Source organism: Spiroplasma endosymbiont of Villa modesta (assembly GCF_964030925.1).
Lineage (GTDB): Bacteria > Bacillota_I > Bacilli_A > Mycoplasmatales > VBWQ01 > Spiroplasma_E.
The window spans coordinates 1,614,799-1,970,454 of record NZ_OZ034992.1; the positions used below are offsets into that span (position 1 = coordinate 1,614,799).

Annotated in this window: 472 protein-coding genes, 13 tRNA genes, 3 rRNA genes, 1 other RNA gene, 3 pseudogenes and 1 riboswitch (1 of these 493 only partly in view); of the genes and pseudogenes, 141 read left to right on the forward strand and 351 right to left on the reverse strand. The window is 23.3% G+C overall.

The annotated features are described in order from the left end of the window. From AAHM89_RS10285 to AAHM89_RS10350, 14 genes are all read right to left on the reverse strand, one after another. A protein-coding gene (locus AAHM89_RS10285) for an RNA methyltransferase (protein WP_338959038.1) crosses the window boundary here: on the reverse strand, window positions 1–108 show its beginning. The gene continues 672 nt to the left of window position 1, outside the view; only the first 108 of its 780 coding nucleotides appear in the window; the start codon lies at window positions 106–108; its stop codon lies off the left edge, out of view. Further along, entirely contained in the window at window positions 86–793 is a 708-nt protein-coding gene (locus tag AAHM89_RS10290) for a M48 family metallopeptidase (RefSeq protein ID WP_338975911.1), read from the reverse strand. The genes AAHM89_RS10285 and AAHM89_RS10290 overlap by 23 nt, the downstream gene beginning before the upstream one ends. Window positions 794–828: 35 nt before the next feature. After that, entirely contained in the window at window positions 829–1,332 is a 504-nt protein-coding gene (locus tag AAHM89_RS10295; protein ID WP_252320316.1) for a dUTP diphosphatase, read from the reverse strand. 31 nt (window positions 1,333–1,363) lie between these two features. Then, window positions 1,364–2,224 carry a YwaF family protein gene (locus AAHM89_RS10300; RefSeq protein WP_252320318.1) on the reverse strand — a complete coding sequence of 287 codons (861 nt, stop codon included), beginning with the start codon at window positions 2,222–2,224 and terminating at the stop codon, window positions 1,364–1,366. Between the two features lie 235 nt (window positions 2,225–2,459). Continuing rightward, a complete protein-coding gene (gene rplT / locus AAHM89_RS10305) occupies window positions 2,460–2,819 on the reverse strand; it encodes a 50S ribosomal protein L20 (RefSeq protein ID WP_342266290.1) in 360 nt (119 codons plus the stop codon). Between the two features lie 16 nt (window positions 2,820–2,835). After that, window positions 2,836–3,024, reverse strand: a complete 189-nt coding sequence (rpmI, locus tag AAHM89_RS10310; RefSeq protein ID WP_342266291.1) for a 50S ribosomal protein L35 — start codon at window positions 3,022–3,024, stop codon at window positions 2,836–2,838. A 16-nt stretch (window positions 3,025–3,040) separates the two neighbouring features. Next, complete coding sequence (infC, locus tag AAHM89_RS10315; protein ID WP_342266292.1) at window positions 3,041–3,583, reverse strand: translation initiation factor IF-3; 543 nt, start codon at window positions 3,581–3,583, stop codon at window positions 3,041–3,043. Window positions 3,584–4,532: 949 nt separating this feature from the next. Next, window positions 4,533–4,745 carry a transposase gene (locus tag AAHM89_RS10320; RefSeq protein WP_342266293.1) on the reverse strand — a complete coding sequence of 71 codons (213 nt, stop codon included), beginning with the start codon at window positions 4,743–4,745 and terminating at the stop codon, window positions 4,533–4,535. A gap of 23 nt (window positions 4,746–4,768) precedes the next feature. After that, window positions 4,769–5,191 carry a transposase family protein gene (locus tag AAHM89_RS10325; RefSeq protein ID WP_339045912.1) on the reverse strand — a complete coding sequence of 141 codons (423 nt, stop codon included), beginning with the start codon at window positions 5,189–5,191 and terminating at the stop codon, window positions 4,769–4,771. Window positions 5,192–5,274: 83 nt separating this feature from the next. Beyond that, on the reverse strand, window positions 5,275–5,766 hold the full coding sequence (locus AAHM89_RS10330) for a hypothetical protein (protein ID WP_342266294.1): 492 nt from the start codon (window positions 5,764–5,766) through the stop codon (window positions 5,275–5,277). After that, window positions 5,735–6,157 carry a hypothetical protein gene (locus tag AAHM89_RS10335; protein ID WP_342266295.1) on the reverse strand — a complete coding sequence of 141 codons (423 nt, stop codon included), beginning with the start codon at window positions 6,155–6,157 and terminating at the stop codon, window positions 5,735–5,737. The genes AAHM89_RS10330 and AAHM89_RS10335 overlap by 32 nt, the downstream gene beginning before the upstream one ends. Before the next feature lie 254 nt (window positions 6,158–6,411). After that, window positions 6,412–7,515, reverse strand: coding sequence for a DNA alkylation repair protein (locus AAHM89_RS10340; protein WP_342266296.1), 1,104 nt, complete (start codon window positions 7,513–7,515; stop codon window positions 6,412–6,414). Between the two features lie 279 nt (window positions 7,516–7,794). Next, the gene (locus tag AAHM89_RS10345) at window positions 7,795–8,202 is read right to left on the reverse strand and encodes a transposase family protein (RefSeq protein WP_339045908.1); all 408 of its coding nucleotides are present in this window, start codon (window positions 8,200–8,202) and stop codon (window positions 7,795–7,797) included. Window positions 8,203–8,225: 23 nt separating this feature from the next. Beyond that, entirely contained in the window at window positions 8,226–8,648 is a 423-nt protein-coding gene (locus AAHM89_RS10350) for a transposase family protein (protein WP_339045912.1), read from the reverse strand. 310 nt (window positions 8,649–8,958) lie between these two features. On the opposite strand from AAHM89_RS10350, the gene AAHM89_RS10355 reads away from it, so the two are divergent. Further along, window positions 8,959–9,129 (forward strand): hypothetical protein, encoded by a 171-nt coding sequence (locus AAHM89_RS10355; protein ID WP_342266297.1) that lies wholly within the window; start codon window positions 8,959–8,961, stop codon window positions 9,127–9,129. A gap of 200 nt (window positions 9,130–9,329) precedes the next feature. On the opposite strand, the gene AAHM89_RS10360 is transcribed toward AAHM89_RS10355, so the two are convergent. From AAHM89_RS10360 to AAHM89_RS10450, 19 genes are all read right to left on the reverse strand, one after another. Further along, window positions 9,330–9,737 (reverse strand): transposase family protein, encoded by a 408-nt coding sequence (locus AAHM89_RS10360; RefSeq protein ID WP_339045908.1) that lies wholly within the window; start codon window positions 9,735–9,737, stop codon window positions 9,330–9,332. A gap of 7 nt (window positions 9,738–9,744) precedes the next feature. Next, the gene (locus AAHM89_RS10365; protein ID WP_339046404.1) at window positions 9,745–10,182 is read right to left on the reverse strand and encodes a transposase family protein; all 438 of its coding nucleotides are present in this window, start codon (window positions 10,180–10,182) and stop codon (window positions 9,745–9,747) included. Window positions 10,183–10,473: 291 nt separating this feature from the next. Further along, window positions 10,474–10,580: ribosomal RNA gene (gene rrf / locus AAHM89_RS10370) — 5S ribosomal RNA — on the reverse strand. 82 nt (window positions 10,581–10,662) lie between these two features. Next, window positions 10,663–13,600: ribosomal RNA gene (locus tag AAHM89_RS10375) — 23S ribosomal RNA — on the reverse strand. Window positions 13,601–13,792: 192 nt separating this feature from the next. Then, window positions 13,793–15,314 (reverse strand): 16S ribosomal RNA (locus AAHM89_RS10380). Together the 16S, 23S and 5S rRNA genes form the textbook arrangement of a ribosomal RNA operon. Window positions 15,315–15,623: 309 nt before the next feature. Continuing rightward, the gene (gene thrS, locus AAHM89_RS10385; protein WP_342266298.1) at window positions 15,624–17,558 is read right to left on the reverse strand and encodes a threonine--tRNA ligase; all 1,935 of its coding nucleotides are present in this window, start codon (window positions 17,556–17,558) and stop codon (window positions 15,624–15,626) included. Window positions 17,559–17,601: 43 nt separating this feature from the next. Then, window positions 17,602–19,008, reverse strand: coding sequence for a pyruvate kinase (gene pyk, locus AAHM89_RS10390; RefSeq protein ID WP_342266299.1), 1,407 nt, complete (start codon window positions 19,006–19,008; stop codon window positions 17,602–17,604). Between the two features lie 18 nt (window positions 19,009–19,026). Further along, window positions 19,027–20,079: an ATP-dependent 6-phosphofructokinase gene (locus AAHM89_RS10395; protein WP_252319488.1), complete on the reverse strand. Its 1,053-nt coding sequence runs from the start codon at window positions 20,077–20,079 to the stop codon at window positions 19,027–19,029. 106 nt (window positions 20,080–20,185) lie between these two features. After that, entirely contained in the window at window positions 20,186–21,490 is a 1,305-nt protein-coding gene (gene eno, locus AAHM89_RS10400) for a phosphopyruvate hydratase (RefSeq protein ID WP_342266300.1), read from the reverse strand. A gap of 119 nt (window positions 21,491–21,609) precedes the next feature. After that, complete coding sequence (locus AAHM89_RS10405) at window positions 21,610–23,949, reverse strand: hypothetical protein (RefSeq protein WP_342266301.1); 2,340 nt, start codon at window positions 23,947–23,949, stop codon at window positions 21,610–21,612. A 29-nt stretch (window positions 23,950–23,978) separates the two neighbouring features. Next, on the reverse strand, window positions 23,979–24,905 hold the full coding sequence (locus AAHM89_RS10410; RefSeq protein ID WP_342266302.1) for a hypothetical protein: 927 nt from the start codon (window positions 24,903–24,905) through the stop codon (window positions 23,979–23,981). A 191-nt stretch (window positions 24,906–25,096) separates the two neighbouring features. After that, on the reverse strand, window positions 25,097–26,632 hold the full coding sequence (gene gpmI, locus AAHM89_RS10415; RefSeq protein ID WP_342266303.1) for a 2,3-bisphosphoglycerate-independent phosphoglycerate mutase: 1,536 nt from the start codon (window positions 26,630–26,632) through the stop codon (window positions 25,097–25,099). Between the two features lie 17 nt (window positions 26,633–26,649). Next, window positions 26,650–28,026 (reverse strand): hypothetical protein, encoded by a 1,377-nt coding sequence (locus AAHM89_RS10420; protein ID WP_342266304.1) that lies wholly within the window; start codon window positions 28,024–28,026, stop codon window positions 26,650–26,652. 41 nt (window positions 28,027–28,067) lie between these two features. Next, window positions 28,068–28,817, reverse strand: coding sequence for a triose-phosphate isomerase (gene tpiA, locus AAHM89_RS10425; protein WP_342266305.1), 750 nt, complete (start codon window positions 28,815–28,817; stop codon window positions 28,068–28,070). 16 nt (window positions 28,818–28,833) lie between these two features. Then, window positions 28,834–29,583, reverse strand: coding sequence for a glucosamine-6-phosphate deaminase (nagB, locus tag AAHM89_RS10430; RefSeq protein WP_252319509.1), 750 nt, complete (start codon window positions 29,581–29,583; stop codon window positions 28,834–28,836). A gap of 27 nt (window positions 29,584–29,610) precedes the next feature. Further along, window positions 29,611–30,804, reverse strand: a complete 1,194-nt coding sequence (gene nagA, locus AAHM89_RS10435) for an N-acetylglucosamine-6-phosphate deacetylase (protein WP_342266306.1) — start codon at window positions 30,802–30,804, stop codon at window positions 29,611–29,613. 132 nt (window positions 30,805–30,936) lie between these two features. Then, window positions 30,937–31,012, reverse strand: a tRNA-Phe gene (locus tag AAHM89_RS10440). A 95-nt stretch (window positions 31,013–31,107) separates the two neighbouring features. Next, window positions 31,108–31,533 (reverse strand): hypothetical protein, encoded by a 426-nt coding sequence (locus AAHM89_RS10445; protein ID WP_342266307.1) that lies wholly within the window; start codon window positions 31,531–31,533, stop codon window positions 31,108–31,110. Further along, complete coding sequence (locus AAHM89_RS10450) at window positions 31,494–31,823, reverse strand: hypothetical protein (protein ID WP_342266308.1); 330 nt, start codon at window positions 31,821–31,823, stop codon at window positions 31,494–31,496. The genes AAHM89_RS10445 and AAHM89_RS10450 overlap by 40 nt, the downstream gene beginning before the upstream one ends. Before the next feature lie 430 nt (window positions 31,824–32,253). On the opposite strand from AAHM89_RS10450, the gene AAHM89_RS10455 reads away from it, so the two are divergent. The 3 genes from AAHM89_RS10455 (at window position 32,254) to AAHM89_RS10465 (ending at window position 33,879) form a co-directional block, all read left to right on the forward strand. Then, complete coding sequence (locus AAHM89_RS10455; RefSeq protein WP_342266309.1) at window positions 32,254–32,676, forward strand: transposase family protein; 423 nt, start codon at window positions 32,254–32,256, stop codon at window positions 32,674–32,676. A gap of 23 nt (window positions 32,677–32,699) precedes the next feature. Then, on the forward strand, window positions 32,700–33,107 hold the full coding sequence (locus AAHM89_RS10460) for a transposase family protein (protein ID WP_339045908.1): 408 nt from the start codon (window positions 32,700–32,702) through the stop codon (window positions 33,105–33,107). Window positions 33,108–33,303: 196 nt separating this feature from the next. Then, window positions 33,304–33,879: an ankyrin repeat domain-containing protein gene (locus tag AAHM89_RS10465; protein ID WP_342266310.1), complete on the forward strand. Its 576-nt coding sequence runs from the start codon at window positions 33,304–33,306 to the stop codon at window positions 33,877–33,879. Between the two features lie 23 nt (window positions 33,880–33,902). On the opposite strand, the gene AAHM89_RS10470 is transcribed toward AAHM89_RS10465, so the two are convergent. The 18 genes from AAHM89_RS10470 to AAHM89_RS10555 all read right to left on the reverse strand — a co-directional run bounded on the left by AAHM89_RS10470 (window position 33,903) and on the right by AAHM89_RS10555 (window position 47,257). Beyond that, the gene (locus AAHM89_RS10470; protein WP_342266311.1) at window positions 33,903–34,355 is read right to left on the reverse strand and encodes a hypothetical protein; all 453 of its coding nucleotides are present in this window, start codon (window positions 34,353–34,355) and stop codon (window positions 33,903–33,905) included. Between the two features lie 368 nt (window positions 34,356–34,723). Further along, the gene (locus AAHM89_RS10475) at window positions 34,724–35,299 is read right to left on the reverse strand and encodes an HNH endonuclease (protein WP_342267303.1); all 576 of its coding nucleotides are present in this window, start codon (window positions 35,297–35,299) and stop codon (window positions 34,724–34,726) included. Continuing rightward, the gene (locus tag AAHM89_RS10480) at window positions 35,296–35,694 is read right to left on the reverse strand and encodes a hypothetical protein (RefSeq protein ID WP_342266312.1); all 399 of its coding nucleotides are present in this window, start codon (window positions 35,692–35,694) and stop codon (window positions 35,296–35,298) included. The genes AAHM89_RS10475 and AAHM89_RS10480 overlap by 4 nt, the downstream gene beginning before the upstream one ends. Next, a complete protein-coding gene (locus AAHM89_RS10485; protein ID WP_342267304.1) occupies window positions 35,676–36,044 on the reverse strand; it encodes a DNA cytosine methyltransferase in 369 nt (122 codons plus the stop codon). Before AAHM89_RS10485 ends, AAHM89_RS10480 begins: the two co-directional genes overlap by 19 nt. After that, on the reverse strand, window positions 36,005–36,151 hold the full coding sequence (locus AAHM89_RS10490) for a hypothetical protein (RefSeq protein ID WP_342266313.1): 147 nt from the start codon (window positions 36,149–36,151) through the stop codon (window positions 36,005–36,007). Before AAHM89_RS10490 ends, AAHM89_RS10485 begins: the two co-directional genes overlap by 40 nt. 68 nt (window positions 36,152–36,219) lie before the next feature. Further along, window positions 36,220–36,789 (reverse strand): DNA (cytosine-5-)-methyltransferase, encoded by a 570-nt coding sequence (locus tag AAHM89_RS10495; RefSeq protein WP_342266314.1) that lies wholly within the window; start codon window positions 36,787–36,789, stop codon window positions 36,220–36,222. A 283-nt stretch (window positions 36,790–37,072) separates the two neighbouring features. Continuing rightward, window positions 37,073–37,492 carry a transposase family protein gene (locus tag AAHM89_RS10500; protein WP_342266315.1) on the reverse strand — a complete coding sequence of 140 codons (420 nt, stop codon included), beginning with the start codon at window positions 37,490–37,492 and terminating at the stop codon, window positions 37,073–37,075. Window positions 37,493–37,515: 23 nt separating this feature from the next. Continuing rightward, window positions 37,516–37,731 carry a hypothetical protein gene (locus AAHM89_RS10505; RefSeq protein WP_339047170.1) on the reverse strand — a complete coding sequence of 72 codons (216 nt, stop codon included), beginning with the start codon at window positions 37,729–37,731 and terminating at the stop codon, window positions 37,516–37,518. Beyond that, entirely contained in the window at window positions 37,721–37,939 is a 219-nt protein-coding gene (locus AAHM89_RS10510; RefSeq protein WP_339046964.1) for a hypothetical protein, read from the reverse strand. Before AAHM89_RS10510 ends, AAHM89_RS10505 begins: the two co-directional genes overlap by 11 nt. A gap of 134 nt (window positions 37,940–38,073) precedes the next feature. After that, a complete protein-coding gene (locus tag AAHM89_RS10515; RefSeq protein WP_342266316.1) occupies window positions 38,074–39,561 on the reverse strand; it encodes a VWA domain-containing protein in 1,488 nt (495 codons plus the stop codon). Between the two features lie 14 nt (window positions 39,562–39,575). Continuing rightward, window positions 39,576–41,153: an AAA family ATPase gene (locus tag AAHM89_RS10520; RefSeq protein WP_342266317.1), complete on the reverse strand. Its 1,578-nt coding sequence runs from the start codon at window positions 41,151–41,153 to the stop codon at window positions 39,576–39,578. Window positions 41,154–41,176: 23 nt separating this feature from the next. Further along, a complete protein-coding gene (locus AAHM89_RS10525; RefSeq protein WP_342266318.1) occupies window positions 41,177–41,797 on the reverse strand; it encodes a hypothetical protein in 621 nt (206 codons plus the stop codon). Between the two features lie 278 nt (window positions 41,798–42,075). Then, window positions 42,076–42,537, reverse strand: a complete 462-nt coding sequence (locus tag AAHM89_RS10530) for a hypothetical protein (RefSeq protein ID WP_338957920.1) — start codon at window positions 42,535–42,537, stop codon at window positions 42,076–42,078. Between the two features lie 234 nt (window positions 42,538–42,771). Next, on the reverse strand, window positions 42,772–44,397 hold the full coding sequence (locus AAHM89_RS10535; RefSeq protein ID WP_342266319.1) for a hypothetical protein: 1,626 nt from the start codon (window positions 44,395–44,397) through the stop codon (window positions 42,772–42,774). Window positions 44,398–44,419: 22 nt separating this feature from the next. After that, the gene (locus AAHM89_RS10540; protein WP_338974048.1) at window positions 44,420–45,031 is read right to left on the reverse strand and encodes a hypothetical protein; all 612 of its coding nucleotides are present in this window, start codon (window positions 45,029–45,031) and stop codon (window positions 44,420–44,422) included. A 241-nt stretch (window positions 45,032–45,272) separates the two neighbouring features. Next, window positions 45,273–45,680 (reverse strand): transposase family protein, encoded by a 408-nt coding sequence (locus AAHM89_RS10545; RefSeq protein WP_339045908.1) that lies wholly within the window; start codon window positions 45,678–45,680, stop codon window positions 45,273–45,275. A 23-nt stretch (window positions 45,681–45,703) separates the two neighbouring features. Continuing rightward, entirely contained in the window at window positions 45,704–46,126 is a 423-nt protein-coding gene (locus AAHM89_RS10550) for a transposase family protein (RefSeq protein WP_339045912.1), read from the reverse strand. A 507-nt stretch (window positions 46,127–46,633) separates the two neighbouring features. Continuing rightward, window positions 46,634–47,257: a DDE-type integrase/transposase/recombinase gene (locus AAHM89_RS10555; RefSeq protein WP_342265927.1), complete on the reverse strand. Its 624-nt coding sequence runs from the start codon at window positions 47,255–47,257 to the stop codon at window positions 46,634–46,636. A 112-nt stretch (window positions 47,258–47,369) separates the two neighbouring features. Between AAHM89_RS10555 and AAHM89_RS10560 the strand changes: the two genes are divergently transcribed. Next, complete coding sequence (locus AAHM89_RS10560) at window positions 47,370–47,792, forward strand: transposase family protein (RefSeq protein WP_339045912.1); 423 nt, start codon at window positions 47,370–47,372, stop codon at window positions 47,790–47,792. 23 nt (window positions 47,793–47,815) lie between these two features. Then, window positions 47,816–48,223 (forward strand): transposase family protein, encoded by a 408-nt coding sequence (locus AAHM89_RS10565; RefSeq protein ID WP_342266320.1) that lies wholly within the window; start codon window positions 47,816–47,818, stop codon window positions 48,221–48,223. A gap of 283 nt (window positions 48,224–48,506) precedes the next feature. On the opposite strand, the gene AAHM89_RS10570 is transcribed toward AAHM89_RS10565, so the two are convergent. The 23 genes from AAHM89_RS10570 to smpB form a co-directional block, all read right to left on the reverse strand. Next, complete coding sequence (locus tag AAHM89_RS10570; protein WP_342265776.1) at window positions 48,507–49,484, reverse strand: IS3 family transposase; 978 nt, start codon at window positions 49,482–49,484, stop codon at window positions 48,507–48,509. 135 nt (window positions 49,485–49,619) lie between these two features. After that, window positions 49,620–50,228, reverse strand: a complete 609-nt coding sequence (locus tag AAHM89_RS10575; RefSeq protein WP_342266321.1) for a hypothetical protein — start codon at window positions 50,226–50,228, stop codon at window positions 49,620–49,622. Window positions 50,229–50,623: 395 nt separating this feature from the next. Next, a tRNA-Asp gene (locus AAHM89_RS10580) sits at window positions 50,624–50,699 on the reverse strand. Window position 50,700: 1 nt separating this feature from the next. Then, window positions 50,701–50,775: transfer RNA gene (locus AAHM89_RS10585), tRNA-Met, on the reverse strand. Window positions 50,776–50,796: 21 nt separating this feature from the next. After that, window positions 50,797–50,886, reverse strand: a tRNA-Ser gene (locus tag AAHM89_RS10590). 13 nt (window positions 50,887–50,899) lie between these two features. After that, window positions 50,900–50,976 (reverse strand) — tRNA-Ile (locus tag AAHM89_RS10595). A 7-nt stretch (window positions 50,977–50,983) separates the two neighbouring features. Continuing rightward, window positions 50,984–51,060 (reverse strand) — tRNA-Met (locus AAHM89_RS10600). Window positions 51,061–51,092: 32 nt separating this feature from the next. Then, a tRNA-Ala gene (locus AAHM89_RS10605) sits at window positions 51,093–51,168 on the reverse strand. 11 nt (window positions 51,169–51,179) lie between these two features. Continuing rightward, window positions 51,180–51,256, reverse strand: a tRNA-Pro gene (locus AAHM89_RS10610). 1 nt (window position 51,257) lies between these two features. After that, window positions 51,258–51,334: transfer RNA gene (locus AAHM89_RS10615), tRNA-Arg, on the reverse strand. Window positions 51,335–51,441: 107 nt separating this feature from the next. Continuing rightward, window positions 51,442–51,517: transfer RNA gene (locus tag AAHM89_RS10620), tRNA-Cys, on the reverse strand. 346 nt (window positions 51,518–51,863) lie between these two features. Beyond that, entirely contained in the window at window positions 51,864–52,271 is a 408-nt protein-coding gene (locus AAHM89_RS10625) for a transposase family protein (protein WP_339045908.1), read from the reverse strand. A gap of 23 nt (window positions 52,272–52,294) precedes the next feature. Further along, window positions 52,295–52,510, reverse strand: coding sequence for a hypothetical protein (locus tag AAHM89_RS10630; protein ID WP_339047170.1), 216 nt, complete (start codon window positions 52,508–52,510; stop codon window positions 52,295–52,297). Then, window positions 52,500–52,718, reverse strand: coding sequence for a hypothetical protein (locus tag AAHM89_RS10635; protein WP_339046964.1), 219 nt, complete (start codon window positions 52,716–52,718; stop codon window positions 52,500–52,502). The genes AAHM89_RS10630 and AAHM89_RS10635 overlap by 11 nt, the downstream gene beginning before the upstream one ends. 158 nt (window positions 52,719–52,876) lie before the next feature. Next, window positions 52,877–53,292, reverse strand: a transfer-messenger RNA (tmRNA) gene (gene ssrA / locus AAHM89_RS10640). Between the two features lie 57 nt (window positions 53,293–53,349). Further along, window positions 53,350–53,742, reverse strand: coding sequence for a BspA family leucine-rich repeat surface protein (locus AAHM89_RS10645; protein ID WP_342266322.1), 393 nt, complete (start codon window positions 53,740–53,742; stop codon window positions 53,350–53,352). Between the two features lie 221 nt (window positions 53,743–53,963). Next, window positions 53,964–54,119, reverse strand: coding sequence for an MspA/MspB/MIB-like signal-anchor domain-contatining protein (locus AAHM89_RS10650; RefSeq protein ID WP_342266323.1), 156 nt, complete (start codon window positions 54,117–54,119; stop codon window positions 53,964–53,966). Window positions 54,120–54,204: 85 nt separating this feature from the next. Next, the gene (locus AAHM89_RS10655; RefSeq protein WP_342266324.1) at window positions 54,205–54,474 is read right to left on the reverse strand and encodes a hypothetical protein; all 270 of its coding nucleotides are present in this window, start codon (window positions 54,472–54,474) and stop codon (window positions 54,205–54,207) included. A 210-nt stretch (window positions 54,475–54,684) separates the two neighbouring features. After that, on the reverse strand, window positions 54,685–55,092 hold the full coding sequence (locus tag AAHM89_RS10660) for a transposase family protein (protein ID WP_339045908.1): 408 nt from the start codon (window positions 55,090–55,092) through the stop codon (window positions 54,685–54,687). 7 nt (window positions 55,093–55,099) lie between these two features. Next, window positions 55,100–55,537 (reverse strand): transposase family protein, encoded by a 438-nt coding sequence (locus tag AAHM89_RS10665; RefSeq protein WP_339046404.1) that lies wholly within the window; start codon window positions 55,535–55,537, stop codon window positions 55,100–55,102. Window positions 55,538–55,637: 100 nt separating this feature from the next. Then, window positions 55,638–56,300, reverse strand: coding sequence for a hypothetical protein (locus tag AAHM89_RS10670; RefSeq protein ID WP_342266325.1), 663 nt, complete (start codon window positions 56,298–56,300; stop codon window positions 55,638–55,640). A 91-nt stretch (window positions 56,301–56,391) separates the two neighbouring features. Continuing rightward, a complete protein-coding gene (locus AAHM89_RS10675) occupies window positions 56,392–56,664 on the reverse strand; it encodes a hypothetical protein (protein ID WP_342266326.1) in 273 nt (90 codons plus the stop codon). Between the two features lie 27 nt (window positions 56,665–56,691). Next, entirely contained in the window at window positions 56,692–57,123 is a 432-nt protein-coding gene (smpB, locus tag AAHM89_RS10680; protein WP_252320720.1) for an SsrA-binding protein, read from the reverse strand. A 276-nt stretch (window positions 57,124–57,399) separates the two neighbouring features. Here smpB and AAHM89_RS10685 point away from each other — a divergent pair, with 276 nt between their 5' ends. Then, a complete protein-coding gene (locus tag AAHM89_RS10685; RefSeq protein WP_174480342.1) occupies window positions 57,400–57,792 on the forward strand; it encodes a hypothetical protein in 393 nt (130 codons plus the stop codon). Between the two features lie 93 nt (window positions 57,793–57,885). Further along, a complete protein-coding gene (locus AAHM89_RS10690; RefSeq protein WP_342266327.1) occupies window positions 57,886–58,149 on the forward strand; it encodes a hypothetical protein in 264 nt (87 codons plus the stop codon). On the opposite strand, the gene AAHM89_RS10695 is transcribed toward AAHM89_RS10690, so the two are convergent. The 7 genes from AAHM89_RS10695 to AAHM89_RS10725 all read right to left on the reverse strand — a co-directional run bounded on the left by AAHM89_RS10695 (window position 58,150) and on the right by AAHM89_RS10725 (window position 63,564). Beyond that, the gene (locus AAHM89_RS10695; protein WP_342266328.1) at window positions 58,150–58,764 is read right to left on the reverse strand and encodes a hypothetical protein; all 615 of its coding nucleotides are present in this window, start codon (window positions 58,762–58,764) and stop codon (window positions 58,150–58,152) included. Further along, window positions 58,737–61,013 carry a ribonuclease R gene (gene rnr, locus AAHM89_RS10700; RefSeq protein ID WP_342266329.1) on the reverse strand — a complete coding sequence of 759 codons (2,277 nt, stop codon included), beginning with the start codon at window positions 61,011–61,013 and terminating at the stop codon, window positions 58,737–58,739. The genes AAHM89_RS10695 and rnr overlap by 28 nt, the downstream gene beginning before the upstream one ends. A 106-nt stretch (window positions 61,014–61,119) precedes the next feature. Further along, entirely contained in the window at window positions 61,120–61,383 is a 264-nt protein-coding gene (gene secG / locus AAHM89_RS10705; protein ID WP_174480339.1) for a preprotein translocase subunit SecG, read from the reverse strand. Between the two features lie 170 nt (window positions 61,384–61,553). Beyond that, window positions 61,554–61,820, reverse strand: a complete 267-nt coding sequence (locus AAHM89_RS10710; RefSeq protein ID WP_342266330.1) for a hypothetical protein — start codon at window positions 61,818–61,820, stop codon at window positions 61,554–61,556. A gap of 14 nt (window positions 61,821–61,834) precedes the next feature. Continuing rightward, the gene (locus tag AAHM89_RS10715; protein WP_342266331.1) at window positions 61,835–62,008 is read right to left on the reverse strand and encodes a hypothetical protein; all 174 of its coding nucleotides are present in this window, start codon (window positions 62,006–62,008) and stop codon (window positions 61,835–61,837) included. A 3-nt stretch (window positions 62,009–62,011) separates the two neighbouring features. Continuing rightward, a complete protein-coding gene (locus AAHM89_RS10720) occupies window positions 62,012–63,100 on the reverse strand; it encodes a hypothetical protein (protein ID WP_342266332.1) in 1,089 nt (362 codons plus the stop codon). Between the two features lie 173 nt (window positions 63,101–63,273). Then, on the reverse strand, window positions 63,274–63,564 hold the full coding sequence (locus tag AAHM89_RS10725) for a hypothetical protein (protein WP_342266333.1): 291 nt from the start codon (window positions 63,562–63,564) through the stop codon (window positions 63,274–63,276). A gap of 643 nt (window positions 63,565–64,207) precedes the next feature. Here AAHM89_RS10725 and AAHM89_RS10730 point away from each other — a divergent pair. Next, on the forward strand, window positions 64,208–65,089 hold the full coding sequence (locus AAHM89_RS10730) for a DegV family protein (RefSeq protein ID WP_338958025.1): 882 nt from the start codon (window positions 64,208–64,210) through the stop codon (window positions 65,087–65,089). Between the two features lie 50 nt (window positions 65,090–65,139). Here AAHM89_RS10730 and AAHM89_RS10735 read toward each other — a convergent pair. From AAHM89_RS10735 to AAHM89_RS10825, 19 genes are all read right to left on the reverse strand, one after another. After that, window positions 65,140–65,214, reverse strand: a tRNA-Trp gene (locus AAHM89_RS10735). Window positions 65,215–65,273: 59 nt separating this feature from the next. Then, window positions 65,274–65,735, reverse strand: a complete 462-nt coding sequence (locus tag AAHM89_RS10740; protein WP_252319930.1) for a Fur family transcriptional regulator — start codon at window positions 65,733–65,735, stop codon at window positions 65,274–65,276. Between the two features lie 35 nt (window positions 65,736–65,770). Further along, complete coding sequence (locus AAHM89_RS10745) at window positions 65,771–66,019, reverse strand: acyl carrier protein (protein ID WP_342266334.1); 249 nt, start codon at window positions 66,017–66,019, stop codon at window positions 65,771–65,773. 60 nt (window positions 66,020–66,079) lie between these two features. After that, window positions 66,080–66,553, reverse strand: coding sequence for a hypothetical protein (locus tag AAHM89_RS10750; protein WP_342266335.1), 474 nt, complete (start codon window positions 66,551–66,553; stop codon window positions 66,080–66,082). 203 nt (window positions 66,554–66,756) lie between these two features. Next, complete coding sequence (locus AAHM89_RS10755; protein ID WP_339045908.1) at window positions 66,757–67,164, reverse strand: transposase family protein; 408 nt, start codon at window positions 67,162–67,164, stop codon at window positions 66,757–66,759. 23 nt (window positions 67,165–67,187) lie between these two features. Continuing rightward, complete coding sequence (locus tag AAHM89_RS10760) at window positions 67,188–67,610, reverse strand: transposase family protein (protein ID WP_339045912.1); 423 nt, start codon at window positions 67,608–67,610, stop codon at window positions 67,188–67,190. Between the two features lie 105 nt (window positions 67,611–67,715). Beyond that, window positions 67,716–68,036 (reverse strand): hypothetical protein, encoded by a 321-nt coding sequence (locus AAHM89_RS10765; RefSeq protein ID WP_342266336.1) that lies wholly within the window; start codon window positions 68,034–68,036, stop codon window positions 67,716–67,718. A 34-nt stretch (window positions 68,037–68,070) separates the two neighbouring features. Continuing rightward, window positions 68,071–69,117, reverse strand: a complete 1,047-nt coding sequence (locus AAHM89_RS10770; protein WP_342266337.1) for a hypothetical protein — start codon at window positions 69,115–69,117, stop codon at window positions 68,071–68,073. Window positions 69,118–69,126: 9 nt separating this feature from the next. Beyond that, window positions 69,127–69,483 (reverse strand): MG284/MPN403 family protein, encoded by a 357-nt coding sequence (locus AAHM89_RS10775; protein ID WP_342266338.1) that lies wholly within the window; start codon window positions 69,481–69,483, stop codon window positions 69,127–69,129. A 75-nt stretch (window positions 69,484–69,558) separates the two neighbouring features. Continuing rightward, window positions 69,559–71,010: a proline--tRNA ligase gene (gene proS, locus AAHM89_RS10780; protein ID WP_342266339.1), complete on the reverse strand. Its 1,452-nt coding sequence runs from the start codon at window positions 71,008–71,010 to the stop codon at window positions 69,559–69,561. Between the two features lie 6 nt (window positions 71,011–71,016). Then, the gene (locus tag AAHM89_RS10785; RefSeq protein WP_252319918.1) at window positions 71,017–72,801 is read right to left on the reverse strand and encodes a hypothetical protein; all 1,785 of its coding nucleotides are present in this window, start codon (window positions 72,799–72,801) and stop codon (window positions 71,017–71,019) included. A gap of 14 nt (window positions 72,802–72,815) precedes the next feature. Continuing rightward, a complete protein-coding gene (locus AAHM89_RS10790) occupies window positions 72,816–73,517 on the reverse strand; it encodes an acetyltransferase (RefSeq protein ID WP_252319916.1) in 702 nt (233 codons plus the stop codon). 50 nt (window positions 73,518–73,567) lie between these two features. Next, window positions 73,568–75,091 carry a cardiolipin synthase gene (gene cls, locus AAHM89_RS10795; RefSeq protein ID WP_342266340.1) on the reverse strand — a complete coding sequence of 508 codons (1,524 nt, stop codon included), beginning with the start codon at window positions 75,089–75,091 and terminating at the stop codon, window positions 73,568–73,570. A 100-nt stretch (window positions 75,092–75,191) separates the two neighbouring features. Next, window positions 75,192–75,282: transfer RNA gene (locus AAHM89_RS10800), tRNA-Ser, on the reverse strand. A gap of 189 nt (window positions 75,283–75,471) precedes the next feature. Further along, a complete protein-coding gene (gene nrdE / locus AAHM89_RS10805) occupies window positions 75,472–78,078 on the reverse strand; it encodes a class 1b ribonucleoside-diphosphate reductase subunit alpha (protein WP_342266341.1) in 2,607 nt (868 codons plus the stop codon). A gap of 18 nt (window positions 78,079–78,096) precedes the next feature. Continuing rightward, window positions 78,097–79,116 (reverse strand): class 1b ribonucleoside-diphosphate reductase subunit beta, encoded by a 1,020-nt coding sequence (nrdF, locus tag AAHM89_RS10810; protein ID WP_342266342.1) that lies wholly within the window; start codon window positions 79,114–79,116, stop codon window positions 78,097–78,099. A 156-nt stretch (window positions 79,117–79,272) separates the two neighbouring features. Further along, window positions 79,273–79,438, reverse strand: a riboswitch (cobalamin riboswitch). Window positions 79,439–79,627: 189 nt separating this feature from the next. Next, window positions 79,628–80,221, reverse strand: a complete 594-nt coding sequence (coaE, locus tag AAHM89_RS10815) for a dephospho-CoA kinase (RefSeq protein ID WP_342266343.1) — start codon at window positions 80,219–80,221, stop codon at window positions 79,628–79,630. Window positions 80,222–80,231: 10 nt separating this feature from the next. Continuing rightward, on the reverse strand, window positions 80,232–81,170 hold the full coding sequence (gene tsaD / locus AAHM89_RS10820) for a tRNA (adenosine(37)-N6)-threonylcarbamoyltransferase complex transferase subunit TsaD (RefSeq protein WP_338958057.1): 939 nt from the start codon (window positions 81,168–81,170) through the stop codon (window positions 80,232–80,234). Then, window positions 81,145–81,972, reverse strand: coding sequence for a purine-nucleoside phosphorylase (locus AAHM89_RS10825; RefSeq protein ID WP_342266344.1), 828 nt, complete (start codon window positions 81,970–81,972; stop codon window positions 81,145–81,147). The genes tsaD and AAHM89_RS10825 overlap by 26 nt, the downstream gene beginning before the upstream one ends. A gap of 286 nt (window positions 81,973–82,258) precedes the next feature. Here AAHM89_RS10825 and AAHM89_RS10830 point away from each other — a divergent pair, with 286 nt between their 5' ends. The 3 genes from AAHM89_RS10830 to AAHM89_RS10840 all read left to right on the forward strand — a co-directional run bounded on the left by AAHM89_RS10830 (window position 82,259) and on the right by AAHM89_RS10840 (window position 83,387). Then, a complete protein-coding gene (locus AAHM89_RS10830; RefSeq protein ID WP_338958062.1) occupies window positions 82,259–82,780 on the forward strand; it encodes a hypothetical protein in 522 nt (173 codons plus the stop codon). 322 nt (window positions 82,781–83,102) lie between these two features. Beyond that, window positions 83,103–83,225, forward strand: a complete 123-nt coding sequence (locus tag AAHM89_RS10835) for a hypothetical protein (RefSeq protein ID WP_342266345.1) — start codon at window positions 83,103–83,105, stop codon at window positions 83,223–83,225. A gap of 30 nt (window positions 83,226–83,255) precedes the next feature. Further along, complete coding sequence (locus tag AAHM89_RS10840) at window positions 83,256–83,387, forward strand: BspA family leucine-rich repeat surface protein (protein ID WP_342266346.1); 132 nt, start codon at window positions 83,256–83,258, stop codon at window positions 83,385–83,387. Window positions 83,388–83,500: 113 nt separating this feature from the next. Here AAHM89_RS10840 and AAHM89_RS10845 read toward each other — a convergent pair whose 3' ends face one another. The 4 genes from AAHM89_RS10845 to AAHM89_RS10860 form a co-directional block, all read right to left on the reverse strand. After that, window positions 83,501–84,364, reverse strand: a complete 864-nt coding sequence (locus AAHM89_RS10845) for an ABC transporter permease (RefSeq protein ID WP_342266347.1) — start codon at window positions 84,362–84,364, stop codon at window positions 83,501–83,503. Continuing rightward, window positions 84,357–85,262, reverse strand: coding sequence for an ABC transporter ATP-binding protein (locus AAHM89_RS10850; protein ID WP_342266348.1), 906 nt, complete (start codon window positions 85,260–85,262; stop codon window positions 84,357–84,359). The genes AAHM89_RS10845 and AAHM89_RS10850 overlap by 8 nt, the downstream gene beginning before the upstream one ends. A gap of 110 nt (window positions 85,263–85,372) precedes the next feature. Beyond that, a complete protein-coding gene (locus tag AAHM89_RS10855; RefSeq protein ID WP_342266349.1) occupies window positions 85,373–86,143 on the reverse strand; it encodes a hypothetical protein in 771 nt (256 codons plus the stop codon). A gap of 9 nt (window positions 86,144–86,152) precedes the next feature. After that, the gene (locus AAHM89_RS10860; protein ID WP_342266350.1) at window positions 86,153–86,566 is read right to left on the reverse strand and encodes a hypothetical protein; all 414 of its coding nucleotides are present in this window, start codon (window positions 86,564–86,566) and stop codon (window positions 86,153–86,155) included. Window positions 86,567–86,701: 135 nt separating this feature from the next. On the opposite strand from AAHM89_RS10860, the gene AAHM89_RS10865 reads away from it, so the two are divergent. Beyond that, window positions 86,702–87,679, forward strand: a complete 978-nt coding sequence (locus AAHM89_RS10865) for an IS3 family transposase (RefSeq protein ID WP_342265776.1) — start codon at window positions 86,702–86,704, stop codon at window positions 87,677–87,679. Here AAHM89_RS10865 and AAHM89_RS10870 read toward each other — a convergent pair. From AAHM89_RS10870 to AAHM89_RS10900, 7 genes are all read right to left on the reverse strand, one after another. Then, complete coding sequence (locus AAHM89_RS10870; RefSeq protein WP_342266351.1) at window positions 87,676–88,338, reverse strand: hypothetical protein; 663 nt, start codon at window positions 88,336–88,338, stop codon at window positions 87,676–87,678. The genes AAHM89_RS10865 and AAHM89_RS10870 overlap by 4 nt on opposite strands. Before the next feature lie 2 nt (window positions 88,339–88,340). Then, complete coding sequence (locus AAHM89_RS10875) at window positions 88,341–88,532, reverse strand: hypothetical protein (RefSeq protein ID WP_342266352.1); 192 nt, start codon at window positions 88,530–88,532, stop codon at window positions 88,341–88,343. 209 nt (window positions 88,533–88,741) lie between these two features. Further along, the gene (locus AAHM89_RS10880) at window positions 88,742–89,110 is read right to left on the reverse strand and encodes a hypothetical protein (protein ID WP_338956929.1); all 369 of its coding nucleotides are present in this window, start codon (window positions 89,108–89,110) and stop codon (window positions 88,742–88,744) included. A 12-nt stretch (window positions 89,111–89,122) separates the two neighbouring features. Continuing rightward, window positions 89,123–89,383: a hypothetical protein gene (locus AAHM89_RS10885; protein WP_342266353.1), complete on the reverse strand. Its 261-nt coding sequence runs from the start codon at window positions 89,381–89,383 to the stop codon at window positions 89,123–89,125. A 34-nt stretch (window positions 89,384–89,417) separates the two neighbouring features. Further along, complete coding sequence (locus AAHM89_RS10890) at window positions 89,418–89,618, reverse strand: hypothetical protein (RefSeq protein WP_338956925.1); 201 nt, start codon at window positions 89,616–89,618, stop codon at window positions 89,418–89,420. 1 nt (window position 89,619) lies between these two features. Next, on the reverse strand, window positions 89,620–89,808 hold the full coding sequence (locus AAHM89_RS10895; RefSeq protein WP_338973732.1) for a hypothetical protein: 189 nt from the start codon (window positions 89,806–89,808) through the stop codon (window positions 89,620–89,622). Then, window positions 89,808–89,933: a hypothetical protein gene (locus AAHM89_RS10900; protein ID WP_339039527.1), complete on the reverse strand. Its 126-nt coding sequence runs from the start codon at window positions 89,931–89,933 to the stop codon at window positions 89,808–89,810. The genes AAHM89_RS10895 and AAHM89_RS10900 overlap by 1 nt, the downstream gene beginning before the upstream one ends. Before the next feature lie 490 nt (window positions 89,934–90,423). On the opposite strand from AAHM89_RS10900, the gene AAHM89_RS10905 reads away from it, so the two are divergent. Next, entirely contained in the window at window positions 90,424–91,167 is a 744-nt protein-coding gene (locus AAHM89_RS10905; protein WP_342266354.1) for a DDE-type integrase/transposase/recombinase, read from the forward strand. A 335-nt stretch (window positions 91,168–91,502) separates the two neighbouring features. Here the strand turns inward: AAHM89_RS10905 and AAHM89_RS10910 are convergent, their stop codons facing one another. The 3 genes from AAHM89_RS10910 to AAHM89_RS10920 form a co-directional block, all read right to left on the reverse strand. After that, a complete protein-coding gene (locus AAHM89_RS10910; RefSeq protein ID WP_342266355.1) occupies window positions 91,503–92,369 on the reverse strand; it encodes a hypothetical protein in 867 nt (288 codons plus the stop codon). A 216-nt stretch (window positions 92,370–92,585) separates the two neighbouring features. Then, the gene (locus AAHM89_RS10915) at window positions 92,586–92,789 is read right to left on the reverse strand and encodes a hypothetical protein (protein WP_342266356.1); all 204 of its coding nucleotides are present in this window, start codon (window positions 92,787–92,789) and stop codon (window positions 92,586–92,588) included. Window positions 92,790–92,845: 56 nt separating this feature from the next. Next, the gene (locus AAHM89_RS10920) at window positions 92,846–93,121 is read right to left on the reverse strand and encodes a hypothetical protein (protein ID WP_342266357.1); all 276 of its coding nucleotides are present in this window, start codon (window positions 93,119–93,121) and stop codon (window positions 92,846–92,848) included. A gap of 403 nt (window positions 93,122–93,524) precedes the next feature. Between AAHM89_RS10920 and AAHM89_RS10925 the strand changes: the two genes are divergently transcribed. Further along, on the forward strand, window positions 93,525–93,947 hold the full coding sequence (locus tag AAHM89_RS10925) for a transposase family protein (protein WP_339045912.1): 423 nt from the start codon (window positions 93,525–93,527) through the stop codon (window positions 93,945–93,947). Window positions 93,948–93,970: 23 nt separating this feature from the next. After that, on the forward strand, window positions 93,971–94,378 hold the full coding sequence (locus AAHM89_RS10930; protein WP_342266358.1) for a transposase family protein: 408 nt from the start codon (window positions 93,971–93,973) through the stop codon (window positions 94,376–94,378). Window positions 94,379–94,564: 186 nt separating this feature from the next. Here the strand turns inward: AAHM89_RS10930 and AAHM89_RS10935 are convergent, their stop codons facing one another. The 11 genes from AAHM89_RS10935 to AAHM89_RS10985 form a co-directional block, all read right to left on the reverse strand. After that, the gene (locus AAHM89_RS10935) at window positions 94,565–95,023 is read right to left on the reverse strand and encodes a hypothetical protein (RefSeq protein ID WP_342266359.1); all 459 of its coding nucleotides are present in this window, start codon (window positions 95,021–95,023) and stop codon (window positions 94,565–94,567) included. Between the two features lie 54 nt (window positions 95,024–95,077). After that, the gene (locus AAHM89_RS10940) at window positions 95,078–95,359 is read right to left on the reverse strand and encodes a rolling circle replication-associated protein (RefSeq protein WP_342266360.1); all 282 of its coding nucleotides are present in this window, start codon (window positions 95,357–95,359) and stop codon (window positions 95,078–95,080) included. Window positions 95,360–95,680: 321 nt separating this feature from the next. Then, window positions 95,681–97,066 carry an MFS transporter gene (locus tag AAHM89_RS10945; protein WP_342266361.1) on the reverse strand — a complete coding sequence of 462 codons (1,386 nt, stop codon included), beginning with the start codon at window positions 97,064–97,066 and terminating at the stop codon, window positions 95,681–95,683. A 62-nt stretch (window positions 97,067–97,128) separates the two neighbouring features. Further along, complete coding sequence (locus AAHM89_RS10950) at window positions 97,129–97,857, reverse strand: glycerophosphodiester phosphodiesterase family protein (RefSeq protein ID WP_342266362.1); 729 nt, start codon at window positions 97,855–97,857, stop codon at window positions 97,129–97,131. Between the two features lie 151 nt (window positions 97,858–98,008). Continuing rightward, on the reverse strand, window positions 98,009–98,623 hold the full coding sequence (locus AAHM89_RS10955) for a hypothetical protein (protein ID WP_342266363.1): 615 nt from the start codon (window positions 98,621–98,623) through the stop codon (window positions 98,009–98,011). Between the two features lie 146 nt (window positions 98,624–98,769). Next, complete coding sequence (locus AAHM89_RS10960) at window positions 98,770–99,690, reverse strand: ABC transporter permease (RefSeq protein WP_252319468.1); 921 nt, start codon at window positions 99,688–99,690, stop codon at window positions 98,770–98,772. Then, the gene (locus tag AAHM89_RS10965) at window positions 99,690–102,500 is read right to left on the reverse strand and encodes an ABC transporter permease subunit (RefSeq protein ID WP_342266364.1); all 2,811 of its coding nucleotides are present in this window, start codon (window positions 102,498–102,500) and stop codon (window positions 99,690–99,692) included. Before AAHM89_RS10965 ends, AAHM89_RS10960 begins: the two co-directional genes overlap by 1 nt. Next, on the reverse strand, window positions 102,493–104,073 hold the full coding sequence (locus tag AAHM89_RS10970; RefSeq protein ID WP_342266365.1) for an ABC transporter ATP-binding protein: 1,581 nt from the start codon (window positions 104,071–104,073) through the stop codon (window positions 102,493–102,495). Before AAHM89_RS10970 ends, AAHM89_RS10965 begins: the two co-directional genes overlap by 8 nt. A gap of 17 nt (window positions 104,074–104,090) precedes the next feature. Continuing rightward, entirely contained in the window at window positions 104,091–105,398 is a 1,308-nt protein-coding gene (locus AAHM89_RS10975; RefSeq protein ID WP_342266366.1) for a BMP family ABC transporter substrate-binding protein, read from the reverse strand. 333 nt (window positions 105,399–105,731) lie between these two features. Beyond that, window positions 105,732–107,078, reverse strand: coding sequence for a BMP family ABC transporter substrate-binding protein (locus tag AAHM89_RS10980; protein ID WP_342266367.1), 1,347 nt, complete (start codon window positions 107,076–107,078; stop codon window positions 105,732–105,734). Window positions 107,079–107,142: 64 nt separating this feature from the next. Further along, the gene (locus tag AAHM89_RS10985; protein ID WP_338958114.1) at window positions 107,143–107,514 is read right to left on the reverse strand and encodes a helix-turn-helix transcriptional regulator; all 372 of its coding nucleotides are present in this window, start codon (window positions 107,512–107,514) and stop codon (window positions 107,143–107,145) included. 119 nt (window positions 107,515–107,633) lie between these two features. Here AAHM89_RS10985 and AAHM89_RS10990 point away from each other — a divergent pair, with 119 nt between their 5' ends. After that, window positions 107,634–108,146, forward strand: a complete 513-nt coding sequence (locus AAHM89_RS10990; RefSeq protein ID WP_252320146.1) for a hypothetical protein — start codon at window positions 107,634–107,636, stop codon at window positions 108,144–108,146. A 173-nt stretch (window positions 108,147–108,319) separates the two neighbouring features. Next, entirely contained in the window at window positions 108,320–109,297 is a 978-nt protein-coding gene (locus AAHM89_RS10995) for an IS3 family transposase (protein ID WP_342265776.1), read from the forward strand. Here AAHM89_RS10995 and AAHM89_RS11000 read toward each other — a convergent pair. Further along, window positions 109,294–109,656, reverse strand: a complete 363-nt coding sequence (locus AAHM89_RS11000) for a hypothetical protein (protein ID WP_342266368.1) — start codon at window positions 109,654–109,656, stop codon at window positions 109,294–109,296. The two genes, AAHM89_RS10995 and AAHM89_RS11000, sit on opposite strands and share 4 nt — an antisense overlap. 352 nt (window positions 109,657–110,008) lie before the next feature. On the opposite strand from AAHM89_RS11000, the gene AAHM89_RS11005 reads away from it, so the two are divergent. The 3 genes from AAHM89_RS11005 to AAHM89_RS11015 all read left to right on the forward strand — a co-directional run bounded on the left by AAHM89_RS11005 (window position 110,009) and on the right by AAHM89_RS11015 (window position 112,603). Further along, window positions 110,009–110,431 (forward strand): transposase family protein, encoded by a 423-nt coding sequence (locus AAHM89_RS11005; protein WP_342266309.1) that lies wholly within the window; start codon window positions 110,009–110,011, stop codon window positions 110,429–110,431. A gap of 23 nt (window positions 110,432–110,454) precedes the next feature. Then, window positions 110,455–110,862, forward strand: coding sequence for a transposase family protein (locus AAHM89_RS11010; RefSeq protein ID WP_339045908.1), 408 nt, complete (start codon window positions 110,455–110,457; stop codon window positions 110,860–110,862). Window positions 110,863–111,253: 391 nt separating this feature from the next. Next, on the forward strand, window positions 111,254–112,603 hold the full coding sequence (locus tag AAHM89_RS11015; protein WP_342266369.1) for a hypothetical protein: 1,350 nt from the start codon (window positions 111,254–111,256) through the stop codon (window positions 112,601–112,603). On the opposite strand, the gene AAHM89_RS11020 is transcribed toward AAHM89_RS11015, so the two are convergent. Together AAHM89_RS11020 and AAHM89_RS11025 are read right to left on the reverse strand one after the other, a co-directional pair. Then, window positions 112,600–112,791: a hypothetical protein gene (locus AAHM89_RS11020; RefSeq protein ID WP_342266370.1), complete on the reverse strand. Its 192-nt coding sequence runs from the start codon at window positions 112,789–112,791 to the stop codon at window positions 112,600–112,602. The two genes, AAHM89_RS11015 and AAHM89_RS11020, sit on opposite strands and share 4 nt — an antisense overlap. Window positions 112,792–112,901: 110 nt before the next feature. After that, on the reverse strand, window positions 112,902–113,102 hold the full coding sequence (locus tag AAHM89_RS11025) for a hypothetical protein (RefSeq protein WP_338960314.1): 201 nt from the start codon (window positions 113,100–113,102) through the stop codon (window positions 112,902–112,904). 298 nt (window positions 113,103–113,400) lie between these two features. On the opposite strand from AAHM89_RS11025, the gene AAHM89_RS11030 reads away from it, so the two are divergent. Beyond that, window positions 113,401–114,216, forward strand: coding sequence for an Mbov_0401 family ICE element transposase-like protein (locus AAHM89_RS11030; protein ID WP_342266371.1), 816 nt, complete (start codon window positions 113,401–113,403; stop codon window positions 114,214–114,216). A gap of 183 nt (window positions 114,217–114,399) precedes the next feature. Here the strand turns inward: AAHM89_RS11030 and AAHM89_RS11035 are convergent, their stop codons facing one another. From AAHM89_RS11035 to AAHM89_RS11045, 3 genes are read right to left on the reverse strand one after another with little or no spacing between them, the layout of a single operon-like run. Beyond that, window positions 114,400–114,807 (reverse strand): transposase family protein, encoded by a 408-nt coding sequence (locus tag AAHM89_RS11035; protein WP_339045908.1) that lies wholly within the window; start codon window positions 114,805–114,807, stop codon window positions 114,400–114,402. 23 nt (window positions 114,808–114,830) lie between these two features. Further along, window positions 114,831–115,028 (reverse strand): hypothetical protein, encoded by a 198-nt coding sequence (locus AAHM89_RS11040; RefSeq protein ID WP_342266372.1) that lies wholly within the window; start codon window positions 115,026–115,028, stop codon window positions 114,831–114,833. Then, window positions 114,989–115,252, reverse strand: a complete 264-nt coding sequence (locus AAHM89_RS11045) for a hypothetical protein (RefSeq protein ID WP_342266373.1) — start codon at window positions 115,250–115,252, stop codon at window positions 114,989–114,991. Before AAHM89_RS11045 ends, AAHM89_RS11040 begins: the two co-directional genes overlap by 40 nt. Before the next feature lie 480 nt (window positions 115,253–115,732). On the opposite strand from AAHM89_RS11045, the gene AAHM89_RS11050 reads away from it, so the two are divergent. The 13 genes from AAHM89_RS11050 (at window position 115,733) to AAHM89_RS11110 (ending at window position 120,061) form a co-directional block, all read left to right on the forward strand. After that, window positions 115,733–115,945, forward strand: a complete 213-nt coding sequence (locus AAHM89_RS11050; RefSeq protein WP_174480025.1) for a hypothetical protein — start codon at window positions 115,733–115,735, stop codon at window positions 115,943–115,945. A gap of 18 nt (window positions 115,946–115,963) precedes the next feature. Next, on the forward strand, window positions 115,964–116,098 hold the full coding sequence (locus AAHM89_RS11055; RefSeq protein ID WP_342265887.1) for a hypothetical protein: 135 nt from the start codon (window positions 115,964–115,966) through the stop codon (window positions 116,096–116,098). Then, a complete protein-coding gene (locus AAHM89_RS11060) occupies window positions 116,088–116,315 on the forward strand; it encodes a hypothetical protein (RefSeq protein ID WP_342265888.1) in 228 nt (75 codons plus the stop codon). The genes AAHM89_RS11055 and AAHM89_RS11060 overlap by 11 nt, the downstream gene beginning before the upstream one ends. Continuing rightward, window positions 116,308–116,961 (forward strand): PD-(D/E)XK nuclease family protein, encoded by a 654-nt coding sequence (locus AAHM89_RS11065; protein WP_342265889.1) that lies wholly within the window; start codon window positions 116,308–116,310, stop codon window positions 116,959–116,961. The genes AAHM89_RS11060 and AAHM89_RS11065 overlap by 8 nt, the downstream gene beginning before the upstream one ends. After that, window positions 116,951–117,175, forward strand: coding sequence for a hypothetical protein (locus AAHM89_RS11070; protein WP_174480767.1), 225 nt, complete (start codon window positions 116,951–116,953; stop codon window positions 117,173–117,175). The genes AAHM89_RS11065 and AAHM89_RS11070 overlap by 11 nt, the downstream gene beginning before the upstream one ends. Next, window positions 117,168–117,359 (forward strand): hypothetical protein, encoded by a 192-nt coding sequence (locus AAHM89_RS11075; protein WP_338977522.1) that lies wholly within the window; start codon window positions 117,168–117,170, stop codon window positions 117,357–117,359. The genes AAHM89_RS11070 and AAHM89_RS11075 overlap by 8 nt, the downstream gene beginning before the upstream one ends. A 9-nt stretch (window positions 117,360–117,368) precedes the next feature. Next, complete coding sequence (locus tag AAHM89_RS11080) at window positions 117,369–117,512, forward strand: hypothetical protein (protein ID WP_342265890.1); 144 nt, start codon at window positions 117,369–117,371, stop codon at window positions 117,510–117,512. After that, complete coding sequence (locus AAHM89_RS11085) at window positions 117,505–118,329, forward strand: RecT family recombinase (protein WP_342265891.1); 825 nt, start codon at window positions 117,505–117,507, stop codon at window positions 118,327–118,329. Before AAHM89_RS11080 ends, AAHM89_RS11085 begins: the two co-directional genes overlap by 8 nt. Before the next feature lie 15 nt (window positions 118,330–118,344). After that, complete coding sequence (locus AAHM89_RS11090; RefSeq protein ID WP_342266086.1) at window positions 118,345–118,527, forward strand: hypothetical protein; 183 nt, start codon at window positions 118,345–118,347, stop codon at window positions 118,525–118,527. Window positions 118,528–118,590: 63 nt separating this feature from the next. Beyond that, the gene (locus AAHM89_RS11095) at window positions 118,591–118,731 is read left to right on the forward strand and encodes a hypothetical protein (protein WP_342266087.1); all 141 of its coding nucleotides are present in this window, start codon (window positions 118,591–118,593) and stop codon (window positions 118,729–118,731) included. Between the two features lie 70 nt (window positions 118,732–118,801). Further along, window positions 118,802–118,957 (forward strand): hypothetical protein, encoded by a 156-nt coding sequence (locus AAHM89_RS11100; protein ID WP_342266088.1) that lies wholly within the window; start codon window positions 118,802–118,804, stop codon window positions 118,955–118,957. A 14-nt stretch (window positions 118,958–118,971) separates the two neighbouring features. Then, on the forward strand, window positions 118,972–119,229 hold the full coding sequence (locus AAHM89_RS11105; protein WP_342266089.1) for a hypothetical protein: 258 nt from the start codon (window positions 118,972–118,974) through the stop codon (window positions 119,227–119,229). A gap of 4 nt (window positions 119,230–119,233) precedes the next feature. Further along, on the forward strand, window positions 119,234–120,061 hold the full coding sequence (locus tag AAHM89_RS11110; protein WP_342266090.1) for a hypothetical protein: 828 nt from the start codon (window positions 119,234–119,236) through the stop codon (window positions 120,059–120,061). A 37-nt stretch (window positions 120,062–120,098) separates the two neighbouring features. On the opposite strand, the gene AAHM89_RS11115 is transcribed toward AAHM89_RS11110, so the two are convergent. The 12 genes from AAHM89_RS11115 to AAHM89_RS11170 form a co-directional block, all read right to left on the reverse strand. Further along, entirely contained in the window at window positions 120,099–120,305 is a 207-nt protein-coding gene (locus tag AAHM89_RS11115) for a hypothetical protein (protein ID WP_342265895.1), read from the reverse strand. 17 nt (window positions 120,306–120,322) lie between these two features. After that, on the reverse strand, window positions 120,323–120,445 hold the full coding sequence (locus AAHM89_RS11120; RefSeq protein WP_338973392.1) for a hypothetical protein: 123 nt from the start codon (window positions 120,443–120,445) through the stop codon (window positions 120,323–120,325). Window positions 120,446–120,449: 4 nt separating this feature from the next. Then, window positions 120,450–122,183 carry a hypothetical protein gene (locus AAHM89_RS11125; RefSeq protein WP_342266374.1) on the reverse strand — a complete coding sequence of 578 codons (1,734 nt, stop codon included), beginning with the start codon at window positions 122,181–122,183 and terminating at the stop codon, window positions 120,450–120,452. Next, complete coding sequence (locus AAHM89_RS11130) at window positions 122,167–122,949, reverse strand: hypothetical protein (RefSeq protein ID WP_342266375.1); 783 nt, start codon at window positions 122,947–122,949, stop codon at window positions 122,167–122,169. The genes AAHM89_RS11125 and AAHM89_RS11130 overlap by 17 nt, the downstream gene beginning before the upstream one ends. Before the next feature lie 5 nt (window positions 122,950–122,954). Further along, complete coding sequence (locus AAHM89_RS11135) at window positions 122,955–124,145, reverse strand: hypothetical protein (RefSeq protein WP_342266376.1); 1,191 nt, start codon at window positions 124,143–124,145, stop codon at window positions 122,955–122,957. Window positions 124,146–124,147: 2 nt separating this feature from the next. Next, window positions 124,148–124,354, reverse strand: coding sequence for a hypothetical protein (locus AAHM89_RS11140; protein WP_342265899.1), 207 nt, complete (start codon window positions 124,352–124,354; stop codon window positions 124,148–124,150). Window positions 124,355–124,356: 2 nt separating this feature from the next. Continuing rightward, window positions 124,357–124,839, reverse strand: a complete 483-nt coding sequence (locus AAHM89_RS11145; RefSeq protein ID WP_342266377.1) for a hypothetical protein — start codon at window positions 124,837–124,839, stop codon at window positions 124,357–124,359. A 16-nt stretch (window positions 124,840–124,855) separates the two neighbouring features. Further along, window positions 124,856–127,675, reverse strand: a complete 2,820-nt coding sequence (locus tag AAHM89_RS11150; protein ID WP_342266378.1) for a hypothetical protein — start codon at window positions 127,673–127,675, stop codon at window positions 124,856–124,858. Then, on the reverse strand, window positions 127,644–128,951 hold the full coding sequence (locus AAHM89_RS11155) for a phage portal protein (RefSeq protein WP_342266379.1): 1,308 nt from the start codon (window positions 128,949–128,951) through the stop codon (window positions 127,644–127,646). The genes AAHM89_RS11150 and AAHM89_RS11155 overlap by 32 nt, the downstream gene beginning before the upstream one ends. Window positions 128,952–128,954: 3 nt before the next feature. Continuing rightward, window positions 128,955–130,307, reverse strand: a complete 1,353-nt coding sequence (locus AAHM89_RS11160) for a phage terminase large subunit (RefSeq protein ID WP_342266380.1) — start codon at window positions 130,305–130,307, stop codon at window positions 128,955–128,957. Continuing rightward, complete coding sequence (locus AAHM89_RS11165; RefSeq protein WP_342266381.1) at window positions 130,301–130,696, reverse strand: terminase small subunit; 396 nt, start codon at window positions 130,694–130,696, stop codon at window positions 130,301–130,303. The genes AAHM89_RS11160 and AAHM89_RS11165 overlap by 7 nt, the downstream gene beginning before the upstream one ends. A gap of 159 nt (window positions 130,697–130,855) precedes the next feature. After that, window positions 130,856–131,020 (reverse strand): hypothetical protein, encoded by a 165-nt coding sequence (locus AAHM89_RS11170; protein WP_342266382.1) that lies wholly within the window; start codon window positions 131,018–131,020, stop codon window positions 130,856–130,858. A gap of 220 nt (window positions 131,021–131,240) precedes the next feature. Here AAHM89_RS11170 and AAHM89_RS11175 point away from each other — a divergent pair, with 220 nt between their 5' ends. From AAHM89_RS11175 to AAHM89_RS11190, 4 genes are all read left to right on the forward strand, one after another. Further along, a complete protein-coding gene (locus AAHM89_RS11175) occupies window positions 131,241–132,416 on the forward strand; it encodes an Mbov_0401 family ICE element transposase-like protein (RefSeq protein WP_342266383.1) in 1,176 nt (391 codons plus the stop codon). A gap of 204 nt (window positions 132,417–132,620) precedes the next feature. Further along, on the forward strand, window positions 132,621–132,941 hold the full coding sequence (locus AAHM89_RS11180; RefSeq protein WP_342266070.1) for a hypothetical protein: 321 nt from the start codon (window positions 132,621–132,623) through the stop codon (window positions 132,939–132,941). Window positions 132,942–133,234: 293 nt separating this feature from the next. Beyond that, window positions 133,235–134,131 carry an HAD family acid phosphatase gene (locus tag AAHM89_RS11185; RefSeq protein ID WP_342266384.1) on the forward strand — a complete coding sequence of 299 codons (897 nt, stop codon included), beginning with the start codon at window positions 133,235–133,237 and terminating at the stop codon, window positions 134,129–134,131. A gap of 249 nt (window positions 134,132–134,380) precedes the next feature. Beyond that, entirely contained in the window at window positions 134,381–134,566 is a 186-nt protein-coding gene (locus AAHM89_RS11190) for a hypothetical protein (RefSeq protein ID WP_342266385.1), read from the forward strand. 61 nt (window positions 134,567–134,627) lie between these two features. Here AAHM89_RS11190 and AAHM89_RS11195 read toward each other — a convergent pair whose 3' ends face one another. The 9 genes from AAHM89_RS11195 to AAHM89_RS11235 form a co-directional block, all read right to left on the reverse strand. Further along, entirely contained in the window at window positions 134,628–135,164 is a 537-nt protein-coding gene (locus AAHM89_RS11195; protein WP_338958122.1) for a DUF402 domain-containing protein, read from the reverse strand. A 156-nt stretch (window positions 135,165–135,320) separates the two neighbouring features. Next, a tRNA-His gene (locus AAHM89_RS11200) sits at window positions 135,321–135,397 on the reverse strand. Window positions 135,398–136,099: 702 nt separating this feature from the next. Next, window positions 136,100–136,507: a transposase family protein gene (locus AAHM89_RS11205; RefSeq protein ID WP_339045908.1), complete on the reverse strand. Its 408-nt coding sequence runs from the start codon at window positions 136,505–136,507 to the stop codon at window positions 136,100–136,102. Window positions 136,508–136,530: 23 nt separating this feature from the next. Further along, on the reverse strand, window positions 136,531–136,791 hold the full coding sequence (locus tag AAHM89_RS11210; RefSeq protein ID WP_339047158.1) for a hypothetical protein: 261 nt from the start codon (window positions 136,789–136,791) through the stop codon (window positions 136,531–136,533). 22 nt (window positions 136,792–136,813) lie between these two features. Then, window positions 136,814–136,954 (reverse strand): hypothetical protein, encoded by a 141-nt coding sequence (locus AAHM89_RS11215; protein WP_342266386.1) that lies wholly within the window; start codon window positions 136,952–136,954, stop codon window positions 136,814–136,816. A 100-nt stretch (window positions 136,955–137,054) separates the two neighbouring features. Next, complete coding sequence (locus AAHM89_RS11220) at window positions 137,055–137,192, reverse strand: hypothetical protein (protein WP_342266387.1); 138 nt, start codon at window positions 137,190–137,192, stop codon at window positions 137,055–137,057. Window positions 137,193–137,356: 164 nt separating this feature from the next. Continuing rightward, on the reverse strand, window positions 137,357–138,205 hold the full coding sequence (locus tag AAHM89_RS11225; RefSeq protein ID WP_281748540.1) for an energy-coupling factor transporter transmembrane component T family protein: 849 nt from the start codon (window positions 138,203–138,205) through the stop codon (window positions 137,357–137,359). Window positions 138,206–138,218: 13 nt separating this feature from the next. Further along, on the reverse strand, window positions 138,219–139,097 hold the full coding sequence (locus AAHM89_RS11230) for an energy-coupling factor transporter ATPase (RefSeq protein WP_281748539.1): 879 nt from the start codon (window positions 139,095–139,097) through the stop codon (window positions 138,219–138,221). After that, window positions 139,073–139,915: an energy-coupling factor transporter ATPase gene (locus tag AAHM89_RS11235; protein WP_342266388.1), complete on the reverse strand. Its 843-nt coding sequence runs from the start codon at window positions 139,913–139,915 to the stop codon at window positions 139,073–139,075. Before AAHM89_RS11235 ends, AAHM89_RS11230 begins: the two co-directional genes overlap by 25 nt. A gap of 300 nt (window positions 139,916–140,215) precedes the next feature. Between AAHM89_RS11235 and AAHM89_RS11240 the strand changes: the two genes are divergently transcribed. From AAHM89_RS11240 to AAHM89_RS11265, 6 genes are all read left to right on the forward strand, one after another. Next, the gene (locus AAHM89_RS11240; protein WP_339046964.1) at window positions 140,216–140,434 is read left to right on the forward strand and encodes a hypothetical protein; all 219 of its coding nucleotides are present in this window, start codon (window positions 140,216–140,218) and stop codon (window positions 140,432–140,434) included. After that, a complete protein-coding gene (locus AAHM89_RS11245; protein ID WP_342266256.1) occupies window positions 140,424–140,639 on the forward strand; it encodes a hypothetical protein in 216 nt (71 codons plus the stop codon). Before AAHM89_RS11240 ends, AAHM89_RS11245 begins: the two co-directional genes overlap by 11 nt. A 23-nt stretch (window positions 140,640–140,662) precedes the next feature. Further along, window positions 140,663–141,070: a transposase family protein gene (locus AAHM89_RS11250; protein ID WP_342266389.1), complete on the forward strand. Its 408-nt coding sequence runs from the start codon at window positions 140,663–140,665 to the stop codon at window positions 141,068–141,070. 231 nt (window positions 141,071–141,301) lie between these two features. After that, a complete protein-coding gene (locus AAHM89_RS11255; protein WP_342266390.1) occupies window positions 141,302–141,487 on the forward strand; it encodes a hypothetical protein in 186 nt (61 codons plus the stop codon). Between the two features lie 116 nt (window positions 141,488–141,603). After that, window positions 141,604–142,581, forward strand: a complete 978-nt coding sequence (locus AAHM89_RS11260) for an IS3 family transposase (RefSeq protein ID WP_342265776.1) — start codon at window positions 141,604–141,606, stop codon at window positions 142,579–142,581. Between the two features lie 97 nt (window positions 142,582–142,678). Beyond that, window positions 142,679–142,957, forward strand: a complete 279-nt coding sequence (locus AAHM89_RS11265) for a DDE-type integrase/transposase/recombinase (protein ID WP_342266391.1) — start codon at window positions 142,679–142,681, stop codon at window positions 142,955–142,957. 173 nt (window positions 142,958–143,130) lie between these two features. On the opposite strand, the gene AAHM89_RS11270 is transcribed toward AAHM89_RS11265, so the two are convergent. From AAHM89_RS11270 to AAHM89_RS11445, 36 genes and pseudogenes are all read right to left on the reverse strand, one after another. Continuing rightward, the gene (locus AAHM89_RS11270; protein ID WP_342266392.1) at window positions 143,131–143,538 is read right to left on the reverse strand and encodes a transposase; all 408 of its coding nucleotides are present in this window, start codon (window positions 143,536–143,538) and stop codon (window positions 143,131–143,133) included. A gap of 23 nt (window positions 143,539–143,561) precedes the next feature. Continuing rightward, a complete protein-coding gene (locus AAHM89_RS11275) occupies window positions 143,562–143,984 on the reverse strand; it encodes a transposase family protein (protein ID WP_339045912.1) in 423 nt (140 codons plus the stop codon). 327 nt (window positions 143,985–144,311) lie between these two features. Then, window positions 144,312–145,115 carry an ankyrin repeat domain-containing protein gene (locus tag AAHM89_RS11280; RefSeq protein WP_342266393.1) on the reverse strand — a complete coding sequence of 268 codons (804 nt, stop codon included), beginning with the start codon at window positions 145,113–145,115 and terminating at the stop codon, window positions 144,312–144,314. 399 nt (window positions 145,116–145,514) lie between these two features. Further along, the gene (locus AAHM89_RS11285) at window positions 145,515–146,033 is read right to left on the reverse strand and encodes a M60 family metallopeptidase (RefSeq protein ID WP_342266394.1); all 519 of its coding nucleotides are present in this window, start codon (window positions 146,031–146,033) and stop codon (window positions 145,515–145,517) included. A gap of 108 nt (window positions 146,034–146,141) precedes the next feature. Next, window positions 146,142–146,507: a 50S ribosomal protein L17 gene (gene rplQ / locus AAHM89_RS11290; protein WP_252319218.1), complete on the reverse strand. Its 366-nt coding sequence runs from the start codon at window positions 146,505–146,507 to the stop codon at window positions 146,142–146,144. An 18-nt stretch (window positions 146,508–146,525) separates the two neighbouring features. Further along, entirely contained in the window at window positions 146,526–147,494 is a 969-nt protein-coding gene (locus tag AAHM89_RS11295; protein WP_342266395.1) for a DNA-directed RNA polymerase subunit alpha, read from the reverse strand. 18 nt (window positions 147,495–147,512) lie between these two features. Then, window positions 147,513–147,905, reverse strand: coding sequence for a 30S ribosomal protein S11 (rpsK, locus tag AAHM89_RS11300; protein WP_252319229.1), 393 nt, complete (start codon window positions 147,903–147,905; stop codon window positions 147,513–147,515). Window positions 147,906–147,922: 17 nt separating this feature from the next. Beyond that, window positions 147,923–148,321 carry a 30S ribosomal protein S13 gene (rpsM, locus tag AAHM89_RS11305; protein ID WP_174480910.1) on the reverse strand — a complete coding sequence of 133 codons (399 nt, stop codon included), beginning with the start codon at window positions 148,319–148,321 and terminating at the stop codon, window positions 147,923–147,925. Window positions 148,322–148,345: 24 nt separating this feature from the next. Continuing rightward, window positions 148,346–148,459 (reverse strand): 50S ribosomal protein L36, encoded by a 114-nt coding sequence (rpmJ, locus tag AAHM89_RS11310; protein ID WP_174480911.1) that lies wholly within the window; start codon window positions 148,457–148,459, stop codon window positions 148,346–148,348. A gap of 21 nt (window positions 148,460–148,480) precedes the next feature. Then, window positions 148,481–148,801: a translation initiation factor IF-1 gene (gene infA / locus AAHM89_RS12825; protein ID WP_348774424.1), complete on the reverse strand. Its 321-nt coding sequence runs from the start codon at window positions 148,799–148,801 to the stop codon at window positions 148,481–148,483. Further along, a complete protein-coding gene (gene map / locus AAHM89_RS11320; protein ID WP_342266396.1) occupies window positions 148,801–149,583 on the reverse strand; it encodes a type I methionyl aminopeptidase in 783 nt (260 codons plus the stop codon). Before map ends, infA begins: the two co-directional genes overlap by 1 nt. Continuing rightward, window positions 149,576–150,241: an adenylate kinase gene (locus AAHM89_RS11325; protein WP_286642010.1), complete on the reverse strand. Its 666-nt coding sequence runs from the start codon at window positions 150,239–150,241 to the stop codon at window positions 149,576–149,578. Before AAHM89_RS11325 ends, map begins: the two co-directional genes overlap by 8 nt. 9 nt (window positions 150,242–150,250) lie before the next feature. Then, complete coding sequence (gene secY, locus AAHM89_RS11330) at window positions 150,251–151,609, reverse strand: preprotein translocase subunit SecY (RefSeq protein ID WP_342266397.1); 1,359 nt, start codon at window positions 151,607–151,609, stop codon at window positions 150,251–150,253. After that, on the reverse strand, window positions 151,610–152,053 hold the full coding sequence (gene rplO, locus AAHM89_RS11335; RefSeq protein WP_342266398.1) for a 50S ribosomal protein L15: 444 nt from the start codon (window positions 152,051–152,053) through the stop codon (window positions 151,610–151,612). Window positions 152,054–152,062: 9 nt separating this feature from the next. Beyond that, complete coding sequence (gene rpsE / locus AAHM89_RS11340) at window positions 152,063–152,767, reverse strand: 30S ribosomal protein S5 (RefSeq protein WP_338988156.1); 705 nt, start codon at window positions 152,765–152,767, stop codon at window positions 152,063–152,065. Between the two features lie 18 nt (window positions 152,768–152,785). After that, window positions 152,786–153,136, reverse strand: a complete 351-nt coding sequence (gene rplR, locus AAHM89_RS11345) for a 50S ribosomal protein L18 (protein WP_174480918.1) — start codon at window positions 153,134–153,136, stop codon at window positions 152,786–152,788. 30 nt (window positions 153,137–153,166) lie between these two features. Further along, entirely contained in the window at window positions 153,167–153,721 is a 555-nt protein-coding gene (rplF, locus tag AAHM89_RS11350; RefSeq protein WP_252319239.1) for a 50S ribosomal protein L6, read from the reverse strand. A gap of 12 nt (window positions 153,722–153,733) precedes the next feature. After that, complete coding sequence (rpsH, locus tag AAHM89_RS11355) at window positions 153,734–154,138, reverse strand: 30S ribosomal protein S8 (RefSeq protein ID WP_174480920.1); 405 nt, start codon at window positions 154,136–154,138, stop codon at window positions 153,734–153,736. A 13-nt stretch (window positions 154,139–154,151) separates the two neighbouring features. Beyond that, window positions 154,152–154,337, reverse strand: a complete 186-nt coding sequence (locus tag AAHM89_RS11360) for a type Z 30S ribosomal protein S14 (protein WP_174480921.1) — start codon at window positions 154,335–154,337, stop codon at window positions 154,152–154,154. A gap of 1 nt (window position 154,338) precedes the next feature. Beyond that, window positions 154,339–154,896: a 50S ribosomal protein L5 gene (gene rplE, locus AAHM89_RS11365; RefSeq protein WP_338958174.1), complete on the reverse strand. Its 558-nt coding sequence runs from the start codon at window positions 154,894–154,896 to the stop codon at window positions 154,339–154,341. Window positions 154,897–154,917: 21 nt separating this feature from the next. Then, entirely contained in the window at window positions 154,918–155,265 is a 348-nt protein-coding gene (rplX, locus tag AAHM89_RS11370) for a 50S ribosomal protein L24 (RefSeq protein ID WP_252319242.1), read from the reverse strand. Window positions 155,266–155,278: 13 nt separating this feature from the next. Further along, window positions 155,279–155,647: a 50S ribosomal protein L14 gene (gene rplN / locus AAHM89_RS11375; protein WP_174480924.1), complete on the reverse strand. Its 369-nt coding sequence runs from the start codon at window positions 155,645–155,647 to the stop codon at window positions 155,279–155,281. A 21-nt stretch (window positions 155,648–155,668) separates the two neighbouring features. Continuing rightward, window positions 155,669–155,947 (reverse strand): 30S ribosomal protein S17, encoded by a 279-nt coding sequence (gene rpsQ, locus AAHM89_RS11380; protein WP_174480925.1) that lies wholly within the window; start codon window positions 155,945–155,947, stop codon window positions 155,669–155,671. Next, complete coding sequence (gene rpmC / locus AAHM89_RS11385; RefSeq protein ID WP_342266399.1) at window positions 155,947–156,441, reverse strand: 50S ribosomal protein L29; 495 nt, start codon at window positions 156,439–156,441, stop codon at window positions 155,947–155,949. Before rpmC ends, rpsQ begins: the two co-directional genes overlap by 1 nt. After that, the gene (rplP, locus tag AAHM89_RS11390; RefSeq protein WP_281748520.1) at window positions 156,422–156,907 is read right to left on the reverse strand and encodes a 50S ribosomal protein L16; all 486 of its coding nucleotides are present in this window, start codon (window positions 156,905–156,907) and stop codon (window positions 156,422–156,424) included. The genes rpmC and rplP overlap by 20 nt, the downstream gene beginning before the upstream one ends. Window position 156,908: 1 nt before the next feature. Continuing rightward, a complete protein-coding gene (gene rpsC, locus AAHM89_RS11395; protein WP_252319246.1) occupies window positions 156,909–157,652 on the reverse strand; it encodes a 30S ribosomal protein S3 in 744 nt (247 codons plus the stop codon). A gap of 16 nt (window positions 157,653–157,668) precedes the next feature. Further along, the gene (gene rplV, locus AAHM89_RS11400; protein ID WP_174480929.1) at window positions 157,669–158,001 is read right to left on the reverse strand and encodes a 50S ribosomal protein L22; all 333 of its coding nucleotides are present in this window, start codon (window positions 157,999–158,001) and stop codon (window positions 157,669–157,671) included. Window positions 158,002–158,013: 12 nt separating this feature from the next. After that, entirely contained in the window at window positions 158,014–158,286 is a 273-nt protein-coding gene (gene rpsS / locus AAHM89_RS11405) for a 30S ribosomal protein S19 (RefSeq protein WP_174480930.1), read from the reverse strand. A 14-nt stretch (window positions 158,287–158,300) separates the two neighbouring features. Further along, window positions 158,301–159,164 (reverse strand): 50S ribosomal protein L2, encoded by an 864-nt coding sequence (gene rplB / locus AAHM89_RS11410; RefSeq protein ID WP_252319248.1) that lies wholly within the window; start codon window positions 159,162–159,164, stop codon window positions 158,301–158,303. Window positions 159,165–159,188: 24 nt separating this feature from the next. Next, window positions 159,189–159,482 (reverse strand): 50S ribosomal protein L23, encoded by a 294-nt coding sequence (rplW, locus tag AAHM89_RS11415; RefSeq protein ID WP_252319250.1) that lies wholly within the window; start codon window positions 159,480–159,482, stop codon window positions 159,189–159,191. Between the two features lies 1 nt (window position 159,483). Continuing rightward, on the reverse strand, window positions 159,484–160,113 hold the full coding sequence (gene rplD / locus AAHM89_RS11420) for a 50S ribosomal protein L4 (RefSeq protein ID WP_281748516.1): 630 nt from the start codon (window positions 160,111–160,113) through the stop codon (window positions 159,484–159,486). Between the two features lie 23 nt (window positions 160,114–160,136). After that, a complete protein-coding gene (rplC, locus tag AAHM89_RS11425) occupies window positions 160,137–160,829 on the reverse strand; it encodes a 50S ribosomal protein L3 (RefSeq protein ID WP_342266400.1) in 693 nt (230 codons plus the stop codon). A 115-nt stretch (window positions 160,830–160,944) separates the two neighbouring features. Then, a pseudogene (rpsJ, locus tag AAHM89_RS11430) lies at window positions 160,945–161,247 on the reverse strand (30S ribosomal protein S10); the annotation flags it as partial. Between the two features lie 483 nt (window positions 161,248–161,730). Next, entirely contained in the window at window positions 161,731–162,060 is a 330-nt protein-coding gene (locus tag AAHM89_RS11435) for a transposase family protein (protein WP_342266401.1), read from the reverse strand. Between the two features lie 45 nt (window positions 162,061–162,105). Beyond that, window positions 162,106–163,083 carry an IS3 family transposase gene (locus AAHM89_RS11440; RefSeq protein ID WP_342265776.1) on the reverse strand — a complete coding sequence of 326 codons (978 nt, stop codon included), beginning with the start codon at window positions 163,081–163,083 and terminating at the stop codon, window positions 162,106–162,108. A 100-nt stretch (window positions 163,084–163,183) separates the two neighbouring features. Beyond that, window positions 163,184–163,576 carry a transposase family protein gene (locus AAHM89_RS11445; RefSeq protein WP_342266402.1) on the reverse strand — a complete coding sequence of 131 codons (393 nt, stop codon included), beginning with the start codon at window positions 163,574–163,576 and terminating at the stop codon, window positions 163,184–163,186. A gap of 67 nt (window positions 163,577–163,643) precedes the next feature. On the opposite strand from AAHM89_RS11445, the gene AAHM89_RS11450 reads away from it, so the two are divergent. Beyond that, on the forward strand, window positions 163,644–164,111 hold the full coding sequence (locus AAHM89_RS11450) for a hypothetical protein (protein ID WP_342266403.1): 468 nt from the start codon (window positions 163,644–163,646) through the stop codon (window positions 164,109–164,111). 29 nt (window positions 164,112–164,140) lie between these two features. On the opposite strand, the gene AAHM89_RS11455 is transcribed toward AAHM89_RS11450, so the two are convergent. Beyond that, window positions 164,141–165,535, reverse strand: coding sequence for a peptidase M17 (locus AAHM89_RS11455; protein WP_342266404.1), 1,395 nt, complete (start codon window positions 165,533–165,535; stop codon window positions 164,141–164,143). Window positions 165,536–165,680: 145 nt separating this feature from the next. Here AAHM89_RS11455 and pepF point away from each other — a divergent pair, with 145 nt between their 5' ends. Together pepF and AAHM89_RS11465 are read left to right on the forward strand one after the other, a co-directional pair. Continuing rightward, window positions 165,681–167,519, forward strand: a complete 1,839-nt coding sequence (gene pepF, locus AAHM89_RS11460; protein ID WP_342266405.1) for an oligoendopeptidase F — start codon at window positions 165,681–165,683, stop codon at window positions 167,517–167,519. Window positions 167,520–167,648: 129 nt separating this feature from the next. Next, on the forward strand, window positions 167,649–168,638 hold the full coding sequence (locus AAHM89_RS11465) for a GMP reductase (protein WP_342266406.1): 990 nt from the start codon (window positions 167,649–167,651) through the stop codon (window positions 168,636–168,638). Between the two features lie 494 nt (window positions 168,639–169,132). On the opposite strand, the gene AAHM89_RS11470 is transcribed toward AAHM89_RS11465, so the two are convergent. Further along, window positions 169,133–169,540, reverse strand: coding sequence for a transposase family protein (locus AAHM89_RS11470; RefSeq protein ID WP_342266407.1), 408 nt, complete (start codon window positions 169,538–169,540; stop codon window positions 169,133–169,135). Between the two features lie 23 nt (window positions 169,541–169,563). Continuing rightward, a complete protein-coding gene (locus tag AAHM89_RS11475; protein WP_342266408.1) occupies window positions 169,564–169,986 on the reverse strand; it encodes a transposase family protein in 423 nt (140 codons plus the stop codon). 270 nt (window positions 169,987–170,256) lie between these two features. On the opposite strand from AAHM89_RS11475, the gene AAHM89_RS11480 reads away from it, so the two are divergent. Next, window positions 170,257–171,651: a hypothetical protein gene (locus tag AAHM89_RS11480; RefSeq protein ID WP_342266409.1), complete on the forward strand. Its 1,395-nt coding sequence runs from the start codon at window positions 170,257–170,259 to the stop codon at window positions 171,649–171,651. A 92-nt stretch (window positions 171,652–171,743) separates the two neighbouring features. Here the strand turns inward: AAHM89_RS11480 and AAHM89_RS11485 are convergent, their stop codons facing one another. Next, window positions 171,744–172,985, reverse strand: coding sequence for a hypothetical protein (locus AAHM89_RS11485; protein WP_342266410.1), 1,242 nt, complete (start codon window positions 172,983–172,985; stop codon window positions 171,744–171,746). A 291-nt stretch (window positions 172,986–173,276) separates the two neighbouring features. Here AAHM89_RS11485 and AAHM89_RS11490 point away from each other — a divergent pair, with 291 nt between their 5' ends. After that, window positions 173,277–174,911 (forward strand): DEAD/DEAH box helicase, encoded by a 1,635-nt coding sequence (locus AAHM89_RS11490; RefSeq protein ID WP_342266411.1) that lies wholly within the window; start codon window positions 173,277–173,279, stop codon window positions 174,909–174,911. 11 nt (window positions 174,912–174,922) lie between these two features. Here the strand turns inward: AAHM89_RS11490 and AAHM89_RS11495 are convergent, their stop codons facing one another. The 3 genes from AAHM89_RS11495 to AAHM89_RS11505 all read right to left on the reverse strand — a co-directional run bounded on the left by AAHM89_RS11495 (window position 174,923) and on the right by AAHM89_RS11505 (window position 177,081). Then, window positions 174,923–175,309 (reverse strand): hypothetical protein, encoded by a 387-nt coding sequence (locus AAHM89_RS11495; RefSeq protein ID WP_342266412.1) that lies wholly within the window; start codon window positions 175,307–175,309, stop codon window positions 174,923–174,925. Window positions 175,310–175,332: 23 nt separating this feature from the next. Then, window positions 175,333–175,953, reverse strand: a complete 621-nt coding sequence (locus AAHM89_RS11500; protein WP_342266413.1) for a ribonuclease H family protein — start codon at window positions 175,951–175,953, stop codon at window positions 175,333–175,335. A gap of 159 nt (window positions 175,954–176,112) precedes the next feature. Further along, window positions 176,113–177,081, reverse strand: a complete 969-nt coding sequence (locus AAHM89_RS11505; protein ID WP_342266414.1) for a BspA family leucine-rich repeat surface protein — start codon at window positions 177,079–177,081, stop codon at window positions 176,113–176,115. Between the two features lie 779 nt (window positions 177,082–177,860). On the opposite strand from AAHM89_RS11505, the gene AAHM89_RS11510 reads away from it, so the two are divergent. Beyond that, window positions 177,861–178,859 carry a hypothetical protein gene (locus AAHM89_RS11510; RefSeq protein WP_342266415.1) on the forward strand — a complete coding sequence of 333 codons (999 nt, stop codon included), beginning with the start codon at window positions 177,861–177,863 and terminating at the stop codon, window positions 178,857–178,859. A 57-nt stretch (window positions 178,860–178,916) separates the two neighbouring features. On the opposite strand, the gene secA is transcribed toward AAHM89_RS11510, so the two are convergent. From secA to AAHM89_RS11545, 7 genes are all read right to left on the reverse strand, one after another. Continuing rightward, window positions 178,917–181,301 (reverse strand): preprotein translocase subunit SecA, encoded by a 2,385-nt coding sequence (secA, locus tag AAHM89_RS11515; RefSeq protein ID WP_339039201.1) that lies wholly within the window; start codon window positions 181,299–181,301, stop codon window positions 178,917–178,919. 428 nt (window positions 181,302–181,729) lie between these two features. Beyond that, window positions 181,730–182,509 (reverse strand): hypothetical protein, encoded by a 780-nt coding sequence (locus AAHM89_RS11520; RefSeq protein ID WP_342266416.1) that lies wholly within the window; start codon window positions 182,507–182,509, stop codon window positions 181,730–181,732. Between the two features lie 127 nt (window positions 182,510–182,636). Then, window positions 182,637–183,614, reverse strand: a complete 978-nt coding sequence (locus tag AAHM89_RS11525) for an IS3 family transposase (RefSeq protein ID WP_342265776.1) — start codon at window positions 183,612–183,614, stop codon at window positions 182,637–182,639. 100 nt (window positions 183,615–183,714) lie between these two features. Next, complete coding sequence (locus tag AAHM89_RS11530; protein ID WP_342266417.1) at window positions 183,715–184,650, reverse strand: hypothetical protein; 936 nt, start codon at window positions 184,648–184,650, stop codon at window positions 183,715–183,717. Between the two features lie 158 nt (window positions 184,651–184,808). After that, a complete protein-coding gene (locus tag AAHM89_RS11535; protein WP_342266418.1) occupies window positions 184,809–185,489 on the reverse strand; it encodes a DNA alkylation repair protein in 681 nt (226 codons plus the stop codon). A gap of 28 nt (window positions 185,490–185,517) precedes the next feature. After that, on the reverse strand, window positions 185,518–186,234 hold the full coding sequence (locus AAHM89_RS11540) for a hypothetical protein (protein ID WP_342266419.1): 717 nt from the start codon (window positions 186,232–186,234) through the stop codon (window positions 185,518–185,520). A 103-nt stretch (window positions 186,235–186,337) separates the two neighbouring features. Further along, the gene (locus AAHM89_RS11545) at window positions 186,338–188,395 is read right to left on the reverse strand and encodes a PTS transporter subunit EIIC (RefSeq protein ID WP_342266420.1); all 2,058 of its coding nucleotides are present in this window, start codon (window positions 188,393–188,395) and stop codon (window positions 186,338–186,340) included. A 343-nt stretch (window positions 188,396–188,738) separates the two neighbouring features. Here AAHM89_RS11545 and AAHM89_RS11550 point away from each other — a divergent pair, with 343 nt between their 5' ends. Beyond that, on the forward strand, window positions 188,739–189,716 hold the full coding sequence (locus tag AAHM89_RS11550; protein WP_342265776.1) for an IS3 family transposase: 978 nt from the start codon (window positions 188,739–188,741) through the stop codon (window positions 189,714–189,716). A gap of 124 nt (window positions 189,717–189,840) precedes the next feature. On the opposite strand, the gene AAHM89_RS11555 is transcribed toward AAHM89_RS11550, so the two are convergent. The 11 genes from AAHM89_RS11555 to upp all read right to left on the reverse strand — a co-directional run bounded on the left by AAHM89_RS11555 (window position 189,841) and on the right by upp (window position 197,768). Further along, window positions 189,841–190,071, reverse strand: coding sequence for a hypothetical protein (locus AAHM89_RS11555; RefSeq protein ID WP_174480957.1), 231 nt, complete (start codon window positions 190,069–190,071; stop codon window positions 189,841–189,843). 5 nt (window positions 190,072–190,076) lie between these two features. Continuing rightward, window positions 190,077–190,394, reverse strand: a complete 318-nt coding sequence (locus tag AAHM89_RS11560; protein WP_342266421.1) for a F0F1 ATP synthase subunit epsilon — start codon at window positions 190,392–190,394, stop codon at window positions 190,077–190,079. A 14-nt stretch (window positions 190,395–190,408) separates the two neighbouring features. Continuing rightward, window positions 190,409–191,971: a F0F1 ATP synthase subunit beta gene (gene atpD / locus AAHM89_RS11565; protein WP_342266422.1), complete on the reverse strand. Its 1,563-nt coding sequence runs from the start codon at window positions 191,969–191,971 to the stop codon at window positions 190,409–190,411. A gap of 17 nt (window positions 191,972–191,988) precedes the next feature. Continuing rightward, entirely contained in the window at window positions 191,989–192,840 is an 852-nt protein-coding gene (atpG, locus tag AAHM89_RS11570; protein ID WP_338958301.1) for an ATP synthase F1 subunit gamma, read from the reverse strand. Between the two features lie 27 nt (window positions 192,841–192,867). Continuing rightward, the gene (gene atpA / locus AAHM89_RS11575) at window positions 192,868–194,451 is read right to left on the reverse strand and encodes a F0F1 ATP synthase subunit alpha (protein WP_342266423.1); all 1,584 of its coding nucleotides are present in this window, start codon (window positions 194,449–194,451) and stop codon (window positions 192,868–192,870) included. Between the two features lie 11 nt (window positions 194,452–194,462). Then, window positions 194,463–195,005, reverse strand: a complete 543-nt coding sequence (locus tag AAHM89_RS11580) for a F0F1 ATP synthase subunit delta (RefSeq protein WP_252319360.1) — start codon at window positions 195,003–195,005, stop codon at window positions 194,463–194,465. A gap of 12 nt (window positions 195,006–195,017) precedes the next feature. Continuing rightward, window positions 195,018–195,545 carry a F0F1 ATP synthase subunit B gene (gene atpF / locus AAHM89_RS11585; RefSeq protein WP_342218515.1) on the reverse strand — a complete coding sequence of 176 codons (528 nt, stop codon included), beginning with the start codon at window positions 195,543–195,545 and terminating at the stop codon, window positions 195,018–195,020. Window positions 195,546–195,577: 32 nt separating this feature from the next. Continuing rightward, the gene (gene atpE / locus AAHM89_RS11590; RefSeq protein WP_281749185.1) at window positions 195,578–195,871 is read right to left on the reverse strand and encodes an ATP synthase F0 subunit C; all 294 of its coding nucleotides are present in this window, start codon (window positions 195,869–195,871) and stop codon (window positions 195,578–195,580) included. Window positions 195,872–195,897: 26 nt separating this feature from the next. Further along, window positions 195,898–196,704 carry a F0F1 ATP synthase subunit A gene (locus tag AAHM89_RS11595; protein ID WP_342266424.1) on the reverse strand — a complete coding sequence of 269 codons (807 nt, stop codon included), beginning with the start codon at window positions 196,702–196,704 and terminating at the stop codon, window positions 195,898–195,900. After that, entirely contained in the window at window positions 196,705–196,857 is a 153-nt protein-coding gene (locus AAHM89_RS11600) for a hypothetical protein (protein ID WP_338975744.1), read from the reverse strand. It abuts the gene before it with no gap. 257 nt (window positions 196,858–197,114) lie between these two features. Then, window positions 197,115–197,768, reverse strand: coding sequence for a uracil phosphoribosyltransferase (upp, locus tag AAHM89_RS11605; protein ID WP_425289653.1), 654 nt, complete (start codon window positions 197,766–197,768; stop codon window positions 197,115–197,117). 440 nt (window positions 197,769–198,208) lie between these two features. On the opposite strand from upp, the gene AAHM89_RS11610 reads away from it, so the two are divergent. After that, window positions 198,209–198,616, forward strand: coding sequence for a hypothetical protein (locus AAHM89_RS11610; RefSeq protein ID WP_342266425.1), 408 nt, complete (start codon window positions 198,209–198,211; stop codon window positions 198,614–198,616). 70 nt (window positions 198,617–198,686) lie between these two features. On the opposite strand, the gene AAHM89_RS11615 is transcribed toward AAHM89_RS11610, so the two are convergent. The 6 genes from AAHM89_RS11615 to AAHM89_RS11640 all read right to left on the reverse strand — a co-directional run bounded on the left by AAHM89_RS11615 (window position 198,687) and on the right by AAHM89_RS11640 (window position 201,651). After that, window positions 198,687–198,959 carry a hypothetical protein gene (locus tag AAHM89_RS11615; RefSeq protein ID WP_342266426.1) on the reverse strand — a complete coding sequence of 91 codons (273 nt, stop codon included), beginning with the start codon at window positions 198,957–198,959 and terminating at the stop codon, window positions 198,687–198,689. Between the two features lie 76 nt (window positions 198,960–199,035). Further along, complete coding sequence (locus AAHM89_RS11620; protein ID WP_342266427.1) at window positions 199,036–199,281, reverse strand: hypothetical protein; 246 nt, start codon at window positions 199,279–199,281, stop codon at window positions 199,036–199,038. A gap of 82 nt (window positions 199,282–199,363) precedes the next feature. After that, window positions 199,364–199,774, reverse strand: coding sequence for a hypothetical protein (locus AAHM89_RS11625; protein WP_342266428.1), 411 nt, complete (start codon window positions 199,772–199,774; stop codon window positions 199,364–199,366). A gap of 20 nt (window positions 199,775–199,794) precedes the next feature. Further along, window positions 199,795–200,061, reverse strand: coding sequence for a hypothetical protein (locus tag AAHM89_RS11630; RefSeq protein WP_342266429.1), 267 nt, complete (start codon window positions 200,059–200,061; stop codon window positions 199,795–199,797). 399 nt (window positions 200,062–200,460) lie between these two features. After that, window positions 200,461–201,069, reverse strand: a complete 609-nt coding sequence (locus AAHM89_RS11635) for a hypothetical protein (protein ID WP_342266430.1) — start codon at window positions 201,067–201,069, stop codon at window positions 200,461–200,463. A gap of 36 nt (window positions 201,070–201,105) precedes the next feature. Next, entirely contained in the window at window positions 201,106–201,651 is a 546-nt protein-coding gene (locus tag AAHM89_RS11640) for an L-threonylcarbamoyladenylate synthase (RefSeq protein WP_252319343.1), read from the reverse strand. Window positions 201,652–201,891: 240 nt separating this feature from the next. Between AAHM89_RS11640 and AAHM89_RS11645 the strand changes: the two genes are divergently transcribed. Then, a complete protein-coding gene (locus AAHM89_RS11645; RefSeq protein ID WP_252319341.1) occupies window positions 201,892–202,182 on the forward strand; it encodes a hypothetical protein in 291 nt (96 codons plus the stop codon). 1,192 nt (window positions 202,183–203,374) lie between these two features. Here the strand turns inward: AAHM89_RS11645 and AAHM89_RS11650 are convergent. The 4 genes from AAHM89_RS11650 to AAHM89_RS11665 all read right to left on the reverse strand — a co-directional run bounded on the left by AAHM89_RS11650 (window position 203,375) and on the right by AAHM89_RS11665 (window position 205,033). Next, window positions 203,375–203,782 (reverse strand): transposase family protein, encoded by a 408-nt coding sequence (locus tag AAHM89_RS11650; protein ID WP_339045908.1) that lies wholly within the window; start codon window positions 203,780–203,782, stop codon window positions 203,375–203,377. Between the two features lie 23 nt (window positions 203,783–203,805). Continuing rightward, window positions 203,806–204,228 carry a transposase family protein gene (locus AAHM89_RS11655; protein WP_339045912.1) on the reverse strand — a complete coding sequence of 141 codons (423 nt, stop codon included), beginning with the start codon at window positions 204,226–204,228 and terminating at the stop codon, window positions 203,806–203,808. Window positions 204,229–204,311: 83 nt separating this feature from the next. Beyond that, entirely contained in the window at window positions 204,312–204,839 is a 528-nt protein-coding gene (locus tag AAHM89_RS11660; protein ID WP_342266431.1) for a hypothetical protein, read from the reverse strand. Window positions 204,840–204,886: 47 nt separating this feature from the next. Beyond that, on the reverse strand, window positions 204,887–205,033 hold the full coding sequence (locus AAHM89_RS11665; protein ID WP_342266432.1) for a hypothetical protein: 147 nt from the start codon (window positions 205,031–205,033) through the stop codon (window positions 204,887–204,889). 96 nt (window positions 205,034–205,129) lie between these two features. Between AAHM89_RS11665 and AAHM89_RS11670 the strand changes: the two genes are divergently transcribed. Together AAHM89_RS11670 and AAHM89_RS11675 are read left to right on the forward strand one after the other, a co-directional pair. Further along, window positions 205,130–205,552, forward strand: a complete 423-nt coding sequence (locus tag AAHM89_RS11670; RefSeq protein WP_339045912.1) for a transposase family protein — start codon at window positions 205,130–205,132, stop codon at window positions 205,550–205,552. Between the two features lie 23 nt (window positions 205,553–205,575). Next, window positions 205,576–205,983: a transposase family protein gene (locus AAHM89_RS11675; protein WP_339045908.1), complete on the forward strand. Its 408-nt coding sequence runs from the start codon at window positions 205,576–205,578 to the stop codon at window positions 205,981–205,983. 707 nt (window positions 205,984–206,690) lie between these two features. Here the strand turns inward: AAHM89_RS11675 and prmC are convergent. From prmC to rpmE, 7 genes are all read right to left on the reverse strand, one after another. Then, complete coding sequence (prmC, locus tag AAHM89_RS11680) at window positions 206,691–207,530, reverse strand: peptide chain release factor N(5)-glutamine methyltransferase (RefSeq protein WP_342266433.1); 840 nt, start codon at window positions 207,528–207,530, stop codon at window positions 206,691–206,693. A 26-nt stretch (window positions 207,531–207,556) separates the two neighbouring features. Further along, window positions 207,557–207,958 carry a hypothetical protein gene (locus AAHM89_RS11685; RefSeq protein ID WP_342266434.1) on the reverse strand — a complete coding sequence of 134 codons (402 nt, stop codon included), beginning with the start codon at window positions 207,956–207,958 and terminating at the stop codon, window positions 207,557–207,559. Between the two features lie 17 nt (window positions 207,959–207,975). After that, on the reverse strand, window positions 207,976–209,073 hold the full coding sequence (prfA, locus tag AAHM89_RS11690; RefSeq protein WP_342266435.1) for a peptide chain release factor 1: 1,098 nt from the start codon (window positions 209,071–209,073) through the stop codon (window positions 207,976–207,978). Between the two features lie 15 nt (window positions 209,074–209,088). After that, complete coding sequence (locus AAHM89_RS11695; RefSeq protein ID WP_338988100.1) at window positions 209,089–209,679, reverse strand: thymidine kinase; 591 nt, start codon at window positions 209,677–209,679, stop codon at window positions 209,089–209,091. Between the two features lie 24 nt (window positions 209,680–209,703). Then, window positions 209,704–210,729, reverse strand: a complete 1,026-nt coding sequence (locus AAHM89_RS11700; protein WP_342266436.1) for a bifunctional oligoribonuclease/PAP phosphatase NrnA — start codon at window positions 210,727–210,729, stop codon at window positions 209,704–209,706. A 14-nt stretch (window positions 210,730–210,743) separates the two neighbouring features. Then, window positions 210,744–212,714 carry a hypothetical protein gene (locus tag AAHM89_RS11705; RefSeq protein WP_342266437.1) on the reverse strand — a complete coding sequence of 657 codons (1,971 nt, stop codon included), beginning with the start codon at window positions 212,712–212,714 and terminating at the stop codon, window positions 210,744–210,746. 178 nt (window positions 212,715–212,892) lie between these two features. Further along, window positions 212,893–213,222, reverse strand: coding sequence for a 50S ribosomal protein L31 (gene rpmE / locus AAHM89_RS12830; protein ID WP_368862541.1), 330 nt, complete (start codon window positions 213,220–213,222; stop codon window positions 212,893–212,895). 379 nt (window positions 213,223–213,601) lie between these two features. Between rpmE and AAHM89_RS11715 the strand changes: the two genes are divergently transcribed. From AAHM89_RS11715 to AAHM89_RS11740, 6 genes are all read left to right on the forward strand, one after another. Further along, window positions 213,602–213,820: a hypothetical protein gene (locus AAHM89_RS11715; protein ID WP_339046964.1), complete on the forward strand. Its 219-nt coding sequence runs from the start codon at window positions 213,602–213,604 to the stop codon at window positions 213,818–213,820. Further along, window positions 213,810–214,025, forward strand: a complete 216-nt coding sequence (locus AAHM89_RS11720; RefSeq protein ID WP_339047170.1) for a hypothetical protein — start codon at window positions 213,810–213,812, stop codon at window positions 214,023–214,025. The genes AAHM89_RS11715 and AAHM89_RS11720 overlap by 11 nt, the downstream gene beginning before the upstream one ends. A 23-nt stretch (window positions 214,026–214,048) precedes the next feature. After that, the gene (locus tag AAHM89_RS11725) at window positions 214,049–214,456 is read left to right on the forward strand and encodes a transposase family protein (protein ID WP_339045908.1); all 408 of its coding nucleotides are present in this window, start codon (window positions 214,049–214,051) and stop codon (window positions 214,454–214,456) included. A 196-nt stretch (window positions 214,457–214,652) separates the two neighbouring features. Beyond that, window positions 214,653–214,877 (forward strand): hypothetical protein, encoded by a 225-nt coding sequence (locus AAHM89_RS11730; protein WP_342266438.1) that lies wholly within the window; start codon window positions 214,653–214,655, stop codon window positions 214,875–214,877. A 94-nt stretch (window positions 214,878–214,971) separates the two neighbouring features. After that, on the forward strand, window positions 214,972–215,250 hold the full coding sequence (locus tag AAHM89_RS11735) for a hypothetical protein (RefSeq protein WP_342266439.1): 279 nt from the start codon (window positions 214,972–214,974) through the stop codon (window positions 215,248–215,250). Window positions 215,251–215,657: 407 nt separating this feature from the next. Then, window positions 215,658–216,092 (forward strand): hypothetical protein, encoded by a 435-nt coding sequence (locus tag AAHM89_RS11740; protein WP_342266440.1) that lies wholly within the window; start codon window positions 215,658–215,660, stop codon window positions 216,090–216,092. Here the strand turns inward: AAHM89_RS11740 and AAHM89_RS11745 are convergent, their stop codons facing one another. Continuing rightward, window positions 216,093–217,214, reverse strand: coding sequence for an Mbov_0401 family ICE element transposase-like protein (locus tag AAHM89_RS11745; RefSeq protein WP_342266441.1), 1,122 nt, complete (start codon window positions 217,212–217,214; stop codon window positions 216,093–216,095). Between the two features lie 283 nt (window positions 217,215–217,497). On the opposite strand from AAHM89_RS11745, the gene AAHM89_RS11750 reads away from it, so the two are divergent. The 5 genes from AAHM89_RS11750 to AAHM89_RS11770 all read left to right on the forward strand — a co-directional run bounded on the left by AAHM89_RS11750 (window position 217,498) and on the right by AAHM89_RS11770 (window position 220,261). Continuing rightward, window positions 217,498–217,920, forward strand: a complete 423-nt coding sequence (locus AAHM89_RS11750) for a transposase family protein (protein ID WP_339045912.1) — start codon at window positions 217,498–217,500, stop codon at window positions 217,918–217,920. A gap of 23 nt (window positions 217,921–217,943) precedes the next feature. Then, window positions 217,944–218,351: a transposase family protein gene (locus AAHM89_RS11755; protein WP_339045908.1), complete on the forward strand. Its 408-nt coding sequence runs from the start codon at window positions 217,944–217,946 to the stop codon at window positions 218,349–218,351. Between the two features lie 325 nt (window positions 218,352–218,676). Continuing rightward, complete coding sequence (locus AAHM89_RS11760) at window positions 218,677–218,976, forward strand: hypothetical protein (protein WP_342266442.1); 300 nt, start codon at window positions 218,677–218,679, stop codon at window positions 218,974–218,976. 59 nt (window positions 218,977–219,035) lie between these two features. Then, entirely contained in the window at window positions 219,036–219,485 is a 450-nt protein-coding gene (locus AAHM89_RS11765; protein WP_342266443.1) for a hypothetical protein, read from the forward strand. Window positions 219,486–219,547: 62 nt separating this feature from the next. Then, window positions 219,548–220,261 (forward strand): hypothetical protein, encoded by a 714-nt coding sequence (locus tag AAHM89_RS11770; RefSeq protein WP_342266444.1) that lies wholly within the window; start codon window positions 219,548–219,550, stop codon window positions 220,259–220,261. Between the two features lie 19 nt (window positions 220,262–220,280). Here the strand turns inward: AAHM89_RS11770 and AAHM89_RS11775 are convergent, their stop codons facing one another. The 4 genes from AAHM89_RS11775 to AAHM89_RS11790 form a co-directional block, all read right to left on the reverse strand. Further along, complete coding sequence (locus AAHM89_RS11775; RefSeq protein WP_342266445.1) at window positions 220,281–221,528, reverse strand: hypothetical protein; 1,248 nt, start codon at window positions 221,526–221,528, stop codon at window positions 220,281–220,283. Window positions 221,529–221,556: 28 nt separating this feature from the next. Beyond that, the gene (locus AAHM89_RS11780; RefSeq protein ID WP_342266446.1) at window positions 221,557–222,294 is read right to left on the reverse strand and encodes a hypothetical protein; all 738 of its coding nucleotides are present in this window, start codon (window positions 222,292–222,294) and stop codon (window positions 221,557–221,559) included. Further along, entirely contained in the window at window positions 222,245–222,880 is a 636-nt protein-coding gene (locus tag AAHM89_RS11785) for a hypothetical protein (RefSeq protein WP_342266447.1), read from the reverse strand. The genes AAHM89_RS11780 and AAHM89_RS11785 overlap by 50 nt, the downstream gene beginning before the upstream one ends. Window positions 222,881–223,122: 242 nt before the next feature. Then, window positions 223,123–224,100 carry an IS3 family transposase gene (locus AAHM89_RS11790; protein ID WP_342266448.1) on the reverse strand — a complete coding sequence of 326 codons (978 nt, stop codon included), beginning with the start codon at window positions 224,098–224,100 and terminating at the stop codon, window positions 223,123–223,125. A 104-nt stretch (window positions 224,101–224,204) separates the two neighbouring features. Between AAHM89_RS11790 and AAHM89_RS11795 the strand changes: the two genes are divergently transcribed. Together AAHM89_RS11795 and AAHM89_RS11800 are read left to right on the forward strand one after the other, a co-directional pair. Then, a complete protein-coding gene (locus AAHM89_RS11795; RefSeq protein WP_342266449.1) occupies window positions 224,205–224,978 on the forward strand; it encodes a hypothetical protein in 774 nt (257 codons plus the stop codon). An 87-nt stretch (window positions 224,979–225,065) separates the two neighbouring features. Then, complete coding sequence (locus AAHM89_RS11800) at window positions 225,066–226,043, forward strand: IS3 family transposase (RefSeq protein WP_342266448.1); 978 nt, start codon at window positions 225,066–225,068, stop codon at window positions 226,041–226,043. A gap of 4 nt (window positions 226,044–226,047) precedes the next feature. On the opposite strand, the gene AAHM89_RS11805 is transcribed toward AAHM89_RS11800, so the two are convergent. The 7 genes from AAHM89_RS11805 to AAHM89_RS11835 all read right to left on the reverse strand — a co-directional run bounded on the left by AAHM89_RS11805 (window position 226,048) and on the right by AAHM89_RS11835 (window position 228,008). Beyond that, window positions 226,048–226,311 (reverse strand): hypothetical protein, encoded by a 264-nt coding sequence (locus AAHM89_RS11805; protein WP_342266450.1) that lies wholly within the window; start codon window positions 226,309–226,311, stop codon window positions 226,048–226,050. After that, window positions 226,304–226,432, reverse strand: coding sequence for a hypothetical protein (locus tag AAHM89_RS11810; RefSeq protein WP_255495922.1), 129 nt, complete (start codon window positions 226,430–226,432; stop codon window positions 226,304–226,306). The genes AAHM89_RS11805 and AAHM89_RS11810 overlap by 8 nt, the downstream gene beginning before the upstream one ends. 9 nt (window positions 226,433–226,441) lie before the next feature. After that, window positions 226,442–226,633: a hypothetical protein gene (locus AAHM89_RS11815; RefSeq protein WP_342266451.1), complete on the reverse strand. Its 192-nt coding sequence runs from the start codon at window positions 226,631–226,633 to the stop codon at window positions 226,442–226,444. A 95-nt stretch (window positions 226,634–226,728) separates the two neighbouring features. Next, window positions 226,729–227,019 (reverse strand): hypothetical protein, encoded by a 291-nt coding sequence (locus tag AAHM89_RS11820; protein WP_338977523.1) that lies wholly within the window; start codon window positions 227,017–227,019, stop codon window positions 226,729–226,731. Then, a complete protein-coding gene (locus AAHM89_RS11825) occupies window positions 227,012–227,662 on the reverse strand; it encodes a PD-(D/E)XK nuclease family protein (RefSeq protein ID WP_342266452.1) in 651 nt (216 codons plus the stop codon). The genes AAHM89_RS11820 and AAHM89_RS11825 overlap by 8 nt, the downstream gene beginning before the upstream one ends. Continuing rightward, window positions 227,655–227,777, reverse strand: coding sequence for a hypothetical protein (locus tag AAHM89_RS11830; protein ID WP_342266453.1), 123 nt, complete (start codon window positions 227,775–227,777; stop codon window positions 227,655–227,657). Before AAHM89_RS11830 ends, AAHM89_RS11825 begins: the two co-directional genes overlap by 8 nt. An 18-nt stretch (window positions 227,778–227,795) precedes the next feature. Further along, on the reverse strand, window positions 227,796–228,008 hold the full coding sequence (locus tag AAHM89_RS11835; RefSeq protein ID WP_174480025.1) for a hypothetical protein: 213 nt from the start codon (window positions 228,006–228,008) through the stop codon (window positions 227,796–227,798). 582 nt (window positions 228,009–228,590) lie between these two features. On the opposite strand from AAHM89_RS11835, the gene AAHM89_RS11840 reads away from it, so the two are divergent. Next, on the forward strand, window positions 228,591–228,800 hold the full coding sequence (locus tag AAHM89_RS11840) for a hypothetical protein (protein WP_342266454.1): 210 nt from the start codon (window positions 228,591–228,593) through the stop codon (window positions 228,798–228,800). A gap of 64 nt (window positions 228,801–228,864) precedes the next feature. Here AAHM89_RS11840 and AAHM89_RS11845 read toward each other — a convergent pair whose 3' ends face one another. Beyond that, window positions 228,865–229,002 (reverse strand): hypothetical protein, encoded by a 138-nt coding sequence (locus tag AAHM89_RS11845; RefSeq protein WP_342266455.1) that lies wholly within the window; start codon window positions 229,000–229,002, stop codon window positions 228,865–228,867. A 315-nt stretch (window positions 229,003–229,317) separates the two neighbouring features. Here AAHM89_RS11845 and AAHM89_RS11850 point away from each other — a divergent pair, with 315 nt between their 5' ends. Together AAHM89_RS11850 and AAHM89_RS11855 are read left to right on the forward strand one after the other, a co-directional pair. Continuing rightward, entirely contained in the window at window positions 229,318–229,791 is a 474-nt protein-coding gene (locus AAHM89_RS11850) for a restriction endonuclease subunit S (RefSeq protein WP_342266456.1), read from the forward strand. A 265-nt stretch (window positions 229,792–230,056) separates the two neighbouring features. Beyond that, the gene (locus tag AAHM89_RS11855; protein WP_342266457.1) at window positions 230,057–230,371 is read left to right on the forward strand and encodes an HU family DNA-binding protein; all 315 of its coding nucleotides are present in this window, start codon (window positions 230,057–230,059) and stop codon (window positions 230,369–230,371) included. 259 nt (window positions 230,372–230,630) lie between these two features. On the opposite strand, the gene AAHM89_RS11860 is transcribed toward AAHM89_RS11855, so the two are convergent. The 3 genes from AAHM89_RS11860 to AAHM89_RS11870 form a co-directional block, all read right to left on the reverse strand. Continuing rightward, complete coding sequence (locus AAHM89_RS11860) at window positions 230,631–230,780, reverse strand: hypothetical protein (RefSeq protein ID WP_342266458.1); 150 nt, start codon at window positions 230,778–230,780, stop codon at window positions 230,631–230,633. Between the two features lie 22 nt (window positions 230,781–230,802). Next, on the reverse strand, window positions 230,803–232,068 hold the full coding sequence (locus tag AAHM89_RS11865) for a hypothetical protein (RefSeq protein ID WP_342266459.1): 1,266 nt from the start codon (window positions 232,066–232,068) through the stop codon (window positions 230,803–230,805). Between the two features lie 115 nt (window positions 232,069–232,183). Then, window positions 232,184–232,426: a hypothetical protein gene (locus tag AAHM89_RS11870; protein WP_342266460.1), complete on the reverse strand. Its 243-nt coding sequence runs from the start codon at window positions 232,424–232,426 to the stop codon at window positions 232,184–232,186. Window positions 232,427–233,003: 577 nt separating this feature from the next. Here AAHM89_RS11870 and AAHM89_RS11875 point away from each other — a divergent pair. The 6 genes from AAHM89_RS11875 to AAHM89_RS11900 all read left to right on the forward strand — a co-directional run bounded on the left by AAHM89_RS11875 (window position 233,004) and on the right by AAHM89_RS11900 (window position 234,642). Beyond that, window positions 233,004–233,492, forward strand: a complete 489-nt coding sequence (locus AAHM89_RS11875; protein ID WP_338978672.1) for a hypothetical protein — start codon at window positions 233,004–233,006, stop codon at window positions 233,490–233,492. Between the two features lie 134 nt (window positions 233,493–233,626). After that, entirely contained in the window at window positions 233,627–233,749 is a 123-nt protein-coding gene (locus AAHM89_RS11880; protein ID WP_342266461.1) for a hypothetical protein, read from the forward strand. Then, complete coding sequence (locus tag AAHM89_RS11885) at window positions 233,739–233,921, forward strand: hypothetical protein (protein WP_342265954.1); 183 nt, start codon at window positions 233,739–233,741, stop codon at window positions 233,919–233,921. The genes AAHM89_RS11880 and AAHM89_RS11885 overlap by 11 nt, the downstream gene beginning before the upstream one ends. 4 nt (window positions 233,922–233,925) lie before the next feature. Beyond that, complete coding sequence (locus tag AAHM89_RS11890) at window positions 233,926–234,048, forward strand: hypothetical protein (protein WP_342266462.1); 123 nt, start codon at window positions 233,926–233,928, stop codon at window positions 234,046–234,048. Between the two features lie 2 nt (window positions 234,049–234,050). After that, window positions 234,051–234,227, forward strand: coding sequence for a hypothetical protein (locus AAHM89_RS11895; RefSeq protein ID WP_199188879.1), 177 nt, complete (start codon window positions 234,051–234,053; stop codon window positions 234,225–234,227). Further along, window positions 234,202–234,642, forward strand: a complete 441-nt coding sequence (locus AAHM89_RS11900; RefSeq protein ID WP_342266463.1) for a hypothetical protein — start codon at window positions 234,202–234,204, stop codon at window positions 234,640–234,642. The genes AAHM89_RS11895 and AAHM89_RS11900 overlap by 26 nt, the downstream gene beginning before the upstream one ends. Before the next feature lie 189 nt (window positions 234,643–234,831). On the opposite strand, the gene AAHM89_RS11905 is transcribed toward AAHM89_RS11900, so the two are convergent. Then, on the reverse strand, window positions 234,832–236,007 hold the full coding sequence (locus tag AAHM89_RS11905) for an Mbov_0401 family ICE element transposase-like protein (RefSeq protein WP_342265906.1): 1,176 nt from the start codon (window positions 236,005–236,007) through the stop codon (window positions 234,832–234,834). A 220-nt stretch (window positions 236,008–236,227) separates the two neighbouring features. Between AAHM89_RS11905 and AAHM89_RS11910 the strand changes: the two genes are divergently transcribed. The 12 genes from AAHM89_RS11910 (at window position 236,228) to AAHM89_RS11965 (ending at window position 247,374) form a co-directional block, all read left to right on the forward strand. After that, window positions 236,228–236,545 carry a hypothetical protein gene (locus AAHM89_RS11910; protein WP_342266464.1) on the forward strand — a complete coding sequence of 106 codons (318 nt, stop codon included), beginning with the start codon at window positions 236,228–236,230 and terminating at the stop codon, window positions 236,543–236,545. A gap of 162 nt (window positions 236,546–236,707) precedes the next feature. Further along, window positions 236,708–237,103 (forward strand): terminase small subunit, encoded by a 396-nt coding sequence (locus AAHM89_RS11915; protein ID WP_174480004.1) that lies wholly within the window; start codon window positions 236,708–236,710, stop codon window positions 237,101–237,103. After that, window positions 237,097–238,449 (forward strand): phage terminase large subunit, encoded by a 1,353-nt coding sequence (locus tag AAHM89_RS11920; protein ID WP_342266465.1) that lies wholly within the window; start codon window positions 237,097–237,099, stop codon window positions 238,447–238,449. Before AAHM89_RS11915 ends, AAHM89_RS11920 begins: the two co-directional genes overlap by 7 nt. A gap of 3 nt (window positions 238,450–238,452) precedes the next feature. After that, window positions 238,453–239,760 (forward strand): hypothetical protein, encoded by a 1,308-nt coding sequence (locus AAHM89_RS11925; RefSeq protein WP_342266466.1) that lies wholly within the window; start codon window positions 238,453–238,455, stop codon window positions 239,758–239,760. After that, window positions 239,729–242,581 (forward strand): hypothetical protein, encoded by a 2,853-nt coding sequence (locus AAHM89_RS11930; RefSeq protein ID WP_342266467.1) that lies wholly within the window; start codon window positions 239,729–239,731, stop codon window positions 242,579–242,581. Before AAHM89_RS11925 ends, AAHM89_RS11930 begins: the two co-directional genes overlap by 32 nt. Window positions 242,582–242,597: 16 nt before the next feature. After that, a complete protein-coding gene (locus AAHM89_RS11935) occupies window positions 242,598–243,110 on the forward strand; it encodes a hypothetical protein (RefSeq protein ID WP_342266468.1) in 513 nt (170 codons plus the stop codon). A gap of 2 nt (window positions 243,111–243,112) precedes the next feature. Next, window positions 243,113–243,319, forward strand: coding sequence for a hypothetical protein (locus AAHM89_RS11940; RefSeq protein WP_342265899.1), 207 nt, complete (start codon window positions 243,113–243,115; stop codon window positions 243,317–243,319). A gap of 2 nt (window positions 243,320–243,321) precedes the next feature. Beyond that, window positions 243,322–244,512, forward strand: a complete 1,191-nt coding sequence (locus AAHM89_RS11945; protein ID WP_342265898.1) for a hypothetical protein — start codon at window positions 243,322–243,324, stop codon at window positions 244,510–244,512. Window positions 244,513–244,517: 5 nt separating this feature from the next. After that, entirely contained in the window at window positions 244,518–245,297 is a 780-nt protein-coding gene (locus AAHM89_RS11950; RefSeq protein ID WP_342266469.1) for a hypothetical protein, read from the forward strand. Beyond that, entirely contained in the window at window positions 245,281–247,023 is a 1,743-nt protein-coding gene (locus tag AAHM89_RS11955) for a hypothetical protein (protein WP_342266470.1), read from the forward strand. Before AAHM89_RS11950 ends, AAHM89_RS11955 begins: the two co-directional genes overlap by 17 nt. Before the next feature lie 4 nt (window positions 247,024–247,027). Continuing rightward, entirely contained in the window at window positions 247,028–247,150 is a 123-nt protein-coding gene (locus AAHM89_RS11960) for a hypothetical protein (protein ID WP_255495924.1), read from the forward strand. A 17-nt stretch (window positions 247,151–247,167) separates the two neighbouring features. After that, window positions 247,168–247,374 carry a hypothetical protein gene (locus AAHM89_RS11965; RefSeq protein WP_342265895.1) on the forward strand — a complete coding sequence of 69 codons (207 nt, stop codon included), beginning with the start codon at window positions 247,168–247,170 and terminating at the stop codon, window positions 247,372–247,374. Between the two features lie 37 nt (window positions 247,375–247,411). On the opposite strand, the gene AAHM89_RS11970 is transcribed toward AAHM89_RS11965, so the two are convergent. The 13 genes from AAHM89_RS11970 to AAHM89_RS12030 all read right to left on the reverse strand — a co-directional run bounded on the left by AAHM89_RS11970 (window position 247,412) and on the right by AAHM89_RS12030 (window position 251,740). Further along, on the reverse strand, window positions 247,412–248,239 hold the full coding sequence (locus tag AAHM89_RS11970) for a hypothetical protein (protein ID WP_342266090.1): 828 nt from the start codon (window positions 248,237–248,239) through the stop codon (window positions 247,412–247,414). Between the two features lie 4 nt (window positions 248,240–248,243). Then, window positions 248,244–248,501 carry a hypothetical protein gene (locus AAHM89_RS11975; protein WP_342266089.1) on the reverse strand — a complete coding sequence of 86 codons (258 nt, stop codon included), beginning with the start codon at window positions 248,499–248,501 and terminating at the stop codon, window positions 248,244–248,246. Window positions 248,502–248,515: 14 nt separating this feature from the next. Then, the gene (locus AAHM89_RS11980; RefSeq protein WP_342266088.1) at window positions 248,516–248,671 is read right to left on the reverse strand and encodes a hypothetical protein; all 156 of its coding nucleotides are present in this window, start codon (window positions 248,669–248,671) and stop codon (window positions 248,516–248,518) included. Between the two features lie 70 nt (window positions 248,672–248,741). After that, the gene (locus tag AAHM89_RS11985; protein WP_342266087.1) at window positions 248,742–248,882 is read right to left on the reverse strand and encodes a hypothetical protein; all 141 of its coding nucleotides are present in this window, start codon (window positions 248,880–248,882) and stop codon (window positions 248,742–248,744) included. A gap of 63 nt (window positions 248,883–248,945) precedes the next feature. Continuing rightward, entirely contained in the window at window positions 248,946–249,128 is a 183-nt protein-coding gene (locus AAHM89_RS11990; protein WP_342266086.1) for a hypothetical protein, read from the reverse strand. 15 nt (window positions 249,129–249,143) lie between these two features. Continuing rightward, entirely contained in the window at window positions 249,144–249,968 is an 825-nt protein-coding gene (locus AAHM89_RS11995; protein ID WP_342265891.1) for a RecT family recombinase, read from the reverse strand. After that, window positions 249,961–250,104, reverse strand: a complete 144-nt coding sequence (locus AAHM89_RS12000) for a hypothetical protein (protein ID WP_342265890.1) — start codon at window positions 250,102–250,104, stop codon at window positions 249,961–249,963. Before AAHM89_RS12000 ends, AAHM89_RS11995 begins: the two co-directional genes overlap by 8 nt. A 9-nt stretch (window positions 250,105–250,113) precedes the next feature. Next, window positions 250,114–250,305, reverse strand: coding sequence for a hypothetical protein (locus tag AAHM89_RS12005; RefSeq protein ID WP_338977522.1), 192 nt, complete (start codon window positions 250,303–250,305; stop codon window positions 250,114–250,116). After that, window positions 250,298–250,522: a hypothetical protein gene (locus AAHM89_RS12010; RefSeq protein WP_174480767.1), complete on the reverse strand. Its 225-nt coding sequence runs from the start codon at window positions 250,520–250,522 to the stop codon at window positions 250,298–250,300. The genes AAHM89_RS12005 and AAHM89_RS12010 overlap by 8 nt, the downstream gene beginning before the upstream one ends. Continuing rightward, complete coding sequence (locus AAHM89_RS12015; protein ID WP_342265889.1) at window positions 250,512–251,165, reverse strand: PD-(D/E)XK nuclease family protein; 654 nt, start codon at window positions 251,163–251,165, stop codon at window positions 250,512–250,514. The genes AAHM89_RS12010 and AAHM89_RS12015 overlap by 11 nt, the downstream gene beginning before the upstream one ends. Continuing rightward, window positions 251,158–251,385: a hypothetical protein gene (locus AAHM89_RS12020; protein WP_342265888.1), complete on the reverse strand. Its 228-nt coding sequence runs from the start codon at window positions 251,383–251,385 to the stop codon at window positions 251,158–251,160. The genes AAHM89_RS12015 and AAHM89_RS12020 overlap by 8 nt, the downstream gene beginning before the upstream one ends. Then, the gene (locus AAHM89_RS12025; protein ID WP_342265887.1) at window positions 251,375–251,509 is read right to left on the reverse strand and encodes a hypothetical protein; all 135 of its coding nucleotides are present in this window, start codon (window positions 251,507–251,509) and stop codon (window positions 251,375–251,377) included. Before AAHM89_RS12025 ends, AAHM89_RS12020 begins: the two co-directional genes overlap by 11 nt. A gap of 18 nt (window positions 251,510–251,527) precedes the next feature. Next, window positions 251,528–251,740 carry a hypothetical protein gene (locus tag AAHM89_RS12030; protein ID WP_174480025.1) on the reverse strand — a complete coding sequence of 71 codons (213 nt, stop codon included), beginning with the start codon at window positions 251,738–251,740 and terminating at the stop codon, window positions 251,528–251,530. Between the two features lie 484 nt (window positions 251,741–252,224). On the opposite strand from AAHM89_RS12030, the gene AAHM89_RS12035 reads away from it, so the two are divergent. The 10 genes from AAHM89_RS12035 to AAHM89_RS12080 all read left to right on the forward strand — a co-directional run bounded on the left by AAHM89_RS12035 (window position 252,225) and on the right by AAHM89_RS12080 (window position 255,940). Beyond that, the gene (locus AAHM89_RS12035) at window positions 252,225–252,647 is read left to right on the forward strand and encodes a transposase family protein (protein ID WP_339045912.1); all 423 of its coding nucleotides are present in this window, start codon (window positions 252,225–252,227) and stop codon (window positions 252,645–252,647) included. Between the two features lie 23 nt (window positions 252,648–252,670). Continuing rightward, a complete protein-coding gene (locus AAHM89_RS12040; RefSeq protein ID WP_339045908.1) occupies window positions 252,671–253,078 on the forward strand; it encodes a transposase family protein in 408 nt (135 codons plus the stop codon). Between the two features lie 195 nt (window positions 253,079–253,273). Beyond that, complete coding sequence (locus tag AAHM89_RS12045; RefSeq protein WP_342266471.1) at window positions 253,274–253,489, forward strand: hypothetical protein; 216 nt, start codon at window positions 253,274–253,276, stop codon at window positions 253,487–253,489. Window position 253,490: 1 nt separating this feature from the next. After that, window positions 253,491–254,297 carry a recombinase RecT gene (locus AAHM89_RS12050; protein ID WP_342266472.1) on the forward strand — a complete coding sequence of 269 codons (807 nt, stop codon included), beginning with the start codon at window positions 253,491–253,493 and terminating at the stop codon, window positions 254,295–254,297. 181 nt (window positions 254,298–254,478) lie between these two features. Continuing rightward, the gene (locus tag AAHM89_RS12055) at window positions 254,479–254,631 is read left to right on the forward strand and encodes a hypothetical protein (RefSeq protein WP_342266473.1); all 153 of its coding nucleotides are present in this window, start codon (window positions 254,479–254,481) and stop codon (window positions 254,629–254,631) included. Further along, on the forward strand, window positions 254,624–254,791 hold the full coding sequence (locus tag AAHM89_RS12060) for a hypothetical protein (protein WP_342266474.1): 168 nt from the start codon (window positions 254,624–254,626) through the stop codon (window positions 254,789–254,791). The genes AAHM89_RS12055 and AAHM89_RS12060 overlap by 8 nt, the downstream gene beginning before the upstream one ends. Further along, window positions 254,784–255,017, forward strand: a complete 234-nt coding sequence (locus tag AAHM89_RS12065) for a hypothetical protein (protein ID WP_342266475.1) — start codon at window positions 254,784–254,786, stop codon at window positions 255,015–255,017. Before AAHM89_RS12060 ends, AAHM89_RS12065 begins: the two co-directional genes overlap by 8 nt. Beyond that, window positions 255,007–255,561 (forward strand): hypothetical protein, encoded by a 555-nt coding sequence (locus tag AAHM89_RS12070; protein WP_342266476.1) that lies wholly within the window; start codon window positions 255,007–255,009, stop codon window positions 255,559–255,561. The genes AAHM89_RS12065 and AAHM89_RS12070 overlap by 11 nt, the downstream gene beginning before the upstream one ends. After that, on the forward strand, window positions 255,561–255,746 hold the full coding sequence (locus AAHM89_RS12075) for a hypothetical protein (protein WP_342266477.1): 186 nt from the start codon (window positions 255,561–255,563) through the stop codon (window positions 255,744–255,746). Before AAHM89_RS12070 ends, AAHM89_RS12075 begins: the two co-directional genes overlap by 1 nt. Further along, on the forward strand, window positions 255,746–255,940 hold the full coding sequence (locus tag AAHM89_RS12080; protein WP_342266478.1) for a hypothetical protein: 195 nt from the start codon (window positions 255,746–255,748) through the stop codon (window positions 255,938–255,940). The genes AAHM89_RS12075 and AAHM89_RS12080 overlap by 1 nt, the downstream gene beginning before the upstream one ends. Before the next feature lie 357 nt (window positions 255,941–256,297). Here the strand turns inward: AAHM89_RS12080 and AAHM89_RS12085 are convergent, their stop codons facing one another. From AAHM89_RS12085 to AAHM89_RS12100, 4 genes are all read right to left on the reverse strand, one after another. Continuing rightward, window positions 256,298–256,651 (reverse strand): hypothetical protein, encoded by a 354-nt coding sequence (locus AAHM89_RS12085; protein ID WP_342266479.1) that lies wholly within the window; start codon window positions 256,649–256,651, stop codon window positions 256,298–256,300. A gap of 44 nt (window positions 256,652–256,695) precedes the next feature. Beyond that, window positions 256,696–257,787 carry a hypothetical protein gene (locus AAHM89_RS12090; RefSeq protein WP_342266480.1) on the reverse strand — a complete coding sequence of 364 codons (1,092 nt, stop codon included), beginning with the start codon at window positions 257,785–257,787 and terminating at the stop codon, window positions 256,696–256,698. A 196-nt stretch (window positions 257,788–257,983) separates the two neighbouring features. Continuing rightward, window positions 257,984–258,391 carry a transposase family protein gene (locus tag AAHM89_RS12095; protein WP_339045908.1) on the reverse strand — a complete coding sequence of 136 codons (408 nt, stop codon included), beginning with the start codon at window positions 258,389–258,391 and terminating at the stop codon, window positions 257,984–257,986. 23 nt (window positions 258,392–258,414) lie between these two features. Beyond that, entirely contained in the window at window positions 258,415–258,837 is a 423-nt protein-coding gene (locus AAHM89_RS12100) for a transposase family protein (protein WP_339045912.1), read from the reverse strand. Between the two features lie 96 nt (window positions 258,838–258,933). On the opposite strand from AAHM89_RS12100, the gene AAHM89_RS12105 reads away from it, so the two are divergent. Beyond that, entirely contained in the window at window positions 258,934–259,278 is a 345-nt protein-coding gene (locus tag AAHM89_RS12105; RefSeq protein ID WP_342266481.1) for a hypothetical protein, read from the forward strand. Window positions 259,279–259,351: 73 nt separating this feature from the next. On the opposite strand, the gene AAHM89_RS12110 is transcribed toward AAHM89_RS12105, so the two are convergent. The 4 genes from AAHM89_RS12110 to AAHM89_RS12125 all read right to left on the reverse strand — a co-directional run bounded on the left by AAHM89_RS12110 (window position 259,352) and on the right by AAHM89_RS12125 (window position 263,022). After that, complete coding sequence (locus AAHM89_RS12110; RefSeq protein WP_342266482.1) at window positions 259,352–259,546, reverse strand: hypothetical protein; 195 nt, start codon at window positions 259,544–259,546, stop codon at window positions 259,352–259,354. A 244-nt stretch (window positions 259,547–259,790) separates the two neighbouring features. After that, complete coding sequence (locus AAHM89_RS12115; RefSeq protein ID WP_342266483.1) at window positions 259,791–260,216, reverse strand: hypothetical protein; 426 nt, start codon at window positions 260,214–260,216, stop codon at window positions 259,791–259,793. Window positions 260,217–260,614: 398 nt separating this feature from the next. Continuing rightward, window positions 260,615–261,502, reverse strand: a complete 888-nt coding sequence (locus AAHM89_RS12120; protein ID WP_342266484.1) for a lipoprotein — start codon at window positions 261,500–261,502, stop codon at window positions 260,615–260,617. Window positions 261,503–261,903: 401 nt separating this feature from the next. Continuing rightward, window positions 261,904–263,022: an Mbov_0401 family ICE element transposase-like protein gene (locus AAHM89_RS12125; protein WP_342266485.1), complete on the reverse strand. Its 1,119-nt coding sequence runs from the start codon at window positions 263,020–263,022 to the stop codon at window positions 261,904–261,906. A 294-nt stretch (window positions 263,023–263,316) separates the two neighbouring features. Here AAHM89_RS12125 and AAHM89_RS12130 point away from each other — a divergent pair, with 294 nt between their 5' ends. Next, complete coding sequence (locus AAHM89_RS12130) at window positions 263,317–263,616, forward strand: hypothetical protein (protein WP_342218296.1); 300 nt, start codon at window positions 263,317–263,319, stop codon at window positions 263,614–263,616. Window positions 263,617–263,634: 18 nt separating this feature from the next. Further along, a complete protein-coding gene (locus AAHM89_RS12135) occupies window positions 263,635–263,916 on the forward strand; it encodes a hypothetical protein (RefSeq protein WP_342266486.1) in 282 nt (93 codons plus the stop codon). Here the strand turns inward: AAHM89_RS12135 and AAHM89_RS12140 are convergent, their stop codons facing one another. The 20 genes from AAHM89_RS12140 to AAHM89_RS12235 form a co-directional block, all read right to left on the reverse strand. Beyond that, window positions 263,917–265,944 (reverse strand): hypothetical protein, encoded by a 2,028-nt coding sequence (locus AAHM89_RS12140; protein WP_342266487.1) that lies wholly within the window; start codon window positions 265,942–265,944, stop codon window positions 263,917–263,919. Then, window positions 265,895–267,136 (reverse strand): hypothetical protein, encoded by a 1,242-nt coding sequence (locus AAHM89_RS12145; protein WP_342266488.1) that lies wholly within the window; start codon window positions 267,134–267,136, stop codon window positions 265,895–265,897. Before AAHM89_RS12145 ends, AAHM89_RS12140 begins: the two co-directional genes overlap by 50 nt. Before the next feature lie 17 nt (window positions 267,137–267,153). Continuing rightward, window positions 267,154–267,276 carry a hypothetical protein gene (locus AAHM89_RS12150; protein WP_255495889.1) on the reverse strand — a complete coding sequence of 41 codons (123 nt, stop codon included), beginning with the start codon at window positions 267,274–267,276 and terminating at the stop codon, window positions 267,154–267,156. A gap of 4 nt (window positions 267,277–267,280) precedes the next feature. Then, window positions 267,281–269,806, reverse strand: a complete 2,526-nt coding sequence (locus AAHM89_RS12155; RefSeq protein WP_342266489.1) for a hypothetical protein — start codon at window positions 269,804–269,806, stop codon at window positions 267,281–267,283. A gap of 3 nt (window positions 269,807–269,809) precedes the next feature. Then, entirely contained in the window at window positions 269,810–271,528 is a 1,719-nt protein-coding gene (locus AAHM89_RS12160; protein ID WP_342266490.1) for a hypothetical protein, read from the reverse strand. A 15-nt stretch (window positions 271,529–271,543) separates the two neighbouring features. Continuing rightward, window positions 271,544–272,728, reverse strand: coding sequence for a hypothetical protein (locus tag AAHM89_RS12165; protein WP_342266491.1), 1,185 nt, complete (start codon window positions 272,726–272,728; stop codon window positions 271,544–271,546). 18 nt (window positions 272,729–272,746) lie between these two features. Continuing rightward, entirely contained in the window at window positions 272,747–273,121 is a 375-nt protein-coding gene (locus AAHM89_RS12170; RefSeq protein WP_342266492.1) for a hypothetical protein, read from the reverse strand. Window positions 273,122–273,138: 17 nt separating this feature from the next. After that, entirely contained in the window at window positions 273,139–273,324 is a 186-nt protein-coding gene (locus tag AAHM89_RS12175; protein WP_281748210.1) for a hypothetical protein, read from the reverse strand. A gap of 1 nt (window position 273,325) precedes the next feature. Next, window positions 273,326–273,514, reverse strand: coding sequence for a hypothetical protein (locus AAHM89_RS12180; protein WP_174481134.1), 189 nt, complete (start codon window positions 273,512–273,514; stop codon window positions 273,326–273,328). Window positions 273,515–273,548: 34 nt separating this feature from the next. After that, window positions 273,549–273,707 carry a hypothetical protein gene (locus AAHM89_RS12185; protein ID WP_342266493.1) on the reverse strand — a complete coding sequence of 53 codons (159 nt, stop codon included), beginning with the start codon at window positions 273,705–273,707 and terminating at the stop codon, window positions 273,549–273,551. Window positions 273,708–273,723: 16 nt separating this feature from the next. Then, the gene (locus tag AAHM89_RS12190; RefSeq protein ID WP_342266494.1) at window positions 273,724–274,548 is read right to left on the reverse strand and encodes a hypothetical protein; all 825 of its coding nucleotides are present in this window, start codon (window positions 274,546–274,548) and stop codon (window positions 273,724–273,726) included. An 11-nt stretch (window positions 274,549–274,559) separates the two neighbouring features. After that, a complete protein-coding gene (locus AAHM89_RS12195) occupies window positions 274,560–274,796 on the reverse strand; it encodes a hypothetical protein (RefSeq protein ID WP_174480108.1) in 237 nt (78 codons plus the stop codon). Further along, on the reverse strand, window positions 274,796–274,957 hold the full coding sequence (locus AAHM89_RS12200) for a hypothetical protein (RefSeq protein WP_338978831.1): 162 nt from the start codon (window positions 274,955–274,957) through the stop codon (window positions 274,796–274,798). Before AAHM89_RS12200 ends, AAHM89_RS12195 begins: the two co-directional genes overlap by 1 nt. Window positions 274,958–274,960: 3 nt before the next feature. Beyond that, entirely contained in the window at window positions 274,961–275,254 is a 294-nt protein-coding gene (locus AAHM89_RS12205; RefSeq protein ID WP_342265856.1) for a hypothetical protein, read from the reverse strand. A gap of 2 nt (window positions 275,255–275,256) precedes the next feature. Then, entirely contained in the window at window positions 275,257–275,721 is a 465-nt protein-coding gene (locus AAHM89_RS12210) for a hypothetical protein (protein WP_338978835.1), read from the reverse strand. After that, window positions 275,721–275,849 (reverse strand): hypothetical protein, encoded by a 129-nt coding sequence (locus AAHM89_RS12215; RefSeq protein ID WP_342265855.1) that lies wholly within the window; start codon window positions 275,847–275,849, stop codon window positions 275,721–275,723. The genes AAHM89_RS12210 and AAHM89_RS12215 overlap by 1 nt, the downstream gene beginning before the upstream one ends. A 168-nt stretch (window positions 275,850–276,017) precedes the next feature. After that, the gene (locus AAHM89_RS12220; RefSeq protein ID WP_342266495.1) at window positions 276,018–276,269 is read right to left on the reverse strand and encodes a hypothetical protein; all 252 of its coding nucleotides are present in this window, start codon (window positions 276,267–276,269) and stop codon (window positions 276,018–276,020) included. Between the two features lie 831 nt (window positions 276,270–277,100). Continuing rightward, a complete protein-coding gene (locus AAHM89_RS12225) occupies window positions 277,101–277,262 on the reverse strand; it encodes a hypothetical protein (protein WP_342266496.1) in 162 nt (53 codons plus the stop codon). Between the two features lie 382 nt (window positions 277,263–277,644). Continuing rightward, on the reverse strand, window positions 277,645–278,007 hold the full coding sequence (locus tag AAHM89_RS12230) for an IS3 family transposase (protein ID WP_342266497.1): 363 nt from the start codon (window positions 278,005–278,007) through the stop codon (window positions 277,645–277,647). 86 nt (window positions 278,008–278,093) lie between these two features. Continuing rightward, window positions 278,094–278,573, reverse strand: coding sequence for a hypothetical protein (locus AAHM89_RS12235; protein WP_342266498.1), 480 nt, complete (start codon window positions 278,571–278,573; stop codon window positions 278,094–278,096). 400 nt (window positions 278,574–278,973) lie between these two features. Between AAHM89_RS12235 and AAHM89_RS12240 the strand changes: the two genes are divergently transcribed. After that, window positions 278,974–279,396, forward strand: a complete 423-nt coding sequence (locus AAHM89_RS12240; protein ID WP_339045912.1) for a transposase family protein — start codon at window positions 278,974–278,976, stop codon at window positions 279,394–279,396. Between the two features lie 23 nt (window positions 279,397–279,419). After that, a complete protein-coding gene (locus tag AAHM89_RS12245; protein WP_342266499.1) occupies window positions 279,420–279,695 on the forward strand; it encodes a transposase in 276 nt (91 codons plus the stop codon). Between the two features lie 140 nt (window positions 279,696–279,835). On the opposite strand, the gene AAHM89_RS12250 is transcribed toward AAHM89_RS12245, so the two are convergent. Continuing rightward, window positions 279,836–281,023, reverse strand: a complete 1,188-nt coding sequence (locus AAHM89_RS12250) for an Mbov_0401 family ICE element transposase-like protein (protein ID WP_342266500.1) — start codon at window positions 281,021–281,023, stop codon at window positions 279,836–279,838. Window positions 281,024–281,121: 98 nt separating this feature from the next. Between AAHM89_RS12250 and AAHM89_RS12255 the strand changes: the two genes are divergently transcribed. From AAHM89_RS12255 to AAHM89_RS12315, 13 genes are all read left to right on the forward strand, one after another. Beyond that, window positions 281,122–281,502 carry a hypothetical protein gene (locus AAHM89_RS12255; RefSeq protein WP_342266046.1) on the forward strand — a complete coding sequence of 127 codons (381 nt, stop codon included), beginning with the start codon at window positions 281,122–281,124 and terminating at the stop codon, window positions 281,500–281,502. 147 nt (window positions 281,503–281,649) lie between these two features. Then, window positions 281,650–282,183 (forward strand): hypothetical protein, encoded by a 534-nt coding sequence (locus AAHM89_RS12260; RefSeq protein ID WP_342265976.1) that lies wholly within the window; start codon window positions 281,650–281,652, stop codon window positions 282,181–282,183. Window positions 282,184–282,197: 14 nt separating this feature from the next. Continuing rightward, window positions 282,198–283,514 (forward strand): hypothetical protein, encoded by a 1,317-nt coding sequence (locus AAHM89_RS12265; protein WP_342266045.1) that lies wholly within the window; start codon window positions 282,198–282,200, stop codon window positions 283,512–283,514. 2 nt (window positions 283,515–283,516) lie between these two features. Beyond that, on the forward strand, window positions 283,517–283,810 hold the full coding sequence (locus tag AAHM89_RS12270) for a hypothetical protein (RefSeq protein ID WP_342265973.1): 294 nt from the start codon (window positions 283,517–283,519) through the stop codon (window positions 283,808–283,810). Then, window positions 283,773–284,609: a hypothetical protein gene (locus tag AAHM89_RS12275; RefSeq protein WP_342266501.1), complete on the forward strand. Its 837-nt coding sequence runs from the start codon at window positions 283,773–283,775 to the stop codon at window positions 284,607–284,609. Before AAHM89_RS12270 ends, AAHM89_RS12275 begins: the two co-directional genes overlap by 38 nt. Then, window positions 284,609–285,520 (forward strand): hypothetical protein, encoded by a 912-nt coding sequence (locus AAHM89_RS12280; protein WP_342265971.1) that lies wholly within the window; start codon window positions 284,609–284,611, stop codon window positions 285,518–285,520. The genes AAHM89_RS12275 and AAHM89_RS12280 overlap by 1 nt, the downstream gene beginning before the upstream one ends. A gap of 8 nt (window positions 285,521–285,528) precedes the next feature. Continuing rightward, window positions 285,529–286,008, forward strand: coding sequence for a hypothetical protein (locus AAHM89_RS12285; protein ID WP_342265970.1), 480 nt, complete (start codon window positions 285,529–285,531; stop codon window positions 286,006–286,008). Between the two features lie 3 nt (window positions 286,009–286,011). Further along, window positions 286,012–286,362 carry a hypothetical protein gene (locus AAHM89_RS12290; protein WP_342265969.1) on the forward strand — a complete coding sequence of 117 codons (351 nt, stop codon included), beginning with the start codon at window positions 286,012–286,014 and terminating at the stop codon, window positions 286,360–286,362. Between the two features lie 43 nt (window positions 286,363–286,405). After that, on the forward strand, window positions 286,406–288,073 hold the full coding sequence (locus AAHM89_RS12295) for a hypothetical protein (RefSeq protein ID WP_342266502.1): 1,668 nt from the start codon (window positions 286,406–286,408) through the stop codon (window positions 288,071–288,073). A 4-nt stretch (window positions 288,074–288,077) separates the two neighbouring features. Next, window positions 288,078–289,538 (forward strand): phage terminase large subunit, encoded by a 1,461-nt coding sequence (locus AAHM89_RS12300; protein WP_342265967.1) that lies wholly within the window; start codon window positions 288,078–288,080, stop codon window positions 289,536–289,538. 11 nt (window positions 289,539–289,549) lie between these two features. Continuing rightward, window positions 289,550–290,911 (forward strand): hypothetical protein, encoded by a 1,362-nt coding sequence (locus AAHM89_RS12305; protein WP_342265966.1) that lies wholly within the window; start codon window positions 289,550–289,552, stop codon window positions 290,909–290,911. Further along, on the forward strand, window positions 290,841–293,762 hold the full coding sequence (locus AAHM89_RS12310; protein WP_342266503.1) for a hypothetical protein: 2,922 nt from the start codon (window positions 290,841–290,843) through the stop codon (window positions 293,760–293,762). Before AAHM89_RS12305 ends, AAHM89_RS12310 begins: the two co-directional genes overlap by 71 nt. A gap of 211 nt (window positions 293,763–293,973) precedes the next feature. After that, complete coding sequence (locus AAHM89_RS12315) at window positions 293,974–294,138, forward strand: hypothetical protein (protein ID WP_342266504.1); 165 nt, start codon at window positions 293,974–293,976, stop codon at window positions 294,136–294,138. A 72-nt stretch (window positions 294,139–294,210) separates the two neighbouring features. Here the strand turns inward: AAHM89_RS12315 and AAHM89_RS12320 are convergent, their stop codons facing one another. The 15 genes from AAHM89_RS12320 to AAHM89_RS12390 form a co-directional block, all read right to left on the reverse strand. Then, window positions 294,211–295,065, reverse strand: a complete 855-nt coding sequence (locus tag AAHM89_RS12320; RefSeq protein ID WP_342265964.1) for a DUF3800 domain-containing protein — start codon at window positions 295,063–295,065, stop codon at window positions 294,211–294,213. 145 nt (window positions 295,066–295,210) lie between these two features. After that, window positions 295,211–295,477 (reverse strand): hypothetical protein, encoded by a 267-nt coding sequence (locus tag AAHM89_RS12325; protein ID WP_342266505.1) that lies wholly within the window; start codon window positions 295,475–295,477, stop codon window positions 295,211–295,213. A 3-nt stretch (window positions 295,478–295,480) separates the two neighbouring features. Beyond that, a complete protein-coding gene (locus AAHM89_RS12330) occupies window positions 295,481–295,765 on the reverse strand; it encodes a hypothetical protein (protein ID WP_342265962.1) in 285 nt (94 codons plus the stop codon). Between the two features lie 3 nt (window positions 295,766–295,768). Continuing rightward, window positions 295,769–295,951, reverse strand: coding sequence for a hypothetical protein (locus AAHM89_RS12335; RefSeq protein WP_339047164.1), 183 nt, complete (start codon window positions 295,949–295,951; stop codon window positions 295,769–295,771). After that, window positions 295,951–296,121, reverse strand: a complete 171-nt coding sequence (locus AAHM89_RS12340) for a hypothetical protein (RefSeq protein ID WP_342265961.1) — start codon at window positions 296,119–296,121, stop codon at window positions 295,951–295,953. The genes AAHM89_RS12335 and AAHM89_RS12340 overlap by 1 nt, the downstream gene beginning before the upstream one ends. After that, window positions 296,121–296,282 (reverse strand): hypothetical protein, encoded by a 162-nt coding sequence (locus AAHM89_RS12345; RefSeq protein WP_342266041.1) that lies wholly within the window; start codon window positions 296,280–296,282, stop codon window positions 296,121–296,123. The genes AAHM89_RS12340 and AAHM89_RS12345 overlap by 1 nt, the downstream gene beginning before the upstream one ends. Beyond that, entirely contained in the window at window positions 296,282–296,872 is a 591-nt protein-coding gene (locus tag AAHM89_RS12350) for a hypothetical protein (protein WP_342266506.1), read from the reverse strand. The genes AAHM89_RS12345 and AAHM89_RS12350 overlap by 1 nt, the downstream gene beginning before the upstream one ends. Window positions 296,873–296,874: 2 nt before the next feature. Further along, entirely contained in the window at window positions 296,875–297,153 is a 279-nt protein-coding gene (locus AAHM89_RS12355) for a hypothetical protein (RefSeq protein ID WP_342265959.1), read from the reverse strand. Then, a complete protein-coding gene (locus tag AAHM89_RS12360) occupies window positions 297,146–297,313 on the reverse strand; it encodes a hypothetical protein (protein ID WP_342265958.1) in 168 nt (55 codons plus the stop codon). The genes AAHM89_RS12355 and AAHM89_RS12360 overlap by 8 nt, the downstream gene beginning before the upstream one ends. Before the next feature lie 104 nt (window positions 297,314–297,417). Further along, entirely contained in the window at window positions 297,418–298,188 is a 771-nt protein-coding gene (locus AAHM89_RS12365) for an ERF family protein (RefSeq protein ID WP_342265957.1), read from the reverse strand. Then, on the reverse strand, window positions 298,188–298,367 hold the full coding sequence (locus tag AAHM89_RS12370) for a hypothetical protein (protein ID WP_342265956.1): 180 nt from the start codon (window positions 298,365–298,367) through the stop codon (window positions 298,188–298,190). The genes AAHM89_RS12365 and AAHM89_RS12370 overlap by 1 nt, the downstream gene beginning before the upstream one ends. A 15-nt stretch (window positions 298,368–298,382) precedes the next feature. Continuing rightward, entirely contained in the window at window positions 298,383–298,592 is a 210-nt protein-coding gene (locus AAHM89_RS12375; protein WP_342265955.1) for a hypothetical protein, read from the reverse strand. 2 nt (window positions 298,593–298,594) lie between these two features. Beyond that, window positions 298,595–298,777 carry a hypothetical protein gene (locus AAHM89_RS12380; RefSeq protein WP_342265954.1) on the reverse strand — a complete coding sequence of 61 codons (183 nt, stop codon included), beginning with the start codon at window positions 298,775–298,777 and terminating at the stop codon, window positions 298,595–298,597. After that, window positions 298,767–298,925: a hypothetical protein gene (locus AAHM89_RS12385; protein WP_342265953.1), complete on the reverse strand. Its 159-nt coding sequence runs from the start codon at window positions 298,923–298,925 to the stop codon at window positions 298,767–298,769. The genes AAHM89_RS12380 and AAHM89_RS12385 overlap by 11 nt, the downstream gene beginning before the upstream one ends. A gap of 134 nt (window positions 298,926–299,059) precedes the next feature. Beyond that, a complete protein-coding gene (locus tag AAHM89_RS12390; protein WP_342265952.1) occupies window positions 299,060–299,551 on the reverse strand; it encodes a hypothetical protein in 492 nt (163 codons plus the stop codon). 473 nt (window positions 299,552–300,024) lie between these two features. On the opposite strand from AAHM89_RS12390, the gene AAHM89_RS12395 reads away from it, so the two are divergent. Then, window positions 300,025–300,222 (forward strand): transposase family protein, encoded by a 198-nt coding sequence (locus AAHM89_RS12395; protein ID WP_342266507.1) that lies wholly within the window; start codon window positions 300,025–300,027, stop codon window positions 300,220–300,222. A gap of 183 nt (window positions 300,223–300,405) precedes the next feature. Here AAHM89_RS12395 and AAHM89_RS12400 read toward each other — a convergent pair whose 3' ends face one another. Further along, window positions 300,406–301,140: a hypothetical protein gene (locus AAHM89_RS12400; RefSeq protein ID WP_342266508.1), complete on the reverse strand. Its 735-nt coding sequence runs from the start codon at window positions 301,138–301,140 to the stop codon at window positions 300,406–300,408. A 2-nt stretch (window positions 301,141–301,142) separates the two neighbouring features. Beyond that, window positions 301,143–301,388, reverse strand: a pseudogene (locus AAHM89_RS12405) (DNA cytosine methyltransferase); the annotation flags it as partial. A 124-nt stretch (window positions 301,389–301,512) separates the two neighbouring features. On the opposite strand from AAHM89_RS12405, the gene AAHM89_RS12410 reads away from it, so the two are divergent. The 3 genes from AAHM89_RS12410 to AAHM89_RS12420 all read left to right on the forward strand — a co-directional run bounded on the left by AAHM89_RS12410 (window position 301,513) and on the right by AAHM89_RS12420 (window position 304,347). After that, a complete protein-coding gene (locus AAHM89_RS12410) occupies window positions 301,513–302,490 on the forward strand; it encodes an IS3 family transposase (RefSeq protein ID WP_342265776.1) in 978 nt (325 codons plus the stop codon). Between the two features lie 292 nt (window positions 302,491–302,782). Continuing rightward, complete coding sequence (locus AAHM89_RS12415) at window positions 302,783–303,172, forward strand: hypothetical protein (RefSeq protein WP_342266510.1); 390 nt, start codon at window positions 302,783–302,785, stop codon at window positions 303,170–303,172. 113 nt (window positions 303,173–303,285) lie between these two features. Continuing rightward, window positions 303,286–304,347, forward strand: a complete 1,062-nt coding sequence (locus tag AAHM89_RS12420) for a hypothetical protein (RefSeq protein WP_342266511.1) — start codon at window positions 303,286–303,288, stop codon at window positions 304,345–304,347. Between the two features lie 82 nt (window positions 304,348–304,429). Here the strand turns inward: AAHM89_RS12420 and dnaB are convergent, their stop codons facing one another. The 7 genes from dnaB to AAHM89_RS12455 form a co-directional block, all read right to left on the reverse strand. Beyond that, a complete protein-coding gene (dnaB, locus tag AAHM89_RS12425; protein WP_252320077.1) occupies window positions 304,430–305,770 on the reverse strand; it encodes a replicative DNA helicase in 1,341 nt (446 codons plus the stop codon). A gap of 2 nt (window positions 305,771–305,772) precedes the next feature. Then, entirely contained in the window at window positions 305,773–306,216 is a 444-nt protein-coding gene (rplI, locus tag AAHM89_RS12430) for a 50S ribosomal protein L9 (protein WP_342266512.1), read from the reverse strand. Between the two features lie 31 nt (window positions 306,217–306,247). Then, complete coding sequence (locus AAHM89_RS12435) at window positions 306,248–308,245, reverse strand: DHH family phosphoesterase (protein WP_252320081.1); 1,998 nt, start codon at window positions 308,243–308,245, stop codon at window positions 306,248–306,250. A gap of 188 nt (window positions 308,246–308,433) precedes the next feature. Next, a complete protein-coding gene (rpsR, locus tag AAHM89_RS12440; protein WP_174481285.1) occupies window positions 308,434–308,664 on the reverse strand; it encodes a 30S ribosomal protein S18 in 231 nt (76 codons plus the stop codon). 12 nt (window positions 308,665–308,676) lie between these two features. Then, window positions 308,677–309,180, reverse strand: coding sequence for a single-stranded DNA-binding protein (locus AAHM89_RS12445; protein ID WP_342266513.1), 504 nt, complete (start codon window positions 309,178–309,180; stop codon window positions 308,677–308,679). Between the two features lie 30 nt (window positions 309,181–309,210). Beyond that, window positions 309,211–309,738 (reverse strand): 30S ribosomal protein S6, encoded by a 528-nt coding sequence (gene rpsF / locus AAHM89_RS12450; RefSeq protein ID WP_174481287.1) that lies wholly within the window; start codon window positions 309,736–309,738, stop codon window positions 309,211–309,213. A 196-nt stretch (window positions 309,739–309,934) separates the two neighbouring features. After that, the gene (locus AAHM89_RS12455; RefSeq protein ID WP_252320085.1) at window positions 309,935–310,534 is read right to left on the reverse strand and encodes a deoxynucleoside kinase; all 600 of its coding nucleotides are present in this window, start codon (window positions 310,532–310,534) and stop codon (window positions 309,935–309,937) included. Window positions 310,535–310,982: 448 nt separating this feature from the next. Between AAHM89_RS12455 and AAHM89_RS12460 the strand changes: the two genes are divergently transcribed. The 3 genes from AAHM89_RS12460 to AAHM89_RS12470 all read left to right on the forward strand — a co-directional run bounded on the left by AAHM89_RS12460 (window position 310,983) and on the right by AAHM89_RS12470 (window position 314,840). After that, window positions 310,983–311,207 carry a hypothetical protein gene (locus AAHM89_RS12460; RefSeq protein ID WP_342266514.1) on the forward strand — a complete coding sequence of 75 codons (225 nt, stop codon included), beginning with the start codon at window positions 310,983–310,985 and terminating at the stop codon, window positions 311,205–311,207. A gap of 224 nt (window positions 311,208–311,431) precedes the next feature. Next, window positions 311,432–311,899: a hypothetical protein gene (locus tag AAHM89_RS12465; protein WP_342266515.1), complete on the forward strand. Its 468-nt coding sequence runs from the start codon at window positions 311,432–311,434 to the stop codon at window positions 311,897–311,899. A gap of 409 nt (window positions 311,900–312,308) precedes the next feature. After that, the gene (locus AAHM89_RS12470; RefSeq protein WP_342266516.1) at window positions 312,309–314,840 is read left to right on the forward strand and encodes a vitamin B12-dependent ribonucleotide reductase; all 2,532 of its coding nucleotides are present in this window, start codon (window positions 312,309–312,311) and stop codon (window positions 314,838–314,840) included. Window positions 314,841–314,959: 119 nt separating this feature from the next. Here the strand turns inward: AAHM89_RS12470 and AAHM89_RS12475 are convergent, their stop codons facing one another. The 3 genes from AAHM89_RS12475 to AAHM89_RS12485 all read right to left on the reverse strand — a co-directional run bounded on the left by AAHM89_RS12475 (window position 314,960) and on the right by AAHM89_RS12485 (window position 316,316). Beyond that, complete coding sequence (locus AAHM89_RS12475) at window positions 314,960–315,361, reverse strand: hypothetical protein (RefSeq protein WP_342266517.1); 402 nt, start codon at window positions 315,359–315,361, stop codon at window positions 314,960–314,962. Between the two features lie 153 nt (window positions 315,362–315,514). Beyond that, entirely contained in the window at window positions 315,515–315,964 is a 450-nt protein-coding gene (locus AAHM89_RS12480; RefSeq protein ID WP_342266518.1) for a hypothetical protein, read from the reverse strand. Between the two features lie 127 nt (window positions 315,965–316,091). Continuing rightward, window positions 316,092–316,316: a hypothetical protein gene (locus AAHM89_RS12485; RefSeq protein ID WP_342266519.1), complete on the reverse strand. Its 225-nt coding sequence runs from the start codon at window positions 316,314–316,316 to the stop codon at window positions 316,092–316,094. Between the two features lie 334 nt (window positions 316,317–316,650). Here AAHM89_RS12485 and AAHM89_RS12490 point away from each other — a divergent pair, with 334 nt between their 5' ends. Beyond that, window positions 316,651–317,073 (forward strand): transposase family protein, encoded by a 423-nt coding sequence (locus AAHM89_RS12490; RefSeq protein WP_339045912.1) that lies wholly within the window; start codon window positions 316,651–316,653, stop codon window positions 317,071–317,073. A gap of 23 nt (window positions 317,074–317,096) precedes the next feature. Further along, the gene (locus AAHM89_RS12495) at window positions 317,097–317,276 is read left to right on the forward strand and encodes a hypothetical protein (RefSeq protein WP_342266520.1); all 180 of its coding nucleotides are present in this window, start codon (window positions 317,097–317,099) and stop codon (window positions 317,274–317,276) included. 27 nt (window positions 317,277–317,303) lie between these two features. Here AAHM89_RS12495 and AAHM89_RS12500 read toward each other — a convergent pair whose 3' ends face one another. After that, window positions 317,304–318,281, reverse strand: coding sequence for an IS3 family transposase (locus AAHM89_RS12500; RefSeq protein ID WP_342265776.1), 978 nt, complete (start codon window positions 318,279–318,281; stop codon window positions 317,304–317,306). Window positions 318,282–318,385: 104 nt separating this feature from the next. Between AAHM89_RS12500 and AAHM89_RS12505 the strand changes: the two genes are divergently transcribed. The 4 genes and pseudogenes from AAHM89_RS12505 (at window position 318,386) to AAHM89_RS12520 (ending at window position 321,083) form a co-directional block, all read left to right on the forward strand. After that, window positions 318,386–318,637, forward strand: a complete 252-nt coding sequence (locus AAHM89_RS12505) for a transposase family protein (protein ID WP_342266521.1) — start codon at window positions 318,386–318,388, stop codon at window positions 318,635–318,637. Between the two features lie 203 nt (window positions 318,638–318,840). Further along, window positions 318,841–319,500: pseudogene (locus tag AAHM89_RS12510) on the forward strand (ISNCY family transposase); the annotation flags it as partial. 105 nt (window positions 319,501–319,605) lie between these two features. Beyond that, window positions 319,606–320,031 (forward strand): transposase family protein, encoded by a 426-nt coding sequence (locus AAHM89_RS12515; RefSeq protein ID WP_342266523.1) that lies wholly within the window; start codon window positions 319,606–319,608, stop codon window positions 320,029–320,031. Window positions 320,032–320,105: 74 nt separating this feature from the next. After that, a complete protein-coding gene (locus tag AAHM89_RS12520; RefSeq protein ID WP_342265776.1) occupies window positions 320,106–321,083 on the forward strand; it encodes an IS3 family transposase in 978 nt (325 codons plus the stop codon). On the opposite strand, the gene AAHM89_RS12525 is transcribed toward AAHM89_RS12520, so the two are convergent. Further along, window positions 321,080–321,280, reverse strand: coding sequence for a hypothetical protein (locus AAHM89_RS12525; protein WP_342266524.1), 201 nt, complete (start codon window positions 321,278–321,280; stop codon window positions 321,080–321,082). The genes AAHM89_RS12520 and AAHM89_RS12525 overlap by 4 nt on opposite strands. A 575-nt stretch (window positions 321,281–321,855) precedes the next feature. Here AAHM89_RS12525 and AAHM89_RS12530 point away from each other — a divergent pair. Continuing rightward, window positions 321,856–322,743, forward strand: a complete 888-nt coding sequence (locus tag AAHM89_RS12530) for an SGNH/GDSL hydrolase family protein (RefSeq protein WP_342266525.1) — start codon at window positions 321,856–321,858, stop codon at window positions 322,741–322,743. Between the two features lie 111 nt (window positions 322,744–322,854). Further along, on the forward strand, window positions 322,855–323,376 hold the full coding sequence (locus tag AAHM89_RS12535; protein WP_174481292.1) for a ferritin-like domain-containing protein: 522 nt from the start codon (window positions 322,855–322,857) through the stop codon (window positions 323,374–323,376). A gap of 562 nt (window positions 323,377–323,938) precedes the next feature. Here the strand turns inward: AAHM89_RS12535 and metG are convergent. The 5 genes from metG to AAHM89_RS12560 form a co-directional block, all read right to left on the reverse strand. Then, on the reverse strand, window positions 323,939–325,522 hold the full coding sequence (gene metG, locus AAHM89_RS12540) for a methionine--tRNA ligase (RefSeq protein WP_338987870.1): 1,584 nt from the start codon (window positions 325,520–325,522) through the stop codon (window positions 323,939–323,941). A gap of 100 nt (window positions 325,523–325,622) precedes the next feature. Further along, window positions 325,623–325,943 carry a hypothetical protein gene (locus AAHM89_RS12545; protein ID WP_342266526.1) on the reverse strand — a complete coding sequence of 107 codons (321 nt, stop codon included), beginning with the start codon at window positions 325,941–325,943 and terminating at the stop codon, window positions 325,623–325,625. 120 nt (window positions 325,944–326,063) lie between these two features. After that, window positions 326,064–326,378 (reverse strand): hypothetical protein, encoded by a 315-nt coding sequence (locus tag AAHM89_RS12550; protein WP_342266527.1) that lies wholly within the window; start codon window positions 326,376–326,378, stop codon window positions 326,064–326,066. 137 nt (window positions 326,379–326,515) lie between these two features. Continuing rightward, on the reverse strand, window positions 326,516–327,817 hold the full coding sequence (gene purB / locus AAHM89_RS12555; protein ID WP_342266528.1) for an adenylosuccinate lyase: 1,302 nt from the start codon (window positions 327,815–327,817) through the stop codon (window positions 326,516–326,518). Window positions 327,818–327,819: 2 nt separating this feature from the next. Next, a complete protein-coding gene (locus AAHM89_RS12560; RefSeq protein ID WP_342266529.1) occupies window positions 327,820–329,382 on the reverse strand; it encodes an adenylosuccinate synthase in 1,563 nt (520 codons plus the stop codon). Between the two features lie 120 nt (window positions 329,383–329,502). Between AAHM89_RS12560 and AAHM89_RS12565 the strand changes: the two genes are divergently transcribed. Further along, window positions 329,503–329,760 carry a hypothetical protein gene (locus tag AAHM89_RS12565; RefSeq protein ID WP_252320612.1) on the forward strand — a complete coding sequence of 86 codons (258 nt, stop codon included), beginning with the start codon at window positions 329,503–329,505 and terminating at the stop codon, window positions 329,758–329,760. Window positions 329,761–329,779: 19 nt separating this feature from the next. Here AAHM89_RS12565 and pth read toward each other — a convergent pair whose 3' ends face one another. The 3 genes from pth to rsmA all read right to left on the reverse strand — a co-directional run bounded on the left by pth (window position 329,780) and on the right by rsmA (window position 332,481). After that, window positions 329,780–330,343 carry an aminoacyl-tRNA hydrolase gene (gene pth, locus AAHM89_RS12570; RefSeq protein WP_342266530.1) on the reverse strand — a complete coding sequence of 188 codons (564 nt, stop codon included), beginning with the start codon at window positions 330,341–330,343 and terminating at the stop codon, window positions 329,780–329,782. A gap of 21 nt (window positions 330,344–330,364) precedes the next feature. Continuing rightward, window positions 330,365–331,372 (reverse strand): ribose-phosphate pyrophosphokinase, encoded by a 1,008-nt coding sequence (locus AAHM89_RS12575; RefSeq protein WP_342266531.1) that lies wholly within the window; start codon window positions 331,370–331,372, stop codon window positions 330,365–330,367. A gap of 263 nt (window positions 331,373–331,635) precedes the next feature. Next, window positions 331,636–332,481, reverse strand: a complete 846-nt coding sequence (gene rsmA, locus AAHM89_RS12580; RefSeq protein WP_342266532.1) for a 16S rRNA (adenine(1518)-N(6)/adenine(1519)-N(6))-dimethyltransferase RsmA — start codon at window positions 332,479–332,481, stop codon at window positions 331,636–331,638. Between the two features lie 174 nt (window positions 332,482–332,655). Here rsmA and AAHM89_RS12585 point away from each other — a divergent pair, with 174 nt between their 5' ends. The 3 genes from AAHM89_RS12585 (at window position 332,656) to AAHM89_RS12595 (ending at window position 335,948) form a co-directional block, all read left to right on the forward strand. Further along, window positions 332,656–333,795 carry a rod shape-determining protein gene (locus tag AAHM89_RS12585; RefSeq protein WP_338958423.1) on the forward strand — a complete coding sequence of 380 codons (1,140 nt, stop codon included), beginning with the start codon at window positions 332,656–332,658 and terminating at the stop codon, window positions 333,793–333,795. 30 nt (window positions 333,796–333,825) lie between these two features. After that, a complete protein-coding gene (locus tag AAHM89_RS12590; RefSeq protein ID WP_342266533.1) occupies window positions 333,826–335,064 on the forward strand; it encodes a rod shape-determining protein in 1,239 nt (412 codons plus the stop codon). Between the two features lie 491 nt (window positions 335,065–335,555). Beyond that, a complete protein-coding gene (locus tag AAHM89_RS12595) occupies window positions 335,556–335,948 on the forward strand; it encodes a hypothetical protein (RefSeq protein ID WP_342266534.1) in 393 nt (130 codons plus the stop codon). Here AAHM89_RS12595 and AAHM89_RS12600 read toward each other — a convergent pair. Then, complete coding sequence (locus tag AAHM89_RS12600; protein WP_342265776.1) at window positions 335,945–336,922, reverse strand: IS3 family transposase; 978 nt, start codon at window positions 336,920–336,922, stop codon at window positions 335,945–335,947. The two genes, AAHM89_RS12595 and AAHM89_RS12600, sit on opposite strands and share 4 nt — an antisense overlap. Before the next feature lie 111 nt (window positions 336,923–337,033). Between AAHM89_RS12600 and AAHM89_RS12605 the strand changes: the two genes are divergently transcribed. Next, a complete protein-coding gene (locus AAHM89_RS12605) occupies window positions 337,034–337,261 on the forward strand; it encodes a hypothetical protein (protein WP_342266535.1) in 228 nt (75 codons plus the stop codon). Between the two features lie 234 nt (window positions 337,262–337,495). On the opposite strand, the gene AAHM89_RS12610 is transcribed toward AAHM89_RS12605, so the two are convergent. Next, window positions 337,496–338,626, reverse strand: a complete 1,131-nt coding sequence (locus AAHM89_RS12610) for an Mbov_0401 family ICE element transposase-like protein (RefSeq protein WP_342266264.1) — start codon at window positions 338,624–338,626, stop codon at window positions 337,496–337,498. Between the two features lie 287 nt (window positions 338,627–338,913). On the opposite strand from AAHM89_RS12610, the gene AAHM89_RS12615 reads away from it, so the two are divergent. Together AAHM89_RS12615 and AAHM89_RS12620 are read left to right on the forward strand one after the other, a co-directional pair. Continuing rightward, complete coding sequence (locus AAHM89_RS12615) at window positions 338,914–339,813, forward strand: NUDIX hydrolase (protein WP_342266536.1); 900 nt, start codon at window positions 338,914–338,916, stop codon at window positions 339,811–339,813. A gap of 171 nt (window positions 339,814–339,984) precedes the next feature. Beyond that, a complete protein-coding gene (locus tag AAHM89_RS12620) occupies window positions 339,985–340,167 on the forward strand; it encodes a hypothetical protein (protein ID WP_342266262.1) in 183 nt (60 codons plus the stop codon). Here the strand turns inward: AAHM89_RS12620 and AAHM89_RS12625 are convergent, their stop codons facing one another. The 12 genes from AAHM89_RS12625 to AAHM89_RS12680 all read right to left on the reverse strand — a co-directional run bounded on the left by AAHM89_RS12625 (window position 340,168) and on the right by AAHM89_RS12680 (window position 346,303). Next, window positions 340,168–342,204, reverse strand: a complete 2,037-nt coding sequence (locus tag AAHM89_RS12625; RefSeq protein ID WP_342266537.1) for a hypothetical protein — start codon at window positions 342,202–342,204, stop codon at window positions 340,168–340,170. Beyond that, on the reverse strand, window positions 342,155–342,790 hold the full coding sequence (locus AAHM89_RS12630; protein ID WP_342266538.1) for a hypothetical protein: 636 nt from the start codon (window positions 342,788–342,790) through the stop codon (window positions 342,155–342,157). Before AAHM89_RS12630 ends, AAHM89_RS12625 begins: the two co-directional genes overlap by 50 nt. 35 nt (window positions 342,791–342,825) lie before the next feature. Continuing rightward, complete coding sequence (locus AAHM89_RS12635; protein ID WP_281748210.1) at window positions 342,826–343,011, reverse strand: hypothetical protein; 186 nt, start codon at window positions 343,009–343,011, stop codon at window positions 342,826–342,828. Window position 343,012: 1 nt separating this feature from the next. Next, complete coding sequence (locus AAHM89_RS12640; RefSeq protein WP_174481134.1) at window positions 343,013–343,201, reverse strand: hypothetical protein; 189 nt, start codon at window positions 343,199–343,201, stop codon at window positions 343,013–343,015. Window positions 343,202–343,235: 34 nt separating this feature from the next. Further along, window positions 343,236–343,394, reverse strand: a complete 159-nt coding sequence (locus tag AAHM89_RS12645; RefSeq protein ID WP_342266539.1) for a hypothetical protein — start codon at window positions 343,392–343,394, stop codon at window positions 343,236–343,238. 16 nt (window positions 343,395–343,410) lie between these two features. Beyond that, window positions 343,411–344,235, reverse strand: a complete 825-nt coding sequence (locus AAHM89_RS12650; RefSeq protein ID WP_342266540.1) for a hypothetical protein — start codon at window positions 344,233–344,235, stop codon at window positions 343,411–343,413. A gap of 11 nt (window positions 344,236–344,246) precedes the next feature. Further along, a complete protein-coding gene (locus tag AAHM89_RS12655) occupies window positions 344,247–344,483 on the reverse strand; it encodes a hypothetical protein (protein ID WP_174480108.1) in 237 nt (78 codons plus the stop codon). Between the two features lie 164 nt (window positions 344,484–344,647). After that, window positions 344,648–344,941, reverse strand: a complete 294-nt coding sequence (locus AAHM89_RS12660) for a hypothetical protein (protein ID WP_342265829.1) — start codon at window positions 344,939–344,941, stop codon at window positions 344,648–344,650. Window positions 344,942–344,943: 2 nt separating this feature from the next. Continuing rightward, window positions 344,944–345,408: a hypothetical protein gene (locus AAHM89_RS12665; RefSeq protein ID WP_342266541.1), complete on the reverse strand. Its 465-nt coding sequence runs from the start codon at window positions 345,406–345,408 to the stop codon at window positions 344,944–344,946. Window positions 345,409–345,410: 2 nt separating this feature from the next. Beyond that, a complete protein-coding gene (locus AAHM89_RS12670) occupies window positions 345,411–345,611 on the reverse strand; it encodes a hypothetical protein (protein WP_342265861.1) in 201 nt (66 codons plus the stop codon). After that, window positions 345,604–345,882 (reverse strand): hypothetical protein, encoded by a 279-nt coding sequence (locus tag AAHM89_RS12675; RefSeq protein ID WP_342266542.1) that lies wholly within the window; start codon window positions 345,880–345,882, stop codon window positions 345,604–345,606. The genes AAHM89_RS12670 and AAHM89_RS12675 overlap by 8 nt, the downstream gene beginning before the upstream one ends. 169 nt (window positions 345,883–346,051) lie before the next feature. Beyond that, window positions 346,052–346,303 (reverse strand): hypothetical protein, encoded by a 252-nt coding sequence (locus AAHM89_RS12680; protein ID WP_342265863.1) that lies wholly within the window; start codon window positions 346,301–346,303, stop codon window positions 346,052–346,054. Between the two features lie 847 nt (window positions 346,304–347,150). Between AAHM89_RS12680 and AAHM89_RS12685 the strand changes: the two genes are divergently transcribed. Continuing rightward, window positions 347,151–347,504, forward strand: coding sequence for a hypothetical protein (locus AAHM89_RS12685; RefSeq protein WP_342266543.1), 354 nt, complete (start codon window positions 347,151–347,153; stop codon window positions 347,502–347,504). 18 nt (window positions 347,505–347,522) lie between these two features. On the opposite strand, the gene AAHM89_RS12690 is transcribed toward AAHM89_RS12685, so the two are convergent. The 11 genes from AAHM89_RS12690 to rpmH all read right to left on the reverse strand — a co-directional run bounded on the left by AAHM89_RS12690 (window position 347,523) and on the right by rpmH (window position 355,391). Then, window positions 347,523–347,651, reverse strand: a complete 129-nt coding sequence (locus tag AAHM89_RS12690; protein WP_338958431.1) for a hypothetical protein — start codon at window positions 347,649–347,651, stop codon at window positions 347,523–347,525. Between the two features lie 142 nt (window positions 347,652–347,793). Further along, a complete protein-coding gene (locus AAHM89_RS12695; RefSeq protein ID WP_338958434.1) occupies window positions 347,794–348,114 on the reverse strand; it encodes a hypothetical protein in 321 nt (106 codons plus the stop codon). A gap of 519 nt (window positions 348,115–348,633) precedes the next feature. Continuing rightward, the gene (locus AAHM89_RS12700) at window positions 348,634–349,233 is read right to left on the reverse strand and encodes a hypothetical protein (RefSeq protein ID WP_342266544.1); all 600 of its coding nucleotides are present in this window, start codon (window positions 349,231–349,233) and stop codon (window positions 348,634–348,636) included. A 68-nt stretch (window positions 349,234–349,301) separates the two neighbouring features. Next, on the reverse strand, window positions 349,302–350,051 hold the full coding sequence (locus AAHM89_RS12705; protein ID WP_342266545.1) for a lipoprotein: 750 nt from the start codon (window positions 350,049–350,051) through the stop codon (window positions 349,302–349,304). A 204-nt stretch (window positions 350,052–350,255) separates the two neighbouring features. Next, on the reverse strand, window positions 350,256–350,819 hold the full coding sequence (locus AAHM89_RS12710) for a DJ-1 family glyoxalase III (RefSeq protein WP_342266546.1): 564 nt from the start codon (window positions 350,817–350,819) through the stop codon (window positions 350,256–350,258). Next, entirely contained in the window at window positions 350,812–351,657 is an 846-nt protein-coding gene (locus tag AAHM89_RS12715) for a TatD family hydrolase (RefSeq protein ID WP_342266547.1), read from the reverse strand. Before AAHM89_RS12715 ends, AAHM89_RS12710 begins: the two co-directional genes overlap by 8 nt. A gap of 17 nt (window positions 351,658–351,674) precedes the next feature. After that, window positions 351,675–353,030, reverse strand: coding sequence for a tRNA uridine-5-carboxymethylaminomethyl(34) synthesis GTPase MnmE (mnmE, locus tag AAHM89_RS12720; RefSeq protein WP_252319038.1), 1,356 nt, complete (start codon window positions 353,028–353,030; stop codon window positions 351,675–351,677). A gap of 50 nt (window positions 353,031–353,080) precedes the next feature. Next, window positions 353,081–353,674 carry a protein jag gene (locus tag AAHM89_RS12725; protein ID WP_342266548.1) on the reverse strand — a complete coding sequence of 198 codons (594 nt, stop codon included), beginning with the start codon at window positions 353,672–353,674 and terminating at the stop codon, window positions 353,081–353,083. A 26-nt stretch (window positions 353,675–353,700) separates the two neighbouring features. Then, window positions 353,701–354,882 (reverse strand): membrane protein insertase YidC, encoded by a 1,182-nt coding sequence (gene yidC / locus AAHM89_RS12730; RefSeq protein ID WP_342266549.1) that lies wholly within the window; start codon window positions 354,880–354,882, stop codon window positions 353,701–353,703. Window positions 354,883–354,895: 13 nt separating this feature from the next. Then, window positions 354,896–355,225: a ribonuclease P protein component gene (gene rnpA, locus AAHM89_RS12735; protein ID WP_174481422.1), complete on the reverse strand. Its 330-nt coding sequence runs from the start codon at window positions 355,223–355,225 to the stop codon at window positions 354,896–354,898. A gap of 31 nt (window positions 355,226–355,256) precedes the next feature. Further along, window positions 355,257–355,391, reverse strand: coding sequence for a 50S ribosomal protein L34 (gene rpmH / locus AAHM89_RS12740; RefSeq protein WP_174481423.1), 135 nt, complete (start codon window positions 355,389–355,391; stop codon window positions 355,257–355,259). Window positions 355,392–355,656: the final 265 nt, after the last annotated feature.

The window sequence follows — 355,656 nt, forward strand, 5'->3', positions numbered from 1 at the left end:
ATGTTCTCCTTCAATTAAAAACTTTTTTTTAACATTGCGATGTTTTCTTTCATGTAATAAAACTAATTCTTGAATTATTGGATTTTTAAGTGAGGTTATTTGTTTCATCCATAACTCCTTGTTTTAATATTTTTTGACAATCTTGAAAATCTGGACAATATTGAGCAACAAAATTTCAAAATGTTTTTTTATGATGAGCATGAATTATATGCGTTAACTCATGAATTATAACATAATCAATTACAGCATAATCAAAATGAATTAATTTATAATTAAGTGTAATGATTTTAGTATTTGGTTGACAAACACCTCATTTATTTAACATCGAACGAATTTTTAGTACTGAAAACTCAATATTCATAATTTCTGATCAATATTGTAAGCGACTCATAAAAATATTTTTTGACTCTTCTTTTAAAAATTTTTGAATTTTAATTAATATTTGCTTATCATCTTGAATATTTGTGCATACTACCAAATTATTAAATTCAAAATAAATAATGGTTTTTTTTGAATGATACTTAGTAATTAATTTATATTTTTTACTTAAAAAATAAAGATAACTGTCATTATTATTAATAACAATATTAGGTTTTAATATAGTTTTCTTTTTTAAAATTTTAGGTAAACTTTTTAAAATGAAATCTTCAATTAATTTTTCTTGCATAAAAAATGGAGCACTAATAATAATTTGATCGTTGCGCACTTTTAAATACATATGTTTTTGTTGTTTATATGTAATAATGTACTCTCATTTTGTATTATTATAATTGAAAATTTTAACATTAGTCATTTTAATCTCCTAAATAAAACGATCACTTATTTCCATTAATAATTTTGTGATTGTCGTAAATGATTTATTTCATTTTTATAAATATAACAAGAAATAATATCTTCACTATTAAAATTACATTTTTTACCAATTGTAAAATAAATATTTAATAATTCAAAAAAATCATTACTTGATTTTGATTTAAAAAGAGTTGTAACAAAAGCAAATAAATCAATGAATGCAAGATTAAGATCTTGATAATTTGTTTTTTCTGAAAAACTAAAATTTTGAAAATCAATATTAAGGCTATTACCGATACTAAGAATAAAATGAAGACTATCAATATATTCTTCAAGCATTACTGATTTTTCACTACTTGGTTTTGAACTTCAATATTTAAAACATCTTTGTTCATTTGCAAATTCACCTAATTCAACTAAAAGTGCTAAAAATCTAGAATTTAATGTTTTAATATCGCTAACACCACGATTAATAATTATTTTTTTATCTAACTCATTTTGAAGCTGGATAATTGTTGAAAATTGTTTTGAATTTAACATAATTAACTCACTTTCTTTTTTTAATTATTAATTAAGATTTCATTATTTTTTTATCTTTTAAATTTAATTTTTTATAAAATTTTGTAATTAATGATTTTTTATCTTTATAAATAGGATTAATTTTTGTTCCTTTTTCTAAATAAAAAGGAGATAAAGTTTTTATAATAAAAATATATGTTAAAACTAGTAATGAAATACCAACAACAGACATAAATGTAAAACGTAAAATTGGTAACCACACTGAAGTGTCTAATACTTTTTTACCAAAACTTGCTGTATAACCAGCATTACCAATAAATAAGTAATTAGTACCAAAAGAAGTATTAAAAATAAAAACACCACTACCAAATAAAGTTAAATATAATATACTTTTTTTGATATATATTTTGTCATATTCAATATGACCATATAAATATAAAAGTAAATAAGAAAAAAGAATAATAATATGAATAAAATAATAATTTCAATAAAGAAAATGTTGTGGACCAAAAACTCATTTTGTTTTATCTGGTAATAAAAATGCCAAAATAACAGGACCAATTAAAGGAAAAGTAATATTAAATAAACTTTTATTAGGAATAATTAATAGTATACCACTAGTAATATTTAATACCGAACATAATTGAAAAGGAAAATAATCATACCATTGATAATTATCACCATTCAATCCATGAACAATATAAAAACTAATATATAAAAGTATTTGAAAAATACCTAAACTACATTTAAAACTATAGCACTTACTTAAATTAGCATAAAACCTTTTAAAAATAAATAAACTAATTATCAAGAATAATGATATAGATAAGCCAATTCAATAATACATACCAAATAAAGGATTAATAACTGCTTGTGGATTACCATCAAAAAATCCAAGAAAAACAAATTGCATAATGGCCCCCTCTTTTTTTAAATTTCTTTCTTATTTTTATACTAAGAAGCGAATTTATTTTTTAATTTTACCATTAAATATATTATAAAATAAAGTTTGTGATAAAAAAATATTCTTTGAAATTTATATTAAATACATTTCTAAAACTTATCATAATTTTATATAAATTAAAAACACTTGAAATAAATTAAATTTATTATAAGTGTTTTTAATTTATATAAAATTTTGCAATTAATTATTTTGCTAAAGCAGATTTTGATGCCAAAACTAATTTTTCAAATTCTTCTGGTTGATTAATTGATAACTCAGACAATATTTTACGATTAAGATTAATATTAACTTTATTTAAGCCATCAATAAAACGTGAATATGATAAATCATAATTACGAACAGCTGCATTAATTCTTTGAATTCATAACTTGCGAAACTCACGTTTACAATTTTTACGATCACGATAAGCATATGCTAATGAGTTCATTACTTGTTCATTTGCTGTACGATATAAACTATGTTTTGCTCCATAATATCCTTTTGCTGCTTTTAGTATTTTTTTACGGCGATGATTAGTTGTATAACCGCCTTTAACTCTAGCCATTTATTTTGTCACCTTCCTAAATTAAATCTTTTAAACGCTTATAGTCAGAAGCAGATACTTCACTTCACCCACGTAATTGACGTTTTTGTTTTGTTGTTTTATTTTGAGCTAAGTGAGAAACAAAAGCACCACTACGTATTCATTTACCACTTCCTGTTACTTTAATTCTTTTTTTTAAAGCTTTTTTTGTTTTCATTTTTGGCATATTTTACCTCCTATTGTTAATTTTCTTGATTTTTCTTTTTTGGAAAAAGATAAATAGTTTGTATATTTTTTTCTTTTTTATCAAAGTTTTTATCATAAATACAAATATCTTCTAATTCTTTATAAAATTTTGTAATTACTTCAAATCCTGCTTCAGGATTATGTAATTCACGACCACGATATTTTAATGTAACTTTTACTTTGTTACCATTACTTAGAAATTTACGAGCCTTATTTGCCTTTGTTTTAATGTCATTGTTATCAATAACAACACTTAGTCGAATTTCTTTTTCTTCAACAATTGTTAATTTTTGTGCTTTTTTAACTTCTTTTTCCTTTTTTTGTTGTTCAAAACGATATGTATCAAATTTAAACATTTTACAAACAGGTGGTTTAGCATTTGGTGATATACATAATAGGTCATATCCTAAATCTTCTACTTTTTTTAAAGCATCATTTTTTTTCATTAAACCATAATTAGTACCATCATTACCAATTAATAAAAATTCATAAAAGGGAATATTACTATTTCATAAATTATCATTATTTTTAAAAGCCATACATACCTCCTTTAATTTGCATAAATAAAAGTGTGCTAAAACGCACACTCACCACTACAAAACTTTATTTTAAAAATAAAAATTTAAAGCATTGAACCTATAACAACTTAGCTATCAGGTGAGCGTAAAAACTACTTTCTTTATGTCAAGTATTATTATATTAGATTTTTAATAAATTACAAGATTTTTTTAATATGTTAATACATAAATTTAAATAAAAATAAAAAAACTTACTATATAATTAGCCAGCAAGTCTTTTATTTTTATTAATTTTAATACTAATTACTTATATATAACCTATCTTTTATTAAAATTTTTAACTGTATATAAGATTCCTTGCGATCCAGCAGCATAAATTGAATCATCTGGACCAACTGCTAAAGCAAAAATATGATCATCAGTATTTTTTATTCCAGATAATTCAGAACATAAATCTGTACCTTCTATTTTTTTATATACTTTATTGGAGTCAATACCAACAAATAAATTATTATCTCTATCAATGACTAAACGTTTAACCTCGTGGTTTGGATTTGTTTCTAAGATTACCTCATATATTCCATTCTTTGGACATATTCCGTAATTAAATTTAATTAATTGTCAATAAAATTGTTTTAAAACTATTTAGTGTTATTGAATATAGAAATAAATATTTTTTGAAAAAATAGTTTAAAAAATGAGTTTACATTTTAAACAAAAAATTGTTAATAATATTTTTATATTACTCGATAAAAATTTAAATTTTAAAAAAATATTTTTAATATTTTTTTATTTTAATGGTTTTATTTTATTAAAAATTTCACAAAGTAAGTTAAATCTTAAGTACATAAGTCTAAATTTAGATTTTCTACATTTATTTACTAAAATTTTGAATCTTTTCAATCAAGCAAAGACATGTTCAACTTTAATTCTAATTTTAGATACAATCTTATTGTATTTTCTTTCTTGTTTAGTTAATTTTTTTAATTGGTATTATTGTATTTTTATAAATATTTTGTATACCTTGATATCCTAAATCACCAATAATTATTGTTTTTTCTGAAAATTCAAGATTTGAATTTTTTAATATTTGAAAATCATGCACTTTACCATTATCAGCAAAAATATCAACAATTTTTTTATTAAAAAAATCATATACAATTTGAAATTTTATAGAATACATTCAACTTTTACCAGAAAAATATTCTAACTGTAGTTTTTTTTAGTTGGTCTTTCAATTTCAATCTCAGTTGAATCAATTAAATAAAATTGAAATTCATTTGAATTTTCTTGTTTTTTATCAATTTTTAATTTATATCTTTCTTTTAAAAATTGGTAATCTTTGTGGTTACTAAGTTTATTTTCTACTCAAGTAATATTTCGAAAACAACTTGATGGGCTCATTTTAGATTTAATACTCATTTGAAAAAAAGTATAATATTCTTTTCAGTATAATAAAGTCATCATTAATCTTTCTTCTACTGAAAGTTTATTTTTTCGACCTTTATTTTTTTCTAATTTTTCTATTTCAATTAATTTTTCTAACATTTCATTAAAATGAAAACGTTTTATACCAAAATATCTGTAAAATTCTTCATTTTTTAATTTTTTTAAATTTTCAAAAATCATTTTTATCAACACTTTTCTAAATTTATTGTTAATAACAAAATTATAAAATAAATTTTAAAATTATTAATTGACTTTTAAAAAATTTAATTACGGAATATGTCTTTTATCTTATAAAGACGACCATTTCAAGAACCAGCAAAAACAGTATTATCCTTGTCAACTACTAAACTATCAATTTTATGTCCAACGTTTATTTGTTGAAATATTCCAAAAGTTTGACTTATTTTATCAGTTTTATAAATTATTCCACGATCATCATCACCAGCAAAAACAGAACCATCTTCACCTATTGCTAAACTATTAATATGATCACCATTTGTTCCTTGCATTAAACTGGTGCTTCCATTTTTACTGATTTTGCATACACCAGTATCACTACCAACATAAACGGTTTCAGTATTTTTATCAAATGTTAAAGCTCAAATTCAGTTTTTTGGTCCTGGTATTATAATTTTTTCAAAACTACGTACACCATCGTTCTTATAAACAAAACCATTATCACTACCAACATAAACATTATCTTCATTATCAATTACTAAGGCTCTAACTGCCCAATATCCTTCTAATCCTGCCAATAAAATCTAATCCTGTTGGAGTAATCTTATAAACCTTATCTTCTTGTGCTCTAAAAATATTACCTTGTGAATCAACACCTAAAGCATAAATGTTTCCATTTGTTAATTTTTGAGAAACAAAATTAGTAATACTATAATACAAATTAACTGTTCCTATATAATCACCTTTGCCAATAATTGTAGCAATACTAGTATCTTGTCTTTTAATATCAAAATCATTAATAGTTAATGATTTAATTGCATGATTTGCTTCAATAATACCTATTAGTAAACTCATTTTAGATGGTGCTAAATCCTTACCACTATTAATAAGTCCTAAATTATTATTTACTATTATATCTGCTAAGTTAATTGCACTATGTTTATTTTCTAAACGTTTTTTATTTTGCATATAATTAGTTGTAATATTAGTTTTTTCCTCAATTCTGCTTAATAAATTAGTTAAATTTCCTGTGGTTGTTGCAAGTGTTAAAACACTTAATGTTTTTATTTTTTTTCATAAAGACCCCCTTTTTGATACTAATAATAGTTTTTTACACTATACAATATATATTAAATCTTTTAAAATAAAAAACAAATCTTTTAATTTTCCAATTTTGTAATCTAATAAAATCGATATTTAGGTTAATCAAATAATTAGTTACACTATCTAATAGCCAATATCTTAAAATCTAATGTATCTCAATCAGTACCATTCACAATAAGTGTAATTGAATGAATTCCTGGGTAATGTTTCCTTGTACTTATATCTGCAAAACAATGTTTTTTTGCGTAAAATTTCTTCATATTTTCCTTTAAATATATCTCTGATATTTGGAATATTTTACGATTCCGTTTACCACTCGCTTTCACATAATCAATACCATATTCTAATCGTACCTTGATTGCTTTTTTTGTCTCAATCTTAAAAGAAAAAGTCATATTTTCTCCAATAGAAACAAATTCAGCACCTAAAGCAAAATCAATCACATTTACACAATCAATATTGGTAAAACCAAAGATTTTCATTACCTCCATATTGCCTTTTTTCAAAAGGGTCCTACAACCGTGCTTTACAATCCAATCAGACTGATTGTTTTTACCATATCATTCCTTTGCAATTTTTGTAACCAAGTCAGGATGTGTTTTAGAAATATCATTTAGATTATTTGCTACACTTTTACGAACATAAAAAGACGGATCGGCTTTTAATTGTTCTAAAATTTTAAGGATTGGATATGGATTTTTTTTGAAATTTGTTAATACTTGTCCTCATGGTAATTGGGGACGACAACCTTCACTAGCAAGTCGTCGCACATGCTCATTATCATGCTTAGATCAAACAAGCATTTGCTGCATCATACGCTTTTCATGTTTTATAATAAATTGTCTCACTGCAAATTCAGAAGATGAAAATTGTGTATACCTTTCTAATGCAGCTATTGACAAATCCCAATGATGTTCATTTTGTCCATAGATTTCAACAAAATCTGGAAAATACATTAGTGAAAAATCATTAAATCCTACAGGATAAAGATCAATGATCTTATCAATGATAGCAAGTGCCTGTTCATAACTGGTTGGTAAATATCTTCCTAAATTAATAGCAATTTTCCTCATACGGGCTTTCAATTCTAACTTATCTCATGTTTCATCTATAATGTCATTGATAAACTCATCAATTTTAAATAAAGGGTATATGGTTCTAATAGTTACAGCCAGATCTTGGAGTGACTGGTAATTATACCTATTTTTTAATAATTTTGGCATACTATTTTCCTTTTAATTTTTATTAATAAAAAATTATTAATAATATTTTATCATTGTTTTTCCTTCTTTTTTATATAGGACATATTCCGTAATTAAATTTAATTAATTGTCAATAAAATTGTTTTAAAACTATTTAGTGTTATTGAATATAGAAATAAATATTTTTTGAAAAAATAGTTTAAAAAATGAGTTTACATTTTAAACAAAAAATTGTTAATAATATTTTTATATTAACTCGATAAAAATTTAAATTTTAAAAAAATATTTTTAATATTTTTTTTATTTTAATGGTTTTATTTTATTAAAAATTTCACAAAGTAAGTTAAATCTTAAGTACATAAGTCTAAATTTAGATTTTCTACATTTATTTACTAAAATTTTGAATCTTTTCAATCAAGCAAAGACATGTTCAACTTTAATTCTAATTTTAGATACAATCTTATTGTATTTTCTTTCTTGTTTAGTTAATTTTTTATTTTTAGTTCTTTTAATTGGTATTATTGTATTTTTATAAATATTTTGTATACCTTGATATCCTAAATCACCAATAATTATTGTTTTTTCTGAAAATTCAAGATTTGAATTTTTTAATATTTGAAAATCATGCACTTTACCATTATCAGCAAAAATATCAACAATTTTTTTATTAAAAAAATCATATACAATTTGAAATTTTATAGAATACATTCAACTTTTACCAGAAAAATATTCTAACTGTAGTTTTTTTTAGTTGGTCTTTCAATTTCAATCTCAGTTGAATCAATTAAATAAAATTGAAATTCATTTGAATTTTCTTGTTTTTTATCAATTTTTAATTTATATCTTTCTTTTAAAAATTGGTAATCTTTGTGGTTACTAAGTTTATTTTCTACTCAAGTAATATTTCGAAAACAACTTGATGGGCTCATTTTAGATTTAATACTCATTTGAAAAAAAGTATAATATTCTTTTCAGTATAATAAAGTCATCATTAATCTTTCTTCTACTGAAAGTTTATTTTTTCGACCTTTATTTTTTTCTAATTTTTCTATTTCAATTAATTTTTCTAACATTTCATTAAAATGAAAACGTTTTATACCAAAATATCTGTAAAATTCTTCATTTTTTAATTTTTTTAAATTTTCAAAAATCATTTTTATCAACACTTTTCTAAATTTATTGTTAATAACAAAATTATAAAATAAATTTTAAAATTATTAATTAATTGACTTTTAAAAAATTTAATTATGGAATATGTCTATATAAAAAACCAATGAAAAAATAATTAATATCAATTTCCTTTACATTAATATTTGTTACATTTCTTATGATAAAGCATCAAGATTATTTTTAATTTAATATTATTTTAATATCAATAATAAAGGTAATCTTTAAAATAATATATTTTATAGTTAAAATGTTAAAATTATTATTATTAATATTTTTAGTTTAAAGGAGAATAATATGCAAACAAAACGTTTAATTAAAAGTTTAATTAATAATTTTTTATTTATTATTAATGCTATTTTATGAATTTTTAATATTAGATCCGTTGGTGAAATCGTCACCGGAATTAATGTTGGATCAAATCGTAAAGAAAAACTAATCTATGGACTTTGCAGTTTACTACAATAGACATATTCCGTAATTAAATTTAATTAATTGTCAATAAAATTGTTTTAAAACAATTTAGTGTTATTGAATATAGAAATAAATATTTTTTGAAAAAATAGTTTAAAAAATGAGTTTACATTTTAAACAAAAAATTGTTAATAATATTTTTATATTAACTCGATAAAAATTTAAATTTTAAAAAAATATTTTTAATATTTTTTTTATTTTAATGGTTTTATTTTATTAAAAATTTCACAAAGTAAGTTAAATCTTAAGTACATAAGTCTAAATTTAGATTTTCTACATTTATTTACTAAAATTTTGAATCTTTTCAATCAAGCAAAGACATGTTCAACTTTAATTCTAATTTTAGATACAATCTTATTGTATTTTCTTTCTTGTTTAGTTAATTTTTTATTTTTAGTTCTTTTAATTGGTATTATTGTATTTTTATAAATATTTTGTATACCTTGATATCCTAAATCACCAATAATTATTGTTTTTTCTGAAAATTCAAGATTTGAATTTTTTAATATTTGAAAATCATGCACTTTACCATTATCAGCAAAAATATCAACAATTTTTTTATTAAAAAAATCATATACAATTTGAAATTTTATAGAATACATTCAACTTTTACCAGAAAAATATTCTAACTGTAGTTTTTTTAGTTGGTCTTTCAATTTCAATCTCAGTTGAATCAATTAAATAAAATTGAAATTCATTTGAATTTTCTTGTTTTTTATCAATTTTTAATTTATATCTTTCTTTTAAAAATTGGTAATCTTTGTGGTTACTAAGTTTATTTTCTACTCAAGTAATATTTCGAAAACAACTTGATGGGCTCATTTTAGATTTAATACTCATTTGAAAAAAAGTATAATATTCTTTTCAGTATAATAAAGTCATCATTAATCTTTCTTCTACTGAAAGTTTATTTTTTCGACCTTTATTTTTTTCTAATTTTTCTATTTCAATTAATTTTTCTAACATTTCATTAAAATGAAAACGTTTTATACCAAAATATCTGTAAAATTCTTCATTTTTTAATTTTTTTAAATTTTCAAAAATCATTTTTATCAACACTTTTCTAAATTTATTGTTAATAACAAAATTATAAAATAAATTTTAAAATTATTAATTGACTTTTAAAAAATTTAATTACGGAATATGTCTTTTATATAACTTATATATCATTAATTGGATTTATTATTACTATTTATTGATGAATAAAAAATGATTTATCAATAGCAGAGCGTATAAGTGGTTTAAAACAATCATAAATTAAAAATAAAATTTTTTACTTATTTTAATGTAAAAATTAAAAAAATCTTAATTTTTACATTAAGATTAACAATAAAAAAAATTTGGCATCGTGCTATTTTCCCATTGCTGGTATTTTCGCCGCTGGAGTGCTTAACTGCTGTGTTCGAGATGGGAACAGGTGTGACCACTCCGCCATGGACACCAAATAGTTTAGCAATTGCTCCCTAAAAACTAGAAACAGACATCTTTAAATTTGATTACTTTTGATTTGCAATAGAGAATATATTCTTCAATAAATCCTCGATCTATTAGTATCAGTAAGCTGAACATATCACTATGCTTACACACCTGACCTATCAACCTTGTAGTATTCAAGGGATCTTACTTCTTTCGAATGAGAAATCTCATCTTGGAACTGACTTCGCGCTTAGATGCTTTCAGCGCTTATTCATGCCCTACATAGCTACCCAGCTGTGCCACTGGCGTGACAACTGGTGCACCAGAGGTAGGTCCATTCCGGTCCTCTCGTACTAGGAACAGCTTTCCTCAAATTTCTTGCGCCCACGACAGATAGGGACCAAACTGTCTCACGACGTTCTGAACCCAGCTCGCGTACCGCTTTAATGGGCGAACAGCCCAACCCTTGGAAGCGACTACACCTCCAGGATGCGATGAGCCGACATCGAGGTGCCAAACCTCCCCGTCTATATGAACTATTGGGAGAGATTAGCCTGTTATCCCCGGGGTAACTTTTATCCGTTGAGCGACGGCCTTTCCACACAGCACCGCCGGATCACTAAGCCCAACTTTCGTTCCTGCTCGACTTGTATGTCTCGCAGTCAAGCACCCTTTTACCTTTGCGCTCTACATATGATTTCCATTCATATTGAGGGTACCTTTGGGCGCCTCCGTTACTTTTTAGGAGGCGACCGCCCCAGTCAAACTACCCACCAGACACTGTCCTTAGACCAGATTATGGTCTCAAGTTAGAATTTCAATATAGCAAGGGTGGTATCCCAATGGTGACTCCATGCCTACTAGCGTCTGCATATCAACGTCTCCCACCTATGCTGTACAAACTACACCAAAATTCAATATCAAGTTGTAGTAAAGCTCCACGGGGTCTTTCCGTCTAATCGCGGGTAACCTGCATCTTCACAGGTACTAAGATTTCACCGAGTCTATAGCCGAGACAGCGTCCGGATCGTTACGCCTTTCGTGCGGGTCAGAACTTACCTGACAAGGAATTTCGCTACCTTAGGACCGTTATAGTTACGGCCGCCGTTCACTGGGGCTTCAGTTCAAAGCTTCGCTTACGCTAACAAATCTCTTTAACCTTCCAGCACTGGGCAGGCGTCACCCCCTATACATCGTCTTACGACTTAGCAGAGAGCTGTGTTTTTGCTAAACAGTCGCCCGGACCTCTTCACTGCGACTCATATTGCTATGAGCTCCCCTTCTCGCTAACTTACGGGGTTATTTTGCAGAGTTCCTTAGCTATAGTTATCTCGCTTGCCTTAGGATATTTTCCTTGACCACGTGTGTCCGTTCTCGGTACAGGCACCATGGTGATGTCTTTAGAAACTTTTCTTGGAAGTATGGCATCAAATGCTTCGTTACTAAGCGAACCGTTCACTCCCCATCGTACTTCAAGGTTAACGCTGTGCGGATTTGCCTACACAACCCTCTTTGTACTTAGCCCAGCACTACCAATCACTGGGACATTTTAGCCTTCTCCGTCATTCCATCAGTCACCATGGTGGTACAGGAATATCAACCTGTTATCCATCGACTACGCCTTTCGGCCTCGCCTTAGGTCCTGACTAACCCTGGGTGGACGAACCTAGCCCAGGAAACCTTGGTCAATCGGCATGAAGGATTCTCACCTTCAATCGTTACTCACGCCGGCATTCTCACTTCTAAACGCTCCACTAGTCCTTCCGGTCTAACTTCGTCGCAGATTAGAACGCTCCCCTACCGCCCACAATATATGTAAACATATATATAGACCCATAGCTTCGGTACAATGCTTAGCCCCGGTACATTTTCCGCGCAGAATCATTCGACTAGTGAGCTGTTACGCACTCTTTAAAGGATGACTGCTTCTAAGCCAACCTCCTAGCTGTCTGAACAATTCCACATCGTTTTCCACTTAGCATTGATTTGGGGACCTTAGCTGATGATCTGGGCTGTTTCCCTCACGTCCATGGACCTTATCACCCATAGACTGACTGCCAGATATGTAACAATGGCATTCGCAGTTTAATTGCATTCAGTACCCCGAGGTGGGGCCATCATACATTCAGAGCTTTACCTCCATTGCACTAATTCTGACGCTAGTCCTAAAACTATATCGGGGAGAACCAGCTATCTCCAGGTTCGATTGGAATTTCACCGCTAGCCACAAGTCATCCACGGTCTTTTCAACGAACGTTGGTTCGGTCCTCCATTAACTGTTACATTAACTTCAACCTGCTCATGGCTAGATCACCTGGTTTCGGGTCTACGACCACATACTAAACGCCCTATTCAGGCTCGCTTTCACTTCGGCTCCGTCTTTTCAACTTAACCTTGCATGTAATCATAACTCGCCGGCTCATTCTACAAAAGGCACGCCGTCACCCATTAACGGGCTCCGACTTGTTGTAAGCATATGGTTTCAGAAACTATTTCACTCCCCACTCGGGGTACTTTTCACCTTTCCCTCACGGTACTGGTTCACTATCGGTAATTGGTTAGTATTTAGCCTTACGCAGTGGTCTGCGCAAATTCCGACAAGGTTCCACGTGCCTCGCCGTACTCAGGATACTGTCAAGAGATTTATACATTTCGCATACTGGGCTTTCACCATCTATGGCGTTGCTTCCCAACAACTTCTGCTATATATAAATTTTGTAACTCTTCATAGGTCGAACCTAATAGACAGTCCTATAACCCCAGTCTGACGACTGGTTTAGGCTGCTCCCTTTTCGCTCGCCGCTACTAAGGGAATCGCATTCGCTTTCTTTTCCTCTAGGTACTAAGATGTTTCAATTCTCTAGGTATCACTCTGCACAACTATGAATTCATTGTACAGTACTATCTGATTAAAGATAGTGGGTTTCCCCATTCGGACATCTCCGGATCAAAGCTTATTTCCAGCTCCCCGAAGCTTATCGCAGGTAATCGCGTCCTTCATCGTCTTCCAATTCCAAGGCATCCACCATACGCTCTTAATAATTTATTTTTAGAATATCCTATTGCAAGATAAAAATTATCTTATTTTTTTAAAAGATGTCTATTATCCAGTTTTTAAAGAACAATTGCTCAGAGAAAACAATCCCTGAAAACTAAACAGAACAAAAAGAAGTAATCCAATAAATCATCCATCTATTTTTTCTTGTTGTCTTGGTTTCTTATTAGAAACTAAACTCCATAGAAAGGAGGTGATCCATCCCCACCTTCCGGTAGGGATACCTTGTTACGACTTAACCCCAATCATCAACCCTGCCTTTGGCAGCTCCCTCCTTACGGTTAGGACACCGACTTCTGGCATTGCCAACTCTCGTGGTTTGACGGGCGGTGTGTACAAGACCCGAGAACGTATTCACCGCGACATTGCTGATTCGCGATTACTAGCGATTCCGACTTCATGAAGTCGAGTTGCAGACTTCAATCCGGACTGAGACTGACTTTTTGAGATTTGCTTGACCTCGCGGTTTAGCGACTCTTTGTATCAGCCATTGTAGCACGTGTGTAGCCCAGGTCATAAGGGGCATGATGATTTGACGTCGTCCCCACCTTCCTCTAGCTTACACTAGCAGTCTCCTTAGAGTCCCCAACTTAATGCTGGCAACTAAGGACAAGGGTTGCGTTCGTTGCTGAACTTAACCAAACATCTCACGACACGAACTGACGACAACCATGCACCACCTGTATCCTTGTTAACCTCTACTATATCTCTATAGCTTCGCAAGGTATGTCAAGACCTGGTAAGGTTCTTCGCGTTGCTTCGAATTAAACCACATGCTCCACCGCTTGTGCGGGTCCCCGTCAATTCCTTTGAGTTTCACTCTTGCGAGCATACTACTCAGGCGGAGTACTTAATGCGTTAGCTACAGCACTGCCTCATGGCAACACTTAGTACTCATCGTTTACGGCGTGGACTACTAGGGTATCTAATCCTATTTGCTCCCCACGCTTTCGTGCCACAACGTCAGTAATAGGCCAGTTAGCCGCCTTCGCCACTGGTGTTCCTTCATATATCTACGCATTCCACCGCTACACATGAAATTCCACTAACCTCTCCTATACTCTAGTAATGTAGTTTCCAAGGCGGTTAGGGGTTGAGCCCCTAAATTTAACCTCAGACTTGCAAAACCGTCTACGCACGCTTTACGCCCAATAAATCCGGATAACGCTTGCCACCTATGTATTACCGCGGCTGCTGGCACATAGTTAGCCGTGGCTTTCTGGTAAGGTATGGTCGATACTAAAATCATTTCCTATTCTAGCACTTCTTCCCTTACAACAGACCTTTACAATCCGAAGACCTTCATCAGTCACGCGTCATTGCTCCATCAGGCTTTCGCCCATTGTGAAAAATTCCCTACTGCTGCCTTCCGTAGAAGTTTGGGCCGTGTCTCAGTCCCAATGTGGCCGTTCATCCTCTCAGATCGGCTACGCATCGTTACCTTGGTAAGCCATTACCTTACCAACTAGTTAATGCGCCGCATCCCCAACAATTAGCGAAGCAAATGCTCCTTTCATTATTTATTATTGCAAATAAATAACATATGCGGTATTAGCTGTCGTTTCCAACAGTTATTCCCCACTAAATGGTAGGTTAGATACGTGTTACTCACCCGTTCGCCACTAAAGTATTGCTACTTTCGTTCGACTTGCATGTATTAGGCATGCCGCCAGCGTTAATCCTGAGCCAGGATCAAACTCTCAATAAAATTGTTTTTGTTAAAAGATGATGTCTGACTTATTTAATTTTTAATAAAAAATTGACGGATTAATTCTTGTTCTATTTAGTTTTCAAAGATCGTTTTTTCTAGTTTGTAACCCATTTATTTTCGGGCACAATAAGTATCTTACAGAAAACAAAACCCAATGTCAATGAAAATAATACTAAAAATATAAATATTTTTTTCGTATAAAAAATGGTTTAAATTTTACTAAGTATATTAGTAAAATTAAATTGCTTAATTAACTAAAAAACCATTTAAGAATTAGAACCTTAAATGGTTTTTTAATTTTTATAATTATATTTTATTATCAACTTGTTTTGTTAATAATTTTAAAAATTCTGATAAAGTAACAATTTTACTTTCTTTTTGACCATACTGACGATAACTTAAATTATTATTTTCTATTTCCTTATCACCAATAATAATTTGATAAGGAATTTTTTGAGTTTGTGTTTCAACAATACGTTTGCCAATAGTTCCACTGCTAATAATTTCAGTTCGTAAATTATGTTGTTTACAAGTTTGCAATAATTTATTAGCATATTCTAAGGTTTTTTCTTTTTCATTTATTGGTAAAATTGCAATTTGCCTTGGTGCTAATCATAGTGGAAAAACACCTTTATTTTGTTCTAATAATGTGGCAATAAAACGTTCATATGTACCAATTAATCCTCGATGAACAATAACTGGATTTATTTCATTATTATTTTCATCAATATAAGTTAAATTAAACTTTTTCGGTAATAAGAAATCGAATTGAATAGTAGATATTGTAATTTCATGACCTAATGCTGTTTTAATTTGAACATCAAATTTTGGTCCATAAAAAGCAGCCTCACCAATCATTGGTTTATACTCTAATTGTAATTTATCTAATACTTCACGTAATGCTGTTTCTGCTTGATTTCACATTTTATCATCATTAAAATATTTTTCTTTATCAGCAGGATCTCGTAAAGATAATGATAAATAATCAATTTTAATATTTAAAGTTTTTAAAACCTCAGCAATTAACTGATAACAACGTTTAAACTCTGTTTTCATTTGATCAAATCTAACAAAAATATGAGAATCAGTTAATTCCATACTTCTTACTCGTTCTAAACCAGTTAAAGCCCCACTTGCTTCATAACGATATAATAAAGCATGTTCACTTAAACGCAAAGGCAAATCTTTATAACTACGAAGAGCACTTTTATAAATCATACAGTGATGAGGACAAGTCATTGGTCTTAATACCAATTGTTCTTCTTCTTTTTTAATTGGAGTAAACATATTTTCACGATAATGATCTCAATGACCACTTTTTTTATATAATTCAACAGAACCTAAAACTGGTGTCGCTACTTCTTGATAATCTCACATAAATTCTTGTTTTCTCAAATATTCCTGCAAAACTTTTTTAATAACCATACCATTTGGTAAAAATATAGGTAATCCTTTACCACAATCATCATTAAAAGTAAAAATACTTAATTCTTTACCTAGTTTACGATGATCACGATTTTTTTGTTCTTCAAGTTCATTAAGTTTATCTACTAATTTTACTTTTGAATAATCACAAATTCCAGAAATGCGCTGTAATTGTTTATTTTTATCATTTCCTAATCAATATGCACCAGTAATACTTAATAATTTAAAATCTTTTATTGATGAAGAATTATTAATAGCAACACCCGATGCTACTACTAAAGTCTTATTATCAACTAAATAAGAGCATTTTAATCCATTAACATGATTTAATTTAATATATTCTAAAGCAAAAGGATTGTCTTTATGAGTTTTTAAAGATTCTTCTTTAGTTTGACAAACTCTTTTAATTTCAATATTTTTTATTAAAATTTCACGCATTTTCTCTTCAATTTTAATTAATTCATCATTAGAAAGTCGTTTTTCATAATCAAAATCTAAATAAAAACCATTATCATTAGTATTAGCAATCGTAATTAACGCTTGTGGATACATTAATTTAATAGTATGAGCTAAAATCATAGCACATCCATAATTTAAAATAGTTCATCCTAAAGCATCATCTTTTTTAATAAACTTGATTTCAGCATCTTCTTTAATTTCTCAATATAAATCTTTTAATTGTCCATTCAGAGTAAAAGCAATAATTGAAGAATCTATATTTTCATTTTCCTGTTTTAATAATTGATAACCAGTAATTGGATTTTCAATATTATAAGTCATCGTTTTGCCATTTAATTTAATTACATTAATTTTCATGTTTTACCTAATTCCTTTTCTAATTTACCTCAGTAGTACTAGGTTATTTAACAATAAAAGTTGTAAAAGGATTAGTATTATTATTAATATCTACTACTAATACTTTTGATTTAGTAGGGATTATATAAGTGCTACTAATGCTTTTAACTAATTGCGAAGAATTACTTAATTCTACTGGAATTCCTTCAGTTGCTAAAAAAGTATAAATTCCAAAGTTTATTGCAAATTTATTATAATCAATAACATTATTAACAATAGGAATTATATAAACTGGCAAATGAGCATTAGCAATAGTTCTAATATAATTACTATCTTGACTATTAGTAATTAAATATTGTGGTTTTTCTTCAATAATTTTTTTAATAGTTTTAGTAACTAATTGATCTTTTGTATGCAATAAATCAGTAGCAATTTTACTCTGTTCTTGATGACTTTCAGCATCAACAAGAATTTTACTCATTGTTGCAATTGATAACACAGGATAGTTACCATTAGCAGATTCACCCGATAACATTGTACATGTTGCTCCCCAATCCATAGCAACCCAAACATCAGTAACTTCAGCACGTGTTGGATGAGGGTTATCTATCATTGAATCTAGCATTTGCGTAGCAACAATTATTGGTTTGTTAACAGTACGACATTTTTTAATTCATTCACGTTCTAAAAAAGGAACTTTTTCAAAAGGAATTTCAACTCCTAAATCACCACGAGCAACCATAATAGCATCTGATTCTTTTAAAATTTCATCAAAATTATTAACTGCTAATTGTGATTCAATTTTAGCAATGATTTGAATATGTTTACCATCATTATCATCTAAAACTTTGCGGATTTCTTTAATATCAGCTGCTGAACAAACAAATGATGCAGCAACATAATCTACTTTTTGCTGACAACCAAAAATTAAATCTGCTCTATCTTTTTCAGAAATAAAAGGTAAAGACAATTTAACATTTGGAATATTAATAGCACGACGATCTTTAATAGTATGTGTATTTAAAGCTTGACAAATAACAGTATGGTCTTTAACCGCTGTAACCTTTAATGTTAATTTACCATCATCTACTAGTAAATTATCATTAACTTTAATATCCTTTGCTAAATTACCATAATTTACAGAAAACTTATCCGCAGTACCAATAATCTCTTTATTATCAATTATCGTAATAATTTCATTTTTTTTGATTTCTACACTACCCTTTGTAAAGGTATGTGTTCTAACTTCCGGACCTCTAGTATCTAACATAATAGCAACTGGTACATTTAATTGTTTAGATACTTCTCTAATCATTAAAACCCTTGCTAAATGTTCATCATGAGTACCATGAGAAAAATTTAAACGCCCACAAATTGAGCCATTTTCTATTAGTTGTTTAATAACATCAGCAGAATTTGAAGCAGGTCCTAAAGTAGTTACACATTTAGTTCTTTTTATAATTGATATCAAATTATTCACCTCTTTTTATTAAGTATTTTTTTTAAAAATAACTCCTGACAAACGTAAAATTTTATTAGCAACGTTATTTTTATTTATTGAAGGTGTGTTTAATGCATCTTGAATTTCAATAGCTACTAATTTATTATCTTGTAATCCAATACAAATACTAGATTTATTACTATTTGCAAATCTTTCAGCAGCAAAAATACCCATCATTGTTGCTAAATAACGATCAAATGCACTTGGTGTTCCCCCACGTTGAATTTGACCCAATATTACTGCTCTTGTTTCACAATCAGTATCCTTTTCAATGATTTTAGCTATTTTATTAACATCATATTGACGTTCAGTTACTACTATTACTAATGAACGACGTTGTTTTTTAGTGTACAACTGTTTAATAATATCAATCAATGACTGTTCTCCAATTCCTAAATCTTTAGTTGCAACTAAATCACAATTTGCAGCAGCAGCACTGTGAAGAGCAAGGTCACCACAATTACGACCCATTACTTCAACAATCATAATTCTTCCGTGAGAATTAGCAGTTTGACGAATTTTATCAAGATTTTCAACAATTGTATTAAGAGCGGTATCAAAACCAATAGTAAACTCACTTGAACTAATATCATTATCAATAGTACCTGGAATACCCACACATTGAATAGCTGCTTCATTACTTAATTTTTGCAAACCATTATATGTGCCATCACCACCAATAGCAATTAAACCTTCAATTTTTTTAGATTTTAAAATTTCAATACATTTTTTACGAGTTTCTTCTTGCTCAAATTCTCTAAAACGAGCAGACCCAATGATTGTTCCCCCCATCTCAGTTCCTAGATCAATTAAATTTGCTCAATTGTTATCAATAACGTGAATGTCATTTGTCATTATTCCTTTATAACCATTTTTTATTAAAACTAATTCAAATGGTCTTTTATCAGCAGTAGCAATTTTACTATTTTCATGATTTATACCACGAAAAGTCTTATATACTGCATTAATAACATTATTCATACCTGGTGAATCACCACCAGAAGTTAAGATTCCAATTCTTCTTTTATTTAATTCTTGCATATTTAGTCATCCTCTCTTCTAATTACATTATTTTAGTGATAATTATTATAATTTGTTTAAAATTAAAAAGGATATCAGTAAATTTAACCATAAAATATGATTTTAATTAATTAATATTATAAAATACATCGTCACCTAAAAATTTAGCTTGATCTGCTAAATCGGCTTCAATTGTTAATAAACGATTATATTTTGCAACACGATCAGTTCTTGACATTGAACCTGTTTTAATTTGTCCAGTATTAAAAGCTACTGCTAAGTCAGCAATCGTTGTATCTTCAGTTTCCCCAGAACGATGAGATACTACTGCTGTTCACCCAGCTTTTTGACACATTTCAATAGCCTCCATAGTTTCAGTTAATGTTCCAATTTGATTTAGTTTAATTAATACTGAATTAGCAACGTTTTTAATAATTCCTTCTTTAATAATTTTTGGATTAGTAACGAATAAATCATCACCAACAACTTGGAATTTACCTTCTGATTTTTCTAATAATAATTTAAATCCTTCTCAATCACCTTCAGCCAAACCATCTTCAATTGAAATAATTGGATATTTTTTAGTTAAATCAACTAAATAATCTACTAGTTGCGCTGAAGTTAATAATTTTTCAGTATTTTTACTTTTACCATCTTTATTGCCAAAAACATATTTACCATTTTGATAAATCTCTGATGATGCACAGTCCATAGCAATTTTTATATCTTTATTTGGAGTGTAACCCGCTTTTTTAATAGCTTCGACAATTAAATCTAATGCTTCTTCAGTTGATTTTAAATTAGGAGCAAAACCACCTTCATCACCAACTGCAGTAACTAAACCCTTACCTTTTAAAATACTTTTTAAAGCATGAAAAGTTTCAGCAGCCATTTGGATTGCCTTTGAAAATGTTTTAGCACCAACTGGCATTATTAAAAATTCTTGAAAATCAATATTATTATCAGCATGAGCACCACCATTAATTACATTTAACATTGGGACTGGCAACTGACAAGCATTAGTACCACCTAAGTATGTATATAAGGGCACATATAATTCATCAGCGGCAGCTTTAGCAACTGCTAATGATACCCCTAAAATAGCATTGGCACCTAATTTTGTTTTATTTTCTGTTCCATCTAACTTAATCATTGTTTGATCAATTAATCTTTGATTAGTAACTTCCAAACCAATAATGGCTTCGGCAATATTTTCATTAATATTTTTAATAGCTTTCATAACACCAAGTCCACCATAAACTTTAGTATCTTTGTCTCGTAGTTCTAAAGCTTCTCTAGTACCTGTTGAAGCACCTGATGGCACTAAAGCAATCCCGTATCCACCATCTTCAGTTCAACATTCAACTTGAATAGTTGGATTTCCTCTTGAGTCTATTACTTGTAGTGCTCTAATATCAATAATGCAAGACATATTTGTTAATTCCTTCTTTCTTTAATATTTCACTAATTATTATACAGAAAAAAATATTGTTTAGAATCAAAAAAGCACAAATATTTTTTATTTGTGCTTCTAAAATAATGATGATTTAATTACATTTGTTGTTGTTGTGAATGTTGAGTTGTACTACTTGGTGATGATGTATCATTAACTTTAGCAGCAGTATCACTATTTCATGGTTTTGGAGTTACTCCATCATCCTCTGGTATTAAACTTTCAGGATTATTAAGAGCAGTAATTATTGCTTTCATTAATTCATCAGTTTCAATCGTTTTTTGATTAAAATTATTACCATTAGATAAATCTTTTCTGTTAATAGTTACATTTTGTTTTACTTCATCTCTATAAAAGATATAACTTATACTTTTAAAATTATCATCTTTATCAAAAGTTAAAGAAAAATCAACTTCATTTTTAGTTAAATATGATAATGCACGAATTTGTTTAGGACTAAGTTTCACTTCTGCTTTTAATGGAATTCCAAGTTCATCATTACATAAAACATAACATTTTCCATTAAAAATATTAAAATTAAAAGTTTTAATATTTTTTGAAAATAAGTTTGATTTTAAATCAGGTATTGGTCTTACTGTTCTTGTTTCTGATACTCTTACTTTTGCTTTCTGATTTATGATACTAAGTTGTTCTTTATCTTCATCACTTAACTTATTAGAGCAATTTACTTTTTTATTATTTTCATCAAAATAATATGCTCTTAAAAATTTTCCATCATACTTATTAAATAAAATAACAGTATTTGCATTATTATTTTTATCTATTAAATTTTTCAAAATATCATTTTCATCTTTTTCTAATTTTAATTTTTTATCCAATGTTTGCTCATCAGTTGTTATGTTTAAATCTCATAATTCTCTACTATCATCTCATTTTAAATTAATAACATTTTTAACGATAACTGGAGATAATTTTGTAGCTGATGGTTTTGGTGATATTACCTGTTCAGCAGCAGCTCTTGCCACTTTAACTTGTGATCCATTTTCTCCACAGTGAATACCCTTTAATCCATTAGGAAATAAATTATTATTTGCAAAACTTTTTCTTAACTCTAATAAAGAAAGTGTTCCAATACATTGTAGTTGATTTTGATCAGCAATAACTACTCATTTTTCTACTAAATTATTACTTGGGTTTTTTGCAAAGTATACTTTTTGATACTTACCAGCAACTTCTATATCATTTCATATTTTTTTATTATCCCGAGAAAGTTCTTGTTCAAAAGTTACATTTTCTGGATCTGATTTAGCATCTGATATTTTTATTTTACCATCTTCTATTACTAAACTATACAAACCTTCTATGCTATTATTTTGTAATGTTTCAGTGATATTATTTGTAATCGGTAAAAGTTCAGGTAAATCTTCTGGTAATACTTCTGGTGCAATAACTAAAAAACGCATAGCAACTAAATCAATTTCTTCTTGTTCTTCTTTAACAACAGATGCTAATCCAATATTAATTGTTGGTTCTATAGTAAATCCTAATTGTGGAGGAGTACTTAATGCTTTTAAATCATCAAATTGCTGGTCGGTTAAAGATTTAACTTTATGTGCTTGATATTTTATATTATCATATAATCATCCTAGAACAGGTTTTTTTGTTATTTTATAGGTTTCTCAAAAAATTTCTCCATTTTCGTTAATCTTTTTATTTAAATAAAAAATATCATTATCAGTAATACTTTGAGCAGTTGTTGAGATTATAAAAGTATCATTTGGATCAGTAACATTTTTAATAAAAATTTCATTTCCTTGACGATAAATAAAATAGTCTTTTTCAACATTCACTAAGTTTAAATGTTTTTTAAAATCTTCGATCATTGTACTATTTGAAGAATAATCATTAATTTTATACTGTTCCACATCTCAAACCGGGTTTGATTGTTCAAATGGATTTCGCAACTGTGGAGTATCTAATAAATTTTTAATCTTTTGATTAATTAAAACATCATTTTCTTTAAACAGTCCAGAATTTATAAAAATTTCATTAAATTTTAATAAATTTATACTTCCTAATAATCCTAATTCAGGTCTTATTTCACCTTCAGATTCATCAAATAAAATTTTATATACTTTAATTTTAGTATTGTCAGTTTCATCCTCAACGAAAACTAATTGGTCTTTTTTAAATATACTTTGATCATTTTGAATTAATGATTCATCACTAATAAATATAGTATTAACTAATGAACCACTATCAACAACAAATTTTCCATCTTGATTTAAACTAACTATTTTTTTTACTTTTAATGGATTAATATTGAAAGAAGAATTCTTCAAAATATTAAGTGTATTCTTTTTTGAATATAGGTCATCCTCTACTTCAATAGCAATATCTTCAACATCACTTATTTCTGATTGATATATACTTCTCATAATGTTTGTAAATCATTTAAAATTTTCCATTAGTGGCATTTTTATATTTTCTCCTTTAATTATTACATTTATGGTGTTGGTGTAGATAAAACTGACTTAACATTTTGTTCTACTGGTTTTGATGGTGCTTCAGTACCATTAATTTCCTTTGCAAGAAAAGAATTATTACTTTGTACTTCTTTTTTAGGTGCAACAGAATTATTTTGTGAATGTTGTGAATGTAAAGAAGAGGCTGTACTAATTACTCTTTCAAGAGTATCAATTAATTTTTCATCAATTTTTATATCTTTCCTCTTATGAGTCTGGTTATCAATAATATATGCAAACAAAATCTTTCCATTTTTATCAACTTCAATATTTATACTACCATTACGAGGACATTTTTTGGCTACAAAGTTTTTAAATTCCTTAGCATCATTTACATCTACAGGAACAATTGTTTTGTTTTTATTATCAATAAATAAATAACACGTTCCATTTTCAGCAAATGATAATTTCATAGGCTCTTCAGATCTTTTTATAATATTAACATTAAGATCATCTAACTCTTCTTTATATTCTTCATTATTTAAATTATTGGATTCTGATTGAGTTTTTAATAATAATGCCGGTAATTCTTTTTTACCTAAATATTCAAGAATAATCTTATCATTTTCTTTTTTAGTTCGATATAAATGTACTAGAGAACTATCTAATTTTTCTTTTACTATTACTAGTTGTTGTAATTGATCACTATTAATTGCTAAAGCTGGTTGTTGAATAATACTAACATTTTCATCATTAGTATTTTTTACTAAACGTCCCTTTTCATCTACATATACAAGTTCAATAATATATTCTTTTAAACTACTATCTAATTGTGTTTTTATATCATCAATCTTAACTTCCAAACTATTTAAAGTTATATTGGGTGATGATTCATCTTTTTTAGAACTTAATGATTTTTGTAGAAAGTCATTAAGTTCTCAATATTCTACTGTTTCTGATAATTGCATACTTTACCTCCATAATTTTTAATAAATGTATAGATTTCTAAAATAATATAGGAACTAAATATAATAAACCCCTTATATTTATTTAAAAAAATAAAAGGGGAAACACTATATTTAATTCATATGCCTATATTTTAATACTTTTATATTCTTAAAACAAGCACTTATCAATAAAAAGAAAAATCAATATATTTTTATTTAATAATTAAAGACTCACTGGTCATAACAGTTGGTTTAACTAAGCCCAAAACGTCTAATAGCGTTGGAGCAATATTTGCTAAGCAACCACCTGATTTTAATTTTAATCCTGTTTTACAAATAATAAATGGTACTGGTTGCGATGTATGTTTTTTATTAGGATTACCCTCTTTATCAATCATGATTTCAGCATTACCATGATCAGCAGTAATCATTAAAATACCATTCACTTGTTTTATTGCTTGATACAATTTTCCAATACATTCATCAATAACATCAATCGCATCAATGGCAGCATTTAAAACACCAGTATGACCAACCATATCAGGATTAGCAAAATTTAAAACCATAACATCATATATGTTTTTAGAAATTTCACTTTCTAAACGAGTAGTAATTTCGCGAGCACTCATTTCTGGTTTTAAGTCATAAGTTGCTACTTTTGGTGAAGGAATTAAAATTCTTGTTGATAGTGGATATTCAACATCAACACCACCATCAAAAAAATAAGTTACGTGTGCATATTTTTCAGTTTCAGCAATTCGTAATTGATGATATTGATTTTTACTTAATCATTCCCCTAAAGCATCAAGCATTGATATAGGTGGAAAAATAACACCTTGTGGTTTAACACTTTTAGCATATTCCATCATTGAAATAAAAAAAGTATTTTTTAATGTTGGTATTTTCATACTAATATTAAAATCATATTTATTATTTGTTAATGCTGATGCTAATTGAATTGCACGATCAGGACGGAAATTAGCAAAAATAATGCTATCGTTATTCTTAATATTACCATTATTAATTTCAGAATTATAAGCAGGCATAATAAATTCATCATTACGACCAGCACTATATTCTGCATTAACATAAGCAATAGGATCAATAAATGAAGCACCTTCATGATTAACTATTACATCATATGCTATTTTTAAACGATCTCAACGTTTATCGCGATCCATAGCATAATATCTTCCTGAAATAGTAGCAAGCATACCAATGCCTAATTGTTTCATAGTTTTTAATAACTGTTCAATATAAATTTTAGAAATATCAGCTTTTGTATCACGACCATCTAAAATAGCATGAACATAAACATTCTTAAAATTTTGTTGTTTAGCAATTTCTAATAATGCTAAAATATGATTAATATGAGCATGTACTCCACCATCACTTAGTAAACCAATAATATGAACATTACTATTATTCTTTTTGGCATGATTAATTGCTGACAATATTGTTTCATTTTTAAAAAATGTTTTATCATTTATTGACTTATTAATTAATGTTAATGACTGATAAATTACTCTACCGGCACCAATTTGTAAATGTCCAACTTCAGAGTTGCCCATTTGTCCTTCTGGTAAACCAACTGCAAGGCCAGAAGCTGAAACTTCAGTATGCGGATAAGTTTTTAATAAATAATCCAAATTAGGTTTTGTTGCAGAACTAATAGCATTAGTTGAACTAGATTTTGCAATACCAAAACCATCTAAAATACATAGTAATATTGGTTGTTTTGTTTTCATAAATTTCACCTCATTTTTTATTTAATAACTTGTAACTGATGTTTAAAATTATCAGATTTAAAAATAGTAATCATTTTAGTAATAAAATCAGTAATACATTGATAATGAACAGTACTCAAAATAACAATATCTTTTTTAAAAACTATTTTAATAGATTGCTTTTTAGTAATTTTAGTAATTATTGTTTTTAAATCACAAATTGATTTTAAATCTTCACTTAATAAAATAACCATACTAGGATTATCACTAATATTATTAGAAAGAAATAAAATAGTATTACTACTATTAGCTAATAAATTGTGTCCTTTAATTTCCATTAAATTATAATCTAATAAATCATTATTAAAAGAATAATGAGTAATTTTCAAATTATCAATGACTTCTGAATAATAACCATAAGCAAAAGTCTGTGATAAATTTTCTAATATATCTTGAGATACTATCCGCCATTTTGAAAATGACTTCAATAGTTCTTTATGAATTTTTTGTAATTGTCATAAATCTTGATAATTAGTAATATTAGTTATCGGTGCTATTGGTTGAATATTTTCGGGCTGATTAATTGCTCTAATTTTTTTATTAATAGCATTAATAGCAATAATGATTGGTTTTTTAGCATTAATAAAAAAGTTTTCAATTCGTTGTTTATTACCTGCTATTAATGTTATTTTTCGCTGATCTTTATTAGTTTTAATAGCAACAACTGCTATTTTTTGCAAATTAATAATTTCTTGTAATTCAACTTCATTAAATTTTTTTAAATAACTATATTCTTTTTTATTTTGCAAAAAAATTAACTGTTCTAATGATAATTTTTGTTCTAATAAAGAATTAATGATAAATTCACTTTGCAATATTTGTTTTCTATTTATCTTTAAATTATTAAGAGCAACAATAAAATTTTGTTCAGTAATAGAAATAGAACTAAAATTAGAAGTTTTATAATTTAATTGTTTCATCAAACTATTTGTAAATAATTTAGCACCAATTTTATTATTAACTAATGATTGATGATGACTTTCATTGATAGTTAAATACAATGGAATATCGTTAATAACGATTGGTCCACTATTAACCTTAACTAAATGAATATAAGTATTAGGAATAAGAGTATTATTAACATCAATTACTTCACCAGTAAAATATTCATTAGTAATAATACCTTTGTCACTAACAATACTATCACTACTAGGAGCAAAAATAGTTTTAGTACAAATAATAAAGCCAATTTGTTCTAATTGATTAGTGTCTTCACCATTTTTACTAAACAATGCTAAAATTTCTGACTTATTCCTAAAAGCATTGACAAAAGTGGTTGCCGGAAAGGCACGATGTTTAATTTTTTTTGTTAGTTTTGTTCACATACTTTTAATTTGTATCTTTGATAATTCCATGTTTAGTTAACTCCTTATTTTTATTAGTAATTTAAATAGAGTTAAATTAGTAAATCAAAAAAAGATTGTGGTACTAATGAAGCACCTCCAACTAATGCACCATCAATGTCGGGTTCAGAAAGTATTAATTTAATATTATCGGGTTTTACTGAACCACCATACTGAATACGTACTTGTTCTGCAACATTTTTATTATATAATTCACTAATAAATTCACGAATCATTTTACAAACCGTTTGGGCTTGTTGAGCTGTTGCTGTTTTACCAGTACCAATTGCTCATATTGGCTCATAGGCAATTACTAACTTAGCAATATTTTCTGCTTTAATATTTTTTAATGCTAACTTAATTTGATTTTTAATTACTTCATTAGTTTCTTTATTTTCATATTGGTTTAAAGTTTCACCACAACATAAAATTGGTATAATATTAGCATTAAATAGTGAATGTATTTTTTTATTTATTGTTTCATCTACTTCATTAAAATACATTCTGCGTTCACAATGACCAATAATAACATGACTAACCATCATATCTTTTAGCATCTTAATTGAAATTTCACCAGTATATGCACCTTCGGTTTCATAATGACAATTTTGAGCCGCAATAATTAAAGCAGAAGTTTTATTCATTTTTAGTAAGGGTAAATTAGTAAAACTAGCTGCTATTCCATAATCATATTTAATATTTTTAGTTTTTATTAATTTATTAAATTCATTTAAAAAAAATTGAGTTTCTTCTATATTTTTATACATTTTTCAATTTCCAATAATAATCTTTTTACGTTCCATTTGTTTCTCCTTTAAGTTAATTTTTTTTTGATATAGTTGGTTTTAATAATGCTGCTGCTTCTTCATCAATAATAATTGTAACATCATCATGATTTTGTAAAAAAGTACATGGATAATTCGGAGAAACTTTACCTTCAACTAACTCTCGAATAGCTTGTGCTTTATTAGTTCCTGTAGCAATTAAAACAATCAATTTAGCTTGTAAAATAGTATGAATGCCCATCGTAACAGCTTTGGTTGGTACATCTTCAACTTTAGAAAAAAATCTTTTATTAGCTTCAATTGTTTCTTTAGTTAAATTAACAACATGTGTTTTACTACTTGCAAGAGTACCTGGTTCATTAAAAGCAATATGACCATTAGTACCTAAGCCCAATATTTGTAAATCAATTGGTCCTTTTTCTTTTAATAATTTTTCATATTCTTCCACATTTTGGTCTAAATCACCAATACCTTTAGGAACATACGTATTTTTTAAATTAAGACTTTTAATATGATTAAATAATTGATGATTCATAAAATAACGATAACTTTTTACATGATCTGGAGTTAAACCAACATATTCGTCTAAATTAAATGTTACAACTTTTGATCAATCTCTTTTGTTATTTTTTGCATCTGCTATTAATAAATTATATGTTTCAATTGGACTACTTCCTGTTGCTAATCCTAAAATAGCATTTGGTTTAACTTTAATAATATCAATAATAATTTTACTTAATAATTGAGCAACCTCAGTTTTATCTTTTAAAATAATTAATTTCATAATTTAAAAACCCCTTACATTACTTACTTATTCTTGTTGATACGCAATTTTTCCTTCGCATATTGTTAAAAAAATATCATTATTCTTAGTTAATACAATAATATCTGCTAATTTACCAATAACAATATCACCCGTTTTATTTGCAATTCCTACTTGTTTAGCACTATTATAAGAGGCCATTTTGATGCAATCTTGTCAATTATTATTAGTAATTTTTAATAAATTTTTAAAACCAGCAATCATTGTTGCAATGCTGCCTGCTAATTTTCCGGTTGCTTCAACAGTAACCTTATTATTACTTTTAATGACAGGTAATGGTCCCAATAAATACTTACCATCAGGTTGTCCCTTTGCACTCATGGCATCAGTAATCATACAAATTCCATCGGCACCTTTAATTTTATATGTTATTGCTAAAATATCAATATCAACATGAATTCCATCACAAATTAACTCAGTAACTAATTGATCATAATATAATGATGCTGGAACAACACCAGGATCGCGATGATTATAGGGGCTCATTGCATTATAAAGATGGGTAATATGCGTTAAACCATATTCAACAGTTTTAGTTATTTCTTTAAAAGTAGCATTACTATGACCAACACTAGGAATAATATTATTTTTAATTAATGAAAAAATAAAATTTGAATTTTTATTATTTAAATTAGGATCTATCTCAGGAGCATAAACAATAAATTTTAAATTTTTGTTACTAATTATATTTCAAGATTTTACTAAATTAAGATCAGGAACATGAAGTAATGACGGAGTATGTGCTCCTTTTTGTAATTCTGAGATAAAAGGTCCTTCTAAATATGCACCAATAATTCGTGCCTTGTTACCTTTATTTTCTGTTTTCATATACTTAGCAAATACTGAAAGAATATTATCAATTTCTTTTTTACTGGCAGTAACTGTTGCATAACAAAACTTTGTTACTCCCTCTTTTGGAACTAATTTTGCAAAATTATTAATTGATTCAATGGTACCATCCATTAAACTATAGCCATAACCTCCATGTACATGTAAATCAATAAAACCAGGTATTATTGTTTGATTATGACATTCAATAACCTGAGCATCTTGAAATTCATAATTATACTTTCCTTCATTAATTTGGAAAATTAAATTATCTTTAATTACTAAAAAACCATTATTTATTATTTTCTTAATGCTAATTATTTTCGCATTATTTAAAACTAAAATTTTAGACACTAATACCCTTCTTTCTAGAATTATTAATTGTTTAAAATTGCTAATGACACTATTATACCTAAAATTTTAACTTAAACCTAAATCTAAGAAAAATAATTAAAAAAAAGGCTTAATTGCCTATATTTTAAATAATGGTGGCTCGAAGCGGATTCGAACCACTGACACTTCGCTCTTCAGGCGAATGCTCTACCAACTGAGCTACCGAGCCGTTACCTATACAATAATAGCATATAAAAGTAAAAAATAACAAGGGGTTAAAACTTATTTTTTAATTTATTTAAATATATATTTATTTTTTACTAATTATCTTCTAATTACATATCTTCTTCAACAAGGTTTTTCAGTTTTTGGCGTTAAGTGATTTGAGTCTCTTCTAATTTCTTCTTTTCAATTATTATTTGATAAATCAGTAGACCCATTTTCTTTAGCAATATTTGCTTGTAAAAATATATTATTACCAATAATATTTAATGATTCACTTCTTTGAAATTCATGATCACTACATACATCATTTACTAAACTTTTGACAATCTCACATAATTTTTTACAAGTATCTAATATCAATTTATATTTTTCTTTACCTTTTCATTTTTCAATTAATGATTCACAATTTTTAATAAATTTATCCTGTCATTCTTTAAACTCTTCGGAATTAATTGTCTTAGTTAAATCACCATCACAATAATAAGTTAATATTTCTTTTCAAACATTACGTCATACTTTTCTCATATTATTATGAGGAGTTTTAACTTTCAATTTTTTAATCAAAAATCAAAATCTTGAATTTTATTTCTTCTTCAACAATTTAATAATGCAGTAATAATTGGAATTACTAATTGTTTATTATTTATTTTTTCTATTATTTCTTGTTTTTTATTTTCAAGATCTTCTAATCTAGTTATACGTTCTTTTTCTAATTCTTGTAAAATATTAAAATACTCTTGATATTCTCTCATTGCTCGTGAATATATTATTAATTTAATTATTACTTCTCATTTGTTTATAAGTTTAATATCCATTTTAATCATTCTTTCCATTAGTTCAAATATATATCTTATAACCCACTATTTAATCCGATAATTTATTTATGTTTTATAAAATTCAATATCTATAATTTTAATAATTTATTTTATTAATAACTTATGCTACAACTGTTTGTTTAGGAGAATGAAAGTTAATATTCATATCAATATTAATACTTTCACCAAAACTATCACTTCATTCACTAATACCACTTTCAGAAACAAGACATGTATCAGAATCTAATTGAGATGATAAATCATTATCATCATTAATAACTTTAATTTCGTATTTTTTTTAAAGTTCAATATTTTTTAAAACATCTTTAGACATATTCCGTAATTATTTTTTTGAAAAATCAAGTAATAATTTTAAAATTTATTTTATAATTTTGTTATTAACAATAAATTTAGAAAAGTGTTGATAAAAATGATTTTTGAAAATTTAAAAAAATTAAAAAATGAAGAATTTTACAGATATTTTGGTATAAAACGTTTTCATTTTAATGAAATGTTAGAAAAATTAATTGAAATAGAAAAATTAGAAAAAAATAAAGGTCGAAAAAATAAACTTTCAGTAGAAGAAAGATTAATGATGACTTTATTATACTGAAAAGAATATTATACTTTTTTTCAAATGAGTATTAAATCTAAAATGAGCCCATCAAGTTGTTTTCGAAATATTACTTGAGTAGAAAATAAACTTAGTAACCACAAAGATTACCAATTTTTAAAAGAAAGATATAAATTAAAAATTGATAAAAAACAAGAAAATTCAAATGAATTTCAATTTTATTTAATTGATTCAACTAAGATTGAAATTGAAAGACCAACTAAAAAAAACTACAGTTAGAATATTTTTCTGGTAAAAGTTGAATGTATTCTATAAAATTTCAAATTGTATATGATTTTTTTAATAAAAAAATTGTTGATATTTTTGCTGATAATGGTAAAGTGCATGATTTTCAAATATTAAAAAATTCAAATCTTGAATTTTCAGAAAAAACAATAATTATTGGTGATTTAGGATATCAAGGTATACAAAATATTTATAAAAATACAATAATACCAATTAAAAGAACTAAAAATAAAAAATTAACTAAACAAGAAAGAAAATACAATAAGATTGTATCTAAAATTAGAATTAAAGTTGAACATGTCTTTGCTTGATTGAAAAGATTCAAAATTTTAGTAAATAAATGTAGAAAATCTAAATTTAGACTTATGTACTTAAGATTTAACTTACTTTGTGAAATTTTTAATAAAATAAAACCATTAAAATAAAAAAAATATTAAAAATATTTTTTTAAAATTTAAATTTTTATCGAGTTAATATAAAAATATTATTAACAATTTTTTGTTTAAAATGTAAACTCATTTTTTAAACTATTTTTTCAAAAAATATTTATTTCTATATTCAATAACACTAAATAGTTTTAAAACAATTTTATTGACAATTAATTAAATTTAATTACGGAATATGTCTTTAGAAAAAATTAAACTTTTATTACTAAATAATGCTAATGTCAACTATACAAATTCAGATATTTTTACTTATACTTATAGAATCAAAGAAAATTATTTTCAAAAAAATATAAAAATTGGTAGTGGTAATAGCGCTTTAACAAAAGCCGCCAAAAAAGGATATTTAAATATAATTAAATTTTTAGTTGAAAACGATGCCGATGTTAACCATATAATTAATTATAATAAAGAAAGTGCTTTAACACGAGCTGCTCAAAATAATCACTTAGATGTTATTAAATTTTTAGTAGAAAATAACGCTGATATTAATCATACAAATCAAAATGGTAAAACTGCCTTAATTCTAATTGCTGATAATAATAATATAGAGGGAGTTAAGTTTCTAATAGAAAATGGTGCTAAAATTGAATGTATAGATAATTTTTGAGAATCAATAAATAAAGTGAATCTAGAAGTGAAAGAATATTTACAATCATGAATTTTAAACTCAAGTAAAAATGAAAAAAATTTACCTAACTCTAGTAATCAATCAACAACAAATATCAAAAAACAAAGTTTGCTAATGATCTAATTAAAAATCTAAAATAACTTTTATTATTTCTTACCTTTAATATTTCTAACTTCTTTTAATTGTTTTTTTAACATTTTTAATTGTAATTGTAAATCTTCATATGATGGTAAATCATCACTTTTAATTTCTTCTTGTTTGTTTTTACTATAATCATTACTTTTTTTTGATAACTGTGGAGGATTAACTCATAAATTTTTTAAGCCATATCAAAAAATAGTAAGTAAACTTAAACCAATACCTGCTCAAGGAATTGTTCATAAATCTTTAAAAGGAATAGTTTGAAAATTTCTAATATTAAAGTAATTAAAAAGTACTAATACAAAAAGTATCAATACTAAGGTTATTAATAACATGTGTATAGCAAAAACTGATCTTGAAAAAGGTTTTTTAATAAAAATTAATGGTATTAAATAAGTTAAATTAAAAATCAATAATGTTCCAAAAGTATATAAAGAAACTATACTATCACTAGTCATTAATTGTTTATAAAAACTACTAGTAATTGGTTCTTTATTAACGATTAAAGTAATAATAATAGCAATATTGTTTTTTAATGGAACACCTCAATTAAATAATGGAAAAATTGATAAACTAATTGTTACTGTTAAAACACTAATAATAACTAATGTTTTGCTTAAAATTAAATTATTTTTTTCATATTATCCATCTCTCATTATCAGTTTACTTTTTCACTCTAATAATATTTTATCATTATTAAAGCAAAAAAATAACTATCAAAATTAAGATTAAGATTTATTTTTAGTTTTAGCTAAATTTATCATAAGAAAATTATAAACAAATCCCTATTAAAATTCATAACATAAAAAAGTTCTAACAAATATATTTAGCCTAATAATAAAAATCCATTAATATACCTAAATATTTTTTCCCTGTGATATTTTATATATTCTTTTTGTTCATTATTAAATCTTAACTGTTTATTTTTAATAATTTTTTTAAGCTTATACACATCATTATTTGGTAATAAATCAGAAAATATAATATAACCATTAATATCAAATGTAATTAATCCACGATCAAAAAGTTTATCAAATATAGCACTAAGTAATAAAACATTATTTAAATCTATTTTTTCTTTCTCTTCAGAAAAAAACCAAGGTTTTATATGTGATGCTATTAATAATTCATTATATTCCAATTCTGTGATTTGACATACACTGTATTTTTTAATTATTTTTTTTCTTAATTCATCTTGACCTTTTCTTGCTGTTACTATTCTTTTATTTGAATTTTTCCTTAGTTCATTTTGTTGTTTAAATAAAATACTATTCTTTATTAAAGAAAAATCTAAACCAAATGAAATAAAAACGTGATTATCTTTCGTTTTTTTTATTTCTAAAAAAGTTTCAAAAGGTATTGCAATATAAAATATTATTTTACTAAAAATAGGAATTTCTAAGGCATATCTATTTTTACTAAATGGGTCATAATATACTCTTCATTAAAATTATCATTTTCTAATAACATACTATTATATTTACTATAAAACATATTAATCATTTCGTTAATTTTTTTAATATCAGGACTTTTAAAATCATGACTAGTTTTTAAAATTGTTACTCATCTAATTCTTAAAGATTCAATAAAATTTTCTAAATTGTGTAATGAAAAATAAATATTTCCCTTAATCTCTTTACCAAATATTTCTAAAAATTGATTTTCTGAAAATTTTATTTTAGCTTGACCATTAGTTCTAGAGATTTTATGTTTATTATTAGCACAAAAATATTCATTAGATAAAGTAATTACCTTGTTTAATATGATATCATTACTACTTATAACAATATTTCCCATGATTTATTTCCTTTTTTTTCTTTTATAGAAGTATCAATGTTAGAACTTTCTAATGAAAATAATATTTCTTTTAATAAATGTTCAAAAACATTTACTACAATACTATTACCAGATTGTCTATAAATCTGAGTATTAGAAACTACTATTTTAAAAGAATCAGGAAAACCCATTAATCTTAAACACTCCTTTGGCGTTAATCTTCTTATCCTATCAGTATCATAATTAACATAATTGTCAGTACTTGCATAATGATATTTAAAAGAAGAACTTAAGATTGTTTTTGCTATTTGAGGATTTGCCTTACCTTTTTTTAAAACTGTATTTTTTGTAACTTTTCTGACAAAATAAATTTTTTAATATACCCTTCTGAAACAAAATCACCAATAAAATTTGACTGTTGATTTCTAACTTGACAAAGCATTATTTCACCATTAACTTGTGTTATCTTCTTTTTCATTCTTTCTTCATTTAAAACGTATTTTTTAGCTTTTTCTGATATTTCTTGTTCATCTAAAAATACTTTTTCTAAAAAAAACTCATTTTATATTTTAATTCAATAGGTTTTGGAAATTTAAAATCAGTTTCATTTAAAAATCCAACAACAAAAAGTCGATTTCTACTTTGTGGAATACCATAATCTTTAGCATTTAAGAGTTTATAGTGAATATTATAACCCGTTTCTTTAAATTTTTGTTCAATTATTTTTCAAGTCTGACCTTTATTATTTGTTAGTAACCCTTTAACATTTTCAAAAATAAAAACTTTGGGTTTTATTTCATTTACAAGTCTAATAAATTCAAAAATTAATAAACCTCTAGTATCTTCCAACCCTTTTTGAAAACCAATCGAACTAAAACTTTGACATGGAGAACCACCTACAAATATATCAACTTTATTTTTAAACTTACTACCATCAATATTATATACATCATCATATCATTGATTATCATTTATTTTATAATTTGCAAAGTATGTTTCTTTAACATATTTATCATTATCACAAGCAAATAATATTTCATGTTCAATATCCATTTTTTTAAGCGCTTGTTCAAATGAACCAATACCACTAAAAGAGGTTGCTACTTTTAATTTCATATTCTTACCTCCATTAATTTATATTCAAAAAGAATTATAACAAAATAAACTTATATTTTAGTTTATTTTTATTTTTTATAATATTTATATTTTAGACATATTCCGTAATTAAATTTAATTAATTGTCAATAAAATTGTTTTAAAACTATTTAGTGTTATTGAATATAGAAATAAATATTTTTTGAAAAAATAGTTTAAAAAATGAGTTTACATTTTAAACAAAAAATTGTTAATAATATTTTTATATTAACTCGATAAAAATTTAAATTTTAAAAAAATATTTTTAATATTTTTTTTGTTTTAATGGTTTTATTTTATTAAAAATTTCACAAAGTAAGTTAAATCTTAAGTACATAAGTCTAAATTTAGATTTTCTACATTTATTTACTAAAATTTTGAATCTTTTCAATCAAGCAAAGACATGTTCAACTTTAATTCTAATTTTAGATACAATCTTATTGTATTTTCTTTCTTGTTTAGTTAATTTTTTATTTTTAGTTCTTTTAATTGGTATTATTGTATTTTTATAAATATTTTGTATACCTTGATATCCTAAATCACCAATAATTATTGTTTTTTCTGAAAATTCAAGATTTGAATTTTTTAATATTTGAAAATCATGCACTTTACCATTATCAGCAAAAATATCAACAATTTTTTTAATAAAAAAATCATATACAATTTGAAATTTTATAGAATACATTCAACTTTTACCAGAAAAATATTCTAACTGTAGTTTTTTTTAGTTGGTCTTTCAATTTCAATCTCAGTTGAATCAATTAAATAAAATTGAAATTCATTTGAATTTTCTTGTTTTTTATCAATTTTTAATTTATATCTTTCTTTTAAAAATTGGTAATCTTTGTGGTTACTAAGTTTATTTTCTACTCAAGTAATATTTCGAAAACAACTTGATGGGCTCATTTTAGATTTAATACTCATTTGAAAAAAAAGTATAATATTCTTTTCAGTATAATAAAGTCATCATTAATCTTTCTTCTACTGAAAGTTTATTTTTTCGACCTTTATTTTTTTCTAATTTTTCTATTTCAATTAATTTTTCTAACATTTCATTAAAATGAAAACGTTTTATACCAAAATATCTGTAAAATTCTTCATTTTTTAATTTTTTTAAATTTTCAAAAATCATTTTTATCAACACTTTTCTAAATTTATTGCTAATAACAAAATTATAAAATAAATTTTAAAATTATTAATTGACTTTTAAAAAATTTAATTACGGAATATGTCTTTTATATAAAAATTATTTTTAAACGAAATGCATTATTTTATTTTTTTAGTTTTAGCTAAATTTAATGCAATTTTTCGCGCAGCAAATGGATCGCGAGGATCATAATGTCAATAATTAGTAAAATATTTTTTAAAATTATTAGACAATGTTGAAGAAGCAATATTAATAGCATGAAAGCGATTAGCTTTTGCTTTTAGTTGCAACATTAAATTAATATTATTTTTAGTAATATTAGCAGATAAAAAATCAGAAACTACCAATAAGTCTGCATTATGATATGTTTTAGATTGCATAATTTTTAAAGCATGACTAATAGCTGGATTAATATTAGTATGTCCTTTAAAACTATGACCTAAAAAATGAATTAGATTGGGAATTGATGAAACTAAATTAGATAAATCATAAGTTTCAAATTTACCAGAAAAATTGATCATATAGCATGGTCTTTTTTCTTGTAAAGCAATTTTACTAATAGCAAGCGCAATTGATTTTGCAATAATTTCTGGACTATGACTCATCGATTTAGATGTATCAATGCATAAGATAAAAGGGCCTTCACTTTCGGGAATTGGTACTTCTACAACTTCTTCAACAAGATGTTCAGTGGCAACTAAATCCATTGATTCAAACTCTGTAATTGCTAACTTTTCTTCAACAAATTTTTTATAAAAAATAGCATTTAACTCTGGAATAGCAAGATTAACTAATTCTAATGGTAATAAATGTTCTAAAACTTTACCCTCGGTAATTCCTACTATTTCTTCAGGCCATTTTCCTAATGGCTTTAATTGATATTCAATTTGTACTTTTTGATGAACCTGCTTTTCTGTTAAACCCGAAATTCCTTTTCAACGACCAAGTAGTCTAGCAATTTCAATAATAGCTGGATTCTTATTTAAAATTTCACCATATTGTATAATAGTATTTAAATTAATTTTTTTAAAATCATTTAAATCTCCTTCTCAAAATCGTCCAAAAAAATTTCAAGCAAAACCAACTATATGTCTTACTTCATTAATAATTTTAATATTATTACTTCACATTGTTAAATATTTTTGACGCATTTGCATAGTTTCAAATAATTTATAATTTACAATTCTTTGAACAATTAAACTTTCTCAATGTCTTATAAAATTATCAAAAGTTAATTTACTATTAAGTTTACGATCCTTAAATTTTTCTTGAAAATAATGAAAATAATTAATCATTGGTGAATCAAGAATTTTTGCCCTAGTGTAAATTTCTTGTCAATTATTTTTTAATCTATCAATACCATTAATCATAACTCAGAAATATAATCGTAATTCTCTTTTAATGATGGGACTAATAACAATATTTTTACTTTTTTCTAAAACTTCATTTAAATAAAAATGACTAATTTGTTGATCAAATTCTGGAGCTAATCAAGCAAAATTTTTTTTAAATCAAGTAAAACTACTTAAATTTGTTTCTGATAAAGACATTTTTTTCAATTTAGTTTCTAAAATTTGTGAAACATGGGATTCAATTAATTGTTCCATAATAATCACCTATCTTAATTAATATCAGAATTATTATTAGTATCATTAACATTTGGAATAGTTATTGGTGAATCTTCAGTTAGTGATTCTGATGAAAGAGTCGTTTCGGTTTCTGCTTCTGGTATTTGTGAAATTTTATCAAAAAATGCCATTTCTAATAGTGATTTAAATTGTTCATCAAAAAATATAGAATCGGTTTTACTTAAACGATGATATTCTTGTTCAAAATGTACTTTTAATTCATTAATTTGTTGCTTTAAATCTTTCATTTGACTATTAATATTTCCAAATTGTGATTTACTATCAGTATTAGTTAATTCAACTTGAATTATAGAATTATTTGTAATATTTATTAATTCACTAGAATTCTTTAATTGCAACTCAAACTTCTGATTACCTTCCATTTTACTTAAACTTTTACCATAAAATAATTGAATATTATGACTCTTTTTATTACGTCGTAATAATAACTGAAAATCCTTTCTACTAATAAAACAAATTGGAAACTCATCACTATGTCATAATAAACGATAATATATGCCTTTAATTTGTTCAGAAAATGGATTGGAGTAAATAGATGGTTGATTTTGACTATCTTTAATGTTTTCGGCATTATTACTTAATGTTTCCAACTCACTTTCCAGTTCAATCTGATTTTGTTTCAATGTGTAAGTTAAATCTTCACAATATGCTTCATTGAAAAGTTTTGTATACTCTTTTTCTTGATCTTCATTATCTCAAATACAGTAAGGAATAATCAATAAATCAGGCTTATCAGTAGTTGTTCTACCATTATAATAAGCTGAAGCTTTTATTAATTTAGCAATTTTTTTTCATCTTCGATCGGAAATGTAAGCTTTACCATTAGTTGCTTCTGTTAAAATTTTACGAAAACGAGAAATAAAATTTAATGTTTCTTTGCTTAAAGTAACAGTAGTTTCCAATTCTTTTAATCACTTTTCATATTCAGAAGTTTTAATTTGTAATTCAAGTGGAACTTTTACTTCTAAACTAGTAATACTTTCTAACATATCATTAAAATTTTCTTCATTAGTTAAACCATAAACTATCATTCTAATAATAAAACGATCAAATAAAGCTTCTAAACCTTTACCACTTTCTGGTAACTCATTAGAAGCTGAAATTAATAGTTTTAATGGTACTTTGATATCAACACCACCATTACGAAAGATTTTTTCATTAATAATAGTTAGTAATGTATTTTGAATTGAAGGGCCTGCTTTTCAAATTTCATCCAAAAAAGCAATATCAACAGCAGGCAAATATTGATCAATAATTCTTACATAGTTACCTTTTAATAAATCTTTGATTGAGATTGGTCCAAAAATTTCTTCTGGAGTAGAAAAACGATTCATTAAATATTCAAAATTTCGCCCATCATGGAGCGCATATTTAATTCGTCGTGAAATTAATGATTTAGCAATTCCTGGTAATCCTAATAAAAATATTGATTCTCCTGATAATAACGCCAAAATAGCAAGTTTAAAAACAGTTTCTTTTTCATAAACATCAGCGCTAATTACTTTAATTAATTGTTCAATTCGCTTAGAAAGTAAACTATCTGTACTCATTTATATTCTCCTTTACTTATTATTTATTCGACACTTAATTCTCTTCTTACATCATCACTTTTAACAATTAATAAACAAGCAGCAATTAATCATAAAACAGTTATTAGTAAAACAATAATCATAAATATTGGAACTTCTCCAGAAACAGTTTCATTTACTAATCCATTAACCACTAACAAAATTGTACAAAATACTTCTAAAACTATAAAATAAGCAATTGCTAAAATAATATAAACAATTGATCATCCAAACATAGCACTAGCAGTGCGACCAATCGCTACTGGTAAATAAAATATAAAATTAAATCCCAGAGTTATAATTAAAAATATATAAATTATATAAGTTGGGTTCATGTTACTACCTTTATTACTCAAAATTTGATTAACCAAATTGTTAGCTAAAAAATAAGAAAAAATTAAATGAAAACATGAAACTGTAAGTAACAAAATACGAGCAATATTTTCCATTTTTGAACTTCAATACATTCTTTTAAATTTAATACTATCACTTAATAACGGATTATAAGTAGTAAAACGTTGTTCTTCAATATCTTTAAATGATGGATTATCATTATTTGGTTTGATAATACTATTATCAACATTTGACAATGGAGTATTTTTTAAGTCATCTTTTTTTTCTTCCATATATCTAACACCCCTTATTTTTTATTTATATTATAACTTATTTTAGGTATTAAAACTTAATAATAGTATTTGATATAAATCAAAATTATAAGTGTTTAATTTTACAAAATTATCAAATTTAAATTTATTTTTTTAAAATATAATATGGCAAAATTAAAAACAAAAAAATAATTTTTAAATAAATAAGAAATTATAAATCATTATAAATCATTATATAAAATAAAACATTTTGTTGATTCACTAAAAATAATACTTAATATATTTTAAAAACAAAATACCTAATGAACATAATAACTGTTAATTATTTCACATTTTTGGATTGCATCTCAAAAATTATTATTTTTTATTTTTACTTTTAAACCAATAATTAAAAAAGTTAATGCAATAGTAAAAAATCCAAAAATTGGAGTTAAAATTATACAAAAAATAACTCCAATTTGTAATTGAACTCAATCATAATAACCATCATAATTATGAACTACTGATGAACATATATTTTCTGCAGAATGATTTAAAATATAATTTACACTCATATAATTTAATAAACTAAATCCATTTGTTATTTCTATTGTTATTTCTATAATAAGTCTTTTTTCTTTATATAATTTAAGATGTTCAAAAAAACTTTTATTAAAATTAGAAAAACCAATTAACATTAAACCAATTACCATAATTAAAATAGTTAAAATAAATAAAAATAAGGTTACTAATTTTAATTTTTTATACTTTTGCAATATCATTTATAATTTTCCTTTCAAAATAAAAACCCATTTGCTTTTATCTCAACAAACAATGGGTTAAAAACTACTATATTATTTATATTTTTTATACACAAGAATAATAACAAATTTATATTAATTTTACAATTAATAACCTATATAATTAAAACAATTTTATATAAGTAGTATGAATATTAAATTATAGTTATCAAAATTTAACCCATTTTCATAAAATCAATACTTATTTTTAAGTATTTAAATTCACTTTACTTTAAAAGTAAAATTAAAACTATGGGGCTTGGGAACATAGTCACTGCTTATCAAATCTTTTCCAATATGAAATCTAATTTTTTTAATATCATTAGTCTTAATAATATCAGTTGCCTTTAATGATAAATTATCACCATCAATATCTAAAAAACTAAAAGCACTTAACTCATTAATTTGCACCTTTAAAGCTTTAACAAAATATCCTTTAAAAGTAGCAAGTGATTTAATAACAAGATTTCAATTAATATTTGGATCAACCGTCGAATCAGGATAATCTAATAAGAAAAAAGTAGAATTATTTTTTGCAAATTGATACATTTCTTGTCAATATTTATTTTCTAAAAAAGTTTCTAAATCACCAATATTAATATAATCATTAACATTAATATTTTCAATACTATTATTTATTGAATTTGAAAAGCCAAAATAATAACTCAATTCCTTATATTTAAAATGATTACCACTATTATCACTAGTCAATAATACATGTGGAGGACTATATTTTATTAATGATTCATCACTATCTACTGCTTCTTGTACCATACTAAAAGGAACAAAATCAATAGGATTAACTTTAAGATAATCAATAACCTCTTCAATACTTGTTGGTTTTAAATCAATGAAATCATAAACAACATTTGGATTAGAAACATATGTTATATAAAAAGGTTTTAATGGAAAATTTGAAGAATATGAATAAAGATTAACATATTCTTTGGAACTATTCACAGCATTACCAACATAATTTAATTCGGGATTATGAACTAATTCGAAATATGGTTTAATAGTAGCTACATCATTAAAATCAATATCTGCTAAAGGAATTGTTGATATTATTGGATAAAGATGAGTATCACTAGCAAATTCTTCTTTATAATCATTAATAAATTTATTAATTTCATCTTCGATTGTTTTATAAATAACAGTATTATCAATTTTATCCGCATAATAAAAATTAGTTGGTAAATAACCATGTGTTCATTGTTCTTGCAAATAATCACTACCATTTGGAAATTTTCCTGAAATATGTTTACTAAATTTTCCTTCAAATTGATTAAACATCATAAATTTTTCATAAAATTTAGCAGTATTTTTAATTAATGCAATTACTGGTATTTTAAATTCAATAAATGAAGATTGTAACTTTAATTTTAAATCAAATTTAGTAACACCATCAGTTTGAATTAAACTCTTATCTAATTCATCATTACTATTGGGTTTATAAAAAGTGAAATCATAATTAGTAATATTAGTTGGAAAAAAACTATCTCATCAAGATTCTTTTATTAATAAATCAAAAACTTGTTTTTTTGATTCTTCTTCAAAAAATGGCAAACGTAAATTTTTATTACTACTATCAATTGGAACATCATTCATATCAACAATAATTGATTCTTCTGGAATATTTTGTTTAAAATCACCAATATTAAAAGCACTCTGCATAGCAAGAGCAATAAAAAAGGTGCTAATTGCTAAACCAATTATCATAATTAAAGAAATAGTTATTGTCAGAAAAGTTTTTTTTACTTTTACTGGTTCTACTTTACCAGTAACGTATTTAGTAATATTATTTAGTTTTCTTCAATAATCATTATCTTTCTTTTTAGCCATATATTATTCACCTAAATTTCCATTATCTAAAACTTAATTCATACATTTTAATAATACTTTTAATTAAATATTTTTTATTTTCAATAGTATTTAATCATCAATGCAAAATAGCAATTCATCATAATAAGAGTGCTATAACCGCGAAAATCAATACTGTGATTCGATAAGGACTGTCACTATAAGAAAACATAAAAAAACTAATACCAATAATTATTAAATTAACAATAGAACCAAATATTAAAAAAAATAAACAACTTAAACCAATACCTCTAATAGTTTTAGATAAAAAAACGGGTAAAATCATAATTAAAATTATAAAAGCAAATAAAACAGTAACTAACATTGCTACTACTTTTAATATTGCACTTTGAAAAACTGGTGCTGATGGTATACCAGGAAGATTAGCAACCAATTGACCAAAACCAATGCCATTAAAAAAAATCAAACCAATTCAAAAAATTTGAATAATTAAAATAAATATTCGCGAAAAACCATCACCAAGACTAGTAAAGTAAACTCTTGTTAAATTTAAATCTAATAATGAAGGTAAAGGAGTTTCCTTTAATTTCTTTAACTCTTTTTGACCAATAAGATTACTTGTAGTTAAAAATTGTTTATCTAATGATTTATCCATATCTTTCACCCATCCTATAAAATAATTATAATGCATTTTGGACATATTCCGTAATTAAATTTAATTAATTGTCAATAAAATTGTTTTAAAACTATTTAGTGTTATTGAATATAGAAATAAATATTTTTTGAAAAAATAGTTTAAAAAATGAGTTTACATTTTAAACAAAAAATTGTTAATAATATTTTTATATTAACTCGATAAAAATTTAAATTTTAAAAAAATATTTTTAATATTTTTTTTATTTTAATGGTTTTATTTTATTAAAAATTTCACAAAGTAAGTTAAATCTTAAGTACATAAGTCTAAATTTAGATTTTCTACATTTATTTACTAAAATTTTGAATCTTTTCAATCAAGCAAAGACATGTTCAACTTTAATTCTAATTTTAGATACAATCTTATTGTATTTTCTTTCTTGTTTAGTTAATTTTTTATTTTTAGTTCTTTTAATTGGTATTATTGTATTTTTATAAATATTTTGTATACCTTGATATCCTAAATCACCAATAATTATTGTTTTTTCTGAAAATTCAAGATTTGAATTTTTTAATATTTGAAAATCATGCACTTTACCATTATCAGCAAAAATATCAACAATTTTTTTATTAAAAAAATCATATACAATTTGAAATTTTATAGAATACATTCAACTTTTACCAGAAAAATATTCTAACTGTAGTTTTTTTTAGTTGGTCTTTCAATTTCAATCTCAGTTGAATCAATTAAATAAAATTGAAATTCATTTGAATTTTCTTGTTTTTTATCAATTTTTAATTTATATCTTTCTTTTAAAAATTGGTAATCTTTGTGGTTACTAAGTTTATTTTCTACTCAAGTAATATTTCGAAAACAACTTGATGGGCTCATTTTAGATTTAATACTCATTTGAAAAAAAGTATAATATTCTTTTCAGTATAATAAAGTCATCATTAATCTTTCTTCTACTGAAAGTTTATTTTTTCGACCTTTATTTTTTTCTAATTTTTCTATTTCAATTAATTTTTCTAACATTTCATTAAAATGAAAACGTTTTATACCAAAATATCTGTAAAATTCTTCATTTTTTAATTTTTTTAAATTTTCAAAAATCATTTTTATCAACACTTTTCTAAATTTATTGTTAATAACAAAATTATAAAATAAATTTTAAAATTATTAATTGACTTTTAAAAAATTTAATTACGGAATATGTCTTTAGTAAAATCTCGAATCTGACTTGGTGTAAATCATGAAAATTGTTGTAAAGTAAATGCTTGAATTTGTTCTTTTGTGAAATGTGGTATTTGTTTGGCTGTAAATATTTGAAGTTGTTCTTCTGTAAAAGATTGAATCTGACTTGGTGTAAATCATGAAATTTGGTTTTTAGTAAAATCTCGAATCTGACTTGGTGTAAATCATGAAATTTGGTCAAATGCAAAAGAATCAATGTCTGCACGACTGAATATTTGAATTTGTTCTTTGGTAAAAGATTGAATTTGTTCAACTGTAAATTTTTCTATTTGTTCAATTGTAAATGCTTGTATTTGTTCAACTGTAAATGCTTGAATTTGTTCTTCGGTGGTTGGCCCTTAATTACTGGACCATTTTTGATATAAAATTCTAAATTTTAATTTGTAAAATTGGTGGTTTTAGAAATTTAGAATGTATTCTTTCATAATTATAAAACATAACATATTGATTTACATCATTTATAGCTTCATTGATGGATAAATATTGATTTGATCCTTTAGGTAGTCATTCTTGAGATAAATGAGAAAATCAGTTTTCAGATAATACATTACCACCAATATCATAAGGTTGTTTTTTGCTTAAAATTATTTGTTTATCCTCTGCTCATTTTGTGATATCCTGACAATAAAATTCGTTGGCGTTATCTGAATGTAAAATAACATTTTTTACTTGATTTCAAGAAAATTGTTTGTTGATTTTTTCAAGAGCAGGAAGAATTAAATCCTGATATGATTTATTAGGAGCAATATTATAACTAACAACATTATTTGAATAAAAATCAATAATTACAAAAAGATATAATCATCCTTCTTTAGTATTTATTTGTTTAGTGTCCATTGATCAAATTTGATTTGAAGAGGTTGTACTTTTATAATCTTTGTTTACTTTATCCATTGTAGGTATTCACTTATTTGGATTTTTTTTGTTTTTAGGATAGTTATTTTTAGTTTGTTTTAATCCTTGAATATTGTGTTCTTTCATAATTTTTCGCATTTGTTTTATTAGACATATTCCGTAATTAAATTTTTTAAAAGTCAATTAATAATTTTAAAATTTATTTTATAATTTTGTTATTAACAATAAATTTAGAAAAGTGTTGATAAAAATGATTTTTGAAAATTTAAAAAAATTAAAAAATGAAGAATTTTACAGATATTTTGGTATAAAACGTTTTCATTTTAATGAAATGTTAGAAAAATTAATTGAAATAGAAAAATTAGAAAAAAATAAAGGTCGAAAAAATAAACTTTCAGTAGAAGAAAGATTAATGATGACTTTATTATACTGAAAAGAATATTATACTTTTTTTCAAATGAGTATTAAATCTAAAATGAGCCCATCAAGTTGTTTTCGAAATATTACTTGAGTAGAAAATAAACTTAGTAACCACAAAGATTACCAATTTTTAAAAGAAAGATATAAATTAAAAATTGATAAAAAACAAGAAAATTCAAATGAATTTCAATTTTATTTAATTGATTCAACTGAGATTGAAATTGAAAGACCAACTAAAAAAAACTACAGTTAGAATATTTTTCTGGTAAAAGTTGAATGTATTCTATAAAATTTCAAATTGTATATGATTTTTTTAATAAAAAAATTGTTGATATTTTTGCTGATAATGGTAAAGTGCATGATTTTCAAATATTAAAAAATTCAAATCTTGAATTTTCAGAAAAAACAATAATTATTGGTGATTTAGGATATCAAGGTATACAAAATATTTATAAAAATACAATAATACCAATTAAAAGAACTAAAAATAAAAAATTAACTAAACAAGAAAGAAAATACAATAAGATTGTATCTAAAATTAGAATTAAAATTGAACATGTCTTTGCTTGATTGAAAAGATTCAAAATTTTAGTAAATAAATGTAGAAAATCTAAATTTAGACTTATGTACTTAAGATTTAACTTACTTTGTGAAATTTTTAATAAAATAAAACCATTAAAATAAAAAAAATATTAAAAATATTTTTTTAAAATTTAAATTTTTATCGAGTTAATATAAAAATATTATTAACAATTTTTTGTTTAAAATGTAAACTCATTTTTTAAACTATTTTTTCAAAAAATATTTATTTCTATATTCAATAACACTAAATAGTTTTAAAACAATTTTATTGACAATTAATTAAATTTAATTACGGAATATGTCTATTGATAATTCTATATTTAAAATGATATTTTTTTCTTGGGTGGTTGGCCCTTAATTACTGGACCATTTTTGATATAAAATTCTAAATTTTAATTTGTAAAATTGGTGGTTTTAGAAATTTAGAATGTATTCTTTCATAATTATAAAACATAACATATTGATTTACATCATTTATAGCTTCATTGATGGATAAATATTGATTTGATCCTTTAGGTAGTCATTCTTGAGATAAATGAGAAAATCAGTTTTCAGATAATACATTACCACCAATATCATAAGGTTGTTTTTTGCTTAAAATTATTTGTTTATCCTCTGCTCATTTTGTGATATCCTGACAATAAAATTCGTTGGCGTTATCTGAATGTAAAATAACATTTTTTACTTGATTTCAAGAAAATTGTTTGTTGATTTTTTCAAGAGCAGGAAGAATTAAATCCTGATATGATTTATTAGGAGCAATATTATAACTAACAACATTATTTGAATAAAAATCAATAATTACAAAAAGATATAATCATCCTTCTTTAGTATTTATTTGTTTAGTGTCCATTGATCAAATTTGATTTGAAGAGGTTGTACTTTTATAATCTTTGTTTACTTTATCCATTGTAGGTATTCACTTATTTGGATTTTTTTTGTTTTTAGGATAGTTATTTTTAGTTTGTTTTAATCCTTGAATATTGTGTTCTTTCATAATTTTTCGCATTTGTTTTATTGATAATTCTATATTTAAAATGATATTTTTTTCTTGTTTTAATCACTCTTTAAAAGCTGAAAAAATTCTTAAATATCCATAAATTCTGCCTTTTCTTGTAGAATGAAATTCGATTAAAAGTTGGCATATTTTTTGATATTTATGATTGCATTTAATAATATGATTTTCTTCTTTTTTAATAGGTTTTTGTTTATTTTTTAAAAAGTAATATGTTGATCTGTTTAATTGAAGATATTGACATAGGTTTCTAATTGAATATTGATTTTTACAATCATCAATAATTTTAATTTTTTCTTTGATATTTAATTTGTTAATTACTAATGCTATTTGTTTAATTTTATCCATTAATAAAAATCCTTTCAGGTTAAAATTAGTGTTAATTATATAACACAATTGTTTTTAGAATACATTCAGGTTTTTTAAATTAATGGTCTAGTAAAAAGGGCTAAGTGGCAAGTGGCAAGTGGCTTCTGTAAAAGATTAAATTTGTTCTGGTTTAAATTTTGGTATTTGTTCGTTTGTGAAATATGGTATTTGTTCTTCTGTAAAAAATTGAATTTGTTCTGGTTCAAATTTTGGTATTTGTTCGTTTGTGAATGCTTGAATTTGCATTTTAGTAAAATTTGTAATCTGACTTGGTATAAATCATAAAATTTGGTCAGATGTAAATAATCTAATCTGTCATGGTGCAAACGCTCGAATTTGTTCTAATGATAATGATTGAATTTCCTTTTCTGTTAATGATTTAATTTTCTGACTAGTATACATTTCTAAATTCGAACGAGTCGAACGTTTTTTTCTATTTAAACTTAATGAAGTTACTTTTATTGGTTTTAATGTAAATGTTTGAAATTGTTCTCTTTGAATTATTTTTTTGATTCTTTTATTCTTAAACTTTAAAACTTGTGCTGGTGTAAAGGCTGCAAGTTGTTTTTTAGTAAATCATGAATTCTGCTCTTTAGTAAATCATGAAACTTGTTGTAAAGTAAATACTTGAATTTGTTTTTTATTAAACATTTTAATGTGTTTTTGTGTTAATAATTGTAATTGTTCTGCCATTAGTAATTGTAGTTGTTCTTTAGAACTCATTTCAATATTATATAAAAATTTAATGATAATATATTTTTTAAAATTGGTTCATTGATACCATTTTCTAATGTTAATGCATTATTCGCTGGTATCAATGTCTCAACATTATTGCTACTTACGATACTTGAAGATGAGTTATTAAAGATTAATAAATTATTTAGCATATTTTCGCTCCTTTTTAAAAATTAAAAACTATTATTTAATAATAGTTAAATTTAAATAAAATTATACTTATTATTTAAACTATACGTGTATTTTAATATTCTTAATTTACTTAATCAATCAAAAACTTTCTTCCATAATGAGTAAAATAATTATTCATTATACCAATAAAAAAAGAGTAAGACCTTTTACTTACTCTCTAAATTAATACTGCTTATGTTTTATTTTCTAAATGGCGGTCTTGACGGGGATCGAACCCGCGATCTCCTCCGTGACAGGGAGGCGTATTAACCACTTTACCACAAGACCGTGGTTGCGGAGACTGGATTTGAACCAATGATCTTCGGATTATGAGCCCGACGGGATACCACTTCCCCACTCCGCGATGTATAAAATTTAATAATAATGGAGGAGGCTGAGGGATTCGAACCCTCGAGCACTTGCGCACTGACAGTTTTCAAGACTGTTCCCTTCAACCGGACTTGGGTAAGCCTCCGAGTATTTAAGTATGGTGGACCCTATCGGATTCGAACCAATGCTCGCCCGGTTATGAGCCGGGAGCTTTAACCAACTAAGCTAAGGGTCCTAGACTATGGTAGCGGGGATGGGACTCAAACCCATGGCCTCTCGGGTATGAACCGAACGCTCTAATCAACTGAGCTACCTCGCCAGTTTTAGTTTAAATGTTTAACCGATATATAATGGTGGACCCTATCGGGATCGAACCGACCACCTCCTGCGTGCAAGGCAGGCGCTCTACCAAATGAGCTAAGGGCCCTTATTTAATAATGGTCGGGAAGACAGGATTCGAACCTGCGACCTCTCGGTCCCAAACCGAGCGCTCTACCAAGCTGAGCCACATCCCGATGGTGCGCCTGGCAGGACTTGAACCCACAACCTTTTGATCCGTAGTCAAACGATCTATCCAATTGATCTACAGGCGCATTTAATTACTAAAATTTATAGTAACTCATTAAATCATTAAACCTAATCAATTATAACTTATTAAAAGTAATATTTACAAGTATATTTGCAAATATTATTAATATTTTGGAGGAGCCGATCGGATTCGAACCGACGATCAAAGTTTTGCAGACTTATGCCTTAAACCACTTGGCCACGGCTCCAAATATAATTAAAAAAATTTAAAGACTTTTCAATATTACCAAGACTAGTTACTATTTGCAACTTGTTTTACAATATTATTCATAAAATATTTAAATATTTTTTTATTATTTATTTCACTAGTTAAAATTTTATAAAGGTACTTAGGACATATTCCGTAATTAAATTTAATTAATTGTCAATAAAATTGTTTTAAAACTATTTAGTGTTATTGAATATAGAAATAAATATTTTTTGAAAAAATAGTTTAAAAAATGAGTTTACATTTTAAACAAAAAATTGTTAATAATATTTTTATATTAACTCGATAAAAATTTAAATTTTAAAAAAATATTTTTAATATTTTTTTTATTTTAATGGTTTTATTTTATTAAAAATTTCACAAAGTAAGTTAAATCTTAAGTACATAAGTCTAAATTTAGATTTTCTACATTTATTTACTAAAATTTTGAATCTTTTCAATCAAGCAAAGACATGTTCAACTTTAATTCTAATTTTAGATACAATCTTATTGTATTTTCTTTCTTGTTTAGTTAATTTTTTATTTTTAGTTCTTTTAATTGGTATTATTGTATTTTTATAAATATTTTGTATACCTTGATATCCTAAATCACCAATAATTATTGTTTTTTCTGAAAATTCAAGATTTGAATTTTTTAATATTTGAAAATCATGCACTTTACCATTATCAGCAAAAATATCAACAATTTTTTTATTAAAAAAATCATATACAATTTGAAATTTTATAGAATACATTCAACTTTTACCAGAAAAATATTCTAACTGTAGTTTTTTTTAGTTGGTCTTTCAATTTCAATCTCAGTTGAATCAATTAAATAAAATTGAAATTCATTTGAATTTTCTTGTTTTTTATCAATTTTTAATTTATATCTTTCTTTTAAAAATTGGTAATCTTTGTGGTTACTAAGTTTATTTTCTACTCAAGTAATATTTCGAAAACAACTTGATGGGCTCATTTTAGATTTAATACTCATTTGAAAAAAAAGTATAATATTCTTTTCAGTATAATAAAGTCATCATTAATCTTTCTTCTACTGAAAGTTTATTTTTTCGACCTTTATTTTTTTCTAATTTTTCTATTTCAATTAATTTTTCTAACATTTCATTAAAATGAAAACGTTTTATACCAAAATATCTGTAAAATTCTTCATTTTTTAATTTTTTTAAATTTTCAAAAATCATTTTTATCAACACTTTTCTAAATTTATTGTTAATAACAAAATTATAAAATAAATTTTAAAATTATTAATTGACTTTTAAAAAATTTAATTACGGAATATGTCTTTATAATTAATTATTAAATTAAATAATAAAAAAAGCACAATTGTGCATTTAATTTATGGTGGAGATGGCGGGGATCGAACCCGCGTCCAAAAGTTAACTGACTAACTGTATCTACAGTTTAGTATAATTTAGAAAAATCACTATTTAATAATAAATTATACGAAATTATGAATAGCTAGTTAATGGAAATTCGAAAAAATTTATTAACATCATTTTTTCTAGTTTATCCTATGATACGTTACTAATAATGATAAACTTGCTATTAGTAACGGTAGTATTTACTTCTTAAGTAATTAAGCAGGTAAAACTGCTTGATTTCCTAAACCAAATCCAAAGTTGTTTAACTTTGTTGTGAATCAGTTAGGTACTACGGTTTTAGTTTGTTTTCCGGTTATGAAACCTCGTAGTATTATGGTCTACCAAACCACTGCCACAATTAGTTGTTCACTCCTGTCGAAACCAGAACATCCCCGCTAATATTATACATTACTTTCTACTATAAAGCAATTTTTGGTTTTCTTAAAAATTACTAATAATTCTTTCATGCACCGGCAAACATAGAATGCATAGTTATTACATTTGAAACATCTCAACCCGAAATATCTTGATTAAATTTTCTTGCACCAGCAAACATACCATGCATATCTGTCACTTTATTTACATTTCAACTTGAAATATTTTGATCAAAAGCATGTGCATTAAAAAACATACCTCTCATAATTTTTACTTTTTCTACTCTTCAAACTGAAATATTCTGATTAAATGAAGTTGCATATGCAAACATATCACTCATATCTGTAACATTTGAAACATCTCAACCCGAAATATCTTGATCAAATGATGAAGCACTTTGAAACATCTGTTTTGTACTTGTTATTTCTGATGGTAACTGATCTGGCACTTTTTGAATTGTTTTTGGCATTTTAACAGCTTGAATTTCTCCAATTTTATTTTCATAAAATCCAATTTGAACAATTTCAATAGTTTTTATATCTGATAAGTCTATTTTACTAGTTGTTTGCTCTTCTCCATTACTATCAACGTAAATTGTATCTTGTTGTTGTATTATTGTATATTTATATATATTTATAACGATTTGATTGTCTATTTGAATTTGGTGGTTTAGGTAATAAAATCTTTGGATTAGATTGTGATTTTATTTTTTTCTTTTTCATTTTCTTCCTCGTTTTTTGCTTCTATATCAAAAGTATACAAAATACCAGCAGTGGCTCCACCAACTAAAGTAGTACCACCAACAATTGCAGTAATAATTTTCTTTTTTTTACTTTTTTCAGACATAAAAAAACCTCTCTTAAATTCTTATTTTTTTATAATATCATGACCATATTTTATATAATTTTATGTAGTAAAGTATTTAATATACTTAAATTTTATTTCAATTGTGATTTGTTAAAACATGATGCTTTTCTGTCACTCAATAATTTGAAGAAAATAACGTAATAAATATTAAACTAATAACAGTTAATAACGCAATAATATTACCAATATAAAACATTATTTCATTATTTAAAGTAATTAAATTATAATTAATAAAACTATCGAGTAAATCAACACTACAAGTTAAAATAGCTATACATGATGCATAAATTCCTGTGATAGGCATTAATTGTCGATAATTTCAATCTAAAACCAAACTATATAGGACATATTCCGTAATTAAATTTAATTAATTGTCAATAAAATTGTTTTAAAACTATTTAGTGTTATTGAATATAGAAATAAATATTTTTTGAAAAAATAGTTTAAAAAATGAGTTTACATTTTAAACAAAAAATTGTTAATAATATTTTTATATTAACTCGATAAAAATTTAAATTTTAAAAAAATATTTTTAATATTTTTTTTATTTTAATGGTTTTATTTTATTAAAAATTTCACAAAGTAAGTTAAATCTTAAGTACATAAGTCTAAATTTAGATTTTCTACATTTATTTACTAAAATTTTGAATCTTTTCAATCAAGCAAAGACATGTTCAACTTTAATTCTAATTTTAGATACAATCTTATTGTATTTTCTTTCTTGTTTAGTTAATTTTTTATTTTTAGTTCTTTTAATTGGTATTATTGTATTTTTATAAATATTTTGTATACCTTGATATCCTAAATCACCAATAATTATTGTTTTTTCTGAAAATTCAAGATTTGAATTTTTTAATATTTGAAAATCATGCACTTTACCATTATCAGCAAAAATATCAACAATTTTTTTATTAAAAAAATCATATACAATTTGAAATTTTATAGAATACATTCAACTTTTACCAGAAAAATATTCTAACTGTAGTTTTTTTAGTTGGTCTTTCAATTTCAATCTCAGTTGAATCAATTAAATAAAATTGAAATTCATTTGAATTTTCTTGTTTTTTATCAATTTTTAATTTATATCTTTCTTTTAAAAATTGGTAATCTTTGTGGTTACTAAGTTTATTTTCTACTCAAGTAATATTTCGAAAACAACTTGATGGGCTCATTTTAGATTTAATACTCATTTGAAAAAAAGTATAATATTCTTTTCAGTATAATAAAGTCATCATTAATCTTTCTTCTACTGAAAGTTTATTTTTTCGACCTTTATTTTTTTCTAATTTTTCTATTTCAATTAATTTTTCTAACATTTCATTAAAATGAAAACGTTTTATACCAAAATATCTGTAAAATTCTTCATTTTTTAATTTTTTTAAATTTTCAAAAATCATTTTTATCAACACTTTTCTAAATTTATTGTTAATAACAAAATTATAAAATAAATTTTAAAATTATTAATTGACTTTTAAAAAATTTAATTACGGAATATGTCTATATAACAAAACTGCAAATGCCAAAAGCAATATTGGATAAAATTTGTGAAATCAAAACTGCGTAAATATTAATAGTTACTAAACTAATCATAATACTTACTATATAGATTCCAAAACCAAAATATAAAGCAATATTAGCACTGAAAAAATAATATAATCATCATCCCAATAAAAAAACACCAATTACTTGTGGCAAAGTAGTAAATAAAGTTTTATAAACATGCCATCTTTGATCAATATTACTTATTTTATAATTAAAAAATTGAGAATTCATTAAATAATAAATTAAATAAATAGTTAATCCAAAGATAATTAAAATTATTATTTTTCATTGAGAAAAAGTTTTAATTTTTTTTAAAACCATTTCATCATGCATACCCATATTTTTTGGATCTTCTCGCAAAAGAAAAGACATGAAAAAAGTCAAAATGAAAAAACACAAAGCAGCAATAATAAAATAACTGATTTTTGAAATTGTAATAGTTGAAATATTAAGCGTAAGCATATTAATTGGTATAATAATTAAACTTGCCAATAATCCCGGAACAATAAGTATAGTAAAAGTTAAAAAAGCATGTGATTTTACAAAATATTGTTCATTGAACATTAATTCATGAACTCCCAATGATGCAGTACTCATTCCTAACGCAATATTTAACAAAATCAAAGATCAAAAATTTGGTACAATTAAAACTAAACAGCAAGTAACCAAAAGTCAACTATGCATTCATCAAATATACAACTTTCTTTTTTTAAATTTTGCAGTAAAAAGTAGTTGGTATAGCAAAAATAATTACAGTAAGCGAAATAATCACTGTAATACTAATTGCTTCAGTTACTAAATTAGTTAATGATAAAACTAAAAAATTATTAATAACTTTTAAACTATTAATACCAAGATAAAGAAAAAAATAATAACTAATAAATAATCATTGCCACTTATTTATCTTTTGCTTAAAAAGAAAAAATAAATAAAAACTTGTAAATAAACAAAAGATTATTAAGAAAGGTAATCATATTATCATAGTTTTTTTCCTTTCTTAATTAAATTATTATTTTTTGATTTGTCTTACTGCATCACGATTTTTAATGGTCTCTCTTTTATCATAATTTTTTTTACCACGAGCCAATGCTATTTCTAACTTTGCTCTACTTTTACTATTTAAATATATCATTGTTGGAACAACAGTTAAGTTTTTTTGCTTTTGTTCTTGTTGAATTTTTTTAATTTCACGAGCATTTAAAAGTAATTTTCTTTTTCTTAATGGATCAAGTATATAACTAGTAGTAAATTTATAAGTAGTAATGTTCATATTAATAATATAAGCTTCATTATTACTAAAAGTTACATAACTATCCTGTAAAGATACATTACCTAAACGAATTGATTTAATTTCAGAACCAGTCAAAACAATTCCCACTTCTAATTTTTCTAATAATTCATAATTAAAGTACGCTTTTTTATTTTTTGCAATTATTTTCATTGTTTCCACCATTATTTTCATAAACTTTATAATTAGATTATATAATAATAATTTCATAAATACTGAAATACTTACTTAAATTTGTTTTTTATTAAGAACATGCTATAATCTAATGAAGGTTAGATTAATCAATAGTTTTTCTAGCAATGATTAATGTAAAATTAAACATAAAATTAATATTTGTTGTATAGCGACCCAAGAAATAGATTTTATATTTGTTTTACGAGTTTTTGTTAATTTTATATATTAATAAACAACTGAAAGGAGTCTAAGGACATGGCAGGAGAGTTAAATACTAAACCAACAGCAGTAAAAAATAGTCAATTTTATCAAGGCGATTTGGGTTTTGATAAAAATAATAATGATAAAGTAATTATTTATAAGATTTTAACTGGTAAAAAACTTGAGGTTTGCAAAATTATTATTGATGAACAAAATCATATTTTAAAAATTTCTACGAAAACGGAAATTATTAATGAAGATGAATTTGAAATTTACACATTTGCTTTAGAAGCAGATACTGCTGATTTTATTTTAAAACTTATTGCTAAAAATCAAATTAATGCTGAAATTAATTATGCATTTATAAATAATATTGAAGATTCTTATAATATATCTGAATCAGACTCATTAGAAGAAAAAAAGAAAAAAATTAGGAAACTCTTTTAACTATTTATAAATTTCTTCTCAATTATAAACTGAACCATAACACAAAGCTTTAATTTTAAAATCATTGTTATTATTGATAATTTCTAAAATAGTTTGGGCAATAAAATTATTATTGATGAACAAAATCATATTTTAAAAATTTCTACGAAAACGGAAATTATTAATGAAGATGAATTTGAAATTTACACATTTGCTTTAGAAGCAGATACTGCTGATTTTATTTTAAAACTTATTGCTAAAAATCAAATTAATGCTGAAATTAATTATGCATTTATAAATAATATTGAAGATTCTTATAATATATCTGAATCAGACTCATTAGAAGAAAAAAAGAAAAAAATTAGGAAACTCTTTTAACTATTTATAAATTTCTTCTCAATTATAAACTGAACCATAACACAAAGCTTTAATTTTAAAATCATTGTTATTATTGATAATTTCTAAAATAGTTTGGGCAATAGAAATCCCTGAGGCAACTATATCATCAATAATAATAATGTTTTTTTTATTAAAAAAATTAATATATTTAGGTAATAAATGAATTTTATTAGTAATTTCCATTTGTCTTTCGCTAACTTTTAATTTATTTTCTCAAAATTTACGGTAGTTATCAACTTGGAAAATATTATTAATAAATAATATCTCATAATTTAATTTTTTTTTAATAATTTTAACTAATTCAATTATTACTAATTCTAAACTACTAACTGAAGTAGGTTTTTTTGGCATCATAATAAAATAATCTAAATTTTCAAACAAATTAAATTTTTGACCAACTTCAAATAAATTAGTTGCTAATCTTATTACAGTATCTTGTTCAATATTTACTTGCTTAATTAAGTTATAATCTTCATTAACTCATAATAAATCCGGATATTGTTTTAAGCCTGGCGATTTAAAATAATTATAATAATAGCATTCAATGTTAAGATTGCTTTGTTGAATTAATCTTTTTTGCCCTTGTATTTTCATTTTTTTACTCCATTTTTCTTTTCACTTTTATTTTTTTTAACTTTACCATTTAGTTTTATCTTTTTTCTATATTTAAAATTATTTGCTTTATACATTTTTGATGATTGATTATTATTATTTTTATCACGGTTTTTATTTTGCTGACCATTTTCTTCTAAAATAAAATCAATAGTTCTAGCAACTTTATTTGCACTTTTAACAAGAACACTGACCTTTTGACCAAGAGCATACTGTTTTCGTTTTCTTTCACCAAACAAAATCATTGCTTTTTCATTAAAAATATAATAATCATCAGTCATGTCTGCAATTCTAATTAAACCTTCAATTGTATTATCTAACTCAACAAATAATCCAAAGCCAGTTACACTAGAAATTATACCTTCAAATTTATGACCAATAAATTGCATCATGTATTCTGTTTTTTTCATTTGATCTACAGCTCGTTCACACTCTAATGCTTTTAATTCCATATTACTAGATTGCTCAGCAGCTCAATTAGTAAAACTTTGATATTTCTCAATTATTTTAGCATTTATTTCTCTTTTAACTATATATTGGTGCAATAAACGATGAACTATTAAATCAGGATAACGTCTAATTGGCGAAGTAAAATGTGTATAATAATCACTAGCAAGTCCAAAATGGCCAATACATTTATTAGTATACTGTGCTTTTTCCATACTTCTTAATAATAAAGTTGATAAAACTTGAAATGTTGGTAATTGTTTTAAAGAATTTAATAATAATTGTAAATCTTTTGAACTAATATTTGTGATTTTTGGATTTAATTTAATGCCCATTAATTTCAGAATTGTAACCATTTGATGCATTTTTTTAGAACGAGGATGTTCATGAACACGATAAATAAAAGGTAATTTCATATCAAATACAGTTTTAGCAACTACTTCATTAGCTCTAATCATAAAACTTTCAATTAATTTTTCAGCGATATCACGAGTTCTTAAAATAATATCAGTTACTTCTCCATTGTCATTAATAATTGTTTTTGCTTCATTAATTTCAAAATCAATTACTCCAGCATCTTGTTTAAACTTTCATAAAATTTGGTGCAATTCTTTTGCTTTTAGTAACATTTCTCAAATTTGTGGATGTGTTTTAATAAAATTTGGATTTTTACCATTATATCCATCATTTACTTCATCATAATTCATTCTTCTTGCTGATTTCATAAATGCCTGATAAATTTTATGTTTTACTGTTAAACCATTCTTATCAATCTCCATATCACAAACCATACATAAACGTTCTACTTGTTCATTTAAAGAACAAATACCATTTGATAACTGCGTTGGTAACATAGGAATAACACGATCTGCCAAGTAAACAGATGTACCGCGAGTAAATGCCTCTTCATCTAAAGGACTATTTTCTGTTACATAATGACTAACATCAGCAATAGCTACAATTAAACGATAATTACCATTAGCTAGTTTAGTAACACAAATAGCATCATCAAAATCTTTAGAATCTTTACCATCAATTGTAACTAATAACTCTTTAGTCAAATCAATACGACCAATTTTATCTGATTCTAAAACTGTTAATGGCACCTTATCTGTTGCTGCTAATGTTTCAACATCAAATTGTGCTTTAATGCCAATTTCATAAATAACAGCTAAAATATCAACACCAGGATCATTAATATTACCCAATATTTTAGTAATAGTAACATTAAAAATATTCTGTTCAAAATTTTTAATTTTTGCAACAACAATATTATTTTCTAACGCTTTATCAGGATTTAAAATATTAACTTCATACTGTTGTAACTTTGCATTTTGAATTAATAATGTTTTTACTTTCGTATCTGCATTAACAATAACAGTACCAACAAGAAGATTAGTATCACGTTTAATAATTTTTAATACTACAGCCTCATCATTCTGATTATTAATTTTCACTAACTTACATAATACTTCATCATTATTTAACGCATTATTTATGTTTTTTATATTAACGTAATATTCTTCTTCACTATTTAATAATTTAACAAATCCAAATCCTTTTTTAGTAATTTGAATTTTGCCAATAAATAAATTATTATTTTTTAGCATATAAAATTGTTGTTCTTTATTTTCCAAAATAATTTCACTATTTTTCAATTCTTCTAAATCAGCAATAAGTTCTTGCTGTTGATGATGATTAGTAATATTAAGTTTCACTGTTAAATCAACCGTTGATAAAGGTGTAATACTATTTTGTAACTCATTAATAATCTCTTGCTTCATTTCAATCAATCCCAACTTTATCCTAATTATATAATTAATTATAATCTATCTTTTAAAATTTATAAAAAGGCACATTTTAGTGTGCCTTTTTATAAAATAATTATCATTAATTTATAACTCCAATAGTATTAATAAGAATTCTTACTATTATTGCCATAGTAAATAACGATATACCTAATACTAAAGTGGCAATAGAAAATAACTTACTTCAACCACGTTCTTTAGTACTAGCAAATAATTCTTGATTACCCCCACTTAAAGCACCAAGTCCATTATGATTTTTTTTACCTTGTAATAAACCTAAAATTACTAATAATATAGCGATAATTAAGGCAATAATTTCAAAAGCAAAAATAATGTTTTGACTCATTTTGTCACTTCCACTTCTTTATAATATTATTAATTTTACACTTAATTTTACTAAAAATAAAAAAATTTTCATAATTATTATTATGACTTATTCCAAAATTAAAATTTTAATTATGAAATAAGCCTAATATGTTATGTTTTATAATTCTTTTATAGGAAAATTTATTAACTTTATTCTGGTTCAATTTCTAAGTAATTTCCAACAGCATTTGTTACAATCTTTCATCCATGTTGATTGGTCATCATATAAAAAATGTTTATTTCTGAAAAATTATTATACATAACTTTAACCAAAGTTTTTAAATTACTATCACTTAAACTATTTGCTAAGGTTCCTATCAATTGTGGAAATTTAGTAATTTCACTTAAAATTTTTTTTTCAAAAAGTTGATAGTCATCTTTATTATCTTGATAAATTTCTGCTAATTTTATTCACATATCATTACTAATACCTAATTTAATTTTATTTTACTTGATTCTGTATATTGTGGAGTTTTATTGTCTAAAGGTATGTAATATTTTTCTATTTTATTATATTGATTATGGGAATTGATATCAGCATTATGAGCATGCGATCAATTATACACTAAATATGCTATTCCACCAACTATAATTACTCCACCCACAACTTATCCAATAGGTCCTCCTTCAATCATAACAGATGCACCACCTTCAACAACCTCTTCGCCAATAGCAATCGCACCTTCTTCACCAACCTCTAATAAAGGCACTGCTTCTTCTGTTTCAACTACTGTTGTAGCTTGTGGAGAACTTATTCATTTAACAACTTTATATGCAGGTGGAATACTCATAGTTGTGGTAGTGGCTAGACCTTTTAATAAATATTCATTTTTATTAGGTGTTATAAAAACGATTCCATATTTATGCAATTCAACAATTTTTTCAAATTGTGTTCAACTAGCATCAGTAAAATGTTGTCCATAAATTTCTGTTAGTTTTTTTCTTACATTATTTTTACTTTCTGTAGATGTGGTGTGATAAATATCTAATAATTTTTGATCAATAATTTGTGTTTTTAAAATATCACACTTTGGTTTCTGATTTATTCTAGAGCCTGTACTTTGATTACTTTGTTGATTTCTATTTCTAGAACTAGTTCCAATGTTAAAAGATTGTTCAGATGTTGATGGCAAAACAGCGCTTCCACCTGCTGAAGGTGAAGGGGTTGTTGTTGTAGTGGTGTGCAAATTACTTGGTCTATAATTTGATATATCTTCAAGTGTAGTAAAAGTAACACTAAAATCACAATCATAAATAATATTCAAATTTTCTGTAAATATTATACTGTTTGGACGAAACATATGTGATAGCGGAATTATTAATGTAGTTGAAGTTAAAAATGGAGAGAAATCTATACCCGACACAAAGTCGAAATGAAAAACTAAATCAGGATTTAATTCTCATAACCTTTCCATAATAGTACTCGGATCATTACGTCTAATTTGTCCTAAATTAGTATTTCTAAGTAAAGTCGATAATCTTACGCTTTGTTCATTAATAGTAACAGTTACATTTAAATCACTATCAAAAACAATATGAGGATTATTCTGTTGAAAATCATAAACATTTTCTGATAAAATTTGAAAATTATTTATGCCTATAGGATGTCTATTTGTAAAACTAGGATAACGTAAATGCAAATCGGGATTTAAAAAATTTAATCTCTCTATTATTGTTAATGGTGCATTATCTAACAATTCTCCTAACTCAGTTCTAATAAGAATACTTGATAATGTTAATCTTCTAGGTGTAAAGTTAATAGTAAAATTTAAATTTTTTGGAATATTTCTTGCGGGATTTTGATCGTAAATGTTAATACCAGCATGCACTGTTGCATTAATATTTGTAATGTTTTCAAATTCAATATTTTCTAAAAATCTTCTCTAGATAAAATTGGATGATTAATTTCTCTTAATCTTTGAATAATATGTTGTTTATCATTCGCTTCAATTTGACCAATATTAATTGTTGTCATTGTTTTTTGTAAACTTGGTGGAGTTTGCCTTTTAACTCTTTTTTTTGTAGAATTTACTCTTTCATCTTTTTCTTCTAATTCATTTTCTGTTTCAGTTTCTATTTTAGTTAAAGTACCACTTTCAGCAGGAATACCACTAGTTAATGCAGTTGATGCAATAATTGTTTTAATAATTTTCTTTTTCATAATATAACCCTCTCTTTAAATCTCTAAATTTTTCATAATGTAATCATTTTATATGATTTATGAAATAAAACAGATTTGATATAAAAATATCGGGGTTTTAGAAATTTAAAATATATTCTTTGATAATTAGAAAAACACAACATATTGATTTACATCATTAATATTTTCATCAATATTTCAATATTGATTTGAGTTTTTAAGTGGTCATTCATTTATTTGGATTTTTTTATTTTTATTACTTAATGAGTTTTATTTTTTTGACTTATTTATATAAATTTTTCTTGATTTTTAAAAAAGTAATATGCTGATAGTTTTGATTTAATATATTTTGTTAGATATCTAATTGAAAAATATTTTTTCCGTCTTTAATAATTTTTAATTTTGAAAAAATATTTAACTTATTAATAAAATCCTTTCATGTCAAAATTAGTGTTAATTATATAACACAATTGTTTTTAGAATACATTCAGTTTTTTAAAATTAATGTTCTAATAAAAAATCTAAGAAACAAGAATCAACCATTCCAAAAACAACATATTAACTATTTTATATATCTTTCAACGATGAAAGTCCATTTTTAAGTAAAAAATATATGTTATAATTTAATAAATAAGTAAAAAATATTATAGTTAGGGTGAGAAAATTGAAAAAAAAAATTGGTATTGTCGCTGATTCCTCTTCAGGATTTTCAATTAAAGATTTAAAAGAAATGAATATTGGATTTTGTCCATTATTAATCACTTTTAGTGATGATACAACTATTACTGATGACCCTAACATTCTAGAGGATGAAGAATTCTATAATAGAATAGTTCATAAAAAACAATCTGCCAAAACTTCGCAAACACCACTTGGTCAAATGAGTATAATTTGAGAAGATGCTTTAACTAAATTTGAAAAGATTATTTTTATTCCTTTATCAAAGGGGTTATCGGGTCAATATAACACTGCTACTATGTTATCAAAAGAATCTAATTTTAAAGATAAAGTTTTTGTTTTTGATAGTAATGGTGTTTCAGTTATTAACTGACTATTAGTTAAAAAAGCATATCAAATGTCACTTAACGAAAAAAATAATGTTAATGATATTATAGAAGCACTAAAATTAATAAGAGATAACTATATAGCATTTATTTTACCTTATGATTTAAATTATTTAGTTCGTGGTGGTAGAATTTCAAAATCAGCAGCAGCCTTAGCTACTATGTTAAAAATAACTCCAATTTTATCTTTTGACGGAACCATTGATAAATTTGATAAAACAAGAACATGAGATAAAGCTATTAAAAATACTCTTAAAGAAATTAATAAAAGTAAAAAAATAGAAAGCATTACTCTCTTTTACATTATTCATGCTTTTGCTGAGGCAAAAGAAATAGAAAAAATTACAAAATTTGTTAAAGATTATGGCATTAAAAACGTCAAAACTATTAATTTAGCAAACGTAATTTGTGCTCATACAGGAATTGGAACCTTCAGTTTTGTTGCTTTTAATTTAGATAAAGATAAGTTACCAAAATTATAATAATAAAAAATTCACTTTTATGAGAAACATTTAAAAGTGATTTTTAATAATGGCAGGGGTGGCAGGACTCGAACCCACAACACTCGGATCTGAAGGCCGATGTTCTACCATTGAACTACACCCCTAAAATATTTAATTTAAATAGTACATGTTCAATTTTACGCGAAAGAAGTTTTAAGTTCAATTAAAATTTCATTTTTTTTATTTTTAATTCACATTTATCACAAATTCCATGAATTTCTAACTTATAATGTGAAAAATAAAAATTATTTTTAGTTGCTAATTTTTCAAGTTTTTCTTCTTGTAATGGTGAAATTTGTTGTTTATCTTCGAAAGAGGCATGAATAATTTTATTACAAAAATTACAAATAATATGAACGGTATTTTCTGATAGTTCATAAATTATTTGTTTTCCTTCAAAAACATTAGCATGAATAATATGTTCTGTCATTAATAAATCAATAGTATTATAAATACTCATAATATTAATATTATCATTACCTTCTTTTGTTAAAAAACTAATAATATCATTAATACTAACATGTTGCTTAAGCGTTAATACTTTAATAACTGCTTTACGAACATCAGTTAAACGATAGTCTTTATCTTTCAACTTTTGGATAATATTTTCAAAATTTTTATTCATACTAATCTCCTGATAAAATATAATATTACTTTTTTTTATTTTTTTTCAATTGCTACTAATCTTTCAATTTCATTTATTAAATCTTGAACTGTTTTTGTTTGTAAATCCAGTAATTTATTATCATTAATTTTTACATTATGTTTTTCTTCTATTTTAATAACAATCATTACTAATTTAAGAGAGTCAATTTTTACATCTTTAAATTTAGTTTTGGGTGTAATTTTTTCTTTAATTTCTGGATAATCTTTTTTAATAATTTGATGAATTTCACTTAAAATATCCATAAATTCACTCCTAATTTAAATCATTTTTATTAATAGTTATACTTAGTATAACATAGAGCATTAAATTTTATTTGTTATTTTAAAATATCATTCTAAATAATCTAGTTTTAAATTAATATTATATTCAACTCATACAGCATTATTTAAAATATTAAAATGAAAAATAAAATTATTAATTTTTCATTGTGGAAATGTTTTAATAATTAACTTTAAAAATATGTATTGAAATAAATCTTGATTAAATTGTATTTTATATATAATCTGTGACTGATTTGCTAAGATAGTACTATTTTTATCTAAAATAATTGTAATACTTTCATTTAATTTTTTAATATCAATAGCTTCTACAACTATGTCTGGATTTAAATTTTCTTTTTTATCATCTACGGTCTCTAATTCTACATCATATTCTTTTACCATTTCATTTAAATTTTTATTAGTTGAAAAATTTTTGATAATAAAAAATAACATAATACTTAATGTAATAGTGATAGTAATAAGTAAAATGCTAATTTGTAACCTACGTATAAACATTGGACATATTCCGTAATTAAATTTAATTAATTGTCAATAAAATTGTTTTAAAACTATTTAGTGTTATTGAATATAGAAATAAATATTTTTTGAAAAAATAGTTTAAAAAATGAGTTTACATTTTAAACAAAAAATTGTTAATAATATTTTTATATTAACTCGATAAAAATTTAAATTTTAAAAAAATATTTTTAATATTTTTTTTATTTTAATGGTTTTATTTTATTAAAAATTTCACAAAGTAAGTTAAATCTTAAGTACATAAGTCTAAATTTAGATTTTCTACATTTATTTACTAAAATTTTGAATCTTTTCAATCAAGCAAAGACATGTTCAACTTTAATTCTAATTTTAGATACAATCTTATTGTATTTTCTTTCTTGTTTAGTTAATTTTTTATTTTTAGTTCTTTTAATTGGTATTATTGTATTTTTATAAATATTTTGTATACCTTGATATCCTAAATCACCAATAATTATTGTTTTTTCTGAAAATTCAAGATTTGAATTTTTTAATATTTGAAAATCATGCACTTTACCATTATCAGCAAAAATATCAACAATTTTTTTATTAAAAAAATCATATACAATTTGAAATTTTATAGAATACATTCAACTTTTACCAGAAAAATATTCTAACTGTAGTTTTTTTTAGTTGGTCTTTCAATTTCAATCTCAGTTGAATCAATTAAATAAAATTGAAATTCATTTGAATTTTCTTGTTTTTTATCAATTTTTAATTTATATCTTTCTTTTAAAAATTGGTAATCTTTGTGGTTACTAAGTTTATTTTCTACTCAAGTAATATTTCGAAAACAACTTGATGGGCTCATTTTAGATTTAATACTCATTTGAAAAAAAGTATAATATTCTTTTCAGTATAATAAAGTCATCATTAATCTTTCTTCTACTGAAAGTTTATTTTTTCGACCTTTATTTTTTTCTAATTTTTCTATTTCAATTAATTTTTCTAACATTTCATTAAAATGAAAACGTTTTATACCAAAATATCTGTAAAATTCTTCATTTTTTAATTTTTTTAAATTTTCAAAAATCATTTTTATCAACACTTTTCTAAATTTATTGTTAATAACAAAATTATAAAATAAATTTTAAAATTATTAATTGACTTTTAAAAAATTTAATTACGGAATATGTCTATTTTATACCTTTATTTGACTATGAATTAAATACTTATAATCAATAAAACTAAAGTTATCACTACTATAAAATTTTAATATTTCATTGTAAGTTAAACTAAAATTAGTGGTTGTCACTCAATTTTCACTATTATTTCTTATTAATTTTTTAATAAAAATAGAATGATATGGACCACCAATAATTGGTTCACTACTTTCTTCAATAAATTTTAAATTAATATCATATTTAAAAAAGGTTTGAAAATTAAATGGAATATTTATATTAAAGTGAAAACATTCAAATCTTGGTAAATCAAATTGATTTTTTCCTATTTCATCATTCAATACTATTTTATTTACAATGCTATTATAAATAGTACTATAAAATTCTAAATACTAAATAATATTCATCAATATTTTTTTTATTACGTAATAAAAAAGCTGGTATTTTATTATTTTGATAAAATTTTGATAGATTTTCATTAATATTTAATGATGTATTTTGTTGTAAATCAAAATTATTATTAAATATTAATATTTTACGTAATATTGTTTCTTTATCATCATAATAATAATCTTTTACTTTTGGAAAATGTGATACTAGATAACGTTTTATTCTTATTGGCACTATATTTGCAGTATTAATATTATTACCAGAAAACTTAAAAACCTCATCTAATCTTGATTTTCCACCAACTATCATGTTCTTCATGATCTTTTTAGAAAAAATATGATAAAATCCTTTATCAGAGAAATTTATCGTTAAAATAATGGGATTTTTAATTTCCAAATTAAAATTTGTTGTAATAAACATTTTTGGTTTAATTTGTAATTGATACTGTGGATTACTATTAAAGTAAAAACTAAGTGTTCCATAATTATGTTTATTATTAATATGACGAACTTGCTTTAAATTACTAGGTTTTTTACAATTAAAACTATAATTTAAAATATTTATATTATCTTTTTTAATTGCTATTGCTGGTAAAATTATCTTATAAGTTTTCATAACCATATGTAAAAAAGAAATATCAGCATATGGACCAAGTTTATTATTTTCAAGTAATTCTAAATATGAAAAAGTAAGAAATACTCACTTAATTGATTTAGATATCACAAGTTGTCCACTTGCCTGCTTAATATTACTATAATTCAAATCATATTGAAACGTTACATCGTCAAGTAATCCTTCACTTGGTTCTTTGTTAATATCAAAATCACAACTATATGCTTCTACAATTTGAAGTTCAATATAATAATAACTGCTTTTTTGCAAAGTTTGGATTGGAAAACCAACCACTGTAAATCTTGGAATTAAAAATAATTCTTTTTCATAAATGGGGCTGTTTTTTACATCACTCGTTAAATTCATCTTTTGTTCTAAAAAACTACGCGAATTCAATAAATCAATGCTATTAATATTCATTTTATATCCTTAAATTAAATATAAGTATAAAAAACGCTTAATAGTCGTTTTTTCTAATTTTTCATATTCTTTGATATTATAATATTTTTTTCATCAATTTTTATTTGATTTAACTAAGAACGTTCTAACAATATAACTATATTCATTTTTTGGTAATAATGCTAAAACTGTATCAACAATTTGCACATGTTTCTCATAATTTTTTAAATCTTTATTTATCGCTATCTTATTAGCATAGTGAACACTATCCTCTTTCAAAACATAATTTTCTTTAAAATTATTATTTGCTAATGTTAATTTTGCTTGTTCATATTTAACAAAAATAGCAGCAATTAGTTGCTTATCAGCACTTATTTGTTCTTTCATTATTATCACCTCAATAATAATGAAAGAACAAATAATTATCTTTCCTCTATTTTATTTCTATTTAACTGACTAATTTTAATATGATCTTGCAAAATAAGTTCAGACACTATTAGGAGTTTGACACTTAAAACAATTACTTGGTTTTTTATACGGTTCTAAAGGAATACAACGTGATGTTGTACCAGTTAAACTTTTAATTTCTTCTTCACACTTTATTTGATCACAAAAAGGTACAATAAAGAAACCTTTATGAATTTTAACTAATTTATGATATTCATTGAAATCTGTTAACTCTTTTAAACTTGTATTTAATTTTTTTTGTGAATTATTAAATAAATCTTTATTTAATTTATTTAATTGATTAATAATAGTTGTTACTAATAGTTTTTCATTATTAATTTCAACATCAATAGTATCTAAATTATGACGTAAAATTAATTTAATTACTTGGTTTTCAATTTCTTGCTCACCAATTGCAATAGTAATTGGAATACCTTTAATTTGACTTTCACTTTTCTTATAAGAAAAACTTTTATTATCTTCATTTATTAATACTCGGAAATGAGAACTTAAAATTTTAAATATTCTTTCAACAATTATTTTAACTTTATCACTTTTAGGTGATAAAGTTAAAAGCATAATCTGATGCGGTGCAATTGTAGATGGCAATACTAAACCCAGATCATCGCTATGCGCCATAATTAAAGCACCAATTAATCTTGTCGATACACCTCATGATGTTTGATATCCTAATTCTTGTTTATTGTCTTTATTACTAAATTTAATATTAAATACCTTTGTGAACTCTTGACCAAAATAATGACTAGTACCAACTTGTAATGCTTGTCCATCTTGCATCATAGTTTCAATTGTATATGTCATTTTTGCCCCAGCAAAACGTTCGTGAATTGTTTTTGCACCAACAATAACTTTAATTGCTAATTGTTTTTCAACAAAATCAGCATACAACTTAATCATTTTTAATGTAAAGTTTTTTGCTTCTTCATCGTTATTATGCATTGTATGTCCTTCTTGTCATAAAAATTCACTAGTTCTTAAAAATGGTTTTGTATTTTTTTCTCATCTAACAACATTACATCATTGATTATATAATAATGGTAATTGTTTATATGAACTAATTATTTTTGAAAAATGACGACAAAATAAAACTTCTGAAGTAGGACGAATAATTAGTTCCTCTGATAATTGATTATTTCCAACTTTAGTTACAGTTGCACATTCTGGTGCAAAACCCTCAATATGATCTTTTTCAACTTGAAATGCTTTTTGACTAATTAAAAGTGGTAACATTACATTTTCAATATTTAAAATTTTAAATCTTTGATTTAATAAATGTTGAATATTTTCTCAAATTGCATATCCGCGAGGACGAAAAATAATGGTACCGGCTGCTGAACCATTTTCTGCACCATAATCACAAAGTTCTGCTTGCTTAATAACATCAGTATATCATTTGGCAAAATCAATCTCTCTTGCTGTAATATTTTTATTCTTTGCATTATTCATAATGATCTATTCACCTTTCGTTGATTGACTTTTATGTCACTTCCAATAATTTGGGTAATTTAAAGCATCTAGCACTTTATTTGCTTGTTCTGATTCTAATACTTTTCCTAGTAAATAGTCAACCTTTAATCCTTTTAAAACAATAATTTCAGGAACGTTAATAATACCACGAGCTAAAATATTTTTAATACCTAAAATTCTTAAATAATGCAAACAAATAATAACATCAATATATTTACTAAAACTAAAAGTAACTTGTTCTAATAAATTAGAAGTTAAAACTACATAATCAGGCTTAAAATGATTAATTAATTTAAAATTATCAATATGACGTAAATCATGAGTAAAAGAAATTTTTATCTTATTACTACGAATAGTTTTAATAATTGAATCATACTTATTCCAACTATTAATTTCACCAATATCTTGAAAATCAAAAATTAAATCACAATTTTCAAAAAGATTTTTTCTCTTATTAACAAGAGCAATTAACTTTGTTAAAATAGTTTTATCTTGTAACTCAATTAAACTAACAGGAAGAATAAGGTTTTTTTCTTGTTTTAATTTCGCAAATTTTTCAAATGTTTGAATAAATAAAGGCTCATTTACTTTTCATCACAATCCTGAATCTTGAATATTACGCATCAAAACAATAAACGAAACATAATAAGAATTTTTAACAAAATTTCATCAAGCATAGTAACAATTTGGCTCATTTGAATTATCACTTTTATATACTGGTCTAATACTAACACTTAATAGTTTTTCCATTTGTTCTGATTGTAGAAGTGAATAATGATTATAATCGGGATAATTTAAAATATCATTTGTCTTCAATTTGATTTCAATTAAGTCTCTACTTTGTACTACTTCTAATTGATTCTTATCAATAATTTTATTATATAATATATAGACATTTGAAGCATCAGTTTTTACTGAAGCATAAACACATAATATTTGACTTTGAATCTGCAAATAACTACTTTTTTCTACTAAATTACGTTTAATATAACTATTTATTTTTTTTTGGAATCGATATAAATTTATTTTCTTATTTCTAGAATAAATTAAAAACTGACCATCATAATATTTACAAATAATAGTATTATCTAATCCTAAAGTTATTTTACTATAATATGAAATTAATAATTCCATTCGTTCAATATTATTAACAGTTAAAATATTTTCTAATGCTAAATAATTCTTTATTTTTATTAAAATCATATATTCAAATTGACTATTTATTTTTTTATTATATTTTTTTTGACTAAAATTATCTAAAATAGTTTGTACAAAAACTGACTTTACCACTGTTAACTCATTTTGTTGTAAAATAATTGCTTGTGAAATAGCAAAACGATTATAACGAATATTACTTTGCATTTGACCATACAAAACTTTATTATTATTATCAAAATAATCAATTGATAAATCATAAACAATAACTTTACTTCCTAATTGAAAGGAAACCGAAAAATGACACGGCTCAAATGGAACTTTATTCACTAATAAATCTTGAATAAAAATTTCAATTTTTACTTTAGTTTTACGATTCATCATTGATTTAAATACAAACAATGAAATTCGTTTTTTACGATTTAAAACTTCTAAGCGTTCAGAAAAAGTAATGATTTCATTTTTTAAATCAATTTTCAATGGAACTAAACTTAACAAATCACCATGGATAACATTATAATATTGATTATTACGATGATTTAAACGTATAAATAAAATAATTATTATTGTCATAAAAGGAATTAAAGCAATAATTACAATTGCAGATCAACGCATAATTTTACCTCCATTTAATCAGAGCCTAAAGTAATATTACCATTATTTCCTTGGAAAAGTTTTAACTTTAGTCTTTGATTATCAATATATAATTTAGCTAAACGAAACATTTTGCGATCTTTAACCAAAATTCAATCAATAGCTTCAACAGGAATTGTTTCGTATATTTGAACACGATTAGTATCAACATTTAAACCTCAATCTTTAGTAGTGCTTTGAAATAGTTTATGAATATCAACAGAAATAATAGCTATTTTATTAACATCAACATTTTGCTCTGCACATCACTTTCAAAAAAAATGACGTGTTGAATTACCTAACTCTAATTCTAAATAAGTAGCATGTTCTAAATAAGTTCAAACAATATATTCTTGCTTTGGCAATAATTTAATTTGTGAAGAAGGTTTAATTCCTTGTTCTAATATTAAAGTAATATTACTAACATCAGTATAAAAAAATAAGTTAAAAATATTTTTATTTTCTAAATGTTTAATAATTTGAATAGTTGATCTTCTTCTAAAATTTAAAAAAATATTATTACGTTTTTTATTATTCGTTGAAGTAGAAGATTTATTAGATTTTTTTTGTTTTTTAAACCTATTAAAAAAAGGAGTTTTTTTTTCATTGTCTTCTGATAATTTAGAAATATCCAAATTAGGTTGATTTTCATCACTAAAATATTCTTTAATTTTTTTAATTCGTCGACTTCAACCCATAAATTATGACCACCTTATTATTAATATTTACCTAATTATACTAAATTTTTTTAAAATAATGGTGCTAAAATTCTAAGCAATAATAAAAATACACCCCGATAGGTAAAACTACGATGTAGTAGTGGATTACTAATAATTAAACTAGAATGAATAAAATCTTTTTCAAATGAAGCAGATAAATCACTATTTGTTTTACTATCATAAACAATTACTAAAGTTTGATGATCTGAATAAAGACTACGATAATCAAGATTAGTTGAACCAATAATAGTAATATCATCATCAAAAATACCAGACTTAGAATGGTTAAAAACATTATTATATTCGTAAATTTTAACACCTGACTCAATCAATGAATCATAATAAGTTCTTGACATGTCTAATGATAAAAATTTATCAGTAATTCCGGGTAATGATAATCTAACATCAACACCAGAATAAGCACTATTACGCAATGCAGTAATTAAATCGCTAGTTGGAATTAAATAAGGAGTACTAATTCAAACTCGCTTTTTAGCATTACTAATAAATTTAATAAATAAATCTTTTTGAATTGTTTCTTTAGTAATAGGTCCATCATCAATTACTTGAACAATAATATTATTTTTAATTTTTATTTCAGATTTTTCAGCACTAATATCAAGAATATTACCAGTAATAAAATGCCAATCTTGTCTAAATATTAAATCAATTGATTTAACAGCTTCCCCAACAATTCTAATTTGGGTATCTCTTCAAAAACCATACTTTGCAGAAAGATAAATATAGTTATCTGCTAAGTTAACTCCACCAGCATAACCAATATTCCCATCAATAATAATATCTTTACGATGATTACGAAAATTATAATTTCCTGTCATAAATGGTAATCTAACTGGTGAAAATTTATAAATAATAATTCCCATTTTTTTCATTTTTCATATTTTATATTTTGATAAACTAAAATATGAACCAACAGCATCATAAATCATATAAACTTTAACTCCTGCTTCAATCCTTGCTTTTAAAACATTAATAATTACTTCTAATAGTTCCCCTTCACCAAGAATAAAATAATTAATAAAAATATAACTTTTTGCTTGTTTTAAATCTTCAATTAATTTAACAAATTTATTAGGACCATTATTTAAAATTTGAACATCAGTATTATTATAAAATGGTCGATGAGAAATTCTTGTTGTATAGTTAAATAAAGATAAAGTATCTTCACTCAAAGTTATTTTTTTTGATTCTAAAATTGAATTAGCAAAAGTTCAATCTTCTTGGGTATAAAAATAACTATTTGTTTTTAAATAAGCTTTTTGTTTTCGTCGATAACGATAAGGACGACCAAAAGTTCAATATAAAAAAATACCGATGATTGGCAAACATAAGGTAACCATAATTCATGATAGTTTTGCATCTTGCATACGATTGGTAATGAAAATAATAATACCAGTTAAAATAGTTAAAGTAATAATTATCATCAAAATAATTCATGAATATTTAATATAATTAAATATAACAAAAACTATTGTTGCAATCAAAGCAATATATAAGATTAATGATAAAAGTAAGTTTACTCGTTTACGCATGATTTCTCCTTAATATAAAGAGTTCTTTATTAAATTATATCTAATTATTAATAAATTTATTATTTAAAAGTAAAAAAAGCAATTAATGCTTTTTAAATAATGGCGGAATGGGAGAGATTCGAACTCTCGCGACAGTTTCCCGTCCTAACTGATTAGCAATCAGTCCTCTTCAGCCTCTTGAGTACCACTCCAAAGTTATAATAATTATTTTTTTTACAATTATTATTATAACTTTAATTTTAAAATTTACTATGTATTTTTTAATTTTTTTTAAAAATCCTATATTCCAAAATAAAATTTCACTATTTTTTAAATTAAATAAATAATATATTACTAAATTTGTTACAAATTTATTTTTTTACTTGAAACTACTATTTAATTTATACAACACAAACATTGCATTGATAATTTTCACTATCCTCTAAAACCTCTTGACGAATACGAACATAATAAATTGATGAACAACCTTTTTTAAAGGCTCTAATATAAGCTTTATTTAAATCACGAGTTGTCGCTTTATCAGTAATAAATAAAGTTAAAGAAATTGCTTGATCAACGTGCTGTTGTGCAGCTGCTACAATATCAATAATTGGATTAGGACCTAATTCATATCCACCTTCAGTGTAATATGATAAATTATTATCATCAATCTTATAAGCAGGAACATAAACACGACCTAATTTCCCTTCTTTTCGTACCTCAACAGGAGCGACTACCGGTTGTAGACTTGGTGTACACGAAGATAAATAACTAATTGAACCAGTGGGTGCTACTGCCATTAAATGTGAATTAGCCAATCCCGTTTCTTTAATTTTTATTACTAATTCTTTCCATTGCTTCTGAGTTGGAATCATAATGTTATATTTTGTAAATAATTCTTGTATTTTTTTTGTTTCAGGAGTTCATTTATCTGACTGACATTTTATATATTTATCAAAATATGAACCATCAGCAAATTTTGAATTTTTAAATCCACCAAAGCTTCCAAATTTTAATGCTAATTTATTTGAAGCACTAAAAGCATGATAAGCCATAACATAAAAGAAAATATTAGTAAAATCAATTGCTTCTTTTGAATCATAAAAAATATGATTTGTTGCTAAAAATCCATGTAAATTCATAGCACCTAAACCCAAAGCATGATTTTTTTTATTTCCATATGCAACTGACGGAGCACTAGAAAAATCACTACTTCTTGATACGTGGTCTAATGAATGAATTGCTTGAAAAATAACCTCACCAAATTCACTTCCACTTTCCATTACTTTTGCAATATTAATACTTCCTAAATTACAACTAATATCTTCACCAATTTCTTTAAAACTTAAATCACTATTAAATTCACTAGCTGTACTTACTTGAATAATTTCACTGCACAAATTACTCATAACAATTCTACCGGGATGAGCATTATTTTTATTTACTGTATCATCAAATAATAAATAAGGATATCCACTTTCAAAATGTAATTCAGCAATCATTTGAAATAATTTGCGAGCACTAATAAAATTTTTACTAATTTCAGGGTTTTTTAACATATTATAATACTCTTTAGTAATAGAAATATCTGTCATTGCTTTACCATAAACTTTTGCAATATCATAAGGACTAAAAAGTGCCATCTGTTCATTGTTTTTTGCTAATTCAAAAGTAATATCAGGAATAACTACTCCTAAAGACATTGATTTAATACGAATTTTTTCATCTGCATTTTCACGCTTTGAATCTAAAAATAACATAATATCTGGATGATGAACATTTAAATAAACTGCCCCAGCACCTTGTCTTTGACCTAGTTGATTAGCATATGAAAATGAATCTTCAAGAATTTTCATAACTGGGATAACACCTGTTGCTTGATTTTTAATATTTTTAATTGGAGCTCCAAATTCTCTTAAATTTGTTAAACACAAAGCAACTCCACCACCACGTTTTGATAACTGTAATGAAGTAGTAATAGCGCGAGCAATTGATTCCATGTTATCTTCAATTCGTAAAAGATAACATGAAGTGTATTCACCTCTTTGTTTTTTCCCTGCATTTAAAAATGTGGGAGTAGCTGGTTGAAATCTACCAGACATAATTTGTCTTAAAATTTTACTAGCATGTTCAATATTACCATCAGCGAAAAATAAACTATTCATAACAACTCTATCTTCATAATTTTCTAAATATTGTTTACCATTAAAACTTTTTAAAGCATAAGAATTATAAAATTTTAAAATACCCATAAAACTCGTAAACTGATAATTAAAACTGTATGCTTCATTTGTTAATCGTTCAATTTCCGTAATTGAATATTTATTAATTATTGTTTCATCATAATATTGATTTTTTACTAAATATTCTATTCTTTCTTTAACGGTTTTAAAAAGCAATAAATTTGGTTTAATATGATTTTTCATATAAGATTGTGCTGCTTGCAAATCAAATTGTGCATTATTAGTAGTTTTTGCTCTAGCATTTAAAGTAACATATTCATCACTTTCTAAAGTTCCAGATAAAGTATTTATTTCATTGGTATTTTTTTTATTTTTATCTCAAAAATCTACTAATATATTTTTTATTGTTGATACATCATTATTAGTTCCTAATAATTCAAATTGAAATAATAGTGGGACATTTAATTTTTTTGAAAGAATTGGCCCAGCAATTGCAAAAGTATCACCAAAATTAGTATTCCCCGACGCAATAACACCACGACAAAAATTACGATTTTGCTTATTATTTAAAAATTTAATTACCTGTTTAGGAACCGCCCCTTCTTTAATATCACCACCCCCACTATATGTTGGTGTTATTAACACATAATCTTTATCAACTAAAATTTCCTCTTGTAAATCGTGAGGAATTCTTGAATTTAAAACCTCTAATTTTTGAATAAAACGATGAGTATTATTTGACAAAGAAGAAAAATAAACAACATGAATTTTTCCCTCTGGCTTTAATATTTTTTGGTTTGAAACTTTTACAACATCATTATGCATTTTTTTTCTCCTTTAAAATTAAAATTCTCAATCTTCATCTTGCGTTTCTACAGTAATGCCCATTACATAAGATGAACCATTACCTGAAAAGAAATCGTGATTTTCATCAGCTCGAGCTGATAATTGATTAAAAATTTCTGCCTTAATTCTTGTTTGTTCTTCACTAAAAGGTGAATCATATCCTAAATTTTGTAAAAACTTACCAGCATTATATAAACTAAACTTAATAGCATCTTCAGCTAAATTAAATTCTTGATATAATTCTGTTAAATATTGCTTTTCTAAATCAATTAATTTAAACAATAAATCAAATACAAATTTTTTCATTTCTTCTTGTTTTTCTTTTGGTAACTTTTCAACTTTTCTTTGATATTTATAGCCACTATAATAATTATGAATAACTTTATCACGTAAAATTAATCTAATAATATCTGAAGTATTAGGTAATTTACTACGAGCAGATAAATAAAATGGTAAATAAAAACCACCATATAATAAAAAACCTGGCATTAAAGCGGCAGCTACTTTGGATTTTAAAGGATCATCACTTGTATAATAAGGAATTAGTGCACGTGCTCTGGCTTGTAAACTTTCATTATTAATTACTCATTCATGAGCAGATTCAATCTGCTCACTAGAACATAAAGTTGAAAAAATTGTTCCGTATGATCGAGCATGAACTGCTACCATAAAAGCAAAATTTGTGTAAATAACTTGTTCATGATCAGTTAAAGAATTAGGTATTTGTGCGATATCACCAACTGTTGCCTGAATTGTATCTAATAAAGTTAAACCTGTAAATGTTCTTGTTATTAACTCTTGTCATTTTGGATTTAATGTTTTTCAAGAAGTTAAGTCATTAGAAACAGGAATTTTTTCTGGTAACCAAAAATTTTGAGTAATACGGTTTCAAACCTCTAAATCTTTTTCATCATTGATTACATTTCAATTTACAGACCGCATTTTTCCATTAAAATTTTTCATAATATATTCTAATGGTGACTGTGATTGTTGAAAATATTTGTTATCTTTTGCCATTTATTATTACTCCTCTACTTAATTACACAACTAAAACATCCCCTATATTATATAAAGGATGTTGTCATTATTAAAAATTACTTTATTAAAATTACAAATATTAAAAAATAAAAGTAATTATTAAAAATAATCATTAATTCACACCCAGGAATATAATATTACTTAAAAAATTAGACCGGTCTACTGGCTTAGCTTCATTTTACTTGTTACCCTTCTGAAAGTTTTATCTTCAATGGTTTTGTAACGTTCATCAACATCACAGTTGCTGGGGCAGCAAAGAATTCTCATCTTTTTCCCGAACATCTAAAGTTCCTTGTTATTTAGTTGTATAAATATTCTACTACAAGAAAAACAATTTTGGTAATTTATAAATACATTACTATGTATTTTTTTAACCTCAACTATTTTAAAATTATTCTTAATTTTTTTATTATGAAAATTTTCATTTTAATATACAAAAATAATTTAATATATTTTACTATTGTTTTTTAAAGTAAAAAAACATTAATCTCTATACTTTATTTGTTAATAATTTTTTTTCAACTTTTTGTAATTGTTTAATAAAATCATTAATAGTACCGTTATTTTTAACAATAAAATCAATATCTTTATTTAAAATTAAATATTTTTTTTGTTGATTTAATAATGAAATAACTTGTAAATCATTAACATTATCACGTTCTTTTATTCGTTGGATTTTTTTATCTTCCTCAGCCTCAATTAAAAGAATTTTATCAACTAATAAATTTAAATTTGCATTAAATAATACTGCACAATCAATAACAATTAATTCTTGGTGTATTTTATTACGAATAATATCTTCTTCAACAATTTTTATCATTTTTGGTCAAATAATATTTTCTAATTTACGTAAAATATGAGGGTGTTGAAATGCTTCATACCGTAATTTTATTTTATTAATTGTTTTATCATTATTAATAAAAGTATCACCGAATTCATTAATTAATGCTTTTTTTGTTTCTTTTAGTGTATAAATATGTTTAACAACTTTATCAACAAAAATAACATACGCACCTTTATTTTGAAAAAAATTTGTAGCAGTTGTCTTACCTACTCCCGCTTCACCAATAATACCAATAATCATGAGTTCACCCTTACTTATGTTCAATTTGATAACTTGCAAGAATACCAATCATTGCTGCATTATCAGTACAGTATTCTAATTTTGGAACAATTATTTTTAAATTTGGATATTTAATTTTTAAATCTAATACTGCTAATCTTAATTGCTGATTAGCACTAACTCCTCCTGCTAAAACTAAAGTTTTTGGATTATGTTTTTTTAATGCTAATTCAATTTTATTAATCAATACTTGAATAACTGTTGTTTGAAAAGAAGTTGCAAAATTATTAAATTGTAACTTACCTTTTTCTTTATTTATCAAATTAGCACAGGCTGATTTTAAACCACTAAAACTAAAATCTAAACTATTATCATTTTTAGGTAATGGCAATTTATAAGTTGGCTTTCCCAATTTAGCACTTCGTTCAATTTCAGGACCACCCGGATATTTTAAACCTAACATTCTTGCAACTTTATCATAACATTCACCAACAGCATCATCTAATGTTTGACCAAGTATAGTGAAATTTAAATGTTCATTTGCCAACATCAACTGTGTATGACCACCACTAACTAATAAACCAAGTACTGGAAATTCTCATTCATTATTAATTAAAGAAGCATACAAATGTCCATACAAATGATTACACGGAAGCAATGGCTTTTCTAAATAAGCAGCAATAGTTTCTGCTATAATTTTACCTACGTGTAAACAACTAGCCAGACCAGGAGTATTAGTATAAGCAACAAAATCAATATCCATAATTGAAATGTTAGATTTTTCAATTGCTGTTTGTAAGACAGTAGCAATATTTTCACTATGAGCTCGTGCTGCTAATTCTGGAACAACACCACCATATTGTTGATGAAGCTTAATTTGTGAAGCAATAATATTACTTAAAACCTTTTTATCTTTAATAACAGCAACACTAGTTTCATCACAACTAGTTTCTATCGCTAAGATTATCATCAATATCCTCTTCTTTATAATAAGCAACTGCTGATTCTAAAGCTAAAATCATCATTTTTTTAAAACTAGTTTCGCGTAATGCTGCTGAAATTGATTCACCGGTAATAAAAGAATCAGAAATTGTTAATAAACAAGCCGCATTTTTTTCTAAATGTTTTGCATTAGCAAATAAGGCAAAAGATTCCATTTCTACTGCTAAGCATTTACTAATTAAAGGATTAGTTTTATAATCATTATCATTAATACGATAAAATACATCACTTGAATGAATTAAACCCGATCTTAAATTTATTTTTTCACTTACTATATACGAAGAATTTTCATTTTTTTGCTGATCAAATTCATTATCAATTTTTTGTGCCACTTTATTAATAATTTTGCTAATATTACCAACAGATTCAATTTGATTTTCATCAATATTAGCAGCATATTTAGCGAAAGTAGATTCACTATATACTTTAGCAGTATTAATAATATCATAAACTTTAACATCTTTTTGATATGAACCAGCGCTACCAACACGAATAATACAGTCAACATCATAAAATTTAAATAACTCATATGAATATATACCAATTGAAGGCATACCCATACCACTAGCAGCAATAGTAATATTATATCCTTTATATTTTCCAGTAAACATTAACATATTACGAACATTATTTACTTGTTTTCAATCTTGTAAAAAATTAGAAGCAATAAATTGAGCACGTAATGGATCACCTGGCATAATTACTACTTTTGCAATTTGATCACGAGCAGCTTTGATATGAGCTGTTGGAATTTTTTCTTTATTTTCCATATATTCTCCTTTTTTTAAATAATAATAGTTATTATAATATATTGTTAATTTAGTAACAACATTAATATTTTTAATGACTAGTTTTTTATTTTAAAAATTAAATTTAATTTTATAACTTTTCATACTAATTAAAGAAAATAAAAAATATTCTAAAAAAAGTTTAATCAACACCTTTTTTAGTTTTTTAGTATAATTTATTAAAACTAAATAATGTTTAGTTTATAAAAAACTCATTACTTTATTTTAAAGTAAATGAGTTTTTATTTTAAAAAGGTGGGAAACATAAATGTTTAAAAATTTAACTAAAGGAAATAAAAAAGAAATAGAAGAATGCCAAAGAAAAATGAAAAGTTCTTCTGAAAATCGGAAATATTTACAACAAAAAATATATTTTGAATGAGAAAAATTAGATCAAATAAATTGAAGAACAGAAGCAGAACGAGTAATTGAAACAAATGATACTATAAGACCATTAGAACAAAAATTGCGAAAAGAAGAAAAAATATGAATAAATAATTATAAACAAATAGAAGTAATAAAAAATAGACCATATTGTCAAGAAGAAAGAAAACAACGAGAAGCATTAAAAAGTCAAGAATTTGAAAAATTAAAGCATGTACGTATGAATGAACCATCTGTTTATCATGATGGAACTTTTGGTATACTTTTTGATACAGTTTTAAAAACTGGTGAAAAGTTAAAAAGTTCATGGAATGAAACTAATAAAATCAAAATTAATGAAACACCTAGTTGTTCTCATTGAGAAAGAAGGGCAAATAGCAATCCATATAGTTCTCCATTTAAATAAATTTTTATATTTAAAAATAACTAATTTCATTAATGAAATTAGTTATTTTTTATTTCTATCATAAACTAAACACTTATTGAATTTATTTTTAAACAACTTAAATTATAATTAACTTCTTAAACTTAAGAAGTTATTAGGGAAAACAAAAAAAGGAGATCTTAATGAAAACATTAATCAAAACATTAAGTGTTTTAACACTTGCAACAACCACAGGTAATTTAACTAGTTTATTCAAAAAATAATATTATAACTAATTATATTGAAAATAAAACACAACAAGACACAATTTATATTGATAAAAACGGAAAACAAATAACAACTAATGAAAAAAGATTTATTAAAGATAAATAGTAAAGAAATTAGTCAAATTGGATTTTTTAAAAATATATCAGGAGAAATTCAAGTTGTTAATATGCCAAGAACAATTGAAAAAATACCTAATTAATTACCACCAGAAATAACTTCTTTGAGAAAAATGTTCATAGAAGACAAATCATTTAATCAAGATATTTCAAAATGAAATGTAAATAAAGTAACAAGTTATGAAAAATTTGCTATTGGTTCACAAATTGATAATTCTAATAAATTACCAAAATTTAAAAACTAAAATCAAAAATTTTAATAAAAAGGTAATATCTTATTGACATTAAATAAATAAAAATATCTTTAAAACTTTAAAGATATTTTTATTAAACTCATTTATTAAACAATATTATCAATTTACAAAGATAAATCTTTTTTAATAAGAAAATAATTTCCTAATGGAAATAAACCAAAAGGTACTATTAACATTATTGGATATTGTCAAGCAAAATCTAATGCTCTAATAGAAAAAAGCGGTGCTTTTGCTACTTCTGTAACACCAGGAGCGGGTGTTATATTTGGAATATCACCAAACTTAAATGGAGAATTAAATAAAGAAGCAATTGTCATATATTTAAAATATTTAAGGTACTCAAGTCCAGGCATAGAAGAGAATAATGTCATTGTTTGAAACAAAATAAATACTGTTGAAATACATGTTGCTACTGAAAGAGAAATAACTAACTTATTAAAGTAACTAATAAAAGTTCAATTAATTGATGCTCAAAGTAAAGCCAATAATATTAAACCCAAATTATATAAAACAAGATATCCAAATTCTTGAAGTTTAAAATCTTGAAATCTAATTGGAAAAATAATTAATTGAAAAACAAAAACTGAACCATATAATATTAATATTGAAGAAAGCAAAACAAAAAGTTTTGAATTTAAAATAGTTTTTCTAGACATTGGCATTGTTAATCATGAAGCTAAATAACCTTTATCAATTTCTTTAGAAACCAAAATATGATTTAAAATTAAACTAAAAGAAAAAATTAATATTAACCCCAGAATACCAAAAAAAACAAAATTAAGATAATTCATGCCACCTAATCCACCTAAACCTGATACTCCATGTTCTTCACCAATTAATGTCATAGTTGGAGCAAGATAATCTTGTGTTAAAATGGGAGCTATTAAAATACATAAAATTATAAAAAATAATATTAATGGAATTTTAATATTTTTAAATTGTGATTTAACAAATCTAAAATTAATCATTAAAATTTACCTCATCCTTATAAAATTTAATAAAATATTCTTCTAAACTAAATGGTAATTCTTTAAAATTATCAACTTTATAAAGTGATAATTCTTTTAAAAACTTATCAACATTAGTACTTAAAACATTCAGTTTAATAACTTTTGTTATATTATTTTTTTCAATAATATCTCATTTTTTATTTAAGAAATCATTATAATCTTTCACTGTTGAAAATTTAATTTCATAATTTTTCTTAGCAGAATTTTGTATTTCCTTAATTGATATTTCAGAAATTATTTTCCCTTTTTTAATAACAGCAACTTTATCACATATATTTTCAATTTCGCCAAAAATATGGGAACTCATAAATATTGTTGCACCTTCATTTTTAGAATTTCTAATTAAAGTATTAAACCTTTCTTGCATTAAAGGATCTAAACCTGAAGTTGGTTCATCTAAAACCAAAACTTTTGGTTTATGCATAAAAGCTGAAATAATCGCTACTTTTTGTTTCATACCCTTAGACATTTTTTTAATTTTTCTTTTTGCATCAAGTTCAAAATAATTAATTAATTTTTCAACATATGCCCAAGAAATATTTTTTCTAATATTAGCTACTGTCTTTAAATAAGCAATTCCTGACATATAATCAGGCAATGTTACTTCACCAGCTAAATAGCCAAGAAATTCCATAATTTTTGCCGATTCTTTTCAATAATCATAATCTAAAATCTTTGCAAAGCCAGTATCAGATTTAATAAAACCTATCATTTGTCTAATAACAGTAGTTTTTCCAGCACCATTAGGGCCAATAAAACCATAAACTTTACCTTTGTTGATTGAAAGATTAATATCAAAACAACCAATATTTGGAGAATATTCTTTAGTTAAATTTTTTAATTGAATTATATTCATATTTTCCTCCAAACTAAACTAATTCAAGTATATAGGGACTACGGTCCCTCGCCACTACGTGGCTCACCCAAATTATAGTCCCAGTGAACCTACTGGGACTATAATCATTTTTATTTATCTTTATTTTTAGGTTTATCTTTTTTCTTTAAAATATTATCCAATTTATCCAAACCAGCAGACTTAATATCACTATAAGTCATATCAATACTACTTGCTTCTTTAAGGTATTTCTTAGGTGACAATTCACTTTTAAGTTCATGCACATAATGTAAAGCACGTGAATTATACCTTTTTAACCAGTGTCTAGGAAAAAATAAAGTCATAGCCATTGCTTCACCACTATAACTTGGAGGCATAATACCTCTTTTAATCATTACACGCATTCTTTTAACTTGAACTATATATTCTACTTTTTCTCTTGCTTGTACTGGTATTCTATTAGGGTGTTGTTCAATCAAATACATTGTACCATTAAACATGTGACCTATTAACTTACAAAATTGTCCTAAACTTTCTTGTTGATTTTTAAACTGTACTCCTAAATCATTAGAATTTATTTTTAATGCTAATTCATCTAAAATTATTAAATCTTGTTCCTCAAAAGCATAATTACTTGCTAACTGATTAAAAGTAAAAACATCGTTATAATTAACCAAATAAGAATAACCAGTCTTTAACTTAATAGGGAAAGGACTAACTACTCGTTTCTTATGAGTTTGTGCTAAACAACAAGCAAGGGCAGATTTGCCAGTTCTTGGAGGTGCTGAAATAATATAACTACCAACTCGTTTTAAAATTTTAACATTACGAATAGTTATAAGAATGGGATAAATAATTATAATCAAACCTATAACTAATAACACATAACCATATCAAGGCATAATAAACTCCTAACCTATAATTAAACTAATTGCTCTAACAAATAATCATAAAGGTATAATATTTTCTATTCCACTAACAATATCAACATTTAAAGCAGTACTAATCGTATCTGAAAAAATATGTCGTAATAAACTATCTGTTGTAAAAAGAAATTGTCTTAATGGTTCAACTGGTAAAACTTTACCAACAACACCATAAAGTACTCATCTAAAAGCATTACGTAAATGTCCAAAGACATCATATCAACTTGGTCTTTCATATTCGGGATTAAAAGGACTATTTGGTGGCACTGGCGTTATATTTTCACTTGAAAAAATATTAACTTGACCAAGATTTAACTGTGGTGACATATAAGAATATGAATCACCGTGAACGTCAAAAAATACTGTTAAATGTTTTAAATTTGGTACACGAATAGGCAAAGTAACAAAATTATATAAATCTTGTTGCCACTTAGCCCTTTTTACTAGACCATTAATTTAAAAAACCTGAATGTATTCTAAAAACAATTGTGTTATATAATTAACACTAATTTTAACCTGAAAGGATTTTTATTAATGGATAAAATTAAACAAATAGCATTAGTAATTAACAAATTAAATATCAAAGAAAAAATTAAAATTATTGATGATTGTAAAAATCAATATTCAATTAGAAACCTATGTCAATATCTTCAATTAAACAGATCAACATATTACTTTTTAAAAAATAAACAAAAACCTATTAAAAAAGAAGAAAATCATATTATTAAATGCAATCATAAATATCAAAAAATATGCCAACTTTTAATCGAATTTCATTCTACAAGAAAAGGCAGAATTTATGGATATTTAAGAATTTTTTCAGCTTTTAAAGAGTGATTAAAACAAGAAAAAAATATCATTTTAAATATAGAATTATCAATAAAACAAATGCGAAAAATTATGAAAGAACACAATATTCAAGGATTAAAACAAACTAAAAATAACTATCCTAAAAACAAAAAAAATCCAAATAAGTGAATACCTACAATGGATAAAGTAAACAAAGATTATAAAAGTACAACCTCTTCAAATCAAATTTGATCAATGGACACTAAACAAATAAATACTAAAGAAGGATGATTATATCTTTTTGTAATTATTGATTTTTATTCAAATAATGTTGTTAGTTATAATATTGCTCCTAATAAATCATATCAGGATTTAATTCTTCCTGCTCTTGAAAAAATCAACAAACAATTTTCTTGAAATCAAGTAAAAAATGTTATTTTACATTCAGATAACGCCAACGAATTTTATTGTCAGGATATCACAAAATGAGCAGAGGATAAACAAATAATTTTAAGCAAAAAACAACCTTATGATATTGGTGGTAATGTATTATCTGAAAACTGATTTTCTCATTTATCTCAAGAATGACTACCTAAAGGATCAAATCAATATTTATCCATCAATGAAGCTATAAATGATGTAAATCAATATGTTATGTTTTATAATTATGAAAGAATACATTCTAAATTTCTAAAACCACCAATTTTACAAATTAAAATTTAGAATTTTATATCAAAAATGGTCCAGTAATTAAGGGCCAACCACCGTTGATAAATATCATTATCCACTTTACCTTTAAAAACATACTTTGTATTACCAACATAATCTAAAAAACTAAAAGTAAAATTAGCAGTAAAAGTTTTAAAACGTTCATATTCAAAATAAAACATAAATCCTTGAATATAAAAACTCAAAGGTTTATCAATTTCAAAATTTAACTGTGTTTGAAAATTTATAACTCTCCTATCGTTATTAACAAAATTCAAATGATTAGTATTCTTTTCTGAAACATAATTATGATTAAACATAATACGTGAAAATTCATCCAATTGTTTTCTATTAAAAGTATAAACGCCAGACCCCATATTTATCTGTTGTTTTGGAACACCAACTGTATCACTATAATAAGAACATATATAAGTACCCTGATTACCAATATATTCACCACTAACTAATTTTAAATCCGGTTGGTCAATGTCAAAATAAGCAGAATTTCATGGTATTGTTGCTCAATCATCAAAATTATGATACTTAACATGTTTAACCATTTCTTTTGTAATATCATAATTAACAACATTATGGTCATTTGAAGCAATTAAACTAGTTGGTGCTTGAACAGAAGTATTTACAACAAAAAACAATTTAGCAAATTTAAATCACATAATTATTTACCAAACAAACATCTTAAAACTCATCATAAACCATAAAATATAATAAATCCAATAAAAAACTGCGTTCCATAAACTACTAAATTTCATAAAATAGTAGTAAATTGGTTAACTGGACTTCCTATAAACATAGTTCAATAATCAACTATACATTGATGTATTTTATTGTAAATATCTCAAACACTCATACTTAACACCTACCCAAACAATGACCTAAAAATAAATTTAATACTACGATAAATAAAATTAAAAAATACACCTAATACCAACCAAAAAGTCAAATTAAACAAAATATAAACTTCATCAGTAATATTAGTTTGATTTAAAAATATACCAATATCATTACTAGAAAATATAAAAATTAAATGCAATATACTATTCACAAAATCACTCATAATTAATTACCAACTCCTCAACCACTAGATGTTCCAGTAAATTTATTACCACCAGCACCACCTTTAAACTTACCTTGTTTTTTATTTTTTTCTTTTAATTTATCAATACGTTTACTATGAACCTTAGCAATTTTTTTACCAACAAATTTTGAACTACCTTTAATATTTCTATAACTTTGCTTTACAGTCCCCGATGTAGAAACTGGCTGAATGTCAATATTTAAAAAAACTGACATAGCAAACTTTATTAAAAGAATAAAAACAACAAAAGTCCCCAAATTAAAACCTAAATCTGCCATTGGTAAATTTCAAAATTTCATAAAAATTTGACCAAATAGTTCTAAAACTTTTGAAATAAAAGCAACACCCATAATAAACTACTCCTATATTATTTTTAATAATTTTAAAATTAATGAAAAAGTAAAAAGTACTAAAATAATTGCTAACAATGGTGCTGGCATTGAAACTATTTGTTGTGAACTATCAACAAAAATAAAACTTTTAATAACCAAAGACAAATTATGTAAACCAGAAAAATCAGTAATATAACTTTGCAAAATATTTTGCACAATATTATTTAAAGAAGGCAAAAGTTTACCTAATAAAGGAAAAACAAAAATTATTGCAAAAAATAATTTAATCATAACTATTACCTCCTAAAAACAATTTTAATTTTTTCTATCTAAATCCACGAATAATATGTCCAATAAATTCTTTAATAAATACTAAGACCATCATAAATATTGGAATTAATACCGGTCAATTTGTCATTATAGAATCACCCGCAAATACTCAGTTAAAAACATAACTAAAAGATTCTAATAATTTTTGGCCAATACCTCCAATCATTTCTATTAAAGCACTTAATCCTTTTGGCATACTAATCACCTCCCTCCTCTAACTCTTTTCTTGCTCTTTCTTTACGCTTTTGTTCTTTACAATATCAACAATCTGGGTCAACTATATTGTGTTTTCTATGTTTAAATTTTCAAACTAACTTTTTAATAGTACCTTTAAAAGCCCAAGAAGTACCAAGCACAGCAATTATCACAACTATTCATTTAACCATTATTTTCTACCTCCTAAAAAACTATCAAAACTCATATTTTCATATAATCTCTGTTCAAAATTTCTTTTTGCCTTTTTCTTATGCAACTTTTGTCTTGGCATATTTTTTCATTTATCTTTTTTCATAAAATTAATTCACTCCTTATAAAATAAATGTTCTTATAGTTTTATTTTGTTCATTATTTCTTACATTTTCATTATTAATTTCTAATAATTTACTTTGAAATTCTAATGTTTGTTTTAATTCTTTTACTTGATTATTTAAATTTTCAAATTTTCTTTCTAATTTTTGTTTTTCATATCTTTTTCTTTCAACTTTTAAATCATTTTTTTAATTAATTTATTTTCTTTTTTCTTAAACACTCAGTTTGTTATTTTATTTTTAATATTATTTCATGGAATACTAACATAACCTATAACAATACCAATTAAGATAGATACTGGTTTAATTGCAACAATTCCTAAAACTATAATGCTAGGAATTAATCCTAAAAATATACTAAATGTGCCACTTAGCCCTTTTTACTAGACCATTAATTTAAAAAACCTGAATGTATTCTAAAAACAATTGTGTTATATAATTAACACTAATTTTAACCTGAAAGGATTTTTATTAATGGATAAAATTAAACAAATAGCATTAGTAATTAACAAATTAAATATCAAAGAAAAAATTAAAATTATTGATGATTGTAAAAATCAATATTCAATTAGAAACCTATGTCAATATCTTCAATTAAACAGATCAACATATTACTTTTTAAAAAATAAACAAAAACCTATTAAAAAAGAAGAAAATCATATTATTAAATGCAATCATAAATATCAAAAAATATGCCAACTTTTAATCGAATTTCATTCTACAAGAAAAGGCAGAATTTATGGATATTTAAGAATTTTTTCAACTTTTAAAGAGTGATTAAAACAAGAAAAAAATATCATTTTAAATATAGAATTATCAATAAAACAAATGCGAAAAATTATGAAAGAACACAATATTCAAGGATTAAAACAAACTAAAAATAACTATCCTAAAAACAAAAAAAATCCAAATAAGTGAATACCTACAATGGATAAAGTAAACAAAGATTATAAAAGTACAACCTCTTCAAATCAAATTTGATCAATGGACACTAAACAAATAAATACTAAAGAAGGATGATTATATCTTTTTGTAATTATTGATTTTTATTCAAATAATGTTGTTAGTTATAATATTGCTCCTAATAAATCATATCAGGATTTAATTCTTCCTGCTCTTGAAAAAATCAACAAACAATTTTCTTGAAATCAAGTAAAAAATGTTATTTTACATTCAGATAACGCCAACGAATTTTATTGTCAGGATATCACAAAATAAGCAGAGGATAAACAAATAATTTTAAGCAAAAAACAACCTTATGATATTGGTGGTAATGTATTATCTGAAAACTGATTTTCTCATTTATCTCAAGAATGACTACCTAAAGGATCAAATCAATATTTATCCATCAATGAAGCTATAAATGATGTAAATCAATATGTTATGTTTTATAATTATGAAAGAATACATTCTAAATTTCTAAAACCACCAATTTTACAAATTAAAATTTAGAATTTTATATCAAAAATGGTCCAGTAATTAAGGGCCAACCACCTGTAATACATCCAGTTAATGCCATAAATTTTAAAATTCATCACATATATATTTTCAATTTAAACACCACCTAATGTATAAGCATAAGAATAATCCCAGTTTAAACTTGCTCTATCTAAATTAATCTCAGACATACTATCATCATTTAAATCAACATCAACCATACCGTCATCTATACTTTGATAATCATTAACACTACCATTAATTAATCTTGCTCTTTCATGTGTAAATACTTCTTGTAATTCTGTATTATTATTATTTGTATTTCCTAACGGTAATAATAAAGTATTAATAATCTCACTTGCTCCGGCAATAATTGTAGGAATAGCAAAATAATTATTAAAATTATTATTAATACCCATAGCAACACCACTACTAATCAAACATCCACCAGTACCCATATTTGCTATCTTTCTTATATTTTGAAATCTATTAGGGATTAACTCAGTTAAACCACTAATAAGATTTGAAATACCATAAGCATTTAATGAAATATAAGTATCTCAATCTACAAATGGAACATCAATTATCGGTTTAACAGTTGTAAATGGTGGATACGTTGGTTTAGGTGGTTCAGTAGGACATGGTGGTCAAAAACAAGGTTCATCTCTTAATAAAGAAACTGACTTATCTACATACTGAACAAATTTAGCATAATTTATTAAACCAATTGTTCCTAAACCTAAAAATATCTTTTTATAACTATTAATAACTTTATTTCTAGTAGTTAGTCTTTGATTAATATTCCATATATCAATTCCTAACTTTTTACTAAATAACAAAAAATTAATAGAACCTAAAATTGGGTTTTTTAAATATTGACCATAATAAGCACTAACTCCTACCATAGCACTTAATGGACTTAATCCAGTTCTTAAAATTTTAGTTAAAGTATAATTACTAGTTTGTTCTAACTCATTAGGCATAAATAAAACTCCTTACTTTATATACTAATAAGGAACTTATTTATGAATTATAATCTAATCCATTGGGGCTTAATGAAAATATATAATCCATATATAAGCCCCTTATTTAATTTTTACTTATTTCTTTTATTCTTTTTTCTTATTCATTCCATTTCATTAGCAACTCTGTAACACATTTCACAACCATATACTCATTCATAAGTTCAATCACTACATTTATGTCTCATAATTTAACTTACTTTCTTGCTGTCTCATTGCCTTACTTAAAGCAATATCTAATATACAATTTGGACAATAATATTTTCTAGTATATAAGTTTTGCAAAACTCTTTTAGGACAAATAACTTGGTCACAAAGTTTACACATATAAATCGCTAAATGAAATGCTTGTTCACATGAACAATTATCATTATTAGCCATAATTTAATTAACTCCTAATCTATAATAATTATTTAAAATTACCCTTTTATAAATAACTATTTTCAATTAGAAAGTTTTTTAATATTACCGCTTAAATCAAGTTCAAGTAAATAAAAATTACCAACTTTTAAATCAACAGTAGATAAGCAATTATTAAAATCACTAGCAAATTCCGGATTATATCATTTATCACGTGTTTGACCAGTTGGCACGCTTGTTTGTTTATTTATTTCTACAAACTTCAAAACATCAAACTTTAATGTTTGACCTTTATTATTTTTATCGGGAATAATACGCCCTTTTTCAATATTAACTAACTGTACTTTAAACACAAAAAAATACTTAACCTCCGTAATTCATTAAATTAAAAATTTAATAAGTTAAGCATAGTAGGGTAAACCTATACTTACAAAATTATTATAACATAAAAAATAAAAATACAATAAAAAAAACGAACACTAGTAAGAATTACGGTAATTACTAGTATTCATTAACCATTATATATATATATATATACATATACAAGTAAAAATATAGAAAAACTAGTTTTTTCTAATGTAAAACTTTTTTCTTAAAATCTATTTTTTCAACTTTATTACCAAAAATTTTCTCTGCCCAAGTCAAAACATCTTTAGACATATTCCGTAATTAAATTTTTTAAAAGTCAATTAATAATTTTAAAATTTATTTTATAATTTTGTTATTAACAATAAATTTAGAAAAGTGTTGATAAAAATGATTTTTGAAAATTTAAAAAAATTAAAAAATGAAGAATTTTACAGATATTTTGGTATAAAACGTTTTCATTTTAATGAAATGTTAGAAAAATTAATTGAAATAGAAAAATTAGAAAAAAATAAAGGTCGAAAAAATAAACTTTCAGTAGAAGAAAGATTAATGATGACTTTATTATACTGAAAAGAATATTATACTTTTTTTCAAATGAGTATTAAATCTAAAATGAGCCCATCAAGTTGTTTTCGAAATATTACTTGAGTAGAAAATAAACTTAGTAACCACAAAGATTACCAATTTTTAAAAGAAAGATATAAATTAAAAATTGATAAAAAACAAGAAAATTCAAATGAATTTCAATTTTATTTAATTGATTCAACTGAGATTGAAATTGAAAGACCAACTAAAAAAAACTACAGTTAGAATATTTTTCTGGTAAAAGTTGAATGTATTCTATAAAATTTCAAATTGTATATGTTTTTTTTAATAAAAAAATTATTGATATTTTTGCTGATAATGGTAAAGTGCATGATTTTCAAATATTAAAAAATTCAAATCTTGAATTTTCAGAAAAAACAATAATTATTGGTGATTTAGGATATCAAGGTATACAAAATATTTATAAAAATACAATAATACCAATTAAAAGAACTAAAAATAAAAAATTAACTAAACAAGAAAGAAAATACAATAAGATTGTATCTAAAATTAGAATTAAAGTTGAACATGTCTTTGCTTGATTGAAAAGATTCAAAATTTTAGTAAATAAATGTAGAAAATCTAAATTTAGACTTATGTACTTAAGATTTAACTTACTTTGTGAAATTTTTAATAAAATAAAACCATTAAAATAAAAAAATATTAAAAATATTTTTTTAAAATTTAAATTTTTATCGAGTTAATATAAAAATATTATTAACAATTTTTTGTTTAAAATGTAAACTCATTTTTTAAACTATTTTTTCAAAAAATATTTATTTCTATATTCAATAACACTAAATAGTTTTAAAACAATTTTATTGACAATTAATTAAATTTAATTACGGAATATGTCCTTTATCTTTTTGAATTAAGTAACCTATTTCACTAGTCCGTAAATAATGCTTATGGGACAAAGCACTTAAATATACATATCTTTCGTAATCTTCATATTCTTTAAAATAATCATTTACAACAATACTTTCAATAATACCACCAATCATAACAGTATCACCACTACTATCTCTTTGAGTTTTAAAATAAAATACATTTGTAGCATTAAAACTTGCTTTAATTATATCTCCAATTGTCAATTTCTTAATACCACGAACCACAATAGGATTTTTACAATTACGACTAAAAGCATAAGCCTTTACACCTACATCTGTTTGATTTATAGATTTAACATCATCTATTGCTTTTGTAACATATTTTCCTAAATATTTAATAACAAATTCATTTGTACCTTTTTTAACTACTTTTAAATCATTAAAACCGTAAGTTCATCATTCTGCTAACATACTTTTATGTATCTTTCTATTAAAAATTATATGAAAATGAATAGCACCACGAGATTAATATTCATAAACATAAAAATATTTTAATTCTCCTAAATGTTCAAAACGTTTAGGGTCATTTCATCATTTCTTTAATTTAATAAAAAATAAACGAATATCTTTTTTTGCTTTTTTAATATCTTGTATATTATCTTTATAAGTTAAAGTAACAAAACTCAACATTTTACTATCATAAAAATTATGTAATGCTTTTTGAATTAAATTAGTTTTAGTACGAACAGTATTATTTCTTAACTTTTGTTTATTACCAAGAATAACATTTACCTTTTTTATTTCCAATATTATTTAAAAATGAAATAGGTAAAACTACATTTTTAACATAACAAGCATAAAAAATCTTTTTAACATAAAAAATCTTGCTGAATATCCATATATAAAACTCCGTAATTCTAGTTTTTAAAACTAATTCTATATATTTTAATAACAAACAAATCTTAACATAAAAAATTATAAAAGCAAACATAAACAAAAACGATACTTAATTTATTATAAACCAAAAAGAAGAAAATATAAATAATGGTATGTTTCTTTTTATAAAAGAATCTTTAATATACTATTTTCAAGTTTTATAAAATATTATCATTTAATTAAATTAAATAATTAAACGTTTCCTAACTCACGAAAACGAAATGAAGTTTTATTTAGTTTCTTTAACTCTCGTTTATTTAAAATATAAATAATTATTCCGGCAATTAAACCAACTAAAACACAAACGATAGCAATAATTAATAAAATTTGAATTCCCTGCAATGAATAATTTCGATGACCATCAACCACATAAGAATTATTTGGCAATTTTCCAATGGCTGAAGCAACATAATTAAATCAAGCATCTGGAGTAAAAGCAATTCAAGAAATTAATGATATTGTACTAGCATAACTATTTTTTTCCATTGGTAATTCTCCAACTTGAACAAATCTTAACGTCAATAATGCTCAACCTACACAACCAATAAACATAAAAAGTAAACACATTATAACTTGAAATAAAATTTGAACTGCTTTTGATGAATGTAAAAATCAAGCATTACCTCAACCAGGGATAACTACATATAAAGAACATGCAATCATTCCAACTAATAATAAAAATATTAAACCCAAAACGTAAGACTTTCACTTATCAGCTCAACGACCAATTGGACTAGCAACTAAAAATCTTAAACCATATGAACGAATTCCACCAATAATAGTTACTACACCAACAGTAACACCAACTTCTGTTAAAGCATCTTTCATATAATATGCAAAAGTAGACTGGAACATGTACATTCCAAAAACAAAAATACCACAAAGTCAAACTCGCAAAAATTTCATTGGTTGAAATAGTGAAATTATTTTTTCTTTTCAAATAATTTCTGTTTCTTCACGTTTTTTATTAGGAATAAATATTCAAACTAATAATGCCATTATAAGTACCATACCACAAATAAAATAAGCAAAAACTAAAAATGGTATTTTTGTAATAAAATCATTTTGACCATACTGATTTTGTAAATTTTTAGTTAAAATTGTTATTCCTGTTGCAATTCCAGCAATAAAAATTAAACCAAATAATCCCAAAACTGTGCCTTCAAGACCATAAGCAACACCTTGTTGTTCTTTTGTTACATTCTGTGATACTAATTTTCAAAGTGGTGCTCAAAAAAGTCCGGCAATCGAAATACCCCATATTGTATAAATAATATACAATTGAATCATTCGTATATTTTTATCCATATTAAGTTGAATTATTAATGTTCATCATAAACCACATAATCCAGTTATTATAAGTGACACTATCATTATTTTTTTTGCACTAAAACGATCAGTAAGTCAACCGCCTGGAATTCTAGAAATAAGAGCAACAAAACCATAAATAGCAACAACAAAATCAAACTCATCTTGATTTAAATTAATATACTGATTAAAGTTAGGAATAATATATCGTAAATAAAGTACTCCACTAAAAACAAATAAATCAGATAAAGCTAAAATGCTAATAATCAAAATAGTTTTATTATCCAAGTCGTGCGTAAAACTTTTTCAACATTTACTTAAAAATATCTTCATTATTTATTTTTCTGCTTTCATAATAATTTAGGATTATCACTAATATAGCCAGCTACTTGATTACCATAGATTTCATTTATCTTCACAGCTTCTTCATCACTCTTAAATGTTCATATATTTAACGGTTTTTTTAATTTTTTTAACTTACTAATCATTTCAAAATCTAAAACTACGGAAATTGAAGGATGCAAATAATCAAAGTTTTTAATATACCTTTCATTAAAATCATTTTTATTTTCAAATAAATAACCTTTTTTCATAGGATATTTAATTCTTTTAACAATTTCGTTTAATAACTGGTGATTAAATGAAGAAACAATAATTTCAGCTTTACTTTTTTTTTCTAATTTTTTAATTTCTGAAAAAATAACCATTAATTGATTTGAGGTATATTTACGATTAATTTCTTCTTTAATTTCAACATTAATCATTTGATAATTTTTACTTAATTTTTCAATAAAATCATTAAATAATGGTGGAATTCATTCTTTATTATTTTTAAAAAATTCCAAATTAATAATTTCTTCATATAATAAACTACTAACCTCACTTTTATTATTGGCAATTCTTTCAAATGTATCATCATGAAAAATAATTACTTTATTATCTTTTGTTAATCGAATATCAAACTCTACTGCTTGGCAAATTTTCAAAGCATTTTGGAAATCAATGATTCGATTTTCACCTTCTGTAGAACGAAATCCACGATGTGCCACTAATAATGCCATAAAATAAACACCCCCAATATTCCTATACCTAATTATTTTACACTAGACTTGTTTTGTAATTAAAAAAGTACTTTGTGTTTCCCAAAAATTCAACTATAAAATTTTATTTTTTTAAGTTTAAGTAAAAATTAACAATTAAAAATAAATTTAATTAAGGAATAAGTGTCGTTACTGAATTATAATCATAAATATCACTATCTAAATTACTTACAAATAGAATACTATTATTTCATTCAAAGTTTTGTTCTGCTATTTTTTCACTAAGTAACAATTGTTCAATAGATTTATCTAATAAATTTAATTGATCTAATTCTAAATTATTTAATACATCTTTTATAACTCGTTCACCACACATATCATCAAAAATTAAATTAGATGACAAATTTTCACTACTTAGTACCGAACTTTGTTCTTCATTAGCCATATATTCAAATTCTATTTCCTCTAACAACTTATCTACTTCTGTTTCTTGTGTTTCTGAATAAAGTTGTGATTCTAAAACATCTCATGCAATATTTTTTATTTGTTCACTACACATATCATCACAATTAAAACTGCTTAAATCAAAATTTTGTTTTAAAGTAGAAACATGACTAGATTGCAATTCTATTTGTTTTTGCTTTTTTTCTTTATTGCGTTGATATCTTTTTTTATCATATTCTCGTTTTTTTTCTTTTACTTCAGGTCTTTGTTTATATTCTTGTCTTTTTTCTTTATTTTTTTGAAATAAATAAGGTACATTAATAACTATACTTTCATTATCCATATGTTTTGCTCCTCCTATAAACATAATTAATTAAATTTAATTTAAACTTTTACCACATTTTTTCTATCTATCAAAAATTATATTTATTTTTTTTGATAAATAAAACTGTATTATTGCAATTTCTTTCAAATTCTTAATAACTAATTTTATCGTTTAGATTTATTGAAAGCAATACCCAATGCTTTTGGTGTTTTACTTCATTTTGATGTAAACACTAAAACTAATAAAGATGTTACAAAAGGCAATATATTCCATATATCAGAATTACTTGATATTCATTGAGGAATATTTGGTAAAAACGTAATTCTGGCACCTGTTGTTTCAACAATAGCAAATAAGGCAGCACCAATTGTAATCAACGGTACTCTTCATTGTCCAAAAATTAAAATAGCTAAAGCAATAAAACCATTTCCACTAACTGTCCCACGAAAAGTTTGACTAGCATACATTGGAAAAATACCACCAGCAATTCCTGCTAAAAAACCAGATAATAATACAGCAACATATCGTTGTTTAATAACATTAATTCCTGCAGCATCAACCGCATTGGGATTTTCACCAGTCGCAACATGATGTAATCCTCATTTAGTATATTTTAGAATAATAGCAATACTTACTAAAACTATAATCGCTAAAAATAAATATAAATTAAAAAATTCATTATTACCAATTTTTGGTAATTGATAAATATTTGTTAATGAAATAAAACCATTATTCCCTGGTAACTGAACAACAAAAACTGCAATTGCTGCTGCTAAAATATTAATTGCAACGCCAGAAATAATTTGATCAGATTTTAAAGTAACTGATGCAAAAGCATGGAAACAAGCAAATCCCATTCCCGCTAATCCAGCTACTAATAAAGCAACAATTTGTGATCAATTACCTCAATTAACACCTATATTTTTTCCAAATGAAGAAAAAGCAAGTGCACCAATTGTCATCATTCCTTCAATACCAATATTAACAACACCAGCACGTTCTGAAATTAATCCAGATAATGCACCAAGTACTAAAACAACAAAAATTAAACTAGAATGTTCAAGAATTATTTTGAGTGCTTCCATTAACTTTTTCCTCCTGTTCTTTCGGTTTTTATTTTCATAATTGCTTGTTGTTCATTTTTAAAGATATCAGTAAATTTATTAATAAAAGTTGTTTTTTCAATTTCCGCTTTTTTAGTAAATTGTTTAGTTAATATATTAATATTACTATTAATTGGGATAATTTGACTTTTTAATTGCTGTTTGTCAATTTTATAATTTTTAATTAAGTCTTTAACATTATTTTTATAATTAGTTTGAAGTTGATGTTTTGCTAAAATTAATTGTTTTTTTATTTTTTTATCGTCAGTGTTAATTGTTTGATTTTTTAATGACTTTAATTCATCACTTAATTCTTGTTTCAATTTATTAATTTCTCGATAAAGATTTAATTTTAAATCTTTTACTCTTGACTTATCTAATATTGCTTTTTGTTTTTTTAATAATACTATTTCTCGAAGTAAATCTTGCTTATAGTTATAAACATTATTTTCATATTTCATTTTTTCATTAATATACATATTTAAACTTTCACCATAAATCGTTTTTATTTCTTGTTGAAAATTATTTCAATTACCAATTTTACCTTTTTTTCAAATTGCATTATATTGTTTATATATATAATGATTTAAAGCTTTATTTTCTTGGAAAAATTGTGCTCAATTAACACCAACTTTATCATTTTTATTACTAATAACTGCTTGTAACTGTAAGTTGATATCACTATTAACTTTATTAATTTCTTGTGAAAGATTTTGTTTTAAATTTTTAAGTACTGACTTATCATCTCATAGTATTTTATTATATTTTCCTTTTAATTGTTCTTTATCAATTTTATATTTTTTAATTAATTCCTTAGTTTCAATTTTATAAGTAATTTGAAGTTGACATTTTTTTAAAATTAATTGTTCTTTTAATTTTTTAACATTAGTTTTAACTAATTCATTTTTTAATGACTTTAATTGATCACTTAATTCTTGTTTCAATTTATTAATTTCTTGTGAAAGATTTTGTTTTAAATTTTTAAGTACTGACTTATCATCTCATAGTATTTTATTATATTTTCCTTTTAATTGTTCTTTATCAATTTTATATTTTTTAATTAATTCCTTAGTTTCAATTTTATAAGTAATTTGAAGTTGACATTTTTTTAAAATTAATTGTTCTTTTAATTTTTTATCATTAGTTTTAACTAATTCATTTTTTAATGACTTTAATTGATCACTTAATTCTTGTTTCAATTTATTAATTTCTTGTGAAAGATTTTGTTTTAAATTTTTAAGTACTGACTTATCATCTCATAGTATTTTATTATATTTTCCTTTTAATTGTTCTTTATCAATTTTATATTTTTTAATTAATTCCTTAGTTTCAATTTTATAAGTAATTTGAAGTTGACATTTTTTTAAAATTAATTGTTCTTTTAATTTTTTAACATTAGTTTTAACTAATTCATTTTTTAATGACTTTAATTGATCACTTAATTCTTGTTTCAATTTATTAATTTCTTGTGAAAGATTTTGTTTTAAATTTTTAACTTTTGACTCATAATCTGATAATGACTTATTATATTCTATCTTTAAGTGATTAATTTTATTATTTTTTTCTTTAATTAAATCTGATTTTAACTTATTATATTGTCTCTTTATTTTAAAATTTTCAATAAAATGATAGTACATCTTGGCAATAAAACTATTTGTAACTTTTCGTTTTTCTCCATCAAAGGCTATATTTAAATAACGAATTAAAAATTTAATTGGCTGTAAACGAGATAATAAAACTGCACAAGCAGCTGAATAAATAATAACACCAAAAATAATATCACCAGTTGCTGTTGGTAATGTTAATACTGAACCAATTGAACCACCACTCTTAATTAAGCCCCAAAGAAAAGCAGAACCCACAACACCTATTGGATTAATTTGACCAACTAAGGCAACAGCTATACTATCAAAACCAATAGTTGGTAAATCATCAGTTAAAAAACTAATTGAAGGATTTTTGGCAATATAATAAATAACAGCCATTACTCCTGCTAATGCTCCTGAAATAACAAATGATGTTATGCAATAATGTTTATGATTAATACCACTATAAACCGCAGCAAATGGATTTAAACCTACTGTTCGAATTTTATAACCTAAAGTTGTTTTTTTCAATAAGAATCAAACTGTTATTATTAAAATAATAGAAATTAATAATGGTAGTATACAATTATAACCATTAATACTCATACTCATACTATCATGAATAGTTGCTGATGTTCCATGATCAGCATCATATAAATCTTTATTGATTTTAAATAGTCATTTTACTAAATATCAAATTGTTCAATTTAATAAAATAGAAGTAACAACCTCATGAACATTAAAAAAAACTTTTAATAACACTGTTACCAACGCCACCAATATTGCTGCTAATACTCCAGCAAAAAGCGCGCTAATTATAGCTAATGGTTGTGATAAGTCATAACGGACACCAATTGCGATAACAACAGCTCCTGCTGCTAACATTTGACCCGCAACTCCAATATTAAACATTCCTGAGCGGAAAGAAATAACTAGTGCTAATCCTGCTACAATATAAATTGCTCATCAAACTAAAGTATTATCTCAATTATTAGCTGGCCAACTTGTAAAAGCATATGTTAATAACAACTGAAAATAAGTAAAAGCATTTTGACCTGAACCAATTATAACAAAACAAGCAATAATTAATCCAAAAATAATGGCAAAAATTGAACCCTTAAATTTAGTAAGACTACTATTCATTTCTTTTGAACCAAGATATAAACGACTTCGTCGTTTTAAAAATCATGTTTTTTGTTTAAACATTATCTTCATTTCCTTCCATTAACATTTTTTGTCCCGCCATCATTAATCCTAATTGTTCACGAGTAACATTTTTAGCACTAACATTACCAGTAATTTTACCAGCATGTAAAACAACAATTCGATCTGCTAATGACATAACTTCTGATAATTCATAAGAAATTAATAATACTGCATTACCTTCATTTTTTTCATCAAGAATACGACTATGAATATATTCAATAGCACCAATATCCAAGCCACGTGTTGGCTGAGCAACAACTAAAATTTTATGTTTTCTTGTTAATTCTCTACCAACAACCGCTTTTTGTTGATTACCACCTGACAAACCTCTAACTAAAGCAAAACCACTTTTACTACCACGAACATCATAATTATTAATAATATTTTGTGCATAAGATTGAATAGCTTTACTGCGAATCAAACCATGCTTAGAAAAAGGATATTCGCTAATATTTTGTAAAATCATATTATCAATAACATTATAATCTAAAACAAGTCCATATTTATGACGATCTTCAGGAATATGACTTAAACCACTTTTATATAAACTTTGAATTGAACTGTGTTTCATATTCTTATTACCAAAAAAAATATCACCTTTTTCTGGCTTAATCAAACCAGTAATTGCTGAAATTAATTCAGTTTGACCATTACCTTCAATACCAGCAATAGCCACAATTTCTCGTGACTTAACTTCTAAACTAAAATCAGAAAGACCCATTATTGATTTCCTATTACCAATTTTATGAACAAATAAATTATCAATTTTTAATAATACTGGCCCTAATACAACATTACCTTGATTTCTAATATCAACTAAATCTCTACCAACCATCAAAGTAGCAATTTCTTCTTTAGTTTTACTCTTAGATTCAAAAGTTTCAATAACTTTACCTAAACGAATTACTGTAACATTATCAGCAACTTGTTTAACCTCTTCTAATTTATGACTAATAAAAATAATAGTTTTACCATCACGTCTAAGTTCTTCAATAATTGTTAATAAACTAGTAATTTCTTGTGGTGTTAAAACCGCGGTTGGTTCATCAAGTACAATAATACTAGCACCACGATAAAGAACTTTTAAAATTTCAACACGTTGTTGCATACCAACACTAGCATTCTCAATTTTTAAATTAAGTTTAATGTCTAATTTATATTTTTTTGAAATTTCTAAAATTTTAGATTTAGCTTTTTTATAATTAATTCACTGTCATTTATGAACTGGTTCACTACCTAAAATAATATTTTGTAAAATAGTGAAGTTATCAACTAATTTAAAATGTTGATGTACCATTCCAATACCTAATTCGCCTGCTCTAATTGGTCCTGATATTACTACTTCTTTACCATTAATTTTAATAATACCTTTTGTTGGTTGATATAGTCCAAATAAGATTGACATTAGTGTCGATTTACCTGCACCATTCTCGCCAACCAAAGCGTGAATTTCTCCTTTTTTAATTTTAATAGAAATATTATTGTTAGCAATAATAGTATCTAAAAAAACTTTAGTAATACCTTCCATTTCAACAGCATATTGTAAGTTCTGTTTTTCAATATTTACTTGCATTTTATCACCCCTCTTAATTATTTAAATGGATCATATTCTTTTTTAATACCATTAATTCAATAATGATCTTTTAAATTGAGTACTTTTTGTCATCCAGCAGAAATTTTATCTAATCAATTAGTAGTTTCTGTCATTAATGGTGTGTAAATATCTTTATCACCATCTTTAATTGCTTTATTTGGTGCTATTCCAGTAAAATTAGGTCCACCTCTGTATGGTGCATCATCAATAAATGTTTGATCGGCAGTTGGATCAGTTGGATGCTCTGGATTCTGATCAGTTTTACCAACTGATTTTCAGAGCATAAGTTTAATTGAACTAATTAAATCTTTTTCTGCAGAAGTAATAAACCTATCTGCAGATTGTGGGTATTGAAGTTGTTGATCTGTATCAACACCAATAATTTTACCTTGACCAGATTTTTTTAATGATGATAAAGTATCTTCGGTTTGTGGTCCTGCTACCGGAAAAATAATATTAGTTTTTTGTCGAGCAAGATCATCATTAATTGCTTGTGAACCTTTTGAACCTTGAGTAAAATCACCACTAAATTGAGTACCTGAAGTTATAAATTTAATATTTGGTAATGATTCTTTAAAATCTGAATTTAAAATTTTAACTCATGATATTAATTTTTCTTCATCTTCTTTATTTTTAAATTTATTATTAAAAAACTGTATGGCTCAATAATAACCATACATATAATTAGTAACTGCTGGAATATCAAGTCCACCATAGGTTGACATTTTTAAATTATCAAGTCCACCATATTGATTAGCATGAGCAGTTAACCATATTGCCCCTGCCAATCCGGCTAAAAAGCCTGATTGTTCTGCTTTGTAAAGTAAACCAACCAATTGCTTATTAGATTTTGGTACTTCTTTATTTGGAGTATCACCATCAATAAAAATAAATTTCACTTTATGTTTTAAAATAGTATTTTGTGCTTTAACCAAAGCATTATGATGTAAAAATCCTGAAGCAATAATTACTTTACTGTTTATGAAAACGGCTTTATTATATGATGTCATTAAATCATCAGTATTAGTTAATTGGGGATTATCTCAAGAAACCTCAACTCTTTTATTTTTATATTGAGGATCAACATAATCACTATGTGTTCAATCATTAAACTCTTGTTTAAACTTGAGGGCAGCATTATATGATGATTCATTAAAAGAAGCATCATTAATAGTATGTCCATCAGTTACAACAGTTATTCGATAAATATTTGGATCATTAAACTGACTATTGCAAGCAATGATTGGTAATATCATTATTACTGACAATGATATTGCACTAAATACAGTAAAAATTTTACGCATACTATTATATTCCTCCTACAATTATATATAAATATTTATATAAAAAAAATATAAAAAAAGAAAGCAAAAACATTGCTTTCTTAATTCAATTATTCAAAATAAAATAAAACTGTGTATAAATAAATTTTGAAAATAAATGGGTGGGAATAACTTACTATTAAAAAATACAGTATATATGTATTTAATATTAATTATTTTCTTATTTTCACAATTAACTCTAAACACTAGTTTCTCCTTTTAATGGCATAACTACCATTATATAAGATAATAAAACTTATTCTTTAAAAATTCAAGAATAATTATAATTTTTTTAAAATATATAGTAAAGTTTTATTAAAACTGTGGTTTATACTTTTCAACACTTTCATCAACATAATTTTTTCAAGCATTTTCTCACTTATCACGAGTAGAATCATTAGCTAAATCAGCAACTAATTTATTATAAGCATCAGTTACTTTTTGTGCTAAATGTCAATAATCATTACTATCAATAATTAAGTTATTATAAATAACACTAATAGAATCATTATTAGCAATTCCAAGATATTGCTGACCACCTAATGCTGGTTGTGGTATGCTACCATCAAAGTATTGTTCACCATTAATAGGTTTAATACCATCCTCATTATAATCTAAATTAAAAGAATGTCATAATCAAGTATTAACTGACTTATGAATTCCTTTTAAAGCTGATGTAATAAAAATATCTTTAGCATAACTATATTGAACACTTTGATCAACATCGACACCAATAATTTTTGCTTTGCTATTAGTAGTAGAGTTTTTAACAGCTGATACTAAATCAATTGTTTGTGCTCCTGCAACAGGCATTACAATATCATCTTTATATCCATCAATTAATTGTGAAGTTATCGCTTTTGATGATTTTGTACCAGATTCAAAACTACCTGTAAATTGTTTAGCAATTTTATCAAAATGAATATCAAATTTATTAGTTCATTTTTCATTTTTTTCCTTACCCTCTTTAATTCTAATGGCATTAGTCATTTCCAATAAATTATCATTGCTATTACGATATTTATTAAAATAATATACACCTCAATAATAACCCATCATATAACTAACAATAGTATCAGCTGGTAAACCACCAAAAGTTGACATTTTTAAACCATTATCATCATATGTTTCATGATTAGCAGCTAATCATATTGCTCCTGCTAATCCTGATAAAAACCCTGATTGTTCTGCTGAATAACTTAAACACGCTACATCAACTGGCTTTTCTAATTTAGCATCAACTAAAATAAAACGAACACCTAACTTTTTATATTGATTTTGAATAGCTGGTGTTAATGCACCAAGATGATTAAAGCCAACAACAATAATTGTTTTAGCACCAGCAAATGTTGCTAAATTATAATTATTTTGTAAAGTTGAAACGGTACTATCTCGTGAAATAATTCAACACGTTTTCATTTTTTTATTTTTTCAAACTTCATTACCGGGTAAATTACTAATCATAATACGATTATCATTAAATGTTTTAGTAAACTCTTTTGAACCTTCTAATACTTGCTGATTAAAAGCTTTATCGAATAAATCACCACCATCAGTAATTATTCAAATATCACCAACACTAGGAATACTACATCCAATTAATCCTACTGATGAACTATTTATTAACAAAGTAATAATTAATAATTTTAAAAAATATTTCATAAATTTCTCCTATAAATAAAAAAATGTACTACAGTAAAAATATTAATATTTATTTACAATTTTTTTATACTTTATTTTTACCATATTTTTCATCAAAATTAATAATTCCTCTATTATATGCATCAAGAATAATTCGCGCACAATGAACAGGATTATATAAAATATTAGTTTTTAATTGTGAATTAGCCATTAACAGTTTAATAAATAGTTCAAAATCATTTTCTTTTAATACAAAATCATGCGTAAAACCTTTTATATCATTCATATCTACTAATAATGCTAAAAGAATTTTATGAATTATTCCTCATGAAGAATTTTTAGCATTACTCTCAATTCTACTAATTGTTGCTTGACGAACACCTACTAATTTCCCCAAATATGCTTGCGTTCAACCAAGTCTTAGACGTATACGCCTAATTTCTACTTCAATTGCCATTTTATTTCTCTCTCTAATTTTAGTTATTCCCAAACTTATTATGTTATGAAAAATTATAAAAAGATAAATTTTATTCTATATTTGCATAAAATATACTAAAATTAATATGGTGATACAAAATGGAAAATGAATTAATTAAATACTGAACAAAAAAAAGTTTTTTTTATGTTAGCATTTTGTGATTAATTGTTCAAATTATATTTATAATAATAGGTTCAATTTTAATAAATACTACTAGTGAAAAAATAATTAATATTTTATTAATAGTTGGCATAAATAGTTTAATTCTATTAATTTTGTTTGCTTTTTCTATTAATCATTATACTTATGAAACAGTTTATCAAATTAAAGTCAAAGGTAGTACTTTTCAAACTAAATTTTATCGTTATCTAATTATTCTATTTAGTTTTGGTTGATTAATTTTTTTCATTTTAAATGCATTATTTATGTTAGTTGAAACTGCCGTTTTTAAAAGCAAACTTGATTATTTTAATACTTTAAACGATCATTGATGAATTTTACTTATTGTAACAATATTTAACGTTTTAATTATTAGCATACATCGACAATTAATGCATTATACATTAACAAATTTACAATTACCATGAAGTAAATACATAAATAACAAATAGTAGATTATATCTACTTTTTCTTTGCATCTCATAAATTTATAATATTTTTTGCACTAATTAAACCGCCACTTAGCCCTTTTTACTAGACCATTAATTTAAAAAACCTGAATGTATTCTAAAAACAATTGTGTTATATAATTAACACTAATTTTAACCTGAAAGGATTTTTATTAATGGATAAAATTAAACAAATAGCATTAGTAATTAACAAATTAAATATCAAAGAAAAAATTAAAATTATTGATGATTGTAAAAATCAATATTCAATTAGAAACCTATGTCAATATCTTCAATTAAACAGATCAACATATTACTTTTTAAAAAATAAACAAAAACCTATTAAAAAAGAAGAAAATCATATTATTAAATGCAATCATAAATATCAAAAAATATGCCAACTTTTAATCGAATTTCATTCTACAAGAAAAGGCAGAATTTATGGATATTTAAGAATTTTTTCAGCTTTTAAAGAGTGATTAAAACAAGAAAAAAATATCATTTTAAATATAGAATTATCAATAAAACAAATGCGAAAAATTATGAAAGAACACAATATTCAAGGATTAAAACAAACTAAAAATAACTATCCTAAAAACAAAAAAAATCCAAATAAGTGAATACCTACAATGGATAAAGTAAACAAAGATTATAAAAGTACAACCTCTTCAAATCAAATTTGATCAATGGACACTAAACAAATAAATACTAAAGAAGGATGATTATATCTTTTTGTAATTATTGATTTTTATTCAAATAATGTTGTTAGTTATAATATTGCTCCTAATAAATCATATCAGGATTTAATTCTTCCTGCTCTTGAAAAAATCAACAAACAATTTTCTTGAAATCAAGTAAAAAATGTTATTTTACATTCAGATAACGCCAACGAATTTTATTGTCAGGATATCACAAAATGAGCAGAGGATAAACAAATAATTTTAAGCAAAAAACAACCTTATGATATTGGTGGTAATGTATTATCTGAAAACTGATTTTCTCATTTATCTCAAGAATGACTACCTAAAGGATCAAATCAATATTTATCCATCAATGAAGCTATAAATGATGTAAATCAATATGTTATGTTTTATAATTATGAAAGAATACATTCTAAATTTCTAAAACCACCAATTTTACAAATTAAAATTTAGAATTTTATATCAAAAATGGTCCAGTAATTAAGGGCCAACCACCCTAATACTAAAGTTATTACTCCATTGCCAAGACTGGCAATACTAACAATAATTAATAGTAATAATGTAACACCAATTGTACCAACTCCAATTACTAAACCAAGAATATAACCAATTCTTTGTTCAAATGCTTTTCTTGAATTTATCATAACTAAAATAAATATAAGAATACCATAAGTTGTTAGACAAGCTATCAATATAATTCATCCTAATCATTGAATAGTACTTAATCCAGAATCAAAAACTTCTTGTAATCATTCTCCAAACTTCCATAATAATTCATAAGAACTTTCCATTAATCCTTTTAAAGAAATCATAATTATAGAAATAACCATTACCGGCATTAATGTTGTCAAAAGTAGATAAATACCAATGTTAGATAATGTTTTTGAAAATTTTAACATCCTTTTACCTCTTTATAATTATTATTTCGCAATATTTCTAGTAAACAATTCGTACTTTATTTTTAACATCTTATGCAAAAAAAATTTAAAATCTATAAACAATAATTTTATTTATCAATCATTTTTAAATTAAATTTTCAATTAAATTATCTAATATATCAAAAGACATATTCCGTAATTAAATTTTTTAAAAGTCAATTAATAATTTTAAAATTTATTTTATAATTTTGTTATTAACAATAAATTTAGAAAAGTGTTGATAAAAATGATTTTTGAAAATTTAAAAAAATTAAAAAATGAAGAATTTTACAGATATTTTGGTATAAAACGTTTTCATTTTAATGAAATGTTAGAAAAATTAATTGAAATAGAAAAATTAGAAAAAAATAAAGGTCGAAAAAATAAACTTTCAGTAGAAGAAAGATTAATGATGACTTTATTATACTGAAAAGAATATTATACTTTTTTTCAAATGAGTATTAAATCTAAAATGAGCCCATCAAGTTGTTTTCGAAATATTACTTGAGTAGAAAATAAACTTAGTAACCACAAAGATTACCAATTTTTAAAAGAAAGATATAAATTAAAAATTGATAAAAAACAAGAAAATTCAAATGAATTTCAATTTTATTTAATTGATTCAACTAAGATTGAAATTGAAAGACCAACTAAAAAAAACTACAGTTAGAATATTTTTCTGGTAAAAGTTGAATGTATTCTATAAAATTTCAAATTGTATATGATTTTTTTAATAAAAAAATTGTTGATATTTTTGCTGATAATGGTAAAGTGCATGATTTTCAAATATTAAAAAATTCAAATCTTGAATTTTCAGAAAAAACAATAATTATTGGTGATTTAGGATATCAAGGTATACAAAATATTTATAAAAATACAATAATACCAATTAAAAGAACTAAAAATAAAAAATTAACTAAACAAGAAAGAAAATACAATAAGATTGTATCTAAAATTAGAATTAAAGTTGAACATGTCTTTGCTTGATTGAAAAGATTCAAAATTTTAGTAAATAAATGTAGAAAATCTAAATTTAGACTTATGTACTTAAGATTTAACTTACTTTGTGAAATTTTTAATAAAATAAAACCATTAAAATAAAAAAAATATTAAAAATATTTTTTTAAAATTTAAATTTTTATCGAGTTAATATAAAAATATTATTAACAATTTTTTGTTTAAAATGTAAACTCATTTTTTAAACTATTTTTTCAAAAAATATTTATTTCTATATTCAATAACACTAAATAGTTTTAAAACAATTTTATTGACAATTAATTAAATTTAATTACGGAATATGTCCAAAATATAAATCATTAATAATTATTCACAACCTTATCAAAATCCAAAAACAAGAAGTACTAAAAGTATTACTATTATTAAAATTAAAGATTTTAAAACAAGAGATGGTTATCCAATTATTATTAAATTACAAAAACCATTAGACAAAGATACCAAAGTAATTGGTTTAAAAATTAAAGCGCCTAGAAGCATGATTTTTGGGAATATAAAGGTACTTGGTGAAGTTGACAATATGGAAGTATACCCAAAGTTATTTGTTAAAGATAAGATAGCATTTCCGCTGTTATCAATGCCTATTGAAACTCAACCAAAAGTTAGAATATTACAACAGTGATTTAGTGAACAAATATTACCTTGAAATCTTGCAAAACAATTTATAGGACAAGAAAAATCAGTTTTAGATTTAATTGCTATTGGTGGGGGTAAAGAAACAAGAAAAGAAATTATTAATAATGCAAGAGTAACTAATGCTAAAATTGGTTATGATGTTACTAAAAATTTAAAAGTATGACCATTATCCGATGAAATAGAATTAAAAGATAAAAAATTAGAATCATGATTTTTAGTAGATAACTATAATTTATTTATTTCTACAACTAATAAATTTCATGATGTTGAATTAGAAATAAAAGATAGACCACCAATTGATAGTTTACAAAAAGTATTATTAGATATGCTAACTTATACATATAGTTATAATAGAAATTTTGATGGTGCAAGTTTAAACCCAAATCAATTAAATGATTTAGATAGATTACGTAGTAAATTTGAAGGACAAAAACCAAGTGATGTTATTACTAATTTATTTAAACAATGAGAATTAGATTATCCTAACTATACAAATTTACCACAAGTTAAAATATTAAAACAAATAGTTATAATGTTATCAAAAAATATTTATTCAACCATGTCTATTAATAATAATTTAAATGATGACTATAAATTATTATTGCCTTATTATTTTGAATTAAAATCAAATCCTATACATTCCACTCCTGATAAAGTTTGAGAATTTAAAGATGTAAAAGTAGTATTAAAATCTGCATATTTTGATTTTACGGATATAAATAATATTAAATTAAAAAACAATGACATTAGTCAAAATGAATTATTCAAATTAGATGATAACCAATTTAATTGATTATCCATAACTAATGAACTAGAAAGCAATAATATTCCTTCATTAATTCCTGCTGATTGAACGCTTGGTAATGGAGAATATGGTAAATATTTTACAAGATTAATTATTGATAAAGTTAAAATTGAAAATGCTTTAAATTTATATGGTTCAAATAAATCACAATTATTTTCAAAACTAGAATTTTATAAAGAAATATTGCAAATTGTTAACAATAATGAATTTGAATTACAAATTGAAAATCCGATTAATAACTTAAATCGGATTGAAATTAGTGGTATATTTGGTGCTGGTAATTATGAATTAATTTTAATAACTGATAAACAAGAAATAAACTTACAAAATATTAATTTATTTGATAAATATAATGAAAATATTTCTTATATAAATTTAGAGATTTAATCTTTAAAATATCCCTTGGGATAAGTACCATCTCATTTGAAGTCACTACTTCCACTAGCTGGTTTATTAGCAAAATATAAATATATATCATAATTATTTTTATGTTCTCAAATTGTAGTGTCTCCAAAAACTCATTCATGATTTGGTTTTAAAAATTTATTAAGTTTATTACTTTCATGGATAAGCACCCCCCATGATTAATCCAATTATTGCTAAAAATAATGCTAAAATTGATGTTATTTTATAAAAATTTGTTTTTATTCATGTTTTCATATTAAATTACTCCTTACTTATATTTTTATAAAATTGTACAACGTTTTGAACAACATTTACTTTTTTTGATATTTTGTTTTTGTTTATTGTTTTTTATTTTTTTATCTTCTACTACTTCATTTAAATTTATATGTTCTCATACTTCTTCATTATAAGTGATTGATTGTCTAACTCCGTTTATATTATCTACATATCATGTTGTTGTATTATTTTTAGATGTTTTCATATTAAATTACTCCTTTTTTCCTTGATTTTACTTATAAATTGTACTTAATTTATATTATTTTTACAATATTCCTTTTAAACACAAAATAACGCCTAAATTAAAGACATTTATTTTATGAGACCTATAGACCTATACTATTAATTATATTGAAATTGTTTATTATATTTTAAATATGAAAGTTGTTTTTTTATTTAATTTTAAATTACACTTATATATTTATATAATAAACAAGTAAATTAATATTTTAAATTATTTACAATAAATTTTGATTTTTTTAAAATAGTTAGGAGAAGTAAATTTGAATTTTAATTATAAATGAAATTTTACAGAACAAAATGCAAAAATTGATAAATTAGTTTTAAAACATATAACAAATAAATGAGAAAAAATAGATTGAAGAATAAAAAATACAAGAGATAAAAAGAAATATAAAATTGTTGATTATCAATATCGAATGAGAAAAACTATACATGGATTAGTAACTTATAAAAGAAGAATTTATGAATACTTTGATGAAAAATTGCAAAAATGAGTTCGTATTTGTTTAGTTGATGAAATACTAGAACTGCCAAAATATAAAAGAATAGGTGAAGATATTGAACAAACTATTATTGAATATTTTGCTGATGGAAAAAGATACAGAGATATTTGAGATATTATAAAAAAAGCAAATATTAGTCTTAGTTCTATTCATAGAGTTTTTAAAAATTTAGAAGTAATTGAAGCAAATCCAGTAAAAGTAAAGTTAGAAAAAAATCAGCCTATTTTTGTTGCTATTGATGATGGTCACCGAAAATTTTGAAATTTTAAACGTAAAGGTACAAAACATTCTATGCGATTAATAGTAACATATACAGATAATATTAATCATAAAGTACAAAATAAAAGAGTAAAGGCAATTATAAGACCAACAAAAACAGCAATTGGCGTTAAAAAAACTGCTGAATTTGTTAAAGAACATTGTCAAAAATTTTATGAAAACATTGAACAAGCAAAAATTATTATTTGTGGTGATAGTGCAGGATGAATTAAAGATGTTGCTGATTATTTAGGTGCACAGTTTGTTTTAGATAAATTCCATTTAATTAGAACATTGGACATATTCCGTAATTAAATTTAATTAATTGTCAATAAAATTGTTTTAAAACTATTTAGTGTTATTGAATATAGAAATAAATATTTTTTGAAAAAATAGTTTAAAAAATGAGTTTACATTTTAAACAAAAAATTGTTAATAATATTTTTATATTAACTCGATAAAAATTTAAATTTTAAAAAAATATTTTTAATATTTTTTTTATTTTAATGGTTTTATTTTATTAAAAATTTCACAAAGTAAGTTAAATCTTAAGTACATAAGTCTAAATTTAGATTTTCTACATTTATTTACTAAAATTTTGAATCTTTTCAATCAAGCAAAGACATGTTCAACTTTAATTCTAATTTTAGATACAATCTTATTGTATTTTCTTTCTTGTTTAGTTAATTTTTTATTTTTAGTTCTTTTAATTGGTATTATTGTATTTTTATAAATATTTTGTATACCTTGATATCCTAAATCACCAATAATTATTGTTTTTTCTGAAAATTCAAGATTTGAATTTTTTAATATTTGAAAATCATGCACTTTACCATTATCAGCAAAAATATCAACAATTTTTTTATTAAAAAAATCATATACAATTTGAAATTTTATAGAATACATTCAACTTTTACCAGAAAAATATTCTAACTGTAGTTTTTTTTAGTTGGTCTTTCAATTTCAATCTCAGTTGAATCAATTAAATAAAATTGAAATTCATTTGAATTTTCTTGTTTTTTATCAATTTTTAATTTATATCTTTCTTTTAAAAATTGGTAATCTTTGTGGTTACTAAGTTTATTTTCTACTCAAGTAATATTTCGAAAACAACTTGATGGACTCATTTTAGATTTAATACTCATTTGAAAAAAGTATAATATTCTTTTCAGTATAATAAAGTCATCATTAATCTTTCTTCTACTGAAAGTTTATTTTTTCGACCTTTATTTTTTTCTAATTTTTCTATTTCAATTAATTTTTCTAACATTTCATTAAAATGAAAACGTTTTATACCAAAATATCTGTAAAATTCTTCATTTTTTAATTTTTTTAAATTTTCAAAAATCATTTTTATCAACACTTTTCTAAATTTATTGTTAATAACAAAATTATAAAATAAATTTTAAAATTATTAATTGACTTTTAAAAAATTTAATTACGGAATATGTCTATTATATCGGGCGCATCACTTTAACCCTTAGATTCATAATTGGATAACAAAGAACGATATAACTATCGTTCTTTTTTTGTTAAAAGATTAAAACTTAATAAAACTGTCGTAGAAGTCTAATAGTGAGTACTTTATGTAAATACTTCTATATCAGAATAAAAGAGCATTTAATGTTAAGCAAGTTAAAATGTTACACTGTATCGCTTAATGTAATTATAGATTAATTTGAATAGCCTTATGATGGCTCAGTAAAGAACCCATTAATCTAATTAATAATTACATTTGTATTATGTAAGAAAATAGGGGGTTTTATATATAAATACATACCTCATTAACAATATCATAACACAATAACAAAAATAAAGGAGAAAAATAAATATGTCATACATTTATTTAGTAAAATACAAAGTTAATTATACAGATGAAACAAAATATAAAGTTTTTTGTACTTTTATAGATGCTAATAATTTTCATAGAAATTATAAACATCATTTATTAGAAAATGCTTTTATTACACATTATGAAATATTAGTATTGGAAGTTTATATTTCAAAAGAAGAATCAGACATGATAAATAAAAAACTTAATTAATGAAAGGAAAAAATATTTATGGAATATAGAGAATATAGAATGGTTGGTTCTTGTGATAATTGTAGAAAAAAATCTTCTTTTGGTAATAGATTATGTAATAAATGTTTTTGAATATTAATAGGTAGAAAGGAAAGTTATAAATATGAAAATTAATGGTAAAGAATATGATGGTTTTAAATTTGTTAATAGTTTTTATAGAGATAGATATAAAGAATGTAAAGAAAAAAATATCTCAGATGATTTAATAAATTATGGAATGTTAAAAATATTAGAAAAACTTATTAAAGAAGAAAAAGATATTGATTATGCATTAAAAATTATTGAAGGTTGATATGCTTTTTTAGAAGCCAAACGTGATGGATATGCCTAAATTAATTTTTAAAAAAGAAACACATCAATATTTTTTAGAAGATAAAGAATTAATTTCAGTTTCTAGAATTATTGATAATTATTTAGGTTTTGGATATAGTCATATAGCACCAGAAGTATTAAAAAATGCTTCAGTTCGTGGTAAATGAGTTCATAAACTTAATGAATTATATTTACAAAATATTAATCAAGAAAATATTATTAATAATTTATTAAAAAAATTAAAACCAGTAACTAATAATATAAATTATTCTTATTGTAAAAAATCACTTATTTTTTTAAAAGAAAAATTTAAAGATAAAAATAATTATGAATTTATTATTGAAAAACCTATTACTGATACTTTAGTTGCAGGAACACCAGATTTAGTTTATTTAGATAAAAAAGAAAATAAATATTATTTAGTTGATTATAAAACATATGCTTGTATTGATGAAGATAAATTCAAAAGAATTAAATTACAATTAACTGCTTATTATTGTATGTTACTTGAAAATGGCATAACTCCATCTTATAAAACTTATGTTTATTTAACTAATAAAAATACTCAACAAGAATTAGAAATTGAAATATCAAATGAATTAATAAATGAATGATTTAAAGCAAAAATAAAATATTTTAAAGGAGAAGATAAAAATGGAATATAAATTGGAATATTGTAAAAATAAAAAATGTAATTTTAATGAATTATTAGTTAAAAATCTTAATGCTAGAATTGAATTTTTAGAATATCAAATTGAAGAAATTAATTTAAATCAATTAAATTTATGAGAATTAGATGTTTTAAGAGGTCAAATTAAAGAATTAAATATTTTGAAAAATAATATTAAAGAATGATTAAGAAGAAATAAAAATGATTAATGAAAAAACAATTAAAGAAAAAACTATTTATTCTTGTAATTCAATTGAATTTGATAAGTTACCTAAAAAATTAGATAGTAATCTAAATAATTGAATTGAGATTAATAGTCATTTAATAGTTAATCCTAGTAAAAATATTGAAATACATTTAGATAATAGATTTAAAACAATTAAAAAATGATAGGAGAAAATTATGGATAAGAAAAGTTCTGGTAAGAAAAGTTCTGGTATGGATAAATCAATTTTAATTTTATTAAAACATATAGGAAAAATTAATAAAAAATTAGATGAAATTTTAGAATTATTAAATAAAAAAGGAGAAGAAAATAATGAGTAATAATAGTAAAAATGAATTAAAAATTCCTAATTTTATTAAAAGTAATAAAGAAGAATTATTAAAATTTAGAAATTATTATGAAATGATTAGAAATTCTAGTAAAGATTTAAGAAATATGAATCAACAAAGTTTATTTAATGCTTTATTTAATTTATACAAATTAAATCTTTCAATTAATCCTATTAAAAAAGAATTAGCATTAATTCCTTATGGTGATGAATTACAAGTTCAAATTCAAGAAGATGGTTGATTAACATTATTACAAAGAACTGGATTAGTAGTTGATTTTCAAAGAGAAAAAATAACAACTGCACATAAATTTAATCAAGAAAATAATAAATGAGAAATAAATCCAGCATTAATTTTTGAAAGAAAAACTATTAATACAATTGGTTATTATTGTTATATTTCACTTTTAGATAAAAATGGAAAAATTAATAATTTTTATAAAGGAATGACTGTTGAAGAATGTCAAGAATGAAGAAAAAAATTTAGTAAAACTAAGCGTGAAGATAGTCCTTGAAATACTAGTTTTGACCAAATGGCATTAAAAACAGTTGTAAAAGCATTAATTCGTGAAATTAATAAAACACCAATTATAGTATTAAATAATCAAGATGATATTAATTTAGCACTTCAATTAGACCAAAGTGTAGTAATTGATGAAGAAACAATTGCTTATAAAGATAATACTGGTGATGAAGTTAAAATTATTAATTCAAATAATAATATTGATAATACTGATATAAATTCTACTTTATCTAAATTAAAAGAATTAGAAAAAGAAGAAGAAATAATAGAAAATTTTGAAGTTTAATAAGGAGAATAAATAATGGAAATTACTACTGAAGATATTATTGATGAATATAAAAACGAATATAAACAAAAATTAATTATTTGATTAAATAAACAAATTAGTATTTGTTTATGTGATTCTTTAAAAGAAGCAGGTAAACTTACTGCTTATTATAAAGTACTTGAATTTATAGAAAATGGAGAATTTGATAATGAATAAATGTGAACATGAAGATGTAAGTATTGAATTAATATTTAGATTAAAATTAGGAGATTTTGAATAATGAATAAAGAAAAATTACTTAAATATTTAAAAAATTTATTTATGGAAACTGATAATTGGGAAAAACAAATAATTATTTCAATGAATTTAATAATACGTCAAGAACTTATTAAAAAAATAGAAAATGGAGACTTTGATTAATGAATAAAGATAATTTAAAACCATGCAAACATTATATATATTATAACGTAGAATATTATTATTTTGGAGAATGTGATATGTGTGATGAAGAAAAGGATGTGAAATAATGACTAAATGAGATTTAGCAAAATGATTAATGGAACAATGATTAGAAGCCAGAAAAAATAATGATAAAGAATATATGCGAATAATACAAGATAGTTTTAATGAATTTGATTGAGAATAAAAGGATGTGAAATAATGAGAAATATTAGAACTGAATGATTTTATAATGAAAAAAGTCCAAAAGAAATAAAATGTCCAACAGTTGGATTATTAAAAAATAAAGAAGATGCTTTATGTTATTTATTAGCATTAAATTTATATCCAAAATTATATCCACAAGATATTTTTTATTCATGAATATTAGAAAATAATCAAACTGGATATTTAATTATAGTTGGTAATAATAGAGATACAGTAGGAAATATGCAATTTAAATTTATAAAAGGAGAATAAAAAAATGCCAAATACAGAAAACCAAAACTCAAATTATACTTTATTAAAATTAATAAGAACTGGAATATCACCATTATCAGCAATGATAGGTACCAGTGCTTATTATGGGCAATTAATAGGAAATCCTATTCTAGGTAGTATAAATGCTTTATTATTTTCAAAAAAATTAGGAATTGATATATGAAATTTAAATCAAATGCCAAGTTCAAAAACTAAATTATTAAATAGTTCTAAAAAAATAGCATTAGGATTAGGAACAATTGGCTTAGCAAATTATGCTAAATTTACTAATTCTTCAATTAACCCTAATCCAACTGAAAGTCCAATAACTACTACTACTATTGACCCATTTCCACCAGATTTGAGACAAAACATAATTTTTATGGGACAAAATAGTGAATTTATGGGACAAATGGATTGAGATACTTATATTTCATTAAATGCTTATGGTATATCAAATCTTATTAATGGAATTCTAGAATTAATACCTAATAAATTTGAAGCAATAAGAAAAATATGTAATATGGCAACTGGTGGTTGTTTGATTAGTAGTGGTGTTGCTATGGGGATAAATAATGATTTTAATAATGCTTATGCAGTACCTACCATAATTGCTGGTGCAAGTGAAATAATCCATAATTTACTTCCAATAGAAACAAATCATAGTAGAGAAATGCAAGAAACTTCATTTACAAATGAAACTGCAAGATTAATTAATGATAATAGATTTACTATTAATAGTGAAACAAGTAGTCAATATGGAACTAATATGAGTGATGTAATTTTAGATAATGCTTCATTAAATTGAGATTATAATCACATGAGTTTATAAATAAGTAAAAATGCCTATTAAAGGCATTTTTTTATTATTAATAAATACTTTTTACTTCTGGTTGTTTATTAATAGAATTTAATTTAGTTTGTAATTTATTAATTTTATTTTGTTTTTTAAGTGCTTTTTTATTAGGGTCTGTTAAAGATTTACCAAAAGCAATAAATGCTTTTCCTAATTTAATTAAAACATAACCCCCATTAATACATAAATTAGCAACTATAATAATTGTTGTAGTATCCATATTAAATCACCACCTTTCTAAAATATTTGATTAATTTTTAATACAATTTTTACAATAATAAATATAATTAAACCAGCAGTTGCAGAAGATAATAAAACTCCAATTAAACCTAAAATAATCTTTATAATTTTAAAAAACATAATATTATTCCTGTAATTCTTCTAATTTTAAAAGTTGTCCAAATGTAAAAGGATATGGAACAGTAGTCATGAATATACTATTTTGATTTACTTGTAATCACGTATATGAACCATCTGTATATATAAAACTATCTAAATATTCTGTATTATTATTTCCACTATATATAAATTCTTTATATATTCATGAATATTCTGTTTTATCATTAGTAGCACAATAATTGTAATAAATACGATATATTTTATTTTTAATAAAATTAAATTGAATAGTTTTATTATCTTTTTTTGTTCCTACTTCTTTTCATTGTGGAATACTTGGACTTGGTGTTGGAGTATTTGGTAATTCAATATCTCAATAATTTTCTTCTATTTCATTAGTTTCTAAACTTCTTGAATTAATTTTTAATTTTGGTGTAACATCAACTTTAACTGTATTTTGTAATTCTTCTAATGAAAAAATATTTGCATATTTTTCATTTCCACCTTCTAAAATTAATTGTCATTTATTAATATCTAATAATTGTAAATATAAAATACCTTCTTCATTATTAATTAAACCTTTTGTAAGAAATATTTTAATTCCATGATTTCCACCTAAATAATTACCTGTTTTAAATTCTACTGTTATTCTTGTATTTACTTGATGAAATGGTGGAGATTCCCATGTAATAATTACTCTATAAAGAGTATTAAAAGCAAGATTAAAATCACCATATTTACGATTATTTATACTTTTACCTATTATTTTTCAATTTTCTTTATCTTGTTTTTTATTTATTTCATTAATAGCACCAACAATATTTTTATTATTAGTTTCTAATCTTCCATAAGTATTATTAAGCAATAATGAGATAGCAAGAGAACTATTTGAACTATCATTTATTCATAATTGGTCTCTATCATCTTTATATGTAAAATATCCTTTCATAAAAACAGATTTTTTATAATAATTAGTTAAATCTGGTATTTTATTATCAACATATTCTTTGTTAGTTGCATCAGTTTCAAAAGTAGGTGTTCCAACATCAATAATTCTTTTATTATTAGCAATAATACCTTTATCATCTTTTAATTTAACAAAATTAATATTATCTTTATCAACTTCTCATAATGAATCAATATTACTATCAACATGAATTTTTAATTTAGGTATAGTATCACTAACATTATCTATTTTTATACCAGTACCTTCAATTAAACTCATTTTTTGTAAAAATGTTTTATTACCAGAATCTCAAGTAATTAGTTTAGTATCACTTTCATCAAAAATACTAGGAGTATTAAAATTATCTGTATTACATGAAATAGGATTATTAATTGCTTTTCTTGGAGTATGTAAATTTGCTTGTTGTAATAAATTATATACTTCCATTAAAACATAATCTGGTTCACTTGGTGGACTAATACTACTTGATAAACCATTACCACTAATTGAAACACTACTTCTTATAAATGCCATTCCAACAGTTAAATAATATATAGTCATTCTTGCGGTTGCTCTTTTAACTAATTGTTTTTGAGTAGTATTAAGATTATCAAATCCAGTTTGTTCAATTAAATTACCAGTAATAGTATTAATTCTTTCACTTGATATAGCAATTGCCATAATAGTAAAATCAGTTTTAGTATTATCAGTAGTAGTTTGGTCAGCATCTGGTATAAAACCATATATAGTTTTTAAATCATCTTTTGTAATATAATTTAAATTTACATTTCAATCAATATTATTTTTGTTTTCCATAATTTTTAAACCTTTCATATCCATGTACTGCTTGTGATTTATTAACTACACCAATAACTGATTTATATTTCTTTTGTTGAATTACTTTTTTACCTATATTTTTAGAATTCCTACGTGCTAAATATTCTTTATCTTCTTTATCTAATCCACCATGATAATATTGCCTTATAAGTATTGAATTAGCCCCAGTACCATAAGCACCAGTTGCTTTACACATATCAATTCACATTTCTTTTGATATCATAAAGTAATCATATGATTTACTTAAATTAGTTCTATATGTTAATGTAGCAATACCATAAGTACTAGACTGTTGTTGTATTACTGGAGTTCATATACCACCTGCTAATGCACTACTAGAAAGATTTACATAAACTCCAATCATACTGTCATAATCTTCTTGTGTTAAAGAATTCATTATTATTTCTTTACCTTTATCCATTAATGACTTACCATTTAAATATTGTTTTTGAATATGTTGTAATTTTGCAATATTATTATTAGTAATATGTGTCATTATTTTTTTATGAATTACTGGTAAATTTGTTAATTTTTGTAAAACTTGTTGAAATTCTGATAATTCTTTTTGTGATTTACCTTGTCCTAAAATTTTTGACATTAATTGATTTTTTAATATTCCTGCTGGATTTTTTAAAAAACTATTAAATAATGAATTACTTTTTTTAAATTTTTCTATATATTCAGCAGTTTGTATATCAGTAACAGCAGTTTCTAATATTATTCTTAATAATAATATAATAGGCATTTAAATTACTTCTTTGTAAAAGTTACTTGTAAAGAACCATCATATAAAGTTTTACCTTCAACATTAGCACTTGTTGCTGTTAAATCTGAAAAATTAGCATTACCTTTTCGATAATTAGGATTTTTAGCAATAACTGCTTTTTCTACTTCATCTGCAGTTGGTGTTGCACCAGCCATAGTAATAGCACCTAAATTAGTAAATTCAATTGCTGTTGCAATATCTATACTTGAAGTAACTGTAAATCCTTTAACTAAATCTGGTCTTAATGCTTTACCTTCTGAAACTAAAAACTTATGAAAGTTTTTAATATTACCATTAGTTTGTAAAATAAATGTATTATCAAGACCACGATTAAAAGGAAATGCTAATGCTTCTTTATGCACTAATACAGCATCACAACCCCTAAAGTCAAATCCTTCTTGTTTATCAATAACTCCAGCTGGATAATTTCTTCCTAATCATGGACATTCTATAATTTTAATACCACCAATTTCTAATACTTTACCACTAGCTAATGCTTCACTAGAACTTTCACTACCTAAATTAGCATTTGCTAATAAAACTAACGGTTTAAAAAAACTAGATACTCATAATGTATAATCTTCTTCATTTGTACCAATATATTCATCAGTAATTCTTGCTTTTAAAGTTGCTAATGTAGTTGAGATTTTTAATCATAATAATGCTCTATAATCATCTGTTTTAGGATTAGTTGGTAATGTAATATTAATAATGCCATTTTCGTTTGCTGTTTTAACTGCTAATTGAAGTAATTTAGCAACTAAATATACTTCTACTGATTTTGCTTTTGCATCAATTCAACCAGAAACATAACTATCACCCATAGTAATTCCACCATCTTCAAATTTAGCACCTAATCTTTTTAAATCTAATGTTTCAATTTCATAATTAATTTCTTTTGATTTATTTAAAAGAATTTGTTCTGTTCTAATTGCTGTTACATCATTTTCACCAGCACCACGTTTATAATCTTGTGTAATATTACGTTTTGTAACATCATAAATAGCAGTACCAGCATCTAATTGTTCTCTATTCTCTACTGTTGCATTAATTAATGCAACTCTTTTTGATAATAAAACTTTTAAATTTTTAAGATATTTAACTGATAAATCTGCTTTACCACTAGGTGTACTAGGGTCATTAATTGTTGTTGATTGTGTTGTAATAATTGCCATATTTATTCTCCTTTAATTTGTTTTAAATCATTTAATACTTGTTTTTCAAAATTAAGTATTTTTTCTAAACAATTGATACTTTTTTCATATCCTTTAATACTTTCTAAAGTATTTATTATTTCTATACGAGTACTTCTAGTAATATTAAAAATATCAGGATAATCACTTTGAATATTTTCATATTTTTTATTAAATTCTTTAATAGTCATATTTAACCTACCATTCCTAATTTACTAGTATCTACATCTTCTTTTTTATTTTCTTTAAATTTATCTTTTACATCTAAAGAATTACTAATATTTGTATCTTTATTTTTATTAAATAAATGTGGAAAATCTTTATTTAATAATGATAATTCTTCTTCAATATCATCTTTATCTCCAAGATATCTTTTTAATAAATTAATATTTTCTTGTGATAAATCATATTTTTTATAACTTTCTGAATGTCTAATTTCTCTATCTTTATCAGTTTTTTCTTTATATAAAGCATTATATTTTTCTTCTAATTCTTTATATTTATCTTCTAAAGTTGGTTCTTTAGACTCTTCTTTTTCGGGCTCTTTTTTATCCTCAGATTCAGATTCTTTTTCAGTATTTTCTTCTGATTTTACTTCTTCTTTAGTTTCTTCTTGTTCATCTTTTTCTTTTTCTTCCATACTATTACCTTCTTTCATTTCATTTTCATTTAACATAATTACCACCACCTTTCTAAGTTGAACTTTTTGGATTAATTACCAATGATGTAGTTTGTAAGTTTCAATTGGCATTAGTTTTAATATGAGGTAATCCCATGCTAAATGTAAAAGTTACAATAAATTGATATCTTAGTACTATATATTTATCAAAACTAATATAAGCCACTATTTTAAATCAAATTGATGAAGCAATTGTATTTTCTCGACTTAAATTATCATTTGTTCATAATAAATCATTAACATAAGTGCTATTAATATTATCTGTTGCTTTTAAAGTTGCTGATTGACGAGGATATTTATCGTGGGATTTTTTTTCATTAATAATATTAAATGTTCAATTATCTGTAGCATCATTATGATTCCCAGAATTATTATCATAATAATTAACATGTGATTCAAATTGTGAATTATTTTCATTAATATCTTTTAATTCACTTAAATTAATTTTTATAGGTGTAAACCAATTTTTTGAATTTGTTACTGTTTCATAAATTGCGTTCATATTAAAATTAAAATTAAATGTTATACTTTCATAATCTTCTTTAAATTTATCAAAACTATCATAACCATAATCTTGATATGAAAATAATATTGCTTTACCATAACCACTTAATTCATCATTTATATCAGGTCTCATCTGATAAGGATAATTTGGTCTTATATCATATGAACCTTTAATACTATTATTAATGCCATATTGACTTTGATTACTTAAATCAATAAATATAGGATGTGCTCTTTCTATTAATGGTGGAGGTTGTATTGCTTGTGGATAATTAAATGGTTGGTCAAATTTAAAAGTATTATTTGCTAAAATAAATGTATTTTGAATTAATCTACTATTATTACTTGCTTTACCTACTGTTTGATAAGTACCACTTCAAATACTAAAATTATCATTAACAGCACCACTTCTATTATCTGGCATTGAATAAAATGTTATTTTAAAATTACTTTTTCCTACAACTTTAATATCAATCATATCAATTGCTCATTTTAATATATTAGTATTAGTAAATTTAGGTTCATTTAATAATGGAATTAAACTATTTTCTTTTGGTAATAACGAAATTGTATCTTTGCCACCAGCACCATTTAATTGACCTAAATTTACACTATCATAAATTCCTTGTGAAGAAATACTTCCATCATTAATGTTAAAATTTTGTAAATTAATCCTATCTGTTAAATTAAATGTAAATGATGTCATATGACTTGCTGAACCTAATCCTGCTTGAATTGAATCTGGTGTATCATTTCTAAACATATCAAGTGGTATAGGACTACCACTAGGTGGTGTTGAATATAGTAATTTTGTATAAAAAGTATATAATTCAGCAGATATTAAACCATTTATGTAATTAAATTGTGGAATTAACAAGTTACTACTTAACTTTGCTCCAATATCTAATCCACCAACAAAAGCATTCATAAATGACCCGAATATAGGTATAGTATTAAGATTAATTTTAATTGTTTCTCTTATTGTTAAAGGTATTTCACTAATAGGATTATAAATAAAATAATGTAAAGCATTTATAGTATTTAATTGCTTAAATTTATTATTATTCATATTATAATGAGTATTACCAATAAATTTTTTATTATTTTTATTATAATATTGAAAATATGGATTACCAGCAGTTGCATAATTATAATCTTCTATTTCAGCACCATTTAAAAAATTATTATCTCAATAATTTACTAATCTATTTGATACATCAACTTTATTAGTATTTTTAGTTTTTTCTAAATTAGTAAGTAAATGACCTTCATAATGTTGAGTTGCACCATCATCATATAATGGTAGTACTTCTTTTCTTCATTCTGTATAACCATCCATAGTTGATTGTCCTTGAACAGTTAAAACATAATTAGTTTCTGGTAATGCTTGAAAACTTACTGGGTCATAAGTTGAACATTGATATTGTCATGGAAATAATAATTTACTTGGATATTGTCTATATTTATGTTGTTTAGTATTTTCAGGATTATTATCAATATCTCTACCTCATAATGCTATTGAAATAGGTTTTACTGAACCATAAAAAGATATTTGACAATGTGTTACTGGTAATGGAGTTAAATAATTATCATCTAAAATAATATTATTATTTTCATCTAATGCTGGTAATGCTACTGGGTCAGCAGGTGCACCTAATTGTACATATTGATTAATTGCTAATCCACTATGTGCTAATTTATCATTTAATGAACTAAAAGTACATTGAATATATGCAAGTTCTTTATTTTCATTATTATAAGTTTTACTAGCAACTTCAAGAATATATCATTGTCTATCAACTTTAATAGATTTATCAGTATTTATAACTTTATTAATTTCTGGAATCATATATAACTTATATAAATTTGAAACAATATTATTAATAAAATTAAAATTCTTTTTTTCATTTGGAATATTAATAACTACATTTTTAATTGCTTGTTCTTGAATAAAAGCATTATTTGCTGGAGTTGCTGAATAAGTAATACCTAATTGGTCACTTAAAATATTTCCATAAAATACATCACCAACTTGTAATTGTTTATATGCTTCATCTGGATTATCTTTATTTTGAATAGGATAATAAGAATGGTCTCAAACTGCTTGTATTGCTTCTCTACCAGTAAAGATTTTACTAAATGAAGTATAATCATTAGGAATACTAGTTGGTGGTTTATAACCGGTTTCTGTTGAATTTATAGCACCTAAAATAATAGTAAAAGGACATACACGAAATTGTAAATCTTTATTTTGTGTAAAATCTTTTTCAATTTCACCAGTTGATTTTCAAACTGTTTTAATTAATTGATGATTTATTTTCGGTATCATTTTTAGTTTCTCCATCAATATCTTTTACTAATTTATTATCAAAATCAATTTCTTCTTTTCTCATTCTTCTATTTTCTTCAAGAATGTTCATTGCTTCTTCTTCACTAACACCTTCTTCTTGCACAAGAATACGTTTTCTATTAGTTAAATCTAATGCTAATTTTCTCTCATTAATTTCTAATGATTTTAATCTATCTATAATAGTATTTTCTTTAATTTCAAATGTTCATTTAGATTTATCACCATCTAATCCCATTAATATAAAACATCTTTGAAATATTTCATTTCAATCACTTTGATTTAAAGTTCTTTTAATTCTTGTAGTTTCCATATCTCTTGAATTAGTAATTAATACTTCTGCTTCAGTTTTTTGACTAGTAGTATCATTTACTGGACTATATCCACTACCTTCAAATGCTTTATCAATAATAAATTGTATAAATTCTGCATATTTATCTAATATTGGACTACCTTGTAAAATAGCAATTGGTGGTGTTCCACTAGTACTTCCTAAACTTCTTAAATTTGCTTGTAAAATAAACTTACCTATTAATTTTTTTAAATCAAAAGCAGTTTTAGATTTATTTATCTCTTGTTCAGTAATATCTAAAAATACACGAGTAACATTATATTCAAGTTCATGTTCAATTGATTCAAATGTTTTATTTAATAATTTTTGTAATTTTTTAATTGGAGTCATATCTGGATAATAATCACCAATAACTCCACCAAAGAAATTCTTTTTAGGTAAATTTTGCATAAATTTAACTGGAATAATACCTAAATTATGATTTTCTATTAAAGGTAATTGTAAATCTTTACTTATTTTTTCTTGTAAACCATCTAAAGTAATAAAATCACTAGTAAAATATCTAATTATTTGATTTTGAGTATATGTTGTTTTAACATAAATACTTTGGTCATCATATTGTAACCTTGACCATGTTGATGCACTATATTCAGTTTCTAATACTCTTGCTACTCTTGATTGAGCATATGGTTGAGCAAAATTTAATGAAATTCTACCAGTTTTACTTCTATCAATTTGAACAATACTATAACCATAACCAGATTTAATATGACAATCTTGATAAAATAATGAATCAAAATTATTTCATTCTTTTAATTTTTCAATTGCTCTTTTATAATCATCATCTTCACTTGTTAAAGTATAACCATTACCTCATAGTAATTTTGAAGCATGATTTGCTATAATTTCTTGAAGATTTATCATACATCACTTAGGAGTTAATATTTCAGTATTATGATTATTCATATGTTATTTCCTTTCAAAATAAGGATTTATATTTGCACTTAAATTTCTAATATATGGTTCTATAGCATAATCAAATGCATCTCGTAAATGGTCATTACCTGCTAATGGTATTTGTTTAATACTTTTAGGGTCTCATACAGCCAATCTAAACTCATCTAATAATGCTTGTGCATTCATACTAATATTTAAGCGTTCTGATGCCATTAAAGCGACATTTTTACCTATTCTAAACTCTAACCTTAACTTCACACAATCTTTAAAATATAATCATGAATTAACTTGATATTTAATTGCTGTATCATTTAACATTTCAATAAATGTATAATTACTAAAATCACAATATACAGTTAAACCATATTCATATAACAAATTATTTTCTTTTGCTAATTTGATATAAAATTCAACTACTAATCTTGCTAATTGTTTATTATCATAACGAATTAATTTATTCTCTATTTTTAAACAATCAATAACATTAACAAATTTAAAATTATAATCAAAACCTATTAATACACATGCTAAAGCATCATCTTTAAACCCATAATCTAATCCAGCACTAAATCTATAACTTGGTTGTAATAATCTACTAATCTTATGAATAAGATGTGAATATATTCCACCAGATTCATAACCTACTAAACCATGACTTCTTACTCTTGCAGATATTGGGTCTAATTTTTCTATTTCTAATAATTGATGCTTATCACTATCTTTTAAATGAGTATTTAATTTTCAATTTTGATAATGATAAATAGTATTATCAATAATAGTAAATTGTTCATATTCATTAATAATTTGTTTTTCATTTTGTGGACAAGCATTTATAGTTTTTTTAATAAATTCATTTAAAATACTTCAAGGATTACAACTTTCAATTTCTAATAATTGATTTGCACCACGAATTGCATCTTTTAAATCTTGATAATCATTTTCAGTAATTTCATATCTTTCATCACTTCATATAATTACATAATCATATAAATAATTACTTGCTAATCCAGTTAATTTAACATTACTATTATCTTGTGAATGTAAATATTTACAAGTTATTTTACTACCATTAAATTCAATAGTTTTTTTAGTTTCACTAATAATAAAATTAATACTAGGATAGGTTGCTCTAATAATTTGCTTTAATTCTTGTCAACTATCATTTAATTGTTTTGACATATTACGAATTAAATAAGCATGAATATTAATATTTTCTAACATTAATAAAATACCTAAGAATTCAATATCACTAAATGTTTTACCAGATTTACGACTACCTAATTGTTTAATTTTATTAATATTTAAAGGTTGTTTTAAATACATTCTTTTAGCAATATCTAATAAATAACCAAAATTACTTAACATTTATTCTTACCTTTATTTTCTAAACTAATTGCTATAGGGGCTGTATTATCACTACTTTTTATATCAATTTTTGTAGATAAATGATATTCTTTCACAAATGCTCTTTCTAAATATCATGCAGTATTATTTGCATTTGCTTTTAAATATCTTTGTGTATTAATATGGCGTATTTGTAAATATGCTCAATTAATTTGTTGTAAAAAAGTATTTCTCTTTTTTTGTTTTCAACTATAAAGAGTATTTTCTGTAATATCTAAATAAACTAACATACCAACTTTAGTCGGCACTTCTTCAGTTTTTTTACATTCCTTAAAATATTCTTCTAATTTTTCTCTTAATGCTTTTGCATCATTAAAAATTGTTCTTATTTTTATTTTTTCTTCTTGCACATAAAAATCTCCTTTCATATGCTTTAAAAAACGAAAAATTATGATATAATTAATATAATCTTTAAGTTAAACATCTCAAACTAACTTATTAACTTTATTAATTACTTCATATATTCTTTTATTTAATTTTTATAATATAATTATAACAAAAAATAGCATTTATAGTGCTATTTTTTTATTTTTTCTTCTTTTATTTTTGATTTTTTTTATTAAATAATCTATTAAACATCACATAATACCTAGTCCTATTACACCTACACCTATTAATAATCATTTAGGGTCTTGACCATGATGTTCAATATTTGTTAAGTACTGTCCTAGCATTTTTTATTTTCCTTTTCTATTTATATTTTTCTTTATTGTACATTATTTTATTAAAAAAGAAAAGATAACTAATAAAAGTTATCTTTTAAACGTAAATAGAATTTGCAGTTTATTTTATCGTTCTTTAATATTATACTCTAAAACCAAACATTTTTCAACAATATTTTAATAAATTTGATACAATGCTTGGAGTTAAATGTAATGGAAAGGTGTTAAAAAAATGTTTAGTTTTAAAGAATTTCTAAAATCTGAAATCACTAATATTTTAGCAAAATATTTTCAAAAAATCCATGATTATGATGAATATTTTTTTCTAAATAGAGATAAAAATCAATATAAAGTTGCTTGAACATGTAATAGAACAGTAAATACTCCAATTGGAATGGATACTTTTAGACAAAGAGTTTATTGAGATAAAATTAATAAAAAAACTTATTATCCAATTTATGAAGAATTTGGTATTAAAAAAAGAGCAAGAATTACTAATGATTTATATTTTGATATATTAGATAATTTAATTGAAAATTTAATAAGTAAAAAAGGTTATTTTAATATTCAATCAGAATTTAAATATACTTCTTTTTCTAAAAATCTTATTTCAAGAATTTTTAAAAATGCAAAAATTGAAAAATGAATACCAGAACAAAAATTTAAAGTATTAGATAATGAAAAATTAAATATATGTGCAGATGATGCTTTTGTTACTTGTTGAGATGAAAATGGTTTAAAACAACAATATTGTTGTAGACTTTTAACTTATAATTTAGGAAGAAAAGAAATTTATTCATATAGAAATAAATTAGATAAAAAAATAACTTCATTTATGTTATTTAAAACTGGTAATGGTTTAAATCAACATGAATTATATCAATTTACAACACAAACTATTCTTAATCATTATGATATTAATTTAAATATATTAGGTGTTCAATGAGATTATCATAATTATAATTTAGTTGTTGCTGGTGATGGTGCATTGTGAATTAAAGCAATGGCAAGTTGATTGGGATGTTATTATATTTTAGATAAGTTTCATGCTTTAAATTATTTATGAAAATTTTTTGTTGGAGTTCGTGGTAAGAAAAAAGAAACTCATGATTGAACTAAATATATTGAAGGTGCTACTACTTTTTCAAGTGGTGATTGTAATGAATTACTTTCTTTTTTAAAATCTAATGTTAATGAAAAAACTTATAATTATTTTAAAAATAATGCTCATGGTATTGTAAATCAAAATGCTTCTTGAAATATTGGTTGTAGTGCTGAAAGTGATGTTTATCATTTTTTAAAATCTTTAACTAATGGAGCAAAAATATATAATTATCAAACATTAAATAATATGTTAATTGCAAAAGCAAATTATTTAAACACTAGAAGTTATCTTAATAGTACTTAATAAGTTAAAATTTTATATTTTTAAAACCTAATTTTAAGATTAGGATTTTTGTGTTATTTAAATGTAATTTTGAAATTATATTTTTTAATATTTTTAAAATTTATGATATAATTTAATTAACAAATCATAGAATTTGCAGTTATATTGTTAATGTTACTCATAATTCTAAGGGTTAATCTCATACGTCCATTATATCTTGGTATAATGGCGGGAAATAAAGGAAAATATTTAAAAGAATATAATTACTGTAAAAATTTAATTAATAATGGTCAATATGAACAATTAATTGATTATTTATATAAAGAATTAGATAATCATAAAAAATTAAAGAAAAAATATTTTAAAAATAATAAACAAGGTATTGAAAATCAAGGTGCAAAATGAAATATTGGTTGCTTTACTGAAACTAATATTTGACATGTTTTAAAAGAAATGCTTGGTAATAGAACTTATAATATTTCAATTTATATTAAAATGGTTATTTTTAAATGTAATAAGATAAATACAGAGATACAATTATTATAAATTAAAATTTAACTTTTTTTTAAAAATCAAAATAGAATAAAACTTATTAAATGTGTTTTAATAAGAATTTTTGTTGTGTATAAATATTAAATTTATTTTTTAATTTTTTAGTAATTTTTAAAAATAAGTATTTTAGTTGCATTTAAGTTAAAAAAATTATATTATTTAAATACAATTTCATAAAAATCCAAATTATTTCTTGTCTAACATAATAATAAGACTATATGAATTAATTTATTCCGGATTTTTGACAATCTCTCGCCAAAAATGATAAAGAAGATAAAAATTACACTGTGCATTATAATGAATCAAAAATTGAAGCTAATAAATATGTACCTATTGTTATTACTGATTTGGATGAAACATTCATAAATAATATTGGTTTTTCAATTTATAAATTTTTTAATCCAAAAATGAAAGATATGGATTATGAATTTAAAAAATGAGTTGATCATCAAGTCAATTTTGAAGAACAACTTTATAATGGAGTTTTAGAATTTGTTAAACATGTATGAAAAAGTGGTGGTATTGTTTTATTTGATTCAAATCGTTTTCAAGGCGAAAATATCAAGTATGGAGATGAAGCAATACCAACTAAAAAACTACTAGAAAATAATTATTATCCAAAGGCATTTCTTGATAGTTATGTTTGATGAATGCAAGGAGTAACTAAATATAATTCAAGTAATTATAAAGATTTAATATCAAAAGAAAATCGTTTTAATTATATTAATAATAACAATTTTAAATTATCATCAAAAGATAAAAATAGTATGCAAATAAAAAATTGAGAAAATGATTTAGTACCAATAAAAAATGTACCATCACATATTGTAATGAGATTGGGTGATAACATTAATGATTTTCATTCTAATTTAACTAATTCAGAATTAATTGATAAAATATCATTAAAAAATGAATTAATAAATAATAAAAATTTTAATAACTTAATTGGTAAAGTGGGAGATGAATTTTGATTTACAAAAAATGAAAATGGAGAAATAATAGAACATTATTGAAAAGAAAATGAAAAAAATAGTTTAATTGATAGTGATCTAAAAAACCTTGGTTTTGTAAAAGAAATTAAACTAGAAGAAGGAAAAATTAGTTGAAAAGAAACTTATGTACTGGTTGGCGGTAATGATGTATATGGTAATTTTATGAGATTTAGAAAAAAAATATGGTTCTAATTTAGATAATTGATTAAATTTACTAAAACATTATTTCAAAAAATATGAAAATATATGAAAATAATTTACAAAGTTAATATATTTGATATATATGTTTATTAATTGTAAATTTTCAAAAAGATGTTAAAAATAACTATAAACTAAATATTGTTTTTAACCTATTTACTTTGAGAAACAAAGTAAATAGGTTTTTATTTTTAAAAGGAGTAAAAAATGAATAAAGAAATTGAATAAGAATTAAAAAACTTAATGTTTAAAGAAATAAAAAAATTAAAAACATATGCTATTAATTATCATAATTACAAAAAGAAAATACAATTTAATGATATAGATATTCAAAATATAAATAATAGTATTGAAGATAAAAGTAAAAAAAGTAATATAAACAGTATTATGAGAGAACATAATTATGCAAAAACATTACCTATTTTATAAAAAAATTTAATTTAGTTATAAAAAGTTTTAATATCAAAAATAGTAAGAACATATGTTCTTACTATTTTTGTAAACTTTGGTCTTGATAACTTTTTCAATAATTTAAAATTACATCATCATTAAATAAATTAATTTCATTTTTCTTAATTCCTTTTTTTAATTTATTTATATTTTGTCATAATATATTTTGTAAAGGTATTGGATACTTTCATATTCGACGATTAGTTTTAAATTCTTTCAAATCTAACAGTTTATAAGAACGATTAGGAAATACTTTAACATCTAAATCATAATCAATGTATTTAACTGTTTGCGAATCTAAAATAAAAGGACTGGCAATATTACAATAATAATGAACACCATCATTACGAATCATACAAATAATATTGTATCAATCATTTTTAAAAAATAACCAAATTGCTGGATCAACGGTTGTTCATTTACGACCATTAATTTCAGTAATTGTTACATTTTCATTTACTAAAACTAAATATTTTTCAGTATCTTCTAAAACAATTGAATTATTTCAACTACGATATAAATCGCCATTATGCTTATATGCATGAATTGAAAGTATTTGCCCTTCTTTAAGGTACATATACATTTAAACCTCAACTTTCTGCAAATCATAAAACATAATAATTATACCATTATTTATTTAGTAAATAAAAAGCGAAAATAAATTTATAATAATATTTATTTAAAAAAGAAAAAACTCCAAAAAGGAGTAGTAAAAAAACATAATTTTATTAAATGGGGCGACTGACGGGATTCGAACCCGCGAATGTCAGTTCCACAAACTGATGCGCTAGACCGCTACGCCACAGTCGCCATATTAGTTTCTATAAGTAAAACCGTTAAATATTATACAATAAATTTATGATTTTTTAATATTTTTTTTCATAAAACTACAAAAATAATCATCTAATTTTCGTATATAACAGTAATACTAATAAAAAACAATGTTACTATTAACAATTAGAACACAATTTAAAATTAATAATTAATCATAATAATTGATTTAAATACTCTTAATACCTTTTCTATGTGTGTATATCCTAATACACTTTTAAGCCATACTATATTTAGAAATTAGAAAGTTTACTAATTAAAACACTAGTCACAGTAATAGCTTTGTAATAGTGTTCCTATTGAAAATATTTTATTTAATAAAAATGAAAATAAAGAGAAAACTCTTGTAAAATTAACATATTTTATATCATAACAAATCAACACGATTGAAAAATTATCACAAATAATAATGGTATTTCTTTGAAATCAAACAAAAATAAATAATTATTCTAAAATAAGAAATATTACTAGTATTCTTAGGACATATTCCGTAATTAAATTTAATTAATTGTCAATAAAATTGTTTTAAAACTATTTAGTGTTATTGAATATAGAAATAAACATTTTTTGAAAAAATAGTTTAAAAAATGAGTTTACATTTTAAACAAAAAATTGTTAATAATATTTTTATATTAACTCGATAAAAATTTAAATTTTAAAAAAATATTTTTAATATTTTTTTTATTTTAATGGTTTTATTTTATTAAAAATTTCACAAAGTAAGTTAAATCTTAAGTACATAAGTCTAAATTTAGATTTTCTACATTTATTTACTAAAATTTTGAATCTTTTCAATCAAGCAAAGACATGTTCAACTTTAATTCTAATTTTAGATACAATCTTATTGTATTTTCTTTCTTGTTTAGTTAATTTTTTATTTTTAGTTCTTTTAATTGGTATTATTGTATTTTTATAAATATTTTGTATACCTTGATATCCTAAATCACCAATAATTATTGTTTTTTCTGAAAATTCAAGATTTGAATTTTTTAATATTTGAAAATCATGCACTTTACCATTATCAGCAAAAATATCAACAATTTTTTTATTAAAAAAATCATATACAATTTGAAATTTTATAGAATACATTCAACTTTTACCAGAAAAATATTCTAACTGTAGTTTTTTTTAGTTGGTCTTTCAATTTCAATCTCAGTTGAATCAATTAAATAAAATTGAAATTCATTTGAATTTTCTTGTTTTTTATCAATTTTTAATTTATATCTTTCTTTTAAAAATTGGTAATCTTTGTGGTTACTAAGTTTATTTTCTACTCAAGTAATATTTCGAAAACAACTTGATGGGCTCATTTTAGATTTAATACTCATTTGAAAAAAAGTATAATATTCTTTTCAGTATAATAAAGTCATCATTAATCTTTCTTCTACTGAAAGTTTATTTTTTCGACCTTTTATTTTTTTCTAATTTTTCTATTTCAATTAATTTTTCTAACATTTCATTAAAATGAAAACGTTTTATACCAAAATATCTGTAAAATTCTTCATTTTTTAATTTTTTTAAATTTTCAAAAATCATTTTTATCAACACTTTTCTAAATTTATTGTTAATAACAAAATTATAAAATAAATTTTAAAATTATTAATTGACTTTTAAAAAATTTAATTACAGAATATGTCTATTCTTCTTGTAAATTTTTTGCCTTTTCTAATTTTCTTTCTTCTTCATTTTGTTTTATTCTTTCTTGGATTTCTTTTTCAATACGTTTCTGATTTTCTTCAAAATCTCTTCTTTCAAATTTTCATTCTCTAGACATACTTAATTTCTCCTCTTTTAAAAAAATAAAAAACCCCATATACTTTAAAATAAGACAACGGGTTAAAAACTATATTAAGTTTATAAAATTATTATACTTAAGAAAAATATAATTACAAATATTTTCTAAATATATAAATAAAAATTTAATTATTTTTTTATATATTATTGTGAATAATAATCATCAATAAATGGAATTCTTCAAAATATTTCTGGATGATAAGTATAAGATATAAGAAATGCTAACAATCCTACACCAATAATAAAGAAAAATATATCTTTAAAATCAATATGGTATTGACGAAAACGTGTTCTTTTACCTTGCGGATCATAACCCCTTGAATCCATAGCGTATGCTAAATCTTCTGCTTTTTGAAATGAAGAAACTAATAAGGGAATAATTAATGATACTAACGATTTAACTTTTTCTTTAAAATGACCATTCTTTAAATCTACACCACGTGATGCTTGCGCTTTTAAAATTCTGCCCGCTTCATCTAATAATGTAGGAATTGAACGAAGAGCAATAGAAATAATCATTGAAATAATATGTACTGGAAATTTAATTAATTTTAGTGGTAACATTAAATCTTCTAATGCTAATGTTAAATCTAATGGTTGAGTTGTGGTTGTTAAAATTGTTGTAATTAAAATCATTAAATAAATTCTAAGAGCAATATAAATACTAACAAATATAGCTTTATACGATACTTTAATACCATGCCAACGTCAAATCATTCCAACATTAGGGCCATCAGTTAAAAAACAGTTAATTATAAATAAAATAAATGCCATAAATAAAATGGGGCGCATTAATTTTAATAACATCATAAAAGGTAATTTTGCACAAAAGAAAATTGTTATGACAGTAAAACCAATAAGAGCGTAACCTTCAAAACCAGTATGAAAAAAAAGTGAAGCAATTAAACAAATTAAAACTAGTAATTTAATTCTTGGATCTACACGATGAATGATTGAATTTAAAGGTAAATAACGACCAAAACTAACTTTCATTATTTATTACTCCTTACTTTTTATTGCTATTTTTTTTGGATAATATTTTTGACAACTGGTCAATTAATTCTGAATCACTTCTAGCAGTAATTTTTGATGTATCAAATCCTGCTGCTTCTAATTTATATAAAAAACTATAAATTTTTGGTGGTTCAATTCCGGTTTCGGTAATTAATTTTTTATCTCTAAAAATAGTAATTGGATCTGCTTTTTTATAAATCTGTGTATTATGTAATACAATAACTTCATCAGCAACCATTAGTACATGATTCATATTATGAGTTACTAAAATAATAGTTTTATTTTCTTTATGATTTAAATCATAAAATAAATTAATTAATTCTTTTTCACCATCGGGATCAAGTCCTGCTGTTGGTTCATCTAAAATTAAAGTATGACCTTGTAATGCCAAAATACCAGCAATAGCAACTCTTCGTTTTTGACCACCAGACAAATCAAATGGACTTCTTGATAAGTATGTTTCGTCTAATCCAACCAAATTAATATATTTTTTTGCTAACTCTCGTGCTTTATCTTTTTTCTCACCAAAATTAACTGGTCCAAACATAATATCTCGTTCAATAGTTTCTTCAAATAACTGATATTCGGGAAATTGAAAAACTAAACCAATTTGTTTACGTATTTTTTTAATATCACGAATTTTTTTTTGATTAGCCTTAATAATAAAATCATTAATAGCAACTGAACCTGCCATTGGAACTAATAAACCATTAATATGTTGAATCATAGTTGATTTACCACTACCAGTTTCACCAATAATAGCAACTATTTTTTGTTCAACAATTTCAATAGTAATATCTTTTAATGCTTGATATTGATAAGGAGTTTTTGGAGAATAAGTATAACTTACTTCTTTGAATTTAATTGACATAAGCTAGAAATCAGCTCCTCTTCACTTAATGTTTCATTAATATTAATTCCCTTATTTTTTAAACCTAACGATACTTTTAAAACAAAAGGAATATCTAAATAAATACTTTGTAAAAACTCTCATTCTTTTAATATTTCAGATGGAGTTCCATAACGAACTAATTTACCTTTATTCATAACAATAATTTTATCGGCATTAATAATTTCATCCATATCATGAGTAATAGAAATAATAGTTTTATTGCGTTGTTCTTGTAATTTTAACATAATTTCTTTAACTTCTCGTTTACCTTTTGGATCAAGCATACTAGTTGCCTCATCAAAAATAATAATATCAGGTTCTAAAGCTAAAACTGAAGCAATAGCTACACGTTGTTTTTGACCACCAGATAATCATAGTGGTTCATGATCTAAATATTTTTCCATACCCACTGCCCTAGAAACTCTGTCAATAATTGCTGGCATATCACTGGGCTCAACTAAATGATTTTCCAAGCCAAAAGCAATATCATCACGAACAGTTGAACCTATAAATTGGTTATCAGGATTTTGAAAAACAATACCTAAGTGACGACGTAATTGTTTAATGTTTTTATTAGTAATTGTTTCACCAAATAATTGAATTGTACCTTTTTGTTTGTGTAAAACACCAATAATAATTTTTGAAAGTGTTGACTTACCACTACCATTATGACCAATTATAGTAATATATTCACCATGATTAATATCAAAACTAACATTATCAACAGCGTTATTGTATTCTGGTTTATAACGAAATTCAACATTTTTTAAACTTAATGAAATTTTAGATTTACTCATATTACTTCTAACTCCATTTTAAATATTATGCTAGTAAAATTATAACAGTAATTTTATATATATCAATTTATAATTTATAAAAATTATAAAAAAAGAAAAAAATGAACAATATCTGTTCAAAATTGAAGTAAAATTATTGTTCATTTTCTAATAAAATTTAGTTTATAAATTAAAGTTATATAAATTTCTATTCTAGACATATTCCGTAATTAAATTTTTTAAAAGTCAATTAATTAATAATTTTAAAATTTATTTTATAATTTTGTTATTAACAATAAATTTAGAAAAGTGTTGATAAAAATGATTTTTGAAAATTTAAAAAAATTAAAAAATGAAGAATTTTACAGATATTTTGGTATAAAACGTTTTCATTTTAATGAAATGTTAGAAAAATTAATTGAAATAGAAAAATTAGAAAAAAATAAAGGTCGAAAAAATAAACTTTCAGTAGAAGAAAGATTAATGATGACTTTATTATACTGAAAAGAATATTATACTTTTTTTTCAAATGAGTATTAAATCTAAAATGAGCCCATCAAGTTGTTTTCGAAATATTACTTGAGTAGAAAATAAACTTAGTAACCACAAAGATTACCAATTTTTAAAAGAAAGATATAAATTAAAAATTGATAAAAAACAAGAAAATTCAAATGAATTTCAATTTTATTTAATTGATTCAACTGAGATTGAAATTGGAAGACCAACTAAAAAAAACTACAGTTAGAATATTTTTCTGGTAAAAGTTGAATGTATTCTATAAAATTTCAAATTGTATATGATTTTTTTAATAAAAAAATTGTTGATATTTTTGCTGATAATGGTAAAGTGCATGATTTTCAAATATTAAAAAATTCAAATCTTGAATTTTCAGAAAAAACAATAATTATTGGTGATTTAGGATATCAAGGTATACAAAATATTTATAAAAATATAATAATACCAATTAAAAGAACTAAAAATAAAAAATTAACTAAACAAGAAAGAAAATACAATAAGATTGTATCTAAAATTAGAATTAAAGTTGAATATGTCTTTGCTTGATTGAAAAGATTCAAAATTTTAGTAAATAAATGTAGAAAATCTAAATTTAGACTTATGTACTTAAGATTTAACTTACTTTGTGAAATTTTTAATAAAATAAAACCATTAAAATAAAAAAAATATTAAAAATATTTTTTTAAAATTTAAATTTTTATCGAGTTAATATAAAAATATTATTAACAATTTTTTGTTTAAAATGTAAACTCATTTTTTAAACTATTTTTTCAAAAAATATTTATTTCTATATTCAATAACACTAAATAGTTTTAAAACAATTTTATTGACAATTAATTAAATTTAATTACGGAATATGTCCACTGAAAAGAATATTATACTTTTTTTCAAATGAGTATTAAATCTAAAATGAGCCCATCAAGTTGTTTTCGAAATATTACTTGAGTAGAAAATAAACTTAGTAACCACAAAGATTACCAATTTTTAAAAGAAAGATATAAATTAAAAATTGATAAAAAACAAGAAAATTCAAATGAATTTCAATTTTATTTAATTGATTCAACTGAGGCCACTTAGGCCACTTGCCACTTAGCCCTTTTTACTAGACCATTAATTTAAAAAACCTGAATGTATTCTAAAAACAATTGTGTTATATAATTAACACTAATTTTAACCTGAAAGGATTTTTATTAATGGATAAAATTAAACAAATAGCATTAGTAATTAACAAATTAAATATCAAAGAAAAAATTAAAATTATTGATGATTGTAAAAATCAATATTCAATTAGAAACCTATGTCAATATCTTCAATTAAACAGATCAACATATTACTTTTTAAAAAATAAACAAAAACCTATTAAAAAAGAAGAAAATCATATTATTAAATGCAATCATAAATATCAAAAAATATGCCAACTTTTAATCGAATTTCATTCTACAAGAAAAGGCAGAATTTATGGATATTTAAGAATTTTTTCAGCTTTTAAAGAGTGATTAAAACAAGAAAAAAATATCATTTTAAATATAGAATTATCAATAAAACAAATGCGAAAAATTATGAAAGAACACAATATTCAAGGATTAAAACAAACTAAAAATAACTATCCTAAAAACAAAAAAAATCCAAATAAGTGAATACCTACAATGGATAAAGTAAACAAAGATTATAAAAGTACAACCTCTTCAAATCAAATTTGATCAATGGACACTAAACAAATAAATACTAAAGAAGGATGATTATATCTTTTTGTAATTATTGATTTTTATTCAAATAATGTTGTTAGTTATAATATTGCTCCTAATAAATCATATCAGGATTTAATTCTTCCTGCTCTTGAAAAAATCAACAAACAATTTTCTTGAAATCAAGTAAAAAATGTTATTTTACATTCAGATAACGCCAACGAATTTTATTGTCAGGATATCACAAAATGAGCAGAGGATAAACAAATAATTTTAAGCAAAAAACAACCTTATGATATTGGTGGTAATGTATTATCTGAAAACTGATTTTCTCATTTATCTCAAGAATGACTACCTAAAGGATCAAATCAATATTTATCCATCAATGAAGCTATAAATGATGTAAATCAATATGTTATGTTTTATAATTATGAAAGAATACATTCTAAATTTCTAAAACCACCAATTTTACAAATTAAAATTTAGAATTTTATATCAAAAATGGTCCAGTAATTAAGGACCAACCACCGATAAAGTAAACAAAGATTATAAAAGTACAACCTCTTCAAATCAAATTTGATCAATGGACACTAAACAAATAAATACTAAAGAAGGATGATTATATCTTTTTGTAATTATTGATTTTTATTCAAATAATGTTGTTAGTTATAATATTGCTCCTAATAAATCATATCAGGATTTAATTCTTCCTGCTCTTGAAAAAATCAACAAACAATTTTCTTGAAATCAAGTAAAAAATGTTATTTTACATTCAGATAACGCCAACGAATTTTATTGTCAGGATATCACAAAATGAGCAGAGGATAAACAAAGGACATATTCCGTAATTAAATTTAATTAATTGTCAATAAAATTGTTTTAAAACTATTTAGTGTTATTGAATATAGAAATAAATATTTTTTGAAAAAATAGTTTAAAAAATGAGTTTACATTTTAAACAAAAAATTGTTAATAATATTTTTATATTAACTCGATAAAAATTTAAATTTTAAAAAAATATTTTTAATATTTTTTTTATTTTAATGGTTTTATTTTATTAAAAATTTCACAAAGTAAGTTAAATCTTAAGTACATAAGTCTAAATTTAGATTTTCTACATTTATTTACTAAAATTTTGAATCTTTTCAATCAAGCAAAGACATGTTCAATTTTAATTCTAATTTTAGATACAATCTTATTGTATTTTCTTTCTTGTTTAGTTAATTTTTTATTTTTAGTTCTTTTAATTGGTATTATTATATTTTTATAAATATTTTGTATACCTTGATATCCTAAATCACCAATAATTATTGTTTTTTCTGAAAATTCAAGATTTGAATTTTTTAATATTTGAAAATCATGCACTTTACCATTATCAGCAAAAATATCAACAATTTTTTTATTAAAAAAATCATATACAATTTGAAATTTTATAGAATACATTCAACTTTTACCAGAAAAATATTCTAACTGTAGTTTTTTTTAGTTGGTCTTTCAATTTCAATCTCAGTTGAATCAATTAAATAAAATTGAAATTCATTTGAATTTTCTTGTTTTTTATCAATTTTTAATTTATATCTTTCTTTTAAAAATTGGTAATCTTTGTGGTTACTAAGTTTATTTTCTACTCAAGTAATATTTCGAAAACAACTTGATGGGCTCATTTTAGATTTAATACTCATTTGAAAAAAAGTATAATATTCTTTTCAGTATAATAAAGTCATCATTAATCTTTCTTCTACTGAAAGTTTATTTTTTCGACCTTTATTTTTTTCTAATTTTTCTATTTCAATTAATTTTTCTAACATTTCATTAAAATGAAAACGTTTTATACCAAAATATCTGTAAAATTCTTCATTTTTTAATTTTTTTAAATTTTCAAAAATCATTTTTATCAACACTTTTCTAAATTTATTGTTAATAACAAAATTATAAAATAAATTTTAAAATTATTAATTGACTTTTAAAAAATTTAATTACGGAATATGTCTAAATAATTTTAAGCAAAAAACAACCTTATGATATTGGTGGTAATGTATTATCTGAAAACTGATTTTCTCATTTATCTCAAGAATGACTACCTAAAGGATCAAATCAATATTTATCCATCAATGAAGCTATAAATGATGTAAATCAATATGTTATGTTTTATAATTATGAAAGAATACATTCTAAATTTCTAAAACCACCAATTTTACAAATTAAAATTTAGAATTTTATATCAAAAATGGTCCAGTAATTAAGGGCCAACCACCGTTAGGATCTAATGATTTTCATATTTCATTATTAGTAAACAATAAATTAACATTAGAATTATTAATTAAAAATTCAATAACTTCATTATCAAATTCACCATATTTGATAAAACGTTTGGCAGCATATTCGAAAGCACATTCAATAGGTGTTTTTCCTTTTTTATTTTTATTATTAATTAATTCTTTATTAATTGATAATAAATATTTTAAAATATCAATTTGACCATTATTTGCAGCAATATGAAAAAGATTACTCTCATTATCAATTATTTCTTCTAAACTAATAATATTAGTTAATAATTTTATACCTTTGATATTTCCTTCTTCAATTAATTTTTTTGCTAATGCAAAACTTAATTTACTTTTAAATAAAATTGAATTATTAACTTTAAATAAATTTACTAATTGTTCCTTTTCATCATTCATAATAAGAAAATTAGCACATTTATAACTAATATTAATATCATATTTATTTACTATTATATTTTCTAATTCTTCTAAAAGCAATTCTATCTTTTTTAATTCTGAAGAATCTTTTAAACTATCTCCATCTTTTTCATATTCATAGTTAATTAATCTTTCTTTTATTATTTCAAGATTATCTTGTAATTTTAATTTTATCTCTTCTATAATTTTAAAACTTTCTAGTTCTTTAAAAGATTCATCAATAAGTTGATAAGTATTAATTTTTTCTTGAAATAATTTTTTTACATTTTTAATAAATATCTCTATATCTAAATTATTAATATTTTCTATAGATATCATCTTTCATTTTCTCCTTTTTATTCAAATCAAAAGTAAAACTTAATAAACATAAAAGAAACTAATATAGATAAAATATCCATATTAGTACTAAACATTTATTAAAAAATGAATTAATAATATCATAAAGGTTTTCTAACTTTATATAATTTTAAAAAATATATAAAAAACTAAATTTTATTATATAAAAAATAAAACCAAAAAAATCAAAATTACTATGTCATAAAAATAGAATTTACTATTAATAGCAAATTCTATTTTTATTTTTTTTAACTTATATTATTTTTTAATTAGTTTATCATCACTATTAAATTAATAATTGCTCGATATTGTGTTAAGTCCTGTCCCATTCCTTCTAATAATATACTATTTGCAAAATTTAATTTCACTGGAATTTGATATTTATACTTCTTGCACTGGTTGATAACTTCGCAATTCATGTTCAACAATAGTATCATCATCATAATGACCATCAAAGATATTATTTCAAATCTCTTTTGTTAACTTTGGATATTTACTTACAATGTTTTCAGTATCTTCATCAGCTTTAATTCCTCATTTAGCAAAGAATGGAATTAGATTTCGATTAGCTATTTTTGAAGTCATTTGAATAAAAAATTGTTTTTTTAATTCATTATCAGTTGGTAATAACTTATTATCTAATAATCGACAAGTTTGATTTAAAGTTGAATAAAATCATTTTCCAAAGGCCTGATCTAATTGTCAAAACATACCTATTTTAACAAAAAGTGATTGTTTATCAAAATTTTTATCAGCATTTGAATTTAAAATAAATTCTTTAATATCTTTATCAGCATGTGATTTAATTAAGTTATTTTGAAATCCAAATTCTCTTTCAACTCAAAGCGCACTAATATTTACTGTAACTATAATAAAAATACCATAAAAAATATTTATCAATAATTGTATTAAAAAATACAATTTTATTTAAAATTGTCAACATATAAAAAAGAGAAAACATAAAAATGCTTTACTCTTTCCAAAATTTTCTTGCTTTAATATTTTTAATTAAACAAAAGTAATTAATACCATTGGTGCATTATCACCAGTTCTATTATCTACTTTAATTAACTTTGTATATCCACCTTTACGGTCTTTATATCTTTCAGCAATATTACCAAATAATGTTGGAATAACACCATCCTTTGGATGCTCTTTAGTTGTAATTTTACGCAATTTAGCAATTGCCATTCTTCTTGAATGCAAATCACCACGTTTAGCTAACGTTACTAAAGGTTCAATAAATGTTTGTAATCTTTTTGCTCTTTTTTCTAACAAAACTAATTTTCCATGAACAATTAATTCACTTGCTAAATTACGGATTTCAGCATCTACTTTAGCACTATTTCTTCCGATATCGTTAATATATGACATTTTTTCTTATCCTCCTTCTTAGTTTTTAATAGAAAACTCTAAATTATGTTTTGATACACAATCTTCAATTTCTTTAATTGATTTTGAACCTAAATGTTTAATTTGTTTAATTTCATCTAAACTTTTAGTTACAATATCACCCAAAGTTTTATAACCATCACGTTTTAAACAATTGTATGAACGAACAGTTAAATTCAATTCTTCTAAGGCTTTGTTTAAATCATTATTTTCTTGCTCATTAGTAATTGAAATAACTTCAAAGTTTTTAACATTATCATCTAAATTAACAAAAAACTCAATATGACTCATTAAAATTTTAGCTGCCATTGCAATAGCTGATGCTGCTTTAACTGAACCATTAGTTTGTACACCAAGAATTAATTTTTCATATTCAATACCCTTTAATGTTTTAGTTACAGGTTCAATTTTATAATCAACTTTTTCAACAGGTGAAAAGTTTGAATCAATAGCAATAATGCCTGAACTATTAGCAATTTCTTTTTTATTTTCCTCAAATGAAGAATAACCACGAGATTTCTTTACCATTAATTCCATTTCAAAAAGAACATTTCTTGAAGTTGTTCGAGCAATAATTAATTCTGGATTAACTACTCTAACATCAGTTGGACAAATAATATCTCCGGCAGTAATATCTTGTTCACCAGTAATACTAATTTTTAAATTAGCAATTTTTTCGTCCTTTTGAATATCACCATCAAAAGCTAAAACTAAGTTCTTAACATTTAAAATTATTTCAGAAACATTTTCAATTACACCTTTAACTGCAGTAAATTCATGAGATACACCACTTATTCTAATTGCATATACAGAAATACCTGGTACTGAAGATAATAATGTTCTTCTTAAGGCATTAGCTAAAGTTGTTCCATAACCACGTTCTAATTGACTCACAATAAATTCACTGTAATTAATAGCACTATTTTCACTGTTTAAACTAAATTTTGGTTTTAAAAATTGTTGTTCCATGTTTTATTTTCACCTACTTTATTTTCTTGGTTTTTTTGGTGGACGACAACCATTATGAGGGATTGGTGTCACATCATTTAAATCTTTGATTTCAAAACCTACTGCTTGTAAACTACGAATTGATGGTTCTCTTCCTGGTCCTGTTCCATTAACAAAAACACTTAAAATTTTAACTCCGTGTTCCATAGCAGTTTTACCTGCAGCTTCAGCTGCTAACTGTGCTGAGTGAGGAGTTGATTTACGAGTTCCTTTGAAACCTACTGCTCCAGCACTTGATCAAGCAATAACATTACCATTAAGATCAGTAATAGTAACAATAGTATTATTAAAACTTGCTTTAATAAATGCTTTTGCTTTAATAAAATTAGGATTAACTTTAATTTTTTTCTTTACTGTTGTTTTTATATTCATTATTTTTTTCCTCCTAATTAACTTGCTTTTTTCTTGTTAGCAACCGTTTTACGTGGTCCCTTGCAAGTTCTTGCATTAGTTTTTGTTGATTGTCCTCTGGCTGGTAATCCTTTACGATGACGAATACCACGATAACATCCAATTTCCATTAATCTCTTAATGTTTAAAGACACTTCACGTCTTAATTCACCTTCAGTTTTATATTTCTTTTCAATTAATTGACTAATTGAACTTAATTCTTTTTCTGTTAATTCATTAATTTTTTTAGTTTCTTCAATTTTTAGTTCTTTTAATATTTCTGAAGATTTGCTGCGACCAATTCCATAAATTCTTGTTAAACCAATTACTGTATGTTGATTTCCAGGAATATTTACTTGCGCAATTCTTCGACTTGCATTATTAGTATTTGATGTCATATTTATTTTTCCTCCTTAATATTTCTATCCTTGACGTTGCTTATGTTTAGGATTTTCACAAATGATTACATTACGTTTTTTACGTTTGATTGGTTGACATTTGTCACAAATTTTTTTAACTGATGCTTGTACTTTCATCATTTTCCTCCTGTTAAACTATTAGTTTTCTTTGTTTTCATCATCTTTATTTATCGGTAAATGTGTAGTAGCCATTCTGTTACGAAAAGTAATTCGTCCTTCAGTTAAATTATAAGTTGATAATTCAACTTTTACATGATCACCTTTGATAATTTTAATTTTATGTGTTTGCATACGACCAGATGGTCTTACAATAGGAGTAAAGTCATATTCATTCAACTTTACTTTAAATCTAGCATTAGGTAAGACTTCTATTACTATACCTTCACATTCAATAGTACTATCATTAGTTTTTTTTACTTTTTGAACTTTGGGTTTAACTACTTGTTTTGGTTTAGCCATTAATTACATTCCTCATTATTTTTTTGATTTTCATTAAGTATTGTTAGTACTTCACATCCATCATTAGTTACTAGGATAGTGTGTTCAAAGTGAGCAGTTTGCTGTTTATCAGCAGCAACTACTGTTCACTTATCACTTAAAACCAGAATTTTATCAGTTGTTGTTTGAACCATTGGTTCAATACAAATTGTCATTCCTGACTGCAATTTTATTCCAGTGTTGGGCTTACCAACATTAGGAATAGCTGGGTCTTCGTGGAGTTTTTTACCAATACCATGCCCAGTATATGATGTTGGTAAATAAAAGCCTTCGCTTTCTACATAAGTTTGAATGGCGTTACTAATATCACCAATTCTAACTCCTGGTGCAATAATTGCTATTGCTTTATTTAATGATTCTTTAGTCACATTAATAAGTTTTGCTTGTTCTGGTGTTGGTTTCCCACCAACACACATTGTAAAGGCAGCATCTGCATGATAACCATTAACAGCAGCACCAGCATCAATTTTCACAATATCATTCATTTTAAAAGGTCTATCATTAGGAATGCCATGAATTAATTGTTCATTAACTGAAACACAAATTGTGGCAGGAAACCCATGATAATTTAAAAAAGAAGGTACAGCATTATTTTCTTTAATAATTTGTGCTGCCACTTTATCAAGTATTTTACCCGTTATCCCAACTTTTATTATCTTTGCTAACTCTTTATGAATAAGTGCTACAACTTGACTAGCGGCTTTGATATTTTGAATTTCACTTTGACTTTTAATGCTAACCATTATTTTTATTTCCTTTTAATGATGATAAATATGATTTAATTTGTTTTTTAATATCACTATTATCTTGGTTGGCATCCACTGTTCTTAACAGTCCACGTTCTTGATAAGAATCTACCAATGGTGCCGTTGCTACTTTGTAAGTTTTTAAACGATTGATAATTGTCTTTTCATCACTATCATCAATTCGCTTAATTAATTTTACCCCATCATTATCACAAATACCAGTAATCTTTGGTGGTAGGAAATTAAGATTATAAATTGCTTTACATTGAGGACAAGTAACTCTTGAAGACAAACGTTTAATAACTGTTTCTTCATTAATATCTAGATACAATACCATTGAAAGCGTTTCATTCAAACTTGTTAATACTTTGTCTAATGATGCTACTTGTGAGATTGTTCTTGGATAACCATCAAGAATAAAATTATGTTTAATATTTTTTAAAGTATTACTAATAATCTCATTTGTAATCTCATCAGGAACATATTGACCCTTATTAACATAAGTTTGAGCTTTTTTACCTACTGGTGATTGTTTTGTGATTTCATCACGAAACAAATCACCAGTTGATAAATGCATTAAATTATATTGTTCTTTCAGAAACTGTGACTGTGTTCCTTTCCCTGATCCTGGTGGACCTAAAATAATTAAATTCATCGTTACCCCCTAAGACCATAAGTGTTCTTTAACATCTTTGTTGTCCTTATAATTTAAGAATGAATGTTGAGTAATTCGTCCCTTAATTTGTTTTGTTGTATCTAATGCTACTCCAATCATAATTATTAATCCAGTTCCACCAACTGCTAATGAAGAAGGTAGATTAGTAAATTTAGAAATCAAAAATGGAGTTACTGCAACAGCAGTTAAGAAAAAGGAACCAATCGTACTTAAACGATTTAACATTCTTTTAATATAAATTTCTGTTTCCTTTCCTGACTGAACGCCAGGAATATAAGTTCCTGATTTTTGAAAATTCTTAGCCATTTGTTCGGGATTAATTTGCACTTGTGCATATAAGAAAGTAAACATAATCGTCATTATAGCAAAAATACTAATTCCCGGCCACGACTGTAAAGATAAATAATTTCTAGCAAAATTAGCAAAACCACTATTTTGATCAACAATTTGTGCCACTGTCATTGGAGCAGTAATTAGTGCCGAAGAAAAAATAACAGGAATTACTCCGGCTGAGTTAACTTTTAAAGGTAAATAAGAACTTTTATCACCCTTTAAAGTTAAACCACTACCAGTTTGTTGAATTGGTAAGTGTCGCTCTGATTCACTAAAGAATACAACAACAAGAATAATCAGTAGGAAGGCTGCAAAATAAAGAGCAAATTTTAAAGCCCCTTGAAAAATAACACCATTATTAGTATCTGGTCCTACTCAATACTTAAAAGTTGAAGCTAAGTTAAATGGTAAATTAGCAGCAATTCCACCAAAAATAATTAGTGAAATTCCATTACCAATACCACGATTAGTAATCTGATCAGCCATTCATAATGATAACATTGTCCCTGCTAGTAAAATAGCCGGAATTAATACATAATAGAAAACTTCTGGTCCGGCTGCTCCCGATCCCGAACTTCAATCAACACTAATAATATGTTGAGATTGTAAGCCAAAGATAGTGGCAAAACCTTGCATAATAGCAAAGGGAACAGTTAATACTCGATTCATTAACTCTAATTTTTTCTTACCTTTTTCGCCTGATTTAGCCCATCTTGTTAAAGTAGGAACAACATCAGTTGATAATAACTGCACAATAATTGATGCAGTAATGTAAGGTGAGACTCCAAGTGCAAAAACAGAAAATCTGCTAATAGCACCACCACCTAACATTGAAATTAAATTAAAGAATTCAATACCACTACTATTACTGCTACTTAAATCTTCATTCAAAGTTACTCCTGGAACTGTAATAAATGCTCCAACACGAAAGATAAATAAAATAAAAATGGTAAATAAAATTCTAATTATAACTTCTTTATACTTTTTTATTAATTCACGGGTTGTTGTAAACACTTAGATCACCTGCGCTTTTCCTCCGGCTTGTTCAATAGCAGTAATTGCTGATTTTGAAAATTTATGAGCTTTAATTGTTTTTGGTGTTGTTAATTTACCTTTACCAAGAACTTTAATACCATCTTTTTTACTTCTAATCAATTTTAATTGAAATAAAAGTTCAGGTGTTATTTCATGCTCTTTAATTAAATCAATTTGTTCTAAGTTAATAATACTATAATTGGTTGTAGTAAAGTTAGTAAACCCTCGTTTTGAAATACGACGGTACAGTGGTGTTTGTCCTCCTTCAAATCCGGGTCTTGTTCCACCACCGGTACGGGCATTTTGTCCTTTTGTCCCTTTACCAGCCGTTTTACCATTTCCAGATGAAGTTCCTCTACCTAAACGTTTAATGTCTTTACGAGAACCTGGTGTTGGTTTTAAGTTATGTAATGTTGTTTCCATAATCCACCTCTAACCATTACTACGCTTAGTAGTAAGATTTTTATTTTTTATAAAATATTCTGCTGGTTTAACATTGCCAAGACCTGCAATTGTTGCTCTAGCTAAATTAATTTTATTTCTAGATCTAAATGCTTTTGAATAAATATTATGAATACCAGCTAATTCTAAAATATCACGAGCAGATCCACCAGCTTTAATTCCGATTCCTTCTTTAGCTGGTTTTAATAAAATTTCACTTCCACAATATTTACCTTTAACTTCATGAACAATAGAATTATTGTTTTTAGTTATCGTAATTGTTGTTAAATTTTTGTGAGCAGCTTCAATTGCCTTTTTAATTGCATCAGGAACTTCATTGGCTTTAGATATACCAAAACCAACTACTCCTTTACCATTACCAATAGCAACAGCAGCAGAGAAACGCAATCTTCTTCCCCCAGTTGTTACTTTGTTAATTTTTCTGATTCAAATCACTTTTTCAATAAATTCACTTGGAGTTTTTGGTTTACGTTCAAAATTTTTACGTGGTTCACGAACTTTATTTTCTTTTTTATCGTGGCTATTTCTTGGTTGTGATGAATTAGTATGTCTAATTTTATTTTCATTACCAGCAGGATTTTTTACTTCTGCTTTAACAGAAGGTTTTGCTACTGATTTTTGAACTTCAGTATTTTCTTTATCATCAATAATTGTTTTTTTATTTTCTAAACTCATACTTTTAATTCTCCTTTTTTAGAATTCTAATCCAGCACTACGCGCCGCTTCTGCGAATGCTTTCACTTTACCATGATATAAATATCCACCACGATCAAAAACCACTTTTTTAATTTTTTTCTTAATAGCTAAATTAGCAATTGTTTCTCCAAGTTTAGTAGCAGCATCTATATTGCTTTTTGATGCTAAATCTTTAAATGTTAATGTTGATACACCAATAATTGTATTTGAAGCAGTATCGTCAATAATTTGAGCATAAAAACTATTATTAGATTTAAAGATATTTAAGCGTGGTCTTTCACTAGTACCCATAATTTTACTACGAATACGATAATGACGAACTTTACGAGCTTGTTGTTTATTAATCATTTTCTATTCTCCTTAAGTGCCAGTATAAGATTATTTACCTTTACCAGCAGCTTTTCCTTCCTTACGACGAATGTGTTCATTTTTATATTTAATTCCTTTACCTTTATATGGTTCTGGTTTACGGAATTTACGAATTTTGGCTGCAACTTCTCCAATTAATTGTTTATCAATACCACTAATTTGTAATACTGTTGGTTTAGGAGCAACAATGGTAATTCCTTGCGGAATTTCAAACTTAATAGGATGAGAATATCCTAATGTTAAATTTAAGATATTAGCTTGAACAGCAGCACGATATCCAACACCATTTATTTCTAATTCTTTCATGAAACCTGTTGATACACCAACTAACATTCCATTAATTAATGAATTAGTTGTTCCGTGAAGTTGTTTATTTTTTTTGTTATCATCAGGTCTTGTTGTAGTAATTGTTTTTTTCTCTTCATCAACGTTAATTTTAATAACATTTGGTAATAGTTTTTTTAAAGAACCTTTTGCTCCTGTAACAGTTAACAAGTTACTTGCATCTAGCGTTATTGAAGTATTTACTGGAATGGTAAGGATACGGTTACCAATACGTGACATATAGTTTCCTCCTTATCATACATAAGCAAGAACTTCGCCACCAAGACCAAGTTTTTTTGCTTGTTTATTTGTCATAATACCTTTTGATGTAGAAATGATTGCAATTCCATAACCATTTAACACACTTGGTAAGTCTTCACATTTTGCATACATTCTTAATCCTGGTTTAGATATTCTTTTTAAACCAAGAATTGGACTTTTACCAGTATGAACTAATAAAAGTTCTAATTTAGGTTTGCTAGGATTTTCTTTAGTAACACGATATTTTTCAATATAACCATTTTTTTGCAAGATATCAGCTATCTTAACTAGTTGTTTTGAAGAAGGTACACTAACTACTCGATGTTTACTGCTATCCGCAGCGCTAATAGCATTACGAATAACTGTTAAAATATTACTTATTGGATCTGTCATCATAATTATATACCTCCTATCATGATGCTTTTCTAATACCAGGAATTTGTCCTTGGTATACTAAACCGCGAAAACAAATACGGCATAACATAAATTTACGAATAACCGCATGAGGACGGCCACACTTTTGACAGCGTGTATATGCTTGCGTACTAAACTTTGATTTACGGGCTTGTCTTACTTTTAATGAAGTTTTTGCCATCTTATGCCACCTGCTTTCCTTGTTTTTTAAACGGTAATCCTATTTTTTTTAATAACAATAATGCTGTTGCATTATTTGATGTTGTGGTAATAATTGAGATTTCCATACCACGAACTTTATCTACTTCTTCATAATTAATTTCAGGGAAAATAATTTGTTCTTTAATACCAACAGTGTAATTACCATTTTGATCAAATGCTTTAGCTGATAAACCTTGAAAATCACGAATTCTTGGTAAAGAAATTGAGATAAATTTATCAAGGAAATCATACATTTTTTCGCCACGTAATGTAACTTTACAACCAATTGGCATTCCTGCTCTTAATTTAAAGCCGGCAATTGATTTTTTTGCTTTAGTGATAATTGGTTTTTGACCAGTAATTTTTGATAATTCAGATACTGATTTATCAATGGCTTTTGGATTACTACTTGCATCTCCAACGCCAATATTAATAACAACTTTTTCAATTTTGGGTACTTGCATTATTGATGTAAAATTTAATTCTTTTTGCAATTGGGGAATAATAGTTTTATTATATTTTTCTTGTAAACGATTCATTTTTATGCTGTTACTCCTTTATTATCGTAATTCTGTTTCAGATCTTCGTGCAATACGAATTTTTTTGCCATCTTTATCAATTTTGTACCCAATTTTTGTTACTTTTTTATCTTTTTTACCATCAAGGATCATTACATTAGAAATGTGAACACTAGTTTTTACTTCCACAATTCCACCTTCTTGATCATTTTGGGTAGGTTTTTTATTTTTCTTAGCAGTAATACCTTCAATAATAACACGATTTTTTTCACGAAGTACTTGGATAATTGGTCCGGTATGACCTTTATGCTTTCCTGCAATGATTTTAATTTGGTCGCCTCTTTTTAATTTAGTATCAAGACTAATAACTGGTTTCTTTTTGCTTGCCATTTATTTCATCCTCCTAAACAATTTCTTCTGCTAAAGAAGCAATTTTATTATAACCACGCTCTTTAACTTCACGAGCCAAGACACCAAATACTCTAGTACCACGTGGCGTTTTATCTTCTTTAATAATTACTACTGCATTATCATCAAATTTTACACAAGAACCATCATTACGTTTTACACCAAATTTACTACGTACGACAACTGCTTTAACAACTTGTCCTTTTTTCATTGCACTATTAGGTGTTACTGATTTTGCTGAACAAACAACAATATCACCGATTTTAGCAAATTTTTTAGTACTACCACCCAAAACTCTAATAACCATAACTTCTTTAATACCAGTGTTGTCAGCCACATTGGCTCACGATAGATTTTGTAACATCTTTCTTATCCTCCTGGTTAATTAAGCTTTTTTATTTGTTTTAGATTCAATAATCTTTAACAAACGGAAGCGTTTTAGAGCTGAAAGTGGACGAGTTGAAATGATTTCAACCTTGTCACCAATTTTAGCTTGGTTAGTTTCATCATGGGCATGATACTTTTTAGTTGACTTAAAACTTTTATGGTACATTGGATGTCGTTTTGAAGTTTCAACAACAACAGTAATTGTTTTATCATTTTTGTCAGAACTTACAATTCCAACAAAAGTTTTACGTTGTTTGCTTGGAATAATATTTGTCATTATTCTTTGTCCTCCTTAGCTGGTGTCACAGTTTTCTTAACTGTAGGTTTTTTAGATGGTTTTTCTACTTTAGTAGTAGTAACTTTTTTAACTTCTTTGTTTGATGATTTTGCTTTAGTTGTTTTTTCAGTAACTTCTTTTTTAGCAATTTTATCTGATTTTTTAATAACTTCTGATTTAGTTATTGTTTTAACTTTAATATCTTTTTTATCATCAACTTTAGCAACTTTTTTAGTTTTTTTGCTTTCTTTATTTTCTTCTGGTAATACCATTTTATTAATATGTAATGGTTTGATTTTTTCACCATTATTAATTCTGATAGTTAATTCAGTTTTAATACGAGCAATATCCTTACGAAGATTATTTATCATATGCGGAGTTTCTAGTTTACCTAACGAACTTTGAATTCGTAAAGCAAACAATTGCGCACGAAGAGTTTCTTCATGTTGTTGTAATTCTAAAGTTGATTTATTTTTAATTACTTGCATTTCCATTTGCTTCACCCAATTCTGTTGTTAAATTTTTAGCAACCTTTACTTCTTCTGTTGGTTTTATTTCTCTAGTAACAATTTTACATTTGATTGGCAACTTGTGCATTGCAAGACGCAATGCTTCACGTGCTGTTGCTTCATTAGGATATGATACTTCAAACATAACTGTTTTTGCTTTTACTACTGAAACTCAATGATCAATTGAACCTTTTCCTGATCCCATACGTACTTCCGCTGGTTTTCTAGTAATTGGTAAATGTGGAAAGATTCTAATTCAAACTTTTCCACCACGTTTCATGTAACGTGTCATTGCTACTCTGGCTGCTTCAATTTGTCTTTCAGTAATGTAAGAACCTTCTTCAGCACGAAGTCCGTAAGTTCCAAAAGCAACTGTTTTACAACCTTTTGCAGTTCCTTCATAACTTAAACGGTGGACGCAAGAGTGTTTATATCTCTTAGGTATAGCCATCTTACTTTACCTCCTTACGTGGTTGTTGTGAGTAATTATTTCGGCGATTGTTATTATTTCTTTGATTATATTTTGAAATAATTTCAGGTTGAGTTGAGTCAGTTCCTGATAAAATTTCACCTTTATATACTCAAACTTTAATACCAATTTGACCAAAAGTTGTTTTTGCCTCAGCAGTAGCATAATCAATATTACTACGTAATGTTGCTAAAGGAACACTACTTTCTGAATAACCTTCAACACGTGCCATATCCGCTTCACCAAGTCTTCCTGAAACACGAGTTTTAATTCCCTTTGCTCCAGCACGAAGTGCTTTACGAATTGCTAATTTTTGTGTTGTACGATGTGACATACGATTGCTTATTTGTTGTGCTAATGTATTAGCAATTGTTTGCGCATCAATATCAGGATTTTTAATTTCAACAACATTAATTCTAATACCTATTTTACGATTTTTAATTGTTTTACGAACTAGTGTTGTTAATACTTCAATGTTTGAACCGCCTTGCCCTAAAACTGAACCAACACGAACACAGTGGATAAATAAGGTAATTTGTGATTTAGTTCTTTCAATTTCAATTTTAGAAACACCAGAAGTTTTTAAATGTGCAAATAGTGCTTTTCTAATTTTGTGGTCTTCTAAAATTCATTTTGCTAAATCTTCGTTACTAGTTGCATATCAACGTGATTGTCAATCTTTATTGATACCATATCTTAATCCATTTGGACTAACTTTGTGACCCATATTACTTATTTACCTCCTAATTATCGCTAACCACGATAGTGATTTTGCTTGTTCTTTTTAAGATTTGATATGCTCTACCATGAGCACGGGGCATAAATCTTTTCATAGTTGGACCTTCATTTACAAATATTTCCTTAATACGTAATTTGTTGGCTTCCATTCCATAGTTATTAGCAGCATTAGCAACTGCTGAATTAATTAATTTTATAATTGGCTGTGCTGCGCGTTTTTTTTCATGAGCTAGAATTACTAGAGCTTTGGCAACAGCATTATCACGAACTAAATCGGCTACTAAACGCACTTTTCTTGGACTAATGCGTAATTTATCTAAATGAGCTTTTGCTTCCATAATTTCTATCTCCTAACGCTTTTTCTTGTCAGAACCGTGACCACCAAACTTACGTGTGGGTGCGAATTCTCCTAATTTATGACCAACCATATCTTCTGTTACATATACAGGTAAATGTGTTTTGCCATTATGTACACCGAATGTATGTCCAACAAATTGTGGGAAAATTGTTGAACGACGAGATCAAGTTTGAATAATTTTTTTTGATTTATTTTTATTTTGAGTTTCCACTTTGTTTAATAAATGACTATCAGCAAAGGGTCCTTTTTTTAAAGATCTTGACATATATTACTTTCCTCCTACTTTGTTGCATTTCTTCTTCGTACAATTAATTTATTTGATGCTTTTTTACTATCACGAGTTTTTAAACCTAATGCTTTTTTACCTCATGGTGTTACTGGAGCTTTTCTTCCGATTGGAGCTTTACCTTCTCCTCCACCATGTGGGTGATCATTTGGATTCATAACACTACCACGAACAGTAGGTCTAATTCCTTTTCAACGATTTCTTCCCGCTTTACCAATGTTTACTAAGTTATGATCATCATTTCCAACTGTACCAATTGTAGCTCGACAATTACTTAATACTTTTCTAACTTCACCTGATGTTAATTTTAATAATGTATACTTAGCTGTTTCATCACGACCAAGAATTTGAACACTACCACCAGCACTCCGTGCCATTTGTCCACCTTTACCTGGTTTTAATTCAACATTATGAACAACTGTTCCTTGTGGAATCTGTGATAATGGTAAACAGTTACCAACAGTAATATCAATTTTAACAGTATCACTGTTTTCACCACTTAATAACTTATCTCCTACTTTGATTCCTTTTGGTGCTAAGATATAACGCTTTTCACCATCAAGATAAGAAATAAGACAAATGTTAGCATTACGATTTGGATCGTATTCAATTGTTTTAACTGTTCCAACTACATTGTCTTTGTTACGTTTAAAATCAATAATACGGTATTTAACCTTATGACCATTACCTTGATGTCTTACTGTAATTTTACCTTGATTATTTCTACCAGCTTGTTTAACTAAATTTACTAATAAAGATTTTTCAGGGCTATTACCAATAGTTAAGTTCTGTTTGTAATCCAGAACGGTCATATTACGTCTTCCTGCAGTAGTGGGATTAATTTTTCTAATTGCCATTGTTTTTTTCTCCTTCCAATCTCATTAGCTTTGTTCTTCAGAACTAAACAAACTTAATTGTTCACCAGGAGCTAATTTAATAAGAGCTTTTTTTACTGCCGATGTTTTTCCAACAAATCTACCAACAGTTTTAGTTTTTGGTTTACTATTAATAATATTAACGTCTGCTACTTTAACTTCAAAAATCTGTTCAAAGGCTTTTTTAACGTGACTTTTATTAGCTTTACGGTTAACAGTAAATGTATAGATACCTTCAGCCATTTGTTTATAAGTTTTCTCAGTTAATACTGGTTTTACTATAACTTCACTTAAATGCATATTAAATTAAAGCCTCCTCAACGATTTTAATTGCCTCAGTAGTAAACAATACTTTTTTAGCATTTAATAAATCGTAAATATTAATACTATTAGCAGCGATTGTTGTTGTTCTAGGTAAATTACGACCTGATTTAATAACTGTTTCTTTATTGCTTATTCCTGAAACAATTAGTGTTTTATTGTTTGCTAATTCTAAAACTTTTAAAGTTTCTAACATAATTTTAGTTGAAGGTTTTTCAAAGTTTAATTCATCAATTACAACTATGTTTTTATTTTGGAATTTGGCAGCCAATGCTGATTTTATTGCCAATCTTCTTACTTTTTTTGGTAATCCAATTAAATAATTACGATCAGTATTTGGTCCAAAAACAATCCCCCCACCTTTTCATTGTGGTGAACGAATTGAGCCTTGACGCGCATTCCCTGTTCCTTTTTGTTTTCATGGTTTTCTACCACCGCCAGCAACTTCAGCACGACTTTTAACAGCGTGTGTTCCTTGACGTTTTGTAGCATTATAACTTAATAAACTATCAAACTGCGCTTGCTTGTGGGGTTCAATTCCTCAAATTTTTTCGTTTAAAGTTAATTCGCTAACTTTTGTTCCAGCGTTGTTAACAACATTAATTTTCATTTTGCTATCCTCCATAATTAACTTTATTGACCATCAGTAACTTCGGTTGTAGTATTTTGATTTCTAACAACTAATGATACTGGGGTTTTGAGAATTGGTTTTTTAACTGCTTGTTTAATAACAAGAAAGCCTTGTTTTGGTCCTGGAACTGAACCTTTTACTAAAAGATAATTATTTTTTTTATCTACTTTAATAACTTCTAAGTTAGCAACACTACGTTTAACATTTCCCATTTGCCCTGGCATTGGTTGTGATTTAAACACACGGTTAGCATTAATAGAACCTGTTGAACCCATTTGACGATGTAAACCTGATCCATGACCCATTGGACCACGTGATTGATTATGACGTTTAATACGTCCTGTAAATCCTTTACCTTTAGAAGTTCCTTGGACATCAACGAATTCACCTGCTGTGAATACGTCAGCAACATTAATAAGATCTTTATGATTAAATCCGTTCATGTTACGAATTTCTTTCACGAAGCGCTTAGGTTGACTGTCGGCTTTTTTAAAGTGTCCGATTGTTGGTTTGTTTGATAAAGTAACGCGAAGATCGAACGTTGCAAGTTGTAAACTACTATATTTGTCTTTTACATTTGTTTTAACTTGACTTACTACATTTGGTTGTACTTCGATAATTGTTACTGGAACTAGTTGTCCGTTGTTTAAGAAAACTTGTGACATTCCTAGTTTCTTACCTAAGATTCCTTTCATAATTTCCTCCTTGGAATATGTTGTAAATAATTAATATTTATCGATTTTAATAATTTTTTTTATTAATCTTTTTTGATACTTGATTTAAAGTTGATTTTTTTTCATCTTTAGATTCGATTATCAAAGAGATACTAACACTATTAGGGATAGTAAGTCCACTTAGAGCATTTAAAGATTTTGGTGATAATTGAGCAACAATAATTCTTTTGTGAGTTCTCTTTTCAAATTGTTCACGTGAATCTTTATGTTTATGCGGTGAACGAAGAATAGTGAAAATTTCTTTATGAGTTGGTAATGGGATTGGCCCTACCACTTCAGCACCTTCTTTTTTTAACACATCTTTAATTTTCTGTGCTATTTGGTCAATAGCTGAGTGATCATAACTTTCTAAACGAATTTTTACTTTGTCTCCTATGATTGCCATTGGCTATATCCTCCTTAGAACGATTTTTAATAAAATAAAGAACAAAACATGTGATATAATGACAACTGATATCAGTGTATCAGAATTTATACATAACAATCACGCCTTGTAAGTATAACATAGTGTAATGGTAAAAGGGAATAGCAAAATACAAAAAAACAAAAAAAATAATGGGTTTTTTGTTCATAATCTTTTAACTATTAATTTAGTTGTAAAAAATAAAGATTTTTATTAAAAAAATAATAAAATACCGTTATTTTTTTATTATTTTCTTAGGACATATTCCGTAATTAAATTTAATTAATTGTCAATAAAATTGTTTTAAAACTATTTAGTGTTATTGAATATAGAAATAAACATTTTTTGAAAAAATAGTTTAAAAAATGAGTTTACATTTTAAACAAAAAATTGTTAATAATATTTTTATATTAACTCGATAAAAATTTAAATTTTAAAAAAATATTTTTAATATTTTTTTTATTTTAATGGTTTTATTTTATTAAAAATTTCACAAAGTAAGTTAAATCTTAAGTACATAAGTCTAAATTTAGATTTTCTACATTTATTTACTAAAATTTTGAATCTTTTCAATCAAGCAAAGACATGTTCAACTTTAATTCTAATTTTAGATACAATCTTATTGTATTTTCTTTCTTGTTTAGTTAATTTTTTATTTTTAGTTCTTTTAATTGGTATTATTGTATTTTTATAAATATTTTGTATACCTTGATATCCTAAATCACCAATAATTATTGTTTTTTCTGAAAATTCAAGATTTGAATTTTTTAATATTTGAAAATCATGCACTTGGTGGTTGGCCCTTAATTACTGGACCATTTTTGATATAAAATTCTAAATTTTAATTTGTAAAATTGGTGGTTTTAGAAATTTAGAATGTATTCTTTCATAATTATAAAACATAACATATTGATTTACATCATTTATAGCTTCATTGATGGATAAATATTGATTTGATCCTTTAGGTAGTCATTCTTGAGATAAATGAGAAAATCAGTTTTCAGATAATACATTACCACCAATATCATAAGGTTGTTTTTTGCTTAAAATTATTTGTTTATCCTCTGCTCATTTTGTGATATCCTGACAATAAAATTCGTTGGCGTTATCTGAATGTAAAATAACATTTTTTACTTGATTTCAAGAAAATTGTTTGTTGATTTTTTCAAGAGCAGGAAGAATTAAATCCTGATATGATTTATTAGGAGCAATATTATAACTAACAACATTATTTGAATAAAAATCAATAATTACAAAAAGATATAATCATCCTTCTTTAGTATTTATTTGTTTAGTGTCCATTGATCAAATTTGATTTGAAGAGGTTGTACTTTTATAATCTTTGTTTACTTTATCCATTGTAGGTATTCACTTATTTGGATTTTTTTTGTTTTTAGGATAGTTATTTTTAGTTTGTTTTAATCCTTGAATATTGTGTTCTTTCATAATTTTTCGCATTTGTTTTATTGATAATTCTATATTTAAAATGATATTTTTTTCTTGTTTTAATCACTCTTTAAAAGCTGAAAAAATTCTTAAATATCCATAAATTCTGCCTTTTCTTGTAGAATGAAATTCGATTAAAAGTTGGCATATTTTTTGATATTTATGATTGCATTTAATAATATGATTTTCTTCTTTTTTAATAGGTTTTTGTTTATTTTTTAAAAAGTAATATGTTGATCTGTTTAATTGAAGATATTGACATAGGTTTCTAATTGAATATTGATTTTTACAATCATCAATAATTTTAATTTTTTCTTTGATATTTAATTTGTTAATTACTAATGCTATTTGTTTAATTTTATCCATTAATAAAAATCCTTTCAGGTTAAAATTAGTGTTAATTATATAACACAATTGTTTTTAGAATACATTCAGGTTTTTTAAATTAATGGTCTAGTAAAAAGGGCTAAGTGGCCTCAGTTGAATCAATTAAATAAAATTGAAATTCATTTGAATTTTCTTGTTTTTTATCAATTTTTAATTTATATCTTTCTTTTAAAAATTGGTAATCTTTGTGGTTACTAAGTTTATTTTCTACTCAAGTAATATTTCGAAAACAACTTGATGGGCTCATTTTAGATTTAATACTCATTTGAAAAAAAGTATAATATTCTTTTCAGTATAATAAAGTCATCATTAATCTTTCTTCTACTGAAAGTTTATTTTTTCGACCTTTATTTTTTTCTAATTTTTCTATTTCAATTAATTTTTCTAACATTTCATTAAAATGAAAACGTTTTATACCAAAATATCTGTAAAATTCTTCATTTTTTAATTTTTTTAAATTTTCAAAAATCATTTTTATCAACACTTTTCTAAATTTATTGTTAATAACAAAATTATAAAATAAATTTTAAAATTATTAATTGACTTTTAAAAAATTTAATTACGGAATATGTCTTATAAAAGATTTAAAACTACTAATAACTAAAGAAAATATAATAGTTGCAATAATAGCCCAAATTGGTTTTTCATTTAAACTTAATATTACTGATTTTTGTTGAGAAAAATTTAAAAATACATATACTTGTCAAGCATTAAGTTATATATGTAATTTTCCTAAAAAATATTATCAGTCTATTTACTCAAACAATTCAATTTTCCAATTAAATTCAAATATTACTGAAGAAAATTTAGAAAAATTAGTCAAAAATTATTATGAAAAATTTGATAAAAATATTAAAATCTTAGAAAAAATAAATATTAAATTAAATGATACTATTGATACAAGTAATCGATTAAATATTAATAAAATTAATAATTCTCAACTACCACCATTATTAAAAACACTACAAAAAATAGAATCAAATATTATTTCAATACCAATTAACTAAAAATATTGTTAAATAACTTTTTTATAACTTTATTTACTTGTACTATAATTTTTCATATATTGAACTAATGTTTTAATTAATACACCCATACCACGATCATTTTTATAAGCAGTTCCCGCAATATCTAAATGTAAAAATGGTTTATCTTCACTAAATTCTTTTAAAAATGCAGCAGCATTTGATGAACCACCATATGGATCTTTAGAAAGATTACTTAAATCAGCTATTTTAGATGAACGCATATTTAAAATATTTTGTTGATGAATTGGCATTCTTCAAATTTCTTCATTAGTTTGTTGTGATGATAAATCAAAATCATTAAATAATTTATCATCAGTAGAAAAAGCACCAGTCATATAACTACCTAATGCAACTAGCATTGCACCAGTTAAAGTTGATAATTCAATAATACGATTTGCTTTTCCTTTACGTAAAGCATATGTCATACCATCTGCTAATACCAACCTTCCTTCGGCATCGGTATTATTAATTTCTACAGTTTTACCATTCATTGAAGTAAAGACTGTTTCTACTAAAGTAGCATGACTACCAATCTTATTTTCTGTTAAACAAGCAACAGCAACAAAGTTTATTTTTAATTGTAATTTAGCAGCAGCAATGGCAGCATTACATACACTAGCTGCACCCGACATATCAAATTTCATACCTTTCATTGCTGAAGAAGGTTTTAGTGAATAACCACCACTATCAAAAGTAATTCCTTTACCAACTAATCCTAAAATATCATCGGCATGCTGTGGATCACCTTTATATTCTAAAACAACAACACGAGCATCAAAATTACTTCCAGCATTAACTGCTAATAATAAATTCATATTTAGTTCTGTTATTTCTTTTTGCCCTAAAACCTTTACTGATAAATTTTTAATACCTTTTGCTGCATCTTGAATTTTTTTTGCAAAAACTTCGGGATATAACAAATTAGGTGGCATATCTTGCAAATTACGTGCTAAATTAATACTTTCTCCTTGAATTTCGATTTGTTGTTGTGAAGTATAGTTAGGGAATTTTGCTGTTGAAACAACATTATATTTAACTTTTTTTTCTTCATTGTTTTTACTTTTTAAAGTATATTCTTTAAAAGTACCGAATCATAATGCTTCATATATAGTTTGTAAAAGTATACTTTCATCTAAATTACTCGTAACAAAAGATTTGACATCAATATCCAAATCTTGACTATTATTACTACTAAAATTTACAAAAAAATTATAAACATCATTACGAGTTAAGCCCTTACTATCACCTAAATATAGGTAATAAGTTTTATCTTCAGAAATTAATGTTAATTTATTTTTTTCTTTAGCAATCAATTCATGAGGAACTTTATCAGCAAATACCGCTGTTAATTTTAATTTTAATTCAAGTTTACTACTAACATTAAGTAGAATATTTTTATCCATATTTTCACTCCTAAATGGTAATATTAAAATAATTACAATATATCTGAATTAATATTTTCGAAAATTACAACAAAAATAGATAAGTTAAACAATATTATTGTATTATTATTGTATTGTAATATTACCATAGAATGGAGCAAAAACTATGAAGCGTTCTGAATTAAATGAAAAAGATAAAAAAAAGTACTGCTGAGATTTTAATCATTTATTTATTAATAATGACTCTTGAAAAAAAGCTTTACCTGAGTTTGATAAATTTGCCAATCAACTTTTAACTTTTAAAGGAAAATTAAATAATATTGATAACTTTAAAAAATATTTAGCAATTAGCAAAGAAATATCAATGTTAGGGTCTAAAGTTGTGCAATATTTACATTATGGAGATTTAGATCAAACTAACTTAGAATTGCAACAATTATCTAGTTTATTTGCGACTCAACAAAGTAAGTTATCGGAAAAGTTAGCATGAATTGAACCAGAAATCAAAACTATTGGTTTACAAACTATTAAAAACTGAATTAATAATGACCCCTCATTAATGATATATAAACATGATATGGAAGTTTTCTTTAAATTTGAAAAATTTATTTTAAGTGAGCACGATGAAACTTTACTAAGCAAAGTTAGCAAATCAAGAAGTGCTGCTGGTGGTTTATATGATAGTTTGGTTTATGCTGATAAACAAAAAACAATGTTTAATTATCAAAATAAAGAACAAGAATTAACACAAACTTTATATTTAGATATTTTAGAAAATAGTAATCCAGTAAAAGATCAACAATTAAGAATTGATATTTCAAAAAAATTTTATGAAGATATTAAAAATAAAAAACATTCATTAGCACAAGTTTATGAAAGCATTTTAGAAGTAGCTGTTGAAGAAATAAAAATTCGTAACAACGATAAAGAAAAAGATAGTAAAAAACATTTAACTACTTTAGAATATAGTTTATTAAGTGATGATGTACCATTAATACTATATGAAAATTTAATAAAAACAGGACAGAAACACGCTATTTTAGTAGAAGAATTTTATAATTTAAAACGTAAATTTTTTAAATTTAAAAAATTTTATAGTACCGATACTAGTTTAAAAATGACAACAATACCAACCAAAAAATTCAGTGTTGAAGAAGGTATTAATTCAGTCAAAGAAATTTTAAGTATCTTAGGTGATGAATATTTAGAGCAATTAAACTTAGCATTATTACCAGGTAGAATTGACTATTATGAAGACATAAATAAACGAACTGGTGCTTATTCAACGGGTGGTAATGGCGTAGAACCCATTATTTTAATGAATTGAGATGATACTATTAATTCACTTAATACACTAGCTCATGAATTAGGTCATTCTGTTCACACCCTATTTTCAGAAAAATATCAAAAATATCCAAATGCTGACTATCCAATTATTTTAGCTGAAGTTGCTTCAACAGTTAATGAACATCTAGCCTTTGATTATTTATATAATAAAGCGTCAAATAATCAAGAACGCATTTACTTACTACAAACTCATATTGAAACTGTAATTGGTACTTTTTTTCGTCAAATTCAATTTGCTGAATTTGAATGAGAAGCACATAAATTAGTAGAAAAAGAAGTGCCATTAAACGCCGATATTTTGGCTGATTTATTTGAAAATACAGCTAATAAATATGGACAAAAAGCATTAGATAAATACGAAGAAAAAGCAAAAGGATACTCATGACCACGAATTCTTCATTTTTTCCACTCACCTTATTATGTTTATAAATATGCTACTTCAATTACCGTTTCTTATAAACTTTATGAAGATGTTAAAAACGGCAAAAAAGAAAATTTACTTAACTTTTTAAAAGCCGGTGGCAGCAAATATCCATTAGATATTTTAAAAGATGCGGGTGTTGATTTAACACAAATTGATGTTTATAACCCATTAATTACTAATTTAAAGAAAATGATTAATCAATTATCAGACTTAATTAATAATAAAGATAATTAAATTGCAAAAAAATAATATATAATACTAATGGTGTTTTAGTCCTTTAGCATTTTATTTAAAACGTTATAAAATAATATGTACATATTTTGACTATTACAATTAGTAAAGACTAAGGAGAATAAATAAAAAATGAATGTGAAATTTGATTTTGAAGATATAAATCTAATTGCAAATAAAGGAATAGTTAAATCACGAAAAGAATGTGATACCAGTGTTAAACTAAATGGTTTTACTTTTAAAATTCCAATTATTCCAGCAAATATGAGTGCTGTCATTAACCAAGAATTATGTATTTGATTGGCTAAAAATAATTACTTTTATGTAATGCACCGTTTTAATATCGATCAAATTAAATTTATTAAAAGTATGCATGAACAAAAGTTATATGCTTCAATTAGCATTGGTGTTAAAAAAGAGGATAAAGAGTTACTTGAACAATTAATCAAACTGAATCTAATTCCGGAATTTATTACTATTGATATTGCTCATGGTCATAGTAATGCTATGGAAGAAATGATTAAATTTATAAAAACTACTTTTGCTAAAACAAATACTAAACCTTTTATTATTGCTGGTAACGTTATGACAAAAACCGCTGTTAAAGATTTAGAAAAATGAGGCGCTGATGCAATTAAATTTGGTGTTGGTCCAGGAAAAGCTTGTATTACTAAACTAAAAACTGGATTTGGTACAGGTGGTTGACAATTAAATGCTTTACAAGATGTTGCCAATAGCACCACTAAACCATTAATTGCAGATGGTGGTATTAGATGTAATGGTGATATTGCTAAAGCAATAGCTTTTGGTGCCAGTATGATTATGGCAGGAAGTATTTTAGCGGGTTATGATGAATCACCTGGCAAAATTGTTACAATAAATGGTCAATCTTACAAAGAATATTTTGGCTCAGCAAGTATTTTTAACAAAGCGGAAGCAAAAAATATTGAAGGTAAAAAAATACTTGTTCCATATAAAGGTTCAATTGCTGATACTTATAAAGAAATGGAAGAAGATTTACAATCTGCTATTTCTTATGCTGGTGGTAAAGATTTATCTGCATTAACAAAATGTGATTATGTTATTGTTAAAGGTACTATTAATAATGGTGATGATCGTTAATAACTTTTAATTTTTCTTTAAAAACAATTCTGGGTACCCAGAATTGTTTTTTATTAAAATAGAAGCAAATCAAACTGCCTATGATGATAATTGAATTCACAGTGATAATTGTTTAATGATATTAAAGAATCTAATAATTAAATTATTTTTAATATTTAAACTACTTTGTCTAAAACTTTTTTTCTGATTTTTCTGCCATTTTCTCTCTCCTTTATTATCATTTATAGTGAGCAAAGGCTTTATTAGCTTCTTCCATATTTTTTGCTTTTTAGTTTATATTCAATTATATTTTGGACATATTCCGTAATTAAATTTAATTAATTGTCAATAAAATTGTTTTAAAACTATTTAGTGTTATTGAATATAGAAATAAATATTTTTTGAAAAAATAGTTTAAAAAATGAGTTTACATTTTAAACAAAAAATTGTTAATAATATTTTTATATTAACTCGATAAAAATTTAAATTTTTAAAAAATATTTTTAATATTTTTTTTATTTTAATGGTTTTATTTTATTAAAAATTTCACAAAGTAAGTTAAATCTTAAGTACATAAGTCTAAATTTAGATTTTCTACATTTATTTACTAAAATTTTGAATCTTTTCAATCAAGCAAAGACATGTTCAACTTTAATTCTAATTTTAGATACAATCTTATTGTATTTTCTTTCTTGTTTAGTTAATTTTTTATTTTTAGTTCTTTTAATTGGTATTATTGTATTTTTATAAATATTTTGTATACCTTGATATCCTAAATCACCAATAATTATTGTTTTTTCTGAAAATTCAAGATTTGAATTTTTTAATATTTGAAAATCATGCACTTTACCATTATCAGCAAAAATATCAACAATTTTTTTATTAAAAAAAACATATACAATTTGAAATTTTATAGAATACATTCAACTTTTACCAGAAAAATATTCTAACTGTAGTTTTTTTTAGTTGGTCTTTCAATTTCAATCTCAGTTGAATCAATTAAATAAAATTGAAATTCATTTGAATTTTCTTGTTTTTTATCAATTTTTAATTTATATCTTTCTTTTAAAAATTGGTAATCTTTGTGGTTACTAAGTTTATTTTCTACTCAAGTAATATTTCGAAAACAACTTGATGGGCTCATTTTAGATTTAATACTCATTTGAAAAAAAGTATAATATTCTTTTCAGTATAATAAAGTCATCATTAATCTTTCTACTACTGAAAGTTTATTTTTTCGACCTTTATTTTTTTCTAATTTTTCTATTTCAATTAATTTTTCTAACATTTCATTAAAATGAAAACGTTTTATACCAAAATATCTGTAAAATTCTTCATTTTTTAATTTTTTTAAATTTTCAAAAATCATTTTTATCAACACTTTTCTAAATTTATTGTTAATAACAAAATTATAAAATAAATTTTAAAATTATTAATTGACTTTTAAAAAATTTAATTACGGAATATGTCTTATTAATAAAAAATAAATTAAATAAACTTTATTTAAAATACTAGATAAAAATATATTGTGAAATACGTTTTATTTCTTTATAATAAATATAAAAATTAATATAAGTTTTTTAATCCATTTACTTTCATTTCAAAGTAAATGGTTTTTTATTTTGAAAGGGATGAAAAGATGATTAATACAGAAAAATTACCTTTATTAGAAACAAGTGCACATATTAATTATAATGGAATTAATAATTCACATATATCAATAAATCATAATGATTCATCTAGTACTGAAAGTATTATAACTTTAGATGATGATCAAATAACAAATGGAAGAGAAAATAATAATTTAAACAATTTATTATTTGATGGTGATTCAGTAAATACTATTGTTAATTTTAGCAATGATTGAAGGGATACTGATGATCGTTATGGTGGAAAAACACAAAAAAGATTAGATATTAATGGTAATTGAGAATATAATACGAAATTTATAACAGGTGATGTTTTAAATGAAAAAATAGCAAATATTAATAATCAATTATATTTAATGAAAGAAATTATATTAAATGATGGTGCAGTTATTTTAGAATTATCAAATTTAAATGAAAATAAAAAAATTGAAACAAAATATAAAATATACAATAATGAAGAAGAAAGAGAATACAATAATAATTTAAATGACTTGGATTTAACTACTTTTTTACCAATAAATAAAGAAAAACCTAATTTTTTTAAAAAATTTTTAAGTTCAAAATATATGTTTTTACCTAATACAATTTTTTTAAATTTTGCTTTCGGATCAGTATTATTATTTGAAGCTAAAAATTATTTTCATAAAGAAAAGTTACCTGAAAATCTTTATCATAATTTTTGAGATGTATTAATGAGTGGTATTAGTGGTGTTATAGTAATGAATTTATCTTATTTAAATTACAAACTTATTTCTTTAAAAAATAAATGAAAATACTTATCCTTTTCTTTAGTAATTGGTGGTATTAGTATTTGAGATCAATTTTTATATTTACATGTTAGTGAAGAAAATTTCAACTTCATCTCTTTTATAGAAAGAATAAGTATCTTTTTTACTAGTATTTTAATTGAAGAATTAATTTTTGATAAAATTGCTCAACCTTGCATTGAAAAATTATGACAAAATTTAAAAAATCAAAACTTTTCAAAAATTATTAAATATGGTAGTACTGTTAGTATGCTTCTTTTTGTATCAATTTTTAAAAATATATTAACTGGTCTTTATGGCGAAGAAAAAGAAATAAATTTAGAAAATATTAAAAAAGCACTTCCACTAACACTATTGACAGTAATTCTTGAAAATACTCTTACTTCTTTTTCTTTTTCTTATTTTGATTGATTTTGAACAAAAATTTCAATTGCAAAAGAAATAGCAACCAATAGTATAAAAGGAATAGAAAGATTTGCTAATCAACAAGCACAAAATTATAGTTTTAAAAAATTAATAAAACAATTTAATTTTCAACCATTTAATGCAAACTTAATAAATGAAAGCGAACCGATAGATCATCCAGATTCAAATCAACCATCTATCCAAGTTATGTAAAAGTAAAGTCATTAACTCCTCTTTTGATGAAATATAAAAAAAACACATTTTAGTTAAAAATATTAACTGAAAAAAATACATTATGTAATATATTAAAACGAAGAAGTAAACCCCCTATCATCGTTATATCCAATTTCATTGAAACAGCGATTAGGATCCATTTCATTTCAAGATACAGCATGTCTAGATGTTGAAGGTTGAGATTGCATAGTTGCTTGATTTCTTAATCCAGAAATCTTTTGTTTAATTTCATATAATTTTGCCTTTTTTTGTTGTTTAATTTCATTGCTTCTATTATTATTAAAACGACCACAACTAATAATAACTCAAAATTTATTAGAAAAATTTCGCCCTCCCTTATCTGTTTCTAATTTTTGGATTTCTTTTTCTAATTTTTCTAATTGAGCTTGATATTGATTTAACGTTAATTCATATTTATATTTTTGAAATTGTTTATTCAATCAAATAAAAGGAGATTTTAATAATATTTTTATTTGTGTTTTTATACTTTGTGAATTATAAATTTGTCTTACTGCTGCAAGACAACCATTAATTTCAATATTTTTTTTATTTATACTAAAATTTAATTTTGCAATTTTTTTATCTATTTTTGCAATATCTAAATTTTTTCTACTCATACTACGATTTAAATCACAAATATTTTCCATCTTCAATTTTAATCTTATTTTTAATCTTGCATCTAAAACCTCTTTTTCTGATTTTAGATTTGGACATAATCATCAATTTTCTTGTTTTATTGAAAAAAATTTATTTGCTATTTCAAGTTCATTTCTAGCAATTTTACAAAATATTCTTTTTGTTTTGTATGTTCTTCTTTCTAACTTAACAGTTAATCTTGCTGTTTTTAATTTTAACTTTGATAAAATTAATTTTTTATTTAAATCATGAGCATTAAAATTTTCAATTTGCTGTTCTATATTTGTTCCTTCAACTTCCAATACTCTTATTTCACTATCTAATTTCTCTTCTCGTATCATTTCTTTGGATATCTCTTCATCTAATGCCACTATGTTTTCTTTTCATTTTCTTATCATATATGTTGTTTGTAATTGTTTATTTGGTAATTGATTTTTTAATTTTAATATTTCTTCTCTATTTTTTTCTATTTGTTTTTGTATTTCATAAAGTTCATTAATATTTATAATCTTGTCTATTTTTTTAATTTGTTCAAAATGTTTTTTTCTTTCTTTTTCTAATTTTTGTTTTTTAATCTTTAAAACTATTATTTTGTTTTGTTTTGTTTTTATTACACTATCTATTTTTTTGATTTCTTCTTTAAAAATTTTTGATTCCTTTCTAATTGTTTCTATCACTAACTTCTTCCTTTCTTTTTTATTTAATATAAAAAAAATCATTACTTTCTTAAAAAAATAATAGATTGAAAACTATATTTAGTTTTTCTTTTACATTGTATATAAATATAATAAATTTACATGATATATACATTAATACTATTTTCTATATACAATTCAATAACTTATAATTCTTTTAAAAATAAATTATTAATAATCTAATATTTACTAACAAAAATAAATTATTTTTTAATTTATATTAATTTTATTATAATATTTAATATCATATACAAACACTAAAGTAGGTTAATAATGTTAGAAATCATAAGTTTTAATAATGAACATATTACAATTAAAGTGAAAAAAAATAAAAAAGAAATTTTAAATGCACTAGGTATTATTGATATCAATAATACTAATGAATTTAAAATATTTAATACTCCGTTTGCTCTTGAAATACTACTTAAATATACAAATAATAATGATAAATTAAAAAAAATATATGAACACTCACTAATATCATGAAAAAAAATCCAACAACAAAAAAACTTAAATGATTATCCAGGTAATCCTAAACTAAGACATTATCAACGTGTTGATGTTGCAATTTTAAAAGCAAATAAAAGATTTGGCTTATTTAATGAAATGCGTACTGGGAAAACACCAACTATTTTAACAGCATTATCAGAAATGAAAACTAATAAAATATTATTTGTTGTTCCTAAGTCAACTATTTTATTAACATGGGTTCCTGAAATTAAAAAATGAACTACCTATAATTGTATTACTATTAAAGATGATATTACTAAAGTGCGAACAGAAAAATATAATCAATTTAAAAATAGTAATAATTGTATTTTAGTAGTTTCTAAAAACACTTTTAAAAATGATATAAAAAATAAATTATTAACTAAATTTGATTTTACATTAGTTATTGATGAAGCACATTTTTTAAGAAACTATAAAACTGCACAAAGTTCAACAATTTTGGAAGTTGCAAATAAAGTATCATCAGTTTATTGTTTAACTGGTACCCCTGCCAATAATCATCCTAGTGATATTTTTGGTATATTAAAAATTATTGATAATAAACTATATAAAAATATTGATTATTGAGATTTTGTTGCTCGTTATTTTGGAATAATTAGAAAACGTATTACCAATTTTGTAACCATTAATATACCAAAACCAAATGTTAAAGCACAACTAGCAGCAGAATTTGATTATTTAGTTAAAAAAATATCAATTATGCGCAAACAAATTGATGTACGTAATGAAATGCCAAAAATTATTAAAAATGATTTAATTTTAACTATGCCCAAAGCACAAACCGCAATTTATTATGATACTCTTGAAACTATGAAACAAGAGTTATTTTATAATAAAAAATCTAAAATAACTTTTTTACAAATATTTATGAAATTAAGAACTATTTGTTCAACACCTATTAATGAGGGAATGAAAGAATTAGGAGCAAAATTTAATTGACTACTAGACTACTTACATGATAATGAAAATGATTCAATTATTATTTATAGTAGTTTTAGTGATAAAGGAATTAACATTTTAAGTAACATTTTAGATAAACATAAATTAAATCATCAATTAATTACTGGTAAAGTAAATCATGAACAAAGGCTTAAAGCTATTAGTGATTTTCAAAGTAAAAAAGTTAAAATTATTTTATGTAATATTAAATCTACTAATGTTGGTATCACATTAGATAAAGGTGATGTTATGATTTTTCTAGATCGTGAATTAAACCCAACCGAAAATGAGCAAGCTGAAAGTCGCTTTTTTCCAACTCAATTAAACGATAATAAAACTAGAGAAATTATTAATTTATATTGTGCTAATACTATCGATTTAAAAATTAGAGACATCCTTAATAATAAAATTGATATTAATAAAATAATTAATGATCAAGGTATTAAATTTTTTGAATAATTTTATTATATTTAATAAACTAAACGAGGATTAAAAACAAGATCTGCATTATTATTAGGAATGAATTGTTCATCATTAATTTCAAGAATATATTCTTGCAATAAAGGCGCAAATTCGTTTGAAGATTGAAAAGAATGAGTGTTATCAATGATTTGTTGACTTTCAAAAAATTCTCTATAATCATCATTATCTTCTTCATCATTTAAACAACAAAAAAGACCTGAAATAAAACCAAAAAGAGCACCAGTAAAACATCCTGAAAGCACTGTTATAGCTGAAGTAATATCAAATTCAAGAATATTTTGTTCTCTTTTTTGATATAGATCAGAAAGAGTAAACAAACTACCTCCAATAATATTTCCTAAACAAGTTGATAATATTATTTTTTTATTAATCATGTTATTTACCACCTTTTTAACATTTAAATTATTGGTTTAGACATTTTTTTTAAATTAAATGCTTTTCAAGCAAGAGCATCTGCTTCATCATTATATATATTACCACTATGACCTTTAACTCATTTAAAATAAACATTAACATCTTTTGCTATTTTATCATAAAATGCTTTATATGCCTTTGTTTCTACTTTAGTAGTTTTTCATTCACCAGTACATCATTTACTAATTCCAACATAATCATGACAAATTAAAATTGATTTTATATTATTTTCCAAAGCTAACTGCATTGCCTTTTGTGCACCCATTATTTCTCCAGCAACATTTCTTAATTTTGCTCAATTTTCATCATCAAATTTTTCATAAAATATATCTTTTTTGCCATTATTTAAGAAAACAAGTCCATAAGAAAATTGATTAATTTCTGCTTTAAAACTACCATCAGTATATGCTATTACTTCATATTTATACTGATTTTCAGATTTTACTTGAATTTTATCATCTAAATAATCTTGACCTTCTTTTTTAGTTGCAAATTTTTTATACTGAGCACCAGCATAACCTCTAATTTGTGTTTCACATTCATTCCAGTTTTCAAATATTCCAATGACTCTACCTTTTTTTACTGCATAAAATTTACTTGCCATAATTATGACTCCTCTATTGTTTATTTTAATTTTACAATAATATTAAATTTTATCTAATTAAAATTACAACTAAAAGCAAAAATATTGCTAATGCTAATTAGCAAGTGACTTTACTAATTAAATAAAATGGCACAAAAAAATATTTATTATTTTAAAATTTTAATTTTTAAATTTGGGTCATTTTTTAGGATCATTTTCAAATCCTGAATTTTTAGCAAATCATCCATATCATAATACTTCATTTACATTTCACTTTGATAAGTCTTTATTAAATAAAGAAGCTTTATAAAACATATAACCCATATCCACCACTTTTGAAGTATCTCACTTCGAAATATCTTGATTAAATGCCACTGCTCCAGCAAACATACAACGCATGCTTGTAACATCATTTACAATTCATTTTGAAATATCTTGATTAAATGATAAACAATTTCGAAACATATTATTCATATTTGTTACATTATTATCATAGAGTAAATTTGTAATATTACCATTAAATAACGAAGCACCATAAAACATTGAACTCATATCTTTCACATTAATGATATTTCAAGATAAATTTTGATTAAATGATAAAGCACCATAAAACATTGCATGCATAGTTGTTACATTAACTACATCTCAGTTTGAAATATCTTGATTAATTTTTTTTGCTCCAGCAAACATTGAACTCATATTTGTTACGTGTGCAATATTTCAACTTGATAGATTTTGATTAAATGATGAAGCATTACTAAACATATAACTCATATCTACTACATTTGATGTATTTCATTTTGAAATATCTTGATTAAATGCTCTTGCATCCATAAACATATTTTTCAAAGATCTAATTTCTGATGGTAAATGATCAGATACTTTTTCTATTATTACTGGGATTTTAACAACTTGAATTATTGCTTCTCGATTTTGAAAAAATCCAATTTGAATAACTTCTTTGCTATTTATATTTGATAAATCTACTTCACTCGTTTTCACTTGTTTTCCATCTTTGTCAATGTAAATTGTATCTTGCTGAATTTTATTATCTAAAAATTGAATTTTTTGTGAACTTGTATTTAAGATAACATTAGTTAAATTACCCGTAATTGCTAAAATACTTAATGTTGTTAATAATGATTTCATAATTAATCACCCTCCAAGTTTTCTCCAATAACTTCTTAAAATTTAAGAAGATAAATATATTTTAGTATTTTTAAAAAAAATAAATAAACAATAAGTTATAAAAAAACAAAGCATTACAATTATCTTTAAATTTAAATTAAATAAAAAGTTATCAATGTACTTGCAAAATGTTCACCGATAACTAAACTATTTTTAAATTGAAACTATTTTTTATTATTAAATTAATAAATAAAATAAAATACCGGCACTAATGATATTGCAATTAATAATGATAAATATTTTTTCATAAATTAATCCTCCTCAATTTTTACCAATAACTTCTTAAGTTTAAGAAGATAAACATATTTTACATACTTTTAATTACTTTTTAACACTTTTTTCATAAAATTGAATACTAATAACTTATTAACTAAATCTATTGCACTATTTAAAATAATATAAATTTTAATATATAAAACACTTAAAATATAAAAAAATAATTAATAAAATGATAAAACAGAAATCATGTAAAATGTATAATATAAATTTAAAGGGGGTTAATTAGATTATCCCAATTATTACAACTAAATGCTATATTTCATCATGTGAGAAAGAATATACATTTGACTCTTTATATCGTGATAAATTTATATATTACAGTGGTAAATGTTATCAACAAGCATTCAATAATACAGTAACAAAATATACACAAAAATAATAAGTTAGTTTTGGAGAGATATTATGAAAAAAGAAAAATTAATAGAATTGATTAACAATAAAATATTATAAGGTTTTTAAAAATGAAAAAAAAGATATTTAAAGAAACTGTTGATGATAATTATTCAACAAAGAAAAGTATTAACTATTATAATAATTGAATGATTATAATTTTTTCATGATTAACAAGTGTAACTTTACTAATTAGTTGAGTTTTATGAATTATTTTCTTTAAAGGAGAAACTACTGATTTATTAATCCTTATTGATAATTTAATCACTAAGAAATTTTTTAAATTCAATTTAACTTTTCCAACTCTGACAATTGCAGTATTGGGTTTTGGTTTCATAATTTTAGGTGTTGTTGCCTTTCCTTTTATTTTTTTAAAAAATAATGATTTTATTTCCTTAATATTAACTAGAATTATGTTATGAATATCATTATTTTTTATTATTGGATCAATTTTATTTTTTTCCTTTGGTGGATATGTTGCTTTTTATAAATTTGCTTCTACGATAACTATTCGGAAAAAACTATTTTTCATTATTCCATGAGGATTAGAATTTTTTTATTTTATAGTTTTAATAATTTCTTGTATATGCTTTATTAAAAAAAGTAGAAAAAAGAAATATATGTCACTAGAAGCAAAAGCACTATATTCACAAAATGAAATTAATCAAAACATAACTTCTTCAACAAATAATGAAGAAGAAGAAACAATATGAACACCACAACAAATTGAAGAAGTATGAAATAAAGGAGAAATTATTAATAATTTTAATCCACAATTATACCGTCGAGATTATGCGGGTGCCTTAATGTTTTGACATAATTTTATTGCACAACCGAAGCTTAATGATCCAATTGAAAGTTTAAATTGAACTATTGTTTATGAACGCCCCACCACAGCAGATGGAACTAATTATATTAAAAATTTAGTACCCATGAATAATAATAATGCTGTTACTAAAGGTAATAATTTCCCCCATTGAACAACTTCAGTCACTTATGACAGTAAAAAAAATAAAAACATATTTAAAAAGAAGTCATGAAAACATAAAGAAAAAAATCAAATAGAATAAAAAAACATATTTAAAAAACTAAGTATTAAAATACTTAGTTTTTTAAATAAAGATTAATTATCCAATTTTAGTTTTAGTTTCAACATTACTTGCTAATACTGTATCCAATACATCTTGACCACCACGGACCTGATGTTGTTCTGGATCAATGCTATGTAACATAATAATAACTTGATGAGCAACATTGATTTTCATACGATTAAATAATTTTGAAGCTTCCTCAATATAAGCTTGTAAGGGATTTAACTGCGCATAACCACGCAAATGGATTCCTGCACGCAGTTTACTTAAAGCATCAATGTGATTAGTTCAATATTGATCAAAAGTTTGTAAAATAACACTATTTTCAATTTGTTTTATAATAACATCATTTAATTTTTCTCTTTTTTCAAGATAAAAATTATAAGATTTTTCAACAATTAAATCAATATTTTCTTCAGTACTTAATCGATTTAACTTTTCTGCTATTAAATCATTAGGCTTAATTAATTTATTTTCAATACCTTTAACTAATTCATCATAATCAATAAACTGTTCTCTACCAACAACTTTATTAAAAATATTTAGTAAATCACGTGCTACTGTTCTGTGCATATTTTTGATTAAATCTAATAAATCATCAGCAAGTAAAATATTATCACGTTGATGATATGTAGCTTCACGATGCTGAGCAATAACATTATCATAATCTAATAAGTTTTTTCTTGCATCAAAATTCATACCTTCAATTTTTTGTTGTGCTCTAGTAATTGATCTAGTTAACATTTTTGATCTAATATAGTCTTCACCTAAACTTGCAAAAGCTTTTTTTAATTTTTCACCACCAAAACGTAACATCAAATCATCTTCAATCGAAACATAAAATCGTGAAAATCCAGGATCACCTTGTCTTCCGGCTCTTCCACGTAATTGATTATCAATTCTTCGTGCTTCGTTTCTTTCAGTACCTAATACAGCAAGGCCACCAAGCTCAATAACACCCTTACCAAGTTTAATATCAGTTCCACGTCCTGCCATATTAGTTGCTAAAGTAATTGATCCTTTTTCACCAGCTCTAGCAATAATATCAGCTTCACGAGCATGATTTTTAGCATTTAAAATCTCATGCTTAATTCCTTCCAAAGTTAACATATTAGCAATTCGTTCTGATACATCAACATTAGCAGTACCAATCAAAATTGGTTGTCCTTTAGTATGTCGTTCTTTAACTTCTGCAATTAAAGATTTAAATTTAGCATTTAATGAAGCAAAAACATGATCGGGTTTATCTTCTCGAATAATTGGTTTATTAGTAGGAATCTTAATTACTCTCATATTATAAATTTTTACAAATTCTTCTTCTTCGGTTTTAGCAGTTCCTGTCATACCACTTAATTTATTATATAAACGGAAAAAGTTTTGATAAGTAATAGTAGCTACTGTTGTTGTTTCTTGTTGAATTGTAACATTTTCTTTAGCCTGTAAAGCTTGATGAAGTCCATCACTATATACTCTACCAGGCATTAATCTACCAGTAAACTGATCAACTAGCACAATTTCACCATCTTTAACAACATATTCTACATCTAATTTGAAAACATGATTAGCACGAAGTGCATTTTGAATATGATGAAATAATTCCGAGTTATCAATATCAAATAAATTTTTTAAATTAAACTGTTTTTGAGCTTTATTAACACCCGTTACTGTTAATGCAATTTGACGTGATTCTCAATCAATTTTATAATCTTCAGGTATTAAAGTTTTTGCAAAAACATCTGATGCTTGATATAAAGGAGTACGATTTTTTGAACCACCAGAAATAATTAAAGGTGTTCTTGATTCATCAATTAAAACAGAGTCCGCCTCATCAATGATAGCATAATTAAGCTGACGTTGAACTTTTTCTGGATAAACCTTAACCATATTATCACGCAAATAATCAAAGCCTAATTCCGAATTAGTTGTATATGTAACATCTTTTAAATACGCTTCACGTTTTTGATTAGTAGAATGATCACGAAGACTAACGCCAATAGTAATTCCCAAAAATTCTAAAATTGGTCGATTTAATTCAGCATCTCTTGCCGCCAAATATTCATTAACAGTAATAACATGAACACCTTTACTACTTAAAGCATTTAGATAAATTGGCATCACAGCAGTTAAAGTTTTTCCTTCACCAGTTCGCATTTCAGCAACATCACCATTATGAAGAACAATACCACCAATTAATTGAACAGGATATGGATGTAATCCACTAATTCTTCGTGCTGCTTCTCTAATTGTCGCAAAAGCTTCAACTAAAATATCATCTAAAGTCTCACCTTCTGCCAATCTGGTTCTGAATTCAACTGTTTTATTTGCTAATTCTTCATCTTTAATTTTTCTCATTGTTTCATCAAGGCTAATTATTGCCTTAACTTGTTTATTAATTTTTCGTAAAATTTTACGATCTCACATAAAGTAAATCACCATTTTTTTCTTTATTATTACTTATACTTTTTATTACTTGTAAAGTAATAAAATCTTTATTATTTTAACATAAAAAAACTTAGAAAACTTAGTACCCAAAAAAAATTGTATTTATATTATATTTTTTTCTTTCTCTTCGAAGTTAGAAAAAATAATTTACTATAATTATTTTAATTACTATAAAAAACTTGATTATTATATGATTTAATATTACTTTTATTAAAAGATTCCTTGTTAATTTCTGATTTTGTAAGTTCAATAAAATTAATTTTAGATTCTAACATTTTATTTAAACTATTTTCATTAAAATTATCTTCTTCTTTTTTTAATTTGATTTTTTTTCTAAGTTGATTTTTATTTTTTTTAAAAATATAAAATAAACTAAATATTGAAGTTGTTGTGAAAAAAACTAATAACTAAAAATCAAATTTTTTTAAACTTCATTGATTACTTTTTTTTCTAATTTTCTCTTCTACAAAAATTTGATTTTCTTTAATTATTAATGAACTAGTTTTTAGTTTATTAATAATTGGAATTCTTATTACTTTAAAAAATTTACGTTGGTCAGCTCTAAACCATTGAATTTGCATATCTGTAAAAAATGGAATTTGCAACGGCAAAAATGATGCAATTTGTTGTTCAGTAAATGATGAAATCTGAATATTTATGAAAGATGAAATTTGCTCCCCTGTAAAAACTTCAATTTGTGATGACCAAAATGATTTAATTTGTTTTGCTATAAATTTTGGAATCTGTTCTTTTGTAAATGAACTAATTTGTAATGGTGTAAAAGATTGAATTTGTTCTAATGTAAATTCTGGTATTTGTTCTGCTGTAAAATATGGAATTTGTTCTGGTGTAAAAGATTGAATTTGTAATAGTGTAAATCAACGAATTTGTTCTAATGTAAATGAAGCAATTTGTACTTTTGTCAATGATTGAATCTGTTCTTTTGTCAACGATTGAATTTGTCATGACCAAAATGAAGAAATTTGTGTTTTTGTAAAATGTAAAATTTGTGATGATGTAAATGAACGAATTTGTTCTATTGTAAAAAATGAAATTTGTTCTGTTGTAAAAAGAGGAATTTGTTCTGATGTAAAAAGTGGAATTTGTAATGACATAAATGACTCAATTTGTGTTTTTGTAAATTTTGAAATTCGTAATAATGTAAATGATTTAATTTGTATAGGCAAAAATGATCTAATTTGTATAGGTGTCAATGCTTGAATTTGTCATGACCAAAAAGACTGAATTTGAATTGATGTCAATGGGTGGTTGGTGGTTGGCCCTTAATTACTGGACCATTTTTGATATAAAATTCTAAATTTTAATTTGTAAAATTGGTGGTTTTAGAAATTTAGAATGTATTCTTTCATAATTATAAAACATAACATATTGATTTACATCATTTATAGCTTCATTGATGGATAAATATTGATTTGATCCTTTAGGTAGTCATTCTTGAGATAAATGAGAAAATCAGTTTTCAGATAATACATTACCACCAATATCATAAGGTTGTTTTTTGCTTAAAATTATTTGTTTATCCTCTGCTCATTTTGTGATATCCTGACAATAAAATTCGTTGGCGTTATCTGAATGTAAAATAACATTTTTTACTTGATTTCAAGAAAATTGTTTGTTGATTTTTTCAAGAGCAGGAAGAATTAAATCCTGATATGATTTATTAGGAGCAATATTATAACTAACAACATTATTTGAATAAAAATCAATAATTACAAAAAGATATAATCATCCTTCTTTAGTATTTATTTGTTTAGTGTCCATTGATCAAATTTGATTTGAAGAGGTTGTACTTTTATAATCTTTGTTTACTTTATCCATTGTAGGTATTCACTTATTTGGATTTTTTTTGTTTTTAGGATAGTTATTTTTAGTTTGTTTTAATCCTTGAATATTGTGTTCTTTCATAATTTTTCGCATTTGTTTTATTGATAATTCTATATTTAAAATGATATTTTTTTCTTGTTTTAATCACTCTTTAAAAGCTGAAAAAATTCTTAAATATCCATAAATTCTGCCTTTTCTTGTAGAATGAAATTCGATTAAAAGTTGGCATATTTTTTGATATTTATGATTGCATTTAATAATATGATTTTCTTCTTTTTTAATAGGTTTTTGTTTATTTTTTAAAAAGTAATATGTTGATCTGTTTAATTGAAGATATTGACATAGGTTTCTAATTGAATATTGATTTTTACAATCATCAATAATTTTAATTTTTTCTTTGATATTTAATTTGTTAATTACTAATGCTATTTGTTTAATTTTATCCATTAATAAAAATCCTTTCAGGTTAAAATTAGTGTTAATTATATAACACAATTGTTTTTAGAATACATTCAGGTTTTTTAAATTAATGGTCTAGTAAAAAGGGCTAAGTGGCAAGTGGCAAGTGGCATGCTTGAATCTGATGTTCTGTAAAAACTGAAATTTGATCTTTTGTTAAGGACTGAATTTGTCATGGCATAAATGATGGAATTTGAATAAATGTAAAATATGGAATTTGTGTAACATTAAATGACCTAATTTGTATAGGTGTCAATGCTTGAATCTGAATAGGAGTAAACGCCTTGATTTGATTTTCTGTAAATGATACAACTTGTTCTCTTGTCAATGACTGAATTTGTGATAACGTAAAAGATTGAATTTGTTCTGCTGTAAATGATACAACTTGTTCAATTATTGATGAATTATTTTTTTGTTTATTAAAAGTTGAAATTATTTTTCTTCCAAAAAATTTACGCTGCTCTAATGTAAAAATTTGTTTTTGTTCTGGCGTAAATGATGCAATCTGTTTTTCTGTAAATTCTGGTATTTGTTCTTTTGTAAAAGCAGAAATTTGTAACGGTGTAAACGCAGGGATTTGTTCGATTGTAAAAAGAGGAATTTGTTCTGGCGTAAATACAGAAATTTGCAACGGTGTAAATGCAAGGATTTGTTCTGGTGTAAAAATTGGGATTTGTTCATATGTTAAATACGGAATTTGTTCTGGGGTAAATGATGCAATCTGTTTTTTTGTAAATGACTGAATTTGTCATAATCAAAATCATTGAATTTGTTTGGGTCTAAACGATTTAATTTGTTCTGCTGTAAAAAGTGGTATTTGCTCTGGTAGCAATGATTGAATTTGATATTTAGATAAAGCTTTTATTTCATGATCTGTTAAAATTGATATTTTTATTGAAGGTATTATTGAAATCATTGTTGTATTAGATTCTACTTGTAAAGTCTTAAAAATTGAAATATTACTATTAATGATAGGTTCTTCTTGTAAAAGAGGTTTAACAATCAATGAATAATTATTAGGCATGTGCTTTTCCTTTCCAAATAAAAACCCATTTACTTTAAAATAAAGTAAATAGGTCAAAAACTTATATTTATATTTTAATATTTTTCTCTATCTATTAAGTGAATCTTACATTATTTTAAGAATATTATTATAAATATTATTTATAAGCAATTTTAATTTTAATGTTCATCAATAACAACAATTATTTTTTGACTAACATTGTTAATTTTAATAAAATCATTAATTTTTTGTGAATTAATTCGTTTGGCATTACACAATGCTCAACCAATAGAACGTATTAGATAAAAATTTGTTGTTAATAACAATGTCTTAATTAATGCAAATAGTAAATTAAAATTAGTATTTTCTTTAAACATTAATTGTGATTGAATTGCTATTCTTTGAATTCAAAAATTACTATCATTTATTAACTTAAATAAATATTGATCTCTAACACTAATATTATTGTTGCTAAATATAAGAACACCAATAATATTATCAAAATAATCAGTAGTATCTCATCAAATATTATGTTTAATTATCGATAAAAGCCAATCTAAGTCATTAAAACTTAAGTTTTTCTTTCATCAAAGATTTAAAAATTCCATTGCTGTATATTGAAATTCACGATTTTTTTGTAAATATAATGTTTCAAATAACTGTTTTTTATTTACTAACGATAAATTTTTATTTCATTTATTTAAAAATAATTTTACTAATGGTTTTCGTTTACTAGTTAAAATTCCATAAAATTCAAAATTATTGATTAAAAATTTTTCTTGTTTAATTTTAGTATTGATATTAGCATTATTAATAAAAATTGTCGTTAATATTTTTATTTCTTCATTAAATTTTTCCATATATACCTTTCTATCTATATAAAATATTTTATCTTAAAAATATTGAAGGGAAAGTACTCATTAAAATAATCATTATTATTGCTAAACAACTAAATATGCATAATCTAAGAATATGACGAAAATGTTTTTTATTTAAATAATTAATTGTTTGATTTAAATACATTAAATTTCATTTATTAATTGGCAATTGATAATAATCCAAAATAGCGATTAAAATTGCATGTCGTTTAAATGATTTACATTTTTTATAGTATTTAATATGGAATGAAATTTCATTTCAATGCTTAAAACTAAAAATATTATTAAGATCCATTAGTTCCGAAACAATTTCTTCGGGTGTAAAATCAGCATTTGCTGCATAAAAAGATTTGAATTGCTTATTTTGTTTAATTCAATATTTAATCTCATAAATAATCATAAATAATGCAATTACTAATACCATTACCACTGTTAAATCTTTAAATATATTTACCACATACAATAATTTTCGAAGTTCAAAACTAATTTTTTGATCAGTTTTATCAATAACAGTTAATAATATTGAAAGAATTATTGAAAATATTGATAAAAACAATGCTAATATATCCATAATTCTAATTTTTTGTGTACATTTTAATTTAATATATTTAAATAAATCTTTAACAACAATATTAACATCAATTGTTAATGTTAAATTTTGTATATTTGTTTGTATTTCTTCATACCTAGCTTCTTCTAACTTTTCTTCATCATCATCAAAAAACATAGTTTTCCCTCCATCCTATATCATAATTTTAACATTATCCGTAACTAAAACTAAAAAAATGAACAACTCAAAAAGTTGCTCATTTTTATATTTTAGTAATAGTTTATTTTGGAGTTCAAGTTTTTAATAAATCATTTTTAATATTACCTACTTGTGGCCCATAAATTACTTGAATAGCTGTACCTTTTTTAAAGATACCAACTGCACCAGTTGATTTTAAAATATTATCATCAACTTTAGTTTCATCAAAAACTGTAACACGCAATCTTGTAGCACAATTGTCTAATAATTTAATATTACTTTGTCCACCAAGACCTTTAAAAATATTTTCTAACATATCATTATTTTTATCTTTATTAGTATCAGGTGTTAATGTTTGTTTCTTTGTCATTTCTGCTTGTAAAGTTTTATGAATAGACTCTGCACCATCAAGATAAGTAATTTCAACTTTATTGGCAATTACTTTAATATTTTTAGTTCCACTTAATCTTAATAAAGCTTTTGAATAAATATTTGCATCTTTTAAAGTTGCAACTAATACTTTATCTTTAGCGTTAACATCAATAATATTTAATGCTCCACCAAGTCCAAGTAATAAATTTTCTACTTTTGTTCTACCTTTTTTTGAAGACTTATCTAAAGAACTTTCAACACTTTGTAAAGCTAAGTTGGTTGCTAATTCTCCTTCTTCACGACCTAAAGTTTTGTAATTTCTTCACTTAATAATGTAATAGAACCCAAAGAAATAAGCAGGTGCCATAATTAATCCAGTAGCAAATACTCAATAGAAGCCTGTTTCTTTACCAAGAATACTTGGTAATATTCCAAAGAAAGAAAAGTCAATAAATCCAGCAGCAAAACCTTGACCAACAACTATATTTAATAAATACGCCATCATAAAACTAATTCCTGCCATAAATGCATGGAAAACAAAACATAATGGTGCTACAAATAAGAATGAAAACAACAATGGTTCTGTAACTCCTGTTAAGAAAGAAGTTAGAGCAGCAGATCCTAAAATACCACCAACCATTTTTTTATTTTCTGGTCGTGCTAACATTCACATAGCAAGCGCTGCAAATGGATAACCATATTGCATATATGCAAATCGCCCACTCATAAACATTGTTCCTGGTGTTTGATTCATGTGTCCTACTGCATTAGAAGCAAATTGTCCAAAGAAAATATTGTACGCTCCTACAAATGTGTCAGATCCATTAGTTCACGTACCACCAATTCCAGTATATCAGAAAGGTGCATATTGAACGTGATGCAATCCTGTTGGTATTAATAAACGTTCAGTAATTCCAAAAAACATTGCAATAAATGCTCCACCAACTGTTGGATGAAAATTATCACCAGTTAACTGTCCAACAGTAAGTTGACCTGTATTCATACCAGCTGCTAAGCCATTACCAATTTCTCTAAAAGCAATTAATAACATTGGTCAAATAAAGAAAAAAGCTAATCCCATTCCTATTCCAACAAAAACAGCTAAAATTGGCACAAAACGTTCACCACCAAAAAAAGCTAATACTCTTGGCATACGAATATTGTATGAATGATTATGAACAACTGATACTAATCAACCAACAAGAATGCCACCTAAAACTGAAGTATCAAACGTAGGAAATAATCCTAAGACAGAAGAAAATAAACCAGAAGATTTACCACTTTCTGGAGTAATCTTTGCACCTTCACCTAAACCTCATGGATCAAATCCCAACATTCCTGTTTTAGGATTTCAAAAAAACATGCCACTAATAACTGAAGTCATAACAATAAAAGTAATAAATCCAGAAAGAGCAGCTACACCTTTACTAGCTTTTGCAAAACCAAAAGCAATAGAAATAGCAAAAATCAATCCTAAATTAGCAAAAACAACGTTTCCAGCTGATTGCATAATTGAAAAAATATTAATAATACCAACAAGACTATCATGATTAGGTAATTGCTTTAAAGCACTAGCAACTCCACCACCAATTCCTAACAATAAGCCAGCTATTGGTAATGTGGCTATTGGTAAAACAATGGCTCTTGATAAGTTTTGCATTTTGCCAAACATTTTGCCACCTAATTTATTGAAAGTTCCTTTAAAAGTAAAACTAGGATTTTTCTTATCCTCAGGAGTTGTTTGTTTACTATGAAAAAATTTACTCATTTTCTCACCTCCATTCTATATTGTTCTATACAGATGAGAATTTTATTCTATACAGATAAAAATATTATATATATATATATTATATATATATAATAGTAAAAACAACAATAAAATAAATAAAAACGATTTTTTTACTACTATAATAGTAATTTCGGAGAAATTTTATAATATATATAGCTATTATCAATAACTACTATAAATTTTAATAATATACTGTAATGCCACTTGCCACTTGCCACTTAGCCCTTTTTACTAGACCATTAATTTAAAAAACCTGAATGTATTCTAAAAACAATTGTGTTATATAATTAACACTAATTTTAACCTGAAAGGATTTTTATTAATGGATAAAATTAAACAAATAGCATTAGTAATTAACAAATTAAATATCAAAGAAAAAATTAAAATTATTGATGATTGTAAAAATCAATATTCAATTAGAAACCTATGTCAATATCTTCAATTAAACAGATCAACATATTACTTTTTAAAAAATAAACAAAAACCTATTAAAAAAGAAGAAAATCATATTATTAAATGCAATCATAAATATCAAAAAATATGCCAACTTTTAATCGAATTTCATTCTACAAGAAAAGGCAGAATTTATGGATATTTAAGAATTTTTTCAGCTTTTAAAGAGTGATTAAAACAAGAAAAAAATATCATTTTAAATATAGAATTATCAATAAAACAAATGCGAAAAATTATGAAAGAACACAATATTCAAGGATTAAAACAAACTAAAAATAACTATCCTAAAAACAAAAAAAATCCAAATAAGTGAATACCTACAATGGATAAAGTAAACAAAGATTATAAAAGTACAACCTCTTCAAATCAAATTTGATCAATGGACACTAAACAAATAAATACTAAAGAAGGATGATTATATCTTTTTGTAATTATTGATTTTTATTCAAATAATGTTGTTAGTTATAATATTGCTCCTAATAAATCATATCAGGATTTAATTCTTCCTGCTCTTGAAAAAATCAACAAACAATTTTCTTGAAATCAAGTAAAAAATGTTATTTTACATTCAGATAACGCCAACGAATTTTATTGTCAGGATATCACAAAATGAGCAGAGGATAAACAAATAATTTTAAGCAAAAAACAACCTTATGATATTGGTGGTAATGTATTATCTGAAAACTGATTTTCTCATTTATCTCAAGAATGACTACCTAAAGGATCAAATCAATATTTATCCATCAATGAAGCTATAAATGATGTAAATCAATATGTTATGTTTTATAATTATGAAAGAATACATTCTAAATTTCTAAAACCACCAATTTTACAAATTAAAATTTAGAATTTTATATCAAAAATGGTCCAGTAATTAAGGGCCAACCACCGTAATTAAGGGCCAACCACCAATTAAAAAAATAGTAAGTATTTTAAAACACTTACTATTTTTATTTTTTTAATTTTAAGTATTAATTTAAATTAAACCAAATATCTAAACCAATAAATTTAATAATTAACGTACCAATACAATAAGTAAAAACTAAAGTTGTTAACATATATAAAATTCATGATTCTTTTATTCTTTTATGATCAAGAAATTTATTAAAAGGAATTGCTTTTACAGCAAATCCGCTAGCAATAAAACTAAAAAGATAAATACTTATTTCAATTATTCATTTTATTAAATGTGAATCATGCATATTTATTAACCTCCACTAACCCTTTTAATACGCTCATCAAATACCTTTGTTTCTTGCTCTTTTAAAATTGATGTATATTCAACTTTATCACTAATAATACGAACCATATGTAAATCAGTTACCAAAAGTCCACCAGAAATCGTTAAATTACGAATTTTTTCTTTAATTTTAAATGACATTTTCGATATTTGAATATTAGCAATCAAAGGTGTATGCCATTCAAGAATACCAACATAGCCTTCAGTTGTTTTAACATTAACTCACTGTACTTCTCCATAGAAAAAAATACCATCAGGAGTAATAATTTTAAGATTTAATGCCATACTATCACCTTCAATTATCTCAATTTCTTTGCCTTTTCAATTGCTTGTTCAATAGTTCCTACATATAAAAACGCTTGCTCTGGTAAATCATCACATTCACCATCTAAAATTTGTTTAAAACTATTAACAGTTTGACTAATCGGAATATAAATACCATTTAAACCCGAAAATTTTTCAGCAACATGAAATGGTTGTGAACAAAAATTACGAATTCTTCTTGCTCTAGCTACTATTTTTTTATCTTCTTCACTCAACTCATCCATTCCTAAAATACCAATGATTGGTTCTAATTCAGAAAAACGTTGAATTGTTTCAATAACTCTTTGCGCAACATCATAATGCTCCTGACCAACAATAGCAGGATCTAACATTCTTGATGAAGATTGTAAAGGATGAACAGCAGGATAAAGCCCTAAAGCAGCAATATTACGATCTAAAACAATTTTGGCATCCAAGTGAGTAAATGTTGTCGCAGGAGCTGGATCAGTTAAATCATCAGCTGGTACATATACTGCTTGTACAGATGTAATAGAACCACGTGTTGTTGATACAATACGTTCTTGTAAAGCACCCATTTCTGTCGATAATGTTGGTTGGTACCCTACTGCTGAAGGCATTCTTCCTAATAAAGCTGATATTTCACTACCAGCTTGTGTAAAACGAAATATATTATCAATAAATAATAATACATCTTGTTGTTTTTCATCACGGAAGTATTCAGCAATTGTTAAACCAGTTAATGCAACACGCATTCTAGCACCTGGTGGTTCTGACATTTGACCAAACACTAAAGCAGTTTTACTAATAACACCTGACTCTTGCATTTCATAATATAAATCATTACCCTCACGTGTTCTTTCGCCAACTCCTGAAAAGACAGAAATACCACCATGTTCTTTAGCTATGTTATTAATTAATTCTTGAATTAAAACTGTTTTACCAACTCCAGCTCCACCGAATAAACCAATTTTTCCACCTTTAGCATAAGGTGCTAATAAATCAATAACTTTAATTCCTGTTTCTAAAATTTCAGATTTTGATTGTAATTCATCAAAACTAGGAGGTGTACGATGAATAGGATATTTTAATTTAGTTTTAAGTTCTTTACCATCATCAATGACTTCACCCAATACATTAAAAAGTCTACCCAAAACTTCTTCACCAACAGGAACACTAATTGGTATTCCTAAATCAACTGCTTCAAGACCACGTAGTAATCCTTCGGTTGGACCCATTGAAATACAACGAACACTATCATCACCAATATGTTTTGCAACTTCAACAATTAATTTTTGACCATTATTATCAATACTAATAGCATTATTTAAATTAGGTAAACTATTATCATTAAAACGAATATCAATAATTGGACCTGAAATTTGAACAATTTTTCCAATATTTCGTTTAGTTGGTAATTGTTTACTAGTTTTAACACTTTCTTTGCTATTAACTACTTTTTTAGTCACTTTTGCTTTTACTTTAGCAATAACTTTAGTGTTATCTTTTTTTAAAGAATTTTTATCACTAACATTTTTTTCTTTAATTGTTATAGATTTTTTACTAGTTGCATTTTTCATTTTAGTTTACTCCTTTATTATGATGATTGGGCATCAGCGCCACCAATAATTTCTGAAATTTCTTGGGTAATAGCACCTTGACGGGCACGATTATAACTTACTAATAATTTATCTTTCATTTCTTTGGCATTATTTGAAGCATTTTCCATTGCTAATCTTCGTAATGCTTGCTCTGACACTTGTGATTCTACTAATGCACCATAAACAATGGCACCAACATATAAAGGAATGGCACTATTAATAACAGTATTAGCGTCTGGTTCAAAATCAGTTTGAATTAAATTACTTTCTTGATTAGTTTTAATAGAAACAATTGGTAATAAATCAATAATTGTTGGAATTGTTGTTACCGTATTTACATATTTTGTATATGCAATTTTAATAGCATCAGTTTCTTTATTATTAAACTTAGAAAGTAACAACAAAGATATCTCTTGCGACTCATTATATGATGATTGAATGTTAATTTCAGTATAAGATTGCATAATTTTACAATGATGATTAGTAAAGTATGAAACTCCTTTACTACCAATAACAACTATTTCATCTTGTGGTTGATATTGTTCTAGTACTAATTTATTTAAATTATTATTAAAACCACCACATAATCCTAAATTAGAATTAAAAACGACTCATATTGTTTTATTAATAACTTGATCCTTTGTTTTTAAATAAATTGAATTACTTAATTTAGGTATTAGTTGATTGAATGTATCATAAACTTCAGAATAATAAGGTTTAATCATCTCAATTCTTTTACCTACTTTTTTTAATTTAGCTGTTGATACTAGTTGCATTGCTTTAGTAATTTTATAACTAGTATTAACAGATTTAATTTTTTGTCTAATTTGTTCCATGCTTTGAGCCATGATATTTCACCTTACCTTCCTAATACATTATTTGAATGTTTTAATTAATGTTTCCCATTCTTCAAGATTACCATATATTTTAGGATTATAGTCATTTAGCTTATTGGTCAAATTATAAACAACCTGCATAATGCCTTGACTAATGCTCACTTGTAACTCTTCACTAAATGCTTGATCTTGCTGTAATTTTAAATAACTTTTTCGTTGTTGTTTTTGAAAATAAGTTATTACTTCCTTTTTAAAAGAATCCATCATTTCTACTGGTAATCATTTAATTGCCTTATTTTTAATTGCTAATAAAATAATTGCTTGATCAATTTGATTTAATGGTTCATTTTGTTTTTGTTTTAAAATTTCAATGGCACGTTTACCATGTTCAATAACAGCTCTAGTATTTTCATCTAAATCAGAACCAAATTGTGAAAAAGCTTGTAATTCACGAAATTGTGCTAATTCTAATTTTAATGTTCCACCTGCTTGTTTTATTGCTTTAATTTGTGCTGATGAACCTACCCGTGAAACTGATAAACCTACATCAACTGCTGGACGAATTCCGGCATTAAATAATTCTGACATTAAAAAAATTTGACCATCAGTAATTGAAATAACATTAGTAGGAATATATGCAGAAATATCACCGGCTTGTGTTTCAATAATAGGTAAGGCAGTAATACTCCCACCACCATGTTTTTCATTTAATTTAGCTGCACGCTCTAATAAACGTGAATGAAGATAAAAAACATCTCCTGGATAAGCTTCTCTTCCTGGTGGTCGTCTTAATAATAAGGAAATAGCACGATAGGCCACTGCATGTTTACTTAAATCATCATAAACAATTAAGACATCTTTACCTTGTTCCATTCATTCTTCGGCAATAGTTACTCCTGTATAAGGAGCAATATATTGCAAAGGAGCAACTTCACTAGCAGTAGCAGCAACAATAGTTGTATACTCCATTGCCCCTAGTTGTGTTAATTTATCAACAATTTGAGCAACAGTTGAAGCTTTTTGACCAATAGCAACATAAACACAAAAGACATTTTTACCCTTTTGATTAATAATAGTATCAATAGCAATCGTTGTTTTTCCAGTTTGACGATCACCAATTATTAACTCTCTTTGACCTTTGCCAATCGGAATCATTGCATCAATTGATAATAATCCTGTTGCTAAAGGTTCTGATACAGATTTTCTAGTCATCACACCCAGTGCTATTCTTTCAATCGGTCTAGTTTTCGTAGTTTTAATTGGACCTTTACCATCAATCTTTTGCCCTAGTGCATTAACAACTCTTCCTAAAAGCATATTACCAACTGGTGTTTCAACAACATTACCTGTTCTACTAACAATATCTCCTTCTTTGATACCTGTGTCATCCCCCATTAAAGTAACACCAACAGCAGTTTCTTCTAAACTCAAAACCATACCATAAATATTACTTTTAGGAAAAAATACTAATTCACCATTAACAGCCTTATCTAAACCATGAATTAGCGCAATTCCATCACCGACAGTAACAACAATGCCTTCCTCATTAGCACTAATTTTTTTACCATAATTTTTAATTTGGCTTTTTATAATTTCTGAAATTTGATTAACGTTTAAGGACATTTGTTTTACCTCTATTCATGACTTAATAATTCTTGTTTTAATTGATCAATTTGACCTTTAACGGAACCATCAAAAACTTGATTCCGTACTTTAACTTTAATACCGCCAATTAATGATTTATCAATCTTGTTAACGACTTTAATCTTATGTTTAATGACTTTCTCAATTTTCAATTTTATTTGATTTATTTGTTGGTTTGAAAGTTCTATTACTGAATAAATAATGCCATAGTTTACATCTTGATATTCATTACATAATTTGCGAAATTCTTTTAAAATGAAACGAACACACTGGAAATGATGTTCATCAATCAACAAAAAGAAAAAATTTAACATATATGGTTCAATATGATTTTTAAAAGTTTCACTAATAATTTGTTTACGTGTTTCAATAGTTATATTACTACTACTAGTAATATCAATAAATTCTGGATAAGTAGTAAAAATATCAATTAATTTATTACTTTCTTCAGCAAATTGAGTAATTTTTTTTATTTCTCTTGCTAATTGAAAAAGACCATTACTTCATTGATTAGCTAATCCTTCATCTATCATTTAACTTCACCACTATTCCAAATTCTTAATAAAATCAGTAATTAATTGTTCATGTTTTTTAGCATTCATTTCAGCACCAATAATTTTTTTAGCTGCTTCTAATGCTACTACTTTGATTTCTTCGTTAATCTTTGCTTCTGCCTCTTTACGAGCACGAACTAAATCACGATTTGATTGATTAGTAATACGCATACTCTCTTCTTGCGCTTTATCAATAATTTGTTTACGCTTATTGTAACCATCATTTTGTGCATTAGCAATAATTTCCTGAGCTTCAATTTTAGCAGCTTTTAATATTTGACTAGCTTCACCACGATCTTGATTAGCTAATGATTGCTTGCAAGCAGCATCATCAAGTTTTTCTTTAATTACTAAATGTCGCGAATGTAAAACCTTACGAAACGGAGCATAAACTCATCTTCAAAGTACCATTAATAAAATTAATGTTGCAAAAATATGAGCAATAAAAACAGGAAGATTGGGAAATAATTGATTAACAATATCATCACCTGATACTAAATCATTGAAATTAAAATTCATAAAATCACCTACTTTTTAATATTTTTAATACCTTATGCTACAAATATTAAAATTAGAGAAACAACTAATCCATAAATAGCACCTGATTCGGCAATAGCTGCACCAATAACAAATTGTGTTCTAATTTTAGATTCTACTTCAGGATTACGAGCAACCGCTTCAACAGCTTTACCAGCAGCAAAACCTTGACCAATTCCACTTCCTGCACAAGAAATAGTTGAAATTCCAGCTCCAACAAACTTTAAATTCATCAATCCATTAGGATCAGCTGCTAAATGATTAAAAAAATGAAAGACATGTGTCATTACTGTTGTTAATAATTCCATAATAAATAAATTCTCCTTTTTGTGTTTTATTTTTTTTCCATAATTGAACGTTCGGTATAAATTTCTTCTTCATGATTTATTGCTTGTTGTTTACGAAGTTTTTTTGGTAATTTAATAGTAAGTTCTCCCTTATGAGAACTTCCTTCCTCCATTTGTAACTTCCAATAAACAAGAGTTAAGGTGCCAAAAATTAAGGATTGAATACTTCCAGCAAATAAATCAAAATAAATATGTAAGAATGGTCCAATTACACCAATTAATAAATTCATCTGACCAATAATTGGGATATTACTTCAAATATTAGCAGTTACCCCATAAAGCATTGCCAAAATAATACTTCCACCTAAAATATTACCAAATAAACGAAAAGATAAAGAAATCAAAGGTGCAAATTGAGTAATTAATTCTAGAGGGTTAATAATAAATTTTTTAAAAAATAAAAGTTTCTGAAATTTAATAGCAATATAATATATTCCAATAAAAGTAACTAATGCCATTGATAAAGTAACAGTATACATTGATGACTGTGGTTCAAGACCAATAATTGATAATCAATTACCAATTAAAATATAACCCATTACATATAACAAATAAACTGTCAGGTTTTTATACTTTACGTCAAGAACATCAACAACAATTTTTTCAACTGATTTAATTATTAATTCAACAACTAAAACAATACCTCTTGGATCTTCATCAGGCTTCATTCGTTTTACTTTATAATAATAAATATAACTAATAACACTGATAAAGACTGTTGTTATCAAAATTGTTACCAATTGTGGCATAATTTGTAAATAATTCCAACTTTCCAATCCAGCTAAAGTTTCCATTTAAATTCCTTCTTTTAAGTTATTTTTTTGATATACACATAATGTTGCAGTAATAGTAGCAACCATTAATATTGACATTCCGGCAATTATAGTAAAAATATTAGCAAAGTTAAAGAAAATATTCAAAACTATAATTGAACCATAAATTAACATTCTTAATAAGAATCCAAAATATGCTAAGGTTTGTTTTAAATGTATTCCGCTGGTTAATCATTTTGACGATAAATATAAAAAGCATAACCCAATCATACTTCCTATAAAACCAATATTAAATCCAGCAATTAATAACCAATGGTTTGTATTAATTATAACAGTTATAATTAATCCTACATTAATTAATAATCAGTAGCATAACATTGTAAAAAGTATTGAAAGAAAAAGGTTATTTCTAATTTTTTCCATTAAAATATTTATTTAGTTCCAAAAATTCGATCACCAGCATCACCCAATCCAGGTACAATATAACCATCATCATTTAATTCTTTATCCAACGCTGCTAAAAAAATCTTAACATCAGGATGATTATGATTAATTTTCTTAATAGCTACTGGTGCTCCTACAATGGAAACTAAAGTAATATTTTTAAAACCTACTTTTTTTAATTCTTTAATAGCAGCGTCAGCAGTACCACCAGTAGCAAGCATTGGATCTAAGATAAATACTAATGCATCACTTATATTTTTAATATTTTTGGGATATTTAAAAAAATATTTTTGTGGTTTTAAAGTTTCTTCATCACGATAAAGACCAACATGACTAATAATTGCATTAGGTACTACATACTCAAATCCATTTGTCATCCCTAATCCTGCTCTTAAAATCGGAGAAAGAATGATTGTCTTGGTTAATGTTTTACCAATAACTTTAGTAATGGGTGTTTCAACTTCAATTTCATCAAGAGGAATATCTTTAAATACTTCATAAGCCATTAACGTTGCAATTTCGCTTAAATTCTCTTTGAAATCTTTTTTTTGGGTTAAGTGATTTCTAATTCTTGTTAATTTATCTTGTATTAAAGGATGATTAACAATAAACAGATTTTTACTACTTTCCACTAAAAACACTCCTTTATCTTTAATGCGTATATTTTCAATAATTTAAAATATATACTAATATGAAATTTTACGCCTTTTAATTTATAAATCAATAAAATAACAATAAAAATAACGAAAAAAGATAAAAGATTTATTCAAAAATTATTTTTTTAATTGTTAATAACATTCTTATAGTTCAAAATTAACTAAATAAAAATATAATTTATAAATTATATTTTAATAACTTTGTTTTTATTTTAAAAAATTATAATCTAAAATATAAATTCAATAAATTTCTTTTATTGATATAGAAAATTATATATTTACAATAAACTATTAATAGTAATTTTTGTCTTATTTTTATCAAAAAAAATCTTATGTTAAAATTAAAAGATAAAACTTCATACAAGTTTTTAAACTATTATTTTAATTTTAAAATAAATAGTTTTTTTATTTTGAAAGGAGAAAAAATGAAAAAAATTCAAAAATACTTTACATATACAGGTGGAATATTAGGTGGTAGTGCAGCGCTAAGTGGCATAAGTTATTTTTATTATGATTTAATTTCAAAAAATAAGGAAGCTTTATATGATCCAGAAGCAGGAATGGCACTCTTTGGAATAATGGTTAGTATAACAGGTTCAACTTTTATTGGAGCATTTTTAGGTTCTAAACTAGGGTATGGAATTAGCACTTCCATTTCAAATATTTATGATAAATGTTTTCCAACAAATATTTCTGATATTAATGTTGAAAGTAATAACGAACAACAAATATCTGAAAGAACTCCATTATTAAGAAATAACGATATAACAAGTATTAATAGTGAACAATTACCAATAACTAATCAAAATCATTGTCAATTAACTTTTTCATAAACTTAATAAAAATAAATGTTGGTAATTTACTAACATTTTTTATTTATGATTAAATAACAATAAAAAAAAGTTACTGTTTAACACCCATTTTTTTCATTTCTTCATATAACCTATTATTATTTCTATTATTTCATGTACCAAATTGATGATTAAAAGAAGTAAGCAAAGGATAAGAAAACCCAAGTTCTACTAATTTTTTAATACATTTAAAATAATCTCCTTTTAATGGTAAAACAACTTCAGTAACTTTCTGTTTTCATGGTTGTTTATATTGAATACCACTATAAATATCATTTAATTCAGGAACAATAAAAGCATAAATTCCACCAACACCAACTTCCATAAAATTATGTTTATTTGGATGAGGATATTCAAAATTTTAATATGCAAAACCAAATGTTCTAATAAATTACAATAAACTAATCGATCAGCATATTGATAGGCAAATGGTGACTTTTGAGCTCATTTGGGAGTAGATAACAAATTGCTTTATCTTCATCAATATGATGAATATATAAACCTTCTTTTCCCCTTGTTATTCCTTGTGATTTCTTAGACATTGTTGCATCTGAAAAATAATTTTTTGAAATACATCCATATTTATTTTTTAAAAAATTACAAACATTTTCATAATTCATTGTTAATAATTTTTCTACTTCTGACATGCTTACCCCATACTATACTACTTTATTTTTATGATAATAATGAAAATCAAGTTTTCTTTTTTATTACCCAAAATAATATAAATTAATCTTTAACAAAAGCTAAGACAAAACTAAAACTACCATGTAATAAAAAATGATAATCATCTTCAATAGCATTAACATTAATATGAACATCATCAAATGTTTTAATAGATTCTGATAAAGTATGACCTTCTACATTAACAATATAGTCACTATCTTGTTTTGCTGTTGCAACAATAGCATTAATTTTACTTTCAATTAATGATAAACAACGTAAAGCAATTGCTTCACCAAAAGTAGTGGTATTAATTTTAATTTTTTCTTCTTGCTTATCAATATTAACATTACTAATGTCTTTAACTTTTGGTACTAATTTTACACAAGCATTAAAACTACCTTTTAAAATATTACTATTATTTGAAGCAGATACATTAACAGCAAGTGATTCAAATTTATCAATTTTAGCATACATATCATTATGATTAACAATTGTTATTTTATAATCGGTTCCATTTTCTGGTTTTTTCCTTCTGGAACTAATTTATTAATTTCAGTTTGTACTTTAGTTTTAAATTTAATTAAAGCTGTATTATAAATATCTTTATTTAATTCAACAGGAGCATTAGTAACTTCCATATTAATATTACTAATATCAACATATTTTTGATTTGCATCATTTACCTTATCACATGCAATAAGTGGTAAAGAAATAATGCTCGTTAAAAACATCGTTTTAAATACTTTTAATATTTTTCTCATAGTTTTTCACCTATTATTCTCTCGAAAAAACTAATCTTCTTAGTTTTTAGTTTTAACTTTATATTTCTTAATTATTTTTGATTATTAACTTATTATTATTTTGTTTTCTTGAATATTTTTTATAACTATTTGTTCCAATAAAAATATAGTAAATTAAAATATTAATAGAACCTATTAATACTGATACTAAACCAAAATATAACAATAGGCTAACCTTAAAAGAAGAAAAAGAAAATATAATTCCTAAAGTAATTAAAAAAAAGCCAGTAAATTGAATAAACTTTCAAGTATTAAATTTAAAGTGTTTTTTTGCCATAATTTTGCTCCTAATAATATATTTTGTATAATTATATCATTTTCACAAAAAAAGCAAAATTTTTAATTACTAAATAATAATTGTTATAAACTAATAACATGAACAGCAAAACTAATTGCTTTTTCATATTTATTAAAAAGAAAAAATAAACGTTTATTTTGAAAATTAATTTCAATACCAATATATTTTTGTTTATTTTTTATATAATTATTTTTTTCTCAAAAAAATGTAATACTTTTAACATTAACTAATGGTATTATTTGTAGTTCAAAAGAATCAATAAAATAAAGATTATTTCGTGAAATTAACAAGTCTATTTGATTTAAAGGTATAAAATCTGATGATTTGATAAGATTAATGTCTTTAATTTTATAACGTAAAAATAATTTTTTGGCATCACTATATTCAGTTTTTAAAAGAATATTTTGGCCAGAAATCTTATTAAGATCTTCATACTTTCCCAAAATGACTTTGTCACTATAATAAATATCTTCTTTAATTTTTTCTATTGAAACTGGTAATTCTTTAGTATTTATTTTTTTTAATTTTAAGTATTTATATAAAGTATTTATATCTTCAGTAATTTTTAATATTTTCTTTTGTTTATTTTTTTTAATTAATAAAATTAGTGCAATTAATAAAATCAATATTGTTGTGCATGCAATAATAATTAAAATTATTCATCAATTCATAGTATTATCTCCTTTTTTAATACTGTTATCTAATTATTATCTAATAATTTTATCATTAAAACTATTAAAAATAGTTGATGGTTTATTTGTTAAAATCTCACCTGCTACTCTATACCTTAAGTTAGGCAAGTTTATATTATGATAATCGTTAATTGGTTGTTCATTACTTAAATTACAACTTGTAGCTACTAAAGGCCCTGTTAATTTAATTAATTTTTGAATAAAATGTGAAGCACTAACTCTAATTGCTATTGTCTTTTTATTTATTCAATATGATGTGTTTAAACTAGGTTGTTTTAAAACTATAACAGTAACTTTACCAGCACTAAAATTATTTATTAAAAATGACTGCAATTGATCGCTAATTATACCAATGCTTTTAGCTTGTTCTCAACTAGCAACTAAAATTGGCAGTTCTTTAGTATAATCACGTTTTTTTATTTGATAAATTTTATTAATAGCTTTGTCATCATTAAATTTACAAACAAGACCATAAATTGTATCTGTTGGTAAAGCAACCACTTCGCCATTAGCAATGATTTGACTAATTTCTTTAATTTGATTTTGCTGTAAAGTTATCATGAAAACACCACTATAAATTTTAACTAAATTATACACCTATTATTTTAAATATAATAGTTGTTTCAAAATAATGAATAAAAAAGTTATAAATGATATTTGTAATTTAAAATAAACCTTAAAATTACTAATTAAAGATTGGAAAATCATTCATTAATGGTTTAATAAACATCTTAATTTAATATAGATTAATATTTATATTAGATTTTAATTAAATTAAATATAGAAGGAGAATCAAAAAATATGCCCAAAAGAAAAATAGGAATACAACATACTAATGAAGAAATTGAAAAAATAAGAAAAGAAATTGAAGATAATGATAATAAACCATTTATAATAGAAACAATTTGTATTCAAAATATCATTGAAAAAACAATTGATAAAAAATTTAATAATAATGATTTTACAAAAATGATTTTTCCCAATAAAGAATTAGATAGCACTATAAAAAAAGAAATTATAAAATTAGAAACTCAATTTAAAGATGCAGAAATAGATTATATTAAATTTAATTCTCATTTACCAAAAATATAATGAAAGTTAAGATTTATCTTTCTGGTGATGTTAAATAATCATTATTAAATTTATTAAAAATAAATGATTTTATATTTATTTTTTATTTATACTATTAATTTTATATAAAAAACATCTTTGACAATAAGTTTAAAGATGTTTTTTATATAAAAATGTAAGGGAAATTAACATTAAATTATCATGATTGATTGTATTATTTTATATATATGACTAATACTTTTAATATTAGTATTAATCATTTTCTTAAATAAAGAAAGTCACAAATTGATTCAATTATAATTTTGAGTATTGTTTTTATTAGTAAATAAAATGAAAATAAAATGAATTTTAAATTTGTTTTGAAATATCAAAGGGTTTTTTATATATAAAAGGATAATAGGGAACTCGTAATTAGGGATAGGTACTAATTGATTTATTAATAATATTTTTTCATAAATATGACTTTTAATTATAGAACATTCATCAATATCTAAAAATTCTAAATTTAAATTATATTTTTTGATAAATGTTTTTTGAAATGCTCACAAAATAGATTTAATACTATAAAATTTTTCTTGGATATAAAAATTAAATACCACAATTGAATATTGAATTCTTTTTAACATTACTCATTTTATTTTTTCATTAATATTTTTTTCTAATTCATAATTTCATGAATTTTCATTAATATTAATGACAGAAATATTCTTATATTTATCTAAATTATAATTACTATAGATATTTACCTTTTCAATTAATATACAAGGTTTTTGATTTAGTAAATGAAGCTTAAAATTATTACTTAAGTTATTTTTTAGGGAAATAATTAAAATATTAGGGAAATTTACTTTTATAAATGAAGTTATTTGAATTTTATTAGCATAGGAGTCATCAATTAAGAATATATATAAGGGAATGTTTCAGTTCTCATTTGCTATAAAACTTTTATGAAAAGTAATCATTAAAAATTTATTTTGTAAAAGATTAAGATTGGGAAAATAATTATTTTTTGGACATATTCCGTAATTAAATTTAATTAATTGTCAATAAAATTGTTTTAAAACTATTTAGTGTTATTGAATATAGAAATAAATATTTTTTGAAAAAATAGTTTAAAAAATGAGTTTACATTTTAAACAAAAAATTGTTAATAATATTTTTATATTAACTCGATAAAAATTTAAATTTTAAAAAAATATTTTTAATATTTTTTTTATTTTAATGGTTTTATTTTATTAAAAATTTCACAAAGTAAGTTAAATCTTAAGTACATAAGTCTAAATTTAGATTTTCTACATTTATTTACTAAAATTTTGAATCTTTTCAATCAAGCAAAGACATGTTCAACTTTAATTCTAATTTTAGATACAATCTTATTGTATTTTCTTTCTTGTTTAGTTAATTTTTTATTTTTAGTTCTTTTAATTGGTATTATTGTATTTTTATAAATATTTTGTATACCTTGATATCCTAAATCACCAATAATTATTGTTTTTTCTGAAAATTCAAGATTTGAATTTTTTAATATTTGAAAATCATGCACTTTACCATTATCAGCAAAAATATCAACAATTTTTTTATTAAAAAAATCATATACAATTTGAAATTTTATAGAATACATTCAACTTTTACCAGAAAAATATTCTAACTGTAGTTTTTTTTAGTTGGTCTTTCAATTTCAATCTCAGTTGAATCAATTAAATAAAATTGAAATTCATTTGAATTTTCTTGTTTTTTATCAATTTTTAATTTATATCTTTCTTTTAAAAATTGGTAATCTTTGTGGTTACTAAGTTTATTTTCTACTCAAGTAATATTTCGAAAACAACTTGATGGGCTCATTTTAGATTTAATACTCATTTGAAAAAAAGTATAATATTCTTTTCAGTATAATAAAGTCATCATTAATCTTTCTTCTACTGAAAGTTTATTTTTTCGACCTTTATTTTTTTCTAATTTTTCTATTTCAATTAATTTTTCTAACATTTCATTAAAATGAAAACGTTTTATACCAAAATATCTGTAAAATTCTTCATTTTTTAATTTTTTTAAATTTTCAAAAATCATTTTTATCAACACTTTTCTAAATTTATTGTTAATAACAAAATTATAAAATAAATTTTAAAATTATTAATTGACTTTTAAAAAATTTAATTACGGAATATGTCTTTTAATTGCGAATTTATAATAAAAAGGAGTTGTTGCCCTCATTGGTAGTCACTTTCTATTTTAAAAGTATCATCCAAGGCAAAACTAATATCACTATAATAATTAAATTGTAATTTAAATCAATTATCACTAAGAAAACTATTCAAATTACTTTTAAAAGTATTTGAATATAAAGACACCTGATATTCATAAGTAATAAAAGAAAATATTTTTTGAGTAATGTTACTAATTTCTGAAGTTATATTTGGAAATAATTGACTGTCAACTTTAATATTAAGTAAACAAATGAAATTAAAATAATTGGTTTCAAACTTATCAAACTCGATAGCAAACTCTTTAGCAATTATTAATCTAAAATGTTCGACTTCTTTTTTTATACTTAAGTTTAAATTAAATTCAATTTGTTCATCTTTTTCAAGAAAAAAATTAAGTTTAATTTTTCGTACATGAATTGTTAAAAATCATATTAGTTGATCATCATAATATTTTTTATAACCGATATTGATCATTATAATTTCTATTTTTTTGTATATATAGGTTAGGACTTTATCATTAGTTAAGAGATTTTTTTATCTTTACTAATAAGTTTTATAATAATAATAATAGCGGTTATAAATCTTAAATGTCATTCGTAACCATCTAATTGAAACCCTTTATTATGTTCAAATTTTAATTTTAATCTTAAATTTTGTTCAAAAGACATATTCCGTAATTATTTTTTTGAAAAATCAAGTAATAATTTTAAAATTTATTTTATAATTTTGTTATTAACAATAAATTTAGAAAAGTGTTGATAAAAATGATTTTTGAAAATTTAAAAAAATTAAAAAATGAAGAATTTTACAGATATTTTGGTATAAAACGTTTTCATTTTAATGAAATGTTAGAAAAATTAATTGAAATAGAAAAATTAGAAAAAAATAAAGGTCGAAAAAATAAACTTTCAGTAGAAGAAAGATTAATGATGACTTTATTATACTGAAAAGAATATTATACTTTTTTTCAAATGAGTATTAAATCTAAAATGAGCCCATCAAGTTGTTTTCGAAATATTACTTGAGTAGAAAATAAACTTAGTAACCACAAAGATTACCAATTTTTAAAAGAAAGATATAAATTAAAAATTGATAAAAAACAAGAAAATTCAAATGAATTTCAATTTTATTTAATTGATTCAACTGAGATTGAAATTGAAAGACCAACTAAAAAAAACTACAGTTAGAATATTTTTCTGGTAAAAGTTGAATGTATTCTATAAAATTTCAAATTGTATATGATTTTTTTAATAAAAAAATTGTTGATATTTTTGCTGATAATGGTAAAGTGCATGATTTTCAAATATTAAAAAATTCAAATCTTGAATTTTCAGAAAAAACAATAATTATTGGTGATTTAGGATATCAAGGTATACAAAATATTTATAAAAATACAATAATACCAATTAAAAGAACTAAAAATAAAAAATTAACTAAACAAGAAAGAAAATACAATAAGATTGTATCTAAAATTAGAATTAAAGTTGAACATGTCTTTGCTTGATTGAAAAGATTCAAAATTTTAGTAAATAAATGTAGAAAATCTAAATTTAGACTTATGTACTTAAGATTTAACTTACTTTGTGAAATTTTTAATAAAATAAAACCATTAAAATAAAAAAAATATTAAAAATATTTTTTTAAAATTTAAATTTTTATCGAGTTAATATAAAAATATTATTAACAATTTTTTGTTTAAAATGTAAACTCATTTTTTAAACTATTTTTTCAAAAAATATTTATTTCTATATTCAATAACACTAAATAGTTTTAAAACAATTTTATTGACAATTAATTAAATTTAATTACGGAATATGTCCAAAGAAAAAGTTATTCAAGTAAATAATGTCTTTTTTTAAATTATACTTATTTGTGTTACTTATATTGATAAGTCACTCACTACTTAAATATTTTTTTGTCATACACATATTAAGAACAAATTACTCATTCTAACAAAAGGATATTCATTGGATATGTGGATAAACTGTGTAAGCAAAGTATTTATTGCTATTATTTCATTGTCACCATTAATTACAAAGTAATCTTGCTTTCTGGAAATATTACAATTACTAATTTTTATTAACATTGTATTAATAAAAGTAATATTTCTTTGTAAAGTTCGAAATGTAACATTAAATTTTTCCATTAGAAATGCTATATTAACCGAACAAGAATACTGAAAATATTTTAATATTTCAATGATACGCCACATTAAAACTGCCCCCGTTATCCTAATTGAAAGATTAAATGAGATTTTCCTTTTCAAAAAATAAAATAGTCACCTTTTGAGTCACAAAATTATTGTTCTTAAATTATTTTTATATGTTATAATGCTTGCCAAATAAATAGCATTCTTCATTTATTATTAATATCTTTAATAAATTTGTAATTATATTGTGATAAATACTTTTTAATAAGAATAGTTAGTGCTTCTTTTTGATCAAAACCAAATTCAAATGCTAATAAAAAAGATTTTTCTAAAACTGCATGACATTGTTGAAAAATTACTTCGTAAAAATATAATCCTTTATGATCAGCAAATAAAGCTAATTTTGGTTCATATTGTAAATTATGTTTTGAAAAAGTATTTGCTGTCTCATCAATATATGGTGGATTTGAAACAATAATATTAAATTTATGATTTTTAAGATTTGTAAATATATCGCTTTCAACAAAATTAATATTTTTTAGGTTAAAATTATCATTATTAATCTTAGCAATAGTTAATGCATCTTTACTAATATCACTTGCTACTATATTTCAATTAGGTTTCTTTAACGCTAAACTAATAGCAATAGCACCACTGCCTGTCCCTAAATCTAATACTTTTAAATTATCATTATTAAAAATGTTTTGCGCATAGACAAAAACATTTTTAACTAGTTCTTCAGTTTCATTACGAGGAATTAATACTCTATTATCAACAACAAACTTATGATCAAGAAATCATTGATAACCAATAATATATTGTAAAGGATAACCAGCAACAAATTTTTTAACTAGTTGTAAATATGATTCTAAAAAATCTATTGCTATTGTTTGACTAAGATTTGCATATAATCAAGATAAATCTTTATTAATAAACTTTAATAAAATTATCTTATTAATTTGTTCATTTTTTTTATTAATTTTTTTTGCTAATAAAAGATAATCTCTATAAGTCATTAATTTATACTCCAAAAATAAATATTTTATTGAAAATTAATAAATGAATTATTATTTCTTGAAGTTTTTTTTATTAAATTATTAACAACGAGAATTAAAACAATAATACTAAAAATAAATAAAAAACTAATTGTTAATAAACAAATAATTGGAAAAAGAATAATGTAACTACAAATACTAATAATAAAACCAAAATTATTAATATTATTACCATTAATATTTCGTAAAAATTCTAAATTTTTTCATAATAAATAATGAAAAATTAAACTAGATGCACTAGCAAATCATAATGTTAAAACTAAAAATAAAATGTGAATAATACCATTACTAAAAGTTAATGTAATAAACGTTCCTAATGTCGCATATAAAAAAATAACTGATATTAAAAACAAAATTTTTGTTCTAGAGTCTAAAATCTTAAAATCCATAATAATTTCTTCCTTTTTTACTTTAATACTGTAATATTTTCATCAATATTTTCTAATTTTTCTTTTTGTTCACTACTAATTAAAGCAATAATAATTTCATCAATATTACCTTCCATAATACGATCTAACTTTAATAAAGATAATCCAATTCGATGATCGGTTACTCTATTTTGTGGATAATTGTATGTTCTAATTTTTTCTGAACGATCACCGCTACCAACAGCTGTTTTTCTTAAATTACCAATTCTTCCCTGTTCTTCTTCAACTTTTTTTTCATAAAGTTTAGCTCTTAATACCCGCATTGCTTTATCTTTATTATCATGTTGACTTCGTCCGTCCTGTGAAGTTACAACAACACCTGTTGGAATATGAGTAATTCTAATTGCTGAATCGGTAGTATTAACATGTTGACCACCAGCACCACTAGAACGATAAGTATCAATTCTTAAATCAGAATTATTTATTTTAATTTCAACTTCATTAACTTCTGGCAATACAGCAACCGTTGCAATTGAAGTATGAACTCGTCCTTGTGATTCGGTTTTTGGAACTCTCTGAACACGATGTCCACCAGCTTCAAACTTTAATTTAGCAAATACATGTTTACCTTTAATCATAAAAGCAATATAACTAAATCCACCATTTATTGCTTCTTTTGCTTCAATAGTTTCAATTTTTCATCGTTGAATTTCACAATACTTACTATACATACGATATAAATCACCAGCAAAAATATTTGCTTCATCGCCACCAACAGCTCCTCTAATTTCAATAATAACATTTTTATCATCATTTATATCTTTAGGAATTAGTGTTAGTTTTAATTCATTTTCTGCTTTTTCTAATTCTATTTCATTTGCTTTAATATCTGTTTTAAGCATTTCACAAAGTTCTTGTTCCTGTTCGGTTGCTAATGCCTTTTTTGCTTCAATAATTTCTTTGTTAATTTTTTCATATTTTCAATATTGTTCAATAATTGGTTCTAATCTACTATGTTCTTTTGTTAATTCAGTGTATTTATCACGAGGAATTAATTCGGGATTTTCTAATTGCTTTTCAATTTCACTATATTTTTTAGTAAGTTGCATTAACTGTTCTAATGTTTTTTCATTCATAATATCACACCTGATTTATCTATTCTGATTATTTGTTAAGACGCGATGATGACTACGACATCGAGCTTCATATTGTTCTTGCGCACCAATTAAAATAATTTCATCATCATATCTAGCTTCCCGGCCATTAATAATACGTTGTGTTCTTGTTGCTGCTTTACCACATTTTACACAAACAGCATCTAATTTAGTTACAAATTCTGCTAAAGCTAATAATTCTTTAGTAACAGGAAATGGTTCACCACGAAAATCTTGATCTAAACCCGCAACAATAACTTGCTTATTTTGATTTGCTAATGTTTTAATCACTTCAATAATTGATGGTTTAAAAAATTGTACTTCATCAATTGCAACTGCTTCTATTTCTTTATCTATATGTTTTAATATTTGCATTGGATCATCAATTACTATCGCTGTGATAGATACTCCTTTATGACTTACTACTTTTTTAGCATCATAACGAATATCAACCTTGGGTTTAAAAACTAGCACTTTGCGTTTAGCATACTGTAAACGATTTATACGTCGCATAAACTCTTCGGTTTTTCCAGCAAACATACAACCAGTAATTACTTCAATTCATCCCTCATTATAACGACTATACATTTATATCCAACTCCATCTCTAATTTTAATTGTTTGTTAATTCTGGTGATTTACTAGCAATTTTATCTAAACTATCAATCAATTTTTCAACTTCATTAATATTTTGTAAATATGCACCAGCTGCTGTCTGATGACCACCACCACCAAACTTTGCAATAGAATCATTAATTATTCATCTTGCACTACGAACACTAACTTTAATTTTACTATTCATTTGATCATAAGCAGCAATTAATCAAATTTTAATACCATCAATATTTGACATTACATTAACTTGGCTAGTTAAATCTTCTCTAGTTAAAACAACTTCGCCTTTAATATTTAATATTTTATTTTGACTAATAATTTTTGTTTGTAAGTCAGTAATTATTTTATCGTTAAATATTATATAAGCAACACCATTATCAGTAATTTTAAAATTTGATAATATATATCCTTTCAATCTTGCGATTTTTAAATTTTGAATATATAAACTTTGATATAAGTCTAATAAATTAAAATTTTGTTTAACTAAAAAACTAGCAACCTGAAAAGTTTCTTCATTAACAGAGCGATACAAAAATCTACCAGAATCAGTAACTAAACCAAGAAATAAATCTCTAGCTGCTAAAGCAGAAACTTTTAAATTCAATACTTGTGCTCATTTTGCCACTACTTGGCAAGCAGCAGAAGCCTTTTCTTCAATTAAATCAATATCACCATATTTATCAACAATTGGATGATGATCAATTTTAATTATCTTTTTTCCTTCTTCTCAAAATTGACCACTAATTCGTTCGCGATTAGCTGTATCAGTGACTATTACTAGTGCATTTTCATAATCTTCTTTTTTAACAAAAGTTGGTTGTGGAAATAATGATGCCATATGTTCATTTGTTTCGCCTGGAACAAGTACTTTTTTATTTTGAAAATTATCTTCAATAATTTTTTTTAATCCTCATTGTGAACCCAAAGCATCTCCATCAGGATTAATATGACGATGAATAATAATTGGATTACTGATTTTTATTAATTCATAAATTGCTTGTGCTTCTTTTTTAAACTTATTCATATTATATATCCTTTCTATCATGTACCAATTAATTGCTTTGTTTCATCATCAAAAACAAAAATTGAATTTTTAGTAATACTAATTCAACCAACAGTTCCCACTTCTAAATTATCATTATTATTTGTTAAAACTTCAAATTGTTCTGATTTAGTAGTTTCAACCAATAAATATGCTTTTTTATCATCAACTTTAGTAATATTTTTAATAACACCATTAATAATAATTGAATTTTTTAAAAAAGTAAATCGTGGTTTCTTTGCACTAAACAAAATGGCATTTGATTTAAAAGCAATAGTAGAAGCAGTTTTAACATCAAACTTACCTAAATTTACATTATAAAAATATAAATTATGAGCATTTCATTCTCCCTTTGCAATATTAATATGCTGTTCATTTATTTCTTTCAATAAATTTAAAGATAATGGTTTATCAGTGATTTCACTAACATTTCCTTGTTGAATAATTATTTCATTTTCAATAACAGTAACATTAGTCGCTAATAAATTAATATCAAGTTGATTATTAGTTGTAAAAATAATAATTATTTTCAAAAATTTTTGTAATTTTTTAATTCAATTTGCTAATTGTTCTTTATTATCAACATTTAAAAGTTCAAATGGGTTATGCAAAATTAAAATTTTAGTAGGTACAATTAATTGTTGAATGATTTTTATTATTTGTCGCTCTACTATTGTTAATTGTGTTAAACGTAGTGACAATAAATGACTTAGTTCTAAATGTTTAAATATCATAACAATATTTTCACTAATTAAATCACGGACATCAATTAACTGTGAATATAAAGTTTGTAATTGTTGTTGATATGTTTCTTTATCTTGTAACTGTGGATTTTTTAAAATTTTATCATGATAAATTTTAATTTCATCTTTAATATTTTTTAAAAGTAAATGCATTTCATCTGGTAAAAGTTGCATTGCCACAAAATCTTGTTTCATATTAAATTTAATTCTTTGTACTTCTGCTAAGTCAATTCACTGGTCTAAAATTTGATCAATTTGACTACGAGTACATTTAATTTGTTGATATGAAACTAAATGATTAAGTTCGCTATTAAAATTTTGATTATGATTGTTACAAGTTTTTAACATAGTTCTAATTTCACTTCTAGTAGTACTAATCTCCCTATTTAAATAATTATTTATTTCTTTAATAACAAAACTAATTTCTCGTAGTTGAAATTCTCATTTTCTTTCTTTTGGTGGATTACATCCACAAAAACATGGTCCCACTAAACTTTCTAAACTAGAAATACGATCTTGCAAAGATTGTAAAAATAATAAGTTATTATTTGCAATAATATTTTTTTCTTCGGCAGTGAATTTTTTAATTAGAATATCTGTTAATTTTTCACTTCCAGCAAAATTAAATTTCTCTTGAGCAAAGTTTTTATGAAAATGATTAATTTGATATTGATATTCTTTAATAAAATTATTACGAGTGCTTTGTGTTTCATTAATAAAATTTTTAATAATATTAATTAATTTTTCTTTAAAATAACCACTGTCTAAATTTAAACCTGTATTTTTTAAGTTTTCAATATCAGTCTTAATTTTTTGATTAATATTGCTTATTTCTTGTAAAAAGGGTTTATTAGTAATTGCTGTTCTTGCTAAGTTACGTTGAATACTAAATAATTTATTTCAACTCTGTAAATGCATACTAACATAAGCCATTTTTCGTTCAAAACCAATACTATTATAAGTAACATCAATATCATCAATTAAAATTTTACCCTCCATAATAGCAGAAGAACCTGCTAGAGCATTAATTAATTTTTCAATATTATCTTCATCATTACTAAAAATTGCCAAGCAACTAGGATATTTTCCTTCAAAACTTCAATCTTTTACGGCTTTTTCAACGGATAAATTAATAATACTAAAATTAAAGTTACTAGTTTGCTCAGTATTATATCTAATACCTTTACTTATTACCAATTTATTAAAATCAGATGATTTTTCCATAAAACCATTCCCTACCTTAAAGTTTTTTATTTCATATACTATTAAAATTATATTCTATATTTATTGGGTTGTATACATACAATATTTTAACTTAATTAATGGTAAATATGTCTGTAAATAATTTTATTTTTAGAGTATAAAAAAAAGAAACTATTATTAGTTTCTAGTTTAATTAAAATTATTTTTTAACTTGTTTAGTATCAGTTAGTTTTAGAACATCTTTTGCTGTTTCTAATACAATAGTTTTAGTATTTTGTGGTTTTGCTTTGTTTATTTCAACAGTTTTTGATTTTGTTTCAACTTGTTTGCTTGCTTTTGTATTAAAGCGTTCAACTCTTCCTTTTGCTGAAACAAATGATTGTTTTCCAGTATAAAATGGATGACAACTTGAACATGTATCAACACGGATTTCTTTACCCTTAGTTGAACCACTTATAAAATTATTGCTACATGTTATACATGTTACTTTAGTTTGAAAATACTCTGGATGGATGCTTGCTTTTGCCATGGTTTCACCTCACTTATAAAATTACTATTAATAAAAAGTACTTAAAAATAATATCATTAACAATATAAAAAAGCAAATAAATATTAATGATAGATAAAGTTTTTATTTTGATAGATTATGTTGTAAAAATGTGTTCTAATTCAATTAACTAGATATCATGAATTTTATTTTTTTTAAATTATATATTCTATTGAAATCTAAAACTTAAAAATTGTTTTTATATGAATAAAAAAATATTATTTACATAACTAATACATTTTTCAGTTAATTAAATACAAGACATATTCCGTAATTAAATTTTTTAAAAGTCAATTAATAATTTTAAAATTTATTTTATAATTTTGTTATTAACAATAAATTTAGAAAAGTGTTGATAAAAATGATTTTTGAAAATTTAAAAAAATTAAAAAATGAAGAATTTTACAGATATTTTGGTATAAAACGTTTTCATTTTAATGAAATGTTAGAAAAATTAATTGAAATAGAAAAATTAGAAAAAAATAAAGGTCGAAAAAATAAACTTTCAGTAGAAGAAAGATTAATGATGACTTTATTATACTGAAAAGAATATTATACTTTTTTTTCAAATGAGTATTAAATCTAAAATGAGCCCATCAAGTTGTTTTCGAAATATTACTTGAGTAGAAAATAAACTTAGTAACCACAAAGATTACCAATTTTTAAAAGAAAGATATAAATTAAAAATTGATAAAAAACAAGAAAATTCAAATGAATTTCAATTTTATTTAATTGATTCAACTGAGATTGAAATTGAAAGACCAACTAAAAAAAACTACAGTTAGAATATTTTTCTGGTAAAAGTTGAATGTATTCTATAAAATTTCAAATTGTATATGATTTTTTTAATAAAAAAATTGTTGATATTTTTGCTGATAATGGTAAAGTGCATGATTTTCAAATATTAAAAAATTCAAATCTTGAATTTTCAGAAAAAACAATAATTATTGGTGATTTAGGATATCAAGGTATACAAAATATTTATAAAAATACAATAATACCAATTAAAAGAACTAAAAATAAAAAATTAACTAAACAAGAAAGAAAATACAATAAGATTGTATCTAAAATTAGAATTAAAGTTGAACATGTCTTTGCTTGATTGAAAAGATTCAAAATTTTAGTAAATAAATGTAGAAAATCTAAATTTAGACTTATGTACTTAAGATTTAACTTACTTTGTGAAATTTTTAATAAAATAAAACCATTAAAATAAAAAAAATATTAAAAATATTTTTTTAAAATTTAAATTTTTATCGAGTTAATATAAAAATATTATTAACAATTTTTTGTTTAAAATGTAAACTCATTTTTTAAACTATTTTTTCAAAAAATATTTATTTCTATATTCAATAACACTAAATAGTTTTAAAACAATTTTATTGACAATTAATTAAATTTAATTACGGAATATGTCCATTATAACTATTAGCATTAATAATGAAATTAGAACTATAAAAGATAAAATTAATTGATTATTAAAACAAGATTTAAGTCATGAAATTAAAAATATAATTAAACAAATTAAAAATGAAAAAGATTTACAAAATTATATATTAAAAATCAAAGAAAATTTAAGTTTAGAACTTATATTAAAAATCAAAGAAAATAATATTTTTGAAAAAAATAATATGTAATTATTATTTATTTAATATTTAATGAATATTTATTTATAATATATTTATTATTTAAGTATTAATTAAATAATATTTATTTAAAAAGGAGGAAAATATGAAAGACATTAATTTAAATTTGGATGCTTTTGAAATTTTAAAACCCAATAAACAAGAAAAAAATAACTTAATAGGTGTAGAATTAAATGACAATAGCTTTAAAGAAAAAGTTTCTTTAAATATGATTAATAACGGCAATAAAAATAAAAATAAAGTAATTAAGACATTTATGTTACCACAAGAAACTGTTGATAAAATTAATAAAATCGCAAAACTTAAATCTACAACATATTCACAAGTAATAGTTGATTTAGTAAATTTGGTAAAACTTAATTAAATTATTAAAATCAAATAATTATATTTATTTCATGAATAACAGCAAACCAAATAATAATGAATATAAATATGTTTAATAACTTAAAAAAACAAAAAATAGATATAATTTTATCAATAAAAAACATTAATAAATAATTTAAAATTAATTTTAAAAAGAAAATACTTAATAAGTTATTTCTTATTTTTGGAGGAAAAACAAAATATGAGTGAAAACAAGGGAGATTGTCAAAAATCCGGAATAAATTAAATCTTATATAGTCTTATTATTATGTTAGACAAGAAATAATTTGGATTTTTATGAAATTGTATTTAAATAATATAATTTTTTTAACTTAAATGCAACTAAAATACTTAAAATTAAATTTAGTAAGTACTAAACTTTTAAAGTAAATTAAGGAGATTTTAAAAATGAAACTTAAAAAATTACAGTTAATAACTGTATTAATATTTATTTTAACTATTTTAATTATGATTGCTGGACTATTATTACTAAGTTTATTTCATGGAAAAGAAGTAGTAACTACTAAAAATACAGAACCTTTAACATATGAATATAATGGTTTTACTTTATGAAGTAAATATAGTTGATATTACATATTAACTAATAACAATATTTGTTTTAAAAATTTTGGAAGTTATTATATTATTGATAATTCTTATAATTATTCTTTATTATGGTTAAAAATTGCTATTATCTTTTCTACAATTGTAGTTCCAATTTTTATTTCTATAATTTTGTCATTAACATTCTTAATTATTGGTTTAAAAAGAAAAATAAAAAATAATAATTTTTGAGATGCTATTGCAAATTGTGAAATAATAAGTAATTATTACATTCATTAATTATGTTTCTAAATTTATCTTATTACATTTAAAAATAACCATTTTAATATAAATTAAAATATTATATGTTCTATTACCAAGCATTTCTTTTAAAACATGTCAAATATTAGTTTCTGTAAAACAACCAATATTTCATTTCTTACCTTGATTTTCAATACCTTGTTTATTATTTTTAAAATATTTTTTCTTTAATTTTTTATGATTATCTAATTCTTTATATAAATAATCAATTAATTGTTCATAATTACCATTATTAATTAAATTTTTACAGTGATTATATTCTTTTAAATATTTTCCTTTATTTCCAGCCATTATTCCAAGATATAATGTTCTAATTAAGTGGAATTTATCTAAAACAAACTGTGCCCCTAAATAATCTGCTACATCTTTAATTCATCCTGCACTATCACCACAAATAATAATTTTTGCTTGTTCAACATTTTCATAAAATTTTTGACAATGTTCTTTAACAAATTCAGCAGTTTTTTTAACTCCAATTACTGTTCTTGTTGGTCTTATAATTGCTTTTACTCTTTTATTTTGTACTTTGTGATTAATATTATCTGTATATGTTACTATTAAACGCATAGAATGTTTTATACCTTTACGTTTAAAATTTCAAAATTTTCGGTGACCATCATCAATAGCAACAAAAATAGGTTGATTTTTTTCTAATTTTACTTTTACTGGATTTACTTCAATTATTTTTAAATTTTTAAAAACTCTATGAACAGTACTAACACTAATACCTGCTTTTTTACAAATAGCACAAATATCATGATATCTTTTTCCATCAGCAAAATATTCAATAATAGTTTGTTCAATATCTTCACCAATTCTTTTATATTTAGGTAATTCTAGTCATTCATCAACTAAACAAACACGAACTCATTTTTGTAATTTTTCATCAAAATATTCATAAATTCTTCTTTTATAAGTTACTAATCCATACATTATTTTTCTTGTTCGATATTGATAATCAACAATTTTATATTTCTTTTTATCTCTTGTATTTTTTATTCTTCAATCTCATTTTTCTCATTTCTTTGTTATATGTTCTAAAACTAATTTATCAATTTTTGCACTTTGTTCTCTAAAATTTCATTTATAATTAAAATTCACATTTACTTCTCCTAACTATTTTAAAAAAATCTAAATTTATTGTAAATATTTTTTAAAAAATAATTTACTTATTTATTATATACATTTATAAGTGTAATTTTAAATAAAATAAAAAATATACATTTAAAAAAATGATTTTATATTTACCATATAATAAACAATTTCAATAGAATTAATAGTATAGACATATTCCGTAATTAAATTTTTTAAAAGTCAATTATAATTTTAAAATTTATTTTATAATTTTGTTATTAACAATAAATTTAGAAAAGTGTTGATAAAAATGATTTTTGAAAATTTAAAAAAATTAAAAAATGAAGAATTTTACAGATATTTTGGTATAAAACGTTTTCATTTTAATGAAATGTTAGAAAAATTAATTGAAATAGAAAAATTAGAAAAAAATAAAGGTCGAAAAAATAAACTTTCAGTAGAAGAAAGATTAATGATGACTTTATTATACTGAAAAGAATATTATACTTTTTTTCAAATGAGTATTAAATCTAAAATGAGCCCATCAAGTTGTTTTCGAAATATTACTTGAGTAGAAAATAAACTTAGTAACCACAAAGATTACCAATTTTTAAAAGAAAGATATAAATTAAAAATTGATAAAAAACAAGAAAATTCAAATGAATTTCAATTTTATTTAATTGATTCAACTGAGATTGAAATTGAAAGACCAACTAAAAAAAACTACAGTTAGAATATTTTTCTGGTAAAAGTTGAATGTATTCTATAAAATTTCAAATTGTATATGATTTTTTTAATAAAAAAATTGTTGATATTTTTGCTGATAATGGTAAAGTGCATGATTTTCAAATATTAAAAAATTCAAATCTTGAATTTTCAGAAAAAACAATAATTATTGGTGATTTAGGATATCAAGGTATACAAAATATTTATAAAAATACAATAATACCAATTAAAAGAACTAAAAATAAAAAATTAACTAAACAAGAAAGAAAATACAATAAGATTGTATCTAAAATTAGAATTAAAGTTGAACATGTCTTTGCTTGATTGAAAAGATTCAAAATTTTAGTAAATAAATGTAGAAAATCTAAATTTAGACTTATGTACTTAAGATTTAACTTACTTTGTGAAATTTTTAATAAAATAAAACCATTAAAATAAAAAAAATATTAAAAATATTTTTTTAAAATTTAAATTTTTATCGAGTTAATATAAAAATATTATTAACAATTTTTTGTTTAAAATGTAAACTCATTTTTTAAACTATTTTTTCAAAAAATATTTATTTCTATATTCAATAACACTAAATAGTTTTAAAACAATTTTATTGACAATTAATTAAATTTAATTACGGAATATGTCCTATAGGTCTCATAAAATAAAAACCTTTAATTTAGGCGTTATTTTGAATTTAAAAGCATACTTGTAAAAATAATCAAAAATAGTACAATTTAAAAGTAAAATTAAGGAAAAAAGGAGTAATTAAATGAGCAAAATAAATAAATGTTTAATAATAAATTGTAATAAAAGAAAAGAATTTTTTAATAAAAAATATAATATTTTTTGTAATGAGCATAATATTAAATTTACAGATTTTATTGGTAATCAATGAATTCCAAGTGCAACAATAGAAAAATGAAGAAAATATCCAAAATTACATACAGAATTTGTTAATTTAAAAGCAGCAGAGTTTATTCACCAAGAAAATAAAAAAATAAATCCCAAAGTTAGTTTTAGCCAAACAGGAAAAGAAATTTTAAAAATGGAGAATTTAAATGCAAAATAGTAAAGGAAAATTATTAAAAGTTGTAACTAATTTAAAATCTTTAAAAAAGATTTTGCAAAATGAATGTTGTTTGTCAAAGTAAAAATTGTAATAACAAATGAAGTAATATTGTATTATTAGAATGAAAATCAACAACTTTTAGTCTTTTTCTTTGTGAAAATCATGCCAATAATTTAGAGTATGAATTATTACCAAAATGATTAAAAACTTGTGAAAAATTAAGAAAAAATAACAAAATAAAAAAGGAGAGATTTATTATGAAAACGTGAATAAAAACAAATTTAAGTAAAATAACATTAGCATTAGCACTAACTGGTGCAATAAGTGGAGTAACTGGTTTAATAATTGGTTCAATAACACATCACAAAACAAATAATTTACAATATTTTTTAGATTATGATGGTAAGGTCCACTGGGGGGACTTGTACAACGATATGGTCAGAAAAAAGATGATATTCATAAAATATATTTATATATTTCAATTAATTCTGCATCTAAAAGTGATGTAAAATGAGATGGTATTTATCCTAATGGATATTTTAATAAGAAAATCTAAATAAAATGGTTTATTATGAAAAATAATAGAAAAATTCAAATAGTATGATTAATTTTAATTTGATTATTTAGTTTTTATGCATTATCAGTAAAATTTTGACAAGGTGATATTAATTTAAGTTATTTAGTTTTTATTATTGATATCTTAAGATGATTTAGTGTTTGAGCAACCATTATTTCTTTAATTTGAAGTTCATGAAATTTATTTATTTTTTTTAAAAAAATTAATATTCGTTTAATTACTAATTATAATTTTAAAATTTTTTCATTAGTTTATAATTTAATAGCCGGAGTTACTTTTTGATGTGGAATATTTACATATGGATGAAATGATTATATTTTAGCAAGATTACAAGAACCATTATCATTTTCTGGTACTTTAATTGGGCATTTAGTTATTCCTATATTATTAACAATTTACTCAATTATTTATCGTGACTATTGTGTGATTAATCGAACTTATTATAAAAAAGATTTTTGGTTAGTATTGATTTTTCCTTTTTTATATTCAATATTTATGTTATTTCGTTCATTTTATTTAATTCATCAATATAAAATTAAAGGAATTAACATAAATGATTATTTAGATTTTATTTCACCTTATTGATTTCTTTCATGATTTATTTATGGTTGAAGTTATTGAATTTTATCAATGTTATTTTTTGGAATTATTACATTAGTTTTAACTTTAATAATTAATCTAATTAGTGTAATTAAAAAAAATAGTTAATTTGAATGCTATATATTTTCTAAATTTCTAAATTTATATAAGAAATATTTTCGTTGTATTTATCAAATAAATTAATATTTTTTAAGTTTATTTCTTGTTTATCAGTTATTAAAATTAAATCATAATTACCGGCACCAAATATTCCGCTGATTTCAATCATATTTAAATTATTAATAGGATTTTCAATTTGTAATTCAAATTTATTGTCATTATCAATTTGTGAAATTTCTTTATAAAATTCTAATTTGGAAAATAATTGAGATTTATTAGAACCATATAAATTTAAAGCATTTTCAATTTTTATTTTTCCAATAATTGCTCTTGTAAAGTATTTGCCATATTCACCATTACCTAATGTTCAATCAGCTGGAATTAATGAAGGTATGTTATTACTTTCTAATTCATTAATTATAGATAGTCAGTTAAATTGGTTATCATCTAATTTGAATAATTCATTTTGGCTAATGTCATTATTTTTTAATTTAATATTATTTATATCTGTAAAATCAAAATATTGAGATTTTAATATTACTTTTACATCTTTAAACTCTCAGACTTCATCAGGATTTTTATGAATTGGATTTGATTTTAATTCAAAATAATAAGGTAATAAAATTTTATTATCATCATTTAAACCTTTATTAATTGACATACTTGAATAAATATTATTTGATAACATAATAATTATTTTTTTAAGTATTTGTACTTGTGGTAAATTTACATAATTTGGATAATCTAATTTTCATTGTTTAAACAAATTGCTAATTACTTCTTCAGGTTTTTGTCCTTCAAATTTTGCACGTAATTGTGATATTTTTTGTTCAAGATGTGATGGGTCAAAACCATCAAAGTTTCTGTTATAAGTATATGTATAAGTTAGCATATCTAATAATACTTTTTGTAAACTATCAATTGGTGGTCTATCTTTTATTTCTAATTCAACATCATGAAATTTATTTGTTGTAGAAATAAATAAATTATAGTTACCTGCTAAAAATCATGACTCTAATTTTGTATCTTTTAATTCTAGTTCATCAGATAAGGGTCATACTTTTGAATTTTTAGTAACATCATAACCAATTTTAGCATTAGTTACTCTTGCATTATTAATAATTTCTTTTCTTGTTTCTTTACCACCACCAATAGCAATTAAATCTAAAACTGATTTTTCTTGACCTATAAATTGTTTTGCTAAATTTCAAGGTAATATTTGTTCACTAAATCATTGTTGTAATATTCTAACTTTTGGTTGAGTTTCAATAGGCATTGATAATAGCGGAAATGCTATCTTATCTTTAACAAATAACTGGGTATACTTCCATATTATCAACTTCACCAAGTACCTTTATATTGCCAAAAATCATGCTTCTAGGTGCTTTAATTTTTAAACCAATAACTTTGGTATCTTTATCTAATGGTTTTTGTAATTTAATAATAATTGGATAACCATCTCTTGTTTTAAAATCTTTAATTTTAATAATAGTAATACTTTTAGTACTTCTTGTTTTTGGATTTTGATAAGGTTGTGAATAATTATTAATGATATATAAGTTATCAATATTATTTTCTGTTAAAGGTTCATTAATAGATACAGCATATAACTTAAATTGATTTAATAAATTTATTTCTTGAAAAATTAAATTTTTAATATCAGTCATACTATATTCAATTGTATTATCATTAATATTAGTACTTGCTCTTTGATTTAATTGCATAGTAAAATCAGATGTTTCAACTGCAATAGTTTTTAATACTTTATCAATATCAATAAAACCTATTTTAATAGTATTTGCTGAAAATCTTAAACTATTATTTTCATTATTTTTAAATAAACGTTCAATTTCATAAATATAAATTGTTCTTTTTTTAAATTCATCGTATGCTCTATTAATATCTGGGTCACTAGTAGCACTCATCATATTTGTAAAATCATAAGGAATATTATCAATTAAATAATCATTTTCTACTTCTGCTTGATTAAGTTTAGTTTGTTTCTGTGGAAACTTCGTTTGTGGTTTGTTGTTGTTTTCCATTGTTCTCTCCTATTAATTGGTTATTTTCGGGATTAAATAATTTTAATTTAACTGTTAAGTTATTAATTTCTTGTTCATCATTAATATTAAATGTTTTACTATTTAATAAATCTTTATCTAAACGTACTAATATTTGAATAAATTTAAGAATATCAATATTAAATTGCCATAATTTTTGTTCAATATAATTAATGGTTGAAATATTTACAGCTGTACTTTCGGGAACTGATTGTTGTGCAGATTTCTTTTGACTTGGTATATGAATACCACAACGTTTAAATATTTCATTAACATTTCAATCGTATATATCAGTTAAGTTTTTACCTTTAAAGTTGCTATTTGTCATATTGATGTTTTCGTTTTGTTCATTATTATCTCCACCGCTTTTAAATATGTAATTTTTAGTAACTAATGTTCTTACTGCTTCTTCTAATGTTGATTGAACATTACCATAAGTTTGACTAAATATAAATTTAGGTGAATTTAAAATGGTATCTAAAACAATTTGTTCATAAATGACATCTAATGCTTTAATTTTATCCATTACTTTATTACAATCTGCTAGTTCATTTGCTTTATTTCTCATAATTGCTATTGGTATATAGTTAATATTTAGTGTTTGTTCTTGTTCTAAATTAGCGTTATTAATATATGATTTAAAATCTAATGGAAATTGTTTTTTATTATCACTAATACTATAAATTGCACGATTAATAGTTACTTGTTCATTATTTAGTGTATAAATTTCAAATAATCTTACAGTTTGTGCATTTTGTTCATAACGGGGTGGTTGGCCCTTAATTACTGGACCATTTTTGATATAAAATTCTAAATTTTAATTTGTAAAATTGGTGGTTTTAGAAATTTAGAATGTATTCTTTCATAATTATAAAACATAACATATTGATTTACATCATTTATAGCTTCATTGATGGATAAATATTGATTTGATTCTTTAGGTAGTCATTCTTGAGATAAATGAGAAAATCAGTTTTCAGATAATACATTACCACCAATATCATAAGGTTGTTTTTTGCTTAAAATTATTTGTTTATCCTCTGCTCATTTTGTGATATCCTGACAATAAAATTCGTTGGCGTTATCTGAATGTAAAATAACATTTTTTACTTGATTTCAAGAAAATTGTTTGTTGATTTTTTCAAGAGCAGGAAGAATTAAATCCTGATATGATTTATTAGGAGCAATATTATAACTAACAACATTATTTGAATAAAAATCAATAATTACAAAAAGATATAATCATCCTTCTTTAGTATTTATTTGTTTAGTGTCCATTGATCAAATTTGATTTGAAGAGGTTGTACTTTTATAATCTTTGTTTACTTTATCCATTGTAGGTATTCACTTATTTGGATTTTTTTTGCTTTTAGGATAGTTATTTTTAGTTTGTTTTAATCCTTGAATATTGTGTTCTTTCATAATTTTTCGCATTTGTTTTATTGATAATTCTATATTTAAAATGATATTTTTTTCTTGTTTTAATCACTCTTTAAAAGCTGAAAAAATTCTTAAATATCCATAAATTCTGCCTTTTCTTGTAGAATGAAATTCGATTAAAAGTTGGCATATTTTTTGATATTTATGATTGCATTTAATAATATGATTTTCTTCTTTTTTAATAGGTTTTTGTTTATTTTTTAAAAAGTAATATGTTGATCTGTTTAATTGAAGATATTGACATAGGTTTCTAATTGAATATTGATTTTTACAATCATCAATAATTTTAATTTTTTCTTTGATATTTAATTTGTTAATTACTAATGCTATTTGTTTAATTTTATCCATTAATAAAAATCCTTTCAGGTTAAAATTAGTGTTAATTATATAACACAATTGTTTTTAGAATACATTCAGGTTTTTTAAATTAATGGTCTAGTAAAAAGGGCTAAGTGGCAAGTGGCAAGTGGCATGTTAGTGATACTATACCTAAATTAAAAATTCATGTTGATAGTAATATTGATTCATTATGAGAAGTTGATAAAGATAATATTAATTTTGTTAAATTAAAAGATGATAAAGGTATTATTGCTAATAATAAAAGAATTATTGATGTTGGAACACCTACTTTTGAAACTGATGCAACTAACAAAGAATATGTTGATAATAAAATACCAGATTTAACTAATTATTATAAAAAATCTGTTTTTATGAAAGGATATTTTACATATAAAGATGATAGAGACCAATTATGAATAAATGATAGTTCAAATAGTTCTCTTGCTATCTCATTATTGCTTAATAATACTTATGGAAGATTAGAAACTAATAATAAAAAAATTGTTGGTGCTATTAATGAAATAAATAAAAAACAAGTTAAAGAAAATTGAAAAATAATAGGTAAAAGTATAAATAATCGTAAATATGGTGATTTTAATCTTGCTTTTAATACTCTTTATAGAGTAATTATTACATGGGAATCTCCACCATTTCATCAAGTAAATACAAGAATAACAGTAGAATTTAAAACAGGTAATTATTTAGGTGGAAATCATGGAATTAAAATATTTCTTACAAAAGGTTTAATTAATAATGAAGAAGGTATTTTATATTTACAATTATTAGATATTAATAAATGACAATTAATTTTAGAAGGTGGAAATGAAAAATATGCAAATATTTTTTCATTAGCCACTTGCCACTTACCACTTAGCCCTTTTTACTAGACCATTAATTTAAAAAACCTGAATGTATTCTAAAAACAATTGTGTTATATAATTAACACTAATTTTAACCTGAAAGGATTTTTATTAATGGATAAAATTAAACAAATAGCATTAGTAATTAACAAATTAAATATCAAAGAAAAAATTAAAATTATTGATGATTGTAAAAATCAATATTCAATTAGAAACCTATGTCAATATCTTCAATTAAACAGATCAACATATTACTTTTTAAAAAATAAACAAAAACCTATTAAAAAAGAAGAAAATCATATTATTAAATGCAATCATAAATATCAAAAAATATGCCAACTTTTAATCGAATTTCATTCTACAAGAAAAGGCAGAATTTATGGATATTTAAGAATTTTTTCAGCTTTTAAAGAGTGATTAAAACAAGAAAAAAATATCATTTTAAATATAGAATTATCAATAAAACAAATGCGAAAAATTATGAAAGAACACAATATTCAAGGATTAAAACAAACTAAAAATAACTATCCTAAAAGCAAAAAAAATCCAAATAAGTGAATACCTACAATGGATAAAGTAAACAAAGATTATAAAAGTACAACCTCTTCAAATCAAATTTGATCAATGGACACTAAACAAATAAATACTAAAGAAGGATGATTATATCTTTTTGTAATTATTGATTTTTATTCAAATAATGTTGTTAGTTATAATATTGCTCCTAATAAATCATATCAGGATTTAATTCTTCCTGCTCTTGAAAAAATCAACAAACAATTTTCTTGAAATCAAGTAAAAAATGTTATTTTACATTCAGATAACGCCAACGAATTTTATTGTCAGGATATCACAAAATGAGCAGAGGATAAACAAATAATTTTAAGCAAAAAACAACCTTATGATATTGGTGGTAATGTATTATCTGAAAACTGATTTTCTCATTTATCTCAAGAATGACTACCTAAAGAATCAAATCAATATTTATCCATCAATGAAGCTATAAATGATGTAAATCAATATGTTATGTTTTATAATTATGAAAGAATACATTCTAAATTTCTAAAACCACCAATTTTACAAATTAAAATTTAGAATTTTATATCAAAAATGGTCCAGTAATTAAGGGCCAACCACCATCACCATAAGGTATTAATGCTAATTCTTTTTTAATAGGATTAATTGAAAGATTTAATTTATATAAATTAAATAAAGCATTAAATAAACTTTGTTGATTCATATTTCTTAAATCTTTACTAGAATTTTTAATCATTTCATAATAATTTCTAAATTTTAATAATTCTTCTTTATTACTTTTAATAAAATTAGGAATTTTTAATTCATTTTTACTATTATTACTCATTATTTTCTTCTCCTTTTTTATTTAATAATTCTAAAATTTCATCTAATTTTTTATTAATTTTTCCTATATGTTTTAATAAAATTAAAATTGATTTATCCATACCAGAACTTTTCTTATCCATAATTTTCTCCTATCATTTTTTAATTGTTTTAAATCTATTATCTAAATGTATTTCAATATTTTTACTAGGATTAACTATTAAATGACTATTAATTTCAATTCAATTATTTAGATTACTATCTAATTTTTTAGGTAACTTATCAAATTCAATTGAATTATAAGAATAAATAGTTTTTTCTTTAATTGTTTTTTCATTAATCATTTTATTTCTCCTTAATTAGTTCATTAACTATTTTTTCTAAACATTTCAGACATCAATATTTACTTAATAAAATTCTTTTATTACAATATTTACATTTATTCATTATTTTCTTCTTTTTGCATTTCTTTGAATTTAAGTCAATTTAAATCTTCACAATCATTATTAAAGTCTATAAATATTCTTTCTCTATAAAGGTTTATTTGACTTTTAATAAACTTAATATCTTCTTGTAAATCTTTAATCATATTTCAAATAAATATATTTTGTTCTGGTTCATTATCTTGAAAAGTAAATAAAAAATATTTATGTAAACACATTTCTTTATATTTTAAATCTTGTTTTAAAATTCTCATTTTTTCTTTATTCTCAGGTATTTTTTTAATCATTTTTATTTTCTCCTTTAAAATATTTTGTTTTTGCATTAAATCATTCAATTAATAATTCACTTGTTATTTCAATTTCTATTTCTTCTTGAATATTTTTATTAGTTAAATAAACATAGGTTTTATTACATGGACTTATACCATTAGCAAGTAACATACAATAATAAGCAGTTAATTGTAATTTAATTCTTTTTAATTTATCTTCATCAATACAAGCATAAGTTTTATAATCTACTAAATAATACTTATTTTCTTTTTTATCTAAATAAACTAAATCTGGTGTTCCTGCAACTGAAGTATCAGTAATAGGTTTTTCTATAATAAATTCATAATTATTTTTATCTATAAATTTTTCTTTTAAAAATATAAGTGATTTTTTACAATAAGAATAATTTATATTATTAGTTAATGGTTTTAATTTTTTTAATAAATTATTAATAATATTTTCTTGATTAATATTTTGTAAATATAATTCATTAAGTTTATGAACTCATTTACCACGAACTGAAGCATTTTTTAATACTTCTGGTGATATATGACTATATCCAAATCCTAAATAATTATCAATAATTCTAGAAACTGATATTAATTCTTTATCTTCTAAAAAATATTGATGAGTTTCTTTTTTAAAAATTAATTTACTCATATTTATTTCTACCTATTAATATTCAAAAACATTTATTACATAATCTATTACCAAAAGAAGATTTTTTTCTACAATTATCACAAGAACCAACCATTCTATATTCTCTATATTCCATAAATATTTTTTCCTTTCATTAATTAAGTTTTTTATTTATCATGTCTGATTCTTCTTTTGAAATATAAACTTCCAATACTAATATTTCATAATGTGTAATAAAAGCATTTTCTAATAAATGATGTTTATAATTTCTATGAAAATTATTAGCATCTATAAAAGTACAAAAAACTTTATATTTTGTTTCATCTGTATAATTAACTTTGTATTTTACTAAATAAATGTATGACATATTTATTTTTCTCCTTTATTTTATTTATTGTGTTATGATATTGTTAATAAGGTATGTATTTATATATAAACCCCCTATTTTTTTAAAATAATACAAATGTAATTGTTAATTAGATTAATGGGTTATTTACTGAGCCATAATAAGGCTATTCAAATTAATCTATAATTACATTAAGCGATACAGTGTAACATTTTAACTTGCTTAACATTAAATGCTCTTTTATTCTGATATAGAAGTATTTACATAAAGTACTCACTATTAGACTTCTACGACAATTTTATGAAGTTTTAATCTTTTAACAAAAAAAGAACGATAGTTATATCGTTCTTTGTTATTTTATGAAACTAGGAGTTAAAGTGATGCGCCCTTTGACAACCGCCCATAAACAACACTGTTAAATTTTGAAATAAATTAAATAGTTTATCTGGTAATAATTATAATTGAATTTTAGAACCAAATAAAAAAGATTTTGAAAATATTTCACAAGAATTTGTTGCTATTTTTGAAAACTTAAGTAAAATAAAATTAGGTAAAGGTTATGGTTATCCTGATATATTTCTTTATGATAAAAATAATCATATTATGATAATTGGTGAAGTTAAAGAACAAATAATTAATCATGGTGATCCGGAATTATACTTTGAAAAAAGAAAAAATAAAACAGCAGTGGATGGAATAAAACACTATTTATATAAAATTATTGAAAAAGCTTTAATTACTTTACAATTTAAATTAAAAGAGTTAGCGTTTAAATATAAAAATCAAATTATAAAATATCAACATTTTCAATAACTGAAAATAATTGTATATCAGACAATTGATCTTCAGAACTTTTAGTAGTAAATGAATATATTAATTATTTTTCAAATGTTAGTAAAGAAGATAATTTAATAAGATTAAAAAAAACAGCTAAAGAAGTAAATGAATTAATGAGAGATATACCTGTTTCTGAAAGACCAATATTTTTAGCAGGAGTAATAATTTCATTGGACATATTCCGTAATTAAATTTAATTACGGAATATGTCCTTATAAAGATGAATGAATACCTGAAGCTTGAATACCTACTGATTTTTCAAATATAATTGATAATTCTGATCATTTTTTTGATAAAACAATAAAAGAATATACTTTATTTAAATATAAAGAAAAAACTGGTATTTTAGATCAAGAATTAAAATATAGAAATGAAAAAAATCCAAGTAAAAAAGAAGAATTAAAAGATAATTTATTAAGTGAATTGGAATTATTTGAACAAATTCAATCTACAGGTTTAAATGCAATGGAAATTATTGAAAATGGTGATTAAAATGAGTAATTTAAATTTAATCATATGAAAAGAATTTAAAATAAAAGAAATATTTTTTGTAAAAAGAGGAAAAAGATTAAAAAGTGAAAATAGAAAAAATGGAAATATTAATTACTATTCAACTTCTAATTTTAATAATGGTTTAACTGATAAAATTTCAAATCCTTTATTTATAGAAAAAAAATCTATAATATTCACTACTTTTGGCTATTGTTATTATATAGAAGATATTTTTACAGCAAGTGATGAGGTTAATATTTTAAAATTAAAAAGTGGAAATCTTAACAAATGAATAGGATTATTTTTAGTTACTATTATAAATCAATTAAAACATAAATTTTCATTTGGAAGAAAAGCATTTATGAATAGAATACTAAATGAAGTTATATCATTACCAATAGATAATGAAAATAATCCAAATTGAGAATTTATGGAAAAATATATAAAAGAAAGAACTAAAAATATTTATTTATAATATTTTTAATAAAAATTAAATCCATAGCATATTAACAATTAATATTCGATTTAGAAAATTTGATAAAATTTAGTTAATAATAATTTATGGGGTTATATGTAAATTATTACAACTCAATGTTATTTATATTATCTTTTGAAAAAGAATACACATTTGACTCTTTATACCATGATAAATTTATATATTGTAATGGAAAATGTTATCAAGAATCATTTGATAATAGAGTAACAAAATTTAAACAAAAATAAAATTTTGGAGGGATATTATGAACAAAAAAGAATTAGTAAAAGCAATAAGTAATGAAATTAATTTGAATCAAAAAGATGTTGAAAAATGTATTGATAAACTTTCAGAAATAATTATTGCTAAAAATTCAATTGGCGAATTTGTTGACATTTCAAATCTTGGAAAATTCATGATTGTTAAAAAGAATGCAAGAACAATAAGAAATCCTAGAACAGGTCAAACTTTACAAATGAGTGAACATTACTCACCAAAATTTCAACCAAAATCTATTTACAAACAAACTATTAAATCAGCAGTTATTCAAAAAGAAAATGAGGTAAAGTCAAATGTTTAAAAAACTTAAATCAATTTTCAAAAAGAATAAAAATAAAAAAATATCTTGTAAAAATATTGCAAAATCAAAATGAACTAATAAACATGAATTTGAAAATAAACAAATATAACTAAATAAAGGTCATATATGACCTTTATTTAAAGACAAAAGAACAGGTTCTAAAATATATATTACTTAAATAAGTGTTAATATTTTAATTAAAATTATAAAAGAAAAAATAAAACTGCACAATTGTGTAGTTTTGCAGTATTTATTATATTTACATTTTTTGTGATTTACTACTAGAACTTTGACTTTTACTTGTTGAAGCTTCGCGTCTTTGTCTGTCTCTTTCTCTAATATCTGCTGCTTCTCTTTCAGCCATTTTTTTTAATATTTCTTCTGCTTTTTGTTTTTCTTTTTCATCCATTATTTTAGTCTCCTTATTTAAATTATAAAGACATTTGTTTCATCTTTCTAACTGGTGATTTTTCTCTAATATCTTCTTTTACAATATTAACACTTTTATTATCTTTTTTGATAATTTCTTCTATTTCATTGACAAAACTAGTAATTTCTCTTTGATAAACTTTTAAATTATGTTCATCAGGTTGAGATTTTTGATTTTCTTCATTAATTATACGTGCTACATAAGTAATCATTAATAAATTCTGTTTTATTTTTTCGGATTGTTCTGTATTTAATTTTTCTTTTTCTGATTCTGCTTTTGCCTGTAATTCATTTTTTCTTTTATGAAAATTTTCTAAATTTTGTTGGATTAATTCTGTTTTATTTTTATAAAATTTCTCGCTTAATTCATTTTGTAAAGAAACAAAAGTTTTATTTTTATTTTTTTCTCAAAGTTGATGAAAACTATTCAAAATTCTTTCTTGTTTTCCTTCTTGAGTTAGACTTAAAAATAGTTCTTTTTGGTGTTTCTTTTCTAATATTAATTTTTGTTCCTGCAATTTATTTTCTAAATTTATATCATTTTTAGATTTTCAATTAGGAAAAAGTCATTTTTTTAGTTTTAACTTGTATTTATTGTAACCAGCAACTACGCAACCTGTTATTAAACCTGCAGTAACAAATGGTAATCAAGTTAAAACTGAAGCTGATACAACGCCGACAAGTAAAGGAGCTATAACCAAATTACCAATTACGGGAATAGCACATCAAGCACCCAAAAATACTGTTAAACCAACTATTTTTCATGGAACACGTTTTCATAAAGGTTTTGTCTCTTGATTTTCAAAAAAATCATTTTTTTCTTCATTAACATTTTCTATAAATTCTAAAAATGATGTTTTGATAATAGTTGTACTTTCAGATTCTTCATTTTTAATATTTTTTATATTTTTATTAACTTCATTGAGAAATTTTTCATAACTTAAATGTCTAATCTGTTGAATTACATTGTTATTTTCAAGATAAATTATTAGTTCCCAAATTTCTCTCTTTGTATCATCATGTATTTTTAAAACCAAAAGTGGGTTATTATTGACTTGTATTATTTCATCATAAATAAAATAATCTTGGTTTTGTTCATTTATAATGGTTTTAAATTGAGAATATCTCGTATCTTCAATTTCATCTGATTTATTATCAAATTTATATGTTTTACCATTATGTCATTTTTTTTCATATTCTATAAATTTTTTTGAAAAATCTTTTGATTTATTTTGAAATTCTTTTTTAATTATAGTTTCAAGTAGCATTATCTCACTCCTTTAAATAAAAAATCCCATTTCCTTTAAAATAAAGCAATGGGTTAAAAACTTATATGTTTGATAACTATATGCTATCAAATTTTGTATATTTTTCAATCATTTTTTATTTATTTCGTTCCATTACTCTGTCAACAAATTTTTCAATTTCATTAGTTTGTTCTAAATTCAAACCCAATTTTATCAATTCTTGTTTGGCATTTTCATATTCAACATTTTTGTTAACTGATTTAAAAACTATCATATCTCTCATTAATTCTTTAATTTTTTTATCATTCAACATTCAATCTTGTTGATAAGTAAGTCATTTTTGTTTTGTTTTTTCAATTTCTAAGTGATTTTTAATCATTTTTAAATTTGTAGAATTGCGAAAATGTGAAAGTGATTTATAATTATAATTTGTAATTTTTTTTGAAATTCCCCTAACTAAATCCTTATCTCAATGTTTTTGATTATGTTTTCAAATTGAAGTTTGTAATATATCATAACGATTACGACTAAAAGGACTAGTAGATAACTTAAAAACTTCTCTACCTTTTCGCTTATCAAAACTTAAATCGGGCGCATTGCAAACTTGGATACGATTTAATAAAAATATAAATGAGAGATAAAACTCTCATTTTTAATTGTTGAACAATTATAATTAATTATTTTATTAAACCTATACTTTATTAAAGTAATTAATTATTCCAAATTTAATAAAAATTATAAAAGCTATTGTATAGGAATTTGCAAATAGTAATTTTTCTGCTGGTCTTTAAAAATTTAAGATTTTTTTCTCCCCCTCCCTCCAGACCTCCTACCCCCAAGGCTTTGCTACTTACAGTAGCATAAGCCTTACGTATATTAGTAGAAGTATTTAGTTAGTAGTATATAAGCCTTTTATCACTGTAGGTGATAAGGCTTATACGTAGAAAGGATTTGTAATGATTAATGTTAATTTAGATATTAAAAATAAAGTTAGAGAAACAACTAAAGGTATGTTATTAGAAATTGGTGAATATGAAACATGATTTCCAATTAAAGATACTACTATTAATCAAAATAATAAAAAAATAACATTAAAAATAATTGAAGATTTTAATTATAAATTAGGTAAAAAATCAATTACAAAAGATATTGAAAGTATTAAAGGTAGTGAAATTTTAAAATATATTAAAAATATTTCAGATATTACTACAAATGAAAATGAATTAATATCATGTGAATTTTATGAAGAATATAATGGTTATTATATTTTTAAAAATAATAATAATCAAGAATGTTTTAAATATAACATTACATGAGAACAAGATATGAAAAGTTTTAAAATAAATAATCCATATAATGATAATGATTTAGCAATAAATTATATTGTTACACCAATGAAAGATATAAATACTCATAATGAAAAAATATTTTATTTAAAGTATTAAAGGAAATTAATATGTTATTAAATGTTGAAAAAATAGAATTAATAAAAAAATTATGTAATGAAAAATTACTTAAAAATAAAAAATATATTGAAATACAAGAAATATTAAAAATTATAGAAAGAGAGTAATTAATTATGGAATATAAAGAATATAAAATTATTGGTTCATGTGATAAATGTAATAAAAAATCTTCAATTGGTAATAGATTATGTAATAAATGTTTTTGAATATTAATAGGTAGAAAAAATGAAATGTAATATACATAATGAAAAATATATATGATTTTCTGAATTAGAAAAAACATATTATTGTAATAAATGTATTGATGAAATGATTGAAGAAGATATGTATTTAACATCAAATAATTGAGATTACTTATATGAATATTATATTAATGAATTACAATTAGAAAATTTTAAAGGAGTGTAATAATATGCAAAATAAAAGTTTTCAAGAAATAAAAAATGATTGAGAAATTTTTTTTCAAGATATTAAAAATGGTAAATATGGTGAAAGAATTAAAGAATTATTTATGAATGAAGAAAGTAGTGAATAAAAATGGTAGCAGCAGCACTTAAAAAACATGAAGATAAATTATTAATTAAAAATTTAAAAATTCGTCTTACTAAAAATGACCATTATGAATTAAAAACATATTGTTATGAAAGAAATATAACTATGAATGATTTTGTAAGGGATTTAATTAAAAATGCAATTAAACAATCAAAAAAATAATTTAATTTTTAAAAAAGAAACACATCAATATTTTATAAATAAAAAAGAATTAATATCAGTTAGTAAAATACTTGATTATTATTTAGGTAATTCATATTGTAAATGTAAATATTGTTTTAATATTTATAATGCAAGAATTCGTGGTAATTGTGTTCATAAAGTAGCAGAATTATATTTTAAAAATATAAATATTAAAAATATAAGTAATCAAATTAAAAATTATATTAAAGATTTATTTTCACAAAATTATTTAAATTATTGTTATACATTATTAGATTATTTACCAACTAAATTTATTAATAATAATGAATATATTAGTGAAAAAATGTTTAATGCAGATATAGTTGCTGGAACACCAGATTTAATTTATAAAGAAAATAATTTAAATATAATAGTAGATTTTAAAACTTTATAAAGGACGTATGAGATTAACCCTTAGAATTATGAGTAACATTAACAATATAACTGCAAATTCTATGATTTGTTAATTAAATTATACCATAAATTTTAAAAATATTAAAAAATATAATTACAAAATTACATTTAAATAAAACAAAAATCCTAATCTTAAAATTAGGTTTTAAAAATATAAAATTTTAACTTATTAAGTACTATTAAGATAACTTCTAGTGTTTAAATAATTTGCTTTTGCTATTAACATATTATTTAATGTTTGATAATTATATATTTTTGCTCCATTAGTTAAAGATTTTAAAAAATGATATACATCACTTTCAGCACTACAACCAATATTTCAAGAAGCATTTTGATTTACAATACCATGAGCATTATTTTTAAAATAATTATAAGTTTTAGTATTAACATTAAGTTTTAAAAAATCAAGTAATTTATTACAATTACCATTTGAAAAAGTAGTTGAAGAATCTAAAAATTTTTTTCAGTCATGAGATTCTTTTTTCTTACCACGAACTCCAACAAAAGACTTTCATAAATAACTAAATGCATGAAACTTATCTAAAATATAATAACATCCCAATCAACTTGCCATTGCTTTAATTCACAATGCACCATCACCAGCAACAACTAAATTATAATTATGATAATCTCATTGAACACCTAATATATTTAAATTAATATCATAATGATTAAGAATAGTTTGTGTTGTAAATTGATATAATTCATGTTGATTTAAACCATTACCAGTTTTAAATAACATAAATGAAGTTATTTTTTTATCTAATTTATTTCTATATGAATAAATTTCTTTTTTACCTAAATTAAAAGTTAAAAGTCTACAACAATATTGCTGTTTTATACCATTTTCATCTCAACAAGTAACAAAAGCATCATCTGCACATATATTTAATTTTTCATTATCTAATACTTTAAATTTTTCTTCTGGTATTCATTTTTCAATTTTTGCTTCTTTAAAAATCCTTGAAATAAGATTTTTAGAAAAAGAAGTATATTTAAATTCTGATTGAATATTAAAATAACCTTTTTTACTTATTAAATTTTCAATTAAATTATCTAATATATCAAAATATAAATCATTAGTAATTCTTGCTCTTTTTTTAATACCAAATTCTTCATAAATTGGATAATAAGTTTTTTTATTAATTTTATCTCAATAAACTCTTTGTCTAAAAGTATCCATTCCAATTGGAGTATTTACTGTTCTATTACATGTTCAAGCAACTTTATATTGATTTTTATCTCTATTTAGAAAAAAATATTCATCAAAATTATGGATTTTTTGAAAATATTTTGCTAAAATATTACTGATTTCAGATTTTAGAAATCCTTTAAAACTAAACATTTTTTAACACCTTTCTATTTATTTTTTAACTCAAAAATTGTATCAAATTTATTAAAATATTGTTGAAAAATGTTTGGTTTTAGAGTATAATATTAAAGAACGATAAAATAAACTGCAAATTCTATTTACGTTTAAAAGATAACTTTTATTAGTTATCTTTTCTTTTTTAATAAAATAATGTACAATAAAGAAAAATATAAATAGAAAAGGAAAATAAAAAATGAATTATTTATTGTTAACTGAAATAAAAGAAGTAGACCCACCTATGGCTGTATTTTATATTATGTTAGTTCCTTTATCATTAGCATGAATAGCATTTGCTCTTCATTTAATTAATTTAGGATGAGAGTTATGTGAAAAAAATAATCCTTTTGGAATTGTATTGTTTACTATTTCTCTAAATATTATCGGTACTATTATTGGTGCAATGATTATGTATAAATCACAACATCCCGAATATAAATTTTGAAAAAGTTTAGGAAATAAAATTAAGAAAATGTTTAAATTTAAGAAAAGAAATAAAAAAATAGCAGTGTAATGCTATTCTTTGTTATAATTATATTATAAAAATTAAATATAAAAAAATATATGAAGTAATTAATAAAGTTAATAAGTTATTTTTGTCAGACTTAACTTAAAGATTATATTAATTATATCATAAATTTTTGTGTTTTTAAAGCATATGAAAGGAGATTTTTATGTGCAAGAAGAAAAAATAAAAATAAGAACAATTTTTAATGATGCAAAAGCATTAAGAGAAAAATTAGAAGAATATTTTAATCATTGTAAACAAACTGAAGAAGTACCAACTAAAATTGGTATGTTAGTTTATTTAGATATTACAGAAAATACTCTTTATAGTTGAAAACAAAAAAAGAGAAATACTTTTTTACAACAAATTAATTGAGCATATTTACAAATACGCCATATTAATACACAAAGATATTTAAAAGCAAATGCAAATAATACTGCATGATATTTAGAAAGAGCATTTGTGAAAGAATATCATTTATCTACAAAAATTGATATAAAAAGTAGTGATAATACAGCCCCTATAGCAATTAGTTTAGAAAATAAAGGTAAGAATAAATGTTAAGTAATTTTGGTTATTTATTAGATATTGCTAAAAGAATGTATTTAAAACAACCTTTAAATATTACTAAAATTAAACAATTAGGTAGTCGTAAATCTGGTAAAACATTTAGTGATATTGAATTTCTTGGTATTTTATTAATGTTAGAAAATATTAATATTCATGCTTATTTAATTCGTAATATGTCAAAACAATTAAATGATAGTTGACAAGAATTAAAGCAAATTATTAGAGCAACCTATCCTAGTATTAATTTTATTATTAGTGAAACTAAAAAAACTATTGAATTTAATGGTAGTAAAATAACTTGTAAATATTTACATTCACAAGATAATAGTAATGTTAAATTAACTGGATTAGCAAGTAATTATTTATATGATTATGTAATTATATGAAGTGATGAAAGATATGAAATTACTGAAAATGATTATCAAGATTTAAAAGATGCAATAAGAGGTGCAAATCAATTATTAGAAATTGAAAGTTGTAATCCTTGGTCAATTCTTAATGAATTTATTAAAAAAACTATAAATGCTTGTCCACAAAATGAAAAACAAATTATTAATGAATATGAACAATTTACTATTATTGATAATACTATTTATCATTATCAAAATTGAAAATTAAATACTCATTTAAAAGATAGTGATAAGCATCAATTATTAGAAATAGAAAAATTAGACCCAATATCTGCAAGAGTAAGAAGTCATGGATTAGTAGGTTATGAATCTGGTGGAATATATTCACATCTTATTCATAAGATATCACGTTTATTACAACCAAGTTATAGATTTAGTGCTGGATTAGATTATGGGTTTAAAGATGATGCTTTAGCATGTGTATTAATAGGTTTTGATTATAATTTTAAATTTGTTAATGTTATTGATTGTTTAAAAATAGAAAATAAATTAATACGTTATGATAATAAGCAATTAGCAAGATTAGTAGTAGAGTTTTATATTAAATTAGCAAAAGAAAATAATTTGTTATATGAATATGGTTTAACTGTATATTGTGATTTTAGTAATTATACATTTATTGAAATGTTAAATGATACAGCAATTAAATATCAAGTTAATTCATGGCTATATTTTAAAGATTGTGTGAAATTAAGACTTGAGTTTAGAATAGGTAAGAATGTTGCTTTAATGGCATCAGAACGCTTAAATATTAGTATGAATGCACAAGCATTATTAGATGAATTTAGATTGGCTGTATGAGACCCTAAAAGTATTAAACAAATACCATTAGCGGGTAATGACCATTTACGTGATGCATTTGATTATGCTATAGAACCATATATTAGAAATTTAAGTGCAAATATAAATCCTTATTTTGAAAGGAAGTAACATATGAATAATCATAATACTGAAATATTAACTCCTAATTGATGTATGATAAATCTTCAAGAAATTATAGCAAATCATGCTTCTAAATTACTTTGGGGTAATGGTTATACTTTAACAAGTGAAGATGATGATTATAAAAGAGCAATTGAAAAATTAAAAGAATGAAATAATTTTGATTCATTATTTTATCAAGATTGTCATATTAAATCTGGTTATGGTTATAGTATTGTTCAAATTGATAGAAGTAAAACTGGTAGAATTTCATTAAATTTTGCTCAACCATATGCTCAATCAAGAGTAGCAAGAGTATTAGAAACTGAATATAGTGCATCAACATGGTCAAGGTTACAATATGATGACCAAAGTATTTATGTTAAAACAACATATACTCAAAATCAAATAATTAGATATTTTACTAGTGATTTTATTACATTAGATGGTTTACAAGAAAAAATAAGTGATGATTTAAAATTACCTTTAATAGAAAATCATAATTTAGGTATTATTCCAGTTAAATTTATGCAAAATTTACCTAAAAAGAATTTCTTTGGTGGAGTTATTGGTGATTATTATCCAGATATGACACCAATTAAAAAATTACAAGAATTATTAAATAAAACATTTGAATCAATTAACCATGAACTTGAATGTAATGTTACTCGTGTATTTTTAGATATTACTGAACAAGAAATAAATCAATCTAAAACTGCTTTTGATTTAAAAAAATTAATAGGTAAATTTATTTTACAAGCAAATTTAAGAAGTATGGGAAGTACTAGTGGAACACCACCAATTGCAATATTACAAGGTAATCCAATATTAGATAAATATGCAGATTTTATACAATTTATTATTGATAAAGCATTTGAGGGTAGTGGATATAGTCCAGTAAATGATACTACAAGTCAAAAAACAGAAGCAGAAGTATTAATTACTAATTCAAGAGATATGGAAACTACAAGAATTAAAAGAACTTTAAATCAAAGTGATTGAAATGAAATATTTCAAAGATGTTTTATATTAATGGGATTAGATGGTGATAAATCTAAATGAACATTTGAAATTAAAGAAAATACTATTATAGATAGATTAAAATCATTAGAAATTAATGAGAGAAAATTAGCATTAGATTTAACTAACAGAAAACGTATTCTTGTGCAAGAAGAAGGTGTTAGTGAAGAAGAAGCAATGAACATTCTTGAAGAAAATAGAAGAATGAGAAAAGAAGAAATTGATTTTGATAATAAGTTAGTAAAAGATATTGATGGAGAAACTAAAAATGATACCGAAAATAAATCATCAATTAATTAAAACAGTTTGAAAATCAACTGGTGAAATTGAAAAAGATTTTACACAAAATAAAGATTTACAATTTCGTGTATGTCCTTTTACTATTATTTTAGGTGCTATAAATTCAACAGAAACGGGATATAAACCACCAACTTCAATACCTAATGATTATACTAGTTTTAGTAAAATCTTTACTGGTAGAGAAGCAATACAAGCAGTTTGAGACCATTCTTATTATCCTATTCAAAATAAAGATAATCCAGATGAAGCATATAAACAATTACAAGTTGGTGATGTATTTTATGGAAATATTTTAAGTGACCAATTAGGTATTACTTATTCAGCAACTCCAGCAAATAATGCTTTTATTCAAGAACAAGCAATTAAAAATGTAGTTATTAATATTCCAAATGAAAAAAAGAATTTTAATTTTATTAATAATATTGTTTCAAATTTATATAAGTTATATATGATTCCAGAAATTAATAAAGTTATAAATACTGATAAATCTATTAAAGTTGATAGACAATGATATATTCTTGAAGTTGCAAGTAAAACTTATAATAATGAAAATAAAGAACTTGCTTTTATTCAATGTACTTTTAGTTCGTTAAATGATAAATTAGCAACTAGTGGATTAGCAATTAATCAATATGTACAATTAGGTGCCCCGGGCGACCCAGTTGCATTACCAGCATTAGATGAAAATAATAATATTATTTTAGATAGTAATTATTTACCGCCATTACCAGTTACTCATTGTCAAATATCTTTTTATGGTTCAGTAAAACCTATTTCAATAGCATTATGAGGTAGAGATATTGATAATAATCCTATTAATACTAAACAACATAAATATAGACAATATCCAAGTAAATTATTATTTCCATGACAATATCAATGTTCAACTTATGACCCAGTAAGTTTTCAAGCATTACCAGAAACTAATTATGTATTAACTGTTCAAGGACAATCAGTTATGGATAGTTATCAAGATTGACAAAAAGTAATTGCTCCAAATTATGATGATGGAGCAACTAAACATTATGAAGGTCATTTAAGAACTGATGTTGAAAAAACTAAAAATACTAATAAAGTTGATGTATCAAATAGATTAGTAAATTATTGAGATAATAATTTTTTAAATGGTGCTGAAATTGAAGATTATATTTATGCAACTGCTGGTAATCCATATTTTCAATATTATAATAAAAATAATAAAAAATTTATTGGTAATACTCATTATAATATGAATAATAATAAATTTAAGCAATTAAATACTATAAATGCATTACATTATTTTATTTATAATCCTATTAGTGAAATACCTTTAACAGTTAGAGAAACTATTAAAATTAATCTTAATACTATACCTATATTTGGTTCATTTATGAATGCTTTTGTTGGTGGTTTAGATATTGGTGCTAAATTATCAAGTAATTTATTAATACCTCAATTTCCTTATATAAATGGATTAATATCTGCTGAATTATATAATTTTTATACAACATTATTATATAGTTCACAAAGTACTAATCCAGCATTAATTCCATTAGATGTATTTAGAAATGAAACACCAGATGCTATTCAATCAGTATTAGGTACAACCAGTCATATGACATCATTTACATTTAATTTAACTGATAAATTATCAATGGCAAGATTTGATATTAATAATCAATCATTTAATGATAATTCTGTACAAGAAACAGTAAATTTAGGTCAATTAGATATTAAAAATAAAAATTTAGTTAATTTATTAGCAAAAGATGATATTGATACATCATTATTACAACCACCAGATTTTACTAATACTAATATAGTAAAATGAGCAATTGATATGATTGATATTAAAGTTGTTGGTAAAAGTAATTTTAAAATAACATTTTATAGTATGCCTGATAATAGAAATGGTGCTGTTAATGATAATTTTAGTATTTGAAGTGGGACTTATCAAACAGTAGGTAAAGCAAGTAATAATAGTAGATTAATTCAAAATACATTTATTTTAGCAAATAATACTTTTAAATTTGACCAACCATTTAATTATCCACAAGCAATACAACCACCACCAATAATAGAGAGAGCGCATCCTATATTTATTGATTTAAGTAATCAAAGTAAATATGGAATTAATAATGATATTAACAGTACTCTTAACAGTTCAAAAGATACTTATCAAATGAGACCAAATTGAAGAGAAAATCAAGAAACCGGTAAATTTTTAAACTATATACATATTAATGTTAAAGATTATGGATATGAAAATATTGATAAATTTATGAATGATTATGAAAGTATAACATTTAATTTTAATTTTATTATGAATGCAAAATGAAGATTAACAACTGTAAGTGATGATTATGTTAATTCTAAAAATTGATTTACACCTATTATTATTAAATTAAATGAGATTGGTAATATCACTGATGGTCAAGGTTTAAATGCAAGTTTTCAAGATAATGATAATACTTATAATAATAATTCTGGTAATCATCAAGATATGAATAATAATTGAATATTTAATGTAAATAATTCTCAAAATGATGGATTACACCCAAATCAAATTGCTTTTTTAAAAAGTTTAGAAAGATTAAATAAAATATATATTAATAATTTATTATGAACAAATGATAATCCAAGTAGTGGTAAAACATTGCCATCATCAGTATGATTTAAAATAATGGCATTTAAAGGTGATAGTGATGATTGAATATCAATTCAATATCAATTTATAGCAACATTTGTTGGATTAAATTATCTTACTGGAGCAACTATAAGCAATGCTAATTGAAAATTACAAACTACGTCATTGGTAATTAATCCAAAAAGTTCAACTTAGAAAGGTGGTGGTAATTATGTTAAATGAAAATGAAATGAAAGAAGGTAATACTATGGAAGAAAAAGAAAAAGATGAACAAGAAAGTGAATCAAATTCAACAGATAATGAATCAAAAGAGCCAAAAAGTGAATCAAAACCCAAAGAAAATGAATCAAAACCAGTAGAAAGTGAATCAAAAGACAATGAAACTGAAGAGTCTAAAGAACCAACTTTAGAAGATAAATATAAAGAATTAGAAGAAAAATATAATGCTTTATATAAAGAAAAAACTGATAAAGATAGAGAAATTAGACATTCAGAAAGTTATAAAAAATATGATTTATCACAAGAAAATATTAATTTATTAAAAAGATATCTTGGAGATAAAGATGATATTGAAGAAGAATTATCATTATTAAATAAAGATTTTCCACATTTATTTAATAAAAATAAAGATACAAATATTAGTAATTCTTTAGATGTAAAAGATAAATTTAAAGAAAATAAAAAAGAAGATGTAGATACTAGTAAATTAGGAATGGTAGGTTAAATATGACTATTAAAGAATTTAATAAAAAATATGAAAATATTCAAAGTGATTATCCTGATATTTTTAATATTACTAGAAGTACTCGTATAGAAATAATAAATACTTTAGAAAGTATTAAAGGATATGAAAAAAGTATCAATTGTTTAGAAAAAATACTTAATTTTGAAAAACAAGTATTAAATGATTTAAAACAAATTAAAGGAGAATAAATATGGCAATTATTACAACACAATCAACAACAATTAATGACCCTAGTACACCTAGTGGTAAAGCAGATTTATCAGTTAAATATCTTAAAAATTTAAAAGTTTTATTATCAAAAAGAGTAGCATTAATTAATGCAACAGTAGAGAATAGAGAACAATTAGATGCTGGTACTGCTATTTATGATGTTACAAAACGTAATATTACACAAGATTATAAACGTGGTGCTGGTGAAAATGATGTAACAGCAATTAGAACAGAACAAATTCTTTTAAATAAATCAAAAGAAATTAATTATGAAATTGAAACATTAGATTTAAAAAGATTAGGTGCTAAATTTGAAGATGGTGGAATTACTATGGGTGATAGTTATGTTTCTGGTTGAATTGATGCAAAAGCAAAATCAGTAGAAGTATATTTAGTTGCTAAATTACTTCAATTAGCAGTTAAAACAGCAAACGAAAATGGCATTATTAATATTACATTACCAACTAATCCTAAAACAGATGATTATAGAGCATTATTATGATTAAAAATCTCAACTACATTAGCAACTTTAAAAGCAAGAATTACTGATGAATATATTGGTACAAATGAAGAAGATTATACATTATGAGTATCTAGTTTTTTTAAACCGTTAGTTTTATTAGCAAATGCTAATTTAGGTAGTGAAAGTTCTAGTGAAGCATTAGCTAGTGGTAAAGTATTAGAAATTGGTGGTATTAAAATTATAGAATGTCCATGATTAGGAAGAAATTATCCAGCTGGAGTTATTGATAAACAAGAAGGATTTGACTTTAGGGGTTGTGATGCTGTATTAGTGCATAAAGAAGCATTGGCATTTCCGTTTAATCGTGGTCTTGATAATACATTTATTTTACAAACTAATGGTAATATTAAAAACTTTCATAAGTTTTTAGTAAGTGATGGTAAAGCATTAAGACCAGATTTAGTTAAAGGATTTACAGTTACTTCAAGTATAGATATTGCAACAGCAATTGAATTTACTAATTTAGGTGCTATTACTATGGCTGGTGCAACACCAACTGCAGATGAAGTAGAAAAAGCAGTTATTGCTAAAAATCCTAATTATCGAAAAGGTAATGCTAATTTTTCAGATTTAACAGCAACAAGTGCTAATGTTGAAGGTAAAAATTTATATGATGGTTCTTTACAAGTAACTTTTACAAAGAAGTAATTTAAATGCCTATTATTTTACTTTTAAGAATAATATTAGAAACTGCTGTTAGTGATATTCAAACTGCTGAATTAATAGAAAAATTTAAAAAAAATAATTCATTATTTAATAGTTTTTTAAAAAATCCAGCAGGAATATTAAAAAATCAATTAATGTCAAAAATTTTAGGACAAGGTAAATCACAAAAAGAATTATCAGAATTTCAACAAGTTTTACAAAAATTAACAAATTTACCAGTAATTCATAAAAAAATAATGACACATATTACTAATAATAATATTGCTAAATTACAACATATTCAAAAACAATATTTAAATGGTAAGTCATTAATGGATAAAGGTAAAGAAATAATAATGAATTCTTTAACACAAGAAGATTATGATTCTATGATTGGAGTTTATGTAAATCTTTCAAGTTCTGCTCTTGCTGGTGGTATATGAACTCCAGTAGTACAAGCACAATCTGGTACTTATGGTATTGCTACATTAACTTATAGAACTAATTTATCTAAAAGTTATGATTATTTTAATGTTTCAAGAGAAACTTGAATTGATATGTGTAAATCTATGGGTGCTTATGGAACTGGTGCTAATAGTGTTTTTATAAGAGAATATTTAGGTGGAGTAAATAAAACTAAAAAAGAAATGAATGCTACTGTTAGAAGAAATGTTAGTCAATTAAATAGAGCAGTAACTAAACCTAATAAATCAGTTATTAGTACAGTTAATAAATCACAAGCAGTACAAGGATATGGAAGGTTTAAAAATTATGGAAAACAAAAATAATATTGATTGAAATGTAAATTTAAATTATATTACAAAAGATGATTTAAAAACTATATATGGTTTTATACCAGATGCTGACCAAACTACTACTGATAATACTAAAACTGATTTTACTATTATGGCAATTGCTATATCAAGTGAACGTATTAATACTATTACTGGTAATTTAATTGAACAAACTGGATTTAATAATTTAAATGAAACTCAAAAACAATTAACTAAAAGAGCAACAGCAAGAATGACTATTTATTATTTAACAGTTGGAATGGCATTTATAAGAAGTTCAGTATCTATTAGTGGTAATGGTTTATCAAGTAGTATTAGTCCCCCAAGTGAACCAGATTATGTATTAATGGAAGTATATAATTTATTACAACAAGCAAATTTACATACTCCAAGAAAAGCAATTAATAATCCTATTTCATGTAATACAGATAATTTTAATACTCCTAGTATTTTTGATGAAAGTGATACTAAACTAATTACTTGAGATTCTGGTAATAAAACATTTTTACAAAAAATGAGTTTAATTGAAGGTACTGGTATAAAAATAGATAATGTTAGTGATACTATACCTAAATTAAAAATTCATGTTGATAGTAATATTGATTCATTATGAGAAGTTGATAAAGATAATATTAATTTTGTTAAATTAAAAGATGATAAAGGTATTATTGCTAATAATAAAAGAATTATTGATGTTGGAACACCTACTTTTGAAACTGATGCAACTAACAAAGAATATGTTGATAATAAAATACCAGATTTAACTAATTATTATAAAAAATCTGTTTTTATGAAAGGATATTTTACATATAAAGATGATAGAGACCAATTATGAATAAATGATAGTTCAAATAGTTCTCTTGCTATCTCATTATTGCTTAATAATACTTATGGAAGATTAGAAACTACTAATAAAACTATTGTTGGTGCTATTAATGAAAATAAAACTAATATTGATAAAAAACAAGATAAAGAAAATTGAAAAATAATAGGTAAAAGTATAAATAATCGTAAATATGGTGATTTTAATCTTGCTTTTAATACTCTTTATAGAGTAATTATTACATGGGAATCTCCACCATTTCATCAAGTAAATACAAGAATAACAGTAGAATTTAAAACAGGTAATTATTTAGGTGGAATACATGGAAGTAAAATATTTCTTACAAAAGGTTTAATTAATAATGAAGAAGGTATTTTATATTTACAATTATTAGATATTAATAAATGACAATTAATTTTAGAAGGTGGAAATGAAAAATATGCAAATATTTTTTCATTAGAAGAATTACAAAATACAGTTAAAGTAGATATTATTCAACCTATAAAAATTACAAGTCATACTTTAAAAATAAATGAATTAAAAAATAATGAGATTAATATTGAATTACCAAATACTCCAACACCAAGTCCAAGTATTCCACAATGAAAAGAAGTAGGAACAAAAGTTAATATAAATCATATTAAATATACTTTTAAATCAAATACTAAATATAAAATTTATTATAATTTTGAAAGTCAATCAAGTAATAAGAAATTTGCTTTTATGTCTAAAGAATTTTTATACGGTGAATTGAATACTGATGTTCAAACATTATATTGAGATAAAGTTAATGATAGAATAATAATTTCTTTACAAATGCAAAATGATACCATTGCTATTGTTAGTGACCCTACAAGATATGGTCAACTTTTAAAATTAGAAGAATTACAGGAATAGTATTATGTTTTTTAAAATTATAAAGATTATTTTAGGTTTAATTGGAGTAATTCTATCATCAGCAACTGCTGGTTTAATTATATTTATTATTGTAAAAATTATATTAAAAATTAATCAAATATTTTAGAAAGGTGGTGATTTAATATGGATACTACAACAATTATTATAGTTGCTAATTTATGTATTAATGGGGGTTATGTTTTAATTAAATTAGGAAAAGCATTTATTGCTTTTGGTAAATCTTTAACAGACCCTAATAAAAAAGCACTTAAAAAACAAAATAAAATTAATAAATTACAAACTAAATTAAATTCTATTAATAAACAACCAGAAGTAAAAAGTATTTATTAATAATAAAAAAATGCCTTTAATAGGCATTTTTACTTATTTATAAACTCATGTGATTATAATCTCAATTTAATGAAGCATTATCTAAAATTACATCACTCATATTAGTTCCATATTGACTACTTGTTTCACTATTAATAGTAAATCTATTATCATTAATTAATCTTGCAGTTTCATTTGTAAATGAAGTTTCTTGCATTTCTCTACTATGATTTGTTTCTATTGGAAGTAAATTATGGATTATTTCACTTGCACCAGCAATTATGGTAGGTACTGCATAAGCATTATTAAAATCATTATTTATCCCCATAGCAACACCACTACTAATCAAACAACCACCAGTTGCCATATTACATATTTTTCTTATTGCTTCAAATTTATTAGGTATTAATTCTAGAATTCCATTAATAAGATTTGATATACCATAAGCATTTAATGAAATATAAGTATCTCAATCCATTTGTCCCATAAATTCACTATTTTGTCCCATAAAAATTATGTTTTGTCTCAAATCTGGTGGAAATGGGTCAATAGTAGTAGTAGTTATTGGACTTTCAGTTGGATTAGGGTTAATTGAAGAATTAGTAAATTTAGCATAATTTGCTAAGCCAATTGTTCCTAATCCTAATGCTATTTTTTTAGAACTATTTAATAATTTAGTTTTTGAACTTGGCATTTGATTTAAATTTCATATATCAATTCCTAATTTTTTTGAAAATAATAAAGCATTTATACTACCTAGAATAGGATTTCCTATTAATTGCCCATAATAAGCACTGGTACCTATCATTGCTGATAATGGTGATATTCCAGTTCTTATTAATTTTAATAAAGTATAATTTGAGTTTTGGTTTTCTGTATTTGGCATTTTTTTATTCTCCTTTTATAAATTTAAATTGCATATTTCCTACTGTATCTCTATTATTACCAACTATAATTAAATATCCAGTTTGATTATTTTCTAATATTCATGAATAAAAAATATCTTGTGGATATAATTTTGGATATAAATTTAATGCTAATAAATAACATAAAGCATCTTCTTTATTTTTTAATAATCCAACTGTTGGACATTTTATTTCTTTTGGACTTTTTTCATTATAAAATCATTCAGTTCTAATATTTCTCATTATTTCACATCCTTTTATTCTCAATCAAATTCATTAAAACTATCTTGTATTATTCGCATATATTCTTTATCATTATTTTTTCTGGCTTCTAATCATTGTTCCATTAATCATTTTGCTAAATCTCATTTAGTCATTATTTCACATCCTTTTCTTCATCACACATATCACATTCTCCAAAATAATAATATTCTACGTTATAATATATATAATGTTTGCATGGTTTTAAATTATCTTTATTCATTAATCAAAGTCTCCATTTTCTATTTTTTTAATAAGTTCTTGACGTATTATTAAATTCATTGAAATAATTATTTGTTTTTCCCAATTATCAGTTTCCATAAATAAATTTTTTAAATATTTAAGTAATTTTTCTTTATTCATTATTCAAAATCAACTAATTTTAATCTAAATATTAATTCAATACTTACATCTTCATGTTCACATTTATTCATTATCAAATTCTCCATTTTCTATAAATTCAAGTACTTTATAATAAGCAGTAAGTTTACCTGCTTCTTTTAAAGAATCACATAAACAAATACTAATTTGTTTATTTAATCAAATAATTAATTTTTGTTTATATTCGTTTTTATATTCATCAATAATATCTTCAGTAGTAATTTCCATTATTTATTCTCCTTATTAAACTTCAAAATTTTCTATTATTTCTTCTTCTTTTTCTAATTCTTTTAATTTAGATAAAGTAGAATTTATATCAGTATTATCAATATTATTATTTGAATTAATAATTTTAACTTCATCACCAGTATTATCTTTATAAGCAATTGTTTCTTCATCAATTACTACACTTTGGTCTAATTGAAGTGCTAAATTAATATCATCTTGATTATTTAATACTATAATTGGTGTTTTATTAATTTCACGAATTAATGCTTTTACAACTGTTTTTAATGCCATTTGGTCAAAACTAGTATTTCAAGGACTATCTTCACGCTTAGTTTTACTAAATTTTTTTCTTCATTCTTGACATTCTTCAACAGTCATTCCTTTATAAAAATTATTAATTTTTCCATTTTTATCTAAAAGTGAAATATAACAATAATAACCAATTGTATTAATAGTTTTTCTTTCAAAAATTAATGCTGGATTTATTTCTCATTTATTATTTTCTTGATTAAATTTATGTGCAGTTGTTATTTTTTCTCTTTGAAAATCAACTACTAATCCAGTTCTTTGTAATAATGTTAATCAACCATCTTCTTGAATTTGAACTTGTAATTCATCACCATAAGGAATTAATGCTAATTCTTTTTTAATAGGATTAATTGAAAGATTTAATTTGTATAAATTAAATAAAGCATTAAATAAACTTTGTTGATTCATATTTCTTAAATCTTTACTAGAATTTCTAATCATTTCATAATAATTTCTAAATTTTAATAATTCTTCTTTATTACTTTTAATAAAATTAGGAATTTTTAATTCATTTTTACTATTATTACTCATTATTTTCTTCTCCTTTTTTATTTAATAATTCTAAAATTTCATCTAATTTTTTATTAATTTTTCCTATATGTTTTAATAAAATTAAAATTGATTTATCCATACCAGAACTTTTCTTACCAGAACTTTTCTTATCCATAATTTTCTCCTATCATTTTTTAATTGTTTTAAATCTATTATCTAAATGTATTTCAATATTTTTACTAGGATTAACTATTAAATGACTATTAATCTCAATTCAATTATTTAGATTACTATCTAATTTTTTAGGTAACTTATCAAATTCAATTGAATTACAAGAATAAATAGTTTTTTCTTTAATTGTTTTTTCATTAATCATTTTTATTTCTTCTTAATCATTCTTTAATATTATTTTTCAAAATATTTAATTCTTTAATTTGACCTCTTAAAACATCTAATTCTCATAAATTTAATTGATTTAAATTAATTTCTTCAATTTGATATTCTAAAAATTCAATTCTAGCATTAAGATTTTTAACTAATAATTCATTAAAATTACATTTTTTATTTTTACAATATTCCAATTTATATTCCATTTTTATCTTCTCCTTTAAAATATTTTATTTTTGCTTTAAATCATTCATTTATTAATTCATTTGATATTTCAATTTCTAATTCTTGTTGAGTATTTTTATTAGTTAAATAAACATAAGTTTTATAAGATGGAGTTATGCCATTTTCAAGTAACATACAATAATAAGCAGTTAATTGTAATTTAATTCTTTTGAATTTATCTTCATCAATACAAGCATATGTTTTATAATCAACTAAATAATATTTATTTTCTTTTTTATCTAAATAAACTAAATCTGGTGTTCCTGCAACTAAAGTATCAGTAATAGGTTTTTCAATAATAAATTCATAATTATTTTTATCTTTAAATTTTTCTTTTAAAAAAATAAGTGATTTTTTACAATAAGAATAATTTATATTATTAGTTACTGGTTTTAATTTTTTTAATAAATTATTAATAATATTTTCTTGATTAATATTTTGTAAATATAATTCATTAAGTTTATGAACTCATTTACCACGAACTGAAGCATTTTTTAATACTTCTGGTGCTATATGACTATATCCAAAACCTAAATAATTATCAATAATTCTAGAAACTGAAATTAATTCTTTATCTTCTAAAAAATATTGATGTGTTTCTTTTTTAAAAATTAATTTAGGCATATCCATCACGTTTGGCTTCTAAAAAAGCATATCAACCTTCAATAATTTTTAATGCATAATCAATATCTTTTTCTTCTTTAATAAGTTTTTCTAATATTTTTAACATTCCATAATTTATTAAATCATCTGAGATATTTTTTTCTTTACATTCTTTATATCTATCTCTATAAAAACTATTAACAAATTTAAAACCATCATATTCTTTACCATTAATTTTCATATTTATAACTTTCCTTTCTACCTATTAATATTCAAAAACATTTATTACATAATCTATTACCAAAAGAAGATTTTTTTCTACAATTATCACAAGAACCAACCATTCTATATTCTCTATATTCCATAAATATTTTTTCCTTTCATTAATTAAGTTTTTTATTTATCATGTCTGATTCTTCTTTTGAAATATAAACTTCCAATACTAATATTTCATAATGTGTAATAAAAGCATTTTCTAATAAATGATGTTTATAATTTCTATGAAAATTATTAGCATCTATAAAAGTACAAAAAACTTTATATTTTGTTTCATCTGTATAATTAACTTTGTATTTTACTAAATAAATGTATGACATATTTATTTTTCTCCTTTATTTTTGTTATTGTGTTATGATATTGTTAATGAGGTATGTATTTATATATAAAACCCCCTATTTTCTTACATAATACAAATGTAATTATTAATTAGATTAATGGGTTCTTTACTGAGCCATCATAAGGCTATTCAAATTAATCTATAATTACATTAAGCGATACAGTGTAACATTTTAACTTGCTTAACATTAAATGCTCTTTTATTCTGATATAGAAGTATTTACATAAAGTACTCACTATTAGACTTCTACGACAGTTTTATTAAGTTTTAATCTTTTAACAAAAAAAGAACGATAGTTATATCGTTCTTTGTTATCCAATTATGAATCTAAGGGTTAAAGTGATGCGCCCCTTATAAAAGACATATTCCATAATTAAATTTTTTAAAAGTCAATTAATTAATAATTTTAAAATTTATTTTATAATTTTGTTATTAACAATAAATTTAGAAAAGTGTTGATAAAAATGATTTTTGAAAATTTAAAAAAATTAAAAAATGAAGAATTTTACAGATATTTTGGTATAAAACGTTTTCATTTTAATGAAATGTTAGAAAAATTAATTGAAATAGAAAAATTAGAAAAAAATAAAGGTCGAAAAAATAAACTTTCAGTAGAAGAAAGATTAATGATGACTTTATTATACTGAAAAGAATATTATACTTTTTTTCAAATGAGTATTAAATCTAAAATGAGCCCATCAAGTTGTTTTCGAAATATTACTTGAGTAGAAAATAAACTTAGTAACCACAAAGATTACCAATTTTTAAAAGAAAGATATAAATTAAAAATTGATAAAAAACAAGAAAATTCAAATGAATTTCAATTTTATTTAATTGATTCAACTGAGATTGAAATTGAAAGACCAACTAAAAAAAACTACAGTTAGAATATTTTTCTGGTAAAAGTTGAATGTATTCTATAAAATTTCAAATTGTATATGATTTTTTTAATAAAAAAATTGTTGATATTTTTGCTGATAATGGTAAAGTGCATGATTTTCAAATATTAAAAAATTCAAATCTTGAATTTTCAGAAAAAACAATAATTATTGGTGATTTAGGATATCAAGGTATACAAAATATTTATAAAAATACAATAATACCAATTAAAAGAACTAAAAATAAAAAATTAACTAAACAAGAAAGAAAATACAATAAGATTGTATCTAAAATTAGAATTAAAGTTGAACATGTCTTTGCTTGATTGAAAAGATTCAAAATTTTAGTAAATAAATGTAGAAAATCTAAATTTAGACTTATGTACTTAAGATTTAACTTACTTTGTGAAATTTTTAATAAAATAAAACCATTAAAATAAAAAAATATTAAAAATATTTTTTTAAAATTTAAATTTTTATCGAGTTAATATAAAAATATTATTAACAATTTTTTGTTTAAAATGTAAACTCATTTTTTAAACTATTTTTTCAAAAAATATTTATTTCTATATTCAATAACACTAAATAGTTTTAAAACAATTTTATTGACAATTAATTAAATTTAATTACGGAATATGTCCAAAGTTTTTACTAAAGAATTATTAGAAAAATCAAAATTACAAATAATAGCATATTATTGATTATTAAAAAATAATAATTATGAATTATCAAATACTCATTTTATATGTTGAATTAAAGAAAAAGAAATTGAATTAATAAAAGTTGAAATAACAAATGAATTATTAATTGAATGAGAAAAAGCAATTTGAACATGAAAGGAATTAAAATAAAATGGCAAATGAATTATTAGTTAAAAATATTAATAATGGTAATGTAGAAAAATTTATTAGACAAAAAGGTATTATTAATAATTTAGAAATACAAAAATTTAAAAGTAATGTATTGGCAATTTCAAATCAATATGGTTTAGATAAAGCATATCCAGATACTATTATTAATAGTTGTTATCAAGCAGTATTATTGAATTTACCATTAGAAAAGAATTTTGGTTATTGTTATATTGTCCCTTATTGAGATAGTAATACAAAAGTAAATAATGCTCAATTTCAAATGGGATATAAAGGTTATATTCAATTAGCATTACGTAGTCAACAATATAAAGAAATTAATGTTAGTGATGTTAGATTAACAGAAATTAAAAAAGTAGATAGACTTAAGGGAATTGAATTTAATTGAATACAAGATGATTTAGAAAGATTAAAACAGCCTATTATTGGTTATGTAGCATATTTTCAATTGGTAAATGGTTTTGAAAAAACTTTATATATGTCAAAAGAACAAATAGAAAAACATTTTTTAAAATATTCAAAAACTTATGCCAAAAATAAAGAATTTGTTGTTAGTGATTTTGATAGTATGGCATTAAAAACTGTATTAACTCAATTATTAAGAAAATGGGGAATTATGAGTACTGAAATGCAAATTGCATATGAAAGTGACCAAGCAATTATTACTGAAAATGAAAAAATATATATTGATAATCCAAATACTAATAATGTAATTGAAAATAATACTAATTTTCAACAATTAGAAGAAAATATTAATAAATTAGATAATTTGGTATTTAAAAATGAATAAATGTAAATATTGTAAAAAAAATAATTTGATTAACAAATTATTGATGTATGAATTGTTTAAAAATATTAGTTATGAATTTAAATAAAAATAAGGAGAAATAATTACGAATAAAGATGATTTAAAACCATGTAAACATTATATATATTATAAAGTCCAAAATTATTATTTTGGAGAATGTGATATGTGTGATGAAGAAAATAGAGTAAATAAAAGTGTATTACGTAAATATATAACAGATTTAATGTTTAAGTATAAAGATAAAGCAGATTCAATCTTAGTTTTACATGAAATATTTTTATGTTTAAATGAAAGTTGAGTTGATAATAATGAATAAAGAAAAATTAATTAATTATTTAAATGAAAAATTAAAAAATACAAAAGAACAATATAATGATGAATTTTATCAAGATTTACAACAATATATAAAAGGTGAAATTGATTTTATTAAAATTTTATTAAATATAGTAGAAAAAGGTAATTTTGATAATGAATAATTCTAAACAGAAAAATATAAATTTAGGAATTAATTATAAAAATGCTTGATTAACATTTATTAGTGCAAATTGACATAAATGTAAAAATAAAAAATATAAATGCTATTGAAAAGATAACTCTATTGACATATTCACATTACTAGAATTGTATTTTAATTTTTCAAATACATGTGAACTAAATAACTTAACAAGAATTAAAGAAGTTGGTGAATTTGATGATGACTAATTATTTACTTTCAATTGACCCAAGTATAAAAAATACAGGATTTACTTTATGAGATGTTAAATGATGTCATGGAGGATGTGGTAAAGAAATATGTCATCACCATACACCATTATGAATAGGAAGTTTTAGTTTTAATAAAAAATTAGATTTTATTGATTTTCAAGGTGAAATATTTTTTCAGAGAAAAAGAAATAATGATATAGATTTAATTATTGAACGTGGTACTTTTCATTCAAAAAATGGTATTGGTTATGAAACACAAGAACATTTAAGAGGTTTTATTGCTGGACAATTTAATAAATTATTAACAAAAAATATGTTAATAAGTCCAAGTGAGTGAAAGAAATGATATGTAAAAAATGATAAATATTGTTCTGCTATTACATTTGTAAATGGTATAAATTATAAATGAGATAAAAATGTTTCTTTATTTATGTGTGAATATTTAATAAAAGAAAATAAATGAAATATAAAAATATCAAGTCATGATGAAGCAGATAGTTTATTAATTGGTTGATATTATTTAAATAAGGAGAATAAATAATGAAATTATATAAATGTCATTATTGTAAAAAAACAATATTTTATGAATGAGAAAGAATTTATAATACTACACCAAGATTTTTAAGAAAACCAAAATTAAATTGAAGTATGCATAAAGAATGTTTTATTAAATATGAAAATAATCAAGAAATAGAAAAATTAATTAAAAATAAGGAAGTAAAATAATGCAAAAACAAAAACAAGAAAAAGTATTACTTAAATGTATTGTTAAATATTGTAATAGTAAAGTATTAGTTACTTTAAAAATTGGAAATATTGAAGATAGTGCTGTTCAATTTTTTAATATGTGTTATTTTCATAAAAAACAATTTAAAAATAAAATAAAAGAAATAAAAAATGAATTTAAAAATAAGGAGTAAATAATGGTTTGATGAGAAATATTAACTATAGTATCAGTATCAGTAATATTATTTTTAATGATAATTTCAGTACTAACGGATGTTATAACTAAAATTATTAAATATAGATAATATAACTAAATTATCTATATTTAATATAGAAAATATGATATAATTATATTATGTTAGTATGGTATTCATTTGAAATAATAATGAACTAAGTACATTAGTGTTGCCTTACTAATATTTTTTTTATTAAAAAAAGTTACCACAAGGTAACTTTTTAATTAGGTGCCAACCTAACAATTACATCAGTTTGAGAAAAATTGATATTATCATCATATACTTACATAAGTAAGTCTCTTAATTATACATTATTTAAGATTTTGGAGGAATATTATTATCTATTAATTCAATAGTCTTATTAATTTGTTCTTCAATTTTTGGATTTTCTTTTTTAATTTTTATAAATTTGTAAGTACTTATAATTAAAAAGAATATATAAATTAAATAAGATATTAATAATATTAATATCAATAAAATATTATCATGATATTCTTTAGTAAAAAATGAAAATATACCACTAATAATTAAAGGTATTATTCCTAATCATAAAATTATATATGATTTAACATTTTTTTTTCTAAAACCAAGTCAACCAATTGCACTAATCATAATAGTTAATGCAAATGTAATACTAACTATTTTTATTCCTGTTTCATTACTAATCATTTTATCAATTACCTTTCTTACATTATTGCTAACATTATAACAAATTATCTTGGATTTATTACAATTTTTGATATTGTTAAAGAATATTTTTTGGTTATTGCTCTTATTGTTTGCTTTTTAGTATTATTAGGAAAATTATATGCTTGCAAATCTAAACATAAATAAAAAGGAAAAAATTCTAAATTAAAATTTAGTCTACTATTATTTAAATTTTTAAAACCTAAATACATATAACTATTGTCATTAATATTTAATTCAGTAATAATTCCACCAGTAGGTTCTACATAACGCTCTCTTTTACCATTAATTTTTATACTTTCTTTCCCAACCACTTTATTATATAAATTATATAAATTGTTTTCGTTATTTACTTTTATTCCAATTGTTGCCAAACCAGTATATGCTTGATTTCCGCCAATAATATCAATAATTTGATTTTCATTTTTCTTAATTATTTTTTTGTTATCATTATAATAAATTAGTTGATTTAATTTTGTTTTAAATACAAAGTTTTCAATTTTATTAGAAAATTCTTCACTACTATCTAATATAAAAGCATGCAAACTTACATGATTTCCTTTTTTTATTTCTTCAGTATTATATTCTCATGATAAATAAACTTCTATACTATCATAATATCTTTGTAAATCTTCAAAATTTTTTATTAGAAATGTTGGGTCTAGTCTTTCTTCAATATCTAAGTTTATTTCTAATGGTTTAATTTTTGGTAAAACATGATTATCTCAATTATAAGATGAATATTTTAATTTTCCATCATTTACAATAAATAAATCTTCTAATGATAAATCTGCACTATATGTTGGATTTTTAGGAATAATAATTATCGGTTTTACTACATTCATAGGTTCTGGTGGTAATATTTTAGCTGGATAACTAAATGTATTTTCTTCACTTTCTTCATATTCATCATGATTTAATTTATATAAAGTTAATCAGTTAAACATATTACTAGTAAATAATCCCATATTATTATAACGAAATTGTGCAACTGATATTTCATTATAATCACCTTTATAAGTAAAAGGATTATCACTATAAAATGTATGTCTTTCTTCACCTTGATGTAAACTTTGAGTTACTATTGTATCAATAATATAGGCATATTCTTTGGACATATTCCGTAATTAAATTTAATTAATTGTCAATAAAATTGTTTTAAAACTATTTAGTGTTATTGAATATAGAAATAAATATTTTTTGAAAAAATAGTTTAAAAAATGAGTTTACATTTTAAACAAAAAATTGTTAATAATATTTTTATATTAACTCGATAAAAATTTAAATTTTAAAAAAATATTTTTAATATTTTTTTTATTTTAATGGTTTTATTTTATTAAAAATTTCACAAAGTAAGTTAAATCTTAAGTACATAAGTCTAAATTTAGATTTTCTACATTTATTTACTAAAATTTTGAATCTTTTCAATCAAGCAAAGACATGTTCAACTTTAATTCTAATTTTAGATACAATCTTATTGTATTTTCTTTCTTGTTTAGTTAATTTTTTATTTTTAGTTCTTTTAATTGGTATTATTGTATTTTTATAAATATTTTGTATACCTTGATATCCTAAATCACCAATAATTATTGTTTTTTCTGAAAATTCAAGATTTGAATTTTTTAATATTTGAAAATCATGCACTTTACCATTATCAGCAAAAATATCAACAATTTTTTTATTAAAAAAATCATATACAATTTGAAATTTTATAGAATACATTCAACTTTTACCAGAAAAATATTCTAACTGTAGTTTTTTTTAGTTGGTCTTTCAATTTCAATCTCAGTTGAATCAATTAAATAAAATTGAAATTCATTTGAATTTTCTTGTTTTTTATCAATTTTTAATTTATATCTTTCTTTTAAAAATTGGTAATCTTTGTGGTTACTAAGTTTATTTTCTACTCAAGTAATATTTCGAAAACAACTTGATGGGCTCATTTTAGATTTAATACTCATTTGAAAAAAAGTATAATATTCTTTTCAGTATAATAAAGTCATCATTAATCTTTCTTCTACTGAAAGTTTATTTTTTCGACCTTTATTTTTTTCTAATTTTTCTATTTCAATTAATTTTTCTAACATTTCATTAAAATGAAAACGTTTTATACCAAAATATCTGTAAAATTCTTCATTTTTTAATTTTTTTAAATTTTCAAAAATCATTTTTATCAACACTTTTCTAAATTTATTGTTAATAACAAAATTATAAAATAAATTTTAAAATTATTAATTGACTTTTAAAAAATTTAATTACGGAATATGTCTATAGATGAACAAGGGGTAAATTTCATATTAAATTATTACAATAATTATAGTGATGAATCATCATGAATATCTGCTGAAAAATATTTATTACCATATTTAAAATTTTTAAAACCAATAGATAATACTGGTTGAGGTGGTTCTATTACTGAAAAAGATTATAAAGATTGAGCATGAAGTTTTTGATTAAATGATAGTAGACTTGCTAAAAAAAATAATTCAAAATCTATTTTAGAAAATTATGTTAATAAAAACTCAGATTTTAAGTCTATTGATATAAGAACACAAAGAAGTGGTTTAGGTGATGCAGATCTTACTTGAGAAATTTGAAAAAATTCTTAATTTAATTTTTATACCATTTCTGCTTAATTAATAAAAAGATGATTACCAAAAATAATCATCTTTTTATTAATACTTACAATATATTACATTTTTTACTTTTGTTATCACTTATTTCTGATTTAGTGCTTTTATTTTTTATATTTATATTTTCATATTCTTCATTAACTTTTTGAAAATTTGGCTCATTTACTATTTTATTTTGTTCATTTTTATCATTGCTAAAACCAGCTTGACTGGCATTAACAACAACTTGTCCAGCAGCATACATAGTATTTCCTCCTAAATAACATTAATATAATGTTTAGTAATATTTTAAATCTTTAAAATAAAGTACAAGTAATTAATAATTTATGTTAATTTTAGATATAAATACATATAGTACATATTTTGATAAATATTATATTTAAAAAAATATTTATATAAATATTGCTAGTATTGTTATATTAAGAACAAGAACCATAATTATAATACTTAAAATTTTTCATATTTTTTTAATTTTTACATATTTAAAATTAAAGATTACCACTAAATAATTTAATATATGATTTAGATACATCATAATTAGGCGATATTTTATTTCTTAATGCTGGTATTGGTTTCATTTCTTCATAATGATGTTCATTATTTACTTCATTAATATATGATTTAGATACATCATAATTAGGTTTATTAATTGTATCTCACTGAAGAGTATCATAAATATTTTCAATTTGCAAAATTTCTTCATAATGATGTTCATTATTTACTTCATTAATATATGATTTAGATACATCATAATTAGGTTTATTAATTGAAAATTCATTTTTTTTATTTATTTCTATTTTAAAACTATTGTTTTTTTTATTTAATATTGATATTTCTTTTTTTAAAATTTCTATTTTCTTTTGGAAAACAAATTTTTTTATATTTTTTAAAATATTTTTTATAAATTTTAACATTTCATTTTTTTCCTTTTTAATTAAATAATATTTTTTTATATAATTATTAATTAAAATAATTTTAATTAATATAGTAAATTATCTCTACATTTATTTATTGAAAAACGCAATTGTCAAACAAGAATCTATAATTATTGTTGAAAGCATTATGCAAATAAGTCAAGTACAAAATTATGATTTTTCTATGGTATAGATTTAATAAATTTAAATTTAGATTTAACCAAAACATATAAAGGAACTGGTGATGACTCAATTGGGGAAAAAGAAATTAGTGCAAGATTTGTAAGCCATAAAAAGTTAAACAAATTAAACTAAATCAAATTGAAAAAATTTACGAAAAACTTTTGCAGAACGCATTTCAAAATTTCAAATACATAAACGAAAAAAGCCTTTATATATTAAATTGATTTTAATACTAGTTCAATATTTGCAGTTCCTTTAAAATTATCACCTTTAGCAACTATATCAACAGGAATATTTATTATATTTTTTTGTGAAAAATCAATATCTTTATCTACTAATGTTACTTTGGTTCCTGCTTTATAAATAATATAATCATGCATTGATATAGAATCATTTTTAATTTCATTTACAATTTTAAAATGTAATTTGGCAATAACATCTTCTAAATTGTAAGCCTGTATATAGTAAAAATAATATTGCCCTTTAATTCATGAAATATCATATTTATTTTTAATATAACTAACTAAAATAGTAGTTTCCCCTTTAAATTTAAGACTATTATTTTTAACAGTAATTTTAACAGTTAAAAAATTAGTTGAATTAATAATATCACTATCTTGTATAGCAGTTGTAGTTCCTGCCTTATAAACATCATAATCACTAGTTTTTATAGTATTTAAATCTTTAATTTGTGCTAATGCTATTTGTAATTTTTCTAAGAAATCTGCTTTTGTATTTGCGTGTAATTGTCCTAAATTTATAGTATTTGTAATTTTAATATCAATTTTTTTATCTAAGCTATAAGTAACTATAACACTACCTTTATATTTTATTGAATTTGATTTAGCAGTTAATGTAGCTGATATATTGGTAATATTTGTTATATTAACTTCATTTTCAATATTTGTTGGTAATTTATCTTTAATCATATTTACAGTTAAATCTTTACCATTTGTTTCAATTGTTCCTAAATCTAAATCTTTAAAATTACTTATATCAATTTTTTTATCTATGGGGGGTTTTTCTTCACCACATGCAATAATACTTGTACTAGTTGCTGTTGTTAGAGCAATCGCTCCTATCATACTTAATAATTTTTTCATATTTTTTTTCCTTGTAAATTTATAAATTTTTTTTAGTAGTTTTTGAAAAATTAAATTTTTTAGTAAATTTTTCTCTAATTAAACCATTTGTATTTTTATTAGTACCTCTTTGGGAAGATTAATATTGATTTGCAAAATAAATTTTAATATTTAATTTTGGGACGGTAACAAAAACGGAGGATATAATTACTTTTTAAACATTTCTTTAAAATTATAGACAAGAAATAATTGTAATTATATGCAATTGTAAATACATCTTACTACTAAATTAAATGAATTACAATTAAAATACAAATATTAAAAAAATCATTAATAAAATTTAATATTTATATAAAACAAAAATTCTTATTAACTTTTAATTTAATAAGTTTTTAAAATTTTAATAAAAAAAATTAATTAAGTTATGTTTTTAAATTTATTTGATTACATTTAAAAATAACCATTTTAATATAAATATTTATGTTATAAGTTCTATTGCCAAGCATTTCTTTTAAAATATGTCAAATATTACCTTCTGTAAAACAACCAATATTTCACTTTGCACCTTGATTTTTAATACCTTGTTTATTATTTTTAAAATATTGTTTTTTTAATTTTTTATGGTTTTTTAATATTTCATTCATATATTTTATTAACTCATCATATTGACCATTTTCAATAAAATTTCTACAAATCTTATATTCATCTCAATATTTTCCTTTATTTCCAGCGATTATTCCAACATATAATTTTTTAACTAAATGGAATTTATCTAAAACAAAACTTGCACCTAAATAATCAGCAACTTCTTTAATTCATCCTGCACTATCTCCACAAATAATAATTTTTGCTTGGTCAAAATTTTCAAAAAATCTATTTCCTTGTTCTTTGATAAATTCAGCAGTTTTTTTAACACCAATTGCCATTTTTGTTGGTCTTATTATTACATCTGCTCTTTTATTAACTAATTTATGATTAACATTATCTGTACAAAATAATACTAAACGCATTGAATATTTACCAGAATTGCGTTTAAATTTTCAAAATTTTCGATGTCCATCATCAATACTAATATAAATAAATTGATTTGGTTCTAATTTTATTTTAGGAACATCTAATTTATTAACTTGATATTCTTGAAATAATCTACTAATACTTGTTGTACTAAATTTTGTTTGCTTCATAGTATGTAAAATATCAACATATCTTTTTCCATCAGCAAAATGTTCAATAACATTATTTTTGATATCCTGACAAGTTCTTTTATATTTAGGTAATTCTAATTCTTCATCTAATAAACAAACTCTTACTCATTTTTTTAATTGTTCATCATAATATTTATAATCACGACATTTATAAGTAACAAGACCATTGATAGTATTTCTAGTTCTTTCTTTAATTTTAACTGGAATATATTTTCTATCTCTTTCTTTTAATATTCTTCAATCTGTTTTTTCTCATTGATTTTTTATATCATCTTTAAATGATTGATACATTCTTTTTGTTGCTTCTTTTAAAGTTCATAAATAATTAAAACTCATATTTTTTCTCCTAACTATTTTAAAAAAATCTAAATTTATTGTAAATATATTTAAAAAATTAATTTACTTAATTATTATATAAATATATAAGTGTAATTTTAAATAAAATAAAAAATATTTAAAAAACCACTTTCATATTTAAAATATAATAAACAATTTCAATATAATTAATAGTATAGGTATCATAAAATAAATGCCTTTAATTTAGGCGTTATTTTGCATTTAAAAGCATACTTGTAAAAATAATCAAAAATAGTACAATTTAAAAGTAAAATTAAGAAATAAGGAGAATTTATGAGTAAAAAAAGAAGCAAAGTTCGAAAAAAAGTAAAAAATAAGCAAAAACAATTTAAAATGATGAATGATAATTTTGATGAAGATGTAATTTGTCAAAGAAAAGGATGCAATATTGTATCAGATAATATTGTTCAATTAAGAGTTGACGAAAAAAAAGTAACCAATGTTTTTTTATGTAAAGAACATGCAGATGAACTTGAATATGAGTTAGCACCTGAATGGTTAGAAGAAATTAGAAAAGAATTAAAAAATGATGATGAAATTGATAATGTAGAATTGTTAGTAAATTATTTATAATAAAGGAGTAAAAAAAATATGAAAACATGAATAAAAACAAATTTAAGTAAAATAACATTAACATTAGCACTAACTGGTGCTACAACTGGAACAATAGGATTAATCATGGGGGGGATTCTTACCCATGAAAATAACAATAAATTTTTAACACCATATCATGAATGAGTTTTTGGAGATACTACTATTTGATGAAATAAATGATATAATCCCGATAAAACTGATTTATATTTTTCTAAATTTAAGCATCATGATGAAGATGTAAAATGAGATGGTACTTATACAGATAATTATTTTGAATAATTATATTTCTAAATTTATATAAGAAATATTTTCGTTATATTTATCAAATAAATTAATATTATTTAATTCTATTTCTTGTTTATCTGTAATTAAAATTAAATCATAATTTCCAGCACCAAATATTCCACTAATTTCAATCCGATTTAAGTTATTAATCGGTTTTTCAATTTGTAATTCAAATTCAGTATTATTATCAATTTGTGAAATCTCTTTATAAAATTCTAACTTTGAAAATAATTGTGATTTATTTGAACCATATAAATTTAAAGCATTTTTAATTTTAATTTTATCAATAATTACTCTTGTAAAATATTTTCCATATTCGCCATTAGCTAATGTTCAATCAGCAGGAATTAATGATGGAATGTTATTACTTTCTAATTCATTTGTAATAGATAATCAGTTAAATTGATTATCATCTAACTTAAATAATTCATTTTGACTAATATCATTGTTTTTCAATTTAATGTTATTAATATCAGTAAAATCAAAATATGGAGATTTTAATATTACCTTTACATCTTTAAATTGTCAAATATCTATTTTACTAGGTTTAATTGGACTTGATTTTAATTCAAAATAATAAGGCAATAATATTTTATTATCATCATTTAATCCTTTATTAATTGATAATGATGAATAAATATATTTTGATAACATAATAAATACTTGTTTAAATATTTGCATTTGTGGTAAATTTATATAATTTGGGTATTCAAACTCTCATTGTTTAAATAAGTTAGTAATTATCTCATCAGGTTTTTGTCCTGAAAATGTATCACGTAATATTGCCATATTATTTTCAGGTTTACCTGTTTTTTCATTATATTTAGCACCTTCAAAATTTCTATTATAATTATATGTATAACTTAGCATATCTAATAAAAGTTGTTGTAAACTATCAATTGTTGGCGCATCTTGTATTTCAATTGCTATACTTTTAAATCTATTATTGGTTGCAAGATAAACATATCATCCTTCATTACTATAAGATAAAACTTTTTTATCTTCTAAATGTATTTCTTTTTTTAATGGTCAATTACCATCTCAAACAGCACCCATTTCTCAACCTAGTCAAGTATCAGTTACTCTGGCATTATTAATAACTTCTTTTCTTGTTACAGTACCAGTACTAATTTTAATTAAATCTAAAACTGATTTTTCTTGTCCTATAAATTGTTTTGCTAAATTTCAAGGTAATATTTGTTCACTAAATCATTGTTGTAATATTCTAACTTTTGGTTGAGTTTCAATAGGCATTGATAATAGTGGAAATGCTATCTTATCTTTAACAAATAACTTTGGGTATACTTCCATATTATCAACTTCACCAAGTACCTTTATATTGCCAAAAATCATGCTTCTAGGAGCTTTAATTTTTAAACCAATAACTTTTGTATTTTTATCTAATGGTTTTTGTAATTTAATAATGATTGGATAACCATCTCTTGTTTTAAAATCTTTAATTTTAATTATAGTAATACTTTTAGTACTTCTTATTTTTGGATTTTGATAAGGTTGTGAATAATTATTAATAATATATAAATTATCAATATTATTTTCAGTTAATGGTTCATTAATAGATACAGCATATAACTTAAATTGATTTAATAAATTTATTTCTTGAAAAATTAAATTCTTAATATCAGTCATACTATATTCAATTGTATTATCATTAATATTTGTACTTGCTCTTTGATTTAATTGCATAGTAAAGTCAGATGTTTCAACAGCAATAGTTTTTAATATCTTATCAATATCAATAAAACCTATTTTAATAGTATTTGCTGAAAATCTTAAACTATTATTTTCATTATTTTTAAATAAACGTTCAATTTCATAAATATATATAGTTCTTTTTTTAAATTCATCGTATGCTCTATTAATATCTGGATCACTAGTAGCACTCATCATATTAGTAAAATCATAAGGAATATTATCAATTAAATAATCATTTTCTAATTCTGCTTGATTAAGTTTAGTTTGTTTCTGTGGAAACTTCGTTTGTGGTTTGTTGTTGTTTTCCATTGTTCTCTCCTATTAATTGGTTATTTTCGGGATTAAATAATTTTAATTTAACAGTTAAATTATTAATTTCTTGTTCATCATTAATATTAAATGTTTTACTATTTAATAAATCTTTATCTATGCTTACTAAGATTTGAATAAATTTAAGAATATCAATATTAAATTGTCATAACTTTTGTTCAATATAATTAATAGTTGAAATATTTACAGCTGTACTTTCAGGTACTGATTGTTGTGCAGATTTCTTTTGACTTGGTATATGAATACCACAACGTTTAAATATTTCATTAACATTTCAATCGTATATATCAGTTAAATTTTTACCTTTAAAATTACTATTTGTCATATTGATATTTTCATTTTGTTCATTATTATCTCCACCACTTTTAAATATGTAATTTTTAGTAACTAATGTTCTTACTGCTTCTTCTAATGTTGATTGAACATTACCATAAGTTTGACTAAATATAAATTTAGGTGAATTTAAAATGGTATCTAAAACAATTTGTTCATAAATAACATCTAATGCTTTAATTTTATCCATTACTTTATTACAATCTGCTAGTTCATTTGCTTTATTTCTCATAATTGCTATTGGTATATAGTTAATATTTAGTGTTTGTTCTTGTTCTAAATTAGCGTTATTAATATATGATTTAAAATCTAATGGAAATTGTTTTTTATTATCACTAATACTATAAATTGCACGATTAATAGTTACTTGTTCATTATTTAATGTATAAATTTCAAATAATCTTACCATTTGTGCATTTTGTTCATAATTATCATAAAAAATAGTACATTGAATTAATTTACCAGTAATATCATAAACTCTTTGTTGTATATCAACTACTTGAAAATATAAATCATCATTAGCAATATAAATTAAATAACCGCTAATTCCTAATTTACTTAACTTAAAAATTGAATTTCAATTTTTTCTATAAAATTCTTCTTGAATTAAATATTTTTTAATAGTTTCATTATTAATTTCTAATGGAGCATTATATAAATTAGCATTATTTTCTGCTACAAAATCAGTGAAATAAGTTTCATGGTTAAAGTCATTAAAACCAAAATAATTTAAAATAGAAGCATGAGTACTTTTATTTTTATTAGTTAAAAATTTTACTTTTTCATTTTGATTATCACTAATATTACTTTTATCTTTTCTAAAAAATCTACCTAACATAATATTCACCACCTTTCTTAAAATATTTGATTAATTTTTAATACAATTTTTACTATAATAAATATAATTAAACCAGCAACTGCAGAAGATAATAAAACTCCAATTAAACCTAAAATAATTTTTATAATTTTAAAAAACATAATATTATTCCTGTAATTCTTCTAATTTATATAAAGCAGATGTGTTATATATATCACTTGCAGTAATACCAACAATTTTTCTTGATTTGGTATCATTAGGAACGTGTTGATAAGTAATTACCCCAGTTATACCATAATTAAATTTAATAGTTCCAAAAAGATAACATATTGTTGGTGAAAAAGGTAATTGATAAGGTAATGGTTGCGGTCTAAATAAAATTTCTAATTTTGGTGCATAACTATAATAAGGTTCTTTATTGCCAGTGTTATTATAAGTTAACTTATATAATTTATTAGGAATTAGTTCATAACCAATTTGTTTTTTATCACTTGTTAATATTCCTACTTCCTTTCAATTTGAACCACTTGGACTTGGTGTTGGAGTATTTGGTAATTCAATATTAATCTCATTATTTTTTAATTCATTTATTTTTAAAGTATGACTTGTAATTTTTATAGGTTGAATAATATCTACTTTAACTGTATTTTGTAATTCTTCTAATGAAAAAATATTTGCATATTTTTCATTTCCACCTTCTAAAATTAATTGTCATTTATTAATATCTAATAATTGTAAATATAAAATACCTTCTTCATTATTAATTAAACCTTTTGTAAGAAATATTTTACTTCCATGTATTCCACCTAAATAATTACCTGTTTTAAATTCTACTGTTATTCTTGTATTTACTTGATGAAATGGTGGAGATTCCCATGTAATAATTACTCTATAAAGAGTATTAAAAGCAAGATTAAAATCACCATATTTACGATTATTTATACTTTTACCTATTATTTTTCAATTTTCTTTATCTTGTTTTTTATCAATATTAGTTTTATTTTCATTAATAGCACCAACAATAGTTTTATTAGTAGTTTCTAATCTTCCATAAGTATTATTAAGCAATAATGAGATAGCAAGAGAACTATTTGAACTATCATTTATTCATAATTGGTCTCTATCATCTTTATATGTAAAATATCCTTTCATAAAAACAGATTTTTTATAATAATTAGTTAAATCTGGTATTTTATTATCAACATATTCTTTGTTAGTTGCATCAGTTTCAAAAGTAGGTGTTCCAACATCAATAATTCTTTTATTATTAGCACTAATACCTTTATCATCTTTTGAATTAATAAAATTAGGATTATCTTTATTAACTTCTCATAATGATTCACCACCACTACTAGTAGTACTAATAACATTATTTTCAATTTTAATATTTTCACCAGCAATTAATTTATCTTGTTTTTTATTTAATAAGTCATTAGTTTCTTGCTTTGTATAATAATCATTATCAATACTATCTTCTGCTATAAATTCAATTGGTGTACCAGTTCCTTGATATTGATATATATTATGAATTATTGGTGTATATTTTTTTGTGCTATTAGTAGCAATAAACTTTATTAAATCAACATCATATAATAATGTTACTTTATCAATATTAACATCAATATTTTCAATTATTATTTGCTTTTGTTCTATTTGATCATTAGTAATTCTGATATTAGATTTAGTTAATTTATTATTACTTATAATAAGTTGTTTACTATCGATAAAATAATATGTTCAATCAATGATATATCATGTATCTGTTTTAATATTTTCATTTTTAACTTTCTTTCATAAAGGACTAGTTTCAATATTAAATCAATTATTTTTAACATCATTAATATTTTCATTTGCTTTAATTAATTCATTATTTAATTTGGTAATTTCATTTTCATTTGTAGTAATTCGTTTTTGTTGTTTAGCAGAAAAATCACAAGTTGGTGCATGTGTATAATCACCAATTTGTGGATTATTTTGTAATGCTTCGGGTGGTAATGTTCCAATTTCATCAGGTCAATCTAAAATCATTGTTTCAGTTTCTTTATCATAATCAGTTGCTACATAACCTTTATTAACAAATTTACTAACAGGACCTCTATATATTTCATTTTCATTATCATCAACTAAATCATCATATAATTTAATTTGTTTTAATAATGTAAATTCTTTTTGTTGTTCAATTAATTCATCAACTTGATTTCTAGTATAAAATGCTTTTAAGTCAATTTTTTCAACATCTATTTCATCATCATTATAACTTGAAAATATTTGTTTTAATTCTGTTAATCTTGCTCATATTTTCATTCTACTAGGTGCTAAATCTCAAACATTAATCGTAGGAGTACTATTTGCACTAAATTGAGTACCATTATTAAATTGAATAGTAGCATCAACATTAAATTCAATTGGTGTACGATTAAATACTCAATGTTCAACCATAACATAAACCATATCTCTTAATGTTTCTTTAATTAATTCATCTTTAAAACTATCAAAAGGAAATTTAGATAAAATAAAATCAAGATAAGCATTAATATCATTTTGCGCGCGAATAGCAAAAGTTTTAAATCAATCATTAACATTTGGTCATGTTTTTATATATTGCTGTGGTGTTTCTGTAATTTTTCCAGTTAATGGATATCAGTTATTATAATTTTCAAGACTGACATCAGTTCAAAGTTTATTAATCATAATTTATCATTCCTTAAAAAATGCTTGTTTATAATGATGAGTATGTTTTTTTGTTTTTTTATGTGTTATATGTTCAATTTCTTTTTGTATTTTATTTTTGCCTTTTTTTAATTTTTTCTTACTTTTTGCTACAACTTGACTATATGCAAACTTTTCTAAATGATGTAATAATCAAGTACCAAATAAAGTATTTACTGAAAATTTTAAACCAACATTTTTAAATGATTTGTTAATATTTTCAATAGGATTATTAATAACATTTACTACTTTATGATAAGTTCTTATTATTCTAAATATTTCTCTATATACTTTAAAACTATCTTTAATTACTTCTTGAACAACTGGCGGAGCAAATGCTATTGCTTTTAATCATTTATTATGATTTACTCCATAACCAATGTATCAACCACTATATCAACGATATCAATGAAATGGATGTATTTGAGTAACAAAAGTTTTTGCTTTAAGAATACTATCAACAACTGTAATTGGTTTATATTTAGGATTGCGATGATAAATGGTAATTGCACATTTATCTAATGACAAAGGTTGAATTTTACAACCCATAAATACTGGTGAATTTAATGGAATTAATTGTGCATGTTTAATTGCTCTTTTTTCTGCACTAGTAAATAAATCAGTTACTTTTTCTTTTAATTTATTAATTTTTTCAAATGCTTGTTTTTCTAACTTTTCAAATTTTTCTTGTAATTTATATATACTTTCTCTTATTTTTTCAAAATATGGTGTATCTTTTCAAAATTTATTTAAACCTTTTTTTAAATAAAATCTAATATCAAAATATTTAAAACTTTGATTTGCTTTTAAAACAAGTTGATGAATAACATTATTTTTAAAATTAAATTTAATAGCATTAGCACGAATTTTTTGTAAATCTAAAATTAAAGTTTTTCCATATCTATTTTCTGTATGTATTGTATGAACTAAATTTAATCAATCATGCTGATTCATAGATAGTACTTTTTTTAAATCAGTATTAAATTTTTTTAAAAAGTTATTTGCTTTTTCAATATCTTTAATTTTAAATTTAGGAGTTAATTGTGGACTTAATTTTATTAATGTATTTTGTAATAATAAGTGTTCTTTTAACTTTTGTGTTTCTAATTTTTGAAAATTATTTTTATATTGTCTTTCAGCAACATAACCTAAATCTCGTAATACTGTTTCACGATTAGGAGTAAAACTATAATTCATTAAATAACGTTTATTACCAATAATTTTATCTGTTAAAATTTCTTTTCCACTTACTTGATTAATAATTTCTTGTAAATTTTTGGCTTCTTTAATACCAACTTGTTCTAATGTTTTAGTTTCTTGTGCTAGTTTAATAAATTTAGTAGTACGATAACCACGACTAATTTTATTAAGTCCAGCAAATGCAGGTAATAAATTTAAGAAAGTATTTAATTTTGTTACATTTCCTTTTAAATAATCATAAACTTGATTAATAGTAAAATCAGTTGTAGCATAAATACCAAAATTAATAGTACTTGCAATAAAATCACTTGCACCTAATCCAAGGGCTACACTTTCACTTAATCCGCCAGTAAAAGGAGCAAGTGCTACTGCAATTACTTGTACACCAATCATTTCTAAAATTTCTCATCAAAAACTTTTATTTTCTTGTTGGTTACTTGTTCTAGTATGTTTTGGTTTATTTATGTTTAAAAGTATTGCTGTACTAGTTGTACCAATTGGCATGGCATTTAATTTCCTTTATTTAAGAGTTATTTTAATTGGATTTGTTGAACCTTTATAATTTAAATCATTAACATTTGAAGAAATAACTATGTATAAGTCACCCGCTTTTTGTTTTTGATTACTTACATTAGTTTTTCCTTGTGCATCACTAAAATATTTAATAGTTGGATTTGTTAAATTTGGATTTAATGATTTAAGTTCATTAATACTTTTTATTTGTGTATTTAATTCATTGTTATTGTTATTAACATTTGCAGTAATATTTGTTGTTAAAACTGTAATTTTAGTTTTTAAATCATTTTTTTCTGTTTTAATAACTCCACATAACATTCATCTTGATGTTGTTTCATTATTAGAAATATATGGTATTGCTTCTCCAACAACTTCACCAGCAACTTTATATGCTCTTCCTGCTTTATCATCTTTAATAAAATCTACATAAATAACTGTATTTTCTATCATGTATCTTTTCATCGCTCTTGGTGTTGCTAAAATAAAGGTCATTAATTGTTGTTCATTTTTATCATTAGTAAAAATCATATAGTCATCAAGAACGATTTCGCATAATACACCTTTTACATATAAATTATTTCCATTTAAACGTAATTGTTGTGCTAACTGATTATCGGTAATTAAACCTTTATTATCAGCTAAATAAACTAAACTATCATAAAGACCATTAGTAATAAAAAATTTACTATTTGCAATGTTTCTAAATTGAAACAAAGTATTTCAAGCAGATAACATCGATTTTAAATAGTCTACTGGTGTTGTATCTTCAATATCAATTTTAGTAGCAAATTTTGCAATTGCTTGTGTATCATCAATTGCTAATTTATCTGCTAAATCATTTGCAACTTCATATTGCATACTATCTAATAAATTTTGTCCATTATTTGCTTTTAAATCTACATCTGCAATAATTTCTCCTGCAAGATATTTTTTAGTTATTTTTTTACTAATTTTATCTGTATCAACATATGGTAATTCATATCTTTTACTTTTATCATCCCAAGCAATAATTTTTACTTCCGGTTTTTTTGGTTTTTTAACAATAAATTCAATATTTACTGAGTCAACAATTTCAGTAGGAAAAAAGTTTGCCCATGAACTATTTGAAATTTTAAAAAACTCTATAAATTCTGGTGCTTCTACTAATCTCTCTGTATTGTCTAAATTTTGATTAAATGGTACTGACATTTTATTTCTTCCTTTCGTTTATAAATAATTTTTCTTTTTATAATTAATTAAAAAATTTTCTTTATCATTTGTTTTATTATTAATAATTATTTGTTTATTGCCACCTGTATTAATTGTTTGTTTAAATACTGGTTGTTCTTTAATCATTTTTTTAATAGTTTCTTCAATTTTTGAATTTTCTATATTACTTGTTTTAAATTTTAAAAAATCATAAAATTCAGTTTTAACTTGATATTTTTTAAATATATTAATCATTTCTTTTTCTTTAATTTCTTGATTAAGTTTATTTAACTTATTTTCTGCTTCATTAACTTTATTTTCTATTTCTTGTTGAGCATTATTTTCATTTAAAGGTTCAGTTGTTTGTTGAACATTATTTTCATTTTCTAACATTTAACATTCTCCTAATCTTATCCCAATAATCAATCTTTAACTAATTGTGGCATTTCACTTATTAATTTTTTATAATCATTAACTGCGTTTTCTAATGTATCAATATCAGAAAATTTAAAACAATTATCAATATGTAAATCAAAATCTCTATCAATACTGATATCTTGTTTTCTATATTTTTCATTAAATTCAATTTTTGTCATATTATTTTTCTCCTTTATTAATTTTTTCGTTTAATTTTGCTAATTTTTTTTGATGTTTTATAATTTTGTTATTTGCTCTAACATGTTTTGGAGTTGTGATAAATCTTTTTAATAAAACAATAATTTCTCTGCAAATTAATGTTCCAACACTTGTTCCAATAATTATTAATTCATGTAAAAATTCTTTCATTTCAATATTTTCCTTTCAATTATTTATTTTTTAATTATTCATCAAATTGACCACCATTAATTCTTTCAATCATCAATTTTGAATTACTTATAATAGTTACTAATAAAGAAATTTCTTTATTTAATTGTTCCATCCTTTCTTTATGTGTTTTTATTTCGTGATTATAATATTCAATTAATTTTTCTTTATTCATAAATTACTCACCTCCTTTATAAATTCATGTGATTATAATCTCAATTTAATGAAGCATTATCGTGATTTAATGCTACTTTGCTCATATTATCACTACCGTATTGACTAGTTGTTTCACTATTAATTGTGAATCTATTATCATTTACTAATCTTACAGTTTCATCATTAAATGATGTTTCTTGCATTTCTTGAATATGATTTGTAGTTTCCATAGGTAGTAAATTATGGATTATTTCACTTGCACCAGCAATAATAGTAGGTACTGCATAAGCATTCATAAAATCATTATTAATACCCATAGCAACCCCACTTGATATTAAACAACCACCAGTTGCCATATTACAAATCTTTCTTATTGCTTCAAATTTATTAGGTATTAACTCAGTTAATCCACTAATAAGATTTGAAATACCATAAGTATTTAATGAAATATAAGTATCTCAATCCATTAATGACTGATGTTCTTGTTTATTTAATAGTAATCATGGCGGACCTTCTGTTGTGGTTGTAGTAGTTATTGGAATTGGTGTTATTGGAATAATAGGATTAATATTATTTTCTGTTCATTTACTATAATTTGCTAAACCAATTGTTCCTAAACCTAAAATAATTTTTTTAGAACTATTAATTAATTTAGTTTTTGTATTTGGTCTTTGATTTAAATTTCATATATCTAAACCTAATTTTTTACCAAATAATAAACTATTAATTGAACCTAATATTGGTTTAGCAATTACTTGACCATAATAAGCACTTGTACCAATCATTGCACAAATAGAACTTATACCAGTTCTAATTAATTTAGTTAAAGTATAATTTGATTGATTTTCTATATTTGGCATTTTAATCTCCTTTAATTTTCTAATTTTTTAATTGTTACTTTAATTCAACCTTGATAAACATCATTATCACCAACTATTAATGCAACATTACTTTCGGGGTCAGAAACAATTATGTGTTTTGATTTAACATTTGGGTATTGTCTTAAAATAATTGCTCTAATATCATTACTTGTATGAATTGCTTTTGGAAATGGTGATAATATTTCAATTTCATCTTTATTTTCAAACAAAGTAGGTAATATTATCATTAATTATTCTCCTTATTTTTAATTTGATTAGAAATTTCACTTAATATTTTCAATATTTTATATTCATTTTTTAAATCTTTAATTATATAAATTAAAAATATTATTAGTGTTATACTTGTTATTAATATTGGTGCTATTAATAAAATTTTTCATAATATCATTTTTTACTCTTTTCATTTTTTAAATCATTTAACATTGATTGAACAAAATGCACGATTTTTAGGAATGTTTAAAGTGTTAAAGATTTGACCAGTTACAATAATTTCATCGTTTTTGTTTAATAAAATACATCGGTTATAAAGTTTTGGTTTATTAAAAATTAAAGTAACATAATTTAATCCATTTCATTGACCACGAACACTATAATATAATTCCTTATTACCTTTTTCGTAATATTTTGCTTCAATAGTGTTACTCAGTTTTACTGTTAATTTGACATAATTTTCTTTATCTTTCATTTTTATAATTTCCTTAAATAATTATCAAAAATTAATATTTTTTTATGATTTTTTAAATAATATTGAATATGCTTATAAGCATCTTGTTCATGTTTTGTTAATTTTATATTTCCTTTATAATTTGTTATTTTATTTTTATTTTTTGGGTGGTTTTCTAGATAATCTCAGTTGAAAACATCTTGTACTAATACCATTAATGCACCAATAATTTTAGGTGTTGCTAATGGATTAGTTAATAATTGTTTTGAACTTAAAAAGAAATTTTCTACAATAACTAATATTTTTTTATCAATAAATTTTTCTTTAATTAATTGCATTTTTTCTTTATACATATTTTTAGTTCATAAAACAGTTAATGTATTAAATGTTTCATTAAAAACAATATTATTAGTTTCACTTGAATATATAACCATTCCATTACTACCTATTCCTGCTGGGTCAATACCAATAATTAATTCATATTGCATTATCAATCAAATTCACCATTATTGATTTTTTTAATTAATGAATAATATATGGCATCAACATTTGCACTTCTATATCCATCATTTTCAATTTTATTTTCTAAATATGTAATGAATTTTGCTTTATTCATATTTATACCTCCTACTTAACCTAATATTTAAAATACAGTCATAACAAATTGCTTTACTATTTTTATCTCTTAAAAAATATTTTCTTGTTTTTATATCATTAGTATTAAAGAATAAATAATCTAATTTATGTTGTTTACAAGTTCAACAAAAATACTTTTTTTGCATAATTAATCACTTCTACATCAATCACAAACATATCCAAATGGTTTTGTATAATCCAAATGTTCATCAATATCATAATCATCTTCAAATTTTCTAATATCATGTTGTTCTGCTTCTAATTCTGTTTTAAAGCGATAAAGCATTTGGATTTTGTCATCTTCATATAATTCATTACATTCAACACATCTTTTTCTTCTTTTTTTAATTTTTTTATCAATCTTTCTTAGTGCTTCATAATCAAGAATTTCTATTACCATAATAATCCTTTCCTAATATGTTCTGTTGCTTCTAGCATAAAGAACATATATTTTGATTTTTAGGTTATTAATAATACTACTATTCGTTTTATTCATTCCATGAAAACTGGGCTCAAAAATAAATTGTGAAATTTTAAAAAGAAATCGAGGCATTCGATTCAATATTTATTTAATTTATGTTTAATAAATTAATATTTTAATTGAACCGGCACCGCTCAATTTTTTTTACAAGTTTGAAATTTATTTTCTCGCCCAAAAAATTTTTCAAAAAAAATAAAAAATAAAACCAACACTTGCTCACTGGGGAGTGGCAAGGTTGGTTAAATAAAGAATAGAATTAATACAATAGGTCCCTACAACAGGTCTATATATACTAGTTTCCAATTCGCTCCCACCCCAAGAATTACCATTAATGGTTAGTATATTTTATTAGGTATCACTCCACTTTTTATTTATCCATGCAAGTCCACATGTTCTAGCTACTATTTTTAACAACTGTGTTGTAGTTCACTTTTTTAGTTCCTTAACACGTGTTGATAATAGTATTAAAGAGGGTTATTAAAAATTTTAAAATTTTACAATTACAAAAAAAGACAAGATTATTTCTTGTCTTTTTCCTTTGATAATAATTTTTTAAATGTATATTTTTTAAAATACGTCGAATATAAATTTAAGGGTAAAAGAGAATTTAATTTGTCTATCATCATTTTGAAATGGTAATTTTGAAAAGAATTTATTTATCTAGTAATTCATCTTCCTACTTTTTTGGGAACCTCCCTTAATTTTTTTACATTTATTTTCAATTAATAAATTTTTTACTATGATCAAATGTTATTTTTTAACAATATTTTTAGGAATAATTGATAAATAATGGTTGATATTTTTATTAATAACTTTAGTAGTTTTATTTTTAACAAACATTGATAAAGTAAATCGTGATGCTATTTCAACTAAATTTATTAAACATGATTTACTTTTACCTCTTGATGACATTATAGTATCTCCTTTTCAATGACCAATAGTTATGCAATCAAATAGTACTAATTACTTCTACTAAGATTTTTAGCCATTTCACTAATTTTTAATTTAAATTTCAATTGATTCTTAATATAAATTCTTTCATTTATGCCAAGATTTTTATAAATAATTTATTTACTTGCACTTACAAGTGCAATTCAACTGTTAAATAAAATTAATTATGAATTTAAAAATTTAAAAAGCACCGATTACATTTGGTGCTTTTGTGATTAAAAAAGTTTTCCTAAAATAATAATTAATTTTATTTAATTAAATATATATTATTTTTTAAAAAAAATGTCAAATATTTTTTCTTAAATTTCTGTAGATTATTCCTGCACCCTAAAATGAGATATTATTATTGTATTTTAAATTGACTCATTGGTGGAGAATTAAATTTGCTACAAATTCGTTTATTATTGAAAAAATGAATATATTTAGTAACATCTTCAATACCTTCTTGAATGGTATTATAGCCTTCATATGGTAATCATTCTTGTGCTAAATGCGAAAATCAGTTTTCAGATAATGCATTACCACCAAGACAATTAGGTCGTTTTTTACTTAAAATTATTTCATATTCTTTGGCTAATGATTCTAAGTCTTGATGATAATATTGTTTGCCATTATCGGTATGAATAATCATTTTTTTGATTTGTTCTTTAGTAAAATATGATAATGCTTGTTCAACACTAGGTTTAACTAATGAATAATAATCCATTGTTGTTGAAAATTGTCAGCCTAAAATTCCTTGCGTGTGAAAATCACGAACAGCATTTATGTATAATCACCCTTCATTGGTTTTAATTACTTACTCGTAACAATTTTTGTATAAGGTAAATAAACATTTGTATAATCAGACTTTAAATCTATAAAATACTTTGTTATTAAATCTTGATTTGGTTTAAGTTTAATATAACCATCAATATTAAAACCTTCTAAAAAAGCATTTACAAAACCATATTTGTTTTTATTTTCTTTAAAAACAAAAAATTTTAAACTAGTTAAATTTTCTAATTCTTTCATAATAACTGACATTTCTTTTTTCTTGTGAATAACTTTATCATAAAGTTTATGCTGTTGAATACCATAATAAATACAAAAGTCTTTTAATCAAAAACCAATATGATCAATATTTTTAATATTATTATTCTTAGTATTTAAAATTGCAAAGTTAAACAGTCTTTGTGTCATAATACCAGCACTCTCATTAGTCACTGCACGAACAATCACATTTGACTTTTTAATAAATTTATTATCTTTTTTATCAACTAAACTATTTGACATAAATTTACTCCTTAAACTAAATTTTAAACTTGAAATTATTATAACATAATTCATATCCGTTTTTCTATAATGATTATAGATAATTTTATGACCTATAATATATAATAAATATTAATAATATATAATAAATGTTAAGTAAAATTTAAATAAAAATAGTATAATTAACTATTATTAACACATAAAATATTAATAAATATATAAAATTTTTATTTGATATATAATATTTGTCATTATTAATTAATAGAAAAACGGATATGAATTTCCTGTGATGATTTGTTAAACGATAAATTTTAACAAAAGACATATTCCGTAATTAAATTTTTTAAAAGTCAATTAATAATTTTAAAATTTATTTTATAATTTTGTTATTAACAATAAATTTAGAAAAGTGTTGATAAAAATGATTTTTGAAAATTTAAAAAAATTAAAAAATGAAGAATTTTACAGATATTTTGGTATAAAACGTTTTCATTTTAATGAAATGTTAGAAAAATTAATTGAAATAGAAAAATTAGAAAAAAATAAAGGTCGAAAAAATAAACTTTCAGTAGAAGAAAGATTAATGATGACTTTATTATACTGAAAAGAATATTATACTTTTTTTCAAATGAGTATTAAATCTAAAATGAGCCCATCAAGTTGTTTTCGAAATATTACTTGAGTAGAAAATAAACTTAGTAACCACAAAGATTACCAATTTTTAAAAGAAAGATATAAATTAAAAATTGATAAAAAACAAGAAAATTCAAATGAATTTCAATTTTATTTAATTGATTCAACTGAGATTGAAATTGAAAGACCAACTAAAAAAAACTACAGTTAGAATATTTTTCTGGTAAAAGTTGAATGTATTCTATAAAATTTCAAATTGTATATGATTTTTTTAATAAAAAAATTGTTGATATTTTTGCTGATAATGGTAAAGTGCATGATTTTCAAATATTAAAAAATTCAAATCTTGAATTTTCAGAAAAAACAATAATTATTGGTGATTTAGGATATCAAGGTATACAAAATATTTATAAAAATACAATAATACCAATTAAAAGAACTAAAAATAAAAAATTAACTAAACAAGGGGCGTATTTCAAGTCTAGTTATAATTTAATTTTCTTTAAATAAAAGATAAAATAAATTATTAATTGTTATAAATATTATAACCCTAAATAGGGTAAATGTCAAGTCTTATTATAGATTTTATTAACTTTTATAAAATAAAAATTCCTAACTATTTAGGTTTAGATTTATTAAATTTTATAAATTTAAACAAATACTTTTAATTTATTAATTCTTGCTTGTTTTAATTTTAATAAATTAAAAAATGCTTCTTTTGAATAAATTTTTGCATTATTATTAGATATAGATTTTATTAAATGATAAACATCACTTTCAGCACTACAACCAATATTTCAAATAGCATTTTGATTTTCAATACCTTTTTTATTATTTTTAAAATATTCATATATTTTTTCATCAGCATTATTTTCTTTTAAATAATCTAATAATTTATAATAACAACCATTTAAAAATAATTTATAATATGCATAATTTAATTTTTTATTATTTTCTTTTGTTCTTTTACCTTTTCCTACAATAAATACTTGTTTTAATTTTTGTAATGGATGTCATTTATCTACAGCATAATCAATTTTTAAATAATTAGCAGTAGATTTAAGATAAGTTGCACCATCACCAGTTAATTTTAAATTTTCATTAGTATAACCAATAAAAATATTATCTAAATTAGTTATTATAGATTTACCAAATTCTTTTTTAGTAATTCTTTGACCTTTTCTAGTTGATAAAACAAAAATATATTTATTTTCTAAAACATGTCTATTATCAGTAGATTTATTTAAATCAAAACCTGTACTTATACTTACTGTTCTATGTCTAAATTTTCTTTTCTTTTTATTATCAATTAAATTATTATATGATTCATCTGATTGAATATAAATATAATCAGTTGGTAATATTTTTATTTTTTCTTGTGGTAATTCTTGAACAAATATATTAGTTTTTTTTACTCTTCTACAAATAGTTGATAATGATATACTTATTTTTAAATTATGTTTAATTATAGGATATGTAATATTATTTAAATCTGCTTCATAAATTATTGATTTTGTTACTTGATTAGTAAATTTTTTATTTTTATCAATATTAATATATGTATCTAATGGATATAAATATTCACCAGTAATTTTATGTTGATATACTTTTCTATAAAAATCTTTTACTATTCCATACATTGATGTAAAAGTTCTTTTAGCAGTTTTAACATATTTATATTTATTTTTATCATATTCATTTTTATGTCAATATTTATCATAATTAATTAAATTATTTTTATAATCTAATAACATTTGTTTTTCATGATTAATTTTAAACTGATTATGAGGAAATTGTTCAGGAAGTAAAATCATAATATTATTCCTTTCTAAATACATAATTTTCAGTATAACAATTATTAATTGTTCAGTGTTGTAATATACTTTGCTTAAAATGTTATAATTAGTATATAAATATTGAATATAGGTGATATAATATGCCAGAAAAAGAAAAAAAATATGGTGAAAAATTAAGTGTTAATTATAAAACTCAAATTGATAATTATTTAAGAACTAAAAAGGTTATATTAACTCCACAAGGATTAAATAATGCACTTGGAATTGATAGAAAATTTGTTTATGATTGCCGACGTAGAAGCAATCCATGACGTAAAAAATTTATTAAAGATTATGATAATGCAAGAGCGATAATTTCAACTCATATGTTAGAAAAATCATTAGTAAAACCAGAAATAATTTATAAACATTGACAAGTTAGTTATCCGAATGAATATGATATTAATGAAGAAGATAATAACTCAAAAAGTAATATAATTATTAATATTTGTGAACCTAGAAAAATAGAAAATAATGATTAAAAACCTATAATAAATATAGGTTTTTTTCTTTATTTTAAAGGATAAAAATGATATAATTTAATAAAGTGAATATGTTAAATTAACATATATAAAAGTGACCTATTAACCAAGTGAATTATTAAAAATTAATAAAGGGAGATTAAAAGTATGAGTGATTTTACTTTTGATGAAAAAGAGAATTATAGTTTAGATGATGTTAAAAATTTACTAAAACAACATAGAAATGTAGTATATGCTGAAAGTAAAAAAGATATTGAACCTAAATTAAGTGAATATGAAACTAAAATAAAAGAATATGAAAATAAAATTAATAGTTTTGAAGAGCAACAATTATTTTCAAATATTAAAGATACTAAAAAAGTAAATTTAATTAAAAATTTAATGAATACTGATAATTATAAATCTTTATCTAAACAAGAAGCATTTAATAAAATAAATGAAGATTATAAAGATTTTTTAATTGATAAATCAGAACCTATTAAACAAGAAAATAAACAACAAGATAATTCAATTAATCCTACTGATTTAATTTTAAAATTACATAATAATTCATTAGACCATTTTAAAATTGCTCAAGATTTAAAAAATAAAGCAACAACACAAGGAATGACTAATCAAAAAGAATTAGAAGATTTAGTTGAAATTACTAGAAATGAAGTTTTTCAATCTATTAGTAAATAGAAAGAAGTTTTATTATGGGAGCTATAAAAATACCTGAAGCATTTTTTATTAAAGGTAATAATCCTACTGAAAATGCTATTTTAAGTGTACTTGAAGCACAAGTACGTGGTGAATTAACAAGTGAAAAATCAACAATGTTTATGCGTGGAACTTGTAGTGCTACTCAAATTGGTGAAATGGCTGGAGTTGCTATAGCAATTTATAGAGCTACAGTTCGTGTATTATGAGGATCAACATGAGATTGAAAAAATGGTACTAAAAGACAAAAAGGTGATGTTTATACAACTAAATTAGAAATTAATAAATATTTAACAATTGATTTTGAAATTCCAGAATTTGATATTGAAAGATTTATGAAATCACCAAAAGATATTGCAGTACAAATTGTTTCAAATTGAACAGCTTCATTTATGAGAAATTTAGGTGAAAATTTAGAATTAATATTTTTAAATGGTATTCAAGATTATGCTATTGCTAAATCATTAGTCTTACCTTTAGATTTAATTAATATGAATGCAGAACAAGCAAAAGAAGCTTATTATAAAATTTGAGCAAGAAATAATAAATTAATTAAATTAGTTAATTATATTACTGTAGGAACTAATAGAGAAGATTTAATGGGAGCAACTGGAATTGATAGTAATTTAGGTTTATCAAAAGCATTTACTGTTTTAAATTATAGTCAAATTTCAGCAGATACATTAGCATATGGTAGAAGATATACAAGTTTAATTGCTGGTATGGAATTTTGAGAAAGTTTTTATTTAGAACAAGAATTTATTCATGATACTGAAAAAGCAATGCATTTAGAAAAAGATTATAGTTTAAAAAATACACATGGTTTTGTAGTTAATAGATATATGTGAGGTATGCCAATTTCATTTACTAAAATAAGACAAAAATTAGATAATGATACAGATAATATTAAAATTATTGGTAAATGTTTATTTGCATTACCTAGTGCTATTAGACCAAATTTAATGTATTTAATTAGACCAACTATGCCTACAATTGAAGAAATAAAAGAAGCAAGAGCAAAAGATTTTTTAACTAATCCTAAAAATGAAAATGCAACTTATCAATCAACTTTATATGATGATATTAATAAATTAAATTTAGAAGATGTTATTTATTATAGAAATTTAGGAAAAATTACTATGGCTGGTGATAAACCTACTAATGATGAATTAGAAAATGCAATAATAAATGCTGGTAATAATGGTTATGAAAAAGGTAAAGCAAAATTTGATATTAAATCAACAAGTGCAACTATGACTGGTAATAATAGTGATTATTATGGAGTAGTAAATTTAGAATTTACTAAAAAATAATTATGGAATATATTTATAAATATTTTAATGAAAAAGCACATATTATTATTTATTCACCAAAACCAGAAGATTTAACTACTAGTAATGATATTAGAGCAATTTTATTAGATGAATATCCTAAATTAAGAAATGATTATTTTATAGTAAGTGATGTACATGATAATTTTGCAATATGTGTTGGTAATAATATAAATTGTCAAGGAACAGTTAGAATTCAAATTAAAAAAACTAATCAATTATCAAAAGGAGAAAATAAATATGCCACAACAACATTCTGAGACTACACAATTGAGTAACTATACTTTAACTAAATTAATAAGAACTGGTATAAGTCCAATTTGTGCAATGATAGGTACAAGTGCTTATTATGGTCAAGTAATAGATAGTCCATTATTAGGTTCAATTAATAGTTTATTATTTGGTAAAAAATTAGGTTTAGATATTTGAAATTTAAATCAAAGACCAAATACTAAAACTAAATTAATTAATAGTTCTAAAAAAATCTTATTAGGTTTAGGAACAATTGGATTAGCAAATTATAGTAAGTTTACTAATTCTTCCATTAATCCTAATCCAACTGAAAGTCCAATAACAACTACTACTATTGACCCATTTCCACCAGATTTATTATTTAGTAATCCAAATACTACTGATAATCATTTAATGGATTGAGATACATATATTAGTTTAAATGCTTATGGTATATCAAATCTTATTAATGGAATTCTAGAATTAATACCTAATAAATTTGAAGCAATAAGAAAAATTTGTAATATGGCAACTGGTGGTTGTTTAATATCAAGTGGGGTTGCTATGGGTATTAATAATGATTTTAATAATGCTTATGCAGTACCTACTATTATTGCTGGTGCAAGTGAAATAATCCATAATTTACTACCTATGGAAACTACAAATCATATTCAAGAAATGCAAGAAACATCATTTAATGATGAAACTGCAAGATTAATAAATGATAATAGATTTACTATTAATAGTGAAACAAGTAGTCAATATGGTAGTGATAATATGAGTGAAGTACCATTAAATCATGATAATGTTTCATTAAATTGAGATTATAATCACATGAGTTTATAATGTTACCTTTAATTATTGAATGAATATATTATGCATTAGCAAGTAATGATATTAAATTAGCATTAATAAATGCTTTAAAAACTTATTATAAAAATCAATCATTAAAAGCAGTATTTGATAGTGAAAATATTAGTGAAAAAGAAATACATCAACCATATAGTGTTTTTAATCCAAATATACTTAAAAAATTAACAAGTATATTAAAACCAAGTGAATTATCTATATTACAAAATGAAATTAATAAATTTAAAAATCCAATAAATAGTTTTAAAAATTATATTATGCCAACAGAAATTAGAACAGTTAAAAATTATGTTAATAAATTTAATAATTTATTTAAAGAAAATGAAGAAGAAATACCAAATAATGCATGAGAAGTATTATCAAGTTCATGATTTAAAAAAGGAAGATTTATTGTTGATAATAAAAATTTAAAAATTGGAACTTTAACAACATTATTTCAAAGTGATAATGATAAAAGACAAATATGATATGGTCCATATACTTATCCAACATTTCCACAAGAAATATGAATATTAATGACACAAGCAAAAGGTAAAAATGGTTCTGGTGCTGGAACAATATTTTGAAAATTTTGAAATAGAAAATGATTACCAAGTCAATTAAGAAAATATGTTAAAAGTGAATTATCAAAAAAAGGTAAATATTATGGTTCACAAGATACTAGTGTAATTTATCCAAATAATATTAATGTTCAAAAAACTATGCATTTTATTAATAGATTAGAAAAAGGTTTTTTTAAATTAAAAGAATATAAAAATTTATCTAAAAATGAAATTGGAAGTACACAATGAAGATATGAAAGAAAACAATTATTAAAAAATTCTTTACATACAAGAAAATATATAAAAATTAAAAGAAATTCTAATTTTTATAAAACATGAAAGTAGGTGGTTAAATGGAAATTCAAAAACCAGAGTGAAAAACAAGTTATTTAATTCCTTTTACTCGTGGTAGAAGAGATTATATTAAAGATAGAAAAATATATGATTTTAGTTTATTAAATGATATTCAAAAATTAAGAAAAAAACAATTAGATTCAATTAATTTATTATCATTTATATTAATATCTTTAATTATTACTTTATGAAGTACATTACCACAAATAATAATATTACCTAAATGATTATCATTTACAAAATTAGGTATGGAACATGTAGATTGAAAACATAATTGAGGTAATGCAATATGATTAACAATTGTACCTAGTATTGGTGGATTTGGTTTACATCATTTACCAAATAAAGCACCATCAAGAATTAAATTTATATTAAATTTAATAATTAAAATAATACCAATTTTAATATTAATTATTATTTGATATTTACCAAAAATAGAAAAAGAAATAAGAAAAATAAAAAAAGAAAAGGTGGAATAAAAAATGAATTTATCTACAACAGTAATATCAGCAGTATTAAGTGGAGCAGTTGCTAGTGGAGTAATTGTAACTATTGTTTTATTATTTTTATCAAAATTTATTAAAAAATCAAAACAATCAAATTTAGCAAAAGAATTAAAAAATAATAAAGAATTAGAATTTATTAAAGCAAATATTAAACAAATAAATTCTCAATTACAATTAGAAACTACATCAATTGCTAAATCTTTAGATAGTTTTAATAATGATGAAGAAAAGCAAGAAGTATTTAAAAATACTATTATTAGTCAAAGAGCTTCTAAAAAAGAATTATCAGAAAAAGATAAGAAAAAAGTAACTAAATTTAAAATTTAAAGGGTTTAAATACCCTTTATTTTACATTAAGGAGTAAATTATTATGGCTATTAAAGAACCATTAATGTTTATAACAATTGAAGAATTTAAAAATTGAAAAGGTTTTAATAAATTAGAATTTGATGATACTACAACACCAGATAATGAAATTTGATTTGCTATTTCAGTTGCAAGTAATAATATTGATTATTTAAGTGGACATTCTATTTCAAAAAAATGACCAGAAACTACATTAACAGAATTTACTGATGAAATACAAACTGCAACTGCATATTATGTTAGATTTTTATTAACAAAAGATAGTAATTATATTCGTGGTCAATCAAGTATTAGTCAAGGTGGTATGACTTATAGTGAAACTAATCCTACTGACCCTTATTTTATTGTTCCAGAAGTATTTAATTGTTTAAGAAAAATTAAAGAATATCCAAATATTACTGGTTTTAATTTAGATGTTTTACCTAAAAGAAATGATTTTTTTAGTAATTTTTATAGTAATTATGGTGAAGATAGTCCTTTTACAAGATATTTAGAATTAATAAATTTAAAAACAAATGATACAAGAGTAAAAATATATCCTAAAAATCCTAAATATTTAATTGGAACTCAATTATGAATTGATACTACTGGTATTAAATCATTTGATAATTTAACAACAATTGAATTATTTACTAAATATTTTAGTAATGATACTATGAAATTAGTTGATGGTAAAGAAGGTCAAGAAAAGAAAGTTATTAGTGCTACTGGTGGTAAAATAGATTTATCTGATTATTATAAAAAATCTGTTTTTATGAAAGGATATTTTACATATAAAGATGATAGAGACCAATTATGAATAAATGATGTTTCAAATAGTTCTCTTGCTATTTCATTATTACTTAATAATAGATATGATAGATTAGAAACTACTAATAAAACTATTGTTGGTGCTGTTAATGAAATAAATAAAAAACAAGTTAAAGAAAATTGAAAAGTAATAGGTAAAAGTATAAATAATCGTAAATATGGTGATTTTAATCTTGCTTTTAATACTCTTTATAGAGTAATTATTACATGGGAATCTCCACCATTTCATCAAGTAAATACAAGAATAACAGTAGAATTTAAAACAGGTAATTATTTAGGTGGAATACATGGAAGTAAAATATTTCTTACAAAAGGTTTAATTAATAATGAAGAAGGTATTTTATATTTACAATTATTAGATATTAATAAATGACAATTAATTTTAGAAGGTGGAAATGAAAAATATGCAAATATTTTTTCATTAGAAGAATTACAAAATACAGTTAAAGTAGATATTATTCAACCTATAAAAATTACAAGTCATACTTTAAAAATAAATGAATTAAAAAATAATGAGATTAATATTGAATTACCAAATACTCCAACACCAACTCCAAATATTCCACAATGAAAAGAAGTAGGAACAAAAGTTAATATAAATCATATTAAATATACTTTTAAATCAAATACTAAATATAAAATTTATTATAATTTTGAAAGTCAATCAAGTAATAAGAAATTTGCTTTTATGTCTAAAGAATTTTTATACGGTGAATTGAATACTGATGTTCAAACATTATATTGAGATAAAGTTAATGATAGAATAATAATTTCTTTACAAATGCAAAATGATACCATTGCTATTGTTAGTGACCCTACAAGATATGGTCAACTTTTAAAATTAGAAGAATTACAGGAATAATATTATGAATAAAGAATTTACTTATTTACATGAAATTAGTTATTGATTATTAAATAAAAGTGATTTTACTCATAGTGAATATAATTTAAGTGGAAGTCGTTATTCAAGTAAAACATATAGTATTGCAGAAGAATTAGCAATATTAATTGCTATTTCAATTAAAGTTAATAAATCAATTGCTATATATTGTTTTAGAAAATTAAATAAAGATATTAATGAATTAACAAAAGAAATTGATGAAGCATTAATTAATATTGGTTTTGATTATAAAGATTTTACTTTAAAATATCCAAATAAACAAGCAGATTTTCGTTTTAAAGGTAGTAAATCATTTATTAGAGTTATGGGTGTATATAGTAATAGTAATGATAGAATACCACTTAAAGGGCTTTCTAGAAGTGAAATAAAAGGTTTTGATTTAGCAATTGAATGATGTGAAGAAGCAAATGAATTTAGTCAAGCAGAATTTCAAGCAATTACTTTTGCATTAGGTAATGCTAAAAAAACTATTAAAATAAGAAGTTGTAATCCAGATAATATTTATCAATATTTTATTGAATATATGAATAAACGTGTACCTTTTAATTTAGATTTAATGAAAGAAAATAATGAACAAATTAAATCAATAGAAGAAAATCAAATGTTTAAATTATTTCATTATTCAAATTGAAAATTAAATGAACATAATTTAAAACAAGATAAAATTAATGATTTAGAAGAATTAAAAGAATTAGACCCTATTAAAGCACAAAGTTGATATTATGGTGTACCTAGTGTTTTAACTGGTTCTATATTTGCAAGATATTTAGATAAACTTAAAACTGAATTAGATTTTAATGTTAATGAAATAGTTGGTGGTTTAGATTTAGGTTTTGCTACAAGTTCACAAGCACATCCTACTGTTGCTGTTTTATGTTTTATTGGTGAAAATGAAAAAACTAGAAGAATACATCAAGAAAGTGAATTTTATCATAGTAATGCAATAATGCAATTTAAAAATACATATGAATTAGCAAATAATATTATTGATTATTATTTAGATGAAAGTATTAAATTTCAAGCAATGAAATTTGGTTTTACTTGTTATGTTGATTATGGTAGTGGTGGATTAGCAGTTATTGATATTTTAAAAAAAGAAGTAGAAAAAAGACGAATTAATTGATTACATTTTACTCCAGTAGATAAAACTACAATGTATTTAAGAGATAGAATTGATTGAGATACTATTTGTATGATTAAAGGTATATTAAGTATTAATTGAAAAAGATGTCCTAATACACATGAAGAATTATCAAAAATGCAATGATTAGCAAAATCTAAATTAGAAAATTCAAATAATGAACCACAAATGCTTGATTTATATGATAATTGTTGAGACGCAAGAATGTATGCTTCAATGCATAAAATGAAATGATTAATTAATAATATTAATAATGAATTATTAATTAATAAAAATAAATTTTAGGAGTGATAAAAATGAATAATCCATTAGAATATCTTTCTTGTAATAGAAGAGAATGATATAGTGATATTCCTATGAGAATTGCTCAAAAATCAACTAAATTATGATTAGGTAAAGGTTTATTATTTGATAGTGAAAAAGATGAAATTTTAAAATATTTTACTAATAAAATTATTAGTGATAAATGATTTGAAAAATTATATAAATTTGGAATTCAAGAAAGTTTACTTGGAAAAGTATATATAATGCCTATTATTTATAAAGATAATAGTACAAGTTTAAAAGTATTACCTAATTCATTTGCTGGTAGAGTTGCTAAATATAATGAAGAAGAACAATGTGCAGAATTCTTTTTTATAAATGAACAAGCAGATAGTGCAACATTAACTTGAGTAATTGCTGAAAATGGAAAAATAAGATTTGAAACTTATAAAAATGATAATAAAAATGAAAAAGAAATTATTTTAGGAACAGCACATACAAAATTAAAACCAGAATTAACACCAAAATATAGTTATGAAATTAAAAATCCTTGAAATTATTTACCAATATTAGAAATAACAAATTTACCAATGGTTAATTTTTATGGTAATTCAACAACTTTAAATGCATATCCAGATACTTATCCAGTTTGAAATTTAATTGAATATTATCATAAATCTTATACTCAAAGAAATGTTGATAGAGATTTAAATGTTACAACTTTATTTGGTGCATTTGATAATGAAACTGTTAAAAATATGATTGAACATGGAAAAATTATTGATAATCCTAAAAAAAATATTGTAGTTAATGTTGGTACTGCTGGCTATAATAAATCTGGTGCTGGTGGTATGGAAGTTATACAAGGTAATTTTAAAGCAAGTAATTATATTTTAGATAAAGATGATTTAGGTAAAGATATATGAAATGGTGCAGGTTATGATTATAATGAATTTTCTGGTGTAAATTATGAAAATAAAACTAAATCATTATTTAATAATAAAAATGATATGGAAACTACAGAAACTAAAATAAGTCATTATTCATATTATTTTTATAGATTTTTTGATATGTTATTAATTCATGAAAAATTATGAGATGGTATTGGAGATAGACCTTATTCATTTAAATTTTTACCTATTGCTATGACTGACCAATTATTAAAACAAGAAATGATTAGTCAAAGATTAGCAGATAGAACAATGTCATATACACAAGCTATTGCTGAATTAGATGAAGTAACAAAACAACAAGCAAAAAAACATTATAAAGAAATAATAGAAGAAGATAAAGAAGAAATAAAATTATTAGGAGATAATCAAAATGATACATCAACAAATTCAATTAATGAAACATCTACATCTTCAATTAAAAAGACAACAATTGCTAATTAAAAGATGTAGTTTTTGAAAAATATTTCCATTTGTTATTAATAATGGAGCAATTCCTTTAACTGAAACTGGTTATAAACCAATTAATAGTAAAATTAGTGATTTTGGTCAATATGAATTAATATTAACTGGTACTACTCCAGTTGTATGTATTTGAAAAAATAGTACAAAAATATATCAAAAAAATAAAGGTAAAATTAATGAAGAAATACATAAAGTTAATGGTCAAGATGAATTTTATACAAAACAATATAAAATTGGAGATTATTGAAATGCTTATTTAATTGATGATACAAGTGGTGTTGATTTTAGTAATTTACCAAATAATCAAATATTTAAAACAGTACAAACAAAAAGACAATATACTTTAGTAATGTTTGAAGAACATATTACAATTGATGATTATTTACAATTTTTTGTAGTATTTAATGATGAAAATGAAAATATTGGTGGTAATAGTGGTAAAAATCAAGATAGACAATTATTATATATTTCAAATGTAACAAATTATTATAGTCCTTATAATGGTGCATTTAGTATGCAAGTATTAACTTTTAGTAGTTTAAATGATAGAGTAGTTGCAAGTGGTCAAAATACACTTGATTTTGTACAATATGCAAGTCCTGGTAGTGGTTATGCTTTCCCTACTATTCAACAAGGAAAAGTAACTTTAAATCGTACTTTAATGCGTGATATAGGAGTAAGATATAGTCATAGACAATCATATGGATTAGAATTACTTTCTAGTTGTTATTATTATGGAAGACCAATAATTCAAGGTCAAGAACCAATACAACAAAATAATGAAGAAATATTTGAAAGTAAAGTATTTGCTTCAAGAAGATTATTTATTGCTGGTAATAATGAAAAATCTACAACTGATATTAAAAATAATGGTGGTTTACTTGCTGGTATAAATGATAAAATAACAACAAGTAGTCATCCAGAAACAACATTTTATAATATAATGGACGCAAAACCAACTGGATTTACTAATTTTAAAAATTTTACAGAATGATTAAAAACTTCATTAAATTTTCAAGATAATTTATTTGTAACAAAAGATTTTAAAGGTATGCTTGCTTTTGATAAAGATAAGGCAAGATTAAGTAATGGTACATCAGTAGGAGAAGCAAAATTCTTTTGAGATAGTGAATGAAATATAAATAATTTAACTGGTAATTATAATGTAGATATGTCAAGTAATTTTAAATATAAAGACCCAGATACTCATTTAATTATTGGTAGTCCAACTGTAGATTATTCAAAAATAAGTCAAAAATATATGTCTGCTATTTTAAATTTTAATAGTGTAGTATTTAGTCCTTTAATACAAATGCCTTATGATAGTCAACAATGATTACCTTTTGCTTTAAGTGATATTCCTTTAATTGGTAAATTATTAAATGCTTTAACATTAGGTATATGAAGTAGTTGAGTTATTACTCAAAATGCTCAACAATATAAAAAAATGTTATATTTTAATGGTTTTATGAGTGCATTTTTTACAAGTAATTTAGAAAGTATTATTGGTAATGGTGGTTTAATTCCTTTAAATGCTTTTACAAATGATAATGATTTTACTATTGGTAAATTATTAGGTGCAAATGTTTCAACAACTGCTATGACAATGAAATTAAGTGATAGAGTAAGTGTATATCCATGAGACCCTACTACTGGTAAGAAATTAACTACTAAAGAACAAATATCAACTGTTGATTTATCACAAAAGAAAAATAATAAAGTTTATATATTAGCAGAAGATACTGAATTTTTAGATATAGCAAGTCCTTTTACAAATGAAGATACTGAATGTCAATGAAATCCAACAGCAAATGGAGTTATTGATGGTTCAAATTATGCTTATATTATTGATACAATTGTAACTCAAAGTTTACATCAAGGTGAAGAAAGACATACATTTTATAGTGATAATCCTTTTACTTATCAAGGTGATTATAATGAAATATCAGTTGCACAGTTTAGATATAATAATATGGGTTATTTAACTGGTAATGCTTTTAATTGAACAACTTTATATAAATTAAATCATGATGAATATGAAGAAAGTGAAGAAACTACATTTTCATATCCAGCAAAAATATTACCACCAAGTCCACAAAATATAGCAAAAAGTATTATTATTAATACTAAAAATTTATCTATTAATTATAGTAGTAATAATATTCCCTTAATTAATACCGATGATTTTATGTCTTCTAATACTAGAGAATGACTTAATGGTAATAATATTTCAATATTAAATGAAACATTTGATATTAAATCAAAACTAGACCCAACATTATTAATTAATACTTTTAATGATTTAAAAAGATATTATAAAAGCATAGATATTTACTATAAATATAATTTTGATACTAAAGAAGAAATTAATAATATAGGAAATAATCGAGGCTTAAAATTTTCAACTACAGAAAGTTTTAGCAATAAGAATATAGATACATTTTTATCTATAAATCTTAATGATTTAATTTTTGAAAATTTTAAAAATAATGTTTCACATACTAAATTTAATAATGATAAAACTACTGGTTATGTGCCTATGGCACTTGCTTATTGACAACCAGATACTACTTATAAATTAAATAATTTTGAATTTAACTTAAAATCAACTATGACTCCTTATCCTTTTGAAGTTAATTTTTCTATAATTAATAATCCATCTATTGGATTAACTATTACTAATAATAATTTAAATTGAACTTTTAATTTTGCTATTGGTATAGGAAAAGTAGAAGGATATATAAAGTCTCAAGGTAATATTGGATATGGTAGAAGATATGTTAATAACATTACTGCAAATATATACAAAATAATTTTAAATGCAAGATAATTTGTTATAATAAAATTAAAAAAAGAAAGGTTAAAAAATGACAATAGGAACATTAATATTAATCATATTATTATCAGTATTTATAATCTTTCCGATTTGATTTTTAACTATTACCTATGGAATAGTTATGTGTAAAAGAAATAATTCATGAGGCTTATTATTATTATTATTAAGTACAAATATTTTTGGCTTATTAATTGGGTGAATAATATTGTTTAACAATAATCATGTTAAAATTGATTATAAATATAAATTATTATTTGCTGTTAAAGAAAATAAATCAAATTTAGAATTATGAAAAGAAGAAAAAAATAAATTATCTAAAAGAATAGAATTTTTAGATAAAAAAATAAATAATAAAAATTATACAAAATAATATTTCACAATCTAATTAAAAAGTTACCAATTAAGGTAACTTTTTTTATATAAAAAGAAAAAGGAATAAAAATTATTCCTTATCTTGTTGGGCAGCTTGCCTGCTCTCTAAGAACACACCAGCAACTTTATTTCCAGTAGTATTTACCTGACTAGACTCTGACCAACAGCATTTTATATCTAATATACTATTATTATATATAATTACCGGAAACTTACAAGCAATTATATTAAATTCAAAATTTTCAAATATATTTAATAATTGTTTTGCGTCTTTATGTTTATTTAAATATTTATTACAAAAATTTGCAATAATATCACATGCCTGTATACAATTATATATTTTAGAATCTAAGTATTTTACTTTATTAATGATTATATTTTTTGTTCTTAAAAATCTAATTATTCCATTTTTTGAATAATTTTTATTTAGATATGATTTTAAATTAATTGCATCTATTTCTTGAATAGGTTGTGTATAAATATCATCAATATATAAATTTATATTTGAATTAGGTAATATAGTTTTATTTTCAATTAATTTTTTTATTAATAAAGCAATTAATTCATTATTTTTTAATTTTGCATGTTCTTCATCTGAAGTTGGTAAAATTAAATCTTTTTTGCATGTTCAAACGCAAAATAAATTATCTATTATTTTGTATTTACTAATTAAATTTTCTATATCTGCTTTTTTATAAGGACTTTTTTTAAATTTAATATATTTTTTAGCAATATCATCTCCTTTTATTTCAGATTTTTTTGTTACTTTCTTTTTTGCTTCAATAAAACTTTTAATAAAATTATTTCTTTTATTTTTATTATTAAAAATAATACCACCATAAATTACATGTTTATCGCTTTTATTAAGAAATTTACCACTATCATCTAAATATAATCAATATTCATTTATATTATTATTACTCATAAATAAAAACTCATTCCCATTTTTTTATTTGTTAATAATATTATAAATCAAAAAAAATAAAAAAGAGAAATTATTTAGGAATGAGTAATTTCTCTTTATTAATTATATCATATTTTCTATATTAAATATAGATTATTTAATTATTTTATTCATCATCATCATTAATTTCTATTTGAGAATTATGATGATGACATTGTTTACATTTTTCTATTTTTTCTCAAATTTTTCTATTAATATTATAATCATTTAATAATTCTTCAAATTCTTCAATATTATTTTTGTCAATATGCAAATCTTTAAAATTTAAAGTAAAATCTCCTTCACCTGAAAAATTACCAACACTTACATCATAATGTTTTTCTTTTTTTCATTTATTTAAAAATTCATCTATTGTACAATTTATCATTATCATTATTTACTCCTTATTATAATTTAATCTTTCTTCTTTTGTTTTTGGAAAATGATTATAATTTTGCATTAATTGATTATCTGGTGCAACAAATACTTCAATTTCTAAACTATCTGGGTCTAACTTATATGATAATACTTTTCAGTCTGCTAATTCATAACCTAATAAAGTACGGTCATCATCTAATTCACTATTTCCACCATTTCATGAAAAATATATTTCTTTATCTTCAGTAAATATTTTAAAAACATTATATTTATCACTATATTTTAAAAAGTCTCATAAATTCATTATTTACTCCTTATTTTTAATTTCTTTTATTTTATTTTTAAATTGTTTTTTATGAAAATAACACATATTAAAAAATTGAACAGCACTATCTTCTATATTTCCAATTTTTAAAGTAACTAATACTTTACTATTACAATCTTTAACAATACATTTAAGTAATACTTTTTCTTGTTTTTGTTTTTGCATTATTTTACTTCCTTATTTAATTTATTTAAATAATTATTTAAATAAATAATAGTTACATCTTTTTTTATTTGTTCATTACTATAAAGTAAATACATATGTAAAAAAGAAGCTCTTTCATCTAATAATTTATTAATTTTTGTTATTTTTTTTAATTTAAAATTCATAAACATTATTTATTCTCCTTAATTTTTATACCATTCATATTTAATTCTTTTTCTAAATGTTTTTTACAAAAATATAAGTTAAATGAAAAATTATCGTTACTATATGCTTCTAATTTCATAATTTTTCGACTTCCTACTGCTCTTTTTTCACACAGTAAACATTTCATTATTTATTCTCCTTATTTAAATAATATCAACCAATTAATAAACTATCTGCTTCATCATGATTTGATATTGTTATATTTCAATTATTAAAAGTAATTAAATCTTTAACTAATATTAAAGAATATTCTTTTTTTCAATTATTATAATTTATTTCTATATTTTTATAATTTTCTTTATATCATTTCTTTCATTCACTTGGACTTATTAACATATCTTTTGTTATTAATTTATTAAATTGACCAGCAATAAAACCTCTTAAATGTTCTTGTGTTTCATAACCAATACCATTTTTACTATGAAAAGTACCACGTTCAATGATTAAATCAAATTTTTCTAATCATGGATAAGTATTATTAGGTTTTGTATCAATATTAGGAATAATATAATCTCTAATTTTTCATTTTAATTCTAATGATGTTTTTATTTCATATTTATTAAAATTATAACTGCTTATTCATATCGGTTTTCATTCATCGATATATTCAATTTCATTATAATTAACTTCACATTCACTAATTCTTTTTGTTTTTTTTCATAAAGTAAATCCAGTATTTTTAATACTTGGGTCAATTGAAAGTAAATAATTATTCATTATTATTGTCCCTCTCTACAAACAAAATAAGATTTTGCTTTTTCTAATCCTAAATAATAACCTTTTAACATTTTTTTATTTTTATATTTTTTTAATAAATTTTCAACTTTTGCCATTTCTTCATTAATTCAATCTAATACATCATTATCAGTAATACTTTTACACTCATCACATTCACTTCTTAATTTATTACCAACATAATAAGGAAAATCTAATTTATATTTCTCTTCTAATAATTGACATTCTTTATATGTAAATATATAGTAATTTTCTTTATTCATTATCAAACTCTCCACATTTTATTTTATTAATTAAAATTTTAATAAAATCAATTGAACCTCTTAATTTATTTAAATAATATATGTCTTTTTCTTTATTATATTGTTCTATATCACTATCTAAAATTATATTTAGTCAACTAATTAATTTTTCTTTATTCATATTATTTTTTCTCCTTTTTTTTATTTAAATTTATAACTAATATTTTTAAACAATTCATACATCAATAATTAGTTAATCAAATTCTTTTATTACAATATTTACATTTATTCATAATTTCTATATTCACTTTTATTATTATTTTTTAAATTTTTAAATCTTTCACGAATTTCTTTAAATTTATCAAATAAAGTTTTTAAATAATTTTCACCCATTAATATTAAAAAATCTTTATTATTATTTGGATTTAATCTTTCCATATCTTCTCTTATACATTCATCAAATAAAACTGTATTTGTAATCATATATTTTTCAAAATAATCTAATTGTTTTTCACTTGGTTCTCATTTTTCATTTTGTATTTTTACATTATTATTAATATAATTATTTTGTTGTTTATTATTTTGAATTAAATTAACATTATCATTATCTGGGTCAAGTTCATCTTCACTTAATAAAAGTAAATTCATTAAAAAATATCTATAAGCATAAGTTTCTGCACTACCTTTTGCTTTTGCTATATCTGTATTTTTAGCACAAGCAAAAATATTAAAATCTTCTCTAAATTCTATATTATCTAAATCAATAATTGAATATTTTTTTTGATATGAAACTTCTATTTCTTTTGTTACATTTTGTATTTTATTATTATTTTTATCCATAAATTCTTTAATATTTTCTATTTTATTTATATTCATATTTTCTGAATTATCTGAATGTAAAATAAGTATATTTAGTTCTCTACATAGTCCTTTTAATTTATTAAAAATATCACTTAATAATCAATATTTATAATTACCATGAGTATTAAAACCATTTTTAGGTGTACTACCAATTTCTAATTGTAATTTAAGTATTTTTTTATATAAATTATTCATTATTTATCACTCTTTCTATTTATTGCATTTTTTATTAAATCCCTTACAAAATCATTCATAGTTATATTTCTTTCATAACAATATGTTTTTAATTCATAATGATCATTTTTAGTAAGACGAATTTTTAAATTTTTAATTAATAATTTATCTTCATGTTTTTTAAGTGCTGCTGCTACCATATTTATTTATCTCCTTTAACCTTTAAAAATTCTTTTATAATCAATAATTGCTTGTTCTAATTTATTTACATCTTCATATGTAAAATAATCATTACTAATGTTTAATTCATAATCATCATCAATTCTAACATCTAAACTATTTTCATATTTACTATTAAATTCTTCTTGTAATTCTTCAAATTTTTCTATTAATTTTCTTGCATTTTGTAATTCTAATCTATTCATATTTACACTCCTTTAAAATTTTCTAATTGTAATTCATTAATATAATATTCATATAAGTAATCTCAATTATTTGATGTTAAATACATATCTTCTTCAATCATTTCATCAATACATTTATTACAATAATATGTTTTTTCTAATTCAGAAAATCATATATATTTTTCATTATGTATATTACATTTCATTTTTTTCACCTATTAATTTATAAAAACATTTATTACAAGTTCTATTTGCAAATGATGAATTTTTATTACATATATCACATGAACCAAATATTTTTTCAATTTCTTCATATTTTAAATATATTCTTTTATCTTCTTTTAAATTCAACATAATTAATTACTCTCTTTCTATAATTTTTAATATTTCTTGTATTTCAATATATTTTTTATTTTTAAGTAATTTTTCATTACATAATTTTTTTATTAATTCTATTTTTTCAACATTTAATAACATATTAATTTCCTTTAATACTTTAAATAAAATATTTTTTCATTATGAGTATTTATATCTTTCATTGGTGTAACAATATAATTTATTGCTAAATCATTATCATTATATGGATTATTTATTTTAAAACTTTTCATATCTTGTTCTCATGTAATGTTATATTTAAAACATTCTTGATTTTTATCATTTGTAAAAATATAATAACCATTATATTGTTCATAAAATTCACAAGATATTAATTCATTTTCATTTGTAGTAATATCTGGAATATTTTTTATATATTTTAAAACTTCACTACCTTTAATACTTTTCATATTTTCTGTAATTGAATTTTTACCTAATTTATAATCAAAATTTTCAAATATTTTTAATGCTATTTTTTTATTATTTTCGTCAATACTAGTATATTGTTTAGGAAATCATGTTTCATATTCACCAATTTCTAATAATATTCCACCATTAGTTGATTCTTGTATTTTAGTTTTTAAATCTAAACTAATATTTGGCATATAATATTCCTTTCTAATACGTATTTTTACGTATAAGCCTTATCACCTACAGTGATAAAAGGCTTATATATATATTTTTATTAATACGTATACGTAATATATTGTGCTTTCACTCTTGATGAGTGAAGCACATATACGTAAATAAAAAATTATATTTAATAATTAATTTATTTATGTTATGATATTATTGATGAGGTATGTATGTAATATATAACCCCCCTTATGTGTAATAATTTATTAATAATTAAAGAACAGGGTTTATGGTTATTGCATTTCTATACAAATTTAATTTCAATTTCATACAATAACAATTCAATAAAAATAAATAAATTACTCTTTTATACTCATGTAGTAGTATTTACATTTAGTACTCACAATTAGAATATCTACGAGAGTTTTAAAGTTTTTTTATTTAACAATTAAAAAATGAGAGTTTTATCTCTCATTTATATTTTTATTAAATCTAACTAAGGTTGCAATACGTCCCTAAACAAGAAAGAAAATACAATAAGATTGTATCTAAAATTAGAATTAAAGTTGAACATGTCTTTGCTTGATTGAAAAGATTCAAAATTTTAGTAAATAAATGTAGAAAATCTAAATTTAGACTTATGTACTTAAGATTTAACTTACTTTGTGAAATTTTTAATAAAATAAAACCATTAAAATAAAAAAAATATTAAAAATATTTTTTTAAAATTTAAATTTTTATCGAGTTAATATAAAAATATTATTAACAATTTTTTGTTTAAAATGTAAACTCATTTTTTAAACTATTTTTTCAAAAAATATTTATTTCTATATTCAATAACACTAAATAGTTTTAAAACAATTTTATTGACAATTAATTAAATTTAATTACGGAATATGTCCTTTGAATCATGAGAATTATTTAATAATTCAATATTTTCTTTGAATTCTAAAAATTTCTCCTTAACTCTAGCTTCATAACTTGAACCAGCTGTAGATTTTATTGATTGATTAACACTCTCACTAATAATCAAATTAAAAACTGCAGCACTATTTAAATTACTATTTTTTGATAAAAATTTAATTTTTTCATTTAATTTTATTATTTCATTATTTGATGTATTTAAAATAAAACTACTTTTACCATTATCAAATCTTATAAGCATATCAATTATTAATGAAAAAATTACTCTAAAACTATATGGATATTCTAAACTACTAATATCATACTCTATACTAAGTGGATCATTTATACTACTAATTTTTTTTACAAATCTGGAATTTGTAAATGTTTTAACTTCTTCTCATAAAAGTTCTTTTAATTGAAATAAAGAAATTACAAAATCTAAAAAAATAATAAAATTATTTACATTTTTATTATTTGTTAATAATAATTCAGATATATTATTTGATTCGCCATTAGTTTTATAATTTAATATACTAATAATAAGTTCATATCAAGATTTACTATCCAAATTTTTATTTTTATTTCTTTCAATTAATACTTGTAAATCAAATAAAACAGATGACTTTACTTTTGATTGAATTAATCACTTTAATATTCTATAAAACAAAATATTTTCATCTCATATTGTTTTTTCAATACTATCAATATTCATGATTAAAATTTTACTCTTTCTAATAATTTAACAATTTCTTTAGCTATTTCTCTAACGACTGCTACAGCAACCGAATTTCCAAACTGTTTATAAGATTGATTATCACTAACAATAATTTTAAAATTACTTGGAAATCCTTGCAAATTAGCACACTCTCTTGGAGTTAATTTTCTTGGATTATTATTTTCTTGATATAATAATATTTCTGATCCGTCTTTATAATATCTGGCCGATAAAGTACTTGTATACGCCACTTGCCACTTGCCACTTAGCCCTTTTTACTAGACCATTAATTTAAAAAACCTGAATGTATTCTAAAAACAATTGTGTTATATAATTAACACTAATTTTAACCTGAAAGGATTTTTATTAATGGATAAAATTAAACAAATAGCATTAGTAATTAACAAATTAAATATCAAAGAAAAAATTAAAATTATTGATGATTGTAAAAATCAATATTCAATTAGAAACCTATGTCAATATCTTCAATTAAACAGATCAACATATTACTTTTTAAAAAATAAACAAAAACCTATTAAAAAAGAAGAAAATCATATTATTAAATGCAATCATAAATATCAAAAAATATGCCAACTTTTAATCGAATTTCATTCTACAAGAAAAGGCAGAATTTATGGATATTTAAGAATTTTTTCAGCTTTTAAAGAGTGATTAAAACAAGAAAAAAATATCATTTTAAATATAGAATTATCAATAAAACAAATGCGAAAAATTATGAAAGAACACAATATTCAAGGATTAAAACAAACTAAAAATAACTATCCTAAAAACAAAAAAAATCCAAATAAGTGAATACCTACAATGGATAAAGTAAACAAAGATTATAAAAGTACAACCTCTTCAAATCAAATTTGATCAATGGACACTAAACAAATAAATACTAAAGAAGGATGATTATATCTTTTTGTAATTATTGATTTTTATTCAAATAATGTTGTTAGTTATAATATTGCTCCTAATAAATCATATCAGGATTTAATTCTTCCTGCTCTTGAAAAAATCAACAAACAATTTTCTTGAAATCAAGTAAAAAATGTTATTTTACATTCAGATAACGCCAACGAATTTTATTGTCAGGATATCACAAAATGAGCAGAGGATAAACAAATAATTTTAAGCAAAAAACAACCTTATGATATTGGTGGTAATGTATTATCTGAAAACTGATTTTCTCATTTATCTCAAGAATGACTACCTAAAGGATCAAATCAATATTTATCCATCAATGAAGCTATAAATGATGTAAATCAATATGTTATGTTTTATAATTATGAAAGAATACATTCTAAATTTCTAAAACCACCAATTTTACAAATTAAAATTTAGAATTTTATATCAAAAATGGTCCAGTAATTAAGGGCCAACCACCGAAAAAAACAAAACTTGAAATATAGAATTTATGTATTATTATGGCAGTTGAATTACTCCGTTAGTTTTTATTCATATCTATGCTCAAGCATTTTTTTGATATAGTAATAATGGCAATATATATTTATCTATTCATTTAAAAGAAGAATCAAAAAATGCTGTAAAAGGAGCACACTTTAAACTTCAAATAAATAGTGCATATTTAAGCTAAATTTATTAATTATAATAATAAAAAGGGGACAATATAACAATGAATTATGAAGATGAAAAATGTGACTTAGAAGTTAAATCAATTTTAGAAAAACAATATAAAAATGATCAAATCAAAGAGTTCTTAGTAAAACTTATAAATTCAAAAAAAGAAGAAAATAAATTTTATAGTAACTTAGAATTACTAGCGGATGTTTCACTATATTATAAAAAGATTAAAAAAACTGTTAAAATAACAAATAATACTTTGGAAATAATAAGCAAAATTTTAAAATTAAATGATACTGAAATAAATAATTTTTTAAGTTTAAGTTGAAATAAAATTCAAGAAATAACTACAGAAAAAATCATAAATATCGAAGAAATTAATGATTTATTAAATGAACCTTTTGTAAATACTTCATATATTAATCAAAAAAATTTAATATAGATTTCTAATTTAATATCTTTCTAAAATACTTACATTAACTTTATAAATAACACTCAAAAGTATTATAAATACTATTTTATAAAAGGGGTTAAAGTTTGAAAAAGGGCTATTTTATGAAAAATTTAAAAAGTATACTATCAATTGTAGGTGTTTTAGGATTTACAGTAGCAACAACAAGCAATGTCACTGCATGTATAAGTAATATAACAAGTAATTTTCAAGAAATAACAAATTGAAAAGAAAATAATGGTGAAATTCAAAGCTTAGTTAATAATAAAAATACTATTTATGCAGGAACCAAAACTGGTGATGACAAAGGTAATTTATTTAAGATTACAAAAGATGACACAACAACACCTTTAACAAATTGAAAAGAAAGTAATGGTAAAGTTCAAAGTTTATTAAATGTTAATGATACGATCTATGTTGGAACCAAAACTGGCGATGGCAAAGGTAATTTATTTAAAATTACTGATGATGATACAATAACAGCACTATCAAAATGAGATGAAAACAACGGTGAAATATGTAGTCTATTAAACATTAATAATACTATTTATGCAGGAACCAAAACTGGTGATGACAAAGGTAATTTATTTAAAATTACTGATGATGATACAATAACAGCACTATCTGATTGAAAAGATACTAATGGTGAAGTTCGTGGTTTACTAAATGTCAATGGCACAATCTATGTTGGAACTAAAACAACACCTATTAATAATGCATATACAGGAAAGTTAATTAAAATTACAAAAGATGACACAATAACAATATTATCAAAATGAAATGTAAATAATGGTGAAATTTATAGTTTAACTAGTTCAACAAACGAAAGTATTTATATTGGAACCAAAACTGGTGATGGTCAAGGAGATTTATATAAAGTTAAAGAAGATGGTACAAGTACACTAGTAACCAACTGAAAAGAAACTAATGGCGAAGTTTTAAGTCTAGTTAATGACAATAATACAATCTTTGTTGGAACAAGAACTACTGATGGTAAAGGAAGATTATTTAAAGTTGTCTATACAGTAGCAATTGGTATTTTTAGTTGAAGTAGCAGTGGTGGCGAAGTACATAGTTTATTAAATGTCAATAGTATTGTTTACGCTGGAACTAAAATTAGTGATAATAAAGGAAAACTATTTAAAAGTTTAAATCCAGAAGGATAAAGGATAATAAAAACTAATTAATTTAATTTATTAACTTCTTTTATAAAAAACCTAAAATTTAATTTTAGGTTTTTTATTATTTTTATCCTGTATAATTTTCAAACTTACCTCATTTTGGAATAAAAACAGTTACTACTTTTCCTGTTGGGCCGTTTCGATGTTTAGAAATAAGAATTTCAGCAAGATTACTTTCTTGTGAACTTGTTGTTTCTTCACTATTTTTTTCCTTATAATAATCATCACGATATAAAAACATAATTACATCAGCATCTTGTTCAATAGCCCCTGACTCACGTAAATCAGACATTAAAGGACGTTTTTCTTCACGTCTCTCCACCATTCTTGATAATTGTGATAAACAAACAATTGGTACTCTTAATTCTCTTGCCAAAATTTTTAAACTACGAGAAATATTTGAAACTTCTTGTTGACGTGATTCACTATCTCTACCAGTTAATAACTGTAAATAATCAATAATTACTAACTTAATGCTATTTTCACGACTTAATTTTCTTAATTTAGTTTGCAACTCTAAAACTCTTAAACCAGGTGTATCATCAATAATAATTCTTTTTTGTTTCAATTGCTCAGCAGTAGCACTAATACGATTTCAATCAGCCTGTGTAAATTTAGACTTATTACGTAAACGATTAGCATCAAAATGTCCTTGACAAGAAATCATTCTTGTAATTAATTGATCTTTTGGCATTTCTAATGAAAAAATAACAACAACATCGTTTTTATTATCTTGTTCATTAGCAGCATTTAAAGCAAAATTAAGTGCTAAGGCGGTTTTACCCATTGAAGGTCTAGCTGCTAAAATAATTAAGTCACCTCGCTGAAAACCACTAGTAATCATATCCAAATTGTTAATACCTGAACTTGTACCAGTAATATTAACTGTTGATTTTTGTAGTTGTTCAATTTTAGTTACCACATCATCAATGTGTTCACTAATTGGTAACATCTCTTCATGATTACGTTCACTACTTACTTGTACAATTTGAGCTTCAGCAGCAATTAAAACTTCATTAATTGACTTTTCACTTTGTAACTCTTTACCTATATTTTTTAAAGCATTTTCTAATTGTCGTTTAGTAGTTCTTTCAATCAAAATATCAATGTGTTCTTTTAAATTAGCATCAGTAATATATTGAGCCACTAAAGAAGATAAATATTCAATTCCACCAATTTTATCCAAATTATTTTGCTTAACTAATTCTTCGGCAATAGTTGTTATATCAATACCAGAATTATTTTTATAAAGATTAGTAATTGTTTTAAAAATAATTTGATTAGAATTAATTGTAAAATCATGTGGTGCCAATAAATTTAATGCACTTTCACATGCTGGTGATGATTGAATCATCGCACTTAAAACATTAACTTCTGCATTATTTATATATTGACCATTGTTAGACATAATTATTCTCCTAAAACTTCAACCTTTAATTGTGCAATAATTGCAACATCTAATTTAATATTAATGTTAGTTATACCTAATTCATTAATAGGATTAAATTTAACAAATTTATGTTTATCAATTTTAATGTTATATTTTTGCACTAGTTGTTCACAAATTTGTTTTGAAGAAATAGCACCAGAAACTTTACCATTATTACTTTTTAATTTAAATTGTAAAGTAATTAAAGCTAATTGTTCTTTAATTTTTTGTAAATCTTCTAATTCCATTTCTCGTTGTATTTTTTTATTTTCAATTACTTTTTGATTAATTTTTAATGCTTCTGATGTAGCAATTACAGCTAATTTTCTAGGTAATAAATAATTTTTACCATAACCATCACTAACATTAACAACTTCACCTTTTTTACCATAATTTTTAACATCCGTTAAAAGGACAACTTTCATTGTAAACATCTCACTTTCTATTTTAATAATTTTAATACCTTTCAGTAGTAGCACTCTCACTTTGATATACGCCACTTTCAATTAATTTTACCAATTCATCATACAATGCTCTAATTCCCAATTTACTACTTTGGACAGCAGCAGCACTAAAGTGACCACCACCACCTAAGTTTTCACAAATAATTTGAACATTTATTTCACCGTTGCTTCGTGCTGATAAACAAGCACGTCCTTGACGATCATAAGCAATAGTAAATGATGCTTTACAATCACGTAAGTCTAACAACATTTCTGAAATTTGGGCTAAATATGAAGTATGTACTTCTAAGTTTTCATCACCAACAGCAACTAAAAATCCTTTTTTAATTTCTTGGGCGTGACTAATTAAAGCAAATTTATCAATTAGTTCATTTAAACTATTTTTCAATAATCCTTTAACTTTAGAAGGAGAAGCTCCTCAATCAGTTAATAATCCACAGGCTTCAAAAGTTCTTCTTGTTGTTCTTACTTGGAAATTATTAGTATCAATTAAAATACCTGCAAACATTATATTTCATAAAAATTCTGATTCAATATTATTAAAATCATTATAATAAATAATTTCTGTCATTGCTTCAGCTGTTGAAGAAGTTCCTGCATCAATATAAGAAGTAATGGTGCTACTAATTGATTCATCAGAAACACGATGATGATCAATAACAATAATTTTTACAGCTTTACTTAATAAATCAGGACTATCAACACGTTGTGGATTATGAGTATCAACAACAATTAATAAAGTATTTGCATGAAGAAATTTAAGTGCTTGTTTACCTGTAATAAAATTACGACTAATATAACTTTCAGGAACAAGTTCATGAAGAATTTTTAATGTTTTTTCATCAACTTCATTTTGATTAATAACATAATGAGCACTTTTATTTAAGCTTTTAGCAATTTCAATAATAGCTGTTCCTGAAGAAATACTATCAAAATCAGCAGCCGCATGTCCCATAACTAAAATGTTTTCTGCTAATTTTATTTCATTATATAATGATTGTGCAAACATTCTAATATTAATTTTAGATTCTGATTGTTTTGCTTCAATAGTACCTCCAATAAAAACTGTATTACCACCAAATTCACGAATAACTACTTGATCACCACCACGATAAACTGCTAATTCTTTACTTTCAATAGCCAAATCATATAGATCTTTACTAATAGCATTACCATAAGAGAAACCAGCAGATAACGTAATATCTGCTTTAAATTTTTTAACACCTTCTCGAATATTTTTAATAAGTGGAAAGTTATCATTTCTTGCTTTATTAAATTCATTTTGATAAAGTAAAATATTGTAACCATCTTCAATATTACCTAATAATAAACCTGAATAATTATTAGCAAAATCATTTAATTCAGTTTTAATAAATGCTTCAACACGAATTTGATTCTCAACTCTTAATTTTTGTAAAGAATTATAAAAATTATCAATACTAATTACACCAAAAACTAATTTTTCTTGTTGCAATTTATTATATAAGAAATGATATTTAGTTGTTTCTTGTAACAAAATTGTTCTAGTTTGTACTAAATAAATAGCATCATAAAGCATATCTTCAATTTTAAGTGTAATTTGAGTAATATTATTACTAATTAATTGTTCTAAATCTCTTGATAGTTTAACAATTGATTTTCCAATTAATCTACCTAAACCTTTATCTTCTAAAAATTCACTTACTCACATAATTGATAAATCACTATCTAAAACAATCATACCAACACTACCAAAAGTTAAAGCTTGTGCATTATTTAATTTTATGATTTCAGCTGTGTTAATATAACGATGACGAATTCATAAACTAAATAGAAAAATATAAAGACAAACAATAATAAAATTACCTAAAACTAAACTTAAAATTACAGTAATAGTGACCACTTGTTCTGCTGTCTCAATATTAACAATAAAATAAGTCAAGCCAATTAAAATTTCAACTACTAATCAAACAATCATTATTAAATGATAATTTCTTAACGATTTGAACACTTTGTCACTTCCTTCTAATATTATTAATTATACTATAACACTAATATTAAAAACAGCCATTATCTTTTATGTAATATAATACTATTAAGGTCTTTTTATTTTAATTTTAAACTATTATTTAAAATAAAATATTTTTAAGATAAAAATAAATAAAAATTGAGTAAGATTTGTAAACTTACTCAATTTTTTTATCTTGAATATCTTAATAATCCCATGATTTGGGCACGTTTTATATTTTTAGCAATTAAACGTTGATACTTTGGATTAGTACCTGTTGTTCTTGCTGGCAAAATTTTGTTATTATTACCCATAAATTTACTTAGTAATTCAATATCTTTATAATCAATATAAGTAATATTATTTTTAGTAATAAAACAAGATTTTCTTCTTGTAAAATTTCTTGGTTTACCAGTGTTCATAATTATCCTCCTTTAATTATTTAAATCTCAAATGATATCTTCTTCATCAAATTCTATATTTTGAATAGCCGCTTCTTTTTCTTGAAGCTGATTAGTATTAGTAAAGGCAATATCAGTACTATAATTAGGACTTTTAAAAGCATCATCTAAATGAATTTTATTCTCATCTCTTGGTTTTGAATAATTAATATTAGTGTTATTACCACTACTATCTTTTTTACGATTATCTAAAAAAGTAACAGTTTGTGCAACCACTTCAGTAATATATAGTTCTTTTCCATTCTGATCTGTTGATTTTCTTACTGACAGTCTTCCTGAAACTGAAATTAAAGAACCTTTAACTAAATAATTAGTCATATTTTCAGCAACTTTATTTCAAGCCATACATGAAATATAATCAACTTGATTTTGAATATTATTAACTGCAAGTGTAAAAAAAGTAAAAGGTTTTCCTGTTGAAGTTTGATGTAACTTTAAATCACGAGTGATTCTACCAATTAATGTAACAATATTCATTTTTTATCCTCACTTTTAACTTAGATTTTATTAATCTTTTTGTTCAGTATTCGATGCATTATTATTAGTATTTGTTTTTGAATTTTGGTAATTAGTTTTTGTACGATAAGATGACTCAGTACCAGCGATTGGTCTTGGTTTTCTTTCGCCATTTTCATCACGATTATAAGAAGGACGATTTCCTGGTCTTGTTGGTCGAGAGAAAGAACTAGATTCTACTTGGCGTTTTGGTTTAAACTTATTAATTTTTTCACTATCTAAATTAATAACCAAAAAACGCATTACGTCTAATTGTCTTTGTTTATTTAAAGCTACACGATTAAAGTTAGCAATGTTTTCTGGTGAAGTTAGCACTTCAATAATAAAATAATGACCCTTAACTTTTTTGTTAATAGGATAAGCAAATTGACGAATAGAATCTTGTTCTTTAGTAATTTTTCCAGCATTTTTAGTTAAAATTTCACAAAATTCTTTTTTAATTAATTGTGCTTTTTCTTGATTTTGATCATCAACGATGTACATAATTTCATAATTATGCTTTTGTTTTAAATCTTCCAATGTTCGAAGACCTCCTTTTGGGCATATGGCTCTGATGAGCAAGGAGTAAATATATTAAGTTTGATTTTTAAATATTTGACTCATACAATATTATAACGTAATTACCTTTAAAGTAAAGGAAAAATAACAATAATTATTAATATAACATGAGAAAAAATGACTAAATAAAAATTTGATTTCAATAAGAAATTTTATTTTATTTTATATAATCAATTATTTTTTGCACTATTTCCTTAGGAGTTAAATCATTAGTGTCAATTACTAAAAAATTAAAGTTATTTTTTTCTTTTTCATATCACTGTTCATATTTTTTATTTAATAAACTTCAGTATTCATGAGGTACATGTTTTTCTGATTCACGACCACGAAGGTTTATACGTTCAATTGTGTTTTCAAGATTTGCTTTTAAATAGACAATTAAATCAGGTTTAATTTGTGGATCAAAATAAAGTGATGAAATAATAACATTATTATAAAAATTTAAATACACTTCATAATCTCTATCATTCATATTGTTTTGAGCTTTTAATACTTCAACGAAAATAGGATCTTCTAAAATACTGCGATCAAAAATAACATTGTTAAAATTTTGTGCTTCTTTTAATTGTTTACTTCGTGCCATCAACATAAATACTTGCATTTTAAAAGCATATTCTAAAGGATTTTGATAAAAATCATCTAAATAGGGATTACTAGTAACTGGCTCGTCCATAATTTTATATTTTAATAATTTTGCTAATTCTCTACTAATAGTGCTCTTACCAACACCAACTACACCAGATAATACAATTTTCATTTTTTGCCTCCCATAATATATGATTACAATTAATTTATCTTAATATATAAATTTTCTCCCTCCAAATAAAAAATTTTAAAAAACATTTAATAAATTAAATTTTACTTTTTTTTACTAAAACTTATTCCTTATATTTTCAAAGATTAACGTAATATCAATTGTATTTTTAAAATTATTGATAATACACTTTCTTGATTCTATACACCCTTTAATAACTATATTTATCATAACATATAAATTTTACTCTAACTTAAATCTATTATTTTTAGTTAATTTCCATATTGTTATTTTTAAACTTATTATTTATATATGTATATTGTTCTTTATAGGTTAATTTTATAAAATTAATATGATAAAACCAAATTAATAATTTTGTACTATTAATAAATAGAGGTGATTTTGTATGAATAACGACTGAGAAACATTTTTTAATTCTTCTGTACTAAAAATGAAAAAAGCAATAATTTCTTATAATAACTTTTTAGAAAATGATAGATTAGAAAATTTTTATATTTTTGCACATATAGCTTTTAATAGATTATTTATAGCTTTTTGTATAAAAAATGATAAAAAATATAAAAATGATAAAAAACAAAAAATTAAATCTTTTTGCGAATTGTCTAATATATTAAAAAAAGGAATCTGTCATAACTTCTGAAGCAAAAAAAAATAATAGATTTATTTAATGATATAAGAAATGAAATACATCATAATATTCATAATAATATAGACGATAAAACAATAAATTGAATAGAAAATGTAAAATTTTTGACTAGTATAATAAACTTGTACAAAAGAATAATTTTTGAAATTTGACCCGATTTTAAATTATATGAAAACATAATATATTTTAACAATGAAAATAATAATTTTAATATACCAATAGAAAATACTTACATGATAAAAATAAAAGAAGTTATTAATAAAGAGGAATTGCAAAATTTCTTTAAAGAATATGCTAAAAATATTATCATAGCAAATCATGATAGTAAAAAAGAAAACAATATTATTCTAAAAAAAGATTTAGACCCTAATGAAATAACTAAAGAAGATCTTAAATCTTCAGAAGTAGTAAGTGAATTAAAAACTCAATTTGATTCAAAATTTAATCAGACAGATTTTACAAATATATTAAAATATTTTTGTGTTTTTTCTTTACCAAATGAAAATAGCAACTGAGAACCCTGAAATATGTCTAATAATTATGAAAAATTAACGATATCTAATAAATTTAAAAACCATTGTTATAAATTAGACATTACAAAGAGTATTTTATACAAGAAATCTATAATTAAACTTTTACTTAATTTTTTACAAAAATATCCCAATAATTATAAAAACTTCTTGAAAGAACAAAAAAAATAATAATAAAGGTAATATAAATGATTTCTTATAATTTTTTTATTTATTTTAATTTAAAGTTTAATATTTTAATTACTCAATATTTAAACATTAAAACCTAAACTTTCCAAAAAAATATTTCTTATATAGTAGGCAATAATAACGTAGAACCACAAACAATAAAATGCATTATTAAAAATAAATTTATAACTAAGAAAAATTAATTTGTAAGATTATTAGCATTGACTATATAATATTAAATTTGAATTTATTTATTTCAAAAAATAAATTTTTAATAAAATAAATTATGATATTATTTTAAAGCGTATTATTTTCTGAAATAAATAATAAGTTACTAACAATGTAAATTTAGACTTTAAATTTATCAATTGTTATAATAAGAATAAATTTGTAAAAGGTCAGGTGAATTTTTATGTACAGTGAAAGTTTAAAAAATAATTTAAATGAAGATATTAGTAAGCATTTTACACACTTAAAAACAATAGAAAAAGATTATAAAATTACTCATGAAGGTGTATCAAGAATGGTAATGCTTGATCGTTATGCACAAAAAGATAAAAATTTAATTTCTTTAAAACCAGGTGATTTGGTAATTAGTATTATCCGTGAAGATGCTATTTTTCCAACTAGAGGAATTGGTTATGTTGTTGAAGAATTAGAAAATCAAGTTTATGCTATCAAAATTGAAGATGAATACCTCGGCTCAATTGATCCTGAACTAATAAAAATTTCTGGTAAAACTGGCATTATCCACAAACAAAAATATGAACTTGAAAAACCACTAGAGTTATTTTATGAACAAATTGCTTATCGTGTTAGTAAATCATTAACTACAAAAGAATCACCAAAATTAAAATCTGTTTATTTATCCCAATTTTATGAACAATTAAAATCGCTAAATATAGTACCTGCTGGAAGAGTTTTATATGGGGCTGGTAGTGATTCTGATGTTACTTTTTTTAACTGTTTCGTAATGCCTTTTATTCATGATTCACGAAGTGGAATTGCTGCCCATCGTCAAGAAGTTATGGAAATTATGTCACATGGTGGTGTTGTTGGTTCTAATGGTTCAACACTAAGACCAAAAGGTACTGTTGCTAAAACAGTTGGTGGTAAATCTTCAGGAGCTGTTTCTTGATTAAACGATTTATCTACATTAACTCATTTAGTAGAACAAGGTGGATCACGACGTGGCGCACAAATGATTATGCTAGCTGATTGACATCCAGATATTATTGAATTTATTATTTCAAAAATGCAAAATGCAAAAATTTTATTATGGTTAAAAGAAAATTCAAAATCAAGTTTAATTCGTGATGAAGCAAGTAAAAAATTAAAATTTGAAGTACTTAGTGACCAAGATCGTAATATTTTTGAATCAATCTTAAATAATGAACAACTTTTTAATGAAGAAATAATAGAAAATGCTAAAAATAAACTAGCACTTGGTGGATCTTGAGAAGTAATTAAAAGCGATTTTTTAACTGGAACTAATATTTCAGTAACAATTAGTGATGAATTTATGAATGCCGTTGCAACAAATGGTAAATGAAATTTACGTTTCCCTGACTTAGATAATTATACTGTAACTCAAAAACAAGCTTATGACGAACATTGAAATAAAATTGGTGATGTTCATGATTGAGAAAAAATGGGTTATCCAATTAAAACTTATTATAAAATTAATGCATCTGACTTATGAGATTTAATTAATTTCTGTGCTACATATTCAGCAGAACCTGGTATTTTTTTCATTGATAGAGCTAATGAAATGACTAATGCTCAAGCATATGGTATGCGTGTTGTTGCTACTAATCCTTGTGGTGAACAACCATTAGCACCCTATTCAGTGTGTAATTTATCAGCAATTAATTTAGCTAATTTTGTTAATAAAAAAACAAGTGAAATTCTTTACGATGAACTAAGTAAATCTGTAACAACTTGTGTTCGTATGCAGGATAATGTTATTGACAGCACTCCATACTTTTTAGAAGCAAATAAAAAACAAGCACTTGGTGAACGAAGAATTGGTTTAGGAGTAATGGGTTTACATGATTTACTAATTTGAAGTAATCTAAAATACGGCTCAAAAGAAGCTAATGAAGTAGTTGATAAAATTTTTGAAACTATTACTACTAGTGCTTATCGTGCATCAATTAATATTGCTAAAGAAAAAGGAAGTTTTCCATTTTTAAAATCACGCGAAGCATTTATTAATAGTGGATTCATGAAAACAATGCCTGAAGACATCAGAAATGATATTCTTAAATATGGTATCCGTAACTCACATTTATTAACTGTTGCTCCAACAGGTTCAACTGGAACTATGGTTGGTGTATCAACAGGACTTGAACCATACTTTGCCTTTTCATATTTCCGTTCAGGAAGACTTGGCAAATTTATGGAAGTAAAAGCAAAAATTGTAAATGACTGATTACAGTATCATCCAGAATTTAAAGAAAAACCATTGCCAGATATTTTTGTTTCAGCAATGCAATTAACACCTGAAGATCATGCTAATGTACAATGTATTATTCAACGTTGAGTTGATTCTTCAATTTCAAAAACTGTTAATGCTCCAAAAGGTTACACTGTTAAAAAAGTAGAACAAATATATTACAAATTATATAAAGATGGAGCAAAAGGTGGAACTGTTTATGTTGATGGAAGTAGAGATAGTCAAGTCTTATCTTTATCCGATGATGATGATAATCAAATGCAAGAGCAAGTTAACTTAAGTGATCTTGGTCTAACTGAAACTTTTGCTGATAGTATTAATGAAACAAAACCAATTAAACCAGGATGACGTAATGATCGTCAAGATCGTAAAATTGGCACTGATTTAGGTGACTTATGTACAATGTGTAAAGAAGGAGTCCTTGTCTTTAGCGCTGGTTGTTATACTTGCAATAATTGTGGTATTCAATCTAAATGCGGATTATAAAAATAAAAAACTACTTAATTAATTTTAAGTAGTTTTTTATTTTTATATTTATTTACATTTTAGATGTTTGATAATTATTAGTTACATCCTGTTGTGCTAAAGATGTTGCCGAGTGCAATTTATTTACTTCTTCACCTATATTTTTCCTCACTCTTGAAGTTTTGTTTCAGATTGAAATGATTGATCATCTTCAAAAAATTTTTTCTACACTCTTCATTGTACAATTTATGTTTTCTTAAAATATCAGATAAATTTTCTTCTCTTAATTCACTGTCAGATTCTATTGTTATAGTATTTTCTTCTTGCAAATTTACTTCTTCTACAATACTTTCTAGTCTTTTCAATAATTTTTCTAGTTTTTTTGTCTTTTTAATTTGGTTATATTTTTCATCAATACTTGGTTTAAATTGAAGAAGTGCACCTTTAAAAACTAGCAATACACCAATAGGTACGTCCACGGCTATACCAATAGGTCCTCCCGTAACTCCAATTAAAGCACCAAATAAAGCACCTCCAATCATAGGAACACCACCTTTTATAACCGTAATTCCTGATAACTCTAAATTTTTACAAATATCAGGATGTTTTTTTGATTTTTATTTCAAAATTCTTTTAATTCATTATTTATTTTTTCTATAGTTTCTTTCATCTTTTATTCTCTTTCTATTTTTTGACTACAAAGATGGTTTAAATTTATTTTCTAAAGATAAATTTTGTAATCTTGTTGAATCTTCATCTAAATTTATATCTTGTCAACCATCAGTTTTTATGTTTTCTCTTTCTAAAAATAATTTGTCTCTTGACACGTCTTTATATAAGGTTGTAACTATATCTAATAATGCATCATAACATTTTTTATCACCAATCTTTAATTCTTTAATAGTTTTTTTAAAATTACTTACATATTCCTCATATTCTTTTAATATAAGTTTCTTATTACTTTTATCTTGAAAATAATTATCTAAAATAATTTTTCATATTTTATTTTCAATATCTCGTATTTCTCTATCTTCTTTTGATAAGAAATTATTTTTCTCATTTTTACTTTTTTCTTTTAATATTTTACATCTTTGTAACTCTAAATCTTTTACTTCTTCTTTTTTATCATCTATAAATAAACGCAAACAAGCGATTTTTTTATTAAGTCTTGCTTTTTCATTCTCTAATTCTACAATTTCTTTTTCATTCTTATTTTTCTTTATTTTTTCTTTATTTTTTCTTTATTTTTTGCTTCAATTTTTTCTATTTTTTTTAATTTTTTATTTTTATCTTTTTTTCTGCTTTTTCAATTTTATCAAGTTTTTTATATTCATCAAGAAACATATATTCAAAAAATATTTCTTTACTGTGTAACTTCATATATTCTGAATTTCTTAATTTTTCTTTTTCAAGTTTTTGTTCAAAAAGAAAAACTCACTCTTCTACTATTTTTGAATTAACTAAATTTTCAATTGCTTCTGCTATATTTCTACTCATTTTTCCTATTCCCTTTCAATATTTTATAAAAAACCCATTTACTTTAAAACAAAGTAAATGGGTAAAAAACCAATCTTTTAATTTAAAATTAACACATTTTATTTTTTTTACAATAAAATTATTCTTAATGTGTCATTATTTAGTGATAATTTCCTATTAGTTATCGAGTAAAATTTCCCAAAAAGTGAAGTTAAATATACTTGGTGATAAATATGGAAAGAAGCATGACTATAGACATATTCCGTAATTAAATTTTTTAAAAGTCAATTAATAATTTTAAAATTTATTTTATAATTTTGTTATTAACAATAAATTTAGAAAAGTGTTGATAAAAATGATTTTTGAAAATTTAAAAAAATTAAAAAATGAAGAATTTTACAGATATTTTGGTATAAAACGTTTTCATTTTAATGAAATGTTAGAAAAATTAATTGAAATAGAAAAATTAGAAAAAAATAAAGGTCGAAAAAATAAACTTTCAGTAGAAGAAAGATTAATGATGACTTTATTATACTGAAAAGAATATTATACTTTTTTTCAAATGAGTATTAAATCTAAAATGAGCCCATCAAGTTGTTTTCGAAATATTACTTGAGTAGAAAATAAACTTAGTAACCACAAAGATTACCAATTTTTAAAAGAAAGATATAAATTAAAAATTGATAAAAAACAAGAAAATTCAAATGAATTTCAATTTTATTTAATTGATTCAACTGAGATTGAAATTGAAAGACCAACTAAAAAAAACTACAGTTAGAATATTTTTCTGGTAAAAGTTGAATGTATTCTATAAAATTTCAAATTGTATATGATTTTTTTAATAAAAAAATTGTTGATATTTTTGCTGATAATGGTAAAGTGCATGATTTTCAAATATTAAAAAATTCAAATCTTGAATTTTCAGAAAAAACAATAATTATTGGTGATTTAGGATATCAAGGTATGGTGGTTGGCCCTTAATTACTGGACCATTTTTGATATAAAATTCTAAATTTTAATTTGTAAAATTGGTGGTTTTAGAAATTTAGAATGTATTCTTTCATAATTATAAAACATAACATATTGATTTACATCATTTATAGCTTCATTGATGGATAAATATTGATTTGATCCTTTAGGTAGTCATTCTTGAGATAAATGAGAAAATCAGTTTTCAGATAATACATTACCACCAATATCATAAGGTTGTTTTTTGCTTAAAATTATTTGTTTATCCTCTGCTCATTTTGTGATATCCTGACAATAAAATTCGTTGGCGTTATCTGAATGTAAAATAACATTTTTTACTTGATTTCAAGAAAATTGTTTGTTGATTTTTTCAAGAGCAGGAAGAATTAAATCCTGATATGATTTATTAGGAGCAATATTATAACTAACAACATTATTTGAATAAAAATCAATAATTACAAAAAGATATAATCATCCTTCTTTAGTATTTATTTGTTTAGTGTCCATTGATCAAATTTGATTTGAAGAGGTTGTACTTTTATAATCTTTGTTTACTTTATCCATTGTAGGTATTCACTTATTTGGATTTTTTTTGTTTTTAGGATAGTTATTTTTAGTTTGTTTTAATCCTTGAATATTGTGTTCTTTCATAATTTTTCGCATTTGTTTTATTGATAATTCTATATTTAAAATGATATTTTTTTCTTGTTTTAATCACTCTTTAAAAGCTGAAAAAATTCTTAAATATCCATAAATTCTGCCTTTTCTTGTAGAATGAAATTCGATTAAAAGTTGGCATATTTTTTGATATTTATGATTGCATTTAATAATATGATTTTCTTCTTTTTTAATAGGTTTTTGTTTATTTTTTAAAAAGTAATATGTTGATCTGTTTAATTGAAGATATTGACATAGGTTTCTAATTGAATATTGATTTTTACAATCATCAATAATTTTAATTTTTTCTTTGATATTTAATTTGTTAATTACTAATGCTATTTGTTTAATTTTATCCATTAATAAAAATCCTTTCAGGTTAAAATTAGTGTTAATTATATAACACAATTGTTTTTAGAATACATTCAGGTTTTTTAAATTAATGGTCTAGTAAAAAGGGCTAAGTGGCTATACAAAATATTTATAAAAATACAATAATACCAATTAAAAGAACTAAAAATAAAAAATTAACTAAACAAGAAAGAAAATACAATAAGATTGTATCTAAAATTAGAATTAAAGTTGAACATGTCTTTGCTTGATTGAAAAGATTCAAAATTTTAGTAAATAAATGTAGAAAATCTAAATTTAGACTTATGTACTTAAGATTTAACTTACTTTGTGAAATTTTTAATAAAATAAAACCATTAAAATAAAAAAAATATTAAAAATATTTTTTTAAAATTTAAATTTTTATCGAGTTAATATAAAAATATTATTAACAATTTTTTGTTTAAAATGTAAACTCATTTTTTAAACTATTTTTTCAAAAAATATTTATTTCTATATTCAATAACACTAAATAGTTTTAAAACAATTTTATTGACAATTAATTAAATTTAATTACGGAATATGTCCTATGAAAGAAAAATATAAGTATAAAATTATAAATGACATTACTATTAAAAAATTATCTAAACATCAAGCCAAAAATAAACTTAACCTAACTATTAGAAGAATTAATCAATTAATTCAAATTTTTAATAAAGAAGGTAAAACTGGTTTTATTCATAAATCTCGCAATAGAATTTCTAATAAAGCAACAAAGATTAAAATTAAAAATGAAATTATAAATTTGTATAAAACAAAATATTATAATTTTAATTTTCAACATTTTCATGAAAAATTAATTAATGAAGAAAAAATTAAAATTTCATATAGCACACTTTATACTATATTAATCAAAGAAAAAATAATTTCACCAAAAAGACATAAGAATAAGAAAAGTAACTTACATCCTACAAGAAATCGTAGAACAAATTTTGGTGAATTAATTCAAATGGATGCCAGTAATCATCATTGATTTGGTAACGATAAACCAAAAGCATTTTTACATGCTGCAATTGATGATGCTACAGGAAGTATTGTTGGATTATGATTTGATAATCAAGAAACATTAGATGGTTATTATAATGTTTTTTATCAAATTTTAAATAATTATGGCATACCAAAAACATTTTATACTGATAACAGAACAGTTTTTGGATATAAGAAAAAAATTGATTCAGGTAAAATAAACAAAAGACATATTCTGTAATTAAATTTTTTAAAAGTCAATTAATAATTTTAAAATTTATTTTATAATTTTGTTATTAACAATAAATTTAGAAAAGTGTTGATAAAAATGATTTTTGAAAATTTAAAAAAATTAAAAAATGAAGAATTTTACAGATATTTTGGTATAAAACGTTTTCATTTTAATGAAATGTTAGAAAAATTAATTGAAATAGAAAAATTAGAAAAAAATAAAGGTCGAAAAAATAAACTTTCAGTAGAAGAAAGATTAATGATGACTTTATTATACTGAAAAGAATATTATACTTTTTTTCAAATGAGTATTAAATCTAAAATGAACCCATCAAGTTGTTTTCGAAATATTACTTGAGTAGAAAATAAACTTAGTAACCACAAAGATTACCAATTTTTAAAAGAAAGATATAAATTAAAAATTGATAAAAAACAAGAAAATTCAAATGAATTTCAATTTTATTTAATTGATTCAACTGAGGCCACTTGCCACTTAGCCCTTTTTACTAGACCATTAATTTAAAAAACCTGAATGTATTCTAAAAACAATTGTGTTATATAATTAACACTAATTTTAACCTGAAAGGATTTTTATTAATGGATAAAATTAAACAAATAGCATTAGTAATTAACAAATTAAATATCAAAGAAAAAATTAAAATTATTGATGATTGTAAAAATCAATATTCAATTAGAAACCTATGTCAATATCTTCAATTAAACAGATCAACATATTACTTTTTAAAAAATAAACAAAAACCTATTAAAAAAGAAGAAAATCATATTATTAAATGCAATCATAAATATCAAAAAATATGCCAACTTTTAATCGAATTTCATTCTACAAGAAAAGGCAGAATTTATGGATATTTAAGAATTTTTTCAGCTTTTAAAGAGTGATTAAAACAAGAAAAAAATATCATTTTAAATATAGAATTATCAATAAAACAAATGCGAAAAATTATGAAAGAACACAATATTCAAGGATTAAAACAAACTAAAAATAACTATCCTAAAAACAAAAAAAATCCAAATAAGTGAATACCTACAATGGATAAAGTAAACAAAGATTATAAAAGTACAACCTCTTCAAATCAAATTTGATCAATGGACACTAAACAAATAAATACTAAAGAAGGATGATTATATCTTTTTGTAATTATTGATTTTTATTCAAATAATGTTGTTAGTTATAATATTGCTCCTAATAAATCATATCAGGATTTAATTCTTCCTGCTCTTGAAAAAATCAACAAACAATTTTCTTGAAATCAAGTAAAAAATGTTATTTTACATTCAGATAACGCCAACGAATTTTATTGTCAGGATATCACAAAATGAGCAGAGGATAAACAAATAATTTTAAGCAAAAAACAACCTTATGATATTGGTGGTAATGTATTATCTGAAAACTGATTTTCTCATTTATCTCAAGAATGACTACCTAAAGGATCAAATCAATATTTATCCATCAATGAAGCTATAAATGATGTAAATCAATATGTTATGTTTTATAATTATGAAAGAATACATTCTAAATTTCTAAAACCACCAATTTTACAAATTAAAATTTAGAATTTTATATCAAAAATGGTCCAGTAATTAAGGGCCAACCACCGTTTTTTTAAATTTTCAATAATATCAACAATAGTAGTTTGAGCTAAATTAACTCTATTACTAATAATTTCTGGAGTAAATTGATTTTTATTAATAATTATTTTTATCAATTCTCTATTAATTCATTCATATTCTTCTTGTAAATTATTATTCATTTTTTCATCCTTTCAAAATAAAAACTCATTTACTTTGAAATTAAAGCAATGAGTTAAAAACTTAATTGAATTGTGTTACTTAATTTAATTAAATTATACAAAAAAAATTCGCAAATCAAAATTTCAAACTAAATTTTTAACGTTTATTTGGAATTTGTGTTTATATTTATTTAACACTGTAACTTTCCAAAATAATTTATTTTTTTATAAATATTTTTGGGAAATTTTCACTCAATATTGACATAAAATTATTCTTAAAAATTGCATTAAATTTAATAAATAATTAATTTTATATAATCATTCTTTAAAATCAATTTTTATTTTTGTAATAAAACCTTATTTACTCATTACTACTAATATGGTAATATGAAGGTAATAACTTACTATTAAGTTAAGTTATTAATTTTTAAAAGAGAATATAGTTTTCTTTTAAAAATTACCTTCATATTTAAATTTTTAATGAGAAAAGGAATTTATCAAATGAAAACATTTTTAATAAATATCACTCTGACAGCAATAACTTTAACTGCTGGAAATGAAATGATAGCAAAACATTTTAATGAACCAATAAGTGTGTGAAATCACAATTATATGTCCTTGGTGACAGTTTATCAGATAATGGTAATTTAGCTAATATTTTTACTTATGATACTTGAAATATAGATAAAGTTAAATTTCAAGAACCTTTTTATCATAATTCATTTACTAATGGCGATGTTGCTGCTAGTATTTTAGCGAAAAAACTAGGAACAGAACTATTACCAGCTTGATATCAAAAAGGTAATAACTATGCTGTAGGTGGAGCACAAGCCGGACAAAATCATAGTTGAGAATATCAATTATTCTTAAATCATTATTCTATTGACCACCAAGCTAATCAATTATTAAAAGATCATAAAATACAAAAAAATGATGATATTTTTATTGAAATAGGTGGTAATGATCTGCTTTCTGCTATGGATGAAAATTCAACAGCAAAACAAGAGTCAATTATTAATAATGCAATAACAACTGAGTTTGAAACTGCTGATACATTAATTAATGCTGGTGCTCAAAATTTAATAATTGCCAATGTGCCTAACATTAGTAATATTCCAAAATATGTTAATGAAAAACAATCTGTTAAAGAAGTAGCAAACCACTTATCAAATGAATATAATAACAAATGAAATGATAAAATTACTGAATTAATGAAAAATAATTCTAATATTAATATCAGACCGTTTGACTTAGAAACTAATTTTAGTGATTTATTATCTGAAGCACAAGAAATAGGAAAAAATATTACTAATGAATCAATAAAATGATCAATTCCCGGTTTAGCTTTAAATTTAAATCCAAGATATATTGATGGAACAACTCCAGAAACTATTAATAATATTTTTTTCTTTGATTATGTTCATCCAAATAAATGAGCACATGATCAAATTGGTCTTGAACTATTTACTGAACTTACTTCATAAAAAATGTAACACAAACAATTAATTAACAATATTTTTATTCTTAATTTATTTTAATATATATAGTATTAAAGTAGTATAATACATATAAAGCCAAGAAAGAAGGTGTATTTAATGATTAAAAAGATTAACGATGATCTAAATGATTATATTAGTGAACATCTAAAATATCAAATGCTTAGTTTTAAATTAAGTAATGATGCAAATCAAAAAGGATATCCTGGGTTTGCACGCTTCTTCCAAGTAGAAGCTGCTGATGCTGTTGTTCATATTCGTAAAATTTGTAACTATTTAATGGATCAAGATGCTCAAGTTGAAATTAAAGACATTAAAGTTCCAACTTTTACTACAAAAAACATTGAAGAAGCATTAAAAAAATTAAAATCTACTAAAGAAGAATTACTTGATTTTACTAATAAACTTGTTAAAAGTGCTCGTGAAAATAATGATAATTTAACTGCGAAATTTTATGACTGATTCTTAATTGATTTCTATGAAGAAATTGCTTATGAAAAAGACTTATTGGATTGAATTGCAATGTCTAATAGTAACCTTTATAAAATTGACAAACGTTTACTAAAAACTGAAGAGCCAGATACTTTAAAAGTTATTGTTCCATTTTATGAACCCGAATAAATTTCATATTTAACTCTTAATTTTCACCAAAAATGTATAAAAAAATTATACATTTTTTATTTTTTTTATAAAAATTTGTTGTATTTTTTTGTTTTTCTTCTACATGATAGTTTAAACTGTATTTAATATTTCTGCTTTTATTTCCAAAGGTAATTGAGATTCTATTAAGCCCATATTCTCTCATTTTTGTTTGCTTGCATTTTTTGATTCTTCTGATAAAGGTTGCTGTAACTCTGGAATTTCAGTACTTATTAATTTTCATACTTCATTTAAAGATGTTAATTTTATTTCTTCTTCATTTAATTTATTTTTAATTTTTTGTTCTTCTTTTTTTTGATCTTGTCAACTAGGTTTCTCATTTTCTTCATTTATTTCGGTTTGGATTTCAATACTTACTAATTTTGATTGATTAATTGTTCTTAAAGACTCCTGAATTTTTTCCTTTTTTTCTCTAATTGCATTTTCTATTATTTCTTACAGTAATTGGTATTTCTCCAATTCATACAAAATGAATTGGATATTTATTATCTATAACTGGCATTTTTTTAATAACTCTTATATTTTATTTAAATGCATTGTTTAAAAATGATAATTCATCTTCAATATTTAATCTTGGAAATAATAATTCTTTTTTATTAACAGATTTATTAAAAACTTCATTCAAGTTAATATTGACTATTGGTTTAGTAATTTTTAAGACACCCAATTGTTCATGAATTTTTAATGAACTATTAACCAAAATTGGACTTAATAAAGCACTACTAATAATTAAAATATTTGCTAATAAATTTAAAATATTATGTAATTCAATAGTTTTATTATTTTTATGTAAATCTCATGGTTTTGTTAAATCAATTAATTTATTACCACTAGTTATTAATTTAAAAACGACATTAATTGCTTCATGAATTTGATACTCATCCATTTCAATATTAAAATCATTAATAGTACTTTTAATAATTTTAATTATTTCTATTGCTTCTGGTTGTAACTTATTTAAATTAACTTTGGGAATTTTACCATCACAATATTTAATGATCATTGTAACTGTTCGCGAAAGCAAATTACCTAAATCATTAACAAGATAAGAGTTATAACAATTTAAAAATAATTCATGACTATATTTTGCATCATGACCAATAATAATTTCTTTCATTAAAAAAAACCGTAATCCATCTGCACCATAACGATTTACTAATACTAAAGGATCAATAACATTACCTTTTGATTTTGACATTTTTCCTTCTTCATTAGTAATTCAACCGTGGGCCAAAATTCGATTTGGTTGTCTCAAGTTTAATGCCATTAATAAAATTGGCCAATAAATCATATGAAAACGACTAATTTCTTTACCAACTAAATTCACAATTTCACAATTTGAATCTAGTCAAAATTTTTTAAAATTAATGTCATCATCTTGTAAATAACCTAATCCTGTTAAATAATTACTTAATGCATCAATTCAAACATAAATAACATGTTTTGGATCTTCTAATACTGGTACCCCTCAAGTAAAACTCGTTCTAGTAACACTTAAATTTTCTAAACCTGGCGTAATAAAATTATTAATCATTTCCGTTTTACGATTAAGTGGTCATAAAAATAATGGATGTTCATCATAATATTTTAATAATTGTTTAGTATATTTTTCCAATTTTAAAAAATATGATGGTTCTGATAAAGTAGTAATATTACCTTGACATATTTTACATGTATTATTAGTTTTATTAATTTGGCTATCTGTCAAAAATTCTTCACAAGAAATACAATATGATCCTTCATATTTTCCCAAATAAATATCATTTTGTTTTAATAATTTGCTAAATATTTTCTGAACACTTAAAATATGATTTTTATTAGTTGTTCTAATAAATTTATCATAATCAATATTTAAGTTTTTTCATAAATTCTTAAACCCAACAACAATATCATCAACAAATTTTTGTGGAGTTTGTTTATTTTCATCCGCCTTTTTAGCAATTTTTTGACCATGTTCATCACTTCCAGTTAAAAAGAATACTTCATAACCTTGCATTTTCTTATAGCGAGCTAAAACATCAGCAATAATTGTTGTATAAGCATGTCCCAAGTGTAATTTAGCACTAGGATAATAAATAGGGGTAGTAATATAAAATTTTTTTGTCATTATTTGCTCCTAAATTTAATAATTATAATTTTACATTAAAATAGTATTATTTATTGTAATACTTATTTAAATTAATAATATTTTATTAATTTTTATTTTTTTATAAAATGGAACATTTTTGTTGATATTGATTTTCATTAAAACCATTATCAGAGTTAACAGCATCTATATCAACGTTTAAGTAAAACTGATAATCACTATTTACGTGTGAAATAACACTAATTTTTTCATTATCATAATTATTTACTGGTAAATACTGATTACCGTTACTCATTAATGGTTGATTTTGTAATTTTCTTGAACTTGCAAAATCATATCAATGTCTCAAAAGATCATTTTTTTCTCATTGTCTTCTTTTTTCTTTTTCTATTTTTTCTAAAATATTATTAAGTTTTAAAATTTTTAATCCAACCTTTTTCAATTCTTCTTTTTGATTACTTATATTAACTTTTTCACATACTATTTTGTTAATTCGTTTTTTTCAAAATTATAATAACCAAAAGTTAAAAACTTAACTAATTTATTCTTAAATTTAAAAATTTTACTTGTTTTTTTGTTTTTCGAAAATTTCTAACTTTTTAATACTATTTATATTATAAGAAAGAAATATAGATTGTTTTTTAATATTTGACTGCAATGTTTTTTCACATTTATATTTCTTATTATTAATATAATATAATATTATTTTTATTTTATTAATTTTCTTTTTTAATAAATTAATATCTATTTCTCCATTATCTTTTAAGTATCGATCATCTAAAACATCATAAAAGTGTTCTTCACTATCATAGTTTGTAATAAAATTAAAATCTTGATCTATAAAAGGAAAACTATTATCTATTTTGTATTTCTTCATAATTTTCACTCCTTAAACTTATATAATCTAGTGACTAATTACAATATTTTCTTAATCTTTTATATTTATTGATTATTAGATAAAATAAAAAAACAAAAATTAATAAATTAAATGCTAATTAAATTTAATATTAAACATTATTTATCTTTAAAAACTTTTTTAAAAATATAATCAACATTTATTAAAAAAATATTATTATTACAACATTCATTTAACTGTTCACTAGTTAAATATTGATTAATATTATTCTTTATTAATACATCTTTAAAATTAATCATTTTATTTTGTGCTTCTAAAGTGCATTTTTGAATAAAATCATAAGCAATTTCACGTGTTATTTTTGGATTATTTTTAATAATAGCCAATAAAACTACTTGTGAAAAATAAAGTTCATTAGCTTTAGCAATATTATTTGCCATGGCACTAGTATTAATTACTAAATTATCTAAAATATTTGTCATTCTATTAATAATAAAATCTAATATATGATAAATATCAGGCAACATAATGCGTTCATTAGAACTATGAGAGATATCACGTTCATACCATAATAAATTATTCTCATATACTATACTATTATAACTTCGAACTAATCTTGCTAAACCACAAATATTTTCAGAACCAATTGGATTTTTTTTATGTGGCATTGAACTTGAACCTTTTTGTGAAATAGAAAATCCCTCTAAAAGTTCATTAACTTCGCTACGTTGACTCAAACGAATTTCTAAAGCTATTTTTTCAATTGTTGTAGCAATTGAACTTAATTGTGTAATTAAAAAAATCAAACGATCACGTTGTACTACCTGCGTAGCACAACTGTCAACTTCTATTTTTCATTTTTTGGCAATAAATTCACTAACTTTTGGCGAAATATGAACAAAATTACCCATAGCACCCGTAATTTTAATAACTTCAACTTGTTTTCTTGCCAACTCCAACCTTACTAACTGTCTATTTATTTCATCGTATCATAAAGCAAATTTTAATCCTAATGAAGTTGGTTCACCAAAAATACCATGACTGCGACCAATTACTAATTGATTTTTATATTTAAACGCTAACTCTTTTAATTTAAATTGTAAAGTAATTAAAGCTTTTTCAATAATTTCATTTGAAAATTTTATTTGTAGATTTTGGACACTATCAACCATATCAGTTGAAGTTAAACCATAATGAATTCAGCGACTTTCAGTTTTTAAGTTAGCACTTAACATTCTAGTAAACGCAACTACATCATGTTTAGTTTCTAATTCTAATTTATTCATTAATTCAATATCTAACTTAGCATTTTTTTTAATTAATTGAAAATCTTTAAAAGGAATTATATTTAAATGTTGTAATGATTCACAAACATCAATTTGAAAATTCATTCATAAGTTTAAACGATTTTTCATATTTCAAATATTAGTCATTGCTTTTGTTTCGTAACGTTCAATCATTTTTACTCCTTAATAAATATAGTTTGTTTACGATCTGGACCAACAGAAAATATTCTAATTGGAACACCCACCAACTCACTAATTTTTTTTAAATAATTTTTAGCATTTTCTGGTAATTGATCATAACTAGTAATATTAGTAATATCTTCATTTCAGCCAGGCATAGTAATAAAATGTGGTTGACATTTATTAAAGTTATTAATTTGAGAAGGTATGTATCTAATTATTTCGCCATTTAAAGTATAATGCGTACAAATGCTTAATGTTTCAATACCAGTAAGCACGTCTAACAACATAATAGCTAAACTAGTAAATCCATTAATTTGTGCACTATACTTAGCAATAACTGCATCAAATCATCCAATTCTTCTTGGTCTTTTTGAAACTGTGCCATATTCATTACCAGTCATACGAATATAATCTGCTAATTTACCAAAAACTTCACTAGGAAACGCACCAGCACCAACTCTTGTACTGTATGCTTTAGTTACACCAATAATTTCATTAATTGCTTTTAAAGAAATACCTGAACCAATAGCAATTGAACTAGCACTTGGATTAGAAGATGTTACAAAAGGATATGTACCATGATCTAAATCTAATAAAGTACCTTGTGCTCCTTCAAATAATATCTTTTTATTTCTAACTAATTGTTCATTTAAAAATTGACCAGTATCAATAATTAAATCTTTAAAGTATGGTAATAATTCTAATAAACGATTATATATTGTTTGCGCATTAAATTCTTTTTCATATCCATAAACATTTTTTAATATTTTATTTTTAATTAACAAATTATCAGTAATCAATTCTAATAGTCGTTCCTTATCTAATAAATCGCCCATTCGAATTCCAATCCGATTAACTTTATCAGCATAACAAGGTCCAATTCCTTTTTTAGTAGTGCCAATAGCTTTATCACCCTTAATTTTTTCTTCATATTCATCAAATGCTAAATGATAAGGTAAAATAATATGAGCACGATCAGAAATTCGTAAATTTTGACAACTAAAACCAGCAGCTTTTAAATATTCAATTTCAGAAACTAATTTTTCTGGATTAACAACACAACCATTAGCAATAACACAATATGAATCTTTATTAAAGATACCAGAAGGAATAATACTTAATTTATATTTTTGATGATCAAAAACAATTGTATGTCCGGCATTATCACCACCACTTCAACGGACAATAACATCAGAATTTTGACTATAATAGTCAGTTATTTTGCCTTTTCCTTCATCACCTCATTGACAACCAATAATAGCAGTAGTTTTAAATGGTTTTGGTTGATCAATTTTTGATATTAAAATATTTTTAGTATTGACAATTTTATTAGTAATTTTTTGATTTTCTTCTTTTATTATATGTTTTGACTTTTCAAAATCTACTTTCATCTTATTAATGATTGGCTTAAGAGTGTCAGTTTTTATTGATTGCGTTTTTACTTTAGTTACTTTTTTTACATCTTTAACTTTTGGTTTAATAGTTTTATTAAGTTGTTCAACTTTAGTTTTTGCCTTTTCTATTGTTGGTTTGATTATATTTTTTTTTGCTTTCATATTGTCTCCTTTATACTCAAAAAAAAGTATTTATAAATTTATAAATTAATTATATAATTATTTAATAATGATTATCAAAATATTGTTATTAAAAATAAACTAGTAAAGGAAACTTAAAAAATGAAATGAAATTTTGATAATGACAGTTTTCAAAATGATAATAATGATGATTTTGACAAACTTTGTCCTATTTGTAAGCAGAAATTACTAGAAGCAAAACTTGAAAAAATAAATGAAATAAATCAATATCAGCAAACACAAAATGATATTTTATTAATTGAAGAAATAAAAAAAGAATTAGAAAAAATTAAAAAAGAAAAAGAAACACAACTTTATGTTTACTTATGTAGAAAACATAAAAATGAAAATATTCTTTAATATTTTTATAATATATTAATTATTTTTTATTATATTTATTCATAATATTTTCAAATTTACTATCAGTAATTCAACTACTAATGCTTTCTACAAAAAATTGTTTATGATCGTTTATATTCTTTAACTCATCATTACTAAACTTACTCAAAACTCAATCAGCCGTGTTAAAATTAGGATTTTTACCAACACCAATTCTTAATCTTTGAAAATCTTTACTACCAATTTGATTAAAAATACTTTTAATTCCATTATGACCAGCAGCACTAAATTTTTGTTTGTATTGAAATTGACCAAAATTTAAATCAACTTCATCGTGAATAATTAACACATTTTCAATTTTAATTTTAAAATAATTCATAAAATTTGAAACACAAAAACCTGATAAGTTCATAAAAGTTAATGGTTTTAAAAAAATAACATCAGTGCCATTAACAACAGTTTTAACATATTGACCATTAAATTTAGTTTGATTAATTTTTAATTGTAATGTTTCACAAATCATATCAATAATAATAAAACCAATATTATGACGTGTTAATTCATACTCTTTACCTGGGTTTCCTAATCCAATAACTAATTTCATCTACTTTAAATTTCCTCTTTATTATTTTTTACTATTTTTATTATTAATTTTTTTTATTAATTCATTTGTTTTATCATCATAAACTTTTGTTAATGATTTATTATTAATTGAAGCATCAATCATTTTTGCAATAAAATCAGCAATTGAAATAATTTTTAAGCCATTAAATTTTTTTTCTTCAGAAATTTCAATAGTATTAGTAATAACAACTTCCTTAATAATTCCATCAATAACAGCTTGTTTCAAATTTTTTGAAGCTTGCCCACTAAAAATACCATGAGTAACTAAAATATAAACTGATTTTGCACCATGTTCTTTAATAGCTTTTGCTGCATTAATAATAGTACCACCTGTATCAATCATATCATCAATAATAATAGCATTCTTTTCTTTAACATCTCCTAATACAAACTTAACTTGACTTTGATTAGGAGTTGTTCTTCTTTTATCAATAATTGCCAAAGGTACACTTAAATAATTACCTAATCTTCGAGCACGAGTAACACCACCATGATCTGGAGATACAACAACTAAATTAGTTAAATTTTCTTCAATTAAATAAGATGCTAAATCTTGAGTTGCTCGTAAATCATCAACAGGAACATCAAAAAACCCTTGTTCTTGTGGTGAATGTAAATCAACAGTAATAACACGATCAACACCCGCAACAGTTAATAAATTTGCAACAAGTTTACAAGTAATAGGTTGTCTACCACCTTGTTTTCGATCTTGACGAGCATAACCAAAATAAGGAATTACTACATGAATTTTAGCAGCAGATGCACGAACTAAAGCATCAACAAAAATTAATAATTCCATTAAATTATCATTAGTTGGCGGCGAAGTTGATTGGATAATATATACCACTTTCCCTCGTACTGATGTTATAGATTGAATGTTAAATTCACCATCAGCAAAACGACTAATTTCTGCTTTTCCAGGTTCAATATTAAGTTTTTTACAAACTTCTTGTGTAAATTTTTGACTAGCACTTAAACCAAAAACTACAATGTTTTCTACATTATTCATTAAATCCTCCTTTACATGTTTCTAAAAAAATATAATTATAATTTCATTATACAATGTTTATTACAATTTAAGTATATTAAATTTAAAGACTATTAATTAAAAATAATTAATAAAAAGTTATATCTTTTGCAAGAAAAAATAAAATCATTATAATAGTTAACGGATAATAAATATTTAAAAATATGTTTATTAATAAACAAGGATTATTGCTGAGGTGTTTTATATACTTATTTTCCACATTCTAATATCATTAATTTTAATAATTATTCTGAAAGGTATTTATTATTAATAATAGTAAATAACTGATAAAACATTGAAAATGTTAATTCTTCAGATCTTATTGTTAATGATCAAGATAAGTCGTTAATTAAATTAACGGCTTTTTCTTTGCTATTTAAATAAATACCCAAATTGTTAACTAATGTTTTTCTCTTATTAACAAAGCAACTTCTTACAAATTTTCAAAATAATTGTGGTTCATCAAGTTGAAATTTAGGATTTACTTTAAAATAAACAACACTACTTGTGACATTAGGTATCGGAGTAAAATTATTAGGACTAACATCAAAAATAATTTTAACATCACAATAAAATTGACACATAACAGAAAGATTATTATATACTTTAGTTTTAGGTTTAGCACAAAATCTTTGTGCAACTTCTTTTTGCATCATTAATGTAAATGAATCAAATAATTCAATATTTTCTAATAATTTTAAAACAATTTGTGAAGTAATATAATAAGGCAAATTTGCAATTACATGAATTTTTTGATTTATTGCAAATTCTTCATTAATGATTTTTTTTAAATCTAAATTTAAAAAGTCATCATTTATAATTTTTAAATTTTTGTATTCATTTAACTCTTTTTCTAAAACAGAAATTAATTTTTTGTCAATTTCAATTGTCACAACTTTTTGCGCAGTGCTGAGTAATTTATTGGTTAAATGACCAATGCCCGCTCCAATTTCAACAATGCCATCTTCATCTTTAAAATTACTAGTTTTAACAATTTTATCAATTATATTATTATTAATTAAAAAGTTTTGTCCAAACTTTTTAACTGCATGTAAGTCGTATTTTTTCAATATTTTTTTTGGATTTTCCATTATTATTCTCCAATTCACATTTTTAGTTAATTATATACTGGTAATAATTAAACAAATAGTTAGCCAACTAATCATATATGCTAAATTTACTACTAGCAAATCTACATGTGGTAATATTAACATATATCAACTTAATAAATATTAATTTGAGTGGGAAAAGGAGATGATTTTTATATGGCAACAAAAATAGAGGTTGCTAATGACGGACACAATAACCAAGACGTTAATATTGTTTCTCTAGATTTAGGAACAAGAAATTTAATTGTCAGAGTTAATGGAAGGGTTGTTTATAGTCAACCATCAGCAATTGTATTTGATACAGAAAACGGAGAAGTATTCATTGGTGAAGCCGCTTTATTAATGAAAGAAAAAACTCCAGCGAATAAAATTTTCAGAGAACCAATGGCTAATGGTGTTATTAGTGACAATAATGCTTTGATTGCTTTATTAACTGAAATTTTTACACAAATTATTGATGTGAAAGCTGAAAAAATTTGAGAAAATTCAGTAGCGCTTGTAGCTATTCCATCTAAGGTTTATAAATTAGATAGAACTGTTTTACGTGAAATTCTACAAGGAAAAAAAGTAGCTAAAATTCCAATTTATAGCGATAAATTTCCCAAGAGATATAATGAAAGTAATGAAAGCGTAATGAAAGCTGAAAAAGTTGTTATTGTTCCTGAAGTAAAATTGGCAGCTATTGGTGCTGGGGAAGCACTTTGAGATGCTTCAGGAGTATTTATTCTTGATATTGGTGGTGGAACTTCTGATTGTGCCATTTTATCAAGTGGAGAAGTTATTGTTCAAGATTCAATTCCAATTGCTGGAAATGCTATTGAACGTAATATTAAAGAACATTTTGAGAAAATGCACTATATATCTCTTAGCTCAATGGAGGCTGAAAAAACAAAAATTAGTGCTGGTATTTGAATAGATGGTGAAAAAGATAGTGAAAATAAAATTACTATCCATGGAAAAAGTACTAAAACTAAAAAACCTGAACAAATTACAGTTCCTAAGCAAGAAGTAGCTAGAGTAGTTACCGAAGCCTTTGAACCAATTGTTGCACTATGTAGTGACATTATCGATAAAGCTGGACCTGCCTTTTCAGAAATGATTATGAAAGACGGTTTAACTATCACTGGTGGGGGTGCTTTGCTTGAAAATATTACAACTTATCTAAAAAAACGACTAAATTTAGAACATGTGGTATCTGCTAATAATCCAAGAGAGTGTGTAATTAGAGGAACTCAAGCCTATGAAACTCATAAACAAGATGTATATGAAAAAGGATTCATTAGACCAAGTAATTAAAATTCCAGGTGTGTAGAAGGAGGAAAAAAAATGGGATTATTTGATAAAAAACCCAAAGAAAACTTAAATAAAAAAAGTAATATTAAGTCTATTAATGACTACCAATGATTAGCTTTAGATGTCGGAACAGAAAACTTTAAAGCAAGGTATGTTAACATTGGACTTACATATGATGCTCCAACTTATCTTGCTGAAGACTATGAAAAAAATGTTATTTTTTATGGTGAAGAAGCTAAAGCTTTAATTGATAAAACAAATGAAAATGTTGTTATTAAACGTCCAGTTCGTGATGGTAATATTGCTGATCCAGATGCTTTACAACGTATCCTTGCTAAAATTTTTCAAGATTTTAGACTTGAAATTAAAGATTCAAAACAAGCTGATAAAAACCGTAATTTAATTGTTTTAATGGCAACACCAAGTGAAATTAATTCAGTACAAAGAGAAGCACTAGAAAATATAGTTCATCGTTTAGGAGCACTTCGTGGTTTTGTACAAGAAGAAGTTAAAATGGCAGCATTAGGTTCAGGCCAAGATATTTTTGGAACTGCAATTATGTGTGTTGATATTGGTGGGGGAAGTACTGATATTGCCGTACTTAGCAACGATTCAATCCTATATTCATATACAACACATTGTGCTGGAGACTATTTAACACAAAAAATTCAAGAATACATAGCTAAAAAGCATGCTTTAAAAATTGGTACTAAAGAAGCAGAAGATGTTAAAAAGAACATCGGTTCACTTCTTAAATATCAAGATGAAAAACCATACACTATTTCAGGTGTTTCATTACCTAGATTAGACTCTCAACCAGGAGAAACAATGTCAATTTCTAAAACTATTGAAATTACACCAGAAGAAATTCGTGAAAATGTAATGCAAGTTCAATTTAGAGAACATGTTATTCCAACAATTCGTAGAGTACTAAGAACTTCTGGGGAAAAAGCTGCTGGTAGTGTTAGTGACTTAAAGAAAAAAGGTAAGGGAATCACAATTTGTGGTGGTGGAGCTTACATTAAAAAAATTGATGAATTTATTAAAGAAGAATTGGCTAAGGAATATTTCATCGAAGTTAAAGCTGAAAAAGGTACAAAACCAATTCGTCAAAAATATGAGGGAGATATTTTTGAAGTACGTGTTGCTCAAAATCCTTTAGATAATGTTATTGATGGTTGTGTAAAATATCGTGATACAATTTACAAACAATTAATAGCTGAACAAAATCCTAACCGCGAAATTCTAACAAAAGACGAAGATTTAGGATAAAAAATAAGTTTAAATAAAATGCACTTTTAAAATTTATAGAAGTGCATTTTTTACCTATATAAATAATAAATTACTATATAAAATAAAAAATTAATAATCACGCTTAAAATACATCATTAACTATTTCAAAAAAAATATCATAAAAATCATATAAAATTATTAATACATCTTAAAAGATTTAAAGATTATAAGAGTATTAAACTAAGATATGAAAAGATTACTAACTATTTTAGGGACACTAATTTTAATTAAGAACAAGTTTAACTATTATGGCATGTAGTGAAACCAAACAATAAATACAATCCTTGCCAATACAAGTATCAAAATGAAATGAAAATAATGGTAATGATTTAGTTATCAGTTTCAAAAAAAGCAAACAAAAATATGAAATGCCTAGAAGGTACCAATTAATATTTTTTTTCTTTCTGTAATTATTAATTTAAATAAGGAATTTGAAATTATTAATAATAATTTTTTTAAAAGGAGATTTTATGAAAAAATATCGTAAATTTTTTATAATTTTCATAGTTTTATTGGTTACTGGTTTACTTGCTTGAATTATTGTTTGAAGTTGCCAAACTAATTATAATCGTGATTATTATCTTAGTTTATTACGTTATCGTTGATCATCAGAAATGACTAGTTTTATTAAAGAGAATGAACGAAAAATTAAAAACCCAGCTAGTCAAATGGCAAATAATGAATTTAATAGTTTTTATGATACTGCTAGTAAACCATTATCTTTTCTTGATTTTAATCAATTAGCACATGATTTAACTAATACACGACTAGGAACTCAAAACAATAATGTTGATTGAGAAAAATTAGGTGGTTGGCGGTGGTTGGCCCTTAATTACTGGACCATTTTTGATATAAAATTCTAAATTTTAATTTGTAAAATTGGTGGTTTTAGAAATTTAGAATGTATTCTTTCATAATTATAAAACATAACATATTGATTTACATCATTTATAGCTTCATTGATGGATAAATATTGATTTGATCCTTTAGGTAGTCATTCTTGAGATAAATGAGAAAATCAGTTTTCAGATAATACATTACCACCAATATCATAAGGTTGTTTTTTGCTTAAAATTATTTGTTTATCCTCTGCTCATTTTGTGATATCCTGACAATAAAATTCGTTGGCGTTATCTGAATGTAAAATAACATTTTTTACTTGATTTCAAGAAAATTGTTTGTTGATTTTTTCAAGAGCAGGAAGAATTAAATCCTGATATGATTTATTAGGAGCAATATTATAACTAACAACATTATTTGAATAAAAATCAATAATTACAAAAAGATATAATCATCCTTCTTTAGTATTTATTTGTTTAGTGTCCATTGATCAAATTTGATTTGAAGAGGTTGTACTTTTATAATCTTTGTTTACTTTATCCATTGTAGGTATTCACTTATTTGGATTTTTTTTGTTTTTAGGATAGTTATTTTTAGTTTGTTTTAATCCTTGAATATTGTGTTCTTTCATAATTTTTCGCATTTGTTTTATTGATAATTCTATATTTAAAATGATATTTTTTTCTTGTTTTAATCACTCTTTAAAAGCTGAAAAAATTCTTAAATATCCATAAATTCTGCCTTTTCTTGTAGAATGAAATTCGATTAAAAGTTGGCATATTTTTTGATATTTATGATTGCATTTAATAATATGATTTTCTTCTTTTTTAATAGGTTTTTGTTTATTTTTTAAAAAGTAATATGTTGATCTGTTTAATTGAAGATATTGACATAGGTTTCTAATTGAATATTGATTTTTACAATCATCAATAATTTTAATTTTTTCTTTGATATTTAATTTGTTAATTACTAATGCTATTTGTTTAATTTTATCCATTAATAAAAATCCTTTCAGGTTAAAATTAGTGTTAATTATATAACACAATTGTTTTTAGAATACATTCAGGTTTTTTAAATTAATGGTCTAGTAAAAAGGGCTAAGTGGCAAGTGGCTATTAAAGAAATTATCGCAAACTATCAAGCGGGTTGATGGGCAACTAGTAACATAATTAGTGTTAGTACTCATGAATATGGTCAAGCTTTCGATAATTTTTTATCATTAACGGATGCTGAACGTAGTACGTTTAATAACAATTGAAATTGACCTAAAAATAATAAAATCGAAAATTGTTTACTTAATAAAAATATTTGGGAGATTGTCAAAAATCCGGAATAAATTAATTCATATAGTCTTATTATTATGTTAGACAAGAAATAATTTGGATTTTTATGAAATTGTATTTAAATAATATAATTTTTTTAACTTAAATGCAACTAAAATACTTATTTTTAAAAATTACTAAAAAATTAAAAAATAAATTTAATATTTATACACAACAAAAATTCTTATTAAAGCGTATTTAATAAGTTTTATTCTATTTTGATTTTTAAAAAAAAGTTAAATTTTAATTTATAATAATTGTATCTCTGTATTTATCTTATTACATTTAAAAATAACCATTTTAATATAAATTGAAATATTATAAGTTCTATTACCAAGCATTTCTTTTAAAACATGTCAAATATTAGTTTCAGTAAAGCAACCAATATTTCATTTCTTACCTTGATTTTCAATACCTTGTTTATTATTTTTAAAATATTTTTTCTTTAATTTTTTATGATTTTCTAATTCTTTATATAAATAATCAATTAATTGTTCATATTGACCATTATTAATTAAATTTTTACAGTAATTATATTCTTTTAAATATTTTCCTTTATTTCCCGCCATTATACCAAGATATAATGTTCTAATTAAATGGAATTTATCTAAAACAAACTGTGCACCTAAATAATTAGCAACTTCTTTAATTCATCCTGCACTATCACCACAAATAATAATTTTTGCTTGCTCAATATTTTCATAAAATTTTTGACAATGTTCTTTAACAAATTCAGAAGTTTTTTTAACTCCAATTGCTGTTTTTGTTGGTCTAATAATTGCTTTTACTCTTTTATTTTGTACTTTGTGATTAATATTATCTGTATATGTTACTATTAATCGCATAGAATGTTTTGTACCTTTACGTTTAAAATTTCAAAATTTTCGGTGGCCATCATCAATTGCTACAAAAATAGGTTGATTTTTTTCTAATTTTACTTTTACTGGATTTGCTTCAATTACTTCTAAATTTTTAAAAACTCTATGAATAGAACTAAGACTAATATTTGCTTTTTTTATAATATCTCAAATATCTCTGTATCTTTTTCCATCAGCAAAATATTCAATAATAGTTTGTTCAATATCTTCACCTATTCTTTTATATTTTGGCAGTTCTAGTATTTCATCAACTAAACAAATACGAACTCATTTTTGCAATTTTTCATCAAAGTATTCATAAATTCTTCTTTTATAAGTTACTAATCCATACATTATTTTTCTTGTTCGATATTGATAATCAACAATTTTATATTTCTTTTTATCTCTTGTATTTTTTATTCTTCAATCTATTTTTTCTCATTTATTTGTTATATGTTTTAAAACTAATTTATCAATTTTTGCATTTTGTTCTCTAAAATTTCATTTATAATTAAAATTCAAATTTACTTCTCCTAACTATTTTAAAAAAATCAAAATTTATTGTAAATAATTTAAAATATTAATTTACTTGTTTATTATATACATATATAAGTGTAATTTAAAATTCAATAAAAAAACCACTTTCATATTTAAAATATAATAAACAATTTCAATATAATTAATAGTATAGGTCTCACAAAATAAACACCTTTTATTTAGGCGTTATTTTGCATTTAAAAGCATACTTGTAAAAATAATCAAAAATAGTACAATTAAAACGTAAAATCAAGGAAAAAAGGAGTAATTTAATGAATCCAGAATATTTAAAAATTATTAAAGTTGAGTTTATGCATGGTGTAGAAGAACCTTGATGCAATAACCAAGGAGTTGCTATTTTACCTCATGTTATTAAAAACAATGAATATTATTATTTACTAGTTAAAGAAAATAATCCATTATTTAAAGATAAAGAAATTAGTGAATATGGTACTATCACTGGAGGTCTTGAAAATCTTGACCCTTATCAAACAGTAATTAATGAAATGTTAGAAGAAACTGGAATTGATGTTAAAAATGATAAATCAAAAATTTATTATTTAGGTAAACATTATGCAAATAAATCAAGTACAAAAATATTCTATTTTTTTTCTATAGATTTAACAATGTTGAATTTGGATTTAACAAAAACATACAAAGGTAATGGTGATGGAACAGAAGCAGAAAAAGACATCATTGCAAAATTTATAAGTTATGAAAAAATTTGCAAATCTAATGATTCTTTATGTTTAGCAATTTTAGGTAAATGAACTTCTAGAAAAAAAACAATAAAAGAAAAAGCAAAACAACTATTTAATTTTAAAAATGACATATTATCTCATAAGTTTTTAACTGGAATTCATATTAATGAAATTGACGAAGAAAACCCAGAATTAATAAAGGATTTTTTACCTATAGAAAATCGACAAGATTTTTTGAAACTTGAAGAAGATTTAGACAATAGTATATTTGATAAACTGCAAAGATTAAGTGATGAAATGTTAATTTCACATTCATCAAATTTACATGAAGATTTGAAATTACAAGCTCATAAATTTTACCATAAAAATAAAAATATTTTTCAAGAATCTGAAGAAATAAATAAATTAGGTGATGAATATTATTCAGTTCCAGAAATTTATGAAATAAATTCAACTGCACCTCATTTATAAAAAAGGAGTAATTTATTATGAAAACATGAATAAAAACAAATTTAAGTAAAATAACATTAGCATTAGCACTAACTGGTGCTACAACCGGAACAATAGGTTTAATCATGGGGGGTGCTTACCCATAATCTTAGTGGACTTAAATATTTTTTAGCATCAAATAAGGAACTTATAATGGGAGTTCAAAAAATATGAATGTCTGATATTCATAATATATCAGTTGATATTAAAAGTGAATTTAAAATTTATTTTGCTGATACTCCTAAAAAAACCAAATTTTATAATGATGGAGATTCTGTTGAAAGAATAGATATACCATGAGTTAAAGATTATTATCCTGATGGATATTTTTGATAATTAAATTTCTATATTTATATAAGAAATATTCTCATTATATTTATCAAATAAATTAATATTAGTTAAATTTACTTCTTGTTTATCTACTACTAAAATCAAATCATAATTACCAGCACCAAAAATACCACTAATTTCAATCCGATTTAAGTTATTAATCGGATTTTCAATTTGTAATTCGAATTCAATATCATTATCAATTTGTGAAATTTCTTTATAAAATTCTAATTTTGAAAATAATTGAGATTTATTTGAACCATATAAATTTAAAGCATTTTCAATTTTGTTTTTTTCAATAATTACTCTTGTAAAATATTTTCCATATTCACCGTTAGCTAATGTTCAATCAGCAGGAATTAATGACGGAATATTATTACTTTCTAATTCATTGGTAATTGATAATCAATTAAATTGATTGTCATCTAACTTGAATAATTCATTTTGACTAATATCATTATTTTTTAATTTAATGTTATTAATATCAGTAAAATCAAAATATGGAGATTTTAATATTACCTTTACATCTTTAAATTGCCAAATATCATTTTTATTAGGTTTTATTGGACTTGATTTTAATTCAAAATAGTAAGGTAATAAAATCTTATTATCATCATTTAATCCTTTATTTATTGATAAAGATGAATAAATATATTTTGACAACATAATAAATAATTGTTTAAATATTTTAACTTGTAATAAATCAATATAATTTGGATAATCTAATTCTCATTGCTTAAATAAATTAGTAATAACTTCATCAGGTTTTTGTCCCGAAAATGTATCACGTAATTCTGCTATTTTATTTGTTGGTTTACCCGTATGTTCATCATAAGTTGCTCCTTCAAAATTTCTATTATAGTTATATGTATAACTTAACATATTTAATAATAGTTGTTGTAAACTATCATTAGTTGGTGCATCTTTTATTTCTAATTCAACATCTAAAAATTTATCATTTGTAGCAATACTTGTATATTCTTTTCCAATTGGACCACTCTGAATTTTTCATACTTCTTTATCTTTAAGTTCTTTCTTTTCTTTTAATGGTCATTCTCCAAAAGAATAGGAACTTAAAAAATATCCTAATCAAGCATGTGTAACTCTTGCGTTTTTAATTATTTCTTTTCTTGTTTCTTTACCCCCACCAATAGCAATTAAATCTAAAACTGATTTTTCTTGTCCTATAAATTGTTTTGCTAAATTTCAAGGTAATATTTGTTCACTAAATCATTGTTGTAATATTCTAACTTTTGGTTGAGTTTCAATAGGCATTGATAATAGTGGAAATGCTATCTTATCTTTAACAAATAACTTTGGGTATACTTCCATATTATCAACTTCACCAAGTACCTTTATATTGCCAAAAATCATGCTTCTAGGAGCTTTAATTTTTAAACCAATTACTTTTGTATCTTTGTCTAATGGTTTTTGTAATTTAATAATAATGGGATAACCATCTCTTGTTTTAAAATCTTTAATTTTAATAATAGTAATACTTTTAGTACTTCTTGTTTTTGGATTTTGATATGGTTGTGAATAATTATTAATAATATATAAATTATCAATATTATTTTCAGTTAATGGTTCATTAATAGAAACAGCATATAATTTAAATTGATTTAATAAATTTATTTCTTGAAATATTAAATTTTTAATATCAGTCATACTATATTCAATTGTATTATCATTAATATTAGTACTTGCTCTTTGATTTAATTGCATAGTAAAATCAGATGTTTCAACTGCAATAGTTTTTAATACTTTATCAATATCAATAAAACCTATTTTAATAGTATTTGCTGAAAATCTTAAACTATTATTTTCATTATTTTTAAATAAACGTTCAATTTCATAAATATATATAGTTCTTTTTTTAAATTCATCGTATGCTCTATTAATATCTGGGTCACTAGTAGCACTCATCATATTAGTAAAATCATAAGGAATATTATCAATTAAATAATCATTTTCTACTTCTGCTTGATTAAGTTTAGTTTGTTTCTGTGGAAACTTCGTTTGTGGTTTGTTGTTGTTTTCCATTGTTCTCTCCTATTAATTGGTTATTTTTGGGATTAAATAATTTTAATTTAACTGTTAAGTTATTAATTTCTTGTTCATCATTAATATTAAATGTTTTACTATTTAATAAATCTTTATCTAAACGTACTAATATTTGAATAAATTTAAGAATATCAATATTAAATTGCCATAATTTTTGTTCAATATAATTAATGGTTGAAATATTTACAGCTGTACTTTCGGGAACTGATTGTTGTGCAGATTTCTTTTGACTTGGTATATGAATACCACAACGTTTAAATATTTCATTAACATTTCAATCGTATATATCAGTTAAGTTTTTACCTTTAAAGTTGCTATTTGTCATATTGATATTTTCGTTTTGTTCATTATTATCTCCACCGCTTTTAAATATGTAATTTTTAGTAACTAATGTTCTTACTGCTTCTTCTAATGTTGATTGAACATTACCATAAGTTTGACTAAATATAAATTTAGGTGAATTTAAAATGGTATCTAAAACAATTTGTTCATAAATGACATCTAATGCTTTAATTTTATCCATTACTTTATTACAATCTGCTAGTTCATTTGCTTTATTTCTCATAATTGCTATTGGTATATATTAACATTCTCCTAATCTTATCCCAATAATCAATCTTTAACTAATTGTGGCATTTCACTTATTAATTTTTTATAATCATTAACTGCGTTTTCTAATGTATCAATATCAGAAAATTTAAAACAATTATCAATATGTAAATCAAAATCTCTATCAATACTGATATCTTGTTTTCTATATTTTTCATTAAATTCAATTTTTGTCATATTATTTTTCTCCTTTATTAATTTTTTCGTTTAATTTTGCTAATTTTTTTTGATGTTTTATAATTTTGTTATTTGCTCTAACATGTTTTGGAGTTGTGATAAATCTTTTTAATAAAACAATAATTTCTCTGCAAATTAATGTTCCAACACTTGTTCCAATAATTATTAATTCATGTAAAAATTCTTTCATTTCAATATTTTCCTTTCAATTATTTATTTTTTAATTATTCATCAAATTGACCACCATTAATTCTTTCAATCATCGATTTTGAATTACTTATAATAGTTACTAATAAAGAAATTTCTTTATTTAATTGTTCCATCCTTTCTTTATGTGTTTTTATTTCGTGATTATAATATTCAATTAATTTTTCTTTATTCATAAATTACTCACCTCCTTTATAAACTCATGTGATTATAATCTCAATTTAATGAAGCATTATCGTGATTTAATGCTACTTTGCTCATATTATCACTACCGTATTGACTAGTTGTTTCACTATTAATTGTGAATCTATTATCATTTACTAATCTTGCAGTTTCATCATTAAATGATGTTTCTTGCATTTCTTGAATATGATTTGTAGTTTCCATAGGTAGTAAATTATGGATTATTTCACTTGCACCAGCAATAATAGTAGGTACTGCATAAGCATTATTAAAATCATTATTTTTCCCCATAGCAACACCACTACTAATCAAACAACCACCAGTACCCATATTTGCTATTTTTCTTATTGCTTCAAATCTATTAGGTATTAACTCAGTTAATCCACTAATAAGATTTGAAATACCATAAGTATTTAATGAAATATAAGTATCTCAATCCATTAATGACTGATGTTCTTGTTTATTTAATAGTAATCATGGCGGACCTTCTGTTGTGGTTGTAGTAATTATTGGAATTGGTGTTGTTGGAATAATAGGATTAATATTATTTTTTGTTCATTTACTATAATTTGCTAAACCAATTGTTCCTAATCCTAATGCTATTTTTTTAGAACTATTAATTAATTTAGTTTTAGTATTTGGTCTTTGATTTAAATTTCAAATATCTAAACCTAATTTTTTACCAAATAATAAACTATTAATTGAACCTAATAATGGACTATCTATTACTTGACCATAATAAGCACTTGTACCTATCATTGCACAAATTGGACTTATACCAGTTCTAATTAATTTAGTTAAAGTATAATTTGATTGATTTTCTATATTTGGCATTTTAATCTCCTTTAATTTTCTAATTTTTTAATTGTTACTTTAATTCAACCTTGATAAACATCATTATCACCAACTATTAATGCAACATTACTTTCGGGATCAGAAACAATTATGTGTTTTGATTTAACATTTGGGTATTGTCTTAAAATAATTGCTCTAATATCATTACTTGTATGAATTGCTTTTGGAAATGGTGATAATATTTCAATTTCATCTTTATTTTCAAACAAAGTAGGTAATATTATCATTAATTATTCTCCTTATTTTTAATTTGATTAGAAATTTCACTTAATATTTTCAATATTTTATATTCATTTTTTAAATCTTTAATTATATAAATTAAAATTATTATTAGTGTTATAGATGTTATTAATATTGGTACTATCAATAAAATTTTTCATAATATCATTTTTTACTCTTTTCATTTTTTAAATCATTTAACATTGATTGAACAAAATGCACGATTTATATTCATATTTCAATTATTAAAGATTTCACCAGTTACTATAATTTCATCATTTTTGTTTAATAAAATACATCGTTTATAAAGTTTTGGGTTGTTAAAAATTAAAGTAACATAGTTTAAACCATTTCATTGACCTCGAACACTATAATATAATTCTTTATTACCTTTTTCGTAATATTTTGCTTCAATAGTGTTACTTAGTTTTACTGTTAATTTGACATAATTTGCTTTATCTTTCATTTTTATAATTTCCTTAAATAATTATCGAAAATTAATATTTTTTTATGATTTTTTAAATAATATTGAATATGCTTATAAGCATCTTGTTCATGTTTTGTTAATTTTATATTTCCTTTATAATTTGTTATTTTATTTTTATTTTTTGGGTGGTTTTCTAGATAATCTCAGTTGAAAACATCTTGTACTAATACCATTAATGCACCAATAATTTTAGGTGTTGCTAATGGATTAGTTAATAATTGTTTTGAACTTAAAAAGAAATTTTCTATAATAACTAATATTTTTTTATCAATAAATTTTTCTTTAATTAATTGCATTTTTTCTTTATACATATTTTTAGTTCATAAAACAGTTAATGTATTAAATGTTTCATTAAAAACAATATTATTAGTTTCACTTGAATATATAACCATTCCATTACTACCTATTCCTGCTGGGTCAATACCAATAATTAAGTCATATTGCATTATTAATCAAATTCACCATTATTGATTTTTTTAATTAATGAATAATATATGGCATCAACATTTGCACTTCTATATCCATCATTTTCAATTTTATTTTCTAAATATGTAATGAATTTTGCTTTATTAAAAGAATTATGGTATGGAGAATCACAAATTCCAGTAGTATTTTCAGTTAAACTTTTACATGTAATACATCTAGTCATTATCAAATTCACCATTTTTTATTTTTACTAATAAAATATTTAATTCATTAAATAATGATGAATCAGCACGATACAAATTTTTATCTAACATTATTTTTTCTAATTCTTTAATTAATTTTTCTTTATATTCATTAATTATTTCTTTTTTAAAATTTTCTTTTAATTTTTCTATATTATTTAAATGTTCTTCTGTTATTTCTTGATTACGTTTTTTATTATATTTATTAATAATTTCTTGGTCTTTATAAGAAAATATTTTTTGTTTATTCATATTTATATCTCCTACTTAATCTAACATTTAAAATACAGTCATAACAAATTGCTTTATTATTTTTGTCTCTTAAAAAGTTTTGTCTTGTTTTTATATCATTAGTATTAAAGAATAAATAATCTAATTTATGTTGTTTACAAGTTCAACAAAAATACTTTTTTTTGCATAATTAATCACTTCTACATCAATTACAAACATATCCATATGGGTTTGTATAATCTAAATGTTCAGCAATATCATAATCATCTTCAAATTTTCTAATATTATGTTGTTCTGATTCTAATTCTGTTTTAAAATAATAAAGCATTTGGATTTTGTCATCTTCATATAATTCATTACATTCAACACATCTTTTTCTTCTTTTTTTAATTTTTTTATCAATCTTTCTTAGTGCTTCATAATCAAGAATTTCTATTGCCATAATAATCCTTTCCTAATATGTTCTGTTGCTTCTAGCATAAAGAACATATATTTTGATTTTTAGATTATTAATACTATTCGTTTTATTCATTCCATGAAAACTGGGCTCAAAAATAAATTGTGAAATTTTAAAAAGAAATCGAGGCATTCGATTCAATATTTATTTAATTTGTGTTGAACAAATTAATATTTTAATTGAACCGGCACCGCTCATTTTTTTTTACAAGTTTGAAATTTATTTTCTCGCCCAAAAAAATTTTTTCAAAAAAATAAAAAATAAAACCAACACTTGCTCACTGGGGAGTGGCAAGGTTGGTTAAATAAAGAATAGAATTAATATAGTAGGTTCCCTAAGCAGGTCTATATATACTAGTTTCCAATCCGCTCCCACCCCAAGGATTACCATTAAATGGTTAGTATATTTTATTAGGTATCACTCCACTTTTTATTTATCCATGCAAGTCCACATGCTCTAGCTACTATTTTTAACAACTGTGTTGTAGTTCACTTTTTTAGTTCCCTAACACGTGTTGATAATAGCGTTAAAGAAGATTATTAATTATTAACTTTCTCCTACTTGGTCACTGCGTGTAGTAGATATTTAAAGGGTGCTAATAATAAAAATTTTAAAATTTTACAATTACAAAAAAAGACAAGATTATTTCTTGTCTTTTTCCTTGATAATAATTTTAATTTAACTTACAAAATGTATCTTTTATTTTTTTTAAAATACGTCGAATATTAAATTTAAGGGTTAAAGAGAGTAATTTTGTCTAATTTTCATTATTTTTCAAATAATTCATTTTTGGAAATAAGTTACTAATATGATAATAAATTATTTCGTAACTTTGACAACCGCCCAAAATATTTTTAAAATTAATAATGATTATTCATCTGTTTGAAGAGCACAAAATCGCGTGATGAGGCCGCCAATTTCTGATTGTAGTCAATTATTAATGGATTACTTAAATGATAAAGTTAATATTAGTAATAGCGATTATCAAAAAAGATTAGTATTCCCAATGATTATTGTGCAAAGTAATTATGGTCGTATATTTTGAAGCCAAGCGAAACCCTATAAAAAAGGTGAATTTTTTGCCGAAGCCTTTGCTGAATGATTATTAACGCCGCAATCTAGACGAGGGTGAAATTGAGAATTATTAAATGATTTTTTTATTAAAAAATTACCAACTTATTTATAAATTTTTCCATAAAATATTTTAATTAATAAACTTTTTTAATTCTTCTGTTTTTAAAATTCCTAGAATTTTATTAAAATTAATATTATTTATACTAGTTAATCTTAATAATCTTGTATTTTTAATAGTTTTTAATTTATCAAATATCATAGATTTCCTATCTTTTTTAATTTTAATATTTTAATCCAAGAAGTCTATTATATAGAGAAACATGAAGCAATATTAATAAAGGAAAATTATATAAAATAATAACCTAAAAATAAAATAATATTTATTTATTTTTTTTTACAAATTAATTATTATTAATAAGTTTTATTAATCTTTTTTGTCTAACAAAATAACCAATTAAAATTAAAACTCCAGGAATAACAAATGTTGTTAAACTAAATAAACCTGTTAAAAATAATCATTTTTCTTCAATAAAATAATTATTTAAACAAAGTAAAAAGGGAATCACTTGAAATAGTCCATAAATAATTATTAAAATAATAACTAGTGAAAAATAATTAAAAAATGTAAATATTCCATAAATAATACAGCTAATAAGTAATATTATTGACATAATCATTCCAATTATTAAACCTATTTTAATAAAATTATTATTATTTATCATTTTTTCATTACTCCTTTTTTTACTTTATATAAAATTTTAATATAAAATGTTATAATATTATTATACTACTTATGGGAGAAAGATAATCTAATGCAAAAAATAAATATTTTGTTTAAAAATCAGATTCAAAAGAAAATTAAAGTAAATAATTTATTAAAACATAAAAATCAAATTGTATATTTTTATAATGTAATTGTCTTTAAAACATATATATTAGTTTATTATTATTACTATAAATAAAAAATACAAACTTAAAATACTACCAATTGACTTTCCAATTGGATAATAATACTACTACTACTTTTTCATCTAAATTAATAATTTAACAAGTTAATATTATTAATTTTTTAAAAAATTCTTTAAAAGAATACTATAAAAATAGTAGACACTGCTTATAAAAAAAATAAATAATATAAAAACTTTTTTCTAACTAAAAGCAGATTGTAATTCAAAGTTTTACACTTCAAATTACAATCTGCTTTAATAATTTTATATTATAACTTTATTTTAAATATTTAATTAATAATCTATTGCAAATTTCAATCCATACCCTAAACTTCTAGTTAAATAGACATTAGAAAATGACATATCGAATGTTAATTTTGCAGGAAATAAAAATTGAATGTGTCAATCAAGATTATCAAAAAATAATGCAGTAGTTATACCTCTAACAACTTCAGCAGTTGCTAAAAAATCTTGATACGATTCTTTAAATGAAAAATTCATTCTATTATATGCTACTTCTTCATCTGTAATTTTTCCCTCATTAATTTTATTGATTTCTTTTCCCATTATTTTTAAAGGAACAGAAAATACATCATAATGATCTGAACCTCAGTCTATTTTATCTGAACCATTATTTAAAAATCATTCTAATATTCTAATAGATTTTGGTTTTTGAAAAGATTTTAAACCTGTAGAAACTACAAAATCTCAACTTTCATAAGTTGGATTTGATACTGATGAAGTTTTATAACTATGAACAATATCTTTTTTATTTTCACTAAATTCATAAGTTATTTCTTTAACTTCTTTTGGACTATTATTTATATTTAAAAAATTATTTGCATTTGTAAACGCTAAACCAATCGTTCCTAATAATGTTATTAAAGTTATCATATATATTTTCCTTTCATAAATTAAAATATTACATTTTTATTTTTATAAATATTCCATAATTTATTTTATTAAACTTCTGGAACTCAATTAACTTTTAAATCGTTATTTTCACCAATAAAATGGTTCTTTCCTTCATCTGTTAATGTTAATTTAACATGTGTATCATGTTCTTTTAAATCTTCTGTAGTTAAAGGATCACCATCTACTTTTACAATATTAATCATATTAATATCTAATTTTGAAAAACCATTTTGTTTTTTTAATTCTTTTACTAAAATAGTTTTAAATTCAGCAATATCTGCTTTACAATTTACAGTTTGAGTTGTTAAAAATTTTAAGTTTTGTTTAACAAATAAATTTAATGAAACATCATATTCAACTGTTTGATCTACTAGTTCAACTTTATTTGTTTCTTGTTTTACTCCTTTATATAAATTTAATTTAACTTTAATTGTAATAAAATTTTCTGAACCAATAATTAAACCTTGTTGATCTTCTGCAGAATATATTGCTACTAATTCATTTTCTTTAACTTCAATATTTTTATCTTTGGAAATTTTTTGAACTGGAACTGTATTATTAATTGGTACTATAATAGTTGCTAAATCTACTGTTAATTTTGATCAAACAAAATCATATGTATTATTTTCTTCGTTATATTTAATACCAAAACCTTCTAAATTACTAAAGTCACCAACATTATAACTAGAAGCAAATGATTTACTTAAAATACTTTCTGATGTTTTACAAGCAACTATTGCTGTTGTACTTACTGTTGTAAATCCAATCGTTCCTAAAATATTTAATCATTTTTTCATTTTTATAAAAACCCCCTTTTTTATACACTTATTATATTATTATTTTAAAAAAAATAAAAAAATACATTTTTAAATGTCAACAATATTTTTTATCAATTAAAATGTATTTTTTATATTTAAAATTATTATTTTAACTGTATAAAAAGTATAAGCCATTAACTATTTTAAAAGTAATAACTTTAACTTTATATAAAAAAATACAAATTAAAAAACTAATTGTTTTTTAATTTGTTCACTAATTTCTTTACTTTCTAAAACTTCAATTAACTTTAAACCAAATTCAAATACAGCACCAATTGATTTTCCAGTTATAATATTATTATCAACTACTACTTTTTCATCTAAAATAATACTTTTATTTAAACCAATATTAGTGTCTGGATAATGCGTAATTTTTTTGTTATCTATTAAATTTAATTGCCCTAAAATTTGCGGTGCTGCACAAATAGCAGCAATAAACTTATTACTATCTTTAGCAAAAATAACTAACATTGATTTTAATAATTCATTTTTGTTTAAGTTTTCTACTCCAATTTTACCACCCGGTAAAATTAGCATCTTATAACTTAACAAATCAATATCACTGATTTTCTTTTCACATAAAATAAAAACATTATGACTTGATTTGATTTTTAAGTCATTTTCAATACTTACTAAATCAATAATAATATTAGCCCTTCTTAATAGATCAATAGTAATTATTACTTCACCCATTTCATAGCCTGTTGCTAAAAAAATGGCTACTTTAAACTTCTCATTATTACTCATTATTTCTTTTCAATTCATTATTTAATTTAAAAACATTAATAGCATTTTCCCTAGTTGCATTAATAATACTTTGTTTTGGGATCTTCTTTAATTCAGCTATTTTATTAACTGTAAATATTATATTTTCTGGATGATTAATTGTTAATCCATTTTTGGGATTTTTGCCTCTTTTTGGTTCAGGAGTCAAATATGGCGCATCTGTTTCAACTAATATTTTATTAATTGGTATATTTTTTGCTACCTCTTGTAACTTCAAAGCATTTTTATATGTCACATTACCTGCAAAAGAAATATAAAAACCTTGTTTTATAAATTTTTCAGCTATTACTTTTGTTCCCGTAAAACAATGAAGAACACCATTAGTAATATTTTCTTTTTTAATAATTTCAAAAGCATCTTCAAAAGCATTACGAATATGTAATAATACGGGTAATTTATGTTCTTTAGCTAATTTTAGTTGTTCAATAAATCATTTTTTTTGCAATTGTGGTTCTGTAAATTTATGATAATAATCTAATCCAATTTCACCAATAGCAACTACTTTACCAGTTGCTATTAATTTTTTCAATTCTGAAATAGTATTACTATCGCAAGTATTTACTTCTGTTGGATGAATACCTACAGCTGCATAAAGATTAGGAATTTTTTCTTCACTCTCAAATTCATAAATTTGACTAACAGCTTGCTTACTAGTATTTAAGTCAAAACCAACATTACAAATACTACCAATACTATCACCTGCTGAATAAGCATCAGTTAATAATTTTAATATTTCTGTTTCATCATAATGTTTTGACATTAAATGACAATGAGTATCAAAAATTCCATTATTAGTCATATATTTTACCTTCCCTTTTATTTTCCTAAACAAAATCTTTTAAAAATTTCATCTAATAAATCAGTTTCAAATTTTTTACCTTGCATTTCTAAAATCTTATTTCATGCAGTTTGTAAGTGAACAATAATTAAGTCTATCGAAATATTCTTTTTTAAATCTTTTAATGCTTCTGAAATACTAAGTTCAATTTCATCCAAATATGCTAATTGTCTTGTATTTGCAAAAAGTAATTCTTTATCAAAATTAATTTCAGTAGTTATAATTTTATTTTTTATTCCTAAAATTAGATTTTCAATTTCGCCCATTATTGCACTAACTTTTACCACATTAAAATTATTTTTAATGTCTAATTTTAATTTTAACCTTAAATCCGTTTTATTAATAGCAATAAGATAATTTTTATGTTTTATTTTTTCTAATAATTGTTTATCCTCAATACTTAAATCTTTTGAACCATCTAGTACTAATATTATTAAATCTGCTTCGTTTAAAGCCTTATGTGATTTATCAATACCTGCTTTTTCGATATCATTTAAAGTATGACGTATACCTGCTGTATCAATTAAATTTAAACTAATATCACCCAAATTAATTTTGCCTTCTACCAGATCTCTTGTTGTTCCTTCTTCATTAGAAACAATAGCTTTATCTTCATTTAAAAGCACATTTAATAGGGAAGATTTTCCAACATTAGGTTTTCCAATAATAACTGTATTAATTCCCTCTTTTATAGTTTTAGTAATTTTACTATGTTCTTTAATAACTTTTATTTTATTTAAAAATTTTTCAACTAAAGGAATAACATTATTAATTGTTTTTTCCTCAACCCCATCGTATTCAGGATAATCAATATTAACTGTTATATTAGCAATTAAAGTTAGTAATTCTGAAGATAATTCATCAATTAGTATTCTTGTTTTACCACTTAAACTATTAATAGCGGTTTTTAAAATAGTATTATTTTCAGCCATAATTAAATCATTAATTGCTTCTGCTTCAATTAAATCAATTTTATCATTTAAATAAGCTCTTCTCGTAAATTCTCCTCTTGTTGCCATTCTCATACCTGTAGATAGTAATAATTGCAAAATTTTTTGTGTTATTAGCACTCCACCATGACAATTAATTTCAATTGTATCTTCACCTGTAAAAGATTTGGGAGCGCGATAACATGCCAAAACAACTTGATCAATTTTATTCTTATTATGATCAATAATATATCCTGTTATTAAAGTGTGGCCTTTTTGATTTAAAATATCTTTATCAAAAACCTTATTTAATAACTCATAAGTATCTTTTCCTGAAATTCTAATAATACTAATTGCTTGATTTAAAGGGGCGGTTGCAATTGCAGTAATAGTATCATTTAACATTTTTTCCTCTTTTCATTTAAACAATCTAAGATTTTAAATCTTAGATTACTCTAATTTTCCAATCTAATTACTACATGACGGTTATAACCTATACCTTCAGAAAAACTTGATATTCCTTCAATATTTTTAAGTATTTCATGTATAATTTTTCTTTGGTTATTAGGCATTGATTCAAAATGAAACATTTCTTTACTTATTCTTATTTTTTTTATAATTTCATATATTCTAATTTTTAAATTTTGTTTTTGAATATTTAAATAATTATTAACATTTATTACTATTTGATAGTTTCTTTTAAATTTTGTTTCTAAATAAGTAATAAGTAAATTTTGTAAAGCACTAATTGTATAACCTTTTTTGCCAATTAAAATTGAATTTTCATTTTTACAATTAATATTAATATAAAATTTATTGCCATTTAATATTATTTCTTCTTGATAATTTTTTATATTAAAAAGTTCCAATAAATCATGTCATTTATCATTCAAATAATTTTTAACATCATTTTCGTTAAAAATAAAAATTTTAGTAATGGTTTTAAATAAACATTTTTCTATACCTAATTTTATATAAAATGTCTTGGGGGGTAAATTTTTGATAGTTTTTTCTAAATCAATATTTTTTTTAAATGATTTAATTTCCATCTTTTTTTTCTCCACATTATAATAAATTACTTATTTTTTTTAGGTTGAACAACTATTTCAGATTTTGTAAATATCTTTTTAATCTTACTTGAAAATGGTGTACTAATTGTACCATTTTTTTTATAACGGCTACGTTTATGTTTATTATAGTAATGAAAACCAAGAGTTTGAAATATTTGTAATATTCCAGAAATAATTCAATAAATGCCTAATCCTGAAGGAGCAACACATACATAAAATAAAAACATAAAAATCATAACGCTTTGAATAATAACTTGTTTTTTTAATGCAGCTTTTGCTTCTTTAGTTTTAATCTTCTGTCGTGAACGATTTAAAAACATCGGTAATAACATAGAAACTAATTGTGTTGGTATATATATAACAATAATTATTAAATACATAAATTGGCCATGGGTAACCATAGTTCATGGTTGTTCAACTAAACTAATAGCACCAACAACAGTATTTTTTAATAAATTAGTTGATTTCATAACAGTAAACATAGCTGTTAAGAAAGGAAGTGATAAAAACATTGGAATAAAAGCAGCCATTGGATTTATTCCTTCTTTTTTATAAATAGCCATTAATTCCATTTGTTGTTTTTGTTTTGCACTTGGATCACGTGAATGTTTATATTTGGCTTGAATTTCGGAAGTTTTCATTTGCACTGATTGCATTTTTTCCTGATTTTGTTGGGCTTTAAAAGTAAATACTAATGTAATAAGTTTAATAATTAAGGTTGTAAAAATAATAGCAAAAATAACACTTACTGATCAATATTTTGATTTTACATCAACTCCACCACTTAATCCAGCAGAAATACTAACTAAGATTCAAGCAATTGGATAAACAAACATTCCAAAGAACGGTGATTTAGTTTGCGTTCAAGCTTCACTTCATGTTCTAATCCCTGTAAATCCATATTCATAAATATTGTTACCATTAAAATGAAAAATGTGATTTTTTGCTACATCACTGTTACCAATAAGTAATTCAAAAAAAACAGCCGCTACATTATATTTTTGAAAATCATAAGCTGAAATAACATCACTAGTTGCAACATTAGGATCACCCATAGTCTGACCGCAACCTCAAAGTGTTGACATCAATAAAAAAGTCCCTAAAATAATTTTAGTTCATTTTCATGTTATTTTTAATCAAACGTTTTTTTTCTGTTGTTCAGGAAATAAAAACTTTTTATATTGCATTAATTTTACTCTCCTATAATGGGATTTTCATTAAAAGATGTAATAAAGAGCTAAGATTTTCTTCATATGTATTAGATAAATAATTTTTTCTAATCATAATTACTATATCTACTGGTCAATCTTTTTTAATATCTACTAACATTCCTCGTACTTGACGTTTAATCTTATTACGTGCAAAAGCAAAACGAACTAGTTTTTTTCCTACTGATACACCTACTCGTATAGTCTCAAAATCTACTCTATTCATATAATAGATAAAAAATTGACCATTTGAAATACTTTTTCCTTCATTAATTAAATATTTAAAATGATGATTTTTCAAAAGGCGGTATTTTTTTTCCATATTTTGTTCACCTTATTTTATTTTTTTTAAACTATGCTGTTAATTTTTTACGTCCTCTTTGACGTCTTCTTTTAATAACATTAATCCCTGTTGCAGATTTCATTCTTGCAAAAAAACCATGAGTTTTTTGATGTTTTCTCTTACTTGGTTGATATGTCGGTTTCATTTTTTTCTCCTTTTTTTAAAATTATAATAAAAAATCATTAAGAGTATTCTAACATAATATTTATATCTTAACAAATTATTCTGTTTATTTTTAATAAAAACAATATTAGTTTAACAAAAAAATAAATCATTTATAATATTAAATAATAAATATTATTTTTTTATTTTTTTTAAAAGTATAATACAGATTATAATTATAAAAAAGTTATCAACATTAATCCACAATTTATCCACAATAATTATATTAATTAAAGAGGTTTTTAAAA